This is a genomic window from Methylobacterium sp. SyP6R (assembly GCF_019216885.1).
Classification (GTDB): Bacteria; Pseudomonadota; Alphaproteobacteria; order Rhizobiales; family Beijerinckiaceae; genus Methylobacterium.
Window position 1 is genome coordinate 4053739 of record NZ_JAAQRC020000001.1, and the last position, 408762, is coordinate 4462500.

At 69.3% G+C, this 408762-nt stretch carries 368 protein-coding genes, 5 tRNA genes, 1 rRNA gene, 1 other RNA gene, 4 pseudogenes and 1 riboswitch (2 of these 380 cut by a window edge); of the genes and pseudogenes, 162 read left to right on the forward strand and 217 right to left on the reverse strand.

Annotated features, from left to right (window positions below; translation table 11 throughout):
* On the forward strand, positions 1–180 hold the 3' end of the coding sequence (locus tag HBB12_RS18650) for an alginate O-acetyltransferase AlgX-related protein (protein ID WP_236990713.1). Its footprint begins 756 nt before the window's first position; the window shows 180 of its 936 coding nt (coding positions 757–936); its start codon lies beyond the left edge, outside the window; the stop codon is at positions 178–180.
* 62 nt (positions 181–242) lie between these two features.
* Positions 243–1220, forward strand: coding sequence for a glutathione S-transferase family protein (locus tag HBB12_RS18655; RefSeq protein WP_236990714.1), 978 nt, complete (start codon positions 243–245; stop codon positions 1218–1220).
* Positions 1221–2028: 808 nt separating this feature from the next.
* Here HBB12_RS18655 and puuE read toward each other — a convergent pair.
* Together puuE and HBB12_RS18665 are read right to left on the reverse strand one after the other, a co-directional pair.
* Positions 2029–3471 (reverse strand): allantoinase PuuE, encoded by a 1443-nt coding sequence (gene puuE, locus HBB12_RS18660; RefSeq protein ID WP_236990715.1) that lies wholly within the window; start codon positions 3469–3471, stop codon positions 2029–2031.
* Positions 3472–3775: 304 nt separating this feature from the next.
* A complete protein-coding gene (locus HBB12_RS18665; RefSeq protein WP_236990716.1) occupies positions 3776–5056 on the reverse strand; it encodes a glycosyltransferase family 4 protein in 1281 nt (426 codons plus the stop codon).
* 256 nt (positions 5057–5312) lie between these two features.
* Here HBB12_RS18665 and HBB12_RS18670 point away from each other — a divergent pair, with 256 nt between their 5' ends.
* The 13 genes from HBB12_RS18670 (at position 5313) to rcdA (ending at position 18084) form a co-directional block, all read left to right on the forward strand.
* Positions 5313–5633 (forward strand): rhodanese-like domain-containing protein, encoded by a 321-nt coding sequence (locus tag HBB12_RS18670; protein ID WP_236990717.1) that lies wholly within the window; start codon positions 5313–5315, stop codon positions 5631–5633.
* Between the two features lie 172 nt (positions 5634–5805).
* Positions 5806–6939, forward strand: coding sequence for an efflux RND transporter periplasmic adaptor subunit (locus HBB12_RS18675; RefSeq protein WP_236990718.1), 1134 nt, complete (start codon positions 5806–5808; stop codon positions 6937–6939).
* A gap of 81 nt (positions 6940–7020) precedes the next feature.
* Entirely contained in the window at positions 7021–10209 is a 3189-nt protein-coding gene (locus HBB12_RS18680; RefSeq protein ID WP_236990719.1) for an efflux RND transporter permease subunit, read from the forward strand.
* 382 nt (positions 10210–10591) lie between these two features.
* Positions 10592–11194: an imidazoleglycerol-phosphate dehydratase HisB gene (hisB, locus tag HBB12_RS18685; RefSeq protein ID WP_236990720.1), complete on the forward strand. Its 603-nt coding sequence runs from the start codon at positions 10592–10594 to the stop codon at positions 11192–11194.
* 39 nt (positions 11195–11233) lie between these two features.
* Positions 11234–11725: a DUF2628 domain-containing protein gene (locus HBB12_RS18690; protein ID WP_236990721.1), complete on the forward strand. Its 492-nt coding sequence runs from the start codon at positions 11234–11236 to the stop codon at positions 11723–11725.
* Positions 11726–11768: 43 nt separating this feature from the next.
* On the forward strand, positions 11769–12428 hold the full coding sequence (hisH, locus tag HBB12_RS18695; protein ID WP_236990722.1) for an imidazole glycerol phosphate synthase subunit HisH: 660 nt from the start codon (positions 11769–11771) through the stop codon (positions 12426–12428).
* Between the two features lie 42 nt (positions 12429–12470).
* The gene (gene hisA, locus HBB12_RS18700; RefSeq protein WP_236990723.1) at positions 12471–13223 is read left to right on the forward strand and encodes a 1-(5-phosphoribosyl)-5-[(5-phosphoribosylamino)methylideneamino]imidazole-4-carboxamide isomerase; all 753 of its coding nucleotides are present in this window, start codon (positions 12471–12473) and stop codon (positions 13221–13223) included.
* A gap of 85 nt (positions 13224–13308) precedes the next feature.
* Positions 13309–13797: a DUF29 domain-containing protein gene (locus tag HBB12_RS18705; RefSeq protein WP_236990724.1), complete on the forward strand. Its 489-nt coding sequence runs from the start codon at positions 13309–13311 to the stop codon at positions 13795–13797.
* A gap of 146 nt (positions 13798–13943) precedes the next feature.
* Entirely contained in the window at positions 13944–14471 is a 528-nt protein-coding gene (locus HBB12_RS18710; protein ID WP_236990725.1) for a DUF29 domain-containing protein, read from the forward strand.
* Positions 14472–14481: 10 nt separating this feature from the next.
* Positions 14482–15264, forward strand: a complete 783-nt coding sequence (gene hisF, locus HBB12_RS18715; RefSeq protein ID WP_203158668.1) for an imidazole glycerol phosphate synthase subunit HisF — start codon at positions 14482–14484, stop codon at positions 15262–15264.
* A gap of 96 nt (positions 15265–15360) precedes the next feature.
* The gene (locus tag HBB12_RS18720; RefSeq protein WP_236990726.1) at positions 15361–15684 is read left to right on the forward strand and encodes a phosphoribosyl-ATP diphosphatase; all 324 of its coding nucleotides are present in this window, start codon (positions 15361–15363) and stop codon (positions 15682–15684) included.
* Positions 15685–15710: 26 nt separating this feature from the next.
* Entirely contained in the window at positions 15711–16703 is a 993-nt protein-coding gene (gene coaA, locus HBB12_RS18725) for a type I pantothenate kinase (protein WP_236992829.1), read from the forward strand.
* A gap of 856 nt (positions 16704–17559) precedes the next feature.
* Positions 17560–18084: a protease adaptor protein RcdA gene (gene rcdA / locus HBB12_RS18730; RefSeq protein WP_236990727.1), complete on the forward strand. Its 525-nt coding sequence runs from the start codon at positions 17560–17562 to the stop codon at positions 18082–18084.
* A 128-nt stretch (positions 18085–18212) separates the two neighbouring features.
* Here rcdA and rpmE read toward each other — a convergent pair whose 3' ends face one another.
* Positions 18213–18449 carry a 50S ribosomal protein L31 gene (gene rpmE / locus HBB12_RS18735; RefSeq protein WP_236992830.1) on the reverse strand — a complete coding sequence of 79 codons (237 nt, stop codon included), beginning with the start codon at positions 18447–18449 and terminating at the stop codon, positions 18213–18215.
* 213 nt (positions 18450–18662) lie between these two features.
* On the opposite strand from rpmE, the gene HBB12_RS18740 reads away from it, so the two are divergent.
* Positions 18663–20468: an ABC transporter transmembrane domain-containing protein gene (locus HBB12_RS18740; protein ID WP_236990728.1), complete on the forward strand. Its 1806-nt coding sequence runs from the start codon at positions 18663–18665 to the stop codon at positions 20466–20468.
* Between the two features lie 585 nt (positions 20469–21053).
* On the opposite strand, the gene HBB12_RS18745 is transcribed toward HBB12_RS18740, so the two are convergent.
* The 5 genes from HBB12_RS18745 to ssrS all read right to left on the reverse strand — a co-directional run bounded on the left by HBB12_RS18745 (position 21054) and on the right by ssrS (position 24840).
* The gene (locus HBB12_RS18745; RefSeq protein ID WP_236990729.1) at positions 21054–22067 is read right to left on the reverse strand and encodes a peptidoglycan -binding protein; all 1014 of its coding nucleotides are present in this window, start codon (positions 22065–22067) and stop codon (positions 21054–21056) included.
* Positions 22068–22092: 25 nt separating this feature from the next.
* Positions 22093–23133 carry a MotA/TolQ/ExbB proton channel family protein gene (locus HBB12_RS18750; RefSeq protein WP_236990730.1) on the reverse strand — a complete coding sequence of 347 codons (1041 nt, stop codon included), beginning with the start codon at positions 23131–23133 and terminating at the stop codon, positions 22093–22095.
* A 118-nt stretch (positions 23134–23251) separates the two neighbouring features.
* Positions 23252–24073 carry a TIGR00282 family metallophosphoesterase gene (locus HBB12_RS18755; RefSeq protein ID WP_203154019.1) on the reverse strand — a complete coding sequence of 274 codons (822 nt, stop codon included), beginning with the start codon at positions 24071–24073 and terminating at the stop codon, positions 23252–23254.
* 8 nt (positions 24074–24081) lie between these two features.
* The gene (locus HBB12_RS18760) at positions 24082–24672 is read right to left on the reverse strand and encodes a 5-formyltetrahydrofolate cyclo-ligase (protein ID WP_236990731.1); all 591 of its coding nucleotides are present in this window, start codon (positions 24670–24672) and stop codon (positions 24082–24084) included.
* 10 nt (positions 24673–24682) lie between these two features.
* Positions 24683–24840, reverse strand: a non-coding RNA gene (gene ssrS, locus HBB12_RS18765) — 6S RNA.
* Positions 24841–25161: 321 nt separating this feature from the next.
* Here ssrS and HBB12_RS18770 point away from each other — a divergent pair.
* Positions 25162–25581, forward strand: coding sequence for an MAPEG family protein (locus tag HBB12_RS18770; protein WP_236990732.1), 420 nt, complete (start codon positions 25162–25164; stop codon positions 25579–25581).
* 125 nt (positions 25582–25706) lie between these two features.
* On the opposite strand, the gene HBB12_RS18775 is transcribed toward HBB12_RS18770, so the two are convergent.
* Positions 25707–25895 (reverse strand): hypothetical protein, encoded by a 189-nt coding sequence (locus tag HBB12_RS18775; protein ID WP_236990733.1) that lies wholly within the window; start codon positions 25893–25895, stop codon positions 25707–25709.
* 111 nt (positions 25896–26006) lie between these two features.
* On the opposite strand from HBB12_RS18775, the gene HBB12_RS18780 reads away from it, so the two are divergent.
* From HBB12_RS18780 to HBB12_RS18790, 3 genes are all read left to right on the forward strand, one after another.
* Positions 26007–27299 carry an RsmB/NOP family class I SAM-dependent RNA methyltransferase gene (locus HBB12_RS18780; protein ID WP_236990734.1) on the forward strand — a complete coding sequence of 431 codons (1293 nt, stop codon included), beginning with the start codon at positions 26007–26009 and terminating at the stop codon, positions 27297–27299.
* Positions 27300–27536: 237 nt separating this feature from the next.
* Entirely contained in the window at positions 27537–28547 is a 1011-nt protein-coding gene (locus HBB12_RS18785) for an alpha/beta hydrolase (protein ID WP_236990735.1), read from the forward strand.
* Positions 28548–28653: 106 nt separating this feature from the next.
* Positions 28654–29589, forward strand: a complete 936-nt coding sequence (locus HBB12_RS18790) for an alpha/beta fold hydrolase (RefSeq protein ID WP_236990736.1) — start codon at positions 28654–28656, stop codon at positions 29587–29589.
* Between the two features lie 49 nt (positions 29590–29638).
* Here the strand turns inward: HBB12_RS18790 and HBB12_RS18795 are convergent, their stop codons facing one another.
* A complete protein-coding gene (locus tag HBB12_RS18795; protein ID WP_236990737.1) occupies positions 29639–29875 on the reverse strand; it encodes a hypothetical protein in 237 nt (78 codons plus the stop codon).
* A 141-nt stretch (positions 29876–30016) separates the two neighbouring features.
* Here HBB12_RS18795 and guaA point away from each other — a divergent pair, with 141 nt between their 5' ends.
* Together guaA and HBB12_RS18805 are read left to right on the forward strand one after the other, a co-directional pair.
* Positions 30017–31573, forward strand: a complete 1557-nt coding sequence (gene guaA / locus HBB12_RS18800; RefSeq protein WP_236990738.1) for a glutamine-hydrolyzing GMP synthase — start codon at positions 30017–30019, stop codon at positions 31571–31573.
* A gap of 178 nt (positions 31574–31751) precedes the next feature.
* Positions 31752–33794 carry a putative bifunctional diguanylate cyclase/phosphodiesterase gene (locus tag HBB12_RS18805; protein ID WP_236990739.1) on the forward strand — a complete coding sequence of 681 codons (2043 nt, stop codon included), beginning with the start codon at positions 31752–31754 and terminating at the stop codon, positions 33792–33794.
* A 37-nt stretch (positions 33795–33831) separates the two neighbouring features.
* On the opposite strand, the gene HBB12_RS18810 is transcribed toward HBB12_RS18805, so the two are convergent.
* Entirely contained in the window at positions 33832–34851 is a 1020-nt protein-coding gene (locus HBB12_RS18810) for a TRAP transporter substrate-binding protein (protein WP_236990740.1), read from the reverse strand.
* A gap of 283 nt (positions 34852–35134) precedes the next feature.
* Here HBB12_RS18810 and HBB12_RS18815 point away from each other — a divergent pair, with 283 nt between their 5' ends.
* The 3 genes from HBB12_RS18815 to HBB12_RS18825 all read left to right on the forward strand — a co-directional run bounded on the left by HBB12_RS18815 (position 35135) and on the right by HBB12_RS18825 (position 37048).
* A complete protein-coding gene (locus HBB12_RS18815) occupies positions 35135–35878 on the forward strand; it encodes a lysophospholipid acyltransferase family protein (RefSeq protein ID WP_236990741.1) in 744 nt (247 codons plus the stop codon).
* A 210-nt stretch (positions 35879–36088) separates the two neighbouring features.
* Entirely contained in the window at positions 36089–36463 is a 375-nt protein-coding gene (locus HBB12_RS18820; RefSeq protein WP_236990742.1) for a GCG_CRPN prefix-to-repeats domain-containing protein, read from the forward strand.
* Positions 36464–36619: 156 nt separating this feature from the next.
* Positions 36620–37048: a hypothetical protein gene (locus tag HBB12_RS18825; RefSeq protein WP_236990743.1), complete on the forward strand. Its 429-nt coding sequence runs from the start codon at positions 36620–36622 to the stop codon at positions 37046–37048.
* 7 nt (positions 37049–37055) lie between these two features.
* Here the strand turns inward: HBB12_RS18825 and HBB12_RS18830 are convergent, their stop codons facing one another.
* Complete coding sequence (locus tag HBB12_RS18830) at positions 37056–38045, reverse strand: extensin-like domain-containing protein (RefSeq protein ID WP_236990744.1); 990 nt, start codon at positions 38043–38045, stop codon at positions 37056–37058.
* 148 nt (positions 38046–38193) lie between these two features.
* Positions 38194–39054, reverse strand: coding sequence for a DMT family transporter (locus tag HBB12_RS18835; protein ID WP_236990745.1), 861 nt, complete (start codon positions 39052–39054; stop codon positions 38194–38196).
* A gap of 144 nt (positions 39055–39198) precedes the next feature.
* Here HBB12_RS18835 and HBB12_RS18840 point away from each other — a divergent pair, with 144 nt between their 5' ends.
* A complete protein-coding gene (locus HBB12_RS18840; protein ID WP_236990746.1) occupies positions 39199–40641 on the forward strand; it encodes an aminotransferase-like domain-containing protein in 1443 nt (480 codons plus the stop codon).
* Here the strand turns inward: HBB12_RS18840 and HBB12_RS18845 are convergent.
* The 4 genes and pseudogenes from HBB12_RS18845 to HBB12_RS18860 form a co-directional block, all read right to left on the reverse strand.
* Positions 40604–40690: transfer RNA gene (locus HBB12_RS18845), tRNA-Leu, on the reverse strand. The two genes, HBB12_RS18840 and HBB12_RS18845, sit on opposite strands and share 38 nt — an antisense overlap.
* Before the next feature lie 362 nt (positions 40691–41052).
* Positions 41053–41889, reverse strand: a pseudogene (locus HBB12_RS18850) (HlyD family secretion protein); the annotation flags it as partial.
* Between the two features lie 46 nt (positions 41890–41935).
* The gene (locus HBB12_RS18855) at positions 41936–42130 is read right to left on the reverse strand and encodes a DUF1656 domain-containing protein (protein ID WP_236990747.1); all 195 of its coding nucleotides are present in this window, start codon (positions 42128–42130) and stop codon (positions 41936–41938) included.
* A 3-nt stretch (positions 42131–42133) separates the two neighbouring features.
* Complete coding sequence (locus HBB12_RS18860; protein ID WP_236990748.1) at positions 42134–44122, reverse strand: FUSC family protein; 1989 nt, start codon at positions 44120–44122, stop codon at positions 42134–42136.
* Between the two features lie 131 nt (positions 44123–44253).
* On the opposite strand from HBB12_RS18860, the gene HBB12_RS18865 reads away from it, so the two are divergent.
* The gene (locus tag HBB12_RS18865; protein WP_236990749.1) at positions 44254–45411 is read left to right on the forward strand and encodes a zinc-binding dehydrogenase; all 1158 of its coding nucleotides are present in this window, start codon (positions 44254–44256) and stop codon (positions 45409–45411) included.
* 71 nt (positions 45412–45482) lie between these two features.
* Positions 45483–45896: a DUF2147 domain-containing protein gene (locus HBB12_RS18870; protein ID WP_236990750.1), complete on the forward strand. Its 414-nt coding sequence runs from the start codon at positions 45483–45485 to the stop codon at positions 45894–45896.
* 343 nt (positions 45897–46239) lie between these two features.
* Here HBB12_RS18870 and HBB12_RS18875 read toward each other — a convergent pair whose 3' ends face one another.
* Together HBB12_RS18875 and HBB12_RS18880 are read right to left on the reverse strand one after the other, a co-directional pair.
* On the reverse strand, positions 46240–46647 hold the full coding sequence (locus HBB12_RS18875) for a DUF4345 domain-containing protein (RefSeq protein ID WP_236990751.1): 408 nt from the start codon (positions 46645–46647) through the stop codon (positions 46240–46242).
* 66 nt (positions 46648–46713) lie between these two features.
* Positions 46714–47172, reverse strand: a complete 459-nt coding sequence (locus HBB12_RS18880) for a MaoC family dehydratase (protein ID WP_236990752.1) — start codon at positions 47170–47172, stop codon at positions 46714–46716.
* 290 nt (positions 47173–47462) lie between these two features.
* Between HBB12_RS18880 and HBB12_RS34305 the strand changes: the two genes are divergently transcribed.
* On the forward strand, positions 47463–47594 hold the full coding sequence (locus HBB12_RS34305) for a hypothetical protein (RefSeq protein WP_272913282.1): 132 nt from the start codon (positions 47463–47465) through the stop codon (positions 47592–47594).
* 225 nt (positions 47595–47819) lie between these two features.
* Positions 47820–49085, forward strand: a complete 1266-nt coding sequence (locus tag HBB12_RS18885; protein WP_236990753.1) for an MFS transporter — start codon at positions 47820–47822, stop codon at positions 49083–49085.
* Positions 49086–49188: 103 nt separating this feature from the next.
* Here the strand turns inward: HBB12_RS18885 and HBB12_RS18890 are convergent, their stop codons facing one another.
* The gene (locus HBB12_RS18890) at positions 49189–50007 is read right to left on the reverse strand and encodes a ComF family protein (protein WP_442919370.1); all 819 of its coding nucleotides are present in this window, start codon (positions 50005–50007) and stop codon (positions 49189–49191) included.
* 172 nt (positions 50008–50179) lie between these two features.
* Between HBB12_RS18890 and HBB12_RS18895 the strand changes: the two genes are divergently transcribed.
* Positions 50180–50386, forward strand: a complete 207-nt coding sequence (locus HBB12_RS18895; protein ID WP_236990755.1) for a hypothetical protein — start codon at positions 50180–50182, stop codon at positions 50384–50386.
* 39 nt (positions 50387–50425) lie between these two features.
* Here HBB12_RS18895 and HBB12_RS18900 read toward each other — a convergent pair whose 3' ends face one another.
* A complete protein-coding gene (locus HBB12_RS18900) occupies positions 50426–51190 on the reverse strand; it encodes a restriction endonuclease (protein ID WP_236990756.1) in 765 nt (254 codons plus the stop codon).
* Positions 51191–51473: 283 nt separating this feature from the next.
* On the opposite strand from HBB12_RS18900, the gene HBB12_RS18905 reads away from it, so the two are divergent.
* Complete coding sequence (locus tag HBB12_RS18905; protein ID WP_236990757.1) at positions 51474–52271, forward strand: DUF1194 domain-containing protein; 798 nt, start codon at positions 51474–51476, stop codon at positions 52269–52271.
* Between the two features lie 60 nt (positions 52272–52331).
* Here the strand turns inward: HBB12_RS18905 and HBB12_RS18910 are convergent, their stop codons facing one another.
* Together HBB12_RS18910 and HBB12_RS18915 are read right to left on the reverse strand one after the other, a co-directional pair.
* Positions 52332–52790 (reverse strand): Ros/MucR family transcriptional regulator, encoded by a 459-nt coding sequence (locus HBB12_RS18910; RefSeq protein WP_236990758.1) that lies wholly within the window; start codon positions 52788–52790, stop codon positions 52332–52334.
* 727 nt (positions 52791–53517) lie between these two features.
* Positions 53518–54558 (reverse strand): adenylate/guanylate cyclase domain-containing protein, encoded by a 1041-nt coding sequence (locus HBB12_RS18915; RefSeq protein WP_442919371.1) that lies wholly within the window; start codon positions 54556–54558, stop codon positions 53518–53520.
* Between the two features lie 323 nt (positions 54559–54881).
* Between HBB12_RS18915 and HBB12_RS18920 the strand changes: the two genes are divergently transcribed.
* Positions 54882–55115, forward strand: coding sequence for a hypothetical protein (locus HBB12_RS18920; RefSeq protein ID WP_236990759.1), 234 nt, complete (start codon positions 54882–54884; stop codon positions 55113–55115).
* Between the two features lie 49 nt (positions 55116–55164).
* Here HBB12_RS18920 and lanM read toward each other — a convergent pair whose 3' ends face one another.
* Positions 55165–55572: a lanmodulin LanM gene (lanM, locus tag HBB12_RS18925; protein ID WP_236990760.1), complete on the reverse strand. Its 408-nt coding sequence runs from the start codon at positions 55570–55572 to the stop codon at positions 55165–55167.
* A gap of 127 nt (positions 55573–55699) precedes the next feature.
* Positions 55700–57022, reverse strand: coding sequence for a hemolysin family protein (locus HBB12_RS18930; RefSeq protein ID WP_236990761.1), 1323 nt, complete (start codon positions 57020–57022; stop codon positions 55700–55702).
* A gap of 376 nt (positions 57023–57398) precedes the next feature.
* Between HBB12_RS18930 and purH the strand changes: the two genes are divergently transcribed.
* Positions 57399–59000, forward strand: coding sequence for a bifunctional phosphoribosylaminoimidazolecarboxamide formyltransferase/IMP cyclohydrolase (gene purH / locus HBB12_RS18935; RefSeq protein ID WP_236990762.1), 1602 nt, complete (start codon positions 57399–57401; stop codon positions 58998–59000).
* Between the two features lie 110 nt (positions 59001–59110).
* A complete protein-coding gene (locus HBB12_RS18940; RefSeq protein ID WP_236990763.1) occupies positions 59111–60394 on the forward strand; it encodes a DUF3422 family protein in 1284 nt (427 codons plus the stop codon).
* Between the two features lie 31 nt (positions 60395–60425).
* Here the strand turns inward: HBB12_RS18940 and HBB12_RS18945 are convergent, their stop codons facing one another.
* The 9 genes from HBB12_RS18945 to HBB12_RS18985 all read right to left on the reverse strand — a co-directional run bounded on the left by HBB12_RS18945 (position 60426) and on the right by HBB12_RS18985 (position 69503).
* Positions 60426–60935 (reverse strand): GNAT family N-acetyltransferase, encoded by a 510-nt coding sequence (locus HBB12_RS18945; RefSeq protein ID WP_236990764.1) that lies wholly within the window; start codon positions 60933–60935, stop codon positions 60426–60428.
* 3 nt (positions 60936–60938) lie between these two features.
* On the reverse strand, positions 60939–61232 hold the full coding sequence (locus HBB12_RS18950) for a type II toxin-antitoxin system TacA family antitoxin (protein WP_236990765.1): 294 nt from the start codon (positions 61230–61232) through the stop codon (positions 60939–60941).
* A 104-nt stretch (positions 61233–61336) separates the two neighbouring features.
* Positions 61337–63028, reverse strand: coding sequence for a cation acetate symporter (locus HBB12_RS18955; RefSeq protein WP_236990766.1), 1692 nt, complete (start codon positions 63026–63028; stop codon positions 61337–61339).
* Positions 63025–63333: a DUF485 domain-containing protein gene (locus tag HBB12_RS18960; RefSeq protein WP_236990767.1), complete on the reverse strand. Its 309-nt coding sequence runs from the start codon at positions 63331–63333 to the stop codon at positions 63025–63027. Before HBB12_RS18960 ends, HBB12_RS18955 begins: the two co-directional genes overlap by 4 nt.
* Positions 63334–63628: 295 nt before the next feature.
* Positions 63629–65578, reverse strand: a complete 1950-nt coding sequence (gene acs / locus HBB12_RS18965) for an acetate--CoA ligase (protein ID WP_236990768.1) — start codon at positions 65576–65578, stop codon at positions 63629–63631.
* A 148-nt stretch (positions 65579–65726) separates the two neighbouring features.
* Positions 65727–65987 (reverse strand): hypothetical protein, encoded by a 261-nt coding sequence (locus HBB12_RS18970; protein WP_236990769.1) that lies wholly within the window; start codon positions 65985–65987, stop codon positions 65727–65729.
* Between the two features lie 466 nt (positions 65988–66453).
* Positions 66454–67344, reverse strand: a complete 891-nt coding sequence (locus tag HBB12_RS18975; RefSeq protein WP_203156219.1) for a LysR family transcriptional regulator — start codon at positions 67342–67344, stop codon at positions 66454–66456.
* Positions 67345–67456: 112 nt separating this feature from the next.
* Positions 67457–68449: a thioredoxin-disulfide reductase gene (gene trxB / locus HBB12_RS18980; protein WP_236990770.1), complete on the reverse strand. Its 993-nt coding sequence runs from the start codon at positions 68447–68449 to the stop codon at positions 67457–67459.
* A gap of 31 nt (positions 68450–68480) precedes the next feature.
* Positions 68481–69503, reverse strand: coding sequence for a mitochondrial fission ELM1 family protein (locus HBB12_RS18985; protein ID WP_236990771.1), 1023 nt, complete (start codon positions 69501–69503; stop codon positions 68481–68483).
* Positions 69504–69719: 216 nt separating this feature from the next.
* Here HBB12_RS18985 and HBB12_RS18990 point away from each other — a divergent pair, with 216 nt between their 5' ends.
* The 6 genes from HBB12_RS18990 to HBB12_RS19015 all read left to right on the forward strand — a co-directional run bounded on the left by HBB12_RS18990 (position 69720) and on the right by HBB12_RS19015 (position 75120).
* Positions 69720–70970, forward strand: coding sequence for a GTP cyclohydrolase II (locus HBB12_RS18990; protein ID WP_236990772.1), 1251 nt, complete (start codon positions 69720–69722; stop codon positions 70968–70970).
* Between the two features lie 34 nt (positions 70971–71004).
* Positions 71005–72240 (forward strand): URC4/urg3 family protein, encoded by a 1236-nt coding sequence (locus HBB12_RS18995; protein ID WP_236990773.1) that lies wholly within the window; start codon positions 71005–71007, stop codon positions 72238–72240.
* A 35-nt stretch (positions 72241–72275) separates the two neighbouring features.
* Complete coding sequence (gene upp / locus HBB12_RS19000) at positions 72276–72938, forward strand: uracil phosphoribosyltransferase (RefSeq protein ID WP_236992832.1); 663 nt, start codon at positions 72276–72278, stop codon at positions 72936–72938.
* A 66-nt stretch (positions 72939–73004) separates the two neighbouring features.
* Positions 73005–74012: an NAD(P)H-quinone oxidoreductase gene (locus HBB12_RS19005; protein ID WP_236990774.1), complete on the forward strand. Its 1008-nt coding sequence runs from the start codon at positions 73005–73007 to the stop codon at positions 74010–74012.
* A 140-nt stretch (positions 74013–74152) separates the two neighbouring features.
* Positions 74153–74470 carry a hypothetical protein gene (locus HBB12_RS19010; RefSeq protein WP_236990775.1) on the forward strand — a complete coding sequence of 106 codons (318 nt, stop codon included), beginning with the start codon at positions 74153–74155 and terminating at the stop codon, positions 74468–74470.
* 170 nt (positions 74471–74640) lie between these two features.
* Positions 74641–75120 carry a hypothetical protein gene (locus HBB12_RS19015; protein WP_236992833.1) on the forward strand — a complete coding sequence of 160 codons (480 nt, stop codon included), beginning with the start codon at positions 74641–74643 and terminating at the stop codon, positions 75118–75120.
* Positions 75121–75152: 32 nt separating this feature from the next.
* On the opposite strand, the gene HBB12_RS19020 is transcribed toward HBB12_RS19015, so the two are convergent.
* From HBB12_RS19020 to HBB12_RS19045, 6 genes are all read right to left on the reverse strand, one after another.
* Complete coding sequence (locus HBB12_RS19020; RefSeq protein ID WP_236992834.1) at positions 75153–76034, reverse strand: 3-hydroxybutyryl-CoA dehydrogenase; 882 nt, start codon at positions 76032–76034, stop codon at positions 75153–75155.
* Between the two features lie 147 nt (positions 76035–76181).
* Positions 76182–77132, reverse strand: coding sequence for an electron transfer flavoprotein subunit alpha/FixB family protein (locus tag HBB12_RS19025; protein WP_236990776.1), 951 nt, complete (start codon positions 77130–77132; stop codon positions 76182–76184).
* Between the two features lie 43 nt (positions 77133–77175).
* Entirely contained in the window at positions 77176–77925 is a 750-nt protein-coding gene (locus tag HBB12_RS19030) for an electron transfer flavoprotein subunit beta/FixA family protein (protein WP_236990777.1), read from the reverse strand.
* 152 nt (positions 77926–78077) lie between these two features.
* Complete coding sequence (locus HBB12_RS19035; RefSeq protein WP_236990778.1) at positions 78078–78665, reverse strand: cob(I)yrinic acid a,c-diamide adenosyltransferase; 588 nt, start codon at positions 78663–78665, stop codon at positions 78078–78080.
* A gap of 93 nt (positions 78666–78758) precedes the next feature.
* Positions 78759–79361, reverse strand: coding sequence for an acyloxyacyl hydrolase (locus HBB12_RS19040; protein ID WP_236990779.1), 603 nt, complete (start codon positions 79359–79361; stop codon positions 78759–78761).
* 136 nt (positions 79362–79497) lie between these two features.
* Positions 79498–79683: a twin transmembrane helix small protein gene (locus HBB12_RS19045; RefSeq protein ID WP_236990780.1), complete on the reverse strand. Its 186-nt coding sequence runs from the start codon at positions 79681–79683 to the stop codon at positions 79498–79500.
* 392 nt (positions 79684–80075) lie between these two features.
* Here HBB12_RS19045 and HBB12_RS19050 point away from each other — a divergent pair, with 392 nt between their 5' ends.
* Positions 80076–80831 carry an outer membrane protein gene (locus HBB12_RS19050; protein WP_236990781.1) on the forward strand — a complete coding sequence of 252 codons (756 nt, stop codon included), beginning with the start codon at positions 80076–80078 and terminating at the stop codon, positions 80829–80831.
* Between the two features lie 102 nt (positions 80832–80933).
* Here the strand turns inward: HBB12_RS19050 and HBB12_RS19055 are convergent, their stop codons facing one another.
* From HBB12_RS19055 to HBB12_RS19080, 6 genes are all read right to left on the reverse strand, one after another.
* On the reverse strand, positions 80934–83555 hold the full coding sequence (locus tag HBB12_RS19055; RefSeq protein WP_236990782.1) for a TIGR02302 family protein: 2622 nt from the start codon (positions 83553–83555) through the stop codon (positions 80934–80936).
* A gap of 86 nt (positions 83556–83641) precedes the next feature.
* A complete protein-coding gene (locus HBB12_RS19060; protein WP_236990783.1) occupies positions 83642–83851 on the reverse strand; it encodes a hypothetical protein in 210 nt (69 codons plus the stop codon).
* Between the two features lie 195 nt (positions 83852–84046).
* On the reverse strand, positions 84047–84454 hold the full coding sequence (locus HBB12_RS19065) for a PTH2-like family protein (protein ID WP_236990784.1): 408 nt from the start codon (positions 84452–84454) through the stop codon (positions 84047–84049).
* Positions 84455–84486: 32 nt separating this feature from the next.
* Positions 84487–85350, reverse strand: a complete 864-nt coding sequence (locus HBB12_RS19070; RefSeq protein ID WP_236990785.1) for an AraC family transcriptional regulator — start codon at positions 85348–85350, stop codon at positions 84487–84489.
* A complete protein-coding gene (locus HBB12_RS19075; RefSeq protein WP_236990786.1) occupies positions 85347–86006 on the reverse strand; it encodes a YoaK family protein in 660 nt (219 codons plus the stop codon). Before HBB12_RS19075 ends, HBB12_RS19070 begins: the two co-directional genes overlap by 4 nt.
* Positions 86007–86037: 31 nt before the next feature.
* On the reverse strand, positions 86038–88779 hold the full coding sequence (locus HBB12_RS19080) for a bifunctional acetate--CoA ligase family protein/GNAT family N-acetyltransferase (RefSeq protein ID WP_236990787.1): 2742 nt from the start codon (positions 88777–88779) through the stop codon (positions 86038–86040).
* A gap of 289 nt (positions 88780–89068) precedes the next feature.
* On the opposite strand from HBB12_RS19080, the gene HBB12_RS19085 reads away from it, so the two are divergent.
* On the forward strand, positions 89069–89395 hold the full coding sequence (locus tag HBB12_RS19085; protein ID WP_236990788.1) for a hypothetical protein: 327 nt from the start codon (positions 89069–89071) through the stop codon (positions 89393–89395).
* Positions 89396–89591: 196 nt separating this feature from the next.
* On the forward strand, positions 89592–90497 hold the full coding sequence (locus tag HBB12_RS19090) for a peptidylprolyl isomerase (RefSeq protein WP_236990789.1): 906 nt from the start codon (positions 89592–89594) through the stop codon (positions 90495–90497).
* A gap of 242 nt (positions 90498–90739) precedes the next feature.
* Here HBB12_RS19090 and HBB12_RS19095 read toward each other — a convergent pair whose 3' ends face one another.
* Both HBB12_RS19095 and HBB12_RS19100 read right to left on the reverse strand, forming a co-directional pair.
* Positions 90740–92464 carry a class I adenylate-forming enzyme family protein gene (locus tag HBB12_RS19095; protein ID WP_236990790.1) on the reverse strand — a complete coding sequence of 575 codons (1725 nt, stop codon included), beginning with the start codon at positions 92462–92464 and terminating at the stop codon, positions 90740–90742.
* Positions 92465–92858: 394 nt separating this feature from the next.
* On the reverse strand, positions 92859–93632 hold the full coding sequence (locus HBB12_RS19100; RefSeq protein WP_236990791.1) for an SDR family oxidoreductase: 774 nt from the start codon (positions 93630–93632) through the stop codon (positions 92859–92861).
* Positions 93633–93869: 237 nt separating this feature from the next.
* Here HBB12_RS19100 and HBB12_RS19105 point away from each other — a divergent pair, with 237 nt between their 5' ends.
* The 5 genes from HBB12_RS19105 (at position 93870) to HBB12_RS19125 (ending at position 102197) form a co-directional block, all read left to right on the forward strand.
* Positions 93870–95072 (forward strand): acetyl-CoA C-acyltransferase, encoded by a 1203-nt coding sequence (locus HBB12_RS19105; RefSeq protein ID WP_236990792.1) that lies wholly within the window; start codon positions 93870–93872, stop codon positions 95070–95072.
* A 76-nt stretch (positions 95073–95148) separates the two neighbouring features.
* Positions 95149–97254, forward strand: a complete 2106-nt coding sequence (locus tag HBB12_RS19110) for a 3-hydroxyacyl-CoA dehydrogenase NAD-binding domain-containing protein (RefSeq protein ID WP_236990793.1) — start codon at positions 95149–95151, stop codon at positions 97252–97254.
* Positions 97255–97501: 247 nt separating this feature from the next.
* On the forward strand, positions 97502–98710 hold the full coding sequence (gene pimC, locus HBB12_RS19115) for a pimeloyl-CoA dehydrogenase large subunit (RefSeq protein ID WP_236990794.1): 1209 nt from the start codon (positions 97502–97504) through the stop codon (positions 98708–98710).
* Positions 98711–98943: 233 nt separating this feature from the next.
* Positions 98944–100092, forward strand: coding sequence for an acyl-CoA dehydrogenase family protein (locus tag HBB12_RS19120; protein WP_236990795.1), 1149 nt, complete (start codon positions 98944–98946; stop codon positions 100090–100092).
* Between the two features lie 128 nt (positions 100093–100220).
* Complete coding sequence (locus HBB12_RS19125) at positions 100221–102197, forward strand: transketolase family protein (RefSeq protein ID WP_236990796.1); 1977 nt, start codon at positions 100221–100223, stop codon at positions 102195–102197.
* 61 nt (positions 102198–102258) lie between these two features.
* On the opposite strand, the gene HBB12_RS19130 is transcribed toward HBB12_RS19125, so the two are convergent.
* The 6 genes from HBB12_RS19130 to HBB12_RS19155 all read right to left on the reverse strand — a co-directional run bounded on the left by HBB12_RS19130 (position 102259) and on the right by HBB12_RS19155 (position 107383).
* Positions 102259–103200, reverse strand: coding sequence for a dihydrodipicolinate synthase family protein (locus tag HBB12_RS19130; RefSeq protein ID WP_236992835.1), 942 nt, complete (start codon positions 103198–103200; stop codon positions 102259–102261).
* Positions 103201–103239: 39 nt separating this feature from the next.
* Entirely contained in the window at positions 103240–104010 is a 771-nt protein-coding gene (locus tag HBB12_RS19135) for a FadR/GntR family transcriptional regulator (protein ID WP_236990797.1), read from the reverse strand.
* 113 nt (positions 104011–104123) lie between these two features.
* Positions 104124–105188: an endonuclease/exonuclease/phosphatase family protein gene (locus HBB12_RS19140; protein ID WP_236990798.1), complete on the reverse strand. Its 1065-nt coding sequence runs from the start codon at positions 105186–105188 to the stop codon at positions 104124–104126.
* Between the two features lie 87 nt (positions 105189–105275).
* The gene (locus HBB12_RS19145; protein ID WP_236990799.1) at positions 105276–106070 is read right to left on the reverse strand and encodes an ATP-grasp domain-containing protein; all 795 of its coding nucleotides are present in this window, start codon (positions 106068–106070) and stop codon (positions 105276–105278) included.
* Positions 106071–106288: 218 nt separating this feature from the next.
* Complete coding sequence (locus tag HBB12_RS19150) at positions 106289–107209, reverse strand: site-specific tyrosine recombinase XerD (protein WP_236990800.1); 921 nt, start codon at positions 107207–107209, stop codon at positions 106289–106291.
* A 27-nt stretch (positions 107210–107236) separates the two neighbouring features.
* Entirely contained in the window at positions 107237–107383 is a 147-nt protein-coding gene (locus HBB12_RS19155) for a hypothetical protein (RefSeq protein WP_048433578.1), read from the reverse strand.
* A gap of 234 nt (positions 107384–107617) precedes the next feature.
* On the opposite strand from HBB12_RS19155, the pseudogene HBB12_RS19160 reads away from it, so the two are divergent.
* Positions 107618–108190 (forward strand): annotated as a pseudogene (locus HBB12_RS19160) (shikimate kinase); the annotation flags it as partial.
* Between the two features lie 177 nt (positions 108191–108367).
* Positions 108368–109486, forward strand: a complete 1119-nt coding sequence (gene aroB / locus HBB12_RS19165; RefSeq protein WP_236990801.1) for a 3-dehydroquinate synthase — start codon at positions 108368–108370, stop codon at positions 109484–109486.
* 73 nt (positions 109487–109559) lie between these two features.
* On the opposite strand, the gene HBB12_RS19170 is transcribed toward aroB, so the two are convergent.
* Together HBB12_RS19170 and HBB12_RS19175 are read right to left on the reverse strand one after the other, a co-directional pair.
* Entirely contained in the window at positions 109560–110129 is a 570-nt protein-coding gene (locus HBB12_RS19170) for a Uma2 family endonuclease (protein WP_236990802.1), read from the reverse strand.
* 40 nt (positions 110130–110169) lie between these two features.
* Positions 110170–110733, reverse strand: coding sequence for a DUF3237 domain-containing protein (locus HBB12_RS19175; protein ID WP_236990803.1), 564 nt, complete (start codon positions 110731–110733; stop codon positions 110170–110172).
* Between the two features lie 191 nt (positions 110734–110924).
* On the opposite strand from HBB12_RS19175, the gene HBB12_RS19180 reads away from it, so the two are divergent.
* Positions 110925–112574 carry a tannase/feruloyl esterase family alpha/beta hydrolase gene (locus HBB12_RS19180; RefSeq protein ID WP_236990804.1) on the forward strand — a complete coding sequence of 550 codons (1650 nt, stop codon included), beginning with the start codon at positions 110925–110927 and terminating at the stop codon, positions 112572–112574.
* 157 nt (positions 112575–112731) lie between these two features.
* Here HBB12_RS19180 and soxZ read toward each other — a convergent pair whose 3' ends face one another.
* Genes soxZ through HBB12_RS19215 form a run of 7 tightly spaced genes read right to left on the reverse strand, consistent with a single transcriptional unit; the run spans position 112732 to position 118131 of the window.
* Entirely contained in the window at positions 112732–113052 is a 321-nt protein-coding gene (gene soxZ, locus HBB12_RS19185) for a thiosulfate oxidation carrier complex protein SoxZ (protein ID WP_236990805.1), read from the reverse strand.
* Positions 113053–113054: 2 nt separating this feature from the next.
* Positions 113055–113522 carry a SoxY-related AACIE arm protein gene (locus HBB12_RS19190; RefSeq protein WP_236990806.1) on the reverse strand — a complete coding sequence of 156 codons (468 nt, stop codon included), beginning with the start codon at positions 113520–113522 and terminating at the stop codon, positions 113055–113057.
* Positions 113519–113932, reverse strand: coding sequence for a sulfur oxidation c-type cytochrome SoxX (gene soxX / locus HBB12_RS19195; RefSeq protein ID WP_236990807.1), 414 nt, complete (start codon positions 113930–113932; stop codon positions 113519–113521). Before soxX ends, HBB12_RS19190 begins: the two co-directional genes overlap by 4 nt.
* Before the next feature lie 11 nt (positions 113933–113943).
* The gene (locus tag HBB12_RS19200) at positions 113944–115200 is read right to left on the reverse strand and encodes an NAD(P)/FAD-dependent oxidoreductase (RefSeq protein WP_236990808.1); all 1257 of its coding nucleotides are present in this window, start codon (positions 115198–115200) and stop codon (positions 113944–113946) included.
* The gene (locus HBB12_RS19205; RefSeq protein WP_236990809.1) at positions 115197–115460 is read right to left on the reverse strand and encodes a c-type cytochrome; all 264 of its coding nucleotides are present in this window, start codon (positions 115458–115460) and stop codon (positions 115197–115199) included. The genes HBB12_RS19200 and HBB12_RS19205 overlap by 4 nt, the downstream gene beginning before the upstream one ends.
* Positions 115457–117652, reverse strand: coding sequence for a xanthine dehydrogenase family protein molybdopterin-binding subunit (locus tag HBB12_RS19210; protein WP_236990810.1), 2196 nt, complete (start codon positions 117650–117652; stop codon positions 115457–115459). Before HBB12_RS19210 ends, HBB12_RS19205 begins: the two co-directional genes overlap by 4 nt.
* Before the next feature lie 11 nt (positions 117653–117663).
* Positions 117664–118131, reverse strand: coding sequence for a (2Fe-2S)-binding protein (locus HBB12_RS19215; protein WP_236990811.1), 468 nt, complete (start codon positions 118129–118131; stop codon positions 117664–117666).
* Between the two features lie 352 nt (positions 118132–118483).
* Between HBB12_RS19215 and HBB12_RS19220 the strand changes: the two genes are divergently transcribed.
* Positions 118484–118990: a L,D-transpeptidase gene (locus HBB12_RS19220; protein ID WP_236990812.1), complete on the forward strand. Its 507-nt coding sequence runs from the start codon at positions 118484–118486 to the stop codon at positions 118988–118990.
* Positions 118991–119442: 452 nt separating this feature from the next.
* On the opposite strand, the gene HBB12_RS19225 is transcribed toward HBB12_RS19220, so the two are convergent.
* The 3 genes from HBB12_RS19225 to HBB12_RS19235 all read right to left on the reverse strand — a co-directional run bounded on the left by HBB12_RS19225 (position 119443) and on the right by HBB12_RS19235 (position 120408).
* Positions 119443–119760 (reverse strand): cupin domain-containing protein, encoded by a 318-nt coding sequence (locus HBB12_RS19225; RefSeq protein WP_236990813.1) that lies wholly within the window; start codon positions 119758–119760, stop codon positions 119443–119445.
* 65 nt (positions 119761–119825) lie between these two features.
* Positions 119826–120200 (reverse strand): PH domain-containing protein, encoded by a 375-nt coding sequence (locus tag HBB12_RS19230; RefSeq protein ID WP_236990814.1) that lies wholly within the window; start codon positions 120198–120200, stop codon positions 119826–119828.
* 10 nt (positions 120201–120210) lie between these two features.
* Positions 120211–120408: a DUF1674 domain-containing protein gene (locus HBB12_RS19235; RefSeq protein ID WP_236990815.1), complete on the reverse strand. Its 198-nt coding sequence runs from the start codon at positions 120406–120408 to the stop codon at positions 120211–120213.
* A gap of 187 nt (positions 120409–120595) precedes the next feature.
* Here HBB12_RS19235 and HBB12_RS19240 point away from each other — a divergent pair, with 187 nt between their 5' ends.
* The 5 genes from HBB12_RS19240 (at position 120596) to HBB12_RS19260 (ending at position 128796) form a co-directional block, all read left to right on the forward strand.
* Positions 120596–121960, forward strand: a complete 1365-nt coding sequence (locus HBB12_RS19240; RefSeq protein ID WP_236990816.1) for an RsmB/NOP family class I SAM-dependent RNA methyltransferase — start codon at positions 120596–120598, stop codon at positions 121958–121960.
* 101 nt (positions 121961–122061) lie between these two features.
* Complete coding sequence (locus HBB12_RS19245) at positions 122062–123774, forward strand: heparinase II/III family protein (RefSeq protein WP_236990817.1); 1713 nt, start codon at positions 122062–122064, stop codon at positions 123772–123774.
* A gap of 171 nt (positions 123775–123945) precedes the next feature.
* Positions 123946–125106, forward strand: coding sequence for a GGDEF domain-containing protein (locus tag HBB12_RS19250; protein ID WP_236990818.1), 1161 nt, complete (start codon positions 123946–123948; stop codon positions 125104–125106).
* 142 nt (positions 125107–125248) lie between these two features.
* On the forward strand, positions 125249–126277 hold the full coding sequence (locus HBB12_RS19255) for an aldo/keto reductase (protein WP_236990819.1): 1029 nt from the start codon (positions 125249–125251) through the stop codon (positions 126275–126277).
* 164 nt (positions 126278–126441) lie between these two features.
* Entirely contained in the window at positions 126442–128796 is a 2355-nt protein-coding gene (locus HBB12_RS19260; RefSeq protein ID WP_236990820.1) for an MHYT domain-containing protein, read from the forward strand.
* 337 nt (positions 128797–129133) lie between these two features.
* On the opposite strand, the gene rnhA is transcribed toward HBB12_RS19260, so the two are convergent.
* Entirely contained in the window at positions 129134–129838 is a 705-nt protein-coding gene (gene rnhA / locus HBB12_RS19265; protein WP_236990821.1) for a ribonuclease HI, read from the reverse strand.
* 269 nt (positions 129839–130107) lie between these two features.
* Between rnhA and HBB12_RS19270 the strand changes: the two genes are divergently transcribed.
* Both HBB12_RS19270 and pucL read left to right on the forward strand, forming a co-directional pair.
* Positions 130108–131508, forward strand: a complete 1401-nt coding sequence (locus HBB12_RS19270; RefSeq protein ID WP_236990822.1) for a nucleobase:cation symporter-2 family protein — start codon at positions 130108–130110, stop codon at positions 131506–131508.
* Positions 131509–131637: 129 nt separating this feature from the next.
* Positions 131638–132474, forward strand: a complete 837-nt coding sequence (gene pucL, locus HBB12_RS19275) for a factor-independent urate hydroxylase (protein ID WP_236990823.1) — start codon at positions 131638–131640, stop codon at positions 132472–132474.
* Positions 132475–132816: 342 nt separating this feature from the next.
* Here the strand turns inward: pucL and HBB12_RS19280 are convergent, their stop codons facing one another.
* Together HBB12_RS19280 and HBB12_RS19285 are read right to left on the reverse strand one after the other, a co-directional pair.
* On the reverse strand, positions 132817–133953 hold the full coding sequence (locus tag HBB12_RS19280) for a YbdK family carboxylate-amine ligase (protein WP_236990824.1): 1137 nt from the start codon (positions 133951–133953) through the stop codon (positions 132817–132819).
* Positions 133954–134132: 179 nt separating this feature from the next.
* Positions 134133–134897 carry a 16S rRNA (uracil(1498)-N(3))-methyltransferase gene (locus tag HBB12_RS19285; RefSeq protein ID WP_236990825.1) on the reverse strand — a complete coding sequence of 255 codons (765 nt, stop codon included), beginning with the start codon at positions 134895–134897 and terminating at the stop codon, positions 134133–134135.
* 258 nt (positions 134898–135155) lie between these two features.
* On the opposite strand from HBB12_RS19285, the gene HBB12_RS19290 reads away from it, so the two are divergent.
* Together HBB12_RS19290 and ubiA are read left to right on the forward strand one after the other, a co-directional pair.
* Positions 135156–135641, forward strand: coding sequence for a hypothetical protein (locus HBB12_RS19290; protein WP_236990826.1), 486 nt, complete (start codon positions 135156–135158; stop codon positions 135639–135641).
* Positions 135642–135681: 40 nt separating this feature from the next.
* Complete coding sequence (gene ubiA, locus HBB12_RS19295; RefSeq protein WP_236990827.1) at positions 135682–136623, forward strand: 4-hydroxybenzoate octaprenyltransferase; 942 nt, start codon at positions 135682–135684, stop codon at positions 136621–136623.
* Between the two features lie 13 nt (positions 136624–136636).
* Here ubiA and HBB12_RS19300 read toward each other — a convergent pair whose 3' ends face one another.
* Complete coding sequence (locus HBB12_RS19300) at positions 136637–137038, reverse strand: DUF6101 family protein (protein WP_236990828.1); 402 nt, start codon at positions 137036–137038, stop codon at positions 136637–136639.
* Between HBB12_RS19300 and HBB12_RS19305 the strand changes: the two genes are divergently transcribed.
* From HBB12_RS19305 to cydB, 9 genes are all read left to right on the forward strand, one after another.
* Entirely contained in the window at positions 137037–137198 is a 162-nt protein-coding gene (locus HBB12_RS19305) for a hypothetical protein (protein ID WP_236990829.1), read from the forward strand. The two genes, HBB12_RS19300 and HBB12_RS19305, sit on opposite strands and share 2 nt — an antisense overlap.
* Positions 137199–137548: 350 nt before the next feature.
* Positions 137549–138361 carry a 3'(2'),5'-bisphosphate nucleotidase CysQ gene (locus HBB12_RS19310; RefSeq protein ID WP_236990830.1) on the forward strand — a complete coding sequence of 271 codons (813 nt, stop codon included), beginning with the start codon at positions 137549–137551 and terminating at the stop codon, positions 138359–138361.
* A 511-nt stretch (positions 138362–138872) separates the two neighbouring features.
* Positions 138873–140357: a class II fumarate hydratase gene (fumC, locus tag HBB12_RS19315; protein ID WP_236990831.1), complete on the forward strand. Its 1485-nt coding sequence runs from the start codon at positions 138873–138875 to the stop codon at positions 140355–140357.
* A 314-nt stretch (positions 140358–140671) separates the two neighbouring features.
* The gene (locus tag HBB12_RS19320) at positions 140672–141067 is read left to right on the forward strand and encodes a cupin domain-containing protein (RefSeq protein WP_236990832.1); all 396 of its coding nucleotides are present in this window, start codon (positions 140672–140674) and stop codon (positions 141065–141067) included.
* 13 nt (positions 141068–141080) lie between these two features.
* A complete protein-coding gene (gene mqo / locus HBB12_RS19325) occupies positions 141081–142577 on the forward strand; it encodes a malate dehydrogenase (quinone) (RefSeq protein WP_236990833.1) in 1497 nt (498 codons plus the stop codon).
* Positions 142578–142597: 20 nt separating this feature from the next.
* Positions 142598–143884 carry a threonine/serine exporter family protein gene (locus tag HBB12_RS19330; RefSeq protein WP_236990834.1) on the forward strand — a complete coding sequence of 429 codons (1287 nt, stop codon included), beginning with the start codon at positions 142598–142600 and terminating at the stop codon, positions 143882–143884.
* Positions 143885–144152: 268 nt separating this feature from the next.
* Complete coding sequence (poxB, locus tag HBB12_RS19335) at positions 144153–145889, forward strand: ubiquinone-dependent pyruvate dehydrogenase (protein ID WP_236990835.1); 1737 nt, start codon at positions 144153–144155, stop codon at positions 145887–145889.
* Between the two features lie 56 nt (positions 145890–145945).
* On the forward strand, positions 145946–147370 hold the full coding sequence (locus HBB12_RS19340; RefSeq protein WP_236990836.1) for a cytochrome ubiquinol oxidase subunit I: 1425 nt from the start codon (positions 145946–145948) through the stop codon (positions 147368–147370).
* Positions 147367–148359 carry a cytochrome d ubiquinol oxidase subunit II gene (gene cydB, locus HBB12_RS19345; protein WP_236990837.1) on the forward strand — a complete coding sequence of 331 codons (993 nt, stop codon included), beginning with the start codon at positions 147367–147369 and terminating at the stop codon, positions 148357–148359. The genes HBB12_RS19340 and cydB overlap by 4 nt, the downstream gene beginning before the upstream one ends.
* Before the next feature lie 112 nt (positions 148360–148471).
* Here cydB and HBB12_RS19350 read toward each other — a convergent pair whose 3' ends face one another.
* The 3 genes from HBB12_RS19350 to HBB12_RS19360 all read right to left on the reverse strand — a co-directional run bounded on the left by HBB12_RS19350 (position 148472) and on the right by HBB12_RS19360 (position 150748).
* Positions 148472–148969: a cytochrome b gene (locus tag HBB12_RS19350; protein ID WP_236992836.1), complete on the reverse strand. Its 498-nt coding sequence runs from the start codon at positions 148967–148969 to the stop codon at positions 148472–148474.
* Between the two features lie 62 nt (positions 148970–149031).
* Positions 149032–150144 (reverse strand): catalase family peroxidase, encoded by a 1113-nt coding sequence (locus tag HBB12_RS19355; RefSeq protein WP_236990838.1) that lies wholly within the window; start codon positions 150142–150144, stop codon positions 149032–149034.
* Between the two features lie 253 nt (positions 150145–150397).
* The gene (locus HBB12_RS19360; protein WP_236990839.1) at positions 150398–150748 is read right to left on the reverse strand and encodes a hypothetical protein; all 351 of its coding nucleotides are present in this window, start codon (positions 150746–150748) and stop codon (positions 150398–150400) included.
* Positions 150749–150972: 224 nt separating this feature from the next.
* On the opposite strand from HBB12_RS19360, the gene HBB12_RS19365 reads away from it, so the two are divergent.
* From HBB12_RS19365 to HBB12_RS19380, 4 genes are all read left to right on the forward strand, one after another.
* Positions 150973–151821 carry a sensor histidine kinase gene (locus tag HBB12_RS19365; RefSeq protein ID WP_236990840.1) on the forward strand — a complete coding sequence of 283 codons (849 nt, stop codon included), beginning with the start codon at positions 150973–150975 and terminating at the stop codon, positions 151819–151821.
* Positions 151822–151918: 97 nt separating this feature from the next.
* Positions 151919–153808 (forward strand): PAS domain-containing sensor histidine kinase, encoded by a 1890-nt coding sequence (locus HBB12_RS19370; RefSeq protein ID WP_236990841.1) that lies wholly within the window; start codon positions 151919–151921, stop codon positions 153806–153808.
* Positions 153805–154440 carry a response regulator transcription factor gene (locus HBB12_RS19375; protein WP_236990842.1) on the forward strand — a complete coding sequence of 212 codons (636 nt, stop codon included), beginning with the start codon at positions 153805–153807 and terminating at the stop codon, positions 154438–154440. The genes HBB12_RS19370 and HBB12_RS19375 overlap by 4 nt, the downstream gene beginning before the upstream one ends.
* Positions 154441–154570: 130 nt before the next feature.
* Positions 154571–154978 (forward strand): response regulator transcription factor, encoded by a 408-nt coding sequence (locus tag HBB12_RS19380; RefSeq protein ID WP_236990843.1) that lies wholly within the window; start codon positions 154571–154573, stop codon positions 154976–154978.
* Positions 154979–155228: 250 nt separating this feature from the next.
* On the opposite strand, the gene HBB12_RS19385 is transcribed toward HBB12_RS19380, so the two are convergent.
* A complete protein-coding gene (locus tag HBB12_RS19385; protein ID WP_236990844.1) occupies positions 155229–156980 on the reverse strand; it encodes a redoxin domain-containing protein in 1752 nt (583 codons plus the stop codon).
* Between the two features lie 234 nt (positions 156981–157214).
* Here HBB12_RS19385 and HBB12_RS19390 point away from each other — a divergent pair, with 234 nt between their 5' ends.
* The 5 genes from HBB12_RS19390 (at position 157215) to HBB12_RS19410 (ending at position 162297) form a co-directional block, all read left to right on the forward strand.
* The gene (locus tag HBB12_RS19390) at positions 157215–157961 is read left to right on the forward strand and encodes a response regulator (protein ID WP_236990845.1); all 747 of its coding nucleotides are present in this window, start codon (positions 157215–157217) and stop codon (positions 157959–157961) included.
* Positions 157958–159298 (forward strand): ATP-binding protein, encoded by a 1341-nt coding sequence (locus HBB12_RS19395; protein WP_236990846.1) that lies wholly within the window; start codon positions 157958–157960, stop codon positions 159296–159298. Before HBB12_RS19390 ends, HBB12_RS19395 begins: the two co-directional genes overlap by 4 nt.
* 219 nt (positions 159299–159517) lie before the next feature.
* A complete protein-coding gene (locus HBB12_RS19400) occupies positions 159518–160585 on the forward strand; it encodes an alpha/beta fold hydrolase (protein WP_236990847.1) in 1068 nt (355 codons plus the stop codon).
* Positions 160575–161156, forward strand: a complete 582-nt coding sequence (locus tag HBB12_RS19405; protein WP_236990848.1) for a cytochrome P460 family protein — start codon at positions 160575–160577, stop codon at positions 161154–161156. The genes HBB12_RS19400 and HBB12_RS19405 overlap by 11 nt, the downstream gene beginning before the upstream one ends.
* A 109-nt stretch (positions 161157–161265) precedes the next feature.
* Positions 161266–162297: an adenylate/guanylate cyclase domain-containing protein gene (locus HBB12_RS19410; protein WP_236990849.1), complete on the forward strand. Its 1032-nt coding sequence runs from the start codon at positions 161266–161268 to the stop codon at positions 162295–162297.
* A gap of 564 nt (positions 162298–162861) precedes the next feature.
* On the opposite strand, the gene HBB12_RS19415 is transcribed toward HBB12_RS19410, so the two are convergent.
* A complete protein-coding gene (locus HBB12_RS19415) occupies positions 162862–163809 on the reverse strand; it encodes a hypothetical protein (RefSeq protein WP_236990850.1) in 948 nt (315 codons plus the stop codon).
* A 219-nt stretch (positions 163810–164028) separates the two neighbouring features.
* Between HBB12_RS19415 and HBB12_RS19420 the strand changes: the two genes are divergently transcribed.
* Entirely contained in the window at positions 164029–164649 is a 621-nt protein-coding gene (locus tag HBB12_RS19420) for a carboxymuconolactone decarboxylase family protein (protein WP_236990851.1), read from the forward strand.
* 50 nt (positions 164650–164699) lie between these two features.
* Here the strand turns inward: HBB12_RS19420 and HBB12_RS19425 are convergent, their stop codons facing one another.
* The 6 genes from HBB12_RS19425 to gltB all read right to left on the reverse strand — a co-directional run bounded on the left by HBB12_RS19425 (position 164700) and on the right by gltB (position 174559).
* Positions 164700–166910, reverse strand: a complete 2211-nt coding sequence (locus HBB12_RS19425; protein WP_442919372.1) for a TonB-dependent siderophore receptor — start codon at positions 166908–166910, stop codon at positions 164700–164702.
* Positions 166911–167233: 323 nt separating this feature from the next.
* Entirely contained in the window at positions 167234–168658 is a 1425-nt protein-coding gene (gltD, locus tag HBB12_RS19430) for a glutamate synthase subunit beta (protein WP_236990852.1), read from the reverse strand.
* Positions 168659–168703: 45 nt separating this feature from the next.
* Positions 168704–169306 (reverse strand): glutathione S-transferase family protein, encoded by a 603-nt coding sequence (locus HBB12_RS19435; protein ID WP_236990853.1) that lies wholly within the window; start codon positions 169304–169306, stop codon positions 168704–168706.
* Positions 169307–169321: 15 nt separating this feature from the next.
* Positions 169322–169612 carry a BrnA antitoxin family protein gene (locus HBB12_RS19440; RefSeq protein ID WP_236990854.1) on the reverse strand — a complete coding sequence of 97 codons (291 nt, stop codon included), beginning with the start codon at positions 169610–169612 and terminating at the stop codon, positions 169322–169324.
* Positions 169572–169844, reverse strand: coding sequence for a BrnT family toxin (locus tag HBB12_RS19445; protein WP_236990855.1), 273 nt, complete (start codon positions 169842–169844; stop codon positions 169572–169574). Before HBB12_RS19445 ends, HBB12_RS19440 begins: the two co-directional genes overlap by 41 nt.
* 23 nt (positions 169845–169867) lie before the next feature.
* Entirely contained in the window at positions 169868–174559 is a 4692-nt protein-coding gene (gene gltB / locus HBB12_RS19450) for a glutamate synthase large subunit (protein WP_236990856.1), read from the reverse strand.
* Positions 174560–175248: 689 nt separating this feature from the next.
* Here gltB and HBB12_RS19455 point away from each other — a divergent pair.
* A complete protein-coding gene (locus HBB12_RS19455) occupies positions 175249–176310 on the forward strand; it encodes a threonine aldolase family protein (RefSeq protein WP_236990857.1) in 1062 nt (353 codons plus the stop codon).
* 187 nt (positions 176311–176497) lie between these two features.
* Here HBB12_RS19455 and HBB12_RS19460 read toward each other — a convergent pair.
* Together HBB12_RS19460 and HBB12_RS19465 are read right to left on the reverse strand one after the other, a co-directional pair.
* Positions 176498–177339, reverse strand: a protein-coding gene (locus tag HBB12_RS19460; RefSeq protein ID WP_442919232.1) for an IS5 family transposase whose coding sequence is annotated in 2 segments (ribosomal slippage) — positions 176498–176949 and positions 176949–177339 — 843 coding nt in all. Because the reading frame shifts where the segments join, the coding sequence is not laid out codon by codon here.
* 161 nt (positions 177340–177500) lie between these two features.
* Positions 177501–178865: an SGNH/GDSL hydrolase family protein gene (locus HBB12_RS19465; RefSeq protein ID WP_442919293.1), complete on the reverse strand. Its 1365-nt coding sequence runs from the start codon at positions 178863–178865 to the stop codon at positions 177501–177503.
* Positions 178866–179166: 301 nt separating this feature from the next.
* On the opposite strand from HBB12_RS19465, the gene HBB12_RS19470 reads away from it, so the two are divergent.
* Positions 179167–179448 (forward strand): hypothetical protein, encoded by a 282-nt coding sequence (locus HBB12_RS19470; protein WP_236990858.1) that lies wholly within the window; start codon positions 179167–179169, stop codon positions 179446–179448.
* On the opposite strand, the gene HBB12_RS19475 is transcribed toward HBB12_RS19470, so the two are convergent.
* Together HBB12_RS19475 and HBB12_RS19480 are read right to left on the reverse strand one after the other, a co-directional pair.
* On the reverse strand, positions 179432–180076 hold the full coding sequence (locus HBB12_RS19475) for a transglutaminase-like cysteine peptidase (RefSeq protein ID WP_236990859.1): 645 nt from the start codon (positions 180074–180076) through the stop codon (positions 179432–179434). The two genes, HBB12_RS19470 and HBB12_RS19475, sit on opposite strands and share 17 nt — an antisense overlap.
* A 144-nt stretch (positions 180077–180220) precedes the next feature.
* Positions 180221–181396, reverse strand: coding sequence for a multidrug effflux MFS transporter (locus HBB12_RS19480; RefSeq protein ID WP_272913284.1), 1176 nt, complete (start codon positions 181394–181396; stop codon positions 180221–180223).
* A 378-nt stretch (positions 181397–181774) separates the two neighbouring features.
* Here HBB12_RS19480 and HBB12_RS19485 point away from each other — a divergent pair, with 378 nt between their 5' ends.
* Both HBB12_RS19485 and HBB12_RS19490 read left to right on the forward strand, forming a co-directional pair.
* Entirely contained in the window at positions 181775–182044 is a 270-nt protein-coding gene (locus HBB12_RS19485) for a hypothetical protein (RefSeq protein WP_236990860.1), read from the forward strand.
* A 119-nt stretch (positions 182045–182163) separates the two neighbouring features.
* Positions 182164–182511 carry a hypothetical protein gene (locus HBB12_RS19490; protein WP_236990861.1) on the forward strand — a complete coding sequence of 116 codons (348 nt, stop codon included), beginning with the start codon at positions 182164–182166 and terminating at the stop codon, positions 182509–182511.
* Between the two features lie 31 nt (positions 182512–182542).
* On the opposite strand, the gene HBB12_RS19495 is transcribed toward HBB12_RS19490, so the two are convergent.
* The 3 genes from HBB12_RS19495 to HBB12_RS19505 form a co-directional block, all read right to left on the reverse strand.
* Positions 182543–183082: a helix-turn-helix domain-containing protein gene (locus HBB12_RS19495; protein ID WP_236990862.1), complete on the reverse strand. Its 540-nt coding sequence runs from the start codon at positions 183080–183082 to the stop codon at positions 182543–182545.
* 129 nt (positions 183083–183211) lie between these two features.
* Positions 183212–183718, reverse strand: a complete 507-nt coding sequence (locus HBB12_RS19500; protein WP_236990863.1) for a CC0125/CC1285 family lipoprotein — start codon at positions 183716–183718, stop codon at positions 183212–183214.
* A gap of 15 nt (positions 183719–183733) precedes the next feature.
* Positions 183734–184156 carry a translation initiation factor 2 gene (locus tag HBB12_RS19505; protein WP_236990864.1) on the reverse strand — a complete coding sequence of 141 codons (423 nt, stop codon included), beginning with the start codon at positions 184154–184156 and terminating at the stop codon, positions 183734–183736.
* Between the two features lie 535 nt (positions 184157–184691).
* Between HBB12_RS19505 and HBB12_RS19510 the strand changes: the two genes are divergently transcribed.
* The gene (locus HBB12_RS19510; RefSeq protein ID WP_236990865.1) at positions 184692–184835 is read left to right on the forward strand and encodes a hypothetical protein; all 144 of its coding nucleotides are present in this window, start codon (positions 184692–184694) and stop codon (positions 184833–184835) included.
* A gap of 13 nt (positions 184836–184848) precedes the next feature.
* Here HBB12_RS19510 and HBB12_RS19515 read toward each other — a convergent pair whose 3' ends face one another.
* The 3 genes from HBB12_RS19515 to HBB12_RS19525 form a co-directional block, all read right to left on the reverse strand.
* Positions 184849–187176, reverse strand: coding sequence for a DUF3772 domain-containing protein (locus HBB12_RS19515; RefSeq protein ID WP_236990866.1), 2328 nt, complete (start codon positions 187174–187176; stop codon positions 184849–184851).
* A gap of 270 nt (positions 187177–187446) precedes the next feature.
* The gene (locus HBB12_RS19520) at positions 187447–188160 is read right to left on the reverse strand and encodes a polyamine aminopropyltransferase (protein WP_236990867.1); all 714 of its coding nucleotides are present in this window, start codon (positions 188158–188160) and stop codon (positions 187447–187449) included.
* 93 nt (positions 188161–188253) lie between these two features.
* Positions 188254–188406 carry a hypothetical protein gene (locus tag HBB12_RS19525; RefSeq protein WP_442919294.1) on the reverse strand — a complete coding sequence of 51 codons (153 nt, stop codon included), beginning with the start codon at positions 188404–188406 and terminating at the stop codon, positions 188254–188256.
* Between the two features lie 279 nt (positions 188407–188685).
* Between HBB12_RS19525 and HBB12_RS19530 the strand changes: the two are divergent.
* Positions 188686–189092: pseudogene (locus HBB12_RS19530) on the forward strand (recombinase family protein); the annotation flags it as partial.
* A gap of 20 nt (positions 189093–189112) precedes the next feature.
* On the opposite strand, the gene HBB12_RS19535 reads toward HBB12_RS19530, so the two are convergent.
* Complete coding sequence (locus HBB12_RS19535; protein WP_236992945.1) at positions 189113–190063, reverse strand: hypothetical protein; 951 nt, start codon at positions 190061–190063, stop codon at positions 189113–189115.
* A gap of 411 nt (positions 190064–190474) precedes the next feature.
* Here HBB12_RS19535 and HBB12_RS19540 point away from each other — a divergent pair, with 411 nt between their 5' ends.
* Both HBB12_RS19540 and HBB12_RS19545 read left to right on the forward strand, forming a co-directional pair.
* The gene (locus HBB12_RS19540) at positions 190475–191731 is read left to right on the forward strand and encodes a tyrosine-type recombinase/integrase (protein WP_236990868.1); all 1257 of its coding nucleotides are present in this window, start codon (positions 190475–190477) and stop codon (positions 191729–191731) included.
* Between the two features lie 126 nt (positions 191732–191857).
* The gene (locus HBB12_RS19545; protein WP_236990869.1) at positions 191858–192214 is read left to right on the forward strand and encodes a hypothetical protein; all 357 of its coding nucleotides are present in this window, start codon (positions 191858–191860) and stop codon (positions 192212–192214) included.
* Positions 192215–193742: 1528 nt separating this feature from the next.
* Here HBB12_RS19545 and HBB12_RS19550 read toward each other — a convergent pair.
* The gene (locus HBB12_RS19550) at positions 193743–194627 is read right to left on the reverse strand and encodes a hypothetical protein (protein WP_236990870.1); all 885 of its coding nucleotides are present in this window, start codon (positions 194625–194627) and stop codon (positions 193743–193745) included.
* Between the two features lie 242 nt (positions 194628–194869).
* Positions 194870–195496, reverse strand: coding sequence for a recombinase family protein (locus HBB12_RS19555; RefSeq protein WP_236990871.1), 627 nt, complete (start codon positions 195494–195496; stop codon positions 194870–194872).
* Between the two features lie 305 nt (positions 195497–195801).
* Between HBB12_RS19555 and HBB12_RS19560 the strand changes: the two genes are divergently transcribed.
* Both HBB12_RS19560 and HBB12_RS19565 read left to right on the forward strand, forming a co-directional pair.
* Positions 195802–196167 (forward strand): hypothetical protein, encoded by a 366-nt coding sequence (locus HBB12_RS19560; RefSeq protein ID WP_236990872.1) that lies wholly within the window; start codon positions 195802–195804, stop codon positions 196165–196167.
* 31 nt (positions 196168–196198) lie between these two features.
* On the forward strand, positions 196199–197299 hold the full coding sequence (locus HBB12_RS19565; protein WP_236990873.1) for a hypothetical protein: 1101 nt from the start codon (positions 196199–196201) through the stop codon (positions 197297–197299).
* Between the two features lie 789 nt (positions 197300–198088).
* Here the strand turns inward: HBB12_RS19565 and HBB12_RS19570 are convergent.
* Positions 198089–198421 carry a DHCW motif cupin fold protein gene (locus tag HBB12_RS19570; RefSeq protein ID WP_236990874.1) on the reverse strand — a complete coding sequence of 111 codons (333 nt, stop codon included), beginning with the start codon at positions 198419–198421 and terminating at the stop codon, positions 198089–198091.
* 142 nt (positions 198422–198563) lie between these two features.
* Positions 198564–199139 (reverse strand): TetR/AcrR family transcriptional regulator, encoded by a 576-nt coding sequence (locus tag HBB12_RS19575; protein ID WP_236990875.1) that lies wholly within the window; start codon positions 199137–199139, stop codon positions 198564–198566.
* Positions 199140–199274: 135 nt separating this feature from the next.
* On the opposite strand from HBB12_RS19575, the gene HBB12_RS19580 reads away from it, so the two are divergent.
* On the forward strand, positions 199275–200687 hold the full coding sequence (locus HBB12_RS19580; protein WP_236990876.1) for an amidase: 1413 nt from the start codon (positions 199275–199277) through the stop codon (positions 200685–200687).
* A gap of 672 nt (positions 200688–201359) precedes the next feature.
* Entirely contained in the window at positions 201360–201740 is a 381-nt protein-coding gene (locus tag HBB12_RS19585; protein ID WP_236990877.1) for a nuclear transport factor 2 family protein, read from the forward strand.
* A gap of 89 nt (positions 201741–201829) precedes the next feature.
* Here the strand turns inward: HBB12_RS19585 and HBB12_RS19590 are convergent, their stop codons facing one another.
* The 5 genes from HBB12_RS19590 to HBB12_RS19610 all read right to left on the reverse strand — a co-directional run bounded on the left by HBB12_RS19590 (position 201830) and on the right by HBB12_RS19610 (position 206296).
* On the reverse strand, positions 201830–202480 hold the full coding sequence (locus tag HBB12_RS19590; RefSeq protein ID WP_236990878.1) for a hypothetical protein: 651 nt from the start codon (positions 202478–202480) through the stop codon (positions 201830–201832).
* Positions 202481–203121: 641 nt separating this feature from the next.
* Positions 203122–203280: a hypothetical protein gene (locus HBB12_RS19595; RefSeq protein ID WP_236990879.1), complete on the reverse strand. Its 159-nt coding sequence runs from the start codon at positions 203278–203280 to the stop codon at positions 203122–203124.
* 230 nt (positions 203281–203510) lie between these two features.
* On the reverse strand, positions 203511–205040 hold the full coding sequence (locus HBB12_RS19600) for a VapE domain-containing protein (protein ID WP_236990880.1): 1530 nt from the start codon (positions 205038–205040) through the stop codon (positions 203511–203513).
* Between the two features lie 180 nt (positions 205041–205220).
* On the reverse strand, positions 205221–205748 hold the full coding sequence (locus tag HBB12_RS19605; protein ID WP_236990881.1) for an IS630 family transposase: 528 nt from the start codon (positions 205746–205748) through the stop codon (positions 205221–205223).
* On the reverse strand, positions 205724–206296 hold the full coding sequence (locus HBB12_RS19610; protein WP_236990882.1) for a helix-turn-helix domain-containing protein: 573 nt from the start codon (positions 206294–206296) through the stop codon (positions 205724–205726). Before HBB12_RS19610 ends, HBB12_RS19605 begins: the two co-directional genes overlap by 25 nt.
* Before the next feature lie 849 nt (positions 206297–207145).
* Here HBB12_RS19610 and HBB12_RS19615 point away from each other — a divergent pair.
* The 3 genes from HBB12_RS19615 to HBB12_RS19630 all read left to right on the forward strand — a co-directional run bounded on the left by HBB12_RS19615 (position 207146) and on the right by HBB12_RS19630 (position 210694).
* Positions 207146–207364: a hypothetical protein gene (locus HBB12_RS19615; protein WP_236990883.1), complete on the forward strand. Its 219-nt coding sequence runs from the start codon at positions 207146–207148 to the stop codon at positions 207362–207364.
* Between the two features lie 421 nt (positions 207365–207785).
* Positions 207786–208586, forward strand: a complete 801-nt coding sequence (locus HBB12_RS19625) for a DUF6602 domain-containing protein (protein WP_236990884.1) — start codon at positions 207786–207788, stop codon at positions 208584–208586.
* Positions 208587–209218: 632 nt separating this feature from the next.
* Positions 209219–210694: an ApeA N-terminal domain 1-containing protein gene (locus tag HBB12_RS19630; RefSeq protein WP_236990885.1), complete on the forward strand. Its 1476-nt coding sequence runs from the start codon at positions 209219–209221 to the stop codon at positions 210692–210694.
* A gap of 704 nt (positions 210695–211398) precedes the next feature.
* Here the strand turns inward: HBB12_RS19630 and HBB12_RS19635 are convergent.
* From HBB12_RS19635 to HBB12_RS19650, 4 genes are all read right to left on the reverse strand, one after another.
* A complete protein-coding gene (locus HBB12_RS19635) occupies positions 211399–212325 on the reverse strand; it encodes a hypothetical protein (protein WP_236990886.1) in 927 nt (308 codons plus the stop codon).
* A 426-nt stretch (positions 212326–212751) separates the two neighbouring features.
* Complete coding sequence (locus HBB12_RS19640; protein ID WP_236990887.1) at positions 212752–213219, reverse strand: hypothetical protein; 468 nt, start codon at positions 213217–213219, stop codon at positions 212752–212754.
* Between the two features lie 51 nt (positions 213220–213270).
* On the reverse strand, positions 213271–214971 hold the full coding sequence (locus HBB12_RS19645) for an AIPR family protein (protein WP_236990888.1): 1701 nt from the start codon (positions 214969–214971) through the stop codon (positions 213271–213273).
* 410 nt (positions 214972–215381) lie between these two features.
* Positions 215382–215457, reverse strand: a tRNA-Thr gene (locus tag HBB12_RS19650).
* Between the two features lie 263 nt (positions 215458–215720).
* Here HBB12_RS19650 and HBB12_RS19655 point away from each other — a divergent pair.
* From HBB12_RS19655 to HBB12_RS19670, 4 genes are read left to right on the forward strand one after another with little or no spacing between them, the layout of a single operon-like run.
* Positions 215721–216203 (forward strand): tellurite resistance TerB family protein, encoded by a 483-nt coding sequence (locus HBB12_RS19655; RefSeq protein WP_236990889.1) that lies wholly within the window; start codon positions 215721–215723, stop codon positions 216201–216203.
* 7 nt (positions 216204–216210) lie between these two features.
* Positions 216211–216966, forward strand: coding sequence for a glutamine amidotransferase (locus HBB12_RS19660; protein ID WP_236990890.1), 756 nt, complete (start codon positions 216211–216213; stop codon positions 216964–216966).
* Positions 216963–217334 (forward strand): CidA/LrgA family protein, encoded by a 372-nt coding sequence (locus tag HBB12_RS19665; RefSeq protein WP_236990891.1) that lies wholly within the window; start codon positions 216963–216965, stop codon positions 217332–217334. The genes HBB12_RS19660 and HBB12_RS19665 overlap by 4 nt, the downstream gene beginning before the upstream one ends.
* Positions 217331–218047: an LrgB family protein gene (locus tag HBB12_RS19670; RefSeq protein WP_236990892.1), complete on the forward strand. Its 717-nt coding sequence runs from the start codon at positions 217331–217333 to the stop codon at positions 218045–218047. Before HBB12_RS19665 ends, HBB12_RS19670 begins: the two co-directional genes overlap by 4 nt.
* Positions 218048–218145: 98 nt before the next feature.
* Here HBB12_RS19670 and HBB12_RS19675 read toward each other — a convergent pair whose 3' ends face one another.
* Entirely contained in the window at positions 218146–219444 is a 1299-nt protein-coding gene (locus HBB12_RS19675) for a bifunctional folylpolyglutamate synthase/dihydrofolate synthase (RefSeq protein ID WP_236990893.1), read from the reverse strand.
* A 44-nt stretch (positions 219445–219488) separates the two neighbouring features.
* Positions 219489–219573, reverse strand: a riboswitch (ZMP/ZTP riboswitch).
* 135 nt (positions 219574–219708) lie between these two features.
* On the opposite strand from HBB12_RS19675, the gene HBB12_RS19680 reads away from it, so the two are divergent.
* Positions 219709–220191, forward strand: coding sequence for an Lrp/AsnC family transcriptional regulator (locus HBB12_RS19680; protein ID WP_236990894.1), 483 nt, complete (start codon positions 219709–219711; stop codon positions 220189–220191).
* A gap of 252 nt (positions 220192–220443) precedes the next feature.
* A complete protein-coding gene (locus HBB12_RS19685) occupies positions 220444–220824 on the forward strand; it encodes a hypothetical protein (protein ID WP_236990895.1) in 381 nt (126 codons plus the stop codon).
* Between the two features lie 41 nt (positions 220825–220865).
* On the opposite strand, the gene HBB12_RS19690 is transcribed toward HBB12_RS19685, so the two are convergent.
* Positions 220866–221966 (reverse strand): glycosyltransferase family 4 protein, encoded by a 1101-nt coding sequence (locus HBB12_RS19690; RefSeq protein WP_236990896.1) that lies wholly within the window; start codon positions 221964–221966, stop codon positions 220866–220868.
* A complete protein-coding gene (locus HBB12_RS19695; RefSeq protein ID WP_236990897.1) occupies positions 221956–222729 on the reverse strand; it encodes a polysaccharide deacetylase family protein in 774 nt (257 codons plus the stop codon). The genes HBB12_RS19690 and HBB12_RS19695 overlap by 11 nt, the downstream gene beginning before the upstream one ends.
* A gap of 204 nt (positions 222730–222933) precedes the next feature.
* Here HBB12_RS19695 and HBB12_RS19700 point away from each other — a divergent pair, with 204 nt between their 5' ends.
* The 5 genes from HBB12_RS19700 to HBB12_RS19720 all read left to right on the forward strand — a co-directional run bounded on the left by HBB12_RS19700 (position 222934) and on the right by HBB12_RS19720 (position 231088).
* Positions 222934–223947, forward strand: coding sequence for a lipid II:glycine glycyltransferase FemX (locus HBB12_RS19700; RefSeq protein WP_236990898.1), 1014 nt, complete (start codon positions 222934–222936; stop codon positions 223945–223947).
* The gene (locus tag HBB12_RS19705) at positions 223944–225260 is read left to right on the forward strand and encodes a lipopolysaccharide biosynthesis protein (protein WP_236990899.1); all 1317 of its coding nucleotides are present in this window, start codon (positions 223944–223946) and stop codon (positions 225258–225260) included. Before HBB12_RS19700 ends, HBB12_RS19705 begins: the two co-directional genes overlap by 4 nt.
* Complete coding sequence (locus HBB12_RS19710; protein WP_236990900.1) at positions 225254–226624, forward strand: O-antigen ligase family protein; 1371 nt, start codon at positions 225254–225256, stop codon at positions 226622–226624. The genes HBB12_RS19705 and HBB12_RS19710 overlap by 7 nt, the downstream gene beginning before the upstream one ends.
* Positions 226625–226721: 97 nt before the next feature.
* The gene (locus HBB12_RS19715; RefSeq protein ID WP_236990901.1) at positions 226722–228857 is read left to right on the forward strand and encodes a GumC family protein; all 2136 of its coding nucleotides are present in this window, start codon (positions 226722–226724) and stop codon (positions 228855–228857) included.
* 242 nt (positions 228858–229099) lie between these two features.
* Positions 229100–231088: a right-handed parallel beta-helix repeat-containing protein gene (locus HBB12_RS19720; protein ID WP_236990902.1), complete on the forward strand. Its 1989-nt coding sequence runs from the start codon at positions 229100–229102 to the stop codon at positions 231086–231088.
* Here HBB12_RS19720 and HBB12_RS19725 read toward each other — a convergent pair.
* The 3 genes from HBB12_RS19725 to HBB12_RS19735 all read right to left on the reverse strand — a co-directional run bounded on the left by HBB12_RS19725 (position 231018) and on the right by HBB12_RS19735 (position 234672).
* Complete coding sequence (locus HBB12_RS19725; protein ID WP_236990903.1) at positions 231018–231848, reverse strand: WecB/TagA/CpsF family glycosyltransferase; 831 nt, start codon at positions 231846–231848, stop codon at positions 231018–231020. The genes HBB12_RS19720 and HBB12_RS19725 overlap by 71 nt on opposite strands.
* 5 nt (positions 231849–231853) lie before the next feature.
* A complete protein-coding gene (locus HBB12_RS19730) occupies positions 231854–233056 on the reverse strand; it encodes a glycosyltransferase family 4 protein (RefSeq protein ID WP_236990904.1) in 1203 nt (400 codons plus the stop codon).
* A gap of 629 nt (positions 233057–233685) precedes the next feature.
* The gene (locus tag HBB12_RS19735; RefSeq protein ID WP_236990905.1) at positions 233686–234672 is read right to left on the reverse strand and encodes a Gfo/Idh/MocA family protein; all 987 of its coding nucleotides are present in this window, start codon (positions 234670–234672) and stop codon (positions 233686–233688) included.
* Between the two features lie 396 nt (positions 234673–235068).
* Between HBB12_RS19735 and HBB12_RS19740 the strand changes: the two genes are divergently transcribed.
* Positions 235069–235332 carry a hypothetical protein gene (locus HBB12_RS19740; RefSeq protein ID WP_236990906.1) on the forward strand — a complete coding sequence of 88 codons (264 nt, stop codon included), beginning with the start codon at positions 235069–235071 and terminating at the stop codon, positions 235330–235332.
* An 18-nt stretch (positions 235333–235350) separates the two neighbouring features.
* Here the strand turns inward: HBB12_RS19740 and HBB12_RS19745 are convergent, their stop codons facing one another.
* On the reverse strand, positions 235351–237264 hold the full coding sequence (locus HBB12_RS19745) for an adenylate/guanylate cyclase domain-containing protein (protein WP_236990907.1): 1914 nt from the start codon (positions 237262–237264) through the stop codon (positions 235351–235353).
* 605 nt (positions 237265–237869) lie between these two features.
* Between HBB12_RS19745 and HBB12_RS19750 the strand changes: the two genes are divergently transcribed.
* Positions 237870–239558, forward strand: coding sequence for a methyl-accepting chemotaxis protein (locus HBB12_RS19750; RefSeq protein WP_236990908.1), 1689 nt, complete (start codon positions 237870–237872; stop codon positions 239556–239558).
* Between the two features lie 70 nt (positions 239559–239628).
* On the opposite strand, the gene HBB12_RS19755 is transcribed toward HBB12_RS19750, so the two are convergent.
* The 5 genes from HBB12_RS19755 to HBB12_RS19775 all read right to left on the reverse strand — a co-directional run bounded on the left by HBB12_RS19755 (position 239629) and on the right by HBB12_RS19775 (position 243136).
* Positions 239629–240234, reverse strand: a complete 606-nt coding sequence (locus tag HBB12_RS19755) for a hypothetical protein (protein WP_236990909.1) — start codon at positions 240232–240234, stop codon at positions 239629–239631.
* 91 nt (positions 240235–240325) lie between these two features.
* The gene (gene minE, locus HBB12_RS19760) at positions 240326–240595 is read right to left on the reverse strand and encodes a cell division topological specificity factor MinE (protein WP_048446263.1); all 270 of its coding nucleotides are present in this window, start codon (positions 240593–240595) and stop codon (positions 240326–240328) included.
* Positions 240592–241407, reverse strand: a complete 816-nt coding sequence (minD, locus tag HBB12_RS19765; protein ID WP_236990910.1) for a septum site-determining protein MinD — start codon at positions 241405–241407, stop codon at positions 240592–240594. The genes minE and minD overlap by 4 nt, the downstream gene beginning before the upstream one ends.
* Before the next feature lie 131 nt (positions 241408–241538).
* Positions 241539–242243 carry a septum site-determining protein MinC gene (gene minC, locus HBB12_RS19770; RefSeq protein ID WP_236990911.1) on the reverse strand — a complete coding sequence of 235 codons (705 nt, stop codon included), beginning with the start codon at positions 242241–242243 and terminating at the stop codon, positions 241539–241541.
* A gap of 74 nt (positions 242244–242317) precedes the next feature.
* Positions 242318–243136 (reverse strand): tellurite resistance TerB family protein, encoded by an 819-nt coding sequence (locus tag HBB12_RS19775; protein ID WP_236990912.1) that lies wholly within the window; start codon positions 243134–243136, stop codon positions 242318–242320.
* A 163-nt stretch (positions 243137–243299) separates the two neighbouring features.
* Between HBB12_RS19775 and HBB12_RS19780 the strand changes: the two genes are divergently transcribed.
* Together HBB12_RS19780 and HBB12_RS19785 are read left to right on the forward strand one after the other, a co-directional pair.
* On the forward strand, positions 243300–243989 hold the full coding sequence (locus tag HBB12_RS19780) for a glutathione S-transferase N-terminal domain-containing protein (RefSeq protein ID WP_236990913.1): 690 nt from the start codon (positions 243300–243302) through the stop codon (positions 243987–243989).
* A gap of 186 nt (positions 243990–244175) precedes the next feature.
* Positions 244176–245681 (forward strand): ATP-binding protein, encoded by a 1506-nt coding sequence (locus HBB12_RS19785; RefSeq protein ID WP_236990914.1) that lies wholly within the window; start codon positions 244176–244178, stop codon positions 245679–245681.
* A gap of 1 nt (position 245682) precedes the next feature.
* Here HBB12_RS19785 and HBB12_RS19790 read toward each other — a convergent pair whose 3' ends face one another.
* Positions 245683–246075 carry a DoxX family protein gene (locus HBB12_RS19790; protein ID WP_236990915.1) on the reverse strand — a complete coding sequence of 131 codons (393 nt, stop codon included), beginning with the start codon at positions 246073–246075 and terminating at the stop codon, positions 245683–245685.
* A gap of 701 nt (positions 246076–246776) precedes the next feature.
* Here HBB12_RS19790 and HBB12_RS19795 point away from each other — a divergent pair.
* The 7 genes from HBB12_RS19795 (at position 246777) to HBB12_RS34390 (ending at position 252973) form a co-directional block, all read left to right on the forward strand.
* Positions 246777–247367: a PilZ domain-containing protein gene (locus tag HBB12_RS19795; RefSeq protein ID WP_236990916.1), complete on the forward strand. Its 591-nt coding sequence runs from the start codon at positions 246777–246779 to the stop codon at positions 247365–247367.
* A gap of 344 nt (positions 247368–247711) precedes the next feature.
* Entirely contained in the window at positions 247712–248071 is a 360-nt protein-coding gene (locus HBB12_RS19800) for a hypothetical protein (RefSeq protein WP_236990917.1), read from the forward strand.
* 156 nt (positions 248072–248227) lie between these two features.
* Positions 248228–249661, forward strand: coding sequence for an NAD-dependent succinate-semialdehyde dehydrogenase (locus HBB12_RS19805; RefSeq protein WP_236990918.1), 1434 nt, complete (start codon positions 248228–248230; stop codon positions 249659–249661).
* 118 nt (positions 249662–249779) lie between these two features.
* Positions 249780–249856: transfer RNA gene (locus HBB12_RS19810), tRNA-Arg, on the forward strand.
* 81 nt (positions 249857–249937) lie between these two features.
* A tRNA-Arg gene (locus HBB12_RS19815) sits at positions 249938–250014 on the forward strand.
* A gap of 659 nt (positions 250015–250673) precedes the next feature.
* Positions 250674–251786 (forward strand): polysaccharide deacetylase family protein, encoded by a 1113-nt coding sequence (locus tag HBB12_RS19820; protein WP_236990919.1) that lies wholly within the window; start codon positions 250674–250676, stop codon positions 251784–251786.
* A 53-nt stretch (positions 251787–251839) separates the two neighbouring features.
* Positions 251840–252973, forward strand: coding sequence for a L,D-transpeptidase (locus HBB12_RS34390; protein WP_336886940.1), 1134 nt, complete (start codon positions 251840–251842; stop codon positions 252971–252973).
* A gap of 380 nt (positions 252974–253353) precedes the next feature.
* On the opposite strand, the gene HBB12_RS19830 is transcribed toward HBB12_RS34390, so the two are convergent.
* The gene (locus HBB12_RS19830; protein ID WP_236990920.1) at positions 253354–254343 is read right to left on the reverse strand and encodes a helix-turn-helix domain-containing protein; all 990 of its coding nucleotides are present in this window, start codon (positions 254341–254343) and stop codon (positions 253354–253356) included.
* Between the two features lie 225 nt (positions 254344–254568).
* Between HBB12_RS19830 and HBB12_RS19835 the strand changes: the two genes are divergently transcribed.
* On the forward strand, positions 254569–255972 hold the full coding sequence (locus HBB12_RS19835; protein WP_236990921.1) for an amidase: 1404 nt from the start codon (positions 254569–254571) through the stop codon (positions 255970–255972).
* Positions 255973–256047: 75 nt separating this feature from the next.
* Here HBB12_RS19835 and HBB12_RS19840 read toward each other — a convergent pair whose 3' ends face one another.
* The 8 genes from HBB12_RS19840 to HBB12_RS19875 form a co-directional block, all read right to left on the reverse strand.
* Entirely contained in the window at positions 256048–257679 is a 1632-nt protein-coding gene (locus tag HBB12_RS19840; protein ID WP_236990922.1) for a GMC family oxidoreductase, read from the reverse strand.
* Positions 257676–257972 carry a putative quinol monooxygenase gene (locus HBB12_RS19845; RefSeq protein ID WP_236990923.1) on the reverse strand — a complete coding sequence of 99 codons (297 nt, stop codon included), beginning with the start codon at positions 257970–257972 and terminating at the stop codon, positions 257676–257678. Before HBB12_RS19845 ends, HBB12_RS19840 begins: the two co-directional genes overlap by 4 nt.
* A gap of 10 nt (positions 257973–257982) precedes the next feature.
* The gene (locus HBB12_RS19850; RefSeq protein WP_236990924.1) at positions 257983–259497 is read right to left on the reverse strand and encodes an amidase; all 1515 of its coding nucleotides are present in this window, start codon (positions 259495–259497) and stop codon (positions 257983–257985) included.
* Between the two features lie 367 nt (positions 259498–259864).
* The gene (locus tag HBB12_RS19855) at positions 259865–260566 is read right to left on the reverse strand and encodes an ABC transporter ATP-binding protein (RefSeq protein ID WP_236990925.1); all 702 of its coding nucleotides are present in this window, start codon (positions 260564–260566) and stop codon (positions 259865–259867) included.
* Positions 260563–261291, reverse strand: a complete 729-nt coding sequence (locus HBB12_RS19860) for an ATP-binding cassette domain-containing protein (protein WP_236990926.1) — start codon at positions 261289–261291, stop codon at positions 260563–260565. Before HBB12_RS19860 ends, HBB12_RS19855 begins: the two co-directional genes overlap by 4 nt.
* Position 261292: 1 nt before the next feature.
* Positions 261293–262339, reverse strand: coding sequence for an ABC transporter permease subunit (locus HBB12_RS19865; RefSeq protein WP_236990927.1), 1047 nt, complete (start codon positions 262337–262339; stop codon positions 261293–261295).
* Positions 262340–263206, reverse strand: a complete 867-nt coding sequence (locus HBB12_RS19870) for a branched-chain amino acid ABC transporter permease (protein ID WP_236990928.1) — start codon at positions 263204–263206, stop codon at positions 262340–262342.
* A gap of 225 nt (positions 263207–263431) precedes the next feature.
* Complete coding sequence (locus HBB12_RS19875) at positions 263432–264673, reverse strand: urea ABC transporter substrate-binding protein (RefSeq protein WP_236990929.1); 1242 nt, start codon at positions 264671–264673, stop codon at positions 263432–263434.
* Positions 264674–264976: 303 nt separating this feature from the next.
* Between HBB12_RS19875 and HBB12_RS19880 the strand changes: the two genes are divergently transcribed.
* From HBB12_RS19880 to HBB12_RS19890, 3 genes are read left to right on the forward strand one after another with little or no spacing between them, the layout of a single operon-like run.
* Positions 264977–266011, forward strand: coding sequence for an ABC transporter substrate-binding protein (locus HBB12_RS19880; protein WP_236990930.1), 1035 nt, complete (start codon positions 264977–264979; stop codon positions 266009–266011).
* A gap of 10 nt (positions 266012–266021) precedes the next feature.
* Positions 266022–266777 carry an ABC transporter permease gene (locus tag HBB12_RS19885; RefSeq protein ID WP_236990931.1) on the forward strand — a complete coding sequence of 252 codons (756 nt, stop codon included), beginning with the start codon at positions 266022–266024 and terminating at the stop codon, positions 266775–266777.
* Positions 266765–267517: an ABC transporter ATP-binding protein gene (locus HBB12_RS19890; protein ID WP_236990932.1), complete on the forward strand. Its 753-nt coding sequence runs from the start codon at positions 266765–266767 to the stop codon at positions 267515–267517. The genes HBB12_RS19885 and HBB12_RS19890 overlap by 13 nt, the downstream gene beginning before the upstream one ends.
* A gap of 330 nt (positions 267518–267847) precedes the next feature.
* Here the strand turns inward: HBB12_RS19890 and HBB12_RS34310 are convergent, their stop codons facing one another.
* From HBB12_RS34310 to HBB12_RS19915, 4 genes and pseudogenes are all read right to left on the reverse strand, one after another.
* Positions 267848–270505: a VWA domain-containing protein gene (locus tag HBB12_RS34310; RefSeq protein WP_272913286.1), complete on the reverse strand. Its 2658-nt coding sequence runs from the start codon at positions 270503–270505 to the stop codon at positions 267848–267850.
* Between the two features lie 234 nt (positions 270506–270739).
* Positions 270740–271237: pseudogene (locus HBB12_RS34525) on the reverse strand (lipase family protein); the annotation flags it as partial.
* A gap of 435 nt (positions 271238–271672) precedes the next feature.
* Complete coding sequence (locus tag HBB12_RS19910) at positions 271673–273031, reverse strand: pentapeptide repeat-containing protein (protein WP_236990933.1); 1359 nt, start codon at positions 273029–273031, stop codon at positions 271673–271675.
* A gap of 2 nt (positions 273032–273033) precedes the next feature.
* Positions 273034–273687 carry a GntR family transcriptional regulator gene (locus HBB12_RS19915; protein WP_236990934.1) on the reverse strand — a complete coding sequence of 218 codons (654 nt, stop codon included), beginning with the start codon at positions 273685–273687 and terminating at the stop codon, positions 273034–273036.
* 112 nt (positions 273688–273799) lie between these two features.
* On the opposite strand from HBB12_RS19915, the gene HBB12_RS19920 reads away from it, so the two are divergent.
* Entirely contained in the window at positions 273800–274432 is a 633-nt protein-coding gene (locus HBB12_RS19920; protein ID WP_236990935.1) for an FAD-binding protein, read from the forward strand.
* Positions 274433–274895: 463 nt separating this feature from the next.
* Here HBB12_RS19920 and HBB12_RS19925 read toward each other — a convergent pair whose 3' ends face one another.
* Together HBB12_RS19925 and HBB12_RS19930 are read right to left on the reverse strand one after the other, a co-directional pair.
* Positions 274896–275792: a dihydrodipicolinate synthase family protein gene (locus HBB12_RS19925; RefSeq protein ID WP_236990936.1), complete on the reverse strand. Its 897-nt coding sequence runs from the start codon at positions 275790–275792 to the stop codon at positions 274896–274898.
* A 27-nt stretch (positions 275793–275819) separates the two neighbouring features.
* Positions 275820–275978, reverse strand: a complete 159-nt coding sequence (locus HBB12_RS19930) for a hypothetical protein (RefSeq protein ID WP_236990937.1) — start codon at positions 275976–275978, stop codon at positions 275820–275822.
* On the opposite strand from HBB12_RS19930, the gene HBB12_RS19935 reads away from it, so the two are divergent.
* Both HBB12_RS19935 and HBB12_RS19940 read left to right on the forward strand, forming a co-directional pair.
* A complete protein-coding gene (locus tag HBB12_RS19935; protein ID WP_236990938.1) occupies positions 275977–276264 on the forward strand; it encodes a hypothetical protein in 288 nt (95 codons plus the stop codon). The two genes, HBB12_RS19930 and HBB12_RS19935, sit on opposite strands and share 2 nt — an antisense overlap.
* Positions 276265–276478: 214 nt before the next feature.
* On the forward strand, positions 276479–277819 hold the full coding sequence (locus tag HBB12_RS19940; protein ID WP_236990939.1) for a TRAFs-binding domain-containing protein: 1341 nt from the start codon (positions 276479–276481) through the stop codon (positions 277817–277819).
* Between the two features lie 188 nt (positions 277820–278007).
* Here the strand turns inward: HBB12_RS19940 and HBB12_RS19945 are convergent, their stop codons facing one another.
* The 4 genes from HBB12_RS19945 to HBB12_RS19960 form a co-directional block, all read right to left on the reverse strand.
* Positions 278008–278400: a hypothetical protein gene (locus tag HBB12_RS19945; RefSeq protein WP_236990940.1), complete on the reverse strand. Its 393-nt coding sequence runs from the start codon at positions 278398–278400 to the stop codon at positions 278008–278010.
* Between the two features lie 13 nt (positions 278401–278413).
* A complete protein-coding gene (locus HBB12_RS19950; protein WP_236990941.1) occupies positions 278414–279262 on the reverse strand; it encodes an SPFH domain-containing protein in 849 nt (282 codons plus the stop codon).
* 71 nt (positions 279263–279333) lie between these two features.
* A complete protein-coding gene (locus HBB12_RS19955; RefSeq protein WP_236990942.1) occupies positions 279334–280356 on the reverse strand; it encodes a hypothetical protein in 1023 nt (340 codons plus the stop codon).
* Positions 280353–282032, reverse strand: coding sequence for a toll/interleukin-1 receptor domain-containing protein (locus HBB12_RS19960; RefSeq protein WP_236990943.1), 1680 nt, complete (start codon positions 282030–282032; stop codon positions 280353–280355). The genes HBB12_RS19955 and HBB12_RS19960 overlap by 4 nt, the downstream gene beginning before the upstream one ends.
* Before the next feature lie 499 nt (positions 282033–282531).
* Here HBB12_RS19960 and HBB12_RS19965 point away from each other — a divergent pair, with 499 nt between their 5' ends.
* From HBB12_RS19965 to HBB12_RS19975, 3 genes are all read left to right on the forward strand, one after another.
* A complete protein-coding gene (locus tag HBB12_RS19965) occupies positions 282532–284703 on the forward strand; it encodes a marine proteobacterial sortase target protein (RefSeq protein WP_236990944.1) in 2172 nt (723 codons plus the stop codon).
* Positions 284700–285272 (forward strand): class GN sortase, encoded by a 573-nt coding sequence (locus tag HBB12_RS19970; protein WP_236990945.1) that lies wholly within the window; start codon positions 284700–284702, stop codon positions 285270–285272. Before HBB12_RS19965 ends, HBB12_RS19970 begins: the two co-directional genes overlap by 4 nt.
* 134 nt (positions 285273–285406) lie before the next feature.
* Positions 285407–286210: a helix-turn-helix domain-containing protein gene (locus HBB12_RS19975; RefSeq protein ID WP_236990946.1), complete on the forward strand. Its 804-nt coding sequence runs from the start codon at positions 285407–285409 to the stop codon at positions 286208–286210.
* A gap of 313 nt (positions 286211–286523) precedes the next feature.
* On the opposite strand, the gene HBB12_RS19980 is transcribed toward HBB12_RS19975, so the two are convergent.
* Complete coding sequence (locus tag HBB12_RS19980) at positions 286524–286739, reverse strand: hypothetical protein (protein WP_236990947.1); 216 nt, start codon at positions 286737–286739, stop codon at positions 286524–286526.
* 65 nt (positions 286740–286804) lie between these two features.
* Here HBB12_RS19980 and HBB12_RS19985 point away from each other — a divergent pair, with 65 nt between their 5' ends.
* From HBB12_RS19985 to HBB12_RS20000, 4 genes are all read left to right on the forward strand, one after another.
* Positions 286805–287017: a hypothetical protein gene (locus HBB12_RS19985; protein ID WP_236990948.1), complete on the forward strand. Its 213-nt coding sequence runs from the start codon at positions 286805–286807 to the stop codon at positions 287015–287017.
* 165 nt (positions 287018–287182) lie between these two features.
* Entirely contained in the window at positions 287183–288490 is a 1308-nt protein-coding gene (locus tag HBB12_RS19990; RefSeq protein ID WP_236990949.1) for a quaternary amine ABC transporter ATP-binding protein, read from the forward strand.
* Positions 288406–289257 (forward strand): ABC transporter permease, encoded by an 852-nt coding sequence (locus HBB12_RS19995; RefSeq protein ID WP_236990950.1) that lies wholly within the window; start codon positions 288406–288408, stop codon positions 289255–289257. The genes HBB12_RS19990 and HBB12_RS19995 overlap by 85 nt, the downstream gene beginning before the upstream one ends.
* A gap of 115 nt (positions 289258–289372) precedes the next feature.
* On the forward strand, positions 289373–290209 hold the full coding sequence (locus tag HBB12_RS20000) for a glycine betaine ABC transporter substrate-binding protein (protein ID WP_236990951.1): 837 nt from the start codon (positions 289373–289375) through the stop codon (positions 290207–290209).
* Positions 290210–290764: 555 nt separating this feature from the next.
* Here HBB12_RS20000 and HBB12_RS20005 read toward each other — a convergent pair.
* Positions 290765–291781, reverse strand: a complete 1017-nt coding sequence (locus HBB12_RS20005) for a GlxA family transcriptional regulator (RefSeq protein ID WP_442919295.1) — start codon at positions 291779–291781, stop codon at positions 290765–290767.
* 232 nt (positions 291782–292013) lie between these two features.
* Here HBB12_RS20005 and HBB12_RS20010 point away from each other — a divergent pair, with 232 nt between their 5' ends.
* The 5 genes from HBB12_RS20010 to HBB12_RS20030 are packed head-to-tail and all read left to right on the forward strand — an operon-like array spanning position 292014 to position 298521.
* Entirely contained in the window at positions 292014–293267 is a 1254-nt protein-coding gene (locus tag HBB12_RS20010; RefSeq protein ID WP_236990952.1) for a sarcosine oxidase subunit beta family protein, read from the forward strand.
* A gap of 35 nt (positions 293268–293302) precedes the next feature.
* Positions 293303–293611, forward strand: coding sequence for a sarcosine oxidase subunit delta (locus HBB12_RS20015; RefSeq protein ID WP_236990953.1), 309 nt, complete (start codon positions 293303–293305; stop codon positions 293609–293611).
* Positions 293611–296595 carry a sarcosine oxidase subunit alpha family protein gene (locus tag HBB12_RS20020; protein WP_236990954.1) on the forward strand — a complete coding sequence of 995 codons (2985 nt, stop codon included), beginning with the start codon at positions 293611–293613 and terminating at the stop codon, positions 296593–296595. The genes HBB12_RS20015 and HBB12_RS20020 overlap by 1 nt, the downstream gene beginning before the upstream one ends.
* Positions 296588–297172, forward strand: coding sequence for a sarcosine oxidase subunit gamma (locus HBB12_RS20025; protein ID WP_236990955.1), 585 nt, complete (start codon positions 296588–296590; stop codon positions 297170–297172). Before HBB12_RS20020 ends, HBB12_RS20025 begins: the two co-directional genes overlap by 8 nt.
* On the forward strand, positions 297169–298521 hold the full coding sequence (locus HBB12_RS20030; protein ID WP_236990956.1) for an L-serine ammonia-lyase: 1353 nt from the start codon (positions 297169–297171) through the stop codon (positions 298519–298521). Before HBB12_RS20025 ends, HBB12_RS20030 begins: the two co-directional genes overlap by 4 nt.
* A gap of 628 nt (positions 298522–299149) precedes the next feature.
* Here the strand turns inward: HBB12_RS20030 and HBB12_RS20035 are convergent.
* The 22 genes from HBB12_RS20035 to HBB12_RS20140 all read right to left on the reverse strand — a co-directional run bounded on the left by HBB12_RS20035 (position 299150) and on the right by HBB12_RS20140 (position 325594).
* Entirely contained in the window at positions 299150–299665 is a 516-nt protein-coding gene (locus tag HBB12_RS20035; protein WP_236990957.1) for a prolyl-tRNA synthetase associated domain-containing protein, read from the reverse strand.
* Between the two features lie 31 nt (positions 299666–299696).
* Positions 299697–300524: an adenine nucleotide alpha hydrolase family protein gene (locus HBB12_RS20040; protein WP_236990958.1), complete on the reverse strand. Its 828-nt coding sequence runs from the start codon at positions 300522–300524 to the stop codon at positions 299697–299699.
* Entirely contained in the window at positions 300521–301744 is a 1224-nt protein-coding gene (locus HBB12_RS20045; protein ID WP_236990959.1) for an electron transfer flavoprotein subunit alpha/FixB family protein, read from the reverse strand. The genes HBB12_RS20040 and HBB12_RS20045 overlap by 4 nt, the downstream gene beginning before the upstream one ends.
* Positions 301741–303639 carry a DUF3483 domain-containing protein gene (locus HBB12_RS20050; protein ID WP_236990960.1) on the reverse strand — a complete coding sequence of 633 codons (1899 nt, stop codon included), beginning with the start codon at positions 303637–303639 and terminating at the stop codon, positions 301741–301743. The genes HBB12_RS20045 and HBB12_RS20050 overlap by 4 nt, the downstream gene beginning before the upstream one ends.
* A 270-nt stretch (positions 303640–303909) precedes the next feature.
* Positions 303910–305952: an NADH:flavin oxidoreductase gene (locus HBB12_RS20055; protein ID WP_236990961.1), complete on the reverse strand. Its 2043-nt coding sequence runs from the start codon at positions 305950–305952 to the stop codon at positions 303910–303912.
* A gap of 67 nt (positions 305953–306019) precedes the next feature.
* Entirely contained in the window at positions 306020–307153 is a 1134-nt protein-coding gene (locus HBB12_RS20060; protein WP_236990962.1) for an FAD-binding oxidoreductase, read from the reverse strand.
* A gap of 4 nt (positions 307154–307157) precedes the next feature.
* Positions 307158–308417, reverse strand: a complete 1260-nt coding sequence (locus HBB12_RS20065) for an aromatic ring-hydroxylating oxygenase subunit alpha (protein WP_236990963.1) — start codon at positions 308415–308417, stop codon at positions 307158–307160.
* A 159-nt stretch (positions 308418–308576) separates the two neighbouring features.
* Entirely contained in the window at positions 308577–309797 is a 1221-nt protein-coding gene (locus HBB12_RS20070) for a DUF2252 family protein (RefSeq protein WP_236990964.1), read from the reverse strand.
* Positions 309798–309955: 158 nt separating this feature from the next.
* Entirely contained in the window at positions 309956–311593 is a 1638-nt protein-coding gene (locus HBB12_RS20075; protein ID WP_236990965.1) for an acyl-CoA synthetase, read from the reverse strand.
* A 157-nt stretch (positions 311594–311750) separates the two neighbouring features.
* Entirely contained in the window at positions 311751–312620 is an 870-nt protein-coding gene (locus HBB12_RS20080; protein WP_236990966.1) for an alpha/beta fold hydrolase, read from the reverse strand.
* A gap of 104 nt (positions 312621–312724) precedes the next feature.
* The gene (locus tag HBB12_RS20085; RefSeq protein ID WP_236990967.1) at positions 312725–313393 is read right to left on the reverse strand and encodes a YoaK family protein; all 669 of its coding nucleotides are present in this window, start codon (positions 313391–313393) and stop codon (positions 312725–312727) included.
* Between the two features lie 29 nt (positions 313394–313422).
* Positions 313423–314802: an alginate export family protein gene (locus HBB12_RS20090; protein ID WP_236992843.1), complete on the reverse strand. Its 1380-nt coding sequence runs from the start codon at positions 314800–314802 to the stop codon at positions 313423–313425.
* A 17-nt stretch (positions 314803–314819) separates the two neighbouring features.
* On the reverse strand, positions 314820–315719 hold the full coding sequence (locus tag HBB12_RS20095) for a VOC family protein (protein ID WP_236990968.1): 900 nt from the start codon (positions 315717–315719) through the stop codon (positions 314820–314822).
* 500 nt (positions 315720–316219) lie between these two features.
* Positions 316220–318109: an amidohydrolase gene (locus tag HBB12_RS20100; RefSeq protein ID WP_236990969.1), complete on the reverse strand. Its 1890-nt coding sequence runs from the start codon at positions 318107–318109 to the stop codon at positions 316220–316222.
* Positions 318110–318181: 72 nt separating this feature from the next.
* The gene (locus tag HBB12_RS20105; RefSeq protein ID WP_236990970.1) at positions 318182–318418 is read right to left on the reverse strand and encodes a DUF1427 family protein; all 237 of its coding nucleotides are present in this window, start codon (positions 318416–318418) and stop codon (positions 318182–318184) included.
* A gap of 19 nt (positions 318419–318437) precedes the next feature.
* On the reverse strand, positions 318438–319088 hold the full coding sequence (locus HBB12_RS20110) for a hydrolase (RefSeq protein WP_236992844.1): 651 nt from the start codon (positions 319086–319088) through the stop codon (positions 318438–318440).
* Positions 319089–319820: 732 nt separating this feature from the next.
* A complete protein-coding gene (locus HBB12_RS20115; RefSeq protein WP_236990971.1) occupies positions 319821–320540 on the reverse strand; it encodes a hypothetical protein in 720 nt (239 codons plus the stop codon).
* A 161-nt stretch (positions 320541–320701) separates the two neighbouring features.
* The gene (locus HBB12_RS20120; RefSeq protein WP_236990972.1) at positions 320702–321049 is read right to left on the reverse strand and encodes a carboxymuconolactone decarboxylase family protein; all 348 of its coding nucleotides are present in this window, start codon (positions 321047–321049) and stop codon (positions 320702–320704) included.
* A gap of 437 nt (positions 321050–321486) precedes the next feature.
* A complete protein-coding gene (locus HBB12_RS20125; RefSeq protein WP_236990973.1) occupies positions 321487–323730 on the reverse strand; it encodes a xanthine dehydrogenase family protein molybdopterin-binding subunit in 2244 nt (747 codons plus the stop codon).
* Between the two features lie 13 nt (positions 323731–323743).
* Positions 323744–324190: a (2Fe-2S)-binding protein gene (locus HBB12_RS20130; RefSeq protein ID WP_236990974.1), complete on the reverse strand. Its 447-nt coding sequence runs from the start codon at positions 324188–324190 to the stop codon at positions 323744–323746.
* 152 nt (positions 324191–324342) lie between these two features.
* Complete coding sequence (locus HBB12_RS20135) at positions 324343–324486, reverse strand: type 1 glutamine amidotransferase family protein (RefSeq protein ID WP_236990975.1); 144 nt, start codon at positions 324484–324486, stop codon at positions 324343–324345.
* A gap of 154 nt (positions 324487–324640) precedes the next feature.
* Positions 324641–325594: a GlxA family transcriptional regulator gene (locus tag HBB12_RS20140; protein ID WP_236990976.1), complete on the reverse strand. Its 954-nt coding sequence runs from the start codon at positions 325592–325594 to the stop codon at positions 324641–324643.
* A gap of 280 nt (positions 325595–325874) precedes the next feature.
* On the opposite strand from HBB12_RS20140, the gene HBB12_RS20145 reads away from it, so the two are divergent.
* The gene (locus HBB12_RS20145; RefSeq protein WP_236990977.1) at positions 325875–328748 is read left to right on the forward strand and encodes an ATP-binding protein; all 2874 of its coding nucleotides are present in this window, start codon (positions 325875–325877) and stop codon (positions 328746–328748) included.
* Between the two features lie 201 nt (positions 328749–328949).
* Positions 328950–331463, forward strand: a complete 2514-nt coding sequence (locus tag HBB12_RS20150) for an MFS transporter (protein ID WP_236990978.1) — start codon at positions 328950–328952, stop codon at positions 331461–331463.
* Between the two features lie 8 nt (positions 331464–331471).
* Here HBB12_RS20150 and HBB12_RS20155 read toward each other — a convergent pair whose 3' ends face one another.
* On the reverse strand, positions 331472–332854 hold the full coding sequence (locus HBB12_RS20155; protein WP_236990979.1) for a mercuric reductase: 1383 nt from the start codon (positions 332852–332854) through the stop codon (positions 331472–331474).
* Positions 332855–332918: 64 nt separating this feature from the next.
* Positions 332919–333677 carry an SDR family oxidoreductase gene (locus HBB12_RS20160; RefSeq protein WP_236990980.1) on the reverse strand — a complete coding sequence of 253 codons (759 nt, stop codon included), beginning with the start codon at positions 333675–333677 and terminating at the stop codon, positions 332919–332921.
* A gap of 467 nt (positions 333678–334144) precedes the next feature.
* On the opposite strand from HBB12_RS20160, the gene HBB12_RS20165 reads away from it, so the two are divergent.
* A complete protein-coding gene (locus HBB12_RS20165) occupies positions 334145–334813 on the forward strand; it encodes a response regulator transcription factor (protein WP_236990981.1) in 669 nt (222 codons plus the stop codon).
* Between the two features lie 174 nt (positions 334814–334987).
* Positions 334988–335389, forward strand: a complete 402-nt coding sequence (locus tag HBB12_RS20170; RefSeq protein WP_236990982.1) for a response regulator transcription factor — start codon at positions 334988–334990, stop codon at positions 335387–335389.
* Between the two features lie 338 nt (positions 335390–335727).
* On the opposite strand, the gene HBB12_RS34635 is transcribed toward HBB12_RS20170, so the two are convergent.
* The 10 genes from HBB12_RS34635 to HBB12_RS20215 all read right to left on the reverse strand — a co-directional run bounded on the left by HBB12_RS34635 (position 335728) and on the right by HBB12_RS20215 (position 346764).
* Positions 335728–335916 (reverse strand): transposase family protein, encoded by a 189-nt coding sequence (locus tag HBB12_RS34635; protein ID WP_465251169.1) that lies wholly within the window; start codon positions 335914–335916, stop codon positions 335728–335730.
* A gap of 158 nt (positions 335917–336074) precedes the next feature.
* Positions 336075–336916 (reverse strand): IS5 family transposase gene (locus HBB12_RS20175; protein WP_442919296.1). Its coding sequence is split into 2 segments (ribosomal slippage): positions 336075–336526 and positions 336526–336916, totalling 843 coding nucleotides; the frame shifts between segments, so codons are not numbered across the junction.
* A 1147-nt stretch (positions 336917–338063) separates the two neighbouring features.
* Entirely contained in the window at positions 338064–339221 is a 1158-nt protein-coding gene (locus tag HBB12_RS20180; protein ID WP_236990984.1) for an iron-containing alcohol dehydrogenase, read from the reverse strand.
* Positions 339222–339284: 63 nt separating this feature from the next.
* The gene (locus HBB12_RS20185) at positions 339285–340670 is read right to left on the reverse strand and encodes an MFS transporter (RefSeq protein WP_139034506.1); all 1386 of its coding nucleotides are present in this window, start codon (positions 340668–340670) and stop codon (positions 339285–339287) included.
* A gap of 90 nt (positions 340671–340760) precedes the next feature.
* Positions 340761–341654, reverse strand: a complete 894-nt coding sequence (locus HBB12_RS20190) for an MBL fold metallo-hydrolase (RefSeq protein WP_236990985.1) — start codon at positions 341652–341654, stop codon at positions 340761–340763.
* Positions 341651–343003 carry an MFS transporter gene (locus tag HBB12_RS20195; RefSeq protein WP_236990986.1) on the reverse strand — a complete coding sequence of 451 codons (1353 nt, stop codon included), beginning with the start codon at positions 343001–343003 and terminating at the stop codon, positions 341651–341653. The genes HBB12_RS20190 and HBB12_RS20195 overlap by 4 nt, the downstream gene beginning before the upstream one ends.
* A 114-nt stretch (positions 343004–343117) precedes the next feature.
* Positions 343118–343444 carry a DUF4387 domain-containing protein gene (locus HBB12_RS20200; RefSeq protein WP_236990987.1) on the reverse strand — a complete coding sequence of 109 codons (327 nt, stop codon included), beginning with the start codon at positions 343442–343444 and terminating at the stop codon, positions 343118–343120.
* Between the two features lie 2 nt (positions 343445–343446).
* A complete protein-coding gene (locus HBB12_RS20205; protein WP_236990988.1) occupies positions 343447–344814 on the reverse strand; it encodes an acyclic terpene utilization AtuA family protein in 1368 nt (455 codons plus the stop codon).
* Positions 344815–344869: 55 nt separating this feature from the next.
* Positions 344870–345421: a flavin reductase family protein gene (locus HBB12_RS20210; protein WP_205824773.1), complete on the reverse strand. Its 552-nt coding sequence runs from the start codon at positions 345419–345421 to the stop codon at positions 344870–344872.
* Positions 345418–346764, reverse strand: a complete 1347-nt coding sequence (locus HBB12_RS20215; RefSeq protein WP_139034892.1) for an LLM class flavin-dependent oxidoreductase — start codon at positions 346762–346764, stop codon at positions 345418–345420. The genes HBB12_RS20210 and HBB12_RS20215 overlap by 4 nt, the downstream gene beginning before the upstream one ends.
* 254 nt (positions 346765–347018) lie before the next feature.
* Between HBB12_RS20215 and HBB12_RS20220 the strand changes: the two genes are divergently transcribed.
* Positions 347019–348029 (forward strand): LacI family DNA-binding transcriptional regulator, encoded by a 1011-nt coding sequence (locus tag HBB12_RS20220; protein ID WP_236990989.1) that lies wholly within the window; start codon positions 347019–347021, stop codon positions 348027–348029.
* 20 nt (positions 348030–348049) lie between these two features.
* Here the strand turns inward: HBB12_RS20220 and HBB12_RS20225 are convergent, their stop codons facing one another.
* The 10 genes from HBB12_RS20225 to HBB12_RS20270 form a co-directional block, all read right to left on the reverse strand.
* Positions 348050–348202 (reverse strand): hypothetical protein, encoded by a 153-nt coding sequence (locus tag HBB12_RS20225; protein ID WP_236990990.1) that lies wholly within the window; start codon positions 348200–348202, stop codon positions 348050–348052.
* A 196-nt stretch (positions 348203–348398) separates the two neighbouring features.
* A complete protein-coding gene (locus HBB12_RS20230) occupies positions 348399–349172 on the reverse strand; it encodes an SDR family NAD(P)-dependent oxidoreductase (protein ID WP_236990991.1) in 774 nt (257 codons plus the stop codon).
* On the reverse strand, positions 349169–350158 hold the full coding sequence (locus tag HBB12_RS20235) for a 3-hydroxyacyl-CoA dehydrogenase (protein ID WP_236990992.1): 990 nt from the start codon (positions 350156–350158) through the stop codon (positions 349169–349171). Before HBB12_RS20235 ends, HBB12_RS20230 begins: the two co-directional genes overlap by 4 nt.
* Positions 350159–350166: 8 nt before the next feature.
* A complete protein-coding gene (gene hisD, locus HBB12_RS20240) occupies positions 350167–351474 on the reverse strand; it encodes a histidinol dehydrogenase (protein WP_236990993.1) in 1308 nt (435 codons plus the stop codon).
* 216 nt (positions 351475–351690) lie between these two features.
* Complete coding sequence (locus HBB12_RS20245) at positions 351691–352581, reverse strand: N-acyl homoserine lactonase family protein (RefSeq protein ID WP_236990994.1); 891 nt, start codon at positions 352579–352581, stop codon at positions 351691–351693.
* 13 nt (positions 352582–352594) lie between these two features.
* Positions 352595–353149, reverse strand: coding sequence for a hypothetical protein (locus HBB12_RS20250; protein ID WP_236990995.1), 555 nt, complete (start codon positions 353147–353149; stop codon positions 352595–352597).
* A 143-nt stretch (positions 353150–353292) separates the two neighbouring features.
* Entirely contained in the window at positions 353293–354531 is a 1239-nt protein-coding gene (locus HBB12_RS20255) for a sugar ABC transporter substrate-binding protein (protein ID WP_236990996.1), read from the reverse strand.
* Positions 354532–354671: 140 nt separating this feature from the next.
* On the reverse strand, positions 354672–355691 hold the full coding sequence (locus tag HBB12_RS20260; protein WP_139034497.1) for an ABC transporter permease: 1020 nt from the start codon (positions 355689–355691) through the stop codon (positions 354672–354674).
* On the reverse strand, positions 355688–356686 hold the full coding sequence (locus tag HBB12_RS20265) for an ABC transporter permease (protein ID WP_236990997.1): 999 nt from the start codon (positions 356684–356686) through the stop codon (positions 355688–355690). Before HBB12_RS20265 ends, HBB12_RS20260 begins: the two co-directional genes overlap by 4 nt.
* Positions 356683–358209: a sugar ABC transporter ATP-binding protein gene (locus HBB12_RS20270; RefSeq protein ID WP_236990998.1), complete on the reverse strand. Its 1527-nt coding sequence runs from the start codon at positions 358207–358209 to the stop codon at positions 356683–356685. The genes HBB12_RS20265 and HBB12_RS20270 overlap by 4 nt, the downstream gene beginning before the upstream one ends.
* A 344-nt stretch (positions 358210–358553) precedes the next feature.
* On the opposite strand from HBB12_RS20270, the gene HBB12_RS20275 reads away from it, so the two are divergent.
* Positions 358554–359651: a LacI family DNA-binding transcriptional regulator gene (locus HBB12_RS20275; protein ID WP_236990999.1), complete on the forward strand. Its 1098-nt coding sequence runs from the start codon at positions 358554–358556 to the stop codon at positions 359649–359651.
* 63 nt (positions 359652–359714) lie between these two features.
* Positions 359715–360800 carry an IS630 family transposase gene (locus tag HBB12_RS20280; RefSeq protein ID WP_236991000.1) on the forward strand — a complete coding sequence of 362 codons (1086 nt, stop codon included), beginning with the start codon at positions 359715–359717 and terminating at the stop codon, positions 360798–360800.
* Positions 360801–360833: 33 nt separating this feature from the next.
* Here the strand turns inward: HBB12_RS20280 and HBB12_RS20285 are convergent, their stop codons facing one another.
* Positions 360834–361292: a hypothetical protein gene (locus HBB12_RS20285; RefSeq protein WP_236991001.1), complete on the reverse strand. Its 459-nt coding sequence runs from the start codon at positions 361290–361292 to the stop codon at positions 360834–360836.
* A 4-nt stretch (positions 361293–361296) separates the two neighbouring features.
* Between HBB12_RS20285 and HBB12_RS20290 the strand changes: the two genes are divergently transcribed.
* The 4 genes from HBB12_RS20290 (at position 361297) to HBB12_RS20305 (ending at position 364205) form a co-directional block, all read left to right on the forward strand.
* Positions 361297–361797, forward strand: coding sequence for an alpha/beta hydrolase (locus HBB12_RS20290; RefSeq protein WP_236991002.1), 501 nt, complete (start codon positions 361297–361299; stop codon positions 361795–361797).
* A gap of 294 nt (positions 361798–362091) precedes the next feature.
* Entirely contained in the window at positions 362092–362340 is a 249-nt protein-coding gene (locus tag HBB12_RS20295; protein WP_236991003.1) for a hypothetical protein, read from the forward strand.
* 166 nt (positions 362341–362506) lie between these two features.
* On the forward strand, positions 362507–363178 hold the full coding sequence (locus HBB12_RS20300; RefSeq protein ID WP_236991004.1) for a hypothetical protein: 672 nt from the start codon (positions 362507–362509) through the stop codon (positions 363176–363178).
* A gap of 199 nt (positions 363179–363377) precedes the next feature.
* On the forward strand, positions 363378–364205 hold the full coding sequence (locus HBB12_RS20305) for a hypothetical protein (RefSeq protein WP_236991005.1): 828 nt from the start codon (positions 363378–363380) through the stop codon (positions 364203–364205).
* Here the strand turns inward: HBB12_RS20305 and HBB12_RS20310 are convergent.
* The 3 genes from HBB12_RS20310 to HBB12_RS20320 form a co-directional block, all read right to left on the reverse strand.
* Positions 364197–365038, reverse strand: a protein-coding gene (locus HBB12_RS20310) for an IS5 family transposase (RefSeq protein ID WP_442919297.1) whose coding sequence is annotated in 2 segments (ribosomal slippage) — positions 364197–364648 and positions 364648–365038 — 843 coding nt in all. Because the reading frame shifts where the segments join, the coding sequence is not laid out codon by codon here. The two genes, HBB12_RS20305 and HBB12_RS20310, sit on opposite strands and share 9 nt — an antisense overlap.
* Before the next feature lie 3 nt (positions 365039–365041).
* On the reverse strand, positions 365042–366460 hold the full coding sequence (locus tag HBB12_RS20315; RefSeq protein ID WP_236991007.1) for a site-specific integrase: 1419 nt from the start codon (positions 366458–366460) through the stop codon (positions 365042–365044).
* Positions 366461–366565: 105 nt separating this feature from the next.
* Positions 366566–366641: transfer RNA gene (locus HBB12_RS20320), tRNA-Glu, on the reverse strand.
* A gap of 128 nt (positions 366642–366769) precedes the next feature.
* On the opposite strand from HBB12_RS20320, the gene rlmB reads away from it, so the two are divergent.
* Entirely contained in the window at positions 366770–367609 is an 840-nt protein-coding gene (gene rlmB, locus HBB12_RS20325) for a 23S rRNA (guanosine(2251)-2'-O)-methyltransferase RlmB (protein WP_236991008.1), read from the forward strand.
* 30 nt (positions 367610–367639) lie between these two features.
* On the opposite strand, the gene HBB12_RS20330 is transcribed toward rlmB, so the two are convergent.
* From HBB12_RS20330 to phnG, 10 genes are all read right to left on the reverse strand, one after another.
* Positions 367640–369190 (reverse strand): CYTH and CHAD domain-containing protein, encoded by a 1551-nt coding sequence (locus HBB12_RS20330; RefSeq protein ID WP_236991009.1) that lies wholly within the window; start codon positions 369188–369190, stop codon positions 367640–367642.
* A gap of 146 nt (positions 369191–369336) precedes the next feature.
* Positions 369337–369870, reverse strand: a complete 534-nt coding sequence (phnN, locus tag HBB12_RS20335; protein ID WP_236991010.1) for a phosphonate metabolism protein/1,5-bisphosphokinase (PRPP-forming) PhnN — start codon at positions 369868–369870, stop codon at positions 369337–369339.
* Positions 369870–371006: an alpha-D-ribose 1-methylphosphonate 5-triphosphate diphosphatase gene (locus HBB12_RS20340; RefSeq protein WP_236991011.1), complete on the reverse strand. Its 1137-nt coding sequence runs from the start codon at positions 371004–371006 to the stop codon at positions 369870–369872. Before HBB12_RS20340 ends, phnN begins: the two co-directional genes overlap by 1 nt.
* Before the next feature lie 10 nt (positions 371007–371016).
* Complete coding sequence (gene phnL, locus HBB12_RS20345) at positions 371017–371721, reverse strand: phosphonate C-P lyase system protein PhnL (RefSeq protein ID WP_236991012.1); 705 nt, start codon at positions 371719–371721, stop codon at positions 371017–371019.
* The gene (gene phnK / locus HBB12_RS20350) at positions 371718–372491 is read right to left on the reverse strand and encodes a phosphonate C-P lyase system protein PhnK (RefSeq protein ID WP_236991013.1); all 774 of its coding nucleotides are present in this window, start codon (positions 372489–372491) and stop codon (positions 371718–371720) included. Before phnK ends, phnL begins: the two co-directional genes overlap by 4 nt.
* On the reverse strand, positions 372488–372958 hold the full coding sequence (locus tag HBB12_RS20355) for a GNAT family N-acetyltransferase (RefSeq protein WP_236991014.1): 471 nt from the start codon (positions 372956–372958) through the stop codon (positions 372488–372490). The genes phnK and HBB12_RS20355 overlap by 4 nt, the downstream gene beginning before the upstream one ends.
* A complete protein-coding gene (locus tag HBB12_RS20360; protein WP_236991015.1) occupies positions 372951–373826 on the reverse strand; it encodes an alpha-D-ribose 1-methylphosphonate 5-phosphate C-P-lyase PhnJ in 876 nt (291 codons plus the stop codon). The genes HBB12_RS20355 and HBB12_RS20360 overlap by 8 nt, the downstream gene beginning before the upstream one ends.
* The gene (locus HBB12_RS20365; RefSeq protein ID WP_236991016.1) at positions 373823–374935 is read right to left on the reverse strand and encodes a carbon-phosphorus lyase complex subunit; all 1113 of its coding nucleotides are present in this window, start codon (positions 374933–374935) and stop codon (positions 373823–373825) included. The genes HBB12_RS20360 and HBB12_RS20365 overlap by 4 nt, the downstream gene beginning before the upstream one ends.
* Positions 374936–374937: 2 nt before the next feature.
* A complete protein-coding gene (gene phnH / locus HBB12_RS20370; protein ID WP_236991017.1) occupies positions 374938–375537 on the reverse strand; it encodes a phosphonate C-P lyase system protein PhnH in 600 nt (199 codons plus the stop codon).
* Complete coding sequence (gene phnG, locus HBB12_RS20375) at positions 375537–376031, reverse strand: phosphonate C-P lyase system protein PhnG (RefSeq protein ID WP_272913287.1); 495 nt, start codon at positions 376029–376031, stop codon at positions 375537–375539. The genes phnH and phnG overlap by 1 nt, the downstream gene beginning before the upstream one ends.
* Before the next feature lie 80 nt (positions 376032–376111).
* Here phnG and phnF point away from each other — a divergent pair, with 80 nt between their 5' ends.
* Together phnF and HBB12_RS20385 are read left to right on the forward strand one after the other, a co-directional pair.
* The gene (phnF, locus tag HBB12_RS20380) at positions 376112–376861 is read left to right on the forward strand and encodes a phosphonate metabolism transcriptional regulator PhnF (protein ID WP_236991018.1); all 750 of its coding nucleotides are present in this window, start codon (positions 376112–376114) and stop codon (positions 376859–376861) included.
* Between the two features lie 85 nt (positions 376862–376946).
* On the forward strand, positions 376947–377177 hold the full coding sequence (locus HBB12_RS20385) for a hypothetical protein (protein ID WP_236991019.1): 231 nt from the start codon (positions 376947–376949) through the stop codon (positions 377175–377177).
* Between the two features lie 10 nt (positions 377178–377187).
* Here the strand turns inward: HBB12_RS20385 and HBB12_RS20390 are convergent, their stop codons facing one another.
* The 3 genes from HBB12_RS20390 to ubiE all read right to left on the reverse strand — a co-directional run bounded on the left by HBB12_RS20390 (position 377188) and on the right by ubiE (position 381015).
* Complete coding sequence (locus tag HBB12_RS20390; RefSeq protein ID WP_236991020.1) at positions 377188–378420, reverse strand: ABC transporter substrate-binding protein; 1233 nt, start codon at positions 378418–378420, stop codon at positions 377188–377190.
* Positions 378421–378695: 275 nt separating this feature from the next.
* Entirely contained in the window at positions 378696–380246 is a 1551-nt protein-coding gene (gene ubiB, locus HBB12_RS20395; RefSeq protein ID WP_236991021.1) for a 2-polyprenylphenol 6-hydroxylase, read from the reverse strand.
* A gap of 10 nt (positions 380247–380256) precedes the next feature.
* Complete coding sequence (gene ubiE / locus HBB12_RS20400; RefSeq protein WP_236991022.1) at positions 380257–381015, reverse strand: bifunctional demethylmenaquinone methyltransferase/2-methoxy-6-polyprenyl-1,4-benzoquinol methylase UbiE; 759 nt, start codon at positions 381013–381015, stop codon at positions 380257–380259.
* Positions 381016–381135: 120 nt separating this feature from the next.
* Between ubiE and mutM the strand changes: the two genes are divergently transcribed.
* Both mutM and pip read left to right on the forward strand, forming a co-directional pair.
* A complete protein-coding gene (gene mutM / locus HBB12_RS20405) occupies positions 381136–382026 on the forward strand; it encodes a bifunctional DNA-formamidopyrimidine glycosylase/DNA-(apurinic or apyrimidinic site) lyase (protein ID WP_236991023.1) in 891 nt (296 codons plus the stop codon).
* 5 nt (positions 382027–382031) lie between these two features.
* Positions 382032–382973, forward strand: coding sequence for a prolyl aminopeptidase (gene pip / locus HBB12_RS20410; RefSeq protein ID WP_236991024.1), 942 nt, complete (start codon positions 382032–382034; stop codon positions 382971–382973).
* 330 nt (positions 382974–383303) lie between these two features.
* On the opposite strand, the gene HBB12_RS20415 is transcribed toward pip, so the two are convergent.
* Genes HBB12_RS20415 through HBB12_RS20440 form a run of 6 tightly spaced genes read right to left on the reverse strand, consistent with a single transcriptional unit; the run spans position 383304 to position 388718 of the window.
* Complete coding sequence (locus HBB12_RS20415; protein ID WP_236991025.1) at positions 383304–384053, reverse strand: SDR family oxidoreductase; 750 nt, start codon at positions 384051–384053, stop codon at positions 383304–383306.
* Positions 384054–384071: 18 nt separating this feature from the next.
* Complete coding sequence (locus tag HBB12_RS20420) at positions 384072–384728, reverse strand: ABC transporter ATP-binding protein (protein ID WP_236991026.1); 657 nt, start codon at positions 384726–384728, stop codon at positions 384072–384074.
* The gene (locus HBB12_RS20425; RefSeq protein WP_236991027.1) at positions 384715–385485 is read right to left on the reverse strand and encodes an ABC transporter ATP-binding protein; all 771 of its coding nucleotides are present in this window, start codon (positions 385483–385485) and stop codon (positions 384715–384717) included. The genes HBB12_RS20420 and HBB12_RS20425 overlap by 14 nt, the downstream gene beginning before the upstream one ends.
* A complete protein-coding gene (locus HBB12_RS20430) occupies positions 385482–386414 on the reverse strand; it encodes a branched-chain amino acid ABC transporter permease (RefSeq protein ID WP_236991028.1) in 933 nt (310 codons plus the stop codon). Before HBB12_RS20430 ends, HBB12_RS20425 begins: the two co-directional genes overlap by 4 nt.
* A gap of 31 nt (positions 386415–386445) precedes the next feature.
* Entirely contained in the window at positions 386446–387378 is a 933-nt protein-coding gene (locus HBB12_RS20435) for a branched-chain amino acid ABC transporter permease (RefSeq protein WP_236991029.1), read from the reverse strand.
* Positions 387378–388718: an ABC transporter substrate-binding protein gene (locus HBB12_RS20440; RefSeq protein ID WP_236991030.1), complete on the reverse strand. Its 1341-nt coding sequence runs from the start codon at positions 388716–388718 to the stop codon at positions 387378–387380. Before HBB12_RS20440 ends, HBB12_RS20435 begins: the two co-directional genes overlap by 1 nt.
* Positions 388719–388947: 229 nt before the next feature.
* Between HBB12_RS20440 and HBB12_RS20445 the strand changes: the two genes are divergently transcribed.
* The 3 genes from HBB12_RS20445 (at position 388948) to HBB12_RS20455 (ending at position 391653) form a co-directional block, all read left to right on the forward strand.
* Positions 388948–389946, forward strand: a complete 999-nt coding sequence (locus tag HBB12_RS20445) for an SDR family oxidoreductase (RefSeq protein ID WP_236991031.1) — start codon at positions 388948–388950, stop codon at positions 389944–389946.
* A gap of 42 nt (positions 389947–389988) precedes the next feature.
* Positions 389989–390312, forward strand: a complete 324-nt coding sequence (locus HBB12_RS20450; RefSeq protein ID WP_236991032.1) for a YnfA family protein — start codon at positions 389989–389991, stop codon at positions 390310–390312.
* A gap of 135 nt (positions 390313–390447) precedes the next feature.
* On the forward strand, positions 390448–391653 hold the full coding sequence (locus HBB12_RS20455; RefSeq protein ID WP_236991033.1) for an adenylate/guanylate cyclase domain-containing protein: 1206 nt from the start codon (positions 390448–390450) through the stop codon (positions 391651–391653).
* A gap of 33 nt (positions 391654–391686) precedes the next feature.
* Here the strand turns inward: HBB12_RS20455 and HBB12_RS20460 are convergent, their stop codons facing one another.
* Entirely contained in the window at positions 391687–392502 is an 816-nt protein-coding gene (locus HBB12_RS20460) for an alpha/beta fold hydrolase (RefSeq protein WP_236991034.1), read from the reverse strand.
* 216 nt (positions 392503–392718) lie between these two features.
* Between HBB12_RS20460 and HBB12_RS20465 the strand changes: the two genes are divergently transcribed.
* Together HBB12_RS20465 and HBB12_RS20470 are read left to right on the forward strand one after the other, a co-directional pair.
* Complete coding sequence (locus HBB12_RS20465) at positions 392719–393633, forward strand: helix-turn-helix transcriptional regulator (RefSeq protein WP_236991035.1); 915 nt, start codon at positions 392719–392721, stop codon at positions 393631–393633.
* A 79-nt stretch (positions 393634–393712) separates the two neighbouring features.
* Positions 393713–394627, forward strand: coding sequence for a LysR family transcriptional regulator (locus HBB12_RS20470; protein WP_236992846.1), 915 nt, complete (start codon positions 393713–393715; stop codon positions 394625–394627).
* Positions 394628–394651: 24 nt separating this feature from the next.
* On the opposite strand, the gene HBB12_RS20475 is transcribed toward HBB12_RS20470, so the two are convergent.
* Positions 394652–395617 carry a helix-turn-helix domain-containing protein gene (locus tag HBB12_RS20475; RefSeq protein WP_236991036.1) on the reverse strand — a complete coding sequence of 322 codons (966 nt, stop codon included), beginning with the start codon at positions 395615–395617 and terminating at the stop codon, positions 394652–394654.
* Between the two features lie 228 nt (positions 395618–395845).
* Positions 395846–396748, reverse strand: a complete 903-nt coding sequence (locus tag HBB12_RS20480) for a helix-turn-helix domain-containing protein (RefSeq protein ID WP_236991037.1) — start codon at positions 396746–396748, stop codon at positions 395846–395848.
* Between the two features lie 105 nt (positions 396749–396853).
* Here HBB12_RS20480 and HBB12_RS20485 point away from each other — a divergent pair, with 105 nt between their 5' ends.
* The 3 genes from HBB12_RS20485 (at position 396854) to HBB12_RS20495 (ending at position 399461) form a co-directional block, all read left to right on the forward strand.
* The gene (locus HBB12_RS20485; RefSeq protein WP_236991038.1) at positions 396854–398386 is read left to right on the forward strand and encodes a sensor histidine kinase; all 1533 of its coding nucleotides are present in this window, start codon (positions 396854–396856) and stop codon (positions 398384–398386) included.
* Positions 398368–398751, forward strand: a complete 384-nt coding sequence (locus HBB12_RS20490) for a response regulator (RefSeq protein WP_236991039.1) — start codon at positions 398368–398370, stop codon at positions 398749–398751. Before HBB12_RS20485 ends, HBB12_RS20490 begins: the two co-directional genes overlap by 19 nt.
* 86 nt (positions 398752–398837) lie before the next feature.
* Positions 398838–399461 (forward strand): response regulator transcription factor, encoded by a 624-nt coding sequence (locus tag HBB12_RS20495; protein ID WP_236991040.1) that lies wholly within the window; start codon positions 398838–398840, stop codon positions 399459–399461.
* 43 nt (positions 399462–399504) lie between these two features.
* On the opposite strand, the gene HBB12_RS20500 is transcribed toward HBB12_RS20495, so the two are convergent.
* The 8 genes from HBB12_RS20500 to HBB12_RS20535 form a co-directional block, all read right to left on the reverse strand.
* Positions 399505–401256 carry a chloride channel protein gene (locus HBB12_RS20500; protein ID WP_236991041.1) on the reverse strand — a complete coding sequence of 584 codons (1752 nt, stop codon included), beginning with the start codon at positions 401254–401256 and terminating at the stop codon, positions 399505–399507.
* Between the two features lie 10 nt (positions 401257–401266).
* Positions 401267–402190, reverse strand: a complete 924-nt coding sequence (locus tag HBB12_RS20505) for an aminotransferase class IV (protein ID WP_236991042.1) — start codon at positions 402188–402190, stop codon at positions 401267–401269.
* Between the two features lie 32 nt (positions 402191–402222).
* Positions 402223–402996, reverse strand: coding sequence for an amino acid ABC transporter ATP-binding protein (locus tag HBB12_RS20510; protein WP_236991043.1), 774 nt, complete (start codon positions 402994–402996; stop codon positions 402223–402225).
* 15 nt (positions 402997–403011) lie between these two features.
* On the reverse strand, positions 403012–403677 hold the full coding sequence (locus tag HBB12_RS20515; protein WP_236991044.1) for an amino acid ABC transporter permease: 666 nt from the start codon (positions 403675–403677) through the stop codon (positions 403012–403014).
* A 10-nt stretch (positions 403678–403687) separates the two neighbouring features.
* Positions 403688–404353 carry an amino acid ABC transporter permease gene (locus HBB12_RS20520; protein WP_236991045.1) on the reverse strand — a complete coding sequence of 222 codons (666 nt, stop codon included), beginning with the start codon at positions 404351–404353 and terminating at the stop codon, positions 403688–403690.
* 24 nt (positions 404354–404377) lie between these two features.
* Positions 404378–405214 (reverse strand): transporter substrate-binding domain-containing protein, encoded by an 837-nt coding sequence (locus tag HBB12_RS20525; protein WP_236991046.1) that lies wholly within the window; start codon positions 405212–405214, stop codon positions 404378–404380.
* A gap of 107 nt (positions 405215–405321) precedes the next feature.
* On the reverse strand, positions 405322–406035 hold the full coding sequence (locus HBB12_RS20530; RefSeq protein ID WP_236991047.1) for a GntR family transcriptional regulator: 714 nt from the start codon (positions 406033–406035) through the stop codon (positions 405322–405324).
* A 172-nt stretch (positions 406036–406207) separates the two neighbouring features.
* Positions 406208–406630: an acyl-CoA thioesterase gene (locus HBB12_RS20535; protein WP_236991048.1), complete on the reverse strand. Its 423-nt coding sequence runs from the start codon at positions 406628–406630 to the stop codon at positions 406208–406210.
* Positions 406631–407394: 764 nt separating this feature from the next.
* Between HBB12_RS20535 and HBB12_RS20540 the strand changes: the two genes are divergently transcribed.
* Positions 407395–408762: ribosomal RNA gene (locus HBB12_RS20540) — 16S ribosomal RNA — on the forward strand (it continues 115 nt past the right edge of the window).

A 408762-nucleotide genomic window follows, 5' to 3' on the forward strand; every position in this document is an offset into this window, starting at 1 on the left:
CGCGAGCTGCACTTCGTCTGGTCGTCGAATCTCGACTGGGATTACGTCGCACGGGTGCGCCCGCACCTGCTGCTGGTCGAGGTGGCGGAACGCTTCCTCGCCCGGGTGCCGACCGATCGGTTCGACGTCGAGGCGGAGGGCGCGCGGGCGCTCCCCTCCCGGGACGGGGCCGGGATCTGAGCGACGGCCATTGCGGCGCGGGGCGGCCGCCCCACCTTCGGGCGGATGGCGAGGAGGGTGCGATGGGGCTTCTGGTCGACGGCGTCTGGCACGACCAATGGTACGACACCAAGGAGACCGGCGGGCGCTTTGTGCGCAAGGATGCGGCCTACCGCAACTGGGTGACGCCGGACGGTGCGCCCGGCCCGAGCGGGGAGGGCGGGTTCCCGGCGGAACCCGGGCGCTACCACCTCTACGTCTCGCTCGCCTGCCCCTGGGCCCACCGTACCCTGATCGTGCGGGCCCTCAAGGGGCTCGAGGACGCGATTTCGGTCTCGGTGGTCGATCCGCATATGGGCGCCGAGGGCTGGGTGTTCGGCGACAGCCCGGGCGCGGGGCCCGACACGGTCAACGGCGCGACCCGGCTCTACGAGGTCTACCTGAAGGCCGACCCGCACTATACCGGCCGGGTCACCGTGCCGGTCCTTTGGGACAAGGTCCGGGGCACGATCGTGTCGAACGAATCGGCCGAGATCGTCCGGATGCTGAACGGCGCCTTCGGCGGTGCCGGCCCCGACCTCTACCCGGAGGATCTGGCGCCGGAGATCGACGCCCTGAACGCGCGGGTCTACGACCGGGTCAATAACGGCGTCTACAAGGCCGGCTTCGCGACCCGGCAGGACGCCTACGAGGAGGCGGTGACGGCGCTCTTCGAGGAACTCGACGCGCTTGACGCCCGTCTCGACCGCTCGCGCTACCTGATGGGCGACCGGCTGACCGAGGCCGATATCAGGCTGTTCACCACGCTGGTGCGGTTCGATCCGGTCTATGTCGGGCACTTCAAGTGCAACCTGCGCCGGATCGCCGACTACCCGAACCTCGCGCCCTACACGCGCGACCTCTACCAGACCCCCGGCATCGCCCCGACGGTGAACCTGACCCACATCAAGCGGCACTATTACGAGAGCCACCCGACCATCAACCCGACCGGGATCGTGCCGGTGGGCCCGGTGCTGGATTACGACGCGCCGCATGGGCGGGCGGAGCGGTTCGAGGCCTGACCGGCGGCCACGCAGGAACCCTCCCCCCTCTGCGCAGGGCTGTCCGGGGAAAGACGAGGCGCAGGAAATTCCCTCTCCCCGCGGGCGGCTAGCGGATTCACACTTCTCGCCAGAGAGCTAACCCCCTGTAAAGGTGCGCGCTTTCCCCTCCCCCTTGTGGGGAGGGGTTAGGGGTGGGGGTGGTGCCGCGTAAAGCTCAGCGGTCTATCCGGCACCACCCCCACCTCCGGCTCCTCCCCACAAGGGGGAGGAGAGGCGCGCTACCTTCAAAGGGAGAAGCGCTCAAACCGAGATGTGTGAACATGCTAGCCGCGGGCGGGGAGAGGCTTTCGTCCCCCTTGTCGGGGACGAAAGGAGCGGAGGCGAAAGCCGCAGCGAGGGTGAGGGGGTGTTTCCGGATGAGGCTCCTTCGGAAACACCCCCTCACCCTCGCCCTTCGGGCTTCCTGAGCCCCTTCGGAGCTCAGGCCTCTCCCCGCAACGAAGTCGGGCTTGCCCGACTTCGTCCGTCGCTTGCAGATCCCGGGCAAGCCCGGGATCTGTCGGGGAGAGGGGAAACCCGCGCTTTTTTCTTTCCCCGGACAGCCCTGCCCTCTGCGGGGGAGGGTGCCCGGCTGCGAGTGCGAAGCACTCGTGCGCCGGGCGGGAGAGGGGAACCACGGTTCCGGACAAGACTGAACCGTTCTGAAGAGCGCCCCCTGGATCAGCGTCGCGCTGCCCCTCTCCCGGTCCCTGCTGACGCAGGGACCAACCTCCCCCGCAAAGGGGGGAGGGTTACCCGTGGCGACTGTCGCAGCCGCATCGAAAGACTACGCCGTCGCCGAGAACACATCCGGCAGCGACGGCAGCCGCTGCCGCAGCCGCAGCAGCGCGATCGTCTCGATCTCGGCAAGTGCGCGGACCCGCTCCTCCTCCGGCGGATTGTCCAGCCGCTCGGCGAGTTGCGCCAGAATCTCTTCCGGCCCCTTGCCCCGCACCGCCATCACGAACGGGAAGCCGTGGCGGGTGCGGTAGCGCTCGTTGAGGGCGAGGAAGCGGGCGCGGCCCTCCTGGTCGAGGGCGTCGAGCCCGGCCGAGGCCTGCTCGGCGCGGGATTCCGGCGCGAGGTCGGCGGCCGCCACCCGGCCCGCGAGGTCGGGATGGGCGCGGATGAGGGCGAGCTGGCGCTCCGGATCGGCCGCCCGCATCACCGCGATCATGGCGGCGTGGAGCCCGTCGGCCGAGTCCTGCATGCCCGACAATCCGGTCGCGTGGGCGCCCTCCGCCACCCAGGGCGAGTGCTCGAACACGTCGCCGAAGTGTTCCACGAACAGGGCCCGGCCCATCCGGCTCGGGGTCAGGCCGGCCGGCGCATGGGTCTTCGCCCAGTGCCGGGCGATGTCGATGCGCCGGCTTACCCACACGTCGTCGTGGGCGGCGACGTGGTCGAGGAAGCGGGCCAGGGCCGCGATCCGGCCCGGCCGGCCGACGAGGCGGCAATGCAGGCCGATCGACAGCATCCGGGGCGTCTCGGCGCCCTCTTCATAAAGCACGTCGAAGGAATCGCGTAAGTAAGCGAAGAACTGGTCGCCCGCATTGAAGCCTTGCGGCGTCGCGAACCGCATGTCGTTCGAATCGAGGGTGTAGGGCACCACCAGTTGCGGTGCGCGCGGCCCCTCGACCCAGTAGGGCAGGTCGTCGGCGTAGGAATCCGCCGAGTAGAGGAAGCCGCCCTCTTCCATCACCAGCCGCAGGGTATTTTCCGAGGTCCGGCCCGTGTACCAGCCGAGCGGGCGCTCGCCGGTCACCTCGGTGTGGATCCGGATCGCTTCGCTCATGTGGGCCTTCTCCTCCTCGTAGGAGAAGTCGCGGTAGTCGATCCATTTGAGGCCGTGGCAGGCGATCTCCCAGCCGGCCTCGCGCATGGCGGCGACCGCGTCGGGATTGCGCTGGAGGGCGGTGGCGACGCCGTAGACCGTCACCGGCAGGTTGCGCCCGGTGAACAGCTTGTGCAGGCGCCAGAAGCCGACCCGCGAGCCGTATTCGTAGATCGATTCCATGCTCATGTGGCGCTGGCCCGGCCAGGCCTGCGCGCCGACGATCTCCGACAGGAACGCCTCCGAGGCCCGGTCGCCGTGGAGCAGGCAGTTCTCGCCGCCCTCCTCGTAGTTGATCACGAACTGCACCGCGATGCGGGCGCCGTCCGGCCATTGCGCCTGGGGCGGGGTGCGGCCGTAGCCGACGAGGTCGCGGGGGTAGGGGGAGTCGGTCATGGGGGCGGTCCGGGATGAGCCGTCACCGCGCTACCCTGGACGAGTTCGAGCGGGATCCCCTCTCCCGTGCGGGAGAGGGGTAGGGGTGAGGGTGCCACGGTCCTGTGTCAGGCTCGGACCGTCCCGCTGCCAGCACCACGTTCAGCGTTCACTGCTGAAGCGTGTCACCCTCACCCCCAGCCCCTCTCCCACACGGGAGAGGGGGGAGCGCGCTCTCGTCCGCGGCAGGGCAATGAGGGCCGCGTGGAAATCGTGCCGCAACCTTAGCCGTGCGGCAGGCCGCACGCAAAACCGCCCCCGGCCCTCACCCCGCCAGGGCCGCCAGCGTCGGATCGACCCGGGCGAAATGGTCGGCCCAGGTCGGGGCCCGGTAGCCCGCGAGGCGCTCCGCCATCGTGGCCCGCAAGGGCGAGCCCGGCGCCGCGAGGTCCTCCACCACCCGCATCCAGCCCAATCCGTCGAGCGGGTGCAGGAACTCCGCGAAATCGCCCGCGATCTCGCGATGGACCGGGATGTCGGAGGCGACGACGGGCAGGCCGCCGGCGGCGGCCTCCAGCACCGGCAGGCCGTAGCCCTCGGCGAAGGAGGGCATCAGGAGGGCGGTGGCGCTCCCCATCAGCCGTACCAGACCGGCGGTCGACAGGCCCGAGGCCTCGGTGACGTGGGCGCGCACCGCCGGGCAGCGCTCCAGGAGGTCGATCACGTTCTCGCTCTCCCAGCCCCGGCGCCCGACGACGACGAGGCGCGGCGTCGCCTCCCCGTGCCGAGCCGCGAGCTCGCGCCACGCGGTGAGCAGGCTGATGAGGTTCTTGCGCGGCTCGATCGTGCCGCAGACCAGGAAGAACGGCCGGGCGGGCGGCACCGACGGCGCAGCATGGAAGGCCGCCTCGATCCCGAGCGGGCCGACGGTGACCGGCGGCACCCGGCGCCCGAGGCCGGCGAGATGGGCCGAGAAGCGCTGCCCGACATCGGCCGAGTTCACCACGATGGCTTGCGCGTGGCGGGCCACCGTCTCCATCCGCACCCGGTGCCGCTCGGCCTCGCCGTCGCGACCGTATTCGGGATATTCGATCGGGATCAGGTCGTGGATGAAGAAGACCGGTCGGATGTCGGGCCGGTCGTAGAGCCAGTCGAACCGCGCCGGCTTGTCGAGGCGCAGGTGCGAGGTGTGCACGTAGAGCGCGTTCATCGGCACGCTTTCCGGGCCCGGCGCCCGCAAGACCGCGAGCCAGGCCTCGAGCTGGCGCCTGCGGCGTGCGCGCGCGCCGTCCGGCTTCGCGGCGGAGGGGCCCGAGGCCGGGACCGGCAGGCCGAGCCGGCCTGCGAGGTCGCGGTAGACAGGATCGTCGCCGGCCGCGACCTCCTCGGTCCAGGCCGCGACTGCCGCCTCGACGAGGCCCGCCATCTGGCCTCCGTCGAGCACCTTCGGGCCGAGCGGCGTCGACACGATGCCGAAGCGGGGGCCCGGCTGCGCCAGCAGGCGCCGGGCATAGGCGAGGTCGACCCGGTCGATGCCGGTCGGGCTCGCATGGCGCAGGCGGGTGACGAGGCGGGTGAGGTCGAGGGCGACGGGATGGGGGCGCATGAAGCCTGTGAGCCTGAAGTCCTGGAGACGGGGAGGTTAAGTCGCCCGCCTTCCTACACAGTGGCGGGGGCTTTCGCCGAATCCGTCCTGTGCGGCAGCGCACAAGACGCGGGCCGGCCTGTGGATGGTCGCTCTTGCAACGCTGAGCGGTGATGATTTATCGCATTCGTAACCGCTCCGTCGCGTCGCGGTGACAAGTGTCGGGCGCGTCGATTAGGATCGTGGGTCGGCGCTGGGTCGACGTTCGGGTGAGACAATGGCGATCGTCGATCTGGATCGGGATGCGGTGAAGAACGGCTTGGCGGACGGCTCCGTCCTGCTGATCGACGTGCGCGAGCCCAACGAATTCGAATCGGGCCACATCCCGGGCTCGGTGTCTTTCCCGCTCTCGGCCTTCGACGTCGAGCGGCTGCAGGCGCTGATCGCCGAAGACGGCCGCCGGCCGGTCCTGTCCTGCGCCGCCGGCGTGCGCTCGGCCCGGGCGCTGCAATACCTCCAGAGCCAGGGCGTGCCCTTGAGCGAGCATTATGTCGGCGGGTTCAAGGACTGGGCCAATGCCGGCGAGGCCGTGGAATAACTGACGAACACTGTCCGCCTCGCTCTTGGCGGTTCGACCCCTCAAGGCCCCGGGAGGGCCGCGCCGAGGACGGCGCGGTTCCCGAATCTGCCAGCCGCCCGCCGATGCACCCTGGCGCATCCTCGGCGCGCGTCCGGCGGGCCGCATGCACGAGATGAACGGGAGAACGAGTATGCGCAGGCTGAGGCTGGCGGCGGTGATCCCGGCGCTCCTGCTGATGGCCGGGATCCCGGCGCGGGCCCAGGCCCCCGGCGGGCCGCCCCCGACGGTCACGGTCGCCAAGCCCGTGGTCAAGGAGGTGGTGGAGCATGACGACTTCACCGGCCGCTTCAACGCGATCGAGTACGTCGAGGTGCGGGCCCGGGTCACCGGCTACCTGCAAAAGATCCATTTCCAGGACGGCGCCGTGGTGAAGAAGGGCGAATTGCTCTTCACCATCGACCGGCGGCCCTACAAGGCGGCCCTCGATCAGGCGACCGCGGCCCTGGCCTCGGCCCAGGCCCGGCTGAACTTCACCCAGACCGACCTCGAACGCGCCCAGACGCTGAGCCGGTCGGGCAACATCTCCGAGCAGGTCACCGACCAGCGCCGGCAGAACTCGCTCACCGCCCAGGCCGACGTCGACAGCGCCACCGCGGCGTTGCGCCAGGCCCAGCTCAACTACGACTTCACCGAGGTACGCTCGCCGATCGACGGGCGGATCTCGCAGCGCCTGGTGACCGAGGGCAACATCGTCATCACCGACCAGACGATGCTGACCACCATCGTCTCGCTCGACCCGATCTACTTCTCCTACACGGTCGACGAGCGCTCGTTCCTGGCCTACCAGAATACGCTCAAGATCGGCATGGGGGCGACCCAGAAGGAGCACACGGCGCCGATCCTGGTGGCGCTGACCGGCGAGGCGAAGCCCACCCGCAAGGGCATGCTCGATTTCGTCGACAACCGGGTCGACGAGGCGACCGGCACGGTGCTCCTGCGCGCCACCGTCGAGAACCCCGACCGGTTCATCAAGCCGGGCCTGTTCGGCATCGTCAGCATGCCGGCCTCCAAGCCCTATCGCGGCATCCTGATCCCCGACGACGCGATCGCCGCCAACCAGGACAAGCGCCTCGTCTACGTGGTCGGACCCGACAACGTCGTCCAGCCGCGCAACATCCGCCCCGGCCCCAAGATCGACGGCTACCGGGTGGTGCGCGACGGGCTGAAAGGCGACGAGACCATCGTGATCGTCGGCCTGACCCGGGTCCGCCCGGGCGCCAAGATCACGCCCGAGGTCAAGGAATTGCCGCCGGTCCGCGAGTGAGCGACCGCGCCGCCCGCTGACGGGCGGCGCCTCCCGTCAGGACGCCACGCCCGAACACCGAAGGGCGCGAGAGGCCCACCGATGCGTTTTGCCCATTTCTTCGTCGACCGGCCGATCTTCGCCTCGGTGACCTCGATCGTCATCCTGATCATCGGCTACGTCTCGTACATCTCGCTGCCGGTCTCGCAGTACCCCGAGATCGTGCCGCCGACCGTGGTGGTGCGCGCCTCCTATCCGGGCGCCAATGCCGAGACCGTGGCGGCCACCATCGCGACGCCGATCGAGCAGGAGATCAACGGCGTCGACAACATGCTGTACATGTCGTCGCTGTCGACCAACGACGGCAACATGCAGCTGACCGTCACCTTCGCGCTCGGCACCAACCTCGATATCGCCAACGTGCTGGTCCAGAACCGGCTCTCGGTCGCCCAGCCGCGCCTGCCCGGCGACGTGCGCAACCTCGGCGTCACGGTCCGCAAGTCCTCGCCCGACCTGATGATGGTCGTGCACGTGCTCTCGCCCGACGGCACCTTCGACCAGAACTATCTCGCCAACTACATCTACCTGCGCCTGCGCGATCCGCTGCTGCGCCTCAACGGTGTGGGCGACATCACGGTGTTCGGCGGCTCGGAATACGCGCTCAGGCTCTGGCTCGACCCGAACAAGCTCGCCTCCTACCAGCTCTCGACCACCGACGTGATCAACGCGCTGCAGGAGCAGAACGTCCAGGTGGCGTCCGGTGCGCTCGGCGCCCCGCCGGCCCCGGCGAGCCAGGCGTTCCAGCTCACGGTGCAGACGCAGGGGCGGTTCCAGGACCCGAGCGAGTTCCGCAAGGTCATCGTCAAGGCGTCCGACGGGCGCCTGGTCCGGGTCTCCGACATCGCCCGGGTCGAGCTCGGCCAGAAGGACTACACGACGAAGTCGTTCCTCAACGGCCAGCCGGCGATCGGCATCGGCGTGTTCCAGCGGCCCGGCACCAACGCGCTCGAGGCGGCCGAGCAGGTCCAGGCGCTGATGAAGACCCTGGCCAAGGATTTCCCGCCCGGCCTCGAATTCAAGATCGCCTACAACCCGACCGAGTTCATCGCCGAATCGGTGCACGAGGTCTACAAGACGCTGGGCGAGGCGGTGGTCCTCGTCGTCGTCGTGATCCTGATCTTCCTGCAGAGCTGGCGCACCGCGCTGATCCCGATCATCGCGATTCCCGTCTCGCTCGTCGGCACCTTCGCGGTGATGGCGCTGCTCGGCTTCTCGCTCAACAACCTGACGTTGTTCGGCCTCGTGCTCGCCATCGGCATCGTCGTCGACGACGCGATCGTGGTGGTGGAGAACGTCGAGCGCAACATGGCCGAGGGGCTCTCGCCCGGCGAGGCGGCCCACAAGACCATGGACGAGGTCGGCGGTGCGGTCGTCGCCATCGCGCTGGTGCTGTCGGCGGTGTTCATCCCGACCGCCTTCATCCCGGGCATCTCGGGCCAGTTCTACCGACAGTTCGCGCTGACCATCGCGGCCTCGACCATCATCTCGATGTTCAACTCGCTGACGCTGTCGCCGGCGCTCTGCAAGCTGCTGCTGAAGCCCCATTCCGAGCACCACCGGCCGCGCTTCTTCGTGGCTCGGTTCGGCGCCTGGGCGGCCAACACCTTCAACCGCGGCTTCGACGCGACGGCGAATGCCTATGCGGCGACGGTCCGCTTCCTCACCGGGCGGCTGGTGCCGCTCTTGGCGATGCTGCTGCTCTATGCCGGCGTGATCTATGGCGTGCTCCACCTCGTGCGCACCACGCCGACGGGCTTCATCCCGCTCCAGGACCAGGGCTACCTGCTGGTGGTGGTGCAATTGCCGCCGGGCTCGTCGCTGGAGCGCACCACCGCGGTGGTGCAGGAGGTGTCGCGCCGCTCCCTCGACATCGACGGCGTCGGCAATACCGTCGTCATCGCCGGCTTCGACGGTGCGACCTTCACCAACACCACCAACGGTGCGGTGATGTTCCTGCCGCTCAAACCCTTCAAGGAGCGGCTGGCGAAGGGCCTGACGGCGGGCAAGATCCTCCAGGCCGTGCTCGCCAAGACCGCGCCGATGCAGGAGGCCCGCATCATCGCGATCCCGCCGCCGCCGGTGCGGGGGCTGGGCAATGCCGGCGGCTTCAAGATGCAGGTGCAGAGCCGCGAGGGCTCGGACATCGCCCGGCTGCTCCAGGTCTCGGGCGACCTCATCGGCGCGGCCAACCGCGACCCGGCTCTCACCCGCGTCTTCACCACCTTCGGCAACGACACGCCGCAGATCTATCTCGACATCGACCGCACGGTGGCGCGGATGCTGAACGTGCCGCTCGCCAACGTATTCTCGACGCTCCAGGTCAATCTCGGCGGCGCCTACGTCAACGACTTCAACACCTTCGGCCGCGTCTACCAGGTCCGCGCCCAGGCCGACGCCAAGTACCGGATGGAGAAATCGGACATCGAGCGGCTGAAGGTGCGCTCCTCCACCGGCGCCCTGGTGCCGATGGGCACGCTCGCCAGCATCCGCGACATCTCCGGTCCGCAGATCGTCCAGCGCTACAACCTGTACTACTCGATTCCGGTGCAGGGCGATTCGCGGCCGGGCGTGTCCTCGGGCCAGTCCCTCGACGCGATGGAAAAGCTCGCCCGCCAGACCCTGCCCGACGGCATGAGCTTCGAGTGGACCGACATCGCGTTCCAGGAGAAGGCGGTCGGCAACACGGCGGTCTACGTCTTCGCGCTCGGCGTGCTGCTGGTGTTCCTGGTGCTCGCCGCGCAGTACGAGTCGTGGGCGCTGCCGCTCTCGATCCTCTTGGTGGTGCCGACCGGCGTGCTCGCGGCCTTGGCCGGCGTGCAGTTCCGGGCGCAGGACAACAACATCCTGACCCAGATCGGTCTCATCGTGCTGATCGGCTTGGCGGCCAAGAACGCGATCCTGATCGTCGAGTTCGCCCACCAGATCGAGGAGAGCGAGCGCCGCGGGCCGGTCGCCGCCGCCGTCGAGGCCTGCCGCTTGCGCCTGCGGCCGATCCTGATGACCGCCTTCGCGTTCATCCTCGGCGTGGTGCCGCTCGCCTTCGCCACCGGCCCCGGCGCCGAGATGCGCCAGGCACTCGGCACGGCGGTTCTGTTCGGCATGCTCGGCGCCACGGTGTTCGGCCTGTTCCTGACCCCGGTCTTCTACGTGGTGATCCGCAACATCCTGATCCGGATCAACCGCTGGCGCGGGGTGGACGACCACCACGGGGAGCCCGAACCGGCGCGGTAACGGCGTTCCGGCTTCACTGCCGGGGAAGGCATGGCACGGGTTTCTCCTCTCCCCGCAGGCGGGGAGAGGGCTGCGTCCCCGTTCAGGGGATGCAGCGAGCCCGCAGGGTGAGGGTGAGGGGGTCTCGACGAGTGAGCCTCCTCCGGAAACACCCCCTCACCCTCGCTTCGGCTTTCGCCTCCGCTTCTTTCGTCCCCGACGAGGGGGACGAAAGCCTCTCCCCGCCCGCGGGGAGAGGGGAAAGCCCGAGCCACTTCTTTTCTCGGCTAGCCCTGCGGCACCGGGGGGCAAGAGACGGGGACCCCGCCACGAACCCCCCTGGCGTTTCCGCGGGCTGCCTTTTAACAAGGCAGCCCGTTTCCGTTGGCGACAGACTTCCGCGATGACCGATACTCCCCTCCGCGCCGGCCGCGTCGACCGCCGCACCGCCGAGACCGACGTCAGCGTCGCGCTCACCCTCGACGGCACCGGCCGGGCCAGCATCGCGACGGGCGTCGGCTTCCTCGACCACATGCTGGAGCTGCTCGCCCGCCACGCCCTGTTCGACCTCGACGTCAAGGTGACGGGCGACCTCCATGTCGACCAGCACCACACCACCGAGGATTGCGGTATCGCACTCGGCCAGGCCTTCGCCCAGGCGCTGGGCGACAAGCGCGGCATCCGCCGCTACGCCGACCTGCACCTGCCCATGGACGAGGCACTGACCCGCGTCGCGGTCGACATCTCGGGCCGGCCGTTCCTGGTGTTCCGCACCACCTTCGCCCGCGAGAAGATCGGTGCCTTCGACACCGAGCTGGTGCGCGAGTGGTTCCAGGCCTTCGCGATGAATGCCGGCATCACGCTGCACGTCGAGACCCTGTACGGCGACAACCAGCACCACATCGCCGAGAGCTGCTACAAGGGGCTGGCACGTGCCTTGCGGCACGCGGTCGAGGTCGATCCCCGCGAAGGGGGCCGGGTGCCATCGACCAAAGGCTCGCTCTAGAGCCCTGTCGCCATCACGACGGATCCCGGGGGGAGCCGGATGACCACCTATACCCTGCACGTTCCCGACGAGGTCGATCCCGGCGAGCCGGAGGCCCTGGACCGCGCCAAGCTGGTGCCGGACGCCTTCGTGTGGCCGGCCTTCTGGTTTTCGGCCCTGTGGTTCTTCTGGCACCGGCTCTGGCTCGCCGGGCTCATGGTGCTGGCCGCTGAAATCGTCGTCTGGGCCGTCGGCCTCACCCTGGGATTGCACCCGGCGGTGGGGTTCGTGATCGCCGTGCTGCTGTCCTGGCTCATCGGGTTGGAGGCCTCGTCGCTGCGGCGCTGGACCTATGCCCGCACCGGCCGCCCGATCCGCGATGCGGTGACGGCCTCGGACGTCCGGGAGGCCGAGGTGAAGGTCGTCGCCCGCTGGCTGCGTGAGGAGGGCACCCGCCTCGGGTCCGCCGCGCCCCGGCCGGCGACCCCGGCGAACATCCGCGCCGACAGCCCGGCGCTCGGCCTGTTCCCGGAGGCGCAGGGCCCCCGGTGAGCACCCTTTTCACCATCGCGACCGCGACCCGGGAGGAACTCCGTTGAGCGCGGACACCGTCGCCATCATCGATTACGGCTCGGGCAACCTGCACTCGGCCGCCAAGGCCTTCGAGCGCGCCGCCCGCGAGACCGGAACCGAGTCCCGCATCGTCGTCACCTCCGATCCCGCCGTGGTGGCCGCCGCCGACCGGGTCGTGCTGCCGGGCGTCGGCGCCTATGCCGATTGCCGGCGCGGCCTGGACGCGGTCTCCGGCATGGTCGAGGCGATGACCGAGGCGGCGCAGGGCCGCGGCCGGCCGTTCCTCGGCATCTGCGTCGGCATGCAGCTGCTGGCGAGCCGCGGCCTCGAATACGAGGTCACCCCCGGCCTCGGCTGGATCCCGGGCGACGTGGCGCCGATCACGCCGTCCGATCCCGGCCTGAAGGTGCCGCATATGGGCTGGAACACCCTGGAGGTGCGCCACGCCCACCCGCTGCTCGACGGCATCCCGACCGGCGGCGAGGGCCTGCACGCCTATTTCGTGCACAGCTACGCGCTCGTGCCCGCGGAACCCGGCGACGTGGTCGCCACCGCCGATTACGGCGGCCCGGTCACCGCCATGGTGGCCCGCGGCACCGTCGCCGGCACCCAGTTCCATCCCGAGAAGAGCCAGACCCTCGGGCTGCGGCTGATCGGCAACTTCCTGCGCTGGCGCCCCTGACGGCGCTGCTTTCCCCATCCTCAAGCCTTGCGGTGACGACGCGTGATCCTGTTTCCGGCCATCGATCTCAAGGAAGGGCGCTGCGTCCGCCTCGTGCAGGGCGACATGGCGCAGGCCATCGTCTTCAGCGACGATCCGGCGGCGCAAGCCGGGACGTTCCAGGAGCAGGGTTTCTCCTGGCTCCACGTGGTCGACCTCGACGGCGCCTTCGCGGGCGCGCCGATGAACGCGGCTGCGGTCGACGCGATCCTGGCCGCGGTCACGATTCCGGTGCAGCTCGGCGGCGGCATCCGTGAGATGCGCACCGTCGAGGGCTGGCTCGCCAAGGGCGTCAGCCGGGTCATCATCGGCACCGCCGCCGTGAAGGACCCGACCTTCGTGCGCGAGGCGGCCCGCCGCTTCCCCGGCAAGATCGCGGTCGGCATCGACGCCAAGGACGGGCGTGTCGCGGTCGAGGGCTGGGCCAAGACCTCGACGGTGACGGCGGAGGAGCTGGGCCGCCGCTTCGAGGATGCCGGCGTCGCCGCGATCATCTACACCGACATCGCCCGCGACGGCATCCTCAAGGGCCTCAACATCCCGATGACGCTGGCGCTGGCGCAAGCGGTGAAGATCCCGGTCATCGCCTCGGGCGGGCTGGCCTCGATCGAGGACGTGCACCGCATCCTGGAGCCCGATTGCGCGGGGCTCGCCGGCGCCATCACGGGCCGCGCCCTCTATGACGGCCGGATCGACCCGAAGGAGGCACTGGCTGCCATCGCGCGGGCGAAGGCGGCGCAGGGCAAAGGCGCTTGAGGACAAAGAGCCTGCCGGCTGCGTGAGGCGGATGGAGCCGGCTCGTGATAGGATCGGGACGGCTTATCCAGAGGCGTGAGACGACGTGACCGCCGCGACCCGTAAACCCAAGCCGGCTCCTGCTCGGCCAGCTCCCCCGCTGCCGATGACCGCCTATGCCGACGATATCTACGGCTGGGCGATGGAGCAGGCCGCCGCTCTGCGCACCGGCAACCTGTCAGTGCTCGACCGTGAGAACCTGGCCGAGGAGATCGAGAGCTTGGGCCGCTCTGAGTTCAATCGCCTCGTCAGCTTCTACGCGCTGGTCCAGCTTCACATGCTCAAGTGGCACCATCAGCCGAGCCATCGCTGCGCGAGTTGGGCCGTCTCGATCTCGACACATCGCAAGCATGTGAGCCTGACGATCGCCGACAACCCGAGCTTGAAGTCGCGTCTCGACGAAGCATTCGAGCGCGCCTATCTGCAGGCGCGGCACGATGCGATCCGTGAGACCGGCTTCGCTCCGGCAATATTTCCGATCGACTGTCCCTTCACGCGCGACGAGGCGATGTCACTCCCCTTCCTCTACGAGTAGAGCCAGCATCCCGTGCGCAAGACCCGCATCATCCCCTGCCTCGACGTCAAGGACGGCCGGATCGACTCGATGCAGGCGCCGATCGCCATCGCGCGGACGGCAGGCGCCCGGGCAGGTTGAGGCGGACGAGTTTGCCGCGTGATAGGATGGCGACGGCTTTCCGAAAGGCGTGTGACGACGTGACAGCCGTGACCCGTAAATCCAAGCCGGAGCCGGCGCGATCGACCTTGTGCCCGGCAACGGCTTATGCCGACGACATCTACGGCTGGGCGATGGAGCAGGCCGCAGCCTTGCGCGCCGGTGACCTCTCCGCTCTCGACCGCGAGCATCTGGCGGAGGAGATCGAGAGCTTGGGGCGCTCCGAACTGAGGAGCCTCGTCAGCGCCTGGCGGGTCGTATTGCTGCATATGCTGAAATTCGACCACCAGCCGGCGCGGCAGACGAGAAGCTGGGCACTGTCGATCCGCGACCAGCGCGACGAGGCGGCCGACATTCTCGCCGACAGCCCCGGCCTGAAAAGCCGGCTCGACGACGCGATGGCCCGCGCCTATCGCGGCGCGCGGGTCGATGCCGCGCGGGAGACCGGTCTCCCGCTGCGGACCTTTCCCGAGACATGTCCCTACACGCGCGCCGAGATGCTCACGCGCGACTTCCCCATCGACTCGAACTCCTGAAACGGCGCCCGTGCTCAAGACCCGCATCATCCCCTGCCTCGATGTCAAGGACGGCCGCGTCGTCAAGGGCGTCCAGTTCCTCGAACTGCGCGATGCCGGCGATCCGGTCGAGGCCGCCAAGGCCTATGACCGCGCAGGCGCCGACGAGCTCTGCTTCCTCGACATCACGGCGAGTCACGAGGCCCGCGGCATCCTGCTCGACGCGGTGAGCCGCACGGCGGAGGCCTGCTTCATGCCGCTCACCGTCGGCGGCGGGGTGCGCAAGGTCGAGGACATCCGCACCCTGCTGCTCGCCGGGGCCGACAAGGTCTCGATCAACACCGCGGCGGTGAACGACCCGGACCTCGTGGCACGCGCGGCGGAAAAGTTCGGCGCGCAATGCATCGTGGTGGCGATCGACGCCAAGCGCGTCTCCGGCGAGGGTGAGCCCGCCCGCTGGGAGATCTTCACCCATGGCGGGCGCAAGCCCACCGGGATCGACGCGATCGACTTCGCCCGGCTCGTGGCCGGGAAGGGGGCGGGCGAATTGCTCGTCACCTCGATGGACCGGGACGGGATGCGCTCCGGCTACGATATCGGGCTCACCCGGGCGATCAGCGACGCGGTGAACGTGCCGGTGATCGCGTCGGGCGGCGTCGGCGGCCTCGACGACCTCGTGGCCGGCGTGCGCGACGGCGGGGCGAGCGCGGTGCTCGCCGCCTCGATCTTCCATTTCGGCCAGCACACCGTGGCGGAGGCCAAGGCCCACATGGCGGCGGCCGGCCTCGCCATGCGGCTCGATCCGACGCCCTGATCGTCGGCAATCATCGCGGGACTTCGTCGGGCAAGCCGCTTGACCATCCGGCACGGCCGGCCCCAGGGTTCACCCGGAGACATCTATGGCAGCCGCATGACCGCCTTCACCCTCGCCGACCTCGACCGCATCGTCCGCGAGCGCGCCGCGGCCGCGCCGGAGGAATCCTACACCGCCAAGCTCGTCGCCGGCGGGCCGGCCCGGCCGGCGAAGAAGCTCGGCGAGGAGGCGGTCGAGGCCGCGATCGCCGCGGTGCAGGGCGACCGCGACGGGCTGACGGCGGAGGCGGCGGACGTGCTCTACCACCTGCTGGTGGTTCTCAGGGCCGCCGAGGTGCCGCTGGAGGCGGTGATGGCGGAACTGGAGCGGCGCACGGCCCAGAGCGGCATCGCCGAGAAGGCGGCAAGGAGGCCGGCATGAACGAGGCCGGCATCGACGGAGCCAGCATGCCCCCGACCCTCGGCGCGGCGGAACTGGCGGCGAGCCTCGACGAGGCGACCGACCACCTCTCGCCCTACCGGGTCTTCGCCCGCGAGGAATGGGCGCATTTACGTGCCGACACGCCGCTCACCCTCACGGCCGACGACGTGATGCGGCTGCAATCGCTCAACGACCCGATCTCGCTGGAAGAGGTCATCGCGATCTACCTGCCGCTGTCGCGGCTGCTCTCGCTCTACGTCGCGGCGACGCAGGGGCTGTTCAAGGCGACCCAGCGCTTCCTCCTCGCCGAGCGCGAGGTGAAGGTGCCCTACATCATCGGGGTCGCCGGCTCGGTCGCGGTCGGCAAGTCGACCACCGCCCGGGTGCTGAAGGCTTTGCTCGCCCGCTGGCCCAACACCCCGAAGGTCGACCTCGTCACCACCGACGGGTTCCTGCTGCCCAATGCCGAGCTGAACCGCCTCGGCCTGATGGAGCGCAAGGGCTTTCCGGAGAGCTACGACTCCCCGAAGCTGTTGCGCTTCCTCGCCGACATCAAGGCCGGCAAGCGCCACGTCGCCGCGCCGCTCTATTCCCACCTCGTCTACGACGTGGTGCCGGGGGAGACCACGGTGGTCGACCGGCCCGACATCCTGATCGTCGAGGGGCTGAACGTGCTGCAGCCCGCGCGCCTGCCGCGCGACGGCACCGCGATCCCGTTCGTCTCGGACTTCTTCGACTTCTCGGTCTATCTCGACGCCCACGAGGAAGACCTGCACCGCTGGTACGTCAACCGCTTCCTGCGCCTGCGCCATACCGCCTTCCGCGATCCGCTGTCGTATTTCCGCAAGTATGCGGAGATCAGCGAGGAGGAGGCGCTGGTCATCGCCGACGGGTTGTGGAACCGCATCAACCTCCTGAACCTGCGCGACAACATCGTGCCGACGCGCCAGCGCGCCAGCCTGATCCTCGCCAAGGGCGCGAGCCATCGCATCGAGAGCGTGGCGTTGCGGCGGTTGTAGGACGCGCCGCAGCACGTTTCATCGCCGTCGACCACAAATCTAGGCTTGTCCGGGACGCGGGCTCCCTTCCCCCTGCGGGCGGCCAAGGGCCACCCAGGCTTCGGCCGGTTTGCCGCGCCGGGCGTCGTTCGTCCTTTTCCCGGAACGGGAGGGACGGATGGAAGGGGTCGGCGGCGGGAACGCATCCGCTCCTGGCTGCGGACGCGCAGGACGAGGCGGTGCTGACTCGAGATCGTGTCTCGACCGCCGAACTGCTCCGGAATCACCGCCGGCGCGGCAGGGCATGCATCCGGACCGAAATTCGACCCGGACAGCTCTGCCGCCCGCGGGGAGAGAGGATGTGCGGCGCCTCGTTCTTGTCCCGCCGAGCCTCGCTCCTGTCGCAGCAGGCCGGATTCGGGCGCTCCTCGAGGCCCTTGAGGTTGCCGCATCGCCCGCGACGAACCGGTCTCCACGTCGTCGGGAAAGGCTCCAGCCGCCTGCGCCGGCACCGCTTTTCCGGTCTCGCCCCGCCAGCGTTAACCATTTTTTAAGCCTTCCAGGCGATAACCAAGGCGGTCCAGCTTTCTGGATGTCGAGTGGTCTCTGTCCACTCTGTTTGATGCCTCCCTGTACGACTCTTTCAGCCGCCCCCCGTGGGCGGCTTTCTTTTTTCCGCTCCCTTGCCGCCGTTCTCCGCGATTTTCCCGCTTTCCCCGGGATCGTCCATCCCCTGCCCGCGTTGACGTTAAGGTTAATCAATCGTTGACGGCGCGCGATCCGCGTCATGGCGCTATCGTTGCGCCAGACAGCCCGAGCGCACCGTGAATGTCCCGTAACGAAGCGGGACCGGCGTCGCGGTGGCACAGGAGGGATCATGGGCGTGATGGACGTGATGTTTCGGGACGAGCAGCCCACCGTGCGGTTCGGCGAGACCTTCGTGGCCTCCGAGAGCTTCAAGATGCTGTTTCGCGAGGGAATGACCCTGGTGGAGGAGACGGCGGCCTATCTCGACGGTCCCGGCCGCGACGAATCGCGCCTGCTCGCCCGCCACGCCGCCCTGACCTATGCCAGCGAGAGCATGCGGCTCACAACCCGGCTGATGCAGATCGCGTCCTGGCTCCTGGTGCAGCGCGCCGTGTCCGAGGGCGAGCTGAGCCTGAGCGAGGCCGCCGAGGAGAAGACCCGGGTTCGCCTTTCCACCACCGAGCCGAACGAGAGCGGCCCGGTCCTGATCGCCGAACTGCCGCTGTCGCTTCAGGCCCTGATCGCGCAGTCGAAGCGCCTGCATGCCCGCATCGTCCACCTCGATCGCTTGATCTCCGACGACCGCCCGACCCCGGAGCCTCGGGTGAGCCCGGTCTTCGCCCAGCACGACATGCTGCGCGTGGCCTTCGGCTGAAGGCCGGTGCAGGGGGGAGGGCGCGCCCCTCCCCGGTGCCCGGTGCGGCGAAAAACCCGGGAGATCCGGGCACGAAAAAAGCCCCGACCGCGAGGCCGGGGCTTTTTTCGTGCGAACGATGCCGCTGCTTACTTCTTGGTGAACGAGATACCGGCGAAGCGCGAGTTGAAGCGGGACAGGCGACCGCCGCGGTCCAGCAGCTTCTGCTCGCCGCCGGTCCAAGCCGGGTGCGTGTTCGGGTCGATGTCGAGGTTGAGGGTGTCGCCCTCCTTACCGTAGGTGGAGCGCGTCATGAACGAGCTGCCGTCGGTCAGCACCACCTTGATGAAGTGGTAGTCCGGGTGCTCGGTCGCCGTGCGGGCCACCTTGGGGGTCGCGACCGACTTGCCGGCGGGGACCGCCTGCTTGGCGGCGGGGGCTGCTTGCTTTGCCATGACGAATTCCTAGAGTGCGACCCGCGCCGAACGCTCCGCTTCGGGCCGCGGCCATTGATCGCGCGTAATCGGATGAGCGGCGGCCTATACCTCACCTCCGTGCGCCAAACAAGCGCCGGCACCCCGGACAGCACGACAGTTCAGATGGCACGTAACGACACCGCCCGTCCCCGCGCCTCCCTCGGGGCCCTGAAGCCCCTCATTCCCTTCGCGGCGCGCTACAAGGGCCGGATCGGCGCCGCGATCGTGGCGCTCGTCGCCGCCTCGGGCGCGACCCTGACGGTGCCGGTGGCGGTGCGCCGGGTGGTCGATCTCGGCTTCGCTCACGGCGAGGTCGGGATGATCGACGCCTATTTCGGCGGCCTGATCGGGGTGGTGGCGGTCCTCGCCGTCGCCAGCGCCGCCCGCTACTACTGCGTCGTGACGCTCGGCGAGCGGGTGGTGGCGGATTTGCGCGCCGCCGTGTTCTCCCGCCTCACCACCCTCGATCCCGCCTTCTTCGACCGGGCGCGCAGCGGCGAGCTGGTCTCGCGCCTGACCGCGGACGCCGCCCAGGTGAAGTCGGTCTTCGGGGTCTCGCTCTCGATCCTGCTGCGCAACCTGTTCCTGTTCGCCGGCGCGGTCGGGATGATGGTCTGGACCAGCCCCCGGCTCTCGGTGCTGGTGCTGGCGGCGATCCCGCTCATCGTCTTCCCGCTGATCCTGTCGGGCCGCGGCGTGCGACGCCGCTCGCGGGCCGCGCAGGACCGGCTCGCCGACGCCTCGGCCTTCGCCACCGAGGCGGTGGGGGCGGTGCGCACCATGCAGGCCTTCGGCATGGCGCCGGCCACCGCCGCCCGCTTCGCCGCGGCGTCCGAGGAGGCGTTCCTGGCCTCGCGCGGCTCGGCCCGGGCGCGGGCGCTGCTCACGGGCGTGGCGATCTTCCTGATCTCGGCCAGCGTCGTCGGCGTGCTGTGGTACGGCGCGCAAGGGGTGGCCGCCGGCACGATCTCGGCCGGGCAATTGTCGCAATTCGTGCTCTACGCGGTGTTCGGCGCGAGTGCGCTCGGCCAGCTCTCGGAGGTCTACGGCGAGTTGACGCTCGCCGCCGGTGCCGCCGAACGCCTGGGCGAGATCCTCGACACCGTGCCGGTCATCGCCGCGCCGGACCGGCCCCGCGCCCTGCCGGTGCCGCCGCGCGGCGAGATCGCCTTCGAGCATGTGCGCTTCCATTACCCGACCCGGCCCGAGCACGCGGCGCTCCACGATCTCAGCTTCACGGCGGCGCCGGGCGAGCGCGTGGCCCTCGTCGGGCCGTCGGGCGCCGGCAAAAGCACGGTGCTGCAACTGCTCCTGCGCTTCTACGATCCGGAATCCGGCGAGGTGCGGATCGACGGCGTGCCGGTCGACGCGGTCGAGCCCGAGGCCTTGCGCGCCCGCATGGCCCTGGTGCCGCAGGACCCGGTCGTGTTCAGCGGCAGCATCCTCGACAACATCCGCTACGGCCGGCCCGAGGCGGACCAGGCCGAGGTGGAGCGCGCAGCGACCCAGGCCCATGCCGACGGTTTCATCCGCGCCCTGCCGCAGGGTTACGCGACCCATGTCGGCGAGCGCGGCGTCACGCTCTCGGGCGGCCAGCGGCAGCGCATCGCCATCGCCCGGGCGATCCTCAAGGATGCCCCGGTCCTGCTCCTCGACGAGGCGACCTCGGCGCTCGACGCCGAGAGCGAGCGGGCGGTCCAGGCCGCCCTCGACGTGCTGATGAAGGGCCGCACCACCCTGGTCATCGCCCATCGCCTCGCCACCATCCGGGCCGCCGACCGCATCCTGGTGCTGGAGGACGGCCGCATCGCCGAGGAGGGCACCCACGACGCGCTACTGGCGCGTGGCGGGCTCTACGCCCAGCTGGCGGCATTGCAGTTCGGTGCCGGGGTCGACCTGGCGGGGGAGCGGCAGGTGGCGGAGGTGTGATACGAAATCCGGAAGAACACTTCCGGATTTCGTATCACCAGCCCGCGCGGCGCGTGAGCGAAGCCGATTTCCGCATCGCGAAGCGATCAGTCGGAAATCGTATGATACGGCTTCCGAAGATTCCTTCCGGACGCCGTATCACCAGGCCCGCGCGGTGAAGCCGTAGGCTTCACACGCCTGAGCGAAGCCGGTTTCCGCATCGCGAAGCGATCGATCGGAAGCCGTATGCGAGGCGCCTCGCCCGTTCCGGTAGGTCCTTCCCCCATCCCTCGACCTGATCCTGAGGTGTTGGCGACCGGAGATCGCGCTCCATCGGAGATGGACTGATCTCGAAGGGGGCTCCAGTTAGCCCTGAGACTTCTGGATCCCTCCTTCGAGGCTCCTTTCAGTCGCACCTCAGGATGAGGCCGCGGATGGGAGGAGGATGCAGATCGCGTTGCAGCGTGAGCCGTAATACCAACGGCCCGAGATGCTGACGCCTCGGGCGTTTGGCCCATCTCGAATCTTCGACACCAAGCCGGAGGCTTGGCGAAAATCCGAGAACGGGACCAATGGTCGTTTTCAACGACCGTCGGGATAATCCTGTCACCGCTCCGTCAGCTTCATCTCGATCCGACGGTTGCGGGCATAGGCCTCCTCGCTCGTCCCGGTGTCGAGGGGCTGGAACTCGCCGAAGGCGCCGGCGAGCAGGCGCTGGGGCGGGATGCCCTTGCCCACGAGGTACTGCACCACCGCGATGGCGCGGGCCGCCGACAGCGCCCAGTTCGACGGGAATTGCGAGGAGTTGATCGGCCGCGCATCGGTATGGCCGTCGACCCGCAGCACCCACGGGATGTCGGCCGGGATCTGGCGGTTGAGCTCCAGGATGGCGCTGGCGATCCGGTCGATCTCCGGCCCGGCCTCGGGCTTGAGCACCGCCTGGCCGGCGGAGAACAGCACCTCGGATTGCAGCACGAAGCGGTCGCCGACGATGCGGATGTCGGGGCGGTTGCCGAGGATCTGGCGCAGGCGCCCGAAGAAGTCCGAGCGGTAGCGCGCCAGTTCCTGCACGCGCTGCGCCAAAGCCACGTTGAGGCGGCTGCCGAGATCGGCGATGCGGGCCTGGCTCTCGCGGTCGCGGGTCTCGGACGCCGCGAGCGCATCCTCCAACGCTGCGAGCTGCTGGCGCATCGCGGAGATCTGCTGGTTCAGGAGATCGACCTGGCTGAGGGCGCGGGTGGTGGCGCCCTTCTCGGCATCGAGCTGGCGGCCGAGTTCCGCCGCCTTGCCTTCCGCGCCCTGGCCGCCGGCGAGCAGATCCTGCAGCCGTCGGCGCTCGGCTTCCGACCCTTGCAGGTTCGCCCGAAGTCCCGCGGCGCTGTCCTCCAGCGCACGCTTGCCGGAGCGCTCCAGCGCCAGGAGGTCGGTCAGCTCGGAGATCTGGCGGTTCAGCCGTTCCAGCACCGTGTCGCGGCCCGACAATTCCTGCGACAGGAAGAACTGGCCGGTGACGAAGATGGTGAGCAGGAAGACGACCGAGAGCAGCAGCGTCGTCAGCGCATCGACGTAGCCGGGCCAGACATTGAGGGCGCGGTCGCGCCGGACGAGGCGGCCGGCCATCAGGGTCTCACTCCACCTTCGTCTCTCACTCGACCTTCTCCCGGGCGAGGCGGTCGAGCACCTGCTTCAGCTCGCGCTCGCGGTTGGCCTGCGCCTCGACCCAGTCGCGGATCATCTGCTGCTCGGCCCGCATGTGCTGGACGAGGCCCTGGATGCCCTCGGCGAGGTTCGCCATCGCCTGGGTGCTGGCGCGGCCATGCGCCGTGCTGTCGCCGACCAGGGTGCCGAGCCGCGTCATCGCGTCGGCGATGTCCTTCAGCACCGCGTCGCCCTTCGGGGCGGGCTCGGGTGGGCGCGGCGGGGCGCTAGCGAGCGCGGCCGATGCCGGCACCGTGACGGGGACCGGAACGGGCGCCGGCGCCGGGCCCGCGGCGGTGACGAGCCAGTCTTCGAGTTCGTTGTAGAACCGGTTGTGGGCCTGCCCCGCCTGGAGGTCGAGGAAGCCGATCACGAGGGAGCCGGCGAGGCCGAACAGCGAGGCCGAGAAGGCGAGGCCTATTCCCGACAACGGCACCGCGAGGCCGCTCTTCAATTCGTCGAACATCACCGCCGCGTCGCCGCCGCCCGCCCGCATCGAGCGGATCACGCCGCCGACCGCCGAGAGCGTGTCGATCAGGCCCCAGAAGGTGCCCAAGAGGCCGAGCAGGATCAGGAGGCCGCCGATGTAGCGCAGGATCTCGCGCCCCTCGTCGAGCCGCGACGCCACGCTGTCGAGGAGCGGCTGGAACTGCCCTTGCGGGTGCGGCCGGCCGGCCCGCGCCTCCTGGAGCGCCGGCACCAGGGCGCCGAGCACCCGGGGGCTGCCGGGATCGGCGGCGCCGGTGGCGGTCCGGTTGGCGAAGCGCACCTCGCGGAAGAGGCGCTGCACCTGCCCGAACGCCATGATGATGGCGATCGAGGTCGCGCCGAGGATCAGGCCGTTGAGGCCCGGATTGGCCATGAAGGCCGGCACGATCTGGCGATAGAGCACGAAGGCCAGGAAGCCGGCCAGCGTCAGGAACACCGCCATGCGGATGAGGTAGATCCGCGGCGATGTCAGGGGAGGGGACGCTGCGCTCGCCGCCATCGCGGGCCGTACTCACTGTCGCGGGGCCATCCCCTGCCTCGCGTGGCGGGGGCCGCCGGCACTGTGCCGGGTGCGGCTTGGCCGATCAAGCCGGCCCGAGCCGGCGTCCCGGGGGTTTTCAATCCCAGTGCCGCGGCCAGGTTTCCTCGAGATGCGGCCCGAGGCGCACCGGGCTCACCCGCCGGGCGAGGCCGGTGGCATCGTCGGTCTCGACCGCGATGCCGCAGAGCGTGCCCTCGCCGGTCGCGGCTTCGAGCCGGCTGCCCGGGGTCTTCTGCAGGAAGCGGCGGACCGGCTCGTCCTTCTGCATGCCGAGGACCGAATCGTAGTCGCCGCACATGCCGACATCCGACATGTAGGCGGTGCCGCCCGGCAGGATGCGGTGGTCGGCGGTCGGGACGTGGGTGTGGGTGCCGACGACGAGGCTCGCACGCCCGTCGAGGAACCAGCCGAAGGCTTCCTTCTCGCTCGTCGCCTCGGCATGGACGTCGACGATCACCGCGTCGGCGGCGTCGCGCAACGGGCAGGCCGACAATTCGCGCTCGGCCGCCGCGAAGGGATCGTCGAGCGGATCGAGGAAGATCCGGCCCATCACGTTGACGACGAGGACCCGGGCGCCCGCCCGCGTCTCGACCACCGTGGCGCCGCGGCCCGGCGTGCCGGGCGGGTAGTTCGCCGGGCGCACCAGCCGGGGCTGGCGGGCGATGAACACCATCGCCTCGCGCTGGTCGAAGGAGTGGTTGCCGAGCGTCACCGCGTCGGCGCCGGCATTGATCAATTCGTCGCAGATGCTCTCGGTGATGCCGAAGCCGCCGGCGGCGTTCTCGCCGTTGATCACCACGCAATCGAGGCGCCAGCGCTCGCGCAAGGCCGGCAGGCGCTCGCTCACCGCCAGGCGGCCCGGCCTGCCGACGATGTCGCCGAGAAAGAGGAGGCGCATGGCGGGGTTCAGTCTCCGGTGGGGTGGATCAGGCCCGCCTCGGTCACGATGGCGTCGAGGGGCCGGTCGTGCGGGCCGTCCGGCACGAAGGGGGTTTCCTGGGCGGAAAACGCGATGCCGATGGCGAGCGCACGGACCGGCACGTCGAGGCGGGCCAGCGCCCGGTCGTAATAGCCCTTGCCGTAGCCGATGCGGTGTCCGCGCCGGTCGAAGGCCGCGAGCGGCACCAGCAGCACGCGGGGATCGACGATCCGCGCATCGGGCCCGGGCTCGCTCAGGCCGAAACCGCCGGGGCTAAGCGCGTCGCCCTCGGCCGTGAGGCGGAACACCAGCCCGTCGGGCGTGACTTGCGGCAGGGCCACGGCCTGTCCGCGGGCGCGCAAACGCGCGATCAGCGGCCGCACGTCGACCTCGCTGCGGATCGGCCAATAGGCCGAGACCACGTCGGCCTGCGCGATCTCGGGGAGGGACAGGACCGTCTCGGCGATGCGGCGGGAGGCGTCCTCGCGGGCCTCGACCGCCAGCCCGTCCCGCCGCGCGAGGGCGGCGTTCCGCAACGCGGCCTTGTCCGGGGAGGCGGGGGAAACGTCCGTCGTCATGTCAGTCCAGCGCGGAGCCACGAGAGCCGTTGGAGAATCGATCCCGGGAAACCTACGAAGTAGGTGGGCGCCGTTATGCCCCGGTCCACGGACCAGGGCAGTGACAGCTCCCGAGGGAGTCGATAAGGCCCCGGGGATATTGTCTCCTGACGAGAACCGCAGCCCCGCCGACCCCATGTAGCGTCGCCGGGGCGGTTGCGAAAGGGGGCGGATGGGGGGATTTGGGGCCGAGGGCTGAAGCGGAGAAGCGGGTGCATCCCGCACGGCCGCGGCGTCGAGAATGTCCCACCCGCGACCTCATCCTGAGATGCCGCGCAGCGGCCTCGGAGGAGGGCTCCAGACACCTCAGAGATCCCTGGAGCCCTCCTTCGAGGCTCCCTCCGGTCGCACCTGAGGATGAGGTCGCAAGTCGGGGTGTCTTTACCACGCGATCCGACGCAGGCCTCTCGAACAAAGATCGCAAACGCTCAACAAATCCCACAGGACCCCATGAGCCCGAAAGCCGTTCTCGCCCCCGTCTTCGTCCAGGTCCTGCTGACCCTTCTCCTGCTGCTCTGGACCGGGCGGGCACGCTTTGCCGCGGCGCGGGCCGGCGCCGTGACGCTTAAGGACATCTCGCTCGGCGAGCGCACCTGGCCGGCGCCGGTGCAGCAGGTCTCGAACGCCTTCGCCAACCAGTTCGAATTGCCGGTGCTGTTCTACGTCCTGACCGGGTTCGCGCTCGCGACGGGCAAGGCCGATCACCTCTTCGTCGGCCTCGCCTGGCTGTTCGTGCTGACCCGGATCGTCCATGCGGGGATCTACGTCACCGGCAACGTGGTGATCCGGCGCTTCCAGGCGTTTTTGGCCGGGGCGATCGTCCTGATGGCGATGTGGGGGATCTTCGCCGTCAGGATTCTCGTCGCTTGAAGCCGGCTTCTCGCCATCCCGGCGCGAGGAGGGTAAGGGGGCCATCCGTGTCTTTCACGAAACTCCCGATCACCGTCGTCGCGCGCCGAGGCGGCGTCGGCGCGGCGGGAGTTTCGCGAGGGCACTCAGTAGCGCGGGGCCCGCGGCGGCGGGCTGCCGTATTCGAGCTGCGTCTTGGCATCGTAGGGCCGGGGCGGCGGCGGGGTGAGGTCGACGGCGGGCGCCGCCGGGGCGGTGGCGCAGGCGCCGGCCGCCAGGGCGATCAGGCCGGCGAGACTCACGGCGAGGGCGGACGGGATGGGACGACGGATCATGCGAGCGGAACTCCGGCTCTGCGGGTGGAACGGTCAAGGTGTCGGGACGCGCCTAGCCGAAAGCTTGGCCGGGATGAGCCGGTCCCGCGGCACAAGCGTGGCGGTTTCGCGATGACCCCCGGCGCCCGTCTCTCCGCCGCCATCGAGGTCCTGGCCGATATCGCCGAGCGCCGCCGCCCGGTGGCCGATGCCCTGAAGGATTGGGGCCTCGCCCACCGCTTCGCCGGCTCCGGCGACCGGGCCACCATCGCCACCCTGGTCTACGATGCCTTGCGCCGGCGCGCCTCCGCCGCCTGGATCATGGGCGAGGAGACGCCCCGCGCCGCGCTGATCGGCTCGCTGCGGCTCCAGCGCGGCCTCGCGGCCCAGACGGTCGCCGGTCTGTTCACCGGCGAGCGCTTCGCGCCCGCCCCCCTCACCGAGGCCGAGCGGACGAGGCTCGAGACCGGGACGCTCAATGACGCTCCGGTCCACGTCGCCGGCGACGTGCCCGAATGGGTGGTGCCGTCGCTGGCGGCAGCGCTCGGCGACGATCTCCTGCCCGAATTGCGAGCGCTCGCCCGCCGTGCACCCCTCGACATCCGGGTCAACACCCTGAAGGCGACCCGCCAGGGCACCGCCGAGGCGCTGGCCCATCTCGCGCCCGAGCCGACGCCGCTCTCGCCGGACGGCCTGCGGGTGCCGCTGGGCGAGGACGGCCGCGGGCCGGCGCTCCACGTCGAGCCGGAATTCCTGGACGGCTGGTTCGAGATCCAGGACGAGGGCTCGCAGCTCGCCGCCCGCCTCTCCGGGGCGGATGCCGGCATGACCGTGATCGACCTCTGCGCCGGCGGCGGCGGAAAGACCCTGGCGCTCGCCGCCCTGATGAACAACGCGGGCCGGCTGATCGCCACCGACGGCGATCCGCGCCGCCTCGCGCCGATCCACGAGCGCCTGCGCCGGGCCGGCGCCACGGCCGAGATACGCACGCCGCGCGGCGGAAAAGGGCGCCCGGACGTGCTGACCGACCTCGACGGCACCGCCGACCTCGTCCTCGTCGATGCGCCCTGCACCGGCTCGGGCACCTGGCGGCGCAACCCGGATGCCAAGTGGCGCCTGCGCCCCGGCAGCCTCGCGACGCGGGTCGCCGAGCAGGAAGCGGTCCTCGACCGCGCCGCGCGGCTGGTGCGGCCGGGCGGGCGGATCGTGTACATCACCTGCTCGCTCCTGCCGGAGGAGAACGACGCGGCCGTGGCCGGGCTCGCAGGCCGGCGCGACGACATCGCGCCCCGGCCCCTCGACCTGCCCGACGCGGTCGCCGCCAAGGTCCGCCGCACCGCCCACGGCATCCAGATGAGCCCGGAGCGGACCGGCACCGACGGCTTCTACGTCGCGCTCCTGGAGCGCACCGGCGCTCACCCTTGAGACGCGCACGGGCCGGATCATCCCTGAGACGGGCGCGTCGCATCGCCAGGGATCGTGTCCCAGGGCGTGCCCGGTACTTTTCGGCCCGGTACTTTTCCGCCGTGCATTATCGGCAGCTTGGCTTATGCAGGGTGGACGAGGGGTCGTCCCGCGGCCGGCGAGCCTTGGCCTCGCGCGCTTTGGGGCATGGGTCTTCGGGATAGGGGTCGGGTCCTTCGGGCGTATCGGACGGTCGGCATGGCGCTGCATCGCAGGACGTTGCTCACGGGAACGGCCGCCCTCGCCCTCGCGCCCGCCGCCGCGCAGGAGCGGCCTGCGGGCCAGGACAAACCCCGGGAGACACCCTTGGGGCACGACGCACCGCCGGAGACCGCGCCCGGCGCCACCCTGGAGGTGATGCCGCTCTGGCCCGGCAGGCCGCCGGGGGGCGGCGGGCCCGGTCCGGACGGGCCGCGCTTCGACGAGAGCCGCGAGGGCGTGGTCACCGGCGTCGCCGAGCCCTGCCTGCTGGTGATGCGCCCGGCGCGGTCGACCGGGAGCGCGATGGTGATCGCCGCCGGCGGCGGCTACCGTCGCATCGATCTCGGCCACGAGGCGGTGCCGGTCGGGCGCTGGCTCAACAGCCTCGGCGTCACCGCCTTCGCGCTGGTCTACCGCCTGCCCGGCGAGGGCTGGGCGGCAGGGGCCGACGCGCCGATCCAGGACGCCCTGCGGGCGACGCGGCTGGTGCGGGCGCGGGCCCGGCGCTACGGCTACGAGCCGAACCGCGTCGGGGTGATGGGCTTCTCCGCCGGCGGCCACCTCATGGGCGCGGCCAGCACCCGCTTCACCGCGCCGCTCTACAAGCCCGTGGACGAGGACGATGCGGTCTCCGCCCGGCCCGACGTCGCGGCGCTGATCTACCCGGTCATCACCCTCAAACCCCCGTTCGACCGTACCTCGAGCCGCCGCGTCCTCGTCGGCGACAGCCCGACCCGGATCGCCACCGAGACCTACTCGGTCGAGACCCGCGTGCCGCCCGAGACCCCGCCGACCTTCCTGGCCCAGGCCGCCGACGATCCGATCGCGGTCGTCGACAACTCCCTCCTGATGTTCTCGGCTTTGCGGGCCGTCGAGGTGCCGGTGGAGATGCACCTGTTCGAGCGCGGCGGCCACGGCTTCAACCTCGGCGTGCCGGGGTCGCCCGCGGCGGCCTGGCCGGGCCTGTTCGCGACCTGGGCGAGGCGGCGCGGGTTCATCCGGCTGTGAGACACCGGATTTTCGAATGGAAGCGTCCATCAGACCAACCAAGGTCCATACTGGTTCTTCCAATCCCGATTGACACGGCGTCCGGCCGCGCCGCATCATCGCGGCCGTGACCGACCAGCTGCCCCCCGACCCGAACCTCTCCGCCCCCCTCGGCCACCTGGAGGGCGAGTCTCCGCCGGCCCCCGACTGGTTCCGGGACGCCGTCGCCGCCGCCCCCGAGATCGGCCGCGTGACGGTGAAGGGCGCGCGCCTCGAGACCTTCGCATGGGGGGAACGCGGGCGACCGGGGCTGATGCTGCTGCACGGCAACGGGGCCCATGCGGGCTGGTGGCGCTTCATCGCGCCTTATCTCGCGGACGGCTACCGGGTCGCGGCCCTGTCCTGGTCGGGCATGGGCGGCTCGGACTGGCGCGAGACGTACGACCTCGACACCTTCGCCGACGAGATCGAGGCGGTGGCGAAAGGCACCAGGCTGTTCGACGCCGGGATGCCGGTGATGGTGGGGCATTCCTTCGGCTGCTTCCCGATGCTGACCGAGGCGGGACGGGAATCCGGACGCTGGCGCGGCGCGGTGATCGTCGATCCGCCGATCTTCTCCCCCGAGCGCCGCACCGGCCGCCGGCGCGAGGACGGGCGCTACGCAGCCCATCGGATCTACCCGACCCTGGAGGCGGCTTTGGCGCGGTTCCGCTTCGCGCCGATGCAGCCCTGCGACGCGCTCTACATCGCCGATCTGATCGCCCGGGAATCGCTGAAAGAGGTGGCGGGCGGCTGGACCTGGCGCTTCGACCCGTCGCTCTGGGCCCGCCTCGCCCTGCCGGACCGGGCCGCGATGGTGAAAGGAGCCCGCTGTCCGCTGGCGCTCGTCACCGGTGCCCGCTCGGACCTGATGCGGCCGGCCGATGCGGCCTACGTGCAGGGCCTGCTGCCGCCGGGCTCGCCCCGGATCGACCTGCCGGAGGCCTATCACCACGTGATGGTCGACCAGCCGCTCGCCTTCGTGGCGGCGCTCCGGACGCTTCTGGCGCTCTGGCCGAACTGAAGAAGAGGGCGGCCCCGCGGGGCCGCCCTTCCGCAATCTCAGGCGTGGCTCAGTAGCAGCGGCGCACCTTGCGCACCACCACCCGGCCGAAGGGCCCGCGGGTGCGGGTCACCTGGACCGTGCAGCGCGGGCCGCGGCGGACCACCCGGCGGGTGACGTACTGCGCCTGCTCGATCGAGGCGACGGGCGCGACGCCGTGGCCGGGGGCGACCGGCATGGCCGAGGCCGGCGCGAGGCTGAGGCCCGTGGCGAGGGTGGCGGCGATCCCGAGGACGATGGCTCGCATGGCGAGGTTCCCTGTCTGGTGGGTTGGGGGCGCCTCACTCGCCGTTAGCGCCTGAACATCCGGTTAATGCCGTGGACGCACCATGGCCTTGCGGCTGCGGCGCGTTGCGCGGAGCTTGAGCCTCGTCTAACTCATCGTTCCATGACGACCGAGCACGACAAGATCCTCATCATCGATTTCGGCAGCCAGGTGACCCAGCTCATCGCCCGGAGGGTGCGTGAGGAGGGCGTCTATTCCGAGATTGTCCCGTTCCAGGCGGCCGAGGCGGCCTTCGCGGCGATGAAGCCGCGGGCGGTGATCCTGTCGGGCGGGCCGGAATCGGTCACGGTCGATTCCTCGCCGCGGGCGCCGCAAGCGGTGTTCGAGGCCGGCGTGCCGGTGCTCGGCATCTGCTACGGCGAGCAGACCATGGCGGCGCAGCTCGGCGGCGAGGTCGAGGGCGGCCACCATGCCGAGTTCGGCCGGGCCGAGGTCGAGATCATCGCCGACAGCGCGCTGTTCCGCGGCGTCTGGCATGTCGGCGAGAAGTATCCCGTCTGGATGAGCCACGGCGACCGGGTGACGAAGCTGCCCGACGGCTTCACCACCGTGGCGATCTCGCCCAACGCCCCCTTCGCGGCGGTGGCGGACGAGGATCGGAAATTCTACGCGGTGCAGTTCCACCCCGAGGTGGCCCACACCCCCCACGGCGCGCTGCTGATTCGCAACTTCGTGCGCGACATCGCCGGCTGCACCGGCGACTGGTCGATGGCCGCCTTCCGCGAGGAGGCGATCGAGCGGATCCGCGCCCAGGTCGGCGGCGCGAAGGTGCTGTGCGGCCTCTCCGGCGGCGTCGATTCGGCGGTGGCCGCGGTGCTGATCCACGAGGCGATCGGCGAGCAGCTGACCTGCGTCTTCGTCGATCACGGCCTCCTGCGCCAGGGCGAGGCCGAGGAGGTGGTGCGGCTGTTCCGCGACCACTACAACATCCCGCTGGTCCACGTCGAAGCCTCCGACCTGTTCCTCGGCGAGCTTTCCGGGGTCACCGACCCGGAGGTCAAGCGCAAGACGATCGGCCGCCTGTTCATCGACGTGTTCGAGGCCGAGGCGAAGAAGATCGGCGGGGCCGACTTCCTGGCGCAAGGAACCCTCTATCCCGACGTGATCGAGAGCGTATCCTTCACCGGCGGTCCGTCGGTCACGATCAAGAGCCACCACAATGTCGGCGGCTTGCCCGCCCGCATGAACATGAAGCTCGTCGAGCCCCTGCGCGAGCTGTTCAAGGACGAGGTCCGGGTGCTCGGCCGCGAGCTCGGCCTGCCCGAGGCCTTCGTCGGCCGCCACCCCTTCCCGGGGCCGGGCCTCGCCATCCGCTGCCCCGGCGAGATCACGGCCGAGAAGCTCGATGCCCTGCGCAAGGCCGACGCGATCTATCTCGAAGAAATCCGCAAGGCCGGGCTCTACGACACGATCTGGCAGGCCTTCGCGGTGATCCTGCCGGTCAAGACCGTCGGCGTGATGGGCGACGGGCGCACCTACGACCACGTCTGTGCGCTTCGCGCCGTCACCTCGGTCGACGGCATGACCGCGGATTTCTACCCCTTCGACATGGCGTTCCTGGGCCGGGTCGCGACCCGGATCATCAACGAGGTCAAGGGCATCAACCGGGTCACCTACGACATCACCTCCAAGCCTCCCGGCACGATCGAGTGGGAGTAGATCGGTTTCCGAACGATTCGTTCGGAAACCGAATCAGAGGGGCTGACGCCACACCGAACCCCGCGCCGGGGCATAGGCCGAGAATGCGACTCAACCTCCGGCAACAAATCGCATAGCGTACGCCTCGAACGAGGCGCGCACGCGGAAGCGGCCCGCGGCGCGATGGGGCTTTGTGGTGATGCGGAGTGAAGCGATCGCGGTCCGCGCGGAGGAACCTGATGCGGGCTCCGCCCTTCACGATGCCTGTTGCCGCCTCGTCTGGACCGCGACCGACCTGGCCTTCTGCCTCCTCGATCCGGCCGGGCGGGTCGTGGCCTGGAATCCGGGCGCCGAGCGCCTGACCGGCTTGCCCGGAGCCGAGGTGATCGGCCGCGCCTTCGCGTATGGCGAGACGCCCGAGGAATCGGCCGCCGCCCGCACGGCGGCGCTCGAGGCCGGACGCTACGAGACGGAAGGATGGTGGCCGCGGCGCGACGGCAGCCGGTTCCGCGCCCGCACCGTCATCGCGGCGGTGCGCGACGGCGACACCCTCGTCGGCTTCGCCCAGGTCATCCGCGACGCGACTCCGCAGGGGGAGGAGGGCGGCCAGTTCGAGGCGGTGGCCCTGATCCTCGACCTCGCCCTCTCGACCATGTCGCAGGGCCTGTGCCTGTTCGACGCCGACGGCAAGGTGCGGCTCCTCAACCAGCGCTTCTTCACGATGTTCGCCGTGGCAGGCGGGCGCGACCTCGTCGGGATGCCGATCGAGGCATTGTGGGCCCTCGCCTTCGCGAGGCCGGATGCCGGGGAGGGCGCGGGCGTCGCCCTGCTCGCCGGGCACGAGGCCTCGCTCGCCCGCGGCGAGACGGTCGTGGTGCCGACGCCGGACGGCCGCGCGATCGCGGTCGTGCGCCGGGGCGTCCCGGGCGGGGCATTCGTCGTCACCTTCGAGGACGTCACACGCCAGCGCGAGGCCGAGCTGGAGATCAGCCGGCTCGCCCACCACGACGCGCTCACCGGTCTGGCCAACCGGGCGATGCTGTGGCGGTGCCTGCGCGAGAGTGCCGAGGGCGAATCGCTGCCGGCCGGCACCGCGCTGCTGTTCCTCGACCTCGACGGCTTCAAGGCCGTCAACGATGATCTCGGGCACCAGGCGGGCGACGCGCTCCTCCAGCAGGTGGCCGAGCGCCTGCGCCGGGCCATGCCGCAGGCCGGACTCGCCGCCCGGTTCGGCGGCGACGAGTTCGCCCTGCTGCTTCCGGGGGCGGCCGGCCAACTTGCGGTGTCCCTCGCCGAGGGGCTCCTGATCGAGCTCGCCCGGCCCTACGCGATCGAGGGCCAGCGGCCGCGCCACGTCACGGCCAGCATCGGCATCGCCTTCGCGGAGGACGCGACCACCCCCGATGCGATCCTGCATCAGGCCGATTGTGCGCTCTACGCCGCCAAGGGCGCCGGCAAGGCCGCCTGGCGCCCCTTCACTCCGGAGCTGGAGACCGAGCGCAGCGACGAGGAGCGTCTCGAGCAGGACCTGCGGCATGCCATTGCGGCCGGCCAGCTCGGCGTCGCCTATCAGCCGCTCATCGGCCTCGCGCACGGCGCGGTCACCGCCCGGGAGGCGTTGCTGCGCTGGACCCATCCGGGTCGCGGCCCGGTCCCGCCGCGAAAGTTCATCCCGCTCGCCGAGAAGTCGGACCTGATCCGGACGCTCGGCCTGTGGGTGCTCGACCGCGCCTGCCGCGACGCTGCCGCCTGGCCCGACCAGGCCCGGATCTGCGTCAACGTCTCGGTGCGCCAGCTCGGCGACGGCAGCCTGCCGCGGGCGGTGCAGGAAATCCTGGCGCGGACCGGCCTGGTTCCCCGGCGCCTCGAACTCGAGATCACCGAGACGGTGCTGAGCAACACCGCCGAAGGCATCGTCGACGACCTGCAGCTCCTGCACGCCATGGGCGTGCGCATCTCGCTGGACGATTTCGGCGTCGGCTCCTCGTCCCTCAGCCGCCTGCGCGCGTTTCCGTTCGATCGCATCAAGCTCGACGCCTCGTTCGTGCGCGACGCCGTCGAGCGGCCGGATTGCCGGGCGATCGTCGGCGTCGTGGCCGAGCTCGGCCGGCGCCTCGGGATCGAGACGGTGGCGGAGGGCATCGAGACGCCGGCCCAGCTCGCCGTGGTGCACGAGGAGGGGTTTACGGAAGGGCAGGGCTACCTGTTCGGCCGCGCCATCATCACGGCCCCGGCGGCGTGAGTCGCCGGGCGCCGCTCATATCGAACGTGCCCTTGGATCAGGCGATCTGGCCGGTATGCTTCTCGAGCAGCGCCCAGGCGTCGTCGCCGAACTTGCCCTTCCATTCCTTGTAGAAGCCGGCCGATTGCAGCTTGGCCTGGAACGCCTTGGTGTCGACGTCGCGGATGTCGAGGCCGCGGGTCTTCAGGTCCTGCTCGGTCGTGCCCGCGCGCTGGGCCATGTCCGCACGCTGCGCCACGGCTTGCGTGTTGAAGTGCTTGGCGATCACGGTCTTCACGTCCTGCGGCAGGCCGCGCCAGATCTTGCCGTTCGACAGGAGCCAGAAGCCGTCCCACATGTGGTTGGTCTTCGAGAGGTACTTCTGCACCTCGTAGAGCTTGGCGGTGTCGATCAGCGTCAGCGGGTTCTCCTGGCCCTCGGCGATCTTGGTCTGCAGCGCCGAATATACCTCCGCGAAGTTGATCGTCATCGGGGCGGCGTCGAAGGCCTTGAACATCGATGTCCACATCGGGCTCGGCGGGACCCGGATCTTGAAGCCCTTGAAGTCCTCCGGCTTCAGGATCGGCCGGGTCGACGAGGTGGTCTGGCGGAAGCCGTTCTCCCAGATGCGGTCGAAGGCGTAGAGGCCCGACTTCTCGATCTGCGCCCGCACATGGGCGCCGAGATCGCCGTCCATCGCCGGCCACAGCTTGTCGTAGGAATTCCAGGCGAAGCCGACGCCGCTGATCGAGGCCGCCGGAACCAGGGTGGCGAGGATCAGGGGCGAGAGGGTGAAGAATTCCAGCGCGCCGGAGCGCAGCTGGCTCAGCATGTCGGTGTCGCCGCCGAGCTGGTTGTTGGGAAACAGCTTGATGTCGACCTTGCCGCCGGTCTCCTCGCGGATCCCGTCCGCGGCCTTGGTCATGTAGACCGTGAGGGGGTGGCTGATCGGGGTGTTGTTGGCGGCCTTCAGGCTGAACTCGGCCGCGTGCGCCCGGGTGATGCGCAGCACCGCCGGGCCCGCGACGGCGCCGGCGACGGCGAGATGGAGCGCGCGGCGGCGCGTGAGCGTGGTCATGGCTTCCTCCGTGGAAGGCCCGGTCGTCCGGGCCGGCAGTTTTCCCGCATCTCTCGCGCGGGTCCGTCGTGGCTTAAAGCACGTTTTTTGCGCTCCGACATCCGCCGCGCGGACCCCGCCGCGCCGTTTGTCCGGCCGCACCGTTGACCCGGTGCGCGCCGCTGGCAATCGCCGTTACGCGGGCGCCGAAATGCTCTAAGGAGGGCACCTCCCCGTCACGCGGGCGGCGCGCGATCTTCTCGCGGGATCGGCGCCGGCCCGGAAGGTTCGCTTTTCCCCCGTCATGCCGCTCGTCCGCTCGATCCTGTTCACCGTCGCCTTCTATCTCGTCACCACGGCCTTCCTGATCGGCGGCCTGCCGACCCTGGCAAGCCGGCGCAGCGTGGTGTGGCTCGCCCAGACCTGGGGCCGCGTGACCCTCGCGCTGCTCGAGGCCATCGTCGGCCTGCGGGTCGAGTTCCGCGGGCTGGAGCATCGGCCGGCCGGCGGGGTGCTGGTCGCCGCCAAGCACCAGTCCGCCCTCGAGACCCTGGCCCTCGTCACGGTGCTCGACGACTTCACCTACATCCTCAAGCGCGAGCTGATGTGGCTGCCGCTCTTCGGCTGGTACCTCGCCCGCAGCGAGATGGTGGCGATCGACCGCTCGAAGGGCTCGCGGGCGCTGGCGCTGATGAACGAGGAGGCCGCCGCCGCCATGGCCGACGGCCGCCGCCTGATCATCTTCCCCGAAGGCACGCGCCGGGCGGTCGGCGCCCCCCCGGCCTACAAGTACGGGGTCGTGCACATGTACGACCGTCTCGGCGTGCCGTGCCTGCCGGTGGCCCTCAATACCGGGGTGTTCTGGGGCCGGCGCCGCCTGACCTACCGGCCCGGCACGGCGGTGATCGAGTTCCTTCCCGTGATCCCGCCGGGCCTGCCGCGGGACGCGTTCCATGCCGAGTTGCAGGAGCGGATCGAGACCGCCTCGGACGCCCTGGTGCGTGAGGCGGAGGGGGCCGGTGCGGCGCGCGACGCGGTCCGGCGCTAGGGGACACGGCGTCGTTGCTCGGATGAGGCCGGTCTTCCGAGGGTGAAGCCGGCGACCATACGGGCCGGTCTCTCCAGCCTCCGTGCGGTATCGAACGAAGCGCAAGCACAGCCGTAGACGGGCTGTGCGCACCGAACATGAACTCTTCGTAACCTCGAAACGATTTCCCCATCTCGTGCATTTCATGGGCCTCACGAACAGGAGGCCATGATGCGTTGGACAATGGCTGCAGGCGCCGCGATCCTGTCTCTCGGCGCCCTGGCGGGCACGGCGACGACCGCGGAAGCGCGGGACGGCTGCGGTCCCGGATTCCATCGGAACTGGCGCGGCTGGTGCCGCCCGAACGTCTGGGGCCCCCGGGTCTATTACGCCCCGGTCGTCGGCTACCGGACGGTCGTCGTCGGCCCGCGCTGGGGCTACGGCTGGCGCCGTGCCGGCTGGCATCGGCCTTGGGGCTACCGGCCTTGGGGCTATGGCGGCTGGCACCGGGCCGGCTGGCACCGTCCCTGGGGCTATGGCGGCGGCTGGCACCGTGCCGGTTGGGGTGGCGGCTGGGGCCATCACGGCTGGCACCACCGCTGGTGAATGAGCGTGCGGCGGCCGGGTTCTCGGCCGCCGCACCCCGTTCTCCTGCCGCGGGACGGACCCGGCCCTTGAACCCCGCTCAGCCCTCGCCAGATCTCGTGCACTGCGATCGTTCGCGCTTGACGGACGTCTGGAATCGGAACTAGGCTGGAACAAATGGCGAACAAGCGAGCCCTGTCCTGGTCGGTGGCGATGCGGGACATCCAGAACGACCGCGCGAGGAGAATGGACGTGCGTGAGGAGCGCCTGAGAACGACCACGGGTCTGCGCGGCACCCCGGCCCTGCCGCTGAGCGCCTGGCGCGGCCGTTCCGGCCGCCGCTACGTGGTGGGGATCCATGCCCTCGACGACGATCCGGCGGCGGTCGGCGATGCGGTGGTGATCGCGGTGCGCCGGGGCGGCGACGGTACCGCGGAACTGGTGGCGGTGGCCGCGGCCGGCGAGACCCCGCGCGAGCGCCTCGCCCGCGGCTGGCTCACCCGCGCCCGGGCTCGCGGCGCGACCGAGATGCACGTCCACCGCCTGGCCGAGGATGCCGCGGCGCGCCGTGCCGTGGTGGCGGATCTCGGCGGCGCGTCGGCGTGAGGCGTCGTCAGTAGATCGGCCCCGACGACCAGGTCGGGCTCGAGAGCGGCAGCGGCTCCGGCAGGGCTCGCGGCTCGGCGGCGAGGGCCGGCCGCGAAGGCGGCGGGGCGTAGGCGTGGACCGGCGCGAGGTTCGGCGCAAGGTTCGGCGAAGGGGAGGGCGATCTCGCGACCCTGGTCCCGGTCTCCCGGGCGCTCGTCGGCGACAGGCCGTAGGGATCGTCCTGCTCGACGTCGATCGGCGCCGGATCGGGGGCAGGCTGCCAGGCCGGCGGCTTCTTGCGGATCGGGGAGAGCGGCGTGCCGGGCGGCGGCAGCCGCGATTCGTACTTGATCAGCGGCTTGCAGATCCGGCGCAAGCCCCGGGGGTCGTGCCGCGCCAGATCGAGATGGATGTGGTCGTAGTGGTAGACGTTCGACCCCGGCGCCAGCACGGTCGTGAAGTGGTTGCACGCCCCCAGGAACACCTCGCGCAGGAAGCCCTGCTCGGCTTCCGTGCCGCGCCAGCCGCCCTTCACCGTCACCACGTAGCCGTCGGCGAAGCGGAAGGACATCACGTCGACGGCGTTGCCGAACGAGTGCTCCGACAGCTTGGCGCCGACCTGGTTGTTGCGGCCGCGGCAGGAATACGAGCCGGAATTGATCTCGACCACCGGCTGGCCGAAATAGATCTCGGCGGCCGGCTGCACCGTTCCGGCGAGCCAGGCCTCGACCTCCGGGATGATCGGGCAGGCGAGCGTCATGCGCTGCTTGAGCGCCACGGTGCCGCCGGCGAGCCGCGTGACCCGGAACGGATGCACCATCCCGCACACGCCCGGCCCGTCGATCTCCTTGACGGGCTGGATATCCTCGCTCGGACGAACGAGTTTCTGGGCGAGGCAGACCTCTTCGGCCTGATTCCGCCAGGGTTCGCGCTGCTCAAACCGATTGAGCGCGCATCCGGTAAGCCCCAGGCCGAAAAGCGTGAAGGCTGAGAACGCTACGATGCCATTACGCATGGTGCGGAGAATGCGCACGATGCCGTAAACACCGCGTCAACCTCGGCCGTTAGCGTCTGGCCCAGGATGGGGCGGTCCGCTCACGCGAACCACATGCTTGTTGCGACGGTCCGCTTATGCGAACCACATTCTTGGTGGGACGGTTCGCTCACGCGAACCTTTTGGCCCCCGCCACGCACAGGACGACCAGCCCCGTCACGGCGATCATCGACGGGGCGACCGGCTCGCCGAGCAGCAGGCCGGCGAGCGCCAGGCCGAGGAAGGGCTGGAGCAGTTGCAGCTGGCCCACCCCGGCGATGCCGCCCCGGGCCAGGCCGCGATACCAGAACACGAAGCCGACCAGCATGCTGAACACCGAGACATAGGCGAGGCCGAGCCAGGCCGGCCCGCCGACCTGCGCCACGCCCGCCGGCCGGGTCGCGAGCGCGAGGACCAGCATCGCCGGCAGGGCCAGAACCAGGGCCCAGGAGATCACCTGCCAGCCGCCCAACCGGCGCGACAGGGCCGCTCCTTCCGCGTAGCCGAGTCCGCAGAGCAGGATGGCGGCGAGCATCAGGAGGTCGCCGGCGAACGACCCCGCCCCACCCTGGACGAGGGCGAAGCCCGCCACCGCCGCACTGCCGATCAGCGAGAACAGCCAGAATGCCGGCCGTGGCCGCTCACCCCCGCGCAGCACCCCGAACAGGGCGGTGGCGAGCGGCAAGAGGCCGATGAACACGATCGAATGGGCCGAGGTGACGTGCTGGAGCGCGAGCGCGGTCAGGAGCGGGAAGCCCAGCACCACGCCGAACGCCACGATGGCGAGCGACATCAGGTCCGACCGCGCCGGTCGCGCCTGCCGCAATCCCCATAGGAGAGCCGCCGCGAGGGCGGCTGCGATCACCGCCCGGGCCGAGGTGAGGAAGAGCGGCGAGAAGCCCCCCACCGCCACCCGCGTCGCCGGCAGCGAGCCGCTGAAGATGACCACCCCGAGGAGACCGCTGCCCCATCCGTCCGCCGACCGTCGCATCGCTCACGTCTCTTTTCGCAGCGGGACGCTCCGTGCATCCGGCGGGAGAGATACCGCGGCACGGGCTATCCCCCGAAGGCACGGTCCCATACGGCATTGTCGAACTGTACGGGTGACCCCACCCACACTGTCGGGGATGAGGCGATGGCGGAAGGCGGCCGCACGGCGGCGGTGATGGCGGCGATCCGGGGGCGGATCGCCGCGCGGGGGCTGGCGCCGGGCGAGCGGCTGCCGTCGATCCGCGGGCTCGCCGCCGCCATGGGGGTCTCGCCCTCGACGGTGGTCGAGGCCTATGAGCGCCTGGCCGCGGAGGGGGCGGTGCGCTCGCGGCCCGGCTCCGGTTTCTACGCCGCGGCGCCGGGCCCGCTGCCGGCGTTCGCCGAGACCGGCCCGCGCCTCGACCGGGCGGTGGACCCGCTCTGGGTCTCGCGACAATCCCTCGACGCCGAGCCGGAAATCCCGAAGCCCGGCTGCGGCTGGCTGCCGCCGGCCTGGATGCCGGTGGCGGCGCTCCGTCGCGCCGCCCGCGGCCTCGCGCGGGCCGAGGATGCGGTGCTCACCGATTACGGCGCCACGCGGGGACCGCTCCCGTTGCGCCGCCTGTTGGCGCGGCAATGCGCCGGGGAGGGACTGGCGATCGGTCCCGACCAGGTCCTGCTCACCGGCTCGGGCACGCAGGCGATCGACCTGATCTGCCGCCTGCTGGTGCGCCCCGGTGACACGGTGCTGGTCGACGATCCCTGCTACTTCAACTTCCAGGCGCTGCTGCGCGCCCACCGGGCCGATGTGGTCGGCGTCCCCATGATCGAGGCGGGACCGGATCCGGAGCGTTTCGCGCAGGCCGCCGCCGCGCACCGGCCGCGGCTCTACGTCACCAATGCGGCGCTCCACAACCCGACCGGCGCGACGCTCTCGCCCGCAATTGCCCACCGGCTCCTGAATGCCGCCGCCGCCCACGACATCACGATCGTGGAGGACGACATCTTCGCGCCCTTCGAGCCCGAGCCGTCGCCGCGGCTGGCCGCCCTCGACGGGCTCTCGCGGGTGATCCGGATCGGCAGCTTCTCCAAGACCCTCTCGGCCTCGATCCGCTGCGGCTACGTCGTGGCGAAGGCGGAGTGGATCGAGGCGTTGATCGACCTCCAGGTCGCGACGAGCTTCGGCGGGGTCAGCCCGGTCGCGGCGGAGCTGGTGGCGGGCGTGCTCGGCGACGGGCAGTACCGCAAGCACCTCGACTCCTTGCGCCGCCGCCTCGACCGGGCCCGGCGCGAGGCCGCCGACCGGCTGGCTCCGCTCGGCATCCGGCCCTGGCTGATGCCGCGGGGCGGGTTCTATCTCTGGTGCAGCCTGCCGGAGGGGCGCGACGCCGCCGATGTGGCCCGGGCCGCGCTCCGCGAGGGCGTGGTGCTGGCGCCGGGCGACGTGTTCAGCGTCTCGCGCACGGCGGGATCGCGCATGCGCTTCAACGTGGCGCAGATGGGGGATGCGCGGGTGATGCCGGTGCTGGAGCGGGCGCTGGCCGCGCCGGTAGAGGAGCCGAGCAACAGGGTGGTGCGGGCGGTCGGACTCGAACCGACATATCCGTGAGGACGGCGGATTTTGAGTCCGCTGCGTCTACCAATTCCGCCACGCCCGCGCGCGGTGAAGCCCCTCTCCTGTGCCGTGCGAAGCGGGAGCGTGTCAATCCCGTGCGGTGCGGCCGGTGCCCGGATTGCGGTGGGAGCCGCGCTGCTCCTTGCCCTGACCGTCCCTGCCCTGACCGTCCTTGGCACTCTCCGGTGCCGCGTTGATGCCGGGTGCGATGCCCGGGGCGATCTCGTCGGCGCTCGGGCCCGCCTTCGGGTCGGGCGCCGGCAGGGTCGAGACCTCGTGCGGACCCTTGACGGTGGTGGTGATTCCCGCCGGCGACACGGCGGCGCCGTCCGGCCGCCGAGGGCCGAGGCGGTCGACGAAGGCGCTGAACACGTCGCGCAGGCGGTCGCCGGGCTCGGCATAGGCGCCGACCGAGACCGTGGCGGTCATCCCGGCGACGAGGGCGATGCCGGGCGGCACCGCGTCGATGCGGATGCGCACGGGCACGCGCTGGGCGAGGCGGACCCAGGTATAGACCGGATCGACGCTGGGGAGCCCCTGCGTGCTCGCCGCGGCGTTCGGCGTGCTGATGCCCCGGGTGATGCTGTCGACCCGGCCGCGGATCGGCGCGGCATAACCCATCAGGGCGGCGGTCGCCGGGTCGCCGACCCGGATATGATCCATCTTGGTCTCTTCGAAGTAGCCGTCGATCCAGTACGAATCGGCGTCGATGACCGAGATGTTGGAGGTGCCGGACGCGGCGTAGTCGCCGACCCGCAGGAGCAGGTTGGTGACGTAGCCGTTGACCGGGCTCCGTACCTCCGTGCGCTTCAGGTTGATCTCAGCCTGGGCGACCTGGGCCTGGGCCGAGGCGAAGGCGGCCTCCGCCTGCTTGGCGGTGCCGGCGAATTGCTGCTTCTCCTCGATCGAGGTCGAGACCGTGGTCAGCGCCTCGCGCCGCGCGGCCTGCGCCCGCTTGACCTGGAGGTCGGCGGCGCGGTTCTCGACCTCGGCTTTCGCCGAATCGAGCGCGACCTTGAAGTCGAACGGATCGATCACGTAGAGCACGTCGCCCTTGCGGACGAGCTGGTTGTCGATCACCCGCAATTCGGTGATCTGGCCCGAGACCTGGGGGGCGATGCGCGCCACCTGCACCCGCACCCGCCCGTCCCGCGTCCATGGCGCGGTGACGTAATATTGCCAGACGATGAGCGCGGCGAATGCGGCGAGCGCCAGCACCACGAGGGTCGCCAGGATCCGCATCAGCCGCCGGCCCCGGGTCGTCCGCTTCACCGCCACCCCACTCTCCTCAGACCAGCACGATCAGCAGCGCCAGGATGCACAGGTAGATCCCCGCCTCGGCGAGCGGCGGGTTCGCGAAGACGCGCTCGAACCGCATCAGGCGCAGGAGCGGCCGCACGGCCAGCAGGATCGCCAGCGCGAGGGCCGCGTAGACGACGAAGGGGGAGACCAGGACCCCGCCGATCGTCAGCTCGTGGAACATGGCCTAGCGGGTCCCCCACAGCTTGAGGCGCCGCAGCACCCGGCCCTGCCCCTCGACGACATAGGACGCGGTAGCGAGGTCGGCCACGATCCGCGTTGCGATGCGGCGCGATTCCGCCGGGGCCTCGCGGGCCGCAGCGAGGAGGGCGGCGCCCGCCTCTCGCAAGGGCCCGGCTTCGGCCCGCCGCAGCGCGCTCCTCGCTTCCCGCACCCCGCCGTCATAGGCCGGTATCCCGGCGAGCCGGTTCAGCCCGCTTTGCGCGCCCGCGGCGGCGGTGTCGAGGGCGGCGAGCGCGAAGGCGTGCTGCAGGGTGGCCCGGCGCACCGCGCCCGCGGTACCGGCCCAGCCGGCGAACTGCACCACCCGGTCGGCGTCAAGATTGACCCGCTCGTCGGCCTCCTGCGGCTCGCCCGACAGCGCCTCGATCACGTCGGCCCGGGCGGCCCGGAGCGACCAGCGTCGGCGCTGGGCGTTGGTGGTCGGCAACACGATCCGGATCACCAGGAACAGGATCAGCCCGGAGACGCAGAACAGCACGCTCGCGTTGATGTAGGATTCCGGGTTGTAGGGCTGGGGGTTGGCCGGCGACAGCACGACGGGGAAGAACACCAGCAGGATGAAGCCGAGGCTCGCGGTCGCCGGCCGCAGGCTAAGCAGGCAGGCGGTGACGATCACCGGCGCCATCGCGATGGCGAGCAGCGGGAAGCCCTGGCCTCCGTCGAGCAGGATGAACTCGACCAATCCGGCGCAGATTGCGGCCAGCGGCATGCCCCAGAGCGCGCCCGTCGCGAAGGCGACGGGGTTGGGGTTGATGGAAGCGAGCGCCGCGAAGGCCGAGACCTGGAGCAGGGCCGCGGAGGTCGCCGGCCAGCCGCTCAGCACGAAGAGCGCGGCGCTGATCGCCACCGTGATGACGACCCGGGCGGCGTTGCGCAGGGCATCCGGAAAATCGCGGTGCACCGGCAGGCGCATGTCGCGCAGAGGTTCGCAGCCGGTCTCCAAAGCCGCGATCCCGTCCTCGGCGAGGCGATCCTGACGCAGGATGTCGATGGCACGCCGGTGCCGCAGCACCGCATCGGGATCGGCCCCGCCGCTTGCCGCGAGCGCATCGAGGCGGGCCACCAGGTCGGGCAGGGCCTCGCGGTCGCCGTCGAGGCCGGCCAGCACGCGGGCGCGCAAATCTTGCGGGTCGTCGGAGCGCGAGACCGCCAGCGCGAAGGAGCGGGCCGCCGCCACCGAGGCGAACAGGGCCGCCACCGCGCTGCGAGCGCCGGCCGCCCGGTTCTCGCCGTCGTGGAACTCGGTCGCGACGACGCCGATCGCATCGCGGGGGGCGGCCACCAGGCGCATCGCGTCGGCGGCGTCCTCCGGGCCCGGATCGCCGTCCCGGATCGCCCGGCGGACGAAGTCGCGCACCGTGTCGCGGGCCTTTCCCATGCCGGCGCTGAGATCGGGGAACACATAGGGCGCGCCGAGCGCGTCGTTGATGAAGGTGATCGATACGATGCCGAGCATGATCGCGGCGACGCGGGCAATGCCCGATTCGAACACCGATTGCGGCGCGTCGATGTTGTTGATGGCGATGATCGCCACCGTGTAGCCCGACAGCATGGCGCCGTAGGCCTTGGTGCCCTGGAGGTAGTTGGCGACGAAGACGCAACATCCCATCCAGGTCGCGAAGGCGACCAGCAACTCGACCCGGTCCTGTCCGAAGAGAGCCGTGAACAGGATCGCCACCGCGAAGCCGATCACCGTGCCGAGGAAGCGGTAGGCCGCCTTCGACAGGGCCTGCCCGCGCCGGGGCTGGGCCAGGATCGCCACCGTGACGGCGGCCGAGGAGGCGCTTTCGAGCTGGAGCCAGAACCCTGCATACAGCGCCAGCATCATGGCGAGCCAGATCCGCAGGGCATAGGCCCAGGCGGAGACGGGCGGCGGCTCGATCCGGTCGAGGACGGCGTCGATCCAGCCGCGGTCCCGCATCGCCTCAGCCATGCTGCCCCCGGAGATCGATCGCGCCCGATTGGGATGCACGATTCGAATTCGATGGTAGGCTAGGGGTGGCCGGGCAGAGAACCGGCTCGCGGCCGCGCGCCGCGCCAGAACAGCCAGCCGAGGAAGCGCCGATGAGCAAGCCAGAGATCCGCGTCGCCACGTTCGCGGGCCCCGGGGCGGAACCCGTCATCCAATCGGTGCCCTGGCCGAAGGTTCCGCGCAAGGCCGCGCTAATCAAGGTCGGCGCCTGCGGCGTCTGCGGCACCGACCAGCACATCCTCAAGGGCCATTGGCCGAAGCCCCTGCCGTGGCCGTTCACCCTCGGCCACGAGATCGGCGGCGTCATCGTCGAGAAGGGCGACGAGTTCACCGCCGACTTCATGGAGAAGCCGCTCCAGGTCGGATCGAAGGTGATGATCCCGCCGCTGATGCCGTGCGGGCACTGCTATTACTGCGTCCATTATCCGGAGCAGGCCAACAAGTGCCTGACCCCGGTCTATTACGGGCGCTATCTCGGCTTCGACAAGGCGCCGCACCTGTGGGGCGGCTGGGCCGAATACGTCTATGTCGATCTCGAGATGCTGCCGGGCACCAAGGTCTACAAGCTTCCCGACGACATGTCGCTGCGCCTCGGTGCTCTGTCCGAGCCGCTCACCTCCTGCATCCGCGCCTTCAACCGGGCGACCCGGGCCGGCGGTTTCAAGTGGGGCGACACGGTGGTGATCCAGGGCTCCGGGCCGATCGGCATCCTGGCGGTGGCCGCCGCCCAGGAGATGGGGGCGGGCCGGGTGATCTGCGTCGGTGCGCCGGAGGAGCCGCGTCTCGCCCTCGCCCGCAGGTTCGGCGCCGAGGCCACGATCGACATCACCAAGGTCACGAGCCCCGAGGCCCGCATCGCCGCGGTGCGCGAGATCGTCGGCGGCTTCGGCGCCGACCTGGTGATGGACTGCTCGGGCCACCCGAGTGCGGGGCCAGAGGGGATCGAGTTCCTGCGCGACGGCGGCACCTATGTCGAGATGGGCCAGTTCACCGATGCGGGGAAGATCGAGACCTCCTGGCACCGGATCTGCTCCAAGGACCTGAACGTGCTGGGCTCCTGGGCCTTCACCGGCAACGACCTGCCGCTCGGCGTCGACATGCTCTACCGCGCCCGGCACAAATATCCGTGGCTGGAGATGCAGACGGTCTATCCCTTCACCCAGGAGGGCGTGTCGCAGGCGGTGAAAGACGCGATGGCGATGAAGACGGTGAAATCCACCATCGTGCCGTTCCCGGACCTCGTCGCCTGAATGCATGGCGGCGCGAGCGCGAAGGCGCTAGGCCGGGGGCTCGCCGATTCGCTCACCGGGAGCCCCCGCCGTTGCGTCCGACCGTTCTCGCCGCCCTGTTCCTCGCCTGCGCACCGGCGCTCGCCCATGCGCAGGCGGGCCCCCAGCCCGCCGGCACCTGGCTCACCCCCGGGGGAGATTCGCAGATCCGCATCAGCCGCTGCGGCGCCGGCTATTGCGGCACCATCGCCAAGGTGATGGCCGGCGAGACCAAGGACGTGAACAATCCCGATGCTTCCTTGCGCGGTCGCAGCCTCATCGGCGTCGCTCTTACCCGCGACATGCGGCCGGCCGGGGAGGGCTGGGAGGGCTCGCTCTACAATTTTCGCGATGGGAAGACCTATTCGGGCAAGCTCGCTATGAAGGGACCGAACGTACTCGAACTGTCGGGCTGCGTGCTCGGCGGGCTGATCTGCAAGAAGCAGATGTGGACGCGGGTGGATTGAGAGACGCGCCGACCCCTCAACCCTCCTCTGCGGCAGGGCTGTGCGGGGAAACTTTCGAGACGAGAAGAGCGCGGGTTTCCCCCTCTCCCCGCGGGCGGGGAGAGGACTTCATCGACCTTGCCGTCGATGAAGTGAGCCCGCAGGGCGAGGATGAGGGGGCGCTGCCGGAGGAGCCTTACGCGTCGAGCCCCCCTCACCCTCGCTCCGGCTTTCGCCTCCGCTTGCCGACGACGCGACAAGGTGTCGTCGGCCCTCTCCCCGCCCGCGGGGAGAGGGGAAGCCCGCGCCTTTTCTTTTCCCCGGACAGCCCTGCGCAGAGGGGGGAAGGGTCAGGGCGTCGCTCTCACAGCACCTCCGCCCCCGCCCGGCTCGCTACCCGGATCTGCCACAGGCAGAGCAGCGGCGTGACCACCAGTTCCATGCCCAGCGCCGCCAGCATGGTGAGCGAGGGCACCCCGGTGAGCCACAGGCCGAGGAGCCGGCTCAACCCGCCCAGGACCACGACCATCGTCAGGAAGCGGAACAGAGACGTCTTGGTCTCGATACCCGGAATCGTCGACCAGAACAAAAGGCCGATCCCGAGCAGAAGACCCGACAGGTAGCGGAAGTGGCTGTCTGTCGAGACGTCGAAGGCGCCCCCGCCGAGGCCGGCCTGGCCGAACAGCACGCCGTAGAGCCCGCCCAGAACCGGCACGAGCCCCGCCACCGCCACCACCCGCTGCAACGCCCGCCGCTCCGTCTCGTAGGTCATCCTTACGGCCTCGCTGCTTGTCCCCGACAATCCGTCAGGAGGCGCAAGGTTCACCATCGGCCCCGGTCACCAGTGGTGCAGCACCACCGCGTCGGCGAGGCAGGCCGGCTTCTCGGCGCCCTCGATCTCGACCGTCACCCCGTAGGTGGTGCGCAGGCCCCGGGGCGGCACGTCGAGGGCCGCGGCCACCCGTACCCGGCCGCGCAGGCGCGCATTCACCACCACGGGGGCGGGGAAGCGCACCCGGTCGAGGCCGTAATTCAGGCTCAGCCGCAGGCCCTCCAGCCGGCGGACCCCGGCGATGAAGCGCGGCACGAGCGACAGGGTCAGGTAGCCATGCGCCACCGTGGCGCCGTAGGGCGATTCGCGCGCCGCCCGCTCGGGATCGACGTGGATCCACTGGTGATCGTCCGTGGCCTCGGCGAAGCGGTCGATCATCGCCTGGTCGACGGTGACCCACTCGCCGACGCCGATCTCCTGCCCGATCGCCGCCTTCAGGGCCTCCGGCCCGTCGAAAATCTCCATGCGGTCTCCCCCGTTCCCCGCCATCATCTTGCCCGCGCACCTTACGACCGGTTCGCCGGCACGGCCACGGTCGATCGGGGATCAGTACTCCTGAGGAGTGTTCTGCTCAGCCCGGGAGAGCTTCCGTTCGAGGGCGTATCGCCGGTGGGCCGGACGAGCGTGCGGGTCGCGATCGCGGGCGTCGGCCATTGCGCCTCCTCCGTCCGTGCAGGGCCTGATCCATGACCGGGAGGCCGGCCCCGGCACGCCAGTGCCAGGCCTGATGAGCCCGGATCTCGGGGGGCTACCGGGTGCGGGACGTGACGGCGGCGGCGGCCTTCGACCTGGCGCAGGCCAAGGTCGGCCGCGACGCGGTCCCGCCCGCCCTCAACCAGACGATCCTCGTCGTGCCGTCCCGCGCGCCAGATTCTGCCTGCCCTTGAGGCAGGCGGTCGGTCGGAAGTTCCGGCAGGCCTTCATGCGCAGCTGGCACGAGATCTGCAAATCCACCAGCAGGCTGGCCTCACGGCCCGCGGGGCAAAGACGCCCGAGCCTTGGACACGGAAGTCCGACAGACGGGAGAGCGTGACCGGGATGCCCCGGGCCGCGATCCTCACCCTGAAGCGCGTCGAAGACCCCCCGCGGGGGCTGTGCGTGAGGCTCCGAATATGGCCAGTTTCAAGACCGTCATGAAGTCGGGTCATCCCCCGACCCTGTTCGCCGCGTTCCTGTATTTCGATTTCTGCTTCGCGATCTGGGTGCTCAACGGCGCCATGGGGCCGTTCATCACCGAGCATTACAAGCTCTCGCCGGCCGAGACCGGCTTCATGATCTCGCTGCCGATCCTCGCCGGCGCGATCATGCGCTTTCCCCTCGGCGTGCTCGCCCAGTATATCGGGCGCAAGAACGCCGCCATCACCGAGATGTCGCTGATCGTCCTGGCGATGGCCTACGGCTTCTTCCTGGTGCACAACTTCACCGACGTGCTCGCCATGGGCGTGCTGCTCGGCATCGCCGGCGCCTCGTTCGGCGTGGCGCTCTCCCTCGGCTCGGGCTGGTTCCCGGCGGAGCACAAGGGCCTGGCGATGGGCATCGCCGGCGCCGGCAATTCGGGCACCGTGCTGGCGGTGCTGTTCGCGCCGCCGCTCGCCCAGGCCTATGGCTGGCAGGCGGTCTACGGCTTTGCCGGATTGTTCATGCTGATCCCGCTCGCGGTGATGATCGTCTTCGCCGAGGAGCCGCCGGACCGCGAGCACCAGAGCTTCAAGCAGCACGTCTCGTGCCTGTTCGAGAAGGACGGCTGGGCCTTCAACCTGGTCTACGTCATCACCTTCGGCGGCTTCATCGGCCTGTCGAACTTCCTGCCGACCTTCTTCTACGAGCAGTTCGCCGTCACCAAGATCGAGGCCGGGCGGCTGACCATGCTGGCCGCCCTGATGGGATCGGGCATCCGCGTCCTCGGCGGCTACTTCGCCGACCGGATCGGCGGCATCCTGGTGCTGACCGTGGTTCTGCTCGCCGCCGTCGGCTCGTTCCTGATGCTCACCGCCGCGCCGACCTTGTTCGTCACCACGCTGCTGTTCATGTTCTGCTTCGCGGCGCTCGGCGCCGGCAACGGCGCCCTGTTCCAGCTCGTCCCCTTGCGCTGGCCGACCAACACCGCGGTGGCGGGCTCGATGATCGGCGAGGTCGGGGCGCTCGGCGGCGCCATCCTGCCCAACGCCATGGGCCTGTCGAAGCAGTATACCGGCGGCTTCGCGGCGGGCTTCCTGTTCTACGCCGCCTTCACGGCGGTCGTGCTCGGTTGCCTCGCCCTGTGGTCGCGCAAGTGGGTCGGCGTCTGGGTGGGTCCGCGCGGCAAGGTGCTGGCCCAGGCCGGAGCCGAGGCGCCGGCCCAGCAGGAGACCCCCATCGGCGGCGTGCAGCGCGCCTGAGCCGGAGCATTTTCCGACGAAGTGGATGCCGGTTCGCCGTAGAAAATGCGGCAAAATCAAAGGCCCAGAGAGCTTCGCGTTTGCAGCGCGATCGTGAAGTGCTCTAGATCACGTCGCGCCCGTCGCTCACCACGCGGGCGAAGACCAGCACGTCGACCGCCGCCGCCCCGCCGCGCAGGAGCGCCCGGGCGGCGGCGTTCGCCGTCGCGCCCGTGGTCAGCACGTCGTCGACGAGGAGGACCCGCTTGCCCAGGAGAAGCGGCCGCGCCGCCTCCGGCACCCGGAAGGCGCCCTGCAGGTTCTCCGCCCGGGCGGCGCGGCTCAGGCCGACCTGCTGGCGGGTGCGCCGCACCCGGGCGAGCAGCTTGGGTGCGACGGGAACGTCGCTGCCGCGCGTGGCCGTCCGGGCGAGCAGGGCGGCCTGGTTGAAGCGCCGCCACCACAGCCGCCAGCGCCAGAGCGGCATCGGCACCGCCACGTCGGCCTCCGCCAGCAACTCGGCCCCCGCCCGCGCCATCATCGCCCCGAGGGCGCCCGCGAGATCGAGGCGGTCCTCGTATTTCAGGCGCTGCACCAGCCGCCGCGCGGTCGCATCGTAGCGCGCCACCGCCCGGGCGCGCTGATAGACCGGCGGGTCGGAGAGGGCGGCCGGCGAGAGCAGGCCGGGTGAACCGAGATCGACCGCGAACGGCGTGCCGAGCCGTTCGCAATAGGGCCGCTCGATGAAGCGCATCTCGTTCCAGCAGGCCGCGCAGAGGGCGTGCGGCACCGCCGTGGCGGCCCCGCAGGCGATGCAACTCGGCGGATAGACCAGCCCGACGACGCCGCGGAGCGCGAGGCCGGGCAGCCCGGCCAAGCGGTGCAGCCCGGTCACGGCCGCCGCTCTCCCCGCCCTCGGCCTCCGGCTCCGTGTGGCAGGCATGCCGTGCGGCATGGCATGAATCCGGTGCTCATCGGACGGACCTACTGTGTTCGCGTGGGGACAGGTCGCGATAAACGCTTAGCCGTGACCATTTCTCGTGCGAAGGGCATTGCAACGCGGCAGTGGCCGGCGCAAGAATAAGCACAACAAGAGCAACGAGGAGGAAATGATCATGACGCTGGCCCCGATTCAGCCTCTGACCATGGCCCGGTCGCATGCCATGGTCGATGGCGCGAAGCAGGATGCGCTCGCTGCGCCCAACCCGGTCGAGGGAGCCGAGGCCGCCGATCGCCCTGCCGTCGTGGCGCTCGAGGATCAGCGCGAGCGCGCCCAGCAGGAATTCAAGCGGATCTGGAATCTCTGCACGTTGATGCAATAGAGCCGGGTCGGGCACGCGGCCTCGCCGGGCCATGCCGGTTCAGCGCGGCCGTCCCGGCCGCGCGCCCAGGGCGGCGAGCGCGTCGTGATGCAGCAGCAGCACGTCGGTCGCCGCCGCCAGCTTGCGGGCCGCCGGCGTGAAGCCGGCATTCGAGACCACGGCGGCGCGGTCGGCGCCCCAGTAGCTGCGGGCCGCCACCACCTCCTGCACCGCGCCGTTGCCGACCGGCTTCGCGTAGCGCTTGCACTGCACCACCAGCCGCACCCCGTCCCGCTCCGCCACCACGTCGGCACCCTGGTCGCCGGCGGCCTTCGTCGTGCGCGCCTCCCAGCCGGCCTGTTCGAGCAGGGCGGCGCAGTAGCGCTCGTAGGCGATCCCGTCCTCCGGCAGATCCTCGGCCTCGTCCGGCGCCGCGACGCTCAACGAGGCCGCCTCGACGATGTCCAGGATTTCGTCCCAGCGCGGCTCGATCAGGTCGCCGTAGCCCTCGGCCTCCAGCCGCGGCAGCAATGTGCGCTCCGCGAAGTAGCGGCGCTCACGCAGCCAGCCGTCCAGGATCTCGTTGCCGTAGGGGTCGACGTAGCTTTCCTGCCGCCGGCGCAGGGCCAGGGTCTCGCGGTGCCGCCGGGCGATCGCCCGGACCCGGCGCCGGAAGCGGCCGCCGCGCCCGAGCCGATGCACGACCAGCGCCAGCGCCACCAGGCCGGCGACGGCGAGAGCCTTCGGGCCGAACCACAGGCTCGCCGCACCCCCGGCCACGATGGGCCAGAACAGGCGGTCGGCGAGGCTGGAGGTGCGGCGCATCGGCGGGTCTCTCGTGAACGAATCCGGCGCCGCGCGGCGGGGCCGGATCGGTCCGGATTGTCGGCGGGACGGCGTTGTCCCCAGCCTAAGACGCCACCTTTCCCCGGCTTCATCCACAGCAGAACGCGTCGCGCTCCGCGGCGGCGGCAGGCGGCTCGGGAGATGCGGCCTCACGCGAGCGTGTCAGGCCAAGGCCTTCGCGGCGCTTGCATTCGGGCCGGCGGGCATCCGATCCTGGCCCTTCGCCGGAGCCTCGCACGGGCCGGCGCAGGGGAGTCCCCGGATGAGATCACGCGTCGTCGCGCTTCTCGCCTGCCTGCTCGTGGCCGGCGCGGCCGGGCCCCCGGTCCGGGCGGGGGGCGACCCGGTCGAGGTCGATGTCGCCCTGGTGCTCGCCGTCGACGTCTCCCTGTCGATGACCGGCGACGAGCAGGCGGTGCAGCGGGAGGGCTACGTCGAGGCGTTCCGCAATCCGGCGGTCCACCAGGCGATCCGCCAGGGCATGGTCGGGCGCATCGCCGTCACCTATGTCGAGTGGGCCGGTGTCGGCAACCAGCGGGTCGTGGTGCCCTGGACGCTGATCGCCGGGCCCGAGGAGGCGGCCGGCTTCGCCGACCGGCTGGGCCAGAGCCCGCCCCGGCGCTCGACCTGGACCTCGATCGCCAGCGCCATCGACTTCTCCGCCGGCCTCCTGGCCGGCAGCGGCTTCGAGGCGACGCGGCGGGTGATCGACGTCTCGGGCGACGGCCCGAACAACCAGGGCCGCTCCGTCACCAAGGCGCGGGACGACGCCGTCGGGCAGGGCATCGTCATCAACGGCTTGCCGCTGATGATCCGCGAGCCCAGCGGTCCCTGGGACATCAAGGACCTCGACCTCTATTATCGCGACTGCGTCATCGGCGGCAGCGGCAGCTTCATGGTGCCTGTCCGCGAGCGCGACCAGTTCGCGGCGGCGATCCGCACCAAGATCATCCGCGAGGTGGCGGGCCGGGAGACGGCCGGGCCGCTCGTGCGGCCGGCCCAGGGCGAGCCCAGGGCCAACTGCCTCATCGGCGAACGTCCCAATCCCGACTGGGATTAGGGCGCCCGGGATTTGCAACCTGAGCGTGTTTAGATCGGGCGGGTACGGCCGCCGGGCCGGTCAGTCCTCGACGTCCAGGTCGTGCCCGTTACCCGTGCCGCCGCGCAGGGACTTGCGCCGCTGCTGCCCAAGGCCCATGGTCTTCGCCAGTTCCGAACGAGCCGCCGCATAGTTCGGTGCCACCATCGGATAGTCGGGCGAAAGATTCCAGCGTGCCCGGTAATCCTCGGGCGACAGGCCGTATCGCGTGCGCAGGTGGCGTTTCAGCGACTTGAACTTCTTGCCGTCTTCCAAACAGACGAGATAATCCGGCATGATCGACTTCTTGATCGGAACCGCCGGGGTCAGGGGCTCGGCCTGTTCGGCCGCGACGCCGCGACCGAGGCCGCCCAGGGCGGAATGAACCGAAACGATCAGGCTCGGCAGATCGGCGGCCGGGACCGAATTGTTGCTCACGAAAGCCGCCACGATATCCGCCGCGAGCCCGATATGGTTCGTCGACGCCTCACTCTCACTCATCACGTCGGCCCTCTTCTCAGGGTAGATCCTGCAAGACGCTTAGACATTCCGCCCTCAGTCCCCCGATGCCGCGGGGCAGGTCTGTCTTTGCTTACCCGTGCAACTATGATGGCATGACGGCAATCGCAAGAGGAAAAAGAAGCGGCTCTCGCCTTCGGTCAAGCGTTCGCCGAAATTCTTGTTGAAGCCGGTTGCAGGGTAAGGTTGTGCTGCGTTCACCGTTGGCGTCCTGCCATCCAACTCGGCGGAGGGTGGGACACCGGCTCTATCCTCTTCGGCTTATGTCCGAGGAGCCGGGACAGCACCTTTCGGATGAAAGGAAGAACACATATTGGTCGTTGATGGTGCCCGGCAGAAGGGGGCGCCGCGACCGCAGCAACCGTGGGATGCCGGCAGGTTCAATAAGTGTTAACCGTTGATCGACATCAACGCAATTCCATCACGCGCGAACAGATCAGCCGTGAATCGGGCGCCGCGCCCGGGTCGAACACGCGGTCGCGATCCGCCGGCCCGGTCTTCGATAAACAAATGTTGGAATCGATGTCCGAGGGCAACCGGACGTGGACGCCTTCCGGACAGACGATCGCCCATGGCTGCGACAGGGCCGGCCGACTTATGCTGGACGGGAGCGGACCGGATCGCGACCGTGGCGAAACCCGGCATGGTGCCGCCATATCGGAGGCGCGTACGGTCTTTGCGTCTCGCCGTCCGGCCGTGCCTCCCGCGTTCAGGCGGCCGCGCGGACAGGGCGCGGGGCGGGCTCCAGGGCGGCGACCGCCAGGACCTGGTCGCGCCCGCGCACGGCGTGCTCGCCGAGCGGCCGGGCCCGCACCCCGTCGGGCAGGCGGGGCAGCTTGCCCAGGAGGTCGCCGGAGATCAGCACCGGCGCGTCGAGGGTCCGGCACAGGGCCTCGAGCCGGGCCGTGACGTTCACCGCATCGCCGAAATACGCGATCTTGTGCCGGTCGACCCCGACCTCGGCGGTGACGACCGGCCCGCCATGCAGGGCGGCCCGGATGCGCGGCACGGCACCGAACCGCTCCTCCCAGGCCGCCGCGTCCCGGGTCAGGCTCTCCTGGATCGCCAGCACGCAGGCGACGCAGCGCGCATCCTGCAGGCCGCGGGCCATCGGCCAGGTGATCATCGCCATGTCGCCGATGAAGTCGTCGGTCGAGCCCTGGCAGCGCCGCACCGGCTCGGCCAAAGTCGCGAAGACCGCGCCGAGGAAGGCCTGGGTCTTGAGGGCGCCGTGGGTCTCCGCGTAGGCCGTCGAGCCGACGACGTCGACGAACAGGAAGATCCGCTCCTCTTCCACCGGCCGGTGATAGCGCCCGACCAGCAGGTTGACGAAGACCTCGGCGCCGATGAGGTCGCGCATCCGCACCACGAAGACGAGGAGCGCCGAGACGGCGAGCGCGTAGACCAGGACCCGGAGCGAGGGCACCACCGCCACCGCGAAGGGCTCGGGCGTCAGCCCGGTGACCCAGACGATCACGCCGCCCGTGGCATGACCCAGCGTGATCATGCCGACATAGGCGAGCTCGGCGATCGGCACGTAGAGGAAGGTCGGAAGGCGGCGAAGCCGCGCCTGCAGCCGCGGCAGCAGGGTGCCGCGCTCCATCAGCAGCGCGCAGGCGCCGATGAAGAAGCCGTGGATCGCCGCCACCAACGGGATGCCGTTCTGGAACAATGCGTCGTAGAGCAGGCCGGCCCCGGCGCTGAGCAGCAGGATGCCGATCCAGAACCAGGCATGCTGCGGGATCGGCAGCCCGGCCACGCGCCAGGCCTGCGCCAGGCGTGCCGGAAGGCCGGCTTGCTCCGCCTCTCCCGATGAGCTGCGGTCGACGGGGCCGGCTGCGGGCACGGTGGTGGTCTCCTGGCGCGGGGCCCAGCGGTCCGGCCCGCGGCTCTGCGGCAATTCAACCGCGATTCACGCCGTTTTGAGGGCATCCGCAAGGCGCAAAACGCCCAAGGCCGGCACATCGCCCGGATCGCCGCCCGACGCTTCGTGAGACTGTGTGAAAACTAAGGAACCGTCGGCTTGACTATGGCGTTTGCAGCACGATTCGACGCTCAAGCCTGGAGATCGGCATGTCCTTCCGCCTCGTCACCCTCGCGGCCCTCGGCGCCCTCGTCACGGTTCCGGCCCTTGCCGAGGACGTGACGGTGATCCGCCGCGATTCCGCGCCGGTGGAGCGCAGCACCGTGATCGAGAAGCGCTCGGTCGAGTCCACCGGCTCCGTCGGCGGCTGCGAGACCAAGACCGTGAAGAAGACCAACGAGTACGGCGACAGCAAGACCGTGCACAGCGAGCGCTGCGACTGATCAGGGAAGTGTGGGGCGGCCCGCCAGGGGCCGCCCCGCCTCACAGTCCTTACTTCAGCAGGCGCGCCAGGGCCTTGCCGGCCGGGGTGCGCATTTCCTTGGCGTCGAGGGTGCCGTCGTTGTCCGGGTCGGCCAGCTTGAAGCGGGCCTCGACCAGGGCGAGGTACTCGTTCTTGTCCAGGGTGCCGTCATTGTCCGGATCGGCCTGCTTCATGTCCTTGCGGCTGACGCGGCCCTGCAGCTCCTTGGTGTCGAGGGTGCCGTCGGCATCCTTCTCGAGCTTGTCGAACACCGCGCCGGCGGCGGCCTTGGCCTCGGCGAGGTCGATCGTGCCGTCCGAATCGGTGTCGACGGCCGCGATGGTGCGGTCGGTCTTCGGCTTGGCCTCGGCCGAGACGGGCAGGGCGAGCGGCGCGGCCAGGAGGGCGGCGAGCAGAAGCGTCCGGTTGAGGGTCATGAGTGTAGAACTCCTGAGTTGAAAGCCGGGCGCCTGCCTCGTCTGCGGAGGCGCCCAGGATAATCTGGCAATCGGATACCTAACCGCACGGCGACGGTTTGCAACCCCGATTCACCCTGGGGAAGGTTCAGGCCTGCATCTTTTCGGCCAGGATCTTGTCGACCCGGCGTCCGTCCATGTCGACGACCTCGAAGCGCCAGCCGTTGCGCTCGAACCCGTCGCCGGCGGTGGGAATGCGGCCGAGCTGGAAGATCACGAAGCCGGCGAGCGTCGAGAAGTCGTCGCTGTCGGGCCGCTCGGTGAGGCCGAGGCGCTCGAAGGCCTCGACCGCCGGCATCATGCCGTCGATGAGCAGCGAGCCGTCCTGGCGCTCGACCACCATCGGCTCGTCGTCGTCGGTCTCCGGGATGTCGCCGGCGATCGCCTCGAGGAGGTCGGTCTGGGTGACGATGCCCTCGAGGTCGCCGTACTCGTCGACGACGATCGCCATCCGGACGGGCTTGGCCTTGAAGGTCTCGAGCACCCGCAGGATCGGCATGCCCTCGTGGACGACGATCGGCTCGCGAATGATCGCGTCCAGCGTGATCGGCGCCCCGTCGAGGAGCTGGTTGAGAACGTCCTGCTTGCGCAGCACGCCGACGATCTCGTGGATCTCGCCCCGGCTCGCCACCAGCTGCTCGTGGCGGCAGGCGCGGATCGTCTCCAGCACCGCCTCGCGCGGGTCCTCGACGTCGATCCAGTCGACCTCGTGGCGCGGGGTCATGATGTCCCGCACCCGGCGCTCGCCGATGCCGAAGATGCGCTGCACCGCCGCCTGCTGCGATTCCTGGATCAGGCCGGCCTCCTGGCTCGCCGCCACCAGCAGCGACAACTCGGCGGTAGAGTGCAGCGAGCCCTCGCCGGAGCCCGGCTGCAGCCCGCACAGACGCAGCACGCCGTTGCCGAGCCCGTTGAGGAACGAGATCGCCGGGCGGAAGACGAGCAGGAACACCCGCAGCGGCCGCACGATGGCGAGCGCCGTGCGCTCGCTGCGCTGGAGCGCCAGGCTCTTAGGGGCCAGCTCGCCCAGCACGATGTGCAGCGAGGTGATGACCACGAAGGAGAACACCACCGCGATGGCGTGGGCGCCGGCGGTGCTCGTGCCCTGCGGCAGGAAGGCGAGCAGCGGCTCGATCAGATGGGCCAGGGCGGGCTCGCCGACCCAGCCCAGCGCCAGCGACGAGATGGTGATGCCGAGCTGCGTGGCCGCCAGATGAGAATCCAGGCTGTCGACCGCCCGCTGCAGGGCACCCGCATTGGCCCGCTTCTCGGCTACGAGCTCCTGGACCCGGCTGCGCCGGACCGCCACCAGGGCGAACTCGGCCGCGACGAAGAACCCGTTCGCGAAGACCAGGAACACGATGGCGAACAGGCCGAGGCCCGTTCCCCAGGGACTGTCGGAGAAAATCACCGCCTCCCGTGGCGCGACCGGCCGCGTCCGGGGTCGGACGCGGCCGGCCCCCTCATAGCAAGTCTGTCCCCCGGAGCCTATCCGTCAGACGGCCCGGGCGCGCGCTCCTCCACGGCCGATGCCGCCGAGTAAGATGCGCGGCGCCTCGTACGCTTGCCGATCCATCGCTTCGCGATACGGCAAGCAGCTTCGCTCAAGTGCCGCGCCGGCTTGTGATGCGCTGTCCGGAAGAAGGCTTCCGGACAGCGCATCACACCGTTTTGCGGCGCAACATCTGGCCTCGACCCGCGGTTTCTGCTAGGCGCGCCGGAAATTCCTGTGCCGGCTCGGGGTTTTCCGCGGGCCGGCGCCTACGACCGAAAGACCCGGTGTCATCATGGCGAGCGACCTGTCCCGCATCTCCCGCGCGCTCCTCTCCGTCTCGGACAAGACCGGGCTGGTCGAGTTCGCCCGTGCGCTCGCCGCCCGCGGCGTCACGCTGGTCTCCACCGGCGGCACCCACCGGGCCCTCACCGATGCCGGGCTGACCGTCACGGAAGTCTCCGACCTGACCGGCTTCCCGGAGATGATGGACGGGCGGGTCAAGACCCTGCATCCGGGCGTGCATGGCGGGCTGCTCGCGGTCCGCGACAACCCGGAGCACCAGGCCGCCATGCTGGCCCACGGCATCGCGGCGATCGATCTCCTCGTCGTCAACCTCTATCCCTTCGAGGCGACGTTGGCCGCGGGCAAGCCTGCTTCCGAGTGCATCGAGAACATCGACATCGGCGGCCCGGCGATGATCCGCGCGGCGGCGAAGAACCACAAGGACGTCGCGGTCGTGGTCGACGTAGCGGATTACGCCGCGGTGCTCGCCGACCTCGACGCCCATGACGGCGCGGTCACGTTCGCGACCCGCCGGCGCCTCGCCCAGAAGGCCTATGCGCGCACCGCCTCCTACGACGCCGCGATCTCGACCTGGCTCGCCGGCGAGATCGCGGCCGCGCCGGAGGCCCAGACCTTCCGGGCGCTGGGCGGCACGCTGGCGCAAGGCCTGCGCTACGGCGAGAATCCGCACATGAAGGCCGCGTTCTACCGCACCGCCGGCGCCCCGCGCCCGGGCGTGGCGACCGCGCGCCAGCTCCAGGGCAAGGAACTCTCCTACAACAACATCAACGACACCGATGCCGCCTTCGAGGCGGTGAGCGAGTTCGATCCCACCCGGACCGCCGCGGTGGTCATCGTCAAGCACGCCAATCCCTGCGGCGTCGCGGAAGGCGCCGACCTGATCGAGGCCTACGAGCGGGCGCTTCGCTGCGATCCGGTCTCGGCCTTCGGCGGCATCGTCGCGCTCAACCGCACGCTGGACGCGGAAGCCGCGAAGAAGATCGTCGAGGTCTTCACCGAGGTGATCATCGCGCCCGACGCCACCGAGGAGGCGGTCGCGATCGTCGCCGCCAAGAAGAACCTGCGCCTCCTCACCACCGGCGGCGTCGCCGATCCCCGTAGCCCCGGCCAGGCCTGGCGCACGGTGGCCGGCGGCTTCCTGGTGCAGGACCGCGACAACGCCGTCGTCGACGACATGCCGCTCAAGGTCGTCACCAAGCGCGCGCCGACCGAGGCCGAATTGTCGGATTTGCGCTTCGCCTTCCGGGTCGCCAAGCACGTGAAGTCGAACGCCATCGTCTATGCCAAGGACGGCGCCACGGTCGGCATCGGCGCCGGGCAGATGTCGCGGGTCGATTCCTCGCGCATCGCCGCCTGGAAGGCGGCGGAAGCCGCCAAGGCCGCCGGCCTGCCCGAGAGCCTCGCCCGCGGGGCGGTGGTGGCCTCCGACGCGTTCTTCCCCTTCGCCGACGGCCTCTTGGCGGCGGCCGAGGCGGGCGCTACGGCGGTGATCCAGCCCGGCGGCTCGATGCGCGACGACGACGTGATCCGTGCCGCCGACGAGGCGGGCTTGGCCATGGTGCTGACCGGCCACCGCCACTTCCGGCACTGAGGAACCCCGGTCGGCCCGTTGACCGACGGGCCGGCCTCGGCCAACCGGCCCGTTGACCGACGGGCCGGCCTCGGCCAAGCCTCACGGCGACGTGAGGAGAGGCGGACGCGATGCGGCTGGACGAACACCCCCTGCGGGCGCGGGTGCTGGCGGAGGTCCATGCCCGGCCGTTCACCCCGGTCAAGACGCCCCGCCGCTTCCTGCACTACGCCTTCCTGACCGACGGCGACGCCGCGGCGGCCGATCGCGACGCGCTGGAGGCCTATTGCACGGGCTTAGGGCATCCGGGCCCGGCGCCGGGGGCCAAGCAGCACCGGGTGGTGTTTTCCGGCGCGATCCTGCGCTGGGAGAGCCACAGCGAGTTCACCACCTATACTTGGGAGTTCGGCGACCCCCAGGGCCACGCCTTCCAGCCTCAGCCCGACGCTCTCGACGGCGCGATGGGGGAGGTGGCCCAGCCCGGCCCGCTCCTCGTCGCGGTCGACCTGCACCTCGTGCCGGCGGTCAATGACGGCTTGCCGTCCGACGCGGTCTCGGGATTCAACGCCGCCTCCCTGGCCATGGCGGAGGCGGAAGGGGGCGCGGCGGTGATCGCCACCGACTTCCAGCCCGATCCGCACGGCTATGTCCGCATCGTGGTCGCCGACCGGCGCCTGAGCCGCCTCGGCGCCGGCACCCTGGTGCAGCGCCTGCTCGAGATCGAGACCTACCGGACGCTCGCCCTCCTCGGCCTGCCGGAGGCGCAAGGCCTCGGGCCGACGATCCGGCGGATCGAGACCGCCCTGCCGCCCCTGATGGAGGCGATGCGCTCCAGCGAGGGGTTTTCGGAGAACCACGCCCTCCTCGACGAGCTGATCGGGCTCGCGGCGGAGCTGGAGGCCGGCGCGTCCCGGGCGATGTACCGGTTCGGGGCGACGCGGGCCTATGACGAACTGGTGCGTCTGCGCCTCTCCTCCGCGGGCGAGCACGCGCTGCCGGGGCAGACGAGCTGGTCGGTCTTCCTCGCCCGGCGCTACAACCCGGCGATCCGCACCTGCACGACGATCGCCGAGCGGCAGGACCTGCTCTCGCGCAAGCTCGCCCGGGCGGCGCAGATGCTGCGGACCCGGGTCGATATCGACCTGGAGCGCCAGAACCAGGCCCAGCTCCAATCGATGAACGACCGGGTGCGGCTGCAATTGCGGCTGCAGCAGACCGTCGAGGGCCTCTCGGTCGCGGCGATCACCTACTACGTCGCCAGCCTCGTCCACCATGTGCTGGAGGGCGTCCACCATGCCGGTGTCCCGGTCGATGCGACGGTCGGGACGGCGATATCGGTGCCGCTGGTGCTGGTGGGGGTGTGGTGGACGGTGCGGCGGATCCGGCGGGCGCATGCGGAGCCGGGGGGGCATTGAGGAAACCGGCCGATGCCCACGCCGGCGTGCATCACCTCCGAGAGGCAGTGAACGAAGCGGCGATATCGGCGATCGAACGGACGAGTTCGTATTCGCTGTTCCGCGTGGCGACGAATCCCCATCGCTGCCAGAATGCCACGGCCTCTTCGTCCACCGCATGAACCATGACCGCACGTCCGCCGACGAGCGCCGCCGCCTTCACACAGCGGGTCAGCGCGTGATTGAGCAAGCCTTTACCGATTCCGCGCCCTGCCCAACCGACATCTGTCGCAAGCTGGCCTAGCAGCAGGCACGGCACCGGATCGGGTGGCTGCCCGGTTCGGATCGCGCGCGGCAGAATGTTCGGAACGACGGCCGTTGGCGCCAGTCCATAATAACCGACCACCCGGCAGGCCTCGTGCACGACCATCACTGCCGTGAAGCCTTTCTCCTGGTTGGACAGGGCTCGTGTCTTGAGCCACCGATCGAGAACCAGCTTGCCGCACGAGAACGCCGCTGTCTCGTGCGACGCGCAGAGCGGTTCGGGCGCGGACAGGCCCACGTATCAGCCTTCGTCGTCTCGGTTGTCCCAAGGCGCGCGGTGTCTGGCGATCTCGACGATTTCAGGCACCACAGTGGCGGGCGCCGAAATGATGCTCATAAATTCCGCGAATGCTTCGGGATCGAGGCGAATCAGCCGCTGGTCCATCAGCACTTCTTCAGCCGTGAGAACGGCGGCCTCGCGGACGAAGTCGGTGCGGGACCTGCCGCGCAATCTCGCGGCCCGGTCGATCAATGCCAGGTCAGACTCCGGCAGGCGCATCGAGATCGGGTGATCCTTCCGGGCATTGGCGGGCATGACACCTCTCCTCCACGAGAAGGTAAGGGAGCGTCATGCATTCTGCAATACAATCCGGATCGCCTGAGGGGCGGCGCCCAATGGCTGCCGCCCCCCTCATCCCATCAATGCGCGTGCGCGCCGGCCGCCCCGATGCCGGTCTCGGAGCGCACGAACTGCGCCTCGAAGGCCGCCCGCTCGCGCTTGGCCCGGGCGCTGTTGTCGATCTTCGACACGATCCAAATCCCCAGGAACGCGATCGGCATCGAGAACAGGGCCGGGTTGTCGTAGGGGAAGAGCGCCGCGGGATGGCCGAAGGTGGTGACCCACACCGCCTTCGACAGCACCACCATCACGACCGCCGCGACGAGGCCGGCGAGGCCGCCGACGAGGGCGCCGAGCGTCGTGGTGCCCTTCCACAGGATCGACATCGCGAGGACCGGGAAGTTGCAGCTCGCCGCCACCGAGAAGGCGAGGCCGACCATGAAGGCGACGTTCTGGTTCTCGAACACGTAGCCGAGATAGATCGCCACCAGGCCGATCACCACGGCCGCGCCCTTGGACAGGTTGACCTCGGTGCGCTCGGTGGTGCGGCCGCGGGCGAAGACCTGGGCGTAGAGGTCGTGGCTCACCGCCGAGGCGCCGGCCAGCGTCAGGCCGGCCACCACCGCCAGGATCGTCGCGAAGGCCACCGCCGAGATGAAGCCGAGGAAGTACGGGCCGGCCACCGCGTTGGCGAGGTTCACCGCCACCATGTTGGTCGAGCCGTTCATGCCGGCGAGCTTGTCGTAGGTGCCGTCCGCGGCGAGCTTGAAGTAGCTCGGATCCGACATCAGCAGGGCGATGCCGCCGAAGCCGATGATGAAGGTGAGGATGTAGAAATAGCCGATCAGGCCGGTGGCGTAGAACACCGACTTGCGGGCCGCCTGCGCGTCCGAGACGGTGAAGAAGCGCATCAGGATGTGCGGCAGGCCGGCGGTGCCGAACATCAGGCCGATGCCGAGCGAGATGGTGTCGATCGGGTTCGCCACCGGGCTTTTCGGATTTCCGCTCGGGCCCATGATCGCGTCGCCGTTGGGGTGGACGCTGGTGGCGGCGGCAAACAGCTTCTCGGGGCTGAAGCCGTACTTGTAGAGCACGGCGCCGGCCATGAAGGTCGCGCCGAACAGCAGCAGGCAGGCCTTGATCACCTGGACCCAGGTCGTCGCCTTCATGCCGCCGAAGGCGACGTAGACGATCATCAGCAGGCCGACGATGATGACGGCGTAGAGGTAGGGCAGGCCGAACAGCAGCTGGATCAGCTTGCCGGCCCCGACCATCTGGGCGATCAGGTAGAACGCCACCACCACGAGCGTGCCGGTCGCCGACAGGATGCGGATCCGGGTCTGGTCGAGGCGGAAGCTCGCCACGTCGGCGAAGGTGAACTTGCCGAGATTGCGCAGGCGCTCGGCGATCAGGAACAGCACGATCGGCCAGCCGACGAGGAACCCGGTCGAGTAGATCAGCCCGTCGAAGCCGAAGCTGTAGACCATGCCGGAGATGCCGAGGAACGAGGCCGCCGACATGTAGTCGCCGGCGATCGCCAGCGCATTGGTGCCGGCCGAGATGCCGCCGCCGGCGGCGTAGAAGTCGGCGGCCGATTTCGAGCCCTTGGCCGCCTTGTAGGTGATGCCGAGGGTGAACAGCACGAAGAACAGGAACATGCCGATCGCCGGCCAGTTCGTCGCCTGCTGCTGCACGGCGCCGAGGTCGGGACCCGCCGCGAGGGCGGCCGTGGGGGCGAGGAGCGCCAGGGCGCTGAAGGCGAGGCTTTTCATCGGGCGAGGTCCCGGTTCAGGTCGCGGGTCAGGTCGTCGAAGCGGCCATTGGCGCGGAAGACGTAGATCCCGGTGAGCAGGAAGGCGGCGAGGATCACGCCCACGCCGAGCACCAGGCCGAGCGAGGCGGTGCCACCGAAAACCTTCGTCGACATCAGGCCGTGCGCGAAGGCGATGAGCAGGATGAAGACGAGGTAGATCGCCAGCATCAACCCGGAGAGGATCCAGGCGAAGCGGGTGCGCTCGTGCACCAACTGGCGGAATGTCGGGTTCACCAGAACCCGTGCGGTGTCTGCCTCTGCCATCGGCGGGCCTCCCCTATGTTTCTCTTCTGTAGCCGGACACGGCTCCGCCGCGCGCCGCGAGCGGCACGGCACGATGAAACCGGTGCGTCGATCCGTCTGTTGCCTGGTCTCGACAGGCTTGAGCTTGCGCCGACTGTCCGTGCTGCGGCGCAATAATCCCGATGACGCGATTCTCTAGCGAATGCCAGCGCAAAGGGACTGAAAACATCCGCGATGCGACGAAGGTCTGATAAGCGCGGCCGTCTCGTGCGGGATTAAAAAGGCCGGGGCCCCGAGCGGGGCCCCGGCCTCACGATCACTTCGCGCGGTTCTGCCGGTTCTCGATCAGGTCGTCGACCACCGCGGGCTCGGCGAGCGTCGAGGTGTCGCCGAGCGACGAGAACTCGTTCTCGGCGATCTTGCGCAGGATGCGGCGCATGATCTTGCCGGAGCGTGTCTTGGGCAGGCCGGGGGCGAACTGGATCAGGTCGGGCGAGGCGATCGGCCCGATATCCTTGCGCACCCAGGCGACCAGCTCCTTGCGGAGCGCGTCGGACGGCTCCTCGCCCTGCATCAGGGTCACGTAGGCGTAGATGCCCTGGCCCTTGATGTCGTGGGGATAGCCGACCACCGCGGCCTCGGAGACCTTCGGGTGGGCGACGAGAGAGGATTCGACCTCCGCCGTGCCCATCCGATGGCCCGAGACGTTGATGACGTCGTCGACCCGGCCGGTGATCCAGTAATAGCCATCCGAATCGCGCCGGCAGCCGTCGCCCGAGAAGTAGCGGCCCGGGAAGGTCGAGAAATAGGTCTGGACGAAGCGCTCGTGGTCGCCCCACACGGTGCGCATCTGGCCGGGCCACGAATCGTCGATGCAGAGGTTGCCCTCGCAGGCGCCTTCCTGGACCACGTTGTCGCCGTCGACCACCACCGGCTTGACGCCGAAGAACGGCCGGGTCGCCGAGCCGGGCTTGAGCGGGGTGGCGCCGGGGAGGGGGGTGATGAGGATGCCGCCGGTCTCGGTCTGCCACCAGGTATCGACGATCGGGCAGCGCTCGTCGCCGACGACCCGATAGTACCATTCCCAGGCCTCGGGGTTGATCGGCTCGCCGACCGAGCCGAGCACGCGCAAGGTCTTCCGCGAGGTTGTCTTCACCGGCTCCTCGCCGGCGCCCATCAGCGAGCGGATCGCCGTCGGGGCGGTGTAGAAGATATTGACCTTGTGCTTGTCGACCACCTCCCAGAACCGCGAGATCGACGGGTAGGTCGGGATGCCCTCGAACATCAGGGTGGTGGCGCCGTTCGCCAGCGGCCCGTACAGGATGTAGGAATGCCCGGTGACCCAGCCGACATCGGCGGTGCACCAGTAGATGTCGCCCTCGTGGTAGTCGAAGACGTATTGATGCGTCATCGACGCGTAGACGAGGTAGCCGCCGGTGGTGTGGACGACGCCCTTCGGCTGGCCGGTCGAACCCGAGGTGTAGAGCAGGAACAGCGGGTGCTCGGCCTCGACATGGGCGACCGGGCATTCGTCGGTGACCTGGGCGGCGGCTGCGTCGTAATAGACGTCGCGGACCGGGTCCATCTCGACGGCGCCGCCGGTGCGGCGCACCACGATCACGTGGTCGACGCTGTCGGCCGGAAGGCGCTGGATCGCCGCGTCGACATTGGCCTTCAGCGGCACCTTGCGGCCGCCGCGCAGGCCCTCGTCGGCGGTGATGACGAGCTTCGAGTCGCAGCCCTGGATGCGGCCGGCCAGCGAATCCGGCGAGAAGCCGCCGAACACCACCGAGTGGATCGCGCCGAGCCGGGCGCAGGCCAGCATGGCGTAGGCGGCTTCCGGGATCATCGGCAGGTAGATGGTGACCCGGTCGCCCTTGGAGACGCCGCGGTTGCGCAGGACGTTGGCCATCCGGCACACCTCCGCATGCAACTCGCGGTAGGTGATATGGCGCGATTCCGACGGATCGTCGCCCTCCCAGATGATCGCGACCTGGTCGCCGCGGGTCTCGAGGTGGCGGTCGATGCAATTGTAGGCGGCGTTGGTGACGCCGTCGGAGAACCACTTGATCGAGACGTCGCCGGGGCCGAACGTCGTCTCCTTCACCTTGGCATAGGGGGTGAACCAGTGGATCCGCTTGCCGTGCTCGCGCCAGAACGCCTCCGGATCACGGATCGAGGCCTCGTACCAGGCCTGATACTTGGCCTCGTCGATATGCGCCCGCGCCCGCGCATCCTGGCTGACCTCGACGACCCGCTGGTTCATGGCGCTCCTCCCCTGTATGCCCTGCCCGGTCGAGGACCGGTTGGTTGCAGCCGGTTTAGGCGCCGGCTCGCCGCGCCCGCAACCGCTCATTCCGTCTAATGCAGACCGGATTAATGCGCCCGGGTCGACGTAACGGTGACGCGCCCCTCTACTCGGTGCAACCGGTGCAGATGCCGGTGTCGATGTGGCGCTGGATCGCGCGGTCGCGCTCGCGCAGTTCCGGGGTCAGGCCGGCATCGGGGCCCAGCGCCGCGCCCGGCGGCTTGGTCTGGCCGACGCCGGTGGTCTCGCGCGGGGCGATGGAGCCGGTGACGGCCGGATCGCGCACGCGCGCCTCGGCCTGCGCCAGCAGCGGCAAGGGGGCGAGGGACACCGTCAGCAGGGCGGCGACGAGATGCGACTGACGCATGGAGGCCTCCTTCGAAAGTCCGAAGTGCCCGGAAATCGCCTCCGGGTCTCTCGTAAGGACAACGTAAGGGCATCGCCCCGGTTCACGATTGATATGTGCGCCCGAGCACTTGCCTGTCGGTACGGCAGCGGGTGCTCCTCCGCCTCATGAATTCGGGGCGATCGCGCGAGGCGCAAGGCTGTCCCGGATCGAGAAATGGCGCTGGATTCCCCTCTCCCCGCGGGCGGGGAGAGGGCTGCTGACCCCTTGTAGGGTCAGCAGCGAGCCCGCAGGGCGAAGGTGAGGGGGTGTTTCCGGAAGAGCCTCATCCGGAAACACCCCCTCACCCTCGCTCCGGCTTCGCCTCCGCTTGCCGTGTCTCCTGAACGTCGACACGGCCCTCTCCCCGCCCGCGGGGAGAGGAGATGTCCCGCCCCATTTCTTTTGCCCGGACAGCCCTGCCCAAAGCGGGAAGGCCGTTGCCCGCTCAATACGTCCAGCGCTGCGCCTTCGCGACGAGGAAATCCCGAAAAGCCTGGACGCGGGCGACCGTCCGCATCTCCTCGGCATAGACGAGGTAGCTCTCGAGGTTCGGCATCTCGTAGTCGCGCAGCACCTGAACCAGCTGCTCGTTTCCATCCGCCACGTAGTCCGGCAGGATGCCGATCCCGGCGCCGGTCTCGACCGCGAGCTGCAAAGCCGAGATGTTGTTGACCGTGAAGTGGATGGTGCGGTGCTCGCGCCCCTCGCGGCCGACGGTGGCGAGCCAGTGGGTCGCCATCAGGTAGGAGGGCTGATCGCCGCCGAACGAGACCAGGCGGTGCTTGTCGAGATCGTCGATCGTCTTCGGCTCGCCGAACCGCTTCACGTATTCGAGCGAAGCGAAGACATGGTAATGTACGGTGAAAAGCCGACGCTGGATCAGGTCGGGCTGGGCCGGGCGGCGCAGGCGGATCGCCACGTCGGCCTCGCGCATCGCGAGGTCCAGTTCCTCGTTGGTGAGGATCAGCTCGACGCGCACATCCGGGTGCAGGTCGAGGAATTCGGCGACCCGCTGGGCGAGCCAGGCGGTGCCCAAGCCCACCGTCGTCGTCACCTTGAGGTCGCCCGAGGGGCGCTCGCTGGTCTCGACGAGGCGCGCCCGCGTGGTCTCCAGCCGCATCTTCATGTCCCGGGCGGCCCGGAACAGGAGATCGCCCTGCTCGGTCAGGATCAGCCCGCGGGCGTGGCGGTGGAACAGCGGCGCCTTCAGTTCCCGTTCGAGGGCGCTGATCTGGCGGCTGACCGCCGACTGGCTGAGCCCGATATCGTCGCCCGCCTTGGTGAAGCTGCCGGCTTCGGCGACGTTGAGGAAAATCCGGATCTTGTCCCAGTCCACGGCCGTCAAACCCCTCGCCAGAGCCCCGGCCGGCTGGTTTCGAGCCGGTGAGTTCAGAGCGAACGCCACAAGGCCGGAACCGGGGCTCATCCCCGGCCCCGGTACAATTCTCCTACTCGGCCGCGGCCTGGCGCGGCGCTTCGCCGATCGCCAGGTTGGCCAGGTACTTCTCCGCCTCGAGAGCGGCCATGCAGCCCATCCCGGCGGCGGTGATCGCCTGCCGGTAGACGTCGTCGGTCACGTCGCCGGCGGCGAACACCCCGGGGATCGCCGTCATGGCGGTGCCGGGCGTGACTTCCAGGTAGCCGCCGGCCCGGAAGGGCAACTGCCCCTCGAACACGGCCGTGGCCGGCTGGTGGCCGATGGCGACGAACACGCCGTCGGCCTTGCGCTCGGTGATCGCGCCGCCGACCGTGTCGCGCAGACGGACATGGGTGACCGAGGGGGCCGGCTTGTCCTGGCCGCAGATCTCCTCGATCGCGTGATTCCACACCACCTCGACGTTCGGATGCTTGAACAGGCGCTCCTGCAGGATGCGTTCGGCCCTGAACGTGTCGCGGCGGTGGACCACCGTGACCTTGGAGGCGAGATTGGCGAGGTAGAGCGCTTCCTCGACCGCGGTGTTGCCGCCGCCGACGACCACGACCTCCTTGCCCCGGAAGAAGAACCCGTCGCAGGTGGCGCAGGCCGAGACGCCGAAGCCCTGGAACTTCGCCTCGGAGGGCAGGCCGAGCCACTTCGCCTGGGCGCCGGTGGCGATGATGAGCGCGTCGCAGGTGAAGACGGCACCCGAATCCGCCTCGAGCCGGAACGGCCTTTGCGAGAGATCGACCTTGGCGATGTATTCCGAGACGATCCGCGTGCCGACATGCTCGGCCTGGAGGCGCATCTGCTCCATCAGCCACGGGCCCTGGATCGCCTCGGCGAAGCCCGGATAGTTCTCGACGTCGGTGGTGATCATCAGCTGGCCGCCGGGCTGGAAGCCCGAGATCAGCAGCGGCTCGACCATGGCGCGGGCGGCGTAGATCGCGGCGGTGTATCCGGCCGGGCCGGAGCCGACGATCACGAGCTTCTCGTGCTGGGGAGCCTGCTTGGTCGTGGACATAAGGATCTCCGGGGCTGCCGCCGAGCGGGCCTCAGGAGGCCGTCCGGCGGGCGAGCGCGTCGCGATGCCCGATATAGGCATTCGCCACAGCCTGCGCGATCGCGAGTGTCATGTCTAAGGGCTTGGACCGTAACGGTTCAACCCGTCCCGTGAAAGGATGCACAGGTCCGTGCCGTTTCAGCGCGTCGTACAGCGTGTGATGGCGTTGATAGAGGTTGTGCGGCTCGAACAACCGGACCGGGACGCCGGCGGCACAGGCCTCCGTCACCATGTTGGCCGAGTCGGCCGTCGCCACGATCGTGTCGGCGAGGGCCAGGAGGGCGAGATAGGGGTTCTCGCCGCTGCCGTCCCAGAAGAAGCCGCCATGCCGGCGGGCGAGATCCGCAAGCGCCGCCCGTAAGCGGTCCGGCGTGCGCCGCGACGTGGTGATCATCAGGCTCGCCTCGCCGGCCAGGCGCTCCAGCCCGGCGAGAAGGTTTCGCGCGTCCTCGTTAGAGAAGCGCCCGTGCCGGCTGTCACCGCCGACCAGCACCGCGGCGCGGGGGCGGGGGAGGGCGGCGAGCCGCGGATCGGGATGGTGTCGCGCGGCGGCGAGGCGGTCGGGCGAGACCGGGTGCGGGCCGGTCTCGGTCACGATCACGTTCGCACCGCGCAAGGAATCGTGTGCCGGCACCCAGATCAGGTCGGCGGCCCGGGGGCCGATGCGCGGATCGCGCAGGAAGACCGTGAAGGTTTCGTTCCTCGAACGACGCTTGACCGCGCGGAGCGCCGGCACCGCCCGGCGGCCGGTGGCGATGGCGAGATCGGGCAAGGGCGGCGTCAGCGCCCGCTCGCGCGGATCCGCTGGGCCGCGGGGCGCGAGCCAGGAGAAGGGCGGGCGCGGCGCGACAACCCGCTCCTGCGCCACCACGCCCAACGCCGCGGCGAGGCCACGGCAGGGCGCGAGGTCGCCGGCCTTGCCGTCGGTGATCAGCCAGGCCGTGGTGCCGGCCGGCAGAAGGGGAGAGGGGGAGGCCACGATGCGGCGATGTGGCGGCGGGGCAAGCGCTGTCAAGGCTCGGGCGAAGGCGGACCGGGAATTCCGGGGCAGGCAGCGGGCAGGACGCTCGACCATCGATCAGCGCCGCCCGCCCCGCCAAGTCCCGCGGGTGCCGCAGGCTTGAGCTTGACGCGCCGAATCGGCTGGGCCACCCTCTCTCAGGTCAAGCACTCGACAGGCTCCTCGCGGCCCCCGCGGGGAGCCTTCTCCGTTGAAGGACGGCGCGTCCGCATGACCAGTTCCAACCGCTCGACGCATATCCGGCTCACCTCGCATCCGGAGCCCGGCGCCGCCCGCTGGCCGATCCGCTGGGGCGCCGCCGACCCGCGCGAGCGGGGCCCGATCATCGGCACCGTCACAAACCCGGCCGACCGCAACGTGGTCGGGGCCAATGGCGGCGCCTATTCGCTCTACCGGGCGCTTGCCATCGCCGGCCGGGCGATGAACCCGCTGGCGCGGCCGGACCTCACCAACACCCATCCGGTGGTGGCGATCGGGCCGCACCCGCAATGGGCCGACCCGGACAAGATCGTCTCGCTCGATCCCTGGGGGCACATGCCCGGCGAGGTCTTTCGCGATGCGATCGGCACCGGCACGGACATCAGGCCGACCATCGCGGTCACCAAGGCGCGGTTGAGCCTGCCGGAGATCCTGGCGGCGATGGGCGCCCATCGCCTCGCCGCCGACGGCACGGTGCTGCATTCCACCGGCGACATCTCGGTCACCAAGATCGCGGTCGATCCGGTCTGGTACCTGCCGGGCGTCGCCGCCCGCTTCGGCACCAGCGAGACGAACTTACGCCGCACGCTGTTCGAGCAGACCGGCGGCATGTTCCCGGAACTCGTCACACGGCCGGACCTCCAGGTCTTCCTGCCGCCGATCGGCGGCTGCACCGTCTACGTGATGGGCGAGGTGGCGGGCCTCACCGATCCGCGCCGGCGCATCGCCTGCCGGGTCCACGACGAGTGCAACGGCTCGGACGTGTTCGGCTCCGACATCTGCACCTGCCGGCCCTACCTCACCCACGGCATCGAGGAATGCGTGCGCGAGGCGCAGGCCGGCGGCACCGGCGTCATCGTCTACAACCGCAAGGAAGGCCGCGCGCTCGGCGAGGTGACCAAGTTCCTGGTCTACAACGCCCGCAAGCGCCAGGAGGGCGGCGATTCCGCCGCCACCTATTTCGAGCGCACCGAATGCGTCGCAGGCGTCCAGGATGCCCGCTTCCAGCAATTGATGCCCGACGTGCTGCACTGGCTCGGCATCCGCCGCATCGACCGGCTGATGTCGATGTCGAACATGAAGTTCGACGCGATCACCGGATCGGGCATCGAGGTCGGCGAGCGGGTGCCGATCCCGCCGGAGCTGATCCCGCCGGACGCCTCGGTGGAGATGGAAGCCAAGAAGGCGGCGGGCTACTACGCGCCGGACGGCGTCACCGACTCCCTCGACGCCGTGAAGGGCCGCGACCTCGAGCGTTTCTGACATCGCCCGATGGCGCCGCCAAACACCCCTGGAGATGCCCGTGCCTGAGTTTTCGACCGCCCGCAGCCTGCTCTCGGCTCGCGCAGTGCGCGCCCGCGCCGAGACCCTGCTCAAGGCCGGACTCGACGGGCAGCTCGACCATTTCGTCGTCGATCTCGATCGCCTGGGGGCTTGCGCCGACGCGGTGGTCGAGACCATCCGCGAGGCCTATCCCGACCTCGCCATCCCGTATCACGCCCGCTGGCGCCATTTCTCGGTCGGCGGATTCGAGCGCTGGGGCTCCCTCGTCCACGCAGCCCCCTTCGAGGACCCGGCCGAGCAGGCCCGGGCCGCCTTCGACCTCGTGGTGGTGAGCGTGCTGCTGGATGCCGGCGCCGGCCCGACCTGGCGCTACGAGGAGGGCCGCACCGGCGAGACCTATGCCCGCTCCGAGGGGCTGGCGGTGGCGAGCTTCGACATGTTCGTGTCGGGCCTGTTCTCCTCAGCGCCCGAGGATCCGTTCCGGGCCGATGCCCGCGCGCTCGCGACCCTGACCGAGGCGGAGCTCGCCGACGGCTTCCAGGTCTCGCCGACCAACCCGCTCGTCGGCCTGTCCGGCCGCACCGCGCTCCTCAACCGCCTCGGCCAGGTCGCGGCGGCCGACCCGGAGGGCTTCGGGCCGGATGCCCGCCCCGGCTTCCTGTTCGACCGGATCAAGGCCAAGGCTCATGATAGCGCCGTCTCGGCCGAGGCGGTGCTGGAGGTGCTGCTGACCCATCTCGGACCGATCTGGCCCGGCCGCATCGTCCTCGATGGGGTCGACCTCGGCGACACCTGGCGGCACCCGCTCGCCGGCGGCACCGGTCCGACGGAGGGGCTGGTCCCGTTCCACAAGCTGTCGCAGTGGCTGGCCTATTCGCTGCTGGAGCCGCTGGAGGAGGCGGGCCTGACCGTCACCGGCCTCGACGCCCTGACCGGCCTGCCCGAATACCGCAATGGCGGCCTGTTCCTCGATACCGGGGTGCTGGCCCTGCGCCGGCCCGAGGAGGCGAAGGTGGCGCACCCGGTCGAGTCGCGCCTCGTCGTCGAGTGGCGGGCGCTCACCGTGGCGCTTCTCGACCGGCTGGCGCCGCTGGTGCGCCAGAGGCTGGAGATCGAGGACCCGGCCGACCTGCCGCTCGCCAAGGTGCTGGAGGGCGGCACCTGGGCCACCGGCCGGCGGCTCGCCAAATCCCTGCGGCCGGAGGGTGCGCCGCCTCTCGCCATCGCGAGCGACGGCACCGTATTCTGAAAGACTTGAGCGTGATCGTGAACGGGGAGACGGCGATGCAGGGTGCGGGTGCGCGCGGGGAGACGGGGGTGGCGCCGGTCACGGTGGTCGATCACCCGCTGGTGCAGCACAAGCTGACCCTGATGCGGGACAAGGCCCGCTCGACCAAGGGCTTCCGCCAGCTCCTGAACGAGGTCGGGATGCTGCTGGCCTACGAGGTCACCCGCGACCTGCCGCTGGAGCCGGTCGAGATCGAGACCCCGCTGGTGACGATGCAGGGCGCGCAGATCGCCGGCAAGAAGCTCGTCCTGGCGCCGATCCTGCGCGCCGGTGTCGGCTTCCTCGACGGGATGCTGTCGCTCCTGCCCTCCGCCCGCGTCGCCCATATCGGCCTCTACCGCGATCCGGATTCGCTGGAGGCGGTGGAATACTACTTCAAGGCCCCGTCCGACCTCGCCGACCGCACCGTGCTGGTCCTCGACCCGATGCTGGCGACGGCGAACTCGGCGGTGGCCGCGGTCGACCGGCTGAAGGAGCGCGGCGCCCGCGACCTGCGCTTCGTCTGCCTGCTCGCCGCGCCGGAGGGGCTGGCCAAGTTCCAGGGTTCGCATCCCGACGTGCCGGTCTGGACCGCCTCGATCGACAGCCACCTCAACGAGCACGGCTACATCTTGCCGGGCCTCGGCGATGCCGGCGACCGGATGTACGGGACGCGCTGACCCCTTGCCGCTGGCGTACCGGCGCGGCAGGTAAGGGCGCACATCCCGTCAATGCGGAGCCGCCCCATGCCGTCGATCCCCGCCACCATGCGCCAGGTCCGCTTCAACGGGGCCGGCGGTCCGGAGGTGATCGGGATCGAGACCGTGCCGGTGCCCCGCCCGGGCCCGAACCAGGTGCTGGTCGAGGTCGTGGCGGCGGGCGTGAACCGGCCCGATTGCCAGCAGCGTGCCGGCAAGTATCCGCCGCCGCCCGGGGCCACCGAGGTGCCGGGGCTGGAGATCGCCGGACGCGTCGTCGCGCTCGGTGAAGGCGTCACCGGTCTTGCCGAGGGCCAGGAGGTCTGTGCGCTGACGATCAGCGGCGGCTATGCCGAATATTGCGTGGCGGAAGCCGCGCTCTGCCTGCCGAAGCCCGGCCCGCTCTCGCTCGTCGAGGCGGCGGGCCTGCCGGAGAATTACTGGACGGTCTGGACCAACGTGTTCGAGCGCGGCCGCCTGCACAAGGGCGAGCGCTTCCTGGTCCATGGCGGGTCGAGCGGCATCGGCTCGACGGCGATCCAGCTCGCCAAGCGGTTCGGCGCCGAGGTCTTCGCCACCGCCGGCTCGGCCGAGAAATGCGCCTTCTGCGAATCGCTCGGCGCCGACCACGCGATCAATTACCGCGAGGCGGATTTCGCCGCGGAGGTGAAGCGGCTCACCGACGGCAAGGGGGTCGACGTGATCCTCGACATGGTCGGCGCCGCCTATCTGGAGCGCAACCTGAAGTCCCTGGCCCTCGAAGGCCGGCTCGTCATCATCGCCTTCCTGCAGGGCTTCCAGGCCGAGAACCTCAACCTGACGCCGATCATGATCCGGCGCCTGACCGTCACCGGCTCGACCTTGCGCCCCCGCACCGTGGCGCAGAAGGCCGCGATCGCCGAGGGCTTGCGCAAGGAGGTCTGGCCGCTGCTGGAATCCGGCACCGTGAAGCCGGTGATCCACGCCACCTTCCCGCTCGACGAGGCGCGGGCGGCGCACGAACTGATGGAATCGAGCGCCCATCTCGGCAAGATCATGCTGCTGACCGGCAAGTAGAGCGAGGGGCCAAGCGGCGCGCGCGGCATCCGGGCGCGCCGGAAGCCCGACCCAGGAACCTCGGCCGATCGGTGACGTTGCCCGACACACCGTTCATCGCTCGGCGCCACGCCCGCCGTGCTTCAAGCCCGAGGTTCCCCATGGACAACAACCGCACCGTCGAGACCCCGACCGCGGCCCGCCAGGGCGCGAAGGGACGCCCCGTCCTCTACGTGCTTCTCGGAAGCCTCGCCCTCCTGGCGGTCGCCATGGTGGCCCTGCTCGGCTGGAACGGCGCCAACGCGCCGAAGGACTATGCCAGCCAGAGCCAGGACGCCTCGCGCCAGCAGATCACCGGTTCGCCGAATGGCAGCGGCGGCACCTCGTCGGCGAACAGCGCCGGCGTGCCGGCCGGCAACCCGGCCTATCCGGCCCCGGCCGAGCCGAAGTCGACCGGCTCGACCACGACCACCAAGTAAGCGCCACGCCGCTCCTGCGAAGGGCCGCCTCTCGACCCGGGAGGCGGCCCTTCGGCCGTTCGGCTGGCACCCGATCGGCACGGGAATGTGATTCCCCTCGGCTCGACGCCGTCCCTTACGCTCTCGCCCGCAGGCTCGCGAAGGCTGCACGGGGAAATCGTGTCGTGGCGATGCGGCGCTTGATGAAGTTCCTGCACACGATGGGGGCGATCGGCCTGATGGGCGCGATGGCATGCCTGATCGTGCTGCTCGGGCTCGCACCCCCGCCATCCGCCTTATCCGGCTACGCGCTGATGCGCGGCGCGATGGCGGCGGTGGCGACCTGGATCTTTCTGCCGTCGCTGGCCCTGATGCTGGTCGCCGGCTTGCTGGCGATCGCGCTCAACCGAGCCTTTCACCAGGCCGGATGGGCCTGGGTGAAGCTCGCGACGGGGGTGCTGATGTTCGAGTACGGCTTCATCGGCGTGCAGGGGCCGATGCAGCGGGAGGCCGAGCGCAGCGCCCAGGCACTCCTCGGCCGGGTCGATCCGGCGACGCTCGCCGAATCGCTCGGCGCCGAGCGGGGGACCTTGTGGGTGCTGCTCGCCATCGCGACGGCGAACGTGGTCTTAGGCGTCTGGCGGCCCCGCATCCTGATCCGGGTCCGCTGACCGGGACCCTCCGAGGCGGGGCGAATGAACCTTCAGCGGGTCGGCACCGGCTCCGCGCCGCGGTAATCGTAGAAGCCGCGCTTGGTCTTGCGTCCGAGCCAGCCGGCCTCGACGTATTTCACCAGGAGCGGGCAGGGGCGGTACTTCGAATCGGCCAGGCCTTCGTAGAGCACCTGCATGATCGACAGGCAGGTATCGAGGCCGATGAAGTCGGCGAGCTGGAGCGGGCCCATCGGGTGGTTGGCACCGAGCCGCATCGCGGTATCGATCGAATCGACCGAGCCGACGCCCTCGTAGAGGGTGTAGATCGCCTCGTTGATCATCGGCAGCAGGATGCGGTTGACGATGAAGGCCGGGAAATCCTCCGACACCGTCACGATCTTGCCGAGGCGCTTCACGAAGGCCTTGGCCGATTCGTAGGTCGGATCCCCGGTGGCGATGCCGCGGATCAGCTCGACGAGCTGCATCACCGGCACCGGGTTCATGAAGTGGATGCCGATGAACTGCTCCGGCCGGTCGGTCGAGGCCGCGAGCCGCGTGATCGAGATCGACGAGGTGTTGGTCGCCACCATCGTCTCGGGCCGCAGCGACGGACACAGCGCGTTGAAGATGCTGCGCTTGATCGCCTCGTCCTCGGTCGCGGCCTCGATCACGAGGTCGCAAGGGCCGAAATCGTCGAAGGAATCGACCGCGATGATGTGCTCGATCGCGTCGCGGCGCTGGCTCTCGGTGATCGCTCCCTTCGAGACCTGGCGCTGCAGGTTGCCGTTGACGTTGGCGAGCCCGTTCTTCAGGCGCTCGGGATCGCGGTCGTTCATCCGCACGTCGAGCCCGGCCAGGGAGCAGACATGGGCGATGCCGCTGCCCATCTGACCGGCTCCGATGATGCCGACCGTCTTGATCTCGATGCCCATCACACCCCTGCCTTCCGCCACGCCGCGCCGAGCGTTCATATCACCGCGCCTTCGCAGATGCGAAGGGTTCCGAAGACGCTGCCCGGTTCCTGTGCCGCCCCCCGCGCGGTGCCCGCGCGAGGAGCGCATCCCCTCAGCCCTTGGTCCTCAGCCCTTGGCCTTGGCGATTTCCTGCTGCAGGTCCGGCACCACCTGGAACAGGTCGCCGACCAGGCCGTAATCGGCGACCTGGAAGATCGGCGCTTCCTCGTCCTTGTTGATCGCGACGATGACCTTCGAGTCCTTCATGCCGGCGAGGTGCTGGATCGCCCCCGAGATGCCGACCGCGACGTATAGATCCGGCGCCACGACCTTGCCGGTCTGGCCGACCTGCCAGTCGTTCGGTGCATAGCCCGCGTCGACCGCCGCGCGCGAGGCGCCGACCGCGGCGCCCAGCGAATCGGCCAGAGGCTCGATCAGCTCCTTGAATTTTTCCGCCGAGCCGAGCGAGCGGCCGCCCGACACGATGATGCGCGCCCCGGCCAGCTCCGGACGGTCGGACTTGGCGATCTCCTCGCCCTTGAACGACGACTTCGTCTCCGGGGCCGCGGCGGAAGCGGCAGCCTCCACCGGAGCCGCCGCGCCGCCCTCGGGGGTAGCCTGGAAGGCGGCGGTGCGGACCGTGATCACCCGCTTGGCATCGGTCGCCTGCACGGTCTGGATCGCGTTTCCGGCGTAGATCGGCCGCTCGAACGTGTCGGGGCCGACCACCTTGATGATGTCCGAGACCTGGGCGACGTCGAGGAGGGCGGCGACGCGCGGCAGCACGTTCTTGCCCTCGGTCGAGGCGGCGGCGATCACGGTGTCGTAGGCGCTGGCGAGTTCCGCCACCAGGGCGGCGGTCGGCTCGGCGAGGAGGTGGTCGAAGGCGGCATCCGCCGCCACCAGCACCTTCTCGACGCCGTCGAGCTTGGCGACGGCTTCCGCCGCGCCTTGTGCATCGGCGCCGACCACGAGGGCGTGGACCGGGGCGCCGAGCTGCTTGGCCGCCGTCAGGGCCTTGGTGCTGGCGTCCTTCACGGCGCCGCCGGCATGCTCGACCAGCAGGAGAGTGGTCATGGCGTGTCGTTCCTTCCTTTCCAGGGATGCCGTCACGTCCTCGTCAGAGGACGCCGGCCTCGACCTTCAGCTTGTTGACGAGCTCGGCGGCGCTGGCGACCTTGACGCCGGCCTTGCGGCCGCCCGGCTCGACGGTCTTGAGCACCTTCAGGCGCGGTGCGATATCGACGCCGAGCGCTTCCGGCTCGACCGTATCGAGGGGCTTCTTCTTCGCCTTCATGATGTTGGGGAGCGACGCGTAGCGCGGCTCGTTCAGGCGCAAGTCCGTCGTGACGATCGCCGGCAGCTTCAGGTTCAGGGTCTGCAACCCGCCGTCGATCTCGCGCGTGACGTCGAGGGCGCCGTCGCCGATCTCGAGCTTGAACGCGAAGGTACCCTGCGGCCAGCCGAGCAGGGCGGCGAGCATCTGGCCGGTCTGGTTCGAGTCGTCGTCGATCGCCTGCTTGCCGAGGATGACGAGGTCCGGGCTCTCTCGTCCCACCAGCGCCTTGAGGAGCTTGGCCACGGCGAGCGGCTCGACGGCGGCGTCGGTCTTGACCAGGATGCCGCGGTCGGCGCCCATGGCCAGCGCGGTGCGGATCGTCTCCTGGGCCTGCTGCGGGCCGATCGAGACGGCGACGATCTCCGTGACCTTGCCCTTCTCCTTCAGGCGGATCGCCTCCTCGACGGCGATTTCGTCGAAGGGGTTCATCGACATCTTGACGTTGGCGAGTTCGACGCCCGAACCGTCCGGCTTGACCCGGATCTTCACGTTGTAGTCGACTACCCGCTTGACGGGCACCAGGACCTTCATGATCGTCGCATCCTTCAGGATGAAGGGGCGATCGTGGTCGGGCCCTCCCTGTGGCCGGCCCGCGATCATCCCCGATGGAGCAAGGTGGCGCGGACCGTAGCGGCCCATTTTCCGAATTGTCAACGCGCCCCGGAAGCCCGCCGCCCCACCGTTCAGCGCGCGTCTTGAGCGCGGGTTTTTCCTGGAACCCACAGCACGTCGGCGGCGCCGCCGTCGTTGGCGACCCGCGCGGCGACGAACAGGAAATCCGACAGGCGGTTCAGGTACTGGATCGCCACCGGCGAGACGGTCTCGCCCGGCGTTGCCGCCAGGGCCACCGCCAGGCGCTCGGCCCGGCGGCACACCGTGCGGGCGAGGTGCAGGGAAGCCGCTGCGGGCGAGCCGCCCGGCAGCACGAAGGAGCGCAAGGGGGTGAGCCCGGCATTCAGCGCGTCGATCTCGCGCTCGACCCGCTCGACCTGGGCGGCGACGATCCGCAGCGGCTCGTAAGGCAAGGGTTCGCCGGTCTCGGGCGTCGCGAGGTCGGCGCCGAGATCGAACAGGTCGTTCTGCATCCGGCCCAGCATCGCATCGAGGTCGCCGGTCGTGTGCAGGCGCGCCAGCCCGAGGCAGGCATTGGTCTCGTCGACGGTGCCGTAGGTCTCGACGCGGAGATCCGCCTTCGAGCGTCGCTCGCCGCTGGCGAGCGCGGTGGTGCCGGAATCGCCGGTGCGGGTGTAGATGCGGTTGAGGACGACCACGGCACGCTCCCTTCGGCGGGGCGTGCCCGCTCGCTGGCGAGTTCTAGCGCTCCTCCGTCGAAGCGCCAGCCCCACCCACAGGGAGGGCAGCCGTCAGAAAGTATAGGCGATCTTGCCGCCGAAATTGGTCAGGCCGCGGTTGTTGACGCAGAGGCCGGCATTCGACATGTGCTCGATCGTCGCCATGACGCTCCAGTGCTCGGTGAGTCGGAAGCCGACGGCCGCCGCCTCGCGGAACAGCGGGTTGCAGCCGAGCGAGTTGAAGGTCTTGGGCACGTAGACCTTCGGGCCCGTCCAGCCGTCGTGGAAGCCGGCGCCGAAGAAGCCCTCGACGAAGATCCGGTCGGTGATGTCGGCGGTCCAGGTCGCGCCGAGATAGGCGTAGCTGGTGCGGCCGTCGACGTTGTAGCTGCCGCCGACGGTCGGGCGCGGCACGAAGGCGGCCCAGAACCGGTCGAGCCCGGTCACCGGCTTGGCGAACAGCAACTCGCCGTTAATGTTGCTGGTGTTCTTCTCGTTGCTGCCCGGATCCTGGGCGGCGCCGCCGATGCGGAACTCCGAGACGATGCTGAGGGGCTGAACCGGGGGCCGGTAGACGGGCACCAGGGCCGTAGGGTCCGCGGCCTCGGCGGCCGGTGCAGCCAGAACGACCGTGGCGGCGAACGCCGCGGCGAGGCTCGGAAGGGTTACGCGCATCTGTCGAACGGGTCCACCGCCCCGTTGCTGGGGCGCCGATCACCTTAGCCAGGGCGCGCGCGTCTCGTCTCGCCGCACAATCCGTCTCACCGTGGTTTTCCACCCCGTGCGTCCACCCCGCCACAGTGTCGCTGGGTCAGCCGCCGCGCCACCACAGGACCCCCATGATGACCAGGATGGCGACGAACTGGAGCATCACCCGCAGGCGCATCAGCCGCTGCGAGAGGTTGGCGCTGCCGCCGCGCAGCATGTTGGCGAGCCCGAACAGCAGCACCACGGCGACCGCGAGGCAGGGGATGAGAACGAGGGTGTTGCCGGACATGCGGTGAGGCTCGCGAGGTGGAACGGCCTGATAGGGCGGATCGGGACCGTCCGGGGAGGCGGCCCCGCGCCGCAGGAGCACGAGACGGCGCCGAGACCTGTCCGCCGTTACCCCATCCGGCCGTCGGCGAGATGATGTCGCCAAGCTCTCGATCCAGCACTGGCGGCGTGTTCCAGAATCGTCGCCACGATTACGGCGGCCGACGCAGGGTCGCTCGACCTTCGACCGCGGGCATTGGTGTTGCGCAAATGCGATAGCCTCGAACAACCCATCATGATTGTGTGCGGCCGCTGAGCCGATCCGGCGCGACTCTGCGTCCGCCCGGCACGACATCCGAACCGGGCGGCGACCGCATGATCGGGCCGGCCCGACGATCCATGGGGGTTGTTCACGTGAAGTCCTACCTGCTCGCCGCCACGGGCCTGCTCGCGCTGGCGGGTGCCGCCCAGGCCGCCGACCTGCCGCGTCGCGTCGCGCCGCCGCCGGTCTATCCGGTGGCTCCGCCGGCCTTCACCTGGACCGGGTTCTACGCCGGTGTGAACGCGGGCGGCGCCGTCGGCGGCGACTTCCGCGCCTCGACGACCTCCCCGCGTCCGGCCGCCCTCCCGGCCTCCCGCGCCGAGGCCTCGGCCGCCGGCTTCGTGGCGGGCGGCACCGTGGGCTACAACTACCAGTTCACGCCCGATAACGGCTTCGTGGTCGGCATCGAGACCGACGCGAACTACTCCGACATCCACAACGAGTTCCGCGCGTCGGCCGGTGCCGCCAGCGCCAATGGCGGCCTGAAGACCGACACCTACTTCGTCACCGTCCGGGGCCGCGTCGGCTACGCCTGGGGGCCGCTGCTGGCTTACGCCACCGGCGGCTGGGCCTTCACCGAGATCGGCATCCGCGGCATCGCCACGGGACCGGGCCTCGTGCTGCCGGCCTCCATCAACGCCTCGGTCCCGGTCGACGGCTACACCGTCGGTGCCGGCCTCGAGTACATGATCACTCCGAGCCTCTCGGTGAAGGGCGAATACCTCTACGCCGATCTCGGGCGGGACGTCCGCTTCCGCGCCTTCGGCACGCAGTTCGGCGCGCGCACCGGCCTCGACACCCACCTCCTGAAGGTCGGCATCAACTACCACTTCAACCTGTTCAACTGAGCGCGCGGGGCCGCTGCGGCGGCTCCTCCGCTCCGTGGAACGGTCATACGAAAGGCGGCGCGGTCCCCCCGGACCGCGCCGCCTTTCACTTCGGAATCCTGCTCAGTTCCGCCGCAGCAGGCGCTCGAAGTAATCGAGCTCTTCCGCCGGGCGGCTCGGATCGCCGAGCTTGCGGCGCAATTCCTCCAGGATGCGCCGGGCCCGCTCGACGCCGGATTCCTCGGCGGTCGGCACGCGCACGCGGCCGTCGGAGAAGTCGCGGCTGCGGGTCGGGCGGCCGAGGGGATCGTTGTCGCGGGCGCCCTGACGGCCGGGCTGGGTGGGATTGCCCTGGCCCTGCTGCTGCCCGTCGGCCTGCTGGCCGTCGCCGTCCTGGCCCATCTGCTGCATCTGCTGGGCCATGCCCTGCGCGCCGCGCTGCAATCCTTCGAGGGCACGCCCCTGGGCGTCGACGGCGGACCCGTCCTGGCCCTGGCCGAGGGCGTTCTCGGCCTCGCGCATCGCCTGCTCGGCATCGGACAGGCCCTGCTCGCCCTGCATGCCGAGCTCCTTCATCCGGCGCTGCAAGTCCTCCAGGCGCTGGCGCAGGGCCTGCTGGCGATCCCCGACCCCGCCTTGCTTCTCGCCCTGCTGCCCCCCTTGCTGGCCGGGCTGCTGGCCGTCCTGCCCCTGGGGTTCGCCGCGCTGGCCCTGCTGCCCGCGCTGGCCTTGCTGGCGCTGGCCCTGCTGGCCGGGCTGCTGCGGCTGGCCGCGATTGCCGAAGCGGCGCTCCTGGCCCTGGCGGAAGGTCTCGTCGCGCAGGCCCTGCTGCTCGCCGGCCATCGCCTCCAGATCCTGCATCTGGCGGTTCATCTCGCGGGCGGTGGGGTCGCTCATACGCGAGTTGGGCTGGGCGGTCTGCAGGTTCTCCAGGATGCCGCGGAGCTGGTCGAGCAGGCGCTGGGCCTCCGCCACGTCGCCGCGCTTCATCGCCTCCTGCATCTGGTCGAGCATCTTGGAGAGGTCGTCCGGCGTCACCGTCCGGTCGGCCTGCTGGTTCTGCTGCCCGGGATTCTGCGGGTTCTGCTGCTGGCGCTGGGCGAATTCCTTCAGGAAGCGGTCCATCGCCTGGCGCAGCTCCTCGGTGAGCTTGGCGATCTCCTGGTCGGAGGCGCCGCGCTCCATCGCGTCCTTGAGCCGGTCCTGGGCGGCGCGGAGCGCCTTCTCGGCATCCGAGAGGTCGCCCTCCTCGATCTGCAAGGCCATGGTCCAGAGAAGGTCGGCGACCTCCGTGAGCGCCTCGTCGGTCTTCGCGGTGCGCAGGCGCTGCGCCGCCTCCCGCAGGCCGAGGAAGACGCCCCATTGCGGCGTGAACCGCTCCGGCGCGATCAGGAGCGCGTCGAGGGAGGTCTCGACCCGGGCCCGGCTGCCGTCCGGGTCGAGGACGAGGCGGCGCCGCTCCTCGGCCAGCGAACGCGCGAGCGGCTTGGTGAAGAACCGGCCCGGCAACGTGAAGGCGAGGGGGGCGGAGCGCCCCTCCTGGCCCGCCTCGTCCTTCGCCACCAGGGTCAGCAACACCTTGGCGCCGGCCCAGGGGTTGTCGGTGAGGTCGATCAGCGTGCGGGTGTCGCCGGTCCCCTGCGCATCGGCCGGCAGGCTCAGGGTCAGGCGCGGCGGCGGCACCAGGCTGCGCCCCTTCGTCTGCGGCTCGACGATCCCTTCCGCGGAGGCGATGCCGTAATCGTCCTTGGCCCGGTAGGCGAGGGTGAAGGTACCGCGCCCGTTGGTCTCCGGCTGGCCCGCGAAGGCGATCTCCGGCGGCCGGTCGGGGATGGTCTCGATGGTCAGCCGATGGGTGCTGGCAAAGCCCGTCTGCACCGCGACCTCGGCGGTGCCGCCGGTGAGCGTGAAGCGCTCCTCGCGCAGGTCGGGCCGGGCCGGCGCGGTGGCGGGCAGGGCCTTGAGGCCGGCGCCCGGCGTCACCGTCGCGTCGCTGGCGCCGGCGATGCGCACCACCAGCGTCGAGTTCACCGGCGCCCGCAGGCGCTGGCCCGCCTCCGCCAGGGTGACGATGAGGGGGGGCGTCCGGGTATAGAGCGGCGGGTCGATCCAGCCGTCGACCCGGAACGAGGGCGCGGCCGCGACGGGCCCGCGCCAGTCGAAGGCGGCGCGCAGGCGCTCGCCGGCTTCCGGCCCCGCCACGAAGGCGGCACCCACGGCGGCGAGGATCGCGCCGGCGCGCAAGGCGAAGGGATCGCGCCGGGTCATCCCGGGCCGCGGGCCGGAGACCTTCAGCCGCGCCAGCGTGGCGGCGGCGCGGTTCCGATGCAGGGCCCAGAGCGCCCTTGTGCCGGGATCGTCCTGGCCCAGCGCCAGCGTGTCCTCGAGCGTCCGGGCCGGGCGGTGGCCGAGGCCCGCATCGCGGTCGATCCGCGCCAGCGCCTGGGTCCGTGCGATCCGGCGCAGGCGCACGAGCGGCAGCAGGGCGGCGGCGAGGGCGAGACCGAACAGCGCCACCCCGGCCATGCGCCAGGCCGGCCCGGCATCGAGCCACAGCCCGAGCCACGAGACGGCGAGGAAGGCCAGCAGAACCGCGAGGCCGCGCCACAGGATCGGCCAGGCCTGCTCCCACAGGGTCACCCGCCCGGCCCGCAGCACCAGCCGGTCGAGCCCGGCGCGCACCGGATCGGCCCGGCCCTCCTGGGCGGGCTTGCGTTGCGCGCTCTCCGGCTCGGCCTTCATCATGCCTGGCTCCCGCTGGCACCGTCCGCGGACGGGCGACGAGGGCAGGCTAGCATGCCGGCCGGGTCGGGCCAGCGGGTCAAATCGGCTCAGGCCGGCCGGTCCTTGCGCGGCCTGTCCGCGTCGGGGGCATGCGGCACGCCCCCGCTCTGCCGTACCGCCGCGTCGCGCAGGGGCTGCACGGCGTTGCGGGCCTGGGCCAGGGTCGCCTGGTGCTCGGCGGCGACGCGGAACGCGCGCGCGACCACGGCCTCGGCGCGGGCGAGAAGATTGCCTTGGAGATTGCCTGGGGGTGCCATTCGTCAGCGTCTCCCGGATCACATGCCGGGACGTTAGCCGGAGAGGACTGGTCACCCCGTTCGGAAATCCTCTCGCATTTTAGCGATCACGGCTCGGGCGGCGCGGGAGATCGCCGCCGGTCGGGATCGTCTCGATCGCCTTTGGGGTGACGGGGAGACGACTGCCATCGGTTCGGACCCATGCTCGGTCCTGTTTCATGGATGCAAAGCCGCCCCCTTCGTCGCCTTGTCGACGTCCTTCCTCGGGCCGTGGAGGGCGAGGCCGACGAGGTCCGGCGCGTCGGCGGGCTCGGACCGGAACACCTCGCGGTTGGCGGCGTCGTGCCCGGTCTCGAACATCGTCCGGACATAGGCGCTGCGGGCGAGGTCGCGCCGGATCGCCTGCTGCCAGGCGCGCTGGAGCACCTCGGTGGTAGCGGCGAAGATCAGCATCGGCTGGCCGAGCAGGCGGGCGTGGCGGCGGCCCGCCGCGTCGAGATAGGGTTCGCCCATCGCCTCGGGCACGGCACCGGCGATGCCGGTCGCCAGGAACGCGGTGACGTTCAGCTTCTGCCACACGGCGAGGTCGTCGCGGACCAGGATGGCCACCTTGGTGTCGAACATCGGGCTCTCCCTGCGGGTGATGGAGCGCAGGGCTAGTCGAGGGCGATCGCTCCGTCTGGAACGTTCGTGCGCCCGCTCCGGTAGACCGCCGGGGTGAGGCCGTAGGCGCGGCGGAACCAGCGGCCGAGATGGCTCTGGTCGGAGAAGCCGGCGGCGAAGGCGGCCTCGGCCGGCGGCGTCCCGGCGCGAAGCAACGCCCGGGCCCGGGCGAGGCGGATCTCGACCATGCAGGCATGCGGCGAGGTGCCGAAGCGCCGCCGGAAGGCGCGGGCGAGCTGGAACCGGTCCGCCGCCCCGGCGGCCCGGGCGAGCGTGTCGAGGCCGAAGGCCGTCGCGGCGTGGGCCCTGATGAAATCCATCGCCCGCTCGGCGACGACCGGATCGCCGTCGGGCGGCGGGGTGGAGGATGCGGCGCCGAGATGGCGGCGCAGGTGCCCGGCGAGATCGTCCAGGGCCGCGTCGGTCGCGAGCGGCGAGGCGGCGCCGAACACGGCGCGACATGCCCGGGCGATGGCCCCGCCGAGATGCCGGTCGTCGGCCAGCGTGCGGCGGAACCCGATTCCCGCATCGCTGCCGCCCATCTCGCGTCGCAGCCAGTCCTGCGGCAGGTAGAGCATGCTGTAGCGGAAGCCCGGCTCCTCCAAAGCCTGCCCGTCATGGCGCTCGCCGGGCTCGATCAGGATCACCCGCCCGGCGACGCTCTGCCGGCGCGCGCCGCGGCAGTAGAAATCCTGGATGCCCTCATGGGTCACCCCGACCAGCCACTCGTCGTGGTGGTGCATGTCGTAGGCGTGGCCGAGGAACCGCGCCGTCACCGCCTCGATGCCGCTGGCGGCATCGCGCCGGAGATGGACGAAGTCGCGAACCGGCGGGCCCTGGTTCGATCCGCCGGTCACGCCGCCGCACCCACCCGCATCGCCCGTCCCACCGCGAGCGCCAGCACCAGCCCGACCACCGTGACCGGGACCACCAGCGCCTCGAGCCCGTAGCCCCGATAGGCCAGGCCCCCGGCCACCGCCCCGCCGACCAGCGCCAGCCAGGTGCAGGCATCCGGCACCCAGCCGAAGATCGGGCCCATCCGCGTCGCGGCCTGCGCCAGGGTGTGGCTGAGGCTGAACAGGGTACCGGTCACGAAGGTGACGCCGGGGCGAAAGCCCGCGCTCCGGCGCAAGGCCGCGTTCTGCGCCCCCATGGCGGCGGCGAGCAGCGGCGCCACCGGGCCTTGCGCCGGGCTGAAGGCCAGCGACAGCGCGACCATCAGGAGCGCGGCCTCGACGCAGAGCACCGCCGCCGGCCCCCAGCGCCCGGGCACGCGCAGCGAGACCAGGCTGCCGCAGAAGCCCCCGGTGAGGAAGCAGACGAACAGGAGGGCAATCTCCCAGGCGACGGGGTGGCCCGCCTGGGACAGCGAGACCGCGAACTGGGTCGAGTTGCCGCTCATGAACGAGGTGTAGAGCCCGTCGAGCCGCAGGAAGCCGACGGCGTCGACGTAGCCGGCGGCGGCGGTGAGCAGCAGGCCACCGGCGATGTCGAGGGGAGGAGTGTCACGCATGCGGGAGCGGAATCTTGCGAGAGCCTGACTCTCAGGGGGACGGCGCGGCACTCTCCTCCGTCAGGGCGCGCCGCACCAGCATCAGGTCGGGGTCGGAGGGGTCCGTCCTTACCGTAAAGCCGAGCTTGCGGCACATCGCCAGCATGGTGGTGTTCTCGCGCAAGACCTGGCCCTCGACGTGGCGTAAGCCCTCGGCCCGGGCCCAGTCGAGCATCAGCCCCATCAGCGACCAGCCCAGCCCGAGGCCCTTGAGGTCGGAGCGGACCAGGATCGCGTATTCGCCGGTCTCGTGGTTGGCATCCGCATGGAGGCGCACCGCCCCCATCATCGTGCCGTTGGCCTCCTCGATCGCCACGAAGGCGATGGCGCGGGCATAGTCGAGCTGGGTGAGGCGGGCGAGGAAGGCGTGGCTGAAGTCGCGCACCGGCGCGAAGAAGCGCAGGCGCAGGTCCTCGGCGCTGACTTGGCGGAAGAAGGCCTCGAACAGCCCCTCGTCCTCGGCCCGGACCGGGCGGACCAGGATCGCCTGCTCGTCGAGGGTGATGCGGCGCTCCCAGGCGCCCGGATAGGGCCGCACGGCGAAGCGCGCATGGCTCGGGCCGGCCCCCGCGTCGCGCCGCCGCTCCGGCGGCAGCGGCGCGACCGCCGCGCGGGCGTCGAGGGCGATGACGCCGTCGCGGTCGGCCAGCAGCGGGTTGATGTCGAGCTCGCGCAGCTCGGGCAGGTCGGCGGCGAGCTGGCCGAGCTTGACCAGCACCAGGGCGACCGCCGCCTCGTCGGCGGCCGCGACATCGCGATAGGCCTTGAGCCGGCGCGCCACCCGGGTGCGGCCGATGAGGTCGGCGGCGAGCCGCCGGTCGAGGGGCGGGAGCGCCAGCGCCCGGTCGTCGATCACCTCGACGGCGGTGCCGCCGCGGCCGAACACCACGACGGGACCGAAGACCGGATCGTCGACGAGCCCGGCGATCAGTTCGCGCGCTTGCGTCCGCCGCAGCATCGCCTGGACGACGAACCCGGTCACCCTTGCATCGGGCCGCTCCCGCGCCGCCCGGGCCAGCATCTCGGCCGCCGCCTCGCGCACCGCCGCCTCGCTGGAGAGCCCCAGCCGCACGCCGCCGATGTCGGACTTGTGCACCACGTCCGGCGAGGCGAGCTTCAACGCCACCGTGCCCCCCGCCGCGATGATCGGCCAGGCGGCCTCCGCCGCCGCGTCGGAATCGGCGGCGAGGGTCACCCTCTGGGCCGGGATGCCGTAGGCGGCGAGCAGGTCCGCCATCTCGCGCGGGTCGAGCCAGGTCCGTCCCTCGGCGAGCACACGATCGACGATCGTCCTGGCGGCGCCGGCATCCGGCACCAGGTCGGCGGGGAGCATCGCCGGGGTGGTGGTGAGATCGTCCTGCGCCTCGCGGTAGCGCACCAGATGGGTGAAGCCCTCGACCGCATCGGCATCGGTGGCGAAGCGCGGAAGGCCGGCCTGGCTCAGGATCTCGCCGGCCGCCTCGTCGCCGACGGTGACGGCGAAGACCGGCCGGGCGCGAAAGCTGCCCTTGCGGCCGGTCTTCACCGCCTCGACGATCGCGCGCGCCACCGCACCGCCGCTCGAGAGGGCGGTGGGCACGTTGATGACCAGCACGGCGTCGTTGTCGCGGTCGGCCATCAGCGCCTCCAGGGCGGCGGCGTAGCGCGGCCCGTCGGCATCGGCTCCGATATCGACCGGGTTGCGCCAAGCGGCCGGATCGGTGCCCGGGACCACCGTCGCCAGCCGCGCCCGGGTCTCGTCCGAGAGGCCCGCCAGGGTACCGCCGAGATCCATCAGCCGGTCGACCGCGATGGCGCCGACGCCGCGGCCATTGGCGAGGATCGCGAGGCGCCGCCCCGGGAAGGGACGCTGGCGCCCGAGCGTCTCGACCGCCGAGAACATCTCGTCGAGGTCCTGCACCCGCAGGAGGCCCGCCCGCCGGAAGGCGGCGTCGTAGACCGCGTCCTTGCGCGCGAGAATCCCCGTATGGGTGGCGGCACGGCCGTCGATCGCCCGGGCGGTGTCGTGCCGCCCCGAGCGCAGCACCACCACGGGCTTCGCCCGCGCGGCGGCCCGCGCCGCCGACATGAATTTCGGCGCGTCGGACACGCTGTCGATGGAGAGCAGGATCGCCCGGGTGCGGATGCAGGCGGCGAAATGATCGAGGCAATCGGCGATGTCGACGTCGATCGCGTTGCCCAGCGAGACGATGCCCGAGAAGCCGGTGCCGCGTCCTTGCGCCCAGGCGACGATACCCGCCGCCACCGTGCGCGACTGCGAGATCAGCGCCAGGTCGCCGGGGAGCGGCGCCCGGGCGAGCAGGCTGGCATTCAGCGCGCTCCCCGGCACCGCGAGCCCCATGCTGTCGGGCCCGACGAGGCGAAGGGAATGCCGCCGCGCCGCCGCTCGCGCCGCTTCCGCCAGCGAATCCGGTCCGCTGCCGAGGCCTGTGGTGATGATGACGGCCGCCCCGCAGCCCCGGCGGCCCGCCGCCGCCACCACCTCCGGCACGGTCTCGGGCGGGGTGACGATCACCACGAGGTCGGCGGGCTCGGGCAGGTCGGCGAGATCGGCGAAGGCCTGCACGCCGTCGACGCGGTCGTGGCGCGGGTTCACCGGCCAGATCGGGCCCTGGAAGCCGGCCTCGCGCAGGTTGCGCAGGATCGCGGCGCCGAACGCGTTCGGCCGCTCGCTCGCGCCCACCAGCGCCACGGAGCGCGGGCTGAGGAGCCTGTCGAAGCGGTAGGTGCTCATGAACGTCCAGGCTCCGGGTCGGCGACGGCGGGCGGCGCGGATCGGCCAGTGGGCAAGTCAGTTAGGGCAGGGCGGCCCGAAGGTCACGGGACGCCCGGACCGGGGGAGGGCGCGACGTCGCGGCACGAGGTCACCGATGACGAGCATGAATGGGTGTGCAAGCGTGCGATGCTGCAATGCAATATGTTTCTATTGCGTCGCACCATGGTGAATGATCTACTGCGGTCTCCCGGCAGATCCCGGCTTTCCGGATGCGCTTCCCGCGCCGGACAGAACTCCTGGACCACCGATGCGTCTCCTCTCCCTCACCGCTCTCGGCCTCGTCCTCGCGACCGCGGCCGGCGCCTCCGAGCTGAATCCGCGCCAGGCCCACAGCCTCGATCTCGGTCCGGTGCGCGGCTCGGCCTACTACACCGTCGAGAAGGACGGCCTGCGGGTCGTCGCCACCCTGGCTCCGGCGGATGCCGGTGCCGCGACCCCGCTGCGGGTCATCACCACGCTGGCCTCCGACCAGGTCGTCAGCTTCTCGGTGCCCGGCACCCAGGACGGTGCCGCCGCCTCGGTGGCCTTCGCCCGCCGCGGCAACCGGGTCGAGGTCGCCTCGACCGGCTACTGAGTTCCAGCCTCCCTCGCGGATCACGGGATCCGCGGGGAGACCCCCTGTGCGTCCTGCCGGTGTGTTTCCTGCCGCGGGAGTGAGTGCCTGGGCCCTGCCGCTGCGGCGCACGCGCCGCTTGTCTTGTCTGCCGATCTTTGCCACCTGTCCGCCGGTCTCAAGACCGACTTCGCGCACGGGCCCCAAGGATCACGCCATGCCGACCCTCTCCCCCCTCTGGCGCAACGGCGCGCTCGCCCTCGGGCTCCTTCTGCCGGGAGCGGCACTCGCTCAAGCGCCCGCCCCCGCCGCGGCCCCTGCCGCCGCTCCGGCCCCCGCCCAGTCGCCCGACACCGTCGTCGCCAAGGTCAACGGCTCACCCATCACCGCCGGCGATCTCGCGGTGGCGGCCGACGATCCGGCCCTGTCGCTGCCCGGCGTCGACGAGGCGCAGAAGAAGGGTCTCCTCGTCGACTACATGGTCGACCTGAAGATCGGCGCCCAGGCAGCCGAGAAGGCCAAGATCGCCGACAACCCGGACTTCGTCCGCAAGCTCGCCTACTTCCGCGACAAGCTCCTCCTCGACGAGTACCTGGAGCGCGAGGCCAAGAAGGCGGTGACGCCGCAGGCCGAGCGGGCGCTCTACGACGAGACCGTCAAGGCGATGAAGCCCGAGGAGGAGGTGCATGCCCGCCACATCCTCGTCGACAACGAGGCCGAGGCCAAGAAGATCGCCGCGCGCCTGAAGGCCGGCGAGGACTTCGCCAAGGTCGCGGCCGAGACCTCGAAGGATCCCGGGTCGAAAGCCGAGGGCGGCGATCTCGGCTGGTTCACCAAGGAGCGGATGGTCGCGCCCTTCGCCGACGCGGCGTTCAAGATGGAGGCCGGCAAGATCTCCGACCCGGTCAAGACCCAGTTCGGCTGGCACGTCATCAAGGTCGAGGAGAAGCGCACCAAGCCGGTGCCGAGCTTCGACGAGATGAAGGAGCAGGTCGAGGCCTATCTCACCCGCAAGACGCAGCAGGACCTGATCACCAAGCTGCGCGAGGGCGCGAAGATCGAGAAGACTGCGGCGGCCCCGGCCGCTCCGGCGACCGCGCCGAAAGCGGACGAGAAGAAGTAAGACCCGACTTCGGTCGACGGAAAGCCCCGGGGAGCACGGCTTCCGGGGCTTTTTGCCGGGGAACGCGGTACACGACACTGGTCTGAAGTCTGCCGGCTATCGGGCTCTCACAGCCGCGACCTCAGGATGAGGTCGCGGCTGTGAGAGGCGATCGCTGCGGATTCCGCGGGCCGACACGACGCGGACGGGACCTGCATCGTTGAGAACGATCACAAGATAAAATCTGCAACTTTCTTCCAAGATCAAAACAACTTCTTCAACTCTCCCTTCAAGATCTTGCCGCTCGGGTTGCGCGGCAGAATCTCGTCGTGGAGCAGGATGCGCACCGGTACCTTGAAGGCGGCCAGCCGCGCGGCCACGAAGGCGCGCAAGTCCGCCTCGTTGGCTTCCGCACCGCGGGCGATCGCCACCACGGCGCCGGGCTCCTCGCCCAGCGTCGGGTGGGGGATGCCGACGACGGCGGCGTCGACCACCGCCGGGTGATCGTAGAGGACGCCCTCGACCTCGGCGCAGTAGATGTTCTCGCCGCCGCGGATCAGCATGTCCTTGGCCCGGTCGACGATGGTGATGAAGCCCTCCTCGTCGATCCGCGCGAGGTCGCCGGTGCGCAGCCAGCCGTCGCGAAACACCGTCGCGTCGGCGTCGGGCCGGTTCCAGTAGCCGGCGACCACGATCGGGCCCTTGACCCATAATTCCCCGACCTCGCCGGACGGCAGCGGGTTCTCCTCCGGGTCTCTCACCTCCGCTTCGCAGATCGGCAGGGGCGGGCCGCAGCTCTCGGGGCGGTGGACGTAATCCTCGCTCTGGTGGTGGGTGAAGGTGGCGGTGGTCTCGGTCATGCCCCAGCCGGTCGCCGGCTGGGCGTTCGGGAAGGCGGCACGCAGGCGGCGCACCAGGTCGGCCGGGGCCGGGGCGCCACCGTAGCTGATCGTCTCCAGGGACGAGAGGTCGTGGGTGCCGGCCGCCATCCCGTCGAGGAGCTGGAACGCGATCGTCGGCACGCCGCCGGCGCTGGTGCAGCGCTCGCGCTCGATCAAGGCCATCGCGCGGGCGAGGTCCCAGCGCCGCATCATCACCAGGCGCCCGCCGCGGAAGAGGTTCGGCACCAGGGTGGCGAAGCAGCCGGTGACGTGGAAGAGCGGGATCGAGAGCAGGCCCACCTTCTGGGGCGCCGACGGGTCCGGTGCCGGGACCGGCTCGCCCCGGCGCAGGAAGGCGCGGGCGGCCGAGAACGGATGCGCCATCACGTTGCTGGCGCCGGCCCGGTGGGTGCCGATCGCTCCCTTCGAGCGGCCGGTGGTGCCGGAGGTGTAGAACAGGGTGGCGACGTCCTCCGGACCGATCGGCAGGTCGGGGATCCGGCCCTCCGGCAGCTTGGCCCAGTCCGCGATCGGGCCGATGAGGTCGGTCAGGCTCTCGGTGCCGACGGCGGCCGGCGCGCGGGCGATCAGCACCCGCTTGAGGGCCGGATAGCCGTCGCGGCGCTCGATGATGCGGGCCCAGCGTTCCTCGTCGACGATGGCGACGCAGGCACCGGAATCGATGAAGCCGTGATCGAGCTCCGGGCCAGTCCACCAGGCGTTCAGCGGCGTCGCGATGGCCCCGGTGAGGAGCGCCGCGAAGAACGCCACCGGCCATTCCGGCAGGTTGCGCATCGCGATCGCCACCCGGTCCCCGGGGCGGACGCCGCCGCGGATCAGGTCGTCGGCCAGCGCCAGGGTGGCGCGGCCGAACGCCTCGAAGCTCGCCCGCTCGTCCTCGTAGACTAGGAAGGTCTTGTCCCCGTGCGCGCGTCCGGCGAGGAACACGTCGCGCAGGGTGAGCGGCGCGTTGGCCCAGATCCGGGTCGGCACGCCGCGGATCGCGATCTCCCTCACCGCGAAGGGCGAGCCCGGCGCGGTCAGGCGCGCATTCACCTCGGCAAGCGAGAGGGCGGGCCAGGACGGGGCAATCGTCTGCTCGGTCATCGGCGGGCTCGTGACTGGCGGCTCGCTGGGAGCCTGTTTGGCTTGGATGTTCTAAGCAGACTTGCGTTGGCAGGCCAACGCTTCGTCCGCTTAGATCCTTGTTTTATCGCAGATTTTTTCCGCAAAACCGGCGGCCACTTTTGCGAAATCTGCTTAGCCTCTTGCTCCCACCCGCGACCTCATCCTGAGGTGCTGGCGATCGAAGATCGCATTCGACCGCAGTGAGCCTCGAAGGAGGGCTCCAGAGAGCGCGGAGAGTTCTGGATCCCTACTTAGAGATCGGTCGATCTCCGATCGAGTGCGATCTCTGATCGCCAACACCTCAGGATGAGGTCGCGGGTGGGATGGAAAGGCATGACGGATGGCGACGTGACGGGGTGGGCTGTGCGCCCGGTCAGGTGATCGTCTGGCCGCCGTCGATCACGATGCTCTGGCCGGTCATGAAGGCGCCGGCCGGGCTCGCGAGGAAGACCGCGGCGCCTGCGATCTCGTCGGGCTGGCCGATGCGGGCGAGCGGCGTGCGCGCCGTGTAGGCGGCCCGCGACGTGGGGTCCTCCCACAGGGCGCGGGCGAAGTCGGTCTGGATCAGGCCCGGGGCGATGCAGTTGACCCGCACGTTGTGCGGTCCGAGCTCCACCGCGAGGTTGCGGGCGAGCTGGAAATCGGCCGCCTTCGAGACGTTGTAGGCGCCGATCACGCCCGAGCCCTTCAGGCCGCCGACCGACGAGACCAGGATGACCGACCCGTCCCGACGCTCGATCATGCCGGGGGCGCAGAACCCGATCAGCCAGTGGCTGGCGATCACGTTGTTGTCGAGGATCTTGCGGAACTGGTCGTCCGAGATGCCGCTCATTGGCCCGTAATAGGGATTCGAGGCGGCGTTGCAGACCAGCGTGTCGATGCGGCCGAAGCGGTCCTCGGTGCCCTTCGCCAGGCGCTCCAGGTCGCTCTTCGACGAGATGCTGGCGGCGATCACATGAGCCCGTTCCGCGCCGTGGCGGGCATTGATCGCCTCGGCCACCGGCGCGCAGGCCTCCGCCTTGCGCGAGGAAATCACCACCTTGGCGCCGTGCTCGGCCAGGCGCTCGGCGATGGCGCGGCCGATGCCGCGGGACGAGCCGGTGACGATGGCGACGCGGCCGGTGAGATCGAAGAGCGGCGTCTGCATGGGGGCGTCCTCCCGCGGGGCCTTCTCAAACAGGCCTTGCTTTTGCGGCGAGCTTAGCCCCGTATGGCGATTAAGCAAGCCGTGTTTTCGAAAACGCGGCCGTAGCGAGGGCGGAACCGAGAGCAATTCCCTCGCTCCGGCCCAGAGTCCGGGGGCTTGCGGCTCCATACCCAATCCCCGATAATACGGCAAAACCCGTCCTCCGTAGCGGTGGGCGGCATCGGAGGAGACCACCAGATGCGGGAAGCCGTCATCGTCGCCACCGCGCGCACCCCCATCGGCAAGGCCTACCGGGGCGCCTTCAACGACACGCAAGGGCAGGCGCTCGGCGGACACGCCATCGCGCATGCCGTGAAGCGCGCCGGCATCGACCCGGCCGAGATCGGCGACGTGGTGATGGGCGCAGCCCTCCAGCAGGGCTCGACCGGCGGCAACATCGCCCGTCAGGCGGCCTTGCGTGCCGGGCTGCCCGAGACGGTGGCCGGCATGAGCCTCGACCGGCAATGCGCGTCGGGCCTGATGGCGATCGCCACGGCGGCCAAGGAAATCATCACCGACGGGCTCGACGTCGCGGTCGGCGGCGGTCTCGAATCGATCTCGCTGGTGCAGAACGACAAGGTCAACCGGTTCCGGGCCCAGGATCCGTGGCTCGTCGAGCACGTGCCGGCGATCTACATGACGATGATCGAGACCGCCGAGAACGTGGCGGCGCGCTACGGCATCAGCCGCGAGGCGCAGGATTCTTATGCCCTGCAATCGCAGCAGCGCACGGCCCGGGCGCAAGCCGAGAATCGGTTCGCCGACGAGATCGTGCCGATGGCCGCCCGCATGGCGGTCGTCGACAAGGCGACCGGCGCGGTGTCGCACAAGGACGTGACGCTCTCCCAGGACGAGGGCAACCGGCCCCAGACCAAGCTCGAGGACCTCCAGGGCCTCAAGCCCGTGTTCAAGGACGGCCAGCGGATCAAGGAAGGCCGGTTCATCACCGCCGGCAATGCCAGCCAGCTCTCGGACGGGGCGGCGGCGGTCGTGCTGATGGAGGCGCGCGAGGCCGAGCGCCGGGGTGTGACGCCGCTCGGTGCCTATCGCGGCATGGCGGTCGCCGGCTGCAACCCGGACGAGATGGGCATCGGCCCGGTCTTCGCGGTGCCCAAGCTCCTCAAGCAGCACGGATTGAGGGTCGAGGACATCGATCTCTGGGAGCTGAACGAGGCCTTCGCCAGCCAGGTGCTCTATTGCCGCGATAAACTCGGCATCCCGGACGAGCGCCTGAACGTCAATGGCGGTGCGATCTCGATCGGGCATCCCTACGGCATGTCGGGGGCAAGGATGACCGGGCACATCCTGCTGGAAGGACGGCGCCGCGGCGCCAAGTACGGGGTGGTGACGATGTGCGTCGGCGGCGGCATGGGCGCCGCGGGCCTGTTCGAGATCTACTGATCCTGCCACATTCCGGCTCGTGACGGCGCCCGGCAAGAGGCGCCCGGAGGAAGCCGGCAGAGGGATTTTTTGGGATATGGCGCAAGATTCCAACGCCCAAGGTACGCCGACCAACGACAACGTCGTGTCGACCTCCCGCGAGGGCGCGGTCGCGGTACTGACGCTGCAATCCGGCCCGGTCAACGCGCTCGGCACCGCGCTCCGCCAGGGCATCCTGGCGGCGGTGGACGCCGCGGAGGCCGATCCCGCCGTCAAGGCGATCGTGCTGATCGGCGGTGGCCGGATGTTCTCGGCCGGGGCCGACATCACCGAGTTCGGCAAGCCGCAAAGCGGCATCAGCCTGCCCGACCTCCTCAACCGCATCGAGGCGGCGAGCAAACCCGTCGTCGCGGCGATCCACGGCAACGCGCTGGGCGGTGGCTTGGAGACGGCGCTCGCCTGCCATTACCGGGTGGCTTTGCCGAGCGCCAAGGTCGGCCTGCCCGAGGTCAAGCTCGGCATCCTGCCGGGTGCGGGCGGCACCCAGCGCCTGCCGCGGGTGGTGGGCCCGCGCAAGGCGCTCGAGGTGATCGTCGGCGGCTCGCCGATCGGCGCCAAGGCGGCGGCCGCGATGGGGCTGATCGACGAACTGGCCCCGGAGGACGGGCTTCGCGCCCACGCGGTCGCCTTTGCCGAGCGGGTGGTGGCGGAAGGCCGGCCGCTCCTGAAGATCCGCGACCGCGACGACAAGATCGCGGACGGGCGCGACAATCCCGGCCTGTTCGCGGAATTCCGCGAGGAGAATGCCCGCAAGACCCGTGGCTTCGAGGCGCCCGCGGCCTGCATCGCCTGCATCGAGGCCGCCTGCCGGCTGCCCTTCGACGAGGGTCTGGCTTTCGAGCGCGCAGAGTTCCAGAAACTCGTCTCCGGCACCCAGTCGGCGGCGCAGCGCTACGTGTTCTTCGCCGAGCGCCAGACCGCCAAGATCCCGGACGTGCCGGACGACACGCCCGCCCGCCCCATCGCCCGCGTCGGCGTGATCGGCGCCGGCACGATGGGCGGCGGCATATCGATGAATTTCCTGAACGCCGGCATCCCGGTGACGATCGTCGAGACGAAGCGCGAGGCGCTGGATCGCGGCCTCAAGACCATCCGCACCAACTACGAGAACACGGCCAAGAAGGGCCGGTTGAAGCCGGAGGACGTCGAGACCCGGATGGGCCTCCTCACCGACACCCTGGAGCTGGAAAAGCTCGCCGAGTGCGACCTCATCATCGAGGCCGTGTTCGAGGATATGGGCATCAAGAAGGAAATTTTTTCCAAGCTCGACACCATCGCCAAGCCCGGTGCGATCCTGGCCTCCAACACCTCCTATCTCGATATCGACGCCATCGCGGCGATGACCAGCCGGCCGGCCGACGTGATCGGCATGCACTTCTTCTCGCCGGCCAACGTCATGCGCCTGCTGGAAGTCGTGCGCGGTGAGAAGACCGCCAAGGACGTCGTCGCCACGGCGATGCAGATCGGCCGCAAGATCGGCAAGATCTCGGTCCTCGTCGGCGTCTGCCACGGCTTCGTCGGCAACCGGATGCTGGCCGAGCGCCAGCGCGAGGCCAACCGGCTGATCCTCGAGGGCGTCACCCCCTGGGACGTCGACCGGGTGATCTACGAGTTCGGCCTGCCGATGGGCCCGTTCACGATGAGCGACCTCGCCGGCCTCGACATCGGCTGGAGCCGGGAGACCAACAAGTCGCAGAGCGTCCGCGACCTCCTCTGCGAGCAGGATCGCCGCGGCCAGAAGACGAGCGCCGGCTTCTACGACTACGACGCCAAGCGCAAGGCGACGCCCTCGAAGGTCACCGAGGAGATCATCGCGAAGGTGGCCGAGCGCCAGGGCGTCGAGCGCCGGGATGCCACCGACCAGGAGATCCTGGAGCGCACCCTCTACCCGATGGTCAACGAGGGCGCGAAGATCCTCGAAGAGGGCAAGGCGATCCGGGCCTCCGACATCGATATCGTGTGGATCAACGGCTACGGCTGGCCGGTCTATCGCGGCGGCCCGATGTTCTGGGCCGACACGATCGGGTTGCCGAAGGTCCTGGAGCGCCTGCGCGCCTACCAGGCCGAGTACGGCGACGCGTTCAAGCCGTCGGCGTTGCTGGAGCGGCTGGCGGCCGAGGGCAAGGGCTTCAAGGATCTGTAAGGCGCGACGCGCGTGAGCATGAACCCTCCCCCCTCTGCGGGGGAGGGTGCTCGGCGGAGCCGGGCGGGAGAGGGGGACGCCGCTTCCGGATCAGACTGAACCGTTCTGAAGGGCGCCAAGTCTTGCAGCGTCGCGCTGCCCCTCTCCCGGCCCCTGCTCACGCAGGGTCCACCCTCCCCCGCAGAGGGGGGAGGGTTCGGCGTCGAGCCGACCTCTTCAAGACAACAAATCATCCAGGAGGCACCCCATGGATCTTCGCTTCACCCCCGAGGAGCGCGCCTTCCGCCAGGAAGTCCGCACCTTCTTCCAAGAGAACCTGCCGCAGGAGATCCGCCAGAAGCTGATCGACGGCCGTCATCCGTCGAAGGACGACATCGTCACCTGGCAGAAGATCCTCAACAAGAAGGGCTGGGCGGTGCCGAACTGGCCCGTCGAGTGGGGCGGCACCGGCTGGGATCCGGTGCGCCAGTACATCTTCCTCGACGAGCTGCAGAGCTTCCCGGCCCCGTCGCCGCTGCAATTCGGCGTCTACATGGTCGGGCCGGTGATCGCGCAGTTCGGCAACGAGGCGCAGAAGAAGCACTTCCTGCCGCGCATCGCCAACATCGACGACTGGTGGTGCCAGGGCTTCTCGGAGCCGGGCTCGGGCTCCGACCTCGCCTCGCTCAAGACCAAGGCGGTGCGTGAGGGCGACCACTACATCGTCAACGGCCAGAAGACCTGGACCACGCTCGGCCAGTATGCCGACTGGATCTTCTGCCTGGTGCGCACCGACGCCACCGTAAAGAAGCAGGAGGGCATCAGCTTCCTCCTCATCGACATGAAGACGCCGGGCATCACCGTGCGGCCGATCCAGACCATCGACGGCGGGCACGAGGTCAACGAGGTCTTCTTCGACGACGTGAAGGTGCCGGTCGAAAATCTGGTCGGCCAGGAGAACAAGGGCTGGGACTACGCCAAGTTCCTGCTCGGCAACGAGCGTACCAACATCGCCCGGGTCGGCGTCTCGAAGCAGCGCATCCGGCGCCTGAAGGAGCTGGCGGCGATCGAGCGCGTCGGCGACACGCCGATCCTGGAGAATCCGCGCTTCCGCGAGAAGCTGGCGGCGCTCGAGATCGAGCTGAAGGCGCTGGAGATGACCCAGCTGCGGGTGGTGGCGGCCGAGCGCACCCGCGAGAAGGGGAAGCCCGACCCGGCCTCCTCGATCCTCAAGATCAAGGGCTCGGAGATCCAGCAGGCGACGACCGAGCTGCTGCTCGAGGTCGTGGGCCCCTACGCCCTGCCTTACGCCGCCGAGGACGAGGGCGACGACCACTTGAGCAACGAGCCGCCGGTCGGCCCCGACTGGGCGGGGCCGGCCGCGCCGACCTACTTCAATTGGCGCAAGATCTCGATCTACGGCGGCTCGAACGAGATCCAGAAGAACATCATCGCGAAGGCGATTTTGGGCCTATGAGGATAGGGGAGGGTTGGGCTGGAAAGTAGCCACCCGACCCTTCCTCCCCTCGACCTCATCCTGAGGTGTCAGTCGATCGAAGATCGACTGACCTCGAAGGAGGGCTCCAGGGACCACCGAGACTTCTGGAGCCCTCCTTCGAGGCTCCCTCCGGTCGCACCTCAGGATGAGGTCGTGATTGGGATCAATCGAACAAGCCGCGTTTCGAGACCGGCGAGAACGGAAACGACCCGATGGATTTCGATCTGAGCGAGGAGCAGCGCCTCCTCAAGGACAGCGTCGAGCGGCTGCTGACCGACCGCTACGATTTCGAATCCCGCAAGCGCTACGGGAAGGAGCCGGAGGGCTTCGCCAAGGCGATGTGGGTGGCTTACGCCGAGCAGGGCCTGCTCGCGGTGCCGTTCTCGGAGGAGGATGGCGGCATCGGCGGCGGGCCGGTCGAGACGATGATCGTCATGGAGGCGTTCGGCGGCGCGCTGGCGCTGGAGCCCTACCTCGCGACGGTCGTGCTCTCCGGCGGCGTGCTGCGTCATGCCGCGAGCCCGGAGCAGCGCGCCGAATGGCTGCCCGGCCTCATCGCCGGCGAGACCCGCTACGCCTTCGCGCATAGCGAGCGCCAGGCCCGCTACGACCTGCACGATGTCGGCGTCACCGCGCGGCGCGACGGCGACGGGTGGGTGCTGGAGGGGGAGAAGTCCCTGGTCCTGCACGGGGACAGTGCTGACCGGCTGATCGTCTCCGCCCGGACCGCGGGCTCGCGCCGCGACCGCGACGGGATCGGACTGTTCCTGGTCGAGGCGAACGCCGAGGGCGTGTCGCGCCGCGGCTACCCGACCCAGGACGGGATGCGGGCAGCCGAGGTGTCGCTGTCCTCGGTCCGCGTCGGAGCGGACGCGGTGATCGGCGATCCGGCAGGCGCCCTCCCGGTGATCGAGCAGGTCACCGACGAGGCGATCGCGGCGCTCTGCGCCGAGGCGGTCGGGGCGATGGACCGGATGCACAACCTGACGGTCGAGTACCTGAAGACCCGCAAGCAGTTCGGGGTGACGATCGGCTCGTTCCAGGTGCTCCAGCACCGCGCCGCCGAGATGTTCATCGCGCTCGAACAGGCCCGCTCGATGGCCTTCCTCGCCACCATGATGGCGGGCGAGGACGAGGCGGACGAACGCGCCCGGGCGATTGCCGGCGCCAAGGTGCAGATCGGCCGCTCCGGCCGCATCGTCGGCCAGGGCGCGGTGCAGCTCCATGGCGGCGTCGGCGTCACCATGGAATACAGCGTCGGCCACTACTTCAAGCGGGTCACGATGATCGACCAGCTGTTCGGCGATGCCGACCACCATCTCGGCCGCGTCGCCCGGATGGGCGGGCTGATCGCCGCCTGACGCGGGATCGAGCGGGAGATGAATCCCGCTCATCCCGGCGCGGATAAAACTCGTTTGAGTTCCGTCCCGGGCGATTGTTGGGTGATCGTGCCTCAAGAGCACCCGACAATCCCCGGGAGGGAATCCAGATGACCGGCACCGAGCCGCGCGCGCTCGCGGATGCGATCCGCTTCCTGTCCATCGACGCCATCGAGCGGGTGGGCGAGGGGCATCCGGGCACGCCGCTCGGCGCCGCCGACACGGTGACGGCGCTCTTCACCCGCCACCTCAAGTTCCTGGCCCGCGAGCCGCTTTGGTTCGACCGCGACCGCTTCGTCCTGTCGAACGGCCACGGCTCGATGCTGCTCTATTCGCTGCTGCATCTCTCAGGTTATGCGGGGATCGGGCTCGACGACATCAAGCGCTTCCGCGAGCTCGGCTCCCCCTGCGAGGGCCATCCGGAATACGCCCCCGCCCATGGCATCGAGACCACCACCGGGCCGCTGGGCCAGGGCATCGCCAACGCCGCCGGCATGGCGCTGGCCGAGGCCTACCTGAACCGCTGGCTCGGGCCCGACCTCATCGACCACCGCACCTATGCGCTGGTCGGCGACGGCTGCCTCCAGGAGGGCGTCGGCCAGGAGGTGATCTCGCTCGCCGGGCACCTGGGCCTCGGCAAGCTCACCTTCCTGTGGGACGACAACCGGATGACCGACGACGGCGCGATCGACCTCGCGCTGAGCGACGACATGGCGGCGCGGTTCCGCCTGAGCCACTGGCACGTCCAGGAGGTCGACGGCCACGACATCGAGGCGGTCTCGGCCGCCCTGCTGCTGTCCAAGGCCGATCCGCGCCCCTCGATGATCCGCTGCTCCACGGTGATCGGCCGCGGCCTGCCCGGCGTCGAGGGTACCCGGGCGGCCCATTCCGCCCGCATCCCGGCTTCTTTGAGCGAGGCCGCCCGCAAGGCGCTGAACTGGCCGCACCCCGCCTTCGAGATCCCGGACGAGATCCGCGCCGCCTGGCGCGCGGCCGGCGAGCGCAACGCGCCCGAATTCGACTCCTGGACCCGCCGCGTCGCCGCCCTGCCGCCGGAGCGCCGCCGCCTGCTCGACCGCCTGCGCGAGGGCAAGCTGCCGGAGGGCTGGGACGCGCCCCTGCGCGCCTTCCGTGACGAGGCCGCCCGGTCGGGCAAGGCGCAATCCGGCATCGCGCTCTCGGGCGAGCTGGTCGACCGCCTCGCGGATGCCATTCCGGAACTCCTCTCCGGCGCGCCGGACCTCGAGGGTGCGACCCAGCACAAGCGCAAGCTCAAGGCCTTCACCGCCGAGGACCAGGGCGGGCGCTACGTCCATTACGGCATCCGCGAGCACGCCATGGGGGCGATGATGAACGGCATGGCCGCCCATGGCGGCGTCGTGCCGGTCGGCGTCACCTACCTGGTCTTCTCCGACTACCTGCGCCCGACCTTAAGGCTCGCCGCCATGATGGGGCTGCCGGTGCCGTTCGTGTTCAGCCACGATTCGATCGGCATCGGCCGCAACGGGCCGACCCACCAGCCGGTCGAGTACCTGGCCTCGCTGCGCGCCATTCCCAACATGCTGGTCCTGCGTCCGGCCGACGCCGTCGAGGCGGCGGAATGCTGGGAGATCGCACTTCAGACCCGCACCGGCCCGTCCTCGTTGATCTTCGCCCGCCAGGCCCTGCCGGCAGTCCGGCGCGAGGCGGGGTCCGAGAACCTGTCCGCCCGCGGCGCCTACGTGCTGGAGGAGGCCACCGGCCCCCGCCGGGTCACGCTGCTCGCCACCGGCTCGGAGGTGGCGCTCGCCGTCGAGGCGCGCCGCCGCCTGGAGGAGGAGGGGGTTCCGACGGCGGTGGTCTCGATGCCGTCCTGGGAGCTGTTCGAGCGCCAGGACGCCGCCTATCGCCGCGCCACCCTCGGGCCCGGCACCGTCCGGGTCGGGGTCGAGGCGGCGGTGCGCCTCGGCTGGGACCGCTATCTCGGCGAGGACGGCGGCTTCGTCGGCATGAGCGGCTTCGGTGCCTCGGGGGCGGAAGCCGACCTCGCCCGCCATTTCGGCTTCACGCCGGAGCGGGTCGTGGAGGAGGTGCGGGCGCGGCTGTAGCTCACCGGGTCCCGCCCTTCCGGGAGCCTCAAGCAGAGGTTCCCGGGAGGGCGAAGCCCGTTCACCGCCCCCAGCGCAACACCGCCGCATCGAGGCTCCGGGCGATCTCGATCAGCCCGGCCCGGGTCGCCGGATGCGGCAGCTCCAGCGGCGCCCGCACCGCATCCGAGCGGATGACGCCGCCTTCCTTCATCAGGATCTTGGCGGCGGCGAGCCCGGTCTGGCGGTTCTCGTAGTTGATGAGCGGCAGCCAGCGGCCATAGGCCTGCACCGCCTCGTCGCGCCGGCCGGCGAGGTAGGGGTCGATGATCTGGCGGATGCCGTCGGGATAGCCGCCGCCGGTCATGGCGCCGGTCGCGCCGGCATCGAGGTCGGCCAGCAGCGTGATCGCCTCCTCGCCGTCCCACGGGCCCTCGATCGCGTCGCCCCCGAGTTCGAGCAGCGTGCGGAGCTTCGCCGCCGCCTGCGCGGTCTCGATCTTGAAGTAGGACACGTTCTCGACCTCGCGGGCGAGCCGCGCCAGGAAGGCGGCCGACAGCGTGGTGCCGGAGACCGGCGCATCCTGGATCATGATCGGGATCGAGATCGCGTCGGAGACCTGTTGGAAGAACCGCGCGATGCCGGCTTCGGTCACCCGGATCGTCGCCCCGTGATAGGGCGGCATGATCATCACCATGGCGGCCCCCAGGTCCTGCGCCCGGCGCGAGCGCTCGGCGCAGATATGGGTGGCGAAGTGAGTGGTGGTGACGATCACCGGCACCCGGCCGGCGACGTGCTCCAGCACGGCCTGCATCACCTCCTCGCGCTCGGCATCGGTGAGGACGAACTGCTCGGAGAAGTTGGCGAGGATGCACAATCCGTGCGACCCGGCCTCGATCATGAAGTCGATCGCCCGGCGCTGGCCGTCGAGGTCGAGGGTGCCGTCATCGTGAAAAATCGTCGGGGCGACGGGGAAGACGCCACGATAGGGGCGGGGAGCAGTGGACTTTTCTTGGTTGGACATGGCGTTGTTGGACACGGCGTTTGCCTCCTTGGGGGGTTTTCAGGCTGCCGCACCGTGGCGGCGCAGGCCGTTATGGATGACCTCGCGCAGGGCCGCCGCCGCGGCCTCCGGATCGCGGGCCGCGATCGCCGCGACGATGGCGGCGTGGGCGGCCAGCACCGTCTCGCGCTCCGCCGCCTCGACCGGGGCGCTGAGCTGGAACGAGGCCCGGAGCGCCACCTCGATCACCCCGCCGATCGAGCGCATGAACGGATTGCTGGAGGCGACCGCCACCGCGACGTGGAGCGCGAGGTCGCCTTCGGCAAAGCCGATGGAATCGGACGGCTCGGCGCGCATCCGCGCGAGGCCGGCCTCCAGGGCGGCGAGGTCGTCGGCGGTCCGGCGTTCGGCCGCCAAGGCCGCCGCCGCCGGCTCGACCGCCAGGCGGATCTCCGCGAGGTCGCGCAGGAAGCGCCGGTCGATGCCGGCCTCGAGGTGCCAGGCCAGCACGTCGGCGTCGAACATGTTCCAGGCCGCGCGCTCCCGCACCACCGTGCCGACCCGCGCCCTGGTGGTCAGCAGCCCCTTGGCCACCAGGGTCTTGACGCTCTCGCGCAGGACCGGCCGCGACACCCGGAAGGCGGCGAGCAGCTCGCCGTCCCCCGGCAGCTTGGCGCCGGCCGGATAGCGCCCGGCGATGATCGCGGTGCCGAGGCTGCGCGCCACCTCGGCGTGGTTGGAGCGGGAACGCCCCGCCGGGATCACCACCAGGCCGGTGCCCGCAGGCGGGGGAGACGTGGTGACGGGGGAAGTGGCGAAGGGTGCGCGCATTCCGCGTGACGAACCGACCGGGAGAGGCGCCCCGACGGCGCCGACCAGCCTCTTACACCACGCCCGCGCCCGGCTGAATAGTCATACTGTTTGACTTTTACGACCGGAGCTTTCTATGACTCCGCAGCCTCCCGCGCCTCCGCCACCGCCTCGGCGCCCTCGCGCCGGTCCTCGGCATCGGCGGCGGGCGGTTCCTGCACCGCCGCGGCCCTCGGGTCGCGGCACAGGGTGATCAGGATCGGGAAGTGGTCGGAGCCGATATTCGGCAGCCGCTCCAGCCGGGCGAGCAAGAAATGCTCGCTGAAGAAGACGTGGTCGAGGGGCCAGCGCAGCATCGGCCACCGGGCGTGGAACGTCGGATAGGCGCCGCGGCCGACCCGCGGATCGAGGAGGCCGCCGATCGCCTGGAACAGGCGCGTGGTGCGCGACCAGGCGACGTCGTTGAGGTCGCCCGCCACCACGGCGGGCCCGCCCTCGCGCGCGACCTCGCGCGCGACGAGCACCAGTTCCCCGTCCCGCGTCGCGCTGCTGTTGCCCGGATGCGGCGGGCGCGGATGCACCCCGTGGAAGACGAAGCGGTCGCCCGAGGGCAGCGTGACGCCGGCCCGCACCGAGGGCACGTCGTCCTCGATCAGGAAGCGTAACCGCACGTCGTCGAGGGGCAGGCGGGAATAGAGCATCAGCCCGTAGGTATTGTCCTGTGCCTGGTCCACCCCGTGGGGATAGCGGGTGCGCAAGGGGGAGAGCGCGTCGCGCCAGCCCGCATCGGTCTCGAGAGCCAGGATCAGGTCGGGGTCGCTCGCCGCCAACGCCGCGAGCAGGCGGTCGTAGGCCCGGTTCGATTGCAGCACGTTGACGATCAGGATCGCCACGCAGGAATCCGGGCCTGCGTCCGCCGGGGCCGCGCGGGCGGTCGGCGTCGTCAGGCGGGTGAAGGGCAGAATGTGCCTGAGCTGCAACCCGAGTGCCCCCAGGAGTCCGGCCCCGAGGACGAGGGAGACCGGATCGTCCCCGATCGCCACCAGCAGGATCACGGTTGGCGGGATCGCGGCGGCGATCTGGAAGCGCGGGAAATCGAAGGTTCGTACCAGCCCGGTCCGGCTGCGCCAGAACGGCAGCAGGGTCGCGGCGATCAGCACCAGCGCCAGGGCCTGCGCGGCCATGGACAGGAACGGCATGTGACCTCCTCCCCGGGCGTTCTTCCATGCCCGGCCTACTCAGCCCTCAAGGAGCGGCGGCCCCGCCTCGCCCGAAGCTGGTCCGTTTCACGCCCGCGCGGCAATCCCGTAGGCCCGCAGATAGTTCCCCAGGTCGTAGAGCAGCGACCATCCGAACCGCGGATTGACCTCGAAGATCTTCGGAATGCCGTCGACGACCTTGTAGTCGAAGCAGCAGGTGCCGTCCGTGAATCCGGCGATTCGGAGAATGTCGGCGAAGACGTCCAGGAATCTTTCGTCGTGACTACCCGTCATCGACCGGTGCTGGCACCACTGTCCTTTCACGAATGGCTGCTCTCCCATGTCGTAGGCGACGGTATAGGCATGAACGATACGGCCATTGCGCAGCAGAAGATGGGTTGCGCGCTCCTCGCTTCCGGAAATATATTCCTGCAGGAAATAACCGGGCGATCCGATCCTCCTCGACCATGTGACGGCATCGGCCTCGCCATGGAGGATGAGCGAGTTTGTCCCGTACTCGTCCATCTTCTGCTTCAGGATGCAGGGAAACATCAGGCCGTCGGCTTTGTCGATCAGCCGCGGAATCGTGGCGTGAAAGCGCGTGAGCGACAGGGCGCTGCTGAAGCCATGCTTGTCGTGGCAGAAGGCCACGGCCTGCGCGCTGGGACACAGCGCTTTGCCGGCGAGGCGGATGCCGGCTTTCCGCAGCATCCACCCGTCGCGGATTGTCAAAGGAACGATCAGGTCGAACGACTGCCAGTCGTTACGGGCGCACCATCCCTCACCGCCGACCACGATGTCGTAATCCGCACCGACGCACGCCCGGATATCTTTCTCCCAGTCAGGCTTGTGCCCGAAAATGATTTTTTCTTTCTGTGTCATCGCTGTAGATCAGGCGGCCTCCCGGCGACGAGACATGCGCCGGTGCGAGACGATCTTCAAGATCTCGACCCCTCCGATCCGGCCGGCCCCCGTGATTGCAGGGGCACGGCGCCATGACGCCGCCGCACCACGACGCCGCACTCGGAACCTTCGCCGAGACGACGCTCCGACGCGCGAGGTTCCGGGCTCGACCGGGACGTGATGCGGCGTCGGTAGCGTCAGGCGCCCGCCAGGGGGTGGAGGTCGCGCACCATCTGCTTCAGACGCTCGTCGAGCACGTGGGTGTAGATCTGCGTCGTCGAGATGTCGGCGTGGCCGAGCAGTTCCTGCACCACCCGCAGGTCGGCGCCGTTCTGCAGCAGGTGGCTGGCGAAGGCGTGGCGCAGCACGTGCGGGCTGATCTTGTCGGTGCGCAGGCCGGCGGCGGCCGCCACCGCCTTCAGGTCGCGGGCGAAGGCCTGGCGGGTGAGGTGGCCGGTCTCGCTGTCGGCGGGAAACAGCCAGGGGCCGGGGGCGGTCAGGGTGGCGAGGTGGGCCGCCATGGCGCTGCGCGCCACCTCGGTCAGCGGCACCAGGCGCTCGCGCCCGCCCTTTCCCTTCACCACCAGGAAGCGCTCCTTGGTGGAGCCCGCGGCGCGGGGCAGGGCGACCAGCTCGGAGACGCGCAGGCCCGTGGCATAGAGGAGCTCGATCAGGCAGTGCATCCGCCCGGCCCGCGCCGCCTCGGCCGGGTTCGGCGCCTTGGCGACGGCCTCCTTGGCGACGCCGAGCAGCCGGTCGACCTCCGCCACCGAGAGCACCTTCGGCAGGCCGCGGCCGCGCTTCGGCCCGGAGACCGGCGCGGTGGGATCGCCCTCGACGAGGCCTTCGGCGTAGAGGAAGCGGTGGAAGCCGCGCACGCAGGAGAGCCGGCGCGCCGCCGACGTGCTCTTGAGGCCGCGTGCCTCCAGTTCGGCGAGGTAGGCCCGGATGCCCGCGGGCTCGACGGCGCCGGGATCGATGCGCTTGCCCGCCAGATGGGCGAGGTAGTCGTCGAGGTCGCGCCGGTAGGCGGCGAGGGTGTTGGCGGCAGCCCCCCGCTCGGCGGCCAGCATGTCGAGATAGGCGTGCATCAGGCCCTGGGGACCCATGGTGCTCATGGCCCGGCGCTCATTGTGGCCCGCCGCTCATTTCGGCTGCAGCTTCGCGTTCGGGATGGTGACGGAGATCTCGCGCGGGGTCGGCTCGACGAAGGTGGCGAGCGCGAACATCGCCGCGAAGGCGAGACCGGCCAGGATCGCCACCACGGCCAGGAAACGGAAGAGGGTCGGCACGTCGGCGGGGCCCCGGACTACGCGTGACAACGGGCGGTCCGGACGCTGAGGTCGCGGGCCACCTTGGCCGTCGGTTCGACCACGCGTTGTCCCGGGAGGCAAGACCGGCGGGCGCCGTCCCGGCGGAATGCCGGCCGCTGTTGCGCGGGTGCCCGAGGGGAGGGCGGAAAGCCGGTGGTTTTCCCCGCTATCCGCCGTTTCGTCCTGCGCGAAAAACAGGCTAAAGAACGCCGCATGAACCAGCGTCCCCCTCATGAACAGACGATCGAGTCGCGCGTGCGCCGGGGTCTCGGCCTGCGCTCGATCGTGCTGGTCGGGCTCATGGGCGCGGGCAAGAGCACCGTCGGCAAGCGCCTGGCGGGGCGCCTCGGCCTGATCTTCAAGGACGCCGATCACGAGATCGAGGCGGCGGCCGGCCTGACCATCCCGGACATCTTCGCCATCTACGGCGAGCCGAGCTTTCGCGATGGCGAGGAGCGGGTGATCGCCCGCCTCCTGCGCGAGGGCCCGATGGTGCTCGCCACCGGCGGCGGCGCCTTCATGCGACCGGAGACGCGCCAGCGCATCGCCGAGGCCGGGGTCTCGGTCTGGCTCAAGGCGGATCTGGACGTGCTGATGCGCCGGGTGCGCAAGCGCCCGGGGAGGCCGCTGCTCCAGAACGAGGATCCCGAGGGCACGATGCGCCGGCTGATGGACCTGCGCCATCCCGTCTATGGCGGGGCCGACGTGGTGGTCCTGTCCCGCGACGTCTCCCACGACCGGGTGGTGCAGGACGTGCTGGACGCTCTCGACGCCCATATGGCGGGGGGAGCGCCGGGAGAGTTCGCGGGCGGGGCGATGGGCTCCCTGCAGAGGGACCGCCCGCAAGAGGGCGATGACGCCGACCTGGCGCCCGCTGCCGGCGAGGGCGGCTCCGAGCCCGGCACGCCCGAATTCGCCGGCCACGGCCTCGCCGCGCAGTAAGACGATTCCCGACGGACTTCGATGACCACCGTGCAGACCGAGACCGTTCATGTCCCCCTCGACGGGGGCCGAGCCTACGACATCCTGATCGGCCGCGGGCTTCTGGCCGGGATCGGCCCCCGCATCGCCGCGCTCAAGGCCCGGGCCGTCGGGGTGGTGAGCGACGAGACCGTAGCGGCGGAGTACGGGAAGGCCGTCACCGCCTCGCTGGCCGAGGCGGGCTTACGTACGACCCTGATCGCGGTGGCGCCGGGCGAGGGCTCGAAGAGCTATGCGGGCTTTGCCCAGGTCTGCGACGGGCTGATCGCCCACCGGATCGAGCGCGGCGACCTCGTGCTCGCGCTCGGCGGCGGCGTCGTCGGCGATCTGGCGGGGTTCGCGGCGGCCTCCTTACGCCGGGGCGTGCGCTTCGTCCAGGCACCCACCACCCTCCTCGCCCAGGTCGATTCCTCGGTCGGCGGCAAGACCGGCATCAATTCGCCTCACGGCAAGAACCTCGTCGGCGCCTTCCACCAGCCGAGCCTGGTGATCGCCGACACCGCCTCCCTCGACACCCTGTCGCTGCGCGAGATGCGCGCCGGCTACGCCGAGGTGGCGAAGTACGGGCTGATCGATTCGCCGGACTTCTTCGCCTGGTGCGAGGCCAACCTCGCCGGGATCTTTTCCGGCGGGCCCGCCCGCGAGGCAGCGGTGGCCGCCTGCTGCCGGGCCAAGGCCGGCGTGGTGGTGCGCGACGAGCGGGAGGACGGCGAGCGGGCCCTGCTCAATCTCGGCCACACCTTCGCGCATGCCCTGGAACGCCTGACGGCTTACGATTCCGCACGCCTCGTCCACGGCGAGGCGGTGGCGATCGGCCTGTGCCTCGCCTTCCGGTTCTCCGCCCGGCTGGGCCTCTGCCCGGGCCAGGATGCCGGCCGGGTCGCCAACCACCTGGCGCTCGCCGGCCTGCCGACTACGCTGGCGCAGGTCCCGGGCGGATGCGGCGATGCCGACCAGCTCCTCGACGCCATGCGCCAGGACAAGAAGGTCCGCGACGGCGCGCTCACCTTCATCCTGGCGCGCGGGATCGGGCAAAGCTTCATCGCGCCCGGGATCGAGCCGGGGGCGGTGCGGGAGTTCCTGATGACGGAGCTGGGGTGAGACGTGCCGCCGTCTCATCCGACCGGCGCAACGGCTCGCGGCCTTCGTCGAACCGATCTCCGCACACTTCCTTCTAAAACAGAGGCATGTCGTCGTAGATCGTCGCGAATGTCAGTGTAACGCCGATCTCCGGTAGATCGATGGCCTCGGTGCAGACGAAGGCCGAGAGGCCGCCCTCCGGATTACGGCGATGCACCGTCACTGCCTGCCGGTCTTGGCGCACCAGCACGACGCTCTGGATCGACGGGACGGCGGCATAGGCCGCGAGCTTCGACGCCCGACGCCGCGGTCTGTCGCTGGGCGACAGGACCTCGAACACCACGAGGGGCGTGGGCGTGATACAGAGGTCGTGGCGGCCATCATCGATCGCCACGAGAATGTCGGGCGCCACGGTGCGGGGCGCGCCCGGCACCGGGACCTGGCTCGGACCGGAGGGACGCCAGGGGCTGGCGTGAAAGCGCCGGTGCTGGCGCAAGGCCTCGAGGATGTTGACTTGGATCCAGTCGTGCCGCCGCGTGGGGCCCGGGTACATCAGCGGCACCCCGTCGTCCAGTTCCCAGCGCTCGCCCTTCGGCCGGTCCTCCAGGAAGGCCAGGAAGCCGTCGAGGCTCATCGGAGGGTCGCGTGTCTCAGCGGCGCGCATGGCGGGCGCTCCCGGTTGTCCGACGTGATCGTACCATACGTCACGCCAACCGGAACGCCCGCACCAGCACCGCCTCGCGGGCGGGCCGCAGGCTGTGCAGGGTGCCGACCAGAACCAGCCGGTTGAGCCAGGCATGCGGCCCCTCGGGCGCCGTGACCTCGATGGTCGAGAAGCGGGTGTCCGGCGCGCCGTCGCGGCCGGGATCGATCGTCACCTGGTTGCGCACGGTGAGGATCGCCCCGTCCTCGGTCTTCATCTCGTAGAGGGCGTCGAGGCGCCGGACGCCGTCCTTGCGCACGAGCTGCCGGTCGGCGCCGCCGGGCAGGACCGTGCCGCGCAGCCGCGGCCCCTGGAAGCGGCCGCCGGTGATCGGCACGATCCGGCGCTCGCCCAGGGGCGAATCGCCGAGCGGCACCATCGGGGCGATCTCGACCACCGCCTCGTAGACGAATTCCGTCCGCGGCATCACCAGCGGCACGTCGGCGAGGGGGCCTGTGGATGGCGCTTCGGCGGCGGCCGGTGCCGCGAGACCGATACCGGCGAGGCCTGCACCCGCCAGGATCAGCATCCGGCGGTCGATGGGCGGGGTGTCGCGATGCGTCATGGCGGAATCCCCGGCGATGGTCTTCCCCCGATCATGCGCCGGCTCCTGCCGCGGCGACAGGGCGGGAGACGTGCTGCCGCAGGGTTTCGTCGCCGCCGTCGCTTGACGGGGGAGGCCCATCGGGGCCGAGTGTCGCCCGAAATCGCGCCGGGCGCTCGACGGCCTTGGCGAATCTCTGGGGAAGGGGGCTCATGGTGCGCACGATCACGCGGGGGGCGGGGTTCGCCCTGCCGGTCGTCATCGCCGGTTCCCTCGCCCTGCCGGCTCTCTCCGCCCCGCTCGCCTGCGGCGACCTCGCGCGGCTCGGTCGGCCGGACCTGCGCATCGCCCGGGCCGAGACGGTGCCCGCCGGGACCCTGCCGGCCGACAATCCCGGCCGCGCCGCGCTGACCGGGGCCGCCCGCGCGAAGGCGGCCCTGCCGGCCCATTGCCTGGTCGAGGGCACGGTCGATCCGCGGGTCGGGGCTGGCGGCGTCGAGTACGGCATCGCCTTCCAGTTGCGCCTGCCGGAGACATGGAACGGCCGCTTCCTGTTCCAGGGCGGCGGCGGGCTCGACGGGGTGGTCGGCGAGGCGCTCGGCGCGATTCCGGTCTCGGGCGCGACGGCGCCGCCGGCCCTGCTGCGCGGCTATGCCGTCGTCTCGACCGATTCCGGCCATCGCGGCCGCGACAATGCCGACGCCTCCTTCGGCCTCGACCAGCAGGCGCGGATCGACTTCGCCTACGGCGCCGTCGGCACCGTCGCGCGGGAGGTCAAGGCCCTGATCGCGGCCCGCTACGGGCGCGCCCCGGCGCATGCCTATTTCATGGGCTGCTCCAATGGCGGCCGCTCGGCCCTCATGGCAGCGACCCGCTACCCCACCGCCTTCGACGGCATCGTCGCCGGCGCCCCGGCCTTCCGGCTCACCCGGGCGGCCCTCGGCCAGGTCTGGGACACGCGCGCCTTCCTCTCGGCCGCTCCGACGAACGCCGAGGGCAAGCCGATCCTGGCCGAGGCCTTCAGCGAGGCCGACCTGAACCTCGTCGCCGATGCAGTCCTGAAGACGTGCGACGCCGCCGACGGCCTGACCGACGGCGCGGTCCAGGCGGTAGCCTCCTGCCGGTTCGATCCTGCGAGCCTCGCCTGTGCGGGCGACAAGACCGCCAGCTGCCTCAGCCGGGCGCAGGTCGAGGCGCTGCGGACAAGCTTCGGCGGCGCCCACGATTCGCAAGGGAGGCCGGTCTATGCCTCCTGGCCCTGGGATCCGGGCCTCGCCGCGCCGGGCTGGCGGGCCTGGAAACTCGGCACCTCGAAGACCGCGATGCCGAACGCCCGCAACGCCACCCTCGGGCCGGCCGCGATCGCCAACTACTTCCTCACCCCGCCCGATCCGGGGTTCGATGCGCTGCGCTTCGATTTCGACCGCGACACCCCGCGCATCGCCGAGACCGCCGCCCTCAACGACCCGACCGGCACCTTCCTGTCGACCTTCACCGCCCGCGGCGGCCGGCTCCTCGTCTACCAGGGCGTCGCCGATCCGGTCTTCTCCGCCCGCGACCTCGTCGATCACTGGCAGGACCTGAGCCGCCACAACGGCGGCGCGGCGGCTTTCGCCGATCGTGCACGCCTGTTCCTGGTCCCGGGCATGAACCATTGCGGCGGCGGACCGGCGCTGGACGATTTCGACCCGCTCGCCGCCATCGAGGCCTGGGTCGAGCGCGGCGAGGCACCCGACCGGCTCGTCGCCCGCGGCACCGCCTTCCCGGGCCGCACGCGGCCGCTCTGCCCTTTCCCCAGGGAGGCGCGCTACCAGGGCGGCGAGGCGGACAAGGCCGAGAGCTTTTCCTGCAAGGAGCCGTGAGGCGGTCCCGACATCCGTTCGGAGGACATGGGTGATACGAAATCCGGAAGATCACTTCCGGATTTCGTATCACCCATGTCCCCGAATACCGGTAACCCTCGTCACCGGTCCGTATGCGGGGAGCGGGGGAGGCGGGTCGCTTCTCTCCCCGACATCCTCACGCCACCGTGATCCCCACCTCCTCCGTCTGCGAGAATCCATTGTCCCCCGTCCAGGTGAAGCGCAGGGTGCCGGTCCTCGTCGCCACGGTGGTGAAGGTGAGGTACGGGTTGGCGGCGCTCGCCGACGACAATTCGGCGCGAAACACCTCCTCGCCGTCGTAGGCGCACACGAACTCCGTGATGATGTTGCGCGGGATCAGGCGCCCGTCCGGGCCGGGGCGGTAGCCGGTCTCCATCGGGTGCGAGATCAGGGTCTTGATCTCGATCACCGCGCCGGCCGTGGCGGTCTTCGGCAGGTTGATGAGGGCGCGGGCCATTCTCACGATCCTTCCACGCAGGCCGCGAGCGTCACGATCGCATCGGCGGTCGCGGACCAGAAGGTGCCGTCCTGCATCTCCGCGATGGCGGTGATGGTCTGGGAATCGGCGAGCCGTATCCGTGTATTGACCGCGGCGCGGCCGGCCCGGGGGCCGAGATGCAGCGTCACCACGTGGGGCTGCGGGTTCTTGTCGTTGAACACCGCGATGCGGCGGACGAAATCCGTCGCGCTCATCGGGCTCTCGACGGTGATGGAAAGCGGCACGGTGTTGCCGTTCTCGACGAGCGGCGGCATGTCGAGGTGGATCCGGCCTGCCCGGATCGGTGCGCCGCCGGTGAAGCGGCGGATCGCCTCCACGGTCGCCTCGCGGGTCGGGCGGAGGATCGCCGCCCGACCCGGCCGCACCAGCGCGATCGTCAGCAGGCCGGCGCCCCCGGCGAGGATCGTGCGGCGGTGGAAAGCCGTCATGGCGTTCTGAGGCCCCCCTTCAGGGTGACGAGATAGGCGATCACGTCCTCGATCTCGCCCGCCTCCAGAACCGGCCGGTCGCGCCAGGCGCGGGCGACCCGGGTGCCGTCGGTCCGGTAATAGGAGGGCATCAGGGTCGCGGGGTTCAAGACGCGCCCGTCGACGAGGCGCAGCCGCAATTGCCCTTCCGAGAGCCGTGCCCCGACCTCCGAGAGATCGGGCCCGAGGTCGCCCGCCGGGCCCGTGCCGCCGAGGCCGGTATGGCAGAGCGGGCACAGGCCCTTGCGGGTGTCGGTGGCGATGGCCCGGCCGCTTGCCGCATCGCCGGTCCGGCCGTCGAGGGGCAGCGGGATCGCGTCGCCGACGATCGTGACCGGCGCGAGCGCGGTCTGGGTGAGGGCAAGCAGCATGGCCGCCCGCCTCACCCGAACACCGCATGGGTGATGGTGCGGTACCAGTCTTCGGCGTAGGCCGCCTCCTGCCGGCGCACGGTGTCGGGCGAGTCGACCGGGCTGGTCCCGCCGGCGCCCTCGACATCGGCGAGCACGCCCTTGTCCGGGCGGTACACCCCGGCGACCGAGATGCCGTAGCCCGGCGCGACGAGGCTGTAGCAGGTATTGATGAGCTTCGGCGGCTCGGGCACCCGCCCGGCCAGGAGGTCGATGACGGCCTCGGCGCAGACCTTGGCTTGCGCATTGGCCGCGAAGGCGGATTTCGGCATCGCGCCGGCGATGGCCGCATCGCCGACGACGTGGATCCGCGGCACCAGCCGCGATTCGAAGGTGACCGGATCGATCGGGCACCAGCCCGACCGGTCGGCGACGCCGGCCGCCGCGGCGATCGGCGCCGCGCGCTGGGGCGGAATGATGCAGGCGACGTCGGCCTTGTAGGTCTCGAAGTCGGTGGCAACGGTCATGGCGCCGGGATCGACCGCCGTGACCTGCCCGCCCGAGGCGAGCGGCACGTAGTCGAGGATGCCGGGATAGAGCGCCTTCCAGGCCTGCTCGAACAGCTTCTGCTTCGAGAATGTGTCCTTTGCGTCGAGCACGATCAGCTTGGCGCGGGGCTTCCGGGTCTTGAGAAAGTAGGCGATCAGGCTCGCCCGCTCGTAGGGGCCGGGCGGGCAGCGATAGGGATTGGCCGGCACCGACAGCACCACCGTGCCGTTATCGGGCATCGCCGCGAGTTGGCGGGCGAGGAGATCGGTCTGCGCCCCCGCCTTCCAGGCATGCGGCATCCTCTCGGCAGCCGCCGCGTCGTAGCCCGGCAGGGCGTCGAAGCGGAGTGCGATCCCGGGCGAGAGGATCAGCCGGTCGTAATCGAGGGTGGATCCGTCGGCGAGGCGGACTCGGCCGGCGGCGCCGTCGATCGCCGCGGCTTTGGTCCTCGCCACGATGACGCCGCTCGCCCGCAAGCCGTCATAGCCGAAGGCCTGCGCCGAGAGCGGACGAAGGCCCGCGATCACCTCGTTGCTGAACGGGCAGGCCCAATAGGTTTCCGCCGGCTCGACCAGGGTGACGGCGACGCCCGCCCGGTGCAGCACCCGCGCGGCGGTGGCGCCGCCGAAGCCGCCGCCGACCACGACGACGCGCCCGTGCGCGCCCTGCGCCAGGGCAGGGCGAGGGAGGGCGGCGGCGGCGAGTCCCGCCAGCACCGCCCGGCGGACGATCGTCGTCATTGGCCGCCTCCCGCGATCCACTCGGCGATCGCCCGGCTCTCCTCGTCCGAAAAGCCCTTGGCGATGCGGGTCATCACCGTGGCCGGCCGGGCGCCGGTCCGGAAGGCCGTGAGCGAGGCCGCGATGTCCTCGGCCGACTGACCGGCCAGGCTCGGCACCGCCCCACCCGGGGCCCCGTGGCACCCGGAGCAGGACGAGGCGCCCGGCGGCGAGGCCGCCGCCGGGCTCGCGAGCAGCAGGAGAAGCAGGGCGGATCTCACGCGCGCTTCAGGTCCGTGCGGCTCGCCGGGATCCGGCGCACCCGCTTGCCGGTGGCGGCGAAGACCGCGTTGAGCACGGCGGGCGCCGCCACCGCGATCGTCGGCTCGCCGACGCCGCCGATGAAGCCGCCCGACGGCATCAGGATCGCCTCGACGGCCGGCATCTCGTCGAGGCGCAGGACCGGGTAGGTGTCGAAGTTGGTCTGCTCGATGCGCCCGTCCTTCACCGTGCATTCGCCGTAGAGCGCCGCCGACAGCCCGTAGACGAAGGAGCCGGCGACCTGCGCCTCGATCTGCTGGGGATTGACCGCGATGCCCGGATCGGTGGCGGCGACGATGCGGTGAACCTTGATCCTGCCGTCGTCGCCGACCGAGACCTCCGCTGCGGCCGCCACGTAGCTGCCGAAGCCCATGATCTGGGCAAGCCCCCGATGCACGCCGGACGGGGGCTTGGTGTCCCAGCCGATGCGCTCGGCCACCGCGTTCAGCACGGCGAGGTGCTTGGGGTGCTTCTCCATCAGCGAGCGCCGGAAGGCGAGGGGGTCTTTTCCTGCCGCATGCGCCACCTCGTCGAGGAAGCATTCGAGGTAGATCGCGTTCGGGTTGGTGTTCACCCCGCGCCAGAAGCCCGGGATGATCGGCGGGTTGCGCATCGCATGATCGATGAGGAGGTTCGGGATCGTGTAGCCGATCGCGGCTTCCGCCCCGCCGGGATTGAGGCCCTGGAAGGTCACCGGGTCCTTGCCGTCGGGCCCAAGGCGCCCCGGGATGATGCCGGCCAGGATCGACTGGCCGGAGATCCGCATGTGCAGGCCGGTGAGGTTGCCGGATTCATCCAGCGCCGCCCGCATCCGGCACTGGGTGACCGGGTGGTAGCGGCCATGGGTCATGTCCTCCTCGCGGGTCCAGATCAGCTTGACCGGAGTGCCGGGGAGCTCCTTCGCGATCAGCACCGCCTGGCGCACCCAGTCGTGGGTAGCGCCGCGCCGGCCGAAGCCGCCGCCGAGATGGATTTTGTACACGTCGCATTGGCGGGCCGAGAGACCGGCGGCCTCGGCCGTCGCGGCCAAAGCCGCCTCGCCGTTCTGGGTCGGGGTCCAGACCTCGCAGCGCTCCGGCGTCCAGCGCGCCGTGGCGTTCATCGGCTCCATCGTGGCGTGGTTCTGGAACGGGTAGGCATAGGTCGCCTCGACCACCTTGGCGGCGCCTTTGAGCGCAGCCGCCGCGTCACCCGCCTTGTTGCCGATGAAGGCCTCGGGCGCGTCCAGGCCCTCCTTCAGCATGGCGGCGATCGTCTCGCTCGACACGCCGGCATTCGGGCCCTCGTCCCACACGATGGTGAGCGCCTCCACGGCCGTCTTGGCGCGCCAGAACGTGTCGGCCACCACCGCCACGGCGCTGTCGCCGACCCGCACCACCTTGCGCACGCCGGGCATCTTCTCCACGGCGGCGGCGTCCACGCTCTTCACCGTCCCGCCGACCACCGGGCAGTCGCGGATCGCGGCGTTGAGCAGGCCGGGCAGCTTGACGTCGATGCCGTAGACCTGCGAGCCGTCGGTCTTCTCCACCGTGTCGAGGCGCTTCAGCGGCTTGCCGGCGATGATCCAGTCCTTCGGATCTTTCAGGACCACGTCCTTCGGCACCTCCATCCGGCCGGCGGCGCCCGCGACCTTGCCGAAGGTGGTGGAGCGGCCCGATGCCGGATGGCTGATGACGCCGCGCTCGACCCGGCACTCGCCGGGCGACACGTTCCAGTCCTGGGCTGCCGCCGCGACCAGCATCGTGCGGGCGGCGGCGCCGCCCTGGCGCACCGCGACGTAGGATTCGCGGATGCCGCGGCTGCCGCCGGTGGAGAAATCGCCCCAGGCACGGCCGCGGGCGAGGTTCTGGCCCGGGGTCGGATACTCGGTCGTCACCTTGGTCCAGTCGCAGCCCAGTTCCTCGGCGACGAGCTGGGCGAGTCCGGTGAGCGTGCCCTGGCCCATCTCCGAGCGGGCGATGCGGATCACCACGGTCTCGTCCGGGCGCACCACCACCCAGGCATTGACCTCGGGCGAGGTGGCACCGGAGGCGGCTTGCGCGGAAGGCAGATCGAAGCCGAGGGCCAGGCCGCCGGCCGCGGCGGCGGAGCCGGCGAGGAAGAAGCGGCGCGACAGGGCGGGGCAAGGGGTCGTCGTCATGGTGTCGGTCATGGCGTGTCCCCTCAGCCGCGGCCGGTCTCGCCGCCCTCGGCGGCGAGGGTGATGCCGGCGAGCACCCGGTTGTAGGTCCCGCAGCGGCAGATATTGGTGATCTCCTGGCGGATCTCGGATTCGCTGGGTTTCGGCTTCTGCGCCAGCAGGGCGGCGGCGGCCATGATCATGCCGGACTGGCAGAAGCCGCATTGCGGCACGTCGAGCGCCGCCCAGGCCTTCTGCACCGGGTGCGAGCGGTCGGGGCTCAGGCCCTCGATGGTCACGATCCTCTGGTTCGGCTCGACGCTCGAGATCGGCATCGAGCAGGAGCGGACCGCCTGCCCGTCGATATGGACCGTGCAGGCGCCGCACTGGGCGATGCCGCAACCGTACTTCGTACCGGTAAGGCCGACCTGCTCGCGGATCACCCAGAGCAGCGGCGTGTCGGGCTCCGCCTCGACCTCCCGCACGGAGCCGTTCACGTTCAGGCGTATCATGGGCGCTTCCGTTCGGGTTGGGCCGGCGCTCGGGCGACGCCGTGGGGGAGGGCGGCCGCGTGGGGCACCGCCGGTGGGCCGTCGATTCGCACCTTTTAGCGCTGACAGCTTCGCGGCGGCCGGCTGTGTCTGTCAATTGACGGATGCGCGAGCGACGCGCGGGCAACCGTCGACGGCGTGCCCCGGCACGGTGGGTCGGCGACGCGATTCGGGCTCGCCGGTAACCACTCCTTGACGCTCCCGGGCGGCGACCCGCTCTTCACCCCCCGGCAAGCATCTTTGCCAACCGGAACGACAGGTTTCCCGGCGGATTATCGCTCTGCTCAAAAGGTCACGCTCGAGGACCGCAGGGATGTACAAGCAGAGTGGATGGGCCGCGGCGGCGATCGTCGCGGCGACGATGGCCGCCGGTCCGGCGGCCGCGCGGGAACTGGTCGCCTTCGACGCGGCGGCGGAGGCCGGCACGGTGGTGGTGCGCACCGCCGAGCGGCGGCTGTACTTCGTCAACGGCGACGGGACGGCGATCCGCTATCCGGTGGCGGTCGGCAAGGCCGGCAAGCAATGGACCGGCTATGCCCGCATCGACGGAAAATATCTGAGGCCGGCCTGGTCGCCACCCGACGAGGTGAAGCGGGACAATCCCCGACTGCCGGAGGTGATCGCCGGCGGCTCGCCGAGCAACCCCATGGGGGTGGCTGCGCTCACCCTCGACCGGGGCGAATACGCGATCCACGGCACCAACCGGCCGGGCTCGATCGGCACCTTCGCGTCCTATGGCTGCATCCGGATGTACAACCAGGACGTGGCCGATCTCTATGGCCGCGTCCAGGTCGGTACGACCGTGGTGGTGACGCGCTGACCTTCAGCAGGTTGCGCGGTGTGGCGCGACGGCCGCCGCGCGTGACCCTCTCTCTGCAGAGGCAGGGCTGTCCGGGGAAAGTTGTGGCGCGTGTTCTCTCCTCTCCCCGCGGGCGGGGAGAGGCTTTCGCCCCCCTTGGCGGGGGCGAAAGGAGCACAGGCGACAGCCTGAGCGAGGGTGAGGGGGTGTTTCCGGAGGAGTCTCGTACGTCGAGACCCCCTCACCCTCGCTTCGGCTCCGCCTCCGCTTGCTGCGTCTCCTGAACGGAGACACAGCCCTCTCCCCGCCCGCGGGGAGAGGAGGGTTCCCGCGCCATTCTTTTTCCGCGGACAGCCCTGCCGCAGAGGGGGGAGGGTTCACGCGCGGCTTACGTCACGCCTGCACTCGCACTCGCGCAACATCCCATGTCGCGGACCGCGCGTGCCCCCCTCCTCAGCCCTCGCGCCCATGCCTCACGCGGGCGGCGAGGTCGCCTCGACGGCCGTGAAGGTCTCGAGGATGCGGTAGGTGTGCTCGGCGCCTGCCGGCACCAGCCAGGAATCGCCCGGCTCCAGCCGCACGGTCTGGCCCTCGACCACCAGCTCGGCCCGGCCGGCGATCACGTAGCCGACGGTCTCGTAGTCGCGGGCGGCTTTCGGCTTGTCGTCGGTCGGCGGCTCGTCGACCCAGAGCCGCATCGCGACGTGCCTGCCGGAGGCGAGATGGCGCTGGCCGTCCGGCCCCTGCGGCGCTTGCCCGCCGGAGACCTTCCTGATCGTCGTGTCGCCCATGACCCTGCTCCTGTCGGGATTCGCGACCCCAACGGGAGCGGAGGGCGGGCGTTCCCGACCGGGGATCAGCGCAATGTCGCGGCGATCGCCCGCTGGATGCCGCGGATGTCGGCCCCACGCTTGAGGGTGCGGCTGATCGGATCGGGCCGGCCCGAGACCCAGATCGTCAGTTCCGAATCGAGGTCGAAATTGCCGGCATTCTCGATCGAGAACGAGGTGATCGCCCGGTAGGGCACCGTGAGGTAGGAGACCTTGCGACCGGTCACGCCCTGCTTGTCGACCAGGATCATCCGCCGGTCGGTGAAGACCATCAGGTCGCGGATCACCCGGAACGCCACCTGCACGGTCTCGCCCGGCACCAGCATCCCGTCGAGTTCCTGCGCCACCGCCTCCGGCGCCGCATCGCTGCCATGGCCGAGCAGGCCGTCGAGCAAGCCCATCGTTACCTCCTCAGAAGTCGGTCGCCAGGCCCTTCACCTCCCAGTCGTCGTAGCGCACCGGCTCCAGGCCGCCGCGCCCGTTGATCTCGCGCTCGCGCCGGATCTCCTCCGCCCGGGCGTCGATCTCGGCCCGCCGCGCCTCGGCCTCGGCCAGTGCCCGCTGCGCCGCCGGGGACAGGGTCTTGGAAGGAGTCTCGCTCTCGCTCATCGATCGGGTCTCGCTCGGTCTCGACGTCGCGGCGCTTGCATCTCGGGCGGCCGGATGCCACCCCGGGGACAAGGGCCGCCGGTTCCCTTCGAGGTGGAGGGCGCGGGCGGCAGCGTCAAGATCAGGCCCGCAGGACGGGCGAGGCGCGCGCGGGCCGTTCCAGGCCCGTGGGCGCGGTGGAGTGAGGATGGACGGACAACATAACGGCGGCGCAGGATCGGTGGGCGCAGGACCCGAGGCCGCCGGCCTGCCGGCGCGGCGCCTCGCCTGGGGGATCGTAGCGGACCTGCTCGGCAAGAATCGCGGTACGGCGCTTGAGGACGTGATGGAGCCGGTCGTCCACCGGGCCGCGCTGCCGCCGCAGGATGCCGGCCTCGCCCGCGCCATCGCCACCACGACGTTCCGGCATCTCGGGGTGATCTTCAACGCCCTCGACCAGTGCCTGGCGAAGGGCTTGCCGGAGGACCAGCCGGGCCTCGTCGCGCTGCTCGCCACCGGGGCGGCGCAGATCCTCTACCTCAACGTCCAGGACCACGCCGCCGTCGACCTGGCGGTGCGCCTCGCCAAGGCCGAGCCCGGTCTCCAGCACCTCGGCGGACTCACCAATGCCGTCCTGCGCCGGATCGTCCGCGAGCGCGACGCGATCCGCCAGGAGGGCGACGCCGAGCCGCTGCGCCTCAACACGCCGGGCTGGCTCGCGCAGCGCTGGATCAAGGCCTACGGCGAGGAGACGGCCCGGGCCATCGCGGCGGCCCATGCGCGCGGGGCGGGGCTCGACCTCACCCTGCGCCCGGGCGCCGCGCTTCCCGACGGCCTCGACGGGCGGCGCCTGCCGAGCGGCTTGAGCCTGCGCCTCGACGATGCCCGCACGCTGGTGCCGGATCTGCCCGGCTTCGCGGACGGCGCCTGGTGGGTGCAGGACGCCGCCGCGGCGCTGCCGGCCCATCTCCTCGCGGTGCGGCCCGGCGAGCGGGTCGCCGATCTCTGTGCCGCGCCCGGCGGCAAGACCGCCCAGCTCGCGGCCAGCGGCGCCACGGTGCTGGCGGTCGACCGCTCGGCCCCGCGCCTGCGCCGGCTCGAGGCGAACCTCGCCCGTCTCGGCCTCTCGGCCGAGGTACGGGCGGTCGATGCGCTCACGCTGCCGGAGGACCAGCCCTTCGACGCGGTGCTCCTCGATGCGCCGTGCAGCGCCACCGGCACTGTGCGGCGCCACCCGGACGTCGCCTGGTCGAAGCGCGAGAGCGACCTGCCCCGTCTCACCGCGCTCCAGGCCCGGCTCTTCGACAAGGCGGCGCGGCTCACCCGCCCGGGCGGGCGCCTCGTCTACTGCACCTGCTCCCTGGAGCCGGCGGAGGGCGAGGTGCAGGCCGAGACCTTCCTCAAGCGCCATCCGGGCTTCGTCCGCCGCCCGATCACGCCCGAGGAGGTCGGCGACCCCGCCCTCGTCACGCCGTCGGGCGACCTGCGCACCCTGCCGTCGCACTGGCCCGACGAGGGCCGCGGCGGGCTCGACGGCTTCTATGCGGTGCGGCTGGAGCGGCTCGGCGCGTGAGGAACCTGTTCACGGGGCGGTCCGGCGGTTTGACCCCGCGATGATCCTTGACCATTCCTTGAGCGTGGCCGCCCGTCGCCGGCCAGCGGGGAGGAGGTGGCGTGGGTTGGGGGCCTGACCGCTGGCGATTCTACCGGCTCGTCGGGCACGAGGCGGGGCGCGTCCTGCGGGGTGCGGCCGTCCGCGCGACCTCGCGCCCCTCGGCGCTCGCCCGCCTGCGCCCGACCGGCCTCGTCATCGCGCCGCAGGACCTGCGCACCAGCGACCCGACCATCGCGGCCGACATCTATGCCGGCCTGTTCGTGTTCGCCGGCCGGGCCCTCGCTACCGGCGGACGCTCGCCCTTCGACTTCGCGCCGCCCTCGCCGCAATGGGGCGAGGCGCTCTACGGCTTCGGCTGGCTTCGCCACCTGCGTGCCGCCGAGAGCGCGCTGTCGCGCGCCAACGCCCGCGCCTTCGTGCAGGATTTCATGGCCGGCCGCGGCGATCCGGTCCTGGCCCAGCGCCCCTCCGTGGTCGCCCGTCGGCTGATCTCGCTCCTGTGCCAGTCGCCCCTGGTGCTGGAGGGGGCCGACCACGCCTTCTACCAGGCCTTCCTGAAGCTGATCGGGCGCTCCACCCGCAGTCTCGACCGGGCGCTGCGCCGCGGCGTGATGCCCCGCGACCGGCTCGTCTGCGCGGTGGCGCTCGCCTATGCGGGCCTGTGCTGCGAAGGCTTCGAGCCCGTCCTGCGCCGGGGCACGCGGCTCCTCCACCGCGAGCTGACCCGCCAGATCCTGCCCGATGGCGGCCATCGCAGCCGCGATCCGGGCTTTGGCAAGGACCTGCTCCTCGATCTCCTGCCGCTCCGCCAGAGTTTTCTCAGCCGCGACATCGCCCCGCCGGACTCCCTGCTCAACGCCATCGACCGGATGCTGCCGCTCCTGCGCCTCCTGCGCCACGGCGACGCCTCGCTCGGCCACCACAACGGCATGGGGGCGACCGCCGCCGACCAGCTCGCCACCCTGCTGGTCTATGACGGCGCGCTGGCCAAGCCCCTGATGCACGCGCCGCATTCCGGTTACGCCCGCCTCGAGGGCGGGGGCGGCACCCTGGTGGTGGTCGATATCGGGACCGCTCCGCCGCCGGCCTACTCGGCGCTGGCCGGGGCCGGCTGCCTGTCCTTCGAGCTGTCCTGCGGGCCGCAGCGGCTGGTGGTGAATTGCGGCATGCCGGCCACCGGCGAGGAGATGCGCGAACTTGCCCGCACCACCGCGGCCCACTCCACCGCGTGCCTCTCCGATTCCTCCTCCTGCCGGTTCCTCGCCCTGTCGCAGCCGGGCCTGATCCATCCGCTCGCCGCCTGGCTGAAGCGCCGGATGGGGCCGATCGTCGTGCGCGGTCCCGAGGAGGTCACGGTCGAGCGCGGCACCGACGCGGCCGGGGCCGGCGTGCTCGCCGCCCGGCACGACGGCTACGCCCCGACGCTCGGCTTCCTGCACGAGCGGCGCTGGCGCCTGCACCCGGACGGCGCCCTGCTGGAGGGCCATGACGGCTTCGTGCACGACGCGAGCGGACGTGGGGGCTCGGTCGAGGCGGCGATCCGCTTCCACCTCCACCCGACCGTTCGGGCGAGCCGGGTCGGGCGCGGGGTGCGGCTCGCCGGAGCCGGCGCGCCCTGGCTGTTCGAGGCCGACGAGGTCGATCCGGTGATCGAGGAGAGCGTGTTCTTCGCCGCCTTCAACGGGGCCCGCCGCACCGAGCAGATCGTGCTGCACCTTACCGCCACCGACGGCACCCGGGTGGCCTGGCGCTTCCGCCGCCTGGCGGCGTGAGCCCGCTCCTTCGCTCTCGTCCCGTCCCGGTTCTTGATCCGGTCCGTCCCGCCGAAAAATTTCCTCGGTTCTCACCCATTTGAGGGTTTCGCGGCGACAATCGACCGGTTTTCGGGCAGCGGCCGTGCTACAACCCTGCGCCGAGTCGGGCCTGGGCGGGAAACCCACGGGATGAAGCTGGACGCGCCCACCCTGGTGACCGTGACCGTCTTCGTGATGGTCGTCATGGGCGCGCTGTACCTCCTGTCCTGGAGCCAGGCCCGGCAGACCCGGGCACTGGGCTTCCTCGGGGCGGCCCAGGTGGTCGGCGCCGCCGCGGTCACGCTGTTCGGCCTGCGCGGCGTCATTCCGGACTGGCTGTCGATCGGGCTCGCCAATGCGGTGATGCTCGGGGCCTTCGGGCTGATCTGGGGTGGCGCCCGCTCGTTCGAGGGGCGGCGCGTCCCGTTCGCCTGGCTCGCCGCCGGCCCGCTCCTCTGGCTCGCCGCCTGCCTGGTGCCGCCCTTCTACGCCTCGCTCGGCGCCCGGGTGATCCTGTCCTCGGTGATCGCCGGGCTCTGCTGCACGCTCGCCGCCCGCACCCTCTGGCACCATCGCGGCGACCGGCTGCCGTCGCGGGCCCCGGCGGCGATCCTGCTCGCCAGCGAGGGGCTGCTGATCTGGGCGCGGATCCCCGCTACTCTGGTCCTGCCGGTCCCGCCGACCGGCACCCCGACCCAGACCGTCTGGGTCGCGATCCTGTGCTTCGTCGCCCTGCTCTACACGGTGGCGGTCTCGGTGCTGTTCATGGCGCTCGCCAAGGAGCGCCTGGAGGCCGAGCAGCGCCGCGTCGCCGGAACCGACCCGCTCACCGGCATCGCCAATCGCCGGGCGCTGGCGGCCGAGGCCCGCCGCGTCCTTGCCGCCGGACCCGTCGCCCTGCTGCTGTTCGATCTCGACCACTTCAAGCGGGTCAACGACACCTTCGGCCACGCCGTCGGCGACGCGGTGCTGATCGGCTTCTGCGCCGCCGCCCGCCAGGTCCTGCCGGCGGGCACCGCGTTCGGGCGCCTCGGCGGCGAGGAATTCGCCTGCCTCCTGCCGGGCGTCGGCGCGGCCCAGGCGGCCTCCGTCGCCGAGACCGTGCGCCTCGCCGTGGCGGCGATGCGCCCCGACCTGGTGCCCGGCCTCGCCGTCACGGTCAGCGTCGGCGTCGCCAGAAGTTCCGGCGCCGGGGGCGCGGGCGATTTCGAGACCCTGCTCGGCCTCGCCGACCGGGCGCTCTACCAGGCCAAGGCGCAAGGGCGCGACCGGGTGGTCCTCGCCGGGCCGGGGTTGCGGCAGGTGGCGTGAGGCGGCGGCTTTCTGCGGCAAGCCCCCCGGTGCAGCCCGGATCCCGCATCCGCCCGGCTTGTCGTCCCTTGGCCGGCTCCTAAGACAACCCCATCCCACGTAGGCCGGGCGGATCGCCCGGCACCAGATGAGGGCATGCGCCATGGACTATCGGCAGTTCGGCCGCTCCGGCCTCAAGGTTCCGGTTCTGAGCCTCGGCACGGGCACGTTCGGGGGCAACAACGAGTTCTTCCAGCGCTGGGGCCAGACCGACGTCGCCGAGGCGAGCCGGATGGTGGACCTCTGCCTCGATGCCGGGGTCAACTTCTTCGACACCGCCGACATCTACTCGCAGGGCGCCTCCGAGGAGATCCTGGGCCAAGCGCTCAAGGGCAAGCGCGACCGGGCTTTGATCTCCACCAAGGCGACCTTCCCGATGGGCGAGGGGCCGAACGACAAGGGGTCCTCGCGCTACCACCTGGTGCGGGCCTGCGAGGCCAGCCTGAAGCGCCTCGGCACCGACCATATCGACGTCTACTTCATGCACGGTTTCGACGCGCTCACCCCGGTCGACGAGACCCTGCGGGCGCTGGACGACCTCGTCCGGGCCGGCAAGATCGGCTATATCGGCGCCTCGAATTTTTCCGGCTGGCAGCTGATGAAGGCGCTCTCGACCTCCGAGCGCTATGGGCTCGCCCGCTACGTCGCCTATCAGGGCTACTACTCGCTCGTCGGCCGCCATTACGAGTGGGAGCTGATGCCGCTCGGCCTCGACCAGGGCGTCGCCCTGATGGTCTGGAGCCCGCTCGGCTGGGGCCGCCTCACCGGCAAGATCCGCCGCGGCGCCAATGCCAGCGGGCGCATCAAGGCGGGCGGCGCCGAAGGGGGACCGCCGGTCGCCGACGAGGCCCTGTTCCGGGTCGTCGACGTCCTCGATGCCCTCGCCGCCGAGACCGGTCGCAGCGTGGCGCAGGTGGCGCTCAACTGGCTGCTCAGCCGCCCGACGGTGGCCAACATCGTGGTCGGCGCCCGCAACGAGGAGCAGCTGAAGCAGAATCTCGGTGCCGTCGGCTGGAGCCTCGATCCGGCCCAGATCGCCCGCCTCGACGCGGCGAGCCACGAGACGCCGATCTATCCCTACTGGCACCAGAAGGGCTTCGACGAGCGCAACCCGAAACCGACCACCTGGTAGCCCTGCAATCACCAGCTGATCAAATGCGCTTGCACAACTCCCAATTCGTGCATCGCGCGGGCGGGTGAGCTGGAGTATCAAATGATGCTCGAAGCCCCGGCTCGGCCGAGCCGGGGCCGGACGGTCCCGCTACGGGGGCCCGCTCCCGCGACTCAAGGTGCCCGATGGCGCATGAAGGCGTCCACGATCCCGTCCTCGTCGGCCTGTCGATCGCGATCGCCATGCTGGCGTCCTTCGTGGCGCTCGACCTCGCCGGCCGGATGACGGCCGCGACCGGCTGGGCCCGGCGGGCCTGGCTCACGGTCGCCGCCCTGGTGCTCGGCGGCGGCGTCTGGTCGATGCATTTCGTGGCGATGCTGGCCTTCCGCCTGCCGGGCCTCGACATCACCTACGATCTCGGCCTCACCCTGCTCTCCCTCGCGCTGCCGGTCGCCGTCACGGCGTTCGGCCTCGCCATCGCCCAGAGGCGGAAGGCCGGGTCGGGCGCGATCGTTGCCGCGGGCGTCGTGACCGGGCTCGGCATCGCCTCGATGCATTATACCGGCATGGCGGCGATGCGGCTCCCCGCCACGCTCCACTATGATCCGGCCTGGGTCGCCGCCTCGGTGCTGATCGCGGTCGGGGCCGCCACGGTGGCGATCCGGCTGGCTTTGGCCGAGAGCGGGCTTCCCTTGCGTGTCGCGGCCTCCGGGGCGATGGGGCTCGCCATCGCGGGCATGCATTACGCCGCCATGCGGGGCCTGCACGTGTCGCAATCGGGCGGGGCCGACCATGCCGGTATCGGGGCGCGGGTCGACCAGATCCGCCTCGCCGTCGGCGTCACCGCGGTCACCTTCCTGGTCCTCACGCTCGCGCTTGCCGCCGCGGCGATCGACCGTCGCGTCTCCCAGCGGGCCGCCCGCGAAGCCGCGGCCTTGCGCGCCAGCGAGGAGCGCTACCGCCTGCTCCTCCAGAGCGTGACCGACTACGCGATCTTCATGCTCGACCGCGACGGCGTGGTGGCGAACTGGAATGCCGGCGCCCGCCGGATCAAGGGCTACGAGGCCGAGGAGATCGTCGGCACCCACTTCTCGCGCTTCTACACCGCGGAGGACCGGGAGGCGGGCGTGCCGGCCCGGGCGCTCGCCACCGCGGCCGGGAGCGGCAAGTTCGAGGCCGAGGGCTGGCGGGTGCGCCGGGACGGCACCCGGTTCTGGGCCAGCGTCGTCATCGACCCGATCGTCGGCGAGGACGGCCGGCTCGTCGGCTTCGCCAAGGTCACGCGCGACATCACCGAGCGCAAGGCGGCGCAGGAGGCCCTGGTCCAGGCGCAAGCGGCCCTCGCCCAGGCCCAGAAGATGGAGGCGGTGGGCCAGCTCACCGGCGGGGTCGCCCACGACTTCAACAACCTGCTGATGGCGGTGCTGGGCAGCCTCGAATTGCTGCGCAAGCGCCTGCCCGACGATCCCCGCCTGCTGCGCTTGGTCGACAACGCGGTGCAGGGCGCCGAGCGCGGCGCGGCGCTCACCCAGCGCATGCTCGCCTTCGCCCGGCGCCAGGAGTTGAAGCCCGAGGCGGTGGATCTCGCGCGCCTCGTTTGCGACATGACCGATCTGCTCCGGCGCTCGATCGGTCCCGGCGTGCGGATCGAGACGCGCTTTCCCGCCGGGCTGCCGCCGGCCCTGGTCGATGCCCACCAGCTGGAGCTCGCGCTCCTCAACCTCGTGGTGAATGCCCGCGACGCGATGCCGGCGGGCGGCATCGTCACGGTCGCGGCCCGGCTGAGTGAGGCGGAGCCGGCCGGGGAAGACGGGCTCGATCCCTGCCTTCCCGCCCTCGGCCTCCCCATGCTCTGCCTTTCGGTAGCCGATACCGGGACCGGCATGGACGAGGCGACCCTCGCCCGGGCGCAGGAGCCGTTCTTCACCACCAAGGGCGTCGGCCGGGGCACGGGCCTCGGCCTCTCGATGGTGCACGGCCTGGCGGCGCAGTCGCGCGGCCGCCTGGTGCTGCGCAGCCGGCCGGGCACCGGCACCACCGCCGAGATCTGGCTGCCGGTGGCGGCGCCCGAGGCCGCGTCGGCACCCTCGCCGGGGGAGGCGCTCTCCGGCCGCGTCCCGCTCCGCCCCGTGGCGCCGCAGGTGGTCCTCGTCGTCGACGACGATCCCCTGGTGCTCGAGAATACCGCGGCGATGCTGGAGGACCTGGGCCACCGCGTGATCGAGGCCCGCTCCGGCCGGGAAGCCCTGGAGCTGATGCGCCGCGCCCGCACCCTCGACCTGGTCCTGACCGATCACGCCATGCCGGAGATGACCGGGCTCCAGCTCGCCGCCCGCCTCGCCGCCGAGCGGCCGGCGCTCCGGCTGATCCTCGCCACCGGCTATGCCGACCTCGGCCCCGACGAGGCCACCAGCCTGCCACGGCTCGCCAAGCCCTACGACCAGGCGGCGCTGGCCCGGATGATCGAGGCGGTGGTGCGGGGGACGCAGGCCGGCGCAGCCGACGACGACACGGTGGTGCCGTTTCCGAAGAGTGCGTGAGTGCGGGCGGTCGAGGGGAAAAAATGGGCGCGGGTTTTTCCCTCGCCCTTTGCGGGCAAACGGATTCACACAACAGCGCTCAAGCCCAACTCTGTATAAAAGCGGGCTCTTTCCCCTCCCCCCTCTGCGGGGGAGGGTGCCCGGTGGAGCCGGGCGGGAGAGGGGCAGCGCAACGCCGTTCCAGAGGGCGCTCTTCATGAAGTGAGCGACATTTCCGGAAGCGGCGTCCCCTCTCCCGGCCTGCTCCGCAGGCCACCCTCCCCCGCAGAGGGGGGAGGGGGGAAATCCGCACCTTTTCGTCCTCCGGACGACCGTGCCCGCTCTCCACTCGGGCCAGCTACGCCGCCGGCAGCTTCCGGGCTTTCGCCTCGCGCAGGAGCGCCAGCCCCTCGGGCCCGAGATCGAGCGTGAGGCGCAGCACCTCGTCGGCATAGGCCTGCGGCGTGGTGCCGGCCTGCTTGGCCGCCCGCGAGAGGCGAAGACCCAGCGCCCCGTCGACCGGGATCGAGGTCCCGCGCGGCGCGGGCTCCGCGGGCGGAGCGGCGGGAGCCGGGGATGGGGCCGGCGTCGTCGTGGGCATCTTGGCCGGCGCGATGTCGGCCCGCGGCGGCAGGCCGAGGGCCTGGCGCCGCCCTTGCGCCGCCAGCCGGTCGGCGCGCTCGTTGCCGGCCTCGCCGGAATGGCCCTTCACCCAGACCCAGCGCACGTCGCGCCGCGCCGCCAGCTCGTCGAGGCGCTGCATCAGCTCGACGTTCTTCACCGGGCCGGTGGTGGTGCGCCAGCCCTTGAGCTTCCAGCCGCGGATCCACTCCGTGACCGATTTCACCACGTACTGGCTGTCGCAGCGCATCTCGATCGCCGCGCCCTCGGGAAAATGCTCCAGCGCCCGGATCGCCGCGGTCAGCTCCATGCGGTTGTTGGTGCTCTGCGGGTCGCCCCCGCACAGCTCGACGGTGCCCTCCGGCGCCTGAATCACCACGCCCCAGCCGCCCGGGCCGGGATTGGGATCGCAGCCGCCGTCGGCATACACGATGGTTCGCATGGCTGCCTTTGCCTGAACGTCAAAAACGGATAGCGGCCTCAACCCCTCGCAAAGGGGCTGCCGGCCGCGCGGGCAGTGTCGGCCCGGAATGGTGAACAAATACCCGGGCGCCCCCGATCGCAACCCGCAACCGGCATCCTGTCCTTGCGCTGGCACGGCGCTTGCGGCTCCCCCAGGATGGACGATGATGAGGCGTCGGGGCGACGTAAGGAACGTCGCAATCGGTCCGCCCGCATCGCCCCCGGATGCCGCAAGAAGAGACGCGCCCCATGCCAGTCGAGCCCGCCGACGCCGTCGACGAGATGTTGCCGCCGGCCCGCCTCGTGCCGCTCGCGCTGCAGCACGTGCTGGTGATGTATGCGGGCGCCGTGGCGGTGCCGCTGATCGTCGGCCGGGCGCTGGGCCTGAAGCCGGAAGAGGTCGCCTTCCTCATCAGTGCCGACCTGTTCGCCTGCGGCCTCGCGACCCTGATCCAGTCGGCGGGCCTCCTCGGGTTCGGTATCCGCCTGCCGGTGATGATGGGCGTGACCTTCGCGTCGGTCGGCCCGATCCTGTCGATGGGGGCGCTGCCGGAGGTCGGGCTTCTCGGCATCTACGGTGCGGTGATCGCCTCCGGCGTCTTCGGCCTCTTGGTCGCGCCCCATGTCAGCCGCCTGCTGCCGCTGTTTCCGCCGGTCGTCACCGGCACGATCATCCTGGTCATCGGCATCTCGCTGATGCGGGTCGGGATCAACTGGGCCGGCGGCGGCCAGCCGACCCTGACGAAGATCATCGACGGCGTGCCCGTCGCCGTGCCGAACCCGAATTACGCGCAGGCCGGCGGCCTCGGCATCGCCCTCCTGGTGCTGCTCGTGATCCTCGCCCTGCTCCGCTGGGGGCGGGGCTTCATCGCCAACGTGGCGGTGCTGCTCGGCATCGTCGCCGGCTCGGTCGTGGCGGCGATGCTCGGCCTCATGCATGTCGACAAGGTCGCGGCCGCCCCCTGGTTCGCCCCCGTGCTGCCGTTCCATTTCGGCTGGCCGCAATTCCATCTGGTGCCGATCGCCACGATGTGCGTCGTGATGATCGTGACGATGATCGAGTCGACCGGGATGTTTCTGGCGCTGGGCGAGATCACCGGCCGGCCGGTCTCGCAGAAGGACCTCGCCCGGGGCCTGCGCGCCGACGGGCTCGGCACGCTGTTGGGGGGCATCTTCAATACCTTCCCCTACACCTCGTTCTCGCAGAATGTCGGCCTCGTCGGGGTGACCGGGGTGCGCTCGCGCTATATCACGGTGGCGGGCGGCGTCATCCTGCTGGCGCTCGGATTGCTGCCGAAGATGGCCGCCCTCGTCGAGGCGGTGCCGCAGGTGGTGCTCGGCGGCGCGGGGCTGGTGATGTTCGGCATGGTCGCGGCGACCGGCGCGCGCATCCTCACGGCGGTGGACTTTCGCGGCCAACCGAGGAACCAGTTCGTGGTGGCGGTCGCGGTCGGCTTCGGCATGATCCCGCTGGTGGCGCCGACCTTCTTCCGCAACCTGCCGCACGCGCTGCATCCGCTGCTCGAATCGGGCATCCTGCTCGCCTCGATCGCCGCGGTGCTGCTCAACGCCTTCTTCAACGGGCTGGGCAGCACCGAGCAGGCGGGCCGGGACGCCACCAAAGCTGCGGCCGCCGCCGAACACGTCTGATACGGCTTCCGGAAGATTCCTTCCGGAAGCCGTATCACCAGCCCGCGCGGCGCCTGAGCGAAGCCGCTTTCCGCATCGCGAAGCGATCAATCGGAAAGCGTATGATCCGGATTTCTTCAAGAGGAACCCATGACCCTGCTGCACAAGACCTACGGCAAGGGCCGGGTGCGGGTGATGCGCGTCCACCGCGACGGCGACCGGCACGAGGTGCGCGAACTGACCGTGAAGGCGATGCTGACCGGCGCCTTCGACCGCACCTTCACCGATGCCGACAACAGCGCCACCGTCTCGACCGACACGGTCAAGAACGTGGTCTACATCGTCGCCCGCGAGAACCCGGCCCTGCCGACGGAGGCGTTCTGCCGCGCGGTGGCGCAACGTCTGCTCGACAGCTACCCGCAGATGGAAACGGCGACCGTCACCGGCCACGAGACCCGCTGGAACCGCCTCGCGGTCGATGGCGCCGCCCATCCCCACACATTCACGCTCGACGGCAACGGCCAGCCCTTCGCCCGGGTGGCCCTGTCGCGCGGCGGCGCGACCGTGGAATCCGGCCTGTCGGGCTTCACCTTCCTGAAGAGCACGGAATCGGGCTGGGCCCACTACGTCAAGGATCCCTACACGACGATCCCCGAGACCCACGACCGCATCGCCGCCACCAGCATGGAGGCGACCTGGCGCTGGTCTTCCGAGCCGGCCGATTACGTGGCTGCCAACGCGCTGACCCTCTCGACGCTGCTGCGGGTCTTTGCAGGCAGCTACAGCCACAGCCTGCAGGACAGTCTCTACCGGATGGGCATGGCGGCGCTCGAGGCGGTGCCGGAGATCGAGACCATCACGCTCGCCTGCCCGAACAAGCACTACCTGCTGGCCAACCTCACGCCCTTCGGCCTCGACAACCCGAACCAGGTCTTCATCGCCACCGACGAGCCGCACGGGCAGATCGAGTGTACGGTGGGGCGGTGAGGGGCCGAAGTTTCTAACACGGATACGCCATACGATAGGCGCAGTGCAGTCGCGGACGAGAAGAGGCGCGGGTTTCCCCTCTCCCCGCGGGCGGGGAGAGGGCCGAGCCCTCGTTCAGAGGGCGCGGCAAGCCCGCAGGGCGAGGGTGAGGGGGCGTTTCCGGAGTAGCCTCACTCGTTGACACCCCCTCACCCTCGCTCCGGCTTTCGCCTGCGCTCCTTTCGCCCCCGGCAAGGGGGGCGAAAGCCTCTCCCCGCCCGCGGGGAGAGGGGGATCCCGCGCCGATCTCGTCCCGGATGGTCTGGGGCCGGCGAACGTGTAGCGAACCGCTCGGACAGAGCATCAATGCCGCGTCGGATTCGCACCCACCGTCTCGGCGGTGAGCCAATCGACCACCTCCGCCAGCGCCTCCCGCGGCGGCAAACCTCGCCCTTGAGCTTCAGTGAACAGGGCGAGCTGGCGGTCGGCGCTGGTGCCGCGGGCGATGATCCAGCGGGCGAGATCGAGCTCGGCCTCGCACCCCAGCGCCCGGGCATCCTCGGCCACCAGCGCAAGCGTCTCGGCGAGCACCGTCGCCACCGGCCGCGCCGCCCGCGTCGCCTCGCAGACGAAGCTGCCGTGGATGCCGTAGCGCTGCGCCCGCCAGCAATTCTCCGCCGCGATCGCCTGCGAGGCGCCGGTCAGGTCGCGGTGGAGCGCCGGATCGTGGGCGAGGCGGCGCACCAGGCAGCGGTAGAGCGCCGCGACGGCGAGCGCGTCGTCGAGGCGGGTGCAGCTGTCGGCGATGCGCAGGTCGAGGCCGGGGCCACTGGGGGACGGGCAGATCACCCACCAGACGTGGCGCGGGTCGTCGATGGCGCCGCTCCCCACCACCATGTCGAGGTAGCGGGCGTAATCGGAATCGTCCCGGAACAGCGGCGGCAAGCCGCTGCGGGGCAACTCTCGCGATGCGGCGAGGCGGTAGCCGAGGAGGCCGGTGCGCTGCGCCTGCCAGAACGGCGACGAGGTCGAGAGGGCGAGCAGCAGGGCGAGGTAGGGCTGCATCCGGTTCATCAGGTCGACCCGCGAGACGCCGTCGGGCACCCCGACCCCGACGCTGAGGCCGCAGACGATGGTGCGGCTGCCGACCATCTGGAGGTCGCGCAGCACCCGGCCGCGGGCGGCCTGTTCGCGTGGGCGCACCCGGCTCCACAGGGCCAGCGGATGGGTGCCCGACGCCATCAGGGCGAGGCCGCGGGCGGCAGCCCGCGCGCCGATCTCGCGGCGCAGGGATGCGAGGGTCCGGCGTGCGTCGCCGAGGTCGCTCACCGGCTCGGTCGCCCAGACCAGTTGCGGCTCCATCAGCTCGGTGCGCACCTGGGGGTGGGCGGACCGGCAGGCGGCGAGGAAATCGCGGGTGCGGGCCCGGGCGGCGTCGCGCTTGCCCGCATCGTTGATGAACACTTCCTCCTCGAGGCAGACGTCGAAATCCGCTCGCATACGCAACACCTCCGGCAACAGCGGGCCGCGACGCGCCCATGGTCGCGAGCCGCGAATCGGCTCGCGCCCGCGGGGCGGCTCGGTCAGTCAGCGCTTGAATTGCGGCGCGATCCCGGACGGGCGGCGCCGCGGAAACGGGGCGGATCAGGCCCCGTCAGGCTCTCACGAGGCCTCCGGCCTCATGACACCTGTTGCCGCCCGTCGCCGAGCACGGCCTGGACCAGGGCCAGCACCGCCACGGCGGCGGTGTCGGCGCGCAGGATCCGCGGGCCGAGGGAGAGACGGACGGTGTGGGGACGGTCTCCGATCAGGGTGCGCTCCTCCGGCGTGAACCCCCCCTCCGGTCCGATCACAACGGCCAGCGGGACGGCGGCGTTCCCGGGTGCCGCCTGCCGCAACGCCATGACCGGATCGGCGAGCGGCGCGTCCTCGTCGCAGAACACCAGCAGGCGCTCCGGCGCGAGGCCGGCCAGGGCCTGCCCGAGCGGCGTCGCGTCCCGGATCTCCGGCAGGCTCAAGATTCCGCATTGCTCGGCGGCCTCGATCGCGTTGGCCCGCAACTTGTCGAGCTTGATCCGGTCGCCCTGCGTGCGCCGCGTCACCACCGGCTGGATCAGGCTCGCACCCATCTCCACCGCCTTCTGGGCGACGTAGTCGAGGCGGGCGGCCTTGAGCGGGGCGAACAGGTAATGCAGGTCGCCCGGCGGCGTCTGCGGCCGGGTTTGGGCCCGCAGCACCAGGTCCGCCGCCTTGCGGCCGGTGGGCTCGATCTCGGCCCGCCACTCGCCGTCGCGGCCGTTGAACACCAGCACCGGCTCGCCCGCATCGCGCCGCAGCACCGAGAGCAGGTAATTCGCCTGCGCCCGGTCGAGGGTGTGCCGTGCCCCCTCCCGCATCGGGATGTCGAGGAAGAGCCGGGGAGCGTTGAAATCGTAGGCTGCCATGGCCGCCCTGCTCGCCGAGTCGGGGGCGGGATGTCAATTGCCGGTCCTGTTGCGCCCACCATGTTGCTGGTCTGCAACAGCGAGCGCCGACCGTGGCCGGAGCGCCTGCCATCGGGCGCATCCCGCATGAAGGCGCCACATTCCTGTGCAGAAAGCACGACGAGGCCGGGAGCGGCACGGAATTCTTCACTATGCCGGGCGCGCCGCGAAAGAATGCGGCCAGACGGTTCGGGGCTGACAGCTTTGGGGGGTTGGGAGATGACTCGCATGCGTGTGACCGTGGCGGCGCTGGCCGGAAGCCTGCTCGGCGCGACGCTCCTCGGCGGGGCCGCCCAGGCCCAGGGCGCCGATTGCTCGGCGATCCAGAAGACCCTGACCGAGCGCAAGGACATCGTCGGCAAGGTCAACGCCGCCTCCCAGGGCAAGAAGGCGAAGATCACCGCGGCCGCCGCCTGCACCCTGTTCACCAAGCTCCAGGCCAACGGCACCGAGGGCCTGAAGTGGATCACCGCCAACAAGGATTGGTGCTCGATCCCGGATTCCTTCGTCGAGGGCTTCAAGGCCGATCACGGCCGTGTCTCGACCCTGCGCACCAAGGTCTGCCAGGCGGCGGTGCAGCAGGCGGCGATGGAGAAGAAGGCCCGCGCCATGGCGGCCCAGCAGCAGCAGGGCGGCGGGGGCGGCGGCCTCCTCGGCGGGCCCGGCCTGACCGGCAGCTTCCGGGTGCCGCAGGGCGCCCTGTGAGCCCGATGCCGATGACGGCCCGGGCGACTCACGCCGAGAGATGAATCCAGCCCCCGACCGTCCGGTCGCCGATGCCGTCACCGGGCACTGGGTCGACCGGCACGCCCCCGAGGCGGTCCGGCCCTACCTGCGGCTCGCCCGCATCGAGCGGCCGATCGGCTGGTGGCTGCTCCTGCTGCCGTGCTGGTGGTCGGCGGCGCTCGCGGCCATCGCGGCGGGGCGCCCGGGCCCGAGCCTGTGGCACCTCGCCTTGTTCCTGGTCGGCGCGGTCGCCATGCGGGGGGCGGGCTCGACCTACAACGACATCGCCGACCGCGACCTCGACGCCCGCGTCGAGCGCACGCGCCTGCGGCCGCTGCCCTCCGGGCGTATCCGCGTGCGCCACGCCCTGACCTTCCTGGTGCTGCAGGCGCTGATCGGCCTTACGGTGCTGCTGCAATTCAACAGGACGGCGATCCTCGTCGGCATCGCCTCGCTCGCGCCCGTCGCCATCTACCCGTTCATGAAGCGGGTGATGCCGGTGCCGCAAGCCGTGCTCGGCCTTGCCTTCGCTTGGGGCGCGCTGATGGGCTGGGTCGCCCTGTTCGGCCGCCTCGATGCCCCGGCCTACTGGCTCTATGCCGGCGCCATCGCCTGGGTCATCGGCTACGACACCATCTACGCGGTGCAGGACATCGAGGACGACGAGATCGCCGGCATCAAGTCCTCGGCCCGCTTCTTCGGCACACGGGTGCGCCTCGCGGTGGCGGGCTGCTTCCTGGCCTGCGTCCTGTTCATCGGCCTTGCCCTGTCGGGGGCCGGGGCCGGGCCGATCGGTCTTGCCGGTCTCGCGCTGTTTGCCGGCCACCTCGCCTGGCAGGTCGGGCGGCTCGATCCGCGCGACGGCGCGGAGGCGTTGCGGCTGTTCCGCAGCAACCGGGATGCGGGGCTGATCCTGTTCTGCGGCCTCACGCTGGACGCGCTCTGGCAAGGCTTGATGTAGCCGTCGGGAGCGCTCAGACGCTCCCGCCCTCGGTCATCAGCGCCTCGTCGCGGTAGACCAGCGGGCGCAGCGGCAGGCGGCCGGTCTTGCGGCGGGTGAGGAAGCGCGGCCGGCGGTGGTTCAGCAGCCCGTGCCGGCGGCGGATCCGCACCGCGCCGAGCTTCACCCGGCCGAGCTGCTCGCCCATCGGGGAGACCGCGCCGTCCTCCTGGATCACCACCAGGGGCAGGCCCGATTCGGCACCGAGCCGGCGCCACACCGCCACCACCTCGTCGTCGCCGTAGAGGCCGAGCCGCATCAGCGGGTCGCCGCTGCGGTCGAGCACCATCACGGCGAAGCGGTCCTCGCCGGCGGCGTCGCTGGCATCGCCGTCGAGGCACAGCGCGAGGCTGCCGGCGGTGCTGGCGCCCGGCATGCGGCCGATCATCGGAAGCGCCGTCGGCTCGGCCTGGACAGGGCCGCGATGGATGACGGGGAGCCCGACATCGCGACGGGCGGCGCTGCTGCTCGAAGACCGGCTGTTCGACGAAGGGAATCTGGTGATCATGGTTCTGCTCGACGCCCTGTCCGCGTGAGGCGGCGACCTCTGTCGTGTCGTCCGCTGTTGATCCGACATTGGACCCGCACCGCCTCAGAACGCCTTAAAAGGCAGCGTTAAGCGATAGTTGGCGCGGCACAGATGAGCCGAATGCTCAACGGATCCTTGTCGCGACCCGATTCATTTATCGTTCACCGCCAGTACAAGGCAGAGCCGCGGAGTGAAACGGTTCGATAAGACGATGCGGCATCGCCATCACCGGGCGCGCCGCGACGAATCCTTGTGGCGCCCGGTGCCGGAGCCTACAACGAAGGAAATCCCGCTTCGGCTCGACCCGTGCCCGCCGCGGGGCGCCGGGCACTCCCCTCGAATCAGCGGCGGCCCTTCATGCCTCTCTCCGACGACCTGCGTCCTCTCCTGCCTCAGGTCAGGGCGATCATCCGCGAGGCCGCCCTCCTGGCGCTGCCGTATTTCCGGCAGGGCGAACGCACCTCTGCCCGGGTCTGGAACAAGGCCGGCGGCTCGCCGGTGACGGAAGCCGACGTGACGGTGGACACCTTCCTGAAGGTGCGCCTGAGCGAGCTGATCCCCGGCGCCGCCTGGCTCTCGGAGGAGACCCGCGACGATCCGGTCCGCCTCTCCCACGATCTGGTCTGGATCGTCGATCCGATCGACGGCACCCGCGCCTTCCTGTCCGGCGATCCCGACTGGTCGATCGCCGTGGCCCTGCTCGCGAACGGCCAGCCGGTCCTCGGTCACGTCGCCGCGCCGGTCACCGCGACCCTCTACGAGGCCGTGGCCGGGGAGGGGGCCACCAAGGACGGCGTGCCGATCCGGGTCTCGGCCCAGGCGGCCATGGCGGGGGCCCGCGTCACCGGCCCGAAGCCGATGGCCGACCGGCTCGAGCGCCAGCTCGGCCTCGGCGGGACCCCGGGCGCGCTGGTGCGGCTGCCGCGGATCCCCTCGCTCGCCCTGCGCCTGGTGCGGGTGGCGGAGGGCCTCGTCGATGTCGGGCTGGTCTCGTCGGATGCCCGGGACTGGGACCTCGCCGGGGCCGACCTCATCCTGCGCGAGGCCGGCGGCGCCGTGCTCGGCCTCGACGGGCAGGCCCCGGTCTACAACCGGCGCGACCCGATCCATGGCGAGCTCGTCGCCCTGCCGCAGGCGTTGCGGGAGGCGGTGCTGGCGGGGCTTGCCTGAATGGCGGCGGCCGTCAGGCCACGCGTGGAAGTCTCCAGGTAGAATTGAGGCACGGGCTCCCCCCCTTTCCCCGCGGACGGGGAGAGGGTTGCGTCCCCGTCCAGGGGATGCGGCAAGCCCGAAGGGCGAGGGTGAGGGGGGGGCCCGGACGAGACTCCGCCGGCACCACCCCCTCACCCTCGCTCCGGCTTTCGCCTGCGCTCCTTTCGCACCCGGCAAGGGGTGGCGAAAGCCTCTCCCCGCCCGCGGGGACAGGAGCAGACCAGCACCTTTTCCTTTTCCCGATCGCCCTTCGCCAGTCGCGCTCATGCGGTTTGCCGGCGCAGAACGGTCGTGGAGCGGTCTCCCGCGTCGCAGTCGCGGCATCCGGCCGTTTCAAATGTTAAAGCCAAGCCGCGTATCTGCATCAATATATCCAAAACTCCATCAGATCATTCAAGAAGGCCGGCGCCGGCCGGTCTAGTTGGCGTGCAGCGCGTACCTCACCCTCGATTTCTCGCGCGGAGGCACGATGACAGCGAACGAAGCGGGCGACATCCCGGTCTCGCAGGAAATCCCGCCGGTCCTGCAGGAGGTCCCGATCGGCCTGGCCGAGACCGGCACGCGGACCGAGTTCGATTCGATGGGCCGGGTCGAGGTGCCGGCCAATCGCTACTGGGGGGCGCAGACCGAGCGTTCGCTGCACCATTTCGACATCGGCGGCGACCGGATGCCGAAGGCGGTCTACCACGCCTACGGGACGGTCAAGAAGGCCTGCGCCCTCGTCAATGCCGCGGCGGGCCGCCTGCCGGGCTGGAAGCGCGATGCGATCGTGCGGGCCGCCGACGAGACCATCGCGGGGGCGCTCGACGCGCATTACCCGCTCTTCGTCTGGCAGACCGGGTCCGGCACCCAGTCCAACATGAACGTCAACGAGGTGATCGCCAACCGGGCGATCCAGCTCCTCGGCGGGCGTCTCGGCAGCCAGCAGCCGATCGGCCCCAACGACGACGTCAATATGGGCCAGTCGTCGAACGACACCTTCCCGACCGCGATGCACGTCGCCACGGTCGAGGCGATCGATGCGCTCCTCTTGCCGCAGGTCGGCCGCCTGGCCGAAACGATCGAAGCCAAGGCCGATGGCTGGATGGACGTGGTCAAGATCGGCCGCACCCATCTCGAGGACGCGGTGCCGCTCACCGTCGGCCAGGAATGGCACGGCTGGGCCGGGCAGATCCGCGCCGCGCTGGCCGAGATCGAGCGCAGCCGGGAAGGGCTCTATGAACTGGCGGTCGGCGGCACCGCGGTCGGCACCGGGCTCAACGCGCCGGCGGGCTTCGCCGCCGCGGTGGCGAAGACGATCGCCGAGCTCACGGGCAAGCCCTTCGTGACCGCGCCGAACAAGTTCGCCGCGCAAGGCTCCCTCGACCCGATGGTGCGGGCGCATGCCGGTCTGCGCGGCCTCGCCGTGGCGCTGATGAAGGTCGCCAACGACATGCGCTGGCTCGCCTCGGGCCCGCGCTGCGGCCTCGGCGAACTGATCCTGCCGTCGAACGAGCCGGGCTCGTCGATCATGCCCGGCAAGGTCAACCCGACCCAGTGCGAGGCGATGGTGATGATCGCCATCCAGGTCCTCGGCAACGATGCCGCCGTGGCCTTCGCGGGCAGCCAGGGCAATTTCGAACTGAACGCCATGCGCCCGGTCATCATCAGCAACGTCCTGCACTCGATCCGCATCCTGGCCGATGGCTGCGCCCGGTTCCGCGAATTCTCGGTCGAGGGGACGGAGCTGAACCGGGAGCGGATCGCGGCCTATGTCGAGGGCAGCGTGATGCTGGTCACCGCGCTCTCGCCGGTGATCGGCTACCAGAACGCCGCCCACATCGCCGAGAAGGCGATCGCCGACGGCACCACGCTGCGCGAGGCGGCGCTCGCCTCCGGCAAGGTCGACGCGGCGCTGTTCGACGGGACGATCCGGCCGCTCGACATGGTGGGGCGGGGTCTCGCGGGCGCGTGACCTTCGGTCGAGGGCATCTGCTTCGATCGAGAATTCCAGGCCATCCGCGACCTTGTCCTGAGGTGCGAGCGAAGCGAGCCTCGAAGGAGGGCTCCGGATATCCCAGAGACCTCTGGAGTCCTGCTTCGAGGTCGGTCGATCTTCGATCGTATGCGATCTGCGATAGCCGACACCTCAGGACGGGATTGCGGGTGTGATGATAAAGGTATCGTCGATGTTGGTATCGCAATAATAATTCGTATTTTTATTTAAGACATCTGAGATTGCGAACGAGACGAACGACACCCGTCGACCACCCTCCAAGGAGAGGCACGATGATCCGTTGCGTCAGGATGTGGACCGGTCCCGACGGCGATTCCCTGTTCGAGGAAGGAACGATCGCGCTCGACGAGGGCGAGCGCGGCGACCTGATCGGTGCAGGCGTCGCCGCGAAGGAAATCTCGTTCCGGGAGACCGGTTCTGGCGGGTCCTTCGCCTGGCACCAGGACCCGGTGCCGCGCTTCGTGCTCACCCTGTCGGGCACGCTCGAATTCGAGACCAAGTCCGGCCGGACCTTCACCATCCGCCCCGGCGACGTGCTGCTCGCTGAGGACAACAGCGGCTCCGGCCACCGCTGGCGGCTGATCGGCGACGAGCCCTGGCGGCGCGCCTACGTCGTCTACGAGGACGGGGCCGCGCTCCCGTTCACGCCCGCCGTCCGCAACGATTGAGCGCGAGGGGATCATGGCCTTTCATCCCAACGACAATCCCGACATCGTCCTGATCGGGGCCGGGATCATGAGCGCGACCCTCGGTACCGTGCTCAAGGAACTCGATCCTGCGCTCACCGTGGCGATGATCGAGCGGCTCGGCGACTGCGCCCGGGAGAGCTCGGAGGCCTGGAACAATGCCGGCACCGGCCACGCCGCCAATTGCGAACTGAACTACACGCCCCAGCGGCCGGACGGCTCGGTCGACATCGCCAAGGCCCTCGAAGTCAACACCGAGTTCGACCTGTCGCGCCAGCTCTGGGCCCATCTCGTGAGGAAGGGCGCCATCCCCGATCCGCGCGCCTTCCTGCATCCCTGCCCGCATATGAGCTTCGTCTGGGGCCGGGAGAATGTGGACTTCCTGCGCACCCGCTACCGGGAGATGTCGGCGCATCATTGCTACCACGGCATGGACTACAGCGAGGACCGGGCGACGATCGCCGCCTGGGCGCCGCTCGTCATGGAGGGGCGCGAGCCCGGCCAGCCGGTAGCGGCGACCCGGATCGTCACCGGCACCGACGTCGATTACGGTGCGCTCACCCATCTGCTGGTGGCGCAGCTCTCGGCCCAGGACGGGTTCTCGGTCCATTACGACCGCGAGGTCGTGGGGCTCGACCGGGAGCCGGACGGGCGCTGGCGGGTGACCGTCACGGATACCTACGACGGCACGCAGGAGATCCTGCGGGCGAAGTTCGTCTTCATCGGTGCGGGCGGAGCCGCCCTCGACCTCCTGCAGACATCCGGCATCCCGGAGGGGAGGGGCTATGGCGGCTTCCCGGTGAGCGGGATCTGGCTGCGCTGCGACTCTGATGCGGTCTCGCGGCGCCACCACGCCAAGGTCTACGGCAAGGCCGCCAGCGGCTCGCCGCCGATGTCGGTCCCCCATCTCGACACGCGGGTGATCGGCGGCAAGACCTCGCTGCTGTTCGGCCCCTATGCAGGCTTCTCGTCGAAGTTCCTCAAGCACGGCTCGGTGACCGATCTCTTCCGCTCGATCACGCCCGGGAACGTCGTGCCGCTCCTCGAGGTCGCCAAGGACAACGTGGCGCTGACCGAGTACCTGATCGGGCAGGTGCTGCAGAGCGCGCACCACCAGTTCGCGACCTTGCAGCAATTCTTCCCGCAGGCCCGCCGCGGCGACTGGCGGGAGGCGGTGGCCGGCCAGCGGGTGCAGATCATCAAGCCGGATCCGGAGCGGGGCGGCGTGCTCGAATTCGGCACCGAACTCGTCTCGGCACAGGACCGCTCCCTCGTCGCGCTGCTCGGCGCCTCGCCCGGGGCGTCGACGGCGGCCTCCATCGCCATCGCGGTGCTGGAGCGCTGCTTTCCCGACCGCCTTAGCGGGGACGGTTGGCTGCCGGCGCTCGAACGCATGATCCCCACCTACGGCATCGACCTCAAGGTCGATGCCGAGGCCTGCCGGCGCAGCCGTGCGGAGACCGCCGCCCTGCTGCGCATCGAGAATGTCTGAGCGCGAGAATGTCTGAGGGAATGTCCGATGCCGCGGCCGGCCGGGTGGCCGGAACGGGCCTCGAGGCCTTCGCCCGCCTCGCCCTGCGGCTCGGGCGGCTCCTCCTCGCCAGCGGGTCCGACGCCGACCACGTCGTCGCGCGGATCGAGGCCGTCGCCGCCCGGCGCGGGATCGTCGCCCAGGTCTTCGCCGGCAGCGAGCGGCTGCTGCTCACGGTCGAGGCCGGCGGCGCCTTCCGCACCCGGATCGGGCACGCGCTGCCCGGCGGCGGGGTCGATCTGGGGCGCCTGTCGGCGCTGGAGCGCATCCTGGACGATCTCGCGGCCGGCGCAATCGACCTCGTCGAGGCCGGGAGCCGGGCCGATGCGGTCGAGGCTGCAGCCCCGACCTATCCGGCCTGGCTGGTGGTGGCCGCGGTGGCGACCACGACCGCCTGCCTCGCCCGGCTGTTCGAGGCCGCCTGGACTGTGGTCGCGGCGGCCTTGGCGGCCGGGATCGTCAACACGCTCCTGCGCCGCGCCTTCGCGGCCCGGCACCTCAACCCGATCGCCGCCGCCTTCCTCACCGCCGCGGCGAGCGGGCTCACGGGCGCGCTCCTCCTGAAGCTCGTCCCCGGCGCCTCTCCGGCTTTGTGCCTGGCGGCGGCCGGGATGATCCTGGTGCCGGGCGTGCCGCTGATCAACGCGATCGACGACCTCGCCCATGGCCATGCGGGGATCGGCCTCGCGCGGCTCGCCACCGGGACGGTCACGATCCTGGCGATCGGCTTCGGGCTTTTCTTCGCAGCCTCGCTCGCGGGCGATGCCCTGCCGGTGGCGGCGGGCGGCGGGCGTCTTCCCGTGCCGGAGGACGCCCTGGTCTCGGGCCTCGCGGCGATCGGCTACGGGCTGCTCTTCGGCGTACCGCCCCGCGCCCTGCCGGCCTGCGTGATCTGCGGGATCGCCGGCCATGGCGGCCGCACGGCGCTCGCCGTCACCGGCCTCGACCTCGCCGCCGCCACCCTGGCGGCCTCCGCGCTCGTCGGCCTCCTCGCCACGGGCCTTGCGGAACGCCTGTCGTTGCCCTGGACCACCTTCGCGTTCCCGGGCGTCGTCGCGATGATCCCCGGCTCCTACGCCTTCCGGGCCGCAACCGGCGCCCTCGCGGTGATGGAACAGGGAGCCGCCGCACCCCCCGGCCTCGTGGCGGAGACGCTCGGCCTCGCGGTCGCCGCCATGGTCATGACCGCCGCAGTGGGGAGTGGCCTCCTCCTCGCCGTCTCGGCGCGGCGGCTCCTCGGGAACCGGCGCCGTCACGCCCGCGGGTGAGGGGATCATGCCTGCGTATGATCCGCCCAACCCTGCATCCGGTATTCATCGCATCCGCCGGCTGCCAGAATCGCCATCGATCGGATGCAGCCGATCCGAGGAGCAAACCGTCCAAATCCACGCCGATCGTCACAAGACGGGACGGGCCTGCAACGCCGAGACTTCATGACAAGACTTCACGAATCGTGTGCGCCTCGCGCGCTGCCGGCCGCGACCGGTCTTCGCGAATGTTCAGATCGTCGCTTTCAGATCATGATGGAGGATGCCGATGTCGACGGGCAATGTGGCCGAGCTGATGCTGGACGTGCTCGAGGAGGCCGGGGTCGCGCGCATCTACGGCGTGGTCGGCGACAGCCTCAACGGCCTGACCGAGGCCCTGCGCCGCCGCGGGACGATCGAGTGGATCCATGTCCGCCACGAGGAGGTGGCGGCCTTCGCGGCTGCCGGTGAATCACAGGTCACCGGCCAACTCGCCGTCTGCGCCGGCTCCTGCGGGCCGGGCAATCTCCACCTCATCAACGGGCTCTACGACGCCCAGCGCACCCGCACCCCGGTCCTCGCCATCGCGGCGCAGATCCCGTCGGCCGAGATCGGCGGCGGCTACTTCCAGGAGACGCATCCGCAAACCCTGTTTCGCGAGTGCAGCGTCTATTGCGAGCTGGTGACCGAGCCGCACCAGTTGCCCTACGTGATGGAGAACGCCGTCCGGGCGGCCGTCGGCCAGCGCGGCGTCGCGGTGATCGTCGTGCCGGGCGACGTCGCCCTGAAGCCGGCGCCGGGCCGCGGCGTCTCGGCCCGGGCGGGCCTCCTGCCGCCGGCCCCGGTTGTCAGGCCCTCGGAGCCTGAGCTCGACGCGCTGGCCGGGCTCCTCGACGGCGCCGAGCGGGTCACCCTGTTCTGCGGCCGGGGCTGCGCCGGGGCACACGCGCCGTTGATGCGGCTCGCCGAGACCCTGAAGAGCCCGATCGTCCACGCGCTCGGCGGCAAGGAGCACGTCGAGTACGACAATCCCTACGATGTCGGCATGACCGGCTTCATCGGCTTCTCGTCGGGCTACGAGGCGATGCATGCCTGCGACGTGCTGCTGATGCTCGGCACCGACTTTCCCTACAAGCAGTTCCTGCCGAGTGCCTGCCGGATCGCCCAGGTCGACATCCGGCCCGGGCAGCTCGGCCGCCGGGCAAAGCTCGATCTCGGGATCGTCGGCGACGTCGCCGAGACGATCGCCGCGCTGCTGCCGCGTCTGTCGGAGAAGACCGACCGCCTCCACCTCGACGACAGCCTCGCGCGCTACCGGGAGGCGCGGCGCGGGCTCGACCACCTGGCGCAAGGAACGCCCGGCCGCGCACCGATCCACCCGCAATACCTCGCCCGGCTGGTGAGCGAGGCGGCGGCCGAGGACGCGGTCTTCACCTTCGACGTCGGCACGCCGACGATCTGGGCCGCGCGCTACCTGGCGATGAACGGGCGCCGCCGCCTCGTCGGCTCACTCGCCCACGGCTCGATGGCCAATGCCCTGCCGCAGGCGATCGGCGTGCAGGCGGCGCAGCCGGGCCGGCAGGTGGTCTCGCTGTCGGGCGATGGCGGCTTCACCATGCTGATGGGCGATCTCATCACCCTGACCCAGCAGAGGTTGCCGGTGAAGGTGGTGGTGTTCAACAACGGCACCCTCGGCTTCGTCGCCCTGGAGATGAAGGCCGCGGGCTTCGTCGAACTCGGCACGAGTCTTGAGAACCCGGACTTCGCCGCCATGGCGCGGAGCATGGGGATCCACGCGATCCGCGTCGAGGATCCGGGCGACCTGCCCGGCGCGGTGGCCGAGATCCTAGCCCATGACGGACCGGCCCTCCTCGACGTGGTGACGGCGCGCCAGGAATTGTCGATGCCGCCGACGATCGGACTGGAGCAGGTCAAGGGCTTCAGCCTCTGGTTGATCCGCGCCGTGATGAGCGGGCGCGGCGACGAAGTCCTCGACCTCGCCAAGACCAACCTCCTGCCGCGCTGACGCAGACGCCCGCCTCGCCCTAGGTAAGCCATCACGACCGACCCGAGGAGGCCGCTGTGGACCTGACGCCGCTGATGCTGTCGCGGATCCAGTTCGCGTTCACGATCTCGTTCCACATCATCTTCCCGGCCTTCACGATCGGGCTCGCCGCCTGGCTCGCCTTCCTGGAAGGCTGCGGGCTCGTCACCGGCCGGCCGATCTACCGGCGCCTGTCGGATTTCTGGCTCCGGATCTTCGCCGTCGCCTTCGGCCTCGGCGTCGTGTCGGGGATCGTGATGGCGTTCGAGTTCGGGACGAACTGGAGCGAGCTGTCGCGGCGCACCGGGCCGATCCAGGGCCCGCTGCTCGGCTACGAGAGCTTCACCGCCTTCGCGCTGGAGGCGGGCTTCTTCGGCGTGCTGATGTTCGGCCGCAACCGCGTGCCGCGCTGGGTCTACTTCCTGGCCTGCCTGATGGTCTGCCTCGGCACCAGCCTGTCGTCGTTCTGGATCATGGTGAACAACACCTGGATGCAATGGCCGACCGGCTTCACCACCGGGGCGGACGGGGTGTTCGTGCCGACCGACTGGTCGGCGATCATCTTCAACGAGGTGGTCTGGGTGCGCTTCCCGCACATGATGCTGGCGGCCTACGTCACCTCGGCCTTCTGCATCGCGGCGACCGGGGCCTGGTACATGCTCCGGGAGCACGGCGCCTACGAGGGCCGGGTGATGCTGACGATGGCGCTGCGCCTCGCGGCGATCCTGGTGCCGATCCAGATCGCCTTCGGCCACCTCGCCGGCGACTACGTCCACGACAAGCAGCCGGCCAAGTTCGCCGCCATCGAGGGCCGCTGGCAGGACGAGCAGCCGGCCTCGGAAATCCTGATCGGCTGGCCGGACGAAGCCGCCGAGACCACGCGCTATGCCGTGGCGATCCCCTATCTCGGGAGCGTGATCGGCTCGATGAGCCTGACGGCCAAGGAGATCGGCCTCAAGAGCTTCCCGCCGGACCAGCGCCCGCCGGTCGTCATCCCGTTCTTCGCCTTCCGGGTCATGGTCGGCTGCGGGCTCGTGATGCTGGGGCTCGCCTGGCTCGGGGCCTGGCTGAGCCTGTCCGAGCGCATCCGGCACGCGCGGTTTTTCCTGTGGTGCACCTTCCTGTCCTTCCCGCTCGGCTTCGTGGCGACGCTGACGGGGTGGTTCACCGCCGAGGTCGGGCGCCAGCCCTGGGTCGTCTACGGGCGCTTACGCACCGCCGACGCCGTGACCCCGTTCCTGACCGCGCCGCAGGTCGGCACGAGCCTGACGGTCTTCGCCGTCGTCTACGCGCTGATCTTCGCCTTCGGCACCTTCTACATCTACCGCCAGCTCCGGGCAGGGCCGGTCCCGGCGCCCGACCTGCCGGACCGCGCCACCAACCCGAAGCGCCCGCTCTCGGTCCCCGGGGCGAGCCCGGGACTTGCGAGAACCTCTGCCGGAACCATGGAGGCCGGGGAATGACCCTCGTCGATTTCTGGGCCGCCGCGCTCGCGCTCTCGATCCTGCTCTACGTCCTCCTCGACGGCTTCGACCTCGGCGTCGGCATGCTGTTTCCGTTCGCCCCCGGCGAGGCCGGGCGGCGGCAGATGCTGGCGGCGATCTCGCCGGTCTGGGACGGCAACGAGACCTGGCTGGTGGTGGCTGCCGCGACCCTGTTCGGGGCCTTCCCGACCGTCTACGCGCTCCTGCTCTCGGCCTTCTACCTGCCGCTCCTCCTGATGCTCGCCGGGCTGATCCTGCGCGGCGTCGCCTTTGAGTTCCGCTACAAGTCGCAGGCGATGCGTCCGCTCTGGGATGCCGGCTTCGTCGCCGGCTCCTATGCGGCGGGCTTCGTGCAGGGCACCGCCGTCGGCGCGATCGTCGAGGGCCTGGCGGTCGAGAACGGGCGCTATGTCGGCAGTCCCTTCGCCTGGGCGACGCCCTTCGCGCTCCTGTGCGGGATCGGCCTGTGCATCGGCTACGCGCTGATCGGCGCCTGCTGGCTTGCCGGCAAGGGCGCGTTCGACGTGCGCGCCTTCAGCCTGCGAATCCTGCCCCGGCTGATGGCGGCGCTGGCGATCTTCCTGGTCGCGGTGTTCGTCCACGCGGCGATCCTGCACCTGCCGGTGCTGCACCGCTGGAGCGAGCGGCCTTACCTCGTCCTGTTCCCGATCGTCGGGCTCGCGGCCTTCGCCACGATGGCGCTCGCCCTGCGCCGGGACCACGACCGCCTCCTGTTCCCCGCCGCCGCCGCGATCTTCTGCGCCGCCTTCGCCACCCTGGCGGTGTCGTTCCTGCCCTACATGGTGCCGTTCACGGTCACGATCGCCGAGGCGGCGGCGCCGGAGAGTTCCCTGCGCTTCCTGTTCTGGGGTGCCGGCCTCTTCGTCCTGCCGATCACGCTCGCCTACACCGCCGCGGTCTATTTCATCTTCCGCGGCAAGGTCGACACCGATGTCGATTACCACTGAAACGGTTTCCGACGGATCGCGTCGCGATGCGGAAACCGGCTCCGCTCAGGCGCCGCGCGGGCCTGCGATACGGGTTCCGGAACGTCTTCCGGAACCCGCATCATCCGCGCGTTCAGCCCCGCCCGGTCCCCGCCCGCCACGACGCCATGCTGGTGAACACGCCGTCCCGGCGGATCAGCCCGTGCAGCAGCGCCGCCCCGAGATGGGCGAGGACGATCCCGAACAGCGCGTAGGCGAGCACGGTGTGGAGGACCCGCAAGGCCGCATAGAGCATCGGGCTGCCCGGCAGGATCGGCGGCAGCACCAGCGGGCCGGCGAGCGCCACGGGATAGCACGCCGCCGAGAGCATGCCCCAGCCGACGAGGGGCAGGGCGAGCATCAGCCCGTAGAGCGCGACGTGCGAGGCATGCGCGGCCCGTTTCTGCCAGGCGGGCAGGTCCGCCGGCAGGGGCGGCGGGGCATGGCGCCGACGATAGGCGAGGCGCAGGAGCGCCAGGACCAGGATCGCGGCGCCGAGCGGCCGGTGCAGCGAGACGAGCGCGTGGTAATGGCTCAGCGACGTCACCATCGCGACGCCGATCAGCAGCATGGCGAGGATCAGGACCGCCATGCTCCAGTGGAGCAGGCGTGCCGGCCAGGTGAAGCGTGCAGCGTCGGTCCGGACGGAACTCGTCACAGGGCGGCTCCATGAAGCGATGCGCCGGTGACGGCCGAGGGCGTCTTCGCCTCGCCGGAGCGCCGGGTGAAGGACTGCGAATAGGCGGCCGAGCGGGCGCTCAGGAGGGGATCGTCGGAGGGCGCGATCCCGTCAGGCAGGACGAGGGGATCGAAGTTGATGTCCCGGCAATCGCCCGGAGCCTCGGGCGCGGCGCCGGTGAGCGTGAGGGTTCCGGCATCGACGGTCTCGCGCTCCGCCGGCCACGGAATCGTCGCGTCGTCGGTCGCGTCGCCCGGCCGGCCGATCGTGACCACGAGGTGCCAGCGCACGGGCTCCCGCCGCAGGGTCGCCGCGAACTCGCCGAACAGGAAATTCGTGTCGGCGCTCGCCGCGGTCGCGCCCGCCTGCGGCGCGGCATCCCGCTCGGGAATGTAGGCGAAGCGCACCGGCGTGGCATGGCCGTCGGTCGCCACGAACCGGAATGCGTTGAGGCTCCGGTAGGTGTCCTCGGAAAAGCCCGCGGTGATCGTGCGGGCCTTGATCAGGGCGGCGGCCTTCGCGCTCTCCGGATGCGCCGCCAGGAAGGCGTGCATCCGTTCGGGATCGGGCTTGCCGGTGGCCGGATCGGGCCTGGCGGCGCGCAGCTGCTCGTAGAAGGCTTCGGGTGTCCCGACCGGGAAGACCGGGATGTCGTTCATGGCGGTGCGCCACTCCTCGCCGTCCGGCAGCCGGAAGCGCAGGGCGAGGCTGCGCACGGTGGCCTCGGCATCCGCCGCATAGGGCTGGCCGCCCGCGAGCGCGACGCGGCCCTCCACCGGGGTGACCCGGCCCGCGGCGAACAGGGAGGCTTTCGAGAGCCGCGCGCCCGCACCGCTCGCCGCGAATTCGCCGGTCACGCACAGCCCCTTGGCGTGGTTGCGCCGGAAGCCGGGATGCGGGCCGTTCACCGCCTCGAACCGGTCGATCAGCCGGGCCGGGGTGAGGGCCCCCGGCGTGAGCCAGCCGCCCGCATACGCGAAGGTGCCGGCAGTCCCGGCGAGCACCGCACCGATGGCGCAGAGGCGCAAAGCCAGGGCGCGCCGGGACAGGCCGGGCGGTGCCCCGATCAGGTCGTTCAGCCTCATCATCGGAATCCTCGAAGGGGAGCGTCGCGCCGTGCACGACCGATGGATGATCCGTCCTCGACATCCTCCGGCCCGTCCCGGACCCGGCGGGCGGTCCCGCCGGGCCTGCAACCGAATGCCGGAGGCGCCGCGTCATACGCTTTCCGATTGATCGCTTCGCGATGCGGAAAGCGGCTTCGCTCAGGCGTGTGAAGCCTACGGCTTCACCGCGCGGGCTGATGATACGAAATCCGGAAGTGATCTTTCGGATTTCGTATCATTCCGGGATCAGGGCATCCGCCGGGCCGCCCGCATGGCTGCCGCTGTAGCGATAGTCGGGGTTCACCGTCCGGCGAACCAGCGGGGCCGGCGTGCCCTCCGGGATGAGCGCGTCCGCGGGACCGCCCGCATGGCTGCCCGGATAGGCATAGGCCGGGTTCACCGCCTTGCGGCGCACCGGCTGCGGGACGCCGTCGGGGATCAGCGCATCGGCCGGCCCGCCGGCATGGGTGCCGGAGTAGGCGTAGGCGCCGGCGGGGCGGCCATGGTCCTGGGCGTTATCCTGAGCGGTCGCGGCGCCCGTCGAGGCCAGGAGGAGCAGGACCGGGAGCAGATTTCGCGTCGTCATGACAGTATCCTCGTCCGTGAGGTTGCGAGATCTCCGGCTGGAGATGCGATCGTTGTACCGGCCGTTCCGCATTCCCGCAGTCAGACCAGGATTTACGGGACTCACAACAAAGGACGGGACAGTCATACGTCGGTATGGTCGTCTGTCCGGTGCGCCGTCGCACGCGCGCTTCGACGGACCATCCCTAAACCTCCGTATGGTTTCGAACGATCACGGTGCGGGGCATGGTCCGGCTCAGCCGCAACGGCCGGGATGGTGCGGGCGAGGAGGAGGGGACCGACATGGCGCTGGACATGACGATGGACACGGCAATGCCCTCCTCGGCGATGGCGCTCCCCGGCGGCGGACAGGCGGCCGGCGAGGCCTTGCGCCGCGCCGAGGCCGCCCGCAGCGCCATGGCGCGCCTCCTCGCGGTCGCCGGCCACGACCTCAAGCAGCCCCTGCAGGTCGCCCTGATGGCGATCGAGTGCGCGGTCTCGGACGGCGTGGCGCCCCGCGCCGCCACGCGGCTCGGCATGGCGAGCGACGCGCTCCTGCGCCTCGGGCGCGAGCTCGACGACCTCGCCCGCACCTCGCAGGCCGGCGAGGCGGTGCCGCATCTCGGCCCCGTGCCGCTCGGCCCGCTGCTGGCGACGGTGGCGGAGGAATGGCGGGCCCTCGCCGATGTCCGCGGCATCGCCCTGCGCGTGCACCCGACCGGAGCCTGCGCGGCGACGGATGCGACGATGCTCGCCACCATCCTGCGCAACCTCGTGGGCAATGCCGTGAAATACGGGCGGACGGGCGGGCGGGTGGTGATCGGCTGCCGCCGCCGCGGCCGGCGCCTCGCGATCGAGGTGCACGACGACGGTGCGGGCATCGCGTCCGAGCGGCTCGCCACGATCTTCGAGGCCTTCGACCGGGCCGGGCGCCGGGACGGCGCGGGCCTCGGGCTCGGACTCCACATCGTGCGCCAGACCGCGCAGGCGCTGCGGGCGCCGGTGCGCGTCGCCTCGGTCCTCGGGCGCGGCACGGTCTTCGGCGTGACCCTGCCCCGCGCCGAGCCCCGGTCCAAAGATGCGTACGACGCCTAAGCAGATTTCGCAAAAATGGCCGCCGGTTTTGCGGAAAAAATCTGCGACAAAACAAGGATCTGAGCGGACGAAGCGTTGGCCTGCCAACGCAAGCCTGATGAGACCCGAGATTACCACCGGGGCCGGTCCCCGGGTCGCGGCGCTGGCCATCGCGCTCGCGGTCTTCCTGTTCGACGTGCTCTCGCCCATCGAGGGCGCGGTCGCCGTGCTCTACGTCGTGGTGGTGCTGATCGCCGCCCGGGCCTTCAGCCGGCGTGGCGTGGTGCTGACCGCGGTCGGGTGCCTCGCTCTCACGGCGACCGCCTACCTGATCTCCCATGGCCCGAACGAGACGGGGGCGCCGCTGCTGCGCTGCCTCGTCAGCCTCGCGGCGACCGGCATCGCCACCGCGCTGGCCTTGCGTCACAAGGCCGATGCCGCGATCCTGGCCGAGCAGGCCCGCCTCCTCGACCTCACCCACGACGCCGTCTTCGTGCGCGATGCCCGCGAGGTGATCACCTTCTGGAATCCGGCCGCGGAGGCGCTCTACGGCTGGAGCGCCGCCGAGGCCGTCGGCTGCGTCGCGCACGACCTCCTGCGCACGCGGTTTCCCGCCGAGAAGGGGGCGATCCTGGCCGAGCTGCACCGCACCGGCCGCTGGGAGGGCACCCTCGTCCAGCACGTGAGCACCGGCGGGACCATCACGCTGGAGAGCCGCTGGGCACTGCAGCGCGATGCGGCGGGCGCGCCGCTCGCCGTCCTTGAGACCAACACCGACGTCACCGAGCGCGAGCGCACGCATGCGCGCCTCGTCGCCAGCGAGCGGCGCTACCGCTCGATCTTCGACAACACCCAGGTCTCGATCCTCCAGCAGGACTGGTCGGCGGTGCAGGCCGAGCTCGACCGGCTGCGCGCCGACGGCGTCGCCGACCTCGCCGCCCGCGCGGCGGACCCGGCCTTCGCCGCGCGGGCGCGCCGGCGCGTCGCCCTCGTCGACGTGAACGCCGCCACCTTGCGCATGCTGCGGGCGACCGATCGCGAATCCCTTATCGGCCCCCTCGCGGATCTCCTGCCCGAGACGGATCAGAGCTTTCCCAAAGCCCTCGCGGCGCTCGCCTCCGGGGCCAGGACCTTCGAAGGCGAGGCGCAGATGCGCGCCCGCGACGGCACCCTCGTGCCGGTCCTGTTCGGCATCCGCTTCCCGGCCGATCCGGCCGAGCTCGACGCGGTGCTCGTCCACGCCCTCGACATCACCGACCGCAAGGCGGCGGAGGCCGCGCAGCTCACCCTGCAGGCCGACCTCGCCCACGCCGCCCGCGTCGCCACGATGGGCGAGCTCACCGCCACCATGGCGCACGAGATCAACCAGCCGCTGGCCGCCGTGGTGACGAACGGCGAGGCCGCCCTGCGCTGGCTGAAGCGCCCTGTGCCGGATCTGGGCGAGGTGACGGACGCGCTCGGCCGGGCGGTGGCCAACGGCAAGCGGGCCGCCGAGATCGTGGCGCGCATCCGCGGCTTTCTCAAGAAAGCCCCGCCGCGCCGCGAGAGCCTCGATCTGCCCGAGATGATCGCCGAGGCCGCGCAACTTCTCGACCGGGAGCTGGCGCGCCAGGCCGTCAGCCTCGTCACCGAGGCCGGGCCAGACCTGCCGCGGGTGCGCGGCGACCGGGTGCAACTGCAGCAGGTGGTCGTCAACCTGATGGTCAACGGCATCCAGGCGATGGCGGCCACATCCGGCCGGGCGCGGGTGCTCACCCTGCGGAGCACGTGGCAGGACGACGGACAGGTGCGCGTCGACGTGACCGATACGGGCGACGGGATCGCCCCGGAGGCGCGGGAGCGGATCTTCCAGCCGTTCTACACGACGAAGGCCGACGGCATGGGCATGGGGCTGGCGATCTGCCGCTCGACGGTCGAGGCCCATGGCGGCCGGCTCTGGATCTCGGAGGCCGGGCCCGGCGCCGCGTTCCACATGCTGCTGCCGGTGGACGGGGAGGACGTGCCGTGACCCAGACATCCGCGCCTGCGCCGACCGTGTTCGTGGTCGACGACGACCCGGACCTGCGCGCCGCCCTGGCCTCGCTGTTCCGCTCCGTCGACCTCGCCGCCGCGACCTTCGCCTCCGCGGCGGAGTTTTTGGCGGCGAAACGCGGCGACGGGCCGGGCTGCCTCGTCGTCGACGTGCGGATGCCGGGCCTCAGCGGGCTCGAGTTCCAGGACCGGCTCGCGGGTCTCGGGATCCCCCTGCCGATCGTCCTGATGACCGGCCACGGCGACATCCCGATGTCGGTCCGGGCGATGAAGGCCGGTGCCGTCGACTTCCTCGCCAAGCCTTTTCGCGATCAGGACATGCTGGACGCCGTCTCGGCGGCGCTGGCGCGCGACGCGCAGCGGCGCAGCCGCGACACCGGCCTCCAGGCGCTCAGGACGGCCTACGAGACGCTCACCGCACGCGAGCGCGAGGTCCTCGCCCAGGTGACGGCGGGGTTGATGAACAAGCAGATCGCGGGAAACCTTCACTTGAGCGAGATCACCGTCAAGATACACCGCGGCAACGTGATGAGGAAAATGGCGGCGCGCTCGCTCGCCGATCTCGTGCGCATGGCCGAAGCGCTGGGGATCGACCAAACCTCAGTATGATGTCAAAGCGCCGGGGGTGGGCCCATAGTCGCCGACAGGCACCCTCCCTCTCGGTCAGCCGGATCCGCTCAGGCCGCCGGACCGGGTCGGCCGGGCTTGGTTGGCCGGATTTGGCAGCGCAAGGCACACGATGTTCCGCACCCCGACGATCGCGATCGTGGACGACGACGAGGCCGTCCGTACCGCCACGGCGAGCCTCGTGCGCTCGCTCGGCTACGCGGCGCAGACCTATGCCTGCGCTCAGGACTTCCTCCGCGCGGCGCCGGCCACTTCGCCCGATTGCCTGATCACCGACGTGCAGATGCCCGGCATGACCGGGATCGAGCTTCAGGAGCGCCTGCGGCAGGAGGGTCGTACGCTCCCGGTCATCGTCGTCACGGCCTTCGCGAGCGACGCCCTGCACCGGCGCGCCTTGGCGAGCGGCGCCTGCGCCTTCCTCGAGAAGCCGGTCGGGGGCGACCTGATGGAGCATTCCCTGCAGGTGGCGCTGGCGGAGGGCGGGCGCCGGCAGGGGGCCGCGGTGACGGGCGGCGCCTGATACCAACGGTCGTTGAAAACGACCTTTGGTTCCGTTCTCGAATTGTTGCCAAGCCTCTGGCCTGGTGTCGAAGATTCGAGATGGGTCAACGGCCCCGTCGATCTCGGGCTGCCCGAGATCGAATCGATGCGTCGGCATCTTGGGCCGTTGGCATGAGCCGGCATCGGGAGAGGGCCGCGCTCGTCGGGCGACGACCCTCGGCTGCGCGCCGTCCCGGGCCCCGGAAGGTCCGCGATCGCCCGACGGCCTTTCAGCCGAAGGTGAAGGCGTAGACGCGGATGCCGGAGCCGTGGAAGCGGACCGCGAAGGTGCGCTCGCGAGCCGGGTCGGACTGGCGGACGAGCTGGTAGAGGCGCGTCTCGACGATCGTCCCGCCGCCGTCCGGGCCGGCATCCGTTCCGTGGTCCTCCCCCGGCGGCGCGCCGTCGAGGGTCACGTCGAAGCGCACCGGACGCCCGTCCGGCCCGGGCCCGGCGACGAGGTGGAGGTCGCGGGCGCGGAAGCGGACGGTCACGCTGCCGCCCTCCGCCGCGAGGCGCGCATGGTCCGGCTCCACGGCCCAGGTTCCGGCGAGCGACCACTGGTTCGGCCGCAGCCGGCCGGGACTATAGACGCGCGGGCCGAAGGACAGCCCCTCGGGCGAGGCGAAGGTCGCCGCCTTGTCGGAGCCGAGATAGATCTCGCCGGAGCGCAGATGGGCGAGATCGGGCGCGGCCTCGGCCCCGGCCGCCCGCGTCGGCGTCGCGCCCCGGTCGGTGGCGCGCCGTCCCGCGGCCTCGGCGAGCAGGTCCTGGATCGCGGCTTCGGACCGGGCATAGCCGCCCTCGCCGAACTGGTGGTGACGGATGCGCCCCTCCGCGTCGACGACGTAGAGGGCCGGCCAGTAGCTGTTGCGCAGGCCGCGCCAGAGCCGGAATTCGTTGTCGACCGCCACCGGATAGGGCAGCCCGTGGCGACGGATCGCGGCGGCGACGGTTCCGACATCGTGCTCGAAGGCGAATTCCGGCGCGTGGATGCCGATCACGGCAAGCCCCTGCTCGCGGTAACGCTCGGCCCAGGCCCGCAGGTACGGCAGCGTGCGGATGCAGTTGATGCAGGACGAGGTCCAGACATGGACCAGCACCACCCGGCCGCGCAGGCCCTCTTTCGTCAGCGAGCCGCCGTTGAGCCACTGCGTGGCGCCCGCGAGGTCCGGCAGGGCGCCCTCGACCGGCAGAAGACTGCGAGAGGGCTCGGCCCGGGCGGGCTCCACGCCGAGCGCCGTCAGGATCGACTCCTCGGCGGCGACGGTGCCCGCTGCGGGATAGCGTGCCAGCAGGTCCGCATCGGCCCCGAGGGCGAGTGCCGCGAGCCAGGCGAGCAGGCCGGCCCCGACGGCCCGACGGAGCCTGTCCCCGAGGCCGAGATGCCGACGCAGGACCGCGGCGAGCGGGCGGCCGAGCCGGGCGGCGCCGGCCAGGACCGTCGCGGCGCCCGCCGCATAGGTGGCGATGAGCGCCGTCGTCTGCCAGCCGGCCCCGTTCAGGGCCGCGCCGGTGAGGACGAGGCCGAGGATCGGCCCGGCGCAGGGCGTCCACAGGAGGCCCGTCGCCGCGCCGAGGCAGAGCGAGCGGAAAGGTCCCGGGATGCCGGTCCCCCTGCGCGACGATGGCGCCGCCGAAAGTCCCGCGACGGCTGCGCCCAGCCGCACGAGCGGCCGGTGGAGCCGGTCGGAGACCCGGTGCGACAGGAGCGAGACCGCGAAGGCGGCGAGCAGGCCGAAGGCGAGCAGCCGTCCGGCCGTGCCGAGCCGCGCGACGAGGCCGCCCCCGACAGCTGCGGGTCCCGCGGCCGCCGTGAAGGCGAGGCCGAGGCCGGCCAGGAACGGCAGCGTGCCGGCGACGAGCGGGCGGCCCGACCGTGCCGGGACGAAGGACACCAGGACGAAGGGCAGCACCGGGACGATGCAGGGGCTCAGCAGGGTCAGCACGCCCGCCAGGTAGGCGGCGAGGAAGAGGGTCATGACGGCTTATCCGATCCGACGCGCCGGGAAGGCCGCTTTCCTCATCAGCCCCGCATATCCCGCCTGTGTACGGCGTCCGGCCGCTTCGTATCGGTCTGTAGCGGGTGGGAGCGATCCTCCTCCGGGCGCGGCCCACCCGGCTACGTTGCGTGACACGCGCCGTCTCGCCGGCCGGCGCCGGGCCGGCTATCCCGGGCATGAGACGAGGACGCGCGGGCACGGGCCGAGGGCGGAATGGCGGAGCACATCGATCACGTCCTGATCGTCGACGACGATCGCGACATCCGCGAGCTGGTCTCCGCCTATCTCAGGAAGAACGGCCTGCGGGTGAGCGTGGCCGCCGACGGCCGCCAGATGCGGTCCTTCCTGGAGGCGGACCGGGTCGACCTCGTGGTGCTCGACATCATGATGCCGGGCGACGACGGCCTCGTCCTGTGCCGGGACTTGCGGGTGGGCAAGCACAAGGCGGTCCCGGTCCTGATGCTCACCGCCCGCAGCGACGAGACCGACCGGATCGTCGGCCTCGAGATGGGGGCCGACGATTACCTGGTGAAGCCGTTCGCCGCGCGCGAGCTGCTCGCCCGGATCAAGGCGGTCCTGCGCCGGACCCGGATGCTGCCGCCGAACCTCCAGGTGACCGAGGCCGGCCGGCTCATCGCCTTCGGAACCTGGCATCTCGACACCACGGCGCGGCACCTGGTCGACGAGGCCGGGACCGTCGTGCCGCTCAGCGGCGCCGAGTATCGGCTGCTGCGCGTGCTGGTCGACCATCCCCAGCGCGTCCTCACGCGGGACCAGCTCCTCAACCTCACGCAGGGGCGGGAGGCGGAGCTGTTCGACCGCTCGATCGATCTCCTCGTCAGCCGCCTGCGGCAGCGCCTGCGGGACGATGCCCGCGAGCCGGCCTACATCAAGACGGTGCGCAGCGAGGGCTACGTCCTCGCGGTCCCGATCACAATCGTGCAGGCGCGCGAGGCATGACGGCGCCCGTTCCCCCCCGGCGGCCTCGGCCCAGCCTCCCTCGTCCTCGGATTCCTTGGCCCCGCAGCCTGCGCGGCCGCCTCTTCGCGATCCTGCTCGCCGGCCTGCTCCTGGCGCAGGGGCTCTCCGCATCCGTCATGGTGCTGGAACGGGACCGGTCGGCCCGCGCGGTGATGCTGACGACGCTCCAGCGCGACGTCGTCGTCGCCGTCACCCTGCTCGACCGCCTGCCCGCGGCGGAGCGGCCGGGATGGCTCGCGCTCCTCGACCGGCCGACCTACGGCTTCGACCTCGGCACCGGGCTGCCGGGCGGGGCCGCGCTCACCCCGCGCCTTCGCGTCATCGCCGACGAGATTCGTCCAGCCCTGGAGCCCCGCTTCCCCGTCCGGTTCGAGGCGGTGCCGGGAGGGCGCGAACGCCTCCAGGGTCGCGTCGTCCTGTCGGACGGCGCCCCCCTCACCATCGACGTCCGCCCGGCCGCGCGGCCGATGGCCTCCTGGCTGCCGGTCGCTCTCGCCGGACAGCTCCTCCTCACCCTCGGCTGCGTCTGGCTGGCGGTGCGCCTCGCGGTGGCGCCGCTGACGCGGTTTTCCCGCGCGGCCGAGACCCTGGTGCCCGGCCGGCCGGCCGTGCCCTTCCCGGAGACGGGGCCGGACGAGCTCGCGCAAGCCGGGAAGGCCTTCAACGCGATGCAGCACCGCATCGCCCGCCATCTCGACGAGCGGGTGCGCATCCTGGCGGCGATCTCCCACGACCTGCAGACGCCGATCACCCGCATGCGGCTGCGCGTCGAGACCGGCCTCGACGGGCCGGAGCAGGACCGGCTTCTGCACGACCTCGACGGCATCGAGGCGCTGGTCCGGGAGGGGATCGCCTATGCGCGGAGCGGGCACGAGGGAATCGAGGAGCCGGCCCGCCTCGACCTGCGCGCCTTCGTCGAGAGCCTCGTCTTCGACTACCAGGATACCGGCCGGGACGTGACGGCCGAGGCGCTGCCGCCGGTCACCGCGGTGACGCGCCCGAAGGCGCTGCGGCGCATCCTCACCAACCTGATCGACAACGCGCTCCGCTATGCCGGCCGGGCCGAGCTCTCCCTCAAGGCGGGGCCTGCAGGCTTTACCATCGCGGTGCTCGACCGCGGCCCGGGCATTCCGGCCGACAAGCTCGACGACGTCCTCCTGCCCTTCGTCCGGCTGGAGGAATCGCGGAGCCGGGAAACTGGCGGGACGGGCCTCGGCCTCGCCATCGCCGACCAGCTCGCCCGGGCGATCGGCGGCAGCCTCACGCTCCAAAGCCGCGAGGGCGGGGGCCTGCGGGCGATGGTGCACCTGGACTGACCGCGTGGTCCGTCCGTATCACGGCAGGACCGTGATACATGCGCTTACAAGATCGCATGTCGCGCACACATCCGGCACACTCGCCGCCGGCTCAATGCGGACGAACGCACGGGGGCGCAATGATCCGCCAGAGCCTCCGTCCGCCATCGGGCGATGCGCCGGACCCTCGACGACGGGCCGCGCGTCGGCCCCGTGATCGTCGGGATCGGGAGCCACGACATGGAACGGATGACAGGACCGGCCCGCCGGCAACTGCTCGGGGGCCTCGGTGCCGCCCTCGCTCTCGGCGCCGCCTCGCGCATCGCGCCCGTTGCTGCGCAAGGGTCTGCCGCCGCGCAAGGGTCTGCCGCTGCGCAAGGGTCACTCCCCGGCGCGGGGTCCGGCTCCCCCGCCTTCGGCCCGCTGAAGCGGGTCCGGGCCGGGGATCTCGACATCGCCTACGCCGAGGCCGGACCGGCGGAGGGGCGGCCCGTCCTGCTCCTCCATGGCTGGCCCTACGACATCCACAGCTACGTCGAGGTCGCGCCGGTGCTGGCGGATGCGGGCTACCGGGTGCTGATCCCGTACCTGCGGGGCTACGGCGCGACCCGCTTCGTCTCGGAGGCGACGCCGCGCAACGGCCAGCAGGCGGCGCTCGCGGTGGACGCGGTCGATTTCCTCGACGCGCTCAAGATCGAGCGGGCGCTGGTGGCCGGCTACGACTGGGGCGCGCGTACCGCCTGCATCCTCGCGGCCCTGTGGCCGCAACGGTGCCGGGCCCTCGTTTCGGTCAGCGGCTACCTGATCGGCAGCCAGCAGGCCAACGCCATGCCGCTGCCGCCGAAGGCCGAGCTGCAATGGTGGTACCAGTTCTATTTCGCCACCGAGCGGGGGCGCGAGGGCTATGCCCGCTACACCCGGGACTTCGCCCGGCTGATCTGGGAACTCGCCTCGCCGCGATGGCACTTCGACGATGCCACCTTCGCCCGGTCGGCCGCGGCCTTCGAGAATCCGGACCACGTCGCGGTCTCGATCCACAACTATCGCTGGCGGCTCGGGCTGGCGCCGGGCGAGGCGCGGTACGACGCGATCGAGAGCAAGCTCGCGACCTTCCCGAGGATTGCGATTCCGACCATCACGCTCGAGGGCGACGCGAACGGTGCGCCGCATCCCGAGCCCGCCGCCTATGCCAGGAAATTCAGCGGGCCCTACGCACACCGCACCCTCACGGGCGGCATCGGGCACAACCTTCCCCAGGAGGCGCCGCGCGCCTTCGCGCAGGCCGTGGTGGACGTCGATGGCCTCTGATCCGCATAAACCCGTCCTGCTCCTCGCCGGTGCTCTCTGCCTCGCCCTGGTCGCGGCCGGGGCGGCCGGCCAGGATGCCAATGACCAGGCCAAGGAGAAGGCCAAGGACCAGGCCAAGGAGAAGGCCAAGGACCAGGCCAAGGAGAAGGCGAAGCCCGCTTCGCCGATCTACGGCGTCACCGTCCCGGACGGCTTGCGCGACTGGCGCCTGATCGCCCCGGCGCTGGAGGATGCCCCGCTGAACGAATTGCGGGCGGTGCTCGGCAACGACCTCGCGGTGGCGGCCTATCGGGACGGTACGCGGCCGTTCCCGGACGGCACGGTCCTGGTGAAGCTCGCCTGGGAACGGATGCGCTCCCCCGACTTCGAGTCGGCCACGGTCCCGGGCCGCGCCACGACGGTGCAGGTCATGGTCAAGGACTCCCGGCGCTATCCTGAGAGCGGCGGCTGGGGCTTCGGCCGCTTCGTCGACGGCCAGCCGGTCGACGCGGGCCAGCACGAGACCTGCTTTGCCTGCCACGAGGCGCGGGTGAGTGACCGCGACTTCGTCTTCACCCGCTATGCCCGATGACGGTCCGACGCTCGGGCGGCGAGGGCGTCGCCGAGAATCGGGATCCCGGAGGGAGTGGTTCGCGACGATCGATGCTATGACGGCCGGGTCGGGCGATGTGCGGACCACGATGCTGACCCTCCGAGCCGGATTCTGGATCCTGGCGCCCGTCGCAGGCGCGCTGGCGGGCCTCGTCTACGGCCTTGCCTTCGACATCGAACCGCTGGTCTCCGCCATGCGCGGCGCGTTCATCGGGGCGCCCGTCCTGCTCTACGAGCGCGGCGTGCTCCTGCGGCGCTGGCGCGACCTGATCCGCCGGGCCGCGACGCCGGTCTTCGGCCTGGCGACGCTCGCGACCTATATCGGCATGATCGTGCTCGGCAACGCGGTCGCCGGCACCATTCTCCACCGCGGCTTCGGCTACATGGCGAATGCCCAGGTGGCGATGCGGATGTCCGAGACCGGCTTCGCCTACGCCCTCGGCATCTCGGCGCTCGCCACCTTCGTCCTGCGCGTGCGCGACCTGATGGGCCCGCGGGTCTTCGCCAGCCTCCTCGTCGGCCGCTACCACCGGGCGATCACCGAGGAGCGCATCTTCCTGTTCCTCGACGTGGCCGGCTCGACGCGCTTCGCCGAGGAGCACGGCGACCTGGCCGCCCAGGTCTGGCTCGGGGCGATCTTCGCCGCTTTGGCCGCGCCGGTGCGCCGCTCGCAGGGCTCGATCGACGATTACATCGGCGACATGGCGCTGGTGAGCTGGTCGATGGATCGCGGTCTGCGGAATGCGGCCTGCCTGGACTGCGTGTTCGATTTCCTGCGCCTCGTCGAGGCGGATGCCGAACGCTGGACCGCCCGGTTCGGCCAGGTCCCGACCTTCCGCGCCGCCATCCATTGCGGCCCCGTCGTGACGGCGGAGATCGGGTTGGAGCGGCGCAAGATCGCGTATTTCGGCGACACGCTGAACACGACGAGCCGGCTCGAAGGGCTGGCGAAGGAACTCGGCGCCGGGATCGTCGTCTCGGGCGATCTGCTCGACAGACTGGCCGAGCTGCCCCCGCACATGATCGTCTCCGATCTCGGCCTGCGCCCCTTGCGCGGCCGCAAGGAGCCGCTGCGGATCGCGGCGGTCCGTACCCGTGAAAGAGTGGGGAGCGGCCTGTAGGGTGGGGTTCAGGAGCCCTGCGTGCAGGGCCGTTCGGGAGAATGCGCGGGAGAAACAGAAGGCGCCGGTTTCCTCCTCTCCCCGCGGGCGGGGCTATGGCATTCTCACCTCTCGGTCGGAGTGATACGAAATCCGGAAGATCACTTCCGGATTTCGTATCATCAACCCGCGCGGTGAAGCCGTAGGCTTCACACGCCTGAGCGATGCCGCTTTCCGCATCGCAAAGCGATCAATCGGAAAGCGTATGATACCAACGGTCGTCGAAAGCGACCTTTGGTACCGTTCTCGAATTTTCGCCAAGCCCGAGGTCCCGGACTTCTGGGCGTGGTGTCGACAATTCGAGATGGGTCGACGGCCCCGTCGATCTCGGGCTTGCCCGAGATCGAAGCGATGCGTCAGCATCGTGGGCCGTTGGTATGACCCGTGCCGCGGATGCATCACCGCGGGCGAGCGCGACGCGCGTTGAGCAGACTTGCGTTGGCAGGCCAACGCTTCGTCCGCTTAGGTTCTTGGTCTGTCGCAGATTTTTGTCGTGAAACCGGCCGCCACTTTTGCGAAATCTGCTTAGTCCTTCGCCGGCTCGTCCTTACCCGGAACCTGAGTGATGCCGCCGATCACCCGGACCGGGCGGTTTCCCTCGGGCGGGGTCTTCCAGCCGCCGTCCTTGGCCTCCGCCGGCTTCGGCGGCGCGGCCTCGGCCGCCTTGGCGGGCGGAGCGGCCGGCTTCGCGGCGGGCTGCGGCGCCAGGGGCGGGACGAGGGCCGAGGGGGTCTCGATCTTCTCCGGCGGCTTGGTGCGGGCGGCGGTCTTGCGGGGCGCCTCGTGCTTGGCGCCCTCGGGGGCAACGCTCTCCCGGCGCGGCGCCGCGCCGGTGCGGGCGGCCGGGCTGTCGGGATTGAGGCCCATCGGGTTCGGTCCGGCGGCGCGCGGCATGCGCGGGGAGGGCGCTTCGGCCGGCGGCACGGCCTGGAGATCCTGCGGCGGCTGCGGACGGGCGGCGACGCGGCGCTCCTCCGGCCGGCGCTCGACCGGCGGCAGCGGCTCGGCCCGGGAGAGCGGCACGGGGGCGTAGGTCCCGCCGTCGCGCCAGGCGTTGTCGCGCCGGGGAGGTTCGCGGAACGCGTCGTCCCGCGGCCAGGGCTGGCGCGCCTCGGCCTCGGTCCAGCCGTAGCCCGGCCGCCGGCCGCCCGGGACCGTGCCGGGGGGAATCAGCGGCGCCTCCAGGCGCTCGCGGTCGAGGATGCGGCCGGTGCGGGCATCCACGACCAGCTGCACCCGGTTGCCCCAGGGGCTGTCGGCCTCGACCCGGTAGGTCTCGCCGTCGAAGCGCGGATGAGTCATGCCGGTGAAGCCGGCCCGGCCGAGGCGGAAGATCACCGCCCGCGGCGGCAGGATCACGGCGTCCTCGTCCTCGACGGTGAAGCCGTAGCCCTGCGCCCGCGCAGGACCGGTCGGCACCGCTCCCGCGAGCAGCGTGGCGGCGAGCGCAGCCATGAGCGCCGCGCCCGTCACGGACCGCTTATCCGTCTTCGACGGCAGTGCAGTCATCGTCCCGCATTCCCTTGTTTCCGGGGTCGTGTCGGGGGGTGAGCCCCGCATTCCCCTCGTGCTCGGACAAAGTTCTGTTAACCGTGGGAATGAGGCGGGATTGCGGGAGCGGGGCCGTCGTGGGCATCGCCTTTCGGGTAAAGGACTGACAGGCGACCGATCGCCCGTCCCGGAGACCCCACCATGTCGCGTCTGCTGCCCGCCTGCCTCGCCGCCCTCCTGCTTGTGCCCGGCGTCGCCCGTGCCGAGGACAGGCTGCCGACGATCCCGCCGGCCCAGTACAGCCCGGAGCAGAAGCAGGCCGCGGAGGCCTTCGAGGCCACCCGCAAGACCCCGGTCTTCGGGCCGTTCGAGCCGCTGATGCACTCGCCCGAGGTGATGAGCCTCGCCCGCTCGATGGGCGACTACCTGCGCTACAAGCCGAAGATCGGCACCACGCTCTCGGAACTCGTCATCCTGGTCAATGCCCGTCACTGGACGCAGGATTACGAGTGGTACGTCCACGCGCCGATCGCCAAGAAGGTCGGCATCGCGCCGGAGACCATCGCGGCGATCCGCGACGGCCGGCGCCCGACCGGCCTGCCGGAGGACCAGGAGACGGCTTACGACTTCACCGCCGAGCTGTTGCAGAACAAGCGGGTCTCGGACGCGACCTTCGCCCGGGCCGAAAAGCTCTTCGGCAAGCCGGGCGTCGTCGATCTCACGGCGGTGAGCGGCTACTACACCTTCCTGGCGATGGAGCTGAACGTCGCTCGCTATCCGCTGCCGAAGGACGGCACGCCGCTGCCGCGCCTGCCGGAGTGAGCCTGACCGGGGATCGGCCACGGCCGGCCGATCACCCGGACGCGGGACCGCTACATCCGCGCCGTGAGCGTCGCGAGAACCGAGAACGGCGCCCCCGGGATGTTGTTGAACTGGTTGAACGGCGCCTCGATGTACCGGGCGTCGGTCAGGTTCTTCAGGTTCAGCGAGAACCGGGCGTGCTCGTTGAGGTCGTAGAAGACCGCGGCGTCGACGCGGGTATAGGCACCGACCTTGTAGGTGTTGGTGATGTCGCCGAAGCGCGAGCCGACATGGGTCACGCCGGCACCGATTCCGAGCCCGCGCCAGGGCCCTTCCTGGACCTGGTAGGTGGTCCAGACGCTGCCGCTGACCTGAGGCGCACCGTCGAGGCGGTTGCCGACCGGAATGGTGGTGTCGCGCGTCACCCGGGCATCGGTGTAGCCGATGCCGCCGATGACCTTCCAGCCCGGCAGGATCGTGCCGGCGAGGTCCGCCTCGACGCCCTTCGAGCGCTGCTGCCCGGTGATGATCGAGAAGCCGCTATTGACTGGATCGTTGGCCGAGACGTTGTTGCGGGTGATGTCGAACACCGAGGCGGTCAGGCTCAGGTCGGGCGAGAGGTCGAAGCGGGTCCCGACTTCGATCTGCTCGCCGGTCTCCGGCGGCGGGTTGGCGACGCCGAGGACGTTCGCCGTCTGCGGCTTGAACGAGGTCGTGTAGCTCGCGTAGAGCGCCAGCGGCTCGGCCACCCGGTAGATCAAGCCGACCCGCGGCGAGATGCCGGAGAGTTCCTGCTCCGGCGGGATCGTGCGCGAGGTCGGCGTGCGGCTGAAATAGAACTGGTTGCCGGTGTCGTAGCGCACCCCGAGCAGCAATTGCAGCCCGTAGCCGAGCTCGATCTGATCCTGGGCGTAGAGCCCGGTCAGCTCGTTCTTCTGCTTCAGGTCGCTCTGCAGCGACAGCGCCCCCGGCAGGGCCAGGCCCGGGACCGGGTCGAAGAAGCTCACCGAGGCGAGCGGCCCCTGCGTGGTGACGGCCCGCCGGTAGCCGTTGAAGTACTCGATGCCGACGAGTGCGGTGTGGCGCAGGCCCAGGAAGTCGAACTTGGCCACCAGCTCGGTCTGGCTGTCGACGGACGCGTAGGTCGAGGTGGCGGCGGTGGTGCGGCGCTGGACCGTGAGGCCGTTCGCCGAGAGGCCGGTGGCGCGGGACGCGAATGCGTCGAAGCTGCCGCTCTGGGCGTTCAGCACCTGGCGCAAAGTCAGGTTCTCGCTGAAGTCGTGCTCGATCTTCAGCGTGCCGAAATTGGCGTTGGCGTTGTAGCGCGAGAACGGCTCGCCGTAATAACGCGAGATGTTGTCGAGCGGCACCCGGCCGTTCCGGGTGATCAATCCCTCGTCATAGACCGTGTCCTGCCGGGTGAACTCGCCGATGAACGAGACCCGGGTATCCGGGCTCGGGTTCCAGGTGATGGCGGGCGCGGCGAAGAAGCGGGAATTGTCGCGGCCGGCGAGATCGCGGAACGTCGGGTCGACCTGCGTCGCGACGCTGAGGCGGGCGGCGAGCCCGTCGGCGCCCGGCACCGGGCCGGAGACCGAGCCCTGCACCCGCCGGAAGCCGAAGCTGCCGCCCTGGATGCTGGCATCCGCCGTCGGCACCAGGCTCGGCTGGCGGGTGACGATGTTGATGACGCCGCCCGGATCGCCGCGGCCGTACAGCACCGAGGCCGGGCCCTTCAGCACCTCGATCCGCTCGACATCGGCGAGGTCGCGCTGGACCGGATAGAAGTTGCTGGCCTGGTTCATGAACACGCCGTCGATGGCGTAGGTCTGGGTCCGGAAGCCGCGGATGATGAAGGTGTCGCTGCGGCCCTGGATCGTGCCGCCCGGCTGCACGTTGCTGACGTTGAACAGCGCGTCGGCGAGCCGCGTCTCGGCACGGTCGACGATCACCTCGCGCGGCACGACGTTGACGGTCTGGGGCAGGTCGCGGAGCGCCGTGTCGGTCTTGGTGGCGGTGGCGCTGCGGGTCGCGCGGTAGCCCTGAACCGGACCGGTCGCGGTCTCCCGGAAGGCCGGCGCGCCGGCCACCGTGATCGTGTCGAGGGCGATGGCTTCGCCGGATTCCTGCGCGTCCGCTCCCCCGGCCGCGAGGATCGGCGCCACCCCCGCGAGCAGCGCGAGGAACAGCGGCGACCGGCGCCGGACCGCGGGGCAGGGGGGTGAGCGCACGGGGACCTCGGGTGGAAGGAATGGCTTCCTGCGGCGTAATCGCCCGGTCAGCGGCAATCAATCGCCTCATCCCGCTAAGGTCTGGAACGATTCCAGGGCCGGTCGCAATCGTCCGTCCTGTTGCCTTTGCGCATCTTCCGCAATGTTCGTCATGGGGCGGAAGCGGTGGACAACTCGGCCTCCACTGCATAAATTAGAATAGATACAAAAAGAACCGAGGACTTGCACGCCATCGGGCCTCGACATCCCACCGCCCCGGTTCCGCCCGGCCTGGGACCCGAACGAAAGCGGGACCCGCCCCGGAAGGAGCGGATCCCGCATGTCGTCGATGACAATCCGGACCGGCGGGGAAGCGCCCCGCCGCCGACCCCCGTTCAGAGCGGCAGGGTCGTCGCGCCCATCAGCGCCTCGTCGATCGAGCGTGCGGCCTGCCGGCCCTCGCGGATCGCCCACACCACCAGGGACTGGCCGCGGCGCATGTCGCCGGCGACCCACACCTTGTCGGTCGAGGTGCGGTACTGAGTGTCGTCGGCCTGGACGTTGCCGCGCTTGTCGCGGGCGACGCCCGATTCCTCGATCAAGCCCTGGGCCACCGGGCCGGCGAAGCCGATCGCCATGAAGACGAGGTCGGCGGGCAGCAGGAACTCGGAGCCGGGAACCGGCTTGCGGGCCTCGTCGACCCGGGCGCAGACGACGCCCTTCACCTTGCCCTTCTTGCCCTCGATGCGCAGCGTCGCGGCCTGGAACTCGCGCTCGGCGCCCTCCGCCTGGCTCGACGAGGTGCGCATCTTGGTCGCCCAGTACGGCCACACGGTCAGCTTGTCCTCGCGCTCCGGCGGGCGCGGGCGGATGTCGAGCTGGGTGACCGAGAGGGCGCCCTGGCGGAAGGCGGTGCCGACGCAATCCGACGCGGTGTCGCCGCCGCCGATGACGACGACGTTCTTGCCGGCGGCGAGGATCGGCTCCTCGGCCGTGGGCGCCTCGTGACCGACGCGGCGGTTCGACTGGACGAGGTAGGGCATGGCGAAATGCACGCCCTCGAGCTCCTGGCCCGGCAGGCCGGGATCGCGCGGGGCCTCGGCGCCGCCGGCGAACAGCACGGCGTCGAACTCGTCGTGCAGGCTGGCGAAGGAGCGGGTGACCCCGACATTGACGCCGTAATGGAACTGCACGCCCTCGGCCTCCATCTGCCGCACCCGGCGGTCGATGTGGCGCTTCTCCATCTTGAAGTCGGGGATGCCGTAGCGGAGCAGGCCGCCGGCCTTCGGCTCGCGCTCGAAGACGTGGACGTCGTGGCCGACGCGGGCGAGCTGCTGGGCCGCTGCGAGGCCGGCCGGGCCCGAGCCGATGATCGCGACCCGCTTGCCGGTCTTCACCGCGGCCGGCTCGGGCACGACCCAGCCCATGCTCCAGGCCTTGTCGGCGATCGCCTGCTCGATGGTCTTGATCGCGACCGGCTGGTTCTCGAGGTTGAGGGTGCAAGCCTCCTCGCACGGCGCCGGGCAGATGCGGCCGGTGAATTCCGGAAAGTTGTTGGTGGAGTGCAGGTTGCGCGCCGCCTCCTCCCAGTCCGCATTGAAGACGAGGTCGTTCCAGTCCGGGATCTGGTTGTGGACCGGGCAGCCGGTCGGGCCGTGGCAGAACGGGATGCCGCAATCCATGCAGCGCGCCGCCTGCTTCTTCAGGTCGTGCTCGTCGAGCGGCAGGGTGAATTCGAGGAAGTGGCGCACGCGGTCGGCCGCGAGCTGATACTTCTGCTCCTGCCGGTCGAATTCGAGGAAGCCTGTGACCTTGCCCATCGGTGAAGTGCTCAGTTCATGAAGTGATCGGGCCGACGGTGGGTCTCAAGCGACCCCGGCGACGGTGGCGGATGTGGGGAGCGCATCCCCGCAGCGGGTGAGCCAGGCCCGGATGGCGGGCCGGGCCGAGAGATCGAATCCGCCCTCGTCGGCGAATTGCGTATAGGCGAAGAGTGCGACATCCGCGATGCTGACCGCACTCCCGACGAACCAGTCGGCGGCGGTCAAGTGTCGCTCCATCCGGTCGAGGGCGGCTTCGCCCCCGGCGACCTTCTTCGGGTCGCGGGTCTCGGCCGGTTCGCCCTCGTAGCGCATGTGGAAGCGGCAGACCGCGATGGTCGGCTCGTGGCTGTACTGTTCCCAGAACAGCCATTCGTCGATCTTCGCTTGGGTCCAAGCGTCGTCCGGAAGCAGGGCGGAGCCGCGGGCGAGGTATCGGATGATCGCGTTCGACTGGGCGAGCATCCGCCGGTCCGGGAACTCGACGCCCGGGACCTGGCCGGCGGGGAAGCGGGCCAGATATTCGGGCGTGCGGCTCTCACCCTTCATGATGTCGACCGGGATCCAGTCATAGGCGAGCCCGAGGTGATCGGCGACGTACCGCACCTTCAGGCAGTTGCCCGACATCATGTCGCCGTAGACCTTCACCTCTGGGAGCTCCCTTTACTCAGTGTCATGAAGGCTGTCGTGCCGTCTCAGCCATTGCCGTAACGCCGTATCGAGAACCATCTCCCAATTATCCCCGAAGGCACGGAAGCGATCGACCAGCTCGACCGGCAGCGATACGGTTTCGAGTCGACCGCTCTCGCCGGCGTGACGGCCGCGGCGGATCAGCCTGCCGCCTTCGTAGTGGAAGGCGCGCTCGGCCATCTCATCGGTGAGTTCCGGCGCGTCGTCCGGGTCGTGCCAGGTCTCACCCGAGGAGGTGAGCGTATCGTGCTTGCTCGCGCTCATTGGCCTTCCTCATGCTGATGATTCGCCGGTCGCTTCCGCGGTCGGTCCACACGACGACAACCATGCGGCCGTCGAGACGGCCATAGGTCAGCGTGCGTACCTCTCCGTAGTCTGCCCGCGTATCCTCGACCTCGAACACGCGGCCGGCAAATACCTCCTCACAACGCGCGAAGTCCAAGCCCCGCTCATGCAGGGTCCGCTCCCGCTTGGCCGGGTCGTAGACGAGTGTCACGGCCCGGCCTCACGGATGCGTCGTTACTCCGCCGCCACCGGCATCCGGGCCCGCTCCATCTCGCGCAACGCCCGCCGGTACTCGACCGGCATCACCTTCACGAACTTGGTGCGGTAGGTCTCCCAGTTGTCGATGATCGCCTTGGCGCGCACCGAGCCGGTATACTTCAGGTGGTTGTTGATCAGCCCGACCAGGCGCGCCTCGTCGTGGCCCGACATGTCGGCCAGGATGTCGATGCGCCCCTTGGTCTCCAGGTCGCCGTCCTGGTGGAAGCGGCGCATGAACTCGTCCTCCTCCTCGACCGGCTCGAGATCGACCATCGACAGGTTGCAGCGCTTGGCGAACGACCCGTCCTCGTCGAGAACGTAGGCGATGCCGCCCGACATGCCGGCCGCGAAGTTGCGCCCGGTCTCGCCGATCGACACGACGACGCCGCCGGTCATGTACTCGCAGCCATGGTCGCCCATGCCCTCGACCACCGCGATGGCGCCCGAGTTGCGGACCGCGAAGCGCTCGCCGGCGGCACCGCGGATATAGGCCTCGCCGGCAATCGCGCCGTACAGCACCGTGTTGCCGACCATGATGGTGCGATCCGACGGCGAGCCCAGCGCATCCGAGGGCCGGATGATCAGCTTGCCGCCCGACAGGCCCTTGCCGACATAGTCGTTGGCATGGCCGGTGAGGCTGAGCGTCACGCCGGCGGCAAGCCAGGCGCCGAAGCTCTGGCCGGCGGTGCCGGTGAGCTTCACCGTCAGGGTGTCGTCCGGCAGGCCCTCGTGGCCGTGCGCCTTGGCGACCAGGCCCGAGAGCATCGCGCCCGCGGCCCGGTCGGAGTTGCGGATCGTGTCCTCGACGGTCACCGCGACACCGGTCTCGATCGCGTCGCCGACGGCCGCGATGAGGCGACGGTCGAGGACCTGGTCGATCGGGTGCTTCTGGGTCTCGACGTGACGGAGCGCCACCGTCTCCGGCACGTCCGGCTTGTGGAACAGCCGGGTGAAATCGAGGCCCTTGGCCTTCCAGTGCGAGATGGCAGCCAGCTTGTCGAGGTATTCCGACCGGCCGATCAGGTCGTCGAGCTTGGTGACGCCGAGCGACGCCATCAGCTCGCGCACCTCTTCCGCCACGAAGAAGAAGTAGTTGATGACGTGCTCAGGGGTGCCCTTGAAGCGCTTGCGCAGCACGGGATCCTGCGTCGCGACGCCGACCGGGCAGGTGTTGAGGTGGCACTTGCGCATCATGATGCAGCCGGCCGCGATGAGCGGCGCGGTCGAGAAGCCGAACTGGTCGGCGCCGAGCAACGCCGCGATCAGCACGTCCCGGCCGGTGCGGATGCCGCCATCGGCCTGGAGCGCGACCCGGCCGCGCAGGTGGTTGAGCACCAGGGTCTGCTGGGTCTCGGCCAGCCCGATCTCCCAGGGGCCACCCGCATGCTTGATCGAGGTCAGCGGCGCCGCGCCGGTGCCGCCGTCGAACCCTGAGATGGTGATGTGGTCCGCGCGCGCCTTGGCGACGCCGGCCGCCACCGTGCCGACGCCGACCTCCGCCACCAGCTTGACCGACACGTCGGCCGCCGGGTTGACGTTCTTGAGGTCGAAGATCAGCTGGGCCAGATCCTCGATCGAGTAGATGTCGTGGTGCGGCGGCGGCGAGATCAGGCCGACGCCCGGGGTCGAGTGGCGGACCTTGGCGATCTTGGCGTCGACCTTGTGGCCGGGCAGCTGGCCGCCCTCGCCGGGCTTGGCCCCTTGCGCCACCTTGATCTGCATCATGTCGGCGTTGACGAGATAGTCCGTCGTGACGCCGAAGCGGCCCGACGCCACCTGCTTGATCGCCGAGCGCCGCGAGCGGCCGTCCGGCAGCGGCTTGAAGCGCTCGCGCTCCTCGCCGCCCTCGCCCGAGTTCGAGCGGCCGCCGAAGGAGTTGACGGCGATCGCCAGGGTCTCGTGCGCCTCCTTGGAGATCGAGCCGTAGGACATCGCACCGGTGGCGAAGCGCTTGACGATCTCGACCGCCGGCTCGACCGCGTCGATCTCGACCGGGGTCCGGCCGAGTTCCGCCGCGCTCTTGATCCGGAACAGGCCGCGGATCGTCTTGAGGTGGTTCTCCTGCTCGTTCACCATCTTGGCGAAGGCCCGGTAGCGGTCGGGCAGGTTGAGCCGGACCGCGTGCTGGAGCGTCGCGACAGTATCGGGCGTCCAGGTATGGGCCTCGCCGCGCAGGCGGTAGGCGTATTCGCCGCCGACATCGAGGGCGGTGCGATAGACCGGCGCGTCGCCGAAGGCGTCGCGGTGGCGGCGCACCGTCTCCTCGGCGACCTCCGCCATGCCGACACCTTCGATGGTGGTCGCCGTGCCGAAGAAGTCACGCGCGACGAAGGCCGAGTTGAGGCCGATCGCGTCGAAGATCTGCGCGCCGCAATAGGACTGGTACGTCGAGATGCCCATCTTGGACATCACCTTGAGCAGGCCCTTGTCGATCGACTTGATGTAGCGATAGACGATCTCGTCGTCGGTGAGTTCCGGCGGCAGCTCGTCCTTCATCGCGATCAGCGTCTCGAAGGCGAGATAGGGGTTGATCGCCTCGGCGCCGTAGCCGGCGAGACACGCGAAGTGATGCACCTCGCGCGGCTCACCCGACTCGATCACGAGCCCGACCGAGGTGCGAAGCCCCTTGCGGATCAGGTAGTTGTGGACAGCCGCCGTGGCGAGCAGCGCGGGAATCGGAATCCGGTCCGGGCCGACGGCGCGGTCGGACAGCACGATGATGTTGTAGCCGCCGCGCACCGCCGCCTCGGCGCGGTCGCAGAGACGGTCCAGCGCGCCCTCCATCGCCTGCGCGCCGGTCTCGGCCGGATAGGTGATGTCCAGGGTCTTGGTGTCGAAACGGTCCTCGAAATGGCCGATGCAGCGGATCTTCTCCAGGTCCGCATTGGTCAGGATCGGCTGGCGCACTTCGAGGCGCTTCTTGCGCGAGGTCCCCTCGAGGTCGAGGATGTTCGGCCGCGGCCCGATGAACGAGACGAGGCTCATCACGGCCTCCTCGCGGATCGGGTCGATCGGCGGGTTGGTCACCTGCGCGAAGTTCTGCTTGAAGTAGGTGTAGAGGAGCTTGGGCTTGTCGGAGAGCGCCGAGAGCGGCGTGTCCGAGCCCATCGAGCCGACCGCCTCCTGGCCGGTCACGGCCATCGGCTGCATCAGGAGCTTCAGGTCTTCCTGGGTGTAGCCGAAGGCCTGCTGGCGATCGAGCAGCGACACGTCGGTGCGCGACTCGCGCGGCTGCACCGGGCGCAGGTCCTCGAGCACGATCTGGGTGCGCTTCAGCCACTCCTTGTAGGGGTGGGCGGCGGCGAGCTCGTTCTTGATCTCCTCGTTGGAGACGATGCGGCCCTTCTCGAGGTCGATCAGCAGCATCCGGCCCGGCTGGAGGCGCCAGGACGAGACGATCTTCTCGTCCGGGATCGGCAGCACGCCCATCTCGGAGGCGAGCACGACGAGCCCGTCATCGGTGACGAGGTAGCGGGCGGGGCGCAAGCCGTTGCGGTCGAGGGTGGCGCCGATCTGGCGGCCGTCGGTGAAGCAGAGCGCGGCCGGGCCGTCCCACGGCTCCATCAGGGCAGCGTGGTACTCGTAGAAGGCGCGCTGCTCCTCGCTCATCAGCGGATTGCCGGCCCAGGCCTCGGGCACCAGCATCATCATCGCGTGGGCGAGCGGGTAGCCGCCCTGGACGAGGAACTCGAGCGCGTTGTCGAAGCAGGCGGTGTCCGACTGGCCCTCGTAGGAGATCGGCCAGAGCTTCGAGATGTCGTTGCCGAACAGGTCCGAATCGACGCTGGCCTGGCGCGCCGCCATCCAGTTCACGTTGCCGCGCAGCGTGTTGATCTCGCCGTTATGGGCGACCATCCGGTAGGGGTGCGACAGGCGCCAGGTCGGGAAGGTGTTGGTGGCGAAGCGCTGGTGCACCAGCGCGAGCGCCGAGACGAAGCGCTCGTCCTTCAGGTCGAGGTAGTAGTGGCCGAGCTGGTTCACCAGCACCATGCCCTTGTAGACGATGGTGCGCGAGGACAGGGAGACCGGGTAGAACTCCTTCAGCCGCTCGTCCTTGAGGGTGTAGACGGCGTTCGAGATCACCTTGCGGACGAGGAACAGCCGGCGCTCGAAGGCGTCCTGGTCGGCGCTCGACGCCGGGCGGCCGATGAACACCTGGCGGTGGCGCGGCTCACTGGCCTTCACGCTCTCGCCGAGGTCGCTCGGGTCGACCGGCACGTCGCGCCAGCCGAGCAGGCTCAGGCCCTCGTCGGCGATCGCCTTCTCGACGATCTTCTCGACGAGCCGGAAGCCCTCCTCGTCCCGCGGCATGTAGAGCTGGCCGACGCCGTAATGGCCGGCCTCCGGCAGCTTGATGCCGAGGCGCTCGGCCTCCGCCGCGAAAAAGCCGTGCGGGACCTGCACCAGGATGCCGCAGCCGTCGCCCATCTTCGGATCGGCGCCGACGGCGCCGCGATGGTCGAGGTTCTCCAGGATCTGGAGGCCCTGCTGGACGATGGCGTGGGTCTGGCGGTTGTGCATGTCGGCGATGAAGCCGACGCCGCAGGCATCCTTCTCGTTGCCCGGGTTGTAGAGGCCCTGGCGCGCCGGCAGGGCCGGATCGCGCACGACGAGGGCGGGGACCGCCTGCCCGCGGGAGGGGTGCTGGGACTGGTCCGTGCCGCTCATGGTCTGGTCTCCCAAGGTCCGGTCGTCGTGGCGAGGCGCGCGGGCGCGCTCGATGAGGGTCGAGAAGGGCCGGACGCGCCGGCCGTCGAAAGGGTCTCCTGCCGCAAGGACAGGCATCCTGCCTCGGCGGCAGGCTATCCCACCGTCACCGGTGGGCGAAGTGGCGCGGACGGCCGCAGGGCCTCCGCCGGCATGCGGGCCGAGGGCCCGGCCGCTGCCTTATCGTTCTTCAGCCGCGGGAGGGTCGGTCGCGTCTCGCGAAGGGAGCGCCCGCACCTCGCGAGCGCCCGGCAGGCCTGGTTTCAGGCCGCGTGCGCCCGCACCGCCCGAATGGCGGCGCGTTTGGTATCTCGTTTGGCCGTCGTGCAAGCCACAAGCCAGCGCCCTTGCGACCCGGGGGCACGGGGCCCGGCCGGGAAAATGGGACAGCGGTACTGTCCTAACTCGGGGAACCTGCCAGATTTCAATCGGTCCAGCAAGAGGCCATTCGGTCGGGGCTTGTGCTTTTCTTGCGTATCGCGTCGGAGCGCCGCAACGAAATGCCGAATCCGGGTGGTATCACGCATCATTCCCCCGCAAAGCGCGCAGCATGATCGGCGGGGCATGCCGGGCATGAGCGGGGATGCCTCGTCTGCCTCTGTCCTTCCCGGCATGATGACATCCGCACGATCGAGGGAGCGCAGGGACCGATGAACTTCGCGAGCGACAACGTGGTGGGGGCGAGCGCTCCGGTGCTGGAGGCGATCGTGCGCCACAACGGTGGGGCGATGCCGGCCTACGGCGCCGACCCGCTGACGCTCGGGCTGACCCCGCGGTTCCGGGCCTTGTTCGAGCACCCCGACCTCGCGGTGTACCCTGTCGCGACCGGCACCGCGGCGAATGCGCTGGCGCTCTCGGTGATGGTGCCGCCCTTCGGCCTGTGCGTCTGCCACGAGGAGGCGCACGTGATGGAGGACGAGTGCGGCGCGCCGGAATTCTACACCCATGGCGCCAAGCTGCACGGCCTGCCTGGGGCCGGCGGCAAGATCGCCGCCGACACCCTCGATGGATTCTTGGGCGGCCTGACCCGGCACGTGAAGCAGATGCCGCCCCACGCGCTGACCCTGTCGCAGCTGACCGAGAGCGGGCAGGTCTACACGGTCGAGGAGATCGCGACCCTCGCGGACATCGCCCATTCCCACGGCCTCACCGTCCACATGGACGGGGCGCGCTTCGCCAACGCGCTCGTGGCCCTCGGCTGCTCGCCGGCCGAGATGACGTGGCGGGCGGGCATCGACATCCTGTCCTTCGGGGCGAGCAAGAACGGCGCGCTCGCCGCGGAGGCCATCCTGGTCTTCCGCCAGGACCTCGCCGAGACCCTGGACTTCCGCCGCAAGCGCGCCGGCCACATCCTGTCGAAGGGCCGCTTCCTCGCCGCCCAGCTCGACGCCTATCTCGCCGACGACCATTGGCTGGCCAATGCCGCCCATGCCAACCGGATGGCGGCGCGCCTCGCCGCGGGTCTTATCGAGATTCCCGGCGTGCGCCTGGCCTGGCCGGTCCGGGGCAACGAGCTGTTCCCGATCCTGCCGGCCGGGCTCGATGCGGCCCTGCGCCGGGGCGGGGCGGTCTATTACGACTGGGCGAGCCGCAGCCTAGCGGAAGGGGAGAGCGTGGAGGAGGGCGAGCGGATGATCCGCCTGATCACGGCCTTCTCGACCAAGGAGGCGGAGGTAGAGGAGTTTCTGGTGCTCGCTCGTCGGGGCAGCTGAGGGCCTGTTCGAGCAATTTTGCCGAATGTTCGATAGCAACGGTGCTTCCCTTCCTCACCCCTCATCCTGAGGTGTTAGCCCATCGAAGATGGGCTGACCTCGAAGGAGGGCTCCAGGGACTGCGGAGAGTTCTGGAGCCCTCCTTCGAGGTCAGTCGATCCCTGATCGACTAAGTGTCTGTCCGGGATCATGCTGATTGTTGGCAGAGTTTTCTGAGCATGATGCGGATGGAAGCAAGGCGCAGGAAAGCCAGCGCCTTGCGGGTGCGGCACTCCCAATCCTTCGCCAGCCGCCGGCAGCGATTGAGCCAACCAATCGTCCGCTCCACGATCCAGCGCTTGGGCAGGACCTCGAACCCGACCGCCTGATCCGACCGCTTGACGATTTCCACCGTCACAGACCGGCAGACCCGTTCCAACGCCTCCCGGAACACCGGCCCCTGGTAGCCGCCATCTGCATACAGCTTCAGCAGGAACGGGTAGAGACTAAACAGCGTCGCCATGACCCATACGCCGCCATCACGATCCTGCACGTCGGCCGGATGCACCAGAGCATGCATCAGCAGACCTTGCGTATCGACGAGGAGATGGCGCTTCTTGCCTTTGATCTTCTTGCCCGCATCATAGCCGGACGGGTCGATCGTGCGCCCCCTTTTTCCGCGCTCTTGACGCTCTGGCTGTCAATGATCGCTGCCGTTGGGCTGGCCTCACGTCCTGCCTGTTCGCGGCAGAGAACGTAGAGGGTGTGATGGATGCGCAGGAGAGTTCCGTCGTAATCCCATAGATCGAAGTAGCCATGCACCGTCGAGCGAGGCGGTAGATCTTTTGGGATAGCGCGCCATTGGCACCCCGTTCCAAGGACATACATCAAGCCGTTGACCACCTCGCGCAGATCAACCGTTCGTTTGTTTCCCCCGCGTCGAGCCGGCGGGAGAAGGGGAGCAACAAGCGCCCATTCCTCATCCGTCAAATCAGTGGGATAGCGAAGCTTGCTGCGGTCGTACCGCTGGCGGTTCTCAGGCGTCCACATCGCTCAAGCATACGCCTGTCAGCGCGAACCGCAACGCGCTCCGAAAAAACAAATTCTTCCCGGACATACTCTAACGCCTCAGGATGAGGTCGCGGTTGGGACTATGTGCCTGTAATCAAGTATGTGATAGCAAACCCTGCTCGAACAATCTCCGAATATCCTCACCCCCGCGGCCAGCGGAAATCGTCCGCCCGGCCGGGCTGGGGCGTCGGCGCCGCGCCGCGGATCAGGCTGCGCTCCAGGGTGTAACCGGTGTCGCGGTCGATCCGCGGCCGGCCGGTGACGAGCTGGCCGCCCGGGGCGATGTCGTTGCGGGTGAGCGGCAGGACCGGGCCGGCGGCGGGCTTGACCGGCAGGGCCGGGATGCCCGGCGGCTCCGGCAGGCTCGGCAGCATCGCGGTGATGAGCCGGTCGATCGCCGCGTCGTCGTCGAGCTTGGCCTCCCCGGCGGGGGCCGGCGGCGCCTCCGGGGTCAGCGGCGTGACCGCGTCCGGCAGGGCAGGGGCGCCGGTGGTCGCCTCGATCAGCCGCTTGATCTCGACATCGGCGAAATGCGCCGCCTTGCGGGCGCCCGCCTGGGTGAAGTGCACCCCGTCGGAGGTGCGCAGGCGCGCCTGCTGCCCTTCGAGGTCGGGCCCGTTTACGGCGTAGCGGTTGTCCTCGCCGACGAAGGCCGGCCAGATGTCGACGTAGACGCCGCCCGCCCGCTGCACCCGATCGCGAAACATCTCGTTGAGCGAGGTGATGTCGGCCGACAGGGTCTCGCTCTTCATCGGCGGCTCGCCGACCCAGACTACCGGCACCTTGCGGTCGGTGAAGACCTTCAGGAGCGCATCGATCCGGTCGCGGTAGAGGGCGCGCCAGCGCTCGCTCAGGGGCTCGACGGTCTGGTCGCCGTCGCGCAGGGGCTGACGGTCGTTGGCGCCGACCATGACGACGGCGTAACTCACCTTGGGGTTGGACTTGAGGTAATCCTCCGCCGCCTTCGGCCAGTCGACCACGTCCTTGCGCACGAGGCCGCTATCGCCCTTGGCGCGGCGGATCACCACCACATCCGGGTTCGCCTCGTAGACGGTGTCGAGGCCCTGGCCCAGCAACTCGGCGAGGGAATCGCCGAACACCGCGATCTGCGTGCGCGGGTCGGTCTTCGGCTTCGGGGCGGCGGGCCTCGCGACGACCGGGGCCGGGCGGGGCTTGGGCCGCTGCACCGAGCGGCCCTCGCGGCTGTGCACCACCTCGCGCTCCCGCTCCCGACGGGGACGGGGGGTGCGGTAGGCGCCGCGATAGGCGGGCCGGCCCGGATCCTGCGCCTGGGGCTGGGCCGAGGGGCGGTCCTCCCAGGGCCAGTAGAATTGCCGCTGCGGCTCGGGGGCCGGCACCGGCCGGGTGGCGGGCGCGCGGCGGTAGCCGTAGCCGTCGTCGTAATATTGCGCCCGGGCCGCCTCCGGCGCCCCGACAAGGCCCGCGAGCAGGCTCCAGAGGACGAGGCGCGGCAGCCTCCGCCCCGTCGGCCACCCCATCGGCATGTTTTTCGGCTCCGCCCGCATCCTCATGGCTCGAGTATAGCGCGGCGACGGGGCCCGGCCCACCCCGGCCGGGGCGGGTGATTTTCGGGTTCGCGCTCTATCAAGGTTAGGGAATGATGCAAGGTTAGGGGATGATGAAGGCCAGTGTAAAACCTCCGTTCAGCATCCCTGAACATCGCCTGTGCGCGACGAGACGACGAACCGCGGCGACGACCGGCCGTTAAGCGGCGCCGGCGGATAGTCTGCCTCACGCGAGCGACGGACGAACAACACGTCGCCGCACGACAGGCGGGTGATCCTCATGTTTCGGACCGTACGGCGGCTGGGTGCCCAGGCCGCGCTCATCCTGGCGATCGGGTCGGCGGTGCTGCTGAGCCGGGGCGGACGGGAGGCCGTGGCCGTCCCGTTGCGCCCGGCGCTCGATCCGGCGCCGATCACCGCACCGATGGCGCGGCCGGCCGTCCCGGCGCCGGCTCCGGGCGTGCGGGTGGTGCTGGCCCTGCCTTGGACCAACGGCAGCGCCGAACTGGCGAGCGAGGTTCTAGCCGCCCAATACGGCGCCAGCCTCAGCGATTCGCGGTGACGACCGGCGACACCGCCCGGCCGAGGGAGACCCAGCGCGTGCTCTCGTCGCCCTCGCGCTTGATGTAGGTGTAGCCGGTCTTGTGCCAGGGCAGGATGGCACTGGTCTTGTTGTCGAGAACAAGGTCGCCGCGGTCGGTGCGCAGCATCAGCACGGCGTGGCCCTCGCCCTTCTCGTCGATCACCACGGTCATCCGCATCGCCCGGCGCGGCAGGCCGGCCTGGGCGAGCAGCTTGCGCTTGAGGAGCTGGAAATCCTCGCAATCGCCCGAGCCGTCCTCGGCCAGGTCCCAGCGGTCGGGCACGCCCCAATGCTCCTGGTCGGTGACGGCGCGGAGCGAGGTGTTCACCTGGCGGTTGACGCTGGTGACCGTGTGCCACAGCCGCGGGGTCAGGGTGACCTGGGCCGGCTCGCTGACGTCGACCGCGCATTCGGAGGCGTAGCGGGCGCAGAACTCGGTCCAGGCCGGGACCGGCCGGGCCTCGCCGACCGTGGCGGCCGGGATGGTGACCGCGGGGAGCGCCGCCAGGGTCTGGCTGCCCGCCCCGCTCGCGGACGCCAGGAGCCCGGCGACGACCGCCGCGGCCTGCGCGATTCCGAACACGACCTTGCGACCCGCGATACGCATCCGACCCGTACCCGCAACCGTTAAGCTCTCGTTAACGAGTTGGTCGCACGTCGGGTCCGCCGGGGCAACGGCCGAGTTAAGAAAAGGTTAACGTGTGTTCACAGGCACGCGCAGGGGGCAGGCGAAGGGCTCAGGTGAGCCGGCTCACGCCCGCCGCAGCGAGAGCGCGGCGATGATGGCGGCGCCGATCAGGGTCGCCGCTACCGGGGTCGCCGAGCCGTCGTGCCAGGTCGCGACCACGAGGGTGAACAGGGCGCCGAGCGCCATCTGGGTGAAGCCGTAGAGGCTCGAGGCCGCGCCGGCGGCCTGGGGATCGACGTTCATCAGTCCCGTCACCGCGTTCGGGCCGAGGAGCCCGATGCCGACCGCGTAGACCACAAGGGGGCCGAGCAGCGTCACCACCGTGAGGGATCCGCTGCGGTCGACCGCCAGCAGGACCAGGGCCGAGGCCAGGCAGATGCCGTTGCCGACCTTCGCGGCGCGCAGGATCGGCATCCGGCCGGCGAGGCGCCCGGCGGCAGCCGACCCGACCACCATCCCGGCCACCACGATCAGGCAATCGAGCCCCACTTCCTGCGCCGAGCGGCCGAGCCGGTCGACGAGGAGGAACGGCGCCACCGCCAGGAAGGCGTAGAGGCTGGTTCCGGCGCAGGCCCCGGCAAGCAGGTAGGCGCGATAGGCGGGATGGCGCAGGAGGCGCCAATAGGCGCCCGCGACGGCGCCGATCCCCGGCAGCGCCACCGGCCGCCGGTTGGTCTCCGGCAGCGTCACGACCACCAGCGCGGCCAGGGTCGCCACCAGGGCGGCCAGCACCACGAACACCGCCCGCCACCCGAAGGCTCCGGCAACGAGTCCGCCGATCGCCGGGGCGAGGGCCGGGGTCAGCGTCATCGCCATGGTGAGGATCGCGATCTTGCGGGCGGCGTCGGTCGCGGTCGAGACGTCGCGCACCATCGCCCGGCCGAGCACCAGCGAGCCGCAGGCGCCGAGCGATTGCAGGACCCGGGCGACGATCAGCACCTCGATCGAGGTGGCGGGGATCGCGAGCAGCAGCCCGGCGAGGTAAAGCGACAGGCCGGCGATCAGCACCGGGCGGCGCCCGAACCGGTCCGAGAGCGGCCCGTAGACCAGCTGGCCGCAGGCGAGGCCGACGAGGTAGAGGGTGATGGTCAGCTGCGCCGCCACCGGCGTGGTGCCGAGATCGGCGGCGGCCGCCGCGAGCGCCGGCACGAAGATGTGCAGGGCCACCGTTCCGGTCATGGTGACGGCGACGAGGAGCGGCAGCGAGGCTCGGCCGGGGCCTCCCCGGCCGGACTCCACTTGGCCGGACTCCACTTGGCAGGGTTCCACTTTGCAGCGTTCCACTTGGCCGAACGACGCCTGGCCGGTCGCTCGGTCGGGACGCCTCGGTGACATCTTCATCGCGGGGTCAACTCACGGTTCGTCGGGGCCTCCTGCTTGTGTAAGGCGAGCCCGGCCGTGGGAGGCATGCCGGTCGCGAATGGCTGGGCCTTGCCGCCGGTGCCGCCCCTCGCGTCTCCGCCGGATGGAACCGGCCTGCCCATCACATCCGGGTGAGGGCGTTCATCTCGTTTGTCTGCGAACGAACGGGCCGGTAACCTGCGTTCAATGGTGCGGGGATCGGATCGGGCGCAGCATCGGCGAGCGCAGGGGCGGGCCCGATTGCAGGAGGTGACGATGTCCGATGGCGTGTTCCGTTCCGGCAGATGGCCGAAGCATTCTCGCGGAGACGACGCGGTCACGGCCGACAGTCTGTCGGCGCAGCGCCTGCGCGAGATCGAGGGCGTGCTCGGGGTGGCGATCGATCCGTCGGAGGCGGGCCTCCCGCAGGGGAGGGAGTTCGAGCGTCAGGCGATCGAGCTGCTGCGCGCCTTCGGCCGGATCACCGATCCGCGCACCCGCCGCGACGTGCTGCATTTGGTCCAGGCCGCGTCGCGCGAGGCGTAGAGCGAGGATGGTGCCGTGCGACACCGGCGCCGCGCCCCGTCGCCCGAACCGGAGGTGAGGTCATCCGTTGCCCGGGGCTGCCGCCCGCGAGAGGCGGCTCATGGCCGGAGGACACCCCGATGCGAGGGACGTTGCAAGGACTTCTGATCTCGGCATCCGTTCTGGTTCCCGTCGCCGCCGCGGCGACACCCTGCGCCGAGCAGATCGCCACGATCGAGCGCCGGCTCGAGAGCCCGGGAGTCAAGGCGGTGACCGGCGGCACGCCGACGAGCACGGGCTCGCCCAAGGCCCTGGCGGCCCCGCCGCCGGGACGGCCGAGCGACCCCGCGACGGTGCCGCAGGCGGACCACGTCGCCGAGGCGCGCGGCCTGATCGCCACGGCACGCGAGCAGGATCGCGCCGGCAACGCTCAAGGTTGCAACGACACGATGACCCGCGCCAAGGAACTGATCGGCGCGCTGCCCTGACCCGGCGCAGGACGCCGTCCGGGACCCGGCGTCAGACGGCCTCCCTCATGCGCCGCATCGTATGCGCCCAGTCGCTCGGGCCGAGGCCGGCGGCGATGCCGATCGGGTTCAGGCCTTCGCGGGCGCGGTTGCGAGCCTCCCGCGGGCTCATCGCGAACCGGGCCCGGAACGAGCGGCTGAAATGGGTCTCGCTGGTGAAGCCGCTCCGGAAGGCCACCTGGGCGATGCTGCTGCGCCCGTCGTCCGACCGGCACAGGGCCACGAACGACCGGTCGAGCCGGCGCCCGGCGACATAGGCCATGACGCTTCCGTCGAAGCCGAACAGCCGGTACAGGGTCGCCCGCGACACCCGGCAGGCCGGCGCGATGCCGGCGGGGCTCGAGGCCGGGTCGTCGAGGTGGCGATCGATATAGGTGCGGATCCGCTCGCGGACGCTGGCGCAGGTTGCCGCGCGGGCCAGCGGGTCGGCCTCCCGCAGGTCGCTGCCCGAGATCAGCAGGCACAACGCCTCGAGGGCGTCGCTGGCCTCCCGCGGCGCGAGCGAGCCGGCATGCTCGGCGAGGCTGCGCATGTGGCTCCCGATTCGCGCTTCGACCCATCGACCGTCCCGGTCCGCTGGGGCACGGACGGCCCCAAGGAGGGAAGCCATGGCGGATCGCCTCCTGGCGGTCGCGAAAGCCCGGCGTTCCGGGCCTTCGGATCAATCGTCTTGCGCCACGCGGGGACCGACCACCCGGATCACGTCCGCGGCGTCGAGGGCGTCGGGCGGCAGCGGGCCGGCGGATTTCGCGAGCAGGCGCACATACGAATCCTCGCCCGGCCGCACCACGGTGTTGACGAAGCCCGGCGTCGTGGTGACGACGCGGGAATCACCCCGCCAGACCGTCTCCGATCGGGATGGTCCGCGGTAATGGCTGCGCTCGGTGGTGTCGCGGGAATCCGTGATGAGGAAGTGCGTGCGGCCGTTGGCGAGGGTGATCTCGGCCGCCTTCATCATCACGAAGTCCTGCACCCGGCCCTTGCTGGTGAAGCCGTTGCCGCGCGCCTCGATGCGGTAGAGGTCCGGCGTCACCGCCTCGGCACGCACCCCGCCGGTGAGGCCGATGCCGTTGCTGTTGCCCTTGTAGGAGGTCTGGCAGGCGCCGGCCGCCAGGGCGAGGAGGAGCGCCGCGCCGGCCGTCAGCCGGCGCATGAGGGTCGGGGACATCGAGGGGATGTCCTTTCAGCTCTGCGGCGCCGCACGGCGGCGGCGCGCCGGCAGCGGCGAGGAGAACGGGACCATCCGGCCGATGACCGGGTTCGGCGTGTGGTCGTAGGCGGTCCCGTTATAGGCGTCGACGCCGGCGCCGATGACGCCGCCCGCGACGAGGTTGCCCGCCATGCTGGCGCCGCCCGTCCCGCTCACCTTCGTGACGACCGGCACGTCCACGTCGGCGTGGCCGGGCAGCGAGAAGGTCGAGACGAATTCCTGCTTGCGCGGAATGTCGAGCGTGCAGGGCGTGATCGGGCAGGTCGGCCCGAACGAGGTGCGCATCGCGGCACCCGGCGGTTCCGACAGGAAGGTGATCTGTTCGGTCGTGCCGCGGGTCACGGTCCCACAGGCGGTCAGGGCGAGGAAGCCCAAGGAGGCGGCGATGATGCGCATGACGTCGGGCTCGCGCGGAGGGCCGCCCGGCGGCCGGTCCACTGGTAAGAGGGTGGGAGATGACGAGGAGGGTCCCGGCCCGGTCGCAGCAAGCTCGACCGTTGGGGCCATTCCGCTTGTTTCGCAACGATATCCGGCCGTCCAGTGCGGCCGTCCCGTTTGAGACGTCGAGTTCTGACAATGAGACGGAGGAGCCGGTCGATGCGGCCGGCACCCCGAAGACCATCGTCCCGCTCCGCTGGAGCATTTTCCGACGACGCGGATACCGGTTCGCCGTAGAAAATACGGCAAAATCAGAGACCTCGAGCACTTCGCGATTGCACCGCGATCGTGACGTGCTTGAGGTCGACCGACGGATAGTCCCATGGCGGACGATCAGGACGGGCGCCGCCCGGCATCGCCGACTTGCCCGCCGCGCCGTCGTGAGACGCCCGATAAGACTTTTGGGACGCCGCGCATGGATTTCAGCCCCTGTCGTCTTGCGGATCATGCTAATGCGGCCCCGAACATCCATGCGTCGGCCACCAGTCCCGTCATGATCAGCCCGAATCTCGAACGGTTGCCCTGGACGGCAACGGGGCGCCCGCCGGCCGGGCGAACGATCTCCCTGGTGCTGGCCGCCGCGCTCGCCCTGGCCATCGCCCTCGTGGCCGCCGTCCCCCTCGTCGGGGCGCTCTGAGCCACGGGCCGTCTCAGGCCGGCGGCGGCCCGCCGAGCTTGATGCCGGCGCGGCGAAACAGCGTCAGCCAGATCGTGTTCAGCTCGCTGCGGGTCGCGTCGCCCGCCGCGAGATCGACGAGGAAGCAGCGCACCTCGTATTCGAGGCCGTGCTCGCCGATCCGCATCAGAAGGGCGCTCGGGGCGGGCGTTGCCGCCACGTTGGGATGGCGCTCCACCACCTTCATCAGGATCTCGTGCAGCACCTCGAGGTCGGTCTCCTTGTCGAGGAGCAGCGGCACGCGCAGGCGCTGGGTGTCGTCGGTGAGCGTCTTGTTGCGGACGATCGAGGTGATGAGGTCGGTGTTCGGCACCACGAGGTCGGTGCGGTCGCCGGTGGCGATCAGGGTCGATCGCACGCTGATCTTCTTCACCCGGCCCTCCTCGCCCTTCACGGTGACGAGGTCGCCGACCCGCACCGGCCGCTCGGCGAGCACGATCAACCCCGAGACGAAGTTCGACACGATGCTCTGCAGGCCGAAGCCGATGCCGACCGAGAGGGCACCGGCGATCACCGTGAGGCTCTGCGGGTTCACCCCGAGCTGGCCGAGCGCCACCACCAGCGTCAGGGCGAGGCCGCCATAGCCCACCACGGTGATCACCGAGTAGCGCGCCCCGGCATCGAGCCGCGTGTGGGGCAGGAAGCGCCGGTCGAGCCAGCCGGTGGCGAGCCGGGTCGCCAGCAGGCCCGCCGCAAAGGCGAACAAGGCGAGGCCGGCGGCGCCGATCCAGCCGCGCAGATCCGCCACCGTCGTGCCGAGGAACGCGTCCTGGAACGGGTTCAGCTCGCCGTGCGCCAGGCTCCACGGGCCGACGACCACGAACAGCATCGCGCCGACGACGAGGGCGTGCAGAAGGCCCGAGACCACGATCGAGGCGAGTGCCAGCGTCCCGGGCCGGAGCGTGAAGGTGCGGCACAGCCGCGACAGCCTGGCCGAGCGCCCGACGTCCTCGGGTGTGACCGAGAGCGTGTCGACGCCGATCAGGACGATCCAGCCGAAGGCCACCAGCACACCGGTGACGAGAAGCCGTCCGATCAGGAAGGAGCCGAGCGCCGTGAGGCCGAGAAGCGTGCAGGCGAAGGCGGCGGCGGTCACCACCCAGGCGATGGGCGCGAGCGCGCCGAGGAAACCCACGGGGACGGCTGCCGGCATCGCCGCCGCCTCGTCCGCATCCGGGGGCTCGGCATGGGCGAGCCGCGCCAGGGCGAGGCCGAGGAGGGCGCAGCAGGCGAGGACGGCGAGGATCGTCGCGGCATCGCCGATCGCCGCCCGCAGCTGCGCCATGACGGTGAACTCGGCGAGGACGAGGCTCGCCGCGTAGATCAGCAGCATCGCCGTGCCGGTGCGATGGATGGTCCGGGCCGCCGAATCGCCCACGGCCAGCAGCCGCACGGAAGGGTCGCGCGGCGCCACCAGCGCCCGCAGGATGCCGGTGCCGAGGACCACGCCGGCGATCGCCGCCACCAAGCGCACCAGCACGGAATCGAGGCTGCCGGAGCCGAGATCCAGCTCGTCGTCGAGCAGGATCACCAGCGCGACCGCCACCGGGACCGGCGCCACCATGATGCCGAGCGCGATCAGGGTATGGACCGCCGCCGCCCGTCGCGGCCCGATCCCGGCCCGCTCGGCGAAACGGCGCCAGCGCCGCGTCAGGCGCCGGCCGATCGCGCGGCAGGCCCAGTAGACGAGGAAGCTCGCGACCAGGAAGGCCGCGAGGCCGAGGAGATCCTCGTCCCAGTCGTTCGCCGCCCCCTTCGCGCGGAGCGCCGCCATCCGCTCCCCGATCTGCGGCACCGCCCGGTCGAGGAGCTCGCTCCAGAAGGCCGGGCCGAGGGGGCTCGGGCCCGGGGCGAGGAGGCGCTGGGCGAACAGCGACCGGCGCGCCTCGGTGACGCGGTTCAGCACGTCCTCGGCGGCGCGCAAGGCCTGCCCGTCCTGCCGCAGGCGGGTCTCGACCTGCGCCAGCTCGGCCTCGGCTTGCCGTTTCTCGGCACCGGCGGCCTCCGGCACGGCGGCGCGCGCGATCTCGGCGATCTGCGCCTGGAGCCGGGTCCGGGCTGCGTCCGCCTCCCGCCGCAGCGCCTTGGCCTCGGTGATCAGGGCCTCGGTCCGCTCGCGCACGCCGAGCAGGCCCTTGAAGTCGCCCTGCAACCGGTCCGCCTCGGCCCGGGCCGTGGCGATGCCGGCATTCAGCGCGGCCCGGCGCGCGTCGTCAGCCCGGGCCGGGAGCGCCAGGGCGAGCAGCACGGCCAGGAGACCGAGGACGGCGCCGCGACGGAGGGCGGGGACGGGAATGGGCATGGGGAAAGCTCGGGACGCCGCGCCGTTGCGAAGCTTGGCCGCACGCTGCGTAGCACGGCCGACCCGATCGGCAAGTGCTTGCACATGATAAGTGCTTGCAAATGATAAGTGGCGGTCACCGACAGGTGTCGGCCGATGAACAGTGTCGGTCCATGATCGGCCGACGACACGCGCCCGGCGAGCGGCTCGGATCCGGGCCGGTGCCGCGGGGACAAGCCTTGCACCGGTCGGCCGGTGCGCAGGCCGCCTCGTCCCCGGGCGCGGCCTTCCTCAGTCGCCCTCGACCGGGCGCGTCGCGATCCAGACCACGTGCGGGGTCCGCCCGGGGCGCTCGGAGCGAATGCGGTGCTCGGCGACCGCAAAGCCGGTGCGCTGCAGGCGGGCCTTGAACTGGCGGTCGGGGCAGCCCGACCAGACCGCGAGCACGCCGCCCGGCCGCAGGGCCCAGAACGCCCGCTTCAAGCCCCAGGAATCGTAGAGCCGGTCGTTCGCCCGGCTGACCAGGCCGCGCGGGCCGTTATCGACGTCGAGCAGGATCGCGTCCCAGGCCTGCGGCCCGGACTGGATCACCCGGTTCACGTCGGCCTCCCGGATCGCGACCCGCGGATCGTCGAGGCAGCCGCCGAACACGTGGGCGAGGGGGCCTCGGGCCCAGCCTAAGACCGCCGGCACCAGCTCGGCGACGACGATCGTCGCGTCGGGGCCCAGTTCGGCCAGGGCCGCCCGCAGGGTGAAGCCCATGCCGAGCCCGCCGATCAGCATCCGCGGGCCGGCATTGTCGCGCAGGGCCGCGCAGGCCAGGGCCGCGAGCTCCCGCTCGGAGCCGCTGCGATGGCTGCCCATCAGCTCCATGCCGGCGACGACGATCAGGAATTCGTCGTCGCGCCGCACCAGCCGCAGGGAGCCGCCCCCGCCCGGAATCGGGCCGGTGTCGAGTTCGGTCCAGGCCGTCAGCGCTGCGCCGGGCGCGAGGGATCGCCTCATCGGTCTCGTCTCTCGGGTCTCGTCTCTGACGGTCCGCCTGTCGGCGGCACCGGCTGAAGATTCGCGTTGCCGACGATCCCCGCTGGCGGTCGCTCACGCCTCCCCGTCGCCCGAGGGCTCGGCGGGCGGCGGCCGGAGGAGCACGGCCTTGCGGATCATGTCGGTGGAGCGGCTGTACCCGTCGGCGCGCTCCTCGTACAGCGCGCCGGCGGCTGGGCGGCCGGCCTCGCGCCCGTCCCGTGCCATGCGCCGGACGAGCTCCGCCCGCTCCTCAATGATCCGCAGGGCCACCGGAGCCGCGCGGCGGAGCGGGGCCCGACAGGCTGTAGGCGCCGCCACGCTCGCCCGCTGCGGCCAGAGACAAGCCTTAATGCTTGCCTACTGCGCTTCGATCATCAGGACTCACCTCGGGCCGCTTACCGTTCACCGGCCGCGGGCTGGCCGCTGCCCGCCTGTGACCAGAGGTCAAGATTGTCACGAAGCTTTCAACGAACGTTGGTCAGTTCGTAACAGGCGTGACCGTCCATGGCCGAAGGCAAGTTCATCTCCTACCTGCGCGTCTCCACGGCGAAGCAGCGCGCGTCCGGCTCGGGCTTGAGGCGCAGCGCAAGGCGGTGACGGATTATCTCAACGGCGGTCGGTGGAGCCTCATTCAAGAGGTAGTCGAGATGGAGAGCGGTAAGCGGTCGGACCGGCCGAAGCTGGCAGAGGCTTTACGCCTCTGCCGCCTCCACGGCGCCACGCTGGTCATTGCGAAGCTGGACCGGCTGTCTCGCGACGCGGCCTTTTTGCTCAACCTCCAGGCGGCAGGCGTGCGTTTCGTCGCCGCCGATATGTCCGAGGCAAATGAATTGGTGGTGGGCACCATGGCCGTAGTCGCTCAGGCCGAGCGGAAAATGATTCCCGCCCGCACCAAGGCAGCCCTCGCGGCGCTAGATACCGGGAGAACTTCTTACTCACCTGATGGCTTTTTGAGCCCCATAAGCGGAACAGTTGGGATCGTGCATTCGTCGTTATCTTCACCGCCGATGCGGGTGAAAATTTCTTCCAATTCGTCATCAGAACGCTCACCCACTTGGACAGCCTCTCCCGACCACCCACAGTTATCGCAAACCGGCCGCTCCCAAACAATTTCGGGGCTTTCCTCCTCCATTTCTTCTTCGGGAAAAAGGCTTGATGATCCACATTCCGGGCACGTCTCGGGCACCGCGCGGCAATGCCGGATCACAAGCGACATCGCCAAACCTAAAACGTGCTCTGTCGTACATTGAGCGGCTTCGGCATCATGCCATGTCGCAGAACGGGCGTGAGTGAGCCAATTGGTAAACACCCATGCTTCGCTGAGTAGGGACTTCAAGAGGCGCCGACGCTCTTTTTGTTCCAACCCCGCAAGAGCCGTGTTGCAAATTATTTCGATCCATGCCCGAAAATCAGCACGCTTGGGCTTTTCATCTGCCGGCCATTCCGCTGCGTCTTGCGCAGCCGCAACGAACGCGAGCAAGGCTTCTCGGCTTCGCACTCCAATCGCCTGATAGTCACCGACGTTTCGGGTTTGTGTGAGGGCGTCAGAAACCTCCCGCATCATCTCGAAGACAGCAGCGAAGGGCTTTAGGCGTCTGACCGGCGCGTTATGGCGTTCGCCGCGTGGGATTCGCAAACACAATCCCATGTGGAACGTGACGGCCAAGTCCATGTTCGGAAATTGGTCCTGCGAATATAAATTCGTCGGGTTAGTAATTACCCACCAGCGCCCATCTGTTGCGTGCACGTCCCATACGTCGTGCTGGTGGCCAATTATGGCTTCGGAATAGACTTTTTGCAGGAAATTGACGGTCGCGCTGGGAGATTGCGATAGGTAATACGCCGCAACATCCATCCGCTCTTTTTCGGTCGCAGGCAGCATGCGAGACCTCCGGCGCTACCGCGCAAAGCGCCACTTTTCTCTAAACCCGAAAATTTCGGCGGCGCGGCGATTATGCATGCCGAGAAGCATGGCCGACAAGAGAGGGGAGTGGGCAATTAGCGAAGCGGCAGCGTCGGACTACGGCCGGTCTGGACCGCCATCACGAGCCTACAACGATTGAGGAGTCTGTCCTGATGCGCCGCCCGACGCTTCCCATGCGCTTCCCAACTCGGTTTTCTGGGAAGCAAGCAACGGCTGATTTCCATCTAAACCATTGAAAAATAATGGTGCCGCAAGAGGGAGGCGACACCAAGCGCCATCCACAGCATTATGTTCTTTGAAATCATTGAGGAATTGCTGTCTGACAATGTGTCTGACAATGCTGCCCCACATCACTGTCGGAGAAACACGATGGCGGGGCGGCATGGGAAGTACCTCTACCGGCGGGCGGGGAGCCCGAACTGGTATCTCCGGTTGGTCAAGCCGTCGAGCATCCCAGCGGAGCAGGGATGGAGTCGCCGGCGGGAAGAGATCTCGCTCAAAACAGCCGACCGCGACGAGGCGCTGGCCATCGCCGCGCCACTGATCCGCACCCACAAGCTGATGCTGATTTCAGCCCGCTCGCGCCGAGTGGGCAAAATGACCCAGAAGTACGACTACGAGCCGAATCGTGAGCACCCGCAGAAGGACGGCTCGAAGATCATCGCCACGCCTGCTCAGGCCATCCACGTGGATGCGTCCGGGAACGTGGTCGAGATCCGGCCGAATCGGTCGCGCGAGGTCGTCGAGTGGCAGGCGACCGCCGCGGAGGCGAAGGAGCACGGGCTGAAGGTCAAGAAACTGAAGGGGCCCGACCCAGATATCCAGATCCTCGACGACTACCTCGGTCTGAAGGCCCGGAACAAGTACTACGACGCCGAGGCCCGTCGCACCTGGGCGGAGTTCAAGGAATTTGTTGGCGGAAAGCTGATCAAGGACTGCACCCGCAAGGAAGGCCGTGCTTTTGCCGAGCATTTGCGTGCCAAGGGTCTGAAGACCGCGACCATCGTGAAGCTGATCAACTACCTCGCCGCGCCGATCAACCACGCGAACGAGACCGGCGACCTGAAGGGGAATCCTTTCTTCCGAGTCATCGCGCACGAGGACGACGCCAAGGAGATGCTCGACTTCTCCGAGGACGACATGCGGCTGATGCGGGATCACGTGCTGCCGAAGCTCGGTCGGGATGAGCGGTTGATGTGGCTCATGCTGGCCGCAACTGGAATGCGCCATTCCGAGGTGTACTCGATCCGGGAGGAGTTTGAGGAACAGGGCGTGCGACACGTCAAGGTCGGGAGCAAGACCGAGAGCAGCAAGCGTAAGGTACCGCTGCCGGATTGCCTGATTCCTTACCTGCCCATGCGGATCACCGGGCCGTTGTTCGAGGACCCGAGCCTGAAGAATATCTCCAAGAATCTGCTGCGGGCGGTCCGGCGGGCCGGAATTACCGACCCGCGCAAGGTCGTCTACTCGACGCGCCACCGCGCCCACACCCGGCTGCGGAACGCGGGCTGCGACCGCGATGTCCAACGTGAGATCGTCGGGCACGAGACCGGCGAAGCCCACGTCAAGTACGGCCAGTTCCCAATTCTTGTGCTCCAACGGTGGATCAACGAAATCGGGTTCTGACGCTGCGCATTAACCATTCGGCAAGATGTTCGGTATAGCGACCAAATTCGCTGTTTTTGCCCGTTCTGAAGAACTCGTCCGTCCTGTAGGATGCTCGCATTAACGAAGGGCGACCGACAGATGTCAGTGAAGGACTACGACCCGCCTGGGTTCATTAAGGACTGCTTCATGTTCCGGGTGCGCGACGACGCCTGGAAGGCGAGGGGTCTTGGTCCTCTGACCCGTTACCTGACCGATCAACTCGGTCCAGAGAACGTCTCGTTCGCCTACTACCGGAGCAAGGGTCACAAGCGGGTGTACGTCCGGGACGACCGCACCGCGACGTTGCTGCGGATGCTCATCTCCGACTGCCTGCGCCCAACAGATCTGGGGACAGGCGAGACGTACGAGCGGATCGAGCGCTTCGTCTTCAACTCCGAACTACCCGAGCAGTACCAATCCGCGGACTACTCTCTAAGCGCCGGGAGTGGTTCCAGCCATTAAAGCCGCCCATTTGGGGCTTGGTTAAATAGCGAGTGACCCTTATTCTTTTACAGGCCAGGGCCCACAGCAAGTTTGAAATCAAGCTTCTGGGCGAGATTCTGGCCTGAGTCCCCGAGATCGCGCCGGCCACGGTTGCCTTCCCTGTTTTATTGAATCGACATGTTCTGACAATACATCGTCACCAGCCACGAAAAGTACAGCGGAGTCCGCCCAGGCGATCGCTGATGAGACTACTCTAGGGACGGAGCAGACGCTTCACTCTAGTCGCCGCCACTGGCTAAATGTGATCAGTGGATATACCGCCCCGAGCACCAGCAGTCTGCGGTGCCAGGGTAAATAGTCGATGAGACTCCGAGAAATCACATCAGCACCCGCGGTCCGTCGCCCTGAACCACCTTCGGGTACGAAACCGCCCCTCTCACCGGAACAGGCCCGCCGCGCCTCCGAGCGCAAGGCTACCGTAGCGAGACAGATGCGCGATGAGGACATGCGCCACAACGTCAAGCTAGGCGACCTGCGAGACAAACTGAATCAGAGCACCTGATTTCGGTTGCCAGGAGGGAGCTTCGACGAGCCGCCTTGTCGAGTGAATCTGCGACATTGGCGGTGCCGCGCCACCGCATCTGTCCCGTCCGAAGCGCGGCGGCGTTGAGGTTCACAGGCGCGTAGAACGTCTTAACACCCGTAAATCTGAGTGTGTGCAACAATCAATAAATACATTTATCCCGGTCGATTTCCCGGCGTGCAAATTGTAGGAAGGTCATGTACGGATACCAACTACTCAACACATTCGAGCGCGCGCAAGCCCTCGGTTTGACCGACTCCCGAGCCGCATTCTCGATCCGGTGGTGCGGGATGAGCGAGGATCTACTTCGCGACTACGGCCGGCGGGACGGTAGCGTGGCACGGGTGAATCATCGTGTGGTTGAGCGCGTACGTCACCGGCTCGCTGAAGCTGCCGACCTGTTGCCAGACGAGGTCGCTTCTCAGGTGCGCGAGATCGATGCGACCATCCTCCGGGATGTACACGTCGCTGACCTTCTCGGAAGGCGCGCGGTTCGATGACGGCGTTCCGAATTTCCCTCGTCGTCGCAGCGACCGACCTCGTGAATCTCGTAGCCGTCCTGAATCTGAAAACCAGTGATGGATACGTCGAGAGGGAAGTCCGAATCGATGAGGAGCGGTGGTTGGTGATGGTGGCGGTGACGGACCGTGAAGCGGCAGCAATGGTGCGACGCTGGGTCAGTAATGGTCTGTGTCTACGTCCAGTATTTGCGCTTAGAGCACAAGAAGTGTGAGCGGCCACTCCGGACGGCTTCCAGGCCCTTGCGAATAAAATCTCAACAGTCTTCACCCCAGATTTTTTATGTACAACTGTAGACACTTGGATTGATTGTAGTTAGACAACAGATCATGACCAACTCTTGAATTTTGTAATATCGTCTATGAATATAGAATATTATTGTGAAAACGAGGCTATTATATGCAAATGACTAAGCGCACGGGACGATCCAGGCTGAGGCTGCCATTATTTGGTCTCAGATTTCCGTCGCGATGGGCTGCGTCGGCGACGAGGAGCGCGATGTGGCATTCGAGGTCTTTCCGGCAATGCTTGATTGCGCACCCAGCAATGCCAAAAATCGGAAGCAAATTTGTTGAGAATTGATACAGATTTCTCAAGATGGTATAACTCATCCACTATTCTCATATTGTTATTCCGAAGTTTTTCGACAAACGCTTGTGCTCTGAAGTTTTCTCGATCAAGGTAAACATTAAAATGATCAATTGAATAATTTATTTTTATTGGACTGTGGATGGCATTGTTGCGAATGTCTTCTAATTTTTCAGCCTGATCCAATAGAAAAATAATGTGATCGAAAATGGCGTAAGAGCGTTCTGCTTGATCGTCAGTAAGCATATCGGGATGATGCGCTCGCACGATAAATTTTATTTTGGCAGCCTCTCTCAACATGTATCTTTGAGTGCGGTCGGAAGTAGTTACATTCCAAACTGCCACAGCCTCCTCATTATTGCCTTCAAATATCGTCCAGAAAAAAGTAGAAAACCATTGCTGAAGTTTGTTCCATTGAATATTGGCTTGACCAATTGCCTCAGCATACGGCCGAAGTGCAGATAAAATTTCCGTTTTGGTAGGTGGTTTTTCGGAGAAATTAGCTACCCTCTTTGATGGAGCCTCACGACGCTCGAAGCGATTGATGTTTATAATGTCCTCATACGATTGGATGTTTTCTTGAAGCAATTCGCTGCGCAGCTTGATTTTGTTGATCGGGCGTCGAGATTTGCGCAGCTTCGTCTCTGAACCTTGGCGATGGTCCTTTTTGGTTGCTTCATCACCGCCCGCCATGTTTCCCCAGCCGCAATCGTTAATGTGTACATAGAAGAGCAGTGTCACATTCTGAAAACAAGCCTTAATTGAAGGCTGACCTTAAACTAGTGCACTGACACGGACAAACGTGCCATGCGCTCCTCAGCCAACTGCCTGCGATCATGAAGGAATTCGACGCGTGCTGTGTACCTTTTGAAGGCGTCAGTGCACTAGTCGGCCGATTTGAGACGGAGTGCCCCCCTACTGAGCAGCGAGTCCGGTCCACTTCCGACCCCCAGCGCTCCCTCCGATCACCATGAGCCCAGTACCTACGCTGGCACCTCACCTCGCAACCGGACCGCGATCTTCGCCACCGTGGCCCGGCTACACCCAGTTCCCGCTTGAATCTGTGTCCACGAGATCCCTTTAGAGAGCATGGCCGCGATGATGGCGTTCCGTTTGGAATCTTCAGGGCGGCCCTTGTAGCGGCCCTCCGCCTTCGCCTTCGCCTGTCCCTGCTCCTGCCTTCGACGGCGGTCCTCGTAGTCCTTACGGGCCACAGCGGCGAGAACGTCGAGCATCATGCCGTTGACCGCCTCGAACACCCGAGCGGTGAAGTCATCCGGGCCGGCAGTCGCCATCATGTGCGAGGTCGGTAGATCCAGGGCGACGATACGAATGCTACGTGCCGCGATCTCCACCTTCAGCTTCTCCCAGTCATCGGATGTGAGCCGGGAAAGGCGGTCCACCTGTTCGACGAGGAGCACGTCCCCGGCGCGGGCGTCCTTCAGCAGGCGGAATAGTTCGGGGCGGGCCAGCTTTGATCCGCTCTCGTTCTCGACGTACCAACTCGCGATGTGCAGGCGATGCTCGCTGGCGAACGCCTCAAGCGATGCCCTGGCGCGCAGGGCATCCTGCTCGGAGGTGGAAGCCCGAAGGTAGGCACGGACGAACATCAGAAGGCCCAGTGGTTCATTTGGGATGGTTCACATCATGCCGGTCTGTTTTAAATGGTCAAGATGGTTTTATAGACTGGCTTGGCTGATGGTGTAGGATGGGCATACCCAAACTGCGGATATGGAGCAGAGGTTCTAATTGGGACAAGCCAAAAATGTTTAGCATTTCCTGCCGAACGGTGCTGTAGTGGTGTTATACCGCCTGGGCAACGCCGATAGAGTATCAAACGACTAAGAGTTTGGTGATCACATAAAGCAGGAAGATCTATCAGGTAAAAAACAAAATATTTGAATGGAGACAGTAAATGAAAGTGCATCAGAAGGCGACAGGTATCAAGTCTGGTCGTGATGTTGTACAGAAATCGAACATCGCGGCGAATCAAATTCTGCATGACGTAGATGCTGCCGGGAGCGTTGAGCAAATCATTGATATTGTGGATAAAAATAGAGATAAAATTACTGAGCAATTGCAAATTGTCAAGGAATTTATCGAAAAACAAGCGCGTGAGGATACTATAGCGATAGAAAATGCGATAAGAGAAGCGCAATCTGGTAGTAAGAATAGTGTTACTAGTATTATAGGTAAACTTTCTCATAACATAGGCGAAATCGCCCAGAAAGTTGGCGCTACTGTCGTAGCGAAGTTAATCGAAAAGCAAATAGGATTATAATGAGGTCGTCGCATATCGAAGGAGTCTGTTAATGCAAAACAAAAATCGTTCTGAGGGTATTGCTGTTATCGACACATCTAGCCTGTACGCTGCCAGTCAGTATTTGCAAGAAATGGTTGGACTGGAAAGTTACATTGATAGTACGTACGACAGATGGGGCTCGGATCGTAGAAACATTAAGAAACGTATCGAATCTCGTTTAAACAGTTTCCTGATGGTGCTTCATAATTTACTTTTGTACAAGGAAATCAGAACGGATTTCGATGTATTGAGTATAGAAAGCGAGTTTTACCGAGATAATATTGAGTACTTGACTCGTTTGCTATCTGGGACTGTAGAGGTCCGGCCGATGCCTGTTACAATTACAGATGAGGAAATTGCGTTATCTATTATGCCTATTTTTAGGAAAAACATACGAATTTCTGAGTTCAATGAAACAGAAGAAACGTTTTACGAATCCTATCTCCAATCGCGATTATTCAGAACACAAAAGTCATTAGAAAAGTTTGTCAATTTATTTTCGCTTAAAAACCGGGGGGAAGAGTCGCGGAGGCAACTAATGATTGCCGCGAGAACCTTAAGATATTCTGCTCACAGCAAATTCATTCAGAGCACGGAAGGGATAGCATCGGCCTTCTGTGCTTCGCCATCAAGAATTGATGTATTAAAAGATTATCTTGATCCAAACAGTTTCAATAGGTCAAAAAACGTCCATAACAAATCCGTCGATTTGTTTAGTAAGCTCGGATTGCCTGAAAGTGGATATGATTTTACTGGGTTCGTAACTAAGCCGCTCACATTGAGCGACCTTAGCAGGTACATTAAACATTTGCATCCACGTGCTGCACTTGAGCTTGTTTTGAAATTACGTGAAACCGATGAGGGGCAATTAATCCGTGAAACTTGGGCGGAGCGTCTGTGGTCAGCAGGTCCCCATGCTATCGAAGGTTTAAGCGCCCGCGAGCCTACAATCAATGCTTCAATGGAAAATATAACGGCCCACCAAGGTGATATATATCAGATAATTGCTGTTACAAGTGGTGCAAAATTCGAAAATTCCCAACAGCCTACGTTGAACGTAGTCGAAGCCAAGAGTTACATCATAGATAAATTAAAAAATATGGGGCGGTGATGTTGATCAAAAAATAAATATAATAAATTTATCGTTTATTGCACCAATATATCCTGATTGTTCTGTTTAAAATGTATTCGCCTTACGCCGGAATTTGATTTGGTAATATTTGAAATATTTTGATGGTTCATTCCGCGTTCCTGACGAGAAAAGCGAGATATTGGATTAGAACTGTATTCCGTATCCTTGGCGGGCAGAGCGAGACATCAGGGTCAGAGGCGTATTTCGCTTCCGCGCCTAGAAATTTGCAACAATGGCGCGTCCGAAACTGGCCGATGGGGCCTCGGCCGGTGCGAATCACGGGCCGGTGTGCCTTCGCCTGGGCGATAACGCCGGTCTCCCTTGAGATGTGATGTGCGGGTCAGGGACAGTCAGGTGTGCTCCACGCTGCTCAAGCTCGTGCACGATGCATTGCGCAGACGTGCATACAGGAACAAATACAGCGACCCTTTCCCGACAGGGCTGGAGCCTGCGGGGCGGTCGCCGGAGCGAGCGCGTCGTCTGACTAGGGCCATCCTAATAGCCGCCATGGCCATGGGACCTCTGAATCAGCCATTCGCGAGTTCCTGAATCTAGCGGCGACGATGATCACGACTCGTCGAGCGCGATCATTGCCATGCGGTAGCCGTTCTGAAGAAGGCGAATCAGATTCGAGGACTCGCCGCCGGTGGCATGAGGAAAGGCGGAAGCTCATCCGGCTTTCCGCCGCCCTGCGAAGGCGGTGAATCAGCCGACTGCTGCCGGCGGATTTTGAACCTGTGAACCGCGGCTTCCGAAGCTTCTCGGACCCTAGTCCACGATAAAGAGCCGGGCACCATCCTTCGTCCACGATCGATGCGCTGCGTCGCCGAAATCCGACACCGTGTAGCCCATGCCCTGTTTCATGATGAAGCTGCGACCATCTTTCAGTTCACTCGTCACCTCTCCCTCAATCACGTAGACGATGTGCCCACGATCGCACCAATGGTCAGCCAGATAACCCGGTGAGAGTTCGACCACGCGCATTCTAACGTCGCCGTTGTTGAGCGTCCGCCATAGCGCCGTTCCAGTTTCTCCCTGGTGCTCTGTTGCGGGTAAGGCGTCCCAATGGACAGGTGTATAAGGCAGTGAGGGCAGCTTCATAGACGGTCCTAGTTGTCGCTGACGCGGGGGGGTGATCGTGGAATTCTATGTTACCGTACGCTCAGACTGGGGATAGATCTTCACTCTATATGCGGTGCGTCCGCTTTCCACCCATCACGAACTTCACGAAAGTCTCTTCAGGTCATTCATCCCGGCAAGCGGGCAGCAGGCCGCTCGCCCGGTAACCCGCAATGATGTCGTCGTAGACGCTGATGTCCGCGCGCGACCGCGCCATCACCTGCGCGCCGCCTACCGCCGCGAAGATGGCGCGCGCTTTCTGCTCGATCACAGTGGGCCCCTCGCCGGCCCCTGCGGCGAGCAACATCCGCGCCAACCACGCGACCTGAACGTCCGCGAAGGCGCGGACTTCCAACCGGACCTCGTCGGGGAGGTCATCGTGCTCGGCGGCCATGAAGCCGCACAGGCACATCCGGTTTCCATCCTCCAGCGCTCTGCGGAACAGGCGGGGATACTCGGCGAGGCAGGACAGCGGGTCTTCACTCTCCTCCCACAACGCGTCCAGCCGGACCTTCGAGTCCTCCCAGTATCGCCGGGCCACGGCTGCACCGAGGGCGGCTTTGCTGGGGAAGTGGTAGTGGATGCTGGCGCTAGTGATTCCGACCGCAGCCCCGAGGTCGCGGAAGTTCAGCCCAGCGTAGCCGTGGGCCTGTGCGGTCGCGCGTGCGGCGGCCAAGATTGCCTCTCGTCTGTCCGCCATCCCGAATCCCCAAGCCAGTCCGGCGGCAGATAGCCATTGACGGCCGCGTGCGACAAGGCAATCTATCAACTGGTAGATAGACGAGTTGGGCTATCGCTCGGCTGCCCGTCATTCGAGCTTTTTGCGGAGATGCCCATGGTCGCTCGAATCCTGACAGATGCCGACGCGACGGAACTGGCCGCCCTCATACGGGCGAAGGAGGTCTCGCCAGTCGAGGTCGTCCAGACGCACCTCGACCGCATCGCCGCGGTCAACCCGAGCATCAACGCCGTCGTTACGCTCACCACCGAACGGGCGCTCGCCGCCGCTGAGGAGGCGGAGGCCGCCGTGATTGCAGGGGCCGAACTTGGTCCGCTTCATGGTGTGCCCTTCACCGTCAAGGACTCCCTCGACACCGCCGGCGTGCCGACCCAGCGCGGCTCGCCCGTCTTCGCGGGCCGGACCCCGCGAGCGGACGCCACCGCTGTCGCACGGTTCAAGCGGGCCGGAGCCATCCTGCTGGCCAAGACAAACCTGCCCGAGTTCGGCTACTGGACCGAGACCGACAACCTGCTGACTGGTCGCACGAACAATCCCTGGGACCTCGCGCGCACGCCCGGCGGGTCAAGCGGGGGCGAATCGGCAGCCATCGCGGCGGGGATGTCGCCGATCGGAATCGGCAGTGATGTTGGTATCTCGGTGCGGGGACCATCCGCCCATACCGGCATTGCCGCCCTCAAACCAACTCACGGGCGCATTCCCATCACCGGGCATTGGCCGCAGGTGCCGCGCCGCTTCTGGCATGTCGGGCCGATGGCACGCAGCGTGCGCGACGTAGCGCTCGGCTACCGCATCATGGCCGGGCCGGACGGGATTGACGGGTACGCAGCTTACCCACGCGAACTCGACCTGGGTAACGCCGCCGGTCCCAGTCGGCCGATCCGAGTCGGGTGGCTCACGGAGCCCGGCTTCGGCCCTATCGCGTCGGAAGTGGCCGCGACGGTGGAGGCGGCGGCTCACGCCTTGCGGGACCTCGATTGCGCCGTCGAGCGTGTGCGCATACCAGTGCTGGAGGAAAGCGACGGCGTCGCGCTGTCGGCGGTGTTGTTCGCCGCAGAGGTCAAGCCGGAGTTCCAGCGCGTCATGGCGGGCCGGTCCGAACCTCTCTTCAGGAGTGGTGAAGCGGTGCTCCGAGGGCCCGACATCGCATCGGACGCCTACGTGCGGGCCCATCAGGCGGTGGAACGGCTGAAGGACGCCTTCACCGCCTTCTTCGAGACCTACGACGCACTGCTCTGCCCGGTGACGCCAATCCCTGCGCCGCCGCACGGGCTTGCGGAGTTCGTCATCGACGGCAAGACGGTATCTGCACGGCACATGCTGAGCGCGACGGTGCCGTTCAACGTGACCGGCTTGCCGGCGATGACTCTGCGGTTCGGCACGAGCGGCGAGGGGCTGCCCATCGGTGTGCAACTGGTTACACGTCCGTTTGCGGAGAGCACGATCCTGGCCATTGCCGTCCACCTCGAAGCTGCGAGTGGGATCAGATACGCACGTCCCAGTATTTGAACGCGACGGGACGGTGTGGGCGCTACCAGACACAGCCCTGATGGTAGCTTCCCACTCTCACCGGTCCTGCGGGCCCGGCCCGGGGGACCAGCACTACGCCGCGGCCTCGGCTCTGACCGTGATCTCGGCCAGGGACGCTCGCTGCACCTGAGCCGAGCCCGAATCCGAATCCACGAGATTCCGCGGGCGTGGCGTTATGGTTCTAATCGCCGGGCTCGCCGAAGAGGCGCGCCGGCCATGGGGCGGGCCTACACCGCGGACTGATGGAGCTTCAGTGGCCGGTGCGCGGCGCACCTTGTCGCCGCCACGGCCTTCTCCTCTGAATCAGCCAAACGCGAGTTCCTGAATCTAGCGGCAGACATGATCTACGACTTATCGAGCGCGATCATCGCCATGCGATGGCCGATCTAACGAGGACGAATCAGATTCGAGAACTCGCCGCCGGTGGCATGAGGAAAGGCGGAGTCGCCATGGAGCTTGGGATCGGGACAGGAAGCGTAGTCCGCATTCTCGCCCATTGAAATAAGGCAGCGCGCACGCGTTCATAACCTTCAGGGTGCCGCTCGGCACCCGCCTATTGAGCAGCCGGTTCCCATCTAAACCAGACAGGTCGGTTCCAGCGCGCGTGCTACAATGGTTTCACATCCGCGGTGATGCTCAAGGAGGCTCGATATGGACGATCGAGGAATTCGGGCGGCGCTGGATCACCATTGGGCCGCGTCCGACGCGAGCAACTTCGAGGAGGAGCATGAGATCTACCGGGAGGATGCCGTGCTGGAATATCCGCAGTCGAGCGAGCGCATTCGCGGGCGACAAAAAATTCAGGCGTCCCGCACTGCACAGCCAAACCGAAAGCACTTCACAGTACGTCGGATTACAGGCACAGGCGATCTCTGGATCACCGAATATATTCTGACCTACGATGGACGGCCGTCTTACACCGTGAGCATCATGGAATTCTGCGAAGGCAAGGTAGCTCGTGAAACCCAGTATTTCGCCGATCCGTTCGAGCCCGGCCCTTCGCGTGCGGAGTGGGTCGAGCGAATGCCTTGAATCCGCGTCGCCGAAGAAATCCCCACAACCGTCTGTATCCGCCGCCAGACACAGCCACCCTCTACGCCCTCGTTGCTAAGCAAAAAAACTCAGGATTTCCGCGCACGACATTCTTTGACAGGCTCCTCTGTTAAGCTGGTGAACCAGCCAACAAATTGCTCCTGAAGTTTTTGTTGAATAGACTTCAGCCTATGATATTGCGCGACTATACAATCCGTAAAGTCCGGCTGCGCGGGAAAACTCACAGGCGACACATTGGCACGTGCGGAAAATTCTTCTGAATTTGCTAATGATCCCTCTTTCCACTTTGCAATTACAGCTTTGTAAGCCTCACTGTGCGAAATAAACTGAAGGAACATTGGCGGCATTTTCTCCCCCACAAGCAATTGCGCATTATTTACAATAGCGTCTTCCATCTTAATGTTTATGGGCTGAAAAACGTTTCGCATCCATCTTCTCCACAGTTCGATATCGTCAGAACTTAGTGTGACTCCCGCTTGAAAGTATTGCTGGCGATGAGGCCAGTAGCCTTGCTGAAAATGATTCCAGGCAATATTGTTGGCTTGAATCAATGAGAAAAGAGGTCCATAAAGTCTTTCGACCTGTGAATTTACATATGTTATCTGATCTTTTCTTCGTGCATCCAGATATGAAATAAAATATCCGATTGTAGAAGCGACGACAGCAATGACAATACCTACAATGATCTTAGATCCGATTGACTCGCGCGCCTCCGACATAGCAGGTGCTCCACCTTCAGTCTGCCAAATGAGATCCGTTTCGAGGGTCGTAACAGTTAGCACGCGAAGCATACGCCCATTGTTCACCTATCCACACCTGCTCAATTTTGCAGTCTTGAAGGATTGGCTACAACCTTAGCGCCGAATCCCACTCACCACCCTCAGCGGTCCCGTGGTCCAGCCTTCGGTTCCAGTACTACGCCGCCGCCTCGGCTCTGGCCGTGATCGCGGCCACGGTCGCCCGCTGCACCCGGGCCCGACCGGAATCTGCGATTATAACATCCGGGCGGCGCTTCGAACCGCCGGTACCACCCTTATCGCCTTCAGGGTCATCGCGCCTCTGAGTCAGCCTATCGCGAGTTCCTGAATCTGGCGGCGGGGATACTGGAGTCCCGCACCCGCTCGCGTCGAATCTGCGATGGTGCTGGATCTAATTGGGCTGGTGGGTCAGGGCAGAGTGCGTAGACGAAAAAGAAAACCCCAGGCTTGTGGCCCGGGGCTTTAGTGTTGGAGTGATTGTCATCCTCTTTATAGCGTCTGGATGATTAGTGCGCCATATGTTTTTTGATCTCGTCTCGCTGCTAAATTAGGCGATTCTGTCGGTTCATCAATGTCTGAATCTGCTGAATCTGGCTCGACTATCAATCTGGCAGTTGGTTGGTCTCAGGGTCGGTGTAGATCGGCCCGATCTGCGGGATGCGGGCCGCGTGCATGTGCACCTCGCGGATCTCCCGCCCGATGGGCTTGAGCAGTGATTCGAGGTTGCGTGTGTCGCGGGCGCGCTCGCGTGCGGTGATCATCGGATGAGGTAACTCTTGAAGGGGAGACAATCAGCCAATTGGGACAAATTGGGACATGAAAACAGCAAAACCAACTCCAGCTATTCACTAATTATTTTTTCTCTATAACTTTTAGATAAAGATGTCCCAAGTGTCCCAATTATCCCACGCTCTCAAGATTTGTGAGCGAATTCAATCACTTAAGACTGGACGATTTTTGGAACATCGTTGGGATCTGTTGGGACATCACCTCACTTCGCGTGATGGTCTCGGTAGCAGTAGTAGCCGCCGCTCTGCCGACCCAGGTATTCGAACCGGGTGTTCATGCCGGCCTCCCACAGCCGGCGCATCTCGTGGCCCATCTCGGTGCTGCTAGTCTTCTGCGGTCCGGGGTAGTGCTGGTCCTCGAAGTCCCGGAACAGGCTGTGGAGCAAATTGGCGCGCACACGGCCACGGGCGTCTGGCTCGTAGCTGGGATGGCTGTTCGGGTTGAACTCATCCAACCAGTGCTCAACCCGGCCCATCTCGCGTGAATCTTCCTGAGCTTCGGCGAGCATGGTCTTGAATCCAGCCATTGGGTCGGTGTCATCGTAACCGACCGATTTCCACATCAGCGTCCAGTCGATCTGGTTTAGGAAGCTCCAGTCCGGATCGTTGCGGTACGTGAGGGCTACGAAGCGACGAATGCCAGTCGGGTCCTTGATCAGTTGCTCCAGCTTCTTGTTCGAGCACCCGATGAACGTTGCGTTCTGATCGATCTCGACCTTGCTGTTCGTGTACAGGGGTTTGCGGGTAAGGGTTTCAGCGGTGATGGCGTTCTTTATCGTGTCGATGTTGGCCTTCGAGGCGAAGCCCATCTCGTCGAGGAAAAGTACGTAGCTGTGCCAGATATCGATGTTCCGATCGTCCTCGATCATCTTGAAGTCCACGCTGAGTACGAGTTCGCGCACCGGATCGAGCATCTTCCGGACGAACGTGCTCTTGCCCTTGCCCTGCGGGCCGAGGATGACTGGCATCAAGTGGTCATACACGGGAAGGCCGCGCAGCTTCCGTTTGACCTGATGCATGAACTTCTTCAGGACGGCAACGATGAATTCTGCTGGAGTGTCTTCAGACACGACGAAGAGTCGGTTGGCCACCTCTCGCCAGAGCAGTTCGGTATCGTGGCGTAGGTTCATGGGCAGGATGGGGCCCGCGAGTTCCGTAAAGAGATCGTACCGGCGCTCGCGGCGAGCCTTCTCGACCCATTCAGTGACTGCATCGTTGATGGCGCGGTCGGCGAAAGCGAGGCGGTGCTTGTCCGAGGCCATGCGAAGCTGACGCATGAACGCGTCGAGGTTCACTTTCTTGGGGCAGGCGAAGTAGACCTTTTCCGCGATTTCGGGGTTCTTCATCTCTTCAGGTGTGACGAACGTTCCATCGATGAACGGTTTACCTTCCTTAACGATATGGCCGTTGTACAGACAGATCGTCTTGTCGCGCTTGACGACGTTCTCAACTAATTCCTCGGCGTATTGCGGGATGCCACCGAGATCAGCCTTGATCCGGGAATTCCGTAAGGCGCGATCGATGTCCTTCTGGGTGTGGTCGGTGTGCTTCTTCAGCCAGTCGGTGACCTTCTGGTCTGGGAGGCCGTCGAGGCCATCAGCGATAAAGGAAAGTTCGGGGATCGCGCCCTGAATCAGGTCCTGGTTGAGGCAATCGATCAGGTCTGTAACGATCTGCTGGCGCACCGCGAACGGGTCTGAGGCCACGGGCGTGGCCTGAATCTGATTTGACAATTTCTGCTCCAAATGAAGCCGAGCCCGCAACGGGTCGGTCCCCTTTCCGGGGCAAGTGCATCAAACCATGCGTGCCGGTTGATGGTCAAAATTAATTCGACGGATCGATCTGGGGCCGCTACAAGGCTGAGCATTGCTGATTTAGGGTATTTTGAGTTGTATTATACGCTTTCCGGTTGATTAGGCCAGCTTGGGCTTTGGCTTTGCGGTTTTGGGCAGCCAGTGGAAGCTTGTGCGTGAGCTGATGAGGCCGGGCTGTTCGCTTAAGGTCGCGCACCGCTGCTCGACCACGCGTTCCAACTCATCCAGGTTGGCGATGTACCGGTTGACCACCGGCTCATCGACCAGCGGCCACAACGTCTCGGCCGGCTGCAGTTCGGGCGTATAGGGCGGCAGGTAGACGAGCCGCACACCCTCGGGCACGCTTAGATTGGGCTGCGTGTGCCAGCCGGCATTGTCGAGCATCACCACCGCCCGGCAGCGCGTGCCGGCTCCGACCTCGCGCGCGAAGTCGGCCAAGAGTCGCTCGAAGAACGGCTTGGACAGGCCGTTGGAGAGGTACCACACCGTCTCGCCCATGGCCGGCGCCACGAAGGCGGTGACGTGCAGCCACTTGAAGCGATGCTGGCCCAGCGCCACCGGCCGCTCTCCCGCCGGCGCCCAGACCCGTCGCGTGACCGGCTTCAGGCCGAGGCGGTGCTCGTCCATCGCGTAGACGACGACCGGCAGGCGCGGCTCACGGGCCTCCTCCTCGTCGACGGCCTGCGCCAACTTTTTTTAAAAGCCTGCGCAGCCTCGGGCGTGGCCGCGCGCGGGTTGCGCGGGCGCGGCCGTTGCAGCGACCAGCCCAGCGCCTTGAGCGCCTCCCAGCCGCGCTGCACCGCCACCTGCTCGCGCCCCAGGTCCTGGGCCAGGACGTCCGCCACCGTGCGGCTCGTCCACACGCCCCCGTCCGGCGGCGGCTCGGCCAGGCGCTGACGCAATCGCTCGAGGACATCTGGCGTCAGGAGGCTGGCCGCGGCCCCGTTGTGGCGGCGCCGATCACCCAGCGCCTCGACCCCCTCAGCGTTGTAGCGCTCGCACAAACGGCGCACCCAGCGTTCGCTGAAGGCGGTCGCCGCGGCGGCTTCTGCGAAACTGTGGCCCTTGGCCAGAAGCCAGATCGCCTGGGTCTGGCGGGCGGTGCGCGCGTCACGGCAGGCCGTGAAGCGCTCCGCCAACTCCGACACGCTCAGGTGGGCCACCGGGCCAGCCATCGCCGCCTCCTTCGACAAACAGCATGACCGACCAATGCGCCAGCACACCCGTCAGTTCACAGCTAAGCTGATCGAATCATACGGAAATCGTATTACACCGGACCCGTAAACATGTATGGTGGACGCCCATGTCGCCATGAGGTTGGCAAGAACCTCGTCTGCACGGACCACAGGACTGGCCGCAGCATCTTCGTCGATATCCTTGAGGACTTTAATTCCCTCTCTCAGACTGCGGACACCTTCAAGATCGTGGATGACACGGTTGAGGATTTCTTGGAGTGGTGTTGGGACCGCGGGATTTGGACAATGCCATCGAGCCACGGTCCATCCAACATAGTCGTGCCCAATTTCGACGGCGTCAGCACTGAGACGCGCTTCGAATTTAAGCTACGCTGGCTCTGACGGCATGTCGCTCTGGACCTGGGCTGGTTCCGCCCCTCGCCCCGGAAGCGGGCGAGGAAGGCGGACGGCTTGTCGCTGGACTGATCAGCCACCGACCCACACGGCCCCTTCAGGAGGCCACCCAGGGCCTCGCTGCTCAGTCCGGATGTGCTGTAAGGCGGTCCAAGGGCAAAAGCCGCTGTACGGGCTCCGGAGCGGGCCAGAATCGGGCCCTGCCAGCGCAACCGATTCTCCCGCATCGGTGCGTCTGGCGGTCCGGTATCGCCCTGACACCTCACAGCCTTGTCGAGAACCCCCAGAGGGTAGTTGCTCACCCTGACCGACCATCCCTGATGGCTCGTCTCGCCCTACTCGACCTTGGTCGATCGACTCCCGGGCGAATCTGAGAAGCTTGACACATCCAGCCTCGCGCTATGTTCCTGATACGTTCTCACGACGGGGCGAATCATGGCACAGGTCAGCGGTGACGAAGCGGCGAGGGCTCTGCCCGGCCTCGATGCTGATCTCACCGCCTATCTGGAGGCTGCCGGCGGCGATGCGCACCGGGCACTCGCACTGGCGCTGGAGGATTTGGTTAGGTTGGAGCGGGCCCTTGAAGCTGCCCGCAGACTCGTCTCGTACGGCTATGCCCGTGGTGGCCTGCCCACGGTTCTGAAGGAGCCTTGAGGTGGAGCGGCCTCGCTGTCTCGCGCAGTACCCCTTCGTGGTGGTCCGTATCGCCTGCGGGATGTGCCCGCACCGGCAAGGCAGCTACCGCCTTGCCCGGCTGGCGCAGAGATTCGGAGCGGACACACCGCTTGAGCGAGTTCTTGAAGGAATCGCCCGAGACTGCTCTTACCCACCGCCAGATAAGGTTCGAGGGAATCAGTACCAACCCCGCTGCCATGCGTACTTCCCCGACCTGCGAGGCGCACCCCGGCCGCCAGATTTGCCGCCTGCTCTGAGCAGGTTGAGGTTGGTGAAGGGTGGGCGAAGATAAGGACTTAGCGAAATCCGAGAGGAAAGAAATTAACAAAATGGTTTACAAGATCGAGTAGTTATGTTTTCTAAGTACGTATGCCGACGTTGAGAGAACGAGTGATTTGATATGCCAACGCCAGCCGATTATTTTTCGTTCGTTGCGCAAGATCTAAAGCAAAAATCGAATTTAATTAGACAGTGGTACGCAACACACAAGCCTTCGGCTGGAGCAAATAGGGAAGAAATGCTCCAAAAATTATTGCGCGATTTTTTGCCTCAGAGATATACAATAAGTTCCGGCATGGCGCTCGCAGCAACTGGAGAGTTCTCCAATCAAGCTGATATATTCGTTGCGGACGGCTTAAGCAGCAATCCTCTAATAGACGCAAACGTGCCAGTTTGGCTGATAGAGTCGATTTATGCCCTTGTCGAAGTTAAAACTTATCTTGGGCCAGCAGAAATTACTGATACGCTGAAAAAATGCCAGCGTTTTAAGACAATGCCTCGCAATTTCGTCGAGCGTTCGTCACAACAAATCAAAGACAGTCTTTTTATTGTTTGGGCTTATGAAAGCCCGAGCTTGGATACGATACTTAAAAATATTACGGCGGCTGCATCAGGGTTGTCCGATCACGAACTTCCTGATTTTGTAATAGTCCCTGATAAATTTCTAATTGTATCAGGATCTTATTATGCTTTGAGTAATTATGGACAGGCAGGGTCCGCGCACAGAATTCATTTAAATTCAACCGGCAAGTCGATCGATTTACGAGCTTATGATGCAAACGAAAGTACCGATCATTGTTTGATGATGTTTTTTATTTGGATGCTCTCCTGGCTCGATGGCGCTGGTCCACGTTCAGCTAACATGCCCGCCTACCTATCATCGAAACATGTCTTTGGCTCAACCCGCAAAGGGCGTTTTTAAAGTATTATAACATTATGCGACTAAACATATCGTGCTATGTCAGAATGGAGAAATCGAAAAATTCCTACAATATGGAGCCGAAATTTAGCAAAATCGGTATTATAAGTGAATTATTTTTCGGACTGTAGATTCTGGGTCGATCTCTGTCCAAACGACGATTTCCGCTGTGCAGGCTCATGAGTGCCCGGAGAGGGACCTTCCCACCACAACCGGCCCGCCTCCATCAAACCCGGTCCGCCAGCCGGTGCCGCTCCGATCCACAGGGTAGCCACGGAACGCCCCTCACGTGCTCGTGGGAATGCCTTTCGTCACGCGTTGAATCAGTGTGCTGGCGGACGGCTCCGATACCTGAATCAGCATCCGCCTGACCGGGAAACCCACGTCTGGCTCTGAATTTCAAGCTTCGGAGAATTCGGAGCGGCTACGGTGGTAGGGTAGGAACAGCCGCTTCATCTTCTGTCACCCAGGCCAGCATGGTCCGGATTACGCTCCTCGCAGCCGAGGGTGCCTGGGATGTAGTATCCGATCAGGATGATACGGCAGGCCGACACTCGGTGTCCGCCATGGCCCTAATTGCGCTTCATCCGAGATGTTTTAAGCTGCGTATGGGGATGAGTCGTCGGGAGGCATCAGTGGAACTTAAGAATTTCGAGGATTGGTTTGCCGTACGTCCGCGACATGACGACAAATTGGACACCTTGAACGGCCGATTAAGTTTCGATCTCGAAAAAGGCATTCACCTCGACACGATACAGTTCTCAAATCCCGAGTCCAGTTCTAGTGATATTGTCGTAGGGCAAACGATTACCGGATATATAGACTATCAACGCCCAGCGACAATCATTCAGCCATGGACGCAACGTACCAGTGGGTTTGGAGTAGGGATCAACACGCCTGTTATGAGAGATTCGCAACGCTATGTTGCAAGCGCAGTCCTCAAAAATATTCATTTAGAGAACATCGATGAACCTATTTTCACAGGGCTGATTGTCGAACATCCGGCGATTCACGCTTGGGTAAATCCGAATCTTGTTGAAAGTGAGTGGATACGAACGAAAGACTGGGGCAGCCCACGCCTTTCAGTAGATGTCAGGCCACCACAGCAACGAGATTTTACTTTGGCTGATGGAACACAGGTAAAGGTCAGCAGTGCGATACGTGTTCCAGGTGGCGAGGCAACTACACTGGAAGAGTATACGATATTCGAAATGATATTTACTAAACCTATAAATTTGGAGGCTGTGACTCGCATAAATTGGAGGATCGACGTGATATTTGAATTCTTAACGGGAATCCGAGTCTCTCCTCCTATATATTATCTACCTACAACGTATAAACGCCTGTGGAATCAAGAAGACCGTCAGATTGTCGCCGAGTTTTGGTATCAACCTATTTCTAGAAAGAAACGACATATAAAACTTCCTAGTTTACATGACCGTCTTAGTTCAGAAAGCAATTTTCCAATATCATTGAAAACATTGCTCGACCACATTGCCGGGGATAGCGATGAGCTTATATATCTTTCAAATTTGATTCAAAGCGTAGAAGATTATGATCTCACTATCACGCAAGGCTATGGAGAGCTTTTAGGTTGCCTCGAAGCTTTTGATAATCGAACATATGGCTCGGGTGCCGACGAAAAATTTAAAGATAAAATGGCCCAGTTGGTAGATCTGGTAACAAAAAATGGCTCTTCGGAAGATGTCGATTTCTTCAGTCGGATTAAAGCAACCGCTTCGAATAAATTTTCTCTTTTAAAACGCCTTGAGCGTCTGCACCAAATGTGGCATAAAGATGGATTTAGAGCAAATCCAAATCTCAGGCGCATTAGAGATTTGAGAAATATTATTCCCCATGGCCGCGGTCTGGAAGTTTCCAGTGATGTTGCTCAGGAGATGGTTAACTATATGAAATATTTGACTGCATTAGGGCGATACCACGTTTATATTATCCTTGGTTTGAATGGAAATCAGATCGCACAGATATTTTCACGACAACCTCATCTGTATGGGATATTTGTTCCAAATAAAAATCTTACAAAAGTTGCTGTTGGCCCACTTGAACAGCAAGACAAAAACGACGATAAAACATCTAGCGCTCCGTCATAAATGGTCGTACACTGCCCTCGTATGCGCCGGAAAGGCCGTTGCTTCACGTCGTTGAGGATGCCGCTCTGGCATGATGCACAATAATCAGCCGAAACTCTTCCACTCATACATAAAGCTAGATTATTATCCTGTGGTTGTTTTGTAGGAAACTCTTCGAGACGGGGAGAGGTTTTATTGTCCTGTTCCAAGATCTCTCCTCCTTGAGCTACCTCATGCGTCATTTCGCGACGATTGAAGTCTGTGGACCTGGCGCGCAGCCGGTGCCGCTCCATCTGTCACGGATAGGTTCTGACAGAGGCTAACGACGATCCTGCCAGCCACTGCGCCAGAACGAATCTGGAGGTGGGGCGTGGGTGTGCTTGTCGCAGATCCGCATCAGGCTTTCGCCTTCCGGATGCCCGGATGCAATGGCCGGCGCGGTCGGATCAGCGTTTCGGCGGACGCGCCCGAGCGTTCATGGCTGCGGTGACTGCTGCCACCAGGGTTTGCATGTCCTCGTTCGAATGGGGGTTGGTAACCCGCTCGGCGGAGCGTTTCACGGGAGCTTCCATGGCTGCGGGGGCGTCGTCGTTCACTGATCCGATCACTTCGGTGATCTGGGGCTTGGAATCTGGGGATCGTGCCACGGTGGCTCTCTCTTCCGTTCGCTGACGATGATTCGTCTCACCCACCCCGCACCAAGCGGGTTTTGAGGGCACTGAGGCTCAGCTTGGGCTCGGGTCGCTGGCGAGCGTTGGAAGTCGCCACTGGGCCTCCCTGTGGTGCTCAAAGGCCATGTTCGGCTTCGGGCCCCGACGCAGTCTTTCCAGATGCTCCATAGCGGCTTGGCGCTCCGCATCGTTGTGCCGGCGTTTCGTCAGCGGGTCGCGATCTGGGTTCGGCTTGTGCCGGTTGAATCTGGGGTCGGCAGGGTCGTGGCCGGCATCATCATAGCCAGAACCAGTATGTACACCCACGCGGGTTCCACCGGGCTCAGAATCTAAAATATTTCCGGGATTACTCCATAGTGGTTCCCCCACGGCTGCCTCCTGGCTGACCTCATTGCGTCGCAAGGTCTTGGCGAAGAGTTGGCGGGTGTCCGGGCCGAGGCGGTACATCACCATGGGACTGCGAATCCGGCCGAGAGCGTCCTTCTTCGCCTTGTGGCCGCGGCGGAAGTAGCCGAACGGGGTCTTGGCGTTCTTCGGGGCGCGGACCTCGGTGAGTTCGCCCGGCGGGGTGATCCGCTCGATGAAGCCGATCTGGATCAGCACCTGGGTCGCCTCGCGCACCAGAGCTTCGGTGAGGCCGGGGAAGCCATTCGGGCCGCACAGGCCCTTGCGGGACAGGAAGAAGCCCGCGCCTTCCTTGCCGATGCCGCAGCCGCGCTCGACCAAGTTGTGCTCGCCCGTGTGGTACTTGCCGATGATCCAGGCCAGCTTCTGGATCGCCTGGGCCAGCCGGGGACGACCCTGATACGCCTCCAGCGGCCGGCGGAGGAATCTGCGGACCGAGCGGGGCAGGATGTAGCTGCCCTTCTCGAATCCCTCTTTCAGGGCGTTGACCGCCGCCTTCGCAGCCCGGTCGTTGAGATAGTAGCCCCGCTTCTTGTCGCGGGGCACCCGGAATTGGTTCGGGTTCGGCTTGAACATCAGTGACCAACCTTTTGGCTGGCCGCAGGCGCAAACGATCGCTCGGTGCTTGACACCGAGTCGTTCAGGTCATTAGTCTCGGGGCTGCTTACACCTCTAAGACACTCTGAATCTGAAACCCCTGCTGGCCTCCCCAGACCAGCGGGGGTTTTCGTATGGGCTACGGCACGGCTGTTCTCCTCAAGCCCTGAGTCATGGGGCGGGAGAGCGTGCGCGTCAAGACAGAGGCAAGATCAGCATACTATACACCAATCAGAAAATCCTTCAAGTCGTAATCATCAAGTAGCCAATACACTGGATGGTTGCGGGAATGATCGGTATAATCGGCGGTAAAAGCGATGAATGCACAGAACAATAAAAAAATCACGCGGAATCTGCTCCCGCGGGATCTCTGGTAGAACTGGGACTTGTCGGTGCTGCTTGAGGCTACTCGGCCGCGATCAACTGTGGCCCTACCTCGTTCGGCTCCAGCGGCGAAATGCCGGCGTTCGGCACCGCTCGCTGCCATGCCCAGGTTTTCCGGTATCCGGCTCGCTCCTGGCTGGCTTTGTCGAGCGGAATCACTAGCACCACGCCGCCCCGAATCTGGACCCGGGCGAACCCGACGCGGTGCCCGGTGAAGTGCGTCACCTCGACGATCCGGCGCAGCCGGGTGCGGAGCCGCTGGCGAATCTCGAACCGGGCGGTCAGGTCGTCCATTTCCATCTGCTGGATCAGGGCCGTGGCTTCGTCCAGCACCGCGTCATCCGTCCGGCGGGTCCGGCGCAGTTCCTCGCGATCCGCCTTCGGCACGTCGTGCCGCGTCGTCAACGTGGCGATCTCGGCCTGAATCTCCCGTCGCCGGTCCAGAATCTTAGGATCGGGTTGGTCCTCAGTTTCGATGATCCGAGTCAAGCTCTAGCCTGCCCGCTGCGGCGGCCATCACGGCTGGATCAGCATTGCAAATCAATTTGATTGTTCCGTTGATTCCAGAGCTAAACTGAGTTGACGCCCCCTCGAAAAACGAGCCAGTAGCTGCTTAGTCATCGCGCTACGGAAAACTCTGTAGGCTGCCTCACCTCTATTCAGCATCATGAATTCATCGATTTGCTCCTTCACGGGAGCATAATGCTTTTCTACCGCGTCGAGGTCGAAGATGGGGGTGCCTTCCTGTTCGCAGGTCAAGCTCAGCATATAAAGAATGTGAAATACGCCTTCAATTATCCATGATTCATCGTATGTTTTCTTCAATCTTGAATTAATAGAAGCTATGGTACGTCTACGGTCGCCATCAACCATTTTGTAAATGCGCCACATAGCAATTATGTTTTCAGCCGACAGAATGGACTCGTCAAATACCCAGGTATAGAATTCTCCAAATATGCGATTTGAAGCCGTTTTCGCTCGATCAGGTTCGCGGAGAACGTAGGCTAGAATGATCTGGCCAAGTTTGACGGCGTCAATGCGGGCCTCTGCTGGCTGATCAATATGCTGATCGTTCTTGCGCTCGTAGAAATAACCGTGTCCCAGGAGTGCATTTTCAATTCGTATCTGGATGGAGTCATTCGAACGGATGTCACGGCTCCTGATCGGCGTTTGGCTATTTGTTGCTTCAGCAACTTTATTAGTAAATGATCGGTCAGCAGTCTCAATTACTCTGAGTAGTAGCTTCACGTGTTGTATTCTAGATAAATCCGAGCGCGCGGCCTCGAAAAGAGCATGTGACGTTTGACCTCCGTTGACAATCTGGGGATTGGTCATTCTGACTTTTGGGCTCGCCGACCGGGGCTGGTATACCATACGGTCACACACAATCGTGATGCCGTTATTGAGATACCAGAACTGCCAATTTTCAGCACTGAGCGCTGTAGTCAGAATTTTTCGATTTATTTCGTTTTGCTCGCCCAGATAGAGACGTATATTGTCTTCAAAAAGCGTATCATCAACCTCTTGGGGAAAATCTGGGTCGGCGATCATCCGGACTATTTCCTCACCTCTAACTGTTCCTATAAGTCCCTTAGCAGAACCATCGGTTCGACCGTAATACTGATCTTCGACAATTCCTAAATCGTATTCACGATCTACTGTAACCCCCTTTGAGAGAAGTCGTGAAAACCAAATCAAATCATGCTGCACTAAGTATGCGTGCTGGTATGGACGGAGAGCTTCTTCGAATCGCTTTGCATGAGGCTGCGTCAATCCAGTTGCGTTAATGCAAAGATGGATTTTTATCGTACAAACAGCCTCTTCAAGGGCATACCATATATCGTTGACCTTACTCCAAAGAAGCGGATTGCAGGTTCCCTCAAGAGTTTCATCTTTGCGAAGACAGCAATCAAGAAAGCTTTGTATTTTATCTATTTCATTGGACGGAAAGGAATTATTTACATTTTTAAAGTTTCCCACGTGCTTGAATTGAAATAAATGAATGACCTTGCGCTCTGCTCTGTCGTCTATATAGACTGCATCGATACCTCTATCGTCACTGCCGTCAGTAATCGCGGATCTTATTTCGTCGTCATCAATTTTCAGTATTTTTGAAATTGCAAAATATTGAAAAGCATTTGCTTCGCTGCTGAGGTTGAGTGATCGCTGGAATGCCTGAATTCCAGTTCGCACTTGGCTCCAATCAAGAAGCGTCGGGTTTGGGTGTGTGGTGGTAGCCATACCGCATCTTATGCTTCCGATCTCATTCCGCAATCGTTGGCTCGGCCTTCAGAACACTTCCTAAGCGCGGTGTTCGGGTTTCGGCGGCTCCCGTTCCACATGTTAGGCTACAGCGCCCGAGTGTCGTTGTCCTTCGGCTGGCGTATGAAAGCGGTATGGCCGCCCATCGGGATGCCGGCGCGTACCTGCCCGAACTCGGTTCCCGGAGTCTCAACCGCGATGCAGCCGCGAATCTGTACCCGGGCGAAACCCGCGTCAGCGTCGAACTCAGAGGATCTGGGCAGGGGCGGACGTATGCGTCAAACCGCCTTGCGGTGTCTGACAACAATGTCTGACAATCGGAAACGGCGACTCAGAGGCACTGCGAAAACACGTTAAAAAACAACAACTTATTATGATAAGAGAGGTAGTGGTGCCGCAAGAGGGATTCGAACCCCCGACCCCCTCATTACGAATGAGGTGCTCTACCAGCTGAGCTATTGCGGCGTCGACCCGGCCGGCGGGGCCGGCGGTCAGTGGCGCCCTCATACCCGGGGGGCGGGGGCTTGGCAAGGCTCTCGGCAAGGCTCTCGGCAAGTCGGCGTCGAAAAAGCGCGGCGCGCCGGACGATCTGGGGGAAGGGCGGTGCAGAAGGCGAATGCAGGGCTCGGCACCGCCCTCCGGCGCCTGGGGCGCTTGACGGTGGGCTGCCGATTCCGGACCATGGGGCTGCCGCCTCCGACGAAATCCCCTCGCACGCTCCCCCCGGAATGCCCCTGATCGCCCGCCTTCGCGCCTATGCCGCCGAGATGTTCGGCGCGCCCGCCTCGCCGCCCGACCCGGAGGCGGAGCAGCATCTTGCCGCCGTGACCCTGCTCGTCCATGTGGCGCGGGTCGACGGCACGCTCGCGGCGGTGGAGCGCGACCGGCTCGCCCGCCTGCTGCTCCATCGCTTCGCCCCCACCGAGGCGGGGGCGCGGGCGCTGATCGAGCGGGCGATCAGCTTCGACAACGAGACCCGCGACGTGGCCGAGCTCGTCGAGATGATCGGCCGCGACGTGCCGGAGGAGGAACGGCGCGGTCTCCTCGGCCTCGCCTGGGCGGTCGCCGCCGCCGACGGGCAGGTGCACGAATTCGAGGACGACCTCGTCTGGCGCGTCGGCCAGCTCCTCGGCTTCGACGACGCCGCGATCACCGCCACACGGGCGGTCGCCCTGGCGGGGCTGCCGGCGCAGCAGGTGCCGGCCCGGTGATCCGTCGATGGTGAGTCCCTTCGTGATGCCGCAGCCCGGGAACCGGCCCGTGCTGCTGGTCCTGCACCAGGAGCAATCCACGCCCGGCCGCCTCGGCCGGCTGCTCCTGGAGCGCGGCTATCCCCTCGACATCCGCCGCCCGCGCTTCGGCGATCCGCTGCCCGAGACGATGCGGGACCATGCCGGCGCGGTGATCTTCGGCGGCCCGATGAGCGCCAACGACCCCGACGCCTTCGTGCGCCAGGAGATCGACTGGATCGAGGTTCCCTTGCGCGAGGGGCGCCCCTTCCTCGGCCTGTGCCTCGGCGCGCAGATGCTGGCCAAGTGCCTCGGCGCCACGGTCTGCGCCCATCCGGAGGGGCGGGCCGAGATCGGCTATTATCCCCTGCTGCCGACAGAGGCGGGGCGCGACTTCGCGGGCGAGATCGGCCAGCCCTGGCCGTCCCACGTCTATCACTGGCACCGGGAGGGATTCACCTGCCCGGCCGGCGCCGACACGCTCGCCACCGGCGACGATTTCCCGACCCAGGCGATCCGGGTCGGGCCTTCGGCCTTCGGCCTCCAGTTCCACCCCGAGGTCACCCACGCGATGATCTGCCGCTGGACCGTGCGGGCCGCCGAGCGCCTGTGCCTGCCCGGGGCGCAGGACCGGGCGCGGCAGATCGAGGGGCGGTTCATGCATGACGACCGCGTGGTGGCCTGGCTCGACGCCTTCCTCGACCACTGGCTCGTCGGGATGGGGAGCCCGCAGGCTGCGTCATGATCCTCAGCCTGACCCTGCTGCTGCTGTGCCAGCTCGCCGGCGAGATCCTGGCCCGCGCCTTCGCGCTGCCCGTCCCGGGCCCGGTCGTCGGCATGGCCCTGCTCCTCGCCGTGCTCGTCTTGCGCGACCGGCGGCCCGGCGGGCTGCCGGCGCCCCTGACCGACGGCACGCTGGAGCGCACCGGCAAGGGGCTTCTCGCCCATCTCTCGCTGCTGTTCGTCCCGGCGGGCGCCGGGGTGATCGGCCGGCTCGACGTCCTGGCCGCCCACGGCCTGGCGCTCGCCGTCTCGCTCGTGGTGTCGACCGCCGTCGCCCTCGTCGCCACGGTGCTGACTTTCTCCTACGTCGCGAAGCGGACCGGGCGATGAGCGGGGACTTCGCCCTGTGGGTGTTCCTGTCGCGCACGCCGCTCCTGTGGCTCACCGTGACGCTCACGGCCTACGTCGTCGCCGACCGGGTCTCCGCCGCCACCGGGCGTCACCCCCTGGCGAACCCGGTGCTGCACGCGATCTGGATGGTCGGCCTGGTGCTGATCGTCACCCGCACGCCCTACTCGGTGTATTTCGAGGGCGCGCAGTTCGTGCACTTCCTGCTCGGACCTGCCACGGTGGCCCTGGCGATCCCGCTCTACGAGCACCGCAAGACCGTGACGCGCGTCCTGGTGCCGATGCTGGCCGCGCTGCTGGTCGGCTCCACGGCGGCCCTCGTCACCGGCATCGGCACGGCGAAGCTCCTCGGCGTGCCGGATCAAATCCTGATCGCGCTGGCGCCGAAATCCGTCACCGCCAGCGTCGCCATGGGCATCACCTCGGCGCTCGGCGGCGACCCGACGCTGACCGCCGTGCTGGTGATCCTCACCGGCATCCTCGGCGCCATCATGGTGACGCCGCTCCTCGACCGCCTCGGCATCAAGGATTACCGCGCCCGCGGCTTCGCGGTGGGACTGGCCGCTCACGGCATCGGCACCGCCCGGGCCTTCCAGGTCAGCGAGGTCGCCGGCACCTTCGCGGGCATTGCCATGGGGCTCAACGCTTTCCTCACCGCGGTGCTGGTGCCGCTGGCGCTGGCGTTCCTGCGCTGAGCAGATTTCGCAGAAGCGGCTGCCGGTTTTGCGGAAAAATCTGCGGCAAAACAAGGATCCAAGCGGACGAAGCGTTGGCAGGCCAACGCTTCGTCCGCTCAGGCCTCCGGGGCCTCGGTTGCCGCCCGCAGCGCGCCGACGAGGTGGAGCGAGCCGGTGACGAGGAGCCAGCCGCCCCGATCGGCCGCGAGGCCGGCGGCCCGCGCCATGGCCACGTCCGGCGCCGCCGCCGCCTCGGCCTCCAGCCCCTCGGCGACGGCCAGCGCCCGGAGCGCCGCGGCGGCGTGGCCGCGCCGCTCGGGCATCTCGGTGCAGACGACCGCCTCCGCGTGCCGAGCGAGCACGGTGAGGAAGCCCGCCGCGTCCTTGTCGCCCGCCATCGCCACGAGCGCGATGCAGGGGCCGCAGAGATTGGGCGCGCGGGCGAGGTCGCGCAGGACCGCCGCGAGGTTGAACGGCACGTGGGCGCCGTCGAGCACCACCGGCACCGCGCCGCGGGCGGTCCGGATCCGCCGCCGCTCGAGCCGCCCCGGCAGGCGGGCGCCGTCGCGGGCCGCCGCGTCGAGGAGGCCGGCGTGCAAGGGCGTGCCGTCGCGCCCGCGCGCGCCGCTTGTGCCCAGATGGTCGAGGACGAGGCCGGCGAGCGCCGCGTTCTCCTCGTCGATCGAGGCCTCCGGCGGAATCGCCGGCCGCAGCACCGGACAATCGAGGGCGGCGGCACAGGCAGCCGCGACCGCCCCGGCCTCGTCGTCGGGGCCGAGCGTGGTGACGAGCGCCGCCCCGCGCTTGAGGATGCCGACCTTCTCGGCGGCGATGGCCGCGCGGGTGTTCCCTAGGATCTCGGTGTGTTCGAGGGCGACGTTGGTGACGACCGCGACCTCGCTTTCCACGGCATTGGTCGAATCGAGGCGCCCGCCGAGACCGACCTCGATCACCGCCCAGTCGAGCCCGGCCTCGCCGAAGATGGTGAGCGCGGCGGCGGTCAGCACGTCGAACCAGGTCGCGTCCGCGCCCGCCGTACCGGCGCGGCGCGCGGCCTCGTGGGCATCGAGCGCGCGGGTCAGCGCGCGAGCGAGAATGGCCTCCGCCACCGGCCGGCCCTGGAGGCAGACCCGCTCGGTCACCGATTCGACGTGCGGCGAGGCGTAGCGCCCGACCCGCAGGCCCGCGCGCGTCAGCCCGGCCTCGATCAGGGCGCAGACCGAGCCCTTGCCCTTGGTGCCGCCGACATGGATCACCCGCAAGGAGGCCTGCGGCGCGTCGAGCCGGGCCAGCAGGTCGCGCATCGGATCGAGCCCGACCCGCATCCCGCCCCGCGGCCGTTTTTCCCAGTCGGTCAGGCGGTCGAGGCGGTCCAGGACGGCAGGCAGGGAAGAAGCGTCGGAACTTGAAGGCAAGGGCGAAGACATCGGCGTCACGGGTCACCCGTCGGTCGGTGCGGGGAGGGTGCCCAGGCGAGCGGCAGCGACGTCCCGCGCTCCCCGGTGGTTGGACCACCTTGAACCTCGCCAGTCACGCGGGACAGCCCCCCATAAGAGACGAGCCGGCGGCGGGCAACCGATGGCTCACCGACGATCCTTCGCCGTCGCGTCACCTTGTGCCGGCCCCGGCGGGCGGCTACTCACCGGGGCTCCCGCCCGCTGCCAGGATCGCACGCCGCCTTGCCCGCCCGCCTCGACGCCATCGACTGGGCGATCCTCCGGGAGCTGCAGGCCGACGGCTCCATCACCAACGTGGAACTGGCCCGCCGGGTCGGCCTGTCGGCACCGCCCTGCCTGCGCCGGGTCCGCGCGCTGGAGGAGGCCGGGATCATCCGCGGCTACCGCGCCCTCCTGGAGCCGAAGGCGCTCGGCTACGAGGTGGTCTGCTTCGCCATGGTGCAGCTCGCTGCGCAAGGCCAGGCGGACCTCGCCGCCTTCGCGGCGCAGATGCGCGACTGGCCGATGGTGCGGGAATGCTGGACGCTCTCGGGCGAGACCGACTTCCTGCTCAAATGCGTCGCGCCGAACCTCGGCGCCTTCCAGCAGCTCGTCGGCCATCTGACCGGCTTGCCCAACGTGCGCACGGTGCGCACCGCGCTCGCCCTCGACCAGATCAAGGACGAGCCGATCGCACCTCTCGACGGGCCCGCGCCCGAGGCGTGACGACGCGGCCGCACCCCGCGCCTGCATACGATTTAACCGTGATAATCCGCCTCACGCGCCAGTCATGCCCACGAATGAGGGTGTGGTGAACGCCGAATTATGCTGTGATCACCTTGTGAAGCGGCAATCCGCCTGGACAATGCCAATGCATCGATGAAACCTGAAGTTGTTTCATCGACGTCAAGCCGCGATCGTGAGGTGTAATTCGACCGCCCCTACTCGAGACGATTGCCCGAAATCCGAGACAATAGGATGACGATGCCCGACCGCCGCGAGCCTCATCGCCGAACGCCGCCATCGAGCCGGAATCCGGCTCAGGCCCGGGATGCTGCGCTGCGTGCGACGCCCGGTGCGTCCGCCCTGGACCCGGTAAGCCTGTTCGCCGTTCCGATCGGCCGGACGGCGAGCCCGCCCGGCGATCCCGTGCCGGTCACGCAGACGCTCTACCTCACGCCGGACCAAGGCTACGTGATCCGGACCTGCCTGCATCTCGGGACGGATCCGGCCTACGAGGCCTGCGACGTGATGATCTATGCCGACGAGGCCGCCCTGCGCGAGGCCCTTTCGGCCGGCGGCGACGGCCTCGACCGGGCGTTGCTCGCCGCCGCGGGGCTGGATCGGGGAGGGGCGTGAGGCGCCGTCATTCCGCTCCCGGGCGCTCGGGCCGGCGCGCCTCAGCCCACCGACGACAACCCTGCCCGGTATCCCTCGACCGCACGACGCAGCGTAAAATCCGGCAGGACCCGACCGGCCGTCTCCCGCAAGGCGGTCCGCCGTCCGGGATCGTCGAGGAGCGCCAGGGCGGTGCGGGCCCAATCCGCGACGTCCATCGGCCGTACGGTACCGCAGCCGCGCGCCTCCAGCATCTCGCGGGCGGCGCCGGAATGGGGTGAGGCGAGCACGGCGGTGCCGCTCTGCAACGCCTCGTTGACCACGATGCCCCAGACGTCGCCGCGGCTCGGGAACAGCAGCAGCCGGGCGGAGGCGTGGGCTTCGGCGAGGGCCGATTGCGCGAGGTAGCCGTCGAACCGGGCCGGGATCCCGGCCTCGGCGAGGCGCGCCGCCATCTCGGCGCGGAGCGGCCCGTCGCCGGCCACCCGCACCCGCAACGGGCGCCCGGCCTCGGCGCAGGCCCGCATCACGTCGGTGAAGAAGCGCGCGCCCTTCACCTCCTCGTTGAGGATGCCGCAGAACAGGACGTCGTAGGGCCGCGTCTCGGGATCGGGCAGGGACGCCGCCGCCTCCCAGGCCGGGAAGAGCGGTGCGCGATGGATCCGCTCGGACGCGAGCCCGTAGGTCGACAGCAGCGTCCGGCTGCCCTCGCTCGGGGCGAGGCCGAAGGCGGCGCCCGGCACGATCAGGCGGCGCAAGGCCCGGTGCGCCGGGGAGCGGGCGCCGGGATCGGTCTCCGGCACGCCGTCGGTGCGGATGGCGTAGGGGACGCCCAGGGCCCTGGCTGCCAGCGCCGCCATCGCCATGGTGGGCGAGAAGTCGTTGAGGATCACCGCCGCGGGCCGCAAGCCCGCGAGACGCGGGACGACGCCCGGATTGACGTAGAGGTTGCGCACCGCGTCCCGGTGCCAGCGCAGGCCCGGCAGCACGGCGAAGCGATAGCCGTCGGCGGCCGCCAGCTCCCATTGGCGGGCGGGCTCCCGGGCCGCGCAGGCGAGCACGGTCAACGGTCGGTCGAGGGCGGCGGCGAGCGCCCGGTAGAGCACCTGGGTGTAGGGGGCGAGCGCACCGGTCACCACCACGACGGGACGGTCAGCGGACACGGGGGGCTCCCATCAGGGCGTCGAGCTCGTGCAGGGGCCATTCCGGTTCGAGGACGTGGCGGGGCATCGTCGCGAGGTCGTCGGCGCCGGTGGCCACACCGCGGCGGGTGGTGAAGAAGCTGGCATAGCCGGTGCCCAGCGCCAGGGCCGGGTCGCGGGCCGGCCGGTAGTCGCGCTCCGCGACGCCCCAGGGGCAGGCGAAGTGCCGAATCGGTCGGCCCGTCGCCGCTTCGAGGGCTACCTTCGACCCGGCGATCTCCCGCTCGGCCGAGGCGTCGTCCAGGGTGGCGATGCGGGCATGGCTCGCGCTGTGCGAGCCGATCTCCATGCCGGCGGCGAGCCATTCGGCCACCAGGGCCCGGCCGGCATAGGGGCCGGGCGGGCTCGCCGGGGGGGCGTCGAGCCAGTCGCCGACGAGGAACAGGATCGCCGGCACGCCGGCCGCGCGCAGCACCGGCAGCGCGACCTCGACCGTATCGGCATAGCCGTCGTCGAAGGTGACGAGGAAGTGTCGCTCCCCCGTGATCCCACCCGACTCGATCAGCGTCAGCGCCTCGTCCGCCCCGACGAAGCGGCCGTGGCGCTGCAAGTAACCGATCTGCGCCGCGAACCCGGCGCGGTGATGCTCCGGAACGTGGTGGTAGCACAGGGTGTAGAGGCCCGGCGGGGCATGGGCGAGGCGGCGCCACCGCGCGAGGCCGCGCAGCAGAAGGGCCCGGAGAACCGGGTGGTCGCGGGCGATGGTCTTGAAGGGTTGCGGCATCCCGCCCGTCGGTCCAAAGGCGCTCGTCCGGACGAGGGTGGGACCGGCCCGACACGCGAGCAAGCAAGAAGACAACGTAGGGCCCGGCCGATCGATCGTCATCAACCGATTCCGGTGCAAGACGCACAATCCCACGCACGGTGCGCGCCTTGCGTCGCCTGGGCGGCGCCGGTGGGGATCGTCCCGTCCTGGCACGGAGACCCCATGACCAGAGCTAGGCGCGACACGGGACTACGGATCGTACTGGTCGAGGATGTCTCGGCCTGGGACGACCTCGTCTGGGCGCAGCCCGGCGGCACGATCTTCGCCGCGTCCGGATGGGGCGTCTACAAGCACCGGCGCGGCGCCCGGATCGAGCGGCTGAGCGTCGTCGACGAGCGCGAGCGGCTGGTCGGCCTGGCCCAGGTCCAGATCCGCCGGCGCGGGCCCTCAAGGCAAATCTACGTCCAGGGCGGCCCCCTCCTGACCCGGGAGGGCGAGTGCCGCGGAGAATCCGTGATCCGCCGCCTCATCGGCCACATCGCCCCATCGCCCCTCGACCTCCTGGTCGTCGATCTCGACCGGGCCGCGAGCCCCGGCGTCCTGCTCGGGCTGTTGACGGCGGGCTTCCGGCCGGTCTCTGCGCCGCGCCGGCACACCCTGGAGGTGGACCTCAGCCGCGGCCTCGATGCGGTGCTGGCCGGCATGGACCGGCGCTGGCGCAAGGCCCTGCGCAAGGCTTTGCGCAATCCCGCCCTGACGGCGCGCTTCCTCGAAGATCCGGCCGAGCGGCTCGCCGCGTTCGATGCCTTCGCGGCGATGTACGCGGCCCTGAAGGCCCGCAAGGGGTTTCCCAGCCGCTTCGACTGCGCGGCCTACCGCGACCTCGTCGCAGGCGACCCGCGCCAGCCGATCCTTGAGGTCCGGGAGGGCGACGAGCCCTGCCTGGTGCGCCTCCTCCATCTCGGCCGCGACCGCACCACCGCCTTCTTCACCGCCGCGACGGAACGGGCCAACCTGAACGGCGCGGCCTATCTGGCGGTCTGGTGCTGCCTCGGCCGCGCCGCCGAGGCGGGCCACCGGGTCTTCGATGTCGGCGGCATCGATCCGGCGGCCAACCGGGGCGTCTACGATTTCAAGCGCGGATTCGCCCGCCACGCGGTCACGAGCGGCCCGCTCTGGATCTACGCCCGCAGCCGCCTCGTCGCGGCGGCGGCCTGCCTGGTGCTGGCGCGATGATGCGGCCCGCCTCGCTTCTCGCGCGCCTGCGCGGCCCGTCCCTGCTCTCCCTCCTCGACCAGGGGGCGGTGAGCGGCTTCGGCTTCCTCGCCGGCATCGCGGCGGCCCGCCTCGTCGACATGGAGGATTTCGGCCGCTTCGCCCTGGTTCTGATCTTCGGCGGCGTGGCGCAGGCCGTCCACAACGCCCTCGTGACTGCGCCGATGATGACGCTCGCGGCCGCGGCGCGCAGCCCGCGCCGCTACGCCGCCGCGATCCTCGCCGGGGCCCTGGTCCTCGGGGCCCTCCTGGCGCTGGGCGTCGCCGGGGCGCTCGCGCTCTACTTCGCCCTCCGGGGCGAGGCGGTGCCGCTCGACCTCGTCACCGCCGCCGGCGCGCTCACCCTGGGGCAGAACCTGCAGCTCACGGCACGGCGGCTGCTCTTCGCTTCCGGGGCCGGCCCCCGGGCGCTCGTCATGGACCTGTCCCGGGCAGCCGCCTTCCCGGTCGCCGTCGCAGGGTCGTGGGCGATGGGGGCGCCGCTCGATGCGGCCCAGCTCGTCGGGCTCCTGGCCGTCACGGCGCTTCTCACGACGCTGCCGGTCATCGTCGGGTGGGCGGTCGAGCCGGGGCGCCGGAACCTCGCCGCCGCTGCCTCGCGCCACTGGCAGATGGCGCGCTGGCTCCTCCCGGTGGTCCTCGTCACCTTCGGGCAGGAGCAGCTGGTCTGGATCCTGGCCGGCGGGGCGCTCGGCGACGAGGCCCTCGGCGGCTTGAGGGCGGCCCAGTACCTCGTCGGCATCGTCCTCCTGATGCTTACCGCGACCGAGAACGTGGTGCCGACGGGGGCGGGGCGGGCCTACGAGGCCGGCGGCGAGACGGCACTCCGGGCTTATCTGCTCGGCGTCGCCGGCCGGCTCGGGGTTCCGGTCGGCTTCCTCCTCGCCTTGGTGGCGATCCCGGCCGAACTCTGGCTGCGCCTCGTCTTCGGCGCGCCCTACGTTCCCTATGCGCCCTGCCTGCGCTGGCTGGCGCTCGGCGTCGTCTTCATCTTCCTGCGCGACATGGTGGGGCAGGTCTTCCGGGCCCGGCGCCGCACCGACGTCATCTTCCGCGCCTTCCTGGTCAGCCTGCCGGTCTCCCTGGTGCTGATCCGCCCGCTCCTCGACCATTACGGGGCCGTCGGGGCGGCGGCGGCGGTGGCGATCGGCCACGGCGCGTCACTGGTCGCCCTGCTGACGGCGCTCGCCCGGAGCGAGGTCCCCCCTTTGGACGGACCATCCCCGAACCCCGCCGGACCGGGCGCGCCCGCAAAAAGGCCGGATCGATGCTGAACGCCCTCATCGCCGTCGCGGCCGCGACCTGGTTCACGCTCGCCTACCCGGTCCTGCGCCGCCGCCTCGAGACGCATCCGCCGTCGGGCGGCGCGCCCCTGTTCTGGCCGCTGGCGCTGACGGTGGTCTTCGCCTTCATGCCGCTCGTCTTCACGGTTCCGCGCGAGGACGGCAACGCGGTGCTGGAGCAGGGGCTGACGGCCTCGAACGTCGTCACCATCGTGCTTACCGGCCTCACGGCCCTCTACCTGTTCGTGAAGGTCGCGGCCGACCGGCGCGTGCTGCTCCTGCCCTTCGCGATGCCCTACCTGCCGTTCACCCTGATGATCGTCATGAACGGGGTGAGCGCCGCCTGGTCGATCGTCCCGACCTACACGCTCTACCGCACCGCGGAACTCGCGGTGTTCACCCTCTCGTCGATCCTGATCTTCGACCGGCCTGACATCCGGCATCGGCTGGCCGACATCCTCGCCATCGTGACGCTCGCCTGGCTCGTCTCGGTGACGCCCGAGATCCTCCAGAGCCTGGCCTCCGGCATCGTGTTCTCCTCGGCCAAGAACAACATGATGCCGCTGGTCTGCGCGCTCCTGGGCTTTGCCGCCTGGTTCGGCCCGCCCAACCGCCGCCGCGGCCGCTACCTGGTCCTGGCCGCGGCCGGCTTCGTCATCGCGGGCTCGGCCGCCTCGACGGGCGCGCTGATCGCGGTCGGGCCGGCGCTGATGATCGCCTCGCGCCGTCCGGGTATCCGCGTCGCCGGCATCGTGCTGGCGCTGGCCTCGATCGCGGTGTTCCTGTTCCTGATGGTCGGCCTGTCGAGCTTTCCGGGGCTCCTCGACGCCCTCTCGGTCATCCTCCAGAAGCCGAAGGTGGAACTCGCCAACGCCACCGGCCGCGGCCAGTTCTGGCCGACCTTCATCGCGGCGACGCAGGACCGCCTGCTCGGCTCCGGCTTCTCGGCCGCCGACCGCTTCATCCAGCTCCTGATCCCGACCACCGAACTTGCCGACGAACTCGGCCGTGACGCGGTGTTCATCACGAGTTCGCACAACATGTTCCTGAGCGCCTGGGCCGGCACCGGGATCATCGGCCTGTCCTTCGCGGTCCTGACCTTGATCGAGCCGATCCGCTTCGCCGCCCGCGCCGACCGCGGCACCCGCCGGATCGTCGCCTGCCTGATCCTGATGCTCGCCCTCAACGGGCTGACGACACCCGGATTGTTCCAGGACTGGAACGTCAACGTGCTGGCCTACGTGGCGGCCCTCGCCTGCGCCCGGGCGGCGCGGCGCGAGGCCGAGGCGGGCTGGAGGGACGTCGCCCCGGTCCCGTCCCCGCGCGGGACGGGACAGGCTTGGCCCGCCGCTTGAAGCGACTCGGGGAAACGGACCGTCGTCCCCTCCGGTCGTCCCGGAATGGAACAGGACCGGCCCGCAGCGAGAGCCTTTCGGGAGCCTTGGGCCCATCATGACCATGGTCGAGAACGTCCGCAACGGGCTGCTCGTCGGGGCCGCCCCGCGGGAGGGGCGGGAATACGGGGAGGGCGTGCGGGAGCCCTGGTTCCTCGATCCGCGCGAGATCCTGCGCACCATGAGGTTGCGCTGGTTCACGGTGCTTCTGCCCGTCCTCCTGTGCCTCGGCCTCGCCGCGGCCTGGATGCACCTGAACCCGCCGCTCTACGCCGCCTCGACGCAGATCCTGATCGATCCGCGCGGGCTGCAGGTGGTCAAGGATGGGCTGACCCCGCCGGACCAGGCGAGCGACGCCAGCCTCCTCCTCGTCGACAGCCAGCTCCGGGTGCTCACCTCCGACGATGTGCTCGGCCGCGTGGTCGACCGGTTCGACCTCGCGAAGGATCCCGAATTCCAGGGTCGAGAGACCCTGATCGGTGCCGCGAAGGCGCTGATCGCCCGCTTCACCGGCCGCACCGATCCGGCGGTCGATCCCCGGCTGACGGCGCTCCGGATCCTGCGCGACCGGGTCGGGGCGCGGCGGCTGGAGCGCAGCTTCGTGCTGGAGCTCGGCGTGACCTCCGACGACCGCGAGAAGGCCGCCCGCCTCGCGACCGGTATCGCCGAGACCTACCTCGCCCGCGACGCCGCCACCCGCTCCGAGACGACCCGCCGGGCCGGCGAGGCGATCGAGAGCCGGCTGGCCCAGCTGCGCGACGACCTGCGCAAGGCCGAGGACAAGGCGCAGGCCTTCCGGGCCAAGCACAACCTCGTCGGCACCCGCTCGCAGCTGGTGAGCGAGCAGCAGCTGACCCAGCTGAGCGAGCAGCTCGGCGCCGCCCGGGCCAAGGCCCTCGAGGCCGGCGCCCGGATGCGCCAGGTCGAGGGCGTGATCAGCGGCGGCCGCTTCGATTCCGCCAACGAGATCGTCACCAACCCGACCATCACGAGCCTGCGCAGCCAGCTCGCCGGCGTCGAGCGCCTGCGCGCCGATGCGGAGGAGACGCTGGGCAAGCGCCATCCGAGCTACATGGCGGCCGTGGTGCAGGAAAAGGCCCTGCGCGCGGCGATCGAGGCCGAGATCCGCCGCATCGCGGCGGCGAGCCGCAACGACTTCGAGGCCGCCCAGGCGAGCGCCAAGGTCCTCGGCACGACCCTGGAGCGGCGCAAGGCCGAGGCGTTGAAGGTCGGCGACGACTTCGTGCAGCTGCGCGAACTGGAGCGCCAGGCGGATGCGAGCCGCTCTGTCTACCAGGCCTTCCTGGTCCGGGCTCGCGAGTTGCAGGAGCAGCAGCGCCTCGACACCTCGGCCTCGCGGATCATCTCCCAGGCCTCGCCGCCGGAGAAGCGCATCGGCCCGCCGACGCCGGTGCTGGTCGCGGCCGCCCTCGTCGCCGGCTTGGGCCTCGGCCTCGTCGGCGCCCTCGCGCTCGAACTGCTCGCCGGCCGCGTCCGCTCGCGCCGGCGTCTGGAAGGCCATCTCGGCCGCACCGGGCTCGACGCCCTGCCGCGGGCACCGCGCAAGGCCGCGAGCGCCGCCACCCTCAAGGCCGATTTCGGCAGCACCCGGGGCGACGTGCCCTACGATGTGGCCGTCGCGCGACTGCGCCATCGCCTCGCCGCCGCCGAGCCGGGTGCCAAGCCCCTCGTCGTCCTCGTCACCGCGGGCGACGACCGGATCGGCAAGTCGGTGCTGGCCCGCTCGCTCGCCCTCTCGGCGGCGGCGGACCGCGAGCGGGTGGTCCTGGTCGATGCCGACCCGAAGGGGGGGCTCACCCGCGACCTCGGTGCCGCCGCGCCCCGGGACCTCGCCGGCCTGTTGCGCAGCCGTACGCCCCTCGGCGACGCCCTGGTGACCCTTCCCTCGGGATTGCGGGTGCTGCCCCGCCCCGCCGACCTGCCGCGGGACCTCGCCGGCAATCTCGCCGACGCGCTCCTGCGCAGCGACGCCGACCTCGTCGTGGTCGATCTCGGCCTCGTCGGCGGCGACGTGGTGACCGAGCGCCTGATCGCCGAGGAGCGCATCCCGATGCTGCTGCTCGCCGTCAGCGCCCGGCGCAGCCGATTCTCCGCGGTGGACCGGGCGCTCAAGGCGATCGGCCCGGGCCGGCGGGCGCGGGTGGTGGTGACGGATGCGGATTTGCGGGAGTAGGGAAAACCAGCCAAATCGTCTGAAGAAAAGGCACTTTCCCCTCCCCCTGTGGGGAGGGGTCAGGGGTGGGGGTGGTGCCGCGCATGGCTGTGCGGTGCCTCCTGCACCACCCCCATGCGGGATCTTCGAGCTCCATAACCCCTCCCTACAGGCGGCACGGGAGGACGCCTCATATCCGAGGAATGAGCGCGACAGGACCGCATCCCGCCCCCCGAACCCGACAGGCTCCGAGACCCACCACCATGCGGACCCTGCTCGTCCTCGCAGCGCTCCTCACCTCCGCTCCCTCCATGGCCGCCCCGATCGAGATCCCGGTCGCGGCCGAGGACGCGACCCTTACGCCCGGCGGCACCGCGACCCTCGCCGAGGCCCTGAGCGAGGCCCGCCGACGCCGCACCCGCGATCCCCGGGCGGCGATCGTGGTCGCGCTGTCCTCCGGCACCCACCGCCTCGCTGCCCCCGTGCGGCTCGGAAGCCGGGATGGCGGCAGCGCCGGGGCGCCGCTGGTGATCCGCGGCCCCGCCGACGGGTCGGCCCGCCTCGTCGGCAGCCGGCAGCTCGCCCCGGTCCCCCTCGATCCGGCGCTGGCGGCCCGCCTGCCGGCGGCGGCGCGGGGCCATGTCCGGGCCTACCGGCTGCCCGCGGCGGTCCGGGCCCCGGCCCGGATCCAGGCGCCGATCGTCCTCGACGGCCCGCCGACGCCTCCCGCCTTCGAGGTCTTCGACGGCGAGGGCGCGATGCATCCGGCGCGCTGGCCGGCGGAGGGTTTCGCCGAGGCGGAGGGCGGCGACGGGCCGGCCTTCACCGTGGCGAATCTTCCGCCGGGCGCGCTTCGCGACGAGCCCGACCTGTGGGCGGAGGGGTATTGGCGCTGGGGCTGGCTGTTCGAGGCGCTGCCGGTGCTCCGCACCGTTCCGAAGGGAACAGGCGTTCGGCTCACCCTCGACCGCATGCCCTACGAGGGCATCCGCCCGGGCGCGCCCGTCCGCCTCGTCCACCTGCTGGCCGGCCTCGACCGACCCGGGACGTGGTGGCGGGACGCGAAGGCCGGAATCCTGCTCGCCTGGCCGCGGGGGCGCGAGGAAACGGTCGAGGTGTCGGTCGCCGAGACGCTGCTGTCGGTCGAGGGGGCGTCCCACCTGAGGGTCGAATCGGTGCGCCTCGCGATGGCCCGGGGCGATCTCGTCAGCGTCCGCGGCGGGCGCGACGTGGTGATCGCCGACAGCGTGCTCTCGCTGACCGGCGGGCGCGGGGCGGTCTTCACCGGGGCGCACGACAGCGGGCTCCAACGCTGCGACATTGCCGGGACCGGTGCCGAGGGCGTGGTGCTCTCGGGGGGCGACCGGCGCACGCTGACCCCCGGCGGCCTGTTCCTGCGCGATAGCCGCCTCACCGGCTATGCCCGCCGGGAAGCGACGCAACACCCGGCGGTCGCCCTCGACGGCGTCGGCGCCGAGGTGACGGGCAATTACATCCACGATTCGCCGGCCTACGCGGTCCATATCCGCGGCAACGATCACCGGGTGACCGGGAACGAAATCGCGAACCTGCTCGCCGGTGCCACCGATACCGGTGCGATCTATTCCGGTCGGGACTGGACCGCCCGGGGCGGCGTGATCGCCGACAACTTCCTGCACGACATCCGGGGCGGGCCCGACACCGAGGTGAAGGGCGTCTACCTCGACGACATGGCGAGCGGGTTCACCGTCACCGGCAACCTCTTCCTGCGGGTCGACCAGCCGGTCTTCCTCGGCGGCGGGCGCGACAACCGCGTCGAGGGCAACGTCTTCGTCGCGTCGAGCCCGGCGATCCACGTCGATTCCCGCGGGCAGACCTGGGCCCGCGACGCGGTCACCGATCCGCAATCGGAACTGCGCGCCGCCTATGCGGCGATGCCGGTGGAATCCCCCGTCTGGCGGGCGCGCTACCCGCGGCTCTCCGGCCTGCTCTACGACCGCCCGGCGATCGCGACCGGCAACGTCATCACCGACAACCTGATCCTGCTGGGCGATCCGCCCCGCTTCACCGATGGCGGCGAGGCGGCCGAGCAGACCTTGGCCCGCAACCGCGGCCCGGTGACGAGCCCCGCCGATCTGGCGGTGCTGGCGCGAAGCTCGGTGGACCCGGCGGATTTCGCCGGGCTCGCCGCGGGAAGCGGGGTCAGGCTGCCGACGATCCCGTTCGACCGGATGCGCCGGTCTGCGACGGCCGGGGCGCCTTTCGGGCGCTGATCGCGTCCCGCGCCGCGATCATGAGGAAGCGCGGGATCGTATCGAGGTAGCGCCGCCACAGGCGCCGCGGCTCGCGGGCGAGGCGGTAGGCCCATTCGAGCCCGGCGACCTGGAGCATCTTCGGGGCCCGCGGAATGCGCCCGGTCGCGACGTCGAAGGCGGCCCCCACCCCCATGGCGATCGTGCCCGGCAGGTGCGGGGCATGCGCCGCCATGAACATCTCCTGCTTCGGGGTGCCGAGGCCGACCCAGACGATCTGCGCCCCCGAGGCGCGGATGCGCGCGCGCATCGCCTCGGTCTCGGCCTCGGAGAGGGGGCGGAAGGGCGGCGTCTCGACCCCGGCGACCTGGAGGCCCGGCACCCGGGCCCGCATCGTCGTGGCGAGCAGGTCCGCGACGCCCTCGCCCCCGCCGAGGAAGTAGTGGCGCCAGCCCTTGTCCGCGCCGGCCCGGCACACGGCCTCGACCGATTCGATCCCCGGTACCTGCTGGGTGGTGGAAAGGCCGCGCCAGCGGCCGATCCAGCTCACCGGGCGGCCGTCGGCGCAGACGAGGAGCGCGTCGTGATGGGCGGCGCGCAGAGCCTCGTCCTTCTGCGAGCGCACCACGCCGTGGGCATCGCGGAAGACCACGAAGGTGCCGGGCTGCCCCGGCCCGGCGGCGAGCCGGCGCCCGACGGCCGCGATCAGCCCGTCCATGTCGGTGGCCGAGACCGGCACGCCGCCGATCGTGAAGGAGGGGACGAGGGGGTCGTGTGCCACTGAGGTCAGGTTCCCGTTCTGGCGAGCGGCGCGTCCGCCGCGCGGGCGGCGACGGCGTCGCGGTAGATGTCGAGGAGGGTGCGGGTGGTGACGTCCTCGTGCCACTCGCGCTCGTAGACGGCGCGGGCCTCCCGCCCCATCGCGGCGGCCGATGCGGGGTCGCCGGCGATGCGGCCCAGCGCGCGCGCGAGGTCGGCGGCGTCGCCCGGCTCGGCGAGGAGCCCCGTCGCGCCGTCGTCGACGAGGCCGGCCAGCGCCCCGATGCGCGAGGCGACGACCGGGGTGCCGGCCGCGAAGGCCTCCGCCACCACCATCGGCAGGCCCTCGTACCAGAGCGACGGCACGACGAGGACGCAGGCCCGCGCCATCGCGGCCTGGACCGCGTCCGGGGGGAGGGCGCCCCTCAGGTCGAGGGCCGGATGGCCGGCAAGCGCGCCCGCGAGCGGCCCCTCGCCGATCACCGTGACCCGCATGCCCGCCAGGGCGGCGGCCTCGGCCAGGACGGTCACGCCCTTCTCGGGGCTGAGCCGGCCGACATAGAGGAGATTCCGGCGCGGCCCATCCGCGGGCGGACCCGGATCGGGCAGCCCGTTCGGCCGGATGCGGATCTTTTCCGCCGGGAACCCCGCCGCGACGAAGCGCTCGCGGGCGAAGGGCGTGAGCGCGATGAAGCGATCGACGTCCCGCTCCCAGGTCCCGGCCCGGCGGTGACGGTCGATCATCCGGGCGACCGCGAGCGACCCGACCCGCGAGCCGCGGTAGCAGGCGAACCGCACCGCCCGGTAGGGCGAGCCGGTGACGCAGAGCTCGCACGGCGCGCCATCGCGCATCAGGAAGGCGTTGGCGCAGATCAGGCGGTAATTGTGCAGCGTCTGCACCGTGGCGCAGCCGGCCGCCCGCGCCGCGGCATGGATGCCCGGCGAGAGCAGCGGGAAGAAGTTGTGGACGTGGACCACGTCCGGCCCGAAGCGGCGCGCCGCCGCCATCACCCGGGCGATGCCGTCGGGCGCATGCGTCGCCGCCGCTGCCGCCCGGAGGCGGGCGAGGCCGGAATCGATCGCCTCGTTGTCGAGGAACACCGCCTCGACCGCGCAGCCCGCCCGTTCGAGGGCGGCCAGATCGCGGGAGACGGCGGCATCCTCGCCGCCGCGGACTTGGTAGCGGTTATGGGCGAGGAGGATGCGGAGGGGACGTGTGCCGGCGGTCATCGGGGGATCCAGCCCGCAGAGGGGGCAGGGGGAAACCCGCGCCAATCTTTTTCCCGGACGGCGCGTCGCCCGCGGGGAGACGGGAGAACCCGCGCCTGTTCATTCTCTGAACAGCCCTTCGCTGCCGAGGCGGGTGCGCGCAGGGACGCACCGTCATGGCCGATCCGTGCCACCCTGGTCGTCGCCGCTCTCATCCCGACCTCCGCGCTCCGCCGACCTGCTCAAGAAAATATACTGCTCATCGTGTCGAGCTGGAGTGATCCCACGGCGAGATCATCCGGCCCGACGCCGCCGTCATACTGAACAGATCCGGGCCGGCGGCCGACCGACCGATATGGAAATAACGCGTTACGTGCTGGAAATTCAGTTGCGGAGGACTACCGACCTGAATGCGGCGGCTCGTTTCGACGTGCCCCATCCTCTCGATTCGATCCGCGACGAACCGTTCCTCACGATCCTGTCCGAACTCGCCGGTCGAGGGGAATTTCGCCGTGATCGCAGCGACCTGCCCGCATTCGGGAGCGGCCCGGATGCCGTCAGGCCATGCGGGGGGCCGGCACGCGTCGCCGGCCCGGCCGGCCGCCCGGGTGTGACGCGATGTCCGGGCCGTCAGATCCGGGCGCCAATCCTCACGACCGTCCCCCGGCCAGGATCGCCTCGACGACCTCCTGCACGTCCAGCGCTTCGCCCAACGTGGCGAGCGAATGGGGTTCGCCACGAGTCATCCGCACCACGCCGTCGAGCTGGCGCTGCAGGGCGATGGGTCGGGCGCGCTCGTTGGGGATCGCGTCGGGGGCGGGCGCGAAGGTGCCGTCAGGCCCCTGCCGCTCGGCGATCGCCCAGTCGCGCAGGCGCACGCTGCCGGCCTCGCCCTCCAGCGTCCAGGTGTTGTGGTCGTCGAGCGCCGTCTCGCCGACCCGCCCGCGCAGGACCACCGGCACCGCCCCGGCCCGGAACGTGGCATCGACCGCGCGTTCGGACCGGCCGGGCTCCGGAAACACCGCCTGCGCCTGAACCCCCTGCAGGGGCCCGAGCAGGCGGCGGCTGAGGAACAGGAAATGCGATACCACCTCGCGGGTGAAGCCGCCCTCCTGCGGCGCGTCGAGCCAGCCCGCGGCGTCCGTCTGCCAGCCCCGCGGCCAGCGCGCGAAGGCGACCTCGATGGTGAGGCGTCGCGGCGTGCCGACCGCGCCCTCGGTGATCCATTGCGCCAGGGTGGCGACCCCGAGGGACGAGGCGAAGGGGAAATTCACCGCCCCGCGCGCGCCGGCCGTCGCCACGAAGTCGCGCGCCTCCGCGAGGTCGACGGCGAGCGGTTTCTCGCAGAACACGCTCCGTCCGGCGGCAAAGGCGGTCCGGGCGTGGCCGAGATGCGAGGCGGGCGGGGAGGCGATGTAGACGCACTCGCTCGCCGCGACGACGGCGCCGGCCTCCACCACCAGCGGCAGCGAGGGGAAGCGCGCGGCGATGCGGGCCCGCGCCGCCGGGTCCGGGTCCCACAGGGCCGCCACGCGGACCGGGGCCTCGTCCTGCCCGAGGACGGCGTTCAGCATGCGCTCGCCCATGATGCCGGCGCCGATGATGCCGAGGGCGAGGGGTGAGGAGGGCTGGCGCATCGGGGCTCCCGGAGCGTTTTCCGACGAAGTCTTGGAGCAGCGTCCGGTCGCAATGCGACCGGACGCTGCTCCAGCGGGGTTGCGCCCGTCATAAGGCCGAACAGGCGGCGAGGGAACGCGCCGTGGCCATGACCGCCTGGAGCACTTCACGATCGCGTTGCAACCGCGAAGCTCTCTAGGTCTTTGGTCTTGCCACATTTTCTGCGACGAACCGGCATCCGCTTCGTCGGAAAATGCTCTGGTGGCGAGCAATGCACGGGGAGCGGTGGTGGCGCGCGGCGTCGAGGGTTGCCGTCAGGGATAACGCAGCGTTAACCACCGGCCTTGTCGGCACGCCGCTCGCACCCCTCCTGCGCGCGGGAAATCGGGTGTCCCGCTCCGGGAGAGACTGTTCGCATGTGGCACAATGCCGTCGGGTTCCTCGCCGTCGCCGTGTCGGTCGCGCTGATCGTTCGGCATTTCGGTGCGCCCCGCGCCGTGATCTACGGCTTCGTGATCACCGGGCTCGGCGCCTCCGTGGCGACCTTGCTGCTCGCGGACATCAACACGGTCGATCCGGGGGCGAGCCGCGCCCCGGCCTTCACGACCCGGATGCCGCCGGTCCCGGGCCGCGACGCCCAGGATCCACGCGGCACCAACGACCTGCGCGGCTGGCGCTGACGCCTCGGAACCGCGAGACTACCGCTCCGGCAGGCCGGCGCGCCGCAAGCCGTCGTAGATCCGCTCGCGCTGGGCGAGGAAGGTCGGATCGCCGGAGGTGAGCGTGCGGTAGCGGGCGACCGTGTAGCCGGGCCGCAGCTCGAGGAACCGGGCGAGGGAGGCGCGCGCCTCCGCCTCCCGGCCGAGCCGCGCGTAAGCGCAGGCGAGATAGAGATGCGGAAAGTCGAAGAGCGGGTTCACCGCCGCCGCGCGCAGCAAGGCCGGGATGGCCGCCTCGTCCCGGCCGAGATGGAGCTTCGCCAACCCGTCCCGCGCCAGCCACGCGCCGACCAGCGGATCCTTCGGACTGAGGCGGAAAGCGGCCGCGATGTCCGCTTCGGTCTCCTCCGCCCGGCCGAGGAAGATGTGGATCAGCCCGCGATAGGCATGCGCCCGCGCGAAGCTCGGGTTGAGGGCGAGCACCCGGTCGAAGGCGGCCAGCGCCTCCTCGTAGCGGGCCCGGGCGCGCAGGGTCTCGCCGCGCAGGTAATGCCCGAACGGATGGGTGGGGTCGCCCTGCAGCACGGCGGCGACGGCCTGCTCGGCCCGGTGGAGGTCGGTCTCGCGCTCGCCCGTCCAGCCGTTCAGCACCCCGTCGACGAGCACTTCGGCCAGGCCCAGCCGGGCGTGGGTGTTGCCGGGATCGAGGGCCAGCGCGCGCTCGAACAGGGGCCGGGCCCCGGCATGGTTCTCCCGGGCGAAGGGCCGGTTGAGCAGGGCCTGGCCGCGCATCACGAGGTCGACCGCATCGGCCGGGTGGCCGGCGCGCCCTTGCGTCTCGGCCTCCAGGAGGCGGATGCCGAGCGTCCGGCCGACCTGGGCGACGAGGGCGTCCTGCGCGGCGGCGAGGTCGGCGCGCGTGCCGTCGAAGCGGTCGGCCCAGAGGGCGGCGCCGGTCTCGACGTCGGTGAGCTGCACGGCGAAGCGCACCTGCTCGGCGCTGTGGCGCAGGCTGCCCTGCACGACGTAGCGCACGCCGAGCTCCCGGCCGACGGCGCGAGGCTCGACCGGCCGCCCCTCGAAGGACCGGGCCGTGCCGTGGGCGATGACGAAGGTGCCGGGCGCCCGGGCGAGATCGGCGGAGAGATCCTCGGCGATCTGTTCGGCGAGGTAATCCTGCTCCGGATCGCCGCTCTGGTTGGCGAGCGGCAGGACGACGAGGGACAGAGGCGGCCGCGCCGGGTCGCCCGAGGGGATTCGCGAAACGCTCGGGGAAAGGCTCTCCTGACGCCTGGGCGCGACGTGAGGCCAGTCCAGGGTTCCGGCGAGGCCGAGGCCCGCGAGGAGCAGGGCGGCGAGGGCGACGAGCACGGGCCGCGGCAGCCGGACCCGCGACACGGCCGCCTCCGGCGACGGCACCGCATAGATGCGCACCGGCCGTGCGATGTTCCTCAGCCGCTGCGTGCCGAGATCGGCAAAGCGGATGTCGAGCCGGTCGCTCACGTCCCGATAGGCGGCTTCCGACAGGCGCAAGCCCCCGGGCTCCGCCGCCGCCTGCAGGCGGGCCGCGATGTTGACGCCGTCGCCGAACAGGTCGCCCTCGTGCACCATCACGTCGCCGAGATGGATGCCGATGCGCAGGCGGAACCGCCCCGCATCCCCGTCGGCCTCGGCCAGCGCCCGCTGGATGGCCACGGCGCAGGCGACGGCATCCGTCGCGCGGGCGAATTCGGCGAGCACGCTGTCCCCGGCCGTGTTGGCGATCCGCCCGCGATGCGCCGAGATCAGGCGGTCGACGATCTTGCGGGTCGCCTGGAGGGCCCGCATGGCACCGCGCTCGTCGTCATGCATCGCCTTGGAGTAGCCGGCGATGTCGGCGGCGAAGATCGCCGCCGGACGACGTTCCGGGATCGGCCACTCCGTCGCGGCAGACCTGCTCGTCCGCTCGCTCATGGCGATTTGTCCACGCTGTAAGCCATGACGGCTCTGCGCCCCGTACGCTCCGCGTTGTCGAACGGTCGTATCCGGCAAGACGAGACGTTCCGTGACAAAGCATCGATCATGTATACGCTTATCAAGTGCGGCCTCCATTGTCTTGCCATGGTCGGTATTGCCCGAAATTCCCGGCATGTCCGAGCCTCGAAAGCGAGCCGAGCGATAGAGACGACGCGGGGTAGATCGACGTCTGCACCGATCCCGGACCGAGAACTGTGCATCAGCGTGGCTGTGCCGATAGCATGGTGGGAATACCGGAAGATTGCGTCCCGGTAACATGTCCCGAACGCGTTAGGCGGGACGGCCGGTCTCGATCGAATTTGAAAATCGCGGAATGTGACCGACGCCGCGCGGCCGGTGCGGCGTGGACGGGGGCATGCCGCCGACCGAGGCAGGCTCGAGCCATTTCCGCTGCTGCCGCACAGGATCCGTATTTGGTTCCCTAGAGGTTCGAAAAATATCGCCGATGTTCCGTTCGCGCCTGAAAATAATTTTTTAAGAAAATAACTCCAACCTTGTTCCGATCATATATTCCTCCCATCCATGACAATATGGGTCAAGCGATGTTCAAGCTCAGCATCGGGCGCAAGCTGGCTTTATCATCCGCCGTGACGGCCGTGTTCGTCGGCGGCGCAGTCTACAATCAATGGTCGAGCAATACCGAGATCAGCGCGGCGAACGACGCGGTGGCGCGGGAAGAGACCATCCTGCGGGGGATCTCGCAGGCGCAGCTCGCGGTCAGCCGTCTTCAGCTGAGCTACAGGACCGTCGATCTCGCGCGCAACGCGGCGGCGGCCGACGCGGCCGTGGCGGCGGCGTTCGACGAGGCGAACGCCGCCGCCAAGGGGCTGGAGCGGCCGATCGCCATCGCCCTCAAGCCGGACGTGTTGCGCGAGAGCGAGCGCAGCGTGCGGGAGCTTGCCGCCGCGGTGAAGGATTTCGCGCAGCAGGGCCGGCCCGATCTCTATGGCCGGCCGGTCGACGCCACGGCAGCGGCTGCGTCCCGCGACCGGATCGCCGCCCTGCTCGGGCGGGCCGAGAAGACCATCGGCGAATCGGTCGCGAACGCCAATCGCTTCACCCACGACGCGATGACGGCGGCGTCCGAGCGGATCGCCTCGGCGACGCGGATCGGCCTGCTGGCCGGGGCGGCGATGCTGCTGAGCCTGCTCGGCGCGATCGTGGTGCTGATGCTCAACATCCAGCGGCCGATCCTGCGGCTCGTCGCGGTGCTGGAGCGGATGGCGGCCGGCGACGTCGATGCCACCATCGCCGAAAGCCGGCGCGGCGACGAGATCGGGGCTCTCGGCCGTGCCGTCGAGACCATCAAGGCGATGGTCGCCCGCAAGGCGGCGGAGGAGGCCGAGCGTCGCCAGATCGCCGATGCGGCCGCCGCCGAGGCCCGGCAGCGCGCCACGCTGGAGCTGGCCGACAGCTTCGAGGCGGCGGTGGGCGACGTCGTCCGCACGGTGTCCGCTTCCGCCGGCGAGCTTCAGGCCACCGCCCGCTCGATGTCCTCGATGGCGGCCGAGACGGCGTCGCAATCGACCAGCGTCGCCGCGGCGGCCGAGGAGGCGGCGACCAATGTCGGCACCGTCGCGGCGGCGGCGGAGGAACTCGGCGCGTCGATCTCCGAGATCGGCCGCCAGGTCGAGGGCTCGGCCGGCCTCGCCCAGGCCGCGGTCGGAGAGGCCGACAGGACGGGCCAGCTCGTCCAGGCGCTGAAGACCACCTCGACCCGCATCGGCGACATGGTCGGGCTGATCTCGAACATCGCCAGCCAGACCAACCTGCTGGCGCTCAACGCCACCATCGAGGCGGCCCGGGCCGGCGAGGCGGGCCGCGGCTTCGCGGTGGTCGCCGCGGAAGTGAAGGAACTGGCGAACCAGACCGCCCGCGCGACCGAGGAGATCGCCCGGCAGATCGGCGAGGTCCAGGGCGTGACCGACCAGACCGTGGGGGCGATCGGCGCCATCACCGCCCGGATCCGCGAGATCGACAGCGTGGTGACCTCGATCGCGGCGGCGGTCACCCAGCAGGGCGCGGCGACCCAGGAGATCGTCCGCAACGTCTCGCAGGCCTCCATCGGCACGAGCGCGGTGACCGGCACCATCTCGACCGTGGCCCAGGCTTCCGAATCGACCGGGATGGCGGCGACCCGGGTGCTCAACTCGGCCTCGGACCTGTCGCGCCAGTCGGAGCATCTCTCGCAGGAGGTGCACCGCTTCCTCGTGACCGTGCGGGCGGCCTGAGGCTACCGTTCGGACCCGATGCGGGCCGGCCGGTCCGGGGCGGTCCCGGGCCGGCTGCTGTCGCGTGCGCTCAAGCCTGCGGGGGCAAGTCGTCTTTTGGCAAGTCGTCTTTTGGCTTGTCGTCTTTTGGCGTGTCGCCGGTGGGAGAGTCGGGGGGTGGCGCATCCCCGGCCGGAGGGGCCGGCGGGACGTGGTCCTTGCGCCACTGGGCGAACAGGCTCTGGAGCACCGCGACGGTGTCGCGCACCGCCTTGGCCTCGTCGTCGACCGAGACGCCCTCGGAGACGGAGTTGCGCGTGGTCAGCACGGCGCGCGCCTCGATCTCGCCCAGGCGCTCGAGGAAGTCGGGACGCGAGGCCAGGAGGTCGAGGGCGTCGCCCATGGCGGTGGCGAGGGTCGTGGCGAGAAGCCCCGCGGTCGCGACGTCGCCGACCGAGGCCTCGTAGGGCTCCGGGGTCTCGTCGTCGTCCTCGTTCTCCTCGGCGGCGGCCTGCAATCCCTCGACCAGGGCCTCGACCAGCTCGACCGCGGTGTCTTCCGGCACGGCGAGCCGCAGGGCGACCTCGATCTCGTCGCCGCTGAAGCCGGCGGTGCCGAGGGTGACCTGCAGGATGCCCGGCCGGCGCAGGCTCAAGGCCATCAGGGTGTTGGCGTAGATGGTGGGCGCGTCCGGCATGACCTCGACCTCTTCCGGTCCGGCACGGGATCCCCGTGCCGGACCGCGCTATATCGCGCTCCGGCGCTCGCGGCGACCGTCGGGCGGGGTGTCACGCGCTGGCGAGCCGGGCGACCTTGTTGTCGGGAAGCTCGATGTCGACGCCGAGGGTCGAGACGGCGTCGCCCCGCTCCATCGTGACCTTCACCTTTTCCTGGTCGATCGCGACGTGCTTGGCGATCACCGCGAGGATCTCCTCGCGCAACACCGCCACCAGGTCCGAGCGGCCGAAGGCGGTGCGCTCGTGGGCCAGCAGGATCTGAAGGCGCTCGCGCGCCACCGGCGCCGTTCCGCGCCGCGACAGGAAGCTCAGCAGGTTCATGCCGCCCTCCGGGTGAACAGCTTGCCGAAGAGCGAGCGCTTGTCGCTCGGCACGGTCATCGCCACGGTCTCGCCCTTGAGGCGGCGCACGGCGTCGGCATAGGCCCGGGCCGGGGCGCTCTGGGGCGCGTTCAGGGTCACCGGGCTGCCGAGGTTCGAGGCCTTCAGGACCTCCTCGCTCTCCGGGATCACGGCGAGCAGCGGGATCGACAGGATCTCCAGCACGTCGTCGATCTTCAGCATCTCGCCGCGCTCGGCCCGGTTGGGGTCGTAGCGGGTGAGGATCAGGTGCTTCTCCAGCCGCTCGCCCTTTTCCGCGCGCTCGGTCTTGGAATCCAGCAGCCCGATGATACGATCCGAATCGCGCACCGAGGAGACCTCGGGGTTCGTCACCACCACGGCGATGTCGGCGTGGCGCATGGCGAGCGTCGCCCCGCGCTCGATGCCGGCCGGGCTGTCGCAGATCACCCAGTCGAATTTTTCGCGAAGCTCGCCGATGACGCGGGCGACGCCCTCGTCGGTGAGCGCGTCCTTGTCCCGGGTCTGCGAGGCGGGCAGCAGCGACAGCGTGTCGATGCGCTTGTCGCGGATCAGCGCCTGCGGCAGCTTTGCGTCGCCCTGGACGACGTTGATGAGGTCGTAGACCACCCGGCGCTCGGCGCCCATGATGAGGTCGAGGTTGCGCAGGCCCACGTCGAAGTCGACGACGCAGACGCTCTGGCCGGTCTTGGCCAGGGCGGCACCCAGAGCCGCCGTCGTGGTGGTCTTGCCCACCCCTCCCTTGCCGGATGTCACCACGATGACTTTGGCCATGGATCCCCCTTGAACCATTCGATCTGAGAAGTCGCGGCCGGCGCGGCCGCTGCGTGTGTTTTCTTGGAGCTCGCCCCGTCCGCGGATCGTTGCCGCGGGGCCCCCGGGGCGGTGACGAAGAACGACGAGCGTCAGTCGAGCGCGGCGGTGCGCATCGTGTCGCCGTCGAGCCAGACCTGGACGGCGCGGCCGCGCAAGGTGGGGTCGATGTCGTCGGCGATGCGGTAGAGGCCGTCGATGGCGAGCAGTTCGGGCTCGAACTTGCGGCAGAAGATACGCGCGCCCGGCGAGCCGGCGGCCCCCGCGATGGCCCGGCCCCGCAAGGCCCCGTAGATGTGGATCGAGCCGCCGGCGATGACCTCCGCGCCGGAGGCCACCGAGCCCATCACGGTCACGTCGCCCTCGGGGAACAGGATCGCCTGGCCGGAGCGCACGGGGCTCTCGAGCATCAGCGACTTCGCGCCCGTCACCCGCTCGACCGGGGGAGCGGCCGGCGCCTCGCCGGGCATCGCCACCTCGCCGGAGGGGCGGCCGCCGTTGAGCGGCGGCGGCATCCCGGGCCCGAGCGAGCCCGGCCCGGCGCCCTCGATCCCCATGATGGGAATCTCGCGCTCGGTGAGGGCGGTCACCAGATCCTTGAGCGCGTCCCGGCTCGGCGCCAGGGCCGTCACGTCGAGGATCACGGCGCGGCCGGCGAAGAAGGCCGGAGAGCGCCTGGCAAGGGCGTCGAGGTCGGCGAGCCAATCCTCGATCGGCGCCTCGGGGGCCAACACGACCGCCAGGAACGAGCGGCCACGGAAGCGGATCGGCGGGCGGGTTTGGGTCTGGCTGGTCACGTCTTTACGACTCGTTACCAGCCCATCAGGCGCGCTTGATGGTTAGCGAATGGTTAACGCCGGTAACGAAGTGTTCACCTTTGCGCGGAAGCCGAAGACAGCGTGGCTTCGATGTGGCGCGCGAACCCCGGTTCCAGCCCGAGGCTGCGGGCGAGGTGGTCGAGATAGGCCCGCTCCTGGGGCGTGTCGACGCTGATCGCCATCAGGGAGGCGGCATAGATCTCGCTCGCCTGTTCCGGGTTGCGGGCAAGGCGCGCCACCGCCTCGACGTCGACGGGCGCGCGCAGGGCGTCCATCAGGAAGGCCTTGTCGTCGGCGTCCAGAGCGTGGCGGTCCATCTCGCCGAAAATGCGGCGCTGCTCGTCCTGATCGATGTGCCCGTCGGCCTTGGCGGCGGTGATCATCGCGATGAGCAGCGCCCGGGAGCGGTCCTCCTCCTCGGCGGGCGAGGCCGGCATGAAGCGCGTGCCGCCGAGCATCCGGGCCGCCTCGTCGGCATTGGGGATGAAGCCGCCGGCCCGGGCGGGCGAGGCAGCACCGCGCTGGCCCTGATTCGCCTGCCAGCTCTGGTAGGCCTGATAGGCGAGCGTGGCGACGAGGGCGAGGCCACCGGCGCGCCCCGCCCCCATTCCTCCGCCCATCCCGGGAATCCCGCCGGGCATGCCGAACCCGCCGCCGCGGCGTCGGCCTCCCAGGACCAGCGAGGCGAGGCCGCCGAGGATCGCCGCCTTGCCGCCTCCGCCGCCGAGGGACCGGGCGACCTGTTCGAGGGGAGAGGACGATTGTCCGTAGGGCGCTTGTCCCTGAGGGGCTTGGCCGGGATGGCCGCCGAACGGGCCGCCTCGGCTCGAGCCGCCGAGGAACTGGTCGAGCAGGCGCTTGGCGTCGAACATCGGGGCTCCCTCCGGCACGAGCCGACGAGATGGGGTGGCCGGGCGCTGCCGCAAGGGCGGCCAAGGGCAGGACGACGATGCGTTGCCCCCGCCGCCGGCACCCGCCATGATCGCAGGCGCGAAGCCGCTCGGCCCGCCCGGGCGCCGCCGGAGGACACAATCCTTGACCCGCGTGCTCTACGAACTCGCCGCAGCCGATCCGGACCGGCGCTTCAGCCCGTTCTGCTGGCGCATCCGCCTCGCCCTGGAGCACAAAGGCCTCGCCTTCGAGGGCAGGCCGTGGCGGTTCACCGAGACCGACGCGCTCGCCTTCTCGGGCTCGGACAAGGTGCCGGTGCTGGTCGAGGACGGGCGCCCGATCGTCGAATCGTCGGTGATCGCCGCCCATCTGGAGGCCGCCCATCCGGACCGGCCGTCGCTGTTCGGCGGGGAGGCCGGGCTGGCGCTGACCCGGTTCCACGTCGCCTGGACCGACGGGGTGCTGCACCCAGCGCTGGTGCCGCTCCTGCTCCTCGACATCCACCATCACCTCGGCGAGGCCGACCGGGCCTATTTCCGCCGCAGCCGCGAGGCCCGGTTCGGCAAGCCGCTTGAGGCTGTCTGCCCCGATCCGCAGGCGCAGCTTGCCACATTGCGAAAGACCCTCGCGCCGGTCCGCGCGGTTTTGCGCAGCCAGCCCTTCCTCGGCGGCGACGCCCCGCTCTACGCCGACCACGCGGTGATGGGCGCCTTCCTGTGGGCCCGCGGCGTCAGCGCGCTCGACCTCCTCGAACCGGACGACCCGGTGGAAGCATGGCGCCGGCGGATGCTGGAGCGGATGGGGGAGGGGTCGCGGGCGCTGGTCTTCGGCTGACGCGAACTCGCACGCCAACTGCCTGTGGACCCCGGTCCGGAACGCGGATCGGGAGCCCGGCTCCCGTGTTACGAGTCGTGCCTTCGCCGAGCGGGATGGCAGGCGCCATCCCGCTCGGCAGTTTGTTGTGCATCATTGTGTCGCCGAACCGGGTGTCACTTCGGCGAATGATGCTGGGGAGCCGCGATGACGATCAGCGTCGAGATGGGGGTGGCGAGCGGCCGGCCGGCCGCCCTCGACCTGGAGGAGCTGCTGGCGACCCGCCTCCTGGTCCAGGGCAATTCCGGCTCGGGCAAGTCGCACCTCCTGCGCCGGCTCCTGGAGCAGAGCGCGCCCCACGTGCAGCAGGTGGTGATCGACCCCGAGGGCGACTTCGTCACCCTGGCCGATGCCCACGGCCACGTGGTGGTCGAGGGCGATCACGGCGAGGCCGACGTCCAGCGCATCGCCGCGCGGGTGCGGGCGCACCGGGTCTCGGTGGTGCTGACGCTGGAGAGCCTCGACGTCGAGGCGCAGATGCGCGCCGCCGCGGCCTTCCTCGGCGGCCTGTTCGAGGCCGAGCGCGACCACTGGTACCCGGTGCTGGTGGTGGTCGACGAAGCGCAGCTCTTCGCGCCTGCCGCAGCCGGCGAGGTCTCGGACGAGGCCCGCAAGGCCTCGCTCGGCGCGATGACCAACCTGATGTGCCGCGGCCGCAAGCGGGGGCTCGCCGGCATCATCGCGACGCAGCGCCTCGCCAAGCTCGCCAAGAACGTCGCGGCGGAAGCGTCGAACTTCCTGATGGGCCGCACCTTCCTCGACATCGACATGGCGCGGGCCGCCGACCTGCTCGGCCTCGAACGCCGCCAGGCCGAGAGCTTCCGCGATCTCGAGCGCGGCCACTTCATCGCGCTGGGGCCCGCTTTGTCGAAGCGCCCGCTTCCGATCGCCATCGGACCGGTCGCGACCTCGGCCCGCTCGTCGAGCCCCAAGCTCGTGCCCCTGCCGAGCCCGGCCTCCGGCGACGATCTGCGCGAACTGATCCTCACGCCGTCCGAGAACGAACCGGTCTGGACCCCCGCACCCCGCCCGGCCCCGACCCCGCGGGCGACCCCGGCCGACCTGCTCCAGCAACTCGCCCAGTACCGGCCGCCGGAGCCGGTCGAGGTCGCGCCGAGCATGAGCGAGGCTGAGCGGGAGGCGGCGCTCGCCGACATCCTGCGTGAGATCGCCGCCGATCCGGACGGGGCGCATCACCCGATCGCCGTGCTCTACCAGGATTTTTTGGTGCGCTGCCGGATGCGCCGGCTGCCGGGCGAGCCGCTCGATCTCGGCCGCTTCCGCCGCAGGCTGGCCATCGCGCGGGCCGGCGTCGACGGGGAGGCGGCCGACGGCGAGGAGGCCGATGCCGTGATGGCCGCCTGCGCCGGCCTGCCGGAGGAGGTCCAGGGCCTGTTCCTGCTGCTCGCTCGCGCTGCCCGGGCCGGCGCGCCATGCCCCTCCGACGATGCGCTCGCCCGCGCCATCGGCTCGCGCTCGCCGGGCCGGGCGCGGCGGCTGCTCGCCTATGTCGAGAGCCGCGGCGCCGCCGTGTGCCGCACCGATTTCCGCGGCAACCGCGTCGTCGCCCTGCCGGCTCTGGGCTGCGAGACCGCCCCGGGCAATCCGAAGGGGGGCGCCGAGGAGCCCGCCGGACTGTTCGCCGCGGAGTAGATCACGCCCGCGTGGCCTGAAGGCCCGCCGGGATCACCTCGCCGCGGCGCGCATAGGCAAGGCCGAGGAGCAGACCGAGGAGCACCAGGGCGGGCACGGCCATCACGATCGGGTCGCCGGCCCGCAGGTGGCTGAACGCGGCGCCGACCATCACGGCCGCGAGCAGCAGCGCGCCGTACCCCACCGTGGCGCGGCCCCACAGCAAGACGGCGCCGAGAAGCTGCGCCGCCCCGACCGCATACATGAACCAGAGCGGGTAGCCGAAGCGGGCGAAGCCCGCGACCTCGAACGGCACGGCCGCGAATTTCATGCCTGCCGCCGCCACGAAGATTGCGGTGAGCAGGCCGCGCAGCAAGAGGCCGCCGACATGCGGCCTGGTCGATATCGATGTCATGATTCCAATCCCGCTCGTGTCGTCGGCCCGGTCCTGCCGGACGCGACGCGTCGATAGCGGCGCGGGATTGCGTCGTGATTGCGTGCTCCGTGTCGTCGGGCCGGAATCCTCTCGGGGCAATTGGCGAGAACCTGCCGAAGCGCGCGGACCGGGGCCGCTCGCGGCACGCCCGCGCCACGGAGCCCTCGGATCGGCTCGGTCGTCGATGCCTCGGTGGCGACGAGCCGGTCTTCCGCGTCCTGCCCACCGGTCCCTGTCCCCCGTCCGGTTCGTCTTTCACGCAGGACGGCATGCCGGTACGGATCAGCCCCGAATCGGACCGCTCGTATTCGACGGATGATAAGGTTTCGCCATGATTTCCGTCGTCAGAACGCGGTTTCGTTGCGGGTTAAATCATGGAATAAAATCGCCGACCGCGCCGATCCGAAGGAAGAGATTGAATTTCTTGCGCCTGTTTGTCGCCATGTTCGTGATCATTCGGGCCATCCCGGCGTCCCCTCCTGCGAAGGATCGTCGCATCGGTGCGCCTCGACCTGCCGGGGGCGGCGCCCGTCGGCATCGGAACCGTCGGTCTCACCGATCTCGTGCACCGCGCATTAAGCCTTGGGACGGATGATGGCGCGGGTGCGGCGGCAGGCCTTGCGGCGGGCCACGCCTCGCACGACACTGCCTTCGCGTGTTGACTGGACTTGGCGGGCACCTTGAAGTTGCATTCCCAATCCGAGCCGGACCTGAGCGCCCGGCCGATCCAGATCCGGGTCTGCGGCCGCTACCTGCTGCCGGGCGGGGCCGAGCATGTCTGCGAGACCCGCAGCCTCTCCCTCGCGACGATCGAGGTGCTGGCGCCGCAGAGCGGCCTGCTGGGCGATCCCGTCACGCTCTACCTCGAGGATGTCGGCCCGGTGACGGGGGTGATCCAGGCGATCGCGCCGGGTGGGTTCACCCTCGCGGTGGAGGTCGGGCCCGAGCGCCGGACCCGCTTCGCCGCCCGCCTCGCCTGGCTCGCCGACCAGGCGAACGGCAAGACCGACCAGCGCAGCGATCCGCGCATCGTGCCGAATATCCGCAGCGTCGCGGTGCGCCACGCCGACGGCCGGATCGTGCCCGGAACGATCATCGACTTGTCGATGAGCGGCGTGGCGGTCGCGACGACCGACCTGCCGTCGGTGGGTGAACTGGTCACGGTCGGCAAGCGCCGCGCCACCGTGGTGCGCCACCTCCAGAACGGCTTCGCCGTGACGTTCCGGCTGCCGTTCCGGCCCGAGACCTTCGGCCTGCACGTCACCCTCTGACCGCACGCGCCCCCGACAGAAGAACGCCGCCCTCGCGGGCGGCCCGAAGTCTTGCAAGGACGTCTTGGACGGAAATCTTGGACGGAAGTCTTGGAGGAACGCCCGTCCGGGCACATCCTTCGTGCCGCCGCCCGCCGCCTCGGCGCGGTGCGCGGCCGCACACGGCCGGCCCGGTACGGGCATTGCAGGCGCGACGCATCACGGGGCCTGCGACGGCCGCAGCGCACGGAAATTTAATCCCGCTGCGGCGAGATCCGCCGCACGGTCCATGATCGTGGCATGCGTGATCGTGGCACGCGGCTTGGGGGCATGCGGCTTGGGGGCATGCGGCTTGGGGGCATGGGATGCGGGCGAAGCACCGGGGCAGCGGGATCGAACGTCTCGACGGCAGCGCGATGCCGGGTGACCGGCGCGGCGACATCCGCATCGTCATCGCGAGGCCGCCGGCCGAGCCCGGGCGGGAGCGCGCCTTCGCCTATCTGCCCTGGCCGGTCCGGCTGCTCCTGAAGCTCGGGCTCCCGATCCTCGGCCTCTTCGCCGTCTTCGTGCTGCCGAACTACCTCGATTGCCGCAAGCAGCAGGCGGCCGGCCTTTCCTTCCACGGCATGACGGTCGGAGCCTGCACGCGCCAGTCCCTCGACGATCAGATCAGGGGAACGCAGAAGCGCTTCGAGGACATCGCCCGCGCCGTCGTAGCGCATTGAGGGCAAGGCCTGCGAGGTCGGGAACTCTGTCAGGTCGTGCTCTGACAGACAAGGCGCGCCGGCCACGGGCCGATGTGCGCGGCGGAGCCTGTCTCGCCGCGAGGGAGTGCCTTAAGTACAAGGCCTGTCCGCTCCGGCACGAGGATGAGCCCCCCGATGTTCCCAGACGTGAAGCTTCACATCGCCGGCGAGTGGCGCGACGGCGCCTCCGGCCAGACGATGCCGATCCTCAACCCGGCCACTGGCGAGACCCTGAGCCAGCTCGCCGTGGCGACCCGCCAGGACCTCGACCAGGCCCTCGAGGCGGCCGACCGCGGCTTCCAGGCCTGGCGCAAGGTCTCGGCCTTCGAGCGCAGCAAGGTGCTGCGCAAGGCCGCCAACCTTTTGCGCGAGCGCGCCGACGAGATCGCCCGGATCATGACCCTGGAGCAGGGCAAGCCGGTGGCGGAAGCCAAGATGGAGGTGCTCGGCGGCGCCGACACCATGGATTGGTTCGCGGAGGAAGGTCGGCGCGCCTATGGCCGGGTGATCCCGCCCCGCGCCGAGGGCGTGATGCAGCTCGTGATCCGCGAGCCGGTCGGGCCCGTCGCGGCCTTCACGCCCTGGAACTTCCCGATCAACCAGGCGGTGCGCAAGGTCTCGGCGGCGCTCTGCACCGGCTGCTCGGTGATCCTCAAGGGGCCCGAGGATACGCCGGCGAGCTGCACCGCCCTGATCCAGGCCCTGTTGGACGCCGGCGTGCCGGGCGACGTGCTCGGCCTCGTCTACGGCGACCCGGCCGAGATCTCCTCCTACCTGATCCCGCATCCGGTGATCCGCAAGATCACCTTCACGGGCTCGACCGCGATCGGCAAGGAGCTCGCCGCGCTCGCCGGCAAGCACATGAAGCGCGCCACGATGGAGCTCGGGGGCCACGCCCCGGCGATCGTCTTCCGCGATGCCGACGTGCAGAAGGCCGTGAAGGTGCTCGGTGCCAACAAGTTCCGCAATGCCGGCCAGGTCTGCGTCGCGCCGACCCGCTTCCTCGTCCACGATTCGGTGTTCGACGCCTTCGTCGACGGCTTCGTCGGCTTCTCCCGCGACCTCAAGGTCGGCAACGGCCTGGAGCAGGGCGTGACGATGGGCCCGCTCGCCCATGGCCGCCGGATCGAGGCGATGGAGGGCTTCGTCGCCGATGCCGAGCAGAAGGGCGCGCAGCTGCGCACCGGCGGCAAGCGCATCGGCAACCAGGGCAACTTCTTCGAGCCGACGGTCTTCACCGACGTGCCCCTCGACGCCCGGATCATGAACGAGGAGCCGTTCGGGCCGATCGCCGCGATCCAGCGCTTCTCCGACGACGAGGAGGCCTTCGCGGAGGCCAACCGTCTGCCCTACGGGCTGGCCGCCTACGCCTATACCCGCTCGGCCGAGACGGCGACCAAGCTCGCCACGCGGGTCGAGAGCGGCATGATGTCGATCAACCACCACGGCATCGCCCTGCCGGAGACGCCCTTCGGCGGCGTGAAGGATTCGGGCTACGGCAGCGAGGGCGGCTCGGAGGCGATCGAGGCCTACCTCAACACCAAGTTCGTCACCCAGGCGGGCTTCTGAGTGGGGAGGGGGCCGCGCGAGCCGCCCCCTCTTCCGCCGGCGAAATAGGGGTTGCCAAGCCAGAGCGGACCCCTTAGACCGCACCTCACCGGCGGGGCGCACCGCTCCCCCCGGTCAGGCGCCCGTAGCTCAGCTGGATAGAGCACCAGACTACGAATCTGGGGGTCAGAGGTTCGAATCCTTTCGGGCGCGCCATTTTATTCTTGTCGATCACGGTCATGTCCGGACCATCCCGGCACCGACCGTCACATAGTCGGAGACACGATCTTCGATCGGGCGCCCGTAGCTCAGCTGGATAGAGCACCAGACTACGAATCTGGGGGTCAGAGGTTCGAATCCTTTCGGGCGCGCCACTTCTCTCAATCATCGAAAATCAGATCGTCGTGTCTCCGTTCGACGGGCAAGGTTGCCCGGGCGAGCGGCGCCGGTGCGCTCGGCCGGACTACGGCATAGGACACGACGGCTTTGCTCCCTCTCGGCACCGGTCCTTTCCAACCCTCAACATCATTCTGAGGTTTTAGTCGGTCGTATATCGACTGACCTCGAAGGAGAGCTCCAGACGTCTCAGGTCTATCTGGAGCCCTCTTTCGAGGTTCACTTGCGCTCGCACCTCACGATGAGATCGTGGGCGGGAGGGGTTGGCGACGGTGCAAGCAGTTCCTGTCGTGTACCGGGCGTGGGGCCAGTCCCCATCCTTGGGCCGGGCGAACGCTCGGTCCTATCGGCGACGAACCCGAAGGCCCGTTCAAAGGCCCCGATGACCTGCGCTGCCGCGTCGATCCGGCCGGTCATGGCCTGTGCTTTCAAGTTCATTTGTCGCGAGAGACACGCTCTAGGCCTGTATTAATTCTGATTAACCATGCCATGCCGGCAAAGCCTGCTTGCGAGCCGCAGGAGCATCCCGCCATCCGGCTCCGTAGCGACTGCGTCAGGACGACGGCCCGTTTACCGGCGACTCAGGTTTGCATGAGAAATTTCCTCAGGCGATCGACCGGTGTGGCGGGGTTTGGACGTGCGTTGCTTCAAGCTCCTGCTGCTGGCCGGAATCCTGTGCCTGCCGCCGGCCCTCGCCGCGGCCGGGGAATGCGGGCCCGAGGCGCTCGGCACCGCGCGCATCCTCGAAGTGCCGTTCGCGCAAGGGCCGGTCGGCCGGGCGAGCTACGGGCGCACTCTGCCGCTCGAGCGCGGCGAGGTGGTGCTGACCTTCGACGACGGCCCGCTGCCCCGGCGCACCAACGCGGTGCTGGCCGCCCTCAAGGCGGAATGCGTGAAGGCGACGTTCTTCGTCATCGGCACGATGGTGGCACAGTTTCCCGAGACCCTGCGCCGCACCGCCGCCGAGGGCCACACCATCGCGACCCATACCTGGTCGCACCGATACCTGAACCGGATCCGCAGCGAGACGGTGCGGCGCGACCAGATCAACGGCGGTCTCGCGGCCGCCCGTACCGTCCTGGCCGACGACGCGGCGCCGTCCCTGTCGCCGTTCTTCCGCTTCCCCGGCCTCGGTCACGGCGCCGCCCTCGACCGTTACGCCGCGGCCCAGAGGCTGGTGCCGTTCAGCATCGACGTCGACGGCGACGACTGGAAGCGGATCGCCCCGGCGGCGGTGATGGCGCGGGTGCTCAAGCGCCTCGATGCGGCGGGGCGGGGGATCATCCTGCTTCACGACATCCAGCCCCGGACCGTCGCGATCCTGCCGGACCTGCTGCGCCAGTTGAAGGCGCGCGGCTATCGCGTCGTCCACGTGGTGCCGGCGCAGGGCGATACGCAGGCCGCGCTGGCGGCCCTGGACGCGCCGCGGGCCAAGCCGATCCGCCTCGCTCTTGACCGGCTCGGTACCCGTATGGCGGCCCTGCGCGTCGCCGCGCGCCCGCCGGCCTCGTTCGTCGAGGAGGCGCCGCTCGTCCTGCGATCGGGCCTGTTCGAGGAGGCGCCGGAGGCGCCGCCATCCCGGGACCAGAGCCGATCCGGCGGGGAGGTCCGCGTCGCGCTGATCGCCGACGCCGCGCCGGGCGGACCCGCGCCTCGCGCCGGCTGGAGCGGATTCGTGGTGATCGGCACCGCCCCGCAGGCTGCCGGCTTCCGCGCCGTCGCCGCGGCGAGCGGCCCGCCCCCCCGGTGAGCCCTCCGCCGACCCTGCCGCCCGTCACGGACCTGCCCGGAAAGCCCCCAACGATGCGACGTCTCGGCCGGCTCCTGCCCGCCCTTCTCCTCTGCAGCGCCGGCGTCGCCCAGGCGATGAGCGCCGACGAGTCGCCGGCGGGCTGGTGGGCGCCGAGCCTGCGCGACTGCGCCGATCCGGCGAGCCCGCGGGCTTTCGAGATCCGGCTCAAACCCGCCGCCGAGGCGCGGCTCGACGCGCACGATCTGCGCTGCCGGATCGACAGGGTCTCCGACACGGCGATCGGCTACCGTCTCCACATGCGCTGCTTCCGCTCGGACGAGGACCTGCGCACGGGCACCCATGCGGAGGCCCGGCAGATCGTGGTCGACGCGATCGGTGCAGTGACCATGCGGGCGGATGGGCGGCGCGTCTATCGCTGCCGCTCGCGCCCGGCCGCCGCCATCGGGGCACCGCGCCAGCCGGTCGCCGCGGAGGCGCCGCCCGCCGGCACCCCGACGGTCCCGGCCCTGCCGCTGCCGGAGGCGCCGATGCGCCTGGCCTCGCTCGCCCCCGAGCCGCCCCCGTCCGGGCCGGTCGCCCCGGCGCCGATCGCGCCCGCCGCGCCGTCTCCCGCGGCCTCCGCCCCCGCGCCGGAAACTCCCATGCGCGTGGCCGCGCCAGAAAATTCCATGCGCGTGGCCGCGCTTCCCGCCGAGCCGCTGCCGGGGGCCGAGGCACCGCGCCTCGCTCCTCCGCCCGTGCCGGCATTGCGGCGCGGCAAGGTGGTCGCCTATCCCGGCGCGCAAAGTGCCGGTACCATCGTGGTCGATACGGCGGCGCGCCTGCTCTACCTCGTGCGCGGCGACGGCACGGCCGTCCGGTACCGGGTGGCGGTCGGGCGCCCCGGCACGACCTGGAAGGGGATGCAGACGATTACTGCCAAGCAGGAATGGCCGCAATGGACGCCGACGCCGGAGATGCGGCGCAGCCGGCCCGGCCTGCCGCGCCACGTCGCCGGCGGCCCGCGCAATCCCCTCGGGGCCCGGGCGCTCTATCTCGGCTCCACGCTCTACCGCATCCACGGCACCACCGACCCGCGCTCGATCGGCCGGGCCGCCTCGGCCGGCTGCTTCCGGATGCTGAACGACGATGTGATCGAGCTCTACCGCTTCGTGCCCGTCGGCACAAAGGTCCAGGTGATCTGAGGGGCGAAGTGGTCTGAGAGCCGGTTTGAACGCGTAGATCTGCTGGAAACTGAGGGCGAATATGAGATTTTCTACCCTTTCACCTGATACTGAGAGCCTGTCTGAGCAGAAATTTATGAAAAATTCATGAGATTATTTGGGAGATATCCTACCCAGTACCTCATCCTGAGGTGCGACTGAAAGGAGCCTCGAAGGAGGGCTCCAGAAGCCTCCGCGATCCCTGGAGCCCTCCTTCGAGGTCAGTCGATCGTCGATCGACTGACACCTCAGGATGAGGTGGGGGGTCGGAAATTCGAACCTTTCTCAAGTCTTCGGTATAAAACCGTGCTCAAGCAGGCTCCGAGGACCGCTCGGACCGACGAGTCGTCGTCCCTGCTGGATCATCCCGCCGGCCGCAACACCGATTTCGGCATCACCCCGTAGGCCTTCTTGAAGGCGCGGCTGAAATGCGAGAAGTCGCTGAAGCCGCATTGCATCACCACCTGCCCGACATTGCGGGCCTGGCCCTCGGCGAGCAGCCGGTGGGCCAGTTCCAGCCGCTGCTGCCACAGCCAGCGGATCGCCGTGGTGCCGTCCGCCGCGAAGGCGCGGCAGAGCGTGCGCAGGGACACGCCGAGGCGGCTCGCCACCGTGGCGAGGTCGAGGTCCGGATCCTCGATATGGGCGATGAGGAAGGTCTTGGCCTGGCGCACCAGGTCCTCGTCGGCGATCCGGCGCCCCGGCGCCGTCAGGCTCGCCTCCAGCGAGGCGGTGAGCAGGTCGAGGAACGAGTTGCCGAGGCGCTGCGAGCAGGTCTCGCTCAGGGGCGATTCGAGTTCGACGATGTCGGTCATGGTGTGGGCGATGGTCGAGGCGAGCGGCTGGCCGGGCCGGACGACCCGGGCCGCCAGATGGGGCAGGTCGGGCAGCCGGGCCGCCATCTGCCGCCGGGCGATCCGGGCGATGATCATCTGGGTGTCCTGCTCGAACTCCCACAGGAAGGGACGCGCCGAATCGTAGATCACCAGGTCGCCGACGGCGGGCAGGGCGCAGCGGTCGTCCTGGACCAGCCGGCCGGTGCCGGTCTTCATCAGCGCCACGAACACGTCGTCGTCCGGCATCCGCCGCAGGCAGGCGGCGTCGCGGCGGCTCGCCATCGGCGAGAACCGGATGTCGCAGAGGTTCACCTTGCCCAACGCGACCTTGCGCAGCCGCGCCGCGAAGGGCCGGTCGGGCACCCTCCGGGTCGTCTCCGACGGGCTCAAATGGGCGGAGATCGCGTCGCGCCAGTAGGAGAAGCGGTACGGTTCGGCGAGGACGTTGGTGTCGAAGGTGGTGATCGCGGCGGGCGGGGAGGCAGGCGTGGCCAACGAGGGGGTGAGCGATGCCATGACGGGTCCCTCCGGCTTCTCGCGGCGCGGTTCCGGGCGGCGTGGCACCCCCGGCCACGCGCCGTGCGTCCGCAACGGTTCAAGCAATGCCGATGCCAGACATGGAATGCCGATGCCGGACTTGGCGAACGCTGACGGTCACAGGCCAAGCGGCATGACCCGCCGGGGCAAGACGGGCACTCGGGTTATGGGAAGGATGCGACCGTAAAAGGCGGGAGGCTACCGATGTCCGCGACCCTGCACGACGAATCCCTGGTCTCCCTCGCCGGGGCGATCCGCCGCCGACAGGTGAGCGCGGTCGAGGTGACGGCGGCGATGCTCGCGCGCATCGGCGCCCTGGACGGCGAGTATCGCAGCTACACCACGGTGACCGCGGACCATGCGCTCGCCGCGGCCGCGCGGGCGGACCGGGAGACGGTGCGCGGCATCAGCCGCGGCCCGCTGCACGGCGTGCCGCTCGGCATCAAGGACCTGTGCGACACCCGATTCGCCGCCACCGGGGCCGGCACGGCGATCCATCGCAGCCGGGTGCCGGCATCCGACGCCACCGTGGTCGAGCGGCTGGAGCGGGGCGGGGCGGTGATTCTCGGCAAGCTCGCGATGACCGAGGGCGCCTATACCAGCCACCATCCGGACAATCCGGGTCCGCTCAACCCGTGGAGCCGGGGCCACTGGGTCGGCTCGTCCTCGACCGGATCCGGCGCGGCCGTCGCGGCGCGGCTGTGCTACGGCGCGCTCGGCTCCGACACCGGCGGCTCGATCCGTTTTCCCTCCGCGACCTGCGGGCTCACCGGCATCAAGCCGAGCTGGGGCCGGGTCAGCCGCCACGGGGTCTTTCCGCTCGCCGCCTCCCTCGACCATGTCGGCCCGATGGCCCGCAGCGCCGCCGACGCGGCGGCGATCCTGGGCGTCATCGCGGGCGCCGACCCGCACGACCCGACGGCGCTGCAGGCGCCGGTGGACGATTACCGGGACGCGACCGGCGGCTCGATCCGCGGCCTCACCGTCGGTATCGACCGGCGCTTCACGACCGAGGGCATCGACCCGGGGGTGATCGCCGCCTTTGCGGGCATCGAGGCGGCGTTGCGCGAGAGCGGCGCGCGGATCCGCGAGGTCGCGATGCCGCCGACCGACGATCTGGTGCGCGGCTGGATCCCGTTCTGCGCGGTCGAGACCGCACTCGCCCATCGGGAGACCTATCCGGCGCGGGCGGCGGAATACGGCCCCGACCTCGCCGGGCTGATCGAGGAGGGACGCGCCGTCACCGGCCAGACGCTCGGCGCGATCTACCACGAGCGCCTCGCCTTTTCGGGCGCCCTGGCGGCCCTGTTCGAGGAGGTCGATTGTCTCCTCGTGCCGACCATGCCGGTTCCGGTGCCGAGCCTTGCCCGGATGGCGGAGTTCGGCCAGGACCCGGAGGTGCTGCTGCGCCTCCTGCGCTTCACCGCGCCGTTCAACTTCTCCGGCAGCCCCACGATCACCCTCCCGGCCGGGATCGACGCGGCAGGACTCCCCCTGAGCGTCCAGCTCGTCGGTCCGCATCTGTCGGAGGCCCTGTTGTGCCGCGCCGGCCACGCGATCCAGCAGGTCACGGACTGGCATGCGCGGCGGCCGGTGGACCTCGCTTGAGAGCGCTCGAGAGTCCCGTTTCTCGCTTGCGGATGCCGGACCGATTCGGTGTATCATCGCGGCTCCGAGACCGTCTCAGCCCGCCAGCGCCCGCGCCGCCCGCTCGGCCACCAGGATCACCGTGGCGTTGAGGTTGGCGGAGATCATTCGCGGAAATACCGAGGCGTCGGCGACGAACAGGCCGTCGAGGCCGTGGACCGCGAAGCTGTGCGGATCGACGACCGCCCCGGGATCGGTGCCCATCCGGCAGGTGCTCGACGGGTGGTAGAGCGAGGCGAGGTGCCCGCGGACGTGGCGGGCCATCGCCTCGTCGCTCACGCATTCGGCAGAGGGGCTCAGCTCGTGGGCGATCACGTCGGCGAGCGGGCCGGTTGCCGCGATCGCCCGGTTGATCCTGACGCCCTCGACCAGGGTGGCGAGGTCGCGGCCGCCCTCGTCGCTCAAGTAGCGCGGGTCGATCGCCGGCGCCATGACCGGGTCGGCCGAGCGCAGGCGGATCGTGCCGCGGCTCTCCGGCCGTTGCAGTACCGCGAACAGGGTGAAGCCGGAATCCGGATAGAGGAAGCGGCCGTAATCGCGGTGCGGTGCGGCGATGCCGTAGAGTTGGAGGTCGGGCTCGATGCCGGGCCGGCTGGCGACGTGGCCGCCGGCCGCGGCCCAGTTCGAGGTCCGCGGGCCGGTGCGGTACGCCTGCCACTCGCCGAAGCTCTCGGCCGCGTCCAGGGCCCCGACGCCGATCGGGCGCTTCGCCGCGAAGGCGAGGGTGATGGCCGGATGGTCCTGCAGCTCCCGGCCGACCCCCGGCAAGTCGTGGACCGGCGCGACGCCCACTTCCCCGAGCGCATCCGCCGGGCCGATGCCTGAGAGCATCAGGAGATGCGGCGAGGCGATGGCGCCAGCCGCCAGCACGACCTGACCGGCGAGCGCCCGCTCGGGCCGGCCGTTGCGCAGGTACTCGACGCCGACCGCGCGCCCGCCCTCGATCACGATGCGGGTGACGAGCACGCCGGTCTCGATGGTGAGGTTTCGCCGCGCCCGCGCCGGATCGAGATAGGCCCGCTTGGTCCCGAAGCGCTCGCCGCCCCTGGTGGTCAGCTGGAAGAAGCCGACGCCCTCCTGGCTTCCGCCGTTGAAATCCGGATTCGCCGGGTGGCCGGCCGCCACGGCCGCGTCGTGCCAGAGGGTCTCGCCCTCGTCGCGATAGGGGCAATCCTCGACCGGCAGCGGACCGCCGGTGCCGTGCAGCGGATGGTTGCCGAAGCGGCGATTGTCCTCGGTGGCCAGGAAATCCGGCAGCACGTCGTGCCAGCTCCAGCCGGGACAGCCCATCGCCTCCCAGCCGTCGTAATCCGAGGGCAGGCCGCGCATGTAGATCATCGCGTTGAGCGAGCCCGAGCCGCCGAGCATCCGGCCGCGGGGCCAGAAGATCCGGCGGTGGCGGCAGCCGGATTGGGGCTCGGTGTGGAAGCTCCAATCGACCGCGGTGTCGAACAGGCCCGGCCAGTCGGACGGGATCACGGCGCCGAGCGGCGGTTCGCCGCCCGCTTCGAGCAGCAGCACCCGACGGGCCGGATCGGCGCTCAGCCGACCCGCCAGGACGCAGCCGGCGCTGTCGGCGCCGACGATCAGGGTGTCGTAGACGCTCGCGTCTCCGATCGCTTTGCCGATCACCTGGCCGATCAGCTGGCCGATCACCTCGCCGATCACCTGGCCGAGATCTCGTCGGCGGTCACGAGGATCACCTCGCCGTCGAGGATCGGTTGCGCGATGGCAAAGAACCGCGCCACCGCGTCCGAGCCGTTGTGCCGGTCCATCGCCGCAGCGGTGGTGAACCGCTCGTAGGTGGTGAAGCGGGTCGGGTCGCCGGCATCCTGCGAGACGAAGAACCCGACCGTGTCGGGCTCGTTCACGGCGACATGCGCCGCCACGTCGAGGAGGGCGGACCGCAAGGTCTCCTCCGCACCCGGCCTGGCGCGGAGGATGGCGCTGATCGTCTTCACCGGCGGATCCTCAGAACGTCTTCCAGTCGCCGGCCGCCTCGAAGGCGGCGGCGGCCTGGTAGATCGCGCTCTCGTTCCAGTCCTTTGCTGTCAGCATCAGGCCGACCGGCAGGCCGTCGACGAGGCCGCAGGGGATCGACATCGAGGGGTTGCCGGTCACGTCCATCGGCGAGGTCGAGGCGACCATCTCGAAGGCCCGCACGATGATCTCCTCCAGCGGCGCCCCCTTCTCCGGCAGCTTGGTGGCGGTGCAGGGCAGGGTCGGGCAGAGCAGCAGGTCGTATGTGGCGAAGGTCCTGGCAAAGTCCTCCCGCACCTTGCGGGCGAGGTTCTGCGCCTTGGCGTAGTAGCGGCCGCGGTAATGGGTCAGGCCCCACTGGCCGATCAGCATCGAGATCTTCAAGGTTTCCGAGAGGTCGTCGGCGCGGTCGCGCCAGGCCGAGTGGGCGTCGAACAGGCCGACATCGTAGGCGCCCTTCCAGTTGAAGCCCATGCCGTTGCCGAGCATCATCTGCTGGGTGAGGCCCTCGAGCCCGATCGGCGTCCAGACCGAGGCCGCCAGGCGGTAGGCCGGCAGCGACACCTCCTCGACCGTGGCGCCCAGGCGCTCGAACCGGGCCGCCGCGGCCCGGACCTTGTCGGCCACCGCCTCCTGCATCCCGGGGGCGGAGAAGCCCTCCGTCAGGAGGCCGATCTTCAGGCCCTTCGCGCCCTTCTTCAGCGCCTCGGTGTAGGGGGCGACCTGCGGCGCGTATTGCCGCGGATCGAGCCCGTCGGGCCCGGCGAGGACCTCGAGCAGCAGGGCGTTGTCGGCGACGCTCGCGGTCATCGGGCCGGTATGGTCGATCGTGGTCTCGATCGGCATCACGCCGGTATAGGGCACGAGGCCGTGGGTCGGCTTCATGCCGTAGATCCCGCAATACGAGGCGGGGATGCGGATCGACCCGCCCTGATCGCCGCCGATCGCCAGATCGACCTCGCCGGCGGCCACCAGGGCGCCGCTGCCGGAGGACGAGCCGCCGGCCGAGTAGCCCATCCGGTGCGGGTTGTGGACCGGCCCCGGATCCGAGGTGTGGCTGCCGCCCGACAGACAGAAGTGCTCGCACACCGCCTTGCCCAGGATGGTGGCGCCGGCATCGAGCATCCGGGTCACGATGGTGGCATCGGACGCGGGCACGAAGCCCTCCAGGGTCGAGGCGCCGTTCATCATCGGCACGCCGGCCAGAGCCACGTTGTCCTTGAGCGCCACGGTCTTAGCCTGGAGCTTGCCGGTATCGGCGCCCTTCACCTCGCTCTTCCAGTACCAGGCGCCGAGCGGGTTCTCGTCCGGGCTCGGGCGGGTGCCCGGGGTGCGGGGATACTTCACCGGCGGGATGTGGTCCGGCAGGGCGTCGACGACGTCGTAGGCGTCGAACGAGGCGTCCATCAGGGCGCGGTAGGCGGCGGCCTCCTCGTGCGACATCGACATGTAGAGGCTGGCGGCGAGCTCGCGGACCTGGGCGGCACTCGGGCGGGTGATGGCCATGGGGCGTCTCCTTGGGTTTGCATGCGAGAGTGGGAATCGAACCGGCTAGAGAATTTTGCGGTGAAACGGGAACTGCTTTATCAAATAAAATTCAAAACAGAACGCTGTTTAGCGCAATAATAACATACGGCAGGAACATGAAATCGCTGAATCGGCTTTCCTCCCCTCAACCTCATCCTGAGGTGCTGCCGCTTGCGGCAGCCTCGAAGGAGGGCTTCAGAAGCCTGTGCGATCTCTGGAGCCCTCCTTCGAGGTCAGTCGATCTTCGATCGACTAACACCTCAGGATGAGGTTGTGAGTGGAAAGAGCTGCCATGCTTGTGAAACGTCCTGTCATGCACAGTGTTGCAACGGGCTCTGATGGCACTCTAAGCCGCCGCCATCCCGATCCGCCCCGCCAGCAGGTCCTCGCGCGCGACCTCGCCGGTGATGCGGCCCTTCTGGATGCCGAGCACCCGGTCGGATAGCGAGGTGATGAAGTCGAGGTTCTGCTCGACGATGATCATCGACAGGTCCCAGCGCTTCTTCAAGGCCAGCAGCGTCTCGATGATCTCCTCGATGATCGAGGGCTGGATGCCTTCCGTCGGCTCGTCGAGGAGCACGAGCTTCGGCCTAGTGCAGAGGCAGCGGGCGAGCGCGAGCAATTGCTGCTCGCCACCCGAGAGGGCGCCGCCGCGCCGGTCGAGCAGGCGGACGAGGCGGGGAAAGTCGGCGAGCACGTCGTCGATGATACGGGGATCTTCCCGGGGCGCGCTGGCGAGCCCCATGCGCAGGTTCTCGCGCACGCTGAGGGTCGAGAAGATCTCGCGGCCCTGCGGCACCAGGCCCATCCCGAGCCGGGCGCGCTGGTGGACCGGGAGCCGCGTGATCTCGGTGCCGGAGAACCGCACCGCGCCGGTATCGGCGGCGAGGTGCCCCATCAGGGTCCGCATCAGCGTGGTCTTGCCCATGCCGTTATGGCCGAGGATGCCGAGATATTCGCCACTCGCCAGGGTGAAATCGACCCCCATCAGGATCGGGACCCGGCCGTAGCTCGCCCGCAGGCCTTCCACATCCAGCAGAGCGCTCATGCCGCCACCTTCTTGCCGAGATAGACGTCGCGGACCCGCCGGTCGGCGAGCACGGCGTCGATCCCGTCCTCCATCATGATCCGGCCCTGGTGGAACACCGTGACCGTGCGGGCGATCATCTTGATGAACGCCATGTCGTGCTCGACCACGACAATCGCCCGGGTCTTGTTGATCTCGCGGATGATCTCGGCGGTGCGGTGGGTCTCCTCGTCGGTCATGCCGGCGGCGGGCTCGTCGAGGAGGATCAGTTCGGGATCGCCTGCCAGCACCGTGCCGATCTCGACCCATTGCCGCTGGCCGTGCGAGAGCTGGCCGACGGTGGCGTCTGCCAGATGCGTCAGCCGGATCTTTTCCAGGATCTCGTCGACCAGCGGCCGGGTGAATTTCGGCGTCGTCTTGCGGCGGGCCGCGAGCCAGATGTTCTCGCGCACCGATACCCCGTTGAAGACGTTCGGCACCTGCGTCTTGATGCCGATGCCGAGCCGGGCGATCTGATGGCTCTGCAGGCCGGTCAGCGGCTTGCCGCGGAACGCGATGGTGCCTGAGGTCGGCGTGAGCTGCCCGGTCAGCATCTTGAAGAACGTGCTCTTGCCGGCGCCGTTCGGGCCGATCAGGCAGCGCAGCTCCATCTCGCCTAAAGTGAAGCTCACGTCGTCGTTGGCGACGACGCCGCCGAAGCGCATCGTCAGGTTCTCGGTCTTCAGGAGGGGGACGAGGGGATCCATCTCATTCGGCTCCCGCGGTCTGGGTACGGGCGGCGGTGGAGACGAGGGGGCGCCGACTGGCCTTGCGGCCGAATCCGGCAAGCGCGTCGCGCAAGGTCGGCACGATGCCCTTCGGCAGCAGCAGCACGAAGCCGACCAGGATGACGCCGAGCACCAGGTTCGAGTTGAAGGCCTGCTGCGAGCCGATCTTCGCGTTGAGGTACTGGATCAGCACGCAGCCGACGACCGGGCCGATCAGGGTACCGAGGCCCCCGACGGTGATCCAGATGATGATCTCGGCCGAGAGCGACAGCGAGAAGATCGTCGGCCCGACGAAGGCGCCCCAGTTGACGTAGAGCGCGCCGGCCAGCCCGGCGACGGCGCCGCCGACCATGAACACGCCGAGCTTGATCAGGCGCGGGTCGTAGCCGAGCAAGGCCGCCCGGGTCTCGTTCTCCCGCACCGCGACGGCGATGCGGCCGAAGGGGCTGGCGAGCAGCAGGCGCATCAGGAGATACACGCCGATCAGCGTGAAGCCGGTGACCAACCACGAGGCTTCGGGGCTGAGCACCGCATCCGGCGTGTAGGGGGCGTTGAAGGTCGGCACCGACGGGATGCCGTTGAAACCGCCGAGCCGTGCCTGGCCGATCGTGTAGGCGTCGCCCGCCGTCGAGTTGACGACGTTGAACAGGATCAGCGTGACGGTGAGCGTGATGACCCCGAGATAGACCTCGCTGATCCGGCCGTAGAACACGAAATAGCCGAGAGCCGCCGCGAACAGGGCCGGGAACAGGATCGCCAGCAGGATCGCGTTGGTCGAATCGCCGAAATTGATCGCCGCGATGGCGTAGGTGTAGCCGCCGAGACCGAAGAACGCGGTCTGGCCGAAGGACAGGATGCCGCCGAAGCCCCAGATGAAGGCGAGGCTGAGCGCCAGCACCCCCATGGCGGCAAACAGCGTCAGCTGCATCAGGGTGAAGAGTTCGAGATAGGTGGGCAGCACGGCCACCAGACCGAGGGCGACGAGGACGGCCAGGGCCTGGAGCCCGAGCGTGAGGCGAGCGGGCATTTAGAGCGTTCCCTTGAAGAAGCGGCCGGAGATGCCCTGCGGCAAGAGCCGGATCAGCAGGATCGCGGAGAGGAACAGGATCACTTCGCCATAGACCGGGGTGGTGAAGTAGGCGCCGAGCTGGTTGACGAGGCCGAACAGGCCGGCGGCCGAGAGCGTGCCCGAGATGATCGCCGCGCCCCCACCCACCACGGTGATGAAGCACTTGGCGACGAAGGCGGTGCCCATCACCGGGGTGATGCCGGAGACCGGTGCCAGGAGTCCGCCGGCGAGCCCCGTGACCGCCGCCCCGATGCCGAAGGTCGCCATGTAGATCTTCGCCGGGTTGACCCCCAGCGTCGCGGCCATGCCGGGATTGAGCATCACCGCCCGGGCGACGAGGCCGAAGCGGGTGAACCGCAGCACGCCGTAGACGAGCGCCATCACCAGGACCGCCATGCCGAGCAGGAAGATCGTGTACCAGCTCGACCGGTAGGCCCCGACCTGGAACCCGCCGAGCGGCGTCGGCACCCCGTTGATGGTGTTGCCGAAGATCGTCGTCACGAGGCCGATCAGGCACAGGCTCAGGCCCCAGGTCGCCAGCATCGAATCGACGAGGCGCCCGTACAGGAACCGGATCAGGCAGCGCTCGATGACGAGCCCGACCAGCCCGACGAAGAGCGGCGCCACCACCAGCATCGCGATCCAGATGTTGAGCCCGGCATTGGCCGAGATCACCGTGGCATAGGCGCCGAGCATCACGAACTCGCCGTGGGCCAGGTTGATGATCTTCATCATCCCGAAGATGATCGCCAGGCCGAGGCAGAGCAGGAACAGGGAGGCGGCCCCGTTCACGACGTCGAGCGCGATGATGAGCGACAGATCCATGGCGTCATCCGGGCGGGGGAGGGGACCGAGCCGGAACTCGGTCGACGGCAATGCTAATTTCCCACCCACGACCTCATCCTGAGGTGCGACTGAAAGAACCTTCGAAGGAGGGCTCCAGATGCCGCTGCGATCCCTGGAATCCTCCTTCGAGGTCAGTCGATCGAAGATCGACTGACACCTCAGGATGAGGTCGCGGGAAGGAGGGAAAGAGGCTCGAATCGACCCTCAGATCGAAATCTCATACTGCTTGTTGTCGCGGGGGTTCTTGACCAGGTTGCACACCGCGGCGGTGTCCTGGGGCTTGGCGTCCGGGTAGGTCTCGCGCACGTCCCATTTCCGGTCCTTGACCGCCGCCAGGTAAGCGTTGCGGGTGACGTGATGGGTGGCATGGTCGATCGTCACCTTGCCGGTCGGCCCGTCGAAGGAAAGTCCCGTCTCCAAGGCCTCCGTCACCGCCATCCGGTCGATCGACTTCGCCGTCTTCACCCCCTCGACCCAGAGATAAAAACCCTCGTAGGTCGCCGCCGCCAATTCGCTGATATAGGGGATGCCGGGCGATTGCTTCTTCAGCTTGGCGACGTAACTCGTGCTCGCCGGGGTCGTCAGTTCCTCGAAATAGCCGTAGGCGCCGAGGATGCCGTCGCTCTCGGCGGCGTTGAGGGTGGTGGGCTCGTTGACGAGGCCGAAGGTGGTCGAGGCGATCGGGATCTGGTCCTTCATCCCGGCCGAGGTCCATTGCCGGTAGAACGCCGTGTGGTTGCCGCCGACCAGCGCCGAGAGCAGCAGGTCGGGCTTCGCCGCCTGGATCTTCGAGATCGTCGGGCCGAAATTCGTCACGTCGAGCGGGAAGAAATCGACCGCGACGGTCTCGCCGCCGTTGTCCTTGACGTATTTCTGCATCCACTTGGCGGTGATCTGGCCGTAATTGTAGTCGGCGGCGATGACATAGACCTTCTTCGCCGGCTTTCCCCCCTTGGTCATCGCGAAAGGAACCAGCTTCTCCACCGTCTGGGCCGGGGTGGTGCCGGTGCAGAAGGTGTTGCGGTCGCAGACCCCGCCCTCGTACAGCACGTTGTAGAAGTACAGCACCTTGAAGCGGTTGAAGGTCGGGCGGATCGCCTCGCGCGAGGCCGAGGTGATGCCGCCATGGATCACCGCCACCTTGTCGCGCACGGCGAGCTGCTGGGCATACTGCGAATACATCTGGATGTTCGACTGGGTGTCGTAATGCACCAGCTGCAGCGGCCGGCCCAGCAGGCCGCCGGCGGCATTCACCTCCTCGATGCCGAGCTTCAGGCTCTCGACCATCGGCGTGCCGGAGGCGGCGAGCGGGCCCGACTGGTCGTGCAGCGAGCCGACCAGGATCGGCGTCTCGGCTTTGGCCGAGCGGAGCAGGGCGGGCATCGCCAGGGTCGAGAGCGGGACGGCGGAGGCGGTGCGGAGAAGGTCGCGACGTGAGAGGGCCATCCGGGTCCGGGCTCCTGGCTGCTTGGGCCGACAACTGCTTGGGCCGACGACCCGAGGTTAGAAGAGGCCGGAGGACCGGCGCTTGCCTGTGCTGACCAAAAAATTGGACTGCCCGTGCCAGGGCGCAGGCCTGCGGCTTTCCGGGGCAAGCCGGACGATCTTCTCCGCGTTTGTGCGATGAGAGAAAATTCTTCCGCTATACACCTATCAGATAGAGGATTTTTCTTATATCCGCGCCGTTCTTGCACCGCGGCAGGACGATGCCCTAAGCGGACACGGATTCTTCCCCAACAACGGCCGGCCATGACCATCACGCGACGCAGCATCCTCGGGGCAGCCCCGGTCCTGGCGGCCTGCGCCCTGAATGGCGGCCGGGCCCTGGCGCAAGGTCGCACCGCCCCGCTCCGGGTCGGCGTGATCCCGATCCTCGCCGCCGCGCCGATCTACATCGCCGAGAAGGAAGGCTGGCTGAAGCAGGCCGGGCTGTCGCTCGCGATCACCACCTTCGAGTCCGGCCCGAACATGATCCAGGCGCTCGCCTCGGGGACCCTCGACGTCTATGTCGCCGGCGTCGCGCCGCTCGGCGTCGCGCGCTCCAAGGGCATCGACGTGAAGGTGGTGGCCGCCACCTCGGTCGAGGAGAACGTCGTCGTCGCCGGTCCCAAGCTCGCCCGCTTCGCCGAGAAGGGCGTCGCCCCGGCCGAGGTGTTCAAGCGCTACCGGGACTCCGCCGGTACCCCGGCGCGGCTCGCGACCCAGCCCCTCGGCTCGGTGCCCAACACCACCCTGCAGCACTGGCTGTGGGAGGTGGCGAAGGTCGATCCGAAGGACGTGACGATCGTCTCGATGGGGATCGACGCGACCCAGCAGGCGATCCTCGCCGGCGCGGTCGAGGGCGGCATCCTGCGCGAGCCCGCGGTCTCGATCGTCACCGGCCGCAACCCGGCGATCCGCCTGATGGCGCTCGGCGGTGAGATGTTCCCGAGCCAGCCCGGCACCGTCGTCGCCGTCACCCGCGCGCTCCTCGATCGCGAGCCCGACGCCGTGCAGGCTATCGTGACCGGCATCGTCCGGGCCGTCGACCTGATCGGCCGCGAGCCGGACCGCGTCGCGCCGATCGTCGAGGGCGCGCTCGGCAAGGGCCTCGTCGACACCGCCACGATCCGCCGGGCCCTCGCCTCGCCGGCGACGCGCTTCACCGCCGATCCCCGCCCGATCGTGGAGCCGACGGCGGCGATGCAGCGCTATCAGGTCAAGATCGGCGCGCTCGACCGCGAGGTCCCCCTCGACGGGCTGTTCGAGCCGCGCTTCTACGAGCGCGCGGTCGCGGGCAAGTAAAGAACAACCGATGCGATCCCGCCCCGCGGCGGCCCTGCTCCCGCTCGTGGGACTCGCCGCCTTCTTCGCCCTGTGGGAGGCCGTGCCCCGGCTCGGCCTCGTCAACCCGGCCTTCCTCCCGCCGCCCTCGGTGCTGCCGGAGGCCTTCTTGCGCGAGTTGCGCTCCGGCCAGTGGCTGGCGGCGGTGACCGGAAGCCTCGGACACTACCTCGCGGGCCTCGCCCTCGGCGTCGGCCTCGGCATCGCCGCCGGCACGCTCACGGGGATGTCGCGCACCGCGGAAGGGCTGACCGCCTGGGTGGTGCGGGTCTTACGCCCGGTGCCGGGCCTCGCCTGGGTGCCGTTCGCGATCATCTGGTTCGGGGTCAGCCCGGAGGCGGCCCTGTTCATCGTCGCGATCGGGGTGTTCTGGATCGTCTATTTCGCGGCCCACGGGGCGATCCGCGGCGTCGACCGCGACCTGATCGAGCTCGCCGCCGCCTTCGGCTTCCGCTCCGCCCCCGAGCGGCTGGTCACGGTGGTGTGGCCGGCGGCGATGCCCGGCATCCTCGTCGGCGTGCGCACCGCCATCGGGCAGGCCTGGATGGCGGTGGTGGCCGCCGAAATCTTCGGCGTCGCGGGCCTCGGCCAGCGGATGATGCAGGCCTCGACCCTGCTCGCGACCGACATCGTCGTCGTCTACATGCTCACCATGGCGCTGCTCTACGGCGTGTTCGATGCCGGCTTCACCGCCCTCCAACGCTGGATTCTCAGATGGCGGGCCTGATCGCGATCCAGGGCCTCGCCCTAACCTTCACCCGCGACGGCACCCGCACCACGGTGCTGTCGGATCTCGACCTCGACATCGAACCCGGCGAGTTCCTGGCGATCGTCGGCGCCTCCGGCGTCGGCAAGTCGACGCTGCTCCGCGTCATCGCCGACCTGGTCAACCCAAGCGCCGGCACCGTCTCGGTGAGCGAGCCGGAAGCAGGCCGCCGGGCGGTCGCCCTGGTGTTCCAGGATTCGCGCCTGCTGCCCTGGCGCCGCGTCCTCGACAACGTCGCCTTCGGGCTCGAGAAGCTGCGGTTGCCCCGGGCCGAGCGGCGCCGGCGGGCGCAAGCCGCCCTCGACCGGGTGGGCCTCGGTGCACTGGCCGGGCGCTGGCCGTTCCAGCTCTCCGGCGGCCAGCGCCAGCGGGTGTCGCTCGCCCGCGCGCTCGCGGTCGAGCCGCACGTGCTGCTGATGGACGAGCCGTTCTCGGCCCTCGACGCGCTCACTCGCGAAAACCTCCAGGACGAGCTCGCCCGGCTCTGCCGCGCCTCGGGCCAGACGGTCCTGTTCGTCACCCACGACATCGAGGAAGCGGTCTACCTCGCCGACCGGGTCGTGGTGCTGGCGGGGGCACCCGGGCGCATCGTCGCCGCCCACCGGATCGCGACGGCCCAGCCGCGCGACCGGGCGGCGCCGGAGCTGAAGGCGATGACGCAGGTGATCCGGGAGGAGTTGCTGGGGGCAGCCGGGGGATAGGGGTCGAATCCGCATGGCGTCCCTCGATGACGTCGGCGCGCGCGTCCCGCGGATGACCGCTCCCGACCCGATCGCGAAAAAGGCCCCGGCAAGGCTGCCGCCGCCCACGCCCCGCAACGCTGCGGTGCCAGGTCTTGGTGTCAAATCAAGTCTTGGTGCCAAGTCGGGTCTTGGTGCCAAGTCGGGTCTTGGTGCCAAGTCTTGCCAACGGTCGGCGAGGCCGACCGTTGGCTCCATGCTCGCGCCGTCATCGATCCCGTGCCCGAGCGTCGCTCCGGCACGATTCCGGATGTCGAGCGACATCCGGAGACCGGCGATCGGGTCTTCGGTTCAGACGAAGACGAAGTTGTCCTGGCTGAAGTTCTTGCCCGCGAGGTCCGACAGGGACGAGACGTCGCTGAAGCGGGCGATCGAAGCCGCTTCGTTCACATCCTGCACGTAGAGCAGATTGCCCGTCCCGACCGTCGTGTCGAAGTAGAGGATCAAGTCGCCGGTCTGCTCACCGGTGACCGCGGCCGCCGCGGCGGCGGCGGATGCGAAGCCCTGGTCGGTCAGAACCAGCACGCTCTCGCCTGTCGCTCCTGCCGCGGCGCCGGCGTAGAAGCTGTCGACCCGCGTGGAGGGGCCGCCCGACGCCTTGTTGACGAAGTTCGCTCCGGACTGATCGGCGCCGAGTCCCGCGGCATCGAAGTTCAGGCGGTCGTCCGATGCCTGGAAATCGGCGATCACGGTGTAGCCCGGCAGGAGCGCGCCACCGCCGAGCGCCAGCGGGTTGGCGAACTTGAACTCGAAGATGTCGCGCCCGCTGCCTCCGGTCAGGGTGTCGAACCCGTCGCCCTGATAGAGGATGTCGTCCCCGTCACCGCCGCCGAGACTGTCGTCGGCAAAGTCGCCACGCAGAGCCATGCGTCCGTCGTCGCCGTAGAGGATGTCGTTGCCGTCTCCCCCGTCGAGACGATCGGCACCGGCCCCGCCGATGAGGGTGTCGTTGTCCTGCTCGCCGAGCAGCAGATCGTCGCCCGCATTGCCGAACAGCAGATCGGAACCGAAGAAGCCGGTCACCGTGTCCGCACCGTCGCCGCCCGACACGACATCGTCGTCGACATCGCCGTAGAGCAGGTCGTTGCCCGCACCGCCATCCAGCGTGTCGCGTCCGGCAAATCCGTGGAGGACGTCGTCGCCGTCGCCGCCGAGGCCCAGATCGGCACCGTCGCCGCCGTCGAGGTAATCGTTGCCCTGGCCGCCGAACAGCACGTCGTCGCCGTCGCCACCCTCCACGATGTCGTTGCCGTCCCCTCCGTCGAGCCAATCGGCATCCTGCTCGCCGCTGACGAGGTCGTTGCCCTCGCCTCCGCGCAGGGTGTCGCGGCCGAAGAAGCCCCGCAGGGTATCGTCGCCCGACCCGCCGTCGACGACGTCGTTGCCGACGTCACCGAAGAGGATGTCTCCTCCCGCGAGCCCGAAGATCGTATCGTCGCCGCCGAATCCGTGAATGAAGTCGTCGAATTCTCCGCCGGTGAGCGAACTCGACGCGTCGGTATCGAGAATCGTCAGCGGCCGGTCGGTGTCGTCGTCCAGAATCGTCAGCACGGCGCTGCCGACGCCGATCGTCGACGGCTGGTTGACCGACACGATGCGCAGGCCGAAGGTTTCGTCGGCCTCGACCAGGCGGTCTCCCTGCACGGAGACCGTGACGGTCCGGGATGTCTCGCCGTCGGCGAAGCTGACTGAGACCGGGATGCCGGCGACATCCTCGGCATCGGCCGTGCCGAAGGCCGCGAGCGTGACGGTGGCGGCGCCGGAAGCGACGTCGCGCGAGACGGTGAACGAGACGTCGCGGGCTCCCGCGTCGCCCTCGGCCACCGATGCATCGCCGAGGCCGATCGAATAGATGGGGGCGGCGAGCACCTTCAGCAGCGTCTCGACCACCGTCGAGGCGTTCGAGGCCGTGAAGACGGCGCCGCCGGATTCCGCCGCGATCGTCCCGAAGGCGGCTGCCGTGCTCGGCTCGCTCCCGATGACGACGGTGTAGATCTGAACCGGCACGACGCCGCTCGATGCCTCCGTTGATGGATCCGCGACGGAGAAGCTGGTCACGAACAGACCGGGCGCCATCGACCGGGTCACCGGTGAGGTGGGCACGTCCACGTTGAGGTTGCGAGCCAGGCGATAAACCTGGGCGGCCAGATCGACGTCCTTCGGAGGCGCATCGCCGAACAGGATGATCCGGCGCGCCGCCGCATCCGTGCGCCAGGTGCCGGCGCGTCCGTCGAGCGCGCGCAGCAGCCCGGCATTGACGGCCTCCGGAAAATCGCCGCCGCCACCGACGCTGATGCGGTTGATCGCGGCGATCGCCGCGCTCTTGCGGTCGTCCGGGTCGGGCTGCTCGGTGAACCGCAGAAAGGTCTCGGTCGCCGGATCGTTGTAGCCGACGACGGCGACCCGCGAGTTCAGCAGCCCGCGGCCGGGATCGAAGATGCCGTTGAGGATGGCCGCCGACTGCGCTTTGACCGCGTCGATGTCGTCGAACATGCTGCCCGTCGTGTCGATCACGAAGGCGACGTCCTGGCCGGGCCGGAGATTGACGGTCAGGTCGGAGAAGCGCGCGAACTCGACGTCCTTGAGAGTATCGACGCCATCCCTGCCGGTTTTGGAGTCGGAAATCACGACCGATCCGTCGGTCATGTATTCGATGTCATAATCGCTATAGGCGCCTGCATATAGGGAGGTGTCGCTCCCAGATCCGCCCTCGATGGTATCGTCTCCTTCTCCGCCGACGATCAGATCGTTTCCTCCGCCGCCCCGGAGCTTGTCGGAACCCGAAAATCCTTCGATGGAATCATTGCCTGTGCCGGCCAAGATATCATCAGAGGCGACCTCGCGGCCAATATAATAAGTTGCTTGGTTATGGTGACTCGAAGAAACTGATGCGAAATCTGTGACGGGCCCATCCGTATCGACAAAGACGACGTTCGAATCGGGGGTCATCTCGGAGAAGAATTTTGATTTTATGATAATTTCAAGTGCATCTACGTAATTGTTTTTATCGTGCGGCTCTGTGCGGGGAAATCCTGGGAAAGAATACGTATCGTCATACCATAACGTATTATCAGCAGTCGATGAAAATTCGTTACTGGATAAGGGGCTGCTCAACCGCGGCAATATCTTGTATACGATGTCATTTTCAAATCCAATATTCAATATATTTTGACTGTCTGCAACCTTTGGGGTCGCAAATGTGATGTAGTCCGCCGCACTAAATGCGCCGCCATACCTATCGAATGATACATCTCTTAGGATATTTGCAGCGGCCGCGCCAAGACTGTGACCGGTAACAAATAGATGGTTAAATCCAGCCGTTGTGGCATAAGAAGAAACCGCATCTAAAAACGAATTATAGGCATTTATATAATTATTATTTCCAATGATATCTAAATATGTGACTGCATCAAATTTTTCGTCTGTTCCTCTAAAAGAAATTGTTAAATTGTCTCCTTTTTTAAAGACAGCGGCCGCTGGAAGTCCTAAAAATCCCAGGCCGGCCTCAAAATAATCACCAAAAGACCCGCTTAATACACCGGAAACAAAACCAACATCGCTTCCCCTTACGCGCGTCCATTTCTCACCTGGCTCACCTCCATCTGTATATGCAGATCTCGCCAGTTTTGCCATCTCAGCGATTGTCTTAGGGTCTGCCGACAATCCCCCAAAATAGGGCATTTTTCTCTCCCTTGATGCTGAATTGGTCGCTTGTGTGAAATTTTGTCACGATACTGTTTCTGGATATCAGCGGAGGAGCTCACTTGCAAGTCCAGGCGAGAATGCTGGCAAGTTGCACCAATAATGACGACCAAAACATATGCATTGTTATCGTCGAGACTTTTCAAAGAACATTCAAATTTTCTAACTAAATTTGAAATAAAAATTTAAAGACGCGCTTATAAGATACATGTAACAATTTATTTTAGATTTTTAATAGTAAAAAATAACATACACTTGTAACGCTTTCGGTTATTGCGGCGCCTACGAAAGACGCAAGGGCATGAGATTCGCCATCGGTATGCCTTTCGCTTTCAGGCAGTGGAACCGACACACGGGTTGCCGACATTTAGGCCTCTGAGGGGCGCGGCTACCGCTCGTTCGACTCACGTCGACTCACCGCCGCAACCGGTTCCCCAGCACGAACCCGAACAGCCCCATCAGCACGATCCCAGTCCCGCCCTGCACCCCGACGAGCAGGTTGGTGACCCGGCCGACCGGCTTGATGCCGATCTCCGGCGGGTTCGCCGTCATCATGTTGAGGGCGCTGTAGCTCATGAGATCCAGGAGGTTGTAGGTCGCCGCCGTACCGCCCTCCGGGATCAGCCCGCCGGTGAGGCCGTAGAGCCCGCCGAAGACCGCGATCAGGATCGCGAAGGCGCGGAACAGCCGCGACAGGCTCTCGCCGTAATCGCACAGCCACTCGACGAAATGGTCGGCGAGCCAGCGATAGCCGTGGCGAAGGAATCCCTTGCGGTCGCGGGCGGCCTGAGCGGCGCGAAACAGCGCACCGGCATGGAGGCGGCCCATGCGGCGACGGCGACGATAGGCCCAGCCGGCCTCGTCGTGGCTGCCGATGCTCTGAAAATTCTGCTCGAGGGCGAGATAGCTCGCCTTCGCCGCCTCGTACTCGCCGGCCAGCTCCTCGCCCACCGCCTCGCCGATCTGGGCGGCGCGAAAGCGGGTGCCGTTGAGCCAGGCGCCGGCGAAGCGCGCATGGCGAAGACTGCAGGAGGAGAGATCGAGCCGTACCAGGGTCGCGGCGGAGAGATCCGCACCCGAGAGATCGGCCCCGTCGAGCTTGGCGCCGGTGAGCACGGCGCTGCGCAGGCGCGAGCCGGTGAGCCGCGCCTTGGTCAGGCTCGCTCCCTCGAAATCGGCGTGCGTCAGGTTGGTATCCGTCAGGTTCACCTCGTCGAGGCGCGCCCCGCGGAACTTGGTGTAATCGGCATCGGCGCCGGTGAAGTCGGCGCCCCACAGGTCGGCGCCGGAAAAATCCGCGCCGTCGAGGAGGCTGCGGGGTAGGCGCGCGAAGCGTAAGGCGGCATCGCGAAAACTCGCATCTTCCAGCATCGCCTCGGTGAAATCGGCCTGGCCGCCGGCCACCCCATTGAAGCGGGCGCCGCTGAGATCGGCCTTGCCGAAATCCGCCTCTTCGATCAGCGCGCCGGAAAAGTCCGCCGAGCGGGCGAGCGCGCCCGAGAGCCGCGCCCGCTTCAGGGTGGCGCCGGTGAGGTCGGCCTGTTCGAGGTCGCTGCCCGGGATCTCGGCGCGAGCGAGGTTCAGGCCCCGGCGCTCCGCATCCCACCAGCCCGAGCCGTCGGCGAGCGGCGCGAGACGGTCGCGGCTCAGGTCGGCGTCGCGCAGGTCGAGGGGGCGGCCGTCCCGGCAAAAGGGGCGGCCGTCCTGGCTCGCGATCTCGGCGAGGAGCGCGTCGGTGCGCGGGTCGAGCGGGGGAATCGGCCGGGTCTCCACTCTCACATTTCCTGGTGCAGGCGGATCCGCGCCTTGAACGCCGCCCGGATATGGGTCCGCGCCGCCGCCTCGGCACCGTCGCCGTCATGGGCGCGGATCCGCGCCACGATCGCCGCATGCTCGTCGATCACGGCCGCAGCCCGCTCTCCTTGCGCAAGGGTCGTGCCGGAGAGGAGCACGAGGGAGAGCCGCATCGTCTCCAGCGTGCCCTGCAGGAAGCGGTTATGGGCGCAGGCGTGGATCTGGCGGTGGAACAGGCGGTTGGTGCGTGCCAGCGCCGCCGCATCGCCGAGAAGGCCCCGGTCGCGCTCGACCATCTCCTCCAGGATCTCGACCTCGATCGCGCTGGCATGGATGGCGGCGAGCCGCGCCGCCGTGCCCTCCAGCACCTCGCGCAGGTCGTAGAGCTCGGTCACTTGCGCGTAGTCGAGCCGTGCCACGCTGGCGCCGCGATGCGGCTCGTGCCGCACCAGCCCCTGCGCCTCCAGCCGCGCCAGGGCCTCGCGCACCGGCGTGCGGCTGATCGCGAAGCGCTCGGCCAGCTCCGCCTCGCGCAGGCGGCTCCCGGGGGGCAGCTCGCCCTCCTCGATGGCGCCGAGCAGGCGGTCAAAGGCGCCTTGGGCCCCGCGCGGCCCGCCCGATCCCCGCTCCGTCATTCCACCCCGTCCTCGACCTCGCCCGGGATGTGCGCGAGGGCGCTCGCCGCGACAAGCCGGCAATCTTGCATACAGTCGCATACAATAGCATAACGGATGCAGGAAGAACGCCATGAACACCGGAAGGGACTTCGTCGTCGTCGGCTCCGGCAATGCCGCGATGAGCGCAGCCATCGCCGGGCGCGAGCAGGGACGCAGCGTCCTGGTGATCGAGAAGGCCGGGCGGGACCTCGCCGGCGGCAACACCGCCTACACGGCGGGCGCGATGCGCTTCGTCTATGACGGCGCCGAGGATCGGCTGCCGCGTCTCGGAGGCCCGGACGACCTGCGCTTGAGTCGCACCGATTTCGGCGCCTATCCGGCCGAGCGATTCGCCGCCGATCTCCTGGGCTTCAACGACGGCCGCCCCCGGAGCCGCGAGCAGCAGGCGCTGATCGCCGAGAGCGACGACGCCGTGCGCCGGCTCGCCTCGCGGGGGGTGAAGTTCGAGCCGATCTATGCCCGCCAGTCCTTCGAGAAGGACGGGCGCCACGTGTGCCGGGGCGGGCTGACCCTCGCGACCCGCGGAGGGGGCCACGGGCTCGCCGAATCCGGGCGCGCCGCCTTTCGAGGCGTCCCCGGCCTCCATGCCTGCGGCGAGATGGTCGGCGGCGTGTTCTTAACCGGCCATCCAGGCGGCTCGGGCCTCACCTCCGGCGTGGTGTTCGGGCGGCGGGCCGGGAAGGGGGCGGCGCGGGTGGGGTGAACGAGCGCTGGAGCCTTGCCCGACGGCACCGCCACGATGAATGACAGCGAGGTGCGTCCGCCAAGATCGGATTGTCCACTCGCGACCTCATCCTGAGGTGCCGCAGCGTAGCGAAGGCCTCGAAGGAGGGCTCCAGAGAGCCCTGAGACTTCTGGAGCCCTCCTTCGAGGCTCGCTTCGCTCACACCTCAGGATGAGGTCGAGGGTGGGAAGAGTCGGAGCCGGCCGGGAACGGGTCCCGCCATGGACCGTGTTGCAACGCCACCGGTCGGCGCTGCCGGTTTCGTCCTCCGGCGGCGCGGCGCTCTTATATCAACGATCGTTGAAAACGACCGTTGGTTCCGTTCTCGAATTTTCGCCAAGACTTTGGTTTGGTGTCGAAAATCCGAGATGGGTCAACGGTCCCGTCGATCTCGGGCTTGCCCGAGACCGAATCGATGCGTCAGCATCCTGGGCCGTCGGTATTACGCCTCGTCGAGTTCGAGCGCTCGGATCACCTCCGCCACCCGCCCCCGCGCCTCGTCGCCGAGCGGCAGGATCGGCCGCGGCGGCACGGACTGGGTCAGGCCGAGGAGGTCGGCGCAGGCATACATGACCCGCAGGCTCGAATACTGCCGGAACAGAGCCCAGAGCGGTTCGAGCCGGGCATCGAGCCGGCGCGCCTCGGCGACGTCCCCCCGCCGCACGGCCCGGACGATCGCGACGGCGGCTTCCGGGAACATCCCGGCCACCACGCTGTACCAGGCCTCCGCACCGGCGATCAGCGCCTCGGTCGCGGTCCAGTCGCCGCTATAGCCCAGCGAGAAGCCCGGCGGCACTGCCGCGCGCAACGCCGCGAGGTGACCCGCCACCGCCTGCGGCTCCTGCCCCGGGCTCTTCACCGCGACGATTCCGGGCACCCGGCTCAGGCGGCCGATCAGCTCCGGGCCGAACCGGAAATGGGTGGTCGAGGGATTGTCGTAGAGGCAGAGCGGCAGGCCGCTCTCCTGCGCCACCGTCGCGACATGCGCGAACACCTCGTCGTCGGTGAGCGGCGTGTAGGAGACCGCCGCGAGGAGGCCGGCCGCGGCCCCGGCCGCCCGGGCATCCTGGGCCAGCCGCAAAGCCTCGTCGGTCCGCAGCGCGCCGATTCCGGCCATCACCGGCACGCGGCCGGCCGCCTCGTCGAGCGCCGCCTCGAGCGCCCGGCGGCGCTCCTCTCGCGTGAGGTAGGGATAGGAGCCGGTGCTGCCGAGAAGGCCGATCGAATCGACCCCGCCTTCGCACAGCCGGGCGACGAGCCGGCGCAGGGCCGGGCCGTCGACGCGGCCCTCGGCATCGGCCGGCGTGATCGGAAAGGCGGAGAGTCCGGTCAGATGCATGGACGTCGTCCCTGGTTCGAGCGGGCGTCAGGCGGCGGGCCGCCGCGCGAGGGCGAGGCCGACCCCCAAGGCGATCATCGCGGCGCCCGAGGCCTCGCGCAGGCGGCGGACCGATGCGGGACCGGGCGTGACGGCGAGCACGAGGGCCGCCGCGCAGAAGAGGGCGAAGGAGGTCGGATCGGGCATGACCGTCTCGGACAGACTGGGCGCCGGCTGGCACCCGGCAACGGGGCCAATAGCGGCGATCCGGCGGGTCTCCCACGGCCAGTTCCGTGCGATCGCGCTGGTCCAGTTGACGGGAACGGCGAGCGCCCGGCGAAAGCCGTCTCGTGTGACGCCCGAGGCCGCCGGCCTCAGCGGCGCCGCGGGCCCTGGACGAGCCGATCATGCAACCCGGCCGGCGCCCATGCGATACGGCATTTTTACCGCATCGAAATTTTCGAACCATATTCTTTTATCTGAAATAATATGAATCATTCGCTCATATTCTATTTATAATCGTAAAATTCGGACCTTTCACTGCCGACGACTCCCTCGAGATCGGCGCAGATTCTATCGCTGTCGAATCTCCTATCGTCATAGCGTGGACGGCGTCGATCGTGTAGACGATGGCCGCACCTCGATACGACCGATCTCGCTCATGGCGGACGATCCGCTCTGCGCTCTATTCTGCGGGAGACTCACTCATGAAGCCCCTCTGCTTCGTCCTGATGCCGTTCGGGACCAAGAAGGACGAGTCCGGCCGCATGATCGACTTCAATGCGATCTACAATCGTATCATCCATCCGGCGGTGATCGCGGCCGGGCTCGACGTCATTCGCGCGGACGAGGAGCATGTCGGCGGCTCGATCCACAAGACCATGTTCGAGCGGTTGATGCTGTGCGAATATGCCATCGCCGACCTGACCACGGCCAATCCCAACGTGTATTACGAGCTCGGCGTGCGCCACGCGCTGCGCCCGCGCTCGACCGTGATCCTGTTTGCCGAGGGGACCAAGCTGCCCTTCGACGTCAGTCCGGTGCGGGGGCTCCCCTACCGTATCGACAAGGGCGTACCGACGGATCCGCGCGCCTGTGCCGAGGCGATCACGCGACGGCTCGTCGTCTTGCGCGACGAGCAGGGCGACGACAGCCCGGTTTTTCAGCTCATCAAGGACATGTTGCCGAACCGCGCGGTCGATCACGAGAAGAGCGACCTGTTCCGCCTCTTCCGCCGGAGCGCCGAGACCGCGCACCGCATCACGGACAGGCTGGCGCAAGCCCGCCTCGCCGGCAAGCAGGCCGTGCTGGACGCCGCGGAGGATCAGGTCTTCGCGGATGTCTCGGTCCTGGAGACCGGCGTGGTGCTCGATCTCTACCTGTCGTTCCGCGACGTGGGGGCGTTCGCCGAGATGGTGTCGCTCTACGAAAAAATGGCCCGCCCGCTCCAGGGCACGCGGCTCGTGCAGGAGCAGTTCGGCTTCGCGCTCAACCGGCTCGGCCGGCACGAGAAGGCGGAGGCGGTGCTGAAGGGCGTGATCGCGCAATACGGGCCGAGCAGCGAGACCAACGGTCTCCTGGGCCGCATCTACAAGGACCGCTGGGAGACCGCCACGAAGGCCGGCAACCGGCCTCTCGCCGACGGTGCGCACCGGCAGGCGGTCGCCACCTACCTCGCCGGCTTCGAGGCCGACTGGCGCGACGCCTTTCCGGGCGTCAACGCGGTGACGATGATGGAAGTCGGGGAGGAGGCGGACCCGCGCCAGGACGTGATTGTCCCGGTCGTGCGCTACTCGGCGTCGCGGAAGGCGGCCGGTGCCTCCGCCGATTACTGGGACCACGCCACGCTGCTGGAGATCGCGGTGCTGGCCCGCGACCGCAAGGCGGCCGGGGCCGCGCTCGCCGACGCGCTGGCCTTCGCCAAGCCGGACGCCCCCTGGGAGCGGGAGACGACGGCCCGCAACCTGCGGCTGATCCGAGAGACGCGGGAGAGACGGGGCGAGGAGGTGGAGTGGATCGCCGAGATCGTGGCGGCCTTGGCGCCCTGAGCCCCCGGGCCGGCTTTGCCGAACTGCGATTCCCCTCGCCGCTGCCCCGCCGTCGCGCGGGGCCCGCGGAGCTGGGCCGCACTCGCGAACGTGGCCGCCGGTCTTGCGGCGAAAGAATTCGCGACGCGGCACAATCGAAGATCCGGGGCGGCACCCGATCGCAAGGCGATCGGGCGCCGCTCTCGCGCTCACTGCCAGAGCTTCGTGATGACGAACGACCAGAACGTCTGGATCTGACCCCAGGCGCTCCCCGATGGCGGCTTGAGGCCGTAGGCGAGCACGGCAAACCCGACCGTGCCGGCCACCAGGACGAATCCCATGAGCGCCACCCGCGACGGGACGACCGCCATGGCGTCGCCGAGCCAGTGCTGCAGGCCGGGCGGCGCCCCGCCCCGCCGCCGGATCGCGGTCGCGACGACGTAGTCCAGGCGACAATAGAGTGCCGCACCCACGCGCACGATGACGTAGAGATAGACGGCCAGCAGGATCGAGAAGACGACCGCCTGGGCGATGAGCGGCGCTGATCGGCTCACGCCGCGTATCAGATCGGCGATTCCGAACGGCGCGACGACCGACAGCATGGCCCCGCACCCGTCACGACTTCGCGGGCGCGGCGCCGGAGGCCGGCGGCAGGGCGAGGGAGCCCGGCGGGCGCAGGGCCCCGATCGCCGCCTCGATGAGACCGCCGTAACGCTCGTGCAGGTCGTGCGGCTCGATCACCTTGATGTCGATCAGCAATTTCAGGAAATCGATCTGGCGCTGCCGGTCGCCGGCAAACTGCTCGAGCTTCATGTTGAGCGCGGCGCGGAAGTTCTCGTCCTTGGTCACCAGCGTCTGGGCCAGAAGCTCGTCGGGCGAGTCGAGCAGGCGCACGATCTCCTCGCGGCGGGCCTTGTTGATCCGGGCCTCGGCGGCGTCGGCCTCGCGGACGAGGGTTTCCTCCGCGATCCGGCGCAGGAGGGTCATCGCGTTGGCGTCGGGCCGGACGTCGGCCGTCGCGTCGATGACGCCGATGGCGGGATCGACGGCGAGCGCGCGCAGATCGGTCTCGATCGCGCGCTTGGCCTCGGCTGCGTGGCTCACGTCGGCCCGCAAGGCCCGATCCTCGGCGATGCGCCGGACGCGCTGGGCGAGGAAGCGCGCCGGATCGCCGAGGCCTTCGCTGACGGCCCGGGCCGGATCGACGATCTTCACGGTGAGCTGCACCGCGACGTCGAAGTCGATGCCGGCCCGGACGGAGGCGCAGCGGACCTTCGGCAGGTCGACGGCCTGAGGCCGGACGTCGACGTGGTAGTAGCTGGAATAGCCGCCGAACATGCGCTCGCCCCAGGTCAGGCGTGCACCGCCCGTGAGGGCCACGATGCCCTTGGCGCCGGCCGCCACCACGACGAAACCCGGTTTGTGCGCCGGCATGTCCGGCGTCGGCCCCTCGATCAGCATCATGGATTGCGCACCCTTCAAGAGATGGTCGATAGGATGCCGGCCCGTCCGCGACCGGCCTCGCGGAGGATGGATCAGGAACTGGCGCCGCCGCCGGGCGACGCGGCATCCGGTTTGCCGATTCTATTCGCGAGACTCGCGATGACCTGTTCCGCCAGTTGTGGATACCGCACCTGGATCTCGTGGGCTTCGATGATGCCTTTCTCCATGGCGAAGGTGAGCATCTTGATCTGCTCGTCGCGCGTCCTCGCCGCGTCGGCGACCATGTCGAGATAGACCGCCCGATAGGTCTCGTCCTTCGTGGCGATCCAGGCCGCCAGGACTTCGCGGGGCGAGCGGAGCGTGTCGAGCACGCCGTCCCGCCTCGCCCGTCCGACGCGCGTCTCCGCACCGATCGCCTGGATGTGCAGGTCGGCCTCGCTCGACCGGCGCATGAGGTCCAGGGCCTTCTCGTCCGAGACGACGCGGCACGAGATGCTCGAGACGGAAACGATCCCGTCGGTCATGCCGTGGGCGAGGGCGCCCCGCAGCCTGTCGCGCACTTTGTCCATCTCCCAGGCGGGGATGGCGGCGGCGATGTCCCGCACCGCCCTGATCAGGGAGGCGGCGTGGTATCCGACGATGTCGCGGATGCCGTTGCGGACCACGGCGGCCGCGTCCTCGACCCGCGCCTCGAAGGACAGCGTCACCCTGAAGGATATGCCCGGGCTCGCCGAATCCACCTCCCACGTCAGTTCGGCCGCCTTCCGGCCGACATCGACCAGGAAGTACCGCTCGCCGCCGCCGAGCAGCCGTGTGCCGAGCGACGATTGCCGGAACGCCGATGCGACCTGCTGGCCGCCCGCCCTGGCCGCCCCGGCGCCGACTTCGGCCGCCTTGCGCATGAACGGCGTGAGCGTGGCCACGACGCGGTTCTCGGCATTGAACACCGACTCGCGCGGCGCGGCCGTCGTCGCGGTCGGGGGCTGCTGCGGCGCCGGGCGGGCGGCCCCGAGCACGCGGGCGCGGGCGCCGTCATAGGCCACGATGACGGTGCCCGGCCGGATGGCCGGCTTCGCGTCGCCGTCGGCGACGATCGGATCGAAGGCAGAGATCATGCGTCGTCAACCGGCGTTGCGGACAGGTCGAGGGAAGGTTCCGCCAGCCGGGTCCGCGTGTAGCGGCGGCGCAGCGTATGGACGAGCCGGTCGCGGTCCCGGTCGGTCGTGCAGGCCACGTAGATCGCGCGGGCCAGCGTGAGGAGCGGGTCCGGGCCGTCCGCTTCGGCGCCCTCCTCCTGCCAGTTCTTCAAGGTGGCCTGTGCCGATTCGCGCGGGCTGAAGGCATCGCTGCCGCCATCGCGCAGGGCCGCCTCGAACACCGCCGCGGTGGCGTTGCGCGTGTCCTCGCGCTCCATCAGAGCCTGGAGGGACAGCAGGCCGTCGACCGTCGCGGGCGCCGTCAGCGGAAGCAACTCCATGAGGTTCAGGAACAGATAGATCGGAAGCCGCTGGGGCGTGCCGTCGTCGGGACGGCATGCCCAGTCCGCCAGCTGGCCGATGAGCTTGCCGAAGTTGAACAAGCTCTGGTCTTCCGTTGCCATGCTCTGCTGGACAAGGTATTCGACCGCCGCCCGCATCACCTCGAGCACCTTAAAGTTTGTGTGCTTCGACTGCGCCACGCGCTTCAGGACGTCGAGGGACAGGCCTTCGATCCGTGAGCCCGTATAGCCGCAGGCGAGTTCGACCGCGGCACGAAGGTGCTTCTGGTCGCGGCTGCCGGTGAGGTCGCGCACGAGGTCCGACACCGCCGATCTCAGCGTCGCGTCGAAGACGGCGATCGACAGGGCGATGTCGGCGACATCCCGGGTCGCCGGATGCTCGTCGAGCATCCAGGGTCGGATGAGATTGTCGTAGACCGACGCGAAGCGATTGCGCGCCAGGGTCCCGATCATCAGCCCGATGCGCAGCCGGGTATCCGCGCCGACCGTATGGGTGAGATGGCCGAGCCAGTCGATCAGCGCGGGACGGAGGCCGTCGAACTCGTCCCAGACATGGAGAAGCAGGTCGTAGGCGCGGTGCGGATCGGCGAAGCGGACGCATTCGATCTCGATTCCGAGCCGGCCATGGGTCTCGGGATAGCGGACGGCGCCGACCGCGGCGAGGCGCTTGGTGCGCGAGGCCAGGATGGTACCGAGCGCTTTCTCGGCACCGGCTTGCGCCCCGAGAACCTCTCCGAGCCGCCTCTCCAGATCGCGGGCGAGGGGTGTCACCGTCGCCAGCGGCGCGCTTTCGGCCACGGCGATCGCGATCGCGGTCGACAAGTCGTCCAGCGATGGACCGGTCTCGAGCCAGTCGCTCGCCGTCTCGGTCTTCGGCTCCTGCGCGATCGTCGTGCCGCGGTTCAACAGACGGCAGACGCGCAAGAACCCTCTGCCCTGCACGAAGCTGTCGAAATTCGGCGTCAGGATGATCTGCCGGTCCTTGATGACCCCCTCGATCCCGATCGACATCGTGAACTCGCCGATCTTCACCGGGATGAGTTTGTCCTGCTTATGGGCCCGCTCGATTTCGACCGCGACGTAGGAATTGTCCGACGCGAACACATTCCGGCTGAGGAAGGCGATGACGTAGTCGGCCGCGTCGATCTCCCGTTCGAGCGCGTCGCTCCAGCGTCGCCCGGGGTCGATCAGCTCGTCCCACCACACGGACAGCCCGGCGCGCTCGAAGGTTTCGACGATCGGCCTGACCTGATCCTGGTCGGCCCTCGAGTAAGAGATGAATAAATTTGCCATGTCGGATTCCTCGATCTCCGCCATAATTTGTGTTTCATCAGGGAAAAAGACCCTTCCAAAAAACGAAAATTCCAGTCGAAAAATAATATGATACGGTGTGAGATTTTGGAAAAATCGTCGATAAAACGGTTGTTATAATATTGATTTCATCAAAATGTGTCTTTTTTGAGAAAAACCGAAGAAAAGAGAAATCGATCCGAAACGCTCGACCGCCGCGCGCCTCGGTCATGCTGACCGATCCCGGGCGCCCGCTGCGGGACGCGACGGCGCGCGGTCGGCGGAAGGATTGTATGCCGCGAGGGACCGCCGGAAGCGGACGCATCCGGACGGACCGGCACCGTCCCGCCGCGCTTGGGGCGGCATCCCGTACCGGCCTGGACCTCCCGTGCGGGAGCCGCCGGACGATTGGCGAAGCGTCCCGTGGCGGCGGGCCTCGGCCCGCGCGAGCCTCAGGATCGGCCGGTCCCCGAACCGGTGCCGACGACGAGGACGACATCCCGTGCCCCGATGCTCCCTTCCCGCCCCCCGCGCGATCCGCGAGCCGCTGCCTCGCAACCTCCTCATCGGCCCGATCGTCGCGGCTCTGCTCGCATTCCTCGGCGGGCCGCCGGCCCGGGCGGAGGAGGGCGGCGGCGGCACCCTGCTCCTGCGCCACGGCGGGCGTGAGCCGGTCGAGGCGCCGCGGCTTGCGACCGATGCGGCCATTTTGGTGAGCGGCCCGACGGCCCGGGCCACGATCACCCAGGCTTTTCGCAATACCACCAGGGAGTGGGTCGAGGGCACCTACCTGTTTCCCCTGCCGGAGGACGCCGCCGTCGACGCGATGCGGCTCGTGGTCGGAGACCGGGTGATCGTCGCCGACATCCGCGAGCGGCAGGCGGCGCGGCGCGCCTATGAGGCCGCGCGGGACGAGGGCAAGGCGGCGGCCCTGACCGAGCAGCAGCGGCCGAACCTGTTCACCAACGCGGTCGCCAATATCGGCCCCGGCGAGACCGTGCTGGTGCAGATCCAGTACCAGCAGGGCGTGCGGCGCTCCGGCGACACCTACTCCTTGCGCCTGCCGACCGTCGCCGCCCCGCGCTACAATCCGGCCCCGCCGGTGCTGCTGCCTGCCGCGGACCGCCCCGATCGTCCCGAGGGCGAGCCCGACCCCGTGCCCGACCGGAACGCCATCGCAGGCCCGGTGCTCGATCCGGCGCGCCACGCGCCGGTCAACCCGCTGACGCTCTCGATCGACCTCAAGGCCGGCTTTCCCCTCGGCACGGTGGCAAGTGCCACCCATGCGATCACCGTCGAGGCGCCCTCGGCGAGCGAGCGCCGTATCGCCTTGCGCGACGGGGCCGCCGCGGCCGACCGGGATTTCGAGCTGACCTGGACGCCTGCCCCCGGGGCCGCACCGACGGCCGGCCTGTTCCGCGAGCGCAAGGCCGGCACGGACTTCATGCTCGCCGTCGTGACCCCGCCCACGGCGGCGCTCCCCGCCGCCCCGATGCCACGGGACGTGATCTTCGTCATCGACAATTCGGGCTCGATGGGCGGCACCTCGATCCGCCAGGCCAAGGCCAGCCTGCTGGTCGGCCTCGACCGGCTGCGTCCGGGTGATCGCTTCAACGTGGTCCGCTTCGACGACACGATGGAGACGGTGTTTTCCGACCTCGTGGCCGCCGACGAGGACCATCTCGACCGGGCCAAACGCTTCGTCGCCGGGCTCGAGGCGCGCGGCGGCACCGAGATGCTGGCCCCGCTCCGGGCGGCGCTCGAGGACGCGCATCCGGAGGAGACCGGGCGGGTGCGCCAGGTGGTGTTCCTCACCGACGGGGCGATCGGCGACGAGGCGCGGATCTTCAAGGCCATCGCCGAGGAACGCGGGCGCACCCGGCTGTTCATGGTCGGGATCGGCTCGGCCCCGAACGGTCACCTGATGCGCCACGCCGCCGAGCTCGGCCGGGGCACCTTCACGCAAATCTCTTCGGTGGGCGAGGTCGCCGACCGGATGCGCGACCTGCTGGTCAAGCTCGAGAGCCCGGTCGTCACCGATCTTTCCGCGACCTTCTCGGAGGCGGCCGAGGTGACGCCCGCGCAGCTGCCGGACCTCTATCGCGGCGAGCCGGTGACGATCGCGGCGCGGATGGGGCAGGCGAAAGGCACGCTCACCCTCACCGGCCGGACCGGCGACACGCCCTGGCGCACGGTGCTCGACCTCGACCGGGCGGGGGAGGGGGCCGGCATCGGCAAGGTCTGGGCCCGGGCCCGGATCGGCGAGGCGGAGACCGCGCGGATCACCGGCCGGATGACGCCGGAGGCCGCCGATGCGGCGATCCTTCAGCTCGCCCTCGACCACGGCCTGACGACCCGCCTGACCTCGCTCGTCGCCGTCGACGCCACCCCGCGCCGGCCGGGCGCCGCCCGCCTCGCGCGCACCGACCTGCCGCTCAACCTGCCGGCCGGCTGGGATTTCGAAACCCTGTTCGGGCAGGACGTCCCGCGCGGCATCGCGCCTTCGCCCCAGCGCAGAGCCGAAGGCGATCCGGCCGCGTTGATCCCGGCCGCCGCCCGCGGCATCGCCCTGCCGCAGACCGCGACGGACTACGAGGTCCGGCTGATCCTCGGTGCCGTCCTCCTCGGCCTCGCCCTGCTCCTGCGACTCCGCGGCCGGAGGGTGATGCGGTGAGGGCACTTGCCGCTCTCCTCGCCGCCGCCGGCCTCGTCCTCACGGCCGAGGGTGCCTGGATCCCCGCCAAGGCCGCCCTGGCCCAAGCCCTGCTCGCCCGCGCCTTCGCCCGCAGCCTCGCGGAGGGCGGACCGGTTCGGCCCTGGCCCTGGGCCGACACCGCCCCGGTCGCCCGCATCGGTTTCCCGAGCCTCGGCGAATCCTACCTCGTGCTCGCCGGGGCGAGCGGGCAGGCCCTGGCCTTCGGGCCGGGCCATGTCGAGGGCACGAAGGAGGCGGGCGAGCCGGGCCTGGCGGTCTACGCCGCCCACCGCGATACCCAGTTCCGCAGCCTCGGCCGCCTCGCCCCCGGCGATCCGGTCGAGGTGCAACGGTGGGACGGGCGGATCGTCGCCTTCCGCGTCACCGGTGCGCGGGTCGTGCGCTTCGACCGGTCCGGCCTCGATCCGGACGCGCCGGGGCGGCGCCTCGCGCTGGCGACCTGCTGGCCGCTCGACGCGCTCGTCCCGGGCCCCGAGCGCCTGGTGGTCGAGGCGGTCGCCGAGGCGACGGGGAGGACCGAACCTTGACGGAGGGGAAGACGTGCGGTTTCGTGCGGGTTCGTCCGGAACCCGCCCGGATTCCCGTGAGGGGTCGCGCGGGTTTCACAGGAGCCGGCCCGGATTCGAGAGGAACCCGCCCGGATTCCGGAGGAATCCGCAGGATGCCGCCCCTCGACGCCGCCCCCGAGACCGACGAGGCCGCCCTGCCTGAGGGGCAGAGCCGGGCGGTGGCGGATGCGGTGCGGGAGGCCCTGGCCCGGCGCCGCCTGTCGCGCCAGGCCCTGGCGGATGCGGCGCGGATCAGCCTCTCGACCCTGGAGAAGGCCCTGTCCGGCCGCCGGCCGTTCACGCTCGCCACGACGATCCGCCTGGAGGAGGCGCTGGCGACGCCCCTGCGGCAGGCGCCGCCGCGCCGGGAGGCCGCGCCGCGCCCGGCGCCGGAGGCTTTCGGCTCCTATACCCGGGCGGCGGTGGCCTTCCTCGAAGGACGCTACCTCACGCTTCGGCCGTCCTTCGGGCAGGCCGGCGCGATCTTCGCCTACCGGACCGAGATCGCCTGGGACCCGGACCGCGACCGGCTGGTCTTTCGCGAAGCCGAGCGGCTGGACGCGCCCTTCGCCCAGACCGGCACCGTCTCGGTGCCCAACCAGTCGGGCCACGTCTACCTCGTCACCGAGTTCCAGGGTCAGTACCGGCTGGCGATGCTCGGCCGGCCGACCATCCAGGGCGAGATGTTCGGCATCCTGACGACCCTCGTCTCAGGGAGAGGCGCGCAGCTCACGCCCGCCGCGACGCCGCTCGCCCTGGTGCCGGAACGGACGACGCCTGAGGGCGCGCAATACGGCCGGATCGCCGCCGGCATGCCGTGCGAGCCGGACTATCGCCGAATCCTCGACCGGGTGCGGGACGACGGCTTCGCGGCGTTCCCCGGCTGCGTCCCGCCGGGTCTTCCCGCAGGAAACTGAGTTCAGCAGAATCGGAGGATCAGCACGTTTCCCCATCCCCGACCACAGCCTGAGGTAGATGGCGGGATATCGCCTGTTATTCCAGGCATGATCGATGATGTTTGTCATGCTAGATCATCTTCCGACGAAGTGGATGCCGGCCCTTCGTAGAAATTGTGGCAATCAACGATCGAGAGGGCTTCGCGATTGCAGCGCGATCGTGACGTGCTCTTGCACGCAGCGCGGATTGGACCGGCACGAACATTCTCGCGGGTGGGATGGGCGCTGCCCGTCGTCGGACCGGATCCCGGGCCACCCATCAGACGGCTTGCTGTCAGGCCGCCTGCCGGGCGAGAACGACCACCTCGCAGCTATCGGCCCGCATGCGCCAGTCGGCGAGGCCGGCGGCCTCGCAGAATCGGGCTTGGGCGAGGGCGACGGCCGAGACCTCGCACGGCGCCGATACCACGGATTGCCGCTGGACGACGCGGCGATCATGGCCGAAATCGTCCGGAACGACCTTATGGAAGGTCACGAGATACTTGCGCATGGCGCATCTCCGTCGGCAGGATGCCGCGCCGGGAGGGAGCCTGGACGCGGCTGCGGCGAAGGGCCTTGATCCAGCGCAAGGCCGTCGCCGGCCCCCGGCGCCTGTGCGAAGCCGGTTTCCGCATCGCGACGCGATCAATCGGAAACCGTATGACTCAGGGGCATGGTGCAGAGGCCGGATGCGGGGCGTTGATTGCGCTGCACATCATGTGTTCATCCTCTGCGGATTCTTCCCGCAACATGACGAAACCCGCAGCAATGCTGCGCCGCACCAAATGATTCTCCCTGGCGAAACTCGCCCGTGTCGCCTTCGCGGCAAAAAATGTCGCAGCCGGACAAGCTGCGAGGCCTGCGCCAGCTAATTTTTCATAATACAAGGTAAAGGCCTTCGGTTCTTTCTAGTATCGATCGGCGAAGCACGCTGCTCCAAAGGGGTCATGAGCCATGAGCCACATCGTTTTGGAGGGAGTCAGCAAGATTTTCGGCCATAAGCAGGCCGAGGCGGTCGGTCTCATCGCGCAGGGCAAGCGCAAGGCCGAGATCGCGGCGGCCTGCGGCGCGGTGGTCGGCCTGTGCGACATCTCCTTCGATATCGTCGAGGGCGAGATCCTGACCCTGATGGGCCTGTCGGGCTCGGGCAAGTCGACGCTCCTGCGCTGCATGAACCGGCTGGTGGAGCCGAGCTGCGGCAGCATCCGCGTCGGCGACGTGGACGTGACGAAGCTCGGCCGCAAGGACCTGCTGGCGTTCCGCCAGAAGACCTTCGGCATGGTGTTCCAGCACTTTGCGCTGCTGCCGAACCGGACGATCCTGGCGAACGTGGCGTTCGGCCTGGAACTCAAGAACGTGCCGGTTGCGCGCCGGACCGAGGCGGCCATGCAGGCGATCGAGCTCGTCGGCCTGAAGGGCTGGCACGCCAAGTATCCGCATGAATTGTCGGGCGGCATGCAGCAGCGGGCCGGCCTGGCGCGCGCGCTCGCGGCCGATGCCGACATCCTCCTGATGGACGAGGCGTTCAGCGCCCTCGACCCGCTGATCCGCCGCGACATGCAGTCCGAGCTGCGCGAATTGCAGCGGAAGCTCAGGAAGACCATCGTCTTCGTCTCCCACGATCTCGACGAGGCGGTGGCCCTGGGCGGCCGCATCGTCTTGATGAAGGACGGGGAGGTCGTGCAGATCGGCCAGCCCGAGGACATCGTGGCCCGTCCGGCGACCGAGTACGTCGCGCGCTTCGTCGAGCATATCGACCTCGTGGCGGTGATGCGGGCGGGGCACGTCGCGGATCGCGCCGCGCCGGTCCTGGCGCCCACCCTCACCGTCGCCGAGGCGCGGGAGCGGGTGGCGGGCGAGGGCGGCGACGCCTGGCTGGTCGCCGACGACGAGCGGCGCTTCGTCGGCCGCCTGCGCGCCGGCGCGCTCGCGGGTGCCCGGCCGGCGGAGACCGTCGCCGGCCTGCTCGACCGGGGTGCCGAGCCCGTCGGGGCGGAGCTGCGCCTCGACGGGCTGCTCGCTCGGGTCGCGGCCGAGGGCTGCGTCGCCGTGGTCGACCCGGACGGGCGCCTGATCGGCGGCATCACCAGCCGGGACGTGGTGCGGGCGCTCGCCGCCCGCCCCGACCTGCACCCCACCGAAACCCCGACAATCCCCAAGCCGGCAGGAGCGGAGCGATGGACTGGAGCGTCCCAAAATTCCCCCTCGACACGCTCAGCGACCAAGGCCTCGACTGGCTCACCGACCATGGCGCTTGGCTGACCCGCGCGGTCAGCCGCTCGGTCTCCGACTGGATCGACGTGCTGACCACGGCGCTCGTCGCGGTCCCGCCCTGGCTCTTCATCGGGCTCGCCGCCTTCGGCACCTACAAGATCGGCGGGCGCAGGATCGGGCTGCTGACGCTGTTCGGCCTTCTGTTCCTCTGGGACCTGCGGTTGTGGCAGGCGACGGTCGAGACCCTCGTCCTCGTCACCCTGTCGACCGTCACCGCCCTGGTGATCGGCATTCCGGTCGGGATCTGGTTCGCCCTGAGCCAGCGCGCCTGGCGGGCCTTCTCGCCGATCCTCGACATGATGCAGACGCTGCCGAGCTTCGTGTACCTGATCCCGGCGCTTCCCTTCTTCGGCCTCGGCGCGGTGTCGGCGTGCTTTGCCACGATCGTGTTCTCGGTGCCGCCGGTGATCCGGCTGACGGCGCTCGGCATCCGCAACGTGCCCTCCGAGCTCGTCGAGGCCTCGGACGCCTTCGGCGGCTCGACCACCCAGAAGCTGTTCAAGGTGCAGTTGCCGCTCGCGCTGCCGACCATCATGGCCGGCGTCAACCAGACGATGATGCTCGCCCTGTCGATGGTGGTCATCGCCGCGATGATCGGGGCCGGCGGCCTCGGCCGGGCGGTGTGGCAATCGATCCAGCGCCTCGAGGCCGGGGCGGGCTTCGAGGCCGGCATCGGCATCGTGATCCTGGCGGTCATCCTCGACCGCTCGACCCAGGCGCTCGCCGCCCGCGCCCGGCCGCACGGCAGCGCCTGAGACACCACCGGCCGTCCGCTTGGCGGGCGGCCTGGAGACAGGTTCCCGGCGCCCGCGGGCGTCGCGGCAGCGTGAAACCCCTCCCGACCACCACAGCCTTCGGATCGATCAGACCATGCGCGCGACAGCTCTCGGCGTCATCCTCTGCCTCGCCTTCGCCCAGACTCCGGCCGAGGCGGCCGGCAAGCAGGTGCGGATCGCCTATGTCGAGTGGAGCGATGCGGTGGTGGCGACCAACATCCTCAAGCAGGTGCTGGAGGAGAAGGGCTTTGATGTGAAGGCGATCCCGCTCGCCGCGGCGGCGATGTGGCAGGCGGTGGCGACGGGCGACGCCGATGCGAGCGTCGCGGCCTGGCTGCCGCTGACCCAGGCCGCCTATTACGAGAAGCTGAAGAACCGCATCGATCTGATCGGCCCGAACGTCACCGGCGCCAAGATCGGCTGGGCCGTGCCGGCCTATTCGAAGCTCACCTCGATCGAGGACCTGAAGACCCAGTCGGCCGCTGTCGAGGGCAAGGTGATCGGCATCGATCCCGGCGCCGGCGTGATGAAGACCTCGGAAGCGGCGATCAAGGCCTACGGCCTTCCGGTCAAGCTCGTCGACGGCAGCGACGCCACGATGACCAGCGCCCTCAAGGACGCGATCCGCCAGAAGAAGGACATCGTCGTCACCGCCTGGACGCCGCACTGGATGTTCGCGCGCTACGAACTGAAGTATCTCGCCGATCCGAAGAAGGCCTTCGGCGACGACGAGACCGTGAACACGCTGGCCCGCAAGGGATTGAGCGAGGACATGCCGGAGGTCTACGGCATCCTCAAGAAGTTCAAGCTGAACATCAAGGACGAGGAAGCCATGATGGCGGAGAACGAGGAGAAGGGCGCCAAGCCCTCCGAGACCGCCGCCAAGTGGATCAAGGCCAACCGCGCCACGGTGGATGGCTGGGTGAAGTAAGCTGGGGGATGAGGGTGGCTCCGGATGCGGAGGCCGGTGCCCGCCGATAATCTTTCCCATCCGCGACCTCATCCTGAGGTGCGGCTGAAAGGAGCCTTGAAGGAGGGCTACAGAAACTACGACGACCTCTGGAGCCCTCCTTCGAGGTCAGTCGATCTCTGATCGACTGACACCTCAGGATGAGGTGGATGACAGGATATCTCATACGAAATCCGGAAGATCACTTCCGGATTTCGTATCATCAGCCCGCGCGGCGCCTGAGCGAAGCCGCTTTCCGCATCGCGAAGCGATCAATCGGAAAGCGTATCAGTCCCAACTTCAATTTTTCGCAGATCAATTTGCTAAAACAGGCTCTGAGGCGCAACCGTGAGTGAGCCTTGAAGGAGGACTTCCGATCTCACCGAGATCTCAGGAGGCCTCCTTCGAGGCATGTTTCGTGAAATATATATGATCAGCTCGACAATCCTCGCTCTCTCCTCGTCATTCCGGGGTCGCGATAGCGGAGCCCGGAATCCAGAACCACGGATGGTTCAGGATCGAGCGGAGAACGTACGATCACATCTTCCGCTCGCTGCTCGGCGGCCGGCCGAAATGGTCGACGTAGGATTTCGAGAAGTGCGAGGCCGAGGTGAAGCCGCACTCGATCGCGATCGATAAAAGCGGCATCGCGGTCTGGCGGATCAGGTGGCGAGCGTGTTCCAGGCGGATGCGCAGATAGTGCTTGGCCGGTGAGCGGCCGAGATACTTCAGGAACAGCCGTTCGAGCTGCCGCTTCGAGAGGTGGACCGACTCGGCCAGGTCCTGGCTGCCGAGCGGCTCGGCAAAGGTCTTCTCCATCAGGCCGACGACGTGCAGGAGCTTCGGATGCGCCACGCCGAGGCGCATCCGAAGGTCCATCCGCTGGCGCTCGCCCGATTCGCGGATGCGGTGGTGGATGAGCTGGTCGGCGACGTCGGCGGCGATGTCGGCCCCGTGGTCGCGTACGATCAGGGACAGCATCATGTCGGCCGCAGCTGTCCCGCCCGCGCAGGTGAAGCGGTTGCGGTCGATCTCGAACAGGTCGGACCCGATCTCGAGCCCGTCATGCTCGGAGGCGAGGCTCGCCTGGTTCTCCCAGTGGATCGTCGCCCGGTAGCCGTCGAGGAGGCCGGCCTTGGCCAGCACGTAGGTGCCGGTACAGACCGCACCGATCGCGCCGCCGCGGATGCAGGTCCGCCGCAGCAGAGTCTGCAAGGCGCGATGATCCCGGCGCTGGATGTCGATGCCGCCACAGACGATCGCCATGTCGAGGGCGGGCTCGAGGCCTTGCGCCTCGCTGAAGCTGCCCGCCACCTGGACCTCGACGCCGTTGGAGGCGGTGCAGCGCGTGCCGTTCTCCGACCACAGCGAGTAGCGGTAGAGGTCGCGCCGCGCCGCGCGGTTGGCGAGGCGCAGCGGCTCGATCGCCGACGAGAACGCGATCATCGAGAAGTTCTCGACGAGCATGAACCCGACGCAGGTGACCTCGTCGGTCACGGCGGCGCTGCCCGCCGCCACGGTGCCGGTCACGCCTGCCGTTATCACCCGATCCATCGCCAGACCGTCACCGTTTCGTCACCCCAGAATGACTCCAGGGAAGAATGACTCCAGGAAAGTCTCGGGGCAAGCAAGATTCGCTCCCTTAGGGCAGGTGGTGGCGGGCTCCACACCCCCGGGCGCCCGCGATGTCGCGCCCCGAGTCGCAAATCCCAAACTCGCGGTCGCCAGCGCGAAAGCCGCCGGTCGGCGCCGGCCCGATGATCCCTCATCACAGCGAGGCCGACCGATGCGCCGATTTTCCCTCTCGTCGCTGCTCACGGAATCCCTCAAGGGGCACCGGGGCTGGGGCCGCCAGTGGCGGGACCCGCAGCCGAAACCCGCCTACGACGTCGTCATCGTCGGCGGCGGCGGCCACGGCCTCGCCACCGCCTATTACCTCGCCACCGTGCACGGCATCACCAATGTCGCGGTGCTGGAGAAGGGCTGGATCGGCGGCGGCAATACCGGCCGCAACACCACGATCATCCGCTCGAACTACCTCTACGACGAGAGCGCCGCGCTCTACGAGCACGCGCTGAAGCTCTGGGAGGGCCTGTCCCAGGAGTTGAACTACAACGTCATGTTCTCGCAGCGCGGCGTGCTGATGCTCGCCCACAACCTGCACGACGTTCAGAGCTTCAAGCGCCACGTCTATGCCAACCGGCTCAACGGCATCGACAACGAGTGGCTGACGAAGGAAGAGTGCAAGGAATTCTGTCCGCCGATCGACATCTCGGGCAGCCTTCGCTACCCGGTCCTCGGCGGCGCGCTCCAGCGCCGGGCCGGCACCGCCCGCCACGACGCGGTGGCCTGGGGCTATGCCCGCGGGGCGGATGCCCGCGGCGTCGACATCATCCAGAACTGCGAGGTGAAGGGCATCCGCCGCGACGCCTCCGGCGCCGCGATCGGCGTCGAGACGACGCGGGGCTATATCGGCGCCAAGCGCATCGGCGTGGTCGCCGCCGGCCACACCTCGACCGTGATGGCGATGGCCGACGTGCGGATGCCGCTCGAGAGCTACCCGCTCCAGGCGCTGGTGTCGGAGCCGGTCAAGCCGATCTTCCCCTGCGTGGTGATGTCGAACGCCGTCCACGCCTACATCTCGCAATCGGACAAGGGCGAGCTGGTGATCGGGGCGGGCACCGACCAGTACACCTCCTACAGCCAGCAGGGCGGCCTGCACATCACCACCCACACGCTGGATGCGATCTGCGAGGTGTTTCCGCAATTCACCCGGATGCGGATGCTGCGCTCCTGGGGCGGCATCGTCGACGTGACGCCCGACCGCTCGCCGATCATCGGCACGACCCCGGTCGAGAACCTGTTCGTCAATTGCGGCTGGGGCACCGGCGGCTTCAAGGCGACGCCCGGCTCGGGCCACGTCTTCGCCCATACGCTGGCCGCCGGCAAGCCGCACGCGATCAACGCGCCCTTCACCCTCGACCGGTTCCGCACCGGTCGCCTCATCGACGAGGCGGCAGCCGCCGCCGTCGCGCACTGATCCCTTTAAAAAACCCGGACGCGACGAGGCCCCCGATGCTGCTGATCGCCTGCCCTTATTGCGGCAACCGCCCGGAGACCGAGTTCCGCTGCGGCGGACAGGCCCATATCGCCCGGCCCACCGATCCGGGCACGCTCTCCGACGCGCAATGGGCCGAGCACCTGTTCGTGCGGTCCAACCCGCGCGGGGTGCATGCCGAGCGCTGGAACCACGTCCATGGCTGCGGCCGCTGGTTCAACGCGCGGCGCGACACCGTGAGCGACCGCTTCATCGAGACCTACAAGATGGGCGAGACGCCCGCATCCACCGAAGCGACTTCCACCCAGGCAGAGGCGAGGGCGTGATGGCACAGCCGTTCAGATTGTCCCGCGGCGGTCGCATCGACCGCACGCGCCCGGTCCGCTTCACCTTCAACGGTCGCACCGTCGAGGGCTTCCACAGCGACAGCGTCGCCTCGGCGTTGCTCGCCAACGGCATCCACCTCGTCGGGCGCTCGTTCAAGTACCACCGCCCGCGCGGCATCCTGAGCCACGGCCCGGACGAGCCGAGCGCGCTGCTCTCGGTCGATCGCGGGCCCGGCCGGATCGATCCGAACAACCGCGCCTCGGTGGTCGAGGCCCGCGACGGGCTCAAGACCCTGTCGCAGAACCACTGGCCGTCGCTCGAGCACGACATCGGCGCGGTCAACGACCTGCTCTCGACGGTCTTCGTCGCCGGCTTCTACTACAAGACCTTCATGTGGCCCCGGAAGTTCTGGGACAAGGTCTACGAGCCGTTCATCCGCGCCGCCGCGGGCCTCGGCAAGGCCCCGGCCGTGCCCGATCCCGACCGTTACGCCAACCGCCACGCCCATTGCGACGTGCTGGTGGTCGGCGCCGGCCCCGCGGGCCTCGCCGCGGCGCTGGCCGCCGCCCGCACCGGCAAGCGGGTGATCCTCGCCGACGAGGGCCCGGAGCCCGGCGGCACGCTGCTGCACGATGTCACCGCCGAGATCGAGGGGCGACCCGCCGCCGAATGGCTGAGTGCGACGCTGGCCGAACTCGATTCCCGCGAGAACGTCATCCTGCTCTCCCGCACCACCGCGTTCGGCTACTACAACCACAACCACGTCGCGCTGGCCGAGCGGATCACCGACCACCTGCCCAATCCCGGCACGGCGCCGCGCGAGCGGCTGTGGCAGGTCCGGGCCGGCGAGGTGGTGCTGGCCGGCGGCTCGCACGAGCGACCGCTGGTCTTCGCCGACAACGACCGCCCCGGCATCCTGCTCGCCGAGAGCGCGCGGGTGTTCATCAACCGCTACGGCGTGGCGCCGGGCCGGCGGATCGTGTTCGCGACGAGCGGCGCCTCGGCCTATGCGGCGGCCCTCGACGCCAAGGCGGCGGGCCTCGCCGTGACGCTCGTCGACCTGCGCAACGACTCCGAGTGCGGGCCCGAGCTGGCGCGCCTCAAGGCCGCCGGGGTCGAGGTCCTGACCGGCCACACCGTGATCGGCGCGAAGGGGACGAAGCGCGTCACCGGGCTGATCGTGGCGCCGGTCGACCGGGCCGGGCGCTGCGGCGCCCACCGCGTGCTCGACTGCGACTGCGTCGGCATGTCCGGCGGCTGGACCCCGGCGGTGCATCTGTTCTCGCAATCCCGCGGCAAGCTCGCCTATGACGAGCGCCTCGACGCCTTCCTGCCCGGCACCTCGGCGCAAGCCGAGCGCTCGGCGGGCGCGTCGAAGGGCACCTACGACCTGGCCGCGGTTCTCGCCGAAGGCTTCGCCGCCGGTGCGGCGGCGGCCGGCTCGGAGGAGCGCAAGACCTTCACCGCGAGCCCGACGCTGACCGGCTTCAAGCCGGTGCGGGCGATGCCGACCGATGCCGACCCGACCAAGGTCCGGGCCTTCGTCGACTTCCAGAACGACGTCACCGCCAAGGACATCAAGCTCGCGGTGCGCGAGGGCTTCCACTCGATCGAGCACGTCAAGCGGTACACCACGACCGGCATGGCGACCGACCAGGGCAAGACCTCGAACATGAACGCGCTCGGCATCGTCGCCGGGCAGCTCGACAAGACCCTGCCGGGCGTCGGCACCACGACCTTCCGGCCGCCCTATACACCGGTGACCTTCGGCACCCTGGTCGGCCCGGCGCGCCACGCCCTGTTCGATCCGATCCGCACGACGCCGATCCACGATTGGGCGGAGGCGCAGGGCGCGACCTTCGAGAACGTCGCCCTGTGGCGCCGCGCCTGGTACTTCCCCAAGACCGGCGAGGACATCCACGCCGCGGTCGCCCGCGAATGCGAGGCGGTGCGCAAGGGGGTCGGCATCTTCGACGCCTCGACGCTGGGCAAGATCGAGGTGGTCGGCCCCGACGCGGCCGAGTTCATGAACCGGATCTACATCAACCCGTGGCTGAAGCTCGAAGTCGGGCGCTGCCGCTACGGGCTGATGCTGAAGGAGGACGGCTACATCCTCGACGACGGCGTCGTCGCCCGGATCGCGCCGGATTGCTTCCACGTCACCACCACCACCGGCGGCGCGCCCCGCGTGCTCGCCCACATGGAGGATTACCTCCAGACCGAGTGGCCGGACCTCAAGGTCTTCCTGACCTCGACCACCGAGCAATGGGCGGTGATCGCCCTCCAGGGCCCGAAGGCCCGCGAGGTCATCGCCCCCCTGGTCGACGGGATCGACCTGTCGCCGGAGGCCTTCCCCCACATGGCGATGCGCCAGGGCACGATCTGCGGCGTGCCGACCCGCCTGTTCCGGGTCTCGTTCACCGGCGAGCTCGGCTTCGAGATCAACGTGCCGTCCGACCACGCCAAGGCGGTGTGGGAGGCGATCTGGGAGGCCGGCCAACAGCACGGCATCACCCCCTACGGCACCGAGACGATGCACGTGCTCCGGGCCGAGAAGGGCTACATCATCATCGGCCAGGAGACCGACGGCACGGTCACCCCGGACGATGTCGGCTTGGCCGGCATGATCGCCAAGGCCAAGAAGGACTTCGTCGGCAAGCGCTCGCTCACCCGGCCCGACGTGGTGGCGAGCGGCCGCAAGCAGCTCGTCGGCCTCGTCACCGACGATCCGAAGCTCGTCCTCGACGAGGGCGCGCAGATCGTCGACGATCCGGGCCAGCCGATCCCGATGCGGATGCTCGGCCACGTCACGTCGAGCTACTGGAGCCCGAATTGTGGCCGCTCCATCGCCATGGCCCTGGTGGCCGACGGGCGCGCGCTCCAGGGCCGCCCCCTGCACGTCACCACGCCGGAGGGTTTTGCCCGCGTCACCGTCGTCGATCCGGTCTTCTTCGATCCCAAAGGCGAGCGCATCCATGCTTGAGGCTCTGTACCGCACCGCCCGCGCGCTCCCCCTCGGCTGCGCGCCGGCCTCCGATCCGGCCCGCTCCGGGATCGTCATCAAGCCCGCCGGGGCCGAGGCGCGCTTCGTGCTCCGGGTCCGTGACGCCAGCGCCTCGGCGGCGGGCTTGAGCCTCGACGGGCCGATCAACTCGCTGCGGGGCAACGACCGGCGCTGGATCGCCCGCCTCGGGCCCGACGAGTGGCTGATCGGCAGCGACGAAGCGGAAGCCGACCACCTGCCTTCGGCCATCGCGGCCGATCTCGGCGAGCGGGCGCACGCGATCGTCGACGTCTCGCACCGCAATGTCGGCATCGACGTGAGCGGCCCGTTGGCGGCGGCCGTTCTCAACGCCGGCTGCCCGCTCGATCTCGGCGACGCGGCCTTTCCGCCGGGCTCCGCCACCCGCACCCTGTTCGGCAAGGCGGAGATCGTCCTGATCCGTCATGACGGCGCGGCGCCGCGCTACCGGGTCGAGTGCTGGCGCTCGTTCGCCGTTTACGTCCACGGCCTCCTCGCCGAGGCCTCCCTCGGGGTCGGCGATACGGCCCGGCGATGATCAGCGCCTTCGATCTGTTCAAGATCGGCATCGGCCCGTCGAGTTCGCACACGATCGGGCCGATGGTGGCGGCGCGCCGCTTCCGCGACCGCATCGCCCCGCGCCACGACGTGGCGCGGGTGACGGCCGAGATCTTCGGCTCGCTCGCCTGGACCGGGCGGGGCCACGGCACCGATGTCGCGATCGCGCTCGGGCTGCTCGGGCACGACCCGGCGACCATCGATCCCGACCGGGTCGGCGGCTACACGAAAGACCTCGCCGAAACCGGCGAGACCGGCCTGCCGGGCGTCGCCTTCGCGCCGGACAAGGACCTGATCTTCAACTTCAAGGATCTGCTGCCGCGCCACACCAACGGCATGCGGTTCCGTGCCCACGATTCCAGCGGCGCCATCCTCGACGAGGTGGTGTGCTACTCGGTCGGCGGCGGCTTCGTCGAGAGCGAGGGCGAGGCGGTCGATGCCGGCATCGAGGCGGTGGCGGTCCCGCACCCGTTCGACAGCGGCGCCGACCTCCTGGCGATCTGCGCCGCGACCGGCCTCACCATCCCGCAGGTGCAGCGGGAGAACGAGCGCGCGCTCCGCGCCGACGAGGCGATCGATGCCGGGCTCGACGCGATCCGCGACGCGATGCTCGCCTGCATCGCCCGCGGCCTGCGGATGGACGGGGTGCTGCCCGGCGGCCTCAAGGTGCGCCGCCGCGCCCGGCGCCTGCATGCGACGCTCGACGCGAACCGGCTCTCCAACAGCCGGCCGGCCCACGAGGTGATGGACTGGATCAGCCTGTTCGCCCTGGCGGTGAACGAGGAGAACGCATCGGGCGGCCGGGTCGTCACCGCGCCGACCAACGGGGCGGCGGGCATCGTCCCGGCGGTCCTGCGCTACATCGTCGATTTCTGTCCCGGCTGGAGCGAGGAACGCGGCCGCGACTACCTGCTGGCGGCTGCCGCGATCGGCGGCCTGATCAAGCGCCGCGCCTCGATCTCCGGCGCCGAGGTCGGGTGCCAGGGCGAGGTCGGCTCGGCCGCCGCCATGGCGGCGGCGGGGCTCGCGACGGTGCTCGGCGGCTGCCCGCGCCAGGTGGCGAACGCCGCCGAGATCGCCATGGAGCACCATCTCGGCATGACCTGCGATCCGGTCGGCGGGCTGGTCCAGGTGCCCTGCATCGAGCGCAACGCCTTCGGCGCCAACAAGGCGGTCGCCGCCGCCTCCCTGGCGCTCCACGGCGACGGCGTGCATTTCGTCAGCCTCGACCAAGTCATCGAGACGATGCGCCAGACCGGGCACGACATGCAGGACAAGTACAAGGAGACCTCGCTCGGGGGTCTCGCGGTGAACGTGGCAGCGTGCTGACGGGTGTTCTGCGCAATTATAGTATGTCCTCGGCGCAATATTGCGGAGAATCGGAACGGTCCACCGCGCCAGAACCCTCCCCCCTCTGCGGGGGAGGGTGCCCGGCGGAGCCGGGGCAGCGGGACGAAGTCCCGCCGAGAGGGGAACCCGCTTCCGGAAAGGTCGCGACCATGATGACGGGCGCCATACCCAGGATCGTCGCGCTGCCCCTCTCCTGCGAAGGCTAGCGTGTTCACACTTCTCGGTTCGAGAACTTCTCCCGGTGAAGGTCGCGCGCCTCTCCTCCCCCCGGCGATCCCGGGCTTGCCCGGAATCGCTGCAAGTTGTGGGGAGGAGCTGGAGGTGGGGGTGGTGCCGGATAGAGCGCAGTGGTGCCTTCTGCACCACCCCCACCCCTAACCCCTCCCCACAAGGGGGAGGGGAAAGCGCTCGAATCTACAATGAGTTAGGCTTCAGAGACGTTGTGTGAACACGCTAGCCCGCGGAGAGGGGAGGGTTCACGCTCTCGGCCGTCGTCCCGCACCGCACGACCTGCCGTGTCATGGGCAGTAGCGACCCGTGGGGGGCGCAGCGGAGCCCGGAACGAGGCAGCGGGTTCGAATCGTCAAAGACCAACCGAAACAATCGCTCACGCACCGTCGGCGCGCGCCTCCGGCAGGGCGAACGGCGTCACCTCGTGCCCCTCGTCCCGCAGCGCGGTCACCAGGTCGCCCGGGACCAGGTTGAGGGTCCGGGTGCTCACGAGCGGGTGGACGTTGATTCGCACCTCGTCGAGCAGGCTGTCCTGGAGGAAGACTTTCACGCCGCCCGGCGCTGCGTTGAGGGCGGCGAGCGGCGAGACCGCGCCGCTCTCGACGCCGAGCTGCTCGCGCAACGCGTCGGCACTGGCGAAGGACAGCCCGCCCTTCGCGCCCAGCACCGACCGGAACGCCTTGAGGTCGATGGCCGCGTCGTGGTGGAGCGTGACCAGGAAGTAGGTCTTCTTGTTGTCGCGCAGGAAAAGATTCTTGGTATGGGCGCCGGCAATGTCGCCGCAGACCGCCATCATCGCCTCGACCGTCAGAACCGGCGGATGCTCGAACAGCGTGTAGGCGATGCCGCGCTCGCGCAGCCGGACCAGGAGATCGTCGGGAGTCAGGGGCATGGGTTCCTCGCGATGACGGGATGGACGGCGCTCAGCCGCGCGGAGAGCGGGCGGGGGCCACGACGCCGATCCCGCGCAGATAGGCCAAAATCTCCCGTGCCGCCTCGTCCGGGTCGGGATCGACGAGGAGGCGGCCGCTCGCGGCCGATCCGGACTCACCCGTCGCCGCCTTCAGGCGCTCGGCGGCCGAGCCGCCGGTGGGGGCGCCCTTCACCAGCTTGGGGCGGCGGCGGTAGGGCCGCTCCTCCCTCGCGACGGCCGGCACCGGTGTGTCGGCGGCGGCCGGATCGATTGTTCCGAGCGGCTCGATCGCTCCGCGCCGCGCCTGGCCGAAGGCGTAGGCGAGGGGGGGCGGGGCGTCGGGATGCACCGTCGCCACCACGGGGCCGCGCACCACGACGCGCCGCAAGGCGCCGCGGCCGAGGCTCTGGTTGAGGCGCAGGGTGCCGGCCTCCTCGCCCGGCGCAACCGAGACCACGTCGGGGATCAGCGGCCGGTCGAGCAAGGCTGCCAGCGCGTAGGGAAGGATCCCGCTCTCGCCGCCGCCCTGGCCGCGCCGGCCGGCGAGCACGAGGTCGGGCGCCGTGGCGGCGAGCCGGATGGCGAGCGCCGGCACCGGATCGGCGTCCTCGCCGAGCGCGATGTGCTCGATGCGCGCGAGGCCCTGGCCGAGGGCGTCGGCGATGGCCGCGGCGTCCGGCCCGGCATGGAGGCCGTAAGGAGCTTCGAGCCCGTCACGCACTCCGCAGGCCTGAGCGAGCCCGGTCGCGATCCGGATCGCCTGCGCCTCGAGCCGCGGCAGCACGACTACGCCGGAGACCGGGTGGCGGCCGGCGGAGAGAAGCACGGCGATCCTCACGAGTGATCTCCCGCCTCTTGCGCTTCCTGGGCCAGCAGCCGCAGCAGGGCCGGCATGACCGCTTGCGCGTCCTTCACGACCGCGAGCCCCGCCCGCTCGATCATCGCTGCATGCAGGTCGGTATTGACCGCGACCACATGCTCGCAGCCGGCCACGCCCTGGAGGTGCTGCGGCGCGCCGGAGATCCCGAGCGCGAAGTAGCAGGTCGCGGCGAGTACCGTGCCCGAGGCGCCGACCTGGGACTGGCGCGGCATCAGCCCGGCATCGCACAGGACGCGGCTGGCGCCCGGGGTGGCGTGCAGCGCCGCGACGAGCTGCCGGAAGGTGTCGAGGTCGTGGATGCCGTTGCCGGCCGAGACCACGAACTCGGCGAGGCTCAGCGGCACCGTCGCCGGATCGGCCGGGATGCGCTCGGCCGACAGGATGGCGGAGGCCGGTAGGGTCGCCGGGGCGAGGTCGACCGGGAGCGGCCGCGCCTCCCGGGGCGCGCCGGCGTAATCGGCCACCGCGTCCGGCGCCACGCTGGCAAGCAGGCCGGGTGCGGCGCGCTGCTCGACCCGGCGCCCACGGGCCGGGCGTACCAGGCCGGTGGCGGCGACCACCTCGGCATTGTCGAAGAGCGGCGCCCCCATCCGCACCGCGACCCGGCGGGCGAGGTCGCCGCCATCGAGGGATTCGGGGAACAGGACGTGGCGGGGAGAGATGACCGCGAGCGCCGCCGCGACCCTGGCGGCGCGCTGGTCGGGATCGGCCCTGGCCTCGTCGAGGACGAAATGACGATCGGCACCGGCCGGCCCGCAGTCGCCGCAGGGCCCGAGCGAGACGACGACCACGCCGCCCTCGCGCCCCGCCAGCGCCCGGGCGGCGCCGAGCACCTGGCGGTCATGGGCCGAGAGGCGGCCCCCGGCAGCATCCGGTACCACCGCGACGAGGAAGGCGGGATCCTCGACCACCAGGATCGTCGGAGCCGCCTCCGCCACCGGACGCTGCCGGGCCTCGGAGACGACCAGCCCCTCGCTGCGGACGATCTGGCCGAGATCGTAGCGCGGGCGGTCCGCGCCGGGGACGCGCTGGCCGGCGCGCTCGGCGCGGGGATTGCGGCGCGGGCGCCCGCCCGCGGCCTTCCCCTTGGCCGTCCGGTCGTAGCGGGGCCGGGCAGTGCCGGAAGCGATCCGGATCGCCGCCCGCTCGGCGCGGGGATCGCGACGGGTCCGGGTCATCGTCCCGCCTCCACGGCCTGGAGCAGCAATTCGGCGACGTCGCGCACCTCGGCCTTGCGGTCGGTCACGCCCTCCAGCATCGCGGTGCAGGAGGGGCAGGCCACCGCCACGATGCCCGCACCCGTCTCCGCAGCCTGGGCCATGCGCAGATCGGGGATGCGCCGCTCGCCCGGGATGTCGCTCACCGGCGCGCCGCCGCCGCCGCCGCAGCACATCGCCCGCTTGCCGGAGCGGGCCATCTCGACCCGGGACAGGCCGATCGCGTCGAGGACGGCGCGGGGCGCTTCGGTCTCGCCGTTGTAGCGGGCAAGGTAGCAGGGGTCGTGATAGGTCACCGAGAGGTCGGACAGTTTCTGGGGCGCGAGCTTGCCCGCCCGGATCAGCTCCAGCAGCAGGGCGGTGTGGTGCATCACCGCGTAGTGGCCGCCGAAGGCCGGGTATTCGTTGCGGAGCGCATGCAGGGCGTGCGGATCGGCGGTGACGATGCGGGTGAAGCGATACTTCGCCAGGGTCGCGATGTTCTCTCTCGCGAGTGCCTGGAAGGTCGCCTCGTCGCCGAGACGGCGGGCGAGGTCGCCGGTGTCGCGCTCCTCCGCCCCCAGCACCGCGAAATCGACGTTCGCCCGGCGCAAGAGCCGCACCAGGGCCCGGAGCGTCCGGCCGTAGCGCAGGTCGTAGGCGCCCTCGCCGAGCCAGAGCAGCACGTCGACGTGAGCCTTGTCGGCCATCAGCGGCAGGTCGAGGCCGGCGGCGAAGTCGGTCCGGGCGGCGAGCGGTCGACCACCCGGATCGCCGGCCTGGCGCAGCTCGGTCACCGGACCGATCGCCTTCTCGGGGAGCGCCGCACGCTCCAGGGTCTGGTAGCGGCGCAACGACACCACCGCGTCGACATGCTCGATCATCATCGGGCATTCCTCGACGCAGGCGCGGCACGTGGTGCAGGACCACAGCGTATCGGGATGGATGCGGGCGTCGGGCCCGATCAGCCGGGCGAGCGGGCCGCGCTCGCCTTGCCCCTCGCGGCCGCCCGGATAGGGATGGCCGGCATAAGGCGGCTCGGCCGGGTTGAGGCCGGCGACGAGGTCCTGGATCAGCCGCTTCGGGTTGAGCGGCTGGCCGGCGGCGAAGGCCGGGCAGGCGATCTCGCAGCGGCCGCACGACACGCAGGCATCGTAGGAGAGGAGCCGGTTCCAGGTGAAATCGGCCGGCATCTCGGCGCCGAGCCGCGGGGCCTCGAGATCGAGGGGCTGGAGTGCGGTGTCGGGCCGGCCCTCGAACCGGCCGGGCCGCGGATGGGCGGCGAGATGCAGCGCGCCGGCGACGGCATGGCGCATCGGGCCCTGGCGCACCTCGAAGGCGAGGCCGAGGCCGCCTGCCGCCGCGAGGCCCAGGGTGAAGGGGAGGGCGATCCCACCGGCACCCAGCGCCAGCAGCAGGGCGGTGAGCGTGCCGCCGATTGCGTAGGCGAGGAGCAGGAACGGCAGGATCTGGAAGCGCCCGGCCGAGAGACGCTTCTGCTTTGCGGGGTACCGGCGGGCGCCGACGAGGATCGAACCCGCCGCCGTCACCGCGAAGGCGATCGCCACGAGGAGCCAGTAGGCCCGGGAGCCGGCGAGCGGCGGCAGGATCGCCAGAGCCGTCAGGAGCGAGGCGGCGAGCAGCCCGCCCGCCACGACGGCATGCATCCGCGAGGCATAAGAATCGCGCGCCACGACGTGGTGGACGTCGACGAGGTAGCGGCGCGGCACCTGGGCGAGGCCGTGGAGCCAGGCCACCGGTGCGGCCGATCCGACCCGCCACAACGCCGCGCGCCGCGAGGCCTGGACGAGAGCGAGCGCCGCCATGGCCCAGATGAGGCCGGGAAACACCGTGGTCAGGGGCATGAAGCTGGTCATGACGGTGGGCCTAAGGGCTTGGCGATAATGTCGAAATCATTCCTGAAGGCAGCCGCGCCCATACCCTCCCCCCTCTGCGGGGGAGGGTGCCCGGCGGAGCCGGGCGGGAGAGGGGACGCCGCTTCCGGATGAAGCGGAAGCGTTCTGAAGGGCGCCACCTGAATCAGCGTCGCGCTGCCCCTCTCCCGGCCCCCCTTTGGGGGCCACCCTCCCCCGCAGAGGGGGGAGGGTAGAGCGTGGCGCTGCCCGAGTTTTAGCGAGTCGCGGGGCTCACAGATCCTTGCACAACCTCAAGGCATCATAGATCGCCGCATGGATGTTCCGCCCGGCCACCGCGTCGCCGATGCGGTAGAGGGCGTACCCCTTGGAGAGGTCGAAGGGCTGCGGCTCGCCGCGCAGCATCGCGTCCTGGTCGGTCTGGCCGCGATTGACCGACGCGCCTTTGAGCCCGTGATAGAGCGCATCGACCGGCAGGGTGCCGTGATCGACCACGATGCGGTCGACGACCCGCTCCTCCTCGGCATCGGTCATGGTGTTGCGGAGCGCCGCCACGAACCGGTTGCCCTCGGGATAGATCTCGATCAGCTCCATGTTCGGCGTCATCACGACGCCGAGCTTGTAGAGCTCGCGCAGGTGGATCGGCTGGTTGGTGGTGCCGACCTCCTCCGCCACCATGCGGTCATGGGTGGCGACCTCGACGAGGCAGCCGCGCTTGGCGAGCAGCTCCGCGACGGACGAGGCGTTGTGCTGGCCCATCTCGTCGTAGAGCAGGACCGAGCCGGTCGGCTCGACCGCCCCCGACAGCACCTCGGCGGTGGTGACCGCGTGCTGCGCCGCGCCCTTGGCGTGGCCGCGGGATGGCGTGCCGCCGGTCGCCACGATCACGACATCCGGTTTCTCCGCCAGCACCGCGGCTTGCGTCGCCTCGGTGTTGAGCCGGAGATCGACGCCGAGCTTGGTCACCTGCGCGACGAGCCAGCGCGGGATGCCCGACATCGCCTCGCGCCAGCCGGCCTTGGCCGCGAGCCCGATCTGGCCGCCGGCCTGGCCGCTCTTCTCGAACAGCACCACCGCGTGGCCGCGCTCGGCGCAGACCCGGGCCGCCTCGAGCCCGCCGGGCCCGGCGCCGATCACCACGACCCGCCGACGGACATCCGCCTTGCGGATCTCGTGCGGCATGGTGGCTTCGCGGCCGGTCGCGGCGTTCTGGATGCAGAGCGCATCACCGCCGACATAGATCCGGTCGATGCAGTAGCCGGCCCCGACGCATTGGCGGATGTCGTCGGCCCGTCCCTCGGAGAGCTTCTTGACGAGATGCGGGTCGGCGATGTGGGCGCGGGTCATCGCCACCATGTCGACATGGCCCTCGGCCACGGCGCGCGCCGCGGTCGCCAGGTCGGTGACGCGCTGGGCGTGGAAGACCGGAACATCCACTTCGCGCTTGATCGCGCTCGGCAGGAACAGGAACGGGGCCACTGGGAACGACATGTTCGGCAGCGAGATCGCGTGGGCGATGTGGTCGCGCGCCTGGCCGCCGAGCACGTTGAGGAAATCGACGAGGCCGCGCCTGGCGTATTCCGTGGCGATCGTCAGGCACTCCTCGTGGGAGAGCCCGTCGGCGATCATCTCGTCGCCGGACATGCGGATGCCGATGACGTAATCGTCGCCGGCCGCCGCCCGCATCGCCTCCAGCACCTCGATGCCGAAGCGCATCCGGTTCTCGAGGCTGCCGCCATACTTGTCGCTGCGCTGGTTGACCGACGGCGACCAGAACTGGTCGATCAGGTGGCCGTGGGCGGCCGAGACCTCGCAGCCGTCGAGCCCGCCCTCTCGGCAGCGGCGCGCGGCCTCGGCGAAGCTCTTCACCACCCGGGCGATGTCCTCCTCCTCCATCTCCTTCGGGATGGTGCGGGAGGCGGGCTCACGCCGGGGGGAGGGCGAGAGGGTGGGCAGCCAATGCTCGGTGTCCCACTTGGTGCGCCGGCCCATATGGGTGAGCTGAATCATCAGCTTCCCGCCATGGGCGTGGACCCGGTCCGAGAATTGCCGGAAGTAGGGGATCACCGAGTCGTCGGCGACCGAGATCTGGTTCCAGGGCGCCGCCGGGCTGTCGGGGGCGACCGAGGAGGAGCCGCCGAACATGGTGAGCCCGATGCCGCCCTTCGCCTTTTCGGCGTGGTAGAGCTGGTAGCGCTCCTGGGGCTTGCCGTCGCGGCCGTAGCCCGGGGCGTGGCTCGTCGACATCACCCGGTTGCGGATGGTCAGGCCCTTGATGGTGAGCGGCTTCAGCAGCGCGTCGGCATTGGCGATCACGGGACGACTCCCGAAGGCGAGGGACCGGGGGAATTGGGCCAGGATTCTGGAAGACTGAGACGTTGCTTCAGCGCTCGACGACGAGGTCGCTCGTCGGCTTGGAGCAGCAGAGCAGGGCCATGCCGGCATCGATCTCGCGCTGGCGGATGCCGCCGGCATGGGTCATCGCGACGGTGCCCTTGGTGACCTTCGACTTGCAGGTGCCGCACAGGCCCTTGGCGCAGGAGGAGGGCAGGCGGATGCCGGCCTTGCGGGCGGCGTCGAGGACCGTCTCGTTCTCCGGGCAGTCGAGCACCCGGCGGGTCTTGGCGAACTCGACCCGGAAGGTGCGTACCGTCGCCGCCGGGGCTTCCTCGGCTTCGGCATCCAGGGCACGGCCGGCTTCCGCCGCCGCCTGCTGCTCGGCCTCCGGCAGGGCACCGAAATCGAAGCTCTCCTCGTGGTGGCGGGCCATGTCGAAGCCGGCCTCGCGCAGCATCGCGCGCACGGCGTCCATGTAGGGCTTCGGACCGCAGACGAAGACCTCGCGCTCGCGGAAGTCCGGGACCGCTTGCGTCAGGATGTCGAGGGAGAGGCGTCCTTTGGGACCCGACCATGCCTCGTCCGGCGCGTCGGCCTCGCAGACCGCGTGAAAGCGGAAGGAGGGATCGAGCCGGGCCATCGTCTCCAGCTCGGCCCGGAACACGATATCGGCCGGGCTGCGGGCGGAATGGACGAAGGCGACGTCGCGGGGCTCACCCAGGTCGTGGAAGGTGCGCGCCATCGCCATCATCGGCGTCACGCCGCTACCGCCGGACAGGAGCAGGTATTTTTGCGCCGGATGGGTGAAGCAGGAAAAATCGCCCATCGGGCCGAGCGCCCGCACGGTGTCGCCGGCCTTCAGGTTGTCGTGCAGCCAGTTCGAGACCGGGCCGCCGGGCACCCGCTTGACGGTGATCGACAGGGCGTGCGGCCGCGTCGGCGCCGAGGAGATCGTGTAGCAGCGATGGATCGTCTCGGCCCCGACCTCGAAGGCGAAGGTCAGGAACTGGCCCGGCGCGTAGGCGAAGCGCCGGGGCTCAGGGGGGCTGAGCACGAAGGTCTTCACGTCGTGCGTCTCCTGGCGCACGGCGAGGCAGACCAGGGCGTCGTCGGCCTCCGCATCCCAGGAGGCTGAGGCCGCGAGGCGCGCGGCGGCCGGTTCGGTGGAGGCCGAATTCATGGCGCTAGCGCCCCAGATGCGCGGCCATGCGGCCGACATACCAGTTGCAGAACTTTTCCACGAGCATCTCGGTGTTCGGCGAGTACGGGCCGGGCTCGTAGGCCGGGCTCGCGACGCCCTGCTGGCAGATGCCGACGAGTTCGCTGTCCTGGTCGTTGGTGGCTTCCCAGACGCCGATCAGGTTGGCGAGGTCGTAATCGACGCCCTCGACCGCATCCTTGTGGACGAGCCACTTGGTGCGCAGGAGCGAGCGCTCGGCATCGAGCGGCAGCACCGAGAAGGTGACGATGTGGTCGCCGAGGAAGTGGTGCCAGGAATTCGGCTGCGTCCAGACCGAGAGGCCGCCGAGCTTAGGCTTGGTGAAGTCCCCGAGGAGCTTCTTGCAGGCGGCCTTGGTGTCGAGGGTGTGGGATTCGCCCTCGCCGTCGAGCGGCAGGCGCTCGGTGCGGAACGCCGTCACCATCGTGTCGAGTTCGTCGATCTCCCGCGACGGCAGGCCTTCGGCCTCCCATTCGCCGTGACGGGTCTTGAGCAGGCAGCCGTAGCGCTCGGCTTCAGCGCGGTCGTGCTCGCCCATCTCCTCGGGCGCGAAACCGAAGCCGTAGGCGAAGAGCGGCACGGTCAGCTCGGGATGGTTGGCCCCGCAATGATAGCACTCGCGGTTGTTCTCCATCGTGAGCTTCCAGTTGCCCGGCTCGATGATGTCCTTCTGGAACGCCACCTTCGTGTCGCGCACGTTGTGCGGCGCGATGTAGGGCCCGAGCCGCGCCGCCATCTCGTCGAAGTCGGACGGGGCCTCCTCGGCAAGGCAGATGAAGAGCAGGCCTTCGAGCGAGCGGAGATGCACGGGCTTCAGGCCGTGGCAGCCCTTTTTGAAATCCGGACCCATATGCTCGGCATGGATCAGTTCGCCGGTGAGGTCGTAGGTCCAGGAATGGTAGCGGCAGACCAGGTTGCCGACCGTCGACTTCTCGTCGTGGACCAGGCGCGCGCCGCGGTGGCGGCAGACGTTGTGGAAGGCGCGGACCTCGTTGTCGTCGTCGCGCACGATCGCCACGGAGGTCTTGCCGATATCGACGACCATCACGTCGCCGGCCTCCGGCACGTCGGGCTCCACGCCGACATAGATCCAGTGGCGCCCGAAGATGACCTCCATGTCGGCCTCGAAGATCTCGGGGCTGAGATAGAACGGGGCCGGCAGGGTGTAGCCAGGGCGGCGCTCACGCAGGAGGCGCTGCAGCGGGGTCGGCGTCACGTCGAGCATGGGGCCTCGCAAAGCCATATCGAGCGAGGACGACTATCCCCGCCGGACCGGCTCTCCGCTGCCGTGCCAGCGACATTCCGTTGGCTCGCTGCGACGCCCGCCGATCCTCCCCGAAAAGCCCGGTCGTCCGGCTTCGGGACAGCCCTCGCGTCCGGAGCCTCACGCCACCAGGCGGATGGTGGGTGCCGGTGCGTCGCAGGCGTAACGGCGGCAATGCTGGAGGTAGCCGACCTCGTGGCGGCCGGCGAGTTCGACCACGCTCGACCACAGCCAGGACGGTGCCTCCCCGTCGCAACCCCGGGTGACCTCCTTGCGCCACGCGGCACGGACGCCCTCGTCCATCTGCCGCCCATGGGCCTCGCCGACCACGGTGGCGAGGTAACGGGCGGCCTGCACCGCCTCCTCGCGACCGAACTGGTCGACATCGAGCTTCAGGTCCTGGGGGGCGAGCTCGCGCATCACCACCGGCTTGCCGAGGAGATGCACCGGCAGCATCCGCTCGCCGAGATTCGGCGACAGCGCCCGGGCGCCGGCGACGACGCGCTCGGCGGCGTCCTCCGGCATCTCGGCACCGGGGGCGGGCGGCGCCGCGGGGGCCACCGCTTCCTTCAGGTCGACGAGCGCCAGCCGGTCCTTGCCGTGCGGCCCCTCGACCCGCACCAGGGCGGCGTAGCGCAGGAAGCCGAGCGAGCTGCACCCCTTCATCCAGTACGCCGCATCGATCAGGCGCAGGCCCCGCCCGCCGTCGCGGCCGTGCAGGGCGAGCACGAGGCGGCGCACGTCGTCGCGGTCGAACAGGTCGCGCAGAGCCTCGCGCTCGGCTTCGTCCAGCGCCCAGAACTTCCGGCCGAGGGGAATCTTGGGCTCGACATCCTTCAGCCGCTCGCGGGCGAGGTGCTTCCAGTGCCGGCCGAGCGCCCGGCGCCGCACGGTGTGCACCACCTCCGGCTCGCGCGGGGCCTCGCCGGCCCGCACCCCGCCGAGACCCTGCGCATAACCGCGGATCATCTCCTCCAGCATCCGGGCGGTGACGACGCCGGGCAGGTCCGAGCCGCGGGCCGCGCTCGCCAGCGACAGGCCGAGGCGGACGAGGTCGTGGGTCGGGTTGCCGATCACCGTCTGGTCGAGGTCGCGGATCTGGATGTCGACCCGGCCCTCGGCATCGGCGAGCGGCCCGAGATTGCCGAGGTGGCAATCGCCGCAGATCCAGACCGGCGGACCCTCCGGCAGGGTGCCGCGGGCGAGTCCGTCGAGCCACTCGTAGAATTTCAGGGTGTTGCCGCGCACGTAGGCATGCGCCGAGCGCGCCATCTTCAGGGTGCGCTGACGCTCCAGGACGGCCGCACGCTCCTCGGGGCCGTAGCTTCGGATCTCGGGCATTCCATCACCTGCGCGAACGCGGCCGACACGCTACCTTGGCCGCGCTCGACAACGCGCGAGACCGGCACGGCACCGCGCGTCGTTTCGTCTCCGGTGTGGATGACGGTGGATGGTTGGAACGTACACAGGGTACCCCCCAGGAGGGTCGTCTCGCCGGCTCACGCGCCCTGCTTCTCGTCCCCCGACCAGTCCAGCGCCGCATAGTGCGTCCGCAACTCGCGCTTGAGCAGCTTGCCGGCGGTGTTGCGGGGCAGGTCGTCCTGGAACAGGATCCGCTTCGGCACCTTGAACGGCGCCAGCCCGGTGCGGCAATGGGCGATCAGTTCCTCGGCGCCGGCGCTCGCCCCCGGCCGCAGCACCACGACCGCCGTCACGGCCTCGATCCAGCGCGGATGGGGCAGGGCGATCACCGCCACCTCCGACACGGCGGGATGGGTGAACAGCACCTCCTCGACCTCGCGGCTCGCCACGATGGTGCCGCCGGTCTTGATCACGTCCTTCACCCGGTCGACCACCGTGATGTAGCCGGCCTCGTCCATGATCCCGACGTCGCCCGAGTGGAACCAGCCGCCGCGAAAAGCCTCTTCCGTCTCCTGCGGCTTGTCCCAGTACCCGGCCATCAGCTGGGCCGAGCGGTGGACGATCTCGCCGCGCTCGCCCGGCGCCACGTCCTGCATCGCGTCGTCGACCACCCTCGTCTCGACGTTGAAGACCGGGCGGCCGCAGGAGGCCGGGCGGGCATCGTGCTCCTCGGGCCGCAGCACGGTGGCGAGCGGGGCGATCTCGCTCTGGCCGTAGCAATTGTAGGCGCCCGCGCCGGGTAGGCGGGCGCGCAGCTCCTCCAGCACTGGCACCGGCATGATCGAGGCGCCGTAATAGACCCGGGCCAGGGAGGACAGGTCGCGCCGGGCGAAATCGGGCGAGCGCAGCAGGCTGATCCAGACGGTCGGCGGTGCGAAGAACGAGGTGAGGCGGTGCTCCTCGATCAGGCGCAGGCAGGTCTCGGGCGCGGGCGCCTCGATCAGCACCGTCTCGGCGCCGGCGAGCAGCTGGGGCATGGTGAAGGCGTGCATCTGCGCCGTATGGTAGAGCGGCAGGGCGGCGAGCGCCCGGTCGCCGGGACCGAAATCGAGGGCGATGATGCAGCTCAGATATTCGGCGAGCAGGCCCCGGCTCGTCATCATGGCGCCCTTCGGCGCCGCGGTGGTGCCCGACGTGTAGAGAAGCTGCACCACGTCGTCGTCGGCGATGCGAGCCTCGACCGGCTCGACCGCGCCGTCGCCCTGCGCGAGCCGCAGCACGTCGAGGCCTTGAGCGCCCCCGGCAAAGTCTCGAGCACCGCCGAACAGGGTGCCGAACCACGGGGCCGCCGCCTCGTCCAGGGCCTCCCGGGCGTTCCCGGCGAGAGCCGGATCGACGATCAGCGCGCGGGCACCGGATTGCTCGACGATGTAGCGCAGCTCGCGCCCGGTCAGGGCGTAATTGACCGGGACGTGGATCAGGCCGGCGCGGGCGCAGGCGAGCCACAGGATCAGGTAGGCGTCCGAGTTGCGCCCCAGCGCCCCGAGCCGGTCGCCCCGGGTCAGCCCCGCCTCCGTGAGGCCGTGGGCGACCCGGTCGACGGCGCGGTCGAGGGCGGCAAAGCTCCAGCGCCGCTCGCCGAAGGACAGGGCGTTGCGGTCGCGGTGGCGCCGGGCCGTGCGCCGCAGGGCGTCGGAGATGGTATCGCGCCGTGCGCGCGCGGCCTCGTGCCCCGCACGCGTCTCCTGGCCGGCGAGCGTCCCGTCGGATCCCATGGTGGCTCCTCCCTCACGGCTCCGTCGTGCCCCGTCTCCGTCACGGGGCCGCGTCGCTCGTCGGCTTTTGTACCGGCAAGTTGTACCGGCAAGTCGGCGCGGCCTGCCCTTAGACTAACGGCGGATGGCGCATCCCGCCGGTCGCCTCCCGGAGCCGTCAGGCGCCGCCGTCCCAGCCGGCCAGGAAATCGAGGAGGAGCCGGTTGACCTCGTCGGGCTGCTCCTCGTGGGGCAGGTGGCCGCACCGGGCGATCGCCGCCGTGCGCAGGTCGCTCGCCATCTCGGCCCACACCGCCTTCATGTCGAAGGCCTGGCCGACGGCACCGAAATCGGCGCCCCACAGCGACAGGACCGGGCAGGCGATCTTCACCTCGGCATCGACGAGGTCCTGCGCGTTGTCCTCCGCGTTGGCGCGGTAATCCGCCATCGCGCCGCGCACGGCGCCGGGCGCCCGGTAGGCCGCGACATAGGTGTCGAAGTCGGCCCCCGAGATGGCGTGCGGGTTGAAGCACCAATCGGAGAAGAAGTGGCGCAGCCACAGGTCCTCGCGCCCGGCGATCAGCGCCTCCGGCAGGTCGGGCACCAGGTGGAACAGGAAGAACCAGTAGGCCCGGGCGGTCTGGGCATTCATGTGGCGCGCCACGATCCGGGTCGGCACGTTGTCCATCACGACCAGCCGGTCGAGGCGGTCCGGATGATCCTTGGCGAAGCGGGTGGCGACCCGCGCGCCGCGGTCGTGCCCGACGAGGGCGATTCTGTCGATCCCGAGGGCATCGAGGAGGGCGACGAGGTCCTGCGCCATCGTGCGCTTGTCGTAGCCGCTCGCCGGCTTGTCGGTCTCGCCGTAGCCGCGCAGGTCCGGAGCGATGACGCGGTAGTGCCGGCCGAGCGGCGGGATCTGGTGGCGCCAGGCGTAGCTCGTCTCGGGAAAACCGTGCAGCAGCACGACCGGCGGGCCCGATCCGGCCTCGAGGTAATGCTGCCGGATGCCGTTCGCCCGGATCGTGTGATGCGTGATCGCCGTCATGTCGCGTCCTTCCGCCTGGTCCGTTCTCGGCGGGCAGCATGGCGAAGGCCGCCGGGCGGTCTTTCAGGATCGCGCGGCGTTTTGGACGCCTCGCCGCTGCCGGGTCAGGCCGCCCGTGCCGGGCCGGAATCCAGGGCGGCGACGAGGATCAGCACCGGCGCGACCGCGATCGCGGCGGCACCGACGAGATAGAAGAACAGCGCCGCCAGCCCGCAGCCGAGGGCGAAGGCCGCGACGGCGGCGCTCATCCGGGCGATCCGGCGCCGCGCCGCGTGCTCGGCCGGCACGCCGCGCAGCAGGTCGGCGAGGTCGATCATGATCTGCGTCGTCGTGCCGGTCATCAGGGTCGAGGGCGGCGCCTCGGGCAGGTGCGCCCGGTGCGCCGCGTTCTGCACCGCCATCGCGACGACCAGCACCATGCCGGTGAGGAGCGCCGCCGGACGGTCGGCATCCGTGAACGGTCCGAGCGCGATGGCGAGGACCGTGCCGAGGGCCAGGAAGGCGCATTGGGTCAGGAGCAGCAGGCGCAAGACCGGGCGGCCGGTCTCCTCCAGGCGGCGGCCGGCGAGCCGGGTGGCCAGCACCGCGACGCAGAAGACCGGCAGCGCCAGGAGCTTCGCCCAGGCGCCGGTGGCGCCGTGCACCATCGCGGCGCCGAAGGTCACGAAGTTGCCGGTGACGTGGGCGGTGAACAGGCCCTGGAGGGCGAGGAAGCCGACCGTGTCGACATAGCCGCCGACGAAGCTCAGGATCTGGGCGGGGGAGGGGCGCATGGGGTCGTCCGTTCGAGGGGGAGGGCGGCTCACCAGGCGTAGCGCAGCTCGACGCCGAGATAGGTGCCGTCCTTGCCCCCGGCCTGGCGGATCGTGTCGCCGGCGGCAAAGCGCACCGCCTCGACCGCGCCGGTGAGGCCGGGAGCGAAGACGTAATCCGCGCGCAGCTGCCCGTAGGCGCCGGTCCAGAGATGCCCGCGCCCGGCAGTGCCCGGGACCGGGTTGCTCGGCTGGACGTAGACCGCATCGGAAGTGGTCTGGCGCCATTGCAGGCCGAAGGCGGCGCTGACGGCGAGGCCTGCGGCCGGGTGGACCGTCAGCGACGGCTTGAGGTGGAGGAGGTTGGCGTAGCTCGTGTAGCCGGCGAGCGTGAAGTAGTAGCCGTTGGGGAAGAGCGGGTTGAAGGTGTTCAAGGTGGAATCGCCGCGGCGGGCGTCGCCCGAGGCGGCGTCGCCCTGGAGGCCGAGGCGCGGCCGCCAGGGCAGAGTGTCGAGCGTGTAGCCGACGCGGCTGCCGACCGCCCAGGCGGCGATGTCGGTCCGGCCGACGCTGCCGATCTGGCCCATCGCCTCCAGATCCCAGTCGAACCCGCCCGCGGCCCCCGCGTAGCGGATGTCGAGGACGTGGCGGGACTCGTTTCCGACGGCGTCGAGGAAGCGGGCGCCGTCGCGCTCGTAGAGACCCCAATAGGCGGACAATTCCTGATCGCCGAAGACCTTGCGTTCGACCCGCAGGGTGCTGAAGCGGAAGGCCTTGGTGGAGACGTCGTCGAAGGGCTCATAGATCCGGTATTGTACCGGCTGGCTGACGAAGCCGAGCACCCGCCAGGGCCCGGATTCCCAATCGGCCCAGAGCGCATCGAAGGACTGGCGCACGTTCGGTCCGTCGCGCGAGGAGACGAAGCGCTGCAGGTCGAAGGCGAAGTCCTGCCGCCCGGCCCGGGCCTTGAAGGTCCCGTCCTCGCCCGTCCGGCTGTAGGACAGGAAGGCGAGGCGCAGGTCGAGGATGTTCTCGTCGACCGAGGTGATGACGCGCTTGCCCGGTGCCCGTACATCCTCCACCTGCGCGAAGATCTGCCAGTTCTCGTTCAGCCGCGCGTCGAGGTGGATCTGCAGGCGTTGCAGCAGGTACGCATCGCCCCGCGGCCCGCCGATGCCGAAGGCGGGCGTGCGGTTGCTCTCGAAGCGTTCGCGCAGGGTCAGGCCGAGGGACAGGTAGCTCTTCGGATCGGCGGCGAAGAGCGGGATGTATTTCAGGTCGTCGAAGGGCTGGGTGCGCCGGGCCGGATCGGCCAGGGGCGACCAGTCCTCGGCCCAGCGGTTGGTCTTCGTCGCCGGCCGGGTGATCGGGTCGGAGGCGGCGTCCTCGGCGCACGCGCCCGCGCTCAGCAGGCAGAGCGCGACGAACATCCCCGGCCGGACGACGCTCACCGGGCCGCCATACCCGCTTGGTGGATCTCCGCGACGTAACCGCCGGGGAAGCGCACCATCGCGGCGCTCCGGTCACCGGCGGTGACAGGGGCAACCAGCACGCTCGCCCCGGCCGCCTTCGCCTTGGCCAGGGTGTCGGCGAGGTCCGCGACCTCGTAGCCGGTGGTCTCGTGGCCGTAGGGGTAGGGCAGGTGGCCGTCGGTCACCAGCACGGTCATGCGGCCGAAATCGGAGGCGAGGCGCAGACGGCGATAGGTGTCGCCCGGCCGGCCGATCTCGGCGCCGGGGGCCTTCGTGTCGTCGGAGACGACGCGTCCGTGGGAGAAGCGGCGGAAGCCCGCCACGAAGGCCTCGACGCTGTCGGGCGAGACGTAGACCCGGTTCTCCGGCACCGTCGCGAAGGGAGCGTAGTCCGGCTTCGTATTGTGCCAGTAGAGCTGCATGTTGACGCCGCCCGGCCACTGGATGACGGCGTCGCGGCCGATCGGGTCCGGAAAGGTCTGGACGATCACCGCGGCCCCCGCAGCTCGGGCGGAGGCGACCGCCGCATCCATGTCGGCGACGAGGTAGCCGGTGCGCTCGGTCCCGAAGGGATGGGGGATCGGCGTCTTGAAGCCGAACAGCGACACGGTGCCGACCGGCGTCTGGATCAGCTGCGAGGTGGTGCTCGACGGCGTCGGCGTCACGGTCGCGACGACCTGCTTCGTGCTCTTGCCGCCGAAGGTGGCGGTGAAGCTCCCGACGAAACGGTCGACATCCTCGGGGGCCACGTAGACGTGGGTGGTGTCGTATTGCGGCGCGACGGCGACCTTGGGCTCGGCCGCGGCGTCCCGAGCCCGGGCCGGGCCGGCGAGGAGGGCGGCCGCGAGGAGGGAGGCGGCGAGGATGCGCATCATGGAGGGCTCCAGGCGATTGGCCGTACGAGGTATTTTCGAATATCGGTGAAGCCCATCCCCAACCCTCCCCCCTCTGCGCAGGGCTGTCCGGGGAAAAGAGTAGCGCGGGTTCTCTCCTCTCCCCGCGGGCGGGGAGAGGGCTGACGACACCTTGTCGTGTCGTCGGCAAGCGGAGGCGCAGCCGGAGCGAGGGTGAGGGGGTGTCTCAGGATGAGACTCCTCCGGAATCACCCCCTCACCCTCGCCCTTCGGGCTCACCGCGCTCCCTGAACGGGAGCGCAGTCCTCTCCCCGCCCGCGGGGAGAGGGGAAACCCGCGCCTTTTACTTTTCCCCGGACGATCCTGCCCTCTGCGGGGGAGGGTGGCGAACGGAGTGAGCCGGAAGAGGGGCAGCGCAACGGCGATCCAGAGGGCGCCCTTCAGAACGGTTCAGTCCTTTCCGGAAGCATAGTTCCCCCCTCCCGGCCTCCCCCGCAGAGTGGGGGGGTCGGGACGGCGCGTCACACCGCCCAGCAGGCACAGCCCAACGCCCCCCAGAAGCTCTTCAGATCCGAGACCGGCGCCTGCGACGACCAGGCGGTGGCATGAGCGTGGCCGTGCAGCCCGCAGGACAGCGCGCAGCCGCACGCCGCGCTCGCCTCCCGCGCCACCACGGCTTCCGCCCGCACCGGGCGCTCGCCCCAGGCGCCGTAGCCCTTGAAGGTGCGCACCGGCGACCAGTCCGGCATCGCCGGGGGCGGCGGAGTCTCGTCGAGGGCCGAGAAGGGGCCGGCGGCGTACACCACCCTGCCGCCGACCACCGTCAGGTCGCTCACCGTGTCGGCGATCTCGGCCTCGGCGCAGGCCAATACGTCGCGGTCCGGCACGATCAGGTCGGCGAGTTGGCCACTGGCGATCCGCCCCTTGCGGCCCTGCTCGTTCGAGAACCAGGTCACGTTCTCGGTCCACATCCGGAGCGCCGTCTCGCGGTCGAGGCAGTTGCGGCGGGGGTAGATCTGCATCCCGCCGACCGTGCGGCCGGTGACGAGCCAGGCGATCGAGACCCAAGGATTGTAGGAGGCGACGCGGGTCGCGTCGGTACCGGCCGAGACCGGTACGCCCTTCTCCAGCATGCGGGCGACCGGCGGGGTCGCCGCGGCGGCGCCGTGGCCGTAGCGCTCGACGAAGTACTCGCCCTGATAGGCCATCCGGTGCTGCACCGCGATGCCGCCGCCGAGCGCCGCGATGCGGTCGATCGAGGCCTCCGAGATCGTCTCGGCGTGGTCGAAGAACCAGTTGAGGCCCTCGAGCGGGATGTCCTGGTTCACGCGCTCGAACACGTCGAGGGCGCGGGAGATCGTCTCGTCGTAGGTGGCGTGCAGGCGCCAGGGCCAGCGGTTCTCGGCGAGCACCCGCACCACGCCCTCGAGCTCGTCCTCCATCTCCGGCGCCATGTCGGGCCGGGGCTGGCGAAAGTCCTCGAAATCGGCGGCCGAGAAGACCAGCATCTCGCCCGCACCGTTGTGCCGGAAGTAGTCGTCGCCCTGCTTGTAGCGGGACGACCTGGTCCAGGCGAGGAAGTCCTCCTTCTCGGCCTTCGGCTTCTGGGTGAACAGGTTGTAGGCGAGCCGCACGGTGAGCTGGCCGGCATCGGCCAGCGTCTGGACGACCTGGTAATCCTCCGGATAGTTCTGGAAGCCGCCGCCGGCATCGATCGCTCCGGTCACGCCGAGCCGGTTCAGCTCGCGCATGAAGTGGCGGGTCGAGTTGACCTGGTACTCGAAGGGGAGCTTCGGCCCCTTGGCCAGCGTCGCGTAGAGGATCGCGGCGTTGGGCTTGGCGAGCAGCAACCCGGTCGGGTTGCCCGCAGAATCGCGCAGGATCGATCCGCCCGGCGGCTCCGGCGTGTCCCGGGTGTAGCCGACGGCCCGCAAAGCCGCCCCGTTGAGGAGCGCCCGGTCGTAGAGGTGGAGCAGGAAGACCGGGGTATCGGGGGCGACGGCGTTCAGCTCCTCGAGGGTCGGCAGGCGCTTCTCGGCGAACTGGTGCTCGGTGAAGCCGCCGACCACGCGCACCCATTGCGGCGGCGGCGTCACCGCCACCTGGCGCTTGAGCATCGCCATCGCGTCGGCCAGCGAGCGCACGCCGTCCCAGCGCAGCTCCATGTTGAAGTTGAGCCCGCCGCGGATGAGATGCAGGTGGTTGTCGATGAGGCCGGGCAGGACCCGGCGGCCCTTGAGGTCGACCACCCGCGTTCCCGGCCCGGCGAGCCCCATCACCTCGTGGTCGGATCCGACCGCGGTGAAGACGCCGTCGGAGATCGCGACCGCCGAGGCTGTGGGGCGCGAGGGGTCGAGCGTGGTGACGAGACCGCCGCGCAGGACTAGGTCGGGGTGAGCCGCAACGCTCATCGAAGCTCCTCGGTCGACTCAGGAAAGGCGGTGCCGGCGCGGCGCGCCGGCACTCTTGGTCGGCTGTGACGGTCAGGCCGGCGGGTTCGCCGGCGCCTTCGTCGGTTCGACCGCAAAGCTCTTGCGGTGGAGCAGGCTCGACAGCACGGCCGGGTGGCCGCGCCAATACGAGACGGCCATCTCCCCGGCCAGGATGCCGAGGAGGCCGACGAGCGCGATGATCGGCGGCGCGGGCGACTTCACGCCGATCAGCCCGTAGGCGACGCCGACCGCGAGGCCGGCGGCAAGCGAGAGGAGGTACGGCAGCATCGCGTGCCGATCGTTCGGCTCAGTGGCCTTCGGAGGCGCCGAACATCGACTTGGCGTAGATGATGCCGAGGCCGTAGGCGCCGCCGTACTTCTTGGCGATGCCGGTGGTCATCTCGTAGGTCTCGGTGCGGGCCCAGTCGCGCTGCAGTTCGAGCATGTATTGCAGCGAGGTCATCGGCTGCACGCCGGCCTGGATCATCCGCTGCATGGCGCGCTCATGCGCCTCGTCGGAGACGTCGCCGCAGGCATCCGCGATGACGTAGACCTCGAAGCCCTGGTCGAGCGCCGACAGGGTCGGGCCGACGATGCAGACCGAGGTCCACAGGCCTGCGAAGACGAGCCGGTCCTTGCCGATCGCCGACACCCGGGCCACCACGGCGGCGTCCTCCCAGGTGTTCATCGAGGTGCGGTCGAGGAGCTTCTCTTCGGGGAAGGCCGAGGTGATCTCCTCGAACATCGGGCCCGAGAAGCTCTTCTCGGCCACCGTCGTCAGCACCGTGGACACGCCGAACCCTGCGGCGGCGCGCGACACCAGGGCGACGTTGTTGCGCAGGGTCACGGCGTCGATGGACTTCGTCGCGAAGGACATCTGCGACTGGAAGTCGATCATGATCAGCGTGTGATCGTGCGGCGAGACGAGGCGCTTTCCGGGCGTCGGCGTCGCTTTGATGGCCATGAGTCGGGCTCCTTCACGCTCGTCCTGGCGGACGGTGACCGTTGCGCCACCGCTCATCGGATCGGCGGCAGTGCCCGGCTTCTAGTCCCCCCGGGGACATGCGGATTGGAGGCTTTGCGCGCGGGTTGGACGATTGCGCTGTCGTGAGCGGCAAGGGCGCGGGCCGCGGGGCCCTTTTCCCCGAGGGGCCCGACGGCGTGTCCCGCCGGATGAGGCGCAGACCCGATCTCCGTTTCAACGAGGATGTGCGCCGGGAAATGCCCGAAACCGAGCGGTCCGTGCCGCACCCCTGCATTCACCGCTACGGCATCGCCCCGGCAGCGCAGGTCGAGGAGGTGTTGCCGGTGCCGAGGCGTCTCGCACCCGCCACGGTGACCGTCCGCTCTCGGTCCGGCGGAGGCGGTTCGACGGCAGCCCGGACGCTCCGGCATCGATCCACACGAGCATCACGGCGTCGACCATCGGGGGTCTCCCGGGTACGGGGTTGGTGTCGGCAACCCGATCCCGACCCGTCACCGCCGATGGCCATCCCCGCGTGAGATCACGCGTGCCACAGCGCTGGGAAGGCGCGCAGGCAAGCCCTCCCGCTTTCGGTCACGACGCCACTCCAGGGGACACGAGCCCTGGAGGAGTATCATCGTACGACCGGAACCTCGGTGCTGATCTGCCGATGGTATCATGGGAAGTGCGCCTCGGCTGGAGAAGTCTCGGTCGGACCTGAGCCCCTCAGCTCAGCGTGATGGCGGAGAGATCGATGGACACCACGAGCGGCTCGGGCATCGGCCGGCCGTCGGGCCGCCGCGGGAAGATCCGCCGCCGCGTCGGAACCTTGATCCCGGAAACGTCGACGTAATCCGAGAGAAAATGCGCGCCCGGCGTGCTTCCGGCGATCTCGACGTCGTAGTCGTGCCGGGCGATCAGGCCGTCGGCATCGACGTAGAGCGTCTGTACCCGGCTGTGTGTCGCAATGGTGGACGAGAAGGTCGCCCGCAGCCGACGCCAGACCGTGTCGCCGTCGCGCCAGGGCTCGATCTCATGCGTCTCGACACCCGGATAGGCGAGCAGGAACGGCATGTTGAGGTAGGTCCACATCGCACAGCCGGCGAAGTAGGCGAGTTGCGGATCGCTCCAGGGCGTCTCCAGGGTGTGAGCCTGGAACGACGCGCGCGGGTCGACGAGCTCCTCGATCATCGACCCCGCCGCATCCTCGATCGAGACCCGATCGGGGGTGAAGCGGGAGCGCCGTCCGTCGCTCCCGAACGGCGCGTGCGAGGCCCATTCGTCGCGCAGGCCCACCGTCACGTCGACCGCATCGAGCAACCCCGCCTTCCCTTTCAGAGCCCAGAGCGCGCCGCCCTGCATGAGATGCGCGCTCATCGTCGAGAATCGGTTCCAGCGTGCGAGGCCGCCATGGGCGTCGAGCATGGTCGCGAGCAAAGTCGTCATGTCGTCAATCCGCTGTTTGGTGGTCGGCGAGGAAGCGGCTGCTCCCGGCAGTCAGGTCCGCCGTGAGCCCGGACCGTGCGGAAATCGACGCTGGGCCCGGGACCGCGTCGAGGAGGGAGAAGAGCCGCTGGTTCATGGATGAGCGTCCGTTGCGTCCGGGATCAGGCTTCGGCCGAGGCCGCGAAGGCGTCGAGGGCGCGGGTGCCGTAGACGATGGCCGCTCCCGCCCCGAGGCTCGCGGCGCCCCCGAGCGCCTCGGCCAGCTCCGCGTGCGTCGCGCCGAGCTTGCTGGCGGCGTCGGCGTGGACGGTGATGCCGCCATCGCAGCGCAGCGTCACCGCGACGGCGACCGCGATCAGTTCGCGCACCTCGGCTTCGAGGTGATTGGTCTTCTGCCCCGCCGCGCTCAGTGCGCCGTAGTCCCCGATCGTCTCCGGGCTGAGCTTGGCGAACCCGCCGACACCGGCCGTCACCTGCTGCCGGTAGAGGTTCCAATCCATCATGTGCATGTCGCTGTTCCCCCGGAGTGCAGCTGGCGGCTCGTCCATGGCCATCAGGGCTAAGCGGTCCGGCGGCCGCGGTCGTGAGAGGCGTCGTGAGACGTCGTGAGGGAGTGTACGGCACCGCTTCTCATGCCTCTCGGGCGCTCGCAGGTCCGAGGATGGCGGGGCGGATGCGACATCGGCGACCGGCCGGGATCGGCGGGAAGGCCGCGTATCGCCGAGGACGGATCAAGCGGAGCTGCGACCCGGAATCGTGCCGGGTCAGGCCGACGCGAGCCGGCGCAGCCTCGTTGCGTCGTCACTCCACGATGCGGCATATGCCGGGCGCAGGCCGGGCTGCGGCACCTTCATGCCACGGCCTGCACGAGAGCAACGGCCGTGACGCCGACGAGCAGGGATCCCTCCCGTCGGCGTATCGCTCGAATGTCGGGTCCTGCTGTCGCTCAGGCCCCGGCGAGCTTCGTGTTGGCGACCGGTAGCGACCGGATCCGCTGCCCGGTCAGCGCCGCGATGGCGTTGAGGATCGCCGGGGGCACGCCCGGCAGGCCCGGCTCGCCGACGCCGCCCATCGGGGCGCCGCTCTCGACGATGCGGACATGGACCGCCGGCATGTGCTCGCGGCGCAGGATCGGGTAGGTGTCGAAGTTCTGCGACTGGCGCAGGCCGTCGCGGTAGACGATCTGCTCGAACAGCACCGAGGAGGTGCCGAGCGCGGCCGCCGACTCGACCTGCGCCTTCACGATCGCCGGGTTGACGACCGAGCCCGGATCGAAGGCGATCCAGAGATTGTGCACCCGGGCCTCACCGCCCTCGACCGAGACTTCCGCGATCGTCGCGGTCTCCGACCCGAAGGGCGAGGCGAGCGAGATACCGCGCGCCCTCCGGCCAGCACCGGCCGCGTAGGGGCCGCGCCGCCAGCCGCCGGCGAGGTCGGCGACCTCGCGCAGGAGCCGCTGGTGGCGCGGCTTGTCCTTCAGGAGCGTCATCCGGAGTTCGAACGGGTCGTGCCCGCCGGCCAGCGCCACCTCGTCGAGGAAACTCTCGTAGAAGGTATCGTTCATCGAGTGGCCGACCGAGCGCCAGAACGCGATCGTCACCGGATGGGCGACCTTGGTGAAGGTCATCCGGCGGTTCGCGATCGCGTAGGGCTTCTCGACGATGCCCTCGACGGCGGAAGGGTCGACCGGCGTCTTCATCAGGGCACCGAAGTAGCGGCCGATCGGCCCCTCCCCGACGGTGCGCACCTCGATCGCCGTCGGGTTGCCGGCCGCGTCGAGGGCGGCGCGGAAGCGGCTGAAGCTCAGGGGACGCAGGCCGTCGCGGGCGAATTCCTCCTCGCGCGACCACAGCACCTTCACCGGCCGGCCGGTCGCCTTCGCGAGCAGGATCGCCTGCGGGAACGGGTTGCCGGACTCGTAGGGGAAGTGCCGGCCGAAGAACCCGCCGAGCATCGGCGAGTGGATGCGGACCTTGTCCGGCGACAGCCCCGCGACCTTCGCCGAGATGCCCTGGAACAGCTCCGGCATCTGGTTCGGCAGCCAGACGTCGAGGGTGCCGTCTTGGTTGAAGCGCGCGATCGACGAGGGCGGCTCGAGCTGGGCGTGGGCCAGGTAGGGGGCCGCGTACTCCGCCTCGACCACCTTGGCGGCACGCGCAAAGGCGCCGGCGGCGTCGCCTTCCGCCTCCGCCGCGTGGCCGGCCTCCGTCGCGCCCTTCAGCGCCGCGAGCAGCCCGTCGGAGGAGAAATCGGCCGCGACCGTGTCGAGGCCGGTCGCCTTCGGGGCGCTCCAGCGCACGGTCAGCGCCTCGACGGCCTTGCGCGCCCGCCACCAGCTGTCGGCGGCGACCGCCACCGCCCCGGGGAGGCGGTGGATCGAATGCACGCCCGGCATCGCCCGCACCCCCGCCTCGTTGTCGAGCCCGACCGGCTCGGTGCCGGGATGCGGCGCGTGCGCCACCGCGGCGTAGAGCATGCTCTCGACCTTCTGGTCGATGGCGTAGACGGCGCGGCCCGTCGCCTTGTCGCGCACGTCGATCCGGGCCACCGGCTTGCCGATGTAGCGGAAGGTCTTGGGGTCGCGCAGGGCTGCGGCCTCGTTGGGCTTGAGCGCCATCGCGTCGGCGGCGAGCGCGCCGTAGGCGAGCGTGCGGCCGGATGCGGCGTGGACCACGGTGCCGTCGCGGGTGGTGATCTCGGCCGCCTGCACCTTGAGCCGCGCGGCCGCCGCGCGCACCAGCATGTCGCGGGCGGTGGCCCCGAGCTGGCGCATCAGCGGATAGCTGGAGCGCGTCGAGAAGCTGCCGCCGGTCATGCGGATGCCGTTGACCACCGCGTAATCCGGGCCGGGCGGGGCGCACTCGACCACGAAGCGCGCCGGATCGACGTCCAGCTCCTCGCCGACGATCTGGGCCATGCCGGTGGCGATGCCCTGGCCGCCCTCGACGAAGGGCGACAGGAAGCGGACCGTCCCGTCGGGGCGGATCTCCAGGAAGGCCGGGACCCGGGTGCCGGGCTTTTGCGCGATCGCGCCGGCGCCCTCGGCGGGTCCCTGCGCCTCCGCCCGGGCGCGGCCGGGCAGCGTGACGGCGAGCACCAACGCACCGGCCGCGGCGCCGATGAGATGGCGTCGCGAGAGGATCGCGGTGCCGGTGGTGGCCCGGGAGGGCGTGCGCAGGATCTGGTCCATGGGTCGCCTCCCCTCAGGCCGCAGCGTGCCGCACGGCGGCGGCGATGGCGTTGTAGGTGCCGCAGCGGCACAGGTTGGTCATCGCAGTGGCGATATCGTCGTCGCTGGGCTTCGGCGTCTCGCGCAGCAGCGCGGTCGCCGCCATCACCTGGCCCGACTGGCAGTAGCCGCATTGCGGCACCTGCGCGGCGATCCAGGCCGCGACCACCTTGCGGCCGACCGGATCGGCCTCCACCGCCTCGATCGTCTCGACCTTGGCCGCGCCGACCGAATCCACCGTGACCTGGCACGAGCGGGTTGCCTGGCCGTCCATCAGCACGGTGCAGGCACCGCATTGCGCGATGCCGCAGCCGTACTTCGTGCCGGTCATGCCCAGCGTGTCGCGCAGGACCCAGAGCAGCGGCGTGTCGGGCTCGACATCGACGCGGCGGGACTGGCCGTTGATGGTCAGGTCGAACATGGCGGACCTCTCCTGAATGGCGAGCGTGGATGGTGGCCAGGGGTCCGAGCGCCCGCGGCCTGCCGGGATCGTGCGCGTGGAGCCTGTCGTAGGCGCCCTGCCGCGGGGGTGTCGTGCGAGGCCTCGTGAGATTCCGTGAGCCGGCGGCTCGATCAGACCTCGTCGCCACCCTCCGACACGAGGCGGGTCTCGTAGACGCGATCCTTCATCAGGACGTTGGCGGCCTGGAAGACCGCGAGCGCCGCGATCGACATGAGTTGCAGGCCCGGGGCGACCACAACTCCCACCTTCCGCATCGGTCCGCCTGCCTGCTGCCGGACCGGACGGGAGGCGGTCGGGCTTGGGCGTATGTTAGACCATCAAGCGAGGGCGGCAGCGGCGGATCCGGACGTAGACGTCACGATTCCAGACATTCGCGGTCGATCGGACCGGACCATCGGCTTTATCCGGTCACAGGGCGGCGACGGAGCCAGCCCCGGCGCGGACGCTGCGCGGCCCGGCTCCGTAGGCCCGCAGGAACGCCCGGCGCATCCGCTCGCGGTTGGAAAACCCCGTCTCGCGCGCGATCTCCTCGATCGGCAGGCGGCTTTGCTCCAGCATCAGCTTCGCCGCCTCCAGGCGGATGCGCTCCACCGCCTTGGACGGCGAGGTGCCGGTCTCCGCCCGGAACAGCCGGGTGAACTGGCGCGGGCTGAGGCAGGCCACCGCCGCCAGCGCCTCGGTCGTCAACGGCAGGTGGAGGTTGCGTCCCGCATAGGCCAGGACGGCCTGGATCCGGTCGGTGCGGGCGTCGAGATCGAGGAAGGCCGAGTGCTGCGCCTGGCCGCCGGCCCGACGGCGCTCCATCACGAGGCCGCGGGCCACGCTGACGGCGAGGTCGCGGCCGTGGTCGTGCTCGATCATTCCGACCGCGAGATCGATGGCGGCCGACATGCCGGCCGAGGTCCAGAGGGTGTCGTCGACGACGTAGATCTTGTCGATGTCGAGCCGGCAGGCCGGATAGCGCGCGCGGAACTGCGGCGCGAAATGCCAGTGGGTGGTCGCGCGCCGCCCGTCGAGCAGGCCGGCATCGCCCAGCATGAAGGCGCCCAGGCACAGCCCGGCGACCCGCCGCGTCGAGCGGGCGGCCGCGCGGAGATGGTCGGCGAGGACGGGGGAGGTCGTCGGCGGATTGATACCGGCCGCGACGAGGAGCGTGTCGAAGGCCGCCGGGTCACCGAGCGGCTCGGTGGCGAGGTCGGGGCCGAGGCCGGACCGGATCGGACCGCCGCGCTCCGACAGCAGGTGGACGTCGTAGAGCGCCGCCCCGGCGTAGCGGTTCGCCACCACGAACGGCGAGGTCACGGCGAGACCCATGAAGTCGAAGTCGGGGCCGATCACCAGCCCTATACGGCGCGTCGTCATCGGCTCCGTCCCCTTTCCCACGTCGCACCATCGGCCCGGGCTCCGGCCGTGGCAAGCATGGCGGCCGGAAACGAGGTATGATGATTCCCCATGGGAAGGCAGGCGCTCAGGCGGAGGAATGTCCGGAAAGGTGGCATCTACGTCCGAGGACCCGGATGATCGGGGATACGGCTGCGCTATGGTGCGCCGGCCGGTTTCGTGCGCAGGGAGTTATCCCCGCCAGGGATGGAGCCGGCGGCGGCTCGGGCGATCGGCGTCGGGCGGATGCGGGAGCGGCGGCATGACGAAGGCAAGCGACGCCACGGCGGGCCCGCCCGGCGCGGCGCGGCCGGAGATCGTGTTCGGCGTCTTCACGCTGCTCCCCGAGCACCGGCGCCTTCTGGCGGGGGAGTCCGCCGTCAAGCTCGGCAGCCGCGCCCTCGATCTCCTGATCCACCTCGCGTCGCGGCCCGGCGAGGTGATCGGCCATCGCGAGCTGACGGCCGCCGCCTGGGCCGGGGCGCAGGTCGAGGAGAGCAACCTCCGATTCCAGATCGGGCAGCTGCGGAAGGCGCTCGCCGAGCATGCGGACGGGGCCGAGTACGTGACGAGCGTGCCCGGCCGCGGCTACTGCTTTACCGCGAAGATGACGCCCGCCGCGTCGGCCCAGCCGGTGCCCATGGTCCGGCCGGCCGGCGCGCCGCTCCTGCCGCCCGCGCCGTCGAACCTGATCGGCCGGTCCGCCGATGTCGAGATCCTGCTCGGATGCCTGGCGCGCCATCGGCTGGTGACGGTGGTCGGCACGGGCGGCGTCGGCAAGACGACGCTCGCCGCCGCGGTCATGCATCGGCTCGGCGGCCCTGCCGGGCCGTCGCCGTCCTTCGTCGACCTGACGACGCTGGACGATCCCGGCCTGGTGCCGAGCGCCGTCGCCTCGGCCCTGGGCGTTCCGGTCGGATCGGCCGATCCGCTGCCGCAGGTCGTCAAGGTGCTGGCGGATACGGACGCCCTCCTCGTCCTCGACAATTGCGAGCACGTCATCGATGCCGTCGCGCTCGCGGCCGAGGCCATCCTGCGCGGCGCGCCCGCCGCGCGCATCCTCGCGACGAGCCGGGAACCGCTCCGGCTGTCCGGCGAGGCCGTCCACCACCTCCTGCCGCTGGCGGCGCCCGTCACCGACGCGGACGACCCGCTCGCCTTCGCGGCGGTCCAGCTCTTCTGCGACCGCGCCCGCCTGCAATCGCCCGACCTCGCCCTCGATCCGGCCCAGGCCCGGCTCGTCGGCGAGATCTGCCGGCAGGTCGACGGTCTTCCCCTGGCGATCGAACTCGTCGCGGCCCGCATGCGGACCCTGGGTCTCGCCGGCCTCGTCGAGCTTCTGCGCAACGGCGCCGAGCTCGCCCACCGCAGCGCCGTCCCCCGCCACCGCAGCCTTCAGGCCACCTTCGACTGGAGCTACGCCCTCCTGTCGGAGGCCGAGGCCCGCGCGCTGCGCGCCCTGTCGATCTTCACGGGCCACTTCTCGCTGAATGCGGCCCTGTCGGTCCTCGACGACGGCACGGACCGGTCCGATCACCTGGAGGTCCTCAGCGCGCTCGCCGACAAGTCCCATCTCGTGCTGGAGGCGGCACATGGTCCGGAGCCCGCCCAGGGCGGCGCCCGCTACCGCCTGCTCCAGATGACGCGCCAGTTCGCCCTCCGGAAGCTCCGTGCGGCGGACGAGGAAGCGGGCGTCGCCCGCCGGCACGTCGCCTGCTACGCAGGCCTGCTCGAAGGCGCCCGGGCGGCGAGCGGGACGCGGCACGGTGGCGACGGGGTGGCGGCCCTCGCCTTCGAGATCGGCAACGTCCGCGCGGCGCTGGTCTGGGCGTTCGGGCCGGACGGCGACGCGCGAGCGGCGGTCCGGCTCGCTGCCTGTTCCGCGCCTCTGTTCCTGCACCTGTCGCTGCTCGCCGAATGCGTCGATTGGACCGGTCGGGCGCTCGGGGCGAAGGAATTCGCCGCGCTCGGGCCGAAGCTGCGGCTCGAACTGAAGGCGGCACGCAGCGTCGCCCTGCGCTACACCAGGGGCAACGGCGAGGACGCGCGAACCGCGCTCCACGAGGCCCTGGACCTGGCCGAGGCCGAGGGCGATCTCGCCTACCAGATCCGGTTGCTGGAGGGCCTGTACATCTTCGCGCTCCGCCTCGCGGACTTCAAGGCCGCGATGGCCTATGCGGAGCGCGGCCGCGCCGGAATTTGGCACTCGCTCAGCGATACCGGGCTGGCGACCGGCGACTGGATGGTCGGCGTCCTCGATCATTTCATGGGGCGTCAGGCCGAGGCGCGTCTGCGCTGCGGGCACGCCCTGCGCAACTTTCCGCTCCAGCGCCGGTCCGAGGTGGTCCGCTTCGGCATCGACCAGCGCATGCTGGCCCACTGCGCCATCGCCCGCGCGCTGTGGGTACAGGGCCTTCCCGACCAGGCGGCGGCCGCCGTCGACGGGGTGGTCCGGGAGACCGAGGCGATCGGCCATCCCGTCTCGCTGTGCACGGCGTTGCTCTGGACGGCGCCGGTCGCCCTGTGGTCGGGCGATCTCGACCGGGCGGCGGAGGCGCTGGCTACGGGGCGGGTGCTGGCCTCGCGGCACTCGCTCGTCCCCTACGAGCTTCTCGCCCGGGCGCTGACCGGGCAGCTCCATGCGCTCCGCGGCGATCCGGAGAGCGGCGTCGCGCTCCTGTCCGAGGGCCTGGCGGGCCTCGTCGCGGTGTCGCACCTGACGATGAACTCGGCCCTGCAGCTCGCCCTCGCCGAGGCGCTGATCGAGGCGGGGCGGCCCGGCGAGGCCCTCGCCGAAGCCGGGTCCGCCCTGCTCCGCATCGAGCGCGACGAGGAGGTGACGCTCGTCCCCGAGGCGTGGCGGATCAAGGGCCGGGCCCTCGCAGCGCAGGAAGCGGACCGGGAGGCGGAGCGTGCGGAGGAGGCGTTCCGCCACGCCCTCCGGATCGCGCAGGATCAGGGGGCGTTGTCCTATCGCCTCCGAGCCGCGACGGATCTCGCCGAATACCTCTCCCGCCGGGGTCGTGCCGCCGAGGGAGCGGGCCTGCTCTCGCACGTCTGCGATGCGCTGACGGAGGGCCGTTCCACTCGGGATGTCCTAAGGGCGACGCGGCTTCTCGCGCGCCTGACCGCGTGACGGGGCCGGGCGTGCCAGCGCAGCTCGCTTCGTCCCGTCTCACGGGATCTCACGAGCCCTCTCGGTACATCTCCCGCCCTCGCCGATATCACCGGGGGACAGGTTCGAGCGGGTCGCGGTCACGGCAGACGGTCGCAGGCGGGGCGCCGCGATCCTGAGGGGCAATGAGCCGACCGAAGTGCGAGAGGACGAGGCGAGAGCATGACGGTATCGCACAAGCCGGCTTCCGGGCGGACCACGGCGCGCGTGCTCCTCGCCAGCCTGATCGGCACCACCGTCGAGTTCTACGACTTCTACATCTACGCCACCGCCGCGAGCCTGGTCTTCGGGCCGCTGTTCTTCCCGGCCACGCTGCAATCGGCCGAGCTGATCAGCGCCTATGCGAGCTTCGGCCTCGCCTTCGTGGCACGGCCGATCGGCGGCGCGGTGTTCGGGCATTTCGGCGACCGGGTCGGGCGCAAGGCGACGCTCGTCGCCTCGCTCCTGCTGATGGGCCTCTCGACCTCGGCGATCGGCCTTCTGCCGACTTACGCGCTCGCCGGGTGGCTCGCGCCCGTCCTGCTCTGCCTCCTGCGCTTCGGGCAGGGCCTGGCGCTCGGCGGCGAGTGGAGTGGGGCCGCCCTCCTGGCGCTCGAGAACGCCCCGCCGGGCTGGCGGGCGCGCTACGCCATGTTCGCGCCGCTCGGCGCGCCGCTCGGCTTCTTCGTCGCCAACGGGCTGTTCCTGATCCTCACCCTGGCCTTGACGTCGGAGCAATTCGCCGAGTGGGGCTGGCGGGTGCCGTTCCTGCTCAGCGTGCCGCTGGTGTGGCTCGGGCTGTGGGTTCGCACCCATCTCGGCGAGACCGAGGAATTCGCCGCCTCGCTCAAGGAGGCGAAGCCCCCGCGCGCACCGCTCGTCGAGCTGATGCGCCTCCATGCCGGCCAGGTGGTCGCGGGCATCTTCGGGGTCGTGGCCTGCTTCTCGCTGTTCTGGACCGCGACCGCCTTCGCGCTCGGCTACGGCACGACGACGCTCGGCCATTCCCGGGCGTCGTTCCTCCTCGTCGAGCTCGGTGCGATCCTGTTCATGGCCGCCGCGATCGTCACCGCGAGCTGGCTGTCCGACCGGGTCGACCCGACCCGCGTCCTCATCGTCGGCTGCGCAGGCACCATCGTCTCCGGCATCCTGCTGGCGCCGATGCTCGGCAGCGGATCGCTCGTCACGACCTTCGTGTTCCTAGCCTTCGCCCTCTGGGTCATGGGCTTCGTCAACGGGCCGCTCGGGGCCTGGCTGCCGAGCCTGTTTCCGCCGCGGGTGCGCTACTCGGGCACCTCGGTCGCCTTCAACGTCGGCGGCATCGTCGGCGGCGCGTTCTCGCCGATGATCGCTCAGGGACTTGCCGAGCGCAGCGGCCTGACCGCGGTCGGCTTCTACCTCGCGCTGACCGGCGGGGTCAGCCTGATCGCCTTCGACGTGAGCGCCCGCCGGCGCACCCTCGGGGCGCTCGCCCGCAGCGAGCGGCGCTATCGCGGGCTGTTCGAGCAGGCCCACGTCGCGCTCTGCGAAATCGACCTGTCCGCCGCGCACGAGGCGGTGACGGCGTCGCGTGGAGTGCAGGATTCCGGCTCCATCCTCCACGACGCCATCGCGCGCCGCGCCGCCTCGCCCGACGTGACGCTGGTCGACGTGAACGAGGCGACGGTGCAGCTCCTCGGCGGCGTCTCGCGGGGGGCGGTGCTCGGCGCGATGACCCGCTTCCTGCCGCCGGGCAGCGACCTCCCCGCCATGCTCCTCGCGCGGCTCGGCCAGGGCGGCGGCCGGTTCGAGATGCAGGGGAAGCTCCTGCGGGCCGACGGCCGGGAGGTCACCGCGATCCTCGTCCTGGCGCTGCCCGACGACGATTCGGGCTACGACCGGGTCTCTTGCGCGATGATCGACGTGACCGAGCGCGAGCGCGCCAAGGAGGCGTTGCTCGCCGCCCAGAGCGAGCTCGCCCGGGCCGGCCGGGTCGCGACGGTGGGGGCGATCTCGGCCTCGATCGCCCACGAGGTCAACCAGCCGATCGGCGCCATGGTGATGAGCGCCGAGGCCTGCCTGCGCTGGCTGCGGCGCGAGGCACCCGACCTCGCGGCCGCCGAACGCGCGGCCGAGCGGGCGGTGCGCGACGGCCTGAGGGCGAGCCAGATCGTGCAGCGGACCCGCGAGCAGCTCGGGCGCGACCGGCGCCCTCCTGAGATCGTCGACCTGCGGGACGTCCTCGCCGAGGCCGCACACCTCCTCGACCGCGAGATCTCCGCCGCCTCGGCGAGCCTGCGCATGCGCGTCTCGGTGCCTGGGGCCCGGGTCCTCGGCGACCGGGTCGAGCTGCAGCAGGTCGTCGTCAACCTGGTCGTGAACGGCCTGCACGCGATGCGGGCGGTGCCGGAGGCCCGGCGACGGCTCGATGTCGCGCTCTCCGCCCCGTCTTCGGATCGGGTCCGGCTGTCAGTGAGCGATCACGGCACCGGCATCGCGCCCGACCAGCTGCCGAAGCTCTTCAGCCCCTTCTTCACCACCAAGCGCGACGGGATGGGCATCGGCCTGTCGATCTGCAAGGCGATCGTCGAGGCCCATGGCGGGACGCTCGGAGGCCACAACAACGAGGGACCGGGCGCGACCTTCACGGTCGAGCTGCCCCTTCACGAGGATGCAGCCTGCGCCGCGGCGGCCGAGCCGGCCACCGCGGACGCCTGACACCGCGCTCAGTGCGTCGGCACCGCCGCAAACAGAGCGTTCAGCCCCTCCGCCGTCGTCGGATGCGCCAGGATCGCGTCGCGCAAAGCGGTGTAGGGGAGCCCCGCCAGCATCGCGACCTGGACCGCCGCCATGACCTCGCCGGCGTCGGTCCCGAGCATCGCGAAGCCGAGGATGCGGTCGTCCGGCCCGATCACCGCCTTCATGAATCCCTCGGTCAGGCCCGTGGTCCGGGTGCGCAGGACCGCCCGCATCGGCAGCTTGGCGACCCGGATCTCCGCGCCGCCCGCCCGTGCCTCCGTCTCGCTCAGGCCCACCCGGGCGAGTGGCGGGTCAGTGAACAGGCAGTAGGGCATCTGACGGCCGGCGGTGGAGCGCCCGCCGCCCTTCAGCGCGTCCCGCACCACCCGGTAATCGTCGGCCGAGGCGTGGGTGAAGGCGGGGCTGCCGGCGCATTCGCCGATCGCCCAGATCCCCGGCGCCGTCGTGGCGAGGCGATCGTCGACCCGGACCGTGCCGCGCTCCGTCATCGCGACGCCGGCACGATCGAGCCCGATCCCGTCGGTATTGGGCATGCGCCCCGCCGCGACCAGGATGTGGCTGCCCGCCACCACGGATTCGCCCTCGCTCGATCGCACCACGACCTCGACGGCATCGCCCGAGCGGCCGCGCACCCGCACCACGGCGGTGCCGGTCCGCAGCGCGATCCCCTCGGCCGTCAGCAGCCGCGCCAGCGCGTCCGCCACGTCCGCGTCCTCGCGGCCCGCGATCCGCTCGCCGCGCTCGATCACCGTGACGGTGCTGCCGAACCGGCGATAGGCCTGCGCCAGTTCGAGGCCGACATAGCCGCCGCCCAGGACGATCAGGTGGTCGGGCAGGACGTCGAGTTCGAGCGCCTCGATGTTGGTCAGCGGCTCCGCCTCGCGCAGGCCCGGAACGTCCGGGAGCGCCGGACGCGTGCCGAGGTTGAGCACGATGGTGTCGGCGGTGAGCACCCGCTCCCCGCCCGCGTTCAACGCGACCGCGACCGTCTTCGGGCCCGTGAACCGCGCGCTGCCCATGACCAGCTCGGCGCCGCTGTCGCGGTACTTGTCGAGGTGCATCTCGACGAGGCCGGCTACCATCGCCCGCTTTCGCTCGACCACGCGGCGCATGTCGACCCGGACCGGGCCGGTCTCGACGCCGTAGCGGCCCGCGTTGCGGGCGAGATGGGCGATCTCGGCGCTCCAGATCTCGTTCTTGCTCGGCAGGCAGTTGGTGTTGGGGCAGGAGCCGCCGATCCAGCGGCGCTCGACCACCGCGACCCGCTGCCCCGCTTTCGCCAGGTCCCAGGCCAGGAACTTGCCGCCCTCGCCGCTGCCGATCACCACGGCGTCGTATCGTTCGCTCATCGCGTGTCCTCCTCGAAGCGGGTTGTCGTGGGGCGGACCGCGGAAGGTCCGCCCGGGGCGGGTCTCAGACCGGGATCGGGTTGGCGACGAGGCCTGCGTTGAAGGCATTGACCATTGCGTGCTCCTTGGCGCCGGGATTGTCGCGCACGGAGCGCACAGCCTCGACGACGACCTCCTCGGCCTCGGTGCCGAGCCCGGTCATCGTCTCGGCGATGAAGGCGTCGAGGGGCATGGCGCGCGGATCGCCGCTCTTCTTGATGAGGTCGGTGTCGACCCAGGGCGGCGCGATCTCCTGGACGGTGACACGGGTGTTGCGCAGCATGAAGCGTTGCGAGAGCGTGTAGGCATGCAGGGCCGCCTTGCTGGCCGAGTAGACCGCCGTGCTCGCCAGCGGCAGGAAGGCGAGGATCGAGGTGTTGTTGACGATCGTCGCCCGCGGCTGCGCCTTCAGGTGCTCGATCAGGGCGGAGGTCATCCGGATCGGCCCGAGCAGGTTGGTGGTCAGGATCGCCTGCGCGACCGCATCGTCGATGAGTCCGGACGCGTCGTCGAACGGCATGATGCCGGCATTGTTGAACAGCACGTTGAGCGCCGGGAACTCGGCCACGACCCTGGCGGCGGCCGTCTTGATCGCCTCCGGATCATTGATGTCGAGGGCGATCGAGGCCATCCCGGGATTGGCCCGTGTCACCTCGTCGAGGAGCGCCTGGCGGCGGCCCGCGACGATCACCTGATTGCCGAGCCGGTGAAAGGCCTCGGCGAAGCCGCGGCCGATGCCGGAGGTGCCGCCGGTGATGAGGATGGTGTTGCCGGTGAGCTGCATCGTTTGGTCTCCAAGGGTATGGGCCGGATGGTCGTGGGCCGGTTGGTCATGGGCCGGACGACCGGAGGTACGCCGCTCGGGGCGGGTCCTCCCGGACGCGGGAATCGGTCGTGTGGCAGGTTCGAGGAGAGCCGGCCCCGTGGATCGATGCCTTGGGGCCGGCGACGAGGATCAGCTTACCGGTTCGGCCCCGCCGCGATATCGACGTCTGGTCTGAGCGCGATCACACCTTGCGCCAGCGTGATTATACGAAAGTGTCAGGTGATGCCCCGTACACTTCCATTGACGCAAGGACACTTTTTGCTTTGGTGGGCTCGGTCCCGTCGCGCGCGGAATGCGGTGTCACCACGACGAATACGGATCGTCCACCGGAACGGGACGAATAGCTTGGCCGTCACCTTGAGCCGGATTGGTCCGTTGACTATGCCGGTGGGCGAGGGCGCAGCGAGGCTCGCGAGGACTCGGCGATGACGGTGGCAGGCAACATCCGAGGCCCGGGCGCGAGCCCGCCCGCCGTGGCGGCGACGGCCCCGCTGGTGGTCATCGTCGAGGATGACGAGGGGATCCGCGAGGGTCTCCAGGACCTGCTGCGGTCGGTCGGCCTCGACGCGATCGCCTTCGGATCGACCGCCGACCTGCTCGCGGCGAGCCTGCCGGACAGGCCGGGCTGCCTCGTCCTCGATGTCCGGTTGCCCGGCACCAGCGGGCTCGATCTGCAGGCGAAGCTCGCCGCGACGGGCAGCCGCCTGCCGATCATCTTCATGACCGGCCACGGCGATATCCCGATGAGCGTCCGGGCGATGAAGGCGGGGGCGCTCGACTTCCTGACCAAGCCCTTTCGCGACCAGGACATGCTCGACGCGATCGCCGTCGCCATCGAGCGTGACAAGGCCCGGCGGACCGAGAGCGCGGGCACGGCCGAACTCGCCCGTCTGGCCGCGACCCTGACCACCCGCGAGGCCGAGGTGATGCAGCACGTCGTCCAGGGGCTGCTCAACAAACAGATCGCCCACGCCCTCGGCATCAGCGAGATCACGGTGAAGATCCACCGCGGCAACGTCATGCGGAAGATGCAGGCGGGCTCCGTCGCCGACCTCGTGCGCAAGGCCGAGGCGCTGAAGGTGCCGGAGGGCTGACGGTCCTAGCCGCATTTCGCACCCGGCGGGGTTCGTCGATTGATCCCTGCGGAGCGGCACGGGCAGCCGGGCACGATCCGGTCGCACCACACCATCGTATGATTCCGTTCGATCGGCACCTGGCCCATCTCGGGCAGGGCGAGCATGCCCATGGGACACCGGAAAGGACGCCCCTTGTCGGTCGGAAAGGCAACGGTTGCGGTCGTCGACGACGACGAGGGGGTGCTGGACGCGACGTCCGGCTTCCTCGAGTCGCTGGGCTACGAGGCCGTGGCGTTCAGCTCGGGCGCGGCGTTCCTGGCGTCCGACGCGTTTCTGGGCGCCGAGGCGCGGGTGCGAACGGCGGAAACTCTGGCCTGCCTCCTGACCGACGTGGACATGCCGGGCATCAACGGCCTGGAACTGCAGGAGCGCGTGCGGCGGATCCTGCCCGATCTGCCGATCATCATGATGACGGGGTTCTACGACGATGCGATCCGCCGGCGCGCCCTCGCCGGCGGGGCGCGGGACCTCCTGCGCAAGCCCCTCGCAGCCGACGCGCTGATCCGCTGCCTCGAGGACACCGTCCGGTCCTGACCGCGGCCATCCCATCGGATGCGCGGCTCGAACCCGGTCCTGGGCGTCGGTTCTCCCAACGCGGGTCCACCGGACCGATGTCCGGTGAACCTGGGCATCGGGATGCGGGTGACGAGCCGCAGTACGGTCGCGCGGCTTGCCGGCATGTGGAGGTGCGTGAGGAGACGCGCGCCGCCTGCACCGCCGCAGGCGAGGCCGACCCTGGCCTGCGCCTCGCCAAGCCGCCGCGTGCGCCGGGCGCGCGGTGCGAGGATGGTCGTTGGCGTCTCGGCGAAGGTCCGGCGTCGGCAGGTCGGGTTGAGACAGTAGAACCGCCGCACCTCGATGCGGAGCCTTGTCTACGATGCCGACACTGGCAGGTCGGCGGGCTCGCGGTGATAGCGGCCATGGACGGACCGGCTCGCATGCCCGCAATCGGGACATCGGCCGCTGGCTGCGTCCAGTCGCATGGGGATGATGAAGTGATCCCCGTGCTGCTCGACGAACCGCGCGACACGGCACTCGGGGATGGCAAGGGAGATATCCATGCCCTCCACTATGGGGGGAGGGCAGGCCTACCCTTCAGCGGCCCGAGTCGATCCACTGCCATCCACGCAAAACGAGCAAGAACCCCTCGGTCTTGACGCGGCCAGTTCGCTCATTGACGAGAGTCGCCAGCGCCTCCGGCCAGAGTGTCTGTCCGGGATCATGCTGATTGTTGGCAGAGTTTTCTGAGCATGATGCGGATGGAAGCAAGGCGCAGGAAAGCCAGCGCCTTGCGGGTGCGGCACTCCCAATCCTTCGCCAGCCGCCGGCAGCGATTGAGCCAACCAATCGTCCGCTCCACGATCCAGCGCTTGGGCAGGGCCTCGAACCCGACCGCCTGATCCGACCGCTTGACGATTTCCACCGTCACAGACCGGCAGACCCGTTCCAATGCCTCCCGGAACACCGGCCCCTGGTAGCCGCCATCTGCATACAGCTTCAGCAGGAACGGGTAGAGACTAAACAGCGTCGCCATGACCCATACGCCGCCATCACGATCCTGCACGTCGGCCGGATGCACCAGAGCATGCATCAGCAGACCTTGCGTATCGACGAGGAGATGGCGCTTCTTGCCTTTGATCTTCTTGCCCGCATCATAGCCGGACGGGTCGATCGTGCGCCCCCTTTTTCCGCGCTCTTGACGCTCTGGCTGTCAATGATCGCTGCCGTTGGGCTGGCCTCACGTCCTGCCTGTTCGCGGCAGAGAACGTAGAGGGTGTGATGGATGCGCAGGAGAGTTCCGTCGTAATCCCATAGATCGAAGTAGCCATGCACCGTCGAGCGAGGCGGTAGATCTTTTGGGATAGCGCGCCATTGGCACCCCGTTCCAAGGACATACATCAAGCCGTTGACCACCTCGCGCAGATCAACCGTTCGTTTGTTTCCCCCGCGTCGAGCCGGCGGGAGAAGGGGAGCAACAAGCGCCCATTCCTCATCCGTCAAATCAGTGGGATAGCGAAGCTTGCTGCGGTCGTACCGCTGGCGGTTCTCAGGCGTCCACATCGCTCAAGCATACGCCTGTCGGCGCGAACCGCAACGCGCTCCGAAAAAACAAATTCTTCCCGGACAGACTCAGAGAGGCGGGGCTGGTTTGCCAGCGAGATCGTCAGGCAGGGGAAAGCGAAACTCGTAACGGCCGGCGCGGTGCTGACCGAACTTCATGCGGCCCATCGTACTTGGTCCCGTAGCACGCGCCGACGGGTAAGCATCTGAAAACCAACAACTTCTGGGGTCGCAATGACTTAGCCGCCGCATGGCGCGCCCTACGGGATTCGGGGCGCGTCGTCACAGAACATTGATTTTTCTAGCGTTTTTCCGGTTGCGCGTAGCAGCAGTGTAGCACGCTTATGTGGCGACGGTGTAGCACGATCTCGGGACACAGCACGCTGTCAGGTGGACTTCAAACCATCGCCTCAGCGGCTCCAAAGCGTTCCTCGACATGATCAGCTGAACGACGAGTTCGAGACCGGCCTGCGGCGGGAGCGCCAATGGATGGGGTCGCCAGGGTTGCCAGCGTCTACATAAATAGCTTTGCAAACTGTCCCCCGGTCTGGCATTTGACAGCTTGAACGCCTCCTAGCACAGTTCGACCGGCAGAAACTAAACGACGTTCCGTACTCCCTCTAGCACTAGATCATCGCTGCCGACCGACGTATCGCGCGTCCACACTTCGGTGACAGCCGGCACTGCGCTTCAGTACTTATGGGTGAGCACATACCCTGTACGAGATTATCCACGGCCTCTGGGACTACAATTTCTGTCTTCATTCTAACGGTAGTCACGTGGCGCCGTGTTCCCTTCAGGTTTCTCGACTGACACAATAAAGCTGAGATCGGAGCACGGCCTTCCTAACAGACACAGTCCCGCTGAAGGCGTCGTCGGTCTGCCCTTCCCTCAGATGGGCCGAGGTTGCGGCCTCGCTCGCGCCGATGGCAGGTCTTGGCGGAAGGCCGTGCATCATCCTTGCCGCGACAGCCCGCATGGGCCATCCCGGATTGGCATCCTGCATTGCGGGCTCAACCTTGCGCTGCTCGAAGCCGCGTCAGCGTCGCAGCAGGAGCTGTCGACACTGCAGCTTGCGCCGGATACGGAAATCCGCGCGCGCAGATGAAATTTAGTCAGCATAATTCACATAAAACTATCCCTATCTTTATGACAAAGCCCGCTCATAGATTGATCGGGCATCGTCATAAGTCACCTCCCGAGGATTATTGACCAGAAGCCGTGTCTGCTTCATGGCGTCCTCCGCCAATCGATCGAGGTCGCCGGCCGTGATCCCGACCTCGGCGAGGGATGCCGGCACCTCGCAATCCCGGCACAGGCTCTCGAGCGCCTTGAGAAATCGCGTCGCCGCCTCGTCCGGGGCAAGACCGGCTGCAGCCGGGTCGAGGATCGGGGCCAGCTCGGCGTAGAGGCTCTGGGCCTGTGGAAGGTTGAACCGGACGACTCCGGTGAGCACGAGGGCGTTCGATAGCCCGTGCGGCACGTGGAAGAGCGCGCCGATGGGGTAGGCGAGCGCGTGGACCGCCGCGACCGGCGCGTTCGCGAACGCCATGCCGGCGAGCATCGAGCCGAGGAGCATGTTCGCGCGGGCGTCGAGATCGCGACCGTTGCGGCACGCCGTCCGGAGGCTCCCGGCCAGCAATGCGAGGGCCTGCCGGGCGAGCTGGTCGGACAGGGGGTTCTTGCGGTAACGGCTGGTATAGGCCTCGATGGCGTGCACCATGGCGTCGATGCCGGTCGCGGCGGTCACGGCCGGCGGCAGGCCCAGCGTCAGCTCGGGGTCGAGGACGGCCCAGTCGGGCAGGAGGCGGGGCGAGACGACGCCCTTCTTCTCGCTCGAGGGGGTGGTGACGATGGCGATCGGCGTCACCTCCGATCCGGTGCCGGCCGTCGTCGGGACGAGGACGAGCGGCAGCCGCGCGCCCGTCGCGAGCCCAACCCCGTAGATGGCATCGAGGCTCTCGTCGTTCCGGGCGAGGTACGCCACGAGCTTGGCGGTATCCAGCGCCGAGCCGCCGCCGATCGCGAGGACCAGCTCCACCCCGGCCTCCCGCGCCCGGGCGACCGCCACCTCGACGACGTGGGACGGCGGATCGGCGGCGACGTCCTCGAACACGGTCAGGGCGATGCCGGCCTGCGCGAGGCCGGCCTCCGCGTCGCGGGTGAGCCCGGCCTCCCGCACGCCCCGGTCGGTCACGAGCATCACCCGGGAGGCGCCGAGGCCGGACACGACCGGGGCGAGCTTGCGGACGGCGCCGGGCTCGAACAGGACGTTCGGGGTGGTCTGGAAGGTGAACGGGTTCATCGTGATCGTCTCTTCCTCGATATCCGGCGGCCGGGCCCGCGCGCGGACCCGGCCTGTCGGCACTCAGGCCGGCCTGCGGGCGGCAGTGGCGACGGGCGGAGCCTCGTCGGGCTCGGCGCTGACCGCCTCGAGCGCCATGCCCTTCGTCTCGACGCCGAGAACGGCGACGACGACGCCCTGCACGAACAACCCGGCGGAGATCAGCCCGAGCACGGCTCCGATCCCGCCCTTGGTGTAGAGGAACGCGATCAGAAACGGGATGCCGATATTGGCGAGCCGCCCGGTCGTGCTGCACAGCCCGACGCCGCGCAGCCGGATCTCGGTCGGGAACAGCTCGGGCACGTAGGCCGCAATGCTCAGCGCGCCGAGGATGAACACGCAGGCGACGAGGCAGAAGCCGAGTGCCATCACCAGCACCGGATCCGACGCCTGCGGGTAGGCGAGGCCGATGACGAGCGCCACGAAGGAGAACAGGACGATCCCGCGCTTGCGCCCGATGCTCTCGGCCATGAGGCAGCCGAGGAAGGCGCCGAGCGGTGCCCCCAGCGTCATTACGGCGGTGAAGCCCAGCGAGCGCGTCACCGTCAGCCCCTGCGCCAGGAAGAAGGTCGGCATCCAGGTGATGAAGCCGTGGGTGATGAGGTTGTTGACGACGTTGATGACGATGCCGGTGATCGTGCGGACGAGGAGCTGGCCCCGGAACAGGGTCGAGAGGGGGGTGTCCACCGCCGCCGCGGGGGCGATGCGCTGGACGGGGGCGGCGGGCACGGCACCGGGCCCGTAGGCCTCCTCCTCGATCCGGCGCGTGATCGCCTCGGCCTCGGCGTGACGACCCTTCGCCTCGAGCCAGCGGGGCGATTCCGGCATGTTCTTGCGCATCAGCCAGACGATGCCGGCGCCGATGCCCGCGATGGCGAACATCCAGCGCCAGCCGAGATACGGGATGATCAGGAAACCGCCGAAGGTCGCGACGAACAGGGCCGAGTTGGTGAACACCGCGAGCAAGGCCGCGTAGCGGCCGCGGATCGCCGGGGGCATGAACTCCGACAGGGTGCCGTATCCGACGACGATCTCAGCCCCGAGGCCGAGCCCCATGACGAACCGGAAGGCGGTGAGCCAGACGATGTCCGGGGCGAAGGCGGCCGCCAGCGACGCGATCCCGAACACCGCGAGGTTGAACTGGTAGGTGAAGCGCCGCCCGTAGCGGTCCCCGAGCACGCCCGCGAGCCAGGCGCCGACGGTCATGCCGGCGAAGGTTGCCGAGAGGAACCAGGCGTTGCGGTCGACATCCGACAAGCCTTCGCGCACCAGGGCACCGAGAACGCCGGCAGCGAGGTAGATGTCGAAGCCGTCGAAGAACATGCCGGCTCCGACGAGGAACAGCATGCGGGTATGGAACTTGCCGCGCGGCAACCGGTCGAGCCGGTATCCGATGGATGACCTGGTCATGGGCGTCTCCTCCTCGCCGCAGCGCCGCATCGGCGCAGGGTCGTTGGTGTCGTCCCGCGCCCGTCGGCGCGGTTCCTCGCAGGCGGGTCCTCAGGCGGAGCCTGCGTCCTCGCACAGGAAGCGGAAGGCGAAGCCGTCCCCGTTCTCCGCGATGCGGACCGCGTGGGGCGCCATGAAATGGCCCGGGAACAGGACGCCGTTCGTCCGCGCCACCTCGGCGAGGAGGCGCCGCCGCGTCCGCGCCGCAGCAGGGGGATCGAGGCAGCCCATGCAGTTCCAGTCCGGATTGAGCACCTGGACGGGGTGGTGGACGACGTCGCCGGTGAAGGCCGCCGTCTCCGGCCCGCAACGGAGCCAGACCGCGACGTGGCCCGGCGTGTGCCCGGATGCAGGCTCCAGGTGCAGCACGCCCTCGAGCACGTGGGTCTCGTCGACGATCAGGGCGCGGCCGGCCTCGAGGATCGGCAACACGCTGTCGCGATACGCCTGGAGATGCGGGCCGCCCGCACCCCGCGCGTGCTCCGCGTGCCAATAGGCATGCTCGCGGCGGCCGAAGACGTAGGTCGCATTGGGGAAGGTCGGCACCCAGCGCCCGTCGACGAGCCGCGTGTTCCAGCCGACATGGTCGGCGTGGAGATGGGTGCACATGACGTAGTCGATCGCCTCCGGGGTGGCTCCCGCTTCTGCCAGCCGGTCGAGGAACGCGGTCGACAGGGTGCACCAGTCGGGCCGCGCATCGCGCCGCTTGTTGTTACCGACGCAGCCGTCGACGAGGATGCGCCGGCCGCCGACCTCGACCAGCCAGGAATGCATCGAGAGGAGGAGGCGCCGGGTGTGCGGGTCGAAGTGGTGCGGCGCCATCCAGGCGAGGTTGGCGGCGATGTCGGCCTCGGTCGCGAGGGGGAAGAAGCGCAGCATGTCGAAGCTGCGGTCGACCATCTCGACGATCGGCGTGACGGTGGCCGCCCCGACCCAGAACCTCACGCCACCGCCTCCCGGAGCGCGGCGGGGTCGCGCTCCCCGGCCTCGGCGGCGGCCGCGCCGAGCTCGGCGCCGGCGGCCTCGCGCAGCGGCCGGATGCACAGGACGGAGACCAGGGCGGCGGCGGCGATGTAGCCGGCGAGCGGCCACCAGCTCCGCGACCAGGCCCAGAGCGCGGCGGCGAGGATCGGCGTCGGGCCGCTCCAGAGCACGGTGGCGAACTGGTAGGCGACCGACACGCCGCTGTAGCGGATCGCCGCCTCGTACTGCTCGGCGAAGAGGCTCGGCTGGACCGCCTGGGTCGTCGCCTGCCCGAAGACGAGGCCGAGGACCATCGCGACGGTGATCAGGACCGGGTCGCGGGATGCGATCAGCAGGAAGAACGGGACGATGAAGAGGCCGATGAACACCATGCCGCCGGCAAAGACCCGCTTGCGCCCGATTCGGTCGGACAGGGCGCCGAAGAGCGGCTGCGCGACGAGGCAGGCGGCCGCCGCGACCATGAGCGCGTTGAGCACGACCGGGCGCGGCACGCCCAGCGCGGTGGTGAGGTAGGCGAGAGAGTAGACCGCGAAGACGTAGAAGGAGGTGTTCTCCGCCGCCTGCGAGCCGATCAGGAGGGCGGTCAAGCGCTTCCTGCGGGACAGGACGGTGCCGATCGGCAGGGATTCGCGCCCGCCCGTCTGCTTCAGGCGCTGGAAGCTCGGCGACTCGGCGAGGCGGCGCCGGATGACGATGCCGACGAGGAGCAGGACGCCGCTGAGCAGGAACGGCACCCGCCAGCCCCAGGCGGCGAAATCCTCGGTGCTGGTGAGCCCGGTGACGGCCGCCATGACGCCGGAGGACAGGAGGAGGGCGGCCGGGATCCCCATCTGCGGCCAGCTGCTGTAGAAGCCGCGGCTCCTCGGGCTGGCATGCTCGACCACCATCAGCGTCGCGCCGCCCCACTCGCCGCCGACGGCGAAGCCCTGGAGGAAGCGCAGGGCCGTGAGCAGGACGGGCGCCCACACCCCCAGCGTGGCGTAGGTCGGCAGGAGACCGATCAGGAAGGTCACCCCGCCCATCATGCCGAGGCTCAGCACGAGCATCGCCTTGCGGCCGAGGCGGTCGCCGTAATGCCCGAACACGATGCCGCCGATGGGGCGCGCCACGAACCCGACCGCGAAGGCCGCGAAGGAGGCGATCACCCCGGTCGTCGGGTCGGCGGCCGGGAAGAACAGCGTGTTGAAGACGAGCGCGGCCGCTGTTCCGAAAATGAAGAAGTCGTACCATTCGAGCGTCGACCCGATGAAGCTCGCCAGCGCGACCTTGCGGGTATCCGCCGTCCCGACCTGCGGGGTGCCGGCCTGCATGAATCGTCCTCCCGAGTTTTGTTCGATCGTGTCGCCGCAAGCCGGGCTGGCGCGTGGGACGTCCGGCCCGTCGCGGAGCGCCCGCCCGGACGCCGTTCCTCCGGGCGGGCGGCGTCAGGGAGCCGGGCGGTTGATCGGGATCTCGACGTCGAGCAGGGGCGCGTGCTGCTGGGCGCCGTACACATCGGTGTCGCCGATGTCGCCGGCGGGCACGAGGCGCGGCAGGGTGGCCTTGAAGGCGGCGGCGGCGTCGTAGGGCGTGAACAGCACGTCCTCCTCGGGCACGCCGTAGAGCCGGGCAAAGAGGGCCGCGCTGAGCACCCCCGTCGCCTTGACCTCCCGGTAGACGGCATGGTCCTCGAACAGGACGTCGATCGTGACGAGGAACGGCCCGGCGTTCTTGCTCTTGCAGATCTGGGCGATATCGCGGATGCGCGGCATGGCTATCCTCTCACCGTCTCGTACTCGATCGGGAACATCTCGTAGGGATCGTTCGGCGCGACGACATGGAAGACGCTGAAGCGGTACATCGGGCCGAGCTCGATGTCGGACGGGCTGAACGGGAAGGCCATGTTGCCCTCCTTGCAGAGGCGCCCGGGGAAGTCGGCGTGCAGCATCGAGGTGCGGGCCATCGCCACGACGGCGTTGGCGATGTCCTGCGTCTTGCCCTCGATCTCGACCACGAAGCCGAGCTCGTGCGAGGTGATCGCCGTCTGCGGCTCCCAGGCGGCCATGACGCCGTCCTTGCCGTAGGTTCGCACCACCATCGTGTAGTCCGACGGCGGCACGCCGAAGGCGGCGGCCTTGGCGGCGACCTTGTCGCGATGGGTCGCCAGGTAGCTGTCGATCTGCCCGATGAGCACCGGGTCGCGGGTGCCGCAGATCGTGATCGCCCGGTAGCCGACGCGCTCCACGCCCTCGAGCTTCACCGTGTAGGTCGGGGCCGGCGTCCAGGTCATGCCGCCGACCCGGACCGCGCGGTCGCTCACCGCCTCGAAGGTGCAGGCGCTGGTGTCGAGGAGGCCGCCGGGCTCGGTGTGGTGGATCGGGCTCGCATTCTCGTGCAGGGCGAAGTTCGCCACGGCGAGCGGGGTCGAGCGGCGGATCGGGTTCGGCGGCTCGCAGATGAGGTGATCGTCGCGCACGCGCAGGAAGATGTTGTCCGGCTCCTTCGGCACGGTCGGCTCCGCGCCGCATTCCAGCATCTTGCCGGCGTACCAGGCCGGGGCCGGCGGGATGCCGGCCCGCATCGCCGGGGCGGCCCATTGCGCCGGATCGCTCGAGCGGCCGGCGAGGATGACCTGGGCGCCCTCGTCGAGGGCGCGGGCGAAGGGCTCGGGCCCCATCATGCCGACTATGCGCTCGGCCCGCTCGACGGTGGCCTGGTCGAGGGGCTTCATCTTGCCGAGGGGCCGGACCTTCTCTTCGGCGATGCGGTCGAACAGCCACTCCTTCGGCTGCTCGGAATGGATGAGGGCCATCTTGAACGACAGGCCCTCTTCCCGGGCGATCTCGCGCACCAGGGCGGCCGTGTCCTGGAGGTGGGGCTCGCCGCCGGCGCCCCCCGAGGTGCCGATGATGCAGGGGATGCGCGCCGCGACCGCCGCGAGCAGCATCAGGCGCAGGTCGCGCTTCACCGACAGGCGCGAGGTGAAGGACTTGCCCGAGCCGAGATAGTACGGACCGGGATCGGTGCTGCCGCCATCGCAGCCGATGACGTGCGGCTCCCAGGTCATGCCGATCTTCAGCGATTCCTCGGCGAAGCCGTAGCCGAGGATGCCGCTGGTCGAGAGCATCCGGAATTCGTTCACGAGGCGCTCCTGGACTTCAACGATGCGGGATCAGGCCGAAACCGTCTTGGCGGACTCATCGTGATGCACCCTGCACGGCATCCTCGGCGAAGGTGCCGAAGCGGCCGTCGAGGTAGAGGAGGGGAGGCCGCGTCGGGTCGGTCGCGGCCGAGAGGACGCGGCCGATGAACACCGAGTGGGTGCCGTAGCGGTGCTCGGCCTCGAGCGCGCAGTCGAAGCTCGCCAGGGCGCCGGCGAGGATCGGCGAGCCGCCCGGCGCCTGGGTGCAGGCGAGCCCCTCGAAGCGGTCCTCGCCCTTGATGCCGGCCCGACCCGCGAACCGCCCGGCGAGTTCGAGATCCGCCTCGGACAGGATGTTGACGGCGAAGCGCCCGGTCCGGCAGATCACCGGATGCGCGCTGGCCGTGCCGTTCACGCAGGCGAGCAGCGTCGGCGGCGCGTCGGTGAGCGAGCAGACCGCCGTCGCGGTGAGCCCGGTGCGCGACCCGGGCTCGCCGCAGGTGATGACCGCGACGGCGCCGGGCACGGTGCGCATGCAGCGGCGGAACTCCGCGGGGTCGACGAGGGGCGTGCCCTCGAACCGGTTCGGCTTGAGCAGTGCATTCACGACGGACGGCCCTCCTTGCGCCAGTCGCCGGCAAGGGGACGCTCGAGCCCGAGATTCTCCCTGAGCGTCGTGCCGGCATAGTCCTTGTGGTAGAGGCCGCGCCGCTGGAGTTCGGGCACGACGTAGCGGGTGAAGTCCTCGAAGGCGCCCGGCGTGTGGGTGGCGGCGAGGACGAAGCCGTCGCAGGCGCCGCCTTCGAACCACTCCTCCATCTGGTCGGCGACGGTCTTCGCCGTGCCGCAGAAGATCGGGAACTCGCCGATCGTGCCGCGGCCCGAGAAGTGGACGAAGTCGCGCACGGTCGGGTTCGGCTTGCCGCTGAGCGCCACGACGCGGTCGCGAAAGCCGCTCCAGGACAGCCGCTTCAGGTCCTCGTCGGTGAACTCGGAATCCGGGTCCTTGGAGGCGAAGTCGAAGTTCAGCGCCTCGGAGAGCAGCACCACGGCATCGACGGGCTTGGCCAGCGCGCGCAGGTACTCGCGCTGCTCCTCCGCGGCGGCCTGGCTGTCGCCGACGACGACGTAGCAGGCCGGGCACACGCTGACGCTGTTGGGATCGCGTCCCGCCGCCGCGACCGCGTCCTTGAGGTCGCGGTACTGCTTCTGGCCGGCGGCGAGGTTCGGGTAGACGACGAAGATCAGCTCGCCCCAGCGGCCCGCGAAGGAGCGGCCGCGCCCGCTCTGCCCGGCCTGGATCAGGACCGGATGCCCCTGCGGCGAGCGCGGCACCGGCAGGGGGCCCTTGGCCGAGAAGTACCGCCCCTCGTGGCGCAGGGCATGGACCTTGGCCGGATCGGCGAAGCGGCCCGTCTCCTTGTCGACGAGGAGGGCGCCGTCCTCCCAGCTGTCCCAGAGGCCGAGCACGACCTCCATGAACTCGTCGGCACGGTCGTAGCGCAGGTCGTGCGGCAGGTGCTCGGTGCGGCCGAAATTCGCCGCTTCGGAATTGTTGAGCGAGGTCACGACGTTCCAGGCCGCCCGGCCCTTGCTCATCAGGTCGAGGGTCCCGAACAGACGCGCGACATGGAACGGCTCGTAGTAGGTCGTGGAATACGTGACCCCGACCCCGAGCCGGGTGGTCACCGCCGCCATCATCGTGAGGATGCAGAACGGGTCCATCTTGACGACGCGCACCCCGTTCGCGACAGCGTCCCGGTAGTCGTCGGCGTAGATATCCGGCATGGCCAGCCGGTCGTCGAAGAAGGTGAGGTGGAACTTGCCCTCCTCCATGACCCGGGCCAGGCGCTGGAAATACTCCGGGGTCGTGAAGTCCGCGGCGCTGCCCGGATGCCGCCAGGAACCCGGCGCGATCGAGCAGTTCTGCGCTTGCATGAATCCGACCATCTTGATCTGGCGCTTGTCGCTCACCCGGCGGACTCCCTGTTCGTTGCGACGTCGCCGGCCCGTTCCGCCGCGGGTCGTAGTGCCCACTTTTGCGCAAACGTTTGCTCAGCTCTTCGCCAGATTTAGTCCCAGGCTGGGAGAGCGTCAACGCTGGATGCGCGATTTCTCTCGCGATTCTGCTCGATTTGTTGTTTTGCAGCGCAACGCAATGCGCAAATTTTTGCGCATATCTGACTGATGAAACGAGGCCGTCGATGAGCGAGAAGAGACCCACGATCGTCACCGTGGCGGAGGCGGCCGGGGTGGCGGCGTCGACGATCTCGCGCGCACTCAAGGGGGACAAGCGCATCTCGCCGGAGACGCGGGCACGGATCGCCCGGGTGGCGCAGGAGCTCGGCTACACGCCCTACGCCTCCGCGCGCGCGCTGTCCTCGGGCCAGAGCGGCCTCGTCGGGGTCGTCCTCGGGCCGGGCACCAATCCGTTCTATGCCGAGCTGCTCTACGAGGCGGTGCGCCAGATCGGCGAGCGGGGCATGCGGCTCCTGATCATCCATGCCGGACCGGGGCCGGTCGAGAACAGCATGGCGGATGCCCTGCTGCAGTATCAGGTCGATGGCTGCCTCATCAGCTCCGTCGACCTGCCCTCGCATGTCGGCGCGGTGTGCACGGCGAACGGCGTGCCGGTGGTCATGGTCAACCGCGTCGCGCAAGCCGATACCTGCGCGGTCGTCTGCGACAACGCCTTCGGCTCGGTGCAGCTTGGAGAATTGCTGCTGCGCTCCGGCCGGCGCCGGACTGCGCTGGTGCGCACCTCCGCCGCCTCGTCGACGGCGCGCGAACGCGACGCCGGCTTCACCACCTTCATGCAATCCGCCGGTTATCCGCCGAGCTTGCGCCTCGACGGCCGGTCGACCTACGAGGGCGGCTTCGAGGCGGGGCGGCACATCGCGGCCCTGCCGGCGGCGGAGCGGCCGGACTCGGTCTACGCCGTCAGCGACATCATGGCCTGGGGCGTGCTCGACGCCCTGCGCCTCGCCAGCGTTTGCATCGGGCAGGACATCGCCGTCGTGGGGTTCGACGGCCTGCCGCAATCGGCGCGGCCGATCTACGACCTGACCACGGTGGAGCAGCCGGTCGTCGCGATGATCGGACGCGGCCTCGATCTCCTGCAGGCGCGCATGCGGGACAAGGGTTTGCCCGACGAGACGATCTCCCTGCGCGGCCGGCTCATCGAGCGCGGCTCGAGCGGACCGAAAGGCCGGTAGGCACGAAGCCGAGATGCGTGTCAGGTCTCGTCCATGAACAGGGCGGTATGGCCCGACGACCTGACGCAGTGCAGAGAGTCGGCGATGCCCTCCGACAGGAGCGAGACGTGGTGCGCCATTCGCTCGCCCGCGGCGTTGCGCAGGATCGCCGCCAGGACCGCGGCGTACCGCAATGGCCGTGCCGCGGGCTGCGTTCTCCACCTCGACAACGGGAAACCCGACAAATCCAGAATATCAAGACCAATCGACCAACCGGCGGCCTGAAACTCGACCGCTACTCTCTCGGCAGGCTGCCATATATCGATTCAATCGAAGAGAGCAAAGGCAGACTGCCGAAGAGACATATCGGGTTTCGGCAGCCCGCGCGGTTCACTCGGCGGTCCACCCCCCGTCGATGACCGTCGAGGAGCCGGTCATCAATGCGGCCGCATCCCCGGCGAGCAGGACGATCATGCCCATCAGATCCTCGACCTGACCGACACGACCGAGCTTGATCTTGGCCAGAACGTCGTTGCGGAACGTCGGAGACTCGAAGAACGGCTTCGTCATCGGTGTCTCGATGAAGGTCGGGCAGATCGAGTTGACGCGGATGCGATGCGGGGCGAGGTCGATCGCCATCGCTTTGGTCAGCCCCTCGATCGCGTGCTTGGACGCGCAGTAAACGGTCCGGCGCGCCCCGCCGACATGCCCCATTTGCGACGACATGTTGATGATCGAGCCCGGCCGGCCGGCCTCGATCAGACGCCGCGCCACCGCCTGCGCGACGAAGAAGGCCGAGCGGACGTTGAGGCCCAGCACCGCATCGAAATCCTCGACCGTGACGTCGACGAACGAGGCTGGCCGGTTGGTGCCGGCATTGTTCACGAGGATGTCGAAGACCTCCCGGGCGGCGAGCGCATCGCGCATGGTCGCCGGATCGGCGACGTCGAGCGCGAGGGCGTCGGCGGACCCACCCTCGGCGACAATCACGGCCGCCGCCGCCTCGATCTCGCTCGCCGTCCGGGCCATCAGCGTGACGTGGGCGCCGGCCTGAGCCAGCGCGGCGGCGGCCGCGAGGCCGATGCCGCGGCCCGCCCCGGTGACGAGCGCCCGCCGCCCGTCGAGGCGGAGCGAAGGCGTGCGGGGCAGCGCGACGGTGCTCATCGGCTCTCCTCCTGCTTCATGTCAGCCGCATCCCTCTCGCGCTTGTGCAGGGCGAGCGCCATCAGGCGGCGGTCCCGCCACGCGCTGCGCGCACTCAGCTCCGCCGCCGGCAGGACTGCCCGGCGCTGCGCCTCCACCGTGGCGATCAGCGGCTCGTCCCAGGTCCGGTGCTGATCCGTCGAGGCGGCGATGCTCTGGTAGAGGCCGCCGAGGCGCCGGGCGTAATCGGCGACGCCGCCCGGCGCGTTGAGGTCGATGGTCTCGAACGGACCCATGAAGGCCCAGCGCAGCCCGAGCCCCTGCGAGACCGTCTTGTCGACATCCTCGGCCGTCGCGAGACCCTGCTCGACGAGCCGCCAGGCCTCCATCAGCAGCACGCCCTGCAGGCGGTTGAGGATGAAGCCCTCCGCTTCGCGGGTCATCTCGACGGGCGACTGCCCCACCCGCTCCATCAGGCCGCGCACGCCCCGCACCGTCTCCGGCTCCGTCCACGGGGCAGGGACGAGCTCGACGATCGGCGCTAGATAAGGCGGGTTGAGCGGATGGGCGACGAGGCAGCGTGCCCGGCAGGCGACGTGCGCGGTGAACAGCGAGGCGCCGATGCCCGAGGACGAGCTGCCGACCCAGGTCTCGGGCCCGATGACGGCGTCGATCTCGCTCATCAGCGCGGTCTTCACGTCGACGCGCTCGAGGACGCTCTCCTGGACGTAGAGCGCGCCGGAGAGCGCGTCGGCGAGGCTGTCGGCCACGACGACGCGGGCGTGGATGGCCGCCGGATCCTCGATCAGGCCCGCCGCCTCGAGGTCGCCCAGGCGCTCGCCGATGAGGGCCCGCGCCCGCTCGGCCGCGCCCGGCACCGCATCGTAGAGGCTGACGGCGAAGCCGGCGCGGGCGAACACGATCGCCCAGCCGCTGCCCACCAGCCCGGTTCCGACGACGGCGATCCGGCCGTCCGCGTTGGCCGTGGCCGAGGTGATGTTGGCCATGGCGCAACTTACTCCGCGACGCCGCCGTAGGGCACGTTGCGGCCGCCATAGCGCCGGACGCGGATGTTGGCCTGCTCGCCGTGGCCGACGAAGCCCTCGAGCGCACACAGGCGCGAGCAGTAGCTGCCCACCAGCGCCGAGGCCTCGTCGGTCGTCACGCGCTGGTAGGTGCAGTTCTTCAGGAATTTGCCGACCCAGAGACCGCCGGTGTAGCGCGCCGCCTTCTTGGTCGGCAGCGTGTGGTTCGTGCCGATCGCCTTGTCGCCGTAGGCGACGTTGGTGCGCGGGCCGAGGAACAGGGCGCCGTAGTTGCGCATGTTGGCCAGGAAGTAGTCCGGGTCGCGGGTCATGACCTGGACGTGCTCGGAGGCGATCCGGTCGGCGACCCGCACCATCTCCTCGTCACTCTCGACGACGCAGACCGCGCCGTGCGTCTCCCAGGCCTGGCGGGCGATCGCGGCGGTCGGCAGGATCTCGAGCAGCCGCTCGATTTCCCGCATCGTATCGCGGGCGAGCGCCTCGGAGGTGGTCAGGAGGATTGCCGGCGAATCGGGGCCGTGCTCCGCCTGGCCGAGCAAGTCGGTCGCGCAGAGCTCGCCGTCGACGCTCTCGTCGGCGATGACGAGGGTCTCGGTCGGGCCGGCGAACAGGTCGATGCCGACCCGGCCGAAGAGCTGGCGCTTGGCCTCCGCCACGTAGGCATTGCCGGGACCGACCAGGATGTCGACCGGGGCGATGGACTGGGTTCCGAGCGCCATCGCGGCGACCGCCTGCACGCCGCCGAAGCAGTAGATCTCGTCGGCGCCCGCGAGGTGCTGCGCGGCGACGATGGCCGGGGCCGGCTTGCCGTGGAACGGCGGCGCCGCCGTGATGACGCGAGGCACGCCCGCGACCTTGGCGGTGATGACCGACATGTGGGCCGAGGCCAGCAGCGGGTACTTGCCGCCCGGCACGTAGCAGCCGGCGGAGCCGAGCGGGATGTTCTTGTGGCCGAGCACGACGCCGGGCAGGGTCTCGACCTCGATGTCGCGGATCGACTCGCGCTGCTTCTGCGCGAAGTTGCGGACCTGCGTCTGCGCGAATTCGATATCCTCGATGTCGCGCTTGCTCAGCTGCGACAGGCAGCCCTCGATTTCGGCGTCGCTGAGGCGGTAATCGTCGCGCTCCCACTTGTCGAACCTGATCGAGAGATCGCGAACGGCGGCGTCGCCACGCTCGGCAATATCGGCCAGGATGCCCTCGACGATGTCGCGGACCTTCTTGTCGGCGGCGACGACTTCGGTCTCGTCCTGCCCGCGCTTGATCCAGTGTTCCATCAGGGTCTCCACTTTCCGCACGACCACCCTACCGATATTGCATTCGAATGCAATCGCAGAGGCGTGCGTTTCGCTGCGTCGAATTGGGTGTGCTGCAGATCCGCCGAGGCCGCGAGACCTCGGCGATGGCTGACGCTCCGGAGGCCGTCCGGCCAGGAATATCGGATCAGGCGGCGAGAGGGCTGCGTCCGACGACCTGCATGCGCGAGGCGCAGACTATGACGCGACCTTCGACGTCTCGCCGTCGGCCAGGCAGATTTCGGTGACGAGAAGCCCGTTCTCCATCAGGCGCGAGGGGAACCGCTGGCTCAGCCGCTCCTCGTGGATCGGGATGACGCGGCGGGCCTCGTAATCGACCTCCTTCATCATCGCCTCGGTCGCCATGACGAGATTCTCCTGGCTGCCGACGGCGAGGCCGACCGGCACGTACAGGGTGTCGACGTCGACGTTGGCGCCCGATCCTTCGATGTTGTCGAAGACGTAGACGAGGTCGCCGGCCAGCACCCAGTTGTCGGCGGTGCGCGACGCGGCATCGTTGCGCACGGTGACCCACATCGAGCCGAAGGTGTGGCTGTCCTGCGCGACGTGGAGGTCGATCCCCGGAAGCGCGTCGGCGAGGTCGCCGCTCACACAGGTGAGACGCTTCTGCCGCGCCAGGTCCAGGCCCCGGATGATGTCGCCCGGATCGACGGCGGTCATCATCCAGCGCAGGCGGTCCGGCAGCGACATTGCCCAGGTCCACTTCGCAATCTCGCGCTCCTGGATGAAGAACTTCGCATTCGGGAAGTCCTCGACGTTGCCGAAATGGTCGAAATGAGCGTGAGTGATGAAGACCGTATCGATCTCCTCTGGCTTTACGCCAACTCCCGCCAGAACCTCGCGCGGCGAATGCCAGTTCTCGACACCGAACTTGTCGGCGAGGTGCTTGCCGTAATCCGTGTTGTTGTAGCCGACGTCGACCATTGCGACATGCCCGTTGCCCTTGATGAGCACGTAGCAGTAGGGCAGCTTCACGAAGCCCTGGTTGTGGGCTCCGTAGATCACGCCGCTCTTATGGTACTTCGTCACGTAGGAATATTCGAGAACCCAGATCGAATATTGGCTCATCGTCTTTTCCTTCTTATCGCTTCATGGCGCCGCAGGTGCAACAGGCGTGGCGGAAATCCACCATCGTCATGCCGAACACGCTTTCGGAGGTGGATTGCAGGACCGCGTATGCGCGGGTCAGGTCGTTCGAGGCCTGTGTAAGGTCGATCTCCCCCGCGACGATGGCGACGTCGCCGAGCGCCCGCAGCGCCCGTCCGGCCAGTTCCGCGGCCTGCAGCATCCGCTGGCGGTGCGCGGCGAGGCGCGCGGGCGCCGCCAGCCGGCGGACCCGGTCGAGCGCCTCCTCCTGGACGGCCTCCGCCCGGCGCAGGGCCGGCAGGTCGAACGCGTCTCGCCGACCGCCGGCCTGGGCGAGGATGAGGAGGCCGGCGACCTGCCCGATGGTGCGCTTCAGCTCGTCGTAGGCGCGCCGGGCTTCGAGCCCGTAGCCGACGACTTGGTCGTCCAGGCCGTTCAGGGCCGCGTCGGCCGGGCCGTCATCGGCGTCCTGCGCGAGGGACTGGCACTCGACGCGATGGACGGCCGTCGCGCTGTCGATGATCGACCATCTCGTGCTCACACTGCTCATCGATCGAACCTCGTCGTCCGCTGTTCGAGGGGGGGCTGCACGCCCGGCAGCGGGGGAGGGCGCTCGTCCTCCGTGAGGCGCCGGCTCGCCTCCCCGCGCCGGAGCGGGGGGCCGGGGGCGGGATGCGCCGCCCGGCCGGCCGCTCACCGCGCGGGCTTCACCTCAACCTTCGTCACCTTGTACTCGTCCGCCGGCCCCTTGCACGGCTGGCAGTTGATGCCGGGGGAGTTGGGCGCCCGCTTGACCTCGGCGGGGAGCGGCTGGATCGTTGCGCCCGGGGTCGGCTTGCCCTCGAGTGCCGATTGCAGCGACAGCTCCGGCAGAAGCTCGGGGTTGAACACCTCGGTGACGAACGAGTTCGGGACGACGTTCGGCGGGAAGGCGTTGCAGCCGTCCTCGAACTTCTGGCCCTTGCAGACCTTGACCTGATCAGCCGGCACCCAGGGGAGCGGATACTCGATGTTCTGCGGCTCGAGCTTGCGCTTGGCCGTCAGCACTTCCATCATCAGCTTGAAGGCGTAGCCGGCGGTCGCCGGGGGCGATCCGGCCGATACGCCCGTCAGTCCCGCCTGCTTCGCGGCCGGGTCCATCAGCGCCAGCCGGAAGCCGTTGGAGTTCTCGCCAGTCACCGGGACGAGCTTGCTGCCCTTGTCCTTGAGGGCCTGGATCGCCCCGTACTCGCCGGCCTGCGCCCAGATCCCGTCGACGTCGGGATGCGCGGCAAGCGCCTTGCCGGTCTCCTGCTGGGTCGTCCGATCGTCCCAGAACGAGTAGTATTCCGAGACGATCTGGATGCCCGGATACTTCTTGAACACCGACATGGCGCCGTCGGTGTGGCGCTTGTCGACCGAGTTGCCGGGCACGCCGCGGCTCAGGAAGATCTTGCCCTTGCCGCCGAGCGCGTTGACCAGGGCCTGGGCCGAGTTCTCACCGAAGCCCGCGGTGACGTAGCTCACGTTGTAGGCGCACGGCTCGGTGATCGTGGCGTCGTACATGAAGAACTTCACGCCCTTGCTGCAGCCACGCTTCACCACGCGGTTCAGCGCGGTCGCCGAGACCGGGAAGCTGATGATGCCCTGCGCGCCGGCATCGATCATGCTCTCGTAGGCGCTGATCTGCGCCTGCGGGTCGGTGCCCGAAATGACCTCCTTGAGCTCAACCAGCTTGTCGTAGGGCGGCGTGGCGGCCAGCGCCTTGACGACATTGGCGGCCTCCGACTGCCAGGCGTTGCCGCTGTAGCTCAGCGAGAGATAGACCTTGATCTTCTTCTCGTCGGCCGCGGCCGGGCCGCCGAGCGCCGCCGTTCCGACCAGGGCGGTCATGAGCGCGGTCGTGAGCGTGGTCGTGAGCGCGCCCGCGCGGCCCGTCTTCCAGGTTCTCATCGTTTCCTCCTCCATGCTGTCTTTTGAGCCGCCCGAGCGGAGTCGTTCGCGCATCCGACGATGCCGAATTTCGTGAAATGATCGCCGTATCCGCCGTCAGAATGTCAGTCGGAGAGTTGTCTCCGGCAGCGCAACACAGCCTAGCGAGGGAACCAGCTCCTGATGCGGGCGAAGGTATTCTCGCGCAGGAGGAGCAGCGCGATCAGGATGATCGAGCCTTCGATCACCGTCCGCCAGCCCTGCCCGATGCCGAGCGCCGCGATGACTGTGCCGAGCGTCGTCAGCAGGACCGCTCCACCGACCGTCGCGACGAAGCTTCCGCTCCCGCCGAGGATGGAGGAGCCACCGACGACGACCGCCGCGATCGTCGGCAGGAGGTAGCTGTCGCCCATGCGCAGGGTCGCACCGTCGGAATAGCCGACCAGCATCAGCCCCGCGACGCCGGAGGCGGTCGCGCTCAGCATGTAGGCGGCGACGACGGTCCGGGTGACCGGGACGCCCGCCACGAAGGCGGCCCGGGCACTGGCGCCGACGGCGTAGAGCCTCCGGCCGAAGCCCGTCGCCTGCTGCAGTACGGCGGCGGCGATCACGAACGCGGCGGTGAAGATTAGCAGGAGCGGGATGCCCGCGACCTCGCCCTTCATCAGGGCGAGCAGCGGCGCCGGCGCGCTGCCGCGGGGCGTCCCGCTGGTGTAGCCGAGGGCGCCGGCCGCCACGATGATGCCGGTCGCCATCGTCATGATGAAGGGCGGGATGCCGAGCACCGTGATGCCGAGGCCGCTCACGGCCCCGATCAGCGCGCAGACGACGAGGATCGCCGGGATCAGCAGGATGCCGGCCGCGCCCGCCTCGGGACCGACCCAGGTGGTGCAGAGCACCGCGCTGAGCGTGATCAGGCTCGCTACCGACAGGTCCAGCCCGCCGACGAGGATGACGAGGCCCTGGCCGAACGCCGCCACGATCAGGAACGAGGACAAGGAGACGACCGTCGCGGCCTGCCCCCAGGAGCCGAGGGCCGGGCTGACGAAGCGCGACGCGACGATCAGCAGGGCGGAGAGGGCGAAGGTGGACAGGACGGTGACGAGTTCCGGGCGGACCCGCGTGACTCGGCGTTCGTCCTTGGATGCGCTCAGCGCGGGATCGAGCGTCGCGGGCGTCATGCGCGGGACCTTTCGAGGAGGTGGGTCAGCGCCCGACTGAAGACGATCGCCAGGACCAGAACGGCCCCCTGGAAGATCCCGGTGTAGAAGGAGGAGACGCCGCCGGAGAACAGGACCTTCTGGAGCAGCATCAGGAGCGCCGCGCCCATGATGCTGCCGACAAGACCGCCGCGGCCGCCCGACAGCGAGGTGCCGCCGAGCGCGACCGCCGCGAAGGTGAGCATCAGGAAGGGCGACCCGCTGTTGGGATTGCCGGTCGCCGTTTGGGCGGTCAGCATGAAGCCGGCGATGCCGTAGACCATGCCGGCGGCCACGAAGGCGAGGAACCGCGTCCGCGCCACCCGCACGCCGGACAGGGCCGCGGCAGCCTCGTCGGTCCCGATCGTGTAGAGCGCCACACCGAGGTCGGTTCGGCGCAGCATCAGCCAGGCTCCGACGACCGCGGCCACGATCAGCCCGGAGACCGGAACGAACCCGAACAGGGTGTCGGTGAGGGTGTCGGCCACGAAGTCGCTGACGACGCCGCCCGGCGCATCGAGGATGACGAGCGACAGGCCCTGGCAGATGATCATCGTCCCGAGCGTCGCCGCGATGGTCTGCAGGCGCAGGACCGCGACGAGGTAGCCGTTCGCGGCGCCCACGGTCCCGCCGGCGGCCATGCACAGCATCAGGCTCAGCAGCGCCCCACCAGGCCCATCCACCGGATAGCTCGCCATGACGACGTTGGTCAGCGAGATCACCCCGGCGACCGACAGATCGAAGCCCCGGGCGAGGATGACCAGGGTCTCGCCGGCTGCCGCGATCGCCAGCGGCGCGGTATTGTTGACGAGGCTGCCGAACGTATAGGCGGTGAGCGCGCTCGGTTCCCACAGAGCGTAGAGCCCGTAGAGGATCAGGTAGAGGATCGTGACGATAACGGCGCCGCTCGCGACCAGGCGCACGAGCCGATCGGGCGATGCGGCACTCGGGGGAAGGGACGCAACCTGCGTGGTCATCGCGCCGCTCCCCTCGCCAGGGGAGCGGACGTGTATCCGGTGAGAGCCGCGACCATCGTCCGCTCCTCCAACTCGGGTCCAGTCAATTCGGTGAAAACACGCCCGCCATAGAGCACGAGGCACCGATCGGCGAGGCGAACGATCTCGGGCAGTTCCGACGAATACATCAGCACGCTGCCGCCACGATCGGCGAAAGCCTGGATCGCCGCATAGATCGCCTCCTTGGTGCCGACATCGACGCCGCGGGTCGGGTCAAACAGGAGCAGCGTTCTGGCGCCGCTCGCCATCGTGCGCGCGAGCAGCGCCTTCTGCTGGTTGCCACCGGACAGGTCGCCGATGCGGAAGCTCACGTAGCGCGGGCTGAGCTCCACGGCGCGCGCCGATTCCAGGGCGGCGGCCCGCTCGAGGGCCGGCCAGACGAAGCCGCGACGCCCGATGCGATCGAGGATCGGCAGCACGATGTTGCTGGCGGATGACAGATTCGCCAGGATACCCTCGGTTTTGCGTTCCTCGGGCAACAGGCCGATACCGTCGCGCAGCGCGTCGCCGGGCTTGCCAGGGCGGCTCGGTCGCCCCTCGACCAGAACCTCGCCAGCGAGCCGCTTCTCGAGGCCGGCCAGCGCGTAGAACAGGCTCCTCTGCCCCTGCCCGTCGAGGGCAGACACCCCGAGGATCTCGCCGGCGCCGATCGTGAACGAGACGTCGGCAAGCTTCGGCGTGGTGAGCCCGCGCACCTCCAGCACCGGCGCCCCGACCGTCACCCGGCTACGGCGCACCGACTCCGAGGCCTTGGAATGGCCGACCATCAGCTCGAAGATCTCGTCGTCGTCGGCCTGCCTCAGGTCGACCGTCGCGACCGACCGGCCGTTGCGCAGGACCGTCGCGACCGGGCACAGCGAGCGGACCTCGGCCAGCCGGTGCGAGATATAGAGGATCGCAATGCCCCGCGCGGTCGCTCTGCGGATCTGGTCGAAGAGCCAGGTCACGTCCGAGAGAGCGGCCGTCGGCTCGTCGAGAACCAGCACGCGGCCGGCGTGATGGAACGCCCGGACGATCTCCACGCGCTGCCGCTCCGCGAGCGACAGGTCACTGATGAGGGCAGAGGGGGCGACCGATCGAAGGTCGTACCGGGCGAGGATCTCCGCTGCGGCGGCGACCGTCCGCCGGGCGGAGACGAGACCGCCGCGCCCCTTCCTGAGGGTCGGCATCAGGAGGCATTCCGCGACGGTCAGGTTCGAAGGAAGGCTGAGTTCCTGGAACGCGGTCGCGACGCCGCGCGCCCTTGCGTCGAGGATCGTGCCGGGCACGTAGGTTTGCCCGTCCAACAACATTTGCCCTGTATCGGGCCGCACCACGCCACTCAGTATCTTGACCAGCGTGGACTTTCCGGCGCCGTTCTCACCGAGCAGAGCGTGGACTTGCCCGGCAGCGAGATGGATCGAAACCCTCTCGAGGGCGACAGTCGCTCCGTACGACTTTGCGATGCCTTCGATCGACAAGCCCGAGAGGTTGATCGACTGCAAGACACTTCTCCCACATCGCTCTTTTTCCGGATTGTTACCGGTTCGACCGTTGCAATGATAAGGACATGGTCCGGCGAGGGTGTCAATGCATTCGTTTGCAATCGGCCACGGAGGCGTGTTGGCCCCCCGCTCGGATCCGGTGGCGGTCGGGGTCTGGCACGGGATTTCGGTCTCGGGGAAGGCGGCCCCGACGCCCAACCCGCACCGGAGCCGGAACTTTCGTGGGGGATGCTTTGTGCCGGGGTTCGCGCTCCGAAATGGGATTTCGACAACGGATGGGCTAAGGAGCCCGGCATCGTCGCCCGGTGTCGTCTCGGTCTCGGCGTGGGTTGTCGGAAACGATCATGGTCAAGAAAACAGACACCGGCGCGAGGGCAGACCCGCTACCCGTTCGCCGGGCGGCGACGGCCTACGACGTCGCGAAGCTCGCTGGCGTCTCGCAATCTGCCGTGTCCCGAGCGTTTACACCGGGCGCGAGCGTGGCGCCGGAAACCCGCAAGCGCATCATCACGGCTGCCAAGGAACTGAGCTATCGTCCCAACCTGATCGCGCGCTCACTCATCAAGCAGAGATCGGGGACGATCGGTGTCGTCATCAGCTATCTTCAGAATCAATTTAACCCAGAAGTACTCGAGAGCCTGTCCCGTGCCCTGAAGTCCGCGGGTTACAATATCCTATTATTTACTGTTGACCCCCATTCGGCGGACCCCGTCCTCGAAGAGGTGCTCCAGCTTCAGGTCGAGGCCCTTGTCCTCGGCTCGACCAGCCTGTCCTCGGCGGTGGCCGATGAATGCGCCATCGCGGGCATTCCGGTCGTCCTCTTCAACCGCACCAGCGCCGTCAACTCGGTGTCGAGCGTCGCGGGCGACAACGTCGCCGGATCGCGCCGGATCGCGCAGTTCCTCGCCGCCGGCGGCCATCGCCGCTTCGGTTACATTGCGGGCTTGGAGAACTCGTCGACCAACCAGGAGCGGGAGGAGGGTTACACGACGTGGCTGCAGCAGAATCGGCTGTCGGTCTCATCGCGTGCGGTCGGCAACTACACGTTCCAAGGCGCCTGGGACGCGATGCGGGAGATTTGCAGCCAGCCCAAGCGGCCTGATGCGGTCTTCTGCGCCAACGACCACATGGCGATCGCGGCGCTTGAGGTCGCGCGCAGCGAGTTTGGCCTGGACGTTCCGGGCGACCTGTCGATCGTGGGCTTTGACGACGTCGGCGCCGCTCGATGGCCGAGCTTCTCGCTGACGAGCTTCTCCCAGCCCGTCGACGTGATGGTGGCAGAGACAGTCCGGATCCTGCTCGGACTGATCGGCGGCGAGACTGCGACGCGCGAGGCGATCACCGTTCCTGGACATTTGATCGTCCGACGATCGGCCCGCTTGCCGCCGCACGGCATCGAGAGAAATGGCGACGTACTCGTCTGGTGTCCGAATGATCGCTAGTGTCCTGGCACTGAAGTTCGGCGACGAACGTTGTAGGGGAGGATCCTGCCACGGAGGGCACCGATGCCTCGTCCCCTGCCTGCGGTCAACCTGAGCCCGGCCGAGCGCGGCGCCCTGGAGAAATGGGCGGAGCGTCGCAAGACCGCGCAAGGCCTGGCCACGCGTGCCCGCATCCTGCTGCTGGCCGACGAGGGCGCCTCCAACAAAGCCATCGCGGCCGATCTCGCCCTCGATCCGGCGACTGTCAGCAAGTGGCGCAACCGCTTCCTGCGCGACCGCGTCGAGGGGCTCTACGATCAACCCCGCAGCGGCGCTCCCCGTCGCATCGACGATGACGCGGTCGAGGCCCTCGTGCTCGACACCCTGGAACGCAGGCCCGAGGGCGCCACGCACTGGAGTTCGCGCCTGATCGCCAAACGCCACGGCCTCTCCCACACCAGCGTCCAGCGCATCTGGCACGCCTTCGGGCTCAAGCCGCACCGCACCAAGACCTTCAAGCTCTCCACCGACCCCGACTTCGTCGGCAAGGTCCGTGATATCGTCGGGCTCTACCTCGATCCGCCGACCCGTGCCGTCGTGCTGTGTGTCGACGAGAAGAGCCAGATCCAGGCGCTCGATCGGTCGCAGCCCGTGGTACCGCTCCAGCCGGGCGACATCGAGCGGCGCACCCACGACTACAAGCGCCATGGCACGACGTCCCTGTTCGCCGCGCTCGACATCGCCACCGGGCGGGTGATCGGGCAGTGCCAGCCGCGCCATCGCGCCAGCGAGTTCCTCACCTTCCTCGACACGATCGAGGTCAACGTGCCCACCGATCTCGACGTGCATCTGGTGATGGACAACTACGCCACCCACACCACGCCCGAGGTGCGGGAGTGGCTGGCACGCCGGCCGCGCTGGCAGGTGCATCACACGCCCACCAGCGCCTCCTGGCTCAATCAGATCGAACGCTTCTTCGCCCTGCTGACCGAGCGTGAAATCCGGCGCGGCGTCTATCGCAGCGTCGAGGACCTGGAGCAGGCGATCAACGCCTTCCTGAAAGCGCACAACGCCGATCCCAAGCCGTTTCGTTGGACCAAGTCCGCCGAACAGATCATCGCCTCGGTCGAGCGCTTCTGCCTCCGAACCGCGCAGCTCGCGGACACATAACCTCGTTCATTGCCGAACTTCAGTGCCAGGACACTAGTGCCCTGACGCATTCGGACGGTTCACGTAGGGCGTGGGCCGTGCGAGTCTGAGGCATGGCTCAGACCAGGAGGAGTTCCTGCGCTTCCTTAACGCCGTGGAGGCGGCCGTATCGGCCGGCAAGGTGGTGCACGTGGCCCAGCCTTTCACGAGTTCGTCGAACTCGACCTTCGACGGCGAAGCCTTCGGGGCGGTCGCGGAAGTGACAGGGCGGGATCGTGTTGGCGGCGCTTCGTCCACGATATCGCCAAGCGCGAATCGCTCCAGCGTCAAGCTGGCGGGCTGGAGTGCCGCCCCGGCCGCCTTGGCGAGGGTGCGGCGTCCCTCCTTGTCGACGACCAGTCCCTTCGCTCCGATGAGCTGACCGGCCTGCTCGAAGCAGAGCGCCTCCATCCCGTCCTCGCCGCGGTCGGCGTACGCGCCTGCTGGAGCCGGGCATTCCTTCGGGGCGAACACGACCGTGATCCCCACCGGCGCCCAGGTGATCCGCGACGGGAAGCCGTTGGGCTTCCGGGACCCGCGGTTCACGGCGAGCATCGTGATCTCGGCGCCACCCTTCTACGGCGAGACCGACCTCGCGGCGATCCTCGCTTCGGTCGATGTCCCTACGCTTCATGTCACCACGACGGAGGACACAATCCGCGTCCCAGGCCGCTATTCGCCCGTCCAGGACCGCATCGACGTCTACACGGCAATCCCGCCCCGCCGGAAGGCCTTGGTCGTGTTCCAGGACGGTCCGCATAACGTCTTCACCGACCGCTCCCTGCGGAACGGCGGGCCGCTGAACCCCTTGGTGAAGCGGGCCACCGCCGAGGTCGGGCTCGCCTTCCTCGACCTTGTCCACAAGTCCGATCCCGCCCCCCTCGAAGACTGGAGCGCGACCTGGAAGCCAATCTTGGCCGCCGCGCCGACGCCGTCCCAGGTCGACACGCATCGACGGGCCCAGAAGCGGCGTACCTAAGGCTCGGTGGAGACTTCCTCCTGCGCCTGTACTAGACGGCTGCAGCAGCCTGCGGCGCTCGCCGCCCTGCACGCCACCTTTTGTTTGGACGCGGCCACCGTCGCTGTGCCCGGTGGTCCGCACTACCGAAAGGCGCGAGGCGGCCCATCCTGCTTGACCTATGGTACCTGCATCATAGTCAGCAAACCTAATGAGTCTTTCTGGGAGCGATAGTTCAGCGGTCCACCAAAAAACAAAAAGTTGCCGGCCAATAGCCCGCCATTCATACTCTGCGGACCCCGACGGAGCGGTGCGATGTCCTTCCCAATCATTGAATGCATCTACATCCCTTCCGACGAGAATGAGGCAGTTGCGTACCTATCCACCCTCGTCAAGAGTCATCCCGAGATCGCGGCCTGCGCGGAGTGGAGGCTAGACGCTAACAATTCGGCTCGCGCCGTGCTGGAGGCGTTCGTCGAGGACGGTACCTTGGAGCGCATCTCAGAGGAATATGCGCGCTGCCTGGAGGAAGAGGCGCAGCGGTACGAGGCCGAGATTAGCTAGAGAATCACCGAGAGAGTTCGAGAAAACGGATAAGCTCGACGCGGCATCAATGAGCATCAAGTGGGGGAACTGCTTTGTCTCAATCGCATCTCAACGCCCGCTACTTCGAATTTCAGGCGGCCCTAGAGGACGCCGCTCCAGAGCTCTTGGAAGCGTTTTCACCCCCATGTTGATCAAAATCCCGACCGGATGGGAGGCAGCTGAACATAAGATTCTGTGGATCGGACAGGAGACGGCGGGCTGGAGCTGGGAGCGTGAACAACTGCGTGCGGACGGCCTGGGCTGGGAATACCCCGACATCGCGTCGCTTGGCGACTTCGCGCAGTACGAGGAGGCAGTCGAGGCGCTGATCTACGGCTATGGCGAGTTCAACTTCGCCGCCAATCACCCCGTCAGCCGGGGCCCGTTCTGGCGATATTTCCGCTGGGCGCTCGAAACGGTGGAAGCGCATGGTCCGACTAGCATGGTCTGGACGAACGTCGTGCGGTGTTCGTCTAACTCGGAGCAGGGATACACGCTTGGGGCGGTTCCCAAGGCAATCGGGTCTGCCTTTCTGGTCCGGCAACGCGGGTTGCTGGCTGCCGAGATCGAGGTTCTGCGGCCCACCCTGACGATCTTCGTGAGCGGTCCACACTACGACGTTTACGTGAGCAATGAACTTCCAGGTTGCGAAAGAGTCGCCCTGGCGCCGTTTCCGATCCAACAAGCCGCTCGATTCACGCATCCAACCTTGCCAAGCGCAAGCTTTCGCACATACCACCCCGGATATCTCAATAGGAGCGAGCTGGGGTTTCGACCGATTCAGGCGATGATCGACCTCTACTTGGCGGAGCGATGAATGGCATATGACCGTCTCAATTCGACGTGCGGCGTGCCTTGCCATACTATGATTAAGTTTGATCCACCATCACGGATTATGGTCGTCCGCGGACATGCGCGTCGACAGTAAGTGCGCACACCTGGTCAGGAGCGCAGGCAGGTCTATATCTCCCGAAGCACTTAACTTAGTTTCGCTTCTAGTAATATCGAGGATGCGCATGGCTCAGCTGGAGAATTCCAAATATCGTATCTATAATGTATCAGACGCTGCAAATTATATATTAGATGGGCAAAACTCGCTGCATCTGCGGGCTATTCGCCTTTACGAAATGCAAATCGCTGTCCTTTTTGGGCATAAATTAAATGAGAGACAAAGAGATAAGAGGGAGCTTCCTGATCTGCATCTAGCAGTAAGCAGCGATATCCTGAACTCAGCATATGCTTGTGCGTCGATCAAGTTGCTACGACGTATCGAAAATAATTACAAAATCGAAGAAAACCCAGCTACAAACTATCTCGATGACCCTAACGCCAGAGATATTTTAAAAAATATACTTAGAAATGCAAACAGTATTCGGAAATTTGCCGCTGATTACAGCCCAAGAACGATTGATCTCAAAATACAGATTCGCCGTCGTCATCAGCGAAGATGCGCCCCGTTGTATGACTTTTCTCTTCGCTACGACGTTGAGGATACCAAGCAGAAAGGAGGATGGAAAACAGCCTTATCTCTCTTCAACGAAAAGCAAGGTACCGACGCACATGCCACAATCAGAAAATACTATCCGTATTTAGGTGGTGAAACAGTGGGCAAGCAATGCCGGAAAGAGTGGGATTTTCTCGCGGGTTTTGCTTGGGATAGTCATTTTGGAAGCCAGCTGTTTCAGCCTAAGAGAACTGGTTGGCCGCTTTTTGCTAAAAATTTATTAGGTAAGGCTGAGGATTTGTCAGGGTTGCGACGAGCGGTTGGCGAGTACCTATTTGTGAAGGCGCGACTGGAGGAGAGAGGCTACGAGCTCCTAAGTGTCTGTCCGGGATCATGCTGATTGTTGGCAGAGTTTTCTGAGCATGATGCGGATGGAAGCAAGGCGCAGGAAAGCCAGCGCCTTGCGGGTGTGGCACTCCCAATCCTTCGCCAGCCGCCGGCAACGATTGAGCCAACCAATCGTCCGCTCCACGATCCAGCGCTTGGGCAGGACCTCGAACCCGACCGCCTGATCCGACCGCTTGACGATTTCCACCGTCACAGACCGGCAGACCCGTTCCAATGCCTCCCGGAACACCGGCCCCTGGTAGCCGCCATCTGCATACAGCTTCAGCAGGAACGGGTAGAGACTAAACAGCGTCGCCATGACCCATACGCCGCCATCACGATCCTGCACGTCGGCCGGATGCACCAGAGCATGCATCAGCAGACCTTGCGTATCGACGAGGAGATGGCGCTTCTTGCCTTTGATCTTCTTGCCCGCATCATAGCCGGACGGGTCGATCGTGCGCCCCCTTTTTCCGCGCTCTTGACGCTCTGGCTGTCAATGATCGCTGCCGTTGGGCTGGCCTCACGTCCTGCCTGTTCGCGGCAGAGAACGTAGAGGGTGTGATGGATGCGCAGGAGAGTTCCGTCGTAATCCCATAAATCGAAGTAACCATGCACCGTCGAGCGAGGCGGTAGATCTTTTGGGATAGCGCGCCATTGGCACCCCGTTCCAAGGACATACATCAAGCCGTTGACCACCTCGCGCAGATCAACCGTTCGTTTGTTTCCCCCGCGTCGAGCCGGCGGGAGAAGGGGAGCAACAAGCGCCCATTCCTCATCCGTCAAATCAGTGGGATAGCGAAGCTTGCTGCGGTCGTACCGCTGGCGGTTCTCAGGCGTCCACATCGCTCAAGTATACGCCTGTCGGCGCGAACCGCAACGCGCTCCGAAAAAACAAATTCTTCCCGGACAGACTCTTAGGTTTTGGTCATCTCCCTCGTTGGTGATGTCGAGGTACCAAATCTCATTCTCGCCCTGGCGCACATCCCCGATTTTGAGCTGTGCAATCTCAGTGCGTCGCGCGCCGCTGAAGAGGGCAATCAGTGGGAACCAGTATGCCGCTTCACCCTGACCGCCGAGGGGGCGCTCACCGCGCGCGTAAACGGGCGAGGCGAACAGCCGTTGGAGCTCAGCCGCGCTGAAGGGCTCGTAGGGTTCACGTTCGGCGGGCGCGACGTCGAAGCCGATGTGGAACGGGTTCGACCAAGCTGGCAGCGCCTCGAAGTGCCCGTCACGTTCAGCGCGGGCAAGCACACCGCTGAGAAGGGCCAAAGTCTTGTTGACCGTTTGCGCGTTGCGCCGTGGGTAGTTGCTTAGATCTTGTTTCAGCAACTTGGGCAGAGGCAGGCGGCCGAGCCGGGTGGGGAGCGCCTTCGGCAGGCGGACCAAGGCATCACGGAAGGCGCGTGCATGAGCCTTGGTGATCGCCGTAATTGGCACGTCACCATTGAGTTCGATGAAGCGTCGCATGGCCCGCTCTGCCTCGGCAACGGATGACGGTTGTGGCCGTCTTGCACCAGCGCCGCCGGCTTCCGACCATAGCCCCAGAGCGGCGGACAGCGCCAAGCCAGCCGGCTCAGATGAGCGCTGCTCAGACGGACGCTCTGGGGTCGCCACATCGTCGCCCTTGAGGCGGGCCCGGATGCCGGCGAGGGCATCACGCTGAGCCTTGGCGAAGGCGAGTTCGAGCTGCCGCCAGGCAGGATCATCGGGCGCCAAAGCGATACCACGAGCCTCAACCGCGCGATTGACGAAGGAACTCGTCGACTCGCCCGGTCGCATCTGTGCGACTTGCTGACGCGTGTAGCGGTCCAATTCCTCAATTCGCATCCGGTAGGCCCGAAGATCGTCGAGCGTCATGCCGAGCCCGTCGTGAGGGCCCTGGCCGTCCTCGCGAGCCATATCGAGCCCGATGCCTTTCGTGCCTATCACCTCGTCCGTGCCGAGGAGATGGATCTCATGGTCGCGCGCCAGAGCAGCGATCTGGTCCGCGCTGATTCCTGCCTCCAGCCCCTCGCTCAGCAAGCGCCGCGCTTGATCGACGAGCCGGTGCGCTTCGGCGATGTGAGTGAGCACGCGCCGATCGGCCGTCGGGCCGTCATTGGTCTGAAGGGAGCGGATGACCTCGGTCTTGAAGCGGCCGGTTCGCTTGTTGACGAGAGCTGCCAGCGCCTCCGGCCAGGGGGGCGGGGCTGGTTTGCCAGCGAGATCGTCGGGGAGGGGAAAGCGAAACTCGTAACGGCCGGCGCGGCGCTGAACGAACTTCATGCGGCCCATCGTACTTGGTCCCGTAGCACGCTAGTGTAGCACGCGCCGACGGGTAAGCACCTGAAAACCAACAGATTCTGGGATTGCAAGGACTTAGCCGCCGCATGGCGCGCCCTACGGGACTCGAACCCGTGTTTTCGCCGTGAAAGGGCGACGTCCTAGACCGCTAGACGAAGGGCGCTCAAGCGGGGCGAGGGGAGCTATAGTGGGGTTCCGTCGGGAGGGCAACCGGATTGATGGGCTTGACGGGGGGCGAGGGCTCGGTCTTGTCGGCGCCGGGTTGGGCCTTGAACGCGGGCGGGACGACGGATGACGACGAGGCAGGCGCCGCGCGGGGGCGGTTGGAAGGGCGGGCAGGGCAAAGGTGGGCCCGGCAGAGGCGGCCCCGGCAAGGGTGGGCCTGGCAGAGGTGCGCCAGGATGGCGGCCCGGCGGCGACGATCTCGACGGGCCGGCGGTGCTGTATGGCTGGCATCCGGTCTCGGAAGCCCTGCGCAACCCGAAGCGGCAGTTCATCAAGCTGCTTGCCACCGAGAATGCGGCGTTGCGCCTCACCGAGGAGGTCGGCGAGCTGCGCATCACGCCCGAGATCGTCAAGCCCGGCACCATCACCGGGCTGCTCGGGCCGGAGCCGGTGCATCAGGGGCTCTACCTCGAGGCCGAGCCGCTGGAGGGGCCCGCCTTCGACGCGCTGCCCGACGACGCGGTGCTGCTCGCCCTCGACCAGATCACCGATCCGCACAATGTCGGGGCCATCGTCCGCACGGCAGCCGCGTTCGGCGTCACCGCCATCGTCACCACCGCCCGGCATTCGCCGACGGTCACCGGGGTGCTCGCCAAATCCGCCTCGGGCGGGCTGGAACACGTGCCCTTCGTGGTGGTGCGCAACCTCGCCGAGGCCCTGATCGAGCTCGGCGAGCGCGGCTTCACCCGGGTCGGGCTCGATTCGGAGGCCCCCGAGACCCTCGATGCCGTCGGGCCGCGGACACCGTTGGTTGTGGTGCTCGGGGCCGAGGGCAAGGGTCTGCGCCAGCGCACCCGCGAATGCTGCGACGTGATGGCCCGCATTCCGTTCCGCGGGGCGATCCAGAGCCTCAACGTCTCGAACGCCGCCGCGATCACCCTCTACGCGCTGATGCCCCGCGCCTGAGACGGCGCGGGCTGTCAGTGCCGGAGGCGGTCAGCGCCAGAACGGGCGCACGTCGATCAGGGCGCGGTGCGCCTTGTCGGCCTCGGCGAGCAGGCGCTCGGCCCGCGCCTCGGTGTCGGCGGTGGCGAGGCCCGCCGCGAACACCGCGCCCTCCGGCGCGCCCTTGGCGAACTCGGCCGCGAGCGTATGGGCGGTGGCGATGTCGTTGAGGTCGCCGAGATGGTCCTGCAGGTCGGCCAGGGCCTCGACGAAGACCTTGTGGCGCTTCACCGCCTTTTTCCCGGAATCCTTGCCGGTGTAGAGGGCGGCGAAGAACTCGGCGCCGTAGCGCAGCTTCTTGGCGGCGATCCGCACCCGGTGGCGTGCCTCCGGATCGAGGGCGGCGAGGTGGCGCCCGCGCTTCTTCACCTGGCGGCGGCGGCGCTCCAGCTCTCCGGTGGCGAAGGCGCGGGCCGGGCCGTCGCGCAGCGCCGCGTTCGGGTTGTCCGGGCCGAGCCAGGGCCCGGCCTCGATCCAGGCGACGAGGTCGAGGAGGAGGTCGCGCCACTCACGGCTCTCCAGCACCGCCCGCACCGCGTCGTGCGCCGCCGCGCGCTCGGCCTCGAGGTGGCGCTCCAGGATCAGGAGGCCGTTCTCGTCCGGCCGCCGCTCGCGCTCCAGCGGCAGGGTCCGGCCGAGATAGACGTCGAGGTTGCGGGCATGCCCGAAGGACTCGCTCAGGCGTTTCAGCTCGGCCTTGAGCCCCGGCATCCGCCGGTCCTCGATCACGCTGCCGAACAGCGAGAAGGCCGAGCGCAGGCGGCGCAAGGACACCCGCAGCTGGTGCAGGGCCTCGACGTCGCGGCGCGCGAGCAGCACGGTCTCGTTGAGCCGGGTCTGGCGCAGGCAGGCGAAGGCCACGGCCTGGAACGCCTGGGCGGTCGTCATCTCCGGGTGGAGCGGCACCGGCTCGGCCTTCACGGCGCGGCCGAGGCGGCCCTTGATCAGGGCGTCGCCGCGCTCGAACTTGCTCAGCGCGCCGAGGCGCAGGGGCACGTCGGCGCCGAGCGTCCGGGCGAGGTCGAACAGGGCCGAGGGCGTGCCGCCGGTCAGCTCGAACTCGATCTCGCTGATCGGGGAGACCCGGTCGTCCGGCGCCCAGACCCGGCCGCGGTCGAGGGCGACCTCGATGCGGCTGCCGCCCGGTCCCGTATCGGCGAGGCGGCGTACGCTGCGGGTCACCGTCGAGGTGTAGAGCGGGGTCAAGCCCGTCGCGCCGTCGAGGAGCTTGGCGACCGGTGTGCCGGCGAAGGAGGCGGGCTCAGGGCTCGGCCCGGCGATGTCGCTCTCCCATTCCGGCCGGTCGAACAGGCCGACCCCGCCGTCGCCGCGTGCCTTCACGGTCTGGATGTAGCGGTCGCCGTCCTGGCGCACCCGCAGGGTGTAGCCGGCCTCGCGTAAGGAGCCGTCCGGCGTGTCGTAATAGACCGAGGTCAACTCGGTCTCGGTCCAGTCTCCGGCGAGCAGCGGGTGCTCCCGCAGGCGTGCGAGGTCGGAGGCCTCGACATCCAGCTTCAGCTCGGTCTCGCGCGGTTCGCTCATCACGGTGGTCCTGGTCTCCCGTTCGGTCCGCCACATAGGGGAACACGACACGGAAATCATGGACGAGGAACAAAAGTTTCGCAAAGCGCGGCAGCAAACGCGGCTATCCCTGGGTAAAGCAGGTGGCGCGCCGCCACGGGAGCGCGTCAGCGCGCCCGCAGATGGGCGAGGAGCCGAGCCGCCCCGGCCTCCGGCGGGCCGTCATTCACCACCACGAGGTCGGCGGTGACCGAGGCCGAGCGGGAGAGCCGGGCGCCCAGATCCCCGTCCTCCTGCCTGCCGCGGGCGGCGAGGCGGGCGGCCAGCACCTCCGGCGGCGCCGTGACCTCGACCACGGTCACGCCGGGCAGGCGCCGGCGCGCCTCGCCGACCACCCGGCGCGAGACGTTGCAGACCACCACGTGCCCGTCGCGGGCGAGCGCCACGCTCGAAGCCGGCAGGGCGTAGCCGAGGTTATGGGCGCGCCAGGACAGGGCGAAGCGGCCCTCCGCCTCTCCTTCCGCGAACTCCGCCTCGCCGATCGGCAGGTTGTCCTCGTGGGAGGAGGGCGGGCGGGTGACGAGGCGGCGCGGAAAGACGTAGCGGGGTTCCCCCGCCAGGGCCTCGCGCGCGAGCCGCAGGAGGGTGTCCTTGCCGGCCCCGCTCGGGCCGACGACGAGGACGAAGCCGCCGTCGCCCATCAGGCGACCCGCCGTCCCTGGCGCCAGACCTGGCGCACCACCGGCACGCCCTCGGCGAGGCGCACCCGGACGAGATCGGCCCGCAAGCGGGGGGCGATGCGGCCGCGATCGTCGAGACCGGTGGCCCGGGCCGGGTTGGCGGTCACGGTGGCGATCGCCTCCGGCAGGGTGATGGAGTCGACGCGCTCGGGCAGGCTGAAGGCCGCCATCAGGAGGCTCGCCGGCACGTAATCGGAGGAGAGCACGTCGAGCAGGCCGTCCCGGGCGAGCTCTTCCGCCGCGACGTTGCCGGAATGCGAGCCGCCGCGGATCAGGTTCGGCGCCCCCATCATCACGGTGATGCCGGCCGCGTGCGCGGCTTGCGCCGCTTCCAGGGTCGTGGGGAATTCGGCGAGGCGCACGCCCTCAGCCCTCGCCATGGCGACGTCGGCGAGGGTGGTGTCGTCGTGGCTGGCGAGCGCGATGCCGTGCTCCCGGGCGAAGGCCACCAGGGCCGGGCGGTTGACCGCGTTGAAGGCCTGGCCGTCGCGGATCTTGAGCGCGGTGTTGGCCTGGATCTCGACGATCGAGCGGCCGCCGCGGGTGGCGTAGGTGTAGTACTTCTCGATGTCGCGGAACTGCCGCTGGCCCGGCGTGTGGTCCATCAGCGAGATCAGCCCGACGGGGTAGAGCGCCGTGAAGTCCCGCACCATGCCCATCAGGTCGGCGGAGGGGATCTCGCAGCGCAGATGCGTCAGGTGCTCGGCGCGGAAGAGGTCGGCGCTCTTGGCGGTCTCGATCGCGCCGGCGAGCTGCATCAGCTCGGGCCCTAGGCCGCTGCCGTCCGGATCGCTGCCGGCGCGGAGCGAATCGAACACCGTGGTGATGCCGGAGGCGGCGATCTGCGCGTCGTAGGCGAGCACGGCGCCGAGCGGATGCCAGCGTACCTTGGGGCGGGGCGCGTAATGGCTCTCCAGGTGGTCGGTGTGCAGCTCGACGAGGCCCGGGATCAGGTGGTCGCCCTGGAGGTCGAGCCCGCGTTCCGGCGCCCGGCCCTCGCCGATCTCGGCGATGCGGCCGTCGACCATGGCGAGCCAGCCGGTCTGCACCCGGTCGGGCAGCACCAGGGTGGCGTTCTCGAGGATCCGGTCTTGCATGGGAGAGCCCTCAGGCAGCACGTTTCTGGGCGAAGGCGGTGACGTCGACCACCCGGGTCGCCGCCGCCTCGCGGACGTCGGTGTCGTGGAAGATGCCGAGCAGCGCCGCGCCGGCCGCCTGTCGGGCGCGGATCAGCTCCACCACCACGGCGCGGTTCTGCGCGTCGAGGGAGGCGGTCGGCTCGTCGAGGAGCAGGATCGGCCGCTCGGCGATCAGCCCGCGGGCGATGTTGACCCGCTGCTGCTCGCCGCCCGAGAAGGTGGCGGGCGGCAGGTCCCACAGGCGCTCGGGCAGGTTGAGGCGCGACAGCAGGTCCTCGGCCCGGGCGAGCGCGAGATCGGCGGACAGGCCGCCCTCGCGGCCGGCGGAGGCCACCACCTCGCGGGCGCCTACCCGCGGGATCACCCGCAGGAACTGCGACACGTAGGAGATCGTGCGGCGGCGCAAGGCCAGGACCTCGCGGGGCGAGGCCGAGGCCACGTCGATCACCGTCCCGGCCTCGCGGACCAGGATCTGTCCGTGGTCGCAGCGGTAATTGCCGTAGGCCATCTTGAGAAGCGAGGACTTGCCGGCGCCCGAGGGCCCGCCGAGCACCACGCACTCGCCCGGATACACGGCGAGATCGGCGCCGCCCATCACCGGCAACTGCACGCCGCCGCGCAGATGCAGGGTGAAGGTCTTGGCCACATCGCGGAATTCGAGAGCCGGTTTCATGCGGCGAGCACCGAGGAGACGAGGAGCTGGGTATAGGGCTCACGGGGATCGTCGAGCACCTGGTCGGTCAGGCCGGTCTCGATCACCCGGCCGGCCCGCATCACCATCACCCGGTGGGACAGGAGGCGGGCCACCGCGAGGTCGTGGGTGACGATGATCACGGCGAGGCCCAGTTCCGCGACGAGGCCGCGGATCAGGTCGAGGAGGCGGGCCTGGACCGACACGTCGAGCCCCGAGGTCGGCTCGTCCATCAGCACGAGGCGCGGGCCGGTGACGAGGTTGCGGGCGATCTGGAGACGCTGGCGCATGCCGCCGGAGAACCGCGTCGGCGGGTCGTCGATCCGGTCGGCGGCGATCTCGACCTTGCCGAGCCAGTCGAGCGCCGTGCCGCGGATATTGCCGTAGTGGCGGGCGCCGGCCCCCATCAGCCGCTCGCCGACATTGCCGCCGGCCGAGACCGCCATACGCAGGCCCTTGGCCGCATCCTGGCGCACGAAGCCCCAGTCGGTGCGCATCAGGGCACGGCGCTCGGCCTCGGTCAGGTGGCCGAGATCGCGCATCACCCCGTCGCGCATCCGATAGGCGACGCTGCCGGAATCGGGCGCGAGTTCGGTGGCGATCAGCGACAGCAGCGTCGACTTGCCGGAGCCGGATTCGCCGACGATCGCCAGCACCTCGCCGGGGTCGAGATCGAAGGACACGTCGGCGCAAGCCGTGCGGGCGCCATAACGCTTGGTCAGGCCGCGGGCCTGGAGCAGGGCGTCGCTCATGCCGTCGTCTCCTCGTCGCGGATGAAAGGGGGATCCAGGCGGAAGCTGTAGCCGTAGCGCTCGAAGCCGAGGCTCTCGTAGAAGCGGTGGGCGGGCTTGGCGTCGACGTTCGACGACAGGGCGAGCTTGTAGCAGCCCTTCTCGCCCGCGAGGCGGCCGGCCGCCGTCATCATCCGCCGGCCGAGGCCGGTGCCACGCTCGCTCGATGAGACCACAACGCTCTCGACGAGGGCGGAGGGCATGCCCCAATGGGCGATGTTGTCGAGGATGACGAGGCAGAAGGTGCCTACGATCCGGCCTTCGACCTCGGCGACGTAGAGCCCGTAATCGGGGTAGGAGGCGAGGCGGCCGAGCTGCGTCTCGGCTTGATCCAGGGTCGCGACCCGGCCGGCGTTCAGTTCGGCGTAGAGGCCGAGGACGGCCGGCAGGTCGGGCTTTTGCGCCCGGCGAACGGTCAGGTCAGACATGGGCCGCCTCCACGCCGCCGGTGCCGACATGGCCGTCCGCCCGGCGCTCCTCGCAATGGTCGGTATCCGAGCAGACGAACATCCGCCCGCCGGCATCGTCGAGCAGCACTTCATCCAGGTAGACCCCCTCGGCGCCGCAGAGCGCGCAGGGACGGTCGAAGGTCTGGACCCGGAAGGGATGGTCCTCGAAGTCGAGGCTCCGCACCCGGGTGTGGGGCGGCACGGCGTAGATCCGCTTCTCGCGGCCGGCGCCGAAGAGCTGGAGCGCCGGGCAATCGTCCATCTTCGGGTTGTCGAATTTCGGCGTCGGCGAGGGATCCATGACGTAGCGGCCCGCGACCTCGACCGGATAGGCGTAGGTGGTGGCGATGTGGCCGTGGCGGGCGATGTCCTCGTAGAGCTTGACGTGCATCAGCCCGTATTCGGCGAGCGCGTGGAGCTGGCGCGTCTCGGTCTCCCGCGGCTCGAGGAAGCGCAGGGGCTCGGGGATCGGCACCTGGTAGACCAGGACCTGACCCTCGGAGAGCGGCGCCTCCGGGATGCGGTGGCGGGTCTGGATCACGGTGGCGTCCCGGGTGCGGGTGGTGACCGCGACGTCCGCCGTGCGGGCGAAGAAGGCGCGGATCGAGACCGCGTTCGTCGTGTCGTCCGAGCCCTGGTCGATGACCTTGAGCACGTCGCTGCGCCCGAGGATCGCGGCGGTGACCTGCACGCCGCCGGTGCCCCAGCCATAGGGCATCGGCATCTCGCGGGAGGCGAAGGGCACCTGGTAGCCGGGGATCGCGATCGCCTTGAGGATCGCTCGGCGGATCATCCGCTTGGTGCCCTCGTCGAGATAGGCGAAGTTGTAGCCGGTCACGGCGTTCATTCCGCCGCCTCCTTCATCTCGGTGTCAGGGCTCGCGCGCCGCGCCGCGTGCTCGGCGCGCAGGCGCCGCACCAACTCCAGCTCGGCCTGGAAATCGACGTAGTGGGGCAGCTTCAGGTGCTCGACGAAGCCGGTCGCCTGGAGCGCGTCGCAATGCGCCAGCACGAATTCCTGGTCCTGCGCCGGGGCGCCGACCGGCTCGCCCAGCTCCTCGGCGCGGAGCGCGCGGTCGACGAGGGCCATCGCCATCGCCTTGCGCTCGCTCTGCCCGAAGGCGAGGCCGTAGCCGCGGGTGAATTGCGGCGGCACCTCGGCGCTGCCGTGGAACTGGTTGACCATCTGGCACTCGGTGAGGTCGATCTCGCCCAGCGGCACCGCGAATCCCAGCTCCTCCGGCACGAACTCGACCGCCACCGTCCCGACCCGGATCTCGCCGACGAAGGGGTGGGTGCGGCCGTAGCCGCGCTGCGTCGAGTAGCCGAGCGCCAAGACGAAACCCTCGTCGCCCCGCGCCAGGGCCTGGAGGCGGAGGGCGCGGTCGGCCGGGAAGTCGAGGGGTTCGCGGGTGAGGTCGCCCGGGGGCACGCCGTCGTCGGGAGCGGAGGGCTCGATCAGGCCGTCATTCCCCAGGAGGTCGGTGACCCGCGGGGCATGGGCGGCATCCGGCAGCGGCTCGGCCTGTGCCGCCACCGGTGCCTCGCCCTCGGCGGCGAGCGCGAAGTCGATCAGCCGGTGGGTGTAGTCGAAGGTGGGCCCGAGCACCTGGCCGCCCGGAAGGTCCTTGTAGGTGGCGGAGATACGCCGGCGAAGCGTCATGGCGCCGGTCTCGACCGGCTCGGAGGCGCCGAAGCGGGGCAGGGTGGTGCGGTAGGCCCGCACGAGAAACACCGCCTCGATCAGGTCGCCGCGGGCCTGCTTGAGGGCGAGCGCGGCGAGATCGGGATCGTGCAACGAGCCTTCGGTCATCACCCGGTCGACGAGGAGCGCCATCTGCTCGCGGACCTGCGCCACCGACAGTTCGGGCACCGCGGTGTCGCCCCGGCGGGTCTCGGCCAGCAGCCGGTGCGCGTTGGCGATGGCGGCCTCGCCGCCCTTCACGGCCACGTACATGGCTAGCCCTCCTGGACGCGGGTGGAGCGCGGCAGCGCGGCGACGAGGCCGGGGGCCGCCAGGATCAGGTCGACCCCTTGCGGGAAGCCCGCATGGTTGCGGGCGAGCCGGGGAAGGATGTCCGCCGGGAGCGGCGAGGCCGACAGGCGGGCGCTCCCCCGGATACCCGGCCCGTCGAGGCGCCAGCCGTCGTTCGACAGGTCGGTGACCGCGAGAACCAGGGTGGCGGAGCGGTCGGGATAGGCCGGCGTGCCCTGCGCGAAGCTCGCGAAATCCGGGCAGGCGGCGGCATCCGCGATCAGCGCGAAAGCGGCCTCGGCCGGGTCCCGGGTGATCGGCGCACCGGTATGGAAGCGCAGGAACTCCGCCACTGCTGGGTTCCGCGCCAGGCCGGCATCGAGCCAGAGCGGCGCATCGGCATCGCCAAGCGCCAGGGCGATGGCGGCGAGGTCCGGCGTCAGCGGCGCGGGGGGCGTGAGATCCGTGGCGAGCGGCTGGATCGTGCCGGGACGCGCCAGCGCATCCATGACAGCGCGGAAGACGCCCTGGGCGTCGTGGACGGGATCGGCAAAGCCGCGGGCGAGCATCAATCCTCTCGCCATCAGTCTTCTCCCCGGGCCATGGTGAAGAAGGTCACCCGCGTCGCTGCGATCCGGCGCGCTTCCGCCGCGCGCTCCTCGTCCCGGCGAGCGGCAACCGGGCGCAAAGCCGCCTCGACCGCCGCGCGTCGCGCGGGGACCTGCCACAGGGCGTCGAGGGTCGCGGCGAGCCGCGCCTTCGCCCGGTCGCGGCCGAGATGGTAGGCGAAGCCGGTCTCGCCATTGGACAAGCGCACCGTCGCCCGGGTCACCGTCGCCTCGCCGAGGTTGAACGGCCGCCCGTCGCCGCCTATGCGGCCGCGGGTCATCACCAGGCCGGTCTCGGGCTGGCGCAGATCTTCGGGCTCATCGGTGGCGCCGAGCTGCGCCAGGGCGTGGCGCAACTCCTCGGGACGGGCCTCGCCGCAGAGCGCCATCACGGCGCGGCGGGCCGCCAGAGCGGCCTTCTCAGGCTCAGGCGTTTCGGGCCGGCGGGAAGCCGGGTTAGGATCGGGCATCGCGAGGTCCGCTGGCATCTCGGTTGTCTAATGGTATAGACAACCGACGAACCGAGGGCAAATGAAGTTTGGATGACGGTATGGGCGCGGGCGGCGACGACACGGTGACGGTTCTGGCGCGCGGCGAGGGCTTGGCGGCCTGGCGCCAGATCGCGGACGGCGTGGCGGCCGATATCGAGGCTGGGCGCCTCGCGGCGGGCGCGCAGTTGCCGACGGAAGCGGCGCTGGCGGCGCGGTACGGGGTCAACCGCCACACCGTGCGCCGGGCGCTGGCGGCGCTGGCCGAGCGCGGCCTGGTGCGGGCGACGCAGGGGCGCGGCACCTTCGTGGAGACGCCGCGCCTCGCCTACCCGATCGGCCGGCGCACGCGCTTCTCGGAGATCGTCACACGAGCCGGCCGCGAGGCCTGGGGCGACCTGATCGCCGGCGAGACCGTCCCGGCCGATCCCGGCACCGCCGAGGCGTTGAGGATCGCGCCCGGGGAGCCGATGCTCGAATTGCTGACGATCCACCGCGCGGACGGCACCCCGCTCTCGACCGCCCGCACCTGCCTGCCGCTGCCGCGCTTCGAGGGCTTCGCGCAGGCCTATGCGGCTTTAGGCTCGCTCACCCGCGCCTATGCGGAGTTCGGCATCGCCGACTACACCCGCCTGTCGACCCGCATCCACGCCCGACCGGCCGCTGCCGACGAGGCCGCCCGCCTCGACCTCGCGCCCGGCCGGGTCTTGATCGTGCTCACCAGCGTCAACGTCGACGCGGCGGGCCTGCCGATCCAGGCGACGCGCAGCCTATTCGCGGCGGACCGGGTGGAACTGGTGGTGGAGGGGTAGGGGCGATCGAGCCGTTCGAGGACGAGGCGCGAACTTCCTGCCCCTAAGGCAGTTACCCCCGCGCCTCGCGCCGGAGTTTCCCACGATGCTCGCCCGCCTGACCAGTGCCGCCCTGTTCCTCGCCGCCTGTGTCCTGCCGCTCACGCCCGCCCTGGCCGGACCGGCGCAGGATTACCAGTACCAGCGTCGACAGCTCGGGCGGGGCCAGGTCTGCCGGCCGCCGCTGAAATTCGCGGCCGGCGCCTGTGTGCGGCGTTGCCCGGCGGGCTACCAGGACATGGGCGGCTATTGCCGCCTGCGCAACATGCTGCGCTGAAGGAGCCGCCCTACCTCGTCGCCGCCTTCACCAGCGGGCAGCCGCCCTCGTTGAGCGGCCGGAACGCCTCGTCGCCCGGCACGGTGGCGACGAGCTTGTAGAGGTCCCATTCCCCGGTCGATTCCTTCGGGGTCTTCACCTGCATCAGGTACATGTCGTGGACCATGCGGCCGTCCTCGCGGATCCTGCCGTTCGTCGCGAACATGTCGTTGACCGGGATCTCGCGCATCTTGGCGATCACGGTCCTGGCGTCGTCGGTGCCGGCCGCCTGCACGGCCTTCAGGTAGTGCAGCACCGAGGAATAGACGCCGGCCTGGTGCATCGTCGGCATCAGCCCGGCCTTCTCCTTGAAGCGGGTGGCGAAGGCGCGGGTCTCCGGCGTGCGGTCCCAGTAGAAGGCGGTGGTGAGCAGCAGGTTCTGCGCCACCTCGATGCCGAGGCTGTGCACGTCGTCGATGTTGATGAGGAGGGCCAGCAGGGTCTGGCCGCCCTGGACGAGGCCGAATTCGTGCGCCTGCTTGATCGCGTTGACGGTGTCGCCGCCGGCATTGGCGAAGGCGATGACCTTGGCGCCCGAGCCCTGCGCCTGGAGCAGGAAGGACGAGAAATCCGCGGTGGCGAAGGGCGCCCGCACCGTGGACAGAACCTTGCCGCCCGAGCGCTTCACCTCGGCGATGGCGTCGCGCTCCAGCGCGTGGCCGAAGGCGTAATCGGCGGTGACGAAGGCCCAGGTGTCGAGCCCCTTCTTCACCGCGGCGTTGCCCGAGACGTGCGACAGCGCGTAGGTGTCGTAGGTCCACTGGATGCCGGTGGGCGAGCATTGCGGGCCGGTGAGATCCGAGGTACCGCCGCCCGAGACGATGAGGAGCTTGCCCTTCTCCTTGGCGACCTGCTGCACGGCGAGCGCCACCGAAGAGGTCGGCACGTCGAGGATCACGTCGACGCCGTCCCGGTCGTACCAAGCCCGAGCGATGTTGGAGCCGACATCCGGCTTGTTCTGGTGATCGGCGAACACGACCTCGATCGGCTTGCCGTCGAGGGTGCCGCCAAAGTCCTTCACCGCCATCTCGGCGGCGATCACCGAGCCGCGGCCGGTGGAATCGGCGTAGACGCTCGACATGTCGTTGAGGACCGCGAGCTTGACCTTGCCGTCGGAGAGGCGCGGGTCGGCGGCGCGGGTGGGGGCGGTGAGCGCACAGAGGGCGGCCGCGGCGAGCAACGTGGCGCGGAGGGGGGTGAGCATGGGCGTTCTCCCGGGCGCGTCCGCTTCTGGGTGAGCGGATCGTGGGCCGTGAGCCTATCAGAGGGGGTGCGAGAGCAGGGCGCAAGGCCCGGCTCTCGTTCGTCCCACCCTCGACCTCATCCTGAGGTGTCGGCGATCGAAGATCGACTGACCTCGAAGGAGCCCTCCAGAAACCTCAGCGATCCCTGGAACCCTCCTTCGAGGCCGCTACGCGGCACCTCAGGATGAGGTCGTGGGTGGGATGGGTCGTGTTCCAGCAGGCCTCGGAACGCGCCTCACCGCAACGCGATCGCCAGCAACGATCCGGCGATCGCCCACAACGCCAAAGTCGACCACACCATCCGCTTGGTCTCGATGCGGATGCGGCGCTCCACGCGGGTCACCTCGCGCAGGCCCTCCTCGTCGAGGCGCACCAGCACGCGCTTCACCCGTTGCGCCAGGTCGGGCACGTCGGCGACCACGTCGGCGAGCGTCAGCACCGCGCGGCGGGCCTGGTCGGCCCGGCCGATCGGGCCGAGGTTGCGGCCGAGCCAGGCGCGTACCACCGGCTCGGCGGTGGTCCACATGTCGAGGCGCGGATCGAGCGAGCGGGCGACGCCCTCGACCACCACCATGGTCTTCTGGAGCATCACCAGTTCGGTGCGGGTGCTCATGTCGAAGAGGGCCGTGACGTCGAAGAGCAGGGTGAGCACCTTGGCCATCGAGATCTCGTCGGCCCGGCGCTGGTGGATCGGCTCGCCGATCGCCCGGATGGCCTGTGCGAAATCGTCGACGGAATGGTGCGAGGGGACGTAGCCGGCCTCGAAATGCACCTCCGCCACCCGGCGGTAGTCGCGCAGGATGAAGCCGAGAAGGATTTCCGCCAGGAAGCGGCGCTCCTTCAGCCCGAGCCGGCCCATGATGCCGAAATCGACCGCGACGAGCCGCCCGGCCGGATCGACGAACAGGTTGCCGGGATGCATGTCGGCGTGGAAGAAGCCGTCCCGGATCGCGTGGCGCAGGAAGGACTGGATCACCGTCCGCCCGAGCGCCGCCACGTCGTGGCCGGCCTCGACGATGGCCGCGCGGTCGTTGAGGCGGATGCCGTCGATCCACTCGCTCGCCAGCACGTCGCGCCCGGTCAGCTCCCAGACCGGCTGGGGCACCCGGAATTCCGGATCGTCCTTGATGTTCTCGGCCAGTTCCGAGAGGGCGGCGGCTTCGAGCCTGAGATCCATCTCCATGGCGACGGAGCGGGCGAGCGTCTCCACCACCTCGCGCGGACGCAGGCGCTCGGCCTCGGGGCGCAGGGCCTCGACCACCCGGGCCATGAAGCGCATCGCCTGGATGTCGCGGGAGAACCGCTCGCGCACGCCGGGCCGCATGATCTTGACCGCGACCACCCGCTCGGTGCCGTCGGCCTCGCGCAGGTGCGCCTTGTGGACCTGCGCGATCGAGGCGGCGGCGATCGGCTCGCTGAACGCGGTGAACAACTCGCCGAGCGGCTTGCCGAGGGTCGATTCGAGGATGCCGACCGCGATCTCCTGCGGGAAGGGCGGCACCCGGTCCTGCAACCGCTCCAGGTCGCGGGCCGCGGCCATGCCGACGATGTCGGGGCGCGTCGCCAGGAACTGGCCGAACTTGACGTAGGACGGCCCGAGGCGGGTCAGCGCCGCGGGCAGGCGGCCGGCGCCGAGGCCCGGGCGTTCGAGCTTGCGGCCGAGGCGCAGGACGAGACGCAGATGCGGCGGCAGGGCGGCTTCGTCGACGAAGGAGAGGCCGCCCTCGCGGGCCATCACCCAGCCGACATGGATGCCCCGCGCGAGATGGGCGACGACGCTCAGCACGATTGATGCCTCACGCGAGCTTCCAGCCGGAATGAATGGCGCAGATGCCCCCCGAGAGCGGCCGGTGGGTGACGTGGCCGAAGCCCGCCTCCTCGATCATCCGCGAGAAGCTCCCGGGAGTCGGGAAGCGGCGGATCGACTCGACGAGGTACTGGTAGGATTCCTTGTCGCCGGCCACCATCGCGCCCAGCCGCGGGATCACCTTGAACGAGTAGGCCTCGTAGATCTTGTCGAGCCCCGGCACGTCGACATGCGAGAATTCGAGGCACAGGAAGCGCCCGCCGACCTTGAGCACCCGATGGGCTTCCGCCAGCGCCAGCTCGATCCGCGGCACGTTCCTTATGCCGAAGGCGATGGTGTAGGCGTCGAAGGTGTTTCCCGGCAGCGGCAGCGACTCGGCGTTGCCGGCGACGAAATCGATGCGCGAGCCGTAGCGGTGGCCGGCCCGCTCGCGGCCGACGCCGAGCATCGCCTCGTTGATGTCGAGCACCGTCACCTTGGTGTCGGGCCCGCCGGCCTCGAGGGTGCGGAACGCGATGTCGCCGGTGCCGCCGGCGACATCGAGCAGCCGGAACGGCCGGGTGCGCGAGGGCCGGAGCGTCGACACGAAGGCGCTCTTCCAGGCCCGGTGCAGGCCGCCGGACATCAGGTCGTTCATCAGGTCGTAGCGCTTGGCCACCGAGCGGAAGACCTCGTTGACGCGGTCCTGCTTCTCCGCGAGCCTGACGCGCTCGAAGCCGAAATCGGTGCTGGTCTCGTCGCCGGCCATGCCTTGAGGTCCCCTGTCGTGGCGGCCTGCATAGCGAAGCCGCGGGGAAAGCACCATCTGGGCCTGCATGTTCGCCAGGTGCGCTTCGTCGCGCCCACCCCCTTTCTCCACGGACGAGAGATGCCCGAACTGCCCGAAGTCGAGACCGTGCGCCGCGGTTTGGAGCCTGCGATGGTCGGCGCCCGCTTCACCGAGGTGGTGCTGAACCGGCCGAACCTGCGCTTCCCCTTCCCGCTGCATTTCGTCGCCCGGGTGAAGGGGCAGGCGGTCACGGCCCTGTCGCGGCGCGCCAAGTACCTCGTCGCCGAACTCTCCTCCGGCGAGGCGCTGATCATGCATCTCGGCATGAGCGGGCGGTTCGACGTCCACCTCCCCGACGGGCGCTCCGTCTCGCCCGGCGACTTCTATCTCGAGGGCGCGCAAGGGCAGTCGAAGCACGACCACGTCGATTTCCGCCTCTCGAACGGCGCCCGGGTCGTCTACAACGATGCCCGCCGGTTCGGCTTCATGGATCTGGTGCCGTCCGCCGATCTCGCCACCTGCCGCCACTTCGCCGGCATGGGCATCGAACCGCTCGGCAACGCACTCTCCGGCGAGACGATCGCGCAGTTGTTCATGGGCAAGCGCACGCCGCTCAAGGCCGCGCTCCTCGACCAGCGGCTGATCGCGGGCCTCGGCAACATCTACGTCTGCGAGGCCCTGCACCGGGCGCGTCTCCATCCGGAGGCGCCCGCCGGGTCGCTCGCCGACGCTGCCGGGCGCCCGACCGCGAAGGCCAAGCGCCTCGCGACCGTGATCCGCGACGTGCTGACCGAGGCGGTGGCGGCGGGCGGCTCGACCTTGCGCGACTACGTCCATACCGACGGCAGCCAGGGCGCCTTCCAGCACGCCTTCCGGGTCTACGACCGGGAGGGGCTGGCCTGCACGGCGAAGGGCTGCCGGGGGGTGGTGCGGCGGCTGGTGCAGTCGGGGCGGTCAACGTTTTTTTGTGAGACGTGCCAGCCGGGGTGACGGCCATGATGGACGCCGCGGCCGATCGCCTCGATCACGGCCTGCTCCCCGTCGCAGGGAGCGCCCGGATCTACTGGGAGATGTCGGGCCATCCGGACGGCATCCCGGTGCTGTTCCTGCACGGCGGGCCCGGCAGCGGCCTCGGGCGCGGCGGCTACCGCCGGCACTTCGACGGCACGCGCTATTGCGTCGTTGGAATCGACCAGCGCGGCTGCGGGCGCAGCCGGCCGCTCGCGACCGCGGACCTCGCCGGCCTCGCCGCCAACACCACGAGCGCGCTCATCGCCGACATCGAGGCGGTGAGGGCGCATCTCGGAATCGAGCGCTGGCTGGTCTCGGGCGTTTCGTGGGGCACCACCCTGGCGCTGGCCTACGCGCAGCAGCACCCTAAGCGGGTGACGACGCTCGTGCTGGCCGCCGTCACCACCACCAGCCGGGAGGAGGTGGCCTGGATCACCGAGGGCGTCGGACGCATCTTCCCCGAAGCGTGGCAGGCCTTCGCGGAGGCGTCCGGCCAGCGCGGGGACGAGCGCATCGTCGAGGCCTATGCGCGGCGCCTCGCGGGCGACGACGCGGCGGACCGGCGGCGCGCCGCCCGCGACTGGATCGCCTGGGAGGCGGCCCACATCTCCCTCGACAGACCGTCGCCCGGACTGCCCGACGACCCGGATCGGGACGCGGTATTCGCGACGCTGGTGACGCATTACTGGGCGAATGACGGCTTCCTGCGCGGCCCGGACGCGATCCTGGCGCGGATGGACCGCCTGCGAGACATCCCCGGCATTCTGATCCATGGGCGTCGCGACATCAGCGGGCCGGCCGTCACGGCATGGCGGCTGCATCGGCTCTGGCCGGAGAGCCGGCTCCATATCGTCGAGGGGGAGGGGCATGGCGGGCTCGAGATGAGCGCGCGGATGCGGGAAGCGACGGATGCGCTGGCGCGCTGAGGAAAGCGCCTCAGCGACCGCGCTTGGTGGCAGAGGCGCGGGTTTCCCCTCTCCCCGCGGGCGGGGAGAGGCCCGAGCTCCGAAGGGGCTCGGGGAGCCCGCAGGGCAAGGGTGAGGGGGTGTTTCCGGAGGAGCCACATCCTGAAACTCCCCCTCACCCTCGCTCCGGCTTCGCCTCCGCTTGCCGCGTCTCCTGAATGGAGACGCGGCCCTCTCCCCGCCCGCGGGGAGAGGAGAAATCCTGAGCCTTCACAGGCAGCCAAGCAGTCTCGGCACGGGCAGTGAACGTTTCCGACCTCGCCCGGTCTCTCGATCAGGCCCGCCCCGCGCTCACACCGTCCGCCCCCCGTCGATCGGCATCTCCACCCCCGTGATGAACTCCGCCTCGTCCGAGGCCAGGAACAACGCCACGTTGGCGATGTCGGAGGCCCGCGACATCCGCCCCAGCGGAATCGTCGCCACGAACTTCGCCCTGTTCTCCGGCGTATCCGGCACGCCCATGAAGGCCTCCAGCAGGCCGGTCTCGCCCATCACCGGGCAGAGCGCGTTGACGCGGATCTTCCACGGTGCCAGCTCGACGGCGAGCGACTTCGACATCAGGTTCACCGCCCCCTTCGAGGCGTTGTACCAGGTCAGGCCGGGACGGGGCCGGATGCCGGCGGTGGAGCCGACATTCAGGATCACGCCGCCGCCATTGTCGCGCATCGCCGGGGCCAGCGCCCGGACGAAGTGGAAGATCGACTTCACGTTGACCCGGAAGACCCGGTCGAAGGCCTCCTCGTCGACCTCCATCAGCGGCTGGTTGCGGTGGGTGGTCCCGGCATTGTTGACGAGGATGTGAGGCGTGCCGAAGGCCTCGGTGGTGCGCCGCACCGCGGCCTCCACATCCAGCGCGCTGCCGACATCCGCCGCGATGGCGATCGCCGAGGCGCCGATCTCACTCGCCACCCGCTCGGCGGCGTCGCCGCGCAAATCGAGCACCGCGATCTTGGCGCCCTCCGCGGCGTAGCGCTTGGCGATGCCCTCGCCGAAGCCGCCGCCGGCCCCGGTGACGATCGCGATCTTGCCGTTCAGCCTCATGGGATCACTCCTTGAATATCAGGCGGCCGAGATCTCGCCGCGCTCGATCTGGATGGTGGTGTCGACGAGCGCCCGCAGCAGGTCCGGGCTGCTCTCGGTGATGAGGATCGCGACGTCGGGAAGCGCGGCGCGCAGGCGGGCCAGGGCCTCGGCGTAGCGCAGCGCCAGCGCCGGGGCGAGGCCCTGGAACGGCTCGTCGAGGAGCACCGCCCTCGTGCCGACCATCAGCGCGCGGCCCAAAGCCACCATCTTGCCCTGGCCGCCCGACAGGCCCGCCGCCTTGCGGGGGGCGAAGTCCTTGAGTTCCGGCAGGAGCGTGTAGACGGCCTCCAGCCGTCGCGAGACTTCCGTCTTGGGTAGCCCGAGCACCTGGGCCGGCAGCAGCAGGTTGTCCTGCACCGTGAAGCTGCCGAACAGCTTGCGCTCCTCGGGCGCGTAACCGATGCCGAGCCGCGCACGGTGATGCGCCGGGACTGAACCGGCCTCCTGCCCGTCGAGGACGAGCCGGCCGGCCTGGAGGGGGAGGAGCCCCATCAGGGCGCGGAGCGTCGTGGTCTTGCCGGCGCCGTTGCGGCCGATGAGCGCCACGCGCCCGCCCGGCGGCACCTGGAGCGAGACGCCGCGGAGCACGGGCGCGCCCGCGATCTCGACCGCCGCCCCCTCAAGCCGCAGCATGGGCGCCTCCACCGGGAGCGATGCCGATCACCGTGCGCTGCACCTCCGGATCGGCGAGGATCCGGGCCGGGGACCCGAGCGCCGCGATCTTGCCCTGCCCCCAGACCGCCACCCGGTCGGCGAAGCGCCCGACCACCTCCATGTCGTGCTCCACGAACACCGCCGTCACGCCCGCCTCGCGCAGGACCCGCACCAGGGTCTCGACGATGGTCATCTTCTCCGCCGCCGCGACGCCGCTCGTCGGCTCGTCCATCAGGAGGAGGCGAGGGCGCAGCGCCACCGCCATGGCGATGTCGACGAGCTTGCGCGCTCCTTCGTTGAGGGCGTCGGCCCGCACGTCGGTGATGCGGGTGAGCCCGAAGCGCGCGATCAGCTCCGCCGCCTCGTCGCGGAAGCGCGGGCGAAGCAGCGGGTTCAGCACCGACCACACGCCCTCGCGGGAAGCGACTGCCAAAGCCACGTTCTGGAGCACGGTGTGCTCGGTGAAGAGCTGCGGCAGCTGGAAGCTGCGCGCGACCCCGAGCCCGACGATGCGCCGCGGCGACAGGCCGAGGATCGGCTTGCCCTCGAAGGCGATCGAGCCGCCTTGCGGCTTGAGGTAGCCGGTCGTCATGTTGATGAAGGTGGTCTTGCCGGCGCCGTTCGGACCGATGATCGCCAGGAACTCGCCGGCCTCGACGTCGAGGTCGATCCCGTCCGCCGCCTTGAGGCCGCCGAAGGCGAGGCGCAGACCCTTTGCCGAGAGAAGCGCGGTCATGCGGCCCTCCTGCGGCTCGAGATCATCCCCCAGATCCCGCCCGGCGCGAACACGATGACGCCCAGCAGCACGAGGCCCAGCACCAGCTGCCAGGCATTGGCGAAGGTGGCCGCGGCATAGACCCGGGTCAGCTCGTAGGCCGCCGCCCCGAGGAACGGACCGATCACGCTGCCGGCCCCGCCGAGGATCGCGATGAAGACGAGCTCGCCGGAGGTGGTCCAGTAGCTCAAGGCCGGGGTGACGTGCCGGGTGGTGAGCGCGATGATCGCACCGGCAAAGCCCGCCATCACGGCCGAGGCGACGTAGGCCGCGAGCAGCACGCGCTTCGGGGACACGCCCATGAAGTCGAGCCGGGTCTCGCGGGTCTTGATGCCGGCCAGCGCCTCGCCGAGCGGGGAGGCGAGCGCCACCCGCACGAGCGCGCCGCAGGCGAGCGCCAAAACCAGGGCGAGGCCCAGCACCGTCCACTCGCCCGATTCGCCTGCCAGCGGCCGGCCGAGGAAGGTCACCGGCGGAAGCCGGATGCCGTCGGCGCCGTGGGTCAGCGCGTAGAACTTCTCCAGCACCGAGTAGAACACCATGCTCAGCGCCAGATTCAGCATGCCGAAAAAGATCTCGCGGTAGCGCACCACGAAGAGCCCGATCAGCAGGCCGACGATGCCGGCGAGCAAGGCGGCGGCGGGAAGCAGCAGCAGCGCCTCCGGCACGAGGACCGCGCCGAACGCCACCGTGTAGGCGGCGAGCGCGAGGTAGAGCGCATGGCCGAAGCTGACCTGGCCGGCCCGCAGCAGCAGCAGGATGCCGAGCACCGCCAGCCCCTTGGCGAGGGCGATGGTGAGCACGAAGCGCAGCCACGGCACCGCATAGGCGAGGACGAGGATCAGCACGGCGCCGGCGAGCGCCAGCAGGGTCTCGGAGCGGCGGGTCATCGCGCGGCCCCTCCTTGAGTGAGAGCGCAGGTCATATCCGCCGGGTCTCCGCCACGCCGAACAGCCCCTGCGGCCGGAACAGCAGCACCGCCACCATGATCGCGTAGGGCACCACCACCTCGAATTCCGGAGCCACGTAGACCGCGAAGGAGCGGCCGAGGCCGATGAGGAGTGCCGCCACAGCCGCCCCCTCGATCTGGCCGAGGCCGGCCGTCGCCACCACCGCGAAGGAGAGCACGATGGTCGAGGCGCCCACACCCGGCACCAGCGAGACGGTGGGGGCCGCGAGCGCGCCGCCCAAGGCCGCCAGCGCCGCCCCGACCGTGAAGGTCAGCATCGTCACCTTGGCGGCGTCGATGCCCATGGCCCGGGCCGCCTCGCGGTCGACCGTGACCGCCACGACCATGCGGCCGGTGAGGGTGTAGCGCAGCACATAGGCGAGGATGGCCAGCGTCGCGAGCGCCACCCCCGGCAGTACGTAGAGCTGGTAGGCGGTGAACGGGATGACGTCCGTCCCGAAGGGGACATCGACGGTGCCGAGCCATTTCAGCGGCGCATCGAACACCACCGGCTGCACGCCCCAGACCAGCTTCTGCAAATCCTCCAGGATCATGAACAGCGCGAAGGTGACGAGGAGTTGCAGGACCGGCTCGCGGTCCTGCATCCGGCGCAGCAGCAGCCGCTCGATCAGCGGCCCGAGCACGACCCCGACCAGCACCGACGCCGCGAGCAGGATCGGCAGGCCGAGCCAGGGCGGCGCGCCGAGCGAGGCGGCGAACAGCCCGATCGACGCGGCCGTGTAGCCGCCGATGGCGTAGAGGCTGCCATGGGCGACGTTGAGCACCCGCAGCACGCCGAACACCAGGTTCAGCCCCACCGCCACCATGAAGACGGCGGCGGCGTAGGACAGCCCGTCGAGCAGGGCGAGCCCGACGAGGATCCCGTTCTCCGACAACCAGGCCATCAGCTCTTGAAGGCCTGCGCCTGCGGGAGCTTCGCCACCATGTCGGGGGTCAGCGTCTTCAGCCAGTCGGCGCTCTTCTGGCCGACCGGCGTCGTCACGGACTCGGCCGGGAAGACGATCATGTCGGTGAGCACCGGGAACGGGTACTTGTCGGAGTGCAGGGTGGTGCCGATCAGCTGGTTCTCAAGGCCCTGGCCGTCCTCGCGGATGCGCACGCTGGCGGTGGGGGAGGGGAATTCGAGGCCCTTGAAGGCGGCAGCCAGTTCCGCATCGGTCGGCCAGCCGCCGTTCTTCGCCGCGACCGCCTTCTCGATGCCGGCCTTCATCGCCGAGACGGCCTGGGCCATGTGGAAGCACGGATAGATCGGCCAGGCATTGTACTTGGCCTTGTAGGTGTCGCTGAAGCGCTTCAGCCGCTCGGGATCGGCCGGGGAGGGGTGCAGGAACCAGTGGTCGCCCCGCGCGCCGACGATGTGGCCGGCGGGCAGCGCCTTGCCGACCCGCTGGAGCGAGGATTCGGCGAGCGGCATCACGAAGGTCGCGCGCTCGAACAGCTTGCGGTCCGAGGCCTGGCGGATCAGCGCGTCGAGGTCGCCGCCCCAGGAGGTCGAGAGGACCACGTCGGGCCGCAAGGCGAGCACGCGGGTGATCTCGGTCGAGAAGTCGGTGGCGCCGAAGCGCGGAAACAGCTCGGCCGAGATCTTCACCCCGGGCTTCAGGGTGTTCATCGCGGTCCGAAAAATGTCCCAGGAATCGCGGCCCCAGGCATAATCCTGGTTGATCACCGCGATCGACTTGAAGTCCGGCTTGACCTTCAGCAGGTAGAGAAGCGCGGCGAGGATCTCCGGCGTGGCGTTGGCCTGGGTGCGAAAAGCGTAAGAGTAGCGGTTATCCTCGAAGATGCGCTGGGTGCCGCAATCCCACAGCAGCGTCGGGCGCTTCAGTTCGTCGGCGAGCGGCGCGCAGGCGATGCAATCGGCCGACGAGATCGCCGCGAAGATCAGGTGCACGCCCTCCGACTGCACCAGCCGGCGATACTCGCCGACCACGTGGTCGACGCCCGGGCCCTCGTCGACGAAGATCGGCCGCACCTTGATCCCACTGATCCCGCCGGCGGCGTTGATCTCGTCGAACAGCATCTCGGCGGTCTGGCGGCCGGGCACGCCGAAGACGCTGGCCGGACCCGACAGGTAGGTGGCGATGCCGACCTTCAGCTCGGCGGGCTTCGCGCCCTGCGCGAAAGCCGAACCGCCCGGCAGCATCAGGCTCGCCCCCGCGGCGCCTGCGCCGATCAGCGCTTCGCGCCGCGTGACGTTTCCGGCACGACCCGTCCCTGCCATCGATGTCCTCCCTGACTTGACCGTGCGGACGGGCCCCTCTGGAGATTGGCGTCGGGGGCCTCGCCGCGTGCGGGATCATGGGGGCGCGGTGACCTCCTGTCCAATAGCTTGTTCGGGCTCCTGTCAGAGGTTCGAGATATGGCAGGAACCTGCAAGCGCGCGCCCGAATGAACGAAGCGCGCCCGTCATCGTTAGGGCCTGGATACCCCCATCCTGTACGGAGGATTCCATGAGCCACGCGCACAAGCCCCTCGCCGAGCAGGTGATCGTCATCACCGGCGGCTCCAGCGGCATCGGGCTCGCCACCGCCCGCATGGCGGCGCGGGCCGGCGCCCGGGTGGTGCTCGCCTCGCGCAACGGCGAGGCGCTGGCGGCGATCCAGGAGGAGATCGAGGCGGCGGGGGGCGAGGCGACCCACGTCGTTGCCGATGTCGGCCGGCGCGAGGACGTGCAGGCCATCGCCGACAAGGCGGTGCAGCGCTTCGGCGGCTTCAACACCTGGGTCAACGATGCCGGCATCTCGATCTACGGCCGCCTGGAGGAGGTCTCGGACGAGGACCACGACCGGCTGTTCCAGACCAACTTCTGGGGCGTGGTCTACGGCTCGCTGGTGGCGGCGCCCCATCTGCGCCGGCGCGGCGGCGCGATCGTCAATCTCGGCAGCATCGCCTCCGATCTCGCGATCCCCCTGCAGGGCATGTACTCGGCGAGCAAGCACGCGATCCGCGGGTTCACCGACGCGCTCCGGGCCGAGCTGGAGCAGGACCGGGCCCCGGTCTCGGTGACGCTGATCAAGCCGGCGGCGATCGACACCCCGTTCCCGCAGCACGCCCGCAACTACCTCGACCGCGAGCCGAAGCTGCCGCCGCCGGTCTACCATCCGGACGAGGTCGCCCACGCGATCCTGCACGCCGCGGTTTACCCGCAGCGCGACATCATCGTCGGCGGCGGCGGCCGCGCCATGACCGGCCTGAAGAAGCTCGCGCCCGGCACCTTCGATCGCCTCGGGGCCGTGATGGCCGGCCAGCAGCTCCGCGCCGAGCCGCCGCGCGATCCGAACGGCGCCCTCCATCGGCCGACGCAGGACGGCCACGTGCGCGGCGACCATCCGGGGATGGTGCGCCACACCAGCACCTACACGCGAGCGAAGCTCAACCCCCTGACCACCGGGGCAGTGATGGCCGGCGTCGGCTTCGCGGCCGCGGCACTCATGAAGCGGCGAGCCTGAGACCGCTTCCGCGAGACGGCACGGCGTGGGAGAAGTCGCGCCATGCCGACCTTCTTCCTCTACGCCGCCGCCGCGCTCGCCGAGATCGCCGGCTGCTTCTCGGTCTGGGCTTGGTGGCGGCTCGGCGCCTCGCCGGTGTGGCTGGTGCCGGGATGTCTCGCCCTCGGCACCTTCGCGTTGCTTCTGGCGCTCACCGAGTCGGATGCCGCCGGCCGGGCCTTCGCGGCCTATGGCGGCATCTACATTGCGGCCTCGCTGCTCTGGCTATGGGGCGCGGAGGGCCAGCGGCCGGACCGGTACGATTGCGCGGGAGCCGCCCTGTGCCTGGCCGGCGCAGCCGTCATCGTGCTGGCGCCGCGGGGGTGAGCCCATGCGTCCGGCAGCCCGACGATTCGGGGCCTGGACCGACAAAACACCGCGAGAATCGACAAGACTCCGGACCGCCGTCATCCGATCCTGCGGCCGCCCGCCGCCCCGGCGGGCGGACCGACCGGGAGGGCCATGATCGAGGATCACGATTCCGGCGGGGAGCCGCCGTCCGGCCTGCGCGATGCACTCATGCGCTGGCTGCTGCACGATGCGGTGGACGAGCGCTTCCTCGACGACGTCTTCGCGGGGTTCTGCGATCGGCTGCGCCGCCACGGCGTCGCGGTGGCGCATGCGACGCTGCACCTGCGCACCAACCATCCGCAATGGCTCGGGATCGAGATCCTGTGGCGGACGGGCTGCCGCGCGCCGCGCTCGCGCAACCTCGATTACGGGCTGTTCGGGACGGAAGGGTTCCGCGGCAGCCCGGCGGCGCGGATCATGGCCGGCGCCGCGATGGTGCGCCAGCGCCGGGGCGAGACGGGGAACGAGGCGCATCCGGAGGTCGCCGGCCTGATGGCGGTGGAGGGCCTGACCGACTTCGTCGCCTGGCCGCTGCGCTACACGTTGGGCAAGCGCCACATGGCGGCCTTCGCCAGCGACCGGCCGGGCGGGTTCATCCCGGCCGAGGTCGAACTCCTGGCCGAGCTGCTGCCGGCGCTCGCCGTCGTCACCGAGGTGCGCCACAAGAACCGCCTGACGCGCCTCCTCCTCGACACCTATGTCGGACCGCATGCCGGCGAGATGATCCTGAACGGCGCGACGCGGCGCGGCAGCGGCGTCACCGTCGAGGCCGCCATCATGGTGGTCGACCTGCGCGGCTTCACCCGGATCTCCGAGCTGTGGCCGCGCGACGACGTGATCGCGCTCCTCAACGACTATTTCGACGCGGTGTGCTGCCCGGTGGAGCGCAACGGCGGCGAGATCCTGAAGTTCATCGGCGACGGTCTCCTGGCGATCTTCCCCCTCGACGGTCCGGACGTGGGCGGGGCCACGCTCCGCGCCGCCGGGCAGGCGCGCCTCGCCATGCGCGACCTCAACGCGGCCCGCGACGCCGCGGGCCAGGAGCCGCTCGGCTACGGGATCGGTGTCCATGCCGGGGCGGTGATGTACGGCAATATCGGCTCGCGCACCCGGCTCGACTTCACCATCATCGGCCCGGCGGTCAACGTGGCCGCCCGGCTGGAAGGGCTGACGAAGGAACTCGACACCGACGTGCTGGTCTCGGGCGCCTTCGCGGCCCTGCCGGGTGTCTCGTCCTCCCTGACCTGCCTCGGCCGCTTCCCGCTGCGCGGCGTCGGCAAGAAGCTGGCGGTCTACGCCCTCGCGGGCGGGAAGTAGGGCGCGGCGCCGACGGCGCCGCGCGGATGCAGGTCAGCCCTGGATGAAGGCCAGGAGGTCGGCGTTGAGCCGGTCGGCATGGGTCGTCGCGGTGGCGTGCGGCGCGCCCGGATAGACCTTCAGCGTCGCGCCGCGGATCATCTCGGCGGCGAGTTTGCCGGTGGACTCGAACGGCACGACCTGGTCGGCATCGCCGTGGACCACCAGGGTCGGCACGTCGATCCTGGCCATGTCGGGCCGGAAGTCGGTCTCGGCGAAGGCGGTGGCGCAATCGACCGTCGCCTTGATCGACGCCGTCAGGGCGATCTGCAGCGTCTGCTTGAACACGCCCGGCGAGACGGTCATCCCCTTGTTGGTGCCGTAGAAGACCGGGTTGAAGTCGTCGAGGAACTGCGCCCGGTCCTTGACGATCCCGGCCTTCAGGGCGTCGAAGAAGGCCTTGTCCGGCCCGTCATGGTCGGCGGTCCTGCCGAAGATCGGTGTGATGGCGCTGACGAGCGCCAGCTTGGCGACCCGCCCCGAGCCGTGCCGGGCGATGTAGCGGGTCACGTCGCCGCCGCCCATCGAGAAGCCGACCAGCACAACGTCGCGCAGGTCGCGCGCCTCGATCAGGGCGGCGATGTCGTCCGCCATCGTGTCGTAGTCGTAGCCGCCCCAGGGCTGGCCCGACCGGCCGAAGCCGCGCCGGTCGAACGCCACCGTGCGGTAGCCGCGCTCGGCGAAGAACAGCATCTGGGCGTCCCACATGTCGGCCGAGAGCGGCCAGCCGTGGCTGAACAGGATCGGCTGCCCCGCGCCCCAATCCTTGTAATAGATCTCGGTCCCGTCCTTCGTCGTGATCGTCGTCATCGCGAGACTCCCCGTTGGCGGCGGGCACGATAGGGCCGGGACGCTGCCCGGGATTGGACGATCGCGGCGCGGCTTGTGCGGATCCGTCCAGCCGCACCGGGATCCCGGGAGTCCGGACCGTTCGTCCGCTCTGTCCGGACCGGGACGTGGATTTTCGGCGCCCGATGCAGCCGACATACCTGCGCGGATGAAGCCCGACATCGAGACGACGCGGTGGTGACCGGCAGCCCGCCGCCGGCGGACCTGTTTCTCGGCGAGCGGTTCGCCGCGCATCTCGGCGTTGCCGGCGATTGGCTGCATGGCGTCCACCGCGAGGATCACCTGCGGATCGGCGTGACGCGGCTCTCCGGCCGGCACGCCCTGGAGGAGCGGCTGGCGCCGACCGTCGCGGAGGACGCGTTCAGCCTCGTCCACCTCCTGCGCGGCCTCGACCTGCACGAGCGATGGTGCGGGGGCAGACGGGTATTCGGCGGCGCCTACGCGGCCGATACGGTGAGCGTGCTCGACCTGCGCGAGCCGGTGCAGTGCCGGCTCCGCGGCGAGGTCGACGCCGTGCAGTACTACGTCCCCCGGGCGGCCCTCGACGCCTTCGCGCGCGACAACGACGCGGGCCCGGTCGACACGTTGGCCTGGTGCCGGCAGACGCCGGACCCGATCGTCGCGTCGCTGTCGCGGATCCTGCTCGCGGCGCCCGCCGCCGGCCCGGCGAACGGCGTGTTCGTCGAGCAGATCTGCCTCGGCCTGCTCGCCCATTTCGCCGGCACCTACGGCCGGATGCGGCCGGGCACGCCCTGCATCGGCGGCCTGGCGGCCTGGCAGGAGCGCCGGGCGCGGGAGATCATGCAGGCGCGCTTCGCGACGCGGCTGACCATCACCGACATCGCCCGGGAATGCGGCCTGACGGCGAGCCACTTCGCGCGGGCCTTCCGGCGCAGCACCGGCCAGCCCCCGCACCGGACCCTCACCGAGATTCGGATCGAGCGCGCCAAGGCGCTGCTGCGGGACGAGGCCCTGTCCCTCTCCGACATCGCGCTCGCCTGCGGCTTCAACGACCAGAGCTACTTCACCCGCATCTTCACCCGCGCGGTCGGGTCGAGCCCGGGGCAGTGGCGGCGGGCGCATCGGGGGTGAGGGCGCGCGCAGCCGGCGGCTTGTTCCGCCCCCGCCCGCATGGCATCCGGGGGCTCGGCCCGGATCGACGGCAGGGGTGATGGACAAGCTCGCCGGCCTATCGGTGTTCGTGCAGGTCGCGGATTCCGGCTCCTACGCGGCCGCCGCGCGGGTGCTCGGCCTCACGGCGTCCGCCGTCGGCAAGACGATCCTGCGCCTGGAGGAGCGGCTGGAGGTCCGGCTGTTCCACCGCAACACCCGCAGCCTCAGCCTCACGGCGGACGGGGTGAGGCTGCTCGAACGCGGCCGCCCGATCATGGAGGCCGTCGCCGCGGCCGAGCGCGAGATCGCCGAGGCGCGCGGGGCCCTGCGGGGCCAGCTGCGCGTCAGCGTCCCGCTGGTCGGCCGGCCGTGGAACCGGGTCTTCCTGGCCTTCATGGCGGCCCACCCGGAACTCGAACTCGAGCTGGTCTCCACCAACCGCCTCGTCGACATGGTGGAGGAGGGGTTCGATGCCGCGCTCCGGATCGGGACGCTGAAGGATTCGCGCCTGCGCACGCGCCGCCTCGGCGGCTTCCGCCTCGTGCTCGTGGCATCGCCCGGCTACCTCGCCCGCAGCGGCGCGCCGGCCACGCTCGACGACCTCGACCGGCACGATTGCCTGCGCAGCCGCAACGCCTCGACCTGCCAGCTCGACGGCTGGCCGCTCGGCCCCGACCACGCCCGGCGCAGCGCCCGCCTGGGCATCCGCTGCATCGCCGACCACGACGAGATGCTGCTGACCGCGGCCCTCGGCGGCGCCGGGATCGCCTGCATCCCGGAATTCTGGGCCAGCGAATCGATCCGGGCCGGCGACCTGCGGATCCTGCTCCCCGACGAGACCGTGAACCGGCGCGAGGTCGCCGCGATCTGGCCGGGCGGGCAGGTCGCCTGCCCGAAGGTCGCGGCCTTCGTGGCCTTCCTGGCCGAGCACCTTCCCCCGGTCCTCGCCGGATCGGAGGTGGCCGGGCCGTGAGCGCTGCCGGAGCGGCGCCCCGCCTCACCGAGAGGCTGGCGCAGGGTCCCGGCTGACGGCTCGTGCCGTCGCCCGGCCATCGGCGACGGCGTACGCCCCCTCGTGGGCGTCGCCATGCTCGCGATGCAGCCGCCGCCACTGCCCCGGGCTGGTGCCGACCGCCTGCGAGAAGGCGCGCGTGAAGTAGCTCTGGTCGCCGAAGCCGCAGAGCAATGCCACCTCGGCCAGCGGCAGCGCGGTGCCGAGCATCAGGCGCTTGGCCTCGTCGATCCGCAAGGCCGTCAGGTAGCGGTGCGGCGAATGCCCGGTGCTGCGGCGGAACGCGGCGGCGAAGTAGCTCGGCGACAGCCGGCAGGCCTCCGCAACCTCGGTGATCGTCAGCGGCGTGGCGAGGCGGGCCTGCATCAGGTCCCTGGCGCGGCGCTCCTGCCAGGGTGAGAGCCCGCTGCGGACGGGGGCCGGGGCCGGGGCCGGGCCGTCGCCGTAGCGCTCGATCGCGTGGGCGAGGAAGGCCATCGCCACGTGCTCGGCGAACATCGCCCGGGCCGGATCGGGCTCGGCCATCTGCGGGAGCAGCAGGTCGACGAGGCCTGCGGCGACCGGGTCCCGGTCCGCCCGGGGCCAGGCGAGGCGCGAGGGCCGGGCGAGGCCTTCCTCCCGCGCGAAGGAATCGAGGAGGGCGTGGGGCAGGTAGAACTGGACCACGTCGAGGGGGCCGCTCATCGTCGAGACCGGCGAATCCGTCAGGCTGACGACGCTGACGGCCTGTTCCGGCACGCCGCCGCAATGCCGCTGGCGCCCGCCCACCGTGAAGGCGTGGTGCTGCAGCGGCTGGAGCTGCACCACGATGCTGTAGGCCGCCTCCTGCTTCAGCGGTGCGGTCCGGGTGCCGGGGGCGAGCACGCCGCGCAGGCGGGTGACGACGAGGGGGCTGCCGCGATGGGCGAGCGTCAGGGACGAGTCCGCCGCGACGCCGATATGGCGGGCCATGCGCTCGCCGTTCAGGCCGCTCGCCCGGTTCGACGGGAGAGGCCTTGCCCGGTCGGGCCGGTGCGCGGCACCTGATCTCGCCTCGCGGCGATCATGGGATGCAAGGTCAGGGGAAGATCTGGGACAGTCGTTGAGATTCATTCCAATCACCCGGCTCTGACGGGTTCATGATCTCATCCTCTGCGACAAGCGTCTTCGCGATTCCTGCTCTGTCGTTTGCCGTCCTTGCTATTGCGGGCTTTGCTGGCGGCGATAATCCCCCGGGGTGCAGCCGGTGGCGCGCTTGAACGCGCTGGTGAAGGTGGATTGTCCGGAGAAGCCAGAGCGCAGGGCGATCTCGCCGAGCGGCATCCCGGTCCGGGCCAGGAGACGGCGCGCCTCCTCGAGGCGCGCGGCACTGACGAAGCTGTGCGGCGTGCTGCCGGTGACCGCCTTGAACATCCTGGCGAAGTGGAACGGGCTCAGGCAGGCGACTTCGGCGAGTTCCGCCACCGTCAGGTCGCGGTGGAGGTTGTCGCGGATGAAGTCCGTCACCCTGCGGATCCGGGCCTGGCAGGTCGATCCGGCCTCCTCCGCTTCCGCGCCGTCCGGGCGATCGTGGCCGTACATCTGCGCGACCCGCGCCACCAGGGAGAACGAGGCCGCCTCGACCAGCATCCGCCCGGCGGCGGTCTCGGTCCTGAGCTCGCGGCCGATGGCGAGCCCGAGCTGGCGCACCAGGTCGTCGTCGACATCGGCGAGGTAACGGACCGCGTCGGCGCGGATGCGGGCATCGCCGTAGAGGTCGGCCATGCGGGCGAACCCCTCGGCCGGCAGGTAGACGTGGAGGATGTCATGCAGGGGGCCCGAGATGACGATGTCGTCCTCGGCCACTCCGACCGGGCAGAACCACACCGTGCCGGCCTCGACGGCATTCCGCTGGCGCCTCCCGGCGCCCTTCCGGCTGACATAGGCGCCGGGGCTGCGCCGCGTGGCGATGGTGATCTCCATCTGGGTCGGCACGATCGCCGGCAATTCGCCGGGCGGGTGGCAGCGCAACTCCGCCGCCACGCCCGACCAGCCCCTTCCTTGCGAAGAGGCGACGAGGCCGGCCCTGGGAAACTTGAACGCGCCGTGCCGATGCAGATCCATGCGCGGCAATGTCCAAGCCGCGGAGCCTCGACGCTATTATACACCCGTATCGGCGACGGGGGCGCCCGGCTTCGCCTACACACCGCTCCCCAACTGGATGTCGGCATGAACCAGGGCTCGGCACAGGTCTTCTCGCGGTGGCCCAGCCTCGCTTCCGCCGGCGACGCCTCCGCCGCCGCCGACGCGCTGCCGGCCTGGATGCTCTCCGCGCCGCGGCGCCGCTGGCCGGGTCTCGTCGGGGATGCGGGCAAGGCCGGCCTCGCTGTCGGGATGCCGGCCGTCGTCGTCGGATGCTGGGCGGGCCTCTCCGGCGGGAACGGCTGGATTTCGGCCGCCGCATTCGCCGCCACGGTGCTGGGCATCCTGCACATCGCCGGCCTGCGGCGCCGGCTGCGGGCGAGCGAGGCGCGGTTTTCCGCGATCTTCGAGCGCGCCGGGATCTCGATGTGGCGGGAGGATTGGAGCGCAGTCGGCGAGGCCGTGGCGTCCTTGCGCCGGGCCGGGGTGTCGGACATCGAGGGCCACTTCGCCGTCCGGCCCGCGGAGCTGCGGGCCTTGTGCGGCAGGGTCCTGATCCGGGACGTCAACGCCTTCACGCTGGAGGAGACCGGAGCGCCGGACAAGACGGTCTTCGTCGGCCCCCTCGACCGGCTCCTGCCGCCGACCGACCAGACCTTCGTGCAATGGCTGGTGGCGATCGGCCGGGGCGACCGCTTCTTCCGCTCGGAGGCGCATATCGTGGGGGCCGACGGCAACCAGGCCGACGTGCTGTTCACCGCCATGCTGCCGCGCGATCCCGAGGGCTTCTCCGACATCCTCGTCACCTCCCTCGACATCACCGCCTACAAGCGCGCGCAGGCGCGACTGGCCGAGGCGGAGAGCGGCCTCGCCCGCGCCGCGCGCTCGGTCACCGTGGGGGCGGTGAGCGCGTCGATCGCCCACGAGGTCAACACGCCGCTCGCGGCGATCGCCGCCAACGCCCAGGCCTCCTTGCGCTGGCTCAGGCGGCCGGAGCCGGACCTCGCCGAGGTGACGGCCGCCCTCGAGGACGTCGTCTCCGAGGCCAGGCGCGCCCGCGACGTGGTCGCCCGCACGCGCTCGCTCTTCGGCACGGCCGCCCCGGCGCCGGTGCCGATCGATGTCGTCGAGGCGGCGCGGGAAGCGACGCTGATCGCCGAGCGGGAGCTTCGCGCCAACGGCGCCGCCGTCCTCCTGACCGCCGAATCCGGTCTCCCGCCGGTCGCCGGCGACCTCGTCCAGATCGAGCAGGTGCTTGTCAATCTCCTGGTCAACGCCGCCCAGGCGATGGTGGGATCGCGCGGGGGCCGGACGATCGGGATGAGCGTGCGGGCCGAGCCCGGCGCAGTCCGCGTCACGGTGAGCGATACCGGCCCGGGCGTGGCGCCCGAGGAGCGGGCGCGCATCTTCGCGCCGTTCCACTCCACCAAGGCGGGCGGCATGGGCATGGGGCTGGCGATCTGCCGGACCTGCATCGACGCCCATGGCGGCGACCTCTGGGTCGACGAGGCGCCGGGCGGCGGCGCCGCGTTCCACATCAGGCTCCCGGTCCAAGATACGGGCCAAGATACGGGCCAACATCGGGCTCGAGACCCGGCCTCATGCCCGTCGCCGGCCTGACCTCCCGCCTCGTCGCGATCGTCGACGACGATCCCGCCGTCGGCCTCGCCCTGTCCCGGCTGATCCGCTCCCTCGGCTACGCGCCGATGCTGTTCAAGGAGGCCGGGCTCCTGCTCGCCGCCCTCGGCGCCGTCGAGCCTGCTTGCGTCGTCACCGACCTGCAGATGCCGGGCCTGTCGGGCCTCGACCTGCTGCAGCGGCTGCGGGTGCGCCGCCCAGGCCTGCGGGTGATCCTCGCCACCGCCGCGCCGAGCGCCGCGAACCGCCGGCAGGCCCTCGATGCCGGGGCCTTCGCGTATCTTGCCAAACCCTTCGAGGCCGAGGAACTCGCGCGCTGCTTGTCGGACGTGTTCGACACGCCGTGATTCCGTGTTAGACCCCATAAGGTCGCGCTACCCGAAGGGCCCGACGGCGAGCCCACCGCGGGAGACGCAGCGCAAAACCCAGCCTCATGCAGACCGGCACCGTTCACATCGTCGACGACGACGCGGCCCTGCGGACGGCGCTCGTGCGCCTCTGCGTCTCGGCCGGTCTGAAGGCCCTGGGCTACGCCGACGCCTCGGCGCTGCTTGCCGATCCGGGCATCGCCCGGCCCGCCTGCATCCTCCTCGACGTGCGGCTGACCGACGAGAGCGGCCTCGACGTCCAGGCCCGGTTCCAGGCCTCCGGCACCACGATCCCGATCGTCTTCCTGACCGGCTACGGCACGATCCCGATGACCGTGCGGGCGATGCGGGGCGGGGCGGTCGAATTCCTGACGAAGCCCGCCGACGACGAGGCGATCCTGGAGGCGATCGCGCGGGCGCTCGCCCTCGACGCCGCCGCCCAGGCCGCCCAAGCCGCCCAGGCCGCGCTCGCGGGCCGGCTTGCCTCCCTCACTGGCCGCGAGCGCGACGTGTTCGGCCTCGCCATCGGCGGCCTGATGAACAAGCAGATCGCCGCGGAGCTCGGCGTCTCGGAGATCACCGCCAAGGTCCACAAAAGACGGGTGATGGAGAAGATGGAGGCCCGCTCGCTGGCCGACCTCGTCCGGATGGCGAGCGAACTCGGCATCGACGCGCCCCGCCAGCGGTGACCGGCCGTGAGGCCCCGGGCAAGGCCATAGCGGGGCAGGGCGCTCAGGTCGGCGCCAGGTCGCGGCTCGTGCGGTCCAGTTCCTCGCTGTAGCGGCGTAGCGCGTGCTGCTCCGTCAGGAGGCCGATCACCCGCCGGTCGCGGGCACCGGCCACCACCGCGAGCGCATCGGCCTCCGCCCGCTCGAACACCGCGAGCGCCTCCTTCACGTTCATCTCCGGCGTCAGGACCTCGTCGCACAGGTGCAGGACCTCGCCGAGCGCTTCGACCTCGCGCGCTGCATCGTGCAGTTCCTGAACGTAGGCCATGCCGGCATAGAGGCCGTCGGTGCCGAGCACGACGACCCGCTGCGTCGAGCCCAGGGGGAATTCGCGCCGGAAGCCCTTGACCGGCATGTCGACCCGCACGGTGCGGATGTCCGGCCGCATGGTCCGTCCGACGGTGAGGCTGCGGATCCAGCCGACATCGAGTGCGCTGCGGATCGATTCGCCGCGCAGGTGGAAGCGCCACGTCGCGAAGGAATAGCCGAAGGTCCGCCGCACCGTCAGCGAGGCGACGACCGAGGCCGCCAGCACCGCGATGGTGAGCGGCAGGCTGCCGGTGGTCTCGAGCGCGAGGAACGCCATGGTGAGCGGACCGCCGAGGATCGCCGTCGCCATGGCGCTCATCCCGACGATGCCGAGCACCACCGCCGGGACCTGGAGCGAGAACAGCGACATCCACGCGAAGGCGACGAGCTTGCCCAGCATCGCGCCGAGGAAGAGCGAGGCGAAGAACAGGCCGCCGCGAAAGCCGCTGCCGATCGAGATGGCGGAGGCGACCGCCTTCAGGACGATCAGCGCGACCAGGAAGGCCGGGGTGTAGAACGCCTCGAACCCGACATGCAGGGCGCTGTGGCCCGAGGAGAGCACGGCCGGGGTGACGAGGGCGAGGGCCCCCACGGCGAGCCCGCCGAGGGCCGGCTGCAACGGGACCGGCACGCCGCTGCGGCGGAAACCCGCCTCGACGAGGGGCACGCCGCGCATCACCGCGATGGCGACGCCCGCGCAGACGAAGCCCATCGCGAGGATCGGCGCGTAGTCGCGAAGCGCCAGCGTCCCGGCGAACCCGATCTGGAACGAGGACGGCTCGACGAGAAGCCGCATGGCGCCGACCGCGCAGATCGACGCCGCGGCGACCGGCGCCAGCGAGCCGATCGCGTAGGCCCCGATCACCAGTTCGAAGGCGTAGAAGGCGCCGGTGAGCGGCGCGTCGAAGGCGGCGGCAATGGCCCCCGCGGTGCCGGCACCGACGATCACCCGCATGTCGCTGCGCCGGAGCCGGAACGCCCGGCCGAGCTTGGAGGCAAGCGCACCCGCCGCCTGGGTGTAGCCCGCCTCCATGCCCACCGAGGCACCGAAGCCGTTCGACAGGAGGGTCTGCGCCACGACGATCAGGCTGTCGCGCCCCGAGATCCGGCCGCCATGGAGGGCGTTGGCCTCGATCGGGTCGACGATGCGGCCGGTCCGGCGGTAGCGGGCGAGCAGAATGCCGAAGCCCCCGAGGAGCAGCCCGCCGAGGGCCGGGACCAGGAGCGCCTGCCAGGGCGCGACCGCCTCGGCCCCGCTCAGCGCCTCGCTCGGCAGGCCGAACAGCCGGACATGCATCGCCCGCGCCGCCAGGACCATCGCGGCGACGACGAGCCCGGCGAGGAACCCGACGAGGCCCGAGAGCAGCGCGACGAGGATCTCCTCCTGCCGCACGAGGCGGCGCAGGACGAAGGAGGGCCGCCACGCGGCCGCCCGGCGCAAGGCCATCGCGGCGATCCTAGCGGAGCGTATAGGCCTGGTAGAGCCGGGCGACCTCGGCGGTGACCGGGCCCGGCGCGCCGGTGCCGATGCGGCGGCCGTCGATCCGGGTCACCGGAGTGATGCCGCCGAGCGTCCCGGTCACGAAGGCTTCCTCGGCGGCATAGGTCTCGGCCAGGGTGAAGTCGAGCTCGCGCACGGTGCCGCCGGCCTCGCGCCAGACCTCCATCACCTTGCGGTGGGTGATGCCCTTGAAGTTGCACCGCCCCGTCGAGGTCCACAGCTCGCCTTTTCGGACGATGAAGAAGTTCGTCGAGTTGCAGCTCGCCACGAAGCCGGACTGGTCGAGCATCAAGGCCTCGTCGGCCCCGCAATTGATCGCCTGGATCAGCGCCTGGATGAAGTTGAGGCGGCTATGCGAGTTGAGCCGCAGGTCGAACACGTCCGGCGTGCTGCACCGGATGGTCGAGGTCATGAGGCTGAGCCCGGCCGCCTTGGCCTCGGGCCGCGGGGTCTTGTACTCGGCGATGATGACGATCGTCGCCCGGCCCAGAGCGAAGCGGGGATCCTGGTTCGGCGTGCGCTTGCGGCCGCGGGTGACCATCAGGCGGATATGGGCGCCGTCCCGCATCCCGTTGCGGTCGAGGGTCGCCCGGATCGCCGCGACTATCTCCTCGCGGGCGAGCCCGATATCGAGGGCGATCGAGCCCGCGCCCTCGTAGAGCCGGTCCATGTGGTCGTCGAGGGCGAGCAGCTTGCCGTTGACGAGGCGCAGGCCCTCCCACACGCCGTCGCCGAGCACGAAACCGGCATCGAAGACCGAGACCGACGCCCGGTCGCGGGGGACGAACTCGCCGTTCACATAGACGAGCACGCCGTCGTTGCGGGGATCGTCGAGATAGCCCTGCGCGCTCGACGCGCTGGTGGTCTGGGTGCCGGACAAAGGAAATCCCTCGAAAGATGACGGGAGGCGCGTCAGAACGCGAATTCGCTGTGGCGGGCGAGGAAGCTGCGGGTCCGCTCGCCGCGCGGGGCTTTCAGCACTTCGTCGGGGGTGCCGACCTCGTCGAAGCGGCCGTCGGCCAGGAAGACCACCTTCGTGGCGAAGTGGTAGGCGAAGCCGAGTTCGTGGGTGACGAGGAGCATGGTGCGCCCTTCCTCGGCAAGACCGCGGATCACCCGAAGCACCTCGCCGACCAGTTCTGGATCGAGGGAGGAGGTGGGCTCGTCGAAAAGCAGGATCTCGGGGTCCATCGCCAGCGCTCGGGCGATCGCCACCCGCTGCTGCTGGCCGCCGGAGAGCCGGCTCGGATAGGCGTCGCGCTTCTCGGACAGGCCGACCTTGCCGAGTTCCGCCTCCGCCCGGGCGCGGGCTTCCGCCCGCTTCATGCCCTTCACGGTGACGAGGCCTTCCATGACGTTCTCGCGCGCCGTCTGGTGCGGGAAGAGGTTGAACTGCTGGAACACCATGCCGACGCGCCGGCGCACCCCGCACAGCTCGCTCTCCGGATAGAGGGTCGCGCCGTCCCGGCCCGGCCGGCCGAGCACGCGGCCGTCGAGGGCGATCCGCCCCCGCGTCGGCATCTCCATGAAGTTGAGGCAGCGCAGGAGCGTGCTCTTGCCCGAGCCCGAGCCGCCGATGATCGCGACGCGCTCGCCCGGCATCACCTTGAGGTCGATACCGCGCAGGACCTCGTGCGGCCCGAACGACTTGTGGAGATCGTGAACCTCGATCAACGGTGTGGTCATCGCGGGCGAAATCCTTCAGCTGCGGGCGGCCAGACGCCGCTCCAGGCGGGCGGAGAGGACGCTGCCCGGATAGATCAGGACGAAATAGACGATCGCCACACTCGTCAGAATCTCGAGCGGCCGGTAATAGGTCGAGCTCAAGAGCCGCCCCTGATACATCAGTTCGTGTACCGAGAGCACGGAGGCGAGCGAGGTCACCTTCGCGAGTTCGATGGCGCGATTGGTGAAGGCCGGTAGCATCCGGCGCAGGACCTGCGGCAGGATCACCCGCCGCATCGCATGGGATCGGGTCATGCCGAGCGCCCGCGCGCCCTCGAACTGGCCCTTCGGGATCGACTGGACCCCGCCGCGAAAGATCTCGGCGCAATAGGCGGCGGTGTTGAGGGTGAGCCCGAGCAGGGCCGCCACGAAGGGCGTGAGCTGGACGCCGATGACGATCGGGCAGGCGTAGAAGAACCAGATCAGCTGGATCAGGACCGGCGTGCCCCGGAACACCTCGATAGCGCCGAGCGCCGGCTTCGCGATCCAGCCCGAACGGGACAGCCGGGCGAGGCCGAGGAGAAAACCGAGCGCGAGCCCGGCCGCCATGGCGGGAATCCAGAGTTCCACCGTGACGAGGAGGCCGCGCAGCAGCACCGGCCAGTTCTGCACGAGCAGGCTGAAATCCCAGTCGTAGGTCATGTCCGGGACCTCAGCGATAGGCGGTCAGGCGCTGCTCGGCCAGGCGCGCCAGCGCACTCGCGGTGATCAGCAGAACGAGATAAAGGAGAGCCACCACGGTGTAGACTTCGAGCGGCCGGAAGGTCTGGCTGTTGACCTGCATCGCCTGGTAGAGGAGCTCGCCATAGGCGAGGGTGGAGGCGAGCGCCGTGGTCTTCGTCAGCTCGAAGGAGCGCTCGACGAAGGGCGGCACCATGCGGCCGACCGCCTGCGGCAGGATCACCCGGCGCATGACTTGCGCCCGGCTCATGCCGATGGCCTTGGCGCCCTCCCACTGGCCCCTCTCGATCGAGACGATACCGCCGCGAAACACCTCGGCATAGAACGCTCCGGACTGGGTCGAGAGCGCCAGGATCGCCGCGGCGAGGGGATCGAGGCTGATATCGGCCAGAACCGGCAGCGCGTAGAAGAACCAGAAGAAATGCACGATCGGCGGCGTGTTGCGGTAGAACTCGATGAAGCCCGTCGCCGGCGCCCGCACGAGGCGGGACGACGACAGCCGCATCAGCGCCAGAACGAGCCCGAATCCGACGCCGAGCACGATCGACACGGCCGCGATCTTGACGGTGTTCAGGAGCCCGAGCGCCAGCATGTCGAGATGGCGCAGGACGGGCATGAAGTCCCAGGTGTAATTCATGACCGTCCTCCCCGGTGTGGGTCGTCAGGCCCACTTCTCGCGCACGAGGCCGGGCACGGTCGCCGGGTCGATGCCGCGGGTCTGGAGGTATTTCGAAAAATACTCCTGCGGCTTGCCGGCGGCGTAGAGCGCGGCGAAACGCTCGCCGAGCCAGATCTTGAACGCCGGATCGCCGTCCCGGCGGATGCCGGCGCTGGTGGCGACGGGGGTGACCGGTTTCAGGAGCACCACCTTGCCGAGCTTCAGCCGGGCGTATTGCACGACCAAAGCCGGGTGGAACTGCGCGACGGCATCGACGCGCTTGGCCGCGAAGGCGGCCACCGCCTCGTCGTTGTTCGAGAACCGGCTGATGCTGGCGGATTTCAGGGTCTCGGTCACCGTACGGTCGACCGAGGTACCGAGCGTCACACCAATGCGGATGCCGGGCTTGTCGAGGTCGGACCACGTGGTCGCCGTCTGGTCGGGCCGCACGAGGGCGCCGGCGGCGTAGTAGAAGAGGGGGCTGTCGGGAAAGTCGATCGCCTTGCGGCGTTCCTCGGTCGGGTCGAGGACGAACATGACGTCGATCTGGTCGGCCTGGATCGCCGCGACGCAATTCGCCCAGCTCGTCTCCACCGGCACCATGGTCACGCCGAGGTCGCTCGCCAGCGCGTTGCCGAGATCGATGCCGACGCCGCTCCAGGTCCCGGCCATCGGGTCCTTGAAGAACCACGGCTCAGCCGAGGTGACGCCGATGCGCAGGCGGCCGCTCCGCCTGATGCGGTCGAGCGAGTTCGTCCCCTGAGCCGCGGCGGGGCGCAGGCCGGCCATCGTCCCCGCCGAGGCGAGGGCGAGAGCGAGGAAGTCGCGGCGACGGGTCATGGATGCTCTCCTGGGGTGGTTCGGTCGCCGGCCTGCGGCGCGATTCGTCTCGTCGTCGGCTGCGGGCAGGGCCGAGCCCTTCGCAGGCGGCATGATCGGCGCGGCGTTCACGGGCGCGCCTCCTGCCGGCGCTCGCGCTCGTCGAGGAAGGCCTTGGTCTGCTCGGCGCCGCGACGCATGTGGCTCTCGATCTCGCCGCGCATCGCCTCCCAGTCGTCGCCGAGGGCGAGGCGCAGATAGGTGTCGTGCCCGTCGCGACGGGGCCCGCGCAGCCCGTGGGCGCGGTGATGGGCCGCCCAGTAGAGCTGCAGCCGGCCGCGCAGACCATGCCAGACGTGCAGCAGGAAGGAATGCCCGGTCGCCTCGTAGACCGCGCCGTGAAAGCTCAGCTCGGCGAGGATGCTGGCCTTGTCGTCGCCCGCATCGATCGTCGCCGTGAGGGCCTCGTGCCGGCGATGCAGTTCGTTCCGAAACGCCGCGCCCCGCCGGTCCCAGACCAGCTCGAACGCGAAAGTCTCCAGGTTGCGGCGGATCGAGTAGATCTCGTCGACGTCCTTGACCGAGATGTCGATGACGTAGGTCCCCGTGTAGGGAACCGTCTCGAGAATGCCTTCCTCGATCAGCTGCCGGATCGCCTCGCGCAACGGGCCGCGGCTCACGCCGAACTGCTCCGCGAGCGCCGTCTCGACGAGCTGCGAGCCGGGCGCGATGTCGCCGCCGAGAATCGCGTTCCGGAGGCTGTCGGCGATGCGGCTTCGGAACGTGTCCTTGGGGACGCGGGCAAAGCCGTCGGTCGCGGGTCTCGGGCGCTGGGCGTTCATCCGTGGCCTCTCTCATCGTCGATTGTCAACAATCGACGGACTGATGCAACAGTTGGCGTGCACGATTTTCGAGCATCAGTGGCGCGCCCGTACCCGACGCGCGGCCGCTCGACGTGTCAGATGGGCCTTCGGCGGCCCAGGGCCGAGGCCGGACGGGCGTGGGCCTGGAAGCTCACGCCGGACCCGGCGCCTCGGACGCGGCCTCCGGCGGCACCGGGCGCGGGCGCCGGGATTCGTCGATCGCCACGAAGGTGAACAGCGCCTGGGTGACCTTGATGGTTTCCTCGCTCTCCCGGGCGCGGCGCCAGGCCTCGATCTGGATGCGGATCGAAGAGCGGCCCACCGAAACGATCTTCGCGTAGAGACTGACCTCGTCGCCGACGACGACCGGCTGCAGGAAGGTCATGCCCTCGACGGCGATGGTGGCGCAGCGCCCCCGCGCCCGGCGGGCCGCCACGTTGCCGGCGGCGAGATCCATCTGCGCCATGAGCCAGCCGCCGAAGATGTCGCCGGCCGGGTTGGTATCGGCCGGCATGGCGATGGTGCGGATCACCGGGGGACCCCAGGCGGCGGCTTCGGGCGGAGTGCTGGGCATCGGCAGGATCTGTTGCAGGAGGACGAGGACGGGATCCTTCTTAAAGCGTACGTCGCCCAGGGTAAGTTCGAAATTTCGGCATTCGGCCCGGCACCCGGGCGGGCATGCTCGATCATTCCATAATGCTGCTTATGCGAATTGCGGGATAAGGAATGGGGATGCATCGCCCGAGCCCATGCGGCCTGCCCGCTACGCGCCGGCTTCGGCCACGGCATTCTCCAAATGGTCCATCCTCGTGTTCGATTCTATGCCGGCACCGCGGACCGTTCGCGTCGCTGCCCGCCATCACGAACATGGCCGGAAAAATATGAGAGCATCGCAGGCTGGTTCACCCGACCCGCACGCTTCTCAACCGCGCGGAATCGCCGTCGATATGCCGCTGTCAGTTCGGCCGTGCTCTCCGGATCGCAGCCGTGTTGACAGGCGAGCCGGCTACCCTTAGACAGCTGCTCACCGACGGGGCGCCGACGAACTGGCCGCCGCGAAGGACTTCCCCAGAGACGGTGAAGCAAGGGCCAGGGAAACCCGGCTCGGCTTCCTGTTATCCAGGGTACAAGGTCTGGCTCCCGGCCCGACCCGCTCTTTGACAAGTTCATACGAGAAAGAGAAGCGTGGACGGCGTCGTCCCTGCGGGCCGGTTCCTTCGGAACCGGTCGTGAGTAGGATGATGCTGGTCTTAACGTTTCGGTGCTCACACGATCCGGTGGAAACGCCGGTCGGTCGTGAGCCTCCGTTACTATTGTGATCAGCTTTGATCAGCTCTTCAACTTGAGAGTTTGATCCTGGCTCAGAGCGAACGCTGGCGGCAGGCTTAACACATGCAAGTCGAGCGGGCCCTTCGGGGTCAGCGGCAGACGGGTGAGTAACGCGTGGGAACGTGCCCTTCGGTTCGGAATAACTCAGGGAAACTTGAGCTAATACCGGATACGCCCTTTTGGGGAAAGGTTTACTGCCGAAGGATCGGCCCGCGTCTGATTAGCTAGTTGGTGAGGTTACGGCTCACCAAGGCGACGATCAGTAGCTGGTCTGAGAGGATGATCAGCCACACTGGGACTGAGACACGGCCCAGACTCCTACGGGAGGCAGCAGTGGGGAATATTGGACAATGGGGGCAACCCTGATCCAGCCATGCCGCGTGAGTGATGACGGCCTTAGGGTTGTAAAGCTCTTTTCTCCGGGACGATAATGACGGTACCGGAGGAATAAGCCCCGGCTAACTTCGTGCCAGCAGCCGCGGTAATACGAAGGGGGCTAGCGTTGCTCGGAATCACTGGGCGTAAAGGGCGCGTAGGCGGCTGATTTAGTCGAGGGTGAAAGCCCGTGGCTCAACCACGGAATGGCCTTCGATACTGGTTGGCTTGAGACCGGAAGAGGACAGCGGAACTGCGAGTGTAGAGGTGAAATTCGTAGATATTCGCAAGAACACCAGTGGCGAAGGCGGCTGTCTGGTCCGGTTCTGACGCTGAGGCGCGAAAGCGTGGGGAGCAAACAGGATTAGATACCCTGGTAGTCCACGCTGTAAACGATGAATGCTAGCCGTTGGTCTGCATGCAGGTCAGTGGCGCCGCTAACGCATTAAGCATTCCGCCTGGGGAGTACGGTCGCAAGATTAAAACTCAAAGGAATTGACGGGGGCCCGCACAAGCGGTGGAGCATGTGGTTTAATTCGACGCAACGCGCAGAACCTTACCATCCCTTGACATGGCATGTTAGGCGGAGAGATCCGTTGTCCTCTTCGGAGGCGTGCACACAGGTGCTGCATGGCTGTCGTCAGCTCGTGTCGTGAGATGTTGGGTTAAGTCCCGCAACGAGCGCAACCCACGTCCCTAGTTGCCATCATTCGGTTGGGCACTCTGGGGAGACTGCCGGTGATAAGCCGCGAGGAAGGTGTGGATGACGTCAAGTCCTCATGGCCCTTACGGGATGGGCTACACACGTGCTACAATGGCGGTGACAATGGGCAGCGAAGGGGCGACCTGGAGCGAATCCCCAAAAGCCGTCTCAGTTCGGATTGCACTCTGCAACTCGGGTGCATGAAGGCGGAATCGCTAGTAATCGTGGATCAGCACGCCACGGTGAATACGTTCCCGGGCCTTGTACACACCGCCCGTCACACCATGGGAGTTGGTCTT

Excerpts from the sequence above, each read along its gene's own strand:
- HBB12_RS20475 (WP_236991036.1), bottom strand. The coding sequence starts at position 395,617 with ATGGCCCGCCATATCGGCGTCGCGGCGGACTCGTCCCTGACGCTCGCC.
- HBB12_RS20500 (WP_236991041.1), bottom strand. The coding sequence starts at position 401,256 with ATGGCCTTGCGCCGGGCGGCCGCGTGGCGGCCCTCCTTCGTCCTGCGC.
- HBB12_RS20145 (WP_236990977.1), top strand. The coding sequence starts at position 325,875 with ATGACGAAGGCAAGCGACGCCACGGCGGGCCCGCCCGGCGCGGCGCGG.
- phnK (WP_236991013.1), bottom strand. The coding sequence starts at position 372,491 with ATGAGCGACGCCCTGCTCCAGGCCCGCGGCCTGACCAAGCGTTATGGC.
- HBB12_RS19745 (WP_236990907.1), bottom strand. The coding sequence starts at position 237,264 with ATGAGCGAGCGGACGAGCAGGTCTGCCGCGACGGAGTGGCCGATCCCG.
- HBB12_RS19065 (WP_236990784.1), bottom strand. The coding sequence starts at position 84,454 with ATGTTCGACACCAAGGTGGCCATCCTGGTCCGCGACGACCTCGCCGTG.
- HBB12_RS20525 (WP_236991046.1), bottom strand. The coding sequence starts at position 405,214 with ATGACCCGTCGCCGCGACTTCCTCGCTCTCGCCCTCGCCTCGGCGGGG.
- HBB12_RS19945 (WP_236990940.1), bottom strand. The coding sequence starts at position 278,400 with ATGCTGTCGGTCGTCGCGCCGTTCGGAATCGCCGATCTGATACGCGGC.
- HBB12_RS18875 (WP_236990751.1), bottom strand. The coding sequence starts at position 46,647 with ATGACCTACGAGACGGAGCGGCGGGCGTTGCAGCGGGTGGTGGCGGTG.
- HBB12_RS20510 (WP_236991043.1), bottom strand. The coding sequence starts at position 402,996 with ATGACCACACCGTTGATCGAGGTTCACGATCTCCACAAGTCGTTCGGG.
- rlmB (WP_236991008.1), top strand. The coding sequence starts at position 366,770 with ATGACGACGAGGCAGGCGCCGCGCGGGGGCGGTTGGAAGGGCGGGCAG.
- HBB12_RS19305 (WP_236990829.1), top strand. The coding sequence starts at position 137,037 with ATGCGGCCGATCATCGGAAGCGCCGTCGGCTCGGCCTGGACAGGGCCG.
- HBB12_RS20415 (WP_236991025.1), bottom strand. The coding sequence starts at position 384,053 with ATGAGGCTGAACGGCAAGATCGCGATCGTCACCGGGGCCGGCGGCGGC.
- HBB12_RS18865 (WP_236990749.1), top strand. The coding sequence starts at position 44,254 with ATGAGCAAGCCAGAGATCCGCGTCGCCACGTTCGCGGGCCCCGGGGCG.
- HBB12_RS19455 (WP_236990857.1), top strand. The coding sequence starts at position 175,249 with ATGAACTTCGCGAGCGACAACGTGGTGGGGGCGAGCGCTCCGGTGCTG.
- HBB12_RS20135 (WP_236990975.1), bottom strand. The coding sequence starts at position 324,486 with ATGCGGAAGGTGGGAGTTGTGGTCGCCCCGGGCCTGCAACTCATGTCG.
- HBB12_RS19560 (WP_236990872.1), top strand. The coding sequence starts at position 195,802 with ATGAAAGTGCATCAGAAGGCGACAGGTATCAAGTCTGGTCGTGATGTT.
- poxB (WP_236990835.1), top strand. The coding sequence starts at position 144,153 with ATGTCGACGGGCAATGTGGCCGAGCTGATGCTGGACGTGCTCGAGGAG.
- HBB12_RS19735 (WP_236990905.1), bottom strand. The coding sequence starts at position 234,672 with ATGCGCCAGCCCTCCTCACCCCTCGCCCTCGGCATCATCGGCGCCGGC.
- HBB12_RS20120 (WP_236990972.1), bottom strand. The coding sequence starts at position 321,049 with ATGCACATGATGGATTGGAACCTCTACCGGCAGCAGGTGACGGCCGGT.
- HBB12_RS18815 (WP_236990741.1), top strand. The coding sequence starts at position 35,135 with ATGCCGCTCGTCCGCTCGATCCTGTTCACCGTCGCCTTCTATCTCGTC.
- HBB12_RS20330 (WP_236991009.1), bottom strand. The coding sequence starts at position 369,190 with ATGAGCGAACCGCGCGAGACCGAGCTGAAGCTGGATGTCGAGGCCTCC.
- HBB12_RS19270 (WP_236990822.1), top strand. The coding sequence starts at position 130,108 with ATGCCAGTCGAGCCCGCCGACGCCGTCGACGAGATGTTGCCGCCGGCC.
- HBB12_RS19145 (WP_236990799.1), bottom strand. The coding sequence starts at position 106,070 with ATGACACAGAAAGAAAAAATCATTTTCGGGCACAAGCCTGACTGGGAG.
- HBB12_RS19800 (WP_236990917.1), top strand. The coding sequence starts at position 247,712 with ATGCGGGCGAAGCACCGGGGCAGCGGGATCGAACGTCTCGACGGCAGC.
- HBB12_RS19510 (WP_236990865.1), top strand. The coding sequence starts at position 184,692 with ATGATCAGCCCGAATCTCGAACGGTTGCCCTGGACGGCAACGGGGCGC.
- HBB12_RS19130 (WP_236992835.1), bottom strand. The coding sequence starts at position 103,200 with ATGTCCAACCAAGAAAAGTCCACTGCTCCCCGCCCCTATCGTGGCGTC.
- HBB12_RS18805 (WP_236990739.1), top strand. The coding sequence starts at position 31,752 with ATGCGGAGTGAAGCGATCGCGGTCCGCGCGGAGGAACCTGATGCGGGC.
- HBB12_RS19990 (WP_236990949.1), top strand. The coding sequence starts at position 287,183 with ATGAGCCACATCGTTTTGGAGGGAGTCAGCAAGATTTTCGGCCATAAG.
- HBB12_RS19710 (WP_236990900.1), top strand. The coding sequence starts at position 225,254 with ATGCTGAACGCCCTCATCGCCGTCGCGGCCGCGACCTGGTTCACGCTC.
- HBB12_RS18675 (WP_236990718.1), top strand. The coding sequence starts at position 5,806 with ATGCGCAGGCTGAGGCTGGCGGCGGTGATCCCGGCGCTCCTGCTGATG.
- acs (WP_236990768.1), bottom strand. The coding sequence starts at position 65,578 with ATGAACCAGCGGGTCGTCGAGGTCAGCCAGGATGCGCGGGCGCGGGCG.
- HBB12_RS19175 (WP_236990803.1), bottom strand. The coding sequence starts at position 110,733 with ATGACGCATCGCGACACCCCGCCCATCGACCGCCGGATGCTGATCCTG.
- HBB12_RS19500 (WP_236990863.1), bottom strand. The coding sequence starts at position 183,718 with ATGTCCCCGACCCTCATGCGCCGGCTGACGGCCGGCGCGGCGCTCCTC.
- HBB12_RS19975 (WP_236990946.1), top strand. The coding sequence starts at position 285,407 with ATGCCGCCCCTCGACGCCGCCCCCGAGACCGACGAGGCCGCCCTGCCT.
- HBB12_RS19055 (WP_236990782.1), bottom strand. The coding sequence starts at position 83,555 with ATGATGAAGGCCGAGCCGGAGAGCGCGCAACGCAAGCCCGCCCAGGAG.
- HBB12_RS20035 (WP_236990957.1), bottom strand. The coding sequence starts at position 299,665 with ATGCCCCTGACTCCCGACGATCTCCTGGTCCGGCTGCGCGAGCGCGGC.
- HBB12_RS20220 (WP_236990989.1), top strand. The coding sequence starts at position 347,019 with ATGAGCGAGAAGAGACCCACGATCGTCACCGTGGCGGAGGCGGCCGGG.
- HBB12_RS19720 (WP_236990902.1), top strand. The coding sequence starts at position 229,100 with ATGCGGACCCTGCTCGTCCTCGCAGCGCTCCTCACCTCCGCTCCCTCC.
- HBB12_RS19755 (WP_236990909.1), bottom strand. The coding sequence starts at position 240,234 with ATGCCGGACGCGCCCACCATCTACGCCAACACCCTGATGGCCTTGAGC.
- coaA (WP_236992829.1), top strand. The coding sequence starts at position 15,711 with ATGCCCCCGACCCTCGGCGCGGCGGAACTGGCGGCGAGCCTCGACGAG.
- HBB12_RS19555 (WP_236990871.1), bottom strand. The coding sequence starts at position 195,496 with ATGTTCGTCCGTGCCTACCTTCGGGCTTCCACCTCCGAGCAGGATGCC.
- HBB12_RS18740 (WP_236990728.1), top strand. The coding sequence starts at position 18,663 with ATGGCACGTAACGACACCGCCCGTCCCCGCGCCTCCCTCGGGGCCCTG.
- HBB12_RS19105 (WP_236990792.1), top strand. The coding sequence starts at position 93,870 with ATGCGGGAAGCCGTCATCGTCGCCACCGCGCGCACCCCCATCGGCAAG.
- HBB12_RS19120 (WP_236990795.1), top strand. The coding sequence starts at position 98,944 with ATGGATTTCGATCTGAGCGAGGAGCAGCGCCTCCTCAAGGACAGCGTC.
- gltD (WP_236990852.1), bottom strand. The coding sequence starts at position 168,658 with ATGGGCAAGGTCACAGGCTTCCTCGAATTCGACCGGCAGGAGCAGAAG.
- HBB12_RS18860 (WP_236990748.1), bottom strand. The coding sequence starts at position 44,122 with ATGGCTGAGGCGATGCGGGACCGCGGCTGGATCGACGCCGTCCTCGAC.
- HBB12_RS20260 (WP_139034497.1), bottom strand. The coding sequence starts at position 355,691 with ATGACGCCCGCGACGCTCGATCCCGCGCTGAGCGCATCCAAGGACGAA.
- HBB12_RS19935 (WP_236990938.1), top strand. The coding sequence starts at position 275,977 with ATGACCGTCTCGGACAGACTGGGCGCCGGCTGGCACCCGGCAACGGGG.
- HBB12_RS20130 (WP_236990974.1), bottom strand. The coding sequence starts at position 324,190 with ATGTTCGACCTGACCATCAACGGCCAGTCCCGCCGCGTCGATGTCGAG.
- minD (WP_236990910.1), bottom strand. The coding sequence starts at position 241,407 with ATGGCCAAAGTCATCGTGGTGACATCCGGCAAGGGAGGGGTGGGCAAG.
- HBB12_RS19200 (WP_236990808.1), bottom strand. The coding sequence starts at position 115,200 with ATGACGACGATCGTCCGCCGGGCGGTGCTGGCGGGACTCGCCGCCGCC.
- HBB12_RS20420 (WP_236991026.1), bottom strand. The coding sequence starts at position 384,728 with ATGCTGCGGCTTGAGGGGGCGGCGGTCGAGATCGCGGGCGCGCCCGTG.
- HBB12_RS18840 (WP_236990746.1), top strand. The coding sequence starts at position 39,199 with ATGGCGGAAGGCGGCCGCACGGCGGCGGTGATGGCGGCGATCCGGGGG.
- HBB12_RS20010 (WP_236990952.1), top strand. The coding sequence starts at position 292,014 with ATGCGCCGATTTTCCCTCTCGTCGCTGCTCACGGAATCCCTCAAGGGG.
- HBB12_RS19950 (WP_236990941.1), bottom strand. The coding sequence starts at position 279,262 with ATGATGCTGATCGAGGGGCCGACGCCGGACATGCCGGCGCACAAACCG.
- rnhA (WP_236990821.1), bottom strand. The coding sequence starts at position 129,838 with ATGCGAACCATCGTGTATGCCGACGGCGGCTGCGATCCCAATCCCGGC.
- HBB12_RS19860 (WP_236990926.1), bottom strand. The coding sequence starts at position 261,291 with ATGGATCCCCTCGTCCCCCTCCTGAAGACCGAGAACCTGACGATGCGC.
- HBB12_RS19960 (WP_236990943.1), bottom strand. The coding sequence starts at position 282,032 with ATGGCAAATTTATTCATCTCTTACTCGAGGGCCGACCAGGATCAGGTC.
- ubiA (WP_236990827.1), top strand. The coding sequence starts at position 135,682 with ATGAATCCAGCCCCCGACCGTCCGGTCGCCGATGCCGTCACCGGGCAC.
- HBB12_RS19400 (WP_236990847.1), top strand. The coding sequence starts at position 159,518 with ATGGAACGGATGACAGGACCGGCCCGCCGGCAACTGCTCGGGGGCCTC.
- HBB12_RS19980 (WP_236990947.1), bottom strand. The coding sequence starts at position 286,739 with ATGCGCAAGTATCTCGTGACCTTCCATAAGGTCGTTCCGGACGATTTC.
- HBB12_RS18680 (WP_236990719.1), top strand. The coding sequence starts at position 7,021 with ATGCGTTTTGCCCATTTCTTCGTCGACCGGCCGATCTTCGCCTCGGTG.
- guaA (WP_236990738.1), top strand. The coding sequence starts at position 30,017 with ATGACGACCGAGCACGACAAGATCCTCATCATCGATTTCGGCAGCCAG.
- HBB12_RS19405 (WP_236990848.1), top strand. The coding sequence starts at position 160,575 with ATGGCCTCTGATCCGCATAAACCCGTCCTGCTCCTCGCCGGTGCTCTC.
- HBB12_RS20365 (WP_236991016.1), bottom strand. The coding sequence starts at position 374,935 with ATGTACGTGGCCGTGAAGGGCGGCGAGGCCGCCATCGCCAACGCGCAC.
- HBB12_RS18900 (WP_236990756.1), bottom strand. The coding sequence starts at position 51,190 with ATGCGCCGCACCTCCAGCCTCGCCGACCGCCTGTTCTGGCCCATCGTG.
- HBB12_RS19740 (WP_236990906.1), top strand. The coding sequence starts at position 235,069 with ATGTGGCACAATGCCGTCGGGTTCCTCGCCGTCGCCGTGTCGGTCGCG.
- HBB12_RS18835 (WP_236990745.1), bottom strand. The coding sequence starts at position 39,054 with ATGCGACGGTCGGCGGACGGATGGGGCAGCGGTCTCCTCGGGGTGGTC.
- HBB12_RS19930 (WP_236990937.1), bottom strand. The coding sequence starts at position 275,978 with ATGCCCGATCCGACCTCCTTCGCCCTCTTCTGCGCGGCGGCCCTCGTG.
- HBB12_RS20305 (WP_236991005.1), top strand. The coding sequence starts at position 363,378 with ATGGCTCAGCTGGAGAATTCCAAATATCGTATCTATAATGTATCAGAC.
- HBB12_RS18890 (WP_442919370.1), bottom strand. The coding sequence starts at position 50,007 with ATGCCTGCCACACGGAGCCGGAGGCCGAGGGCGGGGAGAGCGGCGGCC.
- HBB12_RS18755 (WP_203154019.1), bottom strand. The coding sequence starts at position 24,073 with ATGCGCCTCCTCTTTCTCGGCGACATCGTCGGCAGGCCGGGCCGCCTG.
- fumC (WP_236990831.1), top strand. The coding sequence starts at position 138,873 with ATGACAGCGAACGAAGCGGGCGACATCCCGGTCTCGCAGGAAATCCCG.
- HBB12_RS19030 (WP_236990777.1), bottom strand. The coding sequence starts at position 77,925 with ATGAAGGTCCTGGTGCCCGTCAAGCGGGTAGTCGACTACAACGTGAAG.
- soxX (WP_236990807.1), bottom strand. The coding sequence starts at position 113,932 with ATGCTGCTTGCCCTCACCCAGACCGCGCTCGCGCCGGTCACGATCGTC.
- HBB12_RS18970 (WP_236990769.1), bottom strand. The coding sequence starts at position 65,987 with ATGCGTCAGTCGCATCTCGTCGCCGCCCTGCTGACGGTGTCCCTCGCC.
- HBB12_RS20265 (WP_236990997.1), bottom strand. The coding sequence starts at position 356,686 with ATGACCACGCAGGTTGCGTCCCTTCCCCCGAGTGCCGCATCGCCCGAT.
- HBB12_RS19785 (WP_236990914.1), top strand. The coding sequence starts at position 244,176 with ATGACGATCAGCGTCGAGATGGGGGTGGCGAGCGGCCGGCCGGCCGCC.
- HBB12_RS20140 (WP_236990976.1), bottom strand. The coding sequence starts at position 325,594 with ATGACGACGCGCCGTATAGGGCTGGTGATCGGCCCCGACTTCGACTTC.
- HBB12_RS19095 (WP_236990790.1), bottom strand. The coding sequence starts at position 92,464 with ATGACCGAGCAGACGATTGCCCCGTCCTGGCCCGCCCTCTCGCTTGCC.
- upp (WP_236992832.1), top strand. The coding sequence starts at position 72,276 with ATGCAGGGTGCGGGTGCGCGCGGGGAGACGGGGGTGGCGCCGGTCACG.
- HBB12_RS20070 (WP_236990964.1), bottom strand. The coding sequence starts at position 309,797 with ATGCCCGAGATCCGAAGCTACGGCCCCGAGGAGCGTGCGGCCGTCCTG.
- HBB12_RS20030 (WP_236990956.1), top strand. The coding sequence starts at position 297,169 with ATGATCAGCGCCTTCGATCTGTTCAAGATCGGCATCGGCCCGTCGAGT.
- HBB12_RS34310 (WP_272913286.1), bottom strand. The coding sequence starts at position 270,505 with ATGACCCCCGATTCGAACGTCGTCTTTGTCGATACGGATGGGCCCGTC.
- HBB12_RS19750 (WP_236990908.1), top strand. The coding sequence starts at position 237,870 with ATGTTCAAGCTCAGCATCGGGCGCAAGCTGGCTTTATCATCCGCCGTG.
- HBB12_RS20485 (WP_236991038.1), top strand. The coding sequence starts at position 396,854 with ATGAACCAGGGCTCGGCACAGGTCTTCTCGCGGTGGCCCAGCCTCGCT.
- HBB12_RS34390 (WP_336886940.1), top strand. The coding sequence starts at position 251,840 with ATGCGACGTCTCGGCCGGCTCCTGCCCGCCCTTCTCCTCTGCAGCGCC.
- HBB12_RS19490 (WP_236990861.1), top strand. The coding sequence starts at position 182,164 with ATGCGAGGGACGTTGCAAGGACTTCTGATCTCGGCATCCGTTCTGGTT.
- HBB12_RS19320 (WP_236990832.1), top strand. The coding sequence starts at position 140,672 with ATGATCCGTTGCGTCAGGATGTGGACCGGTCCCGACGGCGATTCCCTG.
- phnL (WP_236991012.1), bottom strand. The coding sequence starts at position 371,721 with ATGAAACCGGCTCTCGAATTCCGCGATGTGGCCAAGACCTTCACCCTG.
- HBB12_RS19515 (WP_236990866.1), bottom strand. The coding sequence starts at position 187,176 with ATGCCCATTCCCGTCCCCGCCCTCCGTCGCGGCGCCGTCCTCGGTCTC.
- HBB12_RS19225 (WP_236990813.1), bottom strand. The coding sequence starts at position 119,760 with ATGGGCGACACGACGATCAGGAAGGTCTCCGGCGGGCAAGCGCCGCAG.
- HBB12_RS18895 (WP_236990755.1), top strand. The coding sequence starts at position 50,180 with ATGACGCTGGCCCCGATTCAGCCTCTGACCATGGCCCGGTCGCATGCC.
- HBB12_RS19300 (WP_236990828.1), bottom strand. The coding sequence starts at position 137,038 with ATGCCGGGCGCCAGCACCGCCGGCAGCCTCGCGCTGTGCCTCGACGGC.
- HBB12_RS20495 (WP_236991040.1), top strand. The coding sequence starts at position 398,838 with ATGCAGACCGGCACCGTTCACATCGTCGACGACGACGCGGCCCTGCGG.
- HBB12_RS19890 (WP_236990932.1), top strand. The coding sequence starts at position 266,765 with ATGGCGGGCCTGATCGCGATCCAGGGCCTCGCCCTAACCTTCACCCGC.
- HBB12_RS19475 (WP_236990859.1), bottom strand. The coding sequence starts at position 180,076 with ATGCGTATCGCGGGTCGCAAGGTCGTGTTCGGAATCGCGCAGGCCGCG.
- HBB12_RS20075 (WP_236990965.1), bottom strand. The coding sequence starts at position 311,593 with ATGGGATCCGACGGGACGCTCGCCGGCCAGGAGACGCGTGCGGGGCAC.
- HBB12_RS20425 (WP_236991027.1), bottom strand. The coding sequence starts at position 385,485 with ATGACCGCGCTTCTCTCGGCAAAGGGTCTGCGCCTCGCCTTCGGCGGC.
- HBB12_RS19230 (WP_236990814.1), bottom strand. The coding sequence starts at position 120,200 with ATGGGCTTGCTCGACGGCCTGCTCGGCCATGGCAGCGATGCGGCGCCG.
- HBB12_RS18655 (WP_236990714.1), top strand. The coding sequence starts at position 243 with ATGGGGCTTCTGGTCGACGGCGTCTGGCACGACCAATGGTACGACACC.
- HBB12_RS19665 (WP_236990891.1), top strand. The coding sequence starts at position 216,963 with ATGATCCTCAGCCTGACCCTGCTGCTGCTGTGCCAGCTCGCCGGCGAG.
- HBB12_RS20005 (WP_442919295.1), bottom strand. The coding sequence starts at position 291,781 with ATGGATCGGGTGATAACGGCAGGCGTGACCGGCACCGTGGCGGCGGGC.
- HBB12_RS19465 (WP_442919293.1), bottom strand. The coding sequence starts at position 178,865 with ATGCCGATGGGGTGGCCGACGGGGCGGAGGCTGCCGCGCCTCGTCCTC.
- hisD (WP_236990993.1), bottom strand. The coding sequence starts at position 351,474 with ATGGAACACTGGATCAAGCGCGGGCAGGACGAGACCGAAGTCGTCGCC.
- HBB12_RS19595 (WP_236990879.1), bottom strand. The coding sequence starts at position 203,280 with ATGATCACCGCACGCGAGCGCGCCCGCGACACACGCAACCTCGAATCA.
- HBB12_RS19215 (WP_236990811.1), bottom strand. The coding sequence starts at position 118,131 with ATGATACGCCTGAACGTGAACGGCTCCGTGCGGGAGGTCGAGGCGGAG.
- cydB (WP_236990837.1), top strand. The coding sequence starts at position 147,367 with ATGACCCTCGTCGATTTCTGGGCCGCCGCGCTCGCGCTCTCGATCCTG.
- HBB12_RS19310 (WP_236990830.1), top strand. The coding sequence starts at position 137,549 with ATGCCTCTCTCCGACGACCTGCGTCCTCTCCTGCCTCAGGTCAGGGCG.
- HBB12_RS20300 (WP_236991004.1), top strand. The coding sequence starts at position 362,507 with ATGTTGATCAAAATCCCGACCGGATGGGAGGCAGCTGAACATAAGATT.
- HBB12_RS20340 (WP_236991011.1), bottom strand. The coding sequence starts at position 371,006 with ATGCAAGACCGGATCCTCGAGAACGCCACCCTGGTGCTGCCCGACCGG.
- HBB12_RS20215 (WP_139034892.1), bottom strand. The coding sequence starts at position 346,764 with ATGGTCGGATTCATGCAAGCGCAGAACTGCTCGATCGCGCCGGGTTCC.
- HBB12_RS20255 (WP_236990996.1), bottom strand. The coding sequence starts at position 354,531 with ATGAGAACCTGGAAGACGGGCCGCGCGGGCGCGCTCACGACCACGCTC.
- HBB12_RS19775 (WP_236990912.1), bottom strand. The coding sequence starts at position 243,136 with ATGTTCGACGCCAAGCGCCTGCTCGACCAGTTCCTCGGCGGCTCGAGC.
- HBB12_RS34635 (WP_465251169.1), bottom strand. The coding sequence starts at position 335,916 with ATGGATATCTCCCTTGCCATCCCCGAGTGCCGTGTCGCGCGGTTCGTC.
- HBB12_RS19250 (WP_236990818.1), top strand. The coding sequence starts at position 123,946 with ATGAAGCTGGACGCGCCCACCCTGGTGACCGTGACCGTCTTCGTGATG.
- HBB12_RS18750 (WP_236990730.1), bottom strand. The coding sequence starts at position 23,133 with ATGGCGGCGAGCGCAGCGTCCCCTCCCCTGACATCGCCGCGGATCTAC.
- HBB12_RS18720 (WP_236990726.1), top strand. The coding sequence starts at position 15,361 with ATGACCGCCTTCACCCTCGCCGACCTCGACCGCATCGTCCGCGAGCGC.
- HBB12_RS19420 (WP_236990851.1), top strand. The coding sequence starts at position 164,029 with ATGTCGCGTCTGCTGCCCGCCTGCCTCGCCGCCCTCCTGCTTGTGCCC.
- HBB12_RS19440 (WP_236990854.1), bottom strand. The coding sequence starts at position 169,612 with ATGAGCGCGAGCAAGCACGATACGCTCACCTCCTCGGGTGAGACCTGG.
- mqo (WP_236990833.1), top strand. The coding sequence starts at position 141,081 with ATGGCCTTTCATCCCAACGACAATCCCGACATCGTCCTGATCGGGGCC.
- HBB12_RS19355 (WP_236990838.1), bottom strand. The coding sequence starts at position 150,144 with ATGATGAGGCTGAACGACCTGATCGGGGCACCGCCCGGCCTGTCCCGG.
- HBB12_RS19005 (WP_236990774.1), top strand. The coding sequence starts at position 73,005 with ATGCCGTCGATCCCCGCCACCATGCGCCAGGTCCGCTTCAACGGGGCC.
- HBB12_RS19410 (WP_236990849.1), top strand. The coding sequence starts at position 161,266 with ATGCTGACCCTCCGAGCCGGATTCTGGATCCTGGCGCCCGTCGCAGGC.
- HBB12_RS19075 (WP_236990786.1), bottom strand. The coding sequence starts at position 86,006 with ATGCGTGACACTCCTCCCCTCGACATCGCCGGTGGCCTGCTGCTCACC.
- HBB12_RS19645 (WP_236990888.1), bottom strand. The coding sequence starts at position 214,971 with ATGGCTACCACCACACACCCAAACCCGACGCTTCTTGATTGGAGCCAA.
- HBB12_RS18950 (WP_236990765.1), bottom strand. The coding sequence starts at position 61,232 with ATGCCCGCCAATGCCCGGAAGGATCACCCGATCTCGATGCGCCTGCCG.
- HBB12_RS18990 (WP_236990772.1), top strand. The coding sequence starts at position 69,720 with ATGACCAGTTCCAACCGCTCGACGCATATCCGGCTCACCTCGCATCCG.
- HBB12_RS18810 (WP_236990740.1), bottom strand. The coding sequence starts at position 34,851 with ATGACCACGCTCACGCGCCGCCGCGCGCTCCATCTCGCCGTCGCCGGC.
- HBB12_RS19365 (WP_236990840.1), top strand. The coding sequence starts at position 150,973 with ATGGTCCGGCTCAGCCGCAACGGCCGGGATGGTGCGGGCGAGGAGGAG.
- HBB12_RS18710 (WP_236990725.1), top strand. The coding sequence starts at position 13,944 with ATGGCGACGGCTTTCCGAAAGGCGTGTGACGACGTGACAGCCGTGACC.
- HBB12_RS20195 (WP_236990986.1), bottom strand. The coding sequence starts at position 343,003 with ATGCAGGCCGGCACCCCGCAGGTCGGGACGGCGGATACCCGCAAGGTC.
- HBB12_RS19715 (WP_236990901.1), top strand. The coding sequence starts at position 226,722 with ATGACCATGGTCGAGAACGTCCGCAACGGGCTGCTCGTCGGGGCCGCC.
- HBB12_RS19040 (WP_236990779.1), bottom strand. The coding sequence starts at position 79,361 with ATGCGCGTAACCCTTCCGAGCCTCGCCGCGGCGTTCGCCGCCACGGTC.
- HBB12_RS18880 (WP_236990752.1), bottom strand. The coding sequence starts at position 47,172 with ATGGAGATTTTCGACGGGCCGGAGGCCCTGAAGGCGGCGATCGGGCAG.
- HBB12_RS19180 (WP_236990804.1), top strand. The coding sequence starts at position 110,925 with ATGGTGCGCACGATCACGCGGGGGGCGGGGTTCGCCCTGCCGGTCGTC.
- HBB12_RS19350 (WP_236992836.1), bottom strand. The coding sequence starts at position 148,969 with ATGGCGGTCCTGATCCTCGCCATGCTGCTGATCGGCGTCGCGATGGTG.
- mutM (WP_236991023.1), top strand. The coding sequence starts at position 381,136 with ATGCCCGAACTGCCCGAAGTCGAGACCGTGCGCCGCGGTTTGGAGCCT.
- puuE (WP_236990715.1), bottom strand. The coding sequence starts at position 3,471 with ATGACCGACTCCCCCTACCCCCGCGACCTCGTCGGCTACGGCCGCACC.
- HBB12_RS18825 (WP_236990743.1), top strand. The coding sequence starts at position 36,620 with ATGGCGAACAAGCGAGCCCTGTCCTGGTCGGTGGCGATGCGGGACATC.
- HBB12_RS19170 (WP_236990802.1), bottom strand. The coding sequence starts at position 110,129 with ATGCGCGCCGCTGAGACACGCGACCCTCCGATGAGCCTCGACGGCTTC.
- HBB12_RS20245 (WP_236990994.1), bottom strand. The coding sequence starts at position 352,581 with ATGAGCCAATATTCGATCTGGGTTCTCGAATATTCCTACGTGACGAAG.
- HBB12_RS19880 (WP_236990930.1), top strand. The coding sequence starts at position 264,977 with ATGACCATCACGCGACGCAGCATCCTCGGGGCAGCCCCGGTCCTGGCG.
- HBB12_RS19135 (WP_236990797.1), bottom strand. The coding sequence starts at position 104,010 with ATGCGCGCACCCTTCGCCACTTCCCCCGTCACCACGTCTCCCCCGCCT.
- HBB12_RS20015 (WP_236990953.1), top strand. The coding sequence starts at position 293,303 with ATGCTGCTGATCGCCTGCCCTTATTGCGGCAACCGCCCGGAGACCGAG.
- HBB12_RS19210 (WP_236990810.1), bottom strand. The coding sequence starts at position 117,652 with ATGACCGACACCATGACGACGACCCCTTGCCCCGCCCTGTCGCGCCGC.
- HBB12_RS18905 (WP_236990757.1), top strand. The coding sequence starts at position 51,474 with ATGAGATCACGCGTCGTCGCGCTTCTCGCCTGCCTGCTCGTGGCCGGC.
- HBB12_RS19395 (WP_236990846.1), top strand. The coding sequence starts at position 157,958 with ATGACGGCGCCCGTTCCCCCCCGGCGGCCTCGGCCCAGCCTCCCTCGT.
- HBB12_RS19585 (WP_236990877.1), top strand. The coding sequence starts at position 201,360 with ATGGACGATCGAGGAATTCGGGCGGCGCTGGATCACCATTGGGCCGCG.
- HBB12_RS20460 (WP_236991034.1), bottom strand. The coding sequence starts at position 392,502 with ATGACGACGATCACGACGAAGGACGGGACCGAGATCTATTACAAGGAT.
- HBB12_RS18795 (WP_236990737.1), bottom strand. The coding sequence starts at position 29,875 with ATGCGAGCCATCGTCCTCGGGATCGCCGCCACCCTCGCCACGGGCCTC.
- HBB12_RS19150 (WP_236990800.1), bottom strand. The coding sequence starts at position 107,209 with ATGAGCACCATGGGTCCCCAGGGCCTGATGCACGCCTATCTCGACATG.
- HBB12_RS19495 (WP_236990862.1), bottom strand. The coding sequence starts at position 183,082 with ATGCGCAGCCTCGCCGAGCATGCCGGCTCGCTCGCGCCGCGGGAGGCC.
- HBB12_RS20160 (WP_236990980.1), bottom strand. The coding sequence starts at position 333,677 with ATGCAGCTCACCGGCAACACCATCCTCATCACCGGCGGCACCTCCGGC.
- aroB (WP_236990801.1), top strand. The coding sequence starts at position 108,368 with ATGACCACCGTGCAGACCGAGACCGTTCATGTCCCCCTCGACGGGGGC.
- HBB12_RS20480 (WP_236991037.1), bottom strand. The coding sequence starts at position 396,748 with ATGGATCTGCATCGGCACGGCGCGTTCAAGTTTCCCAGGGCCGGCCTC.
- HBB12_RS20455 (WP_236991033.1), top strand. The coding sequence starts at position 390,448 with ATGATCGAGGATCACGATTCCGGCGGGGAGCCGCCGTCCGGCCTGCGC.
- HBB12_RS19520 (WP_236990867.1), bottom strand. The coding sequence starts at position 188,160 with ATGAGGCGATCCCTCGCGCCCGGCGCAGCGCTGACGGCCTGGACCGAA.
- HBB12_RS19655 (WP_236990889.1), top strand. The coding sequence starts at position 215,721 with ATGCCCCTGATCGCCCGCCTTCGCGCCTATGCCGCCGAGATGTTCGGC.
- HBB12_RS19020 (WP_236992834.1), bottom strand. The coding sequence starts at position 76,034 with ATGGGCATCGAGATCAAGACGGTCGGCATCATCGGAGCCGGTCAGATG.
- HBB12_RS19790 (WP_236990915.1), bottom strand. The coding sequence starts at position 246,075 with ATGACATCGATATCGACCAGGCCGCATGTCGGCGGCCTCTTGCTGCGC.
- HBB12_RS18745 (WP_236990729.1), bottom strand. The coding sequence starts at position 22,067 with ATGGCCGGCCGCCTCGTCCGGCGCGACCGCGCCCTCAATGTCTGGCCC.
- HBB12_RS20105 (WP_236990970.1), bottom strand. The coding sequence starts at position 318,418 with ATGCTGCCGTACCTCCTCTCGCTTGCCGCCGGCCTCGCGGTCGGCGTC.
- HBB12_RS20445 (WP_236991031.1), top strand. The coding sequence starts at position 388,948 with ATGAGCCACGCGCACAAGCCCCTCGCCGAGCAGGTGATCGTCATCACC.
- HBB12_RS19540 (WP_236990868.1), top strand. The coding sequence starts at position 190,475 with ATGGCGGGGCGGCATGGGAAGTACCTCTACCGGCGGGCGGGGAGCCCG.
- HBB12_RS19635 (WP_236990886.1), bottom strand. The coding sequence starts at position 212,325 with ATGTTCAAGCCGAACCCGAACCAATTCCGGGTGCCCCGCGACAAGAAG.
- HBB12_RS19855 (WP_236990925.1), bottom strand. The coding sequence starts at position 260,566 with ATGAGCGCTCTGCTGGATGTGGAAGGCCTGCGGGCGAGCTACGGCCGG.
- HBB12_RS20185 (WP_139034506.1), bottom strand. The coding sequence starts at position 340,670 with ATGACCAGGTCATCCATCGGATACCGGCTCGACCGGTTGCCGCGCGGC.
- HBB12_RS19060 (WP_236990783.1), bottom strand. The coding sequence starts at position 83,851 with ATGGCACCCCCAGGCAATCTCCAAGGCAATCTTCTCGCCCGCGCCGAG.
- HBB12_RS19470 (WP_236990858.1), top strand. The coding sequence starts at position 179,167 with ATGTTTCGGACCGTACGGCGGCTGGGTGCCCAGGCCGCGCTCATCCTG.
- HBB12_RS19190 (WP_236990806.1), bottom strand. The coding sequence starts at position 113,522 with ATGACGGCTTTCCACCGCCGCACGATCCTCGCCGGGGGCGCCGGCCTG.
- purH (WP_236990762.1), top strand. The coding sequence starts at position 57,399 with ATGGCGAGCGACCTGTCCCGCATCTCCCGCGCGCTCCTCTCCGTCTCG.
- HBB12_RS19580 (WP_236990876.1), top strand. The coding sequence starts at position 199,275 with ATGGTCGCTCGAATCCTGACAGATGCCGACGCGACGGAACTGGCCGCC.
- HBB12_RS18955 (WP_236990766.1), bottom strand. The coding sequence starts at position 63,028 with ATGAAAAGCCTCGCCTTCAGCGCCCTGGCGCTCCTCGCCCCCACGGCC.
- HBB12_RS20100 (WP_236990969.1), bottom strand. The coding sequence starts at position 318,109 with ATGAGCGTTGCGGCTCACCCCGACCTAGTCCTGCGCGGCGGTCTCGTC.
- HBB12_RS18670 (WP_236990717.1), top strand. The coding sequence starts at position 5,313 with ATGGCGATCGTCGATCTGGATCGGGATGCGGTGAAGAACGGCTTGGCG.
- HBB12_RS19865 (WP_236990927.1), bottom strand. The coding sequence starts at position 262,339 with ATGCCCGCTCGCCTCACGCTCGGGCTCCAGGCCCTGGCCGTCCTCGTC.
- HBB12_RS20155 (WP_236990979.1), bottom strand. The coding sequence starts at position 332,854 with ATGAGCGAACGATACGACGCCGTGGTGATCGGCAGCGGCGAGGGCGGC.
- HBB12_RS19360 (WP_236990839.1), bottom strand. The coding sequence starts at position 150,748 with ATGACGACGCGAAATCTGCTCCCGGTCCTGCTCCTCCTGGCCTCGACG.
- HBB12_RS20490 (WP_236991039.1), top strand. The coding sequence starts at position 398,368 with ATGCCCGTCGCCGGCCTGACCTCCCGCCTCGTCGCGATCGTCGACGAC.
- HBB12_RS19505 (WP_236990864.1), bottom strand. The coding sequence starts at position 184,156 with ATGCGCATCATCGCCGCCTCCTTGGGCTTCCTCGCCCTGACCGCCTGT.
- HBB12_RS19850 (WP_236990924.1), bottom strand. The coding sequence starts at position 259,497 with ATGGCCATCACCCGCCCGAGTGCCGCCCAGGTCCGCGAGCTCGCCGCC.
- HBB12_RS19535 (WP_236992945.1), bottom strand. The coding sequence starts at position 190,063 with ATGCTGCCTGCGACCGAAAAAGAGCGGATGGATGTTGCGGCGTATTAC.
- HBB12_RS18785 (WP_236990735.1), top strand. The coding sequence starts at position 27,537 with ATGGCGCTGCATCGCAGGACGTTGCTCACGGGAACGGCCGCCCTCGCC.
- HBB12_RS18820 (WP_236990742.1), top strand. The coding sequence starts at position 36,089 with ATGCGTTGGACAATGGCTGCAGGCGCCGCGATCCTGTCTCTCGGCGCC.
- HBB12_RS20430 (WP_236991028.1), bottom strand. The coding sequence starts at position 386,414 with ATGACCCGCCGCTCCGAGACCCTGCTGGCGCTCGCCGGCGCCGTGCTG.
- HBB12_RS19525 (WP_442919294.1), bottom strand. The coding sequence starts at position 188,406 with ATGGCACGGGACGGGCGCGAGGCCGGCCGCCCAGCCGCCGGCGCGCTG.
- HBB12_RS20000 (WP_236990951.1), top strand. The coding sequence starts at position 289,373 with ATGCGCGCGACAGCTCTCGGCGTCATCCTCTGCCTCGCCTTCGCCCAG.
- HBB12_RS18855 (WP_236990747.1), bottom strand. The coding sequence starts at position 42,130 with ATGTTCCACGAGCTGACGATCGGCGGGGTCCTGGTCTCCCCCTTCGTC.
- HBB12_RS20050 (WP_236990960.1), bottom strand. The coding sequence starts at position 303,639 with ATGACCAGCTTCATGCCCCTGACCACGGTGTTTCCCGGCCTCATCTGG.
- HBB12_RS19255 (WP_236990819.1), top strand. The coding sequence starts at position 125,249 with ATGGACTATCGGCAGTTCGGCCGCTCCGGCCTCAAGGTTCCGGTTCTG.
- HBB12_RS19920 (WP_236990935.1), top strand. The coding sequence starts at position 273,800 with ATGAACACCGGAAGGGACTTCGTCGTCGTCGGCTCCGGCAATGCCGCG.
- HBB12_RS20090 (WP_236992843.1), bottom strand. The coding sequence starts at position 314,802 with ATGTTCGTCGCGCTCTGCCTGCTGAGCGCGGGCGCGTGCGCCGAGGAC.
- HBB12_RS19125 (WP_236990796.1), top strand. The coding sequence starts at position 100,221 with ATGACCGGCACCGAGCCGCGCGCGCTCGCGGATGCGATCCGCTTCCTG.
- pucL (WP_236990823.1), top strand. The coding sequence starts at position 131,638 with ATGACCCTGCTGCACAAGACCTACGGCAAGGGCCGGGTGCGGGTGATG.
- HBB12_RS20440 (WP_236991030.1), bottom strand. The coding sequence starts at position 388,718 with ATGGCAGGGACGGGTCGTGCCGGAAACGTCACGCGGCGCGAAGCGCTG.
- HBB12_RS18780 (WP_236990734.1), top strand. The coding sequence starts at position 26,007 with ATGACCCCCGGCGCCCGTCTCTCCGCCGCCATCGAGGTCCTGGCCGAT.
- HBB12_RS19085 (WP_236990788.1), top strand. The coding sequence starts at position 89,069 with ATGCGTCTCCTCTCCCTCACCGCTCTCGGCCTCGTCCTCGCGACCGCG.
- HBB12_RS20230 (WP_236990991.1), bottom strand. The coding sequence starts at position 349,172 with ATGAGCACCGTCGCGCTGCCCCGCACGCCTTCGCTCCGCCTCGACGGG.
- HBB12_RS19565 (WP_236990873.1), top strand. The coding sequence starts at position 196,199 with ATGCAAAACAAAAATCGTTCTGAGGGTATTGCTGTTATCGACACATCT.
- phnH (WP_236991017.1), bottom strand. The coding sequence starts at position 375,537 with ATGGCGAGAGGATTGATGCTCGCCCGCGGCTTTGCCGATCCCGTCCAC.
- HBB12_RS19925 (WP_236990936.1), bottom strand. The coding sequence starts at position 275,792 with ATGCATCTGACCGGACTCTCCGCCTTTCCGATCACGCCGGCCGATGCC.
- HBB12_RS20150 (WP_236990978.1), top strand. The coding sequence starts at position 328,950 with ATGACGGTATCGCACAAGCCGGCTTCCGGGCGGACCACGGCGCGCGTG.
- HBB12_RS20045 (WP_236990959.1), bottom strand. The coding sequence starts at position 301,744 with ATGACCCGGACCCGTCGCGATCCCCGCGCCGAGCGGGCGGCGATCCGG.
- HBB12_RS19605 (WP_236990881.1), bottom strand. The coding sequence starts at position 205,748 with ATGGACGAGCACCGCCTCGGCCTGAAGCCGGTCACGCGACGGGTCTGG.
- HBB12_RS20200 (WP_236990987.1), bottom strand. The coding sequence starts at position 343,444 with ATGCCGCGCATCCGCGATATCGCCCAGATCTGCAAGAGCAAGAACGCC.
- HBB12_RS19590 (WP_236990878.1), bottom strand. The coding sequence starts at position 202,480 with ATGTCGGAGGCGCGCGAGTCAATCGGATCTAAGATCATTGTAGGTATT.
- pimC (WP_236990794.1), top strand. The coding sequence starts at position 97,502 with ATGGATCTTCGCTTCACCCCCGAGGAGCGCGCCTTCCGCCAGGAAGTC.
- pip (WP_236991024.1), top strand. The coding sequence starts at position 382,032 with ATGATGGACGCCGCGGCCGATCGCCTCGATCACGGCCTGCTCCCCGTC.
- HBB12_RS19080 (WP_236990787.1), bottom strand. The coding sequence starts at position 88,779 with ATGAGCACCTACCGCTTCGACAGGCTCCTCAGCCCGCGCTCCGTGGCG.
- HBB12_RS19090 (WP_236990789.1), top strand. The coding sequence starts at position 89,592 with ATGCCGACCCTCTCCCCCCTCTGGCGCAACGGCGCGCTCGCCCTCGGG.
- HBB12_RS19695 (WP_236990897.1), bottom strand. The coding sequence starts at position 222,729 with ATGCCGCAACCCTTCAAGACCATCGCCCGCGACCACCCGGTTCTCCGG.
- HBB12_RS19015 (WP_236992833.1), top strand. The coding sequence starts at position 74,641 with ATGCGGCGCTTGATGAAGTTCCTGCACACGATGGGGGCGATCGGCCTG.
- HBB12_RS20080 (WP_236990966.1), bottom strand. The coding sequence starts at position 312,620 with ATGACGGCGATCACGCATCACACGATCCGGGCGAACGGCATCCGGCAG.
- HBB12_RS18960 (WP_236990767.1), bottom strand. The coding sequence starts at position 63,333 with ATGGCAGAGGCAGACACCGCACGGGTTCTGGTGAACCCGACATTCCGC.
- HBB12_RS20095 (WP_236990968.1), bottom strand. The coding sequence starts at position 315,719 with ATGATGCGCATCCTCGCCGCCTCCCTCCTCGCGGCCGCCCTCCTCGCC.
- HBB12_RS18885 (WP_236990753.1), top strand. The coding sequence starts at position 47,820 with ATGGCCAGTTTCAAGACCGTCATGAAGTCGGGTCATCCCCCGACCCTG.
- HBB12_RS19235 (WP_236990815.1), bottom strand. The coding sequence starts at position 120,408 with ATGAGCGAGAGCGAGACTCCTTCCAAGACCCTGTCCCCGGCGGCGCAG.
- HBB12_RS20275 (WP_236990999.1), top strand. The coding sequence starts at position 358,554 with ATGGTCAAGAAAACAGACACCGGCGCGAGGGCAGACCCGCTACCCGTT.
- HBB12_RS20470 (WP_236992846.1), top strand. The coding sequence starts at position 393,713 with ATGGACAAGCTCGCCGGCCTATCGGTGTTCGTGCAGGTCGCGGATTCC.
- HBB12_RS19570 (WP_236990874.1), bottom strand. The coding sequence starts at position 198,421 with ATGAAGCTGCCCTCACTGCCTTATACACCTGTCCATTGGGACGCCTTA.
- HBB12_RS19830 (WP_236990920.1), bottom strand. The coding sequence starts at position 254,343 with ATGGCATCGCTCACCCCCTCGTTGGCCACGCCTGCCTCCCCGCCCGCC.
- HBB12_RS20180 (WP_236990984.1), bottom strand. The coding sequence starts at position 339,221 with ATGAACCCGTTCACCTTCCAGACCACCCCGAACGTCCTGTTCGAGCCC.
- phnN (WP_236991010.1), bottom strand. The coding sequence starts at position 369,870 with ATGGGCGACGGCGGCTTCGTCCTCGTCGTCGGCCCGAGCGGGGCCGGC.
- HBB12_RS20280 (WP_236991000.1), top strand. The coding sequence starts at position 359,715 with ATGCCTCGTCCCCTGCCTGCGGTCAACCTGAGCCCGGCCGAGCGCGGC.
- HBB12_RS20355 (WP_236991014.1), bottom strand. The coding sequence starts at position 372,958 with ATGTCTGACCTGACCGTTCGCCGGGCGCAAAAGCCCGACCTGCCGGCC.
- HBB12_RS19385 (WP_236990844.1), bottom strand. The coding sequence starts at position 156,980 with ATGACCCTCTTCCTCGCCGCCTACCTGGCGGGCGTGCTGACCCTGCTG.
- HBB12_RS19805 (WP_236990918.1), top strand. The coding sequence starts at position 248,228 with ATGTTCCCAGACGTGAAGCTTCACATCGCCGGCGAGTGGCGCGACGGC.
- HBB12_RS19025 (WP_236990776.1), bottom strand. The coding sequence starts at position 77,132 with ATGACCACTCTCCTGCTGGTCGAGCATGCCGGCGGCGCCGTGAAGGAC.
- hisB (WP_236990720.1), top strand. The coding sequence starts at position 10,592 with ATGACCGATACTCCCCTCCGCGCCGGCCGCGTCGACCGCCGCACCGCC.
- HBB12_RS20165 (WP_236990981.1), top strand. The coding sequence starts at position 334,145 with ATGACGGTGGCAGGCAACATCCGAGGCCCGGGCGCGAGCCCGCCCGCC.
- HBB12_RS19730 (WP_236990904.1), bottom strand. The coding sequence starts at position 233,056 with ATGACCGCCGGCACACGTCCCCTCCGCATCCTCCTCGCCCATAACCGC.
- HBB12_RS19705 (WP_236990899.1), top strand. The coding sequence starts at position 223,944 with ATGATGCGGCCCGCCTCGCTTCTCGCGCGCCTGCGCGGCCCGTCCCTG.
- HBB12_RS18940 (WP_236990763.1), top strand. The coding sequence starts at position 59,111 with ATGCGGCTGGACGAACACCCCCTGCGGGCGCGGGTGCTGGCGGAGGTC.
- HBB12_RS19290 (WP_236990826.1), top strand. The coding sequence starts at position 135,156 with ATGACTCGCATGCGTGTGACCGTGGCGGCGCTGGCCGGAAGCCTGCTC.
- HBB12_RS19660 (WP_236990890.1), top strand. The coding sequence starts at position 216,211 with ATGGTGAGTCCCTTCGTGATGCCGCAGCCCGGGAACCGGCCCGTGCTG.
- HBB12_RS19995 (WP_236990950.1), top strand. The coding sequence starts at position 288,406 with ATGGACTGGAGCGTCCCAAAATTCCCCCTCGACACGCTCAGCGACCAA.
- HBB12_RS20360 (WP_236991015.1), bottom strand. The coding sequence starts at position 373,826 with ATGAACGCCGTGACCGGCTACAACTTCGCCTATCTCGACGAGGGCACC.
- HBB12_RS19955 (WP_236990942.1), bottom strand. The coding sequence starts at position 280,356 with ATGATCTCTGCCTTCGATCCGATCGTCGCCGACGGCGACGCGAAGCCG.
- HBB12_RS18690 (WP_236990721.1), top strand. The coding sequence starts at position 11,234 with ATGACCACCTATACCCTGCACGTTCCCGACGAGGTCGATCCCGGCGAG.
- HBB12_RS18775 (WP_236990733.1), bottom strand. The coding sequence starts at position 25,895 with ATGATCCGTCGTCCCATCCCGTCCGCCCTCGCCGTGAGTCTCGCCGGC.
- phnF (WP_236991018.1), top strand. The coding sequence starts at position 376,112 with ATGGGCGCGGGCGGCGACGACACGGTGACGGTTCTGGCGCGCGGCGAG.
- HBB12_RS19915 (WP_236990934.1), bottom strand. The coding sequence starts at position 273,687 with ATGACGGAGCGGGGATCGGGCGGGCCGCGCGGGGCCCAAGGCGCCTTT.
- HBB12_RS19615 (WP_236990883.1), top strand. The coding sequence starts at position 207,146 with ATGGCACAGGTCAGCGGTGACGAAGCGGCGAGGGCTCTGCCCGGCCTC.
- HBB12_RS19110 (WP_236990793.1), top strand. The coding sequence starts at position 95,149 with ATGGCGCAAGATTCCAACGCCCAAGGTACGCCGACCAACGACAACGTC.
- HBB12_RS19010 (WP_236990775.1), top strand. The coding sequence starts at position 74,153 with ATGGACAACAACCGCACCGTCGAGACCCCGACCGCGGCCCGCCAGGGC.
- HBB12_RS19045 (WP_236990780.1), bottom strand. The coding sequence starts at position 79,683 with ATGTCCGGCAACACCCTCGTTCTCATCCCCTGCCTCGCGGTCGCCGTG.
- HBB12_RS20315 (WP_236991007.1), bottom strand. The coding sequence starts at position 366,460 with ATGAAGTTCGTTCAGCGCCGCGCCGGCCGTTACGAGTTTCGCTTTCCC.
- HBB12_RS18760 (WP_236990731.1), bottom strand. The coding sequence starts at position 24,672 with ATGACGACGGACGTTTCCCCCGCCTCCCCGGACAAGGCCGCGTTGCGG.
- HBB12_RS20025 (WP_236990955.1), top strand. The coding sequence starts at position 296,588 with ATGCTTGAGGCTCTGTACCGCACCGCCCGCGCGCTCCCCCTCGGCTGC.
- HBB12_RS19875 (WP_236990929.1), bottom strand. The coding sequence starts at position 264,673 with ATGGCCCTCTCACGTCGCGACCTTCTCCGCACCGCCTCCGCCGTCCCG.
- HBB12_RS18920 (WP_236990759.1), top strand. The coding sequence starts at position 54,882 with ATGTCCTTCCGCCTCGTCACCCTCGCGGCCCTCGGCGCCCTCGTCACG.
- HBB12_RS20235 (WP_236990992.1), bottom strand. The coding sequence starts at position 350,158 with ATGGCCAACATCACCTCGGCCACGGCCAACGCGGACGGCCGGATCGCC.
- HBB12_RS20085 (WP_236990967.1), bottom strand. The coding sequence starts at position 313,393 with ATGCGCCCCTCCCCCGCCCAGATCCTGAGCTTCGTCGGCGGCTATGTC.
- HBB12_RS18665 (WP_236990716.1), bottom strand. The coding sequence starts at position 5,056 with ATGCGCCCCCATCCCGTCGCCCTCGACCTCACCCGCCTCGTCACCCGC.
- minE (WP_048446263.1), bottom strand. The coding sequence starts at position 240,595 with ATGAACCTGCTGAGCTTCCTGTCGCGGCGCGGAACGGCGCCGGTGGCG.
- HBB12_RS20515 (WP_236991044.1), bottom strand. The coding sequence starts at position 403,677 with ATGACCTACGACTGGGATTTCAGCCTGCTCGTGCAGAACTGGCCGGTG.
- gltB (WP_236990856.1), bottom strand. The coding sequence starts at position 174,559 with ATGAGCGGCACGGACCAGTCCCAGCACCCCTCCCGCGGGCAGGCGGTC.
- HBB12_RS19835 (WP_236990921.1), top strand. The coding sequence starts at position 254,569 with ATGTCCGCGACCCTGCACGACGAATCCCTGGTCTCCCTCGCCGGGGCG.
- HBB12_RS20295 (WP_236991003.1), top strand. The coding sequence starts at position 362,092 with ATGTCCTTCCCAATCATTGAATGCATCTACATCCCTTCCGACGAGAAT.
- HBB12_RS19280 (WP_236990824.1), bottom strand. The coding sequence starts at position 133,953 with ATGCGAGCGGATTTCGACGTCTGCCTCGAGGAGGAAGTGTTCATCAAC.
- ubiE (WP_236991022.1), bottom strand. The coding sequence starts at position 381,015 with ATGGCCGGCGACGAGACCAGCACCGATTTCGGCTTCGAGCGCGTCAGG.
- HBB12_RS19285 (WP_236990825.1), bottom strand. The coding sequence starts at position 134,897 with ATGGCAGCCTACGATTTCAACGCTCCCCGGCTCTTCCTCGACATCCCG.
- HBB12_RS18830 (WP_236990744.1), bottom strand. The coding sequence starts at position 38,045 with ATGCGTAATGGCATCGTAGCGTTCTCAGCCTTCACGCTTTTCGGCCTG.
- rcdA (WP_236990727.1), top strand. The coding sequence starts at position 17,560 with ATGGGCGTGATGGACGTGATGTTTCGGGACGAGCAGCCCACCGTGCGG.
- HBB12_RS19685 (WP_236990895.1), top strand. The coding sequence starts at position 220,444 with ATGACGATGCCCGACCGCCGCGAGCCTCATCGCCGAACGCCGCCATCG.
- HBB12_RS20115 (WP_236990971.1), bottom strand. The coding sequence starts at position 320,540 with ATGACGACTTTGCTCGCGACCATGCTCGACGCCCATGGCGGCCTCGCA.
- soxZ (WP_236990805.1), bottom strand. The coding sequence starts at position 113,052 with ATGGCCCGCGCCCTCATCAACCTGCCGAAGACCGCCACGGCCGGCGCG.
- HBB12_RS20250 (WP_236990995.1), bottom strand. The coding sequence starts at position 353,149 with ATGAGCAGTGTGAGCACGAGATGGTCGATCATCGACAGCGCGACGGCC.
- HBB12_RS19940 (WP_236990939.1), top strand. The coding sequence starts at position 276,479 with ATGAAGCCCCTCTGCTTCGTCCTGATGCCGTTCGGGACCAAGAAGGAC.
- HBB12_RS19380 (WP_236990843.1), top strand. The coding sequence starts at position 154,571 with ATGTTCCGCACCCCGACGATCGCGATCGTGGACGACGACGAGGCCGTC.
- trxB (WP_236990770.1), bottom strand. The coding sequence starts at position 68,449 with ATGTCCACGACCAAGCAGGCTCCCCAGCACGAGAAGCTCGTGATCGTC.
- HBB12_RS18770 (WP_236990732.1), top strand. The coding sequence starts at position 25,162 with ATGAGCCCGAAAGCCGTTCTCGCCCCCGTCTTCGTCCAGGTCCTGCTG.
- HBB12_RS20020 (WP_236990954.1), top strand. The coding sequence starts at position 293,611 with ATGGCACAGCCGTTCAGATTGTCCCGCGGCGGTCGCATCGACCGCACG.
- HBB12_RS19700 (WP_236990898.1), top strand. The coding sequence starts at position 222,934 with ATGACCAGAGCTAGGCGCGACACGGGACTACGGATCGTACTGGTCGAG.
- HBB12_RS20125 (WP_236990973.1), bottom strand. The coding sequence starts at position 323,730 with ATGGACCAGATCCTGCGCACGCCCTCCCGGGCCACCACCGGCACCGCG.
- lanM (WP_236990760.1), bottom strand. The coding sequence starts at position 55,572 with ATGACCCTCAACCGGACGCTTCTGCTCGCCGCCCTCCTGGCCGCGCCG.
- HBB12_RS20535 (WP_236991048.1), bottom strand. The coding sequence starts at position 406,630 with ATGCCCAGCACTCCGCCCGAAGCCGCCGCCTGGGGTCCCCCGGTGATC.
- HBB12_RS19140 (WP_236990798.1), bottom strand. The coding sequence starts at position 105,188 with ATGCCGTTCCTGTCCATGGCCGCGCAGGCCCTGGCGCTGGTGCTGATC.
- HBB12_RS18910 (WP_236990758.1), bottom strand. The coding sequence starts at position 52,790 with ATGAGTGAGAGTGAGGCGTCGACGAACCATATCGGGCTCGCGGCGGAT.
- HBB12_RS19670 (WP_236990892.1), top strand. The coding sequence starts at position 217,331 with ATGAGCGGGGACTTCGCCCTGTGGGTGTTCCTGTCGCGCACGCCGCTC.
- HBB12_RS20065 (WP_236990963.1), bottom strand. The coding sequence starts at position 308,417 with ATGCTCGACGTGACGCCGACCCCGCTGCAGCGCCTCCTGCGTGAGCGC.
- HBB12_RS20530 (WP_236991047.1), bottom strand. The coding sequence starts at position 406,035 with ATGAACGCCCAGCGCCCGAGACCCGCGACCGACGGCTTTGCCCGCGTC.
- HBB12_RS19610 (WP_236990882.1), bottom strand. The coding sequence starts at position 206,296 with ATGGCTGGCCCGGTGGCCCACCTGAGCGTGTCGGAGTTGGCGGAGCGC.
- HBB12_RS19885 (WP_236990931.1), top strand. The coding sequence starts at position 266,022 with ATGCGATCCCGCCCCGCGGCGGCCCTGCTCCCGCTCGTGGGACTCGCC.
- HBB12_RS19330 (WP_236990834.1), top strand. The coding sequence starts at position 142,598 with ATGTCCGATGCCGCGGCCGGCCGGGTGGCCGGAACGGGCCTCGAGGCC.
- HBB12_RS20520 (WP_236991045.1), bottom strand. The coding sequence starts at position 404,353 with ATGAATTACACCTGGGACTTCATGCCCGTCCTGCGCCATCTCGACATG.
- HBB12_RS19485 (WP_236990860.1), top strand. The coding sequence starts at position 181,775 with ATGTCCGATGGCGTGTTCCGTTCCGGCAGATGGCCGAAGCATTCTCGC.
- HBB12_RS19260 (WP_236990820.1), top strand. The coding sequence starts at position 126,442 with ATGGCGCATGAAGGCGTCCACGATCCCGTCCTCGTCGGCCTGTCGATC.
- HBB12_RS19575 (WP_236990875.1), bottom strand. The coding sequence starts at position 199,139 with ATGGCGGACAGACGAGAGGCAATCTTGGCCGCCGCACGCGCGACCGCA.
- HBB12_RS19100 (WP_236990791.1), bottom strand. The coding sequence starts at position 93,632 with ATGCAGACGCCGCTCTTCGATCTCACCGGCCGCGTCGCCATCGTCACC.
- HBB12_RS20390 (WP_236991020.1), bottom strand. The coding sequence starts at position 378,420 with ATGCTCACCCCCCTCCGCGCCACGTTGCTCGCCGCGGCCGCCCTCTGT.
- HBB12_RS19220 (WP_236990812.1), top strand. The coding sequence starts at position 118,484 with ATGTACAAGCAGAGTGGATGGGCCGCGGCGGCGATCGTCGCGGCGACG.
- HBB12_RS18995 (WP_236990773.1), top strand. The coding sequence starts at position 71,005 with ATGCCCGTGCCTGAGTTTTCGACCGCCCGCAGCCTGCTCTCGGCTCGC.
- HBB12_RS20435 (WP_236991029.1), bottom strand. The coding sequence starts at position 387,378 with ATGGCCTGGTTGTCGGAGAACGGGATCCTCGTCGGGCTCGCCCTGCTC.
- HBB12_RS19390 (WP_236990845.1), top strand. The coding sequence starts at position 157,215 with ATGGCGGAGCACATCGATCACGTCCTGATCGTCGACGACGATCGCGAC.
- HBB12_RS19625 (WP_236990884.1), top strand. The coding sequence starts at position 207,786 with ATGCCAACGCCAGCCGATTATTTTTCGTTCGTTGCGCAAGATCTAAAG.
- HBB12_RS19370 (WP_236990841.1), top strand. The coding sequence starts at position 151,919 with ATGAGACCCGAGATTACCACCGGGGCCGGTCCCCGGGTCGCGGCGCTG.
- HBB12_RS20450 (WP_236991032.1), top strand. The coding sequence starts at position 389,989 with ATGCCGACCTTCTTCCTCTACGCCGCCGCCGCGCTCGCCGAGATCGCC.
- HBB12_RS19240 (WP_236990816.1), top strand. The coding sequence starts at position 120,596 with ATGGACGGACAACATAACGGCGGCGCAGGATCGGTGGGCGCAGGACCC.
- HBB12_RS20060 (WP_236990962.1), bottom strand. The coding sequence starts at position 307,153 with ATGAATTCGGCCTCCACCGAACCGGCCGCCGCGCGCCTCGCGGCCTCA.
- phnG (WP_272913287.1), bottom strand. The coding sequence starts at position 376,031 with ATGCCCGATCCTAACCCGGCTTCCCGCCGGCCCGAAACGCCTGAGCCT.
- HBB12_RS20385 (WP_236991019.1), top strand. The coding sequence starts at position 376,947 with ATGCTCGCCCGCCTGACCAGTGCCGCCCTGTTCCTCGCCGCCTGTGTC.
- HBB12_RS19870 (WP_236990928.1), bottom strand. The coding sequence starts at position 263,206 with ATGGATCTGTCGCTCATCATCGCGCTCGACGTCGTGAACGGGGCCGCC.